Here is a 453,154-nt window from a genome sequence, read left to right as displayed (position 1 = left end):
GCGGCGTCGGCGAACACGAACCGGCAGGTCAGGGCGGGCCAGGTACAGGCCCAGCAGCGCGCCCTTGGCGCCGTCACGGTCCTGCACGCTAGCGGCGGACACGGTCGCGGTGATCGGCAGGCCGAGGGTGTCGGTGACGATGAAGCGCTTGCGTCCCGGCACCTTCTTGCCCGCGCCGGGGTCGGCGTCGCGGCCCTCGCCCCGGCGGACCCGCTGCCGCAGCACGTCCAACATCCGCAGCGTGACCCCCTGCTCGTCCCACCGCATGAAGTACCAGTACACCGTCTGCCAGGGCGGGAAGTCGACGGGCAGCTGCCGCCCGCACAGCCGATCCGCACCACGTACAGCACCGCGTCCACGATCTCCGCGCCGCGATTGCCTCTATGGACGATCACCGCTGCCAGCCGGCAGCAGCGGTTCCCCCAGCGCCCACTCGTCATCGGTCAGGTCTGAGGGGTAACACGACGTCCGAGCCATCGCCACACCCTGCACGAACCAGCACACGACATCGCGTATACACACCAACCGAGATCAACTTCGCAAACACGCATTAGAAGGCCGAGGTGCCCCCCGGGCTCGAGTGGGGGAAATATCCCGCAATGCGACCAGACCCCAAGAAGGAGGCGAGTTATTTTGAAAACCGCTTTATGATCACGCGATCGTTCGATAATATTGAGTCATGTGTTCGAGTGAGATCGATGCAGCGTCGATGTCCACCAGCCAACTGGTGGACGCGGCAGCCTCGATCGCCGCCGAACTCGCCCGCCGCGAAGCGCCCACCTCCCCGGCCGCCTGCATGACCCACGCCGAGACCCTCGCCCGCGCCACCGACCAGCATGAGGCCACACTGGCCGCCCTGATTGGACGGGTCGACGCCTCCGGGGAGACACGCCGCTGGGGGCTGCCCTCCACACGGGCGTGGCTGCGCACCCGCCTGGGCATGCGCGAAGCCCGGGCCAAGGAACGCCTCCACCTTGCCCGCCAACGCCATCGCCTTCCAGAGGTCACCCGCCGGCTCGTCGAAGGCGTCCTGCCCTACGGCTACGCCAGCACCATCAGCGCCGCCGTCGCACGTCTGAACGACACAGACTGCACCGCCGCCGAACAGATCCTCCTCGACCTGATCGGCCAAGGTTTCTCCGCAGGCAAGGTCGCCGCCTTCGGCAACAGGATCACCGACCTCATCGCTGAACGCGACGGCACTCAGCAGCCACCCGACGCCGACACCCGCCGCGGGTACGACCACTCCTGGATCGACTCGACCCGCTCGCTGGACGGCGGCCGCTACATCAAGGGCTGGCTCACCGCCGAAGACGCCGCGATCTTCGACGGCACCCTCGCGCCCTTGGCCAAGCCCGCCGGAACCGACGACCACCGCGACCTGTCCGAACGAACCGCCGCCGCACTCACCACAGTCCTGTCGGGCGGCCACAAGGCCACCCGCGTCACCGTCATCTGCGACCTGGACACCCTCACCGGCGCCACCACCCCCGCGCGTCTCACCGACGGCACCCCGATCCCGGCCGCCCAGGCCCGCCGCATCGCGCTGAACGCCGGAGTCTCACCCCTCCTGCTCGGCGGCGGCAACACCCCGCTGTACCTGGGCCACCGGGTCCGGTTCGCCACCGCTCCCCAACGACAGGTCCTGGAAACCCTGTACGCCACCTGCGCCGTCGCGGGGTGCGAGGTGCCCGGGACGCTGTGCGAGGTCGACCACGTCCACGGCTGGGCCCTCGGCCGCAGCCCCACCGACATCGACAAGCTCGCCCTCACCTGCGGCTGGCACAACCGCTACAAACACACCCACCCTCATCACCTCCACATCACCAAAGCACCGGACGGCCGCTACACCTACCGCCTCCACCCACCCCGCACCGGCGCCGGCCCCGGTCGGGCCACAGGCCCACCACCCTGGGGCAACACACCGGCCAGCCACCCACCCCCAACCAGCCAAGCCGCATAACCACACGCCCCGGCCCGTCCCGGGCCGACCAACCAGTGCGGGCGGAGGCCCTCCACCCCGGCGCCCGCCACGCCCGCCACGCGTGCCGCCAGCCCCGCTGGCCCAACTGGCCCCATGCCCACCGCCATGGACCACCATCTCGTCCAGCCACCCACCCCCGACAAGCCAAGCCGCATGCCCAGGCCATCCCGGACCGACCAACCAACGCGGGCGGAGGCCCTCCAACCCGGCTGGCCGCCGCCCCGCTGGCCCCATCCCCGCTGGCCCCAGCCCCACCGCCGTGGACCACCACCCAGTCCAGCTACCCACCCCCGAGAAGCCGAGCCGCATGCCCGCACGTCCGCGGCTCTGGGCCGACCAACCAGTGCGGGTGGAGACCGTCCACCTCGGCTGGCCGTCCGCCCGGCTGGTCGCCCGCCCCGCTGGTCGCCCGCCCCGCTGGCCCCAGGCCCACCGCCGTGGACCACCATCCCGGTCAGTTATCCGCCCCCGATAAGCCGAATCGCATAACCGCACGCTCCCGGCCCGTCCCGGGCCGACCAACCAGTGCGGGTGGAGACCGTCCACAACGGCTGGTCGCCCGCCCCACTGACCCCAGGCCCACCGCCGTAGACCACCATCCCGGTCAGCTATCCACCCCCAACAAGCCGAGCCGCATAACCGCACGTCCGCGGCCCTGGGCCGACCAACCAGTAGGGGCGGAGGCCCTCGCCACCGGCTGGTCGTCCACCCCGGGGCCCGCCACGCGTGCCGCCCGCCCTACAGGCCTACCGCCGTGAACCACTATCCAGTCCAGCTGCCCACCCCCGATAGCCGAACCGCATAACCGCATGCCCCCTGCCCGTTCTGGACCGACCAACCAGTGAGGCGGAGGCCCTCGACACCGGTTGGGCGTCCGCCCGGCTGGCGGCCCGCCACGCTGGCCCGGGCCTTCAGGCTGCATGACGCCATGGTTATATCCACGCCCCAGCCCGTCCCGCCAACACGGGCCGGGCACCGAGCCGCTCTCCCCAGCCCGACCCCACCCGCCGCCCTGGCCCAGACTGCATCACCAGCAAGCCCAGGCCCGAGAGCATCGAAGACGGCCACACTGCACACTGCGATCACCACGAAGACGGCGACCGATACGGCCTGCCCACCGGCACTCAGCACTCCCCGGGCGATGGCGATGCCGACCGCCGCGCACCTCATCAGGTCCTCGGGATTGACAGCGGAGAACAGCAGGCCGAAGGAAGCCGCCTTGGCCGGAGTGAAGGTGTCGATGCCCTTTATCCACCGCACCCGGCGGCCCGCTCCAACAACCCGGACCGCAACCCCTCTACCCCGCCTGGCCGTCCCCCCGGCGCCCCCGCTGTCCGCCGCCGAAGTGTGGATCCGTAGCGCACATCACGCTCGACCTGACCTCCGCCGCATCCGAACGACCCTTCTCAGGAGTCGCTGCCAAGCGGTGGGCCCTTAACACGTAGCGCGTCCTTCGGTTCGGCGTCCGGGCGCCCGCACCGTGCCGTCCGCCGTCCGGCGTTCACTGCCGAAGTGTGGATTAGTAGTGCACATCACGCTCGACCTGGCCTCCGCCGCGTTCGATCGGCTTCGATTGGGAGTCGCTGTCAAGCGGTGGGCCCTTAACACCTAGCGCGTCCTTCGGTTCGGCGTCCGGGCCCGCACCGCGCCGCACCGCCCGCCGTTCACTGCCGAACTGTGGACCAGCAGCCACACCATGCTCGACCCGGCCCCACCGCATCCGACCGACCCTTCTCAGGAGTCGCCGCCAAGCGGCAGGCCCTTAACGCGTACCGCGTTCTTCAGCTCGGTGAGCAGGTGAGGGCGTGGACGTGCTTGCGGCCAGGGCCGCAGTGCAACCAGGTCGTCGCTGCTGGTGTTCCACCGGGGGGCTATGCGGCAAGTGCTTGGACGCGCCAGAGGAGGAAGCACTGCGTGAATCAGCGAGCGTCCCAAGAGGGGTGGGGAGCGCTGGGCCTGGTGCTCATGTTGTCCGCCCAATTCGTGATCATGCTGGACGCGTCGATTGTCACGGTCGCGCTGCCCGACATTCAGCGAGAGCTGGGCTTCTCCGCGTCGGGAGTGCAGGCGGTGGTCACGGCGTACAACACCGCCCTCGGGGGTGGGCTGATCCTGGGTGGCCGGGTCGGTGACCTGTTCGGCCGGCGCCGCATCTTCGTCATCGGGATGGCCGGATTCGCGGCGTCCTCGTTGCTGTGCGGTTTGGCGCTGAACGCGGTCATGCTGGTGGCCTGCCGGGTTCTGCAGGGATTGTCGGCGGCGGCCATCGCCCCCACCGCCCTCGCCTTGCTGACCACCTCGTTCCCCGAAGGGCCGGCACGAGCGAAGGCCATGAGCAAGTTCGGCGTCGCCACGGTGCTCGGGTTCATCGGCGGCCTGGTCCTCAGCGGCCCGCTGGTGGACTCGCTCGGCTGGCAGAGCGTCTTCTACGCCACGGTTCCGGTCGGAGCGATCATGGCTGTGCTCGCGCCGCGGTTCATCGCGCCCGCCGCCCCTCGGCGTCGCAGGCTCGACGTGCTGGGGGCGGGGCTGGTCACGTTCGGTGTCGCGCTGATCGTCGTCGCGCCGGCTCAAGGCAGCGCCAATGGTTGGACGTCGCCGCAGTGCGTCCTGCCCTTGGTCGCGGGCATCGCGGTGCTGGCGATCTTCCCGGCCGTGGAGCGCCGGCACCCGGAGCCGCTGGTGCGTCTGGGGTTGTTCCGGTCGAGGACGCTGCGAACGGCGAACGTTGTGTCATTGGCGTCCGGCATGATGTCGGGGGCCGGCTACCTCCTGGTCACCCTCTATCTCCAGGAGGTCAGGGGCTGCAGTCCGGTCCGGGCGGGGCTCATCGTTGCGCCTGTCGGTGTGCTGAACCTCGCGCTCGGCACGGTTCTGCCTCGGCTGATGACGCGCATCGGTCTACGGCTGTCGATCACCGGCGCGACCATGTCGGCCGGTCTGCTCCTCGCCGTCATCTCCACGCAGATGACGGCCTCGAAGAACCTCGTGGTCTTCGGACTCGTACTGCTCCCCTTCGGCATGGCGATGCTCGCCACCACGGTCAGTTCGACGCTCGCGGCGACCTCGGGAGTCGCCGGCGACGAGCAGGGACTGGCGGGCGGCATACGCCAGACCTCGTTCCAACTCGGCATCGCTCTCGGCGTGGCCACCCTGTTGTCACTGGCCGGTACCCGAACCACCGCCCTGGAGGCCGCGAACCCCGCCGCCGGCCACGCGCAGGCGCTCGCGTCCGGCTACCAACTCTCCCTCTACGTCCTCGCCGGGCTCGTGATCACGACGGGAGTGATCGCCTTCGTCCGCCTCCGCGAACCGACCCCCACCCCCGTCCCAGCACCGTCATCCTGACCGTGTCCCCATCTCGGCGTACGTTCGCTGCGTCGGCTGGACGGGGCGGAACCGGCCACTTCCGCAGGCGATCAACCACCGTGGAAGTCTGCCCAAGCATCAGATTGGAGTGAGTACCCTCCAGCGCCCGGCGCGACCGTGATCAGCCTGTGGCCGGGCCGTGCGCGCTGCCGCCACAGTGGTGGACCGCGTGGCATGCGCAGAGTGCGGGCTCATCGGATGATCGGCGTGGCGCCGGTCACGGCGAGGGACAGCGACCAGAGCCGGGCCGCCTCGTCAGGGTCGATGGCGTATGCGCGGACACCGCCGTCGTCCATGGGGGTGCCGGTGGCGGCGACGCGGGCGACGTCGCAGTCTTCCAGGTAGAGGCCGCCCCGGCCGTCGAGGAGCGGGGACGTGGCGGCCCACAGGCCGGTGGCGGCGCCCTGGGAAGGGCTCTTGAAACCGTCACCGATGACAGTGCCGTGCTCGTCCACCCAGCCGCGGTCGATCTGTGCCTGGAGTGTCATCTCTCGCTGGAGCCCGGTGATGATCTTCCCGGGGTGGAGGGCGAACGCCCGGACACCGTCGCCTTTCCCGACGGCGTCGAGGTGCACGGCGAACAGGGTGTTGGCGGTCTTGGCCTGGCCGTAGGCCAGCCACTTGTCGTAGCCGGTACGGAAGTGCGGATCGTGCCAGCGGATGCCGGTCAGGGCGTGTCCGGCCGAGCTGTTGACGACGACGCGCGCGCCGGCTGCGGCGACCAGGAGCGGATAGAGCGCGCAGGCAAGGGTGAAATGCCCGAAGTGGTTGGCGGTGAGCTGGCCTTCCCAGCCGGGCCCGACGCGCCGCTCCGGGGTGGCCATGACTCCGGCGACGGCCATCAAGAGGTCGAGGCGGTCGAGCCGGTCGCTGATACGCGCGGCGGCTGAGCGGACGCTGTCGATGTCGGCCAGGTCCATGGAGATGACCTCGCAGTTCTTCACCTCCTTCAGGGCGGCACGGGCGACGTCGGGGCGGCGGGCGGGAACGATGACCCGGGTCCCGGCGGCCGTCAGCGCCCGGGTGGTCGCCAGACCGAGCCCGGAGTAGCCCCCGGTGACCACGGCCGTCTTCCCGGAGAGATCGAGGCCGGCCAGGACGTCCTCGGCGGTGGTGGAGGCGGAGAAGGGCGAGCCGAGCGGCTGCTGATCAGTAATGGCCATGCCGCCGAAGCTACGATCTAGAGCGAGGTCTAGATCAAGTCCGGGGAGTGAGCGGCATGACGACCACCGAACCGCCGTGCAGTCGCTGAGCATCGGCGAGGTGTCCGAGCGGACCGGACTGAGCGTGCACGCCCTGCGCTTCTACGAGCGCGAAGGCCTGCTCGTCGGGCCGGTCCAGCGCACGGCGGGCGGCCGGCGGCGCTACACCTCCGCTGATGTCGAATGGCTGCAGATCTGCGTCAAGCTCCGCGAATCCGGCATGCCGCTCGCCGACCTCGAACACTTCGCCGAACTGGTACGCCGCGGACCGGGCAACGAGGCGGAACGGCTGCGACTGCTCGACGCCCATCGGCGGCGCGTCGAAGCGCAGATCCAGGCGCTGGAGGAATGCCGGTCACTCATCGCCTGGAAGGTCGGCGTCTACGCCGAGCACTCGCTCGCGGTGAGGCCGACGGGCTCTGGGACCCCACAACCTGAGACAAGCGTGGGCGTGATCAGCCGCGTCGTGTGTGCCGCGTCGGCAATGAGGCGACATGCCGTCGCATCGGCCTGCCGAGGCCACGTCCCGTTCTGGGCCGAGAACGCACCGACCACGACCGTGTCCTCCATCCGCGGGACGTCCTTCTGTCGTCGATCGGCCTCACCTCTCCGCGCCTGGTGCGACGAGCTGCGCCAATCGCGCGTTGCTCGTCCACCGTCCGTTGGGGAGGTTCGGCAGACGATTGGCCTCGCCTTCGAATCGATGCGCTCTGGATCACGGCCGGGGTGCGCGTGCTGGAGATCCGGCGAGGCGACCGGGTGTAGCGCAGCTTGCCTACCTGGCTGTGCTGGGCACCGAGGGTGGGCGCTCCGTGGGCAGCCATTTCATCCGCGTGGCCGTTGGCCGTGCTCGCCGGCCGGGGCGGCGGCGGGGTCGGCCGGGGTGTCGCCGCACGGCTGGCGGGTGGCGCGGGCGGTCTGGGCTGTGAAAAAGCGCGCAGTGCGAAACTCGGGGCGCGGAAAGTTTGTCATCGGTTCCCATAACGGGATTCGGGTTCCCGGAGCGGGGTGTTAGAAGGCTCACCAGGGTGAGTGCCCGGCCCTTTTTATTCGTCGCGGACTTGGTTCATTCGGTGGTTCGGCGTTCATTACGGTTCTTGATCCCCGCCCATGCCGCAGCGAAGGGGGAGTCCGTTGGCCGCCTCGGTCGCCGTGGAAGAAGCCGTCACCCGGACGGGCCGGTCGTCCGGGTGGCGGGCGCCGTCGTGGGGGTGGATCGGGCCGCTGCTCGTGTCGGCGTGCGCCGGGGTGCTGGTGTTCCATCGGCTCGGCTCCCCGCATGCGCTTGTGTGGGACGAGACCTACTACGCCAAGGACGCCTGGTCACTTCTGCACTACGGCGTCGAGCACAACTGGCGGGCCGGGACGGACGGCAACCCCGCCAACAGGTACTTTCTCGCCGGGCATCCGGTGGCGGGGCTTGCGGGTGGTGGGGAGTGGGCCGCGCATCCGCCGCTCGGCAAGTGGTTCATCGCGGCGGGCATGGCCGTCTTCGGCTCCGGCCCGTTCGGATATCGGTGTGCTGCGGCGGTGGCCGGTGTTCTGGCGGTGCTGTTGCTGGCGCGGATCGCTCGGAGAATGACCGGTTCAACCGTTCTCGGGTGCGCGGCCGGGCTGCTGCTTGCGCTGGACGGTTCGTGGCTGGTGTTGAGCCGGGTCTCGATGCTCGACATCTTCCTGTTGGTGTGGGTGCTTGCCGGGTTCGGGTGCCTGCTCATCGATCGGGATAGGACGCGGGCCGCGTTGGCCGCTGGTGCGGGTGACGCGTTCGTCTGGCACGGGTGGCGTCTGGCTGCTGGTGTTTGTTTCGGGCTCGGGTGTGCGACGAAATGGTCCGGCGTCTACGCGATGCTCTTCTTCTGGGTGCTCGTCCTCGTCTGGGACCGGAATGCTCGGAAGGACGCGGGGGCCGAGAAGTCCTGGCGTTGCGTGCTCAAGTTCGATTTTCCGATGTCGGTGCTCCAGGTTTGGTTCGCTGCTGGCGTCGTATATGCCGCTAGTTGGTGGGGCTGGTTCGTTTCGGGGACGAGCCTGCAGAAGAGCCTGTTCGGCCAGATCGTGCCGGGATTCCAGCGGAACTGGGCCGAGCAGCATCCGAGCGGTATCTGGCCGGAGTTCCTGGACCCGATCCGGTCGCTGTGGCACTACCACGCGATGACCCTGGATTTTCATAGCGGTGTCACGGGGGCGAACCCGGGGCAGTCCTGGCCGTGGCAATGGCCTGTCCTGGGGCATCCGGCCGCCATGTGGCGCACGGAGGTGCCGCAGGGGCGGGACGGGTGCCACGCCGCCAAGTGCGTCAGTGAGATCGCCCATCTCGGTACGCCCGCGATCTGGTGGTTCTCCATCGTCGCCGTGCTCGCCATGGTGTTCGTCTCCATCTATGCCGGCGACTGGCGGGCCGTTGCCGTCGTGGGCGGCTACCTGGCGGGATGGCTGCCCTGGTTCCCGGCCGCGTTCGACGACCGGACGATGTACTCCACGTACGCGCTGCCGATGCTGCCGTTCGCGATTCTCGCGATCGTGCTGCTCTATGACGCCGTCGCGGTGGCGGTCCGCGAACGACCGGTGCCACGTGCGCTGGTCGGCGCTGCCGGCGTCGGCTATCTGGTGGTCGTCGCGGTGAATCTGCTGTATCTGCTTCCGATTCTCACGGCCGAGGCCATTCCGGAGGCCGATCGGCTGGCGCGTTTGTGGCTTCCCGGCTGGACGTGACCCGAATGAGCGCTCCACATGAACCCCGCAGCCTGACGAGAGGTGATCGACGATGAGGATCCGGGACCGCCGCTGGGCGCTCGGCGCCGCGGCCGCCGCCGGGCTCGGTGCGATCGTGACCGGTGTGCTGCCGGGTGGCGCGGCGCGGGCGCAGGAGGCCGATGCCGCTCTGTCCTACGCCTGCACCTTTCCGTCCGGGACGGTGGAGTCGGTCGGTGTTCGGCTGCGGACGACGTTCCCCGACGGCGGAGTGGTCGGTGAGCCCGTCCAGCCGGGCAAGGTCACGGCGACGGTGACGATTCCGAAGGCGGCGCTCGGCGATGTCAGCGCGCTGGGTGGCGCCGCGGTCGCCGGAACTGTCGGGGTCGGGGTGGCCGCTGCGCAGGGCGGTAAGGCGACCGCGGTCGAGTGGGCGGGCCTCGCTACGCCGCCTACCCCGGTGCCGGAGGACGCCGATCTGGTGCTCGCCGCGTCCGGGGACGTTCCGCCGGTGACCCCTGCGGGGGCAGGTGACCTCGCGTTCACGGCGGGGGAGCTTACGTTGACGCTTGCGTCGCGTGGTGCCGGTGGCGAGGCGCCGCAGGATGCTGAACCGCCTCTTGCGGTCGCCTGCGAACCGGCCGGAGATGATCGGGAAATTGCCACTGTGCCGGTGGCGGCGGGGACGCAGCCGGGCACCGCGGAGCCGGCGGCGCCGGTCGCGCCCAAGGCGGGGCAGAAAGCCGCTGCGGCTCCCGGTGGCACGCCGGCCGAATGCGGGAAGTATGCCGGGCCGACGGACGACTGGTATCCCGGCTGCACCTACCTCTCCGGATTCTCCAATGTGAAGAAGCTCAACGGCGCGACGATCCTGAACGATCCGAAGGCCGAGCGTCCGGCGCTGACCAACCTGGTCTATTCGCTCACCGATACGGGCGCGTCCGTCCGGCAGAAGTTCGTCGCGCCGCTGCGGTCGAGGTCGACCTTCCTCACGTTCGGATTCATGCCGACGACCGCGACGATGGAGATGACGCAGCGTCCCGTGAAACCCGGCGCGGACTACGGGACGTTCGAAGCGGTCAGCGACATGCAGACGGGAATCCAGTCCGTCAGCGCGCACATGCGGATGTCGATCCGCCTCTACGACGTCGAGGTCGACGAAACCCCGCTGGACGTCGGGCCCCGCTGCCGCACCGTGCGCGACGTGGACATCACGCTCAAGGGCCAGATGCCCAACATCCTCCAGGGCGGAATCCTCGAAGGGACCTTCACCATCCCGCCGTTCTCGGGATGCGGCGCCCGCGAGGACCTCGACCGGCTGTTCAGCGGAACGGTCGCCGGCCCCGGCAACCTGCTGCGCGTCACCCTCGGCTCCACCTGCATCCCGGACGCCGACATCAGCTGCCCGCCCGCCCTTCCCGCGCCGTCCCGCACCGCCGCCCCGAAGGGGTGACATCCGTCCGCGAAAGAGGAGGAACGCCATGACGACGACACATCCGAAGGAGCAATGGCGTCGCTGGATCGCCGAGAACCTGCTGCTCGGCAATCCGCCGGAGGTGATCCGTGCGGCGCTCGTCAAGAACGAGTTCACCGAGGAGGAGGCCGCGCGTGAGGTGGCGGGCGCGCTCGACAGCCCGTACGTGCAGGGCGCGTCCCGCATCGCCAACCGGCTCCGCAAGCGCGAATGGACGCTGACCGTCTACGGCCGGCTCGCCCGGATGCGCGCGAACGGCGGTGGGATCGAGCGCCGGGAGCGATTGTCGCGGGACGAGTTCTTCGAGGAGTACTACTTCCAGAACCGCCCGGTCATCATCACCGGAATGCTCAAGTCGTGGGCCGCCTGCGCCAAGTGGGACTTCGACTACCTCCGCGCGACGTGCGGCGGCAACGAGGTCGAGGTGCAGTTCGGACGCGAGTCCGACGAGAACTACGAGATCAACGGGTCGCAGCACAAGAAGCTCATGCCGTTCCGCGATTACCTCGACATGGTCGAGGCCGCCGGGACGACGAACGACTTCTACATGACGGCCAACAACACGTCCCGCAACCAGCAGGCCCTGGACGTCCTGTGGGACGACATCGACCCCATCTCCGAATACCTCGACGGAGATCCGCGGGGACGCAGTTTCTTCTGGCTCGGCCCGGCCGGCACGAAGACGCCCTACCACCACGACCTCACCAACAACTTCATGGCCCAGGTGATGGGCCGCAAGAAGATCAAGATGGTGCCGCTGCACGACACCGCGTACGTCTACAACACCGTGCACTGCTATTCGGAGGTCGACGCGAGCGCGGTCGACTACGAGCGGTTCCCGGCGATGCGGAAGGCGCAGGTGCTGGAGTGCACGCTCGCGCCCGGCGAGCTGCTGTTCATCCCGATCGGCTGGTGGCACTACGTCGAGGGCCTGGACGCCACGATCACGATGAGCTTCACCAACTTCCTGCGCTACAACGACTTCGCGTCCGACTACACCACGTACAAGCACCTCTGAGCGGGGGCGGGGGCGGGGGCGCCGCCGAAAGCCGCCGAAAGCCGGTGGAACCCGGTGGAACCCGGTCAGTGCCTGGTGGCGCCGGATAATAATCGTCCGGTGATAATTTCTCGGTGATTGTGTCGGGGCGTGGGCAAGGCGTGCTCAACGGGCGCGCGAATGTATACGAAAACGCGCATTATTCGGCCCTCGGAAAAGCCTTGAATCGGTGAGTGCCAACGCTTCCGATTTTGTCAGTCGGCCGTAAAGACAGTGCTCTGGGGAGTCGATAGCTTTCCGGCCTGAAGTGCACGACAGCTGCTCGAAATCTCCCCGAAGCACACGAAGGATTCGCGGAGGTGACCCGAATCCCGGGGGATCGCACGATCCGGTAGCGCCGCGCCAGGCGCGCCCGGTCTCGTCCAGACGAAAGGCAGGACGTTGGAAGCCAAGCTCAGCAAGCGCAGAAGGGCCGGGGCCAAGGGCCTCGCCGCCGCGGCCGTCGGCGGTCTCGGCCTCTCCATGCTCGGCGTGCTGGCCGCCGGCCCCGCGATGGCGGAACCGGTCAACCAGTCGATCAACTACCACTGCGTCTTCCCGCTGATCGGCAACCAGCCGCTCACGGTGGACGTCGAGTCCGACATCCCCAAGCAGATCCCGGTCGGCGAGCTGACGCCCGCGTTCCACATCAAGGCGACCGCGCACATCACCGGCACGATCACCAACGGGCTGCGCGCCGTGAAGGCCACCACCCTGGAGGGCACGGCCACGGCGGACGCGGTGCTGTCGGTGCCCGAGTCGCCGGAGCTGCCGGTGGCGGTCGACGTCGTCATCCCGCCGGTCGACATCCCGCAGCAGGCGGGCGCGACCTGGGACCTGGTCGCCGAGGGCGACGCCCCGCAGCTGGTCTTCAGCGAGGCCGGCCCCGGCGAGATCTTCGTCGAGAACATGCTGCAGCGCATCAACCCGAAGAAGGCCGACGGCAGCGAGGTCTGGGCGGGCGGCAAGGACGTCCAGTGCACGAAGGACCCGGGCCAGGACGACCCGTTCGCCACCTTCGAGATCACCAACGGGACGCCCACGCCGACCCCCACCCCGACGCCCACCCCCACTCCCACGCCGACCCCCACCCCCACGCCGACCCCCACCCCGCCCACCCCCACGCCGACTCCTCCCACCCCCACGCCCACCCCTCCCACCCCGACCCCGACTCCGCCCACCCCGACCCCCACGCCTCCGACCCCCACCCCCACGCCTCCCACCGGTGGCGGTGAGCACTACGACTTCACCATCGCCGGTGAGACGTTCGTGAAGGGCCCGAACGGCAAGGCGCCGCTGACGGGCACCGTCGGCGCCGACCTGAACCTCGACACGGGCGAGGTCACCGCGGACCTGCAGCTCGACCCGACCAAGGGCAACTTCCAGATCCTCGGCTTCCTGCCGGTGACCGCCGACATCGGGCTGAACTCGCAGGGCAAGACGACCGGCCTCTACAAGGACGGGCAGCTGACGACCAACACCAAGGTCATCACCAAGCTGTCGTCGTTCAAGGCGTTCGGCGCGATCCCGCTGGGTGGCGGCGAGCAGTGCCAGACGAAGGAGCCGTCGGACGTCCAGTTGCAGTCGGCCGCGGGCGAGTTCTTCGACCCGGGTGCCGGCGGCAAGATCAGCGGCACGTACTCGCTGTCCGACATCGAGAACTGCGGACCGCTGACCGGCATCCTCAGCCTCTTCACCGCCGGCGACGGCAACACCATCGACCTGACCCTCACGCCCAAGGCGTGACGGCGGTGATGAGCTGACGGCCCAGCAAGAAGGAAGACGGCCCCCGCCGTACCGGGTGCGGCGGGGGCCCGTCCGTATGGAGCCCCGTCCCCATGGAGCCCCGTCCCGTATCGAGCCCGTCCCCATCGAGGTCGACACGTGAGAAGCAGAAACAGAATCGCCGCCGCGCTGGCCGTCGCCGCGCTCGTCGCAGCGTGCGTCGGTGCCGTTCCGGCCGCCGCCGCGGCCGGGCCCGCCACGCTCGGCCTGGACTACCACTGCACGTTCCCCCTGCTCGGCCCGCAGCCCGTGCACGTGGACCTCACCGCGACCGTGCCCGACCGCGTCGAGGTCGGCGAGGTGATGCCGGGGATCGTCGTCGACTCGGTGTCGGCGGTGAACGCCGAGTCCGCGCGCGGCCTCACCGCGCTGGACGCGACGACGCTCGAAGGGCACGCGCTCGCGGACGCGATGCTGACCGTCCCCGAGATGCCGGACGGCCTGCCCGTCGAGGTCGACTCCGCCCTGGAGAAGACATCGATCCCCGCGTCCGGCGGCTTCAGCGTGAAGGGTCGCGGCCAGGCGCCCGACCTGACGTTCACCCAGCCGGGCCCCGGCAAGGTCACCGTGGGGAATCTCGTCCTGACGCTGACCCCTCGGACGGACGACGGCGGCGAATCCGGTCTCGGCACCTTCGAGTCGGAGTGCACGCAGGATCCGGGGCAGAACAACGTCCTCGCCAGCTTCACCATCGGTGACACGACCGAACCCGCCCACCACACGTACTCGCTGAAGGGTTCGTCCACCCTCAAGTCGGGCGGCGCGACCGTCCCGCTGACCGGCGCCCTGAACGCCGAGGTCAACGGCACCGATGTCACCACGGGCCTCACGCTCGCCCCGTCCAAGACCCAGTTCCAGCTTCTCGGCTTCCTGCCGACGACGGCCGACGTCGCCTTCGCCGCGCAGAGCGAACCCGGCACCTACAAGGACGGCGTGCTCACCGCCAAGGCGAAGGTGGCGGCGAGCTTCCCGGCGTTCAGCGTCTTCGGTGCGATCCCGATCGGGGGCGGCGAGAACTGCCGCACCTCCGCGCCGTCCGACATGGCCCTGACCTCCGCCACTGGGTTCGACCTGCGGCAGGGCGGCGACCTCAAGGGCGCCTACGCGCTCTCTCCGCTCGCCGACTGCGGCGCCCTGACCGGCCTCCTCAGCTCCGCCGTCACGGGCCCGGACAACCCGATCGCCCTGACCCTCACCCCCGACGACGAGTAGGAGCCCACGATGCTGAGTCGCGATAGCCGCCGGCGTGGGGTGTGCGTCGCCGTCGCCTGCCTGCTGCTGGCCTGCGGGATGAGCGCCGGCCCGGCGCAGGCGGCGTTGCCGGGGGCAACACCGGCTGCCAGACCGGTTGCCGCGCAGGCCGCCCCGGTCGCCCCGGCCGGGGACGCGTTCTACACGCCGCCGTCGCCGCTGCCGGACGGGAAGCCGGGCGACGTCATCCGGGTCCGGCCCGCGAAGGCGGGACCGCCGACCGCGCGGGCGCTGGCCGACGCGTGGCAGGTCATGTACCTGTCGACGAACGCGCTGGGCAAGCCCGTCGCGGTGACCGGCATGGTGCTCGTGCCGAAGAGGGCGGACCCGGCGACCGCCCCGATCGTGGGGTTCGGGCCCGGCACCAGCGGCCCCGCGTTCCGCTGCGCGCCGTCCCGGTTCATCGACCAGGGCGCCTTCTACGAGCAGGCCGCGCTGAACGAGATGCTCGCGAAGGGCTACGCGGTCGCCGTCACCGACTACGAGGGCTACCACGAGGACCCGGCGACGACGTACATCGTCGGCTCGATCGGCAACGCGGTGATCGACGCGGTGCGGGCGGCGCAGCGGCTGCCCGAGGCGAAGCTGTCGGCGGACGCGAAGGTCGCGTTCCGCGGGTACTCGCAGGGCGGCGCCGCGGCGATGTGGGCGGGGCAGAAGCAGCCCGCGTACGCGCCCGAGCTGAAGCTCGCGGGGGTCGTCGGCGGCGGTGTCCCGTCCGACCTCGCGGCCGTCGGCCTGCCGCTGGAGGGGACGGACCCGTTCGGCTTCCTGCTCTACGAGATCGTCGGCCTCGACCACGCCTACCCCGAGCTGGACCTGGACTCCTACCTCAACGACGCCGGCCGCGCCATGGCGGACGGCCTCGAAGGCGGCGCCTGCACGCTGGAGCTGCTGCTCGGCTACCAGGGCAAGACGATCACCGACTACTTCACCACCAGCCCGTTCGCGAACGAGGCATGGCTGAACCGGGTCGCGGAGAACCAGCTCGGCACCGGACCCGTCACGGTCCCCGTCTTCCAGTACCACTCCACGGCGGACGAGATCGTCGCGTTCGGTCAGGCGAGAGAACTGCGCGACGCCTATTGCCGGCTCGGCGTCCCGGTCACCTGGAGGACCTGGGACGCGATCAGCCACATCACGCTCGTCTACCGCGGCAACAAGGATGCGATGTCGTTCCTCGCGGACCGCTTCGCCGGAAAGGCCGCCACGTCCAACTGCTGAAGGAGAAGCCAATGGTTCGGCGAATCATCGTCCCGGTGGCGCTGGCCTCCGCGATGGCCGTTTCCGCGGCCGGCTGCGGATCGGAGAAGAAGGACCCGCCCGAGGTCGCCTGGGCGGGCAAGGCGTGCGCGGTCCTGGCGCAGGGCGCGCCGCTGCGGGTGCCGAAGCTCGACGGCACGGACGTGCTGAAGTCCAAGGCGTCGCTGGTGAAGCTGCTCGACGGCATCTCCACGCGTATGCGGACGCTGGAGACGGGTCTGTCCGGGCTCGGCGCCCCGCCGGTCGACAACGGCGAGGCGGTCCTGGCGGGTGCCATGCGCAACCTGACCAGCACGCATTCGACGGTGACCACGGCGTCCCGGCGGCTGGAGCGGGCGAAGGTCACCGACAGGAAGTCCTACCGGCAGGCGGTCGGCCAGATCGGGCGGGCGTTCAGCCGCTACAGCGCCTACCAGGGACCGGAACAGGACTTCCGCAAGGACCCGAAGCTGAACGCGGCCTTCGCGAAAGCACCCGGCTGCGCGAAGTGAATCGACCGGCGCGCAACAATTCAAGCGATGCTCGGAAAAGCTGTCACTCGGTAATAGAAAACGAACGGCATGGGCTGACGCCTTGCCGTCCGAATTGACCGGCCAGTAGTTTCTCGGAAAGCCCTCGAAAGGCAACGGAAAGGAGGTGGGATCATGGCGCCCGTGCTGCTCGGATATCCGGTGAGCGCGCTGCGCGAGGCCGGCCGGATGTTCGCGCTCGCCGCGACCGTCCTCGGCATGATGGTGCGGCGTCCGTTCCAGTTCCGCGAGTTCGTCGAGCAGTTCTGGTTCATCGCGAGCGTCACGATCCTGCCGACCGCGCTGGTGTCGATCCCGTTCGGCGCCGTGACGTCGCTGCAGGTCGGCTCGCTCACCCAGCAGTTCGGCGCGCAGTCGTTCACCGGCGCCGCGAGCGTGCTGGTGGTGATCCAGCAGGCCAGCCCGATGATCGTGGCGCTGCTGGTGTCGGGGGTGGCGGGCTCGACGATCTGCGCGGACATCGGCGCCCGGACGATCCGCGAGGAGCTGGACGCGATGGAGGTGCTCGGCGTCTCCCCGGTCCAGCGGCTCGTCGTCCCGCGCGTCCTCGCGTGCATGGCGGTCGCGTTCCTGCTCAACGGCCTGGTCTCGGTCGTCGGCGTCGCGGGCGGCTACTTCTTCAACGTCCTGATGCAGGGCGGGACGCCCGGCGCGTACGTCGCGAGCTTCTCCGCGCTCGCGCAGCTCCCCGACATCTACGTCGGGGAGGCGAAGGCGCTGCTGTTCGGGTTCGTCGCCGGCGTCGTCGCCGCCTACCGGGGCCTCAACCCCAAGGGCGGGCCGAAGGGCGTCGGGGACGTGGTGAACCAGTCGGTCGTCATCGCCTTCCTGTTGCTGTTCCTGCTCAACCTCGTGATCACCGGGATCTACCTCCAGGTCGTCCCGCCGAAGGGTGGCTGAGATGGCCGTACTGCGAGCGGGGCCCGCGCGCTGGTTCGCGTGGCTGGACCAGCCCGGTGACCAGGGCGCCTTCTACGTCCGGGCGCTGCTGTGGACGCCGCGCGCGTTCCGCCGCTACCGCGGGGAGGTGCAGCGGCTGCTCGCCGAGGTGGCGTTCGGCAGCGGCGGCCTCGGCGTGATCGGCGGGACGATCGGCGTCATGGTCGCGATGACGCTCGCGACCGGCGTCGTCGTCGGCATGCAGGGCTACTCGGCGCTCCAGCAGATCGGGACGTCGGCGTTCACCGGGTTCGCGTCCGCCTACATCAACACGCGGGAGATCGCGCCGGTCGTGTCGGGGCTCGCGCTGTCGGCGACGGTCGGCGCCGGGTTCACCGCGCAGCTCGGCGCGATGCGCATCAGCGACGAGGTGGACGCCCTGGAGGTCATGGGCATCCCGTCCCTGCCGTACCTGGTGACGACGCGGATCATCGCGGGCGCGGTCGCGATCGTGCCGCTGTACGCGATCGGGCTGCTGTGCGCCTACCTCGCGTCCCGCCAGGTCACGGTCGTGTTCAACGGGCAGTCGGCGGGGACGTACGACCACTATTTCGGGCTGTTCCTGTCGCCCGTGGACGTGGTCCTGTCGTTCTTCAAGGTGCTGGTGTTCAGCGTCCTGGTGATCCTGTCGCACTGCTACTACGGCTACCGCGCGGCCGGCGGACCCGCGGGGGTGGGCCAGGCCGTCGGCCGCGCGGTCCGCACGTCGATCGTGCTGATCAGCGTCAGCGACTTCTTCTTCAGCCTGGCGCTGTGGGGGACGAACACGACGGTGAAGGTCGCCGGATGAGCGCCGCCGGGATGGTGCGGAGGCGGCTCGCGGGCGTGGCGTTCCTGCTCGTGCCGCTGCTGCTGGTCTGGCTGTCGGTCGCCGTCTACGACAAGAAGTTCACCGAGGTCAGCTGGGTGACGCTGAAGACGGCGAGCGCGGGCAGCGAGATGCATCCGCACGCCGACGTGAAGCTGCGCGGCGTGGTCGTCGGCGAGGTCCGGGAGATCTCGTCGGACGGCGGCGTCGCGACGCTCAAGCTGGCGATCCAGCCGGACAAGGTGCGGCTGCTGCCGCGCAACGTGTCGGCGCAGCTGCTCCCGACGACGCTGTTCGGGCAGCGGTTCGTCGCGCTGATCCCGCCCGCCGCGCCGTCCCGGGCGCGGCTCACCGTCGGCAGCGTGATCAGCCAGGACCGGTCGGCGAACGCGATCGAGCTCCAGCGGGTGCTGGACAACCTGTATCCGCTGCTCACGGCCGTCCAGCCCGCGGAGCTGGCGGCCACGCTCACCGCCGTGTCGCAGGCGCTCGACGGGCGCGGCACCGAACTCGGGCAGACGATCGTCGAGCTGGACGCCTACCTCAAGAAGCTCAACCCGAGCCTGCCCGCGCTCAACCGCGACATCAAGGCCCTCGTCGAGGTCAGCCGCCACTACGACCAGGCGGCGCCGGAGATCCTGCAGGCGCTGAACGACTTCGCCTACACGAGCCGGTCGATCGCCGACCAGCGGACCAACCTCGCGAGCCTGTACGGGGCGGTCACGGACGCGTCGCAGGACCTGTCCGACTTCCTTCACGAGAACTCCGGCAACTTCATCCGGCTGGCCGCGACGAGCCGTCCGACGCTGGAGCTGCTGCGCAAGTACGCGCCCGAGTACCCGTGCACGCTGCGCATGCTGAGCGACTTCGTCCCCGTGATGGACAAGGTGCTCGGCAAGGGCACCAAGCACCCCGGCCTGCACGTGGACGTGCGGACGCTGCCGTCCAAGGGCCGGTACGTGCCCGGCAAGGACCGTCCGCGCTACACCGACAAGAGCGGCCCGCACTGCTACCCGGCCGGCGCCCTCGGCGGTGCTCTCGGCGGTGCTCTCGGGGGTGCGGCGGCCGTGAAGTCGGCGCCGCCGGACGCGGACACGCCCATCGCCGTCGCGCCCGGCGCGCTCGGCCTGCCGAACTCGCCCGAGGAGAACCGCCTCATCAACGAGCTGCTCGCGCCCGGCCTCCAGGACGTCCCGGAGGCGCTGCCCGACTGGAGCAGCGCCCTGCTCGGCCCCGTCTACCGGGGCACGGAGGTGACGCTGCGATGAGCCGCAAGAGCAAGGGGAGCCGGAAGAGCAAGGGGAGCCGGAAGAGCCTGGCGCCGCCGCTGCTCAAGTCGGCCGCGTTCGTCACGGTCACGGTGGTCGCGACCGCGCTGCTCGCGCTCAGCATCACGCGGGTCGGCGGCGGCGACACCGTCTCCTACAAGGCGCGGTTCACCGACGCGTCCGGGCTGCGCGAGGGCGACAGCGTCCGGATCGCGGGCGTCGAGGTCGGACGGGTGGCCGGGATCAAGGTCGTCGAGCACCGCGTCGCGCTCGTCTCGTTCGGCGTCGACCGCGGGCACCGCCTCCCGGCCTCGTCCACCGCGACGATCAAGTACCTGAACCTGATCGGGCAGCGGTACGTCGAGATCGGGCGCGGTGCGGGCGCGGCCGGGACGCTGCGGGCCGGCGCGACGATCCCGGTCGAGCGGACGACCCCCGCGCTGAACCTGACCCAGCTGTTCAACGGGTTCCAGCCGCTGTTCCAGGCGCTGTCGCCGAAGGACGTCAACGCGCTCGCCGGGTCGATCATCCAGGTGCTGCAGGGCGAGGGCGGGACGGTCGAGGGACTGCTGTCCTCGATCGGGTCGCTGACGCGCGGCATCGCCGACAAGGACGCCGTCATCGGGCAGGTGATCGACAACCTGAACGCCGTCCTCGACACGGTCAACGGGCGCGGCGACCACCTCGGGACGCTGATCGGCACGCTGCGGCGGCTGGTGTCCGGCCTCGCGGCCGACCGCACCGCGATCGGGCAGGCGATCAGCGCGCTCGACGACCTCGCCGGGACGACCACCGACCTGCTGCGGGACGGCCGCGAACCCCTCAAACGGGACATCGCGCAGCTCGGGCGGCTGTCGCGGAACCTGTCCGGCGACTCCCCGAAGGTCGACTCCTTCCTGCGGCTGCTGCCGGTGAAGATGGAGGCGATCGGCCGGATCGCGTCCTACGGGTCGTGGCTGAACCTGTACCTCTGCGAGGCCGACCTCAGCGGCGTCACCTACCGGCAGTACCCGGGCGAGGACCACCCGGCGCCCACCGGCATCCCCCTCACGGACCGGAGGTGCGGCGCATGAGCGGGCGACGGAGAACGAGGGCGCGGTGGAAGCCCGTGCGGGAGCGGAACCCGATCGCCGTCGCGGTCGTGTCGCTGACGCTGATCGTCACCGCCGCGCTGCTGTCGTTCAACGCCAAGGATCTGCCGGTCATCGGCGGCGGGACCCGCTACAGCGCCGACTTCGGCGAGGCGGCCGGGCTGCGGCCGGGGAACGAGGTGCGGGTCGCCGGGGTGAAGGTCGGCGAGGTCACGAGCGTCCGGCTGGACGGCGCGAAGGTCACCGTCGGCTTCCGCGTCCGGGACACCTGGGTCGGGGACGCCAGCACCGTCACGATCGCGATCAAGACGCTGCTCGGCGACAAGTTCCTCGCCGTCGACCCGCTCGGCGCGCACCGCCAGGACCCGGGCCGGCGCATCCCGCTCGCCCGCACGACCTCCCCGTACGACGTGACGGAGGCGTTCGAGGACCTCGCCGGGACGGTCGGGCAGGTCGACTCGGCGACGCTCGCGGCGAGCCTCGACGCGATCTCCACGACGTTCGCGAGGACGGCGCCGAGCGTCCGCAAGGCCCTCGACGGGATCTCGGCGCTGTCGAAGACGGTCTCCTCGCGGGACGCGGAGCTGGCGCGGCTGCTCGCCAACACCCGGCAGGTCACCGGGACGATGGCGGGCCAGAGCACGAACGTCGAGGCGCTGCTGCGCGACGGGAACCTGCTGCTCGGCGAGATCCGCCGGCGGCGCGAGGCGATCCACGCGCTGCTCGTCGGGACGCAACAGCTGTCGCGGCAGATCGTCGGGCTCGTCGACGACAACCAGGAACAGCTCGACCCGACGCTGCGCGCGCTCGGCCGCGTCACCGCCCTGCTCCAGAAGAACCAGGACAACCTCGACAAGGCGCTGAAGACGGCCGGCCCGTACACGCGGCTGCTCGGCAACACGCTGGGCAGCGGCCGGTGGATGGACGGCTACCTGTGCGGTCTCGTCCCGGACGAATACCTGGCGAAACCTCCTGCAAGGAAGGGCTGTATGCCGTCTCCACAGGCAGTTGCCGGGGGGTCTGGGGGGTCGTCCCCCCAGAAGAAACAGGAAGGTGGGCGTTGATGCTGCGCAGACTGAGCACCCCCCTGCTGGCCGCCGGGGTCGCCGTCGTCCTCGCCGCCGGCGCGTTCGTCGCCCTGCACGGCTCGGACGGCACCCGCGTCACCGTCTACTTCCGGAGCGCGGTCGGCATCTACAAGGGGTCGGACGTGCGGGTGCTCGGCGTGAAGGTCGGCGTCGTCGACTCCGTCCGGGCCGAAGGGACCCAGGTCAGGACTGTCATGACCGTCGACCCCGGTGTGGACGTCCCGGCCGGGGCGAAGGCGGTGGCGATCGCGCCGAGCCTCGTCGCGGACCGGTACGTCCAGCTGACGCCCGCCTACACCTCCGGCCCGAAGATGGCGTCCGGCGCCGTCGTCCCGGCCGACCGGACGGCGACCCCGATGGAACTCGACACCGTCTACGACAGCATCCGCAAGCTCGCCACCGACCTCGGCCCGGAGGGCCTCAACAAGGAGGGCGCGCTGTCGCGCCTCTTGGAGACGGGCGCGGCGAACCTGAGCGGCAACGGCCGCGACATCCGCACCACGACCGAGCGGATGGCGCAGGCCGCGAAGACGCTCTCCGGCTCGCAGCGGGACCTGTTCGCGACGATCCGGAGCCTGCAGACGTTCACCACCATGCTGAAGACCAACGACGGGCAGGTCAGGCGGGCGGAACGGCAGCTCGCCGACGTGTCGGGCTTCCTCGCCGCCGACCGGCACGAGCTGGACGCCGCACTGAAGGCGCTCACCGAGGCGCTCGCCCGGGTGAAGGTCTTCATCCACGACAACCGGTGGCAGATCGCCGGGAACGTCGAGAAGCTCGCGAAGATCACCCAGCTGCTGGTGAAGCAGCGCCGGTCGCTGGCGGAGGCGCTCGACGTCCAGCCGCTCAACGCGACCAACATCCTGAACGCCTACGACCCCCGGACGCGGTCGCTCATGGGCCGGCAGAACCTCACCGAACTCCCCGCGCCGCCGCTCCCGGTGGCCGGCTCCCGGAAGGCGGCGCCATGATCCGCCCCACGGCCGCGCGCACCACCTGCCTCCTGCTCGCCGCGACGGCGCTGGGCGGCTGCGGGTTCTCCGGCGTGCGGGACCTCCCGCTGCCCGGCGGCGCCGACCTCGGCGACGACCCGTACACGGTGAAGGCGCAGTTCGCGAACGTGCTGAACCTCGTCCCGCAGTCGGCGGTGAAGGTCAACGACGTCGCGGTCGGACGGGTCGTGAAGGTCGCGCTGCCGCGCGGCGGCTGGACGGCCGAGGTCACGATGAAGGTCGACGGCGATGTGCGGCTGCCCGCCAACGCCTACGCCGAGCTCCGCCAGTCCAGCCTGCTGGGGGAGAAGTTCGTGCAGCTCAGCGCGGGTCCGGAGAACGTCCCCGGGGGTGCGGCCGCGCCGGGCGGCATCCCCGCGGGCGGGGGAGCGCCGTCCGCGGGTACCGGGACGCTCGCGGACGGCGCGGTGATCCCGGTGGCGCGGACGAACCGCAACCCCGAGGTCGAGGAGGTGTTCGGCGCGCTGTCGATGCTGCTGAACGGCGGCGGCATCGCCCAGCTCCGGACGATCACCGTGGAGCTGAACCGGGCACTCGGCGGCAACGAGCCGCAGGTCAGATCGCTGCTGGAGCGGGCCAGGACGCTCGTCGGCGACCTCGACGCCAACCGCAAGGGCATCACCGACGCGATCGACGGCCTGAACCGGCTCTCCGCCACGCTGCGCGGCCGCACGGGGCAGATCGGCGTCGCGCTCGACGACATCGAACCCGGCCTCGCCGTCCTCGCGGAGCAGCGCGGCGCGCTCGTCCGGATGCTCCGCTCGCTGGACGAGCTCTCGCGGGCCGCCGTGACGACCGTCCGGCGGAGCAAGGACGACCTGATCGCCGACCTCCGGGCCCTCGAACCGACCCTCCGGAAGCTGTCGGACGCCGGGCACGACCTGCCGAACGCGCTGCAGGTGCTGCTGACCTACCCGTTCACCGACGCCGTCCTGCCCGCCGTGAAGGGCGACTACCTGAACGTGTACCTGCGGATCACTGCCCGTCCGGGGACCGAGGTCGTCCCGCCCATCGCACCGTCGCAGGGGGACTGATGCTGACCGCCGCGACCAGGATCAAGAACATCGTCTTCCTCATCGTCGGGCTCCTCGCGATGGGCTACGTCGGCCTCAACTACGCCGACCTCGGCGGATACGTCGGCTACCGCGACTACTACGTCGTCACCGCCGACCTCGCCGAGGCGGGCGGGCTCGCCGAGAACGCCGACGTCACCTACCGGGGCACCTCGGTCGGACGGGTCGGCGAACTGCGGCTGACGGACGCGGGCGTGCTGGCCGACCTGAAGATCGAGAAGTCGGCGCCGCGCGTGCCGGCGAACACCCGGGCGGTCGTCGCGAACCGGTCGGCGATCGGGGAGCAGTACATCGACCTGCGGCCGGTGACCGCGTCCGGCCCGTACCTGGCCGCCGGCTCGGTGATCCCGCGCGCCGCGACCGCGACGCCCGCGCCCGTGACGGACCTGCTCACCAGCGTGAACGACCTGGCCGCGTCCGTCCCGACCGACGCGCTCCGCACGCTCGTCGGCGAGCTGGGCCAGGCGTTCGCCGGGCAGGGCCCCAACCTGCGGGCCCTCCTCGACAGCACCCGCTCCCTCACCCGCGCGGCGAACGAGAACGCCGCGCCGACCACGTCCCTGATCGGTGACGGCGAGACCGTCCTGCGCACGCAGAACGAGGAGGCCGCGTCGCTGAAGTCGTTCGGGCACAATGCGCGGCTCCTCGCCGGGCAGCTCCGCACGTCCGACCCGGCCTTCCGGAGGCTCGTGTCGACCGCGCCCGGCGCGGCGGGCGAGTTCCGCGACCTGGTGCGGGACCTCGACCCGTCCCTCAGCGTGCTGGTCGCGAACCTGCTGACCACGTCCGAACTCCTCGCGCCGCGATCGGACGGCCTGGAGCAGCTCCTCGCCAAGCTTCCGGCGGCGGTCGCGTCCGGAAGGTCCGTCGTGCAGGACGGCCGGCTCAACTTCGGGATGGTCACGACCTTCTTCGAGCCGCCGAACTGCACGTCCGGCTACGGGGGCACGAAGTACCGCAACGGCCTGGACACGTCTTCTGGCCCGGCGCTCAACACCGCCGCGCACTGCGCAACGTCTCCGTCGACAGGGGTCAACGTGCGCGGCTCAGGCAACGCCCCGCACCGACCAGTGCCGACCCCAGCGCGCGCGGGCTCGGTGCTCAGCGCGGGCAGTTCCGCCCTTCCAGGCGCGCTGGCCCTCCCGGGAGTACCGACGGAACCCACGTCCATGAGCGACCTCCTCGGCCTGCGGGGAGCGCCCTGATGCCCGGCAGAACGAAGACCAGCGAGCAAAAGACACGCCGCCGTGGGCGTTCTCACCACGGAGGTGCACGGAAGGCCGGGACACCGGCGTCCACCGAGCGGAGCGCGCGGCAGCGTGGCGGGTCCGTTGTCGGGTGGAGCCTCGTGCTCGGTGCCGGCATGCTGTTCGGCTGGTCGGCCTGGACGGTGTGGCAGGACGACCCCGGCGCCCGTACCGGCCCCGACCACACCCGCGACACCGTCCTGCGGGCGGCGCGGCAGCAGATCGCGGCCCTCAACACCATGAACCCCGCGCAGGTGGACGCCGGGCTCCGCGCCTGGTCGGACGCCGCCACGGGACCGCTCCGCGAGCAGCTCGAACGGGACCGGCCGCAGAACCGCGCGAAGATCGGGCGGTCGCGCACCACCGCCGCCGCGACCGTGACCGGGGCGGCCGTGACGTCCCTCGACGCCCGCGCGGGGAAGGCGCGGGTCATCGCGTCCGTCCAGGTGAAGCTCACTTTGCGGGACGGCGCGCCGACGCTCCAGCGCAAGCGCTTCGAGGCCGGGGCGGCGCGGACGCCGTCCGGCTGGCGGCTCGAATCGCTCACCGCGATCCCGGCCGGCGCCCGATGAGGCGGCCGCTCGTGATCGCACTCGCCGTCGCCCTGCTCGCGCCGGCGCTGCGCCCCGCGGCCGGGCTCCTCCGCGAGGACGCCGACCCCCGCGACCAGGCCGCGCTGGACGACGTCGCCACCACCGAGGTGATCGGCGACGTGTCCACGGCGCTCGGCAAGGTCTTCACCTACGGCCCGGGGGACGTCACCGCGACCGAGCAGGCCGCGAACCGGGAACTCGCCGGCGCCGCGCTCACCCAGTACCGGCGGCTGTTCGGGCAGGTGAAGCGGCAGGCCCCGGCCCAGCGCGTCACGCTGGCCACGCGCGTCGTCCGGGCCGGGGTGGTGTCACTGAACGGCGACGACGCGCGCCTGCTCGTCTTCCTCGACCAGACCGCCACCCGCGCGGGCGGGCCCGCCGGGACCCCGGCCGCCGCGCAGCTGCTCGTGACGGCGCACCGCAACCACGGCCACTGGTCGATCACCGACCTGGCCTCTGCCTGAAAGGCCCGACACACTGGAAGGCGGCGCCCATGGCCGACGACACCCTGCGGCGGACGGCGACCGCCCTCCTCGTTCTCGCCGCGCTCTTCGCCGCCTGGGCCGGATGGTCGTGGTACGCGGCGGCGCACGACGACGCCCACGCCTACTCCCGGACGCGCGACGAGGCCCTCCAGGCGGGGGAGCAGGCCGTCCAGAACCTCAACACGCTCGACTACCGCGACCTCGCGTCCGGCCTGAAGACCTGGCAGGACTCCACCACGAGCGACCTCTACCGGCAGATCACGCAGGGCCGCGCCGCCTTCGAGGCACAGGTGAAGAAGGCCCGGACGATCACCACCGCGCGCATCCTGGACGGCGCCGTCGCCGAGCTGGACGAGCGCTCCGGCAAGGCCCGCATCCTCGTCGCCGTCGAGATCACCGTCACGCCGCCGGACGGCGCCCCCGCCACCAAGCAGAGCCGCCTGGTCGGCAAGGTCACCAGAACCCCTGGCGGCTGGAAGCTCAGCGAACTGGGCCAGGCCCCAACGGACACGATGTGAGGCGCCACCCCATGCTCACTTACACGCCGCCGCGCTGCTCTTGTGGGACGTCGCCCTGGCGAGGGTGGTGAAACCATGCGAGTTCTGTCGCGGGTCAACATGTCGCCTTGCCGGTTGCGGGTTGATGTCACCTCGCCCGTAGTGCTCGGTGTTGTCGCGGTGCTGCTCGCCGTGTTCGGGTTCTGGGCACTGCGTCAGGCGGACGCCGTGCGGGACGACCCGTCCGTCCGCAACACGGCCCTCACCGACGGCGCGGCCACCAGCGAGGTGAAGGGCGCCGTCGCGGACATGGTCGGCAAGGTCTTCTCCTTCAACTACACCGACCCCGCGCGCACACAGAAGGCCGCTAAGGACGCGCTGACGGGCAAGGCCGTGCGGCAGTACGAGGACATCTTCGCGAAGGTCCGCGAGGAGTCGCCGAAGGCGAAGACCGTCCTCAGCACGCGCGTCACCGACAGCGCCGTCACCACGCTGACCGGCGACCGCGCGGTGGTCCTCGTCTTCGCCGACCAGCAGACCACCCGCACGTCGGACGGCACGAGCACGCACGCCCCGGCCATGCTCACGGTCACCGCCGTCCACCGCGCCGGCCACTGGCGCATCACCGCCCTCGAAACCTTCATTTAACTCCGCCCCGGCCCCTTTTTCCGTTCGATTCGCGGGCGGCTACGCGGCGTGAGATGGGAATGCCTTCTGTCGCTGAACCGCGCGGTTTACCCGACGCGCCAAGACCGACGATCATCCGGGAGGAGAGAAACAGGCCGTTGGCCCTGGGCGTCAATGACTTGCGGTGGCCTGGGCTTTTGTCAACTGACTCAAGGAAGGCGCGGCCAACAGCTTATGTCAGGGACAACCGTGATCGGAGGGGATCCGGAATCCTGGGGAAACGCCCGCTGACCGGCGGGCGCCCAGGCAGGGGGGAATGGCGAGTGGTGCGCACAGCATTGGACGTCCGCGCGTTCGAGGAAGTGCCGGCGTGGGTGGCGCGGCGGCTGCGGCCGCACCTCGACCGGGCCGCCGACGAACTGCTCGCCGAACTGCGCCGGGGCGATCCGCAGATCGGCGAGGAGGAGGCCGGGCGGGCGCGGGCCGGCGTCGCCGCCGGGATCCGGCACTTCTGCGACCTCGTCGAGGACCCCGGCGCCGGCTGGGAGCGGGTGTCGGCGTTCTACCTGCGGGTCGGGCGGCACCTCGCGCGGGACGGGCGCGACCCCGTCGAGACGCACCAGGCGCTGCGGCGGTCCGCGTCCGTCGCGTGGCGCACGCTCGCCGCCGTCCCGGGCGGCCTCGACCTCGACCACACCGCGCTCAGCCTCGTCGTGGACGCCCAGTTCTGCTACATGGAGGCCGTCGCCGAGGTGATCGCAGCCGGGTACGCCGCCGAGGTCGCCGAGCGCGCCGACCGCCGGGTGGCGCCCGCCGTCCAGCGGCACCGGGCGAAGCTGCTGCACCTGCTGCTCACCGAGCCGCGCACCGACCCCCGGCGGCTCGCGGCGCTCGCCGCGCGGGCCCGCTGGCCGCTGCCCGCGACCGTCGCGGCGGCGGTCGCGCGGCGGCGCCGGGCTGGCGCCCTGCCGCCGGAGGTGCCGGGCGACCTGCTGGCCGACTTCGCGGCGCCCGAGCCGTGCCTGCTGATCCCCGACCCGGGCCGCGGCCAGGCCAGGGTGCCCGCCACGCCGGCGTGCGACTGGGCGATCGCGGTCGGCCCCGCCGTGCCCGCCGCGCGCGCCGCCGACTCGCTGCGCTGGGCACGCGAGACGCTGGCGCTGGCCGGCCGCGGCGTCATCCCGGACGGCGGGCTGATCCGCAGCGCCGAGCACGTCCCCGCACTGGTCATCGCGCGGGCCGGGGAGCTGATCGACGACGCGGCGGCGACCCGGCTGGCGCCGCTGCGGGACGTCCCGCCGGCCCGCCGGGAAAGGCTCGCCGAAACGCTGCTCGCGCTGCTGGAGCACAATTTCAACGCCGCCGACGCGAGCCGTCGGCTGCGCGTCCACCCGCAGACCGTCCGGTACCGGCTGCGCCATTTGCAGGACCTTTTCGGGGACGAGCTGCGCGATCCCAGGCGGTGCCTGGAAATGGAGCTGATCCTGCACGCGCGGATGGCGAACCGCGATGCCGGCGGCTGAGCGAGCGTCCGCTGAGCCGCCGCCGCGTCCCGTTATCAGTCGGGTGATAAATCCGTGCCGGAATCGTTGCTTTGCGTGCATGGCGGACGACGCTGCGGGAGGTCCACACTCGGGGGCCTTTCGTGATCCCGCGACGAAGGTGGTGTGCGATGCCCGATGACGCCTACGACTTCGACGTGATCGTGGTGGGCTCGGGGTTCGGCGGCAGCGTGTCGGCGCTGCGGCTGGCCGAGAAGGGCTACCGGGTCGCGGTGATCGAGGCCGGCCGCCGGTTCGACGAGGACACGCTCCCCAAGACGTCCTGGCGGCTCCGCAAGTACGTGTGGGCGCCGCGCCTCGGGATGCGCGGCATCCAGCGCGTCCACCTGGTCGGCGGCAAGGCCGGCGTGCTCGTGCTGGCCGGCGCGGGCGTCGGCGGCGGCTCCCTCGTCTACGCCAACACCCTGTACGTCCCGCCGGAGCCGTTCTTCAAGGACCGCCAGTGGGGCCACATCACCGACTGGCAGGACGAGCTGAACCCGTTCTACGACCAGGCCCGGCGCATGCTCGGCGTCACCGTGAACCCGCTCGTCACCCCCGCCGACGAGGCCATGAAGCGCGTCGCGGACCGGATGGGCGTCGGCGACACCTACCACCCGACCCCGGTCGGGGTGTTCTTCGGCGAGAAGGGCGGCGAGGACGCCGACGACCCCTACTTCGGCGGCGCCGGCCCCCGCCGGACGACCTGCACCGGCTGCGGCTCCTGCATGATCGGCTGCAAGGTCGGCGCGAAGAACATGCTCACCAAGAACTACCTGTATCTGGCGGAGAAGGCGGGCGTCCAGGTCATCCCGGACACGACCGTCACATCCCTGGCGCCCCGCGCGTCCGGCGGCTACGAGGTCGGGACGGAGCACACCGGGCCGCTGCGCAAGCGCCGCCGGACGCTGACCGCCGAGCACGTCGTCCTCGCCGCCGGAACGTACGGGACGCAGCGGCTCCTGCACCGGATGCGCGCCGCCGGCCGCCTCCCCGGCCTGTCGCCGCGCCTCGGCGAGCTGACCCGCACCAACTCCGAGGCGCTCCTCGGCGTCGAGCGCATGACGGTGTGGCACCGCGCGAAGGACGTCGACCACAGCACCGGCCTCGCCATCACCTCGTCCTTCCACCCGGACGAGAAGACCCACATCGAACCCACCCGGTACGGGGCGGGCAACAACGCGATGGGCGTCATCAGGACGCTGCTCGTCGACGGCGGCGGCGCCCCCCGCTGGCTGAAGTTCCTCGGGCAGGCCGCCCGGCACCCGACGATCATCCTGCGCGGCCTGTCCCTCAAGGACTGGGCGAAGCGGACCGTCATCGCCCTCGTCATGCAGACCGCCGACAACTCGATCACCATCGGCGAGCGGCGGGGCCGCCTCGGCCGCCGCAGGCTCGTCGCGCGGCAGGGCGACGGCGAGCCCAACCCGACCTGGATCCCGATCGCGCACGACGCCGTCCGCAAGCTCGCGGAGGAACTCGACGCCACCCCCGGCGGGACGTGGTTCGACCTGTTCAACATCCCGACGACCGCGCACTTCATCGGCGGCTGCGTCATCGGCGAGACCGCCGAGGACGGCGTGATCGACCCGTACCACCGCGTCCACGGGCATCCCGGCCTGCACATCGTGGACGGCTCCGCCGTCACCGCGAACCTCGGCGTCAACCCGTCCCTGACCATCACGGCCCAGGCCGAGCGGGCGATGGCGTTCTGGCCGAACCGCGGCGAGAAGGACCCGCGCCCCGAACCCGGCACCCCCTACCAGCGCGTCGACCGCGTCATGCCCGCCGCTCCGGCCGTCCCGTCCGGCGCCCCGGCCGCCCTCCGCCTGCCTTAGCGATGGTCATGGCGATGCTCACGGCGATGCTCACGGCGATGGTCATGGCGATTGCTATAGTCAGATGATCGATATATAAAGATCACATGGCTACACCGATGCGGGAACCGACGTTCCTGATCCTGACCGCGCTCGCGGACGGCGCGCGGCACGGCTACGGGATCATGTCCGACGTCGAGCAGATCTCCGCCGGGCGGACCCGGCTGCGCGCCGGCACCCTCTACACCGCCCTGGACCGGCTCCAGGACGAGGGGCTGATCGCCCCCGACCGCGAGGAGGTCGTGGACGGCCGGCTCCGCCGCTACTACCGGCTCACCGACGACGGCGCCGCCGCGCTCGCCGCCGAGGTCGAGGCGCTGCGCCGCCGCACGGAGGTCGCCGCCCGCCGCCTCGCCGCCTTCCCCGGCCGGGGCGCCGCCCCGGCGTTCGGTGCCGCCCCGGCCTTCTGGGGGCTGCGGTGAGCGCGCTCGAAGCCCGCTACCGCCGGCTGCTGTCCTGCTACCCGGCCGGGCACCGCGCGGAGCACGAGGACGAGATGGTGGACGTCCTGCTGTCCGCGGCCCGCTCCGGGCAGACCAGGCCGTCCGCCGCCGACACCGCCGACCTGCTGCTCGGGGCCGTCCGTATCCGCCTGCGCCGCGCCGCAGGCGGGGCCACCGGATCGCGCTGGCCGGGGGCGCTCGCCGTGGCCGGGTTCGCGGCCATGCTGGTGCTGGTGGCGGACGGGATGCGGTTCCTGCTCAACGCGCCGCAACTCGCCCTGGCCGTCGCCGAGCGGGTCGACGACGGCGGAGCGATCCGTCCCATGCTCGCCTTCCATTTCGGCACCGGGCCGTACTGGCTGGCGTGGGCGGTCATCGCGGTCCTGGCCTGGCGCGGACCGCGCCGTGCCGCCACCCGTGCCGCCTGCGCGGTCACCGCCGCCCATGCCGCCGTCGTGGTCTACGGGACGGCACTTCCGTCCGCTCCGTACGCCTTGCTCGCGGCCTCCCTGTCGGGCATCCTGCCGTTCGCGCTGCTGGCCACCGCGTCACTGGTCGCTTCGCCGGGCCCGCGCCACGGCGCCCGCCTCCTCGGCCGTGCCCGCGTCGCCGGTGCCGTCGCCATGGCGGCCGTCCTCGTCGCGGCCATGTCGCTGCCGCTGTTCACGCTCGTCTACCAGGGCGGTCTCGGCCCGGTGAGCTTCGACGACCCCGAGCGGCTGCTCGCGTTCATTGAGGACTGGCAGCAGCTGCGCCTCGCGCTCGTCGTCGCGGTGGCCGTCCTCGTCACCGCCGCGCTGGCCCGCACCCACCGGGAACGCCGGGCTGGCGCGCTCATCGCGACCGCCGCCGCGCCGCTGCTCATCGCCGTGAGCCCCTACCACCCCGGCGTGACCGGCGCCCTTCCCGCCCTCGCCGTCCTGTCGGCGAAGATCCTGATCGGCTTCGCCCTGCCGATGCTGTGCGTCCGCCTGGTGGAACTCCCCACCAGGAACCGGACGCGGGACGGCGGGGAAACCCCAGCCTGACCAGGGCATGGGCCCCGGTGGCCCGCGACCGGCCGCGTCTCGGGGGCGCGGTCAGCCCGCGGCCGGGTCGGTGTCCTCGGCCTGTCCGGGGGCGTCGGCCTGTTCGGCGGTGTCCGCCAGGGCGGGGCGCTGCGTGGCCTGGTAGACGCGGACGGCCAGGATCGCGCGGGCGAACCGGCCGGCCAGCTCGCCGTCCATGACGTCCGGCACCTGGTCGACGCCGACGAGCCCACCGGGCCGGGCGACGACCGCCGCCGACTCGCCGACCCGCACGCCGTGGCCGTCGTCGAGCTCCTCGACGGCCGGGAGGTCGAGGGCCGCCCGCAGCGTGTCCTGCAGCGCGCGGACGGTGGCGGCGTCGCGGTCGATGCGGACCTCGGCGGCGTCGGCCCGCTCCTCGGCGGCGTCCGCGCGCTGCTCGGCCCGGTCGCTGCGCGCCATCGCGTTGAGGATCCGCTCCTCCGCGGAATCGGCGAGCTGCTCGGCGCGCTTCGCGCGGGTGGTCTGCTCCTCGGCGCGGCCCACGGCGGCGTTGCGCTCCACGGTCAGCCCCGCGACCTCGCCCTGGACGACGCTCAGCTCGGCGCGCAACCGCCGCTCGGCGTCGGCGGCGGCCTCCAGCTTGGACCGGGCCTCGGCCAGTTCGGTGCGGGTGGTGGCCAGCGCGCTCTGGTCGGCGGCCAGCCGCGCGGACAGGTCGTCGCGCTCGCGCTCGGCCTCGCCGCGCGCCTGGTGCTCGGTGCTCCACGCCGCCTCGGCGCGCTTGCGGAGCCCCTCGGCGTGCGCGGCCTCGTTCGCGGACGTCGCGCGGGCCTGCTGGTGCGCGCCCGCCTCCTTCCACGCGTTGGCCTCGCTCTCCTGCGCGGCCGTGACGCTGGCCTTCGCGGCGGCGAGCCCCTTCTCCAGCTCCTCGCGCGCCTCGGCCGCCTCCCGGCGCGCCGCCTCGGCGCGGGCCTCGGCCTGCTCGGCGCGCTCGTCCGCCGCCGCCGACGCCTGCCGTGCGCCGCGCGCCTCGGCCAGGGCGTGCTCGGCGTTGTCGAGCGTGGCGCGGACCTCGCCGTCCAGCCGGTCGCCGAGCGCGGCGGCGAGTGCGGACAACTGGCCGACGAGCTTCCCGAGCCGCTCGACGTCCTGCCCGAACGCGCGCACGGGCGCGGGATCGGTCTCCGTCACGGGCGCATCGCGCACCACGGCCGGCTGCGCGTCACGTGTCACGGGTGCCTGCGCATCCCGCGTCACGGGTGGCTGGGCATCGTGCGTCAAGGGGGTGGGCGTATCGCGCACCACGGGTGGTTGCGCGGCGCGTACCACGGGCGTCTGCGCGCGCGCCTCGATGGCCAGCGTCTGCGCGCGTGCCTCTTCGGGCGTCTTCGGCGGCGCTTCCATGGGCGCATGGGCGCGTAGTTCCCGCGGCGCTTCCGGCGGTGCTTCCCGCACTGCTTCCCGCATGGCCTCTCGCGGTGCCTCCCGCGGTGCTTCGGCGAGCGACTCCGCGGAGGCGTCCTCGCCAGGGCCGCCGTCCGGCGGCAGGAGCGGCGCGGTCAGAACGCCGTCGTCCGGGACCTCTTGATCTTCGCGCACGCGAGCATCCTAGTGAAACGCCCCGATTTGCACCTCCTATCGGCAGAAGGTGGTCTATCGGCAGAAGGGTGGCCCTTTGGCCGGAGGTGGTCCTTTGACCGAACCGGACGGGACGGGGGACCGCTCGGCGCACCGGCGCGGCCACCCCGTCCCGCCTTCGTCCCGCCTTCGCGGCCGGGGACGGCCGGTGGTCAGCCGAAGTCGAGGTCGGAGCACTGGTAGAAGGCGTTCCCGGTGTCCGCGATGTCCCAGACCGCGAGCAGGATGTGCCTGCCGTGGCGCTGCGGGAGCGTCCCGCTGTGGGTCGTCGGGTTGGACGGCTGCCGGCCGCCGTAGTCCGACTGGATGAACGGCGTGAGGTCCAGCGCGGCCCGCGTCAGCGGCTGCGTGCTGTCCCAGCCGTCCTTCGTGAGGAAGTAGCGGAACGACGTGGTGGAGTGCCGCGCGGTGAACTGCCAGACGATGCTGAACGGCCGGCCGCCCGTCACCGTCGTCGCGGGCCAGCCGGTGCCGCCGCGCTGGTCGTCCAGCGGGGCCCACCGCCCGTCGGCGCCGGCGCAGATCTCGCCGTCGCGGGGCCCGCGCTGCGGGAACCCCTTCGGCCCTTCGACGCCGTCCGGGTCCCACTGGACCTGGCCGCAGTTCCGGACCTGGTGGGTGCCGCACAGGTAGCTGCGGCTCGGCGGCGACGTCGTGTACCCGTGCGACCATGCCGGCGCGGCGAGCGCCAGCGGCAGGCCGGCGGTCACGGCGGCGGCCACGGCGAGGCTGGTCTTCCTTGGCATCCTGCTTCTCCTTGGCGGGGAGGTACGAGACCTGGAGGCGGACGGCGGCGGGACGGCCCATGGGGCGGGCGCGACCCGGAGGTCCTTTCAGGAAGCGGAATCGGCCCGGCCGGCGTCAACCGGCCGCCGCGACCCCGTCACGCCGGGCCAACTTCCCGGCAGCCGGTGCACAGCACGGACCGCCCGCACCGGTCCAAACTTGGCTGCCTCCAAAACTTGACTGATTCCAGAAAATGGGCCACCCTCGGGAGCGTGATGGCGTCCAGGGACTTCACGGAGATGCTGCGCGGGTCCGCTCTGCGGGTGACCCGGCCGCGGCTCGCGGTGCTGCGCGCGGTGCACGCGCATCCCCACGCCGACACCGACTCGATCATCGGAGCGGTGCGCGAGGATCTCCCGAAGGTGTCCCACCAGGCCGTGTACGACTCGCTTCGCGTGCTGACGACGGCGGGCCTGGTGCGGCGCATCCAGCCGTCCGGGTCCGTGGCCCGCTACGAGTCGCGGACGGGGGACAACCACCATCACGTCGTGTGCCGGTCGTGCGGCGTCATCGCCGACGTCGACTGCGCCATCGGCGAAGCCCCCTGCCTGACCCCCGCCGACGACCACGGCTTCACCGTCGACGAGGCCGAGGTCGTCTACTGGGGCCTGTGCCCCGCCTGCTCCACCTGATCCATCCCCTGCTTCGTCCTGGAAGGAAGCACATGGCTGAGAACAACGAAGCCACTGTCTATGACGCGAACGAGGAAGGCGCAGGAGCCTGCCCGGTCGTGCACACGCGCGCCCCGCACCCGACCCAGGGCGGCGGTAACCGCGGCTGGTGGCCGAACCAGCTCAACCTGAAGACCCTGGCCCAGAACCCGCCCGCCACCAACCCCTACGGCGAGGACTTCGACTACGCCGAGGCGTTCAAGAGCCTCGACCTGCCCGCCGTCAAGGCCGACATCGCCGCGCTTCTCACCGACTCGCAGGACTGGTGGCCCGCGGACTTCGGCAACTACGGCCCGCTCATGGTCCGGATGGCCTGGCACAGCGCCGGCACCTACCGCATCCACGACGGCCGCGGCGGCGGCGGCTCCGGCCAGCAGCGCTTCGCGCCCCTCAACAGCTGGCCGGACAACGTCCTCCTCGACCGCGCCCGGCGGCTGCTGTGGCCCGTCAAGAAGAAGTACGGCAAGAGCCTGTCCTGGGCCGACCTGTACATTCTCGCCGGCAACGTCGCCCTGGAGTCGATGGGCTTCAAGACGTTCGGGTTCGGCGGCGGCCGCGAGGACGTCTACGTCCCCGACGAGAACGTCTACTGGGGCCCCGAGCAGACCTGGCTCGGCGACGAGCGCTACACCGGCGACCGCGAGCTGGAGAACCCGCTCGCCGCCGTGCAGATGGGCCTCATCTACGTCAACCCGGAGGGCCCGAACGGCAACCCGGACCCGATCGCCGCGGCCCGCGACATCCGCGAGACGTTCCGCCGGATGGCGATGAACGACGAGGAGACCGTCGCGCTGATCGCCGGCGGCCACACCTTCGGCAAGACCCACGGCGCCGACCCGAACGTCAACGTCGGGCCGGAGCCGGAGGCCGCGCCGCTGGAGCAGATGGGCCTCGGCTGGAAGGGCACCCACGGCAGCGGCAAGGGCGACGACGCGATGGGCAGCGGTCTGGAGGGCATCTGGACCGACACGCCCACCACCTGGGACAACAGCTTCTGGGACATCCTGTTCGGCTACGAGTGGGAGCTGTTCAAGAGCCCCGCCGGCGCCTGGCAGTGGCGTCCGAAGGACGGCGCCGGCTCCGACACCGTCCCGATGGCGCACACCCCGGGCGGGCGCACCCACCCGACGATGCTCACGACGGACCTGTCGCTGCGCTTCGACCCGATCTACGGGCCGATCTCGCAGCGCTTCAAGGACAACCCCGAGGAGTTCGCGGACGCCTTCGCGCGCGCCTGGTTCAAGCTGACCCACCGCGACATGGGCCCGCTCGTCCGCTACCTCGGCCCGGAGGTCCCGTCCGAGCACCTCGTCTGGCAGGACCCGGTCCCGGCCGTCGACCACGAGCTCGTCGACGCCCAGGACGTCGCCGCCCTCAAGCGGCAGGTCCTGGAGACGGGCCTGACGGTGGGGCAGCTCGTCACCACCGCGTGGGCGTCGGCCGCGTCCTTCCGCGGCAGCGACAAGCGCGGCGGCGCCAACGGCGCCCGCATCCGCCTCGAGCCGCAGCGCGGCTGGGAGGTCAACGAGCCCGACGAGCTGGCGCAGGTGCTGCGCGCGCTCGAAGGCGTCCAGGAGTCCTTCAACGCCGCCCAGACCGGCGGCAAGAAGATCTCGCTCGCCGACCTGATCGTGCTCGCCGGCTGCGCGGGCGTCGAGAAGGCCGCCAAGGACGCGGGCCACGACATCGAGGTGCCCTTCACGCCGGGCCGCACCGACGCGTCCCAGGAGCACACCGACGTCGAGTCGTTCGCCGAGATGGAGCCGACCCACGACGGGTTCCGCAACTACGTCGGCAAGGGCAACCGGCTCCCGGCCGAGTTCCTCCTCGTCGATCGGGCGCAGCTGCTCAACCTCAGCGCGCCCGAGATGACGGTGCTCGTCGGCGGCCTGCGCTCCATCGGCGTGAACCACCAGCAGTCCAAGCTGGGCGTGTTCACCGACCGGCCCGGGGCGCTGACCAACGACTTCTTCGTGAACCTGCTCGACATGGGCACCACGTGGGAGCCGACGTCCGAGGACGCCGAGGTCTTCGAGGGCCGCGACGCCGCCGGCAACGTCAAGTGGACCGGCAGCCGCGTCGACCTGCTGTTCGGCTCGAACTCCGAGCTGCGCGCGGTCGCCGAGGTCTACGGCGCCGACGACGCCGCCGAGAAGTTCGCGCGCGACTTCGTCGCCGCGTGGGACAAGGTCATGAACCTGGACCGGTTCGACCTCGCCTGATCCGCCCGACCGCGGCCGGGCCGTCCCCGCGGGGGCGGCCCGGCCGCCGTCATCCGGCCCGGCACTGCGGGCACAGGCCCCAGAACGTCACGTCCGCCTCGTCGACCAGGTACCCGGCGTCGTCCACGGGCTCCATGCACGGCGGATGCCCCACCGCGCAGTCGACGTCCTTGACCGCCCCGCACTTGCGGCACACCAGGTGATGATGGTTGTCGCCGACCCGCCCCTCGTACCGCGCGGGACTCCCGGCCGGCTCGATCCGCCGCACGAGCCCCGCCGCCGCGAGCGCGTGCAGCGCCTCGTAGACGGCCTGCACCGAGATGTGCCCCACCCGGTCCCGCACCCCGGACGCGATCGCCTCGACCCCGAGGTGGTCACCGTCCCGGACGGTCTCCAGCAGCGCCACACGGGCGGCCGTCACCCGCAGCCCGACACCGCGCAACTCCTCAGCGGTGCTCCGCGACGCTGCCATGCCCCACCTCTACACGCGAACGATTTGCGACAACGAATGACAAAAGTGTAAACGAGCCCTCCTAACTCCCCGAAAACCCACCTGAACACCCCCCTGCCCCAACGACACACGCCCCCACAACACAGCACACCCAGCCCGGCTCGACGCGGCCCGACGTGGTCCGGAGTGGTGCGACGCGGGGGTGCGGTCTGGCGCGGTGCGGTCTGGCCCGGCCGCGTCCGGCACAGTGCGGCGCGGGTCGGTGCAGCGGCGGTGCAGCGGCGGTGCAGCGTAATTGCCGGGGCTCGGAGAGCGGACCCGAAGGCCGTGACGTTTCCGGCTGCGGGGCTGCCTGGGATTGCGGGGATGGCGGGGACGCGGAGGGTGCGGCGCTTGTAGGCGCTGGGGGTGGGGCTCAGGGGGTGAGGTGTTCGGTGAGGATCTTCAGGTGGGTCTCGCGGGCCTCGGCGTGGTGGGCGCGGCCGGCCTCGGTGATCTGGACGAAGACGCCGCGGCGGTCGTCCCTGCAGAGGTCGCGGGCGACATAGCCGTTCTTCTCCAGGCGGGCGACGGTGCGGGACAGCGCGCTCTGGCTGAGGTACATCGCCGCGGCGATCTCCTGCATGCGGCGCTTCTCACAACGCAGATCGACGAGGCGGTCGAGCGTCTCGTACTCGCTCATGGTCAGGCCATGCGCGTCCTGCAGAGCCCGCTCCAGGGCGCACGCGACCGTGTTGTAGCAGGTCGCAAGCTCGCGCCAGCGCTCGACCAGAGCAGCGTTCGCCTCCATGCCGCGCATCGTACCATGCATGCGCATCAGATGCATGGGAATTAAATTCTGCAGAATTTTGTGCGTGGACATTTGATGCATGTGCATGTACCGTCCTGCGGCGTGGCTATCACCGACACCTCACCTGTCCTCACCGCCCGTCCGCCGGCTGCCGACCGCGCGCCGGCCGAACAGATGTGGACCCCTCGCCTGTGGGGCGTCCTCGCCGTGCTGTGCGCCGTGTTGTTCCTGGACGGGCTCGACGTCTCCATGGTGGGCGTCGCGCTGCCGTCGATAGGCGCCGAGCTCGGACTGTCCACCACGTCGCTGCAGTGGATCGTGAACGGCTACGTCCTCGGTTACGGCGGGCTGCTGCTCCTCGGCGGGCGCACCGCCGACCTGCTGGGACGCCGCCGGATCTTCCTTGCCGCGCTCGCCGTGTTCGCCGTCGCGTCACTGATCGGCGGCCTGGTGAACGACGGCACGCTCTTGATCGTCACCCGTTTCGTCAAGGGGCTCGCCGCAGCGTTCACCGCGCCCACCGCCTTGTCCATCCTGACCACCACGTTCCATGAGGGGCCCGCGCGCAACCGGGCGCTGTCGGTCTTCTCCGTCTTCGGCGCTAGCGGCTACTCGTCCGGCCTGATCCTCGGCGGGCTGCTGACCAGCTTCGGCTGGCGCTGGACGTTCCTGACGCCCGTTCCCCTCGCGGTCATCGCGCTGATCGCGGGCTATGCGCTGATCCCGCGGGACAAGCCCGCGGCCGGCGGCGGCCACGACATCGTCGGCGCCGTGACGCTCACCGGCGGCATGCTCCTCGCCGTCTACACCGTGGTCTCGGCACCCGACCGCGGCTGGCTCGACCCCCTCACCGTGGGCTCCATCGCCCTCGCGGCGGTCCTGCTGGTCGGCTTCTTCGTCACCGAGAACAAGGTGCGGCACCCGCTGATCCGGCTCGGCATCCTGCGGATCGGCTCCATCGTCCGCGCCAACCTGAGCATCGTCGCACTGTTCGGGTCGTACCTGAGCTTCCAGTTCATGATGACGCTCTACCTGCAGGACGTCCTGCACTGGTCGCCGCTGAAGATGGCCATGGGACTGCTGCCCGCCGGCCTCCTCGTCGCCTTCGGCTCGCCGTTCGTCGGACGGCTGATCGACCGGTACGGCACGCCCCGCCTGATCATCAGCTCCATGACGTCCCTCAGCCTCGGCTACGGCTGGTTCCTGGCCACGGCGGGGAACACCCCGCATTACGCGTTCACGATCCTGCCGACGATGCTCCTGCTGGGCGGCGGGTTCGCGTTCGGGTTCAGCTCGATCATGGCGCAGGCCACGGACGGGATCGACGACTCCGAGCAGGGCCTGGCGTCCGGCCTCGTCCAGACCTCGGGCCAGGTCGGCGCCGCCCTCGTCCTGGCCCTGGTCACCGCCCTGGTCGCCGACGGAACGGCCGCCGGCGGCGACGGCTTCGCCGAGTTCCACCCGGGCGTCAACCTGGTCAGCGCCGTGGCCGTCATCGGCCTGGCACTCAACCTGATCCCCCTCCTCCGCCGCAACCGCACCTGACCCTCAACTCCTCAACGCGGGGGCGGCCTCCCAAAGGCCGCCCCTGCTCCCTAACCGCCCGCCCACCTGAAACACGTGTCCTCAATGTCATCGCCCCTCCACTGATCACCCATCCAGCTGAGGACAGACGCGCCTACGTGGCGTCGACCTTGGGTCTTGAGTGACTTCCCCGCCACGAGCGACGACCCTGGTCGACCCCGAGGCGGTGGTGTGAGTTGTCCTGCGGCGGCATCCAGACTCGTCATGTGGATGCGCCCGGTTGGCTTCGGCGGCGGTGGCGGTGGTGTGTGTTGTTCTTGGGTGCCTTGAGGCCGCTATGACTTGAGGCGCCCTGGTGGCGGTGACGTGCGTTGCCACTGCGGCGGCATCCAGCCCGCCACGCGGGTGCTCCGGGTCGGCCCTGGTGGCGGGTGGCGTGTGTTGTTCTTGCACGGCATCCAGGTCCGTCACGTGGATGAGCCCGGTGGGTCCTTGTTGCTGTGGTGTGTGGTGTTCTTGCGGCGGTTTAGACCCGCCATCTGGGTTATCCGCGGGCGGTGGCCGTGGCTGTGGTGTTGTTGTTCTTGGGCGGGTGCAGACCGCCACGAGGACGGCTCTCAGGCGTCCTCGTGGCGGTGATGTGTGTTGTTACCTTGGGCGCTTCCAGAAGGGGCGGCGCGGGGCGGGTTCTCCGGTGAAGTCGGACAAAACCTGCAGGGCGCGGGCCCAGTGATCGGCGATGGTGGTCTCGTCCGCGGTGGGTTGCAGGCGGCGCAGGTCATCGCGGAGGGTCGCCAGAGGCGTGGCGTCCAGGCGCTGGGCCTCCATGCGCTGGACGATCGACTCCAGGACGGGGAGGAGTTCGCTCAGCAGGTGGTGGACACGCTGGTCGTCCGGGACCTGGCGGAGTCGGTTGAGGACGTCCGTCAGTTCCTGCTGGAAGCCGGGCCGCGCGGGGGCGGGGCGGAAGGGCCGGGGGGAACCTGGTGCCGGTCGTACGGGGCGCTTTCTGTACCGGGGGTTGCCGCCGGCGGACGAGGCACCTCGTGGAGCTGCGCTGGCCGGGGCCTGCGGCGGTCCGCCGGCCGAGAGAGGCGGCGGGGGGCCCGCGGGTGCCGGCGGTAGGCCGCCTGGGGCGGGTGGCGCCGCGAATCCCAACGACTGGGCGGAGTAGGCCGCGGGTGCGGCCGTGGCGAACGCGTCGGCCGTCTCCCACCCCTGAGGCGTTTCGACCGGCTGGACAACCTTGTGCGGTGTTCCGCCCTCCGTCACCACTCGGCTGTCCACGGCCACGAACGCGGTGAAGCGGCACAGGACGCCGAAGCGGAGCGAGGTCTCGACGATGCGCTGCTCCAGGTCGTCGGGGCCGCCGACCGTGTAGCGGTCTTCGAGGTCGCGCAGGTGGGCGCGGGCCCAGATGGAAGTGGCGGCCGTCTGCACGGAGACGGTGCCGTCGGCGCGCTGCTCCCAGGGCGTCCCGTCGGCGGCGGTGCCCCGGACGGAGAGTGAGCCGGACGGGTCGCCGCGGAACCGGCCGGCGATCACCAGCGGTACACCAGGGAACAGTGCCCCCAGCCGGGACGGGGCCACGGAGTCCGGGACGATGTCCAGGCCGTCGGCGTGCAGCGTGAGGCCGGTCGCCAGCGGGGCGGCGATCCGGTGGTGGATGTGCTCCATCGCCTCGTCGAGGCGGTCCTCCGATTCGACGAGTTCGCAGCGTCCCCGGCCGATGGCGGCGAGGCGGTTCAGGAAGCCGGCGTTGACGGCCCGGTCGATGCCGACGGTGTGGACCCGGATGCCCCGGAGCCCCGGTTCCAGGCGGGCGAGCAGTTGGTCCTCGTTACCGACCTGCCCGTCGGTGATCAGGACGAGCACCCGGTCGCGGGTGGAGTCGGCGAGCAGCCGGCAGGCCTCGTCGAGCGGGGTGAGCATCTGCGTGCCGCCGCGGGCGCCCAGCGCCGCGAGGTGCTCGACGGCGCGGAACCGGTTGCGGTCGGTGCCGTCGACCAGGCCGGTGCCGAGGTCGCGTGGGCGTTCGATGACGTTGTCGAAGGACAGGACGGCGAACCGGTCCTCACCGCGGAACGTGTCGACGATGCGGGCGGCGGCGCGGCGGGCGGCGACCATCTTCCAGCCCTGCATGCTCCCCGAGCGGTCGAGGACGAGGACCACGTCGCGCGGGCTCGGCCTGGCGTCGCCGGACGGCAGCACGGTCAGGTTGAACGTGCCCTCCATCGCCGGCGGTTCTTCTGAGGGGGCCGGGAGGATCGCGATCTCGTCGGTGAAGTCCGGGACGAGGGTGAGGGCCGCGGTCTCGTGGGGTGCGAAGTCGAGGCGCAGGATGAAGTCGCGATCGAGGCGCTCACCCGGTTGCAGACGGAGGGTGGTACGCCTGTCGGTCGTCTCTTCGGTCACGACGTGCAGCGCGGACCGGATCTGGGTCAGTGGTAGCCCGGCCGGGTCGATGTCCGCGGTGATGGCCAGCCCGACCGGATTGGGGAAGCCGGGCAGGAGGACGGGCGGGCTGATCCGGGAGGCGTCCGGCACCGCGTCGGTGTCGTCCGCGACTCCGGGGCCGGTGCGTTCGCCGTCCAGGGGGGCGCCCGGGATGTAGCGGGGGGCCACCACGAGCGGGAAGCGGAACGTGGCGCTGGACGCCGACTCGTGGGGCAGGGGCTGGACGAGTCGCAGCCGGATGGTCACCCGTTCGCCGGGCAGGATGTTGCCGACCCGCATGCTGAACACGTCGGGGCGGTCCTCCTCGGCGATCGCGGCACGCCGCCCCGACGCGATGGCGTCGTTGTAGTCCTGCCGCGCCTGGCCGCGCTCCTTCAACGTGCCCTCGACGACCCGGTCCGCGGCCTCCATGCGCATCGCGGTCACGGCGGCGCGGTCGGGCAGGGGGAAGATGTAGGTGGCCTCGAGCGGCATGTCGAACGGGTTGCGGAAACCCTGGACGACCTCGATGCCGGCGGCCAGGCCGGTGATCGACGCGTGCACCTCGACGGTGTCGAGCGGCAGGTTGCCCTTTTCGGTGCTGAGCGCGCCCAGACCGCGGTCGGACGCCGGGGGTTGTTCGATCTCGGGTAGCGGCAGGATGCGCACGGTCACGGGGACCTCCGGAAGTGAGCGTCGGGCGGAAATGCGGGGCTTTCGGCGGGCCTGAGGAGGCCGCGGCGGTGCAGGACTTCGAGCAGTGGCCTCGCGGCGGTGTCGATCGCGGCGAGGTCGTCGTCGGTCAGCGCGGAACCGTCCAGCAGGAGGGTGACGCCGGATGCGAGCCGCACCCCTTGGACGACGGGTGGGAGGGGGTGCCCGTATTCGACGGCGACGGTGGCCGACTTGTGCGACACATCTGGCCGGGTTCTCCAGAAGGCGCCGCCGGCTTCTTCGCCTCCGGCCGGTGAGCTCGCTTCTCCGTTCGGCTCTCCGTTCGATGAGGTCGCGCCGTTGTCTGGCGAGCTTGTCCCTCCCTCGGGCGGGCCGGCACCTGCACCTGGCGGGTCTGCCGGGGAGACCAAGCCCTCTGCTTCGTCGGATGCTGCGGTGGTGTCCGCGGCGTCCGGCCGTCCGGTGGCCTCGGCAGCGCCACCCGGAGGACGGCGCGCGAGGCGGCGGTCGTCGGATGGCGTGGCGGTTCTGTGCGGAGCCGGCGCCGCCGGGGGGAGGGCGGTGGCGGCGGGGAGGGCGGTGGCGGCGGGGAGGGCGGCTATGCGGGCGAGCGTCTCGTCGGGGGCCGCGGCGAGTTCGAGCTGGATCTCCGCGATCGAGCGGCCCTCGGCCTGCCGCCGCTTCACGGCGACGATCTGGAGGAGGTGGCGGGGCCCGTACAGGGCGGTGCGGCCGCGCCGCCCGAGCGGCGGGTCGACCAGGCCGATCGTGGTGTACCAGCGGATCAGTCGGGCGTTGGGAAGGTCGCGCACCCGGCCGCTGACCTGCGCGGCTCCCTCCGCCGCAAGCGCAGCGGCGGCGCGTTCCGCCAGCTCGCCGATGCTCCAGGTACCGTCCATGGCTCGATGATGACACTGTCATCGTGACACTGTCAACGGTTGAACCGATGATCTTTTTGGTGATGCGCCCGTCGGGGAGTTGGGTCTGGGGGCTCGCCTGTGTTGCCCCCTGGGTTGGATGGCAGCCCCGTGGTATCGAGCGATATGCGCAGTATCGACGATCTCGATGATCTATCGCCGTGCGCGGGAATTCTTTGTCCCTGCTGGTGATCGGCGCATGGAGGCTCAATTTCGTTGATTTCGAAACGGTCATTCGTGTGGCAAGTGATCTGATTCCGGGGCTTCACGCTGTGTCGCGACCCAGGTGCTCCTCGGGATGACGTGCTGGTCACGCCAAGGGTGCGATAGTTGCAGTATGTCGGTCAAAGCACGCAAACTACTCTATTGTGACACTCTGTCTAAGTCATCGCGAGTTGGCACAAGAATGGCGTTCGGTATCTCGGTTGGATCTTCTGAAATGGCCAGTAAAGAACGCGAAGAGCCTTTACCTTTCTGGTATGAACGACCATCTCCTGGTCGAGGCGCTACGCGAGCGCGACCCCAGCGCCCCGGCCGCGGTGTACGACGCGCATGCCCGCCGGCTCTACGCGTACTGCTGGTTCCAGTTGCGGTGCCGTGACACGGCCCAGGTCGCCTTACGCGACACCTTCATCGTGGCGGAGGCGCACATCGGCAAGCTGCGCGACCCCCACCGGTTCAGGGCGTGGCTCTATGCCATCGCCAGGCTTGAGTGCGCGCGGCACATGCCGCTGCGGAACAAGACCCCGGACATGCCGGTCGCCAGCCACGATCAGGAGGACGTCGACCAGCGCATCACGGCGTGGCAGGCGGTCCTGGCGCTGCGTCCGGTCTCCCGGGAGATTCTGGAACTGAGCGTCAGGCACCGGCTGCCGGTCCCCGACCTGGCCGCCGTTTTGGGCCTGTTGTTGAAGGACGCCCTGGAAGCGCTGGACCTCGCGCGGGCCGAGCTGGAGGACGCGCTAGTCGCGGAGATGCTCGTACAACAGGGGCCTTACGGCTGCGCCAGGCGTGCGCTGCTGCTGCGAGAACGGTGCGGCGAGCTCGATCACGAGCTGAGCGGACGGCTGAGAAGGCACGCGGAGGCCTGCTCCGTCTGCGGTTCGCTCCGCCCCCGCTCCGTGTCGGCGAGGAAGGTGTACGGGCTTCTGCCGGACGCGCGTCCAGCAGCAGAACTGCGGCTCCGTGTCATGAGCTGCTTTCTGGACCCCGAGCTGGTGGGTTACAGGCTCTTCGTCGCCACCCGCGTCACGGAGTTCGCCTCCGACGGCTTCCCCGTCCAGGACCTCCGGTCGGGACGGGCCAGTCGCCAGGGCGGCGACGGCTCCTGGCTCGGCCGTTTCCGCAAGGCGCCCACGGCCGCGCACGAGGCGGGGATCGGCGCACAGGCGGTCCGTGCGGCCGTGGTGCTCGCGGTGGTGGCGCTTCTGTCCGGAGGCGGGGTCGCATCGATGTACGGAGTGCTGGGCACCAGCGGGAGCCCGGCGGAGACCGCCGCCGGCCCGCAGCCGACCGTGGTGCCCGGTATCTCCCAGACACCGGAGACCAGGCGGCCTGCGATGAACCCGGACGAGTCCGGGCCGCTTGACGCCGCCCCTGTGTCGGCCACGTTCCCGTTCGGCGCGCGCGCCTCGTCCGCACCGCCGATGGCCGTGCCCGAACCGCCTCCGGTGCCGGTCTCCGGGACGGAGCCGACCACACCTGCGGGCGTCCTGGTCGTCTCCCCGCTCTACCTGGACTTGGCGGGAGGTTCGGACGGCGCCATTGACGTGCGAGCAGAAGACGGACCGGTCACCTGGGTGGCGAGCACCCAGGGCCCTGTTCGGATACAGCCGTCCTCTGGTCGTCTTCAGCCCGGACAGGCCGTGACCCTGCACGTCCACGTCTCGCGGGGGCCGGACGACCGCGGGGCCGGCACCGTCACCTTCCGGCCTGGCGCCGTCCAGGTTCACGTCACCTGGCGGAAGGACGCACCGCCCGCCCCCGGTCCGTCGCCCACACCGACCGGTTCCAGTTCACCGAGTCCCTCCGCGCCGCCCGCGACGCAGCGACCGGGCAGTCCTCACCCCACACCGACGGATACGGATCGGCCAGGAAGCGGTCAGCCGACGCCGACACCATCGACCCCCGCGCCGACATCGCCCCCTGGCAGCGCCCCGGAGACGACACCGTCCCCGACAGGACGACCGTCCGACGAGAACCCACCAAGCGTGGGGCCGACAGCCACCGCATGACGGGAGACTCTCGGCCGTGAAGGGCCGGCCTGGAGTGGCGCGTGTACCGGCCATTGCCCGAGTCAACTACTCTTCGTAGGTGATCGTTTGCGCTAAGCAGTGCATCCCCGGGGGAGGACGTGCTCATGGCAACCGGCGCAGCAGACACCCGCCACCGCCGTGCGGCGCGACCCCCTGCACTGAGCACGATGCTGCGGCTGGTCGCCTTCGGCTCCGGGCTCGCTCTGGGCATGAGCCTGCTGGTGCCGGCCGCGTCCGCCCGTCCGTCCGCCGACCCCGGCCCTAGCGCGAAGGACGTCGAACGGACCGAACGCCAGGTGAGGGAACGGGCGGCCGAAGTCGGCCGGACGAAGGCCAAGCTCGCACAGGCGGACGGGGAACTCGACAGGCTCAGCGTCGCTGCGGAGACCGCCATAGAGCGCTACAACGGCGAGCGGGTGCAGTTGCTACGCGCGCAGCGCGCGTACTGGGACACCCAAGGCCGGGTTACCGAGGCATATCGGAGGGTGGAGGAGAGCAGGGCCGAACTGGCGTCCTTCGCTGCTCAGGTCTATCGGGACAACACCGGCTACGACCAGATCTCGTCGGCGCTGGTCGGCCATGGCGGCCCGCAGGGCTTCATGGACCGTGCGGGGATGGTCGAGATGCTCGCGAAACGGCGAGCGGCCATGATCGACCGTGTGGAGGCGTCCAAGAACGTCGCGGACGTGTTCCGCCGCCAGGCGGAGACCGCGTTCGAGGAGCAGCAAGCCGTGACCCGGCGGGCCGACGAGGCCAAGCGGTTCGCGGAACAGGCGGTGGCCAGGCAGCAGGCGTCCGTCCAACGCATCGAAACCGAGAAGCGGCGCCTTGAGCGTCGACTCGGCGATGCTCAAGCCCATGCTGCTCGGGTCAAGCGCGCGCGGGAGAAGGCCAGAGAGAAGGCAGAGGCGCACAAGGCCCGTTCCGCCTTCGCCGGCTCAGAGGCTCCGGCCACGGGACTGACTTCGTCCGCCGCGCGCGGTGCGATCGCCGCTCGGGCAGCGCTGAAGTGGCTGGGCACCCCGTACGCGTGGGGTGGAGGCAACATGCTCGGGCCCAGCCAGGGGTTCGCTCAAGGCGCGGGCACGGTCGGCTTCGATTGCTCGGGTCTCGCCATGTACGCCTGGAACAAGGCCGGTGTACGGCTGGACCATTGGACCGGCACTCAATGGACGTCAGGCCCCCACGTTCCCACGAGCGCGTTGCGTCCGGGGGATCTGGTCTTCTTCGCCACGGATTCGTCCAACCCCGCCACCATCCACCATGTCGGCGTCTACATCGGCGACGGCCAGATGGTGGAAGCGCCCTACACGGGGGCCGAGGTCCGCGTATCCAGCATTCACCGGGGTGACCTGATCGGCGCCACCCGTCCGTCGGGATGAGCCGTGGCGCCCACGGACCGCACCCACGGACCGCGCCCATGGACGGCGAGGACCCTTCCATACGGCGTTTCGTGCGGAAGGGTCCTTGCGGGATCGTGTCGCGGGGGCGGCGGGAGCGGATCAGCGCCGTCTGCGACTCCCGGCCCCGGCGCTCAGTGGCCGCCCTGGTCCGCGGCGCGCTTCCGGGAACGCTCGATCTCCAGCTCGGCTTCGACACGCCCCACCCAGCTGGCGCCCTCGACGGACTTGCCGGGCTCCAGGTCCTTGTAGACCTCGAAGAAGTGCTGGATCTCCAGCCGGTCGAACTCGGCGACGTGGTGGATGTCGCGCAGGTGCTCCATGCGGGGGTCGGTGGCGGGGACGCACAGGACCTTGTCGTCACCACCGGCCTCGTCGGTCATCCGGAACATGCCCACCGCGCGGCAGCGGATGAGGCAGCCGGGGAAGGTCGGCTCCTGCAGCAGGACGAGCGCGTCCAGCGGGTCGCCGTCCTCCCCTAGGGTGTCCTCGATGAACCCGTAGTCGGCCGGGTACTGCGTCGAGGTGAACAGCATGCGGTCGAGCCGGATGCGCCCCGTCTCGTGGTCCACCTCGTACTTGTTCCGCTGGCCCTTCGGGATCTCAATGGTGACGTCGAAATCCAAGATGTCCTCCGCTCCCTGCGCGCTCGCAGTGAATAGTCTTCCGGGAGCCCGTGGGTGAGGCCGGCCCCACAGGACGAGTGTTCCCTCGTATAAGGATGTCGCACGTTGGTGAGTGCTGAGTGGGAGAGGGGCGGTCACGTGCCTGGACGGGGCCGGGCCCTCGTGATCCTGTCGCTGTCCCTCCTTAACGTTTTCACCGTCGCCGCCGGGCTGGCAGTGGCGAAACTCACACCCGAGCGTCATCTGTCCCCGCAGCCGCCCAGCGTGGCCGAGCGCGACCCGGTACGCGTTCCGGCGTCCGCGGTCGTGGCCCCCGCGGCCGATTCCGCGTCGGGCCGGCCGCCGAACCCCTCCGTCCTGGCTGGACGGCTGGCGGCGCTGATCGGCGGGCCGAAGGCGAAGATCAACGCGGTGGTCGTCGACGCCGAGACGCGCCGGTCCCTGTACGCGCTGCGCGCCGGACGGCCCGCCACCCCCGCCTCCACCACGAAACTGGCGACATCGGTCGCGGCGCTGGCCACGGTCGGCCCCGCGTACCGGATCGCCACTCGGGTCGTGCGCGGCAGCGGCGGCGGAATCGTACTGGTCGGAGGCGGGGATCCTACCCTGACGGCCCTGCCGCCACGTCCGGGGGCCGGGCACCCGCCCTATGCGTCCCTCTTGGACCTGGCCCGCCAGACGGCCGCCGCGCTCAAGTCCGCTGGTGTACGCCAGGCGCGTGTTGACTACGACGTGTCCGCCTACCAGGGCCCTACTACAGCGGCCGGGTGGAAGCCCAATTACCTGCCGGACGGCGAGGTCGCGCCTGTGACCGCACTGACCGTCGACGAGGGCCGCGTAGCGCCGACGGACCCGACCAAGAAGACGCGGGTCTCCAACCCACCCGCCAGTGCTTCGAGGCAGTTCGCGTACCTGCTGTCCAAGCAGGGCATCAGGGCGAAGGCAGGACGAAGGACGGTGGCGCAGGAAGGCGCTGCGAGCCTCGGCACCGTTCACTCACCGCCGATGTCCGCCCTGGTGGAGCATCTGCTGACCGACAGCGACAACGACGTCGCTGAAGCGGTGGCCCGCCAGGTCGCCATCAAGGTGGGGCAGCCGCCGACGTTCGCGGGCGCGGCGCAGGCCGTCCAGCAGGCCCTGGCTAAGCTCGGTGTGGCCGAAGGGGTCTCGGTCAACGACGGCAGCGGTTTGTCGCCGCGGAACCGGATCTCACCGATCGCGCTGGCCAGGATCGTCTCGCTCGCAGCGGGCGAGAAGCACCCGGAGTTGCGTTCGGTCATCACGGGCCTGCCCGTCGCGGGGTTCTCGGGGACGCTGAGCCCGCCGCGCTACACCACGGTGGGCAGCCGGGCGGGCGCCGGCATGGTCCGCGCCAAGACCGGCACCTTGGCGGGCGTCAGCACGCTGGCCGGGCTCGCATATGACGCGGATGGGCGGCTGCTCGCCTTCGCCTTCATGGCGGGGGACGGCAAAGGCCCGGTCGACCCGGGCAAACTGGACCAACTGGCTGCGACGGTCGCGTCCTGCGGCTGCGGTTGACGCCTCCCGATCCCGTGCGGAGAGCCCGCTTTTCGCGGGATGGGGCGTTTGTGGCGGGACGGTGTGGCCTGGGGGCGTGTGGGCGGGGCCGTACGGGAGATAACCAGAACGGTTGTTCGTTGAACGACCCAGTAGGGGCGCCTCGGCGCCGTCTCCGAAACGTACGGTGGAGTACATGAGCGCCTCAATGATCGACTGGAATGTGGCCGTTCAGGCCGGAACCCGGCTCGTGAGGCCGGGACCGCAGGTCAGCTATGACGAGGCCCGCGAGGTCGTGAAGGAGCTGCGCGAACTTTCCAAGATCGCCCACGGGCATGTGCGGGACTTCACCGGCATGGCGTCCGAGCTCGACCCGGACCCGGCGACGGTCGTGGACAGGCCCGGTTGGATCCGCGCGAACGTGGACGGCTTCCGGGTGGTGCTGGAGCCGCTCATCGAGCAGATGTCCGAGCGGCGCGGTCCCGGGCCCCTCGGCGGTGCGGGGAACATGGTCGTCCAGGCGGTCGGTTCCCGGGTGACCGGTATGCAGGTGGGCGCGATCCTGGCCTACATGGCGAGCCGTGTCCTGGGGCAGTACGAACTGTTCCTGCCGCCCGACCCGACGGGACGTACGGCGACGGGGCGGTTGACTCTGGTCGCGCCCAACATCGTCCATGTCGAGCAGGAACTGGGCGTGGAGTCGCGTGACTTCCGCCTCTGGGTGTGCCTGCACGAGGAGACGCACCGCGCCCAGTTCACCGGTGTCCCCTGGCTGCGCGAGTACGTCCAGGACCAGATGACCAAGTTCCTGCTCGCGTCCGACCTCGACCCAGGCGCGATGCTCGACCGCATCCGGGACGCGGCCGAGGCCGTCGCCGACGCGGTCCGCGGTGGCGACGCCAACCTCATCGACGCGATCCAGAGCCCGGAGCAGCGCGAGATCCTCGATCGCCTGACCGCCGTGATGACCCTTGTGGAGGGGCACGGCGACTACGTGATGGACGCCGTCGGCCCGGAGGTCGTGCCGTCCGTCCAGCAGATCAGGTCGCGGTTCCAGGGGCGCCGTGAGGGCGGCACCAAGCTCGACAAGACGATCCGGCGCCTGCTGGGCATCGATCTGAAGATGAAGCAGTACGCGGAGGGCTCGCGGTTCGTGCGACGGGTCGTCGCCGAGGTGGGCATGAGCGGCTTCAACCAGGTCTGGCAGTCGCCGGAGACGCTCCCCACGCACGACGAGATCAAGGAACCCGCGCTCTGGATGGACCGTGTGGTCGGCCCCAGGGCGCTCGACGCGCCGCCCAAGGCCAACGAAGCCTGAGCCCAGCCGGGCCCTACACGGCCTCGCGGGCGTACACGGGCCCGTGGGGTGGTAGACGTTTGACCCATGGGGCCTGATCCTGCAGTGGCGGCTGTTCGTCTCGCGGTGCGCCGGGTCCTCGCCGACCTGCCGGCGGACGTTCTGGTGCTGGCCGCCTGCAGCGGCGGCGCCGATTCCCTGGCGCTAGCCGGTGCGCTCGCCTTCGAGGCGCCCAGGGCTGGACGCCCTGCCGGGGGCATCACGATCGACCACGGCCTACAGGACGGTTCGGACGAGCGTGCCGACACCGTAGTGCGGACCATGGCGGCGCTGGGGCTGGACCCGGCGGGCTCTGTCGCGGTCACCGTCAATGGGCCGGGCGGCCCCGAGAACGCGGCTCGTGATGCTCGCTACAAGGCCCTGGACGAGGCGGCCGGCCGCCTGGGTTCAGCGGCCGTCCTCCTAGGCCACACCCAGGACGACCAGGCCGAGACGGTTCTGCTGGGGTTGGCACGTGGTTCAGGTGCGCGATCGCTGTCCGGCATGCCGGCCGAGTTCCGGCGGCAGGACGTCCTGTACCTGAGGCCCTTGCTGGGGCTCGATCGGGCCACCACGCGCAGGGCCTGCAAGGCGATGGGGCTGGAACCCTGGGATGACCCTCACAACGTCGACTCCGCCTACGCGCGTGTGCGCGTCCGACACGAAGCTCTCCCCGCCCTGGAAAAGGCCCTCGGCCCAGGAGTGGCCGAGGCGCTGGCCAGGACGGCCCGGATGCTGCGTGACGATGCCGACGCCTTGGACGACCTGGCGGCCCGCGCGTTCGGCGATCTGGAGGCTCCTGAAGACGGCTACAGGGTGGGTCTGAGTCTGGAGGGGCTCGATGACCTGCCCAGAGCCGTCCGCACACGGGTCTTGCGGATGGCCGCGGTGAAGGCCGGGAGCCCACCGGGTACGCTCGCGGCGGTTCATGTCGATGCGGTGGACCGGCTGGTCACGGCCTGGCGCGGCCAGCGGCACGTGGATCTGCCCGGGGGGCTGAGCGCCGTCCGGCGGTATGCGAAGCTGCTGTTCGGCCCGGTCTGACGCGCGCCGTGTGCGGATCGTCGCACGGTGTGTCCGCCGCGCGCATCGCGTACACGCGCGCGCGGCGGTGTCCGTCCCGCGTCCGTCCCACCGGACGGGCGAAACTGAGCGATGAGGGTGGGGTTGTGGACGAGAAGGACCTGGGCGCCGACCTGGCGAAAGTACTGATCCCCGAAAGCGATCTGCAGGCCAAGGTGCGGGAGCTCGCCGGGCAGATCGACGCCGACTACGCGGGCAAGGACCTGCTGCTCGTCGGGGTCCTCAAGGGCGCCGTCATGATCATGGCGGACCTGGCGCGGTCGCTGCACACGCCCGCGTCGATGGACTGGATGGCGGTGTCGTCCTACGGCTCGGGCACGAAGTCCTCGGGCGTCGTGCGCATCCTCAAGGACCTCGACACCGACATCATCGACCGGCACGTCCTGATCGTGGAGGACATCGTCGACTCCGGTCTGACCCTGTCGTGGCTGGTGAGCAACCTTCTCTCGCGTGGGCCGGCCTCCCTGGAGATCTGCGCGCTGCTGCGCAAGCCGGAGGCGGTCAAGACCGACCTCGACGTGAAGTACATCGGGTTCGACATCCCCAACGAGTTCGTCATCGGGTACGGGCTCGACTATGCGGAGAAGTACAGGAACCTGCCGTTCGTCGGCACGCTCGCCCCGCACGTGTACGGCGGGGACGGGGCCTGACCGGTCCCTCCCACGGGTTTCTCCCACGGGTCCCCACGGGCTCTCCCACGGGTCCTTGGACCGCCCAGGGAACAAGTAACCGTGACGAATCGTTGCAAGGATCGTTGACGGGTATATGGAAGGGATGCGGGAGAACAGCGTCGGCTGCGTCTCCTGCGCCTGCGGTGTACCGTCGGTGTCCCGGACCCTGGGTTCGGGGAGCCATATGAGGGAAGCCGCCACGGTGGGTCCGAAGCCCTGGCGACGGGCCTTTCGTTGGACGCATTGTTGGTCGCAGTGGCGTTCGTCCCCCCGGGACGGGCGGGGATCACACACAGACGTTGGTCAGGAGGGACGGGCCCCGTAGGGGTAACCGGATAAATGGACGTGAAGCGCTACTTTCGCGGGCCGCTGCTGTGGATCCTGCTGTTCGGCATCTTGGTCGCCCTCGTCATGTGGGGCGTCAACCCCGGCCGTTCGTTCGAGAAGGTCGACACCTCCAAGGTGGTCCAGGAGATCAACAGCGGCCAGGTCAAATCGGCCAAGATCGTTGACAAGGACCAGCGGATCGAGCTGACCCTCAGGAACGACAAGCGGCAGCAGGCATCCTGGGTGGACGGCCAGGGGCTCCAGTTGCAGCAGCAGCTGCAGAAGCAGGTCGACGCCGGCAAGCTCCCCGGCGGTTACAACGTCGATGTCCCCAAGCAGAGCTTCTTCCTGAACCTGCTGTTCAGCCTGTTGCCCATCGTGGTCATCGTGCTGATCTTCCTGTTCATCATGAACCAGATGCAGGGCGGCGGCTCTCGGGTGATGAACTTCGGCAAGTCCAAGGCCAAGCTCATCACCAAGGACACCCCGAAGACCACCTTCGCCGACGTGGCCGGGGCCGAGGAGGCCCTGGAGGAACTGGAAGAGATCAAGGACTTCCTGCAGAACCCGGCGAAGTTCCAGTCGATCGGCGCCAAGATTCCCAAGGGCGTGCTCCTGTACGGCCCGCCCGGCACCGGTAAGACGCTGCTCGCGCGCGCGGTCGCCGGTGAGGCCGGTGTGCCGTTCTACTCGATCTCCGGTTCGGACTTCGTGGAGATGTTCGTCGGTGTCGGCGCGTCCCGCGTCCGCGACCTGTTCGAGCAGGCCAAGACGAACGCCCCCTCGATCATCTTCATCGACGAGATCGACGCCGTCGGCCGGCACCGCGGCGCCGGGCTCGGCGGCGGCCACGACGAGCGCGAGCAGACCCTCAACCAGCTGCTGGTCGAGATGGACGGCTTCGACGTCAAGGGCGGCGTGATCCTGATCGCCGCGACGAACCGCCCCGACATCCTGGACCCGGCGCTGCTGCGTCCGGGCCGGTTCGACCGGCAGGTCACCGTGGACCGCCCCGACCTGGAGGGCCGCAAGGGCATCCTGCGGGTGCACGGGCGCGGCAAGCCGTTCGCGCAGGACGTCGACCTCGACGTCATCGCGCGGCGCACCCCGGGCTTCACCGGTGCCGACCTGGCCAACGTCATCAACGAGGCGGCGCTGCTCACGGCCCGCTTCGACCGCAAGCTGATCGACATGGACACCCTCGAGGAGTCCATCGACCGCGTCATGGCCGGGCCCGAGCGCAAGACCCGCGTGATGTCGGAGAAGGAAAAGAAGATCATCGCCTACCACGAGGGCGGGCACGCTCTGGTGGCGCACGCGCTGCCGAACTCCGACCCCGTGCACAAGGTGACGATCCTGCCGCGCGGGCGGGCCCTGGGCTACACCATGACCCTCCCGATGGAGGACAAGTTCCTCACCACGCGCTCCGAGATGAACGACCAGCTCGCCATGCTGCTCGGTGGGCGCACCGCAGAGGAACTGGTGTTCCACGAGCCGACCACCGGTGCGGCCAACGACATCGAGAAGGCCAGCTCCATCGCGCGCAACATGGTGACCGAGTACGGCATGAGCGAGCGCCTGGGCGCCCGTAAGTTCGGCTCTGGCCAGGGTGAGGTCTTCCTTGGCCGCGACATGGGGCACGAGCGCGACTACTCCGAGGACATAGCGTCCGCGATCGACGACGAGGTCCGTCGCTACATCGAGTCCGCGCACGACACCGCCTGGGAGATCCTGGTCGAGTACCGGGACGTCCTGGACGAGCTCGTCGTGAACCTGATGGAGAAGGAGACCCTGTCGAAGGACCAGGTGCTGGAGATCTTCGCGCCGATCCAGAAGCGGCCGCACCAGAACTCCTACACCGGCTACGGCAAGCGCCTCCCGTCCGACCGTCCTCCGGTGCTGACGCCCAAGGAGCTGGCCCTGCTCGGCCCGCAGGACGTCACCGACCTCACCAAGAACAACGGCCAGGGCGGTGTCGCCTCCGAGGCGGTCGACCCGTCCCAGGGTGAGAGCTGACCGTCTTGGCGATTCCGTACGACGAGGCGCCGATCGAGAACGACCCGCCGGGCGAGACCGTGCACGGCGGGCGTTTCGACCACGCGCGCATCGAGAAGGCCGTCCGCGAGATCCTGATCGGCATCGGGGAGGACCCCGACCGGGACGGGCTGCGCGACACCCCGGCGCGGGTGGCGCGGGCGTACGCGGAGCAGTTCGCCGGCCTCAGGCAGACGCCTGAGGACGTGCTGACGACGGTGTTCGACGCCGACCACGAAGAGATGGTCCTGGTGAAGGACATCGAGGTCTACTCCGTATGCGAGCACCACCTCGTGCCCTTCCACGGGGTGGCGCACGTGGGGTACACGCCCAACAAGCGGGGCCAGATCACCGGTCTGTCCAAACTGGCCCGGCTGGTGGACGTGTACGCGCGGCGCCCCCAGGTGCAGGAGCGGCTCACCAGCCAGGTCGCGGACGCGCTGATGCGGGTGCTGGAGCCGCGCGGCGCGATCGTGGTGATCGAGGCCGAGCACCTGTGCATGACGATGCGCGGGGTGCGGAAGCCGGGCGCCAAGACGGTCACGTCGGCGGTGCGCGGCGACTTCCGTGATCACGCGGAGACGCGCTCGGAGGCGATGAGCCTGATCCTCGGGCGTCACTGACCGCCCGGGTGTCCCGAGGGTCCCCAAGCGATCGAACGGGCCTCAGCGTCGCGCTGAGGCCCGTTCTGCTGGTTCTCGGGAGGCGGGACGGACGTGGCCGGGCGGCGGGAGCCGCCGCGCCGAACCCATGACTCCTAGGCATAAGGTGGGGTGACATGACCAATGCCGTAGTTCCGGGGCTTCCCTCGCCAGGGCGGTGCCTCGTCATGGGCGTGGTCAACGTGACCCCGGACTCGTTCTCGGACGGCGGCGCATGGTTCGATCCCGAGAAGGCCGTCCGCCATGGGCTGGACCTCGCCGCGGAGGGCGCCGACATCGTGGACGTGGGCGGCGAGTCCACGCGGCCCGGTGCGCAGCGTGTGTCGCGGGAAGAGGAACTGCGCCGCGTGGTCCCGGTCATAGAGGCGCTCAGCGCCGAGAACGTCCCCGTCAGTGTGGACACCATGCGGGCGGAGGTCGCGGAGGCCGCCGTCGGCGTGGGCGCCCGGCTGGTCAACGACGTCAGTGGCGGCCTCGCCGATCCGGACATGCCGCGCGTGGTCGCCGCCGCGGACGTCCCCTATGTGGTCATGCATTGGCGCGGCCACAGCCACGACATGCAGACCCGTGCCATCTACGCGGATGTGGTCCGCGAGGTGCGCGATGAGCTTCTGCAGAGGGTCGATGCCGTTCTGCGGGAGGGCGTCGACCCGTCGATGATCGTGCTCGACCCGGGGCTCGGTTTCGCCAAGAGCCCCAGGGCCGGCCATAACTGGAGGCTCTTGGCCCGGCTCGACGCGCTGGCCGCCACCGGGTATCCGGTGCTGGTCGGTGCGTCGCGCAAGAGCTTCCTCACGAAGCTGCTGGCCGACCCTGATGGAACGCCCCGTGCGTTCGCCGAATGCGATGACGCCACGGTGGCCACCACGTCGCTGGCCGCAGTGGCTGGAGCCTGGTGCGTACGGGTTCACCGCGTCCGTCCCAACGCGGACGCGGTGCGTGTGGCGGCCGCCATCAGTGCGGCCCGCCTGCCCGATGAGGGGCCGCTCGGCGAAGTACGCCGGCCCCAGGACGAAAGCTCGGAACCGGCCGCGGCGGACGGTCGCGCCCAGCAAGGGGGACACCGCCCATGAGCCGTGCCGTGAACCGCGCCGACGTGGACGAGGTCCACGCCGAGTTCTATGCCGCGTTCGAGGCCGGCGACTTCGACCGCATGTCGGCCGTATGGGCCGACGGTCAGTACGCCTCAGGCGTGTCCTGCGTGCACCCGGGCTGGACGATGCTGCGCGGGCGCGAGGAGGTGCTGCGCTCCTGGGCGCTCATCATGGCCAACACGCCCTACATCCAGTTCGTGCTGACCGATGTCGAGACGGACGTGTACGGCGACCACGCCGTGGTGACGTGCAAGGAGAACGTGCTCACCGCCGACGAGGAGACGGAGACGGGGTTCCTCGCCGGAGGCAGCATCGTGGCGACGAACGTGTTCGTACGGACCGGTGGGGAGTGGCGGCTCCTGCTCCACCACGGTTCCCCCGTCCTCAACGTCGTGGACGCGGAGGAAGAATGAGCCTCGACCGCATCGAGTTGCGCGGCCTGCGGGCCCGGGGGCGGCACGGGTGCCTGCCGGCCGAGCGCGAGCTGGGCCAGGAGTTCGTGGTGGACGCCGTCCTCGGGCTCGACACCCGCCCCGCCGCCGCCGGGGACGACCTCTCGCGTACCGTCGATTACGGGACGCTCGCGGGCCGTCTGGTCGCGGTCGTCGAGGGCGAGCCCGTCAATCTCATCGAAACGCTGGCCGACCGGCTCGCGACAATATGTCTGGAAGATGGGGCGGTGTCCGAGGTGGAGATCACCGTCCACAAGCCGAGCGCGCCTGTGCCGCACCCCTTCACGGACGTCGCCGTGAAGATCAGGAGGAGTCGCCCATGACTGCGTCCGACCGCATGCCCGACCGCACCGCCACCGGCGGGCACATGCTGGTCCAGCACCGTGTCGTGTTCTCGATCGGCAGCAACCTCGGGGACCGGCTGGACAACATCCAGGAGGCGGTCGACGCGCTGTTCGACGCGCCGGGGCTGAGCTACGTGGCGGTCTCCCCGGTCTACGAGACCGCGCCCTTCGCCCCTCCCGGGGAGAACATCCCCGAGCAGGGCGACTTCCTCAACATCGTGCTCGTGGCCGACACGCGGCTGCCACCGGAGAACCTGCTGGAGCGCGTCCTGAACATCGAGAACTCGATGCGCCGGGAACGCGAGGTCCGCTGGGGGCCGCGCACGCTGGACATCGACATCGTCGTGTTCGGCGACGTCTCGTCCGACGACCCCGATCTGACGCTCCCGCACCCCCGCGCGCACGAGCGCGCGTTCGTGCTCGTGCCGTGGGCCGACATCGAGCCGGACGTGCTGCTGCCGGGGCACGGCCGCGTCGGTGACCTCGCCCAGGCCAAGCAGTCCGAGGGTGGCCCGTCGGCCGTACGCCGGCGGGAGGACCTGGCTCTCCAGCAGCCTGCATGAAGCCGTCCCGTCCGCTGTTCCTCATCGCCCTGGTGGTCGTCATCGCGGTCGTCACCTGGGCGGTGCTGCGTTCGGCCTACGTCTCGCTACCGCCCCTGCCGTGGACGGCGGTACCGACGCTGTTGCTGCTCGCCCTGGGCGAGGGGTTCACCGGTGTGAACGTGCTGCGCCGTATCCGCCGCAAGCCCGAGAGGGGACGCGTGCCGGAGGCGGGCCGCAAGGCGCCGAAGCCGATCGAGCCCATGGCCGTGGCCCGGCTGGCCGCCCTGGGCAAGGCCAGCGCGCACTCCGCCGCCGTCATCGCGGGCGTGTTCGGCGGGTTCGCCATCAGCCTCGCGACCCAGCTCGACAAGCCGACCCCCCGGCACGACTTCTTCGTCAGCGGCGGCACGTTCCTGGCGGCCGTGGTCCTGGTGGCCGCGGCGTTCTTCCTGGAGTACGCGTGCCGCGTGCCCAAGGACCCGGACGAGGAGGAACGCGACCGCCGGGCCTCCCGCGCCTAGGCTTCACGCCTCGCCAGGGGTCATTTGTCGATGTCGCCGACCACGAAGAACATCGAGCCGAGGATGGCGATCATGTCGGCGACCAGGTTGCCCGGCAGCAGCTCCGTGAGGACCTGGATGTTGTTGAAGGACGCGGAACGCAGCTTCATGCGCCACGGGGTCTTCTCCCCGCGCGACACCAGGTAGTACCCGTTGATGCCCAGAGGGTTCTCCGTCCAGGCGTAGGTGTGGCCTTCGGGGACCTTCAGGACCTTCGGCAGCCGCTGGTTGATCGGGCCCGGTGGGAGTTCGGCGATGCGGTCCAAGCAGGCGTCGGCGAGATCCAGGGACGCGTGTACCTGGTCCAAGAGGCATTCGAAGCGGGCCAGGCAGTCGCCCTCGGTACGGGTGACCACACGGACGTCGAGGTCGCCGTAGGCGAGGTAGGGCTCGTCCCGGCGCAGATCGAAGTCGACGCCGGACGCTCGTGCGATCGGCCCGGACACTCCGTACTGGAGGATCTGCTCGCGCGTGAGGACGCCGACGTTTCTCGTGCGCGCGCGGAAGATCTCGTTGCCCATGATGATGTCGTCGATGTCGCCCATCCGGGAACGGACCTCGGAGACGGCGGTCCGCGCGCGCGCCGTCCAGCCGGCCGGAAGCTCGTCCTTCAGGCCGCCGACCCGGTTGAACATGTAGTGCATGCGGCCACCGGAGATCTCCTCCATCACCCGCTGCAACGTCTCGCGCTCACGGAACGCGTAGAAGATCGGGGTGATGGCGCCCACCTCGAGGGGATAGGAACCGAGGAACATGAGGTGGTTCAGGATCCGGTTCAGCTCGGCCAGGAGGGTTCTCATCCATACGGCGCGCACGGGGACCTCCATGCCGAGCATGCGCTCGACGGCGAGGACGACGCCCAGCTCGCTGGAGAAGGCCGACAACCAGTCGTGCCGGTTCGCCAGGACGATGATCTGGCGGAAGTCCCGGACCTCGAACAGCTTCTCCGCGCCCCGGTGCATGTATCCGACGATGGGCTCGGCCGCGGAGATGCGCTCGCCGTCCAGCGTCAGCCTCAGCCGGAGCACACCGTGCGTGGACGGATGCTGGGGGCCGATGTTGAGGGTCATGTCCTCGGTGGCGAGCTCTTTGGCGCCCGCACCGATCCCGACGATCCGCTCGGTGGTCATGGTCGCGCCTCCGCCGCTCCGATCACCGCTTCATGGTCCCATGGCGAGCGGTACTCGTTTTCCGGTTGACTAGGGGGCAATGAACGCGAGCCACGGCGAACCGCCGTACGAGCCCGCCGCGCAGCCTGGGCCCCAGGACGCGGCGTACCCGCCCGCGCCCGCTGCCCCGGGACCAGGCGGCCAGCCGCCAGGTCAAGTACCGGCACACTACCCGCCGCAGCAAGGGCAGCAGCAGACGGCGCCCGCCTACCGTGCCGACCAGGCCTTCGCGCCTGGCAGCGGCCTCCAGTGGGCGCCCATTTCCAAACGCCACGCCTGGCACAGGCTTCTCACAGCCGTACTCTGGGCGATTCCCATCGGTGGTGTGGGCGCGTTCATCGTGTGGCGGAACGGCGGCATGGTCGCCGCCGTCATGTGGATTGTCGCCGTCCTTCTGGGGGCGGCCCTCACGTGGCTGGTCGCCGAACTCGACCGCCGGGCGTTCGGGTATGTCGAGCGCGCGGACGACCTCATCGTCACCCACGGTGTGTTCGTCAAGCGCCTCATCGTCGTTCCGTACGGGCGGATGCAGTTCGTGGACGTCACGGCAGGGCTTCTCGAACGGTGGATGGGGATCGCCACCGTCCGGATGCACACTGCCGCCGCGGCGACGGACGCGACCATCCCCGGTCTGCCCAGCGCTGAAGCCGCCCTGCTGCGCGACCGGCTCGCCCAGAAGGGCGAGGAACGGAGCATGGGGCTATGAGTGGCCCCTATGGCCCGCCATACGGACCCCCGGGCGGCCCCGGCCCGGGTCCTGGCCCACGCCCGGGGCCTTATGGCCCGCCGCCAGGACGCCCCGGTCCCGGCCCATACGGACCTCAAGGCCGTCCCGGGCCGCCCTATGGCCCGCCGCCACATCCGCCGTACGGGCCGCCCCCGCGGCCTCTCGGCCCTCCGTACGGTCCGCCTCCGTACGGGTATGGCCCCCAGCGGCCTCCGATCCGTTTCTCAGAGGGCACGCACAGGCTCCATTGGGCCACGGCACCATTGCGCGCCTTCATCTTCCTCATCATCTACTTCGTCCTGCTGGGCTTCCCTCTACTGCTGACCCAGACGGAAGACGGCATCACCCTGGCTCTCACGCCCGAGGTGATCGTCAGGTTCCTCATCGTGACCGTCCCCATGGGGTTCATCGCGGTGGGATCGGGCCTCTGGACATGGCTCGCGGTCCGTTTCCGCATCGACAACGACGACCTCGTCGTCGAGACCGGCCTCCTCCGCAAGAACAAGCGCCGCATCCCGCTGTCGCGGATCCAGGCCATCGATCTCGTCCGCCCACTGGTGACGAGAGTGTTCGCCCTGGCGGAAGTGCGCGTGGAACTGGCCGGCGGCGAGCAGAGCGAGATCGCGCTCCGCTACCTGGGGCGGAACTCGGCACAGCAACTGCGCGCAGAACTCCTCGCGCGCGCCGCAGGCCTCCCCGGACATACGCCAGAGGCACCCGAAAGGCACGTGTGGCGCGTCCCGTTCGGCGTGCTGTTCGCTTCCCTCGTGGTGAAGCTGCCCGTCCTCGGGACGGTCCTGCTCTTCATGGCCTCGCTCATCTTCCTCGTGATGTACGCGGAAGGCGGCATGCTGGCGGTCACCATCCCCGTCTTGCTCGGCCTCATCCGCGCTGTCATCGCACCCCTCGTGATGTACGCGAACTTCACGGTCGCGATGTCACCGGACGGCATCCGCCTGCGCTACGGGCTCCTGGAGACCCGCATGCAGACGCTGCCCCCGGGACGCGTGCAGGCCGTCAGCATCGTCGAGCCGATGATTTGGCGGAGCCTCGGCTGGGCCCGCGTCGAGGTCACCGTCGCGGGCTACGCGGGCGAGCGCCAGGCCCTGTCCTCGACGCTGCTTCCCGTCGCACCCCGCCATGTCGCCATGCATCTGGTCTCGCAGGTCTTCCCTGGGACGCATGTGGACGCCGTTCCTCTCGTCCCCGCTTCCTCCAAAGCCGTTGCGATCGACCACGCGGACGGTGCCGGCACGGACGATGTGGTGTTCGTGACCCGGCACGGCTGGCCCTGCCGCCGTACCGATGTGATCGCCCACGCGCGCGCGCAGAGCGTCCGGCTCACCGTCAACCCGTTCCAGCGCCTTGTCGGGCTGGCCACCGTCCACGTTGACGCGCCACCAGGGCCGGTTCAGGTAGCGGCCACGGACCGCGAACTCGGCGAGGCCCGCGCGATCGTCGAGAGCACCGCTCGCCGAGCCCTGGCCGCGCGCCGTGCCGGCGGCGGCGACCCCACCCACTGGGCCCGCTGAGGGCTTTTCCACAGAATCCTGTTCTACTTCCATGCGGCGTCGCCGACCGTGACCATGGGAACCGGCCGGCCCGCCCGGAGGGGGAGGCGGGCCGGCCGCCATCACCCGTCGCGGATCCGTCGCCGGGCGGGTCCGCCAGGGGTCAGGGTGCTGCCGCGACCGCGTGGAAGGAGGTGTCGCCGAAGGGAACCTTGCGCGGGGTGAAGGCGATCCTGCCCGGGCAGAGGCCGCGGTCCCGGAGATCGCCGACGATCCGCGGCACAGCGTCGACGGACGCCTGAGCCCAGTCGTGCATCAGGAGGATGCCGCCCGGTTGGAGGGTGCGAGCCGCCGCGACGATCTCATCCGTGCTTGCCCCCGCCCAGTCCCGTGAGTCGACCGTCCACAGGACTTCCAGGAGCCTCAGACGAGCCTCGTCCCGCCTGATCTGTTCGCTGGTCTCCCCATACGGCGGACGGAACAGCGTGGGCCACCGTCCGGTGATGCGGCGCAGGGTCAGTTGAGTGCCGAGGATCTCCCTGAACGCGGCGGGCTCACCCAGATCGGGCAGGTGCGGGTGGGTGTTCGTGTGGTTGCCGATCCACATCCCGGCGCGCTGCTGGGCGCGGACGAGGTCGGGACGGGCCTCGGCATTGTTCCCCTGATTGAAGAAGGTGGCCCGGGCGCCGGCGGCCCGGAGCCCCTCCAGCAGCGCCGGCAACGTCGATGCGGTCGGACCGTCGTCAAAGGTGAGCGCGACGTATCCGTTAGGGCATCGCCACTGGGGGTGCGGCCTGGCGACGGCCGCGTGCCCAACCGCAGGTACCGCCGTCACCACGGCGGCCGCCGCGGCAGCCAGCGCCGCCGACGTCACCCCACCCGGACGACGCCCGGCCGAATGTCGCCCCCAGCACGAATGCCGAACCGAGCACGAACCGAATCGTCCCCGCGAATGCGGAACTTGGGTCATCTTCCCTCCACGAAATCGAAAGGCGGTACCGGGTCTTGGACATCTGCCGGTGGGTGAGGGCGGGGGGTGTGGACGACAGCTCCGGGGGAGGAGCGCGTGTATCGGAGCTGGTGGCCGGGCGGAGGAGCCTGCGCGGGTCGAAGCGCATCTGGACGGTGAGGACGGTTCCGGGGTGGAGCGTGTCGGGGCTGGTGGCGGGGCGGGGGAGAGCTGCGCGGGTCGAAGCGCGCCTGGGTGGTGGAGGACGGTTTCGGGGTGGAGTGTGTGTCGGGGCTGGTGGCGGGGTGGGGGGCGCTGCGCGGGTCGTTGCGCGCCTGGGTGGTGGGGGCGCTTCCGGAGTGGAGTGTGCGTGTAGCGGGGCTGGTGGCCGGGCGGGGGGAGGTGCGCCGGCCGGTGCGTGCCTGGGCGGTGGCCATGACGGGCGCGCGTCGGTCTCGTTGACGGCGCGGGCCGACGAGGTGGTTCGGAGGGCGTAAGTGTCGTTCGAAGTGAGTTGCAGCCGGGAGCCGGGGCCGGGAGCCAGGAGTTGGGGGCTGGGTGGGAGTTGGCGGCTGGGAGTTGGGGGCGCGGGTGGATGGTCGAGGACGCCTCCAGGGCGGGGCGCGCGTGGTGGGTTGGTGGTGGGAGGGAGTGGCTGTTGGGCGGTGGCGGGAGGGGATGGGAGGTGGAGCGGGCGGCTAAAAGTTTCGAAATGTATCGGACGAGTTCTCGGGTAAGGTACGCCGACCGGCGGGGGCGGTCAATGGGGGAACGGCAGTTGCCTTGAGCGCTTTCAGAGGTGGATTTTGGTGGTGCTCTGTGGCTGGAGATCCGGGCGACGGTGATTTGTGCGAGGTGAATTGGGGTGCTTGACGGGGTGATCGGCCCAGCGTACGTTCGGCGGCAGGCTTCGAAATGGCTCGAAATGTTTCGAAGCATTCGCCTTGGTGTGCAGAGTGCGATCGGAGATGTGTGGTGAGACGTGAACCCCATGTCCGCGTCAGGCGCGCAGGCGCGCTTGCGCGGGATGTGAACTCGATGCCGCCGGCCGGTCGGTTGGTCGCCGTGCTGCTACTCGCGGTGGCACTTGTGGCCGCGTCGTTAACCGGGGCGGAAGGGGCGCCTCGGAACGGTGGAGGGGCGGCCGCGCCGAAGATCGGTGGTCACTGGGTCGACAGCTGGGTGTCCATGCCGCAGCTGACCGAGCCGGGGAACATGCCGCCGCCACCGTTCACGCAGGACGACGGGGTCTTCGACGACGCGACGCTGCGGCAGACCGTGCGGGTCTCGGTCGGCGGCAGGAACCTGCGGCTGCGGTTCTCCAACGCCTTCGGTGGTGCGGCGCTGCCCATCACGAAGGTGTCGGTGGCGCTCCCGGCCGGTGGGCAGGCCGGGGTCGGCTCGATCCAGCCGGGGACGGCCAAGTCCGTGACCTTCCACGGGCGCCCGTCCGTGGTCATTCCGGTTGGTGCGCAGATGGTGTCCGATCCGCTGAAGTTCCCCGTGGCGCCGCGCTCCGTCCTGACGGTGACGCTCTATCTGGCGGACGGCCAGGCCTCGACCAACATCACGTCCCACCCTGGCTCCAGGACCACGTCCTACATGGTGGCCGGTGACCATGTAACCGACGCTGACCTGTCCGGGGCGGCCCACACCGACCACTGGTACTTCCTAAGCGGCCTTGAGGTGTGGGCTAAGCCCACCACAGCGGCCGCCGTCATCCTCGGCGACTCACTGACCGACGGACGCGGCTCTACGACGAACAAGAACGACCGGTGGCCCGACCAACTGCTCGACCGGTTGCAGGCCCGTCCGGCGACGTCCGACATCGCCATCGCGAACCAGGCCGCCGGCGGCAACCGCGTCCTCCATGACGGGCTCGGGCCCAATGCACTCGCCAGGTTGGATCGTGATGTGCTGGCTCAGAGCGGCGTCCAATGGCTCGTCGTCTTCGAGGGCGTCAACGACATTGGCACCGCGGAGGCCGCTCCGGACGCGCAGAAGCAGGTCGCGGACAGCCTGATCGCCGCCTACGACCAGATCATCGTCCGCGCGCACGCGCAGGGCATCCGGGTGTACGGCGCGACGCTGACCCCGTTCGGCGGCAACACCATGTACGACGATCCGGACGCGTACAGGGAGCGGGCGCGGCAGACGGTCAACGCCTGGATCCGAACCAGCCGCCGTTTCGACGCGGTCATCGATTTCGATCGGGCGGCGCGCGATGCGTCCGCGACCGGTCGGCTGCTTCCCGCCCACGACGTGGGTGATCATCTGCATCTGAACCCCGCCGGCTACAAGGCCCTCGCCGATGCCGTTCCCGCCGGTCTCTTCCGGTATCGGCCTCTTTCGGCCACCTTCGGCTTCAACTAAAGGAGCGATCAGCGGCGTCGCTGATCCCCATGTGAGCGCGCCAGCCGCCGCGGACCGGGTCGGCCGAGTAGTGGGAGCAGACGGTGGCCCGAGCCTCCGGCGGCTGGCGCCCCCTCGGAGTCGGGGTGTCGGCCCCGGGGCGGGATGCGCATATCTTCGTGTTCATGAGCGATGTGGCGTATGACCCCTGGTCAGCTGATTTCGTGGCGGATCCCTACCCCGCGTTCGAGCGGCTTCGGGACGAGCGTCCGGTCTTCTTCCACGAGCCCACCGGCCAGTGGGTGATCAGCCGGCACGAGGACGTCGACGCGCTGCTGCGTGATCGGCGGCTCGGGCGGTCCTACCTGCACATCGCGAGCCATGAGGAGTTCGGCCAGGAGCCGGAGGCGGACTTCCTCAAGCCGTTCTGGGATCTGATCCGGGCCGGGATGCTGGACGTGGAGCCGCCCGTCCACACGCGGCTGCGGCGGCTGGTGGCGAAGGCGTTCACCGCCCGGATGGTCGAGGGCCTGCGCCCGACGATCAGGCGGCTCGCCGGTGAGCTGGCCGGGGACCTCGCCGCCGAGGGCGGCGGCGACCTGCTCGCCGCGGTCGCCGAGCCGCTCCCGGTGAACGTGATCGCCGAGATGCTCGGGGTGCCCGTCGAGGACCGCCACCTCCTGCGCCCCTGGTCGGCCGACATCTGCGGCATGTACGAGCTGAACCCGCCGGAGGAGGTGCAGCGCACGGCCGTCCGCGCCGCCGTCGAGTTCTCCGACTACCTGCGCGACCTGGCCCGCGCCCGCCGGGACGAGCCGCGCGACGACCTCATCACCGCTCTCGCGCAGGTGGCGGACGAAGGCGACCGCCTCACCGAGGACGAGCTGATCGGCACCTGCGTCCTGCTGCTCAACGCCGGGCACGAGGCCACCGTCAACGCGACCGGCAACGGCTGGTGGTCGCTGTTCCGCAACCCCGGTGAGCTGGAGCGGCTGCGTGCCGACCCGTCGCTCATCCCCACGGCCGTGGAGGAGCTGCTCCGCCACGACACGCCTGCGCCCATGTTCGAACGCTGGGTGCTGGAGGACATGACGGTCGCCGGCGTCGACATCCCGCGGGGTGCGGAGGTGGCGCTGCAGTTCGCGTCCGCCAACCGGGACCCGGCGGTGTTCGCCGAGCCGAACCGGCTCGACCTGTCCCGCGACCCGAACCCGCACATCACGTTCGGGCTCGGCGTCCACTACTGCCTGGGCGCCCCACTCGCCCGCATCGAACTCGCCGAATCGCTCGGCGCGCTGCTCCGCACAACCCCCGGCCTACGCCTGGCAACCGAGCCGACCTGGAAGCCGGGTTACATACTGCGCGGCCTAGAAGCGCTTCACGTGGAGTGCTGATCCCATGGCGCCGCGCCTCTGGAGACGCTTCATGTGACGTGCAGACCTGATGGCGCCGCCCGCCCCTAGGACGCTTCGTGTGACGGGCTGATCTCATGGTGCCGCGTGCCGCGTGCCGCTGGGTGCTGGGTGTGGCGTGCTGGCCTCGTAGCGCTGCGCGGGCTGGAGGGGCTGCACGTGGAGCCTTGGTCCTCTAGCTCCGCCGTGCTGGGGGCGCTTCGTCTGGAGTGCTGATGCCGTAGTGCCACGTGCCCTGGGGTGCTGGGCGTGACGTGGTGATCTCGTAGCGCTGTGCAGGCTGGAGGGGCTGCACGTGGAGCCTTGATTCCATAGCACCGCGCGGGCTGGGGGCGCTTTGTGTGGAGTGCTGATGCGTAGTGCCGCGTGCCCTGGGGTAGCGCTGCGCGGGCTGTAGGGGCTTCATGTGGAGCTTTGATTCCATAGCACCGCGCGGGCTGTTGGTAGAGGGCGTTGTGGTGGTTGTTAGGTGAGGATGGTTGGGAGCGGGATGTCGACGGTCTGGGCGAGCCAGCCGAAACCGCCCAGGCCGGCTGGATCGATCAGTTCGGCGTCCTCGCCTGCGTGGCACAGAGCCGCGACGTAGGCGCGCGGGTCGCGGTGGGCGAGGTCCAGTGGCGGGCGTGCGCCGGACAGGCCGAGGGCGCGCAGCGCGTCGCGCTGGGTGGTCAGCAGGGTGGACGTGGCGCCGGCGCGCTCTCCGGCGGTGGTGCATGCGTCCAGCGCCACGTGGGCGGTGACGTCGCACGACCCGTCCGGGACGGCGGGGACGGTGGCGCCGTCTCGGTAGCCGGTCAGCGTTCCGTACACCGGTCTGGCCTCGCGCGCGTGCGAGTAGTCGACGGCGATCGCTAGCCCGCGGGAGAGCCGTCCGACCACCGACGCCCAGGCGTTGCAGCGCGGGTGCCCGATCTCGGCGCGGTCCCCGGGGTCGCGGAGCGGCCACCAGTTCGCCAGCCAGTCGCGGTCCTCGTCGGACGGCGGGGGGCCGGGGCGCTCCAGGCCGGTGGACGGGTCGACGAGCATGGTCCGGACGCCGTCCGGGGTGTGCTCGACGACGTCCAGCGGCACGTTGTCGAGCCATTCGTTCGCGACGGCGAGGCCGGTGATGCGCTCGGGGAGATCGGGCCGCCAGGTGATCCGGGACGAGACGTCCGGGGGCCGCGGCGCGATCTCCACGGCCGTCGGGACGAGCCGGGCCGCGAGGTCGTCGGGCGCGCAGGCCAGGATGTTGCCCAGCAGCCGCCCTGACCCGGCGCCGATGTCGACGATGTCCAGCCGCTCGGGGCGCCCGAGGAGGGCGTCGACCTCGGCGAGCAGGCGGACGATGGCGGCGGCGAACCGGGGTGAGGCGTGCACCGAGGTACGGAAGTGCTCTGCCGGGCGTTCTCCGCGCCGGTAGAAGCCCTCCTCCCCGTACAGCGCCCGCTCCATCGCCGTGCGCCATGTCAGCCATTCGGAAACCAACGCCGCCACGCCTGTGACGTTACCGCGAGCTACACCGTCCCCTGCGCCGTCTGCGGTGCCTCCGTGGTCTGACTGTGCTGTCTTGGCGTGACAGTGCTGTTTGGTGCGGCGGGGATGTCTTGGTGCGGCGGGGGCGGTGTGTGCGGTCTTCCCAGGGCGGATCGGTGTTCGCGTGGCCATCCTTGGGGTGGACGTGCGTCCGACCTGCGGCTGATCCGTGGCTGACCAGCGTGTACATACCCTGTCGGCATGGTGGCGAACGGGTGGGAATGGCTGCGGAGTAAGAAGCCGCTGGTCGACGCGTTCTTCGCGGCCCCTGTCCTGCTGGTCTCCTTGCCTGCGCTGCTGGGCGGGACCTACGGGACGGACAAGTTCCTTTTGGTGACGCTCGGGCTGTCCGTTCCTCTCGTTCTGCGCCGGACGTTCCCCCGCACGGTCTTCGCCGTTGTCGCGCTGGTCTCGTTCGTCCAATGCGTGGCGGGTGCGTTCCCTGTACCGGCCAATGTCGCCGTTCTGATCGCGCTCTACACGGTCACGGCCGGACGCTCGTTGCGCTGGGGGCTCGCGGCGGCGCTCGTCGCCGAGATCGGCGCGGGCATGGTCACGTGGCGCTATCCGTCCGGCGCCGATGACCGCAAGTACACGTTCGTGATGATGACGCTGCTGGTGGCCGGGGTGTACGTGCTCGGCCTCCACATGCGCACGCGCCGCGCCTACCTGCGCTCGGTGGAGGAGCGGGCGGAACGGCTGGAGCGGGAACGCGACAACGAGGTCAAGATGGCCATGGCCGCCGAACGCGCGCGTATCGCCAGGGAACTGCACGATGTCATCGCCCACAACGTCAGCGTGATCGTGGTGCAGGCCGACGGGGCGTCCTACGCGATCGACACCGATGTGGGACGGGCCAGGCAGGCGCTCGACACGATCTCCTCGACGGGACGCCTGGCGCTGGCGGAGATGCGGCGGCTTCTCGGTGTCCTGCGCGAGGACGACGACGCGGGGGCGTTCGCGCCGCAGCCGGGCGTCGCCGAGCTGGACGACCTGGTGGAGCAGGTCCGCGCGTCCGGGCTGGCGGTGACGTACCAGGTGGAGGGGACGGCTGCGGGCATGTCGGAGGGACGGCAGCTCACCGTCTACCGGATCGTCCAGGAGGCGCTGACCAATACGCTCAAGCACGGAGGTCCGCGGGCGAACGTGGCGGTTCTGCTGCGATACGGCGGCGACGCGCTGGAGATCCGGGTGCAGGACGACGGGCGCGGCGCGGCGGCCTTCGACGACGGCCGCGGCCACGGCCTCGCCGGGATGCGGGAACGCGTCGCCGTGTACGGGGGCGAGGTCCAGGCGGCCCCGTGCGCCGGGGGCGGGTTCGAGGTCGTCGCGCGGATCCCCGTCCGCGAGGAGGTCGCCGCGTGAGCGTGACCTGCGGGCGGCCGAGGACGGGCTGGAAAGCGATGGACGTGGCAGACGAACGCGCGGCACACGAACGCGCGGCAGCTGAACGCGCGGCAGTGGGCGAGCGCATGGCGAAGGGTGAGCATGGCGGACTTTGACGACGTGGCGGAGCCGGCGGGGCCCATCCGGGTGGTCCTCGTCGACGACCAGGAGCTGGTGCGGGCCGGCTTCAAGATGGTGCTGGACGCGCAGCCCGACATCGAGGTCGTGGGCGAGGCGGGCGACGGCGTCCAGGCGCTGGAGCTGCTCCGGACGACGCGGGCCGACGTCGTGCTCATGGACGTGCGGATGCCCCGGATGGACGGGATCGAGGCGACGCGCCTGGTCGTCGCGCAGGCCGGGCCGAAGGTCGTCATCCTGACCACGTTCGACCTCGACGAGTACGCGTTCGCGGCGATCAAGGCCGGGGCCGGCGGGTTCATGCTGAAGGACGCCGGGCCGGCGCAGCTGATCGAGGCGATCAAGGCGGTGCACTCGGGCGACGCGGTGGTGGCGCCGAGCACGACCAAACGCCTCCTGGACCGGTTCGCGGTGCATCTGCCGGACGCGGCGGAGAAGGCGAACGGCGCCCTGGAGACCCTCACGGAGCGTGAGGGCGAGGTGCTGCAGCTCGTCGCGCGCGGGATGTCGAACGCGGAGATCGCGGGTCGGCTCTACGTCTCGGAGGCCACGGTCAAGACGCATATGGGACGGATCCTGATGAAGCTGGGCCTACGCGACAGGGTGCAGGCGGTCGTGTTCGCCTACGAGACAGGCCTGGTCAAAAGCGGTCAAAGGGGTCACACTTTGTAACGACTTGATTACTCCATGGTGACCTTTTGCCTTCAGGGCGCGGGACGGACTTGTCCTACCTGAGAGTAGCTGGGTAACTACCGTACGCGACGCCGTCTTCGCGGGCGACGTCCGGCAATGTCAGATCGGGCCCGCTAAGCCCACGTACGGGAGGACTCTCGTGTTCAAGAAGCTTGCCGCCACCGGCATCCTCGGCTTCGCCGTCGCCGGCTCCGCCCTGGCCTCCACGCCCGCCTACGCCTCCGCCTACGGCGGCGGCTGGGACCACCACGGCCACGGCCACCACCACGGCCACCACGGCGGCGGCGCCGGGAACAACAACCACACCAGCGGCAACGGCTCGGTCCTGGGCGGCAACCAGGTGATCGTGCCGATCTCCGCCCCCATCAACGTCTGCGGCAACAACATCATCACCGTGGGCATCACCTCCGCGTCCTGCAAGGGCGGCGCGTCGGTGCACAACTGATCAACCCCTCACCGATCGGGCACTGACGGGGGACTTCGCACCCGTCACCGAAGCGCCGGAGACCTCACCCGGGTCTCCGGCGCTTCTCCGTTTCCGGGGCTCCCCTCCCGCGTCTCCGTTTCCGCGCTTCTCCGAACGCGCGCGCGCCGGTGGGTCAGCGGGGCGGGGGACGGCGCCATACGACTCAGGTCGTACACGGGCGGCGCGGATAGCCGAGAGGGGGACGCCGAGCGTGGACGCCGGGGCGATGGCGGCGGCGGCGCGAATTCCTAGCGTTGATCCCGATCGCTTCCCGGCGATCGCGACACGCAAGAGCCGACGCAGCACGACCCTCAAGGAGTCACCGTGACCAGCACGTTCACCGATCCCCCCGGGGGAGCCCCCGCCGCCGCGGCGCCGCCCGCCGTCACCGCCGAGGGCGTGTCGAAGGTGTACGGGGCCGGGGACGCGGCCGTGCACGCGCTGCGCGGGGTCGGCGTCGGGTTCGCCCGGGGCGCGTTCACCGCGATCATGGGTCCGTCCGGGTCCGGGAAGTCGACGCTGATGCACTGCCTGGCCGGGCTGGACACCGTCACCAGCGGCCGGATCATGCTCGGCGACGCCGAGATCACCGGGATGGGCGACCGGCAGCTGACGCTGCTGCGCCGCGACCGGGTCGGCTTCGTGTTCCAGGCGTTCAACCTGCTGCCGACGCTCACCGCCGAGCAGAACATCCTGCTGCCCATGGAGCTGGCCGGCCACAAGCCCGACCGAGCCTGGTTCCAGCAGGTCGTGGACGTCCTCGGCCTGCGCGACCGCCTCGGGCACCGGCCGAGCGAGCTGTCGGGAGGCCAGCAGCAGCGGGTGGCGTGCGCGCGCGCCATCGTCGCCCGTCCGGAGGTCATCTTCGCGGACGAGCCGACCGGGAACCTCGACTCGCGTGCGGGCGCGGAGGTCCTCGGGTTCCTGCGCGCGTCCGTCCGGGAGATGGGCCAGACGATCGTGATGGTCACCCACGACCCGGTGGCCGCCTCCTACGCCGACCGGGTGGTGTTCCTACGGGACGGTGCGATCGTCTCCGAGATCTACCAGCCGTCCCCTGAGGCCGTCCTGGACCGGCTCAAGTCCCTGGGGGCCTGATGCTGAAGACGACACTGGCGGGCCTGCGCGCCCACAAGCTGCGGCTGCTGCTGACCGCGGTCGCCATCACGCTGGGCGTCGGCTTCATCTCCGGCACGTTCGTACTGACCGACACGATGAACAAGGGCGTGGCCAAGACGTTCGCCCAGTCTGCCGACAAGGTGGACATCGCCGTCCTCCCACCTGAGTCGTCGGACGACGGCCTACCGGCCTCGCTGCTGCAGAAGCTCCGCGGCCTTCCCGGAGTCACCGACGCCCAGGGCGCCGTCAAGGGCGAGGCAGCCTTGGTGGGCAAGGACGGTAAGACGGTCGGCGACTACCCCACGATGGGCATGTCCGTGCCGTCCGGACGGCTGCTGCGCTACGACGTCGACAAGGGACGGCCCCCGTCCAACGGCGGTGAGACCGTCATCGACGGCAAGGTCGCCAAGCGCGAGGGCTTCGCCGTAGGCGACACCGTGACGGTCCTGGACGCCAAGAACCGGCCGCACAAGTTCAACGTCGTCGGCCTGGTCGACTTCGGCATCGACCAGGAGGCGAGCATCTTCGGCGCGGTCGGGTTCGACCCGGTGACCGCGGCCCGCATGACCGGCGAGAAGTCGTTCAAGGAGATCGACATCGCGGGCACCGTGACCATGTCCGCGGTGAAGGCCGCCGCCGGCCCCGGCCAGCGCGTCTACACGGGGGAGGAACTCGGCGCGAAGCTGGCGAAGGCGGCGGGCGCCGACACGAAGATCATCCGCACCGGGCTGCTGATCTTCGCGCTGGTCGCGATGCTGGTGTCCGCCCTGGTCATCTACAACACGTTCGCGATCCTGGTCGCGCAGCGGATGCGGGAGATGGCGCTGCTGCGCTGCGTCGGCGCGACCCGCCGGCAGATCTTCGCCGGCGTCCTCACCGAGTCGGCGGCGGTGGGCCTGACCGGCTCGCTGCTGGGCCTCGGCGTGGGCGTCGGCCTCGGGCAGGGCGCGCTCGTGCTGATCAGCAACCTGAACGGCAACGTCTCCGTCACCGGCCCGTCGCTCGCGCTGCGGACGGTCCTGGTCGGCCTCGCGGTCGGCGTCGTCGTGACCGTGCTGTCCGCATTGCTCCCGGCCCGTGCCGCCACCCGCGTCGCGCCGATCGCGGCGCTGCGCGCGGACGCCGAGCCGGGCGGCGGCCGGTTCCGGCTCGGCGTGTGGCGCACCGTCGCCGCCGCCCTCCTCGGCGCCGCGGGCCTCGCCATCGGCGTGTTCGCGGCCCTGGTGATGGACAAGGGCGAGGCCGCGATGTTCGCGGTGGCCTTCTCCGGCTGCGTCTTCTTCCTCGCGGTCGTCGCGGCGATGCCGGCGCTCGTCCGCCCGCTGGGCCGGCTCGCGGGCGCGGTCCCGGCGCGGCTCGGCGGCGTCCCGGGGCGGCTGGCGGTCGCGAACGCGCAGCGTGCCCCGCGCCGCACCGCCACCACCACGATCGCGCTGACCGTCGGCGTCGGGCTGATGAGCCTGTTCGCGGTCATTGGCGCGAGCAGCAAGGCGACCGCGAGCCACGAGCTGGACGAGCAGTTCCCCGTCCAGTTCAGGATCGCCACCCAGAACGGTGAGCCCCTCCCGCGCGCGCTTGGCGACGACCTGCGCAACCGGCCGGAGGTCGAGAAGGTCGTCGAACTCCGTGACAAGGAGACCAAGGTCGACGGCGAGGACGCGTCCACCACGACGGTCAGCGCGTCCGCGTGGGGCGACATCGCGAAGCCGGAGATGAAGACCGGCGCGCTCTCCGACCTCAAGCCGGGCACCGCGTTCGTCGACGAGAGCGCCGTGACCGACTCCGGGTGGACGGTCGGCCGAACGCTGCAGGTCAAGACGCGGAGCGGGACCGTCCCCGTCAAGATCAGCGGCGTGTACGAGATCGGCGGGCAGTTCAGCGGGATCGTCCTGCCCGAGGCCGATTTCGCCCGGTACTTCGGCGCCGTGGACCCGTCCGAGATCTTCGTCAAGAGCGACGAGGCCGTCCCCGGTGAGCGGGTGCGCAAGGCCGTCGACCAGGCGGCGCAGCCGTACCCGGCGGCGAAGGTCGAGTCCAGCGCCGAGTTCCAGCAGCAGCTGGAGGACGCGATCGACATGGTGCTGATGGTCTTCGGCGGGCTGCTCGGCCTCGCGATCGTCATCGCGCTGTTCGGCATCGCCAACACGCTGACCCTCTCCGTCGTGGAGCGGACCCGCGAATCGGCGCTGCTGCGCGCCCTCGGCCTCACCAAGCGCCAGCTCCGCCGGATGCTGTCCATCGAGGCGGTCGTCATGGCGGTGATCGGCGCGGTGACCGGGGTGGCGCTCGGCATCGTGTTCGGCCTGGCCGCGACCAGTGCGATGTCCGACGGGGCTGTGTTCGCCCTGCCCTATCTCCAGATCGCCGGGTTCGTCCTTCTGGCCGGCGCGGCCGGGACGCTCGCCGCCGTCATGCCCGCGCGGCGCGCCGCGAAGACGTCCATCGTCGAGTCCCTCGCGCATGACTGAATGGGAGGGCGGGGTGGCGCTCGTCACCCACCGGACCATGTGACCGGGTCCCATGGGTACTCTGGTTCGCGCCCGTCCGGTACCTACACGTGAGGACTGGAACGAAACCGATGGACCCCAACGTCACGCCCTCCTCCGGCGCGCCCGGAAACGCCCCCCGCGCGGGGACGGAGGCCCCGGAGGACAGGCCCGCGCGGCTCGCGGTCGGCGTCGTCGGCGCCGGCCGCGTCGGCACGGCGCTCGGCGCCGCGCTGTCGCGCGCGGGCCACCGCGTGGTCGCCGCGGCCGCCGTGTCCGACCGGTCGCGGTCCCGCGTCGAGGAGCGCCTGCCCGGCGCGGACGTCGCCCCGCCGCAGGACGTGGTGGCGGCCGCCGACCTGGTGCTGCTGACCGTCCCGGACGACGAGCTGCCCGAACTCGCGGTCGGCCTGGTCGCGGCGGGCGTCGCCGTCACCGGGAAGCTGGTCATGCACACCAGCGGCCGGTACGGGACGGCCGTCCTCGACCCGCTCACCCGCGCCGGCGCGCTCCCCCTGGCCCTGCACCCGGCGATGACCTTCACCGGACGCGCCGACGACGTCAACCGGCTCACCGGCATCTCGTTCGGCGTCACCTCGCCCGAGCCGCTGCGGCCCGTCGCCGAGGCGCTCGTCCTGGAGATGGGCGGCGAACCGGTGTGGATCACCGAGGACGCCCGGCCGCTCTACCACGCGGCGCTCGCCGGCGGCGCGAACCACCTGGTCACCCTGGTCGTCGAGTCGATGGACCTGCTGTCGCGGGCGGGTGTGGCCGAACCCGGCCGGATGCTCGGCCCGCTCCTCGGCGCCGCCCTCGACAACGGCCTGCGGCTCGGCATCGACGGCCTCACCGGCCCCGTCGCGCGCGGCGACGCCGGCACGGTCTCCGACCACATCGCCGAACTGGGCAAGGTGTCGCCGGAGAGCCGCCGCGCCTACATCGCCCTGGCCCGCCTCACCGCCGACCGCGCGCTGGGCGCCGGGCTGCTCAAGCCCGAAGACGCCGAACGCCTCCTGGAAGCCCTGGCCGATTGACCCCGGCCGCCCCCCCGTCCCTCCGCCCCCACCTCAGGAGGCCGCTTGAAACCCGTCATCGCGCGGACGCGTGAGGAGTTGGTCGCGGCGCGCGCGCGTATCGAAGGCACACTCGCGTTCGTTCCGACCATGGGCGCGCTGCACGAGGGGCACCTGTCCCTGATGCGCGAGGCCCGCCGCCATGCCGACAGGGTCGCCGTCAGCATCTTCGTCAATCCGCTCCAGTTCGGGCCCGGCGAGGACTTCGACCGGTACCCGAGGACGTTCGAGGCCGACGTCCAGGCGTGCGCCGCCGAGGGCGTCGACCTGATCTTCGCGCCGACCCGCGACGTCATGTACCCGGACGATCCGCAGGTCACGGTCAAGTCGGGGCCGATGGGCGAGGTCGTCGAGGGCGCGGCGCGGCCCGGCCACTTCGACGGGATGCTGACCGTCGTGCTCAAGCTGCTCAACCTCGTCCGGCCCGACGCGGCGGTCTTCGGGGAGAAGGACGCGCAGCAGCTCGCGATGATCCGCCGCATGGTCGCGGACCTGAACGTGCCCGTGCGGATCGTCGGCGGGCCGACCGTCCGCGAACCCGACGGGCTGGCCCTCTCCAGCCGCAACCGCTACCTCTCGGAACCCGAGCGCGCGACCGCCCTCGCCCTGTCGCGCGCCCTCCGGGCCGGCGCGGACGCCGCCGCCGACGGGCCGGGCGCGGTCCTCGGCGCGGCCGGCGCCGTCCTCGACAAGGCCGCGGCCGCCGACCCGCCCCTCGCGCTCGACTACCTCGTCCTCGTCGACCCGGCGACCTTCGCCCCCGCCCCCGGCGGCGGACCCGCCGTCCTCGCCGTCGCCGGCCGCGTCGGCGCCACCCATCTCATCGACAACGTTCACCTCCAGCTCGGCAAGGAGCACTGATGATCCGGACGATGTTCAAGTCCAAGATCCACCGCGCCACGGTGACGCAGGCGGACCTGCACTACGTCGGCTCGCTCACCATCGACCAGGACCTGATGGACGCCGCGGACCTGCTCCCCGGCGAGCAGGTCTCGATCGTGGACATCGACAACGGCGCCCGGCTGGAGACCTACCTGATCGCGGGCGAGCGCGGCTCCGGCGTCATCGGCATCAACGGCGCCGCGGCCCGCCTCGTGCAGCCCGGCGACCTGGTGATCATCATCAGCTACGCCCAGCTCACCGACGCCGAGGCCCGCGAGTTCGTCCCCACCGTCGTCCACGTCGACCGCTCCAACAAGATCATCTCCCTGGGCACCGACCCCGCCGAGCCCGTCCCCGGCACCAGAACAACCCGAGGCGACCTAGTCCACGGCTAACCCCGAGGCCGAACCCAGCCCCCCACCACACACAGCCGCCCTGCCATGCGGGCCGCCGCGCCATGCGGGCCGCCCTGCCGCCCAGGCCCGACCCCGCCCCTGTAGCGCGGAGCCGACCGGCCATGCGGAGCCGACCGCCCGCGCGGAGCCCGACTTGTGGTGCAAGGCCGACCTGCGGTGTGGGGCTGGCCTGCGGTGTGGGGCTGGCCTGCCATGGGGGCCGAACGGTCGTGCCGGGCTGACTGGCCGTGCGGGGCCGATCTGCGGTGCGGGCCGACCCGTGGAGCGGGGTCAACCTGCCGTGCGCGGCCGACCAGTGGTGCAGGGCCGACCTGTGGTGCAGGGCTGGCCTGTGGTGCAGGGCTGATCTGTGGTGTGGGGCCGAGTTGGCATGCGGGACCGGCCGGTCTGTTATGCGGGCCGGGCCGTTGTGCGGGGCTGGGCTGTCGTGCGCGGGTGGCTGGGTGTGAGGGGGGGTGCGGGCTGCAGGGGGGTTTTGGCGGGAATGTGGGGGGCGGGCGTTCGGGTTCTCCGGGGTTAGGGTCATAATGACGAGAACCGATCACGGAGGAGGGCTCATGATCCCTTCCGTTCTCCACGCCCCCGCGCCCGGCTGGACCGCCGAGGCCGACGTCGTCGTCGTCGGCTCCGGCATCGCCGGCCTGGTCACCGCACTGCGCTGCCGCCCGCACGGGCGGGTGCTGCTCGTCACCAAGGCCCTCCTGGACGCCGGGTCGACCCGCTGGGCGCAGGGCGGGATCGCCGCCGCGCTCGCCCCCGACGACAGCCCGGAGGACCACCTCGCCGACACCCTGACCGCCGGAGTCGGGCTGTGCGACGAGGACGCCGTCCGGGCGCTCGTCACCGAGGGACCGGACGCCGTCCGCGGGCTCATCGACCTCGGCGCCGTCTTCGACGAGGCCGCCGGCGGCGGCATCGCGCTGACCCGCGAGGGCGGCCACCACCGGCGCCGCATCGCGCACGCGGGCGGCGACGCGACCGGCGCCGAGATCAGCCGCGCCCTCCTCGCCGAGCTCAAGGACTCCGGCGTCGAGGTCATCGAGCACGCGCTCGTCCTTGACCTGCTGAAGGACGCCGCCGGACGCGCCGCCGGGATCACCCTCCACGTGATGGGCGAGGGCCAGCCTAACGGCGTCGGCGCCGTCCGTGCCCGCGCCGTCGTGCTCGCCACCGGCGGGCTCGGCCAGGTGTTCTCCGCCACCACCAACCCCGAGGTCTCGACCGGCGACGGTGTCGCGCTGGCTCTGCGCGCCGGCGCCGAGGTCGCCGACCTGGAGTTCGTCCAGTTCCACCCGACCGTGCTGTGGCTCGGCGGCGGCGCGACCGGGCAGCAGCCGCTGATCTCCGAGGCCGTCCGCGGCGAGGGCGCCCACCTCGTCGACCACGCCGGCGAACGCTTCATGGTCGGACGGCACGAACTCGCCGAACTCGCCCCGCGCGACGTCGTCGCCAAGGGGATCATGAACCGGATGCACGAGACCGGCGCGCCCTGCATGTTCCTGGACGCCCGCCACTTCGGCGCCGCGATGTGGGAGTCGCGATTCCCGACCATTCTGGCCGCGTGCCGGCACCACGGCATCGACCCCGTCGCCGAGCCGATCCCCGTCGTCCCCGCCGCGCACCACGCCAGCGGCGGCGTCCGCACCGACCTGCACGGCCGCACCACCGTCCCCGGCCTCTACGCCTGCGGCGAGGTCGCCTGCACCGGCGTCCACGGCGCCAACCGCCTGGCCTCCAATTCCCTCCTGGAAGGCCTCGTCTTCGCCGCCCGAATAGCCACCGCCCTGCACACCGACCTCGCCGCCGCACTCGCCCCCGCCGAACCCGCACCCACGGCCGACGTGTCTGCGGTTGCGGCCGCCGGGTATGTGGCCGCCGAATCCGCCCCCGCCGAATCCGCGGTCGCCGTGTCTGCGGCCCCTGGGGCCACGGTTGCGGCGTCTGTGGACGGTGTGTCTGGGAGTGATCTGGCTGAAACGACCGAGCCCGCCTTGGCTGCGGGTGCCGCGTTCACGGAGGCCGAGTCCGCTGGTGCCTCAATGGCTGCTGGCTCCGCGGGCGCTGAGCCCGTTGAGGCCGGCGGGGCTTCGGGGGACGGGTGGTTGGTGGGGGCCGGGGTTCGGGGGGAGATTCAGCGGATCATGACCTCCCATGTCGGAGTGCTGCGCGGGGCCGCGGGGTTGGAGCGGGCGGTGCGGGAATTGGACGGGCTCACGGGCGGGGACGCCGAGCCCGGGGTGGCGGCATGGGAGGTCACCAACCTGTACACCGTCGCGTCGGCGATCGCGCTGGCGGCGCGGCGGCGGGAGGAGACGCGTGGGAGCCACTGGCGGGAGGACTTCCCCGAGCGGGCGGACGGCGCGTGGCGCGGGCATCTGGTGACGCGGCTGACGGGGAACGCCCTGACGACGACCTACGAACCTCTGGAAGGAAAGCGTTCATGACACCTGAACTCTCGCAGCGCCTCAGCGCCGCCGGGCTCGATCCACAGGTTGTGGAAAACCTCGTCCGGACGGCGCTGGCCGAGGACGGCGAGGTCGACGTCACCAGCATGCCGATCTTCGCGCCGGACGAGACCGCGGCAGGGGACCTCAGGGCGCGGGAGAGCGGCGTCGTCGCCGGCGTCCCGGTGGCCTGCGCGGTCTTCGAGGCGCTGGACGTCGCCTACGAGGCGAAGGCCGAGGACGGGGACCGCGTGGTGCCGGGGCAGGTCCTCATCTCGGTCAGCGGGCAGACCAGGGCGGTGCTGAGGGCCGAGCGGACGGCCCTGAACCTGCTCACGCACCTGTCCGGCATCGCGACGGCGACGCGGCGGTGGGCGGACGCCATGGACGGCACCAAGGCCCGTGTACGCGACACCCGTAAGACCCTTCCGGGGTTGCGTGCACTGCAGAAGTACGCCGTGCACTGCGGCGGCGGGGTCAACCACAGGATGGGCTTGCACGACGCAGCGCTTATCAAGGACAACCACATCGCGGCCGCCGGAAGCGTCACGAAGGCCTTCGAGGCGATCCGTGCCGTGTACCCGTCCCTGCACATCCAGGTGGAGTGCGACACCCTCGCGCAGGTGCGGGAGGCGCTGGAGGTGGGCGCGACGAGCATCCTGCTCGATAACATGACCGACGCTGAGATGGCCGAGGCGGTGCGCCTTGTGGCGGGGCGGGCGGAGCTTGAGGCCAGCGGTGGCCTTACCCTGGAGCGGGCCCGAGACGTCGCCGTTACCGGGGTGGACTACCTTGCCGTCGGCGCGCTGACGCACTCGGCGCGCGTGTTCGACATCGGCCTTGACTTTTCCTGACCAGCGGGGACCTGATGCTGCTCACCATCGACGTCGGTAACACCCAGACCGTCCTCGGCCTGTTCGAGGGCGACGAGGTGATCGAGCACTGGAGGATCAACACCGATCCGCGGCGCACCGCCGACGAGATCGCGGTGGTCCTGCAGGGCCTCGTCCAGCAGAGCCCCCTGCTGGCGGAGACCGACATCAGCGGCATCGCGCTGTGCTCCACGGTCCCGTCCGTCCTGCACGAGATGCGGGAGATGTGCCGCCGCTACTACGGCGACGTGTCCGCGGTGATCGTGGAGCCGGGCGTCAAGACGGGCGTCCCGGTCCGCATGGACAACCCCAAGGAGGTCGGCGCCGACCGCATCGTGAACGCGCTGGCCGCCGTCCACACGCACGGCGGGCCCGCGATCGTGGTCGACTTCGGCACCGCGACCACGTTCGACGCCGTGTCCGCCAAGGGCGAGTACGTCGGCGGCGCGATCGCCCCGGGCATCGAGATCTCGATAGACGCGCTGTCGTCGCGCGGTGCGCAGCTGCACAAGATCGAGCTGGTCCGGCCGCGCAACGTGATCGCGAAGAACACGGTCGAGGCGCTGCAGTCGGGGATAATCTTCGGCTTCGCCGGCCAGGTGGACGGCATCGTCGAGCGCATGTCGGACGAGCTGGCCGAAGACCCCGAGGAGGTGACCGTGATCGCCACCGGCGGGCTCGCGCCGCTCGTGCTGGAGGAGTCCCGCAGCATCGACGTCTTCGAGCCGTGGCTGACGCTCATCGGGCTCCGCCTCATCTACGAGCGCAACACCCCGTAGGGGACGAAGTCGTTCGCGGCGCATCGGGCGGGCTGGATAGCCTTGGGACGTGAGTGACGAGACCTTCGACGAGCTCCCGGAGCAGATGCGCGTGCGCCGGGAGAAGCTCGACCGGCTCCGCGAGAGCGGGATCGACCCCTACCCGGTGACCTTCCCCCGCACGGCGACCATCGCCGAGATCCGGGCGAAACACCCGGACCTGGAGCCGGGCACCGAGACGGGCGAGAAGGTCGGCGTCACCGGTCGCGTCATGCTCGTCCGCAACACCGGCAAGCTGTGCTTCGCCACCATCCGGGACGGCGGCGGCGACCTCCAGGTCATGCTGTCGCTGGCCAACGTCGGTCAGGAGCAGCTCGACTTCTGGAAGCGCGAGGTCGACCTCGGCGACCACATCGGCGTCGAGGGCGAGGTCATCACGTCCCGCCGCGGCGAGCTGTCGGTCATGGCCGACCGGTTCGCGATCACGTCGAAGTGCCTGCGCCCCCTGCCAGAGAAGCACGCTGGGCTGACCGACCCCGAGGCGCGGGTCCGGCAGCGCTACGTCGACCTCATCGTCAACGACGAGGCCCGGCAGATGGCGCGGATCCGCAGCGCGACCGTGCGCGCGGTGCGCGACTTCTGGCACGAGGAGGGCTACCTCGAGGTCGAGACGCCCATGCTGCAGCCGATCCACGGCGGCGCGGCGGCACGTCCGTTCAAGACGCACATCAACGCCTACGACATGGACCTCTACCTGCGCATCGCGATCGAGCTGTACCTGAAGCGGCTCGTCGTCGGCGGCATCGAGAAGGTCTTCGAGATCAACCGGAACTTCCGGAACGAGGGCGCGGACTCCACGCACAACCCCGAGTTCACGATGCTGGAGGCCTACGGCACGTACCTCGACTACAACGACATGGCCGACCTGACCCAGCGGATGTACCAGAAGGCCGTCGTCGCGGCCCTGGGCACCACGGTGGTCGTCCATGACGGGGTGGAGATCGACCTGGGGCTGCCCGAGTGGCCGCGCATCACGCTGTACGGGTCGGTGTCCGAGGCGCTCGGCGAGGAGATCACGCCGCACACGCCGATCGAGGACGTCCGCAAGCTCGCCGACGCCCGCGGCATCACGTGGGACCCCAAGTGGGGGCAGGGCAAGCTCGTCCAGGAGGTCTTCGAGGAGCTGATCGAGCACACGCTCGTCCAGCCCACGTTCGTCATGGACTACCCGGTCGAGACGTCCCCGCTGACCCGCCAGCACCGCCAGGAGCCGCTGCTCACCGAGAAGTGGGACCTCATCGGCTTCGGGACGGAGCTCGGCACCGCCTACTCCGAGCTGGTCGACCCGGTCGAGCAGCGCCGCCGGCTGACCGAGCAGTCGCTGCTCGCCGCGGGCGGCGACCCGGAGGCCATGCAGCTGGACGAGGACTTCCTGCGCGCCCTGGAGTACGCGATGCCGCCCACGGGCGGGATGGGCGCCGGCATCGACCGGATGATCATGGCGTTCACCGGCAAGGGGATCCGGGACACGATCCTGTTCCCGCTGGTCAAGCCCGAATAGTGACCGGCAGGTCGCGCAGGCCTCGCAGGACGAGGTTGTCCCGGTAGACGAGGCCGTCGCCCGCATGGCCGCTGCCTGTGTGGCCGTCGGCTCCGGTGAGGGCCACGTCGCGCTCGAAGAGCTTCTTCAGCGCGACCTGGCCCTCCAGCCGGGCCAGGGGCGCGCCCAGGCAGAAGTGGATGCCATGCCCGAACGACAGGTGACGTGGCGCGTCCCGTCCTTCGGTGTAGCGGGTGAGGTCGAGACGGTCGGGATCGTCGAAAACGGCCGGGTCGCGGTTGGCGGCACCGGTCAGCAGCAGGACGAGCCTTCCGCGTTCGACGGGTGAGCCGTCCAGCTCGACGTCCTCTAGGGCTGCCCTAAGCGTGAGCTGGACGGGCGGGTCGTAACGGAGGAGTTCCTCCACGGCCGCTTGGACGTTCTCAGGACGTGCCCTGAACAACTCCAGCTGCGCGGGATCGCGCAGCAGCGCCAGGGCGCCGTTCCCTATGAGGTTCACGGTCGTCTCATGGCCCGCTACGAGCAGCAGTACGCACGTGGCAAGGAGTTCCTCCTCTGAAAGGACGTCTCCGCCGTCGGAGACGCTCACAAGGGCGCTCAGGAGGTCGTCCTGCGGGCGAGTGCGCCGCTCGGCGGCGAGTTCCCGGAAGTACGCGGCGAACTCCTCGCGGGCCGTGTCGCGCTGGGCGATCTCGTCCTCCGGCAGCAGGAAGTCGGGGTCGAGGCCGCGGGCGAGGCTGTCGGACCAGCCCTTGAACAGGTCGCGGTCCCGCGCGGGCACGCCGAGCATCTCGCTGATCACGATGACGGGGAGCGGGTACGCGAGCGTCGCGATCAGGTCGACGTCGCCGGACACGCCGTCCAGCAGCTCGTCGACCAGCGCCTCGACCCGCGGCCGCAGCCGCTCGACGAGCCGCGGGGTGAACGCCTTGCTCACCAGCCGCCGGAGCCGGGTGTGGTCGGGCGGGTCCAGGGTGAGGAACGACCGGTTCCGGACCCGCGACTCGCGCCACAGCCCGCCGCCCTCCGGCCGATGCCCGAACCGCGGATCGCGCAGGACCTGCTCGCACAGGTCGTAGGAGGCGGTCACGCGAAGGCCGACCTCGGTGCGGTGCAGGCGGCGCCCGCCGGACGCGAGGCGCCGGTAGTGCGCGTAAGGGTCGGCCCGGAACGCCGGATCCGCCGGGTCGAAGCCGAGCACCGCCGCGGCCTCGGCCTCCACGACCTGGGCTGTCCTGTCCTCCATCCCACCAGTCACCCGGAAATCAGACGGCATGTCAATAGCGGCCCGAGGCGCCCCGCGCGCCGGGCTCGTTCACGGTTGATCGCTTTCGCGTGCTCTGCCCCATGCTGAGTGGCGGTTCCATCGGGCCGGCGAGTCCGTCGCTCTGTCGAGTCCGTCGCGCTTGCCGAGTTCGTCGGCGGACGAATCGCCTCGATGTCGATTCTTGGGGGCGGGGGCGGGGGGCGGGTCTCCCAGGGCCTCATTGCCCGGGCCCGTGTCCGTGTCGTGCGGGAGCGGTTAAGCGCTTTCGCGGATCACCAGTTCGGGACGCTGGACGACCTGGCGGTGCTGGTGCGACTTGCCTTCGCCGATCTCCGCCAGCGCCAGTTCGGCGGCCTCCCAGCCGAGCTCGCGGCGCGGCTGCCGGATCGTGGTCAGCGGGACGGCGGCGCTCGCGGCCAGCTCGATGTCGTCGTAGCCGATGACGGCGATGTCGTCCGGGACGCGGACGCCGAGCCGGGTCAGCTCGTTGATCAGGCCGATGGCCAGCAGGTCGTTGGCGCAGAACACGCCGTCCGGCCGCGGGGACATGGCCAGGACCTCGTGCGCGGCGGCCTGACCCTCGGTGGGGCTCAGGGCGTCCTGGACGAGCGTGGCGGGTTCGCCGAGACCCGCCTCGACGAGCGTCCGGGCGGCGCCGTCGCGGCGGTCCACGCAGGGCTGCGGTTCCGGGACGCCGGTCACGAACACGATGCGCTCGCGGCCGATGCCGAGCAGCCGCGCGGCGGCGATCTCGCCGCCCGCGAAGTGGTCGACGCGCGCCGAGCACGCGTCGGCCGAGTCGCGGTCGATCACCACCACGCTCATGCCGGCGGCGCGCAGCCGGGAGATGTCGCCGGGGGGCCGCCCGACCGGGATGATCAGGACCCCGGCGGCCTGCTGCTCCTCCAGGAGTTGCAGCGAGCGGCGCTCCTTGGCGGACGAGTGGTCGCTGGACAGCCAGAGGGCGTCGTGGCCCGCCTCGTTGAGGGCGGCCTCGGCGCCGCGCGCGACATCGGAGGCGTAGGGGTTGGTGAGGTCCTCGACGACGATGCCGAAGGCGCGGCGCGGCTGGTCGCCGAACTCGCCGGCGGTGCGCTCGGGGCGCCGCCGGAGCCGGCGCGCGGACTCGTTCCGCACGAATCCGAGCTCCTCGATCGCCGCGCGGACGCGGTCACGGGTAGCTTCGGCCACGAGGTCTGGCCGGTTTAGGACATTCGAAACGGTCCCAACTGAGACTCCAGCCCGCCTCGCGACCTCACGAATACTGGTCTGTGGCAACTCGCTCCTCGTCCCGCCCCAGGAGTGTTTCCCCAGGTAGTGGAGTTTTGCGCGGCACGTCGCCGATCATGCGACTACGTACTGTCACCGACCGGACGCATACCGCATTTGGACAGCGCTTGACGGGCCGGATCCGGCCGCCTAGCGTTCCGAGCCGAAGCGTAGCTTGAAACGATTCACGATCTTGCTCAGCGGCAAGATGCGGCGAGTCCGACGAGGAGGGCCGGATGCGGATGGCTGGCGATCTCATCCCGTCTCCCTCGGACGACCAACGAGTGAATCGTCACCCGGAGTTCCCCCGTAAGACCCCGCAATCGGCCAGGCGGCCACCTCCGGCCAAGCTCGTGAGACAGCAAAGGAACCCGATGATCTAAGTCCGGAGGCTCCGGACCCGGCAACCCAACGCGCGTACAGATCGAGGCCCAACCCGTGCCTGTGCAGCGGACGGCTGCATCCCCGCGGTCATCACCACGGACGAGGGAGGACGGAGTGGAAACAGCCACACTCGCACGTCGTGGCACCGACGATTTCGGGCTGAGCGAGGAGGAGATCCGGTTGCTCGCCCAGATCGCGAGCGGTGTCACCGCCGATGTGGCGGCACGCAAGCTGGAGCTGAGCGCACGGACCTTGCGGCGCCGGTTGCGGACGATCTGCGACCGGCTGGAGGTCAACACCCCTATCGAGGCCGTGGTGTGGGCGGCCCGGAGGCAGCTCATCTAGCCGGCTTCACCCCCCGACGCTCGCCAGGGGACGGGCGAGCGTCACAGAGATCCAGGCGGCGAACGAACGAATTCCGTCCGACCCCGCAGCGGCGGCGCCGGCGCCCTGGCAGGTAGGTCCCTGCAGGTGGCGTCGCCGCGGACGGCGTTCAACCCCGCTCCGCCCATGGATCCCCCACCCATGCGCACCTCCGCGCGGCAGGCACCCGCGCACACGCAGGCATGCGCGCACTCACGCGGGCATGCGCACGCTGACGCTCTCGCGTGCTGTCCGATCGGGCCGGGAGTGTCGGCCGGGTCAATTGGCAGGGTCAGTTGGCAGGGGCAGTCGGCGGGCTCAGTCAGCGGGGTCAGGCGACTCGGACGCCGCCCGCGAAGGGCCGTCCGCCCATGGAGGCGATCCTCACGACGTCGCCGGTGTGCGGCGCGTGGATCATCTTGCCGCCGCCGATGTACATCCCCATGTGGTGCAGGTCGGAGTAGAAGAACACGAGGTCGCCCGGCTGGAGCTGGTTGCGCGACACGTGGGTGCCGGCGTTCCACTGGCTGCCGGTGTAGTGCGGCAGGTTGATGCCCACCTGCTTGTACGCCCACATCGTCAGGCCGGAGCAGTCGAAGGTGCTCGGCCCGGAGGCGCCCCAGACGTACGGGCGGCCGAGCTTGCCCATCGCGTACCGCAGGGCCTGCGCGGCCTTGCCGGTGCCGATGACGGGGAGCTTCGCGAGCTGGGACGGGTCGCGCTTGACGATCGTGCCGCGGACCTTCTCGTAGGCGTCGGTGACCTTCTTGCGCTGCGCGTCGAGCTGGGTCCGCAGTTGCTTGACCTGCTTGGCGCGCGATTCGGCGGACTTGCGGGCGCGCTGGGCGGCCTGCATCGCCTGCATGAGCCCGAGCACCTTGGTGCTGTCGCGCTTGGCGAAGTAGTTGAGGGTGGCGGCCTGGTCGAGGACGGCCTGCGGGTCCTGGGAGGCGACGAACGAGACCGTCGGGTCGGAGCCGCCCTGCATGTAGCTGGTCGCGGCGAGGGTGCCGACCTTCTGCCGGATCGCCTGGAGCGACTTCTCCTGCCGCTCGGCGTTCTCGGTGGCGACCTCGGCGGCGCGCTTGGACTGCGCGAGCTTCACCTTCAGGCCGTTGTACTGCTCGGTGAGCTGCTCCAGCTGGTCGGCGAGCTTGAAGGCCTGGGAGCGGAGCTCTTTGGTGGACGGCTCGGGATCGGCGTGTGCGACGGCCACGGTGCTGGACGCCGCCGTCAGTGCGATGAGCGCGCCGGCCACGGTGACCGCGCGGCCGCGGAAGCGGCGAAGGGAAGCAGACCGCGAGTGCTGCACGAGTTCTCCTCTCCTCAACCGCCTACCGGGTTAGCTGACGGGTTGGGGCCGGAGCAGCCCGTCCGCGAGCGTGCGCGGGCCAGGCCGCGGTGCTGCGGATTCACCCCTGACGGCCGCCGCCTCGGGGAAATCCCCGGAAACGCTCCGAAAGTGGGTCCCCGGCTCCCCGGGGCGCTGGTCTGCGGCCCGTGGACTCGGCGGTTCGGCCTCCGTTCTGCGGGTGGCCGATGTCAGCGATGGACACTAACGGAATGCGGATTGGATGCCAACAAGAACTTGCAAAGTCGCAGGTCAGGCGGGCGGGGCGCGCTGGCGCCGCCTGGTCTCCGCCGCCTCTCGCCACTGTGTTCCAGGTCACTTTTCGTGGAGGTGAGCGGCGTATCTAGTTGCTTTTATCTAGTCATCCTTCAGGGGTGCTCACCGCGCGTATGTGGACGCCGACGTTCGGCTAGGTCCGGTGTTCGATAATCTCGCCTGTTTGTGGAGGTTGTGATCCGGCGTGCCCGTACCGCCGACGTTCAAGAGATCCGCAGGCTGGTCGATCTGTACGCCGGGTCGGGGCGACGCCTGCTCAAGAAGTCGACGGTCAAGCTGTACGAGGACGTTCAGGAGTTCTGGGTCGCCGAGGACGTCCAGGACGGGACGCCTGGGCCCGTCGTGGCCTGCGGAGCCCTGCACGTCATGTGGGAGGACCTCGCCGAGGTCCGCTCGGTGGCGGTGGCCAAGGGGTACGGCGGACGCGGCATCGGTCACCGCATCGTCGCCCGGCTGCTGGAGACGGCGCGTGAGCTCGGCGTGCGAAGGGTGTTCTGCCTTACCTTCGAGGTGGACTTCTTCGCGCGCCACGGCTTCGAGCAGATCCTTGGGACACCGGTGTCGCCAGAGGTGTACGAGGAGCTTCTCCGCTCTTACGACGAAGGCGTGGCAGAGTTCTTGGACCTCGACCGGGTCAAGCCGAATACGTTGGGCAACACCCGGATGTTGCTTCGCCTGGAGGACTGCCCCAAATGAGCGATTCCCCCCGCCGCGGACGGCGTTACCAACCGCCGCAGGGCCAGGGTTCCTACGGTCCCCCGCCCCCGTACCAAGGTTCCCAGTGGCAGCAGCAGCCACAGCACCAGCAGCAACCGCAGCAGCAGTGGCAGCAGCCCCAGCAGGACTGGGGGCGCTCCTACGAGCCGTCCTACGACCAGTACGGCGACTCCCACGACGCCTATGGCGGTTCCCAGGGCAGCGAGATGGCACTGGCCCCCATTCACCGCCGGGCCGGTGCGCGGGTCATCGACAACGCGCTCGTCGCCGTCTTCGGGTTCGCGCTGATCCTGCCCGTGACGGTCGCCGCGTTCGGCCTGGGCGGTGAAGGCGGCAACGACAAGGAGGAGGGCGGCATCTGGAACTGGCCCATCATCTTCACCCTGTTCTTCGTCATGTCGGTGCTGCCGTTCCTCTACGAGGCCGTCCAGCTGTCCATGTGGGGGCGGACGCTGGGCAAGCGGGTCATGGGCCTGGGCATCGTGCAGGCCCGCCCGGCGGGCGAGCCGATGAGCACGACGCAGGCGGTCTGGCGCGCTGGGATCGTCCATGTCGGCTACCAGGTAGGTGTCTTCTTCTTCCTCGTCCTCGCGGTGATGGTGTGGGAGTACGCCGCGTACGGGATGGCGCTGGTCTGGGTGGGCGGTCTGATGGCCTACCTGTGGGCGATCTGGGACCAGCCCCTGCACCAGGCTCTGCACGACCGCTTCGCCGGCACGCTGGTCATCGATGAGCGGGGCACGTACGAGGAGTACGGCGACCAGTACACCGAGTACGCGGAGTAAGGCCGCGATGGCGGTTTCCCTCGCCGACCCGGGGCAGCGCCTGCTCGCGCGCGTAGTCGACACGCTTGTCGTCGGTGTGCCCGTCATCGTCGTCGTCCGCGAACTGGTGTCCGGGCACCTGGTGGACGTCGTCGCCCCACCCGCCGTGGCCGGGTGCATGCTGCTGTACGAGGCGGTCCAGTTGGCCCTCTGGGGCCGGACCCTCGGCAAGCGCTTCGCGGGCATAGAGGTTGTGACCGCCTTGCCGGACCAACGATCCGCCCTACCGGGCGAGAGGGCCGCCGGCGCGGGCCAGGAGGGCGGAGAGAGCGCGGGGGGGCCAGGGGCTGCGCCCAACAGCGGAGCGAGCTTCCTCCCCGCGTCCGTACCGGGCTTCGTGCCCGTCGCCATGCCGCCCGAAGAGGCGAAGGCGCCCAAGGACGCCTCAGCCCCGCCCTCGCCTGAATCCGTCCCTGGAGGCGCGCCAGAGGCCGCCGGCGCGGATACGGCCGCTGAGGGCCCCGCTGAGCGGGTGGAGGCCGGTGCTCATCCCGGCGTTCTGCAGTCCGTTCTCCGCGCGGCGGTCTATTCGCTGCCGATCGCGATGCGGCCGATTCCCGTGCTCGGTGTGCTCGCGAGCGTCTTCTGGGTCGTGAACGCCGGAGTCCTCTTCGAGGGCACGCGCCGCCAGACCGTCCATGACAGGCTCGCGGGGACGCTAGTGGCAAAGCGCGGGGCGCCCGATTCTCGGGCCTTCTGAGGACCACTCACGCGCGTACAGGCACGCTCACGACGGCTTGAACCCCGGCGTCCCGGCCCAGATGCATCGCGGCACGAGGGTAATCGTTGGCTTCTACATGCTTTTACGGAGAGATGGCCGGGTCTGTTTCGGACGCCCGAGCTTGGCCGGGTCAATCCCAGCTCGTTCCGGTTACGGCCCTGAATCAGGCGGGGATCTGTCTCGTCCCGGACGCCGCCTCCGGATTGAATGCCGCTTCCACCGCCCCTTGCCGCACCGCCTGTGGCGTCGCTTGATAGCGGTACTGGACTTACTCTGGATGGGGCAGGGTCCCTCCCGGAACGGACTTTCCCGGGCTCATGCGCGCCGTGGGGCGGACGGGGCCGCGTTCGCCCAGGGGAACCCGGCCCAGCGGTTGTTGAAGTAGGCATCGCGCGGTCGGATTGTGCCACAATCTCCTGATTTCCCTGGCTGAACCGTGTGCGGGCGCGCTTCACCCGGGATCGTGGCCGCCGACTTCCGCGCCCGCGCCGCCGGAACCGATTTTCGGTCCGGCTGCCGAGCCGGTTATCTCTCCACATCCCCGGGTCAGGGCGATGATCTGTGCATTCCGTTGCCGGCTGATCTCCCGCGCATACCCGCTCGCATACCGGTCCCTTGCACGCCCATACGCGGTTCAGTGCGGCATCAGGCGTTCTCTCGCGGGCGTCCGGCGTCGTCCCTGGTCCGCGGCGGCTCCATCGTCCGGCCCGGCGGCGAGGCGCTCGCTGATTCGCGCCCGGCGGGCGGGTTAGCGCGGTTAGGTCGGCGTTAATCGTTGGCGGCGGTGCCGGTGTGCACCGCCTGTTAAGGTCCGATCAGGGACTTTTCGTCCGGAGCGGCTCCCGCGTCCGAAAGCCGGAGCTCCCGCAAACCCGGAACCCCGAGCCGTGCAAACCCGGGCCAAAGCGCGCGCGCCCGCCCAGGTCAGCGCGGTCCGCAGTGACACTGGTCACGCCGCGAAAACCCCGGCCCGCGCCCGGCCCCGGCAAATTAGCGGATGCCGGGCCGCCATCGGTCCTCGTGCGTCCCGCCGGCGCTCCGGAAACGACGAGGACGATTACGCGCGGTCACCGGCGGAAGGAGACTTCGGTCGCAGTGCCGGTTCATCGGGAGTGCTGGAATTGTCATCCGCGGAGTTCTCGGTATATCTTTGTCAACCGATTGAAGTTTGCTCCAGCTGAAAGGTCTGTCCCCATGGCACAGAAGGTTCAGGTGCTTCTCGTCGACGACCTCGACGGTGGCGAGGCGGACGAGACCGTAGCGTTCTCGATCGACGGCGCCTCCTACGAGATCGACCTGAGTGGCGCCAACGCAACGAAGCTGCGGGAATCGCTGCAGCCGTTCGTGGAGAAGTCCCGCAAGGCGGGCACGGTCTCGCGCCGCCGCCGGCAACGCGGCGCGTCCAGCCGGGAACGCAGCGCCGAGATCCGCGCCTGGGCCAAGAACAATGGCATCAAGGTCAATGAGCGCGGACGCATCCCGGCCCACGTGATCGAGCAGTACGAGGCGGCCAACTGAGGCGCTCGTCCGCCGCGGCCCGTCTCGGTTAGCGAGGCGGGCCGTTCGCTTGCGCGGGTTCGTTCGCTTGTGGCGTAGCCGTAAAGGGGTTCGGTCCGGACGCGGCGCGGTAGACAGGCGGCGCGGGCGGAACTCCGCCCCCATTCGGGAGGTTCGCCCCGCGCCCCGATCGACCTGCGGAAAGCCCCCGTTCGCTTGCGGCGTAGCGGGAACATGACGCACCGATGCGGTAGTTGGATGAGACTGAACAGCGCTTAGCTGGGGAACGTCTCCTGGTGGGAGTGCACCGGGCGGCCTCCTCGGGGCGGGCTAGCATGCGGAAGGACAGTTCCGGACGTTCCGGACTCTGCCCAACCGCTCTGTGAGGAGCGACGAGATGTTCGAGAGGTTCACCGACCGCGCGCGGCGTGTTGTCGTCCTGGCTCAGGAGGAGGCCAGGATGCTCAACCACAACTACATCGGTACCGAGCACATCCTCCTTGGCCTGATCCACGAGGGTGAGGGTGTCGCTGCGAAGGCTCTGGAGAGCCTGGGGATCAGTCTTGAGGCGGTGCGGCAGCAGGTCGAGGAGATCATCGGCCAGGGTCAGCAGGCGCCGTCGGGGCACATCCCGTTCACTCCGCGTGCCAAGAAGGTGCTGGAGCTGTCGCTGCGTGAGGCGCTGCAGCTGGGGCACAACTACATCGGCACTGAGCACATCCTCCTTGGTCTGATCCGTGAGGGTGAGGGTGTCGCGGCGCAGGTGCTGGTGAAGCTGGGCGCCGACCTGAACCGGGTCCGCCAGCAGGTCATCCAGTTGCTGCACGGCTACCAGGGCAAGGAGCCGGCCGCGTCCGGCGGCCCCTCCGAGGCGGCCCCCTCCACTTCCCTCGTGCTCGACCAGTTCGGTCGGAATCTGACGCAGGCGGCGCGTGAGGGCAAGCTCGACCCGGTGATCGGCCGGGACAAGGAGATCGAGCGGGTCATGCAGGTGCTGTCCCGCCGCACCAAGAACAACCCGGTCCTGGTCGGCGAGCCCGGCGTCGGTAAGACCGCCGTGGTCGAGGGGCTGGCGCAGAAGATCGTCAAGGGCGAGGTCCCCGAGACGCTCAAGGACAAGCAGCTCTACACCCTGGACCTGGGTGCGCTGGTCGCCGGGTCCCGCTACCGGGGTGACTTCGAGGAGCGCCTGAAGAAGGTGCTCAAGGAGATCCGCACCCGGGGCGACATCATCCTGTTCATCGACGAGCTCCACACCCTGGTGGGTGCGGGCGCGGCCGAGGGCGCGATCGACGCCGCGTCCATCCTGAAGCCGATGCTGGCGCGGGGTGAGCTGCAGACCATCGGCGCGACGACGCTGGACGAGTACCGCAAGCACCTGGAGAAGGACGCGGCGCTGGAGCGGCGGTTCCAGCCGATCCAGGTCGCCGAGCCGTCGCTGTCGCACACCATCGAGATCCTCAAGGGCCTGCGGGACCGCTACGAGGCCCACCACCGCGTGTCGATCACCGACAGCGCCCTGGTCGCCGCCGCGCAGCTGGCCGACCGGTACATCAGTGACCGGTTCCTGCCCGACAAGGCGATCGACCTGATCGACGAGGCCGGGTCGCGGATGCGGATCCGGCGGATGACGGCGCCGCCGGACCTGCGCGAGTACGACGAGAAGATCGCCGACGTCCGCCGCGACAAGGAATCGGCGATCGACGCCCAGGACTTCGAGAAGGCCGCCGCGCTGCGGGACTCGGAGAAGCAGCTGCTGGGGCAGAAGGCGCAGCGGGAGAAGGAGTGGAAGGCCGGCGACATGGACGTCGTCGCCGAGGTCACCGACGAGCTGATCGCCGAGGTCCTCGCCACCGCGACCGGGATCCCGGTGTTCAAGCTGACCGAGGAGGAGTCGACCCGGCTGCTGCGCATGGAGGACGAGCTCCACAAGCGCGTCATCGGCCAGGAAGACGCCATCAAGGCGCTGTCGCAGTCGATCCGCCGCACCCGCGCCGGGCTGAAGGACCCCAAGCGTCCCGGCGGCTCGTTCATCTTCGCCGGCCCGTCCGGCGTCGGTAAGACCGAGCTGTCCAAGACCCTGGCGGAGTTCCTGTTCGGGGACGAGGACGCGCTGATCCAGCTGGACATGTCGGAGTTCATGGAGAAGCACACGGTCTCGCGGCTGTTCGGCTCCCCGCCCGGCTACGTCGGGTACGAGGAGGGCGGGCAGCTGACCGAGAAGGTGCGGCGCAAGCCGTTCTCGGTGGTGCTGTTCGACGAGATCGAGAAGGCCCACCAGGACATCTTCAACAGCCTGCTGCAGATCCTGGAGGACGGCCGTCTCACCGACGCCCAGGGGCGTGTGGTGGACTTCAAGAACACCGTGATCATCATGACCACGAACCTGGGGTCCAAGGACATCTCCAAGGGCGTGTCGATGGGGTTCGCCCGCGCCAACGACGAGCAGGGCTCGTACGAGCGGATGAAGGCGAAGGTGTCGGAGGAGCTCAAGCAGCACTTCCGGCCCGAGTTCCTCAACCGTGTCGATGACACGGTGGTGTTCCACCAGCTGACGCCGAAGGAGATCATCCAGATCGTGGATCTGATGATCGCCAAGGTCGACGACCGGCTCCACGACCGCGACATGGGCATCGAGCTGCGCCAGGAGGCCAAGGACCTGCTCGCGCTCCGCGGCTACGACCCGGTGCTGGGGGCGCGGCCGCTGCGCCGCACGATCCAGCGGGAGATCGAGGACACGCTGTCGGAGAAGATCCTCTACAGCGAGCTCAAGCCCGGCCAGATCGTGATCGTGGGGACCGAGGGCTTCGACCCCGACAACCCCGACTCGGCCGAGAACGCCAAGTTCACCTTCAAGGGCGTGCCCAAGCCCACCGGCGTCCCCGACAGCCCGCCCCCCATCGAAGGCGCCGTCAACTTCAACAAGGACTGACCCACAACCGCATAGATCGACACGCAAGGGCCCGCGACCGGAACCACCCGGCCGCGGGCCCTTCCGCATGCAGTCGCGCAACGGCCGCATGAGCCACTCACCACGCATGGCCTTGTCGGCCCCCGTCCTGGACGCCCCGGACCCGCACGCGTCGGCCGGCTTCTACCGGCGACTCCCATGGACGCCGGAGATGTCGGAGGCGAGGCATAGTGTTCGAACATGCGATCGAATATGGTCGGGGCGGCGGCGGAGTTCCGGCGGCGGCGAGCGCAGGTGCCGGTCGGCGAGGCGCGTATGGCGGAGGCGTTCCTGCGGGACGTGCGGGCACGAGCACCGGAACGCCTCCCGATCTTCCGGTCCCGGCTGCAGGGCGAGTTGCTCGCGCGCCTGCTGCTGGGGCCGTCCCGCGAGATGTCGATGCTCGACCTCGCCGTGATGCTCCGCACCGACCTCGCGTCCGTGATGCGCGAGGTGGAGCGGCTGGCGCGGGCGGGCATCCTCACCCTCCGGCGCACCATGGCCGGGCGGCTGGTGACGCGCGACGCGGGCAGTCCCCTCTACCGTCCGCTCGCCCACCTCCTCATGCTGACGTTCGGACCGGCGGCGGTGGTGGCGGAGGAGTTCGGCAGGCTCCCGTCCGTCCGCGAGCTCTACCTCTTCGGCGCCTGGGCCGAACGCTACGAGGACCCGGCCGGTGAGCAGTGCGGTGATGTCGAGGTACTGGTGATCGGCGACCTCGGCCCGGACGCCGCGTTCGACGCCGCCCAGGAGTCCGCCGCCAGGCTCGGCATCCCCGTCCACCCCGTTGTCCGCACCCGTACCCAGTGGGCGGACGACACCGACCCCTTCCTCCGCGAAATCCGCACAGGCCACCTCTACACGGTCCTGAGCGAACACCCCCCGACCCTCGCCCTCTGAGGCCCGCCCTGTGCAGTCCCCGCCCCCTGGCGCCCGCCCCGCCCGACGGCCGGCAGACGCCGAGCCGGCGGGTGGAGCGCGGGTCGGCTGTCAGCGACGGCACTCTGCTGCGCCCGGCCACCCAGCTCCCCGACCGCGGGGCGAGGCAGTGTCGGGAGTGGGGGATTAGGTGGTTAGCCAGGTTTTGATGGCCTGGTGGAGGTGGGTTTTGGTGCTGGGTGGGGCGAAGGCTGCGTCGATGCTTGCCTTGGCCAGGTCGGCGAGGACCTGGTCGTCGTAGCCGAAGGTGTCGCGGACGCGGGTGTACTCGATGGCGAGGGAGGTGTCGATCTGGGCGGGGATGTCGGTGTTGATCGTGACGATCAGGCCCGCGTCGCGGAGGCGGGGGAGCGGGTGCTCCTTCAGGGAGGGGGCGAAGCCCAGGGCGACGTTGGAGGACGGGCACACTTCGAGGGGGATCCCGCGGTCCCTGACCTCGGCCACGAGATCGCGGTCGTCCAGGACCCGGATGCCGTGGCCCAGGCGTTCGGTGCGGCCGGGGCCGAGGGCCTGGCGGATGCTCGCGGGGCCCTCTCCTTCGCCCGCGTGGTGGACGACGTGCAGGCCGGCGTCGCGTGCCGCGGCGAACACCTCGGTGAACGGGTCCCCGGGGTGCGCCTCGTCGCCCGCGAGCCCGATGGCGACCACGCGGTCGTGCCGGCGGGCGAGGTCGAGCGTGCGCCAGGCACGCTCGACGGAGCGGCGCCGGGAGTGGTCGAGGATGAGGCGGCACTCGATCCCGAACGCGTCCTCCCCGGCCTCCAGGCCCTCCAGGACGGCCTGGAGGGGCATGGCCGGGTCACCGAGCCGCTCGCCGTGTCCGGCGGCCGTGAACGACACCTCCGCGTACCGGACGCCCTGTGCGGACTCGTCCGCGCAGAACTCGTAGGCGATACGCCGGAAGTCGGCGGGGCGTCGCAGGCAGGCGCGGACGAGGTCGTTCTGCGCGAAGAAGGAGGTGAAGTCGCCGAACGCCGGCGTGTGCTTCGGAACGTCCACGCCGTTGGCCGCGCCGATCTCTCGGAGCGTCGCCCAGCGGACGGTGCTTTCCAGGTGGACGTGCAGGTGTGCTTTGGGCAGGGTCAGCAGATCACGCACGCCGGTACGTTATGGTCCCCCGCCACCGGGCGACCAGCGAATATTCGTTGCGTGGAGGGACGGTGAGCGCTGTTCGTGCTTCGTAGGGGAGATGTCGGTTCTAGGAGCTTCTTGTCGGCACCTAGGATCGCCAGGTGAAGGTCCGATCTCTTGCTTTTCGCACGGATCTGCTGATCCGCCGCCTGGCCGGTGCGATCGTCGTGGATCACCCGTCTCACCAGGTCGTGCGGACACCCTCCAATCCGAACTTCTGGTGGGGCAACTTCGTGCTCGTCGCTCCCGACGCGCTGCCGGGCGCTCCCGACCTCTTCGCCGCCGAGTTCCCTGAGGCGTCTCATCTGGCGATCGGGGTGGACGGGACCGAGGGCGAGGCGGGCCATCACGCGGAATGGGAGCGGCTCGGGATCGGTGTCGAGATCGACGCGGTCCTTACGACCTCATCGCTGCGAGGCCCGGTGGCGGCGGCGGGAGGGGCTGTCCTGCGTGCGCTGACCGGCGACGACTGGGGCCAGGCTGAACGACTGCGGCATGCGTGCGACGAGTTGGAGCCGTCGGAGGAGAACGCCGCGTTCCTGACGGCGAAACTCGCTGAGGAACGGCGGCTGTGCGAGGCGGGCGATGCCGTTTGGTTCGGCGCGTTCGTGGACGGCGAGATGCGCGCGAGCCTGGGTGTCGTCCTCGATGGCGAAGGACCCGCCCGCTACCAGAACGTCGAGACCCATCCCGCCTTTCGCCGACGCGGTCTGGCCTCCTCGCTCGTCCACTTCGCCGGAGTGGAGGCCATGTCCAGGGGCGCCCGGACGCTCGTGATCGTCGCCGACCCGGCGGGCGAGGCGATTCGGATCTACCGTTCCCTCGGCTTCGCCGAAACTGAGCGCCAAGTCAGACTCGAACGCGCGGCCGACGACACGGCACGCAGCCCGGCGCCTTGAATTGAATGGCCGGTCGCGCAGCACGGCCGGGTGCATTGACGGTTCCATCGTGACTGTCGGTCGGCGTATTTGCGCCTCAGTCCACCGGTCAAGCTGGTGGGCGTGTTCGCGCCGGGTGTGGTGTTGGATGTGTCGGGAGCGGGTCGCCGGTCGGGCCTTGTCGTTGAGGAGTTCTTGTGTTGCAGCGGGTTTATCGGGTTGAGGACGGGCGGCGTATCGATGGGGTCGCGCGGCCCGTCTTCATCCACAACATGGCGTATCACCTGTCCAATCTGCTCGTGTTCGCGGATGGTGCGATCAACTGTTGGGACTGGGTCGATCTGGACGGCCTGCGGGAGAAGCTCGACCGCGGTTGGGTGGTGACGGAGGTGCCCGAGGGCGGCGAGATCAGCGCGTTCGAGCTGGGGCGCTGGAAGGCCGCCGAGCCGAGGTTCGGCCTCACGGCGGAGATGCTGCTGGGCGAGGTGGCGGACGACATCGAGCGGTTGAACGGCCGTCCCGACTCCACCGGTCGGTGCCTGGCCGTGCTGGACCGGTATCTGGAGTCGCGGGACGAGGCCGATCGGCTGGCCTTGCGGGACGCCTACCTGGCGATCCCCGAGCACAAGCGCCACTACTCGCTCGGCGACATGGACAACAAGGACCGGCCACTGGTCTACCTGTGCACCGATGTCGGGGAGCCTCCGATAGGCGGGTGGTTCAACGACGACGAGGTCACCGAGGCAAAACGTGAATGGGCGCTGGAGTACTTCGCCGACCGGGACCGAGTTCGCGCGGAGTATGCGTCCAAACGGCCGGCGGATGACCCGGTCGAGCCGGCGGCGGGGCCGGTGCACTTCGGTGGGCGCGTGTATCCCAAGGGGTTCCCGGAGGACGCTGGGATCGACGTCCTGCAGAACGACTACCCGCGCCCGATCGAGGTCGGCGGTGTCACCTACCCGTCTGTGGAGCACGCTTACTGGACACTTTCCACCGATGATTCCGCTGCACGTGATCGGATTTGTGCGGCTGAGCGGGGATACGGTGCCCGGAAAGCCGCTGAGGAGGCGCCCCGCGTGCAAGGGTGGGCGCAGGCGCGGACGGCGGTGATGGCCGGTCTCCTGCGTGCCAAGTACGCACAGCATCCCGACCTGGCGGAAACTCTGGTCGGCACTGGCGATGCACCGCTGGCCTACAGCGGAATGGACTCCGACCACTGGAGCACGCGCGGCGGTGCGGGGCGCAACTGGGTGGGGCGGTTGCTCGAACTCGTCCGGTCCGAACTGCAGGCGGAGCGGGCCGGGATTCGGCTGCCCTGAGGGTCAGCGGGGGAGGGCGTAGCGGCCGTCGTCCAAGGGATCGACCAGGCCGTCGGCGATGAGGGCGTCCAGGGCGCGTTCGCGCTGGACGGCGTCCGACCAGACGATGTCGAGGGCCGGTTTCTCGACCGGGCCCTCGGCGTCCCGCAGGACGGCGAGGATGCGGCCGCGGCATTGGCGGTCGGTGCCGGCGTACGTCTGGCCCCGGCGCGGCGGCCCGTCGTAGGCGGGGCGTCCGGCCGCGTGCCAGGCGCACTTGTCGAGCACCGGGCAGTCGACGCAGCGGGGGGTGCGGGCGGTGCAGACGAGCGCGCCCAGTTCCATGGCGGCGACGGCCCAGCGGGCGGCGGTCGGCGCGTCGGGCGGCAGCAGGCTCTCCGCCAGCTCGACCTCCGCCTTGGTCTGCGACTTCGGCGGGTACTCGGCGCCGGAGACCAGCCGGGCCAGCACGCGCCGGACGTTGGTGTCGAGGACGGCGTGCCGCTGCCGGAACGCGAAGCTGGCGACGGCCGCGGCCGTGTACGCGCCGATGCCGGGCAGCGCCAGCAGGTCGGCGTGGGAGGACGGCACCTCGCCGCCGTGCCGTTCGGTGATCGCGCGGGCGGACTCGTGGAGGCGCAGGGCCCGGCGCGGGTAGCCGAGCCGGCCCCACGCCCGGACGGCCTCCCCGGACGGTTCGGCGGCCAGCGCGGCGGGGGTGGGCCAGCGGCTCATCCAGGCGTCCCAGACGGGCAGGACGCGGGAGACCGGGGTCTGCTGGAGCATGATCTCGCTGACCAGGACGCCCCACGGGGTCGCGTCCGGCGCCCGCCACGGGAGGTCCCGGGCGTTCGCCTCGTACCAGGCGAGGATCGGGGCGGTGTAGAGGGAGTTCAGGTTCATGGCGCGCCGCCATTGTGGCACGCGGCGGGTCGTCCCCTCGTTCCGGTCCGGCGAATGCATACTGCCCGTATGTTTCCGAATACTGGGCGTCACTCGGGTGGTTCTGGGTTGGACCAGTACTGGCGGCGTCGCGCGGCGGCTCTGGCCGCGGTTCTGGGCGCGGTCGGCCTGCTGGCCTGGGCGTGCGCCGGGACGGGCGAGAGCGAGCAGGTCCGGAACGCGGGCGCGGCCGAGAGCGCGAGCCCGCCGCCTCCGCCCACCGCGATGCCGACGGTCACGGTCACCGCGACGGCCACGCCCGAACCGGACCCGGCGAAGAGCGGCGGCCCCTGCGACGACGATGACCTGGTCATCAACATGTCGGCCCTGCGGAGCTCCTACAGCGGCTCCGAACGGCCCGAGTTCAGGGTCACGGTCGTCAACACGGGCCAGGGCTCCTGCAAGTTCGACACGGGTGTGCTGGACGTCCGCATAACGTCGGGCTCGGACCGCATCTGGTCGTCGGCCGAATGCCGCCGGGGCGACGCCGCCAAGGAGACGCTCCGGCGCGGCATCCCCTACGTCGACAACGTCGGCTGGGACCGCACCCGGGGCTGCAAGGGCAAGGTCACCGCCCGTCCCGGCACCTACGTGGCCCAGTTGAAGGGCACGAAGGTCGACAAGCAGATCTTCCGCCTGCGCTGACGTCCGCGCGGGTCAGACGTAGCGTTCCAGGATCGAGGACTCGGCGAGGCGGGAGAGGCCCTCGCGGACGCTGCGGGCACGGGACTCGCCGACGCCGCCGACCGCCTGGAGGTCGTCGATGCTGGCGGCGAGGAGCTTCTGCAGGCCACCGAAGTGCTCGACGAGGCGCTCGACGACCATGCTGGGCAGCCGGGGCACCTTGGCGAGCAGCCGGAAGCCCTTGGGGCTGACGGGCAGGTCGAGGGCGTCCGGGCCGGCGAAGCCCATCACCTCGGCGACCGTGGACAGGTCGAGCAGCTCGTTGGCGGACAGGGTGTCGAGCGACGACAGGATGGCCGCGACGCCGCGGGCGCGGGTGTCGTCGGACGGGTAGTCGCGGACGATCAGCTCCCGGTCGGCGTCGACGCCGGAGACCAGCTCGTCGAGTTGCAGGGACAGCAGCCGGCCGTCGGTGCCGAGCTCGACGACGTAGCCCTCGATCTCGTCGGCGATGCGCCGCACCATCTCCAGGCGCTGCACGACGGCGCTGACGTCGCGGACGGTGACGAGATCCTCGATCTCGAGGGCCGACAGCGTGCCGGACACCTCGTCGAGCCGCAGCTTGTAGCGTTCGAGCGTCGCCAGCGCCTGGTTGGCCTTGGACAGGATGGCCGCCGAGTCCTCCAGGACGTAGCGGATGCCGTCGAGGTACAGCGCGATGATGTGCATCGACTGGCTGACCGAGATCACGGGGAGGCCGGTCTGGCGGGCGACGCGCTCGGCGGTGCGGTGCCGCGTCCCGGACTCCTCGGTCGGGATGGTCGAGTCGGGCACGAGGTGGACGGCGGCGCGGACGATGCGGCTGTGGCTGTCGTCGAGGACGATCGCGCCGTCCATCTTGGCGAGTTCGCGCAGGCGGGTCGCCGAGAACTCGACGTCGAGCTCGAAGCCGCCCGTGCACAGCTCCTCGACCGGCTTGTCGTAGCCGAGCACGATCAGGCCGCCGGTGTGGCCCCGGAGGATCCGCTCCAGTCCGTCGCGGATCTGGGTGCCCGGGGCGACCGCTGCCAAGGTGGCGCGGCGTCGCTCGTCATGACTCTTGTCGTGTGATGGCACCTGACCCCCGGAGGTCGCTGGACGGCGTCAGTTTACCGAGGAGGGCCGCGCACTGGTTCCTCCCCAGGTCGCAAGCGTGCGTTGTGTGGAGTAATACTCTGGCGTGACCCGATTCACGGGGCCGTAAACGCGACCTGGAGCGCCTGTTTCAGGCTGTCGACCTCCATCACCTTCATGCCCTCGTAGCTGCTGAGCTGCGGGTCGGCGCGCTTGAGCGGGGATCCGTCGGCGAGTTCGAGGGAGCCGCGCGGGACGACGGCGTGCTTGAACCCGAGCCGGGCGGCCTCGGCGAGCCGCCGCTGGACGCCGGGCACGACGCGGACCTCCCCGGCGAGGCCGACCTCGCCGAGCGCGATCAGGCTGGTCGACAGGGCCTGCTCGACCGTGGAGCCGGCGACGGCGAGCGCGAGCGCGAGGTCGACGGACGTCTCGTTGAGCCGCACCCCGCCGACCGTGGAGACGTACACGTCCTGCTCGTGCATGGAGATCTTGCAGCGCTGCGCGAGGACGGCGAGGACCATCGCGACGCGGGAGGTGTCGAGGCCGGACGTGGCCCGGCGCGGCGCGGGCAGGTGCGACTTCGCGACGAGCGACTGCACCTCGGCGACGAGGGGCCGGCGGCCCTCCAGCGTGACGGTGACGCAGGTGCCGGGGACGGCCTCGTCGCGGCGGGTGAGGAACAGGCCGCTCGGGTCGGGCAGCCCGACGATGCCGACCTCGGAGAGGTCGAAGCAGCCGAGTTCGTCGGTCGGCCCGTAGCGGTTCTTCACGGCGCGGATCATGCGGAGCCGGGAGTGCCGGTCGCCCTCGAAGTACAGGACGACGTCGACGAGGTGCTCCAGCAGGCGCGGCCCGGCGATCGCGCCCTCCTTGGTGACGTGGCCGACGAGCACGACGGTGATGCCGCGCTCCTTGGCGACCCTGATCAGGTTGGCGGCGACCTCGCGGATCTGGGTGACGCCGCCGGGCGCGCCGTCGACCTCCGACGTCCCGATCGTCTGGATGGAGTCGACGACGAGCAGCGTCGGCTCGACGGTGTCGATGTGCCCGAGGATGGCCGACAGCTCGGTCTCGGCGGCGAGGTACAGCCGGTCGGTGATCGCCCCGACCCGGTCGGCGCGCAGCCGCACCTGCTCGGCCGACTCCTCGCCCGTCACGTACAGCACGTTCTTCGCGGGACCGGCGCCGTTGCCCTCCGGGCCGGTGGAGGCGAGCGCGGCGACCTCCAGCAGCAGCGTCGACTTGCCGATGCCCGGCTCGCCCGCCAGCAGCAGCACGGCGCCGGGCACGATGCCGCCGCCGAGCACCCGGTCGAGCTCGTCCAGGCCGGTGGGGCGGGTCTGCGCGGACCGGACGTCCACCTGCCCGATCGGCTTGGCGGGCGCGCTGACCGGCCCGGCGGACACGACCCGCGCGGGGGTGGCGGACGCCGCCTCGGTGACCGTCCCCCACGTCTGGCACTCGCCGCAGCGCCCCACCCACTTGGACGTCTGCCAGCCGCACTCCGAGCACCGATAGGCCGCCTTGGCCGTCTTAGCCTTCGCCATGAGACGGAAGCGTAGGGCTCGCCTGCGACAGTGCGCTCGCGTCAGCGCCTCAGGTCTCCTTGCGGGCTCGCTCGATCAGGTCCCCGAGGTGGTCGGAGACGACGCCGGGCCGCTCCATCATGGCCATGTGCCCGGCGGCCGGGACGACCTCCAGCCGGGCGGACGGCACGCACGAGGCGATCTTGAGGCTGTGCTCGATCGGGGTGAGCATGTCGTTCTCGCCGCCGAGGACGAGGGTGTCGGCGCCGCCGAGGGCGCCGCAGTCGCTGATCACGTCGGTGGTGATCATCGAGCGGAGGAAGGCGGCGAACGCGTCCATCCGGGTCTCGGTCATCATCTGCTCGGCGAACGCGACGGCGGCGGGGCTCGCCTCGGGGCCGAACGCGACGAGGTCCTCGACGAGGGTGGCGGCGTCGCGGCCGAGGTGGCGGACCTTCTCCACGGCGCCGGAGCCGGCGCCGAACGCGTCGAGGGCGCGCGGCAGGACGCGGTGCGTGGTGCGCGCGAGCAGCGCGGGCATGCCGAGGGTGATCTCGCCGAGCCCGCCGGAGGAGGTGCACAGCAGCCCGGCGGCGAGGATCTTGCGGCCGACCAGCTCCGGGTGCTCGTCGACGTACCGCATGATCGTCATCCCGCCCATCGAGTGGCCGACGAGGACCACGGGCGTGTCGGCGGGGACGGTCGCCTCGATGACGGCGGCGAGGTCGGCGGCGAGCCGGGGGATGGCGTAGCCGTCGCGGTCGCCGCCGTCGGAGCGGCCGTGGCCGCGCTGGTCCCAGAAGACGAGCCGGCCGAGGCCGCGCAGCGCCTTGCGCTGGAAGTGCCAGGAGTCCTGGGTGAGCGTCCAGCCGTGCGAGAACACGACGGCGAGGTCGGTGCGGTCGGCGCCGTCGATCTCGGCGTACAGCCGGGTGCCGTCGTCGGCCCGGACGGGGGTGGGCCGCCCGCGCAGGGAGCCGAACGGCTCGCCCGCGAACGGGTCGGGACGCAGCTGGAGGCGGCGCATCGCGCGGCGCTGGGCGACCAGCCCGGCGCCCGCGCCGGCGGCACCGGCGGCGGTGGCGGCCAGCAGCCCGCCGAAGGCTCTCCCGGCAGTGACACGGCCCATGTCGGTCCTCCCGTATGACCAACTAGTCAGTAACTCAGGGGCAACGCCACCACAAATTCACGGCATAGTCCACCTCCAGGCCCGGATGCTCGCGCAGGCAGGCGTCCGCGAGATCGGGCGGGAACTCGATGCGCAGCACGGCGGCGAGGTCGTCGCGGCTCTGGAACGCCCACCGGATCGTCAGCGGCTCGCGGGCGTAGCCGCGGCGCGTCCAGAACCGCTCGACGGCCGCCGGGTCGTATTTCGGCAGGCTCCGCTGGAACCAGCGGCCGAACGTGGAGCGGGTGGCGTCGTTGTCGATGATGAACACGGCCCCGCCGCGCCGGACGACCCGGTCGAGTTCGGCGAGGCCCGGTTCGCAGCCCGGCCCGAAGAAGTAGGCCCACCGGGCGTGGACGACGTCGACGGAGGCGTCCGGGAGCGGCAGCGCCTGCGCCGCGCCCACACGGACGGTGACGTTCGGCAGGTCCCGGGTGCGGCGCGCGGCGGACGCGGCGAGCCCGGCGTGCGGCTCCACACCGACCACCCGGCGCGCGTCGGCGGCGAAGAACGGCAGGTGGAAGCCCGTCCCGCAGCCGAGGTCGAGGACGTCGGCGCCCTGCCACGGGCGGATCGCGCGCATCGCGCCGGCGAGCACCCCGTCCGGGTCGACGGCGCGGTTCTCCAGCTCGTAGACCTGCGGGGTGTTCCAGATGTTGGGGCTCGGCACGGCGCCCGGCGCGATATCGGCCACGGAGACAGAGCGTAACCGGCGCCGGGCGGGCGTCGCGGGCCGTCGCGGGGCGACGCGTCGAGGATCACTCCGGCCGGTTGTCTCATCCGCGGCGCCGCCGCATAGGCTTTGCCTTGCGAACCTGATGAACATCGTCGAGCGATCATTCCTGGCGAGGAAGCCTTGACCCCGCAGCACAACGGCGTCAGTACACCGGCTCTTCGGGTACCGGACGCGCCGATCACGCTCTCCACCGCGTCGGTCTACCCGGAGAAGGTACCGAGCGCGTTCGAGATCGCCGCGCTGCTGGGCTACGACGGCATCGAGGTCATGGTCTCCACGGACGCCTCCTCCCAGGACCTGAACGTCCTGCGCCGGCTGTCCGACTACCACCAGGTGCCGATCAAGTCGATCCACGCGCCGTGCCTGCTGCTGACCCAGCGGGTGTGGGGGCGCGAGCCCTGGGGCAAGCTCGTCCGCTCCAAGGAGGTCGCCGAGGAGCTGGGCGCGGAGGTCGTCGTCGTCCACCCGCCGTTCCGCTGGCAGCGCGACTACGCCAAGGAGTTCGTCGAGGGCATCGCGCGCATGCAGGAGGAGACGGACGTCCTGTTCGCGGTGGAGAACATGTTCCCGCTCAAGGCGCGCGGCGCCGAGGCCGGCATGTACCTGCCCGACTGGAACCCCGTCGACCAGGACTACCCGTACGTCACCCTCGACCTGTCCCACACCGCCGTGTCGGGGTCGGACGCCATCGACATGGCGGGCACCCTGGGCGAGCGTCTGCGGCACATCCACCTCGCCGACGGCGTGGGCATCACCAACAAGGACGAGCATCTCGTCCCGGGGCGGGGCAACCAGCCGTGCGGGCCGATGCTGGAGAACCTCGCCGAGGGCGGTTTCCGGGGGCACGTCGTCCTCGAAGTGAACACGCGGCGCGCGTCCAGCCGGGTCGAGCGGATGGAGGACCTCGCCGAGGCCCTGGCGTTCGCCCGGCTGCACCTGGCCGCCTCCGCGCACACCTGGGAGGTCACGCCGGCCGGGGAGATCACCCGCCGGGGCGTGCGGTGACGGAGGCCGCGCGGCGGCGCGGCCGGGGCCCCGGACGGCGCCCCGGCCCGACCGAGACGCGGGAGAAGATCCTCGCCGAGGCCCGCGAGCTGTTCGCCGAGAAGGGCTACGACGGCGCCTCGCTGCGCGCGATCGCCCGCGCCGCCGGGGTGGACCCCGCGCTCGTCCACCACTTCTTCGGCAACAAGGAGGGCGTGTTCATCGAGGCCATGCGCTTCCCGGTGGACCCGTCCGTCATCCTGCCGCGCATCATGGCGTCCCCGCCCGACCGGCTCGGCGAGACGATGGTCCGCACGTTCCTGGACGTGTGGGGCGACGACGACCGCCGCGCGCCGATGCTGGCGATGCTCCGCTCGGCGATGACGAACGAGCGGGCGGCGGCGCTGCTGCGCGAGTTCGTCACGGTCGCCCTGTTCGGACGCGCCAAGCAGGCCACGCAGGCGCCGCCGCTCGGCATCCAGGCGGCGGCCGGGCAGATGATCGGCCTGATGATCCTGCGCTACGTCCTGTGCATCGAGCCCATGGCCTCCGCCACTGAGGACGAGCTGATCACCCTGGTCGCCCCGACCGTCCAGCGCTACCTGACCGGCTGACCTCCCCGACCATCCGGTCCCGCGTCCCCGCGTCTCCGCCGCCCCGGCGTGTTTTCGCCGTGCCGTGTTCTCGTCGATCGTTCGCGGGGTTTCGGCGTACGTCTTGACCGGTGGGGTGGTGCGCGCATAAATTCAACACATGATGAGTTCTAGTCCGGCGGGCGGAGCCGAGCCGGCGGTGCGGGTGCGGGATCTGCGGGTCGTGCGCGGTGGCCGGGAGGTGCTGCACGGCCTCACCTTCGACATCCCGCGCGGGTCGATCGTGGGGCTGCTCGGTCCGAGCGGCTGCGGGAAGACCACGCTGATCCGGGCGCTCGTCGGCGTTCAGATCGTGGCGAGCGGCACCGTGACCGTGCTCGGCGAGGCCGCCGGGTCGGCCGGGCTGCGGCACCGCGTCGGGTACGCGACGCAGTCGCCCGCCGTGTACGCCGACCTGACCGTCGCCGAGAACCTGCGCTACTTCGCGTCCGTCCTGCGCGCGCCGCGCTCGGACGTCGACCGCGTCATCGACGAGGTCGGGCTCGGCCGGAGCCGCGACCAGACGGCGGCGACGCTGTCCGGCGGGCAGCTCAGCCGCACCAACCTCGCCGTGGCGCTGCTCGGGTCGCCGGAGCTCGTCGTGCTGGACGAGCCGACCGTCGGCCTCGACCCGGTGCTGCGGCAGGAGCTGTGGGAGCTGTTCCGGGAACTGGCCGACCGGGGCGCGACCCTCGTGGTGTCCAGCCACGTGATGGACGAGGCGGGCCGCACCGACCGGCTGCTGCTGATGCGCGAGGGCGTCGTCCTCGCCGACGGCACCCCGGACGGGCTGCGCGCCCGCACCGGCGCGTCCGACCTGGAAGAGGCGTTCCTGCACCTGATCACCGAGAAGGCCGGGAGTCCCACATGAGCACGGCGATCACCCTTGCCACGACGCGGCGCATCCTGGCGCAGCTCAAGCACGACCACCGCACGCTGGCGCTGCTGGTCGGCGTGCCGACGCTGCTGATGATCCTGCTGCGGTACGTGTTCGACCAGCCGGCGCTCTTCGACCGGATCGGGCCGATGCTGCTCGGCCTGTTCCCGTTCACCGTGATGTTCGTCGTCGCGAGCGTCGCCACCCTCCGGGAGCGGACGAGCGGCACCCTCGAACGGCTGATGACCATGCCGCTCGGCAAGCTGGACCTGCTGCTCGGCTACGCGCTCGCGTTCGGGCTGATCGCGCTGGTCCAGGTCGCGGTGGTGCTCGTGATCTCGCTGACCTGGCTCGGCCTCGACCTGAACGGCTCGCTCGGCTCGCTGGTGCTGGTGTCCCTGCTGGACGCGCTGCTCGGCATGGCGCTCGGCCTGTTCGCCAGCGCGTTCGCGCGGACCGAGTTCCAGGCCGTCCAGTTCATGCCCGCGTTCGTCCTGCCGCAGATGCTGCTGTGCGGGCTGATCGTCCCGCGCGAGGACATGGCGTCCTGGCTCCAGGCCGTCGCGGACGTCCTGCCGCTGTCGTACGCGGTGGAGGGCATGCAGGAGATCGGCGCCCGGCCCGAGTTCACCGGCACCCTCGGGGTGGACGTGGCCGTCATCGCGGCCTTCACGGTCGCGGCCCTGGTCCTGGGCGCGGTCACGCTGCGGCGCCGCACGGCCTAGCCTGCGGCGGGCCCGCGACGCCCCACCTCGGGTCAACCGGACAGGTGGGGCGAAGTGGGCCATCCCCGGCCGATCCTGCTGGTAGCTTCAGCGCCATGACCGCGCCAGAACATCCCGGGTCGCAGGGGCCCCAGGCAGCGCCGCCCCCGCCGCAGGGCGAGGGCGCCCCGCCACCGGCGGGGAAGGCCGAGGGCGACGACGCGTTCTGGGCGGGCGCGGACGGCGCGGAGCGCAAGCGCAAGCGGCGGTGGCCGCGCGTCCTGATCGCCGTGGGCGTGTTCTTCACGCTGCTGGTCGCCGGGATCGGCGGCCTGGTGTGGCAGCGCCAGTCGTCCTACATCGGCAACATCGACCGGGCCAAGGGCGTCATGCCGAGCGAGGGCGCGAACCGGCCGGGGCCGAACGTGGAGGGCACCGAGAACTGGCTGCTCGTCGGGTCCGACTCGCGCGCGGAGAACGGGACGACCGGGGAGGGCGGCGACGTCTGGAAGCCGGGGCAGCAGCGCACCGACACGATCATGCTGCTGCACCTGCCGGCGGACCGGAAGAAGGCGTACATCATCTCGTTCCCGCGCGACTCGTGGGTCGAGATCCCCGGCTACGGCAAGCAGAAGATCAACGCGGCGTTCTCGTACGGCGGGCCGAAGCTGCTGATCGAGACGCTGGAGGGCCTCACCGGGATCCGCGTCGACCACTACGGCGCGATCGACTTCGAGGGCTTCAAGACGATGACGGACGCGCTCGGCGGCGTCACCGTCAACATCAAGCAGAGCGTGTACGACCCGGCCCGCAAGAAGCAGTGGACGGCCGGCCGGCAGAAGCTGAACGGCGAGGAGGCGCTGCTGTTCGTCCGGCAGCGCTACAACCTGCCGAACGGCGACTTCGACCGGATCAAGCGGCAGCAGGCGTTCCTCGGCGCCCTCGCCAAGCAGGCCGCCGACCGCGGCACGCTCACCAACCCCCTCAAGCTGGACCGGTTCCTGTCCGCGCTCACCAAGTCCATCAGCGTGGACGAGGGCGTGTCCGGCGGCCATCTGAGGTCGCTGGTGCTGAGCATGCGGAACGTCCGGGCGTCGGACGTGCGGTTCATGACGCTGCCGTTCAAGGGCACCGGGACGCGCGCCAAGCAGAGCGTCGTGCTGCTGGACGGTGCCAAGGCGAAGCAGCTGTTCGAGGCCGTCAAGTCCGCGCGCATGGACGAGTACGTCCAGAAGCACGGGGGCGGCAACAGCCTGGGCACCGTGTCGTGATCGCCGGGTGGCCACGGGCTTAACCTGGAACGCAGGGGCACGGACGACAACCGGGGGTGCGCACAGTGCTTCGTCAGGCGTTGCTCGCCGCATCGCGCAGTGGCGGCGCGCGCAGGGTGGTGGAGACCGCGCCGTTCACCGGCGACGTCGTCCGGCGCTTCATCGCGGGCGAGACGATCGAGGACGCCGCGCTCGTCACGGAGCGGCTGACCGGCGAGGGGCTGCTCGTCACCCTGGACGTCCTGGGCGAGGACACGCACGACAAGGGCCGCGCCGAGGTGAACGCCCAGCGCTATGTCGAACTGCTGGAACGGCTGGGGGACGCCGCTCTCGGCACCCGCGCCGAGGTGTCGCTGAAGCTCTCCGCCGTCGGGCAGACCCTCGACGAAGACTTCGCCTTGGAGAACGCCCGCCGCGTCTGCACGGCCGCACATGACGCCGGTACGACGGTGACTCTCGACATGGAAGAGCACACCACCGTCGACTCGACCCTCCGGATCGTCCACGAACTGCGGCGCGACTTCCCGGACGTGGGCGCCGTCATCCAGTCGTATCTGCGGCGGGCAGAGGAGCACTGCGCGGAACTGGCCTACGAGGGGTCGCGCGTAAGGCTGTGCAAGGGCGCGTACGCGGCGCCTGTGGCGGTGGCCTTCACCGACAAGGAAGAGATCGACAAGTCGTACGTCCGCTGTATGAAGGTCCTGATGGCGGGCAAGGGCTACCCGATGCTGGCCAGCCACGACCCCCGGCTCATCGAGATCGCCGAGGCGCTGTCGGTCCTGCACGAGCGCGACCCGGGCACGTTCGAGTACCAGATGCTCTACGGCGTGCGCTCGCAGGAGCAGCGCCGGCTGGCGGCCCAGGGCGCGCAGGTGCGCGTCTACGTCGCCTACGGGCCCGAGTGGTACGAGTACTTCATGCGCCGCCTGGCGGAACGTCCCGCCAACCTCCGCCTGTTCGCGCGCTCCATCGCCCGGCGGTCCTGAGACCCGCGGTCCTGATCCCGGCACGCCGGAGGGTCCTGACCGGTCGGCGGCGCGGGCGCGCCGATAGGCTGAGCCGGTCGATATATCCCCACGTCAAGGTTTGCCGATGATCGCGATTCTGGGTGCCGGGAAGATGGGCGAGGCGCTGCTGTCCGGGGTGCTCCGGGCCGGCCGCCGCCCGTCCGAGCTGATGGCCACCGCGCGCCGGGAGGAGCGCGGCGCGCTGCTGCGCGAGCGGTACGGCGTCGAGGTCGTGCCGAACGCGGAGGCGGCGGCCACGGCGGAGACGCTGATCCTCGCGGTGAAGCCGCAGGACATGGGCGCCCTGCTGGACGAGATCGGCGCGCACGTCCCGCCCGGCCGGCTGGTGATCTCGATGGCGGCGGGCATCACCACCGGGTTCATCGAGGCCCGGCTGCCGGACGGCGTCCCGGTCGTCCGCGTCATGTCGAACACGCCGGTGCACGTCGACGAGGCGATGAGCGTGATCTCGCCCGGCTCGCACGCGGCGGAGGAGCACCTGAAGCTGGCCGAGGAGCTGCTGTCCCCGGTCGGGAAGGTGCTGCGCATCCCCGAGTCGCTGCAGGACGGTGCGACGGCCCTGTCCGGCAGCGGCCCCGCGTACTTCTACTACCTGGTCGAGGCGATGGTGGACGCCGGGATCCTGCTCGGCATGCCGCGCGCCGCCGCGCTGGAGATGGTGATCCAGTCGGCGGTCGGCGCGGCGGTGATGCTGCGCGACTCCGGCGAGCACCCGGTGCTGCTGCGCGAGGCGGTCACCTCGCCGGGCGGGACGACGATCTCGGCGATCCGGGAGCTGGAGAGGCACGGTGTCCGCGCGGCGGTGCTGGAGGCGATCGAGGCGGCCCGCAACCGGGGCCGCGAGCTGGCGAGCGGCTGAGGACGCGCCCCGCCCGCCCCCTTCGCCGGCTTTCTCATGAAAAGTTCATCTTTGAACATTGAGCCGCCCATGGGGGTGCGCTCGTGTTAGGGGTATGGGACTCATACTCCGCCTGATCGTCGCCGCCGGGCTGGCGGCCGACGCCATCGTGCACTGGATGTTCGCGCCCGACATGGCCTACGTCGCGGGCGGGTCCATCGGCGGCGACGACCTCTTCCGGATCCAGGCGGCGGTCGCCGGCGTGGTCGCCGTGCTCGTCCTCACCTACGCGTCCCGCTGGGTGTACGCGCTGGCGTTCCTCGTCGCGGCGAGCGCGGCCGGCGCCGTCGTCCTCTACTACTACGCCGACCCCGGGGCGCTCGGCCCGCTGCCCGACATGCACGAGCCCGTCTGGTACCTCGACAAGACGATCAGCCTGGTCGGGGAGGCGGGCGCCGCGCTGGCCGCGCTGGCCGGGTTCTTCGTGGCGGGCGGCCGGCGCCGTCCGGCGGAGGAGGAGGCGGACCTGGAGCACGCGTCCGCGGGCCGCTTCTAGCCGCCGGGTCCGGACGACCAAGATCGTGATATTCGCCGCGCCACCCGTGCCGCCCGGTTAGGCTCGAATTGATCTTGGGTTCGGGGAGACACGGATGCAACAGCGGCGCGAACGTCCAGCCGGGATGCCGTTCCCGGCGTCCGCCCTGCACAAGGCCCTGCTGAAGGCCCGCGTCCCGCGCTTCATGGCCGACCACGCGGCGGCGCTCCTCGCCGGGCTCACCCGGCGGGACGGCGGGAAGGACCGCCGCGACAAGGCGGACGACAAGGCGGACTGAGCGGGCCCGGCCGACTAGGCGGCTTTCGTGCGGCCCTTCGGGCGGCCGGTGACGGACTGGATGAAGCGGGCCGCGTCGTCCATCGCCTCGCCCGCCTCGGGCAGGACGCGGTTCAGGATCTGGAAGACGTGCATCTGGCCGTTCCAGACCTGGAGTTCGCAGTCCCCGCCGGCGCTGCGCAGGGCGTCGGCGAACGCCTCGGCCTCGGTGCGCAGCACCTCGGCGCCGCCCACCTGGATGAGGACGGGCGGCATGTCCGTCCAGGCGCAGGTGAGCAGGGCGAGCCGCGGGTCGTCGAAACCGGCCGGGCCCACCACGAGCCGCGCGATCCGGCGTGCCGAGGAGGCGCTGATGTAGGGGTCGCGGGCGCGCTCCTGCGCCTGGATGGACAGTTCGCAGGTCAGGTCAACCCAGGGCGAGAACAGGGCGACGCCGGCGGGGTTCGGCAGGTCCAGCCGGCAGATCTCCCCGGCGAGGACGGCGGCGAGGTGGCCGCCGGCCGAGTCGCCCGCGATGACGATGCGGGACGCGGGCACGCCCCGCGCGAGCAGCCACCGGTAGGCGGCGACGGCGTCCTCCAGCGGCGCGGGGAACGGGTGCTCGGGCGCCAGCCGGTAGCGCAGCGCGAGGACGGGCAGCCCGGTGTCGTGCGCGAGCCGCGACGTCATCGGCCGGTGGGTGCGCGGCGAGCACGCCACGTAGCCGCCGCCGTGCAGGTAGAGGACGGCTCCGCGGGGCCGCCGGCGCTTCGCGGCGTCCCGGGGGGCGACCCATTCGCCCTTGACCCGGCGCTCCTCGCCGTCGTCCTCCTGCCGCTCGTCCAGTCCCTCGATCCGGACGCCGGGGTGGGGCCGCATCAGTAATGACGCGGCGTCCACGGTGGAACGGGCGGTCCGGAGCCCGGTGGTGTGGCCGGGGAGGTACTGCATCAGAGGCCGGACGCCCAGGCGCAGAGCGCTGCTGATCGCTCGGCTGCGAACGCTCGGGCTGTCCATGGACCCCCCTTTGGTGTTTTCGTGTCGTGTGATCGGTATGCCCGTTTTTGGCAGGTAACTCACGTCACAGTGCCGAAACGGGGCCGGGAGGCTCCCGGCGTACGCCCCGGCGTACGTCCCGGCGGACGTCCCGGCGGGCGCCCCGGATATGTGAGCCAGGCCACGTGACGCTCGCGATACCGTGAGGTCATGAGCGGTCCCGATTCGTCCCCATCCTCCGAGCCCGAGAACTGCGGACTGGCGATTTTCTGGGACGAGCGGCTCATCTCCTACGACTTCGGCCCCGGCCACCCCATGAACCCCGTGCGCGTCGAGCTGACGATGGCGCTGGCGCGCGAACTCGGCGTCCTGGACCGTCCGAACGTGCGGGTGTCGCCGTTCGAGGCGGCCGACGACAAGCTGCTGCGGCTCGTCCACGAGGAGTCCTACATCGCGGCGGTCAAGCACGCCGGCGAGACCGGGCTGCCCGACGAGCGGCACGGGCTCGGCACCGCCGACAACCCGGTCTTCCTCGGCATGCACGACGCGTCCGCGCTGGTCGCGGGCGCGTCGGTCGCCGCCGCCGAGGCCGTGTGGACGGGCGGGGCCGAGCACGGCGCGAACATCTCCGGCGGCCTGCACCACGCGCTCCCCGGCGCCGCCAGCGGCTTCTGCGTCTACAACGACCCGGCGATCGCGATCGCGTGGCTGCTGGAGAACGGCGCCGAGCGCGTCGCCTACGTCGACATCGACGTCCACCACGGCGACGGCGTCCAGGCCGCGTTCTACGACGACCCGCGGGTGCTGACGATCAGCCTGCACGAGTCGCCGCGCACGCTGTTCCCCGGCACCGGCTTCCCGGGCGAGACGGGCGCCGAGGGCACGTCCGCCAACATCTCCCTGCCGCCCGGCACCGGCGACCGGCCGTGGCTGCGCGCGTTCGACGCGATCGTCCCGCCGCTGCTGCGCCGGTTCCGGCCCGACGTCCTCGTCACCCAGCAGGGCGCCGACGGGCACGCGCTCGACCCGCTCGCGCACCTCATCCTCAGCGTGGACGGGCAGCGGACGGCCTACGAGCGGCTGCACCGGCTGGCGCACGAGACCGCCGGCGGCCGCTGGGTCCTCACCGGCGGCGGCGGCTACGAGCTGGTCCAGGTCGTCCCGCGCGCGTGGACGCACCTGCTCGCCGAGGCGGCCGGCGGGCCGATCCCGCCGGACACCGCGACCCCGCAGACGTGGCGCGACTTCGTCCGGCTGCGGACCGACGAGATAGCCCCGCGCCGGATGACGGACGGGACCGACGTGGTGGAGTTCGGCAGGTGGGGGGACGGCTACGACCCGGCCAACCCGGTCGACCAGGCGATCCTGGCGACGCGGCGGGCGGTCTTCCCCGAGCACGGCCTCGACCCGATGACCGACGAGTGAGGCCGACGACCATGGAGACGGCACCGAGCCGGGACGAGCTGCGCGCCCACCTCGTCCGGACGATGATCGCCGGCGAGGTGGCGACGCCGCGCCAGAACAACCTGCTGCACTACCGGCGGATGGCCGCCGGGAACCCGTACTACCAGTTCGGCCTGGAGCTGAAGCCGTCGTGGACGGAGTCGGCCGTGCTGGAGATGATGGTCGAGCGCTGCGGCGTCAACCCCGACCCCAGGCACCTGTTCGGGGACGACACCATCGACCCCGACATCACGATCGACACGCTCGGGGCGATGGGCGAGCGCATCGGCCTCGCCGCCCGCCGGCGGGAGGACGTGGTCGTCGCGACGGGCCATCCGGCGACGCTGACGCCGCTGTACCAGGCGGTCGCGCGGGCGCTGGCGGCGGCGGGCTGCCGGGTGCTGACGCCCGCGGCCGGCTGGACGTACGAGATCGAGACCGGGTACGGCGGCTCGGACCTGCGCCGCATCGTGTACGCCGAGCCGGGCGTCGCGATGCTGGAGGGCGACGACCAGCGGACCCACCACACGCACGACCCGCACCCCATGGAGGCCATGCTCCGGGAGCTCTCCTCCGGGGCCTCCACTAGCGCCTCCGCGGGTTCCGGGGAAGCTAAACCTGATATCTGGCCGGATCTGGCCATCGCCGACCACGGCTGGGCCGGCGCCGCCGGTCAGGCGGGCATCGACACCGTGGGGTTCGCGGACTGTAACGACCCGGCGCTGTTCGCCGGCGCCGCCGAAGGCAAGATCGACGTGGTCGTGCCGCTCGACGACGGCGTCTCCCCGCACCACTACGCGCCGCTGACCGCCTACATCCTCGATCGCGCCGGCCTGCTCCCGGCGGCCTGAGTCCGGTTACCTCCGGGCTGGACGGGGCTGGCGCCCGCTTCACCTGTCACGCGGTGTGACAGGGCGGCCGTAGCGGGACGCATGGGCTTGCGCGGCGCCATCGGTGACTGCGGAACCGCAGGTCAAAGCGTGGTCCTGGTTGACAACCGTTCGTCGCGACACGGTCAGTGCCGTCGCGTCCACGCTGCGTGCGGGAGTAGCACTGTCACCCGGGAGTCAGGTCGGGATACGGAAATGTGCGGAACTCCCCTCTTGCGACTGCCGATACGAGATTTACGCTGGAGAAGTACACGTGCGTGATCAAAGTCACCCGAAGGGCCGGTGCGCGGCACGTGTGGAAGAGGGCGTCCGATGACCTCAGGCGAGCGACCTCTGAGCGAGGTCAGGTTCCTGACCGTGGCCGAAGTGGCGGCGGTGATGCGGGTGTCCAAGATGACCGTCTACCGCCTCGTCCACTCGGGCGAGCTTCCCGCGATCCGCGTGGGCCGCTCGTTCCGGGTTCCCGAGCAGGCCGTACACGACTACCTGCGCGACGCGTACATCGAAGCCGGATAGCGGGTAAGGGCGGGGCATGAGCCACGACCCCGCCGCGAACTCGACACCCGGCCGCGCAGGGGGCGCCGGGGCGATCCGCACGGACCGCCCCGGAGCTGGGGAAGCAGGACGAGGACCGGCCGGCGGCCGCACCGCGGCCACCGGAGCCGGCGTCCGGGGAACGGGGGCGAGCAGCCCCCGCGCCCCGCGATCCGGCGAGACGGTCCGGACACCGAGCGGGACGGGCGGCGTGTCCGCCCGCCCCGGCGGAACGGTGCCCGGCGCCGTGCGACGCGCGGTGCCGGACGCCGGACCTGCCGCGGGTGGGGCGCGGCATGATCTGCGTCTGTTCGGCGGTACCCTTGGGCGGCGGACCGTGCGCGCTCACCGAGCCATGCTCGCTTGCGGCACGGTCGCCTCCTGTACGATCCCGATACGCCGAGCGAGGTCCCGTGGGCTCTGTCATCAAGAAGCGTCGCAAGCGCATGGCGAAGAAGAAGCACCGCAAGCTGCTGAAGAAGACGCGTATCCAGCGCCGCAACAAGAAGTGATCACACCGGCAGCCCAGCTGTAAGGGGTGGGGCGCACAGTGTCCTCCATGCCCACCGCCGCGGCCCGTGTCGTCCTCGTCACGGGCGTGTCCCGTTTCCTGGGGGCGCGGGTCGCGAACGCGCTCCAGGCGGACCCGGGCATCGAGCGCGTCATCGGCGTGGACACGGTGCCGCCCACCGAGGGCCTCGGCCGCACCGAGTTCGTCCGCGTGGACATCCGCACGCCCGGCATCGCGAAGATCATCGCGTCCGCCGGGGTGGACACCGTGGTGCACCTCAACCTGGTGACGTCCTCGTCCGCCTCCCGGGCGAAGGCCAAAGAGCTCAACATCATCGGCACGATGCAGCTGCTCGCGGCGTGCCAGCGCTCGCCCGACATGCGCAAGCTCGTCGTGCGGTCCTCGGCCGCCGTGTACGGGTCGTCGCCGATGGACCCGGCCGTGTTCACCGAGCGGGACGAGCCCGCCGAGCCGCCGCGGTCCGGCTACGCCAAGGACGCGGTCGAGGTGGAGGGCTACGTCCGCGGGCTGATGCGGCGCCGCTCCGACCTGACCGTGTCGGTGCTGCGGTTCGCGAACCTCCTCGGCCCCGGCGTCGACTCCCCGCTCACCCGGTACCTGCACCTGCCGGTCGTCCCGACCGTGCTGGGCTTCGACCCGCGGCTGCAGTTCGTCCACGAGGACGACGGCGTCGAGGTGCTGCGCCGCATGACCACCGAGGACCACCCCGGCTGCTTCAACGTCGCCGGGGAGGGCGTGCTGCTGCTCTCCCAGGCGCTCCGCCGGGCCGGGCGGCCGTACATGCCGGTCCCGTCGCCGTCCATCTCGGTGCTCGGCGACATGGGGCGCCGCTTCGCCGGCCTGTCCGGGTTCTCGCCCGAGCTGCTGCGCTGGCTGACCTACGGCCGGGTCATCGACGTCACGGCGCTGGAGGACGAGCTTTCCTGGCGTCCCAAGTACAGCTCCGAGGCCGCGTTCGCCGACTTCGCCGCCGCGCAGGGCCTCGGCCACGGCCGGCTCACGCACCTGCTCGGACGCGCCTGAAAGGGAAGCCCGGATGATGAACGCCCGCCACCTGGACGATGACGACGAGGGCGCGCAGGTCATCCCCCTCGACACCGGCCGCCGCGACACCGGCGACGGCCCGGCCGATGAAGACGCCGGGGGACCGGGCGGCGACTCCGGCGGGAACCCGCTGGAGCGCGGCATCACGTCCGGGCTGGCGTTCCTGCGCCGCAGGCTGGCCGGCGAGTACGAGGTGGACGAGTTCGGCTTCGACCCCGAGTTCAACTCCACCGTCCTGCTGCCGTTCGCGCGCGCCCTGTACGAGCACTGGTTCCGCGTCGAACTGGTCGGCCTCGACAACGTTCCGGACGGCGGCGCCCTGCTCGTCGCCAACCACTCGGGCACCGTCCCGGTCGACGCGCTGATGCTGTCGGTCGCGCTGCACGACAACGTCGACCGCTGCGTCCGCCTCCTCGGCGCCGACCTCGTCTACCAGATCCCGGTGCTCGGCCACCTGGCCCGCAAGGCCGGCCACACCCTCGCCTGCCAGGCCGACGCGGCCCGCCTCCTCGCCAAGGGCGAACTCGTCGGCGTCTTCCCGGAGGGGTTCAAGGGCGTCGGCAAGCCGTTCAGCGAGCGGTACAAGCTGCAGCGCTTCGGCCGCGGCGGCTTCGTCGGGACCGCCCTGCGCGCCGGCGTGCCCATCATCCCCTGCGCCATCGTCGGCGCGGAGGAGACCTACCCGAAGATCGCCGACCTGCGGCCGCTGGCGCGGCTGCTCGGCCTGCCGTATTTCCCGATCACGCCGACGTTCCCGCTGCTCGGGCTGGGCGGGCTCGTCCCGCTGCCGTCCAAGTGGGTGATCCAGTTCGGCGAGCCGATGACGCTGGACGAGTACGGCCCCGACACCGCCGACGACCCGATGACGGTCTTCGAGATCACCGACCACGTCCGCGAGAAGATCCAGCACATGCTGTACGAGGCGCTGCTGCACCGCGGCCCCGCGTTCCTCTAGCCGACCGGCTCGGCCCGCCGGCTCAGCGGGCCGGGAACCCGTGCAGCTTGCCCGGGTTCAGCACCCACATCAGCCGGTCGACGCCCGCGTCGGACGCGCCGATCGCCACCAGCGCGAACGGGGTGCCGTCCCGCGACACGAGCGCCGCCGGGCGGCCGTTCGCCTCGACCCACGCGACGGTCGCGCCCGGCCAGAACCGGGGCGCGAACGCCGCGATGAACTTCGCGACCCGCGCGCGTCCGGCCACCGGGAGCCGCGCGGCGCCGCGCACCGCGCCGCCGCCGTCGCTGTAGCTGACCGCGTCCTCGGCGAGCAGTTCCTCCAGCGCGTCGAGGTCGCCGGTGCGGGCCGCCGCGATGAACGCCTCCAGCAGCCGCCGGTGCTCGGTCCGGCTCACCGGGTTGCGCCGCTCCGCCGCGATCCGCCGCCGCGCCCGGCTGGCGAGCTGCCGCGCGTTCGCCTCCGTCACCTGGAGGATCGCCGCGATCTCCGGGAACGGGTAGTCGAACGACTCGCGCAGCACGTACGCCGCCCGTTCCGGCGGGGACAGCCGCTCCAGCAGCAGGAGGACGGCCAGCTCCACGTCCGCGGCCCGCTCGGCGCCCGCCTCGGGGCCGGCGGCGGTGTCCACGGGCTCGGGCAGCCACGGGCCCACGTAGTGCTCGCGCCGCTTCCGCGCGGACCGCACGACGTTGATCGCCAGCCGCGTCGCCACCGTCACCAGGAACGCGGCCGGTTCGCGGATCTCCGCGCGCTCCGCCGTCTGCCAGCGGAGCCAGGTCTCCTGGACGATGTCCTCCGCTTCGGCGACGCTGCCGAGCATCTGGTAGGCGATGCCGAACAGCCGGGGACGCAGCCCCGCGAACACCGACGCGGCATCGTCGAGCGAATCGTCCGTGGCGGTCCCCTTCGTCGCTCCAGACCCGACCGTCCCAGTTTATTCGCGGCGGTCCGGGGCGGGCGCTCGGCCCGCTCGCTCCCCGGCGCGGGCGGGCCGCCGTTCTAGGGTGAGCGGATGCCGTCGATCCGCACCCGGATGGTCCCGCGCGACCTGGCCGAACCGCACCGCGTGTCCAGCCCGCTGGAACTGCTCTTCGACCTGACCTTCGTCGCCGCCGTCTCGCAGGCCGCCGGGCGGCTCGCCCACGCGATCGAGCAGGGGCACGCGGGGGACGCCGTCGGGCCGTTCCTCGCCGTGTTCTTCGCGATCTGGTGGGCGTGGATGAACTTCACCTGGTTCGCGTCCGCCTACGACACCGACGACGTCCCGTACCGGGTCATGACGTTCGTGCAGCTCGCGGGCGTCCTGCTCCTCGCGGCCGGGGTGCCCGCCGCGTTCGACGGCGACTTCGCCACGGTCACCTTCGGGTACCTCGTCATGCGGGTCGGCCTGGTGGGCCTGTGGCTGCGCGCGGCGGCCGCCCACCCCGAGGGACGCGCGACGGCGCTGCGCTACGCCGTGGGCGTCTCGCTCGTCCAGGTGCTGTGGGTGTCGCGGCTCGCGCTGCCGGGCGGCGGGCCGTGGTGGGTGTTCCTCGTCCTCGTCCTGCTCGACCTGTCGGTGCCGCCGATCGCCGAGCGGCGCGGCATGACGACCTGGCACCCGCACCACATCGCCGAACGGTACGGCCTGTTCACCATCATCCTGCTGGGCGAGAGCGTCCTCGCCGCGACGAACGCCGTGCAGGACGTCGTCGCGCACGGCGTGCACGCCGACCTCGTCACGATCGCCCTGGCGGGCCTCGCCATCCTGTTCACGCTCTGGTGGATCTACTTCTCCGAACCCGCCGGCGAGGGGCTCGCGGCCCGCCGCGACTGGTGCTTCGCCTGGGGCTACGGGCACTACCTGATCTTCGCCGCGCTGGCCGCGCTCGGCGCCGGGCTGGAGGTCGCGGTCGCCTCGGCCGGGGAGGCGCACGTCGACGAGCAGACCGCGGTCGCCGCCGTCGCCGTCCCGATCGCCGTGGTCCTCGTCATGCTGTGGGCGTTGCACGCGCCCATGCGCCGGACGGTCCTGCGGCCCGAGCTCATCGGGACCACGGCCGTCCTCGTCCTGCTCACCGTGTTCGCCGCCCCCGGCATCGGCGTCGCCGGCGGCCTCAGCGTGATCGCGGCCCTGCTCGTCCTGCTGCTGGCCGCCACCCTGGCGCGGCGCGCACAATGAAGGTCCGTGCATGATCGATCGGCCCTGAGCTGGAGGCGCCATGGACGTCCCGTTCGACCCCTTCGCCGGTCCGGGACCGGCCGGTCAGGCCCACCCCCGCCTGGACGCGCTGCGCGAGGAGCATCCGGCGTTCCGCAGCACCGCCGGGCGGGGCTTCTGGGTGCTGACCCGCTACGACGACGTCCTCGCCGCGTTACAGGACCCGGCGACGTTCTCCAGCCGTGCGATCGCCGTCACCGACCCCAACCCGCCGTACCAGTGGATCCCGGTGATGCTGGACCCGCCGCTCCACACCACCTGGCGGCGCCTGCTCCGCCCGTTCTTCACCCCGGTCGCCGCCGCCGCGCTGCGCGACCGCATCACCCGGCACTGCGCCGGCCTGATCGACGGCCTCGTGGCCAAGGGCTCGTGCGACTTCGTCACCGACTTCGCCCGGCTGTATCCGACGACCATCTTCCTGGAGCTGATCGGCCTGCCGATCGAGCGGTTCGAGGAGTTCCTGGCCTGGGAGTACGCGATCCTGCACGCGCCACCGTCCGGCGGCGGGCGGGCGGCGGCCATGGCGGAGGTGGCCGCCTGCTTCACCGAACTGATCGCCGACCGCCGGGCGCACCCGCGCGACGACCTGGTCAGCGCCGCGACCGCCTTCACCGTCGACGGGCGCCCCGTCACCGACGAGGAGCTGCTGCAGCTGTGCACACTGATGTTCCTCGCCGGGCTCGACACCGTCGCGGCGCAGCTGTCCTACATGTTCTGGCACCTGGCCGGGCACGACGCCGACCGGGCCCGCGTCACCGCCGACCCGGACGCCGTCCCCGACATGATCGAGGAGATGCTCCGCGCGTACTCGATCGTCCTGCCGGCGCGCAGGCTCACCCGCGACGTCGAACTGCACGGCTGCCCGATGAAGGCCGGCGACATGGTGATGCTTCCGCTCGCGATGGCGAACCGCGACCCCCGCGCCGTCCCCGCCGCGCCGTCGTCGGTCGACCTGGACCGTCCGCCGGCCCGCCACCTGGCCTTCGGCGCGGGCCCGCACCGCTGCCTCGGCACCCACCTCGCGCGCCTCGAACTGCAGATCGCGCTGACCGAGTGGCACGCCCGCATCCCCGACTACCGGATCACGCCCGGAGAGCGCCCGCTCGAACACGCCAGCCTCGTCCTCGGGCTGGACACGCTGCCGCTGAGCTGGTGAGGAGCCGGGTCGGCAGGCGGCCCGGGTCAGTAGGGGAAGTCCTCCGCCTCGTCGACGTAGCGGGCGAGCCACGGCGCCACGTTCGGGCGGGGGAACGCCTCCAGGTCGTTGAGGTAGTGCTCGGGCGCGAGGAGCTGGTCGTCGGGGAACGGGCCGTCGCCGTAGTCGTAGCCCACGGTCGTCTCGCCGCGGTCGGTGACGGTCAGCAGCAGCCGCCACCAGGGCCCGGCGGGCATCTCCGCCGCGGCGAGCCGCTGGTCGCGGACCAGCACGGCGACCGGTTCCGGCACCGGCGCGACGACCGTCCGCCGCCGGGTCGTGAACCGCAGGTGGGCGATCTCGGCGGACACCGTGAAGGCGAACTCCGCGCGCAGCCACTCCCATCCCGGCGGGCCGAGCATGGCCAACTCCTGCACGATCGGCTCGATCAGCCGCGCGGCCCGCGCCGCCTCCGCGCCGGCCGAGCCCGCCGCGCCGCCCGGTTCGGGACCGACGACCGTGAAGCCGCTGACGGCCGGCTCGCCCCCGTCTCCGTCCTGCTCCAGCCAGCGCACGAACTCGGCCATGTACTCGTCGGCGTCCAGCCCGGCGCGCGGGGGCCACGCGTCATGCGGGGTGCGGGGGTCGTTGCCGGATTGGACGGCGCGCTCGCGCGCGGTGAACTCGTCCTGCGCGACCTGCGGCGGCACCGACGACGACACCTCCTCGACGCGGCCGGAGTCGCCGACCAGGAACACCGACCGCCCCACCGGAATGTCGAGGAACGCCATCGGGTCGCTCTCGTCGACCTCGACCGGCGCGTACACGCTCCAGCCCGCCGCGAAGCGGTCCGCCGCCAATCCGGTCGTGGGGTAATCCAGGCCGCGCGAGCGGATCCATTCCACCACCAGGGAAATCGCTTGCGCGGCGTCCATTCGTCCGGCCTCCTGCGTGTCGTTCAGGTCACCCTATGTGGTGAGCCGGTCGCGCGAAAGCGGCCCGGCGATACCGGAACGCGGAGGCGCATCTCACAGCGCGGCCGCTTTCCCGGTGCGCCGCGGAAGGACCACTCTGAACCGATGGAGGCAACCATCGCCGACGACCACATCCGTTTCCGGCGGTACAGCTTTCGCGGCGCCACGGTCCACCCCGCCGGGGTGATCGAGCCGTCGCGGATCCGCGACGCCGACTGGAAGGCCATGCGGCCCGAGATCCGGACGACCTTCGGCGAGACCCTGTTCCTCTCCTGGCGGCAGCAGTCCGAGATGGAACGGTTCTGCGCCCGCAACGGCGTCACCAGGAGATTCCGCTTCGATGTGTGGGGCGACCTCCTCGAACCGTTCCTCGACACCCGGTTCGAGCCAGCACAGGAACGGGCCACCCTCGTCCGATTGGACGGCGCCGGATTCTCCTCGCGGGAAGTCGCCGAGATCCGGCGGCGCCTCACTCCGCTGATGCACGCCTACAACTTCGACGCGATGGTGTGGGAGTGGGCCTATCTCGGCCTGTTCGACCTCCTCAATGCCGCCAATGCCCCGATCGTCGACCGGGCCGTCCAAGAGGAACTCGGCGAACCGGCGGCGTTCTACGACTGGGCAATGGCGATCGCCGACCGCCCGCACTCGTCCGAACACGGAATCGACGGAAGCGGAGCAGATGCATCCTGAGCGTGCGCCCCACGAGACGGGAATGCTCGATGTCGGCGCCGGTCACCGGGTGTACTGGGAGGTCAGCGGCAATCCCCGGGGCAAGCCGGCGCTCGTCGTCCACGGCGGTCCCGGGTCGGGATGCCGCCCCGGCATGCGCCGCCCGTTCGACCCCGAGCGCTACCGGGTCGTCCTGTTCGACCAGCGCGGCTGCGGGCGCAGCACCCCGCACGCGAGCGACCCGGAGACCGGCCTGGAGCACAACACCACGTGGCATCTGGTCGACGACATGGAACGGCTCCGCGAGCACCTCGGCATCGACCGCTGGCTGCTTCATGGCGGTTCGTGGGGCTCCACGCTCCTGCTCGCCTACGCCGAGCAGTACCCGGAGCATGTGTCGGAGATCGTCATTGCGAGCGTCACGACCACGCGCCGGTCGGAGATCGACTGGCTCTACCGGGGAGTCGGACGCTTCTTCCCCGAGCAGTGGGAGCGGTTCGCCGCGCGGGCGCCCGGCGCCCGGACCGGCGGCGAGATCACCGCCGCCTACGCGCGCCTGATGGAGCATCCCGACGCCTCCATGCGGGAGCAGGTCGCGGCCGACTGGTGCGCCTGGGAGGACGCCGTCCTGTCCGGGGAGACGAGGGGCGCCGCGAACCCGTACGGCGATCGTCCGGCGGCGGCACGGCTGGCGTTGGTGCGCATCTGCGCCCACTACTTCTCCCATGGCGCCTGGCTGGACGAAGGAGTGCTGCTGCGGGAGGCGGACCGGTTGGCGGGCATTCCGGGCGTGCTCGTCCACGGGCGGCTCGACATGGGCGGGCCGCTCGGCACGGCCTGGAAGCTCAGCCGGGCCTGGCCGGGCTCGGAACTGATCGTCGTGGAGGACGCGGGCCATCTGGGCAGCGCGGCGGTGCGCGGCCATGTCGTCGAGGCTCTCGACGCCTTCGCGGCGGGCGCGGCATGACCCCGGGCGCCGGAGATCTAGCCGGAAGCGGTCACGGCTGTGAGGTTTAGGCGGGGGCGTCGCGGGCGAAGTGTCGAAGGCCGTTCGGCGGTGCGGCTGTGTGACCTGGGCGCGTCAGCACATCCTGACAGCGCTTTCACCGGCGGCGTCATGGCCGCCGTGGTCCACGAGAATCTGCGGCGGTTGCGCCGGGAAAAGGACTTCTGCAAGATCATGCCTGTGTACGCGGCGCGTCCGGGAAACTGCGGCGCGCGGCGGGACCTCCGTCACCGATCGCCTCCGGTCAGCGGACGGCAGGACTGGAGGAAGCCTTGCCCGAGGGCGCCGGCTCGATGCCGGTGGAAGGAAAGCGAGAGCGGCAGGAACGGTTCGCCAGGGATCTGCGGGCCCTGCGCGCCGCCGCGGGCAACCCGTCGTTCCGGACGATGGCCGGCAGGTCGGGCACCGTCAGCCACACGACGCTGCACGAGGCGGCGAAGGGCATCCGCTTTCCGAGCTGGCTGACGACGCGGGCGTTCGTCGAGGTGTGCGGCGGCGACGTCGAGGAGTGGCGCGTCCGCTGGTCCGCCGCGCTCGGCACCGAGGAGACCGGGCAGGAGCCCGCCGGCGAAACGGAGCCCACCCCGGACCCGGACGAGCACCGGGACATCGTCGAGGTGCCCGGCGACGGCCCCGGGAGACCGGTCCGCAGATACATCGTCGTCGGCGCGGCCTGCGCCGGGCTGGTGATCGCCGGCGCGGCGTCCTGGTACCTGCGGCAGGCCGACGCGGACGGGCGTCCCGAGGCGCGCGCCACCGAGGCCCGGGAGACGCCGCCGCCCAGCCCACTCGTCAGCGGCGACAGGAGCACGTTCGTCGGCGACGTCACCATTCCCGACGGGACGTCGGTGAAAGTCGGCCAGCGGTTCATCAAGACGTGGGAAATCAGGAACAGCGGGACCGCCCAATGGCACGGCAGATTCCTGCAAAGGGCGGATCTGCCGGCTGACAACGGAACCTGCTCCACGCCCGGAAAGGTCCGGGTCCCCGACACCGCGCCGGGGAAGCGGGTGCGCATCAGCGTCCCGGTCGTCGCGCCGGGCCGTCCGGGCTCCTGCTGGGTCGGCTGGAAGATGGTGGACGGCCGCGGACAGCAGTTCCTCCCCGGCGCCAGGCCCATCTACTTCGTGGTCAACGTCGTCGAGTGACCAGGGCCGCCCGTTCCCTGTGTGTCAGACAATGTCATGCCTTGTCAGCCGCCGTACCGGACAACACCGCCCACTGTGAGTCTGGGTCCGTCCGCGCTCGGACGGACCCAGAACAGAAGGGCGATCGACGTCATGAACCTCGCCAAGACGGCCCTGGCCGGCCTCCTCGCCGTGCCCGCGGTCGTGGGAATTCCCGCCGTCGCCAACGCCGAATCCGCGCCCGGCTGCTCCGGCACCGTGCAGATCGGCAGCACCGCGCACATCTACTCGGGCGGGCAGACCTTCGCCTCGGTGAAGCAGTTCAAGGGATGCGGAAAGAACTGGGCCTACGTGTACGTCTGGGAGGGCTACCGCAATTCCCACAGCTCCTGGAACGCGTGCGCCGCCATTGGCGACAACAACACCAGGACGCTGGAGGGCACCCAGTGCCGGACCAAGGCCAAGGAGATCTGGTCGCTCGGCGCCAACACCCTCGCGCACTGCACGCAGGCGATCGGCTGGATCCCCAACGGCGCGTCCGCCAAGACCAGCGAGCGCTGCTGAGAACAGAGGGAACCCGTCGTGGGCGGTGCCGGTGCGGCACCGCCCACCTCGGCCTTCACAGGGTGAGCATCGTGCGGGTGGCGATGGCCCCGTCCTGGAGTGGTTTCAGGGCCAGGCGCATCAGGACGAGCACGTTGTCGTCACCGGCGATGCGGTTGGCGCTGACCTTCTCACAGGTCTGGCACTGATGGATGATCATCCATTCGCCGTCGGAGCGCGCGGACAGCGTCAGCGGCTCCATGCGCCTGCGGCACGCGGACGCGCGGTCGCCCGGAACGCGGTGGTCCACGTGCAGGCTGACCAGGCAGTTCGGGCAGTGGTTGCGGTGCGCGCTGCCCGGCGCGTCCAGCGACACATCGAGCCGGCACCCGACGCAGCGGAAGGCGCCGGCGCGCCCGCCCTCGATATGGAGGACGTCCTTGTGCCGCTGGGGCCGCCGCCCCCGCGGGTTCTTTCGCCGCGGCATCAGAACGACCCGAACGGTTCGAGCGGGAACGGCGGCTGCGCCAGCGGGCGCACTGCCATGCGCATGAGGATGAGCTGGTTGTCGTCCGAGCACACCGGGTTGGACGTGAGCAGGTCGCAGCCCACGCAGCGATGGATGACCATCCAGTCGCCGGTGCGCAGCACGGCGATGGCGATGGGCATCATGCGCGAGCGGCAGTCGCTCCGGCCGCCCTCGATGTGGTCGGTGACGTGCTCGGAATGCAGGCACGCAGGGCAGTGGTTGCGGCGCGTACCGTCGGACGCGCGGACGGTGACGGTCAGACCGCATTTGATGCAGAGGAAGGTGTCGGACACCCGGTTGCTCCTTGCTGAGAGTCGTCGAAAGACAGCAAGAGGCGGCCGAGCGGTCTCGGCGAACGGTTACAGACGGCGCCGAGTAACGCTCGGCACGGGCCGGGACATAAACCCTCTTCCTAAGGCACAAGGCCAGGTACACGCGATCTGGACTGGCCCACCACCGTAGACACGGCCCCACCACCCGCGCGACTGGTTTTCCCAGAGGTCACCAGGCGGCCGGGAAGAGGCGGTGCTACTCGTTCCCCGTCCGGTAGAGGGCTTTGCGGAAGAGGACGGTCAGGCTGGTGATCGGGCTTAGGATCAGGTAGTACACGGCCCACGTGATCAGGAACGGGTCCATCCAGCCGGCGTTCTGGCGCTCGCCGCGCGAACCCGTGCAGTACAGCGTGTAGTTGGTGCCTTTGCCGACCCGGTCGGAGACGACGAACGGATCGGTGTAGGGCGCGTCGCACAGCCACCGCGCCGTGAGACTGACCTGGATCGGCACGAGGCTGCTGCTTACGAGCGTCAGCACTGCGGTGATGGGCACCATGGCGGCCAGCGTGACGAGTGCGGCGCGACGGGGGCTCATGCCCGGGTCACCTTGGTGAAGCGCCCGTCCGCCTTGAAGGTCACCACGGCGTCCGCGCGGGGGGACGAGACGGCGACGCTGATCTCCGGGACGGAGCCGGTCCGGGTCACGGCGATCGTTTCGACGTGGCCGTCTTCGTACTTCGTCTTGGCCAGGGCCGTGTCGACCATCTTCACGACGTCCTCGAGCGCGGGCACGTCCTGGAGGGTGAAGGACATGCGGTCCAGGTCGTCGGCGGCGCTGACCTTCGCGGGGGACGGACCGTCGAGGCCCTCCTCGGTGAAGGTGAGTCTGTCCACCTGGTCGGGGTGCCGGGGGACGCGGAGGCGAGCGATCACGCCGGCGTCCTCAGAGGTGAGGACGATCTTGGTGAAGGTGAGGCTGCGCGTCCCGTAGTGGTCGGAGAAGGCGCCCACGGCGTGATCTTAGCGGCGGCCGTCCTGGAACCGGGGTGCGGGAGAGCGAAAGGGATCGGGGGATGCGGCGGAGTCTGGGTGACAGCCGGATACATGATCCCGGAGGGTTCCCCCCATGGCCTACCCCGTGGATGCGCCGCCCGACGACGACAGGACGTCGGAGCCCGGAGCGGCGCATCGGGCGGTGAACGCGGAGGACGCGCGGCTCATCAGCGAGTCGTTGCGCGATCCCGAGCGGTTCACCGCCGTCTACGACCGTCATTACACGGTCATCTACCGCTACGTCGCCGGCCGTCTCGGCTCGCAGCCGGCCGACGACATCGCCGCCGAGACCTTCCTGGTCGCGTTCCGGCGGCGCAAGAGCTTCGACCAGGGCAAGGGCACGTTGCGGTCCTGGCTCTTCGGGATCGCGACGAAGCTCGTGTCGCAGCACCGCCGCACCGAGACCCGCCGCTACCAGGCACTCGCCAGGGTCGGCGCCGATCCCGCCGTCGGCAGCCACGAGGAGCGGGTCGTCACATGGGTGACGGCTGAGGGGCTCCAGCCGCAGCTGGCCCGGGCGCTCGCCGCGCTGTCGGCGAAGGAGCGCGATGTCGTGCTGCTCGTGGCGTTGAGCGGGCTCGGCCACGACGAGGTCGCGGCCGCGCTCGGCATCCCGTACGGCACGGTCGGCTCCCGTCTCAACCGCGCGCGCCGCAAGCTGCGCGCCGCCCTCGAACTGGAAGGTCTGTAGCGATGGACGAAATGCGGATGATCGGCACGCTGCTCGACGAGCAGCCGTCGCGGCGGTCGGTCGAGGAAGGACGTGCGCGGCTGGAGCGGGAGGTGCGGTCGCGCAGGCGGGCGCCCCGGTTCTCGATGCCGCGGTGGCGGATCGCGGCTCCGGTGCTGGCCGCTGGGACGGTCGCCGGGGTGACCGCCATCGCGGTCGGGATGTCGTCGGGCACCGCCGTCCGCGCACCCGACGAGACGGCCCCGATGTCGGCCCGGACCGTGCTGCTCTCGGCGGCGTCGACGGTCGAGCGGTCGCCGCTGACCAGGGGGAAGTACTGGCACGTGGTGTCGCAGGAGCGCATCAAGGTGATCCTGGGCACGGGCATCTTCGACCACACCTCGCAGACGGGGTGGTGGGACGCCGGGCCCGGCCGCGAGGCGTGGTCCGCGACCCGCAGCCTCGGCAGCCGCTACCTCGGCCCCGCGCCGCACGGCGGGCCGAAGGTCATCGACGACGGCGGCAAGCCGCGGCCGGAGCGCACCACCGACAGCCCTCCGACCGGCTGGACGAAGGTCAAGGTGCCGGGCGGGCACGCGTTCCGCCTGCAGGAGTGGGGCAGCCTCACGCCGCCGGACGTGCGCCGGCTCCCGGAGGACCCGGAGGACCTCAAGATCTTCCTGGCGCAGGCGCTCAAGCGGTTGGTGAAGGCCGAGGGCGGCCCGGTCGACCCGGCGGAATGGCTCTTCTCCAACGCGCAGAAGATCGGCACCACGCCCGCGTCGCCGAAGACGCTGGGCGCGATGTACCGGCTGCTCGCCACCGATCCGGGCCTCCGCGTCGTCGGTCAGGTCACCGACCCGCTCGGCCGGAAGGGGACGGCGATCGCCCGCCCGGTCGCCGACGGCGGCAAGGGCGAGGAGTGGCTGGTGATCGACCCGGCGACCGGGCGGATGCTCGCGCAAGAGGACGTCCGCAAGCCCGCGACAGTGACGGGCTACCGCGCGATCGTCTCCTACGGCTGGACGAACACCGTCCCGGACTACCCGCTCGGCACGGTCGGTTAGCGGCGGGCGAGTGATGCGGCGCTCACGGGCGCCGGGTCACGAAACCCGGTGAAGCCGGGGTGAAAGCGGGTTGAAGGCGGCGGGCCCCAGTGTTCTCCGCATGGAGATAGAGGCGAGGCAGACGGCCATCTCGGCGGTCGGGCTGCGGAAGGCGTTCGGGGAGAAGGCCGTCCTGGACGGGCTGGACCTCGAGGTGGCGCGGGGGACGGTGTTCGCGTTGCTCGGGCCGAACGGGGCGGGGAAGACGACGGCCGTGCGGATCCTGTCGACGCTGATCCCGGCGGACGGGGGCCAGGCGCGCGTCGCCGGGTGCGATCTCATGCGGAACCCCGACGGGGTGCGCAAGGCGATCGGCGTCACGGGGCAGTACGCGGCGGTGGACGGGCTGCTCACCGGCCGGGAGAACCTGATCCTGATGGCGGACCTCCACCATCTGGGGAAGGCCGCCGGGCGGCGGGTCGCCGACGAGTTGCTGGAGCGGTTCGACCTGGTGGAGGCCGGCAAGCGGACGGTCGCCACCTATTCGGGCGGGATGCGGCGGCGGCTCGACATCGCGATGACACTGATCGGGAGCCCGCAGATCATCTTCCTGGACGAGCCGACGACCGGGCTCGACCCGCGCAGCCGGCGGACGACCTGGGAGATCGTCCGCGGCCTGGTGCGCGGCGGCGTGACGATCTTCCTGACCACGCAGTACCTGGACGAGGCCGACCAGCTCGCCGACCGCATCGCGGTGCTGGACGGCGGCCGGATCGTCGCCGAGGGGACGTCCGAGGAGCTCAAGCGCCTGGTCCCGGGCGGGCACGTCCGGCTGCGGTTCGCCGGGCCGGGCGAGCTGGACGCGGCGGCGCGCGTGCTCGGCGAGGCCGCGCGGGACGACGACGCGCTCGCCCTGCAGGTGCCGAGCGACGGCGGCGTCCGGTCGCTGCGGGCGCTGCTCGGGCGGCTGGAGGACGCGGCCGTCGAGGTCGACGAGCTGTCGGTGCACACGCCCGACCTGGACGACGTGTTCCTCGCCCTCACCGGCCAGGAGGAGCGGAAGGAGCAGCGGGAGCAGAGGGAGCAGAAGGAGGAGGTCGCACGATGAGCGCGCTCGCACTGGCGATGACGGACTCCGCGACGATGCTGCGCCGCAACCTGCGGCACGCGCTGCGCTACCCGTCCCTGACGCTCGCGGGCATGATGATGCCGATCTTCATCATGCTGCTGTTCGTCGGCGTGTTCGGGAACGTGCTCGGGGACGGGGTCGGCGGCCCGGCCAAGGGCGACTACATCAACTACGTGGCACCGGGGATCATCCTGATGGGGATCGCGTCCGGGTGCCTGCAGACGTCGGTCTCGGTGTGCGTCGACATGACCGAGGGCATCGTGGACCGGTTCCGGACGCTCGGCATAGCGCGGGCGTCCCTGCTGACCGGCCATGTGATCGGCAGCATGATCCAGACGCTGCTCAGCACGGCGGCGGTCATCGGCGTGGCCGTCGCCATGGGGTTCCGGGCGAGCGGGAGCGTCCTGGACTGGCTCGCCGCGGCCGGGCTGCTGGCGGCGCTCACGTTCGCGCTGACCTGGGTGGGCGTCATGATGGGGCTGCTGGCGAAGAACCCCGAGGGCGCGAGCAACACGCCGATGATCGTGCAGTTCCTGCCGTTCTTCGGCAGCGCGATCGTCCCGCCGGAGGCGATGCCGGCCGGGGTGCGGTGGTTCGCCGAGTACCAGCCGTTCACGCCGATCAACGAGACGCTGCGCGGCCTGCTGGTCACGTCGCCGGACGGGACCGACGCGGTGGCCGCCGCCGCCTGGTGCGCGGGGCTCGCCGTCGTCGGCTACGCGACGTCGAAGGTGCTGTTCAACCGGAAGGCGCCTCGGTAGCGAGCGCCCGCGCGGCGTCCCAGAGGCCCTCGCGGGACAGGCCGGCGTACTCCGCCACCGCGGCGCGGTACGCCGGCTCGTCGGCGTCGAGGGCGGTGCGGCGGGCGGCCGCGGGGGACATGGTCGGCTGGAAGATGCGGCTGAAGTGCATCCGCTCCGCCAGCGCGATCCGGCGCGCGGCGCGGGTCCGGTCCTCGTCGGTCAGGGCGAGCGCCAGCAGGAGCTCCCCGCAGATGGGCAGGCCCATCACCGAGGCGGGCAGCTGGGGTGCCGCCTCGTTGAGCAGCGCGGCGAGCTTGCCGGGCAGCCCGTCGGCGAGGTCCTGGACGAGGTCGAGCCGCCCGCGCCGCGCGTGGGCGATGACGGCGACGCAGTGGGTGTCCACCGTCCACGGGTCGAGACCGGCCGCGGGGCCGGGGATGTCCTCGTCCGCGAGGCACGCCGCAGCCTCCCGCCACAGGCGCAGGCCCGTCTCGGTGTCGCCGCGCCCGAAGGCGATCTCCGCGCGCGCGCCGAGGCTGAAGGTGGGCATGCCCGGCGAGTCGTACGGGCCCTCGGCGATGGACTGCTCCAGGAGCCGCTCCGCGTCGTCGAGCCGGCCGAGGTGCATGTGGACGGCCGCGAGCGACCACAGCAGCCCGAACATGTCGGGCCAGCCGTAGCAGCCGAGGAAGTCCAGCGAGACCTGCAGGTGGTGCGCGGCGTCTCGCGGCCGGTCGACCTGCATCAGCAGTTCGCTGAGCCGCGAGTGGGCGATCAGCCGCAGCCACGGCGAAGGGGCGGTCTCCGCCACTTCCGCCATCGCCTCCGTGGCGGCCAGCGCGCCCGCCAGGTCGCCCTCGTGCTCGCGCATGTAGCCGGTGACGCAGTCCGCGAGGGCCGCGAGCAGCGGTTGGCCGCCGTCGCGCATCCGGTCGAGCGCCGCGCAGTCGGAGCCGAGGATCTCGGGCGCCGACGCCACCAGGACCGCCAGCGCCCGGACGAGGCCGTCCGGCGGCGCGGGCGGGAGCCGTCGCAGCGCGATGAGCGCGCGGGTGACCCGCGGCCCCTTCAGCATGACCGTGGTGAGGACGCTCAGCGCCAGCGCCGTCCGGGTGACGCCGACGTTCGCCGGGCCGGGCCGGAACCGGCTCAGCACGCCAGAGGTCTCCTCCACCACCGTGATCATCCGGGTGAAGGCGGACTCCAGCGTCCACAGGCCGCCGAGCACCGCCGTGGCCGCCGCGACCGCGGGGCCGTCCCGCCGGGCGAGCCCGTGCCGGAGCGCCTGGAGGAGGTTGTCCTGCTCGGCGCGGACGCGGTCCAGCGGCGCGACGGGGTCGGGCCCGAACAGCGCCTCGTGGTGCGCCGCGCCGAACTCGCGCGCCCAGGCGAGCAGCCCGTCGACCGCGCGCTCGGTCTCCCCTTCGGCCTCGCGGTGGGACGCGCTGAACTCGCGGACGCTCTCCAGCATCAGGAACCGCGTGCCCGTGCGGTCCTCGGCCGCGGCGAGCAGGGACTGGCCGACGAGGTCCTCCAGGACGTCCAGCGCGTCGCCGTCCAGCAGATGGCGGGCCGCGTCCAGGGTGAAGCCGCCGGAGAAGATCGACAGCGCCCGCATCGCGGCCCGCCGGGACGGCGACAGCAGGGTCCAGCTCCAGTCGACGACGGCGTGCATCGTCCGGTGCCGGGACGGCGCGTCGCGGGCGTTGCCGCGCAGCAGCGCGAACCGGTCGTCCAGCCCGCGCGCGATCTCCGGCACCGACATGACCCGGACGCGCGCCGCCGCCAGCTCCACCGCGAGCGGCAGCCCGTCCAGGTGCCGGCACAGCTCCTCGACCGTGCCGGACGGCAGGCCCACGCCGGGGCGCGCCGCCGAGGCCCGCTGCCGGAACAGCTCGGCCGCCGCGTCCAGGTCGAGCGCGGGCAGCGGGTACACCGACTCCGACGACAGGCCGAGCGGCGCGCGGCTCGTGGCCAGCACCCGCACGTCCCGCGTCATCGACACCAGCGCGCCGACCAGGCCGGCGACGCCGTCGACGACGTGCTCGCAGTTGTCCAGGACGAGCAGGACCGGGCCGGGGCCGAGCGCGTCCACGATCCCGGGGAGCGTCCCGCCGGGGCGGCGCGGCGCCCGCCGGGTCTCGCCCACGCCGAGCACCGACGCGACCTCGCCCTCCACGTCCCCGTCCCGCGCGACGCCGGCGAGCGTGACGACGTGCACCGTGCGCTGCGGCGCGTCCCGCGCCACCGCGTTCGCCAGCCGCGTCTTGCCGAGCCCGCCCGTGCCGACGACCGAGGTGACGCGGGACGTGCGCAGCAGCTCCAGGACGGCGGCGAGGTCGCCGTCGCGTCCGAGCAGCGCGTTCGGCTCGTGCGCGACACCGCGCCGGACCACCGGGACCTCGTCCCGCAGCAGTTCCTCCTGGACGCCCTGCAGAGCCGCGCCCGGATCGGTCCCGAGCGAGTCGCGCAGCGACCGCCGGTAGGTCTCGTAGCGGGCCAGCGCGGCGGACGGCCCCGCCGTCGCGGCCTCGCACCGCAGCAGTTCGGCGAGGACCTCCTCGTCGCGCGGATGCTCGCCCGCGACAACGCGCAGCGCGTCGAAGCCCTCCTGATGCCGCCCGAGCCGGGCCAGCGCCAGCGCGCGCGCACGGCGCAGCGTCCCGTAGGACGGGGCCCGTTCCGCGCGCAGCACGGAGAGGGGGTCGCCTCCTTCGTCCGGCTTCGGCGGCCCGTCCCACAGTGCGAGCCCTTGCTCGGCGTGCGCGAGCGCCGCCGCATGGTCGCCCTCCCGCGCGGAACGCGCGCTCGCCGCCGCGGCGAGCAGCACGGCGGTCGCGTCCACTTCGGATTCGTCCAGCCCCAGCCGGTACCCGGCGGGCGTGCTCTCGATGACGTCCGCACCCAGTTGCGACCGCGCGCGCGACACCACGACCTGGAGCGCCTTGGCCGGGTTCTCTGGACGACCGTCCGCCCACAGCCCTTCGACCAGCCGCGCAACGGACACACCGCCCCGCGCCTCGGCGGCCAGCAGCGCGAGCAGCCCCAGCACCCGGGGACTCGTGACGTCCCGTCCCCGACAGGCGACCCGCGACAGCAACGTCAGTTCCACGAAGACAGCGTAGGACGTCCCCGGAAAACGCGATAGATCTCGACTTCCGCCGGGACCGGGGGTCAGGTGCGGTAGTGGCGGCGGAGGGCCACGCCGGCGGCGACGCCGCCGGCCAGGGCGCCGGCGCCCGCGGCGGCGGGGAGGGCGATCATCGTCACCTTGCGGCCGGTGCGGAAGTCGTGGATCGGCCAGCCGTGGTCGCGGGCGTGGGCGCGCAGTTCGGCGTCGGGGTTGACGGCGTGCGGGTGGCCGACGGCGGTCAGCATCGGCAGGTCGTTGATCGAGTCGCTGTAGGCGGAGCAGCGGGCGAGGTCGAGGCCCTCGCGGGCGGCGAGCGCGCGGACGGCCTCGGACTTGGCCGGGCCGTGCAGGAGGTTGCCGACGAGCCGGCCGGTGTAGACGCCCTCGCGGGTCTCGGCGACGGTGCCGAGCGCGCCGGTGAGGCCGAGGCGGTGCGCGATCGTGCGGGCGACCTCGACTGGCGTCGCGGTGACGAGCCAGACCTGCTGGCCCGCGTCCAGGTGCTGGAGGGCGAGGGTGCGGGTGCCGTGCCAGATGCGGTCGGCCATCACCTCGTCGTAGATCTCCTCGCTGAGCCGGACGATCCTGTCGACCCGCTGCCCGGCGACGAAGGCGAGCGCGGCCTCCTTCGCGCTGCCGATGTGCTCGGAGTTCTCGCTGCCGCGCAGCCGGAACGCGGCCTGCCCGAACGCGAACATCGCGAGGTCGCGCATGGTGAACAGCTTGCGGGCGGCGAGCCCGCGCGCGAAGTAGTAGATGGACGCGCCGCGCATCATCGTGTTGTCGACGTCGAAGAACGCCGCGGCGGCGGGGTCGGGCACGGGCAGCGGACCGGGCGGGGCCGCTGCCGCGGCGGCGGCCTCCCCGGCGCTCTTGTGGTCCACGTCGCGTTGCCAGAATCGCCGCATGAGGCGAAGCCTAGTCAACCGCCTCCCCGCGGCCCTCCTCCCGGCGGCGGTTGCGGCAGTCTTCATCCCGGTCGCCCGCGGCCGCCACCAGCCGTTCACGCAGCACTTCGCGGAACCGCGGATCCGGCCCCGTCCCCCCGCCCGCCCGCAGCCGGGCGAGCACGTTCCCCTGCTCGATGGTGCTTCCCCGTCTCGTCTTCACAGCCCGGTTCTCATCGGCCGCTCCCTTGCGGTGTGCCGGGCGCGCGTGCGCCTCTGACCGGAGAAACGATCGGCGGGTGGGCCGGGTTACGGCCCACCCCGCGCGCCGGGGGTGCGTCAGCGGCGCAGGTCGTCCGGGAGCATGCGGGCGAGGGAGCGGACGGCGCGGTACTGCAGCGCCTTGATGGCGCCCGGCTTCTTGCCCATGACCAGCGCGGTCTCGGCGACCGACAGGCCGTGCAGGAACCGCAGGACGACGCACTCCTGCTGCTCGGATCCGAGCCGCCGGACGGCGAGCAGCAGCGTCCGGTTGGTCAGCGCGTCCAGGACGGTCCGCTCCGGCCCCTCGTGGTGGCGGTCCGGCTCGATCAGCTCGGCCGTGCAGACCTCCAGCCGGTAGCGGCCGGACTTGAAGTGGTCGGCGACGAGGTTGCGGGCGATCGTCACCAGCCAGGCGCCGAAGTCCTTGCCCTGCCAGTGGAAGTCGCAGATGCGGCGGAGGGCGCGCAGGAACGTCTCGCTCGTCAGGTCCTCGCTGAGGGAGTGCGTTCCGACCCGGTAGTAGATGTACCGGTAGACGAGTTCGACGTAGTGGTCGTAGAGGGAGCCGAACGCGTCTGCGTCGCCGTCCCGGGCGCGCAGGACCAGCGCCTTCAGGACCTCGGCCCGGTCGGATCCGGGCTCGGCCCGCCGGGAACGCCGAGGAAGCGGGATGACCCCGGCATCGAGGGACAAGCTGCTCATGCAGTTCTCCTCGGGGCGTACGCGACCTCCGGCGTGATCTGCCACTCTAGATACCGGAAGGTACGGGAAGCAATGGCCGGTTTCATGGGGTCTTTCCCGGTCTTCAGCGGCGCGGTTACCCGTCCGCTCGCGGCATCGGGCACCATTAGGCGCGATGGTCTCCGCTCTTCTCGCGCTTCTGGCGACCCTTGGCGCCCTGGCCGCCACCGGGTTGCTGGTTCAGCGCGCCTACAAGGACCGGCTGCTCTACCTCATCGCGTGGTCCTTCACCCAGGTCGGGCTGACGCTCGCGCTGCTGTGCATGGCCCTCGGCTTCATGATGGGGTTCAACGGCCCGCTGTTCCGGGTCATGGAGCTCGGCGCCGCGCTGATCGGGCCGGTATGGCTCGCGCTCGGCATGGTCGAGCTGATCGCGCGCTACGTGCAGGTGCGGTTCGCGGGATGGCTGTTCGCGATCTCCTACACGGTGGTCGCGATCGTGATCCTCATCCTGGACCCGCTGAAGGGCTCGCTCTCCAAGAGCCTGCCCAAGCCGGGCTCCACCTACGACGCGCTGCCGCTGCTGCTCGTCGACGGCGCGCACGTCGTCGCGGTGGTCTCCCTGGTCGCGTGCACCGGCGTCACCGCGTGGCTGGCGAGCAAGCAGGACCAGGAGGCCGCCGAGCTGCTGATCCCGGTCGCGCTGGTCGCGCTCGCGGGCGTGCTGGTCGTCAGCGGCACCCGCGGGTTCCTGCCGGCGCCGCTCGCGGTGATCGCGCTCGGCGCCGCGGTCGGGCTCGTCTGGTACGGCGCGATGCGCACGATCCCCGTCTACGACGAGGACGGCGACTACGACGACTACGAGGGCTACGACGACCAGGACGGCTACCAGCCCGCGACCGGCTACGAGGAGCAGCCGTACGCGGCCAAGGCCGAGCCCGTCCCGGCGCCGACCCCCTCGCCCGAGCCGCGGCGCGGCGAGCTGCGCTTCCCGGAGCCGTCCGTCGAGGAGCTGCGCTTCCCCGACAACCCGGCCGGGCCGACCGCCGTCGACGGCCTGGGCGGCCCCGCCGGGCTGCCCGGCCTGCCCGGCGCTCCGGCGCCCGCCGCCGGCGGGGAGCTGGCGAACGCGTGCGGCCAGATCACCGTCTACACGCTGCTGGACGGCCGCGAGGAGGCCTTCGACCGGCTCGCCGCCGACCTGGTGAAGGCCGCGCTGGCGGCCGAGCCGGACACGGTGATCTTCGCCTGCCACGAGGTGGTCGGCGGCCCCACGCAGCGGATCTTCTACCAGCTCTTCCGGGACGAGGCGGCGTTCGCCGCGCACCGCGGGCAGGCGCACCTGCGCCGGTTCCTGGCGGATTCGCGCACGCACGTGCTCGCGACGAACGTGATCGAGCTGAAGCTCGGCCCGGCCAAGGTGCCGCTGCCGGCGCCGGGCGTCCCCGGGAGGTGAGATGCCGGACGAGATCATGATCACGCTGCTCGGCAAGCCGGGCTGCCATCTGTGCGACGACGCCCGCGCGGTGATCGAGCGGGTCGCCGGCGACCTCGGGGTCGCGTGGGAGGAACGGGACATCACGAAGTCGGAGGCCGACTACGAGCGGTACTGGGAGCAGATCCCGGTCACGCTGGTCAACGGCGTCCAGCACGACTTCTGGCGTGTCGACGAGGCCCGGCTGCGCGCCGCCGTCGGCAAGCCGCGCTGACCGGCGAGAACCCGCCGGGGGTGTCGGGTCGGTCACATCCGAACGACATTCGGGTTGTGGGCCCGTAGGCTGGAAGGCCCAGTAGGGCGGCGTTTCCGCGCGTCCGCCCGGCCCGTCCGACCGGGGGGTGACTTTGTGCGCGTGTTCACAAAGGCTTAACCTGGTGGCCAGCCCTGGGGGCGGTCGGGCCGCGGTCGTCAGGCCGTTACCGAGCCGCGCAGGCCGGGGCGAGGGGGCCATCCGGCGCCCCGTCTCCAGCGTCGAGCTTGAAGAGCAGGCCGTGACACCTCGACAGAACCGGCACCGCGACCGCGCGGGCCGCGGCATCCCCGAAGCCACCGTCGCGCGGCTCCCGGTGTACCTGCGGGCGCTCACCGGGCTCCAGGAGCGCGGCGTCGCGACCGTCTCGTCCGAGGAACTGGCGGCGGCCGCCGGCGTGAACTCGGCCAAGCTCCGCAAGGACCTGTCCCACCTCGGCTCCTACGGCACCCGGGGCGTCGGCTACGAGGTCGAGTACCTCGTCTACCAGATCTCCCGCGAGCTCGGCCTCACCCAGGACTGGGTGATCGCGATCATCGGGGTCGGTAACCTGGGCCGTGCGCTCGCCGGCTACGGCGGCTTCGCGTCCCGCGGCTTCCGCGTGGCGGGCCTGCTGGACGCGGACGAGGCCATCGTCGGGCAGGAGATCTCCGGCATGACGGTGGAGCACATCGACGGGCTGGAGGACATCATCGCGGGCCACGGCGTGTCCATCGCCGTGATCGCGACCCCCGCGGGCGCCGCCCAGGGAGTGTGCGATCGCGTGGTGGCCGCGGGCGTGACCAGCGTCCTGAACTTCGCCCCCGTCGTGCTGTCGGTGCCCGACGGGGTCGACGTGCGCAAGGTCGACCTGTCGATCGAGCTGCAGATCCTCGCGTTCCACGAGCAGCGCAAGGCCGGCGGACCAGACGGCTTCGCCCCGCTGGTCCCGGGCGACACGCCGCCCGGGACTTCGCAGTACGTAGAGACGGTTGAAGCATGAGCGCGGTCACGGCGGGGACCGGAACCGGCAGTGGGCGGGGACGAGGCGGGCGATCATGAGCGAGGACGCGGCATGAGCATTCTGGTGGTGGGTCTCAGTCACCGCAGCGCGCCCGTGGCGGTGCTGGAGCGGGCCGCGGTGGCCGGGGACGACCTGGTCAAGCTGCTGCACGCGGTGCACGACTCGGCGAACGTCGTCGAGGCCGCGATCGTCTCGACGTGCAACCGGGTCGAGATCTACGCCGTGGTCGACAAGTTCCACGGCGGCGTCTCCGCGATCTCCGAGCTGCTGGCGCTGCACTCCGGCGTCCCGATGGACGACCTGTCCCGGCACCTGTACGTCCACTACGAGGAGCGGGCCGTCCAGCACGTGTTCGCGGTGGCGTGCGGGCTGGAGTCGATGGTCGTCGGCGAGGGCCAGATCCTCGGCCAGATCCGGCAGGCGTTCAAGCTCGCGCAGGACGAGGGGACGCTCGGCCGCGACCTGCACGACGTCCTGCAGCAGTCGCTGCGGGTGGGCAAGCGCGCCCACCACGAGACCGGCATCGACAAGGCCGGCGCGTCGCTGGTCAGCGTGGGCCTGGACGTCGCCGCCCGGCACCTCGGCCCGCTGGACGGGACGCGCGCGCTGGTGGTCGGCGCCGGCTCGATGAGCTCGCTGGCGGCCGCCACGCTGAGCCGCGCCGGTGCGGGCGAGGTGGTGATCGCCAACCGCACGTACGCGAACGCCGCCCGCCTCGCCGAGTCGCTGGACGTCCCGTCCCGCGCGATCGACCTGGCCGACCTGGACGACGCGCTCGCCGGCGCCGACCTCGTGGTGTCCTGCACCGGCGCGACCGGCCTGGTGCTGACGGCCGCGCAGCTGACGGCGCGCGGCGTCGGAGACGACGGGCGGCGCCGGTTCTTCCTGGACCTGGCGCTGCCGCACGACATCGAGCGGTCCGTCGGCGACCTGCCCGGCGTCGAGCTGGCCGGCCTGGACGACCTGCGCACCGCGCAGGAGGCCGCGAAGGCGATCGGCCCGGCGGCCGTCGAGGCCGTCCGGCGGATCGTGTGCGAGGAGGTCGAGGCGTTCCTCAGCGCCGCCCGCGCCGCCGCCGTGGCGCCGACCGTGGTCGCGCTGCGCAGCAAGGCCGCGGACGTGGTGAACGCGGAGCTGGCCCGGCTGACCGGCCGGCTGCCGGAGCTGGACGAGCGGGACCGCAAGGAGATCGAGCAGACCGTGCGGCGCGTGGTGGACAAGCTGCTCCACGCGCCGACCGTCCGGGTCAAGGAGCTGGCGGCGGCGCCGGGCGGCGACTCCTACGCCGACGCGCTGCGCGAGCTGTTCGACCTGGACCCCAAGGCCCCCCAGGCGGTGGCCCGCGCCGACATGCGCGAGGACGAGCCCGCCGCCGAGATCGCGCCGGAGTGCGCGGAGGCGGACTGCGTCAGCCCCGCGCCGATGCCCGCGGGCAACTCGGCGAGCAACGTGGTGAGCACCGTGCCGGGCGCCGTGCCGCCGGACGGTGTGAACGTGGAGACGGTGAACGCCCAGGCCGCGAGCGTCCGGGCGGTCAGCGCCCGGGACGCGGCTCCGGGGCGCGAAGGAGACGAGACGTGACTACTGGCAAGGGCCGCGCGCTGCGGCTCGGCACCCGCAAGAGCCTGATGGCGACGACGCAGTCGCAGGGCGTCGCGGACGCGTTGACCCGGCTGACCGGGCATGCCGTGGAGCTGGTCGGGGTAACGACGCAAGGTGATGTCTCCAAGGCCCTGCTCGCCCAGATCGGCGGCACGGGCGTGTTCGTCAACGCCCTCCGCGACAAGATCCTGTCCGGTGAGGTGGACTTCGCCGTGCACTCGCTGAAGGACCTGCCGACGTCGCAGACGCCGGGCATCGCGCTGGCCGCGACGCCGCGCCGCGACGACCCCCGCGACGCGCTGTGCGGGCCGTCCAAGCTGGCCGACCTGCCGCGCGGCGCCCGCGTCGGCACCGGCTCGCCGCGCCGCGTCGCGCAGCTGCGCGCGCTCCGCCCGGACCTGGAGATCGTCCCGATCCGCGGCAACGCCGACACCCGGCTCCGCAAGATCGCCGACGGTGAGCTGGACGCCGTGGTGCTGGCGCACGCGGGCCTGAAGCGCATCGGGCGGCTGGCGGAGGTCGGCGAGGTCTTCGACCCCGACCAGATGCTGCCCGCGCCCGGCCAGGGCTCGCTCGCCCTCGAATGCCGCGCCGACCGGGCCGACCTGCTGGAGCTGCTTGGAACGGTCGACGACGCCCCGACCAGGCGCGCCGTCACCGCCGAGCGGACGATCCTCGCGGTGCTGGAGGCGGGCTGCTCCGCGCCCGTGGGAACATACGCTGCCGAAGTAGATGAAGAGCTGCATCTGACCGCGACCGTCGCCGCCTACGACGGGAGCCGGCAGATCAGGCTGTCCGCAAGCGGCCACCCGGATGCCGCCGAGCAGATCGGCCGCGACCTCGCGGCCCGGCTGCTCGCGCAGGGGGCCGACCAGTTGATGGGGGAGCGCGATTGAGCCCCGCCGCGAAGAGCACCGCCGCCGAGAGCAGGGCGGGCGAGAGCAAGACCGGCAAGACCGCGAGGGGCGCGGCGCCGGCCGCGTCCCCGGCGGTGCGCCGGACGACGGAGCCGGGGACGGTCGCGATCGTCGGCATGGGCCCCGGTGACCCGGGGCTGCTGACGCTGCGCGCCGCCGCCGAGCTGGAGCGCGCCGACACCGTCATCGTCAGCCGCGCGCACTGTCCCGCCGACGTCCTCGCGCACTGCCGCGCGGACGCCGAGATCGTCGATACCGCCGAGGGCGACCCGGTGAAGATGGCCGTCCGCGCCGCCCAGGCCGGCCGGCGCGTGGTCCGGATGTTCGCCGGCGACCCCGGCGTCGCCTGCGGACTGGCCGTCGAGGGCGCCGCGCTGCACAAGGCGGGCGTGCCGTTCGAGGTCGTGCCGGGCGTGTCGGCGGTGACGGGCGTGCCGGGCTATGCGGGCATCCCGCTGACCGACCCCGAGCACCGCGAGTTCCGGTTCGTGGACGCCTCGTCCGGCGGCGTCGACTGGGAGGCGTTCGCGAGCGACTCCGCGACGCTCGTCATCATCGGCGCGGAGGGCGCGGTCGCCGAGGTGTCCAAGGGCCTGGTCGCGGCTGGTCGCCCGGACTCCACCCCGGCCGCGATGACGAGCCTCGGCACCACCACCGAGCAGGAGACGGTCGTCTCGACGCTGAGCAAGCTCGCGTCCGACACCAAGGGCATGGAGTCGCCCGCCATGATCATCGTGGGGGACGTCGTGGCCTGGCGCGACCGGCTGTCGTGGTTCGAGACCAAGCCGCTGTTCGGCTGGCGGGTGCTGGTGCCGCGCACCAAGGAGCAGGCCGCGTCGCTGTCGGACCAGCTGCGCGGGTACGGGGCCGTCCCCGACGAGGTCCCGACGATCTCCGTCGAGCCGCCGCGCACCCCCCAGCAGATGGACCGGGCCGTCAAGGGCCTCGTCACCGGCCGCTACGAGTGGGTGGTGTTCACCTCCACCAACGCGGTCAAGGCGATCCGGGAGAAGTTCGTCGACTACGGCCTCGACGCCCGCGCGTTCGCCGGGCTGAAGGTCGCCGCGGTCGGCGAGCAGACCGCCGCCGCGCTGGTCGAGTTCGGCATCCAGCCCGACCTCGTCCCGGCCGGGGAGCAGTCCGGCGAGGGCCTGGCCCGCGAGTGGCCGCCCTACGACGAGGACCTCGACCCGATCAACCGGGTGCTGCTGCCGCGCGCCGACATCGCCACCGACGTGCTGATCGCCCGGCTGACCGAGCTCGGCTGGGAGTGCGAGGACGTGACCGCCTACCGGACGGTCCGCGCCGCGCCGCCGCCCGCCCCGATCCGCGAGGCGATCAAGGGCGGCGGGTTCGACGCGGTGCTGTTCACCTCGTCGTCCACGGTGAAGAACCTGATCGGCATCGCCGGCAAGCCGCACAACGTGACGGTGATCGCGGTGATCGGCCCGCAGACCGCCAAGACCGCGGAGGAGTACGGGCTGCGCGTCGACGTCATGGCGGACAAGCCGTCCGTATCGGCCCTCGCCGAGGCGCTCGCGGAGTACGGTGCGAACCGGCGGGCGGCCCAGATCGAGGCGGGGGACCCGCTCCGCAAGCCCAGCCAGATGCGCCGGGGGGCCCGGCGCCGGAAGTAGACCACCCAGAGGAACCCATGTCCGCACAGTTTCCCGTCGCCCGGCCGCGGCGGCTGCGCCGCACGCCCGCGCTGCGCCGGCTGGTCGCCGAGACGCGGCTCGCGCCGGCCGATCTCATCCTGCCGATGTTCGTCAAGGAGGGGATCACCGAGCCGCAGCCGGTCGCGTCCATGCCGGGCGTGTTCCAGCACACCCGCGACAGCCTGCGCAAGGCCGCGCACGAGGCGGCCGAGGCCGGCGTCGGCGGACTCATCCTGTTCGGGATCCCGGCGGTGAAGGACGGCACCGGCTCCGCCGCCGACGACCCCGACGGGATCGTCCAGCTCGCGCTGCGCGACCTCGCGTCCGACCTCGGCGACGCCACCGTCGTCATGACGGACCTGTGCCTGGACGAGTACACCGACCACGGGCACTGCGGCATCCTCACCGACGCGGGCGAGATCGACAACGACGCCACGCTGGAGCGGTACGCCTCCATCGCGGTCGCGCAGGCCGAGGCGGGCGCGGCGGTGGTCGGCCCGTCCGGCATGATGGACGGCCAGGTCGGCGTGATCCGGCAGGCGCTGGACGCCTCCGGCCACCCCGACGTCGCGATCCTGGGGTACTCGGTGAAGTACGCGTCCGCGTACTACGGTCCGTTCCGCGACGCCGCCGAGTGCGCGCCGCAGTTCGGCGACCGCTCCACCCACCAGCAGGACCCGGCCAACGCCGACGAGTCGATCCGCGAGGTCCTCCTCGACCTCGACGAGGGCGCCGACATGGTGATGGTGAAGCCCGCCGGCGCCTACCTCGACATCGTCCGCCGCGTCCGCGACACGGTGGACGTGCCCGTCGCCGCCTACCAGGTGAGCGGCGAGTACGCGATGATCGAGGCCGCCGCCGAGAAGGGCTGGATCGACCGCGACCGCACCATCATGGAGTCCCTGGTCTCGATCCGCCGCGCCGGTGCCGACATGATCCTCACCTACTGGGCCACGGAGGCTGCACGAAGGTTGCGTTAGCCCCGGGGCCCTAGTTACTTAGGGTTGTTTTCTGGGGGTTGCCGTGTCTGGGCGTGACGCGGGCGGGCATCATCGGTAACCAAGGAACCCACGCGCGACCTTGGGCTATTGGGGGGCGAGATGCTGGCGGTCACTGGGCACAGGCGGCAGAAGGCGGCACGGAACAACGGGATGGCCGCGGTCGCGCGGGAGTACGCGGAGCTCGGGTGGCCGTGCTATCCGGGCGCCCACGTCGGCGCCGACCGGGCGTGCTCCTGCGACCGGATCGGGTGTCCCGACCCGGGCGCGCATCCGGTATCGGCGGCCTGGGCGCACCAGGCCAGCGTCGACCCCGACGTGATCGGGCGCTGGTGGGAGAAACGCCCGGAGGCCAACATCATCCTGCCGACGGGCCGGGTCTTCGACGTGTTCGACGTCCCGGCCGCCGCCGGCGCGATCGCCCTCGACCGGATCGAGCGGGACGAGCGTCCCGTCGGTCCGGTCGCGTCGTTCGGGGACGAGCGGTACCTGTTCTTCGTCGCGACCCGCGGCGCGCCCGTCGACGAGGACGAGTGGTGGTCGTGCCACCTCGACACCCTGCCCGAGGACGTCGCCGAGACGCCGGGCATGCGGTGGCACTGCCGCGACAGCTACGTGGTCGCGCCGCCGTCGGTGCTGCCGTACGGGCGCGAGGTGGCCTGGGTGCGGCCGCCGGAGCGCGACTCGCTGCCCGACCCGCTGCGCCTCCTGGAAGTCCTCGCGGACGCCTGCGAGGGCGCCTGAGTCAGCGCGGGGCGCTGATGGCGGGCTCGGCGCCCCACTTGGTGTAGGAGCCGTGCTGCACCTGGTTGCGGCCCTTCTCGGCACCGGCGCGCACCCAGAACTTGACCGGGCGCTGGCGGGCGTCCAGCTTGATGGCGAAGGTGATCTGCTCGGCACCGGTGGCCTGCGCCATCCGCGCGTACATGGGGCCGACTCCGGGGGCCTGCGCCAGCTTCGCGGCGGGCGCCGCGCCCTCGTAGATCGTTCCCGACTTGGTGAGCTTGGTCGCCGTCCGCAGCAGGGTGGTGAGGTTGGCGACGGAGCTGCCCTGGCGGACCTGGTCGGCCACCGCCGGGTAGCCGCGCCCGCCGAACGCCGACGGCCGCCACTTCTTGCCGGCCCGCACGTACAGCCGGTCCTGGACGATCACGGCGCGCACCGGCTTGCGGGCAGCGCCCGACCCGCTGATCGTCATCGAGTAGGCCGCCGGGCCGAGCGTGCCCTTGCCGGTGAGGGGGAAGGCGCAGCAGCCGGTCTGCCAGTAGCTGAACGTGGCGCCCGGCGTCTGCGCGACGGCCCGGTCGATCCGCTCGATGAGCGGCGCCGGGTTCACGCCGCCGGCCGGCAGCGTCGGCTGGGGGCTGCTGGTCTGCGCGGGCGTCGGCACCGGTTCGGGCGGTGGCGGCGCGGTGTCGTCCTTCTTCAGGAGCGTCGCCGCGCCCGCGCCGCCTCCGGCGAGGACGACCAGGGCGACGGCCGCGGCCACCCACGGCGCGCGGGAGCGGCGGCCGGGCTGCTTGCCGGCGACGACCGGGTTGCGGCCGCTGCTGCGGGACGGCTTGGGCTTCGGCGGCTCCGGCTGCAGCGCGGCCTGCGCGGCGAGCTCGGTGAGCCGCCCGCGGCCCTGCGCCTCCCACGACGGTCCGTAGGCGGAGACGGCCGCGTCCTCCAGCGCGCCGAGGAAGTCGGCGGCGGACTTCGGGCGGTGCTGCGGCTCCTTCGCGAGGCCCTGGTGGATGAGCGTGCGCAGCGGCCCCGGCACCTCTTCGGCCGGGACGGCCGCCTCGCGGTGCAGCCGCGCCATGTTGCGTCCCGCGTACGGGGGGCGGCCGGTGAGGCACTCGAAGAAGACCGCGGTGGCCGCGTACAGGTCGGTGGCGACGGTCGCGGGCTCGCCGTCCCACAGCTCGGGCGCCGCGTACTGCGCGCCGGACCGCACCTCGGTGCCGGCGGGCGCCGTCGCGAAGTCGGTGACCCGGGCGTTGCCGTCGGCGTCGACCAGGATGTTCGCCGGGCGCAGCGCGCCGTGCACGACGCCGTGCTCGTGCGCGGCGGCCAGGCCGAGCAGGACGCCGCCGAGCAGCGACAGGGCCGCCAGCGGCCCGCTCGGGCCCTGCGCGGCCAGCACCCGGCGCAGGCTGACGCCCTCGACCCACTGCATCACGATCGCGGCGCCGTCCGCGGACTCCACGAAGTCGTAGAAGTCGACCACGTTGGGGTCCTCGAGCTGGGACAGCGGGCGCGCCGCCGCGCGGAACCGCGCCAGAAACGCCTCGTCGGCCGCGAGCGCGCCGTCGAGGTATTTGATCGCGACCTTCGTGCCGGTCGGGTCGTCGACCGCCAGCACCACCCGGCCCGAGGCGCCCCCGCCGAGCTCCCGCTCGTGGGTGAAGCCCGGGACCGTCCAGCCGTCAACCACGTTGAAAGCCCATCCCTCCGATGTCGTACTTGGTGGAATATCGGCCCGTACGGCGCGAGGTCAAGGCAAGTCGCCGAACTGCAACTGAGAGACTGCAACCGTGACTGATTTCGATCGCTCTCGGCAGTTGTTCGACCGTGCCGCCGGGGTCGTGCCCGGCGGCGTCAACTCCCCGGTGCGGGCCTTCGGCGCCGTCGGCGGGACGCCCCGCTTCATGGCGTCCGGGCAGGGCCCGTACCTGACGGACGCCGACGGGAACACCTACGTCGACCTGGTGTGCTCCTGGGGCCCGATGATCCTCGGGCACGCGCACCCGGCCGTGGTCGAGGCGGTGCGGGACGCGGCGGGCCGCGGCACGTCCTACGGCGCGCCGACCCAGGGCGAGGTGGAGCTCGCCGAGGAGATCGTGGCGCGCACCCCGGTGCAGAAGGTCCGGCTGGTCAACTCCGGGACCGAGGCGACGATGTCGGCGATCCGGCTCGCGCGCGGCTTCACCGGACGCACCAAGATCGTGAAGTTCGCGGGCTGCTACCACGGGCACGTGGACTCGCTGCTCGCCGCGGCCGGGTCGGGCGTCGCCACGTTCGGGCTGCCCGACACGCCCGGCGTCACCGGCGCGACGACCGCCGACACGCTGATCCTCCCCTACAACGACGTCACCGCCGCGGAGACGGCGTTCGACGAGCACGGCACCGACATCGCGTGCGTCATCACCGAGGCCGTCCCGTGCAACATGGGCGTCGTGCCGCCGCTGGACGGGTTCAACGCGCTGCTCAAGCGGCTGTGCGAGCGGTACGGGGCGCTGCTGGTGATCGACGAGGTGCTCACCGGGTTCCGCGCGTCCGCCTCCGGCTGGTACGGGATCGAGGGCGTCGCCGGCGACCTGATGACCTTCGGGAAGGTGATGGGCGGCGGGCTGCCCGCCGCCGCGTTCGGCGGCCGCGCCGACATCATGGACCACCTCGCCCCGGCCGGGCCCGTCTACCAGGCGGGCACCCTGTCGGGGAACCCGCTCGCGACCGCCGCCGGGCTCGCCACGCTGCGCCACGCCACCGCCGACGTGTACGCGGCCATCGACCGGTCGGCGGAGATCGTCGGGAAGGCGGCGTCGGAGGCGCTGGAGCGGGAGGGCGTCCCGCACGTCCGGCAGAACGCCGGCAGCCTGTTCTCGGTCTTCTTCAGCGACGCGCCGGTGGGCGACTTCACCGCCGCGCAGCGGCAGGACTCCAAGGCGTACGCCGCGTTCTTCCACGCCGCCCTGGAGCGCGGCGTGTACCTGCCGCCGTCGGCGTACGAGGTGTGGTTCCTGTCGGCCGCGCACGACGAGGAGGCGCTGGGACGCATCCTGGACGCCCTCCCGCACGCCGCCCGAGCCGCCGCCCAGGCGTCGTCTTAGCGTGCCCTAGAGGGCTTGTAGGGCTTGGAAGGCCGCCATTGCGGCGGCGACCGATTCGGGGCGCGGTGCGCGAAGGGGAGCGCGCACCGCCGGGTCGTCGATCAGCCCGACCTCGGCCAGGCACGCCTTGAGGACGGCGGGCGCCGGCTCGCTGAACAGCGCGTCCGCCATGGGGAGCAGCGCGTTGTGGAGCTTGAGGGCGTCCGTCCCGTCCCCGTGGGCCATCGCCGCGTAGGCGGACGGTGCGAGGCACGCGCACGCGGCGATGCCCCCGGACGCGCCGAGCCGCAGCATCGGGTAGATGTACGCGTCGTCGCCGCAGAGGACCGCCTTGCCCGGGTTGGACGCCAGCATGGCCAGCGTGTCGTGGTCGATGCCGCCCGCGCAGTGCTTCATCCCGGCGACGCGGTCGAGCGCGAGGATCCGCAGGAGGGTCTCGGCGGGCAGGGCCTTACCCGTCCGGTACGGGATGTTGTACGGCACGAGGGGGACGTCCACGGCCGCGCCGATCGCGGCGAAGTGCTCGACGACGGCCTCGTCCGACGGGCGCAGGTAGTACGGGACGACGACCAGCAGCGCGTCGGCGAACGCGGCGCGCTCGCGGGCCTGCCGGACCGAGTCGGCCGTCCCCATCGTCCCGGCGCCGACGATCAGCGGCACGCCCGACTGCCGGGCGACGCCCCGGCACACGTCCAGGACGGTCCGCTGCTCCTCGGCCGTGAGCATCGCGGCCTCACCGGTGGTGCCCAGCGCGACCAGGCCGTCCACGCCGTTCGCCAGGCAGTGGACGGCGAGGCGTTCGAGCGACGCGGCGTCCACCTCGCCGGAGCGGGTGAAGGGCGTGACGAGCGAAGCGTGCATTCCGTGCATGTCAGCTCACCTCATGGGTCCGTGGCCTGAGCCTGCGGAGGGCCGCGCGGGGCCACCGCAGCCGGACGGTCCCGGCCGCGACCCCCGCGATGATCAGCGCGGCGCCGGCGAGCTGCACCGCCGTCATCCGCTCGTCCAGCAGGAACGCCGCCGACACCAGCCCGAACGGCGGGACGAGCAGCGAGTACATGGCGACCGTCCCCGCCTCGTACCGGCGCATCAGCCAGCCCCACGCGCCGAATCCGAACAGCGTGGCGACGTAGGCGATGAACGCGAGCGAGGCGACCCCGGCGACCGACAGGTGCCCGGCGGAGTCCGGCAGCGCCCCCGGCCCCTCGAAGATCAGCGACAGCGCGAGCAGCGGCAGGGGCGGCACGAGCGACATCCACACCATGAATCCGAACGCGTCCACCGGCTCCTTCGTGACCTGGTTCATCCGCCGCATCCCGACGTTCGCCAGGCCCCAGCCGGCCGCGCCGCCGAGGCAGACCAGGAACGCCCCCACCGGGGAGCCGCCCTCCGCCTGCGCCGCGCCGAGCAGCGCGACGCCGCCGAACGCCACGACCATGCCCGCGACCTGGCGGGCGCCGACCCGCTCGCCCAGCAGCACGCCCGCGAACAGCGCCGTGAAGATCGCCTGCACCTGGAGGACGACCGACGCGAGCCCCGCCGGCATGCCCATGTTCATGCCGAGGAACAGCAGCCCGAACTGGCCGACGCCGAGCGGCACGCCGATCAGCACGAACCAGCGCGCGGCCACCGGCGGCCGGCGGACGAAGAACACCGCGGGCAGCGCGGCGGCGGTGAACCGCAGGGCGGCCAGCAGCAGCGGCGGGAAGTCGTCCAGCGCTACCTTGATCGGAACGAAGTTGAACCCCCACAGCGCCGCGATCACGGTGGCCAGCAGGACGTGGCGCGATCTCATCCCCCGATCGTGCCTCCGGCATTTTCTTTAGGACAAGCGAGAAATGCTTGACATCTCGTTTTAGTATTGCTTCATGCTTGATCTGGAACGGCTGCGCGCCCTCCATTCGGTCGCGACCTACGGCTCGGTCAGCGCCGCCGCCGACGTGCTGCACGTCACCACCTCGGCGGTGTCCCAGCAGCTCGCGAAGCTGGAGCGGGAGACCGGGCAGAAGCTCCTGGAGCGCAACGGCCGCGGCGTCCGGCTGACCGACGCCGCCGAGCTGCTCGTCGCGCACGCCGAGCGGATCCTGTCCCTCGTCGAGCAGGCGCAGGCCGACCTGGAGGCGCACCGCGGCTCCGTCGTCGGCCAGCTCACCCTCGCCGCGTTCCCCACCGCCGTGCGCGGGCTCGTGCCGAGCGCGCTGCGCGCCCTCCGCGCCGACCACCCCGACCTGCGCGTCCTGCTCCGCGAGGAGGACCCGATGCGCAGCATGCCGCTGGTCTCCCGGGGCGACCTCGACATGGCCGTCGTCCAGGACTGGAACAACGAGCCGCTGCCGCTGCCCGAGGGCCTGCGCAAGGGCGTCATCTGCGACGACGTCGCGGACGTGGCGCTGCCCGGCGACCACCCCCTCGCCGGGCGCGACACGATCGACCTCGGCGAGCTGGCCGGCGACCCCTGGATCAGCTCCGTGCCGGACAGCATCTGCTGCGACTGGCTGCTGCGCACGCTCCGCGCCGCCGGCAACGAGCCCCGCATCGACCACATGGCCTACGAGTTCGCGACGCAGCTGTCCCTGGTCGCCGCCGGGCTCGGCTGCGTGATCCTGCCGCGCCTCGGCCGCTGCGACGTCCCGCCGGGCGTCGCGATCGTGCCGCTGGCGGCCCCGCTGTCGCGCCGCGTGTACGCGGTGTGGCGGGAGGAGGCGGCCCGCCGCCCGGCGATCCGCGCCGCCGTCACCGCCCTGCGCGCGGCCGTCCCGGCCGACGTGCCCTCTGCTGCTCCCTTGGACGCCCCCAACGGCGTTCCCGCCCCGTTCTGACCTGCTCCAGCCCCGGCCCCGGGTCGCCGCGCGCGAACGTTGTTCGGTAGGTTCTCGCGATCATGGAAGGCGAGTGGCGGGGCGGCGAGTGGCGGGTCGGCGGGTACACCGAGGTGCGCGAGCTGGGCGCGGGCGCCCAGGGGCGGGTCGTGCTCGCCCGGCACGACGCGTCCGGCACCCCGGTGGCGATCAAGTATCTGGCGGCGCGGGCGGACGAGGCGGACCGCGAGCGGCTCCGCCATGAGGCGCTCATGCTCGGCCGCGCGAACAGCCCGCACGTGGCGCGGCTCTTCCGGCTCGTCGAGGGGCCGGACACCGCCGCGATCGTGATGGAGGCCGTGGACGGCGTCTCCCTCAAGGAGGTGCTGGCCCGGCACGGCGCGCTCGGCCCGGAGGCGGCGCTGGCCGTCCTCAAGGGCTCGCTGCTGGGGCTGGCCGCCGCGCACGCGGTCGGCGTCGTCCACCGCGACTACAAGCCCGCGAACGTCGTCGTCCCGGCGGACGGGCGGAGCCGCCTCGTCGACTTCGGCATCGCCACGCCGGCCGGGGAGGAGGCGGGCGGCGCCGGGACCCCGTACTACATGGCGCCGGAGCAGTGGAGCAGGCACGTCGCCACGCCCAGGACCGACGTGTACGCCGCGACCTGCGTCTTCGTGGAGTGCGTGACCGGGCGGCGGCCCTACACCGGTGCCCGCGCCGAACTGATGAGCGCCCACCTCACCGGCGAGATCCCCGTCGACGCGGTGCCCGAGGCGCTGCGGCCGCTCGTCGCGCAGGGCATGGCCAAGGCGCCGGAGGAGCGTCCAGCTGGCGCCGCCGCGTTCGTGGACGACCTGGAGCGCACCGCCCAGGCCGCCTACGGCCGGGACTGGGAGGCCCGGGGCGTGCACGCCCTGTCCGCGGGCGCCGTCGCGCTCGCCGCGCTGTTCCCGCTCGCCGCCTGGCTGATGCCGGGCGCCGCGGGCGCGGCATCAGCCGCCAGCGCCGCCGGAGCCGCCGCGGGGACGGGCGCCGCCGCCGGCGCCTCCGGGGTGTCCGGGGCCGGGACCGCCTCGGTCGCCGGGAAGGTCGCCGCGGGCTCGGCCGTCAAGGCGTTCCTCGGCGGCGGCGCGGGCCTCACCGCCGCCGCGGTCGGCACGGTCGCGGTCGTCGGGGCGGGCGCCATCGCCGTCCAGCAGGTGACGAAGCAGGACCCCGCGCCGCGCCCCACGGCGACCGCCCGGGTGGCGGCCACCGTCGCGGACGTCAAGCCGTGCGTCACGCGGGCGCCGGGCGCGGTGATCACGCCGTCCGACGGGCCCGCGAAGGTGACGCTGCCCGTGCAGGTCAAGATGCCGAAGAACGCCGCCGTGTACCGCTCCGGGCAGGGGCTGATGATCGGCCCGGCGGGCGCGCGGTGCGAGGCGTCGGTCGGCGCGAACGCGGGCGCCAGCTCCGTCGGCGACTTCGGGACGGCGCTCGTCGAGCAGAACTGGCAGGGCTCGCTCGGCGGCATCCGGATCCAGATGTGCACGTACTTCCCGGACTCCGCCCAGGCGCGGCGCGAACGCGAGCAGGGCAACGAGTGCTCGTCCATCCTGTCGACGCGGCAGCCCCTGGCGACCGGCGTCCCCGGCTACCAGGCGGTGCTCACCCGCGGCCCCGGCACCGATGACCTTCCGCCGTCGCCCGCCGTGAAGGCCGAGCTGGCCGTCCTGTCACCGCGCGGCGTCGCCTGGCCGATCACCTGCACGGCCCCGGCCGCCCAGTCCGCCATCTGCGACGCCGCGCTCTTCTACTGGTTCACCCAGCGGCTGGAGGTCGCCAAGGTCCCGAAGGCCGACCTCGACCGCGCCGCCAAGGCCATCTCCGAGTTCGTCGCCTCCACCCGCATCTGACCCGCCCGGCCGCCCCGCCCGACCGTCCGCCCGGTCGCCCGCCTCCAGGCCCGGGACCGGGGACGGGGCGGGTGGTGAGCGCGGGTAATCTGACCGCGATGACTGACACGACGATCGTTCACCTGCTTCGGCACGGTGAGGTGCACAACCCCGAGGGCATCCTGTACGGGCGGCTGCCCGGGTACCGGTTGAGCGAGGACGGCGCCCTCATGGCGAAGGCCGCCGCCAAATGGTTCACCGACCGGGACGTGACCGCGCTGTTCTCCTCGCCGATGCAGCGGGCGCTGGAGACCGCCGCGCCCCTCGCGGACGCGATGGACCTGCCCGTCACCGTGGACGACCGTCTGATCGAGGCCGACAACCACTTCGAGGGGCTGACGTTCGGGGCCGGGGCCGGCTCGCTGCGCCGTCCCGAGCACTGGCGCCACCTGGTCAACCCGGTCAAGCCGTCCTGGGGCGAGCCGTACAAGCAGCTCGCCGCCCGGATGCGCGCCGCCGTGATCAGGGCGCGGGAGGCGGCGCGCGGGCACGAGGCCGTGTGCGTCAGCCACCAGTTGCCGATCTGGATCCTGCGGCTGCACGCCGAGCACCGCCGGCTGTGGCACCACCCGGGTCGCCGCGAGTGCGGCCTGGCCAGCCTGACGAGCCTGACGTTCCAGGGCAGCCGGCTGGTGGAGGTCGCCTACTGCGAGCCCGCCGCCGGCATCGCGAAGGGCCCCAGTGTCGCGGGTGCCTGACCGCACCGCTAGTGTTATGTACTACGTCTTGTAGTAGTAGGAGGGTCCGTTGAGCCCCCGAGTCTCCCCGCTGCGCGCCGCCGCCGCTGCCGTCGCGCTCGCCGGCCTGCTGGCCGGCTGTGCCGGGACCAGCGCCTCCGGGAGCGGGCCGGACGGCGGCGACAACCGCTTCATCGCCGGCGACGGCAACATCACCGAGTACAAGCCCGCCGGCCGCAAGGCCCTCCCGGACGTCGCCGGGCAGCGCCTCGACGGCAAGGCGTTCCACCTGTCGGAGTTCAAGGGCAGGGTCGTCGTCGTCAACTTCTGGGCGTCGTGGTGCGCGCCGTGCCGCGGCGAGGCGCCGTCGCTGGAGCAGGTCTACACCGAGAACAAGGCCAAGGGCGTCGAGTTCCTCGGCGTCAACTTCAAGGACTCCAAGGCCAACGCCCAGGCGTTCGAGCGCAAGTTCAAGGTGACCTACCCGAGCCTGTTCGACGCCGACGGCCAGGTCACACTGGCGTTCCGCGAGGTGCCACCGAGCGCGATCCCGAGCACCCTCGTCCTCGACCGGCAGGGCCGCGTCGCCGCCCGCATCATCGGCGCGACGACGTACTCCAAGCTGAACCCGCTGGTCGCCAAGGTCGTCCAGGAAAAGTGAGTACGGTCAGCGAGACGGTGGTCGGCGGGTCGCTGGTGGCGGCGGCGCCGCTCGCCGCGCTCGCCGGGCTCGTCTCGTTCGCCTCGCCGTGCATCCTGCCGCTGGTCCCCGGCTACCTGTCGTACGTGACCGGGATGACCGGCGCCGACCTCGCCGAGCAGCGCCGCGGGCGGCTCGTCACCGGGGCGCTGCTGTTCATCGCGGGCTTCAGCGTCGTGTTCGTCAGCTACGGCGCCGTCTTCGGCGGGCTCGGCCGGTGGCTGCTGGAGTACCAGGACACGATCACCCGCGTGCTCGGCGTCGTCACGATCGTGTTCGGGCTCGCGTTCATGGGGCTCATCCCCGGCCTTCAGCGCACCGTGAAGTCGGGTCGGCTCCCGGCGGCGGGGCTGGCCGGTGCGCCGCTGCTCGGCGTCCTGTTCGGGCTCGGCTGGACGCCCTGCATCGGGCCGACGCTCGGCGCCGTGCAGGGCCTAGCGATCACCGAGGCCAGCGCGGGACGGGGCGCGCTGCTGTCGCTGGCGTACTGTGTCGGGCTCGGCCTCCCGTTCGTGCTCACGGCGATCGCCTACCGCAGGGCGCTCGGCGCGTTCGGCGCCGTGAAGCGCCACTACCCCCTGGTCATGCGGATCGGCGGGGGGATGCTCGTCCTCATCGGGGTGCTGCTGGTGAGCGGCCTGTGGGGTGACCTGACCATCGAGCTGAAGTCGTGGATCAGCGGCTTCGAACCGGTGATTTGAGATGACTGACACCAAGCACGACCTCAAGGACGACCCCCGGGAGTCCGGCGACGCCGGGGAGTCCGGCACCGAGGCGCCCGCCGCGCGGCAGGCGCCGGCGGAGGTGCCGCGCCCGAAGGGCATCGGCCCGCTCGGCTGGCTGCGGTGGGGCTGGCGGCAGCTCACCACCATGCGCACGGCGCTGATCCTGCTGTTCCTGGTGGCGCTCGGCGCGGTGCCCGGGTCGATCCTGCCGCAGCGGGGCCAGGCGCCGGAGAAGGTCGTCGCCTACCTGGACGAGCACAAGACGCTCGGCCCGTGGCTCGACAAGTTCTCCATGTTCGACGTGTTCGCCGCGCCCTGGTTCGCGGCGATCTACATCCTGCTGTTCGTGTCGCTGGCGGGCTGCGTGCTGCCCCGCGCCGTCAAGCACTACAAGTCGATGCGGGCCCGGCCGCCCGCGGCGCCCCGCAACCTCGGGCGGCTGCCGCAGTCGGCGGAGTACGAGACGGACGCCTCCCCGGAGGAGGTGCTCGCCGAGGCGCGCACGGCGCTGCGCGGGCGCCGGTTCCGGGTGGACGAGTCGACCGGCGCCGTCGCCGCCGAGAAGGGCTACCTGGGCGAGTCCGGCAACCTGCTGTTCCACCTGGCGCTGCTCGCGCTGCTGTTCGCGCTCGGCCTCGGCAACCTGCTCGGCTACCGGGGGAACGTGCTGCTCACCGAGGGCAAGACGTTCGCGAACTCGCTCGGCCTGTACGACCAGTTCGAGCCGGGGCGCGCGTTCACCACCGGCGAGCTGGCCCCCTTCACGATGACGCTGGACGACTTCAAGGCCACCTACGAGACCGAGGGCGGCAAGCGCGGCCTCGCGACCGACTTCAACGCGAAGATCCGGTACCGGGAGAGCCCGGACGCCGCGGAGAAGCCGTACGACCTGAAGATCAACCATCCGCTGAAGGTCGGCGGCGCGAAGGTGTACCTGCTCGGCCACGGCTACGCGCCCGTGTTCACCGTTCGGGACGCGAAGGGCAATGTCGCCTTCCAGGACACGGTGCCGTTCCTGGAGATGGAGTCGCGCAACCTGACGTCCGAGGGCGTCATCAAGGCCCCCGACGCGCAGCCCGACCAGCTCGCCTTCTACGCGATCCTGTGGCCGACGGCGGTCGCCAGCGAGGACGGCAAGCAGATCGTGTCGGCGTTCCCGGCGCCGCTGCGCCCGGTCGTCACGATCACCGCGTTCAAGGGCGACATCGGCCTGGACTCCGGCACCCCCCAGTCGGTCTACAAGCTGGAGGGCATCGGCAAGACGCTGCAGCCGGTCAAGGACGGCCAGAAGCTGCTGGAGCCGGGGGAGACGTTCAAGCTCCCGAACGGGGCCGGCTCGATCACCTTCGACGGGCTCAAGGAGTGGACGAGCCTGTCGGTCAACCGCGACCCGGGCCGCATCCCGGCCCTGGTCGCGTCCATCCTCGCGGTGCTGGGCGTGGCGACCTCCTTCATGGTCCGGCGGCGCAGGGTGTGGGTCCGTGCGAGCGCCGGGAAGGGCGGGCGTACGGTGGTGGAGGTCGGCGGTCTCACGCTGGGGAACCCGACCTCGGAGTTCGACGACATCGTGACCGCGCTGCGCGGTCCGGCGGACGGGCCCGCCCCCGAGCCCGAGTCCGACCAGCACGAGCCCGAGTCAGGCGAGTCCGAGCCGGACGAGCCCGAGCCGGACGAGCCCGGCCCCGACCCCGACGCCGATCAGGAATCCGGGTCGGCGCCCGAACCGAAGGAGTGACGAGGTGAGCACTGCCGACCTCGCGAACCTGAGCGACAAGCTCATGCTGACGACCGTCGTGATGTACGTCGTCGCGATGGTCGCCTACGCCGCGGACCTGGGCTTCGGCCGTCGCCGCGTGGCGCAGGCCCCGGTGGCCGAGGCGGCGGAGGCGCCGGCGAAGGTGCTGGTCGGCGCCGCGGGCGCCGAGGCCGTCACCGGTGACGGAGCCGCCTCCACGGCCGATGCCGACGCCGCCGACGCGGGCGAGCCCGGCCGTGTCCGCGCCGACTGGGCGCGGCTCGCGATCCTGCTGAACGTCCTCGGCTGGGGCGCGCACCTCGGCGTGCTGGTGTCCCGCGGCCTGGCCGCGAACCGGTGGCCGTGGGGCAACATGTACGAGTTCCTCACCGCGATCGCGTTCGCCGCCGTCACCGCCTTCCTGGTCGTGCTGATCCGCTACCGGGCGCGCTTCCTCGGCGCGTTCGTCATGATCGCCGCGGCCGTCGCGCTCGGCGTCGCGAACATCTGGCTCTACGACTCGGTCGGCCCGGTCACCGCCGCGCTCAACTCCTACTGGATCGCCCTGCACGTGACCGCCGCGATCATCGCGACCGGCGCGTTCACCGTCGCGGGCGCCGCGACCCTGCTCTACCTGCTGAAGGACCGCGCGCAGACGCGTGGCGGCGCCGCGGCGGGCGGCGTGCTGGCGCGGCTCCCGTCGACCGACGGCCTGGACCGGCTGTCCATGCGCGTCACGACGTTCGCCTTCCCGATCTGGACCGCCGCCATCATCATGGGCGCGATCTGGGCCGACCAGGCGTGGGGCCGCTACTGGGGCTGGGACCCCAAGGAGATCTGGTCCTTCATCACCTGGATCATCTACGCCGCCTACCTGCACGCCCGCGCCACCGCCGGGTGGAAGGGCCGCAAGGCCGCGGTCCTGTCGCTGGTCGCGTTCGCCGCGCTGATGTTCAACTTCTTCGGCGTGAACTACATGTTCTCGGGCCTGCACTCCTACGCCTGAGCGGAGCGCCCGCAACCCCCGCCCGTGCCCGTTCCGCATCCCCGCGAGTGACTCGCGGGGATGACGGAATGTCGGGTTCCGGCTTACCCTGCCTCCGGGGACCCGGTCCGGCGGCGCACGTCGCCCGATACTCCGCGGGTCCCGCGGACAGAGGAGCCCGATGCGCTTCAAAGGCGTCCACCGCAAACCCCGGGAGCAGCGGGCCCGGGAGGTGCTCCGCGGCGGCCGGTTCCGCCCCGAGACCGGCCGGGACGGCGCCGGCGGGGACGAGCTGGCCTACGCCTCGTCCCCGCCCGACTCGGGGCGGACGCGGCCGCGCAGCAACCAGCCGCGGGACCGGTTCGGCCGGTTCCGCAAGGCGGGCCGCGACGACGACTTCGCGGTGGAGGGCCCGGACGCCGCCGGGCCGGACGGCGCGGACACCGCCGGCGGCCCGCGCGGGCTGACCGGCCGCCTCGCGCGGCGCGGCCACGGGCGGCCGCGCGCCGGCGACTACTCCTGGAGCGACTTCGAGCTGGACGACGACCGGCTCCGCGCCGAGCCGCACCCGCCGGGCCTGCCGCACGCCGCCGACGGCCGCCGCCACTGCGGCGTGCTGGAGGACGTCCTGCACCGGCAGTGGGACGTCCGGGACGGGCCGCCGCCCCCCGAGGTGATCGGCGCGGTGGAGAGCCTGGCGTCGCTGCCCGAGGCGCTGAAGGACAAGCTCGCGGCGGGGCTGGACGGCATCTACGTGGGGCCCGGCGGCGTCCCGCAGCTCGACGACATGGGCCACCTGCGCGACCGGCCGCTGCCGTCCGGCCGCGCCACCTGGGACATCTGCGCCGGCGCCTACGGCGACCGCAAGATCGTCGTCGGGGACCGGCCGTCCCCGACGCCCGACGTGATGCTGCACGAGGTCGGGCACGCCCTCGACGACATCGACGGCGACGACGGCGAGTGGACGTCCGACAGCCCCGCGTTCCGCACGCTGTACGAGGAGTGCCTGCCGCACCTGGCGAGCGGGTTCCACAAGCAGCCGGGCGCGCTCGGCCGCCGCGAGTTCTTCGCCGACGCGTTCGCCGCGATCTCCTCCCGGCAGCGGCCCGCGCTCGTGGATATGCTCGCCGGCAACATCAGGACGGCCCTTGAGGTCATGCTCTTCTTCAACCGCAAGTACGGGATCTAGGACACCGTGATGACGGCGACGGCGGACGGCGAGGGTGATCGACGATGTACGTGATCCGGCTCCCCGATGGCACGCTGCGGGTTCCGCACAGCGTGATCGCCGGCGCGGACGGCTCCGAGCCCGGACCCGAGGCGCGCGAGGGACGGATCATCGCCGACGCCTACGTGGAGATCGGCCCGGACGACCCCGACTACGACCGGCTGCTCACCGAGTCGCTCACCGAGGAGGAACTGCAGGAGCGGCGGCGCCGCTGGCGGGACGAGGACGCGGACCTGCTGCGCCGGTTCGAGGAGTGGAAGGGGGACGCGGAGGACTGAGCGCGTGGAACGCGGGCCCCCGGGGGGAGCGGTGCGATGCCCCGGCCGCCCGGCTGGAAGGGACCGTCGGTGGCGCGGCGGTCCGGGCGGCCAGAGCCTCGTCAGCGGGCCGAATGCTCGGCGACGGGCTCCTCGCCGCGCAGCAGCGCGTGCACCTCGGACTCGCGGAAGCGCCGGTGGCCCCCCGGAGTGCGGATGCTGCTGATACGGCCCGCGGCGGCCCACCGGGTGACCGTCTTCGGGTCGACCCGGAAGAGGGCGGCGACCTCCCCTGGGGTCAGCAGGCGCTCGCTCGTGCTCTCCACGTTTTCTCTCCCCCTTTGTCCCGCTCTCGGCGCGGGTGGACTGTTTACAGTGTGGCGGGTCAAGACCGATTTCTCCCTTGTTTTCGGAAAAGATCACCGACCGTAGTTTCCCGAGCAGGAGCGATCGCGCTCGGTATTCGGCACTGCGGCCACCGCGCTCACACTGACCCCGTTTGACCTGCCAGGTCACGGGGGAAACGGGCGGCGGCGCGCTCCCCGCGCGGCGCGCGAAGTAGTCTTCGAGACCATGTCCGATCTTGTTTCGCTGCCGGAGATCGAGCGGGCCGCCGAGCGCGTCGCGGGCGTCGCCGTCCGGACCCCGCTCGTCCCGTTCCCCCGCGACCCCGCCCCGGCGGCCGGCGAGCCGGAGCTGCTGGTGAAGGCCGAGTCGCTGCAGCCGATCGGCGCCTTCAAGGTGCGCGGCGCCTACGCCGCCATCACCTCCCTCCCCGAGGAGCAGCGCGCGGCCGGCGTCGTGACGCACTCCAGCGGCAACCACGCGCAGGCCGTCGCCTACGCCGCCCGCTCCCTCGGCATCAGGGCCGTCCTGGTCATGCCGCACACCACCCCGGCGGTGAAGGTCGAGCGGTGCATCGCGCTCGGCGCCGAGGTCGTCTACGTCGAGCCGACCGGGCAGGCCCGCGCCGAGACCGCCGGCAAGCTCGCCGCCGCGCACGGCTTCACGCTGATCCCGCCCTACGACGACGCGCGCGTCATCGCCGGGCAGGGCACGGTCGGGCTGGAGATCGTCCAGGACCGCCCGGACGTCGACGTCGTGCTCGTCCCGATCAGCGGCGGCGGCCTCATCGCGGGCGTCGCCGCCGCCGTCAAGGCGCTGCGCCCCGAGGCGAAGGTCATCGGCGTCGAGCCCGCGCTGGCCGCCGACGCCCGCGAGTCGCTGGCGGTGGGACGCCCCGTCACCTGGGACGCCGAGAGGACCGGCCGCACCCTCGCCGACGCGCTGCGCGTCCAGCGGGTCGGCGACCTGCCGTTCGCGCACCTGCGCGCCCTCGTGGACGGCGTCGTCACCGTGACCGAGGACGAGATCCGCCGCGCGATGCGCCGGCTGGCCCGCGAGGCCCGCCTGATCGCCGAGCCGGGCGGCGCCGTCGCCACCGCCGCCTACCTGGAGCGCCGCGCCGAACTCCCCGCCGGACGCACCTACGTCTCCGTCCTGTCCGGCGGCAACGTCGACCCGGCGCTCCTCCTCGACGTCCTGAGGTGACCCCGGGGACGGAGCGCGCGGAACCGGGGCTAATCTCGAAGGGTCATGCGCTCCGTCATCCTCTACACCATCGCGCGGCTCGCCATCTTCGGCGTGACCGCGGGTGTGCTGGCGCTCTTCGGCGCCCGCGGCTTCCTGCTCCTGCTGCTCGCCCTGATGATCAGCGGCATCGTCAGCTACGTCCTGCTGTCCGCGCAGCGCGACCGCATGTCCGCCGCCGTCACCCGCGGCGTCCGCACGGGCCGCAAGAAGTACGAGAAGTCCCTCACGAAGGAAGACGCCTGACCCCTCCCGCCGGGCCGTCGCGCCCGTAGGCGAACCAGGGGGACCACGGGCGCGCACGGGTCCGGGCAGTCCTAGGCTGGGGGCATGACCCGCGCCTCTCTTGACAAGCAGCCCGCCGATGTCGCGGCGATGTTCGACGGCACCGCCGAGCGGTACGACCTGCTGAACACGCTGATGACCGGCGGGCAGGACCGGCGGTGGCGGCACGAGGCCGTGCGGGCGCTGGACGCGCGGCCGGGCGAGCGGATCCTCGACCTCGCGGCGGGGACGGGCACGTCCTCGGTGCCGTTCGCCGAGGCGGGCGCCGACACGGTGGCGTGCGACTTCTCCCTCGGGATGCTGCGCGTCGGGACGCGCCGGCAGGAGGGCGTGCGGGGTCTGAGCTTCGTGGCCGGGGACGCGCTGGCGCTCCCGTTCGCGGACGGCTCGTTCGACGCCGTCACGATCTCGTTCGGGCTGCGCAACGTCGCCGACACCGTGAGGGCGCTGCGCGAGCTGCGCCGGGTCGCGCGGCCGGGCGGGCGGCTGCTGGTGTGCGAGGTGAGCCACCCCCCGAACGCGCTGCTGGCGCTCGGCCACAAGGCGCACCTGAAGTACGGGCTGCCGCTGCTGGCGCGGGTCAGCTCCAATCCCGACTCCTACCGCTACCTCGCCGAGTCGACGCTCGCCTGGCCCGACCAGGCGGGGCTGGCGCGGCTCATCCAGGACGCCGGCTGGGACGCGGTGCGGTGGCGCGACCTCACGTTCGGGGTGGCCGCGATGCACCACGCGGTCAATCCCGGCTGATCGCGGCGGCGGGCGGTTCGGACCGGTCCAAAGTCAGACCGACCCAGAAGTACCCACCAGTCGTGATAAAGGAATAGACTCCCCTGTCGGATCCTTGTGAAGTGCTTCACAAGCGAACGAGCTGAAGAGGAACGCCGTGACCGACTCCACCCGACACGCGGACGTGATCGTCGTCGGGGCAGGCCCCGCCGGATCGTCGACCGCCTACTGGTTGGCGCAGGCCGGCCTGGACGTGTACCTGCTGGAGAAGGCCACCTTCCCGCGGGACAAGATCTGCGGCGACGGCCTCACCCCCCGCGCCGTCCGCGCCCTGATCGGCATGGGCGTCGACATCAACGACCCCGGCTGGGGACGCAACCGGGGGCTGCGCATCTACGGCGGCGGCGTCAAGGTCGAACTGCCCTGGCCCGAGCTCGCGTCCTTCCCCGACTTCGGGCTCGTCCGCAAGCGCACCGACCTCGACCAGCTGCTCGCCGAGCACGCCGCGAAGGCCGGCGCGCGGCTGCTGCAGGGCTGCAACGTGACCGGCCCCATCCTGGACGAGCGCACCGACCGCATCATCGGCGTCACCGCCGTCCTCGACGGCGAGGAGCTGGAGTTCCGCGCGCCGCTCGTCGTCGCCGCCGACGGCAACTCGACCCGGCTGTCGCTCGCCATGGGGCTGCGGCGCCGCGAGGACCGCCCGATGGGCGTCGCCGTCCGCCGCTACTTCCAGACGCCGCGCCACGACGACGACTTCATGGAGGCGTGGCTCGAACTGTGGGACGGCGAGCGCCTGCTGCCCGGCTACGGCTGGGTGTTCGGCGTCGGCGACGGGACGTCCAACGTCGGTCTCGGCCTGCTCAACACCAGCAAGGCGTTCCAGAACGTCGACTACCGGGGCATGCTGAAGCGCTGGTGCGCGCAGATGCCCGAGGACTGGCAGTTCGACGAGGAGCACGCCGCCTCCAAGATCCGCGGTGCGGCGCTGCCGATGGGCTTCAACCGGCAGCCGCACTACACCCGCGGCATGCTGCTCGTCGGCGACGCCGGCGGCATGATCAACCCGTTCAACGGCGAGGGCATCGACTACGCGCTGGAGTCCGGCCGGCTGGCCGCCGACATCATGGTGCAGGCGCTCGCCCGCCGCACCCCGGCGCAGCGCGAGCGCACCCTCTACGAGTACCCGCGCATCCTGAAGGACGAGCACGGCGGCTACTTCACCCTCGCCCGCGTCTTCGTGCAGGCGATCGGCGACCCGCGCGTCATGAAGTTCCTGACCTCGCACGGCCTGCCGCACCCGACGCTGATGCGCTTCACGCTCAAGCTCCTGGCCAACCTGACCGACCCCAAGGGCGGGGACGCGATGGACCGGGTCATCAACGCGATGCAGAAGGTGGCGCCGGCGGCATGAGCGGACCCCGTACGACGCTCCTGATCGAGCTGATCGAATTGAAGCTTCCGCAGGTGAGCGGACTACAGTGCAGTACCCGAGCCCCTGAGGGGAGCGCTATTGATCACCTTGGTTAGGGTGGCGGGTCGCCGGCGGCCCGTCCCGTACAACGTCGTACGTCCCGAGGAGAGGTCGTAGAGGCATGGATCTCTATATTCCGATCATCGTGCTCGGGGTGCTCGCCTTCGCCTTCGCGGCGGGCTCGGTGCTGATGGCCTCGATGACCGGGCCGAAGCGGTGGAACCGCGCCCGGCTGGACGCCTACGAGTGCGGCATCGAGCCGACTCCGCAGCCGGTCGGCGGCGGGCGTTTTCCGATCAAGTACTACCTGACGGCGATGCTGTTCATCGTCTTCGACATTGAGATCATCTTCCTTTACCCCTGGGCGGTCGCGTTCGACCGGATGGGGCTGTTCGGCCTTGTCGAGATGGTCCTCTTCATCGTCACCGTGCTCGTGGCGTACGCCTACATCTGGCGGCGCGGCGGTCTGGAGTGGGACTGAGATGGGTCTAGAGGAGAAACTCCCGAGCGGGTTCCTGCTGACGACGGTCGAGCAGGTCGCGGGATGGGCGCGCAAGAGCTCGGTGTGGCCGGCGACGTTCGGCCTCGCGTGCTGCGCGATCGAGATGATGGCCACCGGCGACCCCCGGCACGACTTCTCCCGGTGGGGGATGGAGCGTGCCTCGGCGACGCCGCGGCAGGCCGACCTGATGATCGTCGCGGGCCGGGTGAGCCAGAAGATGGCCCCGGTGCTGCGGCAGATCTACGACCAGATGACCGAGCCGAAGTGGGTCATCGCGATGGGCGTGTGCGCCTCGTCCGGCGGCATGTTCAACAACTACGCGATCGTGCAGGGCGTGGACCACATCGTCCCGGTCGACATCTACCTGCCGGGCTGCCCGCCGAGGCCGGAGATGCTGCTGGACGCGATCCTGAAGCTGCACGACAAGATCCAGAACACCAAGCTCGGGCCGCAGCGGCAGAAGCAGATCGCCGAGCTGGAAGAGGCGAAGCGCCGCCAGCTTCCGCTCCTTGGTCAGGGGGCCTAGATGAGTTCTGAGCACCCCGAGCAGAAGGCGGAGCAGGCCGCCGACCAGCTTCCCGCGCAGACCGAGGAGGAGCGCCGGGAGCAGCCGATCGCCCGCAAGGGCATGTTCGGCGCGAAGACCACCGGCGACACCTCCGGCTACGGCGGGCTGGTCGTCCGGCAGAGCCCGAAGGTGTCGGCGCCGCGCCCCTACGGCGGGCCCGGCGGCGCGGCCGAGCGCGGCGAGTTCGACGACATCGCCGACGAACTGGAACGCGCCTACCCGGACTTCGGGGACGCGATCGAGCGGGTCGTCGTGCACCGCGGCGAGCTGACCTTCCACGTCAAGCGCGAGCACCTGCGCACGGTCGCCACGACCATGCGGGACGAGCCGTCGCTGCGCTTCGAGCTGTGCTCGGGCGTGTCCGGCGTGCACTACCCGAAGGACGAGGGCGCCGAGCTGCACGCGGTCGTGCACCTGCTGTCGATCACGCACAACCGGCGGGTCCGGCTGGAGGCGAGCTGCCCCGACGCCGACCCGCACATCCCCTCGCTCGTCCCGGTCTACCCGACGAGCGACTGGCACGAGCGCGAGACCTACGACTTCTTCGGGATCGTCTTCGACGGCCATCCGGCGCTGACGCGCATCGAGATGCCCGACGACTGGGTGGGGCACCCGCAGCGCAAGGACTACCCCCTGGGCGGCATCCCCGTCGAGTACCGAGGAGCGGAGATCCCGCCGCCGGACGAAAGGCGGTCGTACACATGAGTTCGACGAAGTACACCGAGTACGACGCCTACGCCGCCGCCGAGGAGGCGGCCGAGGGCAAGGTCTTCGACGCCAACGGGGCGGACTGGGACAAGGTCGTGTCCGCCGCGCAGGAGTCGGGCGACGAGCGGCTCGTCATCAACATGGGGCCGCAGCACCCGTCCACGCACGGCGTGCTCCGCCTGATCCTCACGCTCGACGGTGAGACGGTGAACGAGGCCCGGGTGGGCATCGGGTACCTGCACACCGGCATCGAGAAGAACATGGAGTTCCGCACCTGGACGCAGGGCACCACGTTCTGCACCCGGATGGACTACCTCGCCCCGCTGTTCAACGAGGCGGCGTACTGCCTGAGCGTGGAGCGGCTGCTCGGCATCGAGGACAAGATCCCGGAGCGGGCCCAGATCATCCGCGTGATGATGATGGAGCTGAACCGGATCTCCTCGCACCTGGTCGCGATCGCCACGTTCGGGCTGGAACTCGGCGCGACGACCGTCATGCTGAACGGGTTCATCGAGCGCGAGTACACCCTCGACCTGTTCGAGGAGATCACCGGCCTGCGGATGAACCACGCCTACGTCCGCCCCGGCGGCGTCGCGCAGGACCTCCCGAGCGGCGCCACCAGCAAGATCCGCGACTACCTGGACCGGATGCCGAAGCGGATCCAGGCGCTGCGCAAGCTGATGGACGACAACCCGGTCTTCAAGGCCCGCACGCAGAACATCGCGTACCTGGACCTGACCGGCTGCATGGCGCTCGGCATCACCGGCCCCGTGCTGCGCGCCGCCGGCCTGCCGTGGGACCTGCGCAAGTCGCAGCCCTACTGCGGCTACGAGACCTACGACTTCGACGTCCCGACGCAGGACACCTGCGACGTGTACGGCCGCTACCTCGTCCGGATGGACGAGATGGAGCAGTCGCTGCGGATCGTCGAGCAGTGCCTGGAGCGGCTGCAGTCGGTCAAGGGCCCGGTCATGATCGAGGACAAGAAGATCGGCTGGCCCGCGCAGCTGGCGATCGGCGCCGACGGCATGGGCAACTCGCCCCGGCACATCGCGCACATCATGGGCACCTCGATGGAGGCGCTGATCCACCACTTCAAGCTGGTCACCGAGGGCTTCCGGGTCCCGGCGGGCCAGGCGTACGCGCCGATCGAGTCGCCGCGCGGCGAACTCGGCGCGCACGTGGTCAGCGACGGCGGCACCCGCCCGTACCGGGTCCACTTCCGCGAGCCGTCCTTCGTCAACCTGCAGGCCACTCCGGCGATGAGCGAGGGCGGCATGGTCGCCGACATCATCGCGGCCGTGGCCAGCATCGACCCGGTCATGGGGGGAGTGGACCGATGACGTACGAACCCGAGGTGCGCGAGCGGCTGGAGCGGGACGCCAAGGAGATCATCGGCCGGTACCCGCGGCCCCGGTCGGCACTGCTGCCGATGCTGCACCTGGTGCAGTCGGTCGACGGCCACGTCACCCAGCACGGCGTGGAGTTCTGCGCCGAGATGCTCGGCATCACGCCCGCGCAGGTGATGGGCGTCGTCACGTTCTACACGCAGTACAAGCGGGAGCCGGTCGGCGACTACCACGTCGGCGTCTGCACCAACACGCTGTGCGCGATCATGGGCGGCGACCAGATCTGGGACGAGCTGAGCGAGCACACCGGCGTCGGCCACGACGAGGCCACCCCGGACGGCAAGATCAGCCTGGAGCGGGTCGAGTGCAACGCGGCCTGCGACTTCGCCCCGGTGGTGATGGTCAACTGGGAGTTCTTCGACAACATGACTCCCGCGAAGGCCAAGCAGCTCGTGGACGACCTGCGGCTCGGTAAGGAAGTGCTTCCTTCACGCGGGCCGAACCGCCTCGCCACCTGGCGGGAGGCGTCCCGGGTGCTCGCCGGGTTCCCCGACGGCCTCGCCGGCGAGGGCGTCTCGGCCGGGCCGGAGTCACTGGTCGGCCTGAAGCTCGCGCACGAGCGCGGGTGGGCGGCGCCGTCCACCGACGCCGATCGCGAGCGGCCGGACGAGCCGGTCAAGCCCGAGCAGATCGCCGAGCCGCCGCACGAGCCCGGCAAGCCGGTTCCGGGCGAGGCCAAGCCCGGCAGCCAGGAGGGACGGAACAAGTGACCACGCTGACCCCCGTCCTCACGAAGAACTGGGACCGCGCCGACTCCTTCACCCGGGCGGGCTACGAGCGCGACGGCGGCTACGGCGCGCTGCGCAAGGCGCTGCGGATGGAGCCGGACGAGATCGTCCAGGCGGTCAAGGACTCCGGCCTGCGCGGCCGCGGCGGCGCAGGGTTCCCCACCGGGATGAAGTGGGGCTTCCTGCCGCCCTCCAGCCCGAACCCGCGCTACCTCGTCGTCAACGCCGACGAGTCCGAGCCGGGCACGTGCAAGGACATCCCGCTGATGATGGCGAACCCGCACGTCCTCGTCGAGGGCGTCATCATCAGCGCGTACGCGATCAAGTCGAGCCACGCGTTCATCTACGTGCGCGGCGAGGTCCTGCACGTCATCCGCCGCCTCCAGCAGGCGGTGGCGGAGGCGTACGAGGCCGGCTACATCGGCAAGGACATCCTCGGGTCCGGCTACGACCTCGAGGTGGTCGTGCACACCGGCGCCGGCGCCTACATCTGCGGCGAGGAGACGGCGCTGCTGGACTCCCTCGAGGGGTTCCGCGGCCAGCCCAGGCTGAAGCCTCCCTTCCCGGCGGTCGCGGGCCTGTACGGCGGCCCGACTGTCATCAACAACGTCGAGTCGATCTCCTCGGTTCCCGCGATCGTCGAGAACGGGCCGGAATGGTTCGCCTCGATGGGCACCGAGAAGTCGCAGGGCTTCGGGATCTTCTCGCTGTCCGGGCACGTCACGCGGCCCGGCCAGTACGAGGCGCCGCTCGGCATCACGCTGCGGGAGCTGCTCGAGATGTCGGGCGGCATCCGGGAGGGCCACCGGCTGAAGTTCTGGACGCCCGGCGGGTCGTCCACCCCGATCTTCACCGAGGAGCACCTGGACGTGCCGCTGGACTTCGAGTCCGTCGGCGCCGCCGGGTCCATGCTCGGCACCCGGGCGCTGCAGATCTTCGACGAGACGACCTGCGTCGTCCGGGCGGTGCTGCGCTGGTCGGAGTTCTACGCGCACGAATCGTGCGGCAAGTGCACGCCGTGCCGCGAGGGCACCTACTGGTACAAGCTCATGCTCAAGCGGCTGGAGGCGGGCGACGGCACCGAGGAGGACCTGGAGACCCTGCTGGACATCTCCGACAACATCCTCGGCCGCGCGTTCTGCGCCCTCGGCGACGGCGCGACCAGCCCGGTCGTGTCGTCGATCAAGCTGTTCCGGGACGAGTACCTCCAGCACTTCGAGCAGGGCGGCTGCCCGTTCGACCCGGCCAAGTCCACCCTCTGGGGAGGTGCCAAGTGACCGTCACCGACGACAAGTCGGCGGTGGAGAAGCCCGTGGAGATGGTCTCCTGCACCATCGACGGCTTCGAGATCGAGGTGCCCAAGGGCACGCTGATCATCCGGGCCGCCGAGCTGCTCGGCATCCAGATCCCCCGGTTCTGCGAGCACCCGCTGCTCGACCCGATCGGGGCGTGCCGGCAGTGCCTGGTGGAGATCCCGGACGCCGGCAACGGCCGCGGGATGCCGAAGCCGCAGGCGTCCTGCACCACCGCGGTGATGCCGGGCATGGTCGTCAAGACCCAGCTCACCTCGCCGGTGGCCGACAAGGCCCAGCACGGCATCATGGAGTTCCTGCTCATCAACCACCCGCTGGACTGCCCGGTCTGCGACAAGGGCGGCGAGTGCCCGCTGCAGAACCAGGCGATGTCGAACGGGCGCGGTGAGACCCGGTTCCAGGAGACCAAGCGCACCTGGCCGAAGCCGATCCCGCTGTCCAGCCAGGTGCTGCTGGACCGCGAGCGGTGCATCCAGTGCACCCGCTGCACGCGGTTCTCCGAGCAGATCGCCGGCGACCCGTTCATCGACCTGTTCGAGCGGGGCGCCAAGGAGCGGGTCGCGGTCGCCGACGACCGGCCGTTCCACTCCTACTTCTCCGGCAACACCGTGCAGATCTGCCCGGTGGGAGCGCTCACCGGCACCGCGTACCGGTTCCGGTCCCGGCCGTTCGACCTCGTGTCGCAGCCGAGCGTCTGCGAGCACTGCGCGTCCGGCTGCGGGCTGCGCACCGACCACCGGCGCGGGAAGGTCACCCGCCGGCTGGCCGGCGACGAGCCGCAGGTCAACGAGGAGTGGAACTGCGACAAGGGCCGCTGGGCGTTCACCTACGCCGGGCAGCCCGACCGGCTCACCACGCCGCTCGTCCGGAACGAGGACGGGGAGCTGGAGCCGGCGTCCTGGCCGGAGGCGCTGACGATCGCGGCGCGCGGCCTCGCGGCGGCGCGCGGCTCGGCGGGCGTGCTGGCCGGCGGCCGCGTCACCCTTGAGGACGCCTACGCCTACGCCAAGTTCGCCCGGGTCGCGCTCGGCACCAACGACGTCGACTTCCGGGCCCGGCCGCTGTCGGACGAGGAGTCGCGGTTCCTCGCCGCGTCGGTCGCGGGACGCTCCATCGAGGTGTCCTACGCCGACCTGGAGAAGGCGCCCGCGGTCCTGCTCGCCGGCTTCGAGCCGGAGGAGGAGTCGCCGATCGTCTTCCTGCGGCTCCGCAAGGCGTACCGCAAGAGCGGCCTGAAGGTGTACGCCGCCGCCCCGTTCGCGACCCGCGGGCTGGGCAAGGTCGGCGGGATGCTGCTGCCGACGGCGCCCGGCGCGGAGGCCGAGACGCTCGGCTCCCTCATCGGGGACGACGCCCGCTCCGACGTCCGGACGCTGCTGGAGACGCCGGGCGCGGTGATCCTGGTCGGCGAGCGGCTCGCCGCCAGCCCGGGGGCGCTGACCTCGGCGGTCCGGGTGGCGCAGGTGACCGGCGCGAAGCTCGCGTGGGTGCCGCGCCGGGCCGGGGAGCGCGGCGCGGTGGAGGCCGGGGCGCTGCCCGGGCTGCTGCCGATCGGCCGCCCCGTCGCCGACCCGGCCGCGCGGGCCGAGGTCGCCCGCACCTGGGGCGTCGCGGAACTGCCCGCGGGCCCGGGCGAGGACACCGCCGGCATCATCGCGGCGGCCGCGCAGGGCCGCCGGGGCGCGCTGCTCGTCGGCGGCGTCGACCCCTACGACCTGCCCGACCCGGACGCGATGCTCCGGGCGCTCGACGCGACCCCGTTCGTGGTGAGCCTGGAGCAGCGGCCGAGCGCGGTCACCGACCGCGCCGACGTGGTGCTGCCGGTCGCGGCCGTCGCGGAGAAGTCCGGGACGTTCGTCGACTGGGAGGGCCGCGGCCGCCCGTTCGACATCGTGCTGAAGCAGGCCGGGCGGATGTCCGACCTGCGGGTGCTGGACGCGCTCGCCGACGAGATGGACGTCCACCTCGGCCTGCCCGGCCCGGACGCGGCGCGCCGCGAGCTGACCGGGCTCGGCGCGTACCGCGGTGAGCGTCCGGAGGCGCCGAACGTGGCGCAGGAACTGCCGCCGCACCCCGAGCAGGGCGAGGCGCTGCTCGCGACGTGGCGGCTGCTGCTGGACCGGGGCCGCCTCCAGGACGGGGAGCCGTTCCTCGCGGGCACCGCCAAGGCGGCCGTCGCCCGGCTGTCGCCCGCGACCGCCGCCGAGATCGGCGCGACGGACGCGGTGACGGTCTCGGCGGCGCGCGGCGAGGTGACGCTGCCGCTGGAGATCACCCCGGATCTGCCCGACCGGGTGGTGTGGCTGCCGACGAACTCGGCCGGCTGCGCCCTCTACCGGGATCTGGGCGCCGCCGCGGGCGGCGTCGTCAAGATCGCGAGCGGGGTGCTCACGGGCACCGCGCGCAACGTGGGAGGTGGCGAATGAGCCCGCTCGCCGCGGCGCCGGAAGCCGAGCCGCCGCTGCAGGACTTCGGGCACGACCCGTGGTGGCTGATCGGCGGCAAGGTCCTGGTCATCTTCGCGTTCCTCGTGGTGACCGTGCTGCTGACGATGTGGATCGAGCGGCGCGTCATCGGCCGGATGCAGCTGCGCGTCGGCCCGAACCGCGCCGGGCCCTTCGGCCTGCTGCAGGGCCTCGCCGACGGCGTCAAGCTGGCGCTGAAGGAGGACATCGTCCCCCGCCAGGTGGACAAGGTCGTGTTCATCCTGGCGCCGGTGATGGCCGCGGTGCCGGCGTTCATCTCGTTCATCATCATCCCGTTCGGGCCGACGGTGTCGGTCTTCGGGCACCAGACGGCGCTGCAGGGCACCGACCTCCCGGTCGCGGTCCTGCTGGTCCTCGCGATGTCGTCGATGGGGATCTACGGCGTGGTGCTGGCCGGCTGGTCGTCGATGTCGCCGTACTCGCTGCTCGGCGGGCTGCGCTCGTCCGCGCAGATGATCTCCTACGAGATCGCGATGGGGCTGTCGTTCGTCGCGGTGTTCATGTTCGCCGGGTCGATGTCCACCTCGGAGATCGTCGGGGCGCAGCAGGACAAGTGGTTCGTGCTGCTGCTGGCGCCGTCCTTCATCATCTACGTGATCACGATGATGGGCGAGTCGAACCGCATCCCGTTCGACCTCCCCGAGGGCGAGGGCGAGATCGTCGGCGGCTTCCACACCGAGTACTCGTCGCTGAAGTTCGCGATGTTCTTCCTCGCGGAGTACATCAACCTCACGACGCTGTCGGCGCTCGCCACCACGATGTTCCTCGGCGGCTGGCGCGCCCCCGCCCCGATCTCCACGGTGTGGGCCGGGGCCAACTCCGGCTGGTGGCCGGTGCTGTGGTTCCTGATCAAGATCTTCCTGTTCATCTTCTTCTTCATCTGGCTGCGCGGCACGCTGCCGCGGGTCCGCTACGACCAGCTGATGAAGCTCGGCTGGAAGGTGCTGATCCCCGTCTCGCTCGGCTGGATCCTGCTGGTCGCCGCGATCCGCGCCTTCAAGAACGAGGGCTACGACATGCAGCAGATCGCGATCGGCACCGCGGTGGCCGCCGCGGTCGTGCTGGTCGCGACGGTGGTCTGGGAGATGGTCCGCGGCGGCGACGACGGCAAGGAGATCGTCCCCGGCGCGGCGGAGGGGCCGCGCCCCGATCCGGCCGCGGGCGGGTTCCCGGTGCCGCCGCTGGACGCGCCCCACTACCACGGCCGCGTCCGCGAGCCGGCCCGGCCCGCCACGATCGAAACCCCTCCTGAGGAGGTCACCAGTGGGACTCACTGATTTCCTGAACCCGGTCAAGGGGTTCGGGGTCTCGTTCCACCAGATGTTCATGAAGAGCGAGACCGTTCAGTACCCCGAGGTGAAGAAGCCGACCGCGCCGCGCTTCCACGGGCGGCACCAGCTGAACCGGTGGCCGGACGGGCTGGAGAAGTGCATCGGCTGCGAGCTGTGCGCGTGGGCCTGCCCGGCGGACGCCATCTTCGTCGAGGGCGCCGACAACAGCGAGGACGAGCGGTACTCGCCCGGTGAGCGGTACGGCCGCACGTACCAGATCAACTACCTGCGCTGCATCCTCTGCGGGCTGTGCATCGAGGCGTGCCCCACCCGGGCGCTCACGATGACCAACGAGTACGAGCTCGCCGACGACAGCCGGGAGAGCCTGATCTACACCAAGGACATGCTGCTCGCGCCGCTGCGCGAGGGCATGGAGACGCCGCCGCACGCCATGCGGCTCGGCGACACCGAGGAGGACTACTACCGCCTCGGCCTCCAGTCCGACGAGTCGCCGGCCGGGCCGGCCGAGGGCGGTGAGGGCAAATGAGCACCGCGTCCGTCCTCGCCGCCGAGGTCGCCGACAAGCAGTCCGGTGAGCCGTTCTTCTTCTGGCTGCTGGCGGTCGTGTCGGTGCTCGGCGCGCTCGGCATGATCTTCGTGCGGAAGGCGGTGCACTCGGCGCTGCTGCTGGCGACCGTGATGCTCGGCCTCGCCGCGCTGTACGCGATCCAGAACGCGCCGTTCCTGGCCTTCGTCCAGGTGATCGTCTACACCGGCGCGGTGCTGATGCTGTTCCTGTTCGTGATGATGGTCGTCGGGGTGACCTCCACCGATTCGCTGGTGGAGACGATCCGGGGCCAGCGCTTCTGGGGCGTGATCGCCGCGATCGGGTTCATCGCCCTGCTGGGCACGGGCCTCGGCAACGCGGCGCTCGGCGACTCGGCGGGCCTGAACCAGGCCAACGCCGAGGGCAACGTGGTCGGGCTGGCCCGGCTGCTGTTCTCCAAGTACGTGTTCGCGTTCGAGGCGACCAGCGCCCTGCTGATCACCGCGGCGCTCGGCGCGATGGTGCTGGCGCACCGGGAGCGCACCGAGCCGAAGGCGACGCAGAAGGACCTGTCCAAGGGCCGCTTCCTCAGCGGCGACCACCCGGGCCCGCTGCCGGGCCCCGGCACCTACGCCCGGCACAACGCCGTCGACATGCCGGCGCTGCTGCCGGACGGGACGCCGTCGGAGCTGTCGGTCAACCCGGTCATCGCGGCCCGCACCGACACCGCCGAGCGGCACGCCGACCTGTACGGCGGCACCGAGGAGGAGGCGATGGAGCGGGACGTGGCCGCGGTCCAGGCGGTCACCGACGAGGCCGCCGAGGCCGACGCCGAGGAGCGCTCCGTCAAGTCGGGGACGCCGGCCGCGGGCGGCGGCGCGAGTGAAGGCGAGGCTGGTCAATGAGTCCGGGGCACTACCTGGCTCTCTCGGCGATCCTGTTCACCATCGGAGCGTTCGGCGTCCTCGTGCGGCGCAACGCGATCGTGGTGTTCATGTGCATCGAGCTCATGCTGAACGCGACGAACCTGGCGTTCGTCTCGTTCTCCCGCATGCACGGCAACCTCGACGGCCAGATCATCGCGTTCTTCGTGATGGTGGTGGCCGCCGCGGAGGTCGTGGTGGGCCTGGCGATCATCATGACCATCTTCCGGACCCGCAGGTCCTCGTCGGTCGACGACGCGAACCTGCTGAAGTACTGAGAGGTCGGGGATGAAAGCGGAAGGCATCCAGGCCGCGTCCTGGCTTCTCATCGCGCTCCCGCTCGCGGGCGCCGCGATCCTCCTGCTCGGGGGGAGGCGCACCGACAAGTGGGGCCACCTGCTCGGCACCACCATGTCGGTGGCGTCGTTCGCGGTGGGCGTCGCGATGTTCGCCCAGATGCTCGGGTACGACGCCGAGGAGCGGCGCCGCACCCTGCACCTGTGGGACTTCATCGACGTGGGCTCGTTCAAGGTCGGCATGGACCTGCTGGTGGACCCGCTGTCCATCAGCTTCGTGCTGCTGATCACCGGGGTGGGCTCGCTCATCCACATCTACTCCATCGGCTACATGGCCGAGGACCCCCAGCGCCGCAAGTTCTTCGCGTACCTGAACCTGTTCGTGGCGGCGATGCTGCTGCTGGTGCTGGGCAGCAACTACCTGGTCATGTTCCTCGGCTGGGAGGGCGTGAGTCTCGCGTCCTACCTGCTGATCGGGTTCTGGCAGCACAAGCCGACCGCGGCGACCGCGGCGAAGAAGGCGTTCGTCGTCAACCGCGTCGGCGACATGGGGCTGATCATCGCGATCGCGCTGCTGTTCGCGACGTTCGGCACCATCGACTACGGGCCGATCCTCGGCCTCGGCCCCGAGCACGCGGGCCTTGCGACCCAGCTGAGCTCCGGCACCGCCACCGCGATCGGGCTGCTCCTGCTGCTCGGCGCGTGCGGCAAGTCGGCGCAGCTGCCGCTGCAGTCCTGGCTGCTGGACGCCATGGAGGGCCCGACCCCGGTGTCGGCGCTCATCCACGCCGCCACGATGGTGACGGCGGGCGTCTACCTGATCGTCCGGTCCGGGCCGATCTTCGAGATGTCGGAGACCGCGCAGCTCGTCGTGACGATCGTCGGCGCGGCCACGCTGCTGGCCGGTGCGATCATCGGTTGCGCGAAGGACGACATCAAGAAGGCCCTCGCCGGGTCGACGATGTCGCAGATCGGCTACATGACGCTGGCCGCCGGGCTCGGCAAGGCCGGGTACGTCTTCGCCATCGCGCACCTCATCGCGCACGGCTTCTTCAAGGCGGGCCTGTTCCTCGGCGCCGGCTCGGTCATGCACGGCATGAAGGACGACGTGAACATGCGCCACTACGGCGCGCTGCGCGGGGTGATGGTCTTCACCTACGCGACGTTCGGGCTCGGGTACCTCGCCATCATCGGGTTCCCCGGCCTGTCCGGCTACTTCACCAAGGACGCCATCATCGAGACGGCGTTCGACAAGGGCGGCACGACCGGGGCGATCCTCGGCACCTGCGCGGTGGTCGGCGCGGCCATCACGGCCTACTACATGTCGCGCGTGATGTTCATGACGTTCTTCGGTGAGAAGCGCTGGGAGGACGACGTCCACCCGCACGAGTCGCCGAAGGTCATGACGATCCCGCTGATGCTGCTCGCGGTCGGCTCCGTCGCCGCCGGCGGGCTGCTGATCCTCGGCGGGTTCGCCGGCTTCCTGGAGCCGGTCGTCGGGGCGCCCGAGCACGAGCACGAGTTCAACCCCGTCACCGGGCCCGGTATCGCCACCCTGGTGCTGATGGTCATCGGCGCGGTGATCGCGTGGCGGCAGTACGGCGCCCGCAAGGTGCCGCGCGAGGCGCCCAAGGGCTCGTTCGTCACCGTCGCGGCCCGCAAGGACCTCTACGGCGACGCGATCAACGAGTCGCTGCTCATGCGTCCCGGCCAGTGGCTGACCCGCCTCGCGGTCTGGTTCGACGGGCGCGGCGTCGACGGCCTCGTCAACGGCACGGCCGCCGGGGTCGGCGGCAGTTCGGGCCGGCTCCGCCGCGTCCAGACCGGCTTCGCCCGTTCCTACGCTCTCTCGATGCTGGGCGGTGCGGCCCTCGTGGTCGCGGCGCTCCTGGTGGTGAACGTTTCATGAGCGACTTTCCCTGGCTGAGCGTCCTCATCGGACTGCCACTGGTGGGCGCGCTGCTGCTCATCGCCATTCCGCGCCAGCGGGAGACGCTGGTCAAGCAGTTCGCGCTCGGCGTCTCCCTGCTCGTCGCGGTGCTCACCGGCGTCATGGCGGCGGGCTTCGACGCGGGCGGGGCGCGCTTCCAGTTCGACGAGAAGTACTGGTGGATCAAGGAGTTCGGGGTCCACTGGGCGCTCGGGGTCGACGGCGTCGCGCTGACGCTGATCCTGCTGTCGGTCATCCTCGTCCCGCTGGTCATGCTGGCCTCCTGGAACGAGGCGGACCGCTCCGGCGGCACCGACGTGCCGGCGAAGCGGTCGGTGAAGACCTACTTCGCGCTGCTGCTGTCGCTGGAAGCGGCCATGATCGGCGTCTTCGCGGCGACCGACGTGTTCCTCTTCTACGTCTTCTTCGAGGCGATGCTGATCCCGGTGTACTTCATCATCGGGTCCTACGGCGGCGCGCAGCGGTCCTACGCCGCGGTGAAGTTCCTGCTGTACTCGCTGTTCGGCGGGCTGCTGATGCTCGTCGCGGTCATCTGGCTGTACCCGCTGTCGGCCAAGTCCGTCGCGGACGGCGGCCTCGGCCACGGCACGTTCATGTTCGACGAGCTGTCGAAGATGAACATCGACCCGACCACGGCGAAGTGGCTGTTCCTCGGCTTCTTCGTCGCGTTCGCGATCAAGGCGCCGATGGTGCCGGTGCACACCTGGCTGCCGGACGCGGCGCAGCAGTCCCCGGCCGGGGCGCTGGTGCTGATCGTCGGCGTGCTGGACAAGGTCGGCACCTACGGGATGCTCCGGTTCTGCCTGGAGCTGTTCCCCGGCGCGGCCAAGTGGGCGACGCCGGTCGTGCTCGCGTTCGCGGTCGTCAGCATCATCTACGGCGCGGTCCTCGCGATCGGGCAGGTCGACATGAAGCGGCTGATCGCCTACACGTCGATCTCCCACTTCGGGTTCATCGTGCTCGGCATCTTCGCGATGACGTCGCAGGCCCAGTCCGGCGCGGCGCTGTACATGGTGAACCACGGGTTCTCCACCGGCGCGCTGTTCCTGATCGTCGGGTTCCTGATCGTGCGGCGGAAGTCGGCGCGGATCTCCGACTTCGGCGGGGTGCAGAAGGTCGCCCCGGTGCTCGCCGGGACGTTCCTGATCGCCGGCCTGTCCGGGCTGTCGCTGCCGGGCCTGTCGCCGTTCGTGTCGGAGTTCCTGGTCGTGGTCGGCACGTTCAGCCGCTACGAGTGGGCCGCCGTCGCCTCCATCATCGCCATCGTGCTCGCCGCGATCTACATCCTCTGGATGTACCAGCGGACCATGGGCGGCCGGCCGGTGCCCGCGGTGGAGGGCATGAAGGACCTGTCCGCCCGGGAGAAGTGGGTCATCGGCCCGATCATCGCGATCATCGTGGCGATGGGCTTCTTCCCGCAGCCGGTGCTGCACGTGATCAACCCGTCGGTGGACCACACGCTGGCCAGGGTCGACCAGCACGACCCGGCGCCGGACGTCACCGGTAACGTCGCCGAGAACGGAGCCCGTCCATGAGCACCTCCAGCCAGGTGAGCGCGGTCCTCGCGCAAGGGGGTGACATCCCCGCGCCGCACATCGAGTACGGGCAGATCGGCCCGCTGCTGCTGATCCTCGGCGCCGCCGTCGTGGGCGTGCTCGTCGAGGCGTTCGTCGGCCGCAACGCGCGCTACTACGCGCAGGTGCCGCTCGCGTTCCTCGGCCTCGCGGGCGGCTTCGGCTGGACGGTCGCGCTCGCGTGGCGCGACAACCCGCACCACGTCGCGGCCGAGGGCGCGCTCGGCGTGGACGGGCCGACGCTGTTCATCCAGGGCACCATCCTGCTGCTGGCCCTGGTCAGCCTGCTGCTGATCGCCGAGCGCGGCGGCCACGCGACCGGCGGGCACTTCGCCGCGCAGGCGTCCGCGCTGCCCGGCACCGAGGCCGAGCAGCGGACCGCCGAGGCGGGGGTCACCCAGACCGAGGTGTACCCGCTGATGATGTTCGCCGTCGCGGGCATGGTCATGTTCCCGGCGGCGAACGACCTGCTCACGATGTTCGTGGCGCTGGAGGTCATGTCGCTGCCGCTGTACCTGCTGTGCGGGCTCGCCCGCCGGCGGCGCCTCCTCTCCCAGGAGGCGGCGGTCAAGTACTTCCTGCTCGGCGCGTTCTCGTCGGCGTTCTTCCTGTACGGCGCGGCGCTGCTGTACGGGTACGCCGGGTCGGTGCGGCTGGCGGACATCTCCGCCGAGATCGGCAAGGACGCCGGCAACGAGACCCTGCTGCTCGCGGGCGTCGCGCTGCTGTCGGTCGGGCTGCTGTTCAAGCTCGGCGGCGTCCCCTTCCACATGTGGAAGCCGGACGTCTACCAGGGCGCCCCCACCCCGATCACGGCGCTGATGGCGTCCGGGACGGTCGTCGCCGCGTTCGGCGGGATCCTGCGGGTCTACTACGTGGCGTTCGAGACGCTGCGCTGGGACTGGCGGCCCGTCATGTGGGGTGTGGCGATTCTCACGATGGTCGCCGGGTCGATCATCGCGATCACGCAGACCGACATCAAGCGGATGCTGGCCTACTCGTCCATCGCGCACGCGGGCTTCCTGCTCATGGGCGTGATCGCCAGCTCCCCGCACGGCCTGTCGAGCAGCCTGTTCTACCTGCTCGCCTACGGCTTCACCTCGGTCGGCGCGTTCGCCGTCGTCACGATGGTGCGGGACGCGGGCGGCGAGGCCGGGCACCTGTCCCGGTGGGCCGGGCTCGGCAAGCGCTCCCCGGTGGTCGCGGGCGCGTTCGCCTTCTTCCTGCTGGCGTTCGCGGGCATCCCGCTCACCAGCGGGTTCACCGGGAAGTTCGCGGTGTTCAAGGCCGCCGTCGAGGAGGGCGCGACGCCGCTGGTCATCGTCGCGGTCGTCTCGTCCGCGGTCGCCGCGTTCTTCTACGTGCGGGTGATCGTGGTGATGTTCTTCAGCGAGCCGGACGCCGAGGGCCCGGTCGTGGTGGCCGGGCCGGCGACCGCGGTAGCGGTGGCGCTCGGTGTGACGGCTACTGTGGTACTCGGCGTGATCCCGCAGCCGGTCCTGGACCTCGCGGGTCAGGCCACGACCCACATGTTCGTCCGTTAGGGAGTCTGGGTGAGCAACCCATCCGCGGAGAAGTCCGGCGGGCCGGCCGTCAAGGGGACCGGCCCGTTCGGGCTTCCCATCGACGCCGCGCTCGCGTCCGACGCCAAGGCGCGTTTGACCGACGTCGAGGCCCTGCTGCTCGACTGCGTGCGCGGTGAGGACCCGCTGCTCACCGAGGCTTCCGAGCACCTCGTCGAGGCGGGCGGCAAGCGGTTCCGGCCCATGCTGGTACTGCTCGCCTCCCACTTCGGCGACCCCGCCGCGGCCGGCGTGGTGCCGGCCGCCGTCGTCGTCGAGCTGACCCATCTCGGCACGCTCTACCACGACGACGTGATGGACGAGGCGACCGTCCGCCGCGGCCAGCAGTCCGCCAACTCCCGGTGGACGAACACCGTCGCGATCCTCACCGGCGACTACCTGTTCGCCCGCGCGTCCGACCTGCTCGCCGACCTCGGCCCCGAGGCGGTCCGGATCCAGGCCCGCGCGTTCGCGCGGCTCGTCCGCGGCCAGATCCAGGAGACCGTCGGCCCCGGCGAGGACGCCGACCCCCTCAAGCACTACCTCCAGGTCGTCGCCGACAAGACCGCGTCGCTCATCGCCGTCTCCGGCCAGTTCGGCGCGCTGCTGTCGGGCGCCCCCGCGCACGTCGTCGACACGGTCACCTCCGCGTGCGAGAAGATCGGCATCGCGTTCCAGCTGTCCGACGACATCCTCGACATCGACTCCGAGACCGAGGAGTCGGGCAAGACCCCCGGCACCGACCTGCGCGAGGGCATCCGCACGCTGCCGGTGCACCACGTGCTCGCCGGCATCGGCTCCGGCCCGGACGACGCCCGGCTCCGCGAGCTGCTCGTCCAGGACCTCACCGACGACGCGCTGCACGCCGAGGCCCTCACCCTCCTGCGCGCCCACCCCGCGATGGCCCGCGCCCGCGCCGACCTGCGCCGGTGGGCCGAGGACGCGCGCACCGAACTCCTCACCCTCCCGGACGTCCCGGCCCGCGAGGCGTTCACCAACCTCTGCGACTACGTCGTCTCCCGCACCGGCTGAGCCTCCCGCACCGGGCGGGCGCGAACCTCGCCGTCCCGGCGATGCCCGAGCGTCATCGCGGCGGCCAGGGCGAGTACGGCCAGCGCACCGCCCAGCCACATGACGCCTTCCGCTCCGGCGGCGTCGGTGACGCGTCCGCCGGTCAGCGCTCCCAGCGAGATCGCGATGTTGAACGTGGCGACGAACAGCGCCGACACGGGCTCGGGTGCGTCGGGCGCCGCTCGCAGCAGCCAGTTCTGCAGGGTGACCGATACGCCGCCGTAGGCGATGCCCCACAGGATCAGCAGCACCACTGCCGGGAGCGGGTTCCGACCTGCGATGGGGATCAGCAGGGCGGCCGGTGCGAGCAGCGCGGCGAGCGCGATGAGGGTGCGGCGCGGGTCGCGCGCCGATGCCGACCCTGCGGCGAAGTTCCCGACGACGCCCGCGACGCCGTAGCCGAGCAGGAGTGTGCTGATCAGGTCGGCGTCCACGCCGGACACCCCCTCCAGGACGGGACGCACGTAGGTGTACGCCGCGAAGTGCCCGGTGACGAGCAGCATCGTGACCAGCAGCCCGGCCCGCGCGGCGGGCACGCGCAGCAGCCCCGGCAGCCGCCGCAGGCCCGCCGGGCCGGTGCCGGGCAGCGGCGGCAGCAGCACGGCCAGCGCGGCGCAGGCGGCGGCCGCGCACACCCCGGCCGCGGCGAACGCGGCCCGCCAGCCGGCCAGGTCGCCGAGCAGCGTGCCGGCGGGGACGCCCACCACCGACGCCACCGCGATCCCGCCGAAGATGACCGAGGTGGCGGTGCCGGCGGAGCGCGCCGGAACCAGCCGGACCGCCAGCCCGCCGGCGATCGCCCACACCCCGCCGATCGCCATGCCGACCAGCACCCGCGCGACCAGCAGCACCCCCAGATTCGGTGCGGCGGCCGAGGCCAGGTCGGCGGCGGCCAGCAGGCCCGCCAGCACGGCCAGCACCGTCCGCCGGTCGAACCGGGCGGTGGCGGCGGGGAGCACGAGCGCCGAGAGCGCGGCCACGAGGCCGGGCACGGTCATCGCCAGCCCGGCGGCGCCCGCGGACACCCCGAGGTCGGGGCCGATCGAGGTGAGCAGCCCGACCGGCAGCATCTCGCTGGTGACGACCAGGAACGTCGTCGCGGCGACCGCGAGGACCGCGGGCCGGCCGCGCCGGGGTGCGGACAGGGGGGAGAGGGGAGCGTGCGTCATGCCCACGACCCTGCTGCGCCGGCGCGCCGGGAACAACGGCGAAGATCGCATCCTTGTATGAGCGAGACTGATCGATCGCCGACCGGAGGAGCGCGGTGCCCGAGATCGAGGCCCGGGAGGTGGAGTGCTTCCTCGTCCTCAGCGAGGAGCTGCACTTCGGCCGGACCGCGGAACGCCTCTACCTGTCCCAGAGCCGCGTCAGCCAGCTGCTGCGCGCGCTGGAGCAGCGGGTCGGGGCCCGGCTCGTGGAACGCACCAGCCGCCGGGTGCGGCTGACCCCGCTCGGCGCGACCCTGCGGGACGAGCTGGAGCCCGCGTACGCGGCCGTCCTCTCCGCCGTCGACCGGGCCAGGGCCGCCGCGCGCGGTGTCGGCGGCGTGCTGCGGGTCGGGTTCCTCGGCGCGCTGGACGAGGAGCTGATGGGCTTCGTCGCCGCGTTCGAGCGCGACCATCCCGGCTCGGAGGTGCACACCGTCGAGGTGCCGCTCGCGGACCCGTTCGGCGCCGTCCGGGACGGGGACCTCGACGCCGCGATCGTGCTGGCGCCGGTGCGGGAGCGCGACCTCGCCACCGGCCCGGTCTTCAACGAGGCGCCGCTGAGCCTCGCCGTCCCCGCCGGCCATCCGCTCGCGGGGCGCCCGTCCGTCGACGCCGAGCAGCTCGCCGGGCACGCGCTGATCAGGGTCGCCGGGCCGGCGCCGCGCTACTGGCGGGAGGCGCAGTCGCCGGGGGCGACGCCCGGCGGCCGGCTGATCCCGTCCGGCCCGGCCGTCAGCACGATCCAGGAGGCGCTCGCGCTGGTCGCCGTGGGGCGCGGGGCGATGCTGCTGTGCGTCCCGACCGCGCGCGGCCAGGCGCGCGGCGACATCGCCTTCGTCCCGGTCACGGGGCTGCCCCGCTCGGCGCTCACGCTCGTCTGGCGGCCGGAGCGCACCACCGCGACCCTGCGCGCCTTCGCCGCCGCCCTCGGCGGCGGGCCCGGGACGGCAAGGGCCGGCGAGCGCGGGTTCCCGCTGCTCGCCGGCCCTGGGCGCGGCTAGACGTTCTGCGGCTCGGGCTCCTCGGTGACCCCGCGGGCCTTCATCGCGTGCAGGACGAGGTCGATGAGGACCTCCTTGCACGAGTCGATGCTGCGCGCGTCGCAGAGCATGACGGGGACCTTGGGGCCCAGGTTCAGGGCCATCTGGATCTCCGCCAGGTCGTAGCGCTGCGCGCCCTCGAAGCAGTTGACGGCGACGATGAACGGCGTGCCGCGCCGCTCGAAGTAGTCGACCGACGGGAAGCAGTCGGACAGCCGGCGGGTGTCGGCGAGGACGACGGCGCCGAGCGCGCCGATGACGACCTCGTCCCACATGAACCAGAAGCGCTCCTGGCCGGGCGTGCCGAACAGGTAGAGGACGTACTCGTTGCGCATCGTGATGCGGCCGAAGTCCATCGCGACCGTGGTGGTGTTCTTGCGCTCCACCCCGGACACGTCGTCCACGCCGATGCCCTGGTCGGTCAGGAGTTCCTCGGTGCGCAGCGGCTGCGTCTCGGAGACCGTGCCTACCATGGTGGTCTTGCCGACGCCGAAACCGCCCGCGATCACGATCTTGACCGCGGTGGGGAGCCGGCGGGCGCGCATCCCCCTAGAGGGCCCGGAGACCATCGATCACCGCCTTGTAGAGCCTGATGTCGTGCATGTCCGCCTCCGGTTCGGGTTCCTGCATGGAGACGAACCCCTTGTCGAGGAGGTCGCCGAGCATCACCCGCACCGTCGCGACGGGCAGGTTGAGATGGCCGGTGAGTTCGGCGACGGAGATGACGTTCTGGCAGAGCCGCAGGATCGCGAGATGCTCCGGGCCGAGCCCGATCGCGGTGTCCGGCTCGGGACCGGAGGCGACCACCAGCGTGATGAGGTCGAACTTGCCGCGGGTCGGCTCGATGCGGCCGCTCGTCATCACGTACGGGCGGACCATCGGGCCGGCGTGCTCGTCGAGCCAGCGCTCCGCGTCCGTCTCCGGGTGACGCGCCGGTTCCTCCGACCAGAACTCGGGGGAGGGGTCCTCGGGCGGCATCATGTCGGGCGGCCCTCCGCGGCGCTCTCGGCACGCGACGGCGAGGTCAGGTGGTGGCCCATGCTCGTGACGAGCATCGCCATCTCGTAGGCGATGAGGCCGACGTCGGCGTCCTCGTCGGCCAGCACCGCGAGGCAGGCGCCCTTGCCCGCCACCGTCACCAGCATGAACTGGGTCTGCATCTCGATGATCGTCTGCCGGACCGGGCCGCCGCCGAACCGGGTCCCGGCGCCCTTGGCCAGGCTCTGGATGCCGGCGGCCACGGCGGCCAGGTGCTCGCCGTCGTCCTGGCTCATGCCCTCCGACGAGGCCATCAGCAGGCCGTCCGCGGACAGGACGACCGCGTTGTGGGCATGCGGCACGCGGTGGACCAGATCGTCCAGCAGCCAGCCCAGATCGGACGGCGAACCTGCCTTCTGCTTCACTGCTCGTCCTCGCCTTCCACTGCTTCGTTGCCGCGGGTTTCGACCGCCGTCCTCGCAAGGCGGGTGCCGCGCTGGTAGGAACCCATGATTCGCTGGATCTCCTCGGGGGAGCGGCCGGGGACGTCCGGCTCGTCCGGCTCCTGCGCGACGACCGGCTCGTCGGTGCGCAGCGGCGCCGCGAGGTTCGCCTGCGGGACCCGGACGGGCAGGCCGGACGGGGTGGTGCTCTCGGTCACGGGGGGCTGGTCCTCCGGGGGGCTCGTCGCGGAATCCCCGCCGCCCGCCGCCGCGGGGCCGCCGGGCGGTGCGGGTTCGCCCGGGGAGCGCGTTGGGGCGGGTGCACCGGCGGGAGCGGTCTGCGGGCCGGTGGCCTGGGGCCCGGTCGCCGTGGTGACGGTCTGCGGGCCGGTGGTGCGCGGTTCGGCGGCCTGCGGGCCGGTGACGTTCGGGTCGCCGCCTTGCGGGCCGGTGGTTTGCGGGCCGGTGGTTTGCGGGCCGGTGGCTTGGGGGCCCGTGGTGCGCGGGTCGCCCTGCGGGGCGGACGCGTCGTCCGGCTCACTGGCGGGCGGGGGCACGGCCACCAGGGCGGGCGGTGATCCGGCCGGCTGCCTGGTGAGCGTCACCACGGACCCCTGCCCGGCCTGCTCGGAGGCCCCGGCCGGGACCGCGGCCGGCTGCCGGACGGCCAGCCCGTTCTCGGTGGTGGCGGCGGGCGCCTTCGCGGTGCCCGCCTCGACGACCAGGTCCTGCGGGATGACGACGACGGCCGTGGTGCCGCCGTAGGCGGAGCGCTTCAGCGAGACGCGCACGCCGTAGCGCTCGGCGAGCTTGGCGACCACGAACAGGCCGAGCTGGACGGAGCTGCGCAGGTTGAACTCGGGCGGGTCGACGATCCGCTCGTTGATCTCGGCGAGCTTGTCCTCGGTCATGCCGAGCCCGCGGTCCTCGATGTCGATGGCGAAGCCGTTGGCGACGAGGTGGCCGCCGACGTGCACGGCGGTGTCGGGCGGCGAGAACGACACGGCGTTCTCGATCAGCTCGGCCAGCAGGTGGGTGACGTCGCCGACGGCGCGTCCGGCCAGCTCGACCGGGCCGAACGGCAGCACGGTGACGCGGGTGTAGTCCTCGACCTCGCCGACGGCGGCGCGGATGACGTCCACCATCGGGACCGGCTGCCGCCAGCCGCGGGCCGGGATCGACCCCGACAGCACGATGAGGTTCTCGGCGTTGCGCCGCATGCGGGTGGCGAGGTGGTCGAGGCGGAACAGCTCTTCCAGGTCCTTGGGGTCGATGTCGCGCTTGCGCTCCATCGTGTCGAGCATGCTCAGCTGCCGGTGCACCAGCGCCTGCGTGCGGCGCGCCAGGCTCAGCAGGACGTCGCGGATGCCGCGGCGCAGCTCGGCCTGCTCGACGGCGGTGCGGATCGCGGTCTCCTGGACGGCGTTGAACGCGCGGCCCACCTGCCCGATCTCGTCGCCGCCGAACTGCAGCGGCGGCGCCTCGACGGCGACGTCCACCTTCTCGCCGTGCCCGAGGCGTTCGACGACGCTCGGCAGCCGCTGCTCGGCCAGCTCCCACGCCGCGCCGCGCAGCCGCTCCAGCTGCCGCACCAGCGCGCGTGCGGTGGTGATGGACACGACGATGGACGCGATGACCGCGAGCAGCCCCAGACCACCGGCGAGGGCCAACCGGGTGATCACACCGGCCGCCACGGGAGTGGAGCGGTCGACGAGGCGGGCGCCCGCGTCCTGGACGGTGTCGCGCATCTCGGCGAGCGCCGGCGTGGTGGTGCTCTCCCATTCCGCCGCGGTGACCGCCGGAATCCTGGCGGCGCGGCCGGCGCGCGGCGCCGTCAACCGGTTCTCGACGGCCTCCAGCTGCCGGAGCCTGGCGCTGGAGGTGAAGCTGCGGTAGGCGTCCTCGTCCTCGTGCTCCAGCTGGGTGAGCGCCTTGGACAGGGCGTACCGGCGGATCCCGCTGATCTGGACGATCTGCGTCATCTCGTCCTGCTTGACGCGGCCGACCGCGAGCACGCCCGCGACCAGCGCGTCCTCCTGGGAGAGGAGCTCCCAGGAGCGGTTGAGCTCGATGAGGATGCCGGTGTTCTTGGCGATCCCCTTGTCGTCGAGCGTGCCCATCGCGTCGTACATCCGGAAGACGGAGTCGATCGTCGTCGTGTAGCCCTGCAGCGCCGTGGAGCGGGCGATGGTGCGCGCGTCGACCGTCTTGCGCTGCGCGTCGAGCTTGTGGAGCCGGTCCAGCATCTCGTCGACGCGCCGCTCCAGGTCGTCGTCCGCCGCCCGGCGGAGCGTCCCGCTTCGCGCGCCCTTCTCGAGCTCGGCCGCCGCCCTGTCGGTGCGGGTCCGCTGGGTCGTCAGCTCCTCGTGCCGCCGCTGGCTCGGGCTCGCGATCCACACCGCGGTGAGCCTGCGCTCCCGCTGCAGCTCGACGAGGAGGGGGTCGGAGGGGGTGGCGAGTTTGCTGTCGTAGGTGCTGACCCACAGCAGGTTCACGCCCTCGCGCAACGTCACCCACGCCGCGAAGGCCCACAGCGCGGTCAGCGACAGCAGCAGGGCCGCAATCTTGGTCCGCAGTCGGGAGTTGCGGAAGCGCATGATAATCGCCCTAACAATGTTTTAAGAATCAGCAACCGGCGCGGTTGATAAAAGGGGGCCGGCGGTTCGGAGCAGGCGAGCGGCCGCGACGGTGGTCTCGTCCGTACGGACCAGCACCCTAGCAATGAGAACTCCACTCCTCAAGCGGAATGAGATTGTTCGGAACTGTCGTCCGGTTTGCCGCTTTACGTCCTTCGGACCTTATGACGAAATTCACTCTTTGCCGCGGTCGGGTGCCACCGCGTCCAGCAGATGGAGCGCGGCGAGGACGGCCGCCCGCACGATCGCGCCCGGGTGGTACAGGTCCTTGTCGTGCCACATCGGCGGGTGGGCGCGGTCCGGCAGGGCCAGTCCCCGCAGCAGGACGCCGCGGCCGCGCGCGGCGGCGCGGACGAGGTCGCGCCCCGGCTCGCGGCCGGCGGTGACCGCCGGCAGCAGCAGGGTCTGGACCGCGTACGCGGTCTCTTCCGCGGTGCCCTCCCACCGGCCCCACGAACCGTCCGGGCGCTGGGACTCCAGGACCCACTTCACGGCCCGGTCGACGGCGTCCGCGCTCCGCGGCCGGCCGCCGTACCGGTCCAGGGCCAGCGCGCAGCACGCGGTGGCGTAGTAGGGCGAGGCGTGCCACCGGTCCGTCCAGGCGCCGTCGTCGCGCTGCCGGCCGAGCAGCCAGTCGGCGACCTTGCCGGCGGCGGCCTCGTGCCGGCCGTCGCCGATATCGGCGGACCCGGCGGAACGGGACGCGGTGAACTCGCCGAACGCCTCCAGCACGTGCGCATTCGTCGTGACCGAGAATCCGTCTTCGCCTTGCCACGTGCAGAAATGCGTGGGCGTCTCGAAATTCCACAGCGAATCCGGCTTGTGCGGAACGCCGAGAAGGGCGAGCGCGTGCAGTGCCGCGGCCGTGGTGTCGGCGTCGGGCGGCAGCCCGTCCGCGGCGGGCGTGCCGTCCGCGCGGATCGGCGCGGTCAGGCTGAGCACCATCTCGGGCGGGACGGTGACCGGGACCCCGGCGCGGATCAGCCAGCTCAGCACCCAGCCGCGCTCGAAGACCGTGAGCGGGTAGGCGACCGGCACGGCTCCGTCGTGCATCGCGGTCACGGTCTCCAGGTACCAGCGCGCGGGGCTGCTCGGCTCGGCCGGCGGGCGGTCGCCCAGCCAGGCGGCGGTCGCCGCGGGCGACGCGCCGATCGTTCCGGTCGCCTCGGGACGGGCCTGGGCGAGGCCGCGCGCCGCCGGGCCCGCGATCTCCAGCGCGTGCATCAGCTTCTGCGGCGGCTGCGCGCCCGAGGCCAGCAGGTCCCGGACGAGGGTCAGCTTGCGGCCGTCCATGCCGCGCGGCAGCGGCAGCGGCAGCGGCCCGTCCGGCAGGCCGGGCGGGGGCGCGGGTCGCGCGGCGAGGTCGGCCACGCGCCGGTCGATCAGCCCGGCGAGGGACGGGACGATCAGCTCGATCGCCGGCATGTCCGGCAGGGGCGCCCCCGGGCGGCCGGGCAGCATGGTGCCGAGCCTGCGCAGTCCCCGCACCGCGGCGGCGCACACCGCGGGTTCCGGAGTGCCGGACTCCGGTGGCGTGCGGACGAGGACGGACAGCAGCGCCTCGGTCGCGCTCAGCGTGGGCACGAGCGCGTAGCCGTCGTCGGGCGCCCCCCAGCCGCCGTCCGGGCGCTGGGTGTCGACAAGGAAGGCGACCCTGCGCCGGTGCCCGGTCAGCCAGGGGCTGAGCGAGACGAGCCGGCCCGTCTCGTACACCGAGGGCGACACCCGCCCCCAGGGCCGGGCGACGAGGCTCGCGATCAGATCATCGGCCGCGCCGGCCGCCTCCGTCCCGCTCACAGCGCGCCCCAGTAGTCGCCCGCGCCGTAGAAGCCCGTGCTGTAGCCGATCTGGCGTTCGAGGTAGGCGGTCTCGCGGGGGCACGCGTCGCGCAGCGGCTCGAACAGCTCACGGCAGCGGTCCACGAGTTCGCCGATCCTCTTCTCGACGGAGGCCCGGTCGGCGCCGAGCAGCATCGCGTTCACGTCGCCCCAGGTGACGTCGCGCCCGTAGGTGGCGAGGTCGTTGAGCAGCCGGAGCACGCGCTGGACCTCCCGGCTGGCCTCCAGCAGCGCGCCGAGGCGGTCGAGCGCCGCCCGCCCGGACGTGTGGATCCAGTGCCCGGCGTTGACGAAGGTGGAGCCGAAGTTGTCGGCGTTGGCCAGGTAGTCGTCGAGGTCCGGCGTCCAGGAGCCGGTCTCCGCATGGTCCGCCTTCCACGTCCATTCGAGCACCATCGCGTCCAGCATCCGGCGCAGCTCGTCCGCCCAGACCGGGGAGAACTGCGGGTAGGCCGGCGACTCGGCCAGCCGGTCGCGGATCTCCGCGAGGAACCGGGTGAGCGGGTCGTCCGGCGGCTCGCCCGCCACGGTGGCCGCGCAGCGGGCCGCGATCGCCGCCACGTCGCCGCGCTCCGTCGCCCGGTAGTCGATCCGCCAGTCGAGCGCGAAGATCCACAGTGCGGTGCGGTTGGCGATCTCCAGCTCCGCCGGGGTGCCGTCCGGCGAGCCGAACGCGTTGGCCAGCGACACCGCGCCGAAGAGCGCGGCGTCGAAGGGCTTGGCGTCGAACAGGTCCGGGTGGGCCGCGGCGCGGGCCTGCAGGTCGCGCGTGCAGTGCGTGGCCAGGGCGCAGATCCGGCCCTGCTCGGCCGCCGCCGCCGTCATGCCCGCTCCTCGATCGGGACGAGGCGCATCCGCAGCTCGTGCTCGGGCCGGAGCGTGCGCCCCATGGCGGGGCGGGACGGCACCGGGCCGGCCGGTTCGGGGCGGAACCGGCTGAGCACGCTCGCCGCGATCAGCTGCGCCTCGATCTGGAAGAGGTGGTTGCCGACGCACTGGTGCGGCCCGCCGCCGAACGGGAAATAGGCGTAGCGGTGCCGGCCCGCGGTGTGCTCGGGCGCGAACCTGTCCGGGTCGAACTCGGCCGGGCGCTCCCACACCGAGGCGAGGCGGTGGGTGAGGTACGGGCTGATCAGGAGGGTCTGGCCGGCCTTGACGGAGAAGCCGTCGAGGGTCGTGTCCCGTACCGCCATGCGGGGGAACTGCCAGCCCACCGGGTAGAGCCGCAGCAGTTCCTGCACCACCTGCCTGGTGTAGGCCAGGCCCTCCAGGTGCTCGGGCCCGACCCGGTCGCGGCCCACCACCCGGTCGATCTCCTCGTAGAGCCGCGCGGCGACCTCGGGATGCGCGCACAGCAGCGGCCACAGCCAGCTCAGCGCCGTGGCCGTCGTCTCGGTGCCGGCCGAGTACATGCCGACGAGGTTGTCGCGCACCCACTTGTCGGTCAGCCCGCTGCCCGGCTCGGTGCGGGCCCGGCACAGCGCGGTGAAGATGTCGAGCCCGTCGCCGGGGTCGTCCCTGTAACGTTCCACCAGGCCGAACATCACGTCATCGATGGTGCGGACGCCCTCCCGGTAGGAGCGTCCCCGGGGGGCGAGCCGGTCGGGCAGGAACGGCAGCAGGACACGGAAGGCCAGTGCCGCGATGACCGCCTCGAACGCCGGGGCCAGCCGCGCGGTCTCGGCCGGGCCGATCTTGCCGCCGAAGAAGATCTGGACCACCGTCCGGTTGACGATCCGGGTCATCTCGGCGCCCGCCGCCACGGGCCGCCCCGACCGCGCGGCCGGCTCCAGCTCGTCCACGGCCGCGTTGATCGTCTCGGCCAGCCGGCCGGTGAGCGACCGGACGTTGCGGAGGGTGAACACCGGCTGCAGCACCTTGCGGCTGACCGCCCAGGACTCGCCGCCCTCGCCGAGGATGCCGTCGCCCATGAGGTCGTTGAGCGGGCGCCAGAAGATGCCGTCGCGCGCGTAGGTGTCGGTGTTCCGCAGCACTGCCTGGAGGTGGTCGGGGCGGGTCACCAGCAGCGGCTTCACGATGCCGAGGTCGAGCCGCGGGACGCCGCCGCCCGCGACCGCGCTGATGCGCTCCAGCTCCCGCAGCGGATCCTTGAGGAAACCCGGCAGGGTGCGGTGGAGGGGGAAGTTCTTCGGATTGCGCCTGGGTTTCGCGCCGGTGAGGACGGACATTCAGCGGCCCCACGCGACGGGCAGGGCGACGGGGCTGAGGATCGCGTTGCCGGGCTTGCGCTCGATGGCGTCGGACGGCACCGCCAGCCGGAGGGACGGCAGCTCGCGGGTGAGGAGGCCGATGCCCGTCACGACCTCCAGGTGGCCGAGATGCCGCCCGACGCAGTGGTGCACCCCGTACCCGAACGACAGGTGCCGGTTCGGGTCGCGGGCGAAGTCCATGCGGTACGGCTCGGTGAAGACGCGGGGGTCGCAGTTCGCGGCGTCGTGGGACGGGATCACGAGTTCGCCGGCGCTCAGCCGGGCGCCGCTGGGCAGCGTCACGTCCCGGGTGACCCGGCGCGGCATCTCGTCGGCCGCGGTCACCGAGAACAGGCGCTCCAGCTCGGTGACCGCGCCGGGGACGGCCTCCGGGTGGTCGGTCAGGTACGCGTACGCGGTCTCGTACTCCCCGTACGGGTGTGTGAGCAGTACATGGATCTGGGTGCAGACAGTGCTGGCCACGGTCTCCCAGCCGCCGAGGACGAGGCTGACCGGGAGCTTGATCTGCCGGTCGGGCGACAGGTGCGCGCCGCCGACGGCGACCTGCGAGAGCAGGTCGTCGCCCGGGTCGTCCCGCCGCTGCTCGACGAGCTCGTTCATGTAGACGACCATCGAGATCAGCGCGTCGGCCGCGCCGTCGCGGGTCTGCTCGGTGATGCCGAAGAAGGCGTCGGCCCACCCGCGGAACCGGAGCCGGCCCTCCTGCGGCAGGCCGAGCATGTCGCAGATCAGGTGGAGCGAGAACGGCATCGCGAACTCGGTCACCAGATCGGCGGGGGAGCCGTGCTCCACCATCGCCGCGATCTGAGCCGCGGCCCGCTCCTCGACGGTGCCCCGCAGGCGCTCGACCGCGCGCGGGGTGAACCAGCCGCGGACGGCGTTGCGGACGCTCGCGTGCTCGGCCCCGTCCAGGCCGAGGAGCGTTCCCTCCAGGTCCATGTCGTCGGCGTCGCGGGCGGCCTCGCGGGAGAACACCTCGTCGTTGCGCAGCACCTGCTCGACGTCGTGGTACCTGGTCACGAGCTTGGCCGCGGACCCGTCGGGACGGACGACGGCGGCGACGCCGGTGCCGGTCTCACGGATCTGGTGGTACTTCGGGTTCTTGCGCAGGCCCGGCCGGTTCACCCCCTCGGCGTCCTGGTCCAGCGGGTGCGGGATCGGAGCGGTCACGGCTTCTTCCGGACTGATTTCGAGGGCCATCGGACGGAGATCCCTTCGGTCGCGCGGGGAAGGTCGTGCCTCCGGGTCCTGCAAAGGTCAGGTCGCAAGGTGGTATAAAGTTGCCCAAAATATGGCGAATGCGGTGGAAGTATTACATGTGACCCAAAGTGAGGCAAGAGTCGACTGTGTCCGAATAAGGCGAACCATCAGTGATATGGCTCACCCTGGAGTGTCTATTGCCATTCGTCAGTTTTTGTGGCAGTAGACCGGCGAATGGTGTGTGTGCAGCACTTCCCAACCATCTTCGCGAGCCATACCATCTGCCGCATCAGACGCTGAATACCCCTCTGGGCGGGATGGTCATGACTGCTGAGACGACGGGCGAGGAACTGCTCCGGATGGAGCTGCTGCCGATGGCCGACGACCGGGGGGAGGGATACGCGGTCATGCGGGCGGCCGGCCCCGTCGCCCGTTCCGACGCGGGATACCTCGTCACCACCCGTGAGCTGGCGGAACACGTCTTCAAGAACCCGGAGACGTTCTCCTCCAAGCGGGCCTTCGACACGCTCGGCAGCCCCGTCGCGCTCGTCCCGATCGCCTTCGACCCGCCGGACCACACCCGCTACCGCCGCATGCTGCAGCCGTTCTTCACCCCGCGCGCCGCGGCCGCGGTGGAGCAGACCGTCCGCGACCAGGTCACCGCGCTCGTCGACGCCATCGCCGAGCGGAACTCCTGCGACATGGTCACCGAACTGGCCCGCCCCGTCCCGGCGAAGGTCTTCCTCGACCTGTTCGGGCTGCCGCAGGACGACCTCGACCGCCTCCTCGCCTGGCGGGAGGTGATCATCAAGCTGGCGGACCTGTCCGGCTCGGGAGAGCCGCCGGCCGAGGCGATGCAGTCCGCCGCCGAGCTGTTCGGCTACGTCAGCGCCCATGTCGCCGAGTGCCGGGCGGGCCGCGCCGGGGGGCTGCTGCGGGACCTGTTCGACGCTCCCGGCGACGACCCGTTCACCGACGAGGAGGCCGTCGGCCTGTGCTTCTTCTTCGTCCTGGCCGGCGTCGACTCCGTGACCAACGCGCTCAGCCTCATGTTCGCCAAGCTCGCCGCCCGGCCCGAACTGCGCCGGCGGATCGCCGCCGACCCGGCCGCCATCCCCGCCGCCGTCGAGGAGATGCTGCGCGTGGACCCGGCCAACGCCGTCGTCCCCCGGGTGGCGACGCGCGACGTCGTCCTGGCGGGCGTGCACATCCCCGCCGGCGCGCCCGTCGGAGTCGCCGTGGGCGCCGCCAACCGGGACCCGGCCGAGCTGGCCGACCCGGACGCGTTCGACCCGGGCCGCGACTACAACAACCTGACCTGGGGAAGCGGCCCGCACCGGTGCCTCGGCATCCACCTGGCGCGGATGGAGCTGCGGGTCGTCCTGGAGGAATGGCACCGGCGGATCCCGGAGTACGCGCCGGCGCCCGGCGCCCGTCCGCAGGTCGAATGGCCGACGGGCGTCATCGGCGTGCCCAGCGTGCCGGTGGTCTTCTAGCCGCCGGCGGGCAGCAGGGTCGGCCAGGAGAGCCGCCCGGCGACCGTGAGCCGGCCGGCGACCTTCCGGCCGGCGCACCGCGCCACCACCGTGTACGTGCCCGGCTCCGCGTCCGCGCTGACGGTCGCGGAGCCGCCCGCGGCCCGTCCGGCGAACGCGGGCGACGCCGCCCCGCGAACCCGGCACCCGGGAACCGAGACCTGTACGTGCTGCCCCGGCGCCGCGACGTCCGGTTCCACGGACAGCCCGCCATGGCCGGTCGCCGTCGCCTCACCCGTCGCCGGTGCCAGCATGCCCGCCCCGATGAGCGCCGTACCCAGCACGGTGACGCTGATCAAACGCAACGAAACTCCTCGAATCCGGCATTGGACGACGGCACTCTAGTCCCTTCAGGCGGCCTCGGGCACCGCTTCCCGGCGGCTCAGCCCCTCCCACGTCAGCGTCACCAGCGCGAGCCACACCAGCAGGAACCCCGCCCACCGGCTGGGCGGCATCTCCTCGTGCTGCACCAGGAAACCGATGGCGAACTGCAACACCGGCGCCAGGTACTGCAACATCCCCAGCGCCGTCATGGGCAAGCGAATGGCCGCCGCGTTGAACAGCATCAGAGGCACCGCCGTGACAACGCCCGCCCCCGCCAGCAGCACCGCGTTGCCCACCCCCTCATGGCCGAACGCGGCGTCCCCCTGCGCCTCCAGAAAGAAGACGAACCCCAGAGCGGGCAGGAACATGACGGCCGTCTCCACCGCCAGACTCTCCGCCGACGGCATGTCCGCGAACTTCTTCAGCAGCCCGTACACGCCGAACGCGAAGGCCAGCACCAGCGCGATCCACGGCGGCCGCCCGTAGTCCACGGTCAGCACCACCACCGCGATCGTCCCCAGCCCGACCGCCGCCCACTGCCACGGCCGCAGCCGCTCCCGGAACACCACCACCCCGAACACCACACTGATCAGCGGGTTGATGAAGTACCCGAGCGACGCCTCGATCGTCCGCCCGCTGTTCACGGCGTAGATGTACGTCCACCAGTTCACGCTGATCACCACGGCCGCCGCGACCAGCAGCAGCATCTGCCGCCGCCCGACCTTCGCCCACGTCCGCCGCACCGCCAGCACGGCCCCCACCGCGACCAGCGACCACATGATCCGATGCGCGAGGATCTCCCCCGCCCCCGCCGGCTTCAACAACGGCCAGTACAGGGGAAAGAGCCCCCACAGCACATACGCCCCGACACCGGCCCCCATACCCCGCTTAATCACGCCCGCACCCTACGCCGGTAACCACCCAACCAACCAAACACCCCTGACCCCGCGCACACCCAGCAACCATCCCCGACTCCGTGACGAAGCCCCTCCCCGACACCGACGAGCCGATCCCGGCTCCACCACACCCGGGGCTCTTCGCCGCCCCGCCCCATCTCGGCGAAGTCCAGATTTGTCGAACTCCGTACGAGGTGGCGCGCTTGGCCTATGAGCTGGGGCGTAGTGTTCGAGCCCTCCGTGAGGAGCGCGGCTGGAGCCAGAGTGAACTGGCCAGGGGGGCGGGCATGACGCAGTCGGCCGTTGCCAGGTTCGAAGCCGGCGGCACCGTGCCGACACTGGCGGTCCTCGATCGCCTCGCCCGAGCTCTCGGTGCCGAACTCGTCGTCAAACTGCGGAGCCCGGCCGCGTAAGGCGGGCGACCGTGTGCAAGCCGGGTACCGCCAGCAGCGACCTCGTGCTCGGACTCATGGCGCCCACCTGGTCGAGGCACCGTCGTTTGCCACTTGAGTAGTAACTACGGACATGAGTGCGGAGGAGAAGGAGTTCGGGCTGGGTGGGGGCCGGTGGTGAAGGTGAGCGTCTCGTTGAGGGCCGGGAACATCCGCGCCGTCCGGGAATGGGTGGGGGGCCGTGGTTTCTCCGCCTACGTCGATGCCGCTGTGGAACGTCAGATAGAACGGGACCTGCTCGAAGAGGCACTGAAGGCCAACGAGGCCGCGTCCGGTCCGATCCCGCAGTTGTTGCGGGACGAGGCCGGGGATCTCTTTCGTGTCGCCAAGACGGCGCCGGAGTTGCAGGAGGGCGCTGAGCGGGGGCCCGTAGCATGGCCGCGTGTTGGGTGTGCATTTCGCTGTCAGTGCCGATCAGGAGCGGCTCTTGCTCGCGGCCGTTGATGAGGGCGGTGTCGGCGAGCTTCTCGAAGAGATCGAGGAGGGGTGGGCCGACGCGGGGCTGTCGGTGTCCACTGACAAGGCGTGGGACGCGATTCAGCGCTGCCTGGGGGACGGAACTCTCGATCCTGATGGCGGTGCCTATCCGCTGTCGCATGCCGTCCTTGGCGGGCGGCATATGCATGAGGACTGCTACGTCGTCTACGTGAGCGCGAACGAAGTCCGGGACGTCGCCGGGGAACTTCAGCGGGTCGACAAGGTGTGGCTGCGGCGGCGGTTCGATGCCATTGACGACCCGGAGTACCGCGGGGCGCAGGATGATGGCGACTTCGAGTACACGTGGGAGAACTTCGTCGATGTGCGGGGATTCTTCGAGCGGGCGGCCGAGGCCGGGCGAGCGGTCGTCTTCACGGCGACGTGATCGGGCAGTCAGGTCCCGCATGCCCGGGTGATCAGGGTGCCTCTCGGGAGAGAAGGCTAATCTGAGGCGGTGCCGGGTGTGGGCGTTGTCGCGTCGATCTGGGAGTGGGCTCGTGGGGTTTGAGGTTGTTTGTGAGGTTGAGCCGCCTACTCGGCCTGATCTGCGGAAGGTGCGGCATCAGATCGGGGTGCTGAGTCCGGTGGCGGACTCGTTTCTGATTCCCGACAACCACATCGGGCGGGCCACCGTGTCGAGTGTGGCCGTTGCGCACGAGGTGCAGGCCATGGGCGCGCGGGGGATCGCCTGTTTGAACTCGCGGGACCGGAATCTGCTCGGGTTCCGGCGCGATCTGCTCACTGCGGCCGCGTACGGGGTCGAGCGGTTCCTGTTCGTTTATGGGGACAAGCCGAGTGCGGGCGGACGGACGAGTGAGCTGACCGTCCGGGCGATGATGGAGGAGGCCCGCGCGGCGAGTGCGGACGACGTCTTCGACGGATGCGGGGCGTTCCAGGTCGGCGTGACGTCCGGGCTGCGGAAGGTGCCTGAGTGGAAGCGGGCCGCCGACTTCACGTTCGTCCAGGTCAGTTACTCGGTGGAGAACCTTCTGCGGTGGCGGGAGAGCGTGGAGCTCGAAGGGCCCGTCTACGCGGGTGTCATGGTGCTCGCGAGCGCGGGGATGGCGCGGAATCTGGCGGCGGCCATTCCGGATATCGACATTCCCGGGGAGCTCGTCGAGGCCGTCGAGCGGGATCGGGGTGCCGGGGTCGCGGCCGCTTGCGAGCAGGTGCTCGCGATCCGGGACAGCGGGGCGTTCGATGGGGTGCATCTCGTGCCGGTGAGCCGTTACCGGGAGGTCGCGGCGCGGCTGGAAGGGGAGTTGTGAAGCCGGGGCTGCGCGGTCAGGTGTCCATTGTGGTGGGGGACGGCGACACGGCGAGCGCGGTGGGCAGTGGTGATGTGCCCGTGCTGGCGACGCCCCGGTTGCTGGCGCTCGCGGAGGCGGCGACCGTTGAGGCCGTCAGGAGCGAGATCGGGGACGGCCGGACGTCCGTGGGGACGCGGGTCGAACTGGAGCACCGCGCGGCCAGCCCGGTCGGTGTGCGGGTGACCGTGGAGGCGGAGCTCGAAGAGGTCGACGGGAAGCGGCTCGTGTTCGCGGTCAACGCGGTGGACGAGCGCGGCCCCGTGGGGAACGGCCGTATCGAGCGCGTGGTGGTTGAGCGGGAACGGTTCCTGGCGCGGCTTCAGTAGGGGAGCAGGCGGCCCGAGGGCGTGCGGAGGTCGGGCTGGCTCGGTTGACGTGGGGGCTTGGGGCGCTTGATGAGCTGCTGCCGTGCCATGGTGATCATCTCCCCCCAACGGGCCCGGCTTAATCGTCACTACCTCGTGTGACGCGGCCGGCGGTCGCGTGGTTCGCCGAGCTTATGCGACGAACGCTGCCGGTTCGACCGATTTTCGAGCCCGAATTGTCGGCGGAGAGTCGTATGACGGTCGCTTTGCGTGCTCACTTTTTCAGGAGACGATGTCGCGGGTGCGGAAGCGGCGGAAGGCCAGCGCGAACAGTATGAGCGCGTAGGAAAGGGATATCGCGGCGCCCTTCGCCATGCCCGTCCATTGGATCTGCGGTTGCAGGGCGTCCATCCACGAGTACATCCAGTGCGTCGGGAGAAGTTCGCGCCACGAGCCGAGGGCGGTGACGGCGTCCAGGATGTTGCTGACGATGACCAGGCCGACGGCGCCGCCGACCGCGCCGAGGGGCGAGTCGGTGGTGACGGACAGCAGGAACGCCAGGGCGGCGACGACGAGCTGGGCGATCAGGGAGTAGCCGACGATGATCGCCATCCGGCCGAGCGCGGTGCTCACCGGAACGGTGCCGCCGGTGGGGAGCTCCACGTCGCCCCAGCCGAAGCCCGCCGTGCCGGCGGCGAGGGACATCAGCGGCAGGCTGACGACGGCGACGACGGCGTAGGAGAGCGCGACGATCAGCTTCTGGCGCAGCAGGCGGGCGCGGGGCACGGGGGCGGCCAGCAGGTAGCGGAGGGACGACCAGCCGGCCTCGCTCGCGACGGTGTCGCCGCAGAACAGCGCGACGGCGACCACCAGCAGGAAGCCGGTGGAGACGAACAGGGCGAACAGCGCGAAGTTCAGGGCGCTGGAGGTGGCGACGTCGACCAGGCTCGGGACGCCCTCCGGGCCGGGGTCGCCGCCGAGCTTGAACGCGAGCACCAGCACCCACGGCAGGACGAGCAGGATCCCGAACGCGACCAGGGTCCGGCGGCGCCGGAACTGCCGGACGGCCTCGACCCGCAGCGGCAGCGTCCGCCGGACGTGGTAGGTGGTCATGACGTCTCTCCGATGATCTCCAGGAACGCGTCCTCCAGGCGGCGGCCGGAGCCGACGATCTCGCTGACGGGCCCGGCGGCGACGCGGCGGCCGCCCGCCATGACGACCGCGTGCGTGCAGGTCTGCTCGACCTCGGCGAGGAGGTGGCTGGAGACGATGACGGTGCGCCCGGCGGCGGCGTACTTGACGAGCACCTCCCGCATCTCGCGGATCTGGGGCGGATCCAGGCCGTTGGTGGGCTCGTCCAGGACGAGGAGGTCCGGTAGGCCGAGCATGGCCTGGGCGATGGCGAGCCGTTGCCGCATCCCCTGCGAGTAGGTGCGGACGGCGCGGTCTAGCGCCGAACCCAGGTCGGCTATCTGCAGCGCCTCGTCCAGATGGGCCTCGTCCAGGGGACGGCCTGTGGCGCGCCAGTAGAGGTCGAGGTTGTCGCGGCCGGTGAGATGGGGCAGGAAGCCGGGTCCCTCTACGAAGGAGCCAAGGCGGGACAGGACGGGCGCACCGGGAGTGACGCGCTGGCCGAAGATGCGTATCTCGCCCGAGTCGGGGTGGATCAGCCCCATGAGCATGCGCAGTGTCGTGGTCTTCCCTGCGCCGTTCGGGCCGAGCAGGCCGAGAACCTGACCCTTCTCTACGCGGAACGACAGGTCGGCCACGGCCTGGTGGCCGTTCTTGTACGTCTTGGTAAGGCCGGTTATCTCCAGGGGGACATCACTGCTGGTGTCGGTGGCGCGCCTGCGTCGTCCAGGCAGGAGGATGGCGGCGGCCACGGCGAGGGCACCTAGAGGCAGCGCCCAGACCCATGCGGGCAACGGCGACGACGCCGTGGCGAGGGACGGCACCGTGGGGACGCTCAGCGGCGAGACCACTTGCACCTTGTAGGACGAAGGTTCGGCGGGCGTCGCGAAGCCCATGTCGGTCGTCGCGATGACGAGGCGCAGGCGGTGGCCCCTGTCGAAGCGGTAGTCCATCGGCGGGAGCGTCACCGTGACGTCGCCGTCCGATACGCGGAACGGGGCCGCCAGCCGCCGCGCCGGAGCGGCGCTGCCGCCGGGCGGAACGTCGTAGAGCTTCGCGAAGAGCGGGCCCTTGCCCTGCACCTTGAGGCGCACGGTGGCCGCGCCCGTCAGCCGGACGGGATGGTCCAGCGGGGCGGTGTCGAAGACGGCGGTCTGGCCCGGCATGTCGGCCGGCAGCGACCCGCCGAGCCCGCCCACCGCCCCGAGGGAGCCGAGCGCGCCCAGGCCGGGCACCGCCGAGATCGACGCCGGCGATCCGCCCGCCGGGTTGAAGATCGTCTGTTCGCGGCCGGTGAGCCGCATGGCGACCGGATCGCCGGAAAGGCCGGGATAGCGGGAGGCCGTCGCCTCCTCCACGACGACCTCCTGCGTGGACGAGTCGAGCCCGCCCGCCCGCGTCACCGTGAAGGCGTCCTGGGACGGGCCGGAACCACGGAGGCGGGCGTCGAAGAAGTCGCGCACCAGCCCCTCGACGCGCTCGGTCTCCGGGTCGCCGCCGTCGTGGCCGCCCTGGAACCACACCACCGACACCGGCGCGCCGTTGCGGGCGATGGCCCGCGCGTTGGCGTCGGCGTGGTCCAGCGGGAACAGCGAGTCGGCCTGCCCCTGGACGAGCAGCGTCGGCACCTTGATCCGGTCGGCGACGGAGGACGGGCTCGACCGGCGCAGCGTCGCGATCGCCGACGCGGTCGGCCGCCCCTGCTCCGCGACCTGCTGGTACATCTCGCACAGGGACGGCAGGAAGCGCCCGCAGGCCGAGCGGGTCGCGCTGCCGGTGAAGAAGATCCCCGCCCACAGCTTCTTGAACACGCCGTCCGCGGGCGGCGCGCCCTCGGTGGTGGTCGGGAACAGCGCGTCCGCGAGGTCGTTCCAGGTGATCTGCGGCGCGATGGCGTCCACCCGCCGGTCGTAGGCGGCGGTCATCAGCGCGATCGCGCCGCCGTACGACTGGCCCGCCATGCCGATGCGCGGGTCGCCCGGCCCGTCGAGGACGACCTCGGGCCGCTTCGCGAGCCAGTCGATGAGCTGCCGGGTGTCCTTCACCTCGTAGTCGGGGGAGTTCAGCGCGATCTCCCCGGTCGAGCGCCCGAACCCGCGCGCCGACCAGGCCAGCACCGCGTACCCGGCGCGGGCCAGCTCGCGCGCCTCGCCGGCGACCTCCCGCTTGGAGCCGCCGAAGCCGTGCGCCAGCAGGACCGCCGGGCCCTTCGCCCGCCCGGCGGCCGGGCGGTAGAACGTCGTGTCGAGCTGGACGCGCTGGTCGTCCTTCGGCCCGTCCACCACGGGGATGCGCTGCTCGGACGTCCGGACGCGCGGAGCGTCGCCCGCGACCGCGCCCCAGCCGGCCGCCGTGCCCGCGAGCACGACCGCCGCGCCCGCCGCCGTCCAGCGCGCGGCCCGCCCCGTCCTGCCCCACCGCTCGCGGAGAGCGCCCCCCAGCCTCATGGTCGACAACCCTATGCCGGGGCGCTCGGCGCGCCGCTCCGCCTTCAGGCCGAGCCCGCCGCGCCGCGCTACTCCCGGTGGCGTACGGGCGGGCCGAGCGCGGCGGTGAACATGGCGGTGAGCCGGTCGGTGACCTCGGCCGGGTCGGCGGCGCGCAGGTCGTCCAGGCCGAACAGCCGCCGGACGGGCCCGCCGCCCATGATGATCGTGGACGCGAGCAGCGCGCGGGCGCGGGCGTCCGGCCCGTCCAGCTGGGCGGTGATCGGCTGGACGATCCGGTCCTCCAGGTAGTGGAGCAGGGCCTCCTTGACCTCGGGCTGGCCCGCCGAGCGGTCCAGGATCCGGGACATGGTGGTGACCGGGCGCTGGTCGATCTGCCGGACGAAGTGCTCGGCGAGCCGGCGCGGCAGCCCGGCGGGGTCGCCCGCGATGACGCCGCGGATCACCGACTCCCCGGCCAGGACCTCCTCGAACAGCGCCGCCTTGGAGCCGAAGTACCGGTTGACGAGGGCGACGTTCGCCTCCGCCCGCGCCGCGATCATGCGGACGGTGACGCCGTCGTAGCCGTGCTCGCCGAACAGGTCGCGGCCGGCCTCCAGGATCCGCCGCCGGGTGGCCTCCCGGTCCCGCTTGGGCCGCCGCCGGCCGGCCGCCGCCGCGCTCGCCTCGGGCGCATCCGCCTCGGGCGCACTCGTTTCGGGTGCGCTCGCGCGCTCGTCCTCGACCCGCATCCCCATCCCCGGAACTGTCGGTAACGGTCAGTGTTCAGTATCCAACGAGTTGCAAGTAAACAAGCGTCTACCTAAGATACATGCACGGCACAGGTAATTCCGTATCGCATGGGGGCAGGGTGGCTCAAACCAGCGTGGCCGCGCACGGGGCGGCGGCGTCCGAGCCGGCGCGACCGCACTACACGCACCGGCAGATCCTGGAGATCCTCGCCGGTCTGATGATGGCGATGCTGACGTCGATGATCTCGACGTCGGTCGTCGCCACGGCGCTGCCGACGATCGTCGGCGACCTCGGGGGCCAGGACAAGCTGTCCTGGGTCGCCAGCGCGTCGCTGCTGACGATGACCGCGTCGACCCCGCTGTGGGGCAAGCTGTCGGACATCGCCGGGCGCAAGCTGATGTTCCAGACCGCCCTGCTGATCTTCGTACTGGCCTCGGTGGGGGCCGGCCTGTCGCAGAACATCGGCCAGCTCATCGCCGCCCGCGCGTTCCAGGGCCTCGGCGTCGGCGGCCTGTCCGCGCTCGCCCAGGTCATCCTCGGCGACGTCGTCGAGCCCCGCCAGCGCGGCCGCTACGCCGGCTACATGGGCGCCGTGTTCGGCGTCTCGACGGTCGCCGGCCCGCTGCTCGGCGGGTTCATCGTGGACGCCGACGGCCTCGGCTGGCGCTGGTGCTTCTACGTGTGCGTCCCGCTCGCGGTCGTCTCGTTCCTCGTCATCCAGCGGGTGCTGAAGCTGCCGAAGGTGAAGCGCGACACCCGCGTGGACGTGTTCGGCGCGTTCACCATCACCGGAGCCGCCGCGCTGCTGATGCTCGTGCTGTCCATGGGCGGCACGGAGTTCGCGTGGAACTCCAAGTGGACCTACATCATGCTCGGCGCCGCCGCCCTCCTGGCCGTGCTGGCGGTCGTCGCCGAGCGCGTCGCGCACGACCCGATCCTGCCGCCGCGGCTGTTCCGCAACCCGACGTTCGTGCTGACCTCCTTCGTCTCCATCTGCGTCGGCATGGCGATGTTCGGCGCGATGATCTACATGCCGCAGTACCTGCAGATCGTCAAGGGGATGAGCCCCACCGGCTCCGGGCTGATGACGCTGCCGCTCGTCCTCGGCATGCTGATCACCTCGACCGGCTCCGGGCAGATCGTCACCCGGTCCGGCCGCTACAAGCTGTTCCCGGTGATCGGCATGGTGTGCATCGCGGCCGCGATGTTCCTGCTGTCGCGGCTGCACACCGACTCCTCCGAGCTGCTCATCGGCGCCGACCTCGCGCTGCTCGGCGTCGGGATGGGCCTGACGCTGCAGATCCTGATCCTGGCCGCGCAGAACGCCGCCTCGCCCGCCGACCTGGCCTCGACCACGTCCGGCGTCTCGTTCTTCCGCAACCTCGGCGGCGCGATGGGCGTGGCCGCGTTCGGCGCCATCCTCACCAACCGGGTGGCGGACGAGATCGCGTCCGGGCTGCGCGCCGCCGGCCTCCCGATGCCGACCGGCGCGTCCGGGGAACTCGGCTCGCCGGAGGAGATCCAGAAGCTGCCCGAGCCGCTGCACGGGATCATCCAGGACGCGTTCACCAAGGCGATGGAGGCCGTCTTCCTGGTCGGCGTCCCCGTCGCGGTGATCGGCTTCATCGCGGTCCTCGCGCTGAAGGAGCTGCCGCTGCGCGGCTCGGCCGACCGCGGCAAGGCGGCCGCCGCCAAGGAGCCCCCGGCGGGCGGCGTCCTCGGCGAGGACGGCGTCGTCCGTCCCCCGGCCCCGGTGGCGCGCACGGGCGCCGTCGGCGCGGTCGGCGCCGGGCGGCACGCACGCGAGAACGGCCACGACCCCGAGTCGCGGCTCGCCACCGCGGCCCCGCCCGCACCCGCGGCGGCCCCCGCCGCGTCCGACCTCGCGGCGCAGGCGCGGCTCCTCGCGCAGCAGAACGGGCACGCCGGCCACGACGGCGGCGTCCCCGTGCGCGGCGTCGTGCGGACCGGCGACGGCGCGCCCGTCCCGTCCGCCGCACTGACCCTGATCGGCGTGGACGGGCACCAGCTCGCCCGCGCGGTCACCCAGGAGGACGGCCGGTACGCGCTGCCCACCCCGGGCCCCGGCAGCTACGTGCTGATCGCCGCGACCGGCGAGCACGAGCCGCAGGCCGCGACGCTCGTCGTCGGCGACCGGCCGGTCGACTTCGACCTGCTGCTCGCGGGCAACGGCGGCCTCGGCGGGACGGTCCGCGGCGGCGACGGCGCCCCGCTCGGCAACGCCATGGTCGTCGTGACCGACGTGCGCGGCGACGTCGTCGGCACCGGCCGCACCGACGCCGACGGGCGCTACCTGTTCAAGGACATCACCTCCGGCGCCTACACGCTCGCCGTCTCCGCCGCCGCGCACCGCCCGGTCGCGCTGCCGGTGGAGGTCGTCGGCAACGGGCAGACCCGGCAGGACGTGGAGATGCCGCCCGGCGCCCGGATCCGCGGCACCGTCCGCGACGAGTCCGGCGACCCGGTCGGCGACGCCCGCGTCACGCTGGTGGACGCCGCCGGCAACGTCGTCGCGATGGTGATCACCGGACCGGACGGCGAGTACGCGTTCACCGACCTGACCGGCGGCCAGTACACCGTGATCGCGTCCGGCTATCCTCCGGTCGCGACCGGTCTGTCGCTTTCGGGCAGCGGGCTCGACGAGCACGACCTCAAGCTCGGCTACCCCGACGAATGACCGACTCGATCCCGGGCCGCCACGCAACGGCGGCCCGGCCGACACGAAGCTGGAGTGCGGGCCGTTGAAGGACGCTGAGCGTGGTCTGCGCGGAACGGTGCGGACGAAGGACGGCTGGGCGGTACCCCACGCCGTCGTCACCGTGACGGACCTGGCCGGGAACCAGGTCGCGCGGGAGCGGACCGGGGAGGACGGCGTGCTCGCCGCCGGTCCGCTGCCCGCCGGCACCTACACGGTGATCGTGACGGCGATGGGCTTCCAGCCGGCCGCCGCCACGCTGATCGTCTCGACGTCCGGCACGGCCGACATCGGCAGGGTGCTGCTCGGCCGCGCCGGCGGCACCGAGCTGCCGCCGCCCGGCACCTGGACGATCGACCCGGCGCACTCGGCGGTCGGCGCCGTCGCGCAGCACCTCGGGCTGTCCAGCGTCCGCGGCCGGTTCGCCGCGTTCGAGGGGCGGATCGAGGTCGCCGAGCCGGTCGAGGCGTCGCGGGTGACGGCCCGCATCGAGGCCGCGTCCATCGACACCGGCAACAAGATGCGCGACGACCACCTGCGCTCCGCCGACTTCCTGAGCGCCGACGCCAACCCCTGCATCACCTACGAGGGCGACGGGCTGACCGCCGCCGGGCCCGACCGCTGGACGGTGCACGGCCGCCTCACCCTCAACGGCATCACCCGGCCGGTCGACCTCGACCTGACCTACCTCGGCAGCGGCGCCGACCCGTGGGGCGGCGTGCGGGCCGCGTTCCGCGCGACGGCCGAGCTGCGCCGCGCCGACTTCGGCATCCGGTTCAACCAGATCCTGGAGGCGGGTGTCGCGATGGTCGGCGAGAGCCTGCGCGCCGAGCTGGAGATCCAGGCCGTCCAGGGCGAGGAGCTCCCGGCGGGCTGAGCCGCGGAGGTCAGCGGCGGCCCTTGAGGTCGCGGACGAGCCGGTTCGCGGTGGCCCGGTCCGGCGAGCCGGTCACGACGACCTTCCCGTCGGTGATGGCCATGTCGACGCGGGGCAGGGTGACCAGCCGGTCGCGGACGACGAACGCCAGGTCCCGCCCGACGGTGGCGCGGGTCAGCCGCGCGAACGCGTCCCGGTCGACCGGCCGCAGCGTCAGCGCCACGTCGTAGCCGCCAGGCTTCACCCGCGACTTCTGGACGCGCAGCCCGGCGACCTTGTGGATGGCGATGCCCTGGGTGAGCCGGTAGCAGGTCGGCCCGGTGCCGGCCTGCCCGGTGATCCCCGCCGTCCCGGCGGGGCACGGACCGGGCGTCGCCTCGGAGACGGGGTAGATGTGCAGCGGCGCGGCCAGCGCCACCGGCCGGGTCCGCATCGAGGACGCGATCAGCCCGCCCGTCACCGCGACGGCCGCGATCAGCAGCCCCAGCGTCAGCACCATGATGACCAGCGCCGACCGGTGCTGGTCGGCGGCCCTGGCCGGCGACGGGGGGCCGCTCTGCCTGCGCGGCCGGCGCCGTCCGGCCCGGCTCCGCTTGACCTCCGCCGCCTGCCGCTGCCGCTCCGCCGTCCGCGCCCGCCGCCGGGCGGCCTCATCGCCGGGGGCGGGCAGCACCGCCGTGGCGGTCTTCGCCTGCGCCGCGCTCTCCTGCCCGGCTCCCTCGGGCCGGTCGCTCGCACCACCCGCGGCGAGCGGCCGCGTGGCCGCATCCGGCCGGGATGCCGCGCCGGACGCCGCGCCCTCCGCACCGGACGTGCCGACCGGATCGGTGCCGCCGACTCGCGAGGAGCCGCCGGGCCGCGCGGCTCCTGCGGGCTGCGCGGGCTCGCTCGGACGCGCGGGCTCGCTCGGCCGCGCGGTCTCGCCGGGGCGTGTGACCTCGGCGGTCGGCTCGTCGGCCGGCGCCGGGGCTGGGGGAGGCGGCGCGGACGCGTCCCGCGGACGATCCTTGCTGCGGCGCGGAATGACCCGCATCGTCACCTCCCCGGCTCCATGATCTCCGACAGTCTGTCAGGGTGAGACGCCGTCCCGCACCGTGTCTCGCGTGAAGACCGCGTCTCGACCGAAGACCGCCGCGAATCGTCCGACGGCCGTCATGAGCATCAGTGCCCCGTTCGCCGCTATTCAATACGTGTTCAATAGGCGTGAAAAGGCCCGGCCCCGGATGAACCGGGACCGGGCCTCCGCGAACGGGGACTTCTGGACTAGTCGATGCGCCAGGTGTCGCCGGAGCCGAGCAGCGCGGCGAGGTCGCCCTCGCCCTGCTTCGCGACGGCCTCGTCGAGCTGGGCCCGCATCAGCTCGTCGTAGGACGGGCGGTCGACGTCCCGGAAGATGCCGATCGGGGTGTGCTCGAACGCCGGCTGGTCGAGCCGCGACAGCGCGAACGCCTGCGACGGGTCCGGGTTGTGGGCGTCGTGCACGGCGATCTCCGACGGGTCGACGTCCGCGGTCTTCACGACCTCGAACGACCCGGCCGGGGTGCGGCGCAGCGCCTTGGAGCGGTCCGCCCCGAAGACGATCGGCTCACCGTGCTCCAGCCGGACGGTGACGTCGTCGCGGACGTCCGCGTCCTTCAGCGGGTCGAACGCGCCGTCGTTGAAGATGTTGCAGTTCTGGTAGATCTCGACGAGCGCGGTGCCGCGGTGCTGCGCGGCGGCCCGCAGCACCGAGTGCAGGTGCTTGCGGTCGGAGTCGATGGTGCGGGCGACGAACGTCCCCTCCGCGCCGATCGCGAGCGACAGCGGGTTGAACGGGGCGTCCAGCGACCCCATCGGCGTCGACTTGGTGATCTTGCCGAGCTCGGACGTCGGCGAGTACTGCCCCTTCGTCAGCCCGTAGATCCGGTTGTTGAACAGCAGGATCTTCAGGTTGACGTTGCGGCGCAGCGCGTGGATCAGGTGGTTGCCGCCGATCGACAGCGAGTCGCCGTCGCCGGTCACCACCCACACCGACAGGTCCGGGCGGGAGGTGGCGAGCCCCGTCGCGATCGCGGGCGCGCGGCCGTGGATCGAGTGGAACCCGTAGGTGTTCATGTAGTACGGGAACCGCGACGAGCAGCCGATGCCGGAGATGAACGTGATGTTCTCCCGGCGCAGCCCGAGCTCCGGCAGGAAGGACTGGACGGCCGCGAGGATCGCGTAGTCACCGCACCCGGGGCACCAGCGCACCTCCTGGTCGGTCTTGAAGTCCTTCAGCGTCTGCTTCTGGTCGGTCTTCGGGACGAGGGAGAGCAGCGACCTGCCGTTCCCGTTGGCGCCGTTCCCGTTGGCGACGGCGCCGTTCCCGTTGGGGGAGCCGTTCTCACTCACTGTCGATCACATCCTGGATGACGCCCTGCAGCTCTTCCGCCTTGAAGGGCAGGCCGCGGACCTGGTTGTAGCCGATCACGTCGATGAGGAACCGGCCGCGCAGCAGCAGGGCGAGCTGGCCGAGGTTGATCTCCGGGACGATGACCTTGTCGTAGGAGCGCAGCACCTCGGGCAGGTTCGCGGGGAACGGGTTGAGGTGCCGCACGTGCGCCTGCGCGATGTCCCGGCCGGTCGAGCGGACCCGCCGGACGGCCGCGGAGATGGCCCCGTACGTCCCGCCCCAGCCCATCACCAGCACGCGGGCCGCGCCGGACGGGTCGTCCACCGCGAGCGGCTCGATGTCGTTGGCGATGCCGTCCACCTTGGCCTGGCGCAGCCGGGTCATGGTGTCGTGGTTGGACGGGTCGTAGGAGATGTTGCCGGACCCGTCGGCCTTCTCCAGGCCGCCGATCCGGTGCTCCAGCCCCGCCGTGCCCGGGATCGCCCACGGCCGGGCGAGGGTCTCCGGGTCGCGCTTGAACGGCTGGAAGTCCTCCTGCGACGGCGCGGCGAAGTTCGGCTCGATCGCCGGCAGTTCCGCCACGTCCGGCAGCTTCCACGGCTCGGAGCCGTTCGCGAGGTAGCCGTCCGACAGCAGGATCACCGGCGTGCGGTACTTGACCGCGATCCGGGCCGCCTCGATCGCCGCGTAGAAGCAGTCCGACGGGGACTGCGGCGCGATCACCGGGACGGGCGCCTCGCCGTTGCGGCCGTACATGACCTGCAGCAGGTCGGCCTGCTCGGTCTTGGTCGGCAGGCCCGTGGACGGGCCGGCCCGCTGCACGTCGATGACCAGCAGCGGCAGCTCGGTCGCGACGCCGAGCCCGATCGTCTCGCTCTTGAGCGCGATGCCCGGACCGGACGTCGTGGTGACGCCGAGCGACCCGCCGAACGAGGCGCCGAGCGCCGCGCCCACGGCGGCGATCTCGTCCTCGGCCTGGAACGTCCGCACGCCGAACTTCTTGTGCTTGGACACCTCGTGCAGGATGTCGGACGCCGGGGTGATCGGGTACGAGCCGAGGAAGATCGGCAGCCCGCTCTGCACGCCCGCGGCGACCAGCCCGTAGGCGAGCGCGAGGTTCCCGGTGATGTTGCGGTACAGGCCGGGCTCGTGCTCGGCCGGCTTGATCTCGTACTGCACCGAGAACGCCTCGGTGGTCTCGCCGTAGGACCAGCCCGCCTGGAAGGCCGCGATGTTGGCCTTCATGATCTCGGGCTTGCTGGCGAACTTCTTCTCCAGGAAGCCGAGCGTCCCCTCGGTGGGACGGTGGTACAGCCAGGACAGCAGCCCGAGCGCGAACATGTTCTTCGCGCGCTCGGCGTCCTTCTTGGAGATGTCGAAGTCCTCAAGGGCCTTCACCGTCATCGAGGTCAGCGGCAGCGCGTGCACGCGGAACTCGCTCAGCGAGCCGTCCTCGACCGGGCTGGTGGCGTAGCCGACCTTGGCGAGGTTGCGCTTGGTGAACTCGTCGGTGTTGACGATGAGGTCGGCGCCGCGCGGCAGGTCCGCGAGGTTGGCCTTGAGGGCGGCCGGGTTCATCGCCACCAGCACGTTGGGCGCGTCCCCGGGGGTGAGGATGTCGTGGTCGGCGAAGTGCAGCTGGAAGCTGGACACCCCGGGCAGCGTCCCGGCCGGGGCGCGGATCTCGGCCGGGAAGTTCGGCAGCGTCGACAAGTCGTTGCCGAACGCCGCCGTCTCCTGCGTGAAGCGGTCACCGGTCAGCTGCATGCCGTCGCCGGAGTCGCCGGCGAAGCGGATGATGACGCGGTCGAGTTGCTGGACCTGTTTGGTCACAGAGGAAGACCTCCTCGACGGGCAGCACCCGTCCCGGGGGAGGCACCCGGGATCGTGATGCTACTTAGGCTTACCTTCATGGTATGTCCGGGATCGGATGGTGCTATCGGGACGACCGCTCACCGGGAGGTACGACCCGGGGCGAACGCCTAGTTCATCCCGAACACAGGCTGCTGCGCTGCCGGCACAGGTCGACGTGCAGCCGCCGCACCAGCCGGCATGCGGGGCTCGTCGAGGAGCCGCGGCTCCCCAGGGGCGTGGAGTTCACGTCCCGAAGTGTAGACAGCGCGGCTAAAGCCGAACCCCACCGACCCGGTATGCACGCGTCACGGGCGTCCCGGTGACTGAGATGTAGCCGCCTCTGTACCTTCTGACCGCTTTGCCGACGGCCCTTGCGTCCCTTCCGCCCCACCTGTGGCGGACGGTCCCGGTGTGGCCGGTTTCGGCTTGAGCACGGCCTTGCGCTCGCGGTCGACCCGCGCGAGCAGTTTCGGCACGTCCGCCTCGGCCACCGCCTCCCCGACGACGCGGGCGGACGCCTCGTAGGGGTAGGAGCCGGGGTTGTCGAGCGCGTGCTTCATCCACGTCCGCCACAGCCGGCCGGTGACGGTGCAGTCCAGCAGGACCGAGCGGTCGGCCCCCACCCCCTTGGACGTGCGGCACGAGCCGAGCGGCTCGCCGCGCGAGGTGATCGACGCCCGCAGCGCGGCCCGCGCGCCGTCCGGCACCGACCCCGAGGGGGCGGTCAGCGTGGCGGGCACCCGCACCGTGCAGCCGTTGGTGTTCTGGTCGCAGTCGCTGAACGTCAGCGTCCCCGGCCGGAACCGCACGGCCGGGTCGCCCGCGCCGCCGAGCGCGGCCACCCGCGGGCGCAGCTCGGCGAACAGCGCGGCGGGCGCGGTCACGGGCGCGGCGGTGAAGCTCGGCGCGTTCTGCCCGGCGGGCCGCACCGCCAGCAGCCGGTACGGGGCGGCGGCCGTCACCAGGTAGTCGGCGGCCGACGTCTTGACCCGGTACGCCCGGACGCCCCCGACGTCCTCCGTCGGCGGGGTTCCCGACGTCTTGGCCAGCGCCTTGGCGATGGCCTCCGGCCCCAGGACGTCCGGCACGTCGAAGCCGGGCATCGACGCGGGCGCCTTCGACCAGCGTCCCGCGTAGTAGTCGGGATGCGGAACCTCGCCGGCGTAGGCGCGCCAGAACGCGAGCCCGGCCTTGAGGTAGGTCGTGCCGTCGATCGCGGCGACGTCCGCCGTCAGCGTGCCCGCGACCAGCCGCCCGGTCGCCGCACCCGACGGCGCCACCTGGAGCCGCGCCCGGACGGTGCCGCCCTTCAGCGTGAGGGTGCCGTTGTAGCGCATGCCCGTCCCGCGCTTGAGCCTGCGGCCCAGCGCGGCCGTCCACGCCGGCGGCGCGACGGCCGCGGTCGCCGTCGGCTTCTTCTTCGCGGGCTCGCCGTCGCCGCCGAGCGCGACCGCCGCCACGGCACCGGCCGCGACCACCGCGACGGCCGCCGCCCCGGCGACCACCAGGACCCGCGCGCGCCGCGACCCGCCCTGCCGCCCGCCCTTCCCGGGCATCACCCCGCCCGGCGGAACCGACCCGCCGGTCTGCCCGCCGGCCTGCCCGCGCGGGCGGGGGGCCGGGCCGGCCACGTGGACGTCCTGCGGGCGGCGGCGGGCGGCGAAGGGGCGCCCCGGCGGGTTCGCGGGGCCGTGCGGGGGGTCATGCGGGGGGCGGTGCGGGGACGGGGACGCCGGTGACGGCTCGTCCTGTTCAGCGCTCACGGGGGACTCGCTCTGCCCTTCTCACTTCCGGGGCCCGGGTTCGGCCCGACCGTCAGCAACAAAGCAAGGGGTGCGGGAGGCGTCCACCAGAGGGTGCCGGCGAGGCTCGGGACCGTCGCGGGGGGATGAGGGGCGGCCGCCGGGGCCCTGGAGGGGCGTCCTCACAGAGCATAAGGGTGCCCGGCGGCGCTTCCTCCGGAACGGGAGGAGCGCCACCGGGCACCCGGGTGGCCGAGGGTCAGCGCGCGGTGCTCCGCGCCGCGCGCCTCACCTGCGGCTCATTCGCTGTCGAGACCGTTCTGCAGGGCCTGCACATCGGCGGACGTGGCGCCGATCACCTTGTACTGCGCGTGCTTGTAGAAGGTGCCGCCGGTGCCCTTGGCCCAGCTCTTCCACGCACTGGTGGAGACCCGGCAGCTGGCCCACTGCGAGGAGCTGCCGGTGATGGTGATCCGGGTCGTGCAGTTGCCGAGGTCCTTGCCGGTCAGCGTGCCGGCGGTGATCCGGAACCGGACGTCGATCGTGACGGGCTTCTCCACGCCGATCGGCGGCCGGATGCTGGCCTGGACGGTGCAGCCGGAGTCGCCGTTGCAGCCGCCCTTCTTCCACTCGTCGACCGACGGCCGCGCCGAGCCGTTGAAGGCGTCCTTCAGCTCGCCCATGCTCGACCGCATGTCGGAGATGAGGGCCGAGGCGCCGCCCGAGTCCTGCGGGGTGACGTCCACGGCGACGCGCGGCGTGGTGGCCTCGTAGCGCAGCAGCTCGGCGTCGTCCTCGTCGGTGATGTAGAGGGTGGAGGAGAAGGTGCTGAACTTCAGCGCCTTCTTGCCCTGCCACGTCGTCTCCAGGGGCTTCACCCGGGACGTCCTGGCGGAGCGGAGCTTGCTCGCCAGCGCGGCGGGCGACAGCTGCGTCTTGAAGTCGACGTCGAGCTCGTCGTCGTCCAGCCGGCCCCACTGCTCGCCCGACTGGAGGAAGAACGGGTCGTCGGTCGAGGAGATCTCCTTCTTCCAGTACGACTGGTCGGCCTTCACGAACACCTTGCCGTCGGCGGCGAGGAGGGTGACGTTGTCGCCGCCCCAGGTGACGGGCCCCATCACGCGGCCGCCCTTGGTGACGTTCAGCTCGCCGCGCAGCGACTCCGAGGAGCTGAAGGTGCCCTTCAGCTCGACCGCGCGGGCCGAGCCGATGCTGGCCGCCGCGGCGGTCAGCTTCTCCTCGGGCGACTTGCCTCCGCCGCCCACCGACACCGCGTACACGACGACCGCGATGATGATGAGGACGACGAGGCCGCCGCCGATCAGCCCGATGACGAGTCCGCCGCCGCCACCGCGCTTCGGCGGGGGCATGGCGGGGCCCATCGGGGCGCCGGGGGGCGGCGGGAAGAAGGGCGGCGGCGTGCCGGGGCCGCCGTAGCCGCCGGGCGGCGGAGGTCCGCCCGGAGCGCCGGCACCGCCTGGATTGCCGGGTCCGCTCGGACCGGGACCGCCCGGGCCCGCCGGCGGCGGCGGGGGCGGCCAGGAGCCACCGCCCGGGTTTTCCCAGCCCGGGGGCGGCGGGGGGTTGCTCATCCGGTCACGTCCTTCCAGGTCAACCTGACCCAATGCAAACCTAGTGTGCAGCAAAAGCATGGCATCGTGGGCCCCTGGGGTGGAGGTACGACGTCACACTCCCCCTTGATCCTGCGCGGGGGATACTGGATGAGACGCAGTTGAGGAGGATCTGGTGCATAACTATTTCGACACATATGTCGTTGTGGTCGTCCTCCTCCTCGCCGGCGCCGGAATCGTCGGCGGGGCGCTGGCCGCGAACCGGATGCTCCGTCCGCATCGTCCGACCGCCGAGAAACTGACGACGTACGAGTGCGGCGTCGACCCGGTGGGCGAGGGCTGGGCCCACTCCTACGTGCGGTACTACGTCTTCGCCTACCTGTACGTCGTGTTCGCCGTGGACGCGGTGTTCCTCTTCCCCTGGGCCACGGTCTTCTCCGCGCCCGGCTACGGGGCGACGACGCTCGCCGAGATGTTCGTCTTCCTGGCGTTCCTCGCCACCGGGCTCGCCTACGCGGGCAAGAAGGGCGTCCTCTCCTGGGTCTGAGGCGCCGGCCGCTGTAACAATGGCGCTGTGGGCACCATCGATCTACCGCCGCCGAGCGTGGGACCGCTGTCCCGGCTCGCGCCGAAGCCGGTCAAGTTCGTGCTCAACTGGGGCCGCCGCTACTCGCTGTGGGTCTTCAACTTCGGGCTGGCCTGCTGCGCCATCGAGTTCATCGCGACGTCGATGAGCCGGCACGACTTCATCCGGCTCGGCGTCATCCCGTTCGCGCCGGGGCCCCGGCAGGCCGACCTCATGGTCGTCTCCGGCACCGTCAGCGACAAGATGGCGCCCGCCGTGCGGCGCCTCTACGAGCAGATGCCGGAGCCGAAGTACGTCATCTCGTTCGGCGCCTGCTCCAACTGCGGCGGACCGTACTGGGACTCCTACTGCGTCACCAAGGGCGTCGACCAGATCATCCCGGTGGACGTCTACGTGCCCGGCTGCCCGCCCCGTCCCGAGGCGCTGCTGCAGGGCATCGTCCATCTGCAGGAGAAGATCGCGGCCGAGTCGCTCGGCGAGCGCTACGACGGCGGCGACCCGCTCAGCCCGCCGCCCCCACCGCGCCCGCTGTCGGCGACGGTGCTGCGGCGTCCTCTCCAGCCCCCGCCCGAACCTCCGCCTGCCCCAGAGCCGCCGCCTGCGCCTGAGCCTCCGGAGGCGCCTTCGTCGGAAGCGCCTTCGTCGGACGAGGAGGCGGCGCCCGAGCCCGCGGGTCCCGCGGACGAGACGGTGCCCGTCCGGCAGCTCGGCGAGGACGACCAGGCCACCGTGCCCGTCCCGGCGGTCGAGGACGAACCCGCTCAGGCCGAGGAGCCCGTGCAGGCCGAGGAGCCCGTGCAGGCAGAAGAGCCGGTGAAGGACGATGGGCCGGCGCCGCCGCGCGGCGGGAAGCGGGGCTGGTCGCCCGACCACGACCCGTCCATCATCCCGGGGCTGGTCGACGACGACCACGACGACCGGATCGGGCGCGACCGGTGAGCGCCGAACTGGCGGACGCCTGGACGGCCCGCTTCGGCGACGAGGTCAGCAGCGAGGAGACGTTCGGCGGACTCGCCGTCGGCGTCCCGCCCGAGCACTGGACGGCCGCCCTGACGTTCGCCCGCGACGACCTGTCCTGCGGGTTCTTCGACTGGCTGACCGGCGTCGACGAGATGGACGACGGTTTCGCCGTCGTCGTCCACGTGTACTCGCTGGAGCGCCGCCACCACCTGCTGGTCCGGACGCGCGTCCCGAGGCGGGCCCCCGTGCTGGCGACGGCGACGGGCGTCTACCGGGGCGCCGCCTGGCACGAGCGCGAGACGGCGGAGATGTTCGGGATCCTCTTCGAGGGCCACCCGAACCTCACCCCGCTGCTGCTGCCGGACGGTTTCGAGGGCCACCCGCTGCGCAAGGACTTCGTCCTTGCGGCCCGCGTCGCCAAGCCGTGGCCCGGCGCCAAGGAACCGGGCGAGTCCGGGCACGGGGCGCCGAGCCGCCGCCGCGTCCGCCCGCCCGGCGTCCCGGAGAACTGGGGTCCGGATGCTTGAGATCGTCGTCAAGCTGGTCCTCGTCGCGGCGGCGTTCGCGCTGCTCCCGCTGCTGGTGGGGCAGGCCGAGCACAAGGTGATGGCGCACATGCAGGGCCGCCTCGGCCCGATGTACGCGGGCGGGTTCCACGGCTGGGCGCAGCTCGTCGCCGACGGGGTGAAGTTCGCGCAGAAGGAGGACGTGGTCCCGCGCGACGCCGACCGGTGGGTGTTCAAGCTGGCGCCGGGCGTCGCGCTCGTCCCGTACCTGCTGGTGCTGCTGGTGGTCCCGATCGGGCCCGGCGGGCAGGTCGCGCTCGACCTCGGGCCCGGGATCTTCTTCGCGCTCGCCGTGATGGGCGTCGGCGTCATCGGCGCGATCATGGCGGGCTGGGCGTCGGCGAACAAGTACTCGCTGCTCGGCGGGATGCGGGTCGCCGCACAGCTGATGTCGTACGAGCTGCCGATGGTGTTCGCCGCGTCGTCGGTCGCGATGGCGGCGGGCACGCTGTCGCTGCAGGGCGTCGTGGAGGAGTGGCGCTGGTGGTGGCTGCCGTGGCAGGCGGTCGGCGGCGTGGTGTTCTTCGTCGCGGGCCTCGCCGAGCTGCGCCGGCCGCCGTTCGACATGCCGGTCGCCGACTCGGAGATCATCTTCGGCCCGTACACCGAGTACGGCGGGCTGCGGTTCGCGCTGTTCCTGCTCGCCGAGTACGCCGGGATCGTGGTGCTCTGTGCGCTGACGACCGTGCTGTTCCTCGGCGGTTGGAAGGGCCCGTTCCTGAACACCGAGCTGGGCTGGCTCTGGACGCTGCTCAAGGTCGGCGCGCTGGCGTTCTGCGTCATCTGGCTGCGGGTCAGCTACCCGCGCATGCGCGAGGACCAGCTCCAGAAGCTCGCCTGGGCGTGGCTCGTCCCGCTGTCGCTCGCGCAGCTGGCGCTGACGGGCGTCCTCGCCGTCGCCCTGGCCTGACCCCCGGCTCCGCTGCTCAGCGCAGGAAGATCGTGAACTCGGCCATCTCGGGGAGGAGGTCGGGCGGGACGTCGGCGTCCACCGCCATCTCCTCGGCGGACACGAACCCGCCGTGCTCCTCGCGGTGGCGGACGATGCGCTCCGCGATCTCGGGCGTCATGCCGGGCAGCGCCTCGATGATCTCGCGCGGCGCGTGGTTGACGTCCACCAGCCCGCCGTCGTCGTAGGTGCGGGGCACGTCGGGACGGCCGATCCGCAGCTCGCGGGCGAGCGCCGGGTCCTCGGCGGCGAGCGCGCGGGCCTGCTCGCGCAGCGTCCGGCGGTACTTGGCGATCTCGATGGCGCGCTCGTTCTGCCGGTTGCGGGGCGTCTCGCGGGGGAACACGGACGACCGGACGGCGAACGCGTGCCCGCTGCCCGCGAGCCACAGCAGGACCGCCACGAACGACCCGAACACGGTGAGGAACGGGTCGCCGGACTGGACCATCGCGAGGACGGCGGCCGTCCCGGCGCCGTACCCGGCGGCGGTGGCCCCGAGCTTCCACGAACCGCGCCGGATCGCCGCGTAGAGGAACGAGATGGGCGTCCCGTAGCCGAGTGTGATGAACGGCACGGCCGCCCACACCACGCTGCGGAAAGTGTCCGCGGCCTGAATCGGCGGCGGCGGAGGGGGAGGAGGCGGGACGGGCGGGCCGGGGAAGGGCGCCGCCGGGCGGCGGTGAGTCTCCGGACGCGGCGTGCCGGCGGGCGGCGTCCCGGGGAACGGAGACCGCCAGGACGGGGGCCCGTGCGTCGGCCCGTGCGCCGGCCGCGGTGTCGACCCGTGCGCCGGCCGCGGTGTCGGACCGGGCTCGGGCTCGTAAGGGCGGTCCGCGTGATGACTCACATAGCCTCCCTGCACGTAAGCGCGCCCGGTACCACGCGTCCTACTCCTGGTAGGACGAACGCCGCGCCCATCGCGTTCCCCCCAGGCCCATCGTGCGCAATCATGGGGCGCGTGGGACGGCTACCAGGAGGCGGGCTGGCCAAGGGGCTGGCGGTCACGTTGCGGACGATGACGCGGCGGTCCATAACGCGTCAATACCCCGAAGTGCAACCGGAGTTGCCACCGCGCAGCAGGGGCGTCATCGCCCTGTTCGAGGAGAACTGCACCGTCTGCATGCTGTGCGCCCGCGAATGCCCCGACTGGTGCATCTACATCGACTCCCACAAGGAGACCCTCCCGGCCGAGGGCGGCGGGCGCCCGCGCACCCGCAACGTCCTCGACCGGTTCGCGATCGACTTCGCGCTGTGCATGTACTGCGGGATCTGCATCGAGGTGTGCCCGTTCGACGCGCTGTTCTGGTCGCCGGAGTTCGAGTACGCCGAGTACGACATCGCGGAGCTGACGCACGAGAAGGAGCGGCTGCGCGAGTGGATGTGGACCGTCCCGCCGCCGCAGGCGCACGACCCGGCGACGGAGCCGCCCAAGGAGGTCGCCGCGGCGGAGAAGGCGGCGGCGCGGGCCGCGCGCCGGCCGCCCGGGGCGGCCCCGGGGGCGTCGCGGTGAGCGGCCAGGAGATCGTGTTCACGCTGCTCGGCGTGGTCGCGGTCGGGTCGGCGGTGCTGGTGGTGACGACGCGGCGGCTCGTCCACGCGGCGCTGTGGCTGGTGGTGTCGTTCGGCGCGCTCGCGGGCGGCTACCTCGTGCTGACCGCGGAGTTCGTCGCCTGGGTGCAGGTGCTGATCTACGTCGGCGCGGTCGTCGTGCTGCTGCTGTTCGGGATCATGCTGACGCGGGCGCCGATCGGGGAGTCCGCCGACCTGGACTCCGGGAACCGGTGGGCGGCGCTGGCCGTCGCCGCCGGCACGGCCGCCGTCCTGGTCACCGTGGTCGTCCTCGGCTTCCGGGACGAGCGGATGCCGCTGCACGCGGGCGGCGGGTCGGCCGAGGAGCTGGGCGCCGCCGTGTTCCGGACGTGGGTGCTCCCGTTCGAGGTGCTGTCGGTGCTGCTGCTGGCCTCGCTGGTCGGCTCGATCGTCCTGTCGCGCTCCGACATCGGCCCGCCCGCTCCGGAACCCGCTCCGGAACCCGCTCCGGAACCCGCTCCGGAACCCGCTCCGGAATCCGCTCCGGGGGAGGACGGCTGATGCATCTCGCCTACCCGACGGTCGTCGCCGCGCTGTTGTTCTCCGTCGGCGTGTACGGGGTGCTGGCGCGCCGCAACGCGATCCTCGTCCTGATGTCGGTCGAGCTGATGCTGAACGCGGTGAACCTCAACCTCGTCACGTTCGACGTCTGGTACCGGGACCGGCTGCACGGCGGCCAGGTCCTCACGTTGTTCACCATCGTGATCGCGGCGGCGGAGATCGGGCTCGGGCTGGCGATCGTCCTGCTGGTGTACCGGAACCGGAAGATGATCGACGTCGACCGGCTGCGCACGCTGGCCGAGGACGGCGATGGCCGCCCGGCGCCGGAATCGGAGCCCTCGGGGCCCTCGAAGCCCTCGGAGCCCGAGGCGGTCGACGCGCAATGATCTGGCTGGCCTCCCTGACGGCGCTGCTGCCGTTCCTCGCCGCGTTCGCCGGGATGCTGTTCGGGCCGTCCCTCACCCGTGTCGTGCGCGGCCTGCCGGGCGGCGGCCCGGGGGTGATCGCGTGCGTCCCGATCGGGATCTCGGCGGTGCTCTCAGCGGTCGTCGCGTTCACCGTGTGGCGCGACCCCGGCTCGCGGACCGGTGTGCTCACGCTGATCGACACCGGCTCGGTGCCGATCAGGGTCGGGCTCCAGGTGGACGGCCTGTCCGCCGTGGTCGCGCTGATGGTCTGCTGCGTCGCCCTCGCCGTCCAGGTGTACTCGGTCGCGTACATGAAGGGCGACCGGCGGTACTCGTCCTACGCGGCGTTCATCTCGCTGTTCACCTCCGCCATGCTCCTGGTCGTGTACGCGGGCGACCTCCTCGTCCTGTACGCGGGCTGGGAGGTCATGGGCATCTGCTCGTACTTCCTGATCGGGCACCACTGGGAGGAGCGGGCGAACTCGCGGGCGGCCGTGAAGGCGTTCCTGGTCACGCGGCTGGGCGACGTCGGCTTCCTGATCGGCGTGATCGTCCTCGGCGTCGGCGCCGGGACGTTCGAGATCTCCGGGATACTCGCGCGGGCGGGCGACCTCCCGTCCTCGACGGTGACCGCCGCCGCGCTGCTGCTGCTCGCCGGGGTCGCGGGCAAGAGCGCGCAGTTCCCGCTGCACACCTGGCTGCCGGACGCGATGGCGGGCCCGACCCCGATCAGCGCGCTGATCCACGCGGCCACGATGGTCGCGGCCGGCGTCTACGTCGTCGCCCGCCTGTACGACGTGTTCGTCCTGTCGCCGGGCGCCCGCACCGCGCTGGCCGTCATCGCGGTGGTCTCCATGATCGGCGCGGCGTGCGCGGCCCTCGCGCAGGACGACCTGAAACGCGTCCTGGCGTACTCGACGATCAGCCAGCTCGCGGTGATGGCCGCCGCGCTCGCGATCGGCGCGAAGTCCGCGGCCGTCTTCCACCTGCTCACGCACGGCGCGTTCAAGGCGCTGCTGTTCCTCGCCGCCGGATGCGTCATCGTCACCGCCGGCTCGAACATGCTCGCGCACTACGGCGGGCTGTGGCGCGCCATGCCCGTCACGTTCTGGTCGATGACGGCGGGCCTGGCCGCGCTCGCGGGCGTTCCGCCGTTCAGCGGCTGGTTCAGCAAGGACTCCATCATCGAGGCCGCCCAGCACTCGGCCATGCACGGCGGATCGCTGCAGGAGCAGGGGGCGTCGGCGCAAGCGGCGAGCGCGCTCGTCCACTCGCCGCCACCCGAGTTCACGGGCCCTCTGAAATGCGCCCCCGCGTCCGAGATGTGCGAACCCCTGATCCTGAATTTCAAAGAGCCCATCAGGGCCTATGTGATCAGCAGCGAGGTGACGCTGCCCGGCGGGGTGGCGTGGCTGGTCTATCTGGGGCTGCTGGTCACGGTCGTGCTGACCGCCGCCTACGCGATGCGCGCATGGCTGATGACGTTCTTCGGTGAGCCGCGCGGCTCGTACGAGATCCGGGAGCCGTCGCGCTTCATGTCGTGGACGGTCGCGGCGCTGGCCGTCCCTGCCTCGATCCTCGGATTCTTCGGGCTCGGTGCTTCGGAGCTGCGTCCGCACCTCGGGGCGTCCTTGCTCAGCGCCGTGCTGGTCGTCCTTGGGGCGGGAGCCGCCTTCCTTGTGTGGAACCGTGACCCCGCCTTGGACCCTGCGCGCGCGCTTGGCCCGGTCCGTCCCGTCTTTGCGCGGGCCTTCTACGTGGACGAGCTGTACACCGTGGCGATCGTCCGTCCCGTACGTGCCCTGGCCCGGTACGTCGTCGCGTTCGACCGGCGCGGCGTGGACGCCGCCGTCGTCGGCACCGCCCACGGTGCGCGGCGCCTCGCCGGCGTCCTCCGCGTCCCGCAGAACGGCAACCCGCAGACCTACCTCACCGGCCTGCTCGCCGGCGTCGTCGTCATCGTGGCCGGGGTGGTGATCTTCCTTTGATCTTCGTGCTGATGATGGCGATCCCGCTGTGCGGGGCGCTGGCGCTGCTCGTCCCGGCGGAGCGGTTCCTGCGCACCGACTTCGCCGTCCGCGCGTTCGGGACGGCGGTGTCCGGCGCGACGCTGCTCGTCGCGATCTCCGCGCTGACCGCGTTCGACTTCGGCGCCACGTCCCGCATGCAGCTTGAGGTCGACCGGTCCTGGTCGCCCGCGATCGGGCTGCGCTTCCACCTCGGCGTGGACGGCATCTCGCTGCCGCTGGTCGTCCTCACCGCGCTGCTGACGTTCCTGTGCTTCCTCTACACGCTGCGGCACCCGCCGGCGGGCGGCCGGATCCGGCTGCTGACCGCGCTCCTGCTCGTCCTCGAGATCGGGATGCTCGGCACGTTCACCGCCCTCGACCTCGTGCTGTTCTTCGTGTTCTTCGAGACCGTCCTGGTCCCGATGTACGTGGTGATCATGCTGTGGGGCGGGACGGGACGCCGCGCCGCCGCCACCAAGTTCATCCTCTACACCCTCCTCGGCTCCGGCCTCCTCCTGGCCGGGATGCTGCTCGTCGGCGCGGAGGCGGGCACGCTCGACATGACCGCGCTCGCCGACCGGCACGGGTCCGGGCTGGCGCGCGGCCTGCAGATCACGGCGTTCGCGCTGATGGGCCTCGGGTTCGCGGTGAAGGCGCCGATGTGGCCGCTGCACACCTGGCTGCCGGACGCGCACACCGAGGCGCCGACCGTCGGGTCCGTCCTGCTGGCCGGGGTGCTGCTCAAGATGGGCACGTACGGGCTGGTCCGCGTCGCGCTGCCGCTCGCCCCGGACGGTGCCGCGTTCTGGGCGCCCTGGCTCGGCCTCCTCGCCGTCATCGGGATCATCTACGGCGCCCTCGCCTGCCTCGCCCAGCGCGACCTCAAGCGGATGATCGCCTACTCGTCCGTCGGGCACATGGGGTTCGTGCTGCTCGGGATCGCGACGCTCACCCCCGTCGGGATCAACGCCGCGCTGTTCGGCAACATCGCGCACGGCCTGATCACCGGCCTGCTGTTCTTCCTCGCCGGCTCGGTCAAGGAGCGCTGGGGCACCACCGACATGGCCTCGATCGGCGGCGGCATGCTCGGCACGTCGCCCCGGCTGGCCTCCATCCTGACCTTCGCGTCCGTCGCGTCCCTCGGGCTGCCGGGCCTCGCCGGGTTCTGGGGCGAGGTCCTCGCGCTCATCGGTGCGTACCGGCCGCACGCCGACCTGCCCCGCGAGACGTTCGTGACGTTCATGGCCGTCGCCGCGCTCGGCGCCCTCCTCACCGCCGCCTACTTCCTGCGGATGCTCGCCAAGCTGACCCACGGGCCGGTCTCCCGCCCGGCGGAGGCGCCGATCGCCGCCGTGTCCATGCAGGAGTACGCGGCCTGGGTGCCGCTGATCGCGCTCACGCTGCTCATCGGCCTGTGGCCGAAGACCCTGCTGGACGTGACCACCGGACCCGTCCGCGCGCTGTTCGGAGGCGGCTGATGATCCAGGGCATCGACTACGCGGCGATCGCGCCGCCGCTGATCCTCGCCGTCGCCGCGCTCGGCCTCCTCCTCGCCGACGCGTTCGACGCGCCCCGCCGCGCGCTCTCCCTCATGTCCGGCGGTTCCCTCGTCGCCGCCCTGATCGCCGTGATCGCCCTGGCGTCCGGCGACCGCCGCGCCACGTTCTGCCTGCCGGACGGCCTGCGCTCCGGCGGGCCGCCGTCCTGCTCCTACGTCGCCGACGACTTCACGCTGCTGTTCCAGGGGATCGTCCTCGCCGCCGCCGCGGTCGTCGTCCTGCTCTCCCTCCAGGAGATCACCGACTCCCGGATGCCGGTGGGCGAGTACCACTTCCTCCTCCTCGCCGCCGTCATCGGGGCCCTGGCGCTCGTCGCGGCCCGCGACCTCGTCCTCCTCCTGGTCGCGCTGGAGACCCTGACCCTCCCCGTCTTCGCGCTGACCGCCCTCCGCCGCTACGACGGGACGGCGTCCGAGGCGGCGCTGAAACTGTTCCTGATCTCCGTCATCTCCACCGCGGTCATGCTCTTCGGGATCAGCCTCGTCTACGGCGCGACCGGCGCCATGCACCTGGACCGCATCGCCCCCGCCCTCGCCGACCTCCCCTCCGACCTGGACCCCGTAGCCTCCGTCGGCTCCGTCCTCGTCCTCGCCGGGTTCGCGTTCAAGGTCGCCGCCGTCCCGTTCCACTTCTGGGCCCCGGACGTCTACCAGGGCGCCCCGCTGCCCGTCGCCGCGTTCCTGTCCGTCGTCTCGAAGGCCGCCGGCTTCGCCGGTCTCGTGATCGTCCTGGCGCTCGGACTACCCGCCTACGGCCACGTCTGGGGCCCGATCCTCGCCGTCCTGGCAGCCCTCACCATGACCCTGGGCAACCTCCTGGCCCTACGCCAGCGCACCCCGATCCGTCTACTCGCCTGGTCGTCCGTCGCCCAGTCCGGCTACATGCTCGCGCCCCTCGCCGTAGGCTCGCACCGCCTCGCCGAAGCGACCGCCGCAACCGTCGCCTACGTCGCCCTCTACGCCGTGATGAACCTCGGCGCGTTCGCCGTCGTGATCGGCTACCACCGTCGCCGCACCCTCGACGACTACCGCGGCCTCGCCCGCCGCAGCCCCGCCACCGCCACCGCCCTCGCCTTCTTCCTGATCTGCCTCGCCGGCCTCCCGCCCGGCGTGATGGGCCTGTTCGCCAAGGTCGTCGTCTTCCGAGCCACCGTCGCCGGCGGCGTCACCTGGCTCGCGGTCATCATGGCGATCAACACGGTCATCGGGCTGTACTACTACCTGGCCTGGGCCGTGCGCCTGTTCAGCCCGCCCCTTCCCGGGCAGCATGAGACGGGACCCGGCCTGCCGGTCCGCGTCGCGATCACCGCGGCCGCCGCCGGGGCGATCGTGCTGTCGATCGCGCCGCAACTCGTCCTGCAGGCCGTCTGACCGGGAACGTTCACCCAGGTCAAACCGTTGATGTTCATGCCGGAGTCGACGGGGAGGCAACGGAAGTGCACCACAACGGCGTCAAGACGGCAGCCCTGATCGCCGCGCTGTCCGCCCTGATGCTCGTCGCCGGATGGGCGTTCGGCGGCGCCGCCGGGCTGACGATCGCGCTGGTCATCGCCCTCGGCACCAACGGCATCGCGTACTTCTTCAGCGACCGCATCGCGCTGCGCTCCATGCGCGCCCACCCGGTCGGCGAAGTCGAGGCCCCGACGCTCTACCGGCTCGTCCGCGAACTCTCCACCGCCGCCCGCCAGCCCATGCCGCGGCTCTACGTCTCCGAGACCCGCCAGCCCAACGCCTTCGCCACCGGCCGCAACCCGCGCAACGCCGCCGTCTGCTGCACCCGCGGCATCCTCCACATCCTCGACGAACGAGAACTGCGCGCCGTCCTCGGCCACGAACTCTCGCACGTCTACAACCGCGACATCCTGATCTCCTCGGTCGCCGCCGCGATCGCCACCGTGATCACCTACCTGTCCCACCTGGCGATCTTCCTGCCGATCGGCCGCGCCGACGACGACGACGGCCCCGGCATCCTCGGCGCCCTCCTGATGCTCGTCCTCGGCCCGGTCGCCGCCGCCGTCGTCCAGATGGCGATCTCCCGCACCCGCGAGTACACCGCCGACGCCGCCGGCGCCCGCCTCACCGGCGACCCGCTCGCCCTCGCGTCCGCCCTCCGCAAGATCGACGCCGGCACCCGCGCGATGCCGCTGCCCCAGGACCCCGAGCTCGCCACCACCAGCTCCCTGATGATCGCCAACCCCTTCACCGGCGCCGGCATCGGCAAGCTCTTCTCCACCCACCCGCCCACCGCCGACCGCATCGCCCGCCTGGAGCGCATGGCCGGCCCCCGCTGAAATCAGCCCGAACCATCCCGGCCGCCACCGCGTCATAACACACGAGAGCGCGCCGGCCCCTTCTGCGGGGGATGGGGCCGACGCGCTCCTCAGCGAACTACCGGTAGTTGACGAACTGCAGCGCCACCTCAAGATCCTTCCCCTTGAGCAGCGCGATGATCTCCTGCAGATCGTCCTTCTTCTTCGAGCTGACCCGCAGCTCGTCCCCCTGGATCTGGGCCTTCACACCCTTCGGCCCCTCATCCCGGATGATCTTCCCGATCTTCTTCGCCTCGTCCTGCGCGATGCCCTCCTTGAGCCCCACGCTCAGCTTGTGCACCTTCCCGGACGGCTTCGGCTCCCCGGCGTCGATCGCCTTCAGCGAGATCCCCCGCTTCACGAGCTTGTCCTTCAGCACGTCCAGCACCGCGTTGGCCCGCTCCTCGGTGTTCGCCTGGATCTCGATCGACTCACCCGACCACTTGATCCCCGCGTCCACGTTCCTGAAGTCGAACCGGTTGGCCACCTCCTTGGCGGCCTGGTTCACCGCGTTGTCGACCTCCTGCCGGTCGAGCTTGCTGACGATGTCAAAGCTGGAGTCGGCCACGGCCCACACATCCCCTCAGCAGCAACTTCCCGATCCACAGAGCGTATCGACTCCCCACCCCGCCTCGATGTCACACCCACTCCCGCGGTCCGCTATTCTTTCAACGACACCACGGCGGGTTGCCCGAGTGGCCAATGGGAGCGGACTGTAAATCCGTCGGCTTAGCCTACCCAGGTTCGAATCCTGGACCCGCCACACCAGTGCACACAGCCTCTGACCAGTGCAAACGGTCAGAGGCTGTTCGCATTCCAAGATCCCCCGCATGCAGCCAGATGCCACCGAAGGCACCCGGTTGTCACTGGTCACGGGATATTCGCGGGATGAGACTCGGGACGTTTTCGCAGGTCGTCCCAGACGCAGACGAGGGGCTCCGGGATGAACCGGAGCCCCTCCACCGTACGGCCTGTCAGTCGTCGAGTGCATCGTCGATCCGCTTGTTTGCGCGGTCCTGCTGCCCGTCGATGCATTTCGCGTAGATCTGCAACAGCACCTTGACGCTGTGCCCAGCCCGTTCGGCGACCTCGGTTGCCGGAACACCGGAGTTGAGCCACAGGGAGACCCCGGCGTGCCGCAGGTCGTACGGCCGCCGAGCCAGGGGAGAGGTGACCTGTTCCGGCGTGAGGGCCAGGGCCCGAGTCGCCGCCCACACGTCGCCGTAGGCCGTCGACCCGACGATGCCGCCCCGCTCGGTTTGGAAGATCCGCCCATCCTCGGCCGTTCCGAACTCGGCGATGTGCTCCCGGAGAATCTCCACAAGCACGGGCGGGATCGGGACCGTCCGAACCTCGGCCGCCGGACGGAGTTTGAGCCCGCGTTGCTCGTGAGTCGACCCGCTGTCCGTCCACCGCGACCCCGTTTCGGGCAGCGAGCGAGTGAGGACGAGGCGACCCCAGCCAGTTGCCGGAAGATGGCAGTCATCTTGATGCAGCGCCACCGCCTCAGCCGGACGAAGCGCCGCGTAGTACAGGACGGCGAACAGGGCACGCAGCCGCCGGCCCCGCCCACGTTTGCCGACGTAGGTGACCGCAGTCAGGCACTCCCGCATCTGTCGAGGCCCGATCACCACGCGCCAGTCAACCTCTTCGGCCAGCTTGGGAGGCGTCCACTTCACCTTGTCGATCGGGTTGCGGTCGAACTCGTCCAGTTCGACCGCGTACTCGAAGGCGTTATAGAGGACGGCCCGCTTGCGAGCCACCGTCTTGGCCGCCGCGGGCTTGCCGTTCAGGAGCAGCGTCAGCGCGTTGAGTGCGGCCCGGACGTTCCGGCGCTCGTACACCTCGGCCAGGGGAAGCGAAGCCTTCTCCAGCCACGCGAGAGCATCGGCGATCTCTGGCGGACGAGGACGTTCCCGATCCTTGGGCGCCAGGTAGTACGCCCGCAACGCCGTCCGCATGATCTTCGCGTCGGGAGCCTCCGGAGCGTCGTCACGGACCAAGACGGGCGCCACGGTCGCCAGCGTCTCGGTGAGCCCGTCCCGGCTGTTGGGCGCCGCGTACGGCCACTTCATGTCGACGTAGGCCACGGAGAAGTCAAGCCAGGTGACCGCCTTCTTGGCTTGGAGCATCGACTCAGGAAGCCCCGACTCAACCGAGAACTCTTCCCCCCGCTTGGCAGCGAGTTGCAGGTCAAGCAGGAAGTTCTTCGCCAGCGCCTTCGTCTCGAAGGTCCGGGACTTCGCGCGACGCCCGACCTTCCAACGAACCTCGTACGTCTTCTTGCGCTTGCTCGACTTGTTCGGCCGGATCTCCCAGAACCGGACGTCACGGGACATGCTCACGCTGCCTCCCGAAGTCCGTTGAGCCAGCACACAAGCTCGCTACGCCAGATGCGAAGTTCACCGTTGGGCAGGCGCAGCGCTTCCGGTGCGTGCCCGATCTCGCGCCAGCGGTAGAACGTCCGCCGGGAGACACCGCCGAGCGCTTCGAGAACTTGGTCGACCGTAAGGAGTTCATCCCGCTTGGTGCTCACGCCGCCTCCGCAGTTGCCGAAAGTTCTGGGGTGGGGTTGTGGGTCGCGGCGTCGAGTTGGCGGCGCCGTTGTATGCGTTCGTTGATCAGGAGCAAGAGTCGTTGTTCGGCGGGTCTGACGTCGGGGTCTGCGGGGCCGGCTCTCTCCCAGATGTGGACCGCTTGGGGGTCGGCGGGGTTGGCGACGGGGATTCCGGCTTCGGCGAGGCGGGCGAGGACCCAGGCTTTGCGGTCGGCTTTGTGATCGGCGAGGGTTTTGCCGGACCATTTGCGGGAGACCAGGACGCGGCGGCCGCCGTAGCCGAGGTGTTCGCGGCGGTGTGCCTTGCCCTTGCAGTAGCCCGGCGTGAGGCCCTTGCGCGGGTTTTTGGGCTGCACGCCGTAGCGCAGCCAGTTCGCGCAGGTCGGTGAGCACGGTTCGTAGCGCAGGGTTTCGGCCATGCGGTCGACGTGTTCACGTTGCGCGCTGGTTTCGGCGGTGTGGCATTCGGCGACGCCCTTGACCAGGTATTTGGTCAGGTAGCCGATGCAGCGCCGGGAGTCGGCCGAGTCGGCCAGGACGCCCTGTGCGTCGATCTGCTGCCCGAACTTCACCACGTGCAGGGCTTCGGCGCCGTCGTCCTGGCCCAGGGCGTCTAGCGCCTCATCCCAGGTCGGCAGGACTTCCCCGGTTGCCGGGTCGAGGTAGCCGCCGCCGTTCTCGCCCGCAACGTCGTCCCAGACGGGCAGGTGTTCGCCGTCGAAGACGACGCGGTCGGTCGGAGGCCACCACACTTGGTGGTAGGTGGCCGCCACCACCTGCCGCAGCTCGGCCCGTGAGATCGTGCCCCGGATCGCCATGTGCAGATGCGGGGCGAGACGGCGTTGCGGTTCGACGGCGGCGAAATACTGGACGTCGTAGCCGACGAACCGGCGCAGGTTCTGCACGAACCGATCTACCAGCTTGGAGAAGTGCAACGCGTCCCGCGCCGCCCTCGTGTAGTCGTAGGACTCGGGGTCGACCGGCGTACCGTCACCGCGCACCCGCCCGTAGGAGTCCAGGGTGAGGGTCAGGAACAGCGAAGGCCGGAAGGTCTTGCCATCGTGGCCCCGGAACACCTTGCCGACCGTGCGGGAGTCGACCGGACGCCGAGGAAGGTCGGGCGCATCCTGCCGCCGCCGAGTCGACCGAGTGCGCCGGCCCCTGGTCTCTTCACTGGTCTTGAGGGCACCGCGGACCCCGGTCCGTTCAAGCTCGTTGTCGAGGTCTCGTATCACCGCGTCCCAGAACTCGGAGTCTTCCCCGTCCGCCGTCCCGTCGACGGCCGCACGGTCACGGGCTGCCGCCGCGTGTGCCCGCAGTTCCATCCAGGCGCGTTGCTCTTCGTCGGGGTCGGCACGGGTGATGACGGGTTCCTCGGTCAGGTGCCAGCCTTGACGGCACTGGACGGCGCGGAGTTTGCGCTTGCGTTCGGCGCACGAGGGGCAGACCGAGGCGAGGGTGTGACCGCACGGGACGTAGACCATTTCGGCCGCGCCAGTGGTGAGGTTGACCCGTCGCATGGGGACGGGGCGGATGCAGACGCCGTGTTCGACCGCGACCGCTTCCAGCACGCCCCGCGCGAGCGGAGCCAGCGTTTTGACGACCGATGCCGGGCCGGGTTCGGCCGGAGGGGACGGGGCGACGTCGGGAGCGTCGAGGGTGGGTTGGGTGACGCCGGGAGCCAAGTTGGTCACGCAGCCCCCCAGGTGTCGAGGTTGGGCACCCCGTAGGCGACCATGTCGCGGATGTCGGAGTCGCAGACGTAGGCCGCCCGGACCCGCACCGGGTCAGGGGAGGCTTCCAGCCGGACGAACCCGACGCCCGCACCGATCTCGGGGACCGAGGAGATCTGGTCGGCGAGGGCGCCACGGTTGCGGGCGCCGTCGCCGAGCACCATGTCCACCTGTTCGTCTTCATCGAGGCGCAGGGCGATGCGGTCGGGGAACAGGTTGCGCAGGTTGTTGACCTCCTTGCGCGCGTCCTGCTGCGCCCCGATCACGCAATACCCCACCGAACGGCCCTGCGAGGTGAGCACGGCAAGCGCCGACTCGGCCCGCTTGCGTAGATCACGCTCAGGGCAGTAGGCGGTCAGGAACGCCAGCTCATCCACCACGACGACCCGGAACGGATGCTCATGCGACGGCGTGAACGACCGCGTCACCCCGGCGAACTGTTCGGCGCGGGCGTTCATGTCCTCGGCCGCCGCCTCCAACATGTTGACCATGCCGCCCTTGGGGTCGTCGCTGTAGCGCCCGTACCGCTCGAACAGCGCACGCCCGAAGGACAGTTCCATGCGTTTGGGGTCGACCGCCCACACCTCCACCAGCCCCGCGAGCATCAGCGGCAGCAGCGCGCGAATGGTCGACCAGATGACCGAGCCCTTGCCGGCCCCCGTCGCCCCCGCGATCAGCACATGCGTGCCGAGGAGCCGCAGCCGCCACGGCGACCCGTCCTCACACCGTCCGATCACCACCCCGGACAGGTCCACCGCGGAGCCGTCCGGGACGGGCAGCGCCGGTATCGGGACGGCGAGCGCGTCTTTGCGGACGAATTCGAGCCAGATGCGGCCCGGACGGTCCCCGTCGCGGACGCGGACGAGGGTTGCGCCGAAGCCGTGCGCGAGGTTGACCGCGACCCGTTCCCACGCGTCGGGAGCCTGCCCTTTGAGCATGCGGACGAGCACCCGGTCCGAGGTAGGGCCGCAGCGGACCCGGACGAGGGAGGGCAGGTACTCCCGGCCCTTGTGGACCTTGGTCAGGCCAGCGGTGACCAGGACGGGTTGCCAGTCCCGCCGGTAGACCGCGATCAGCCGCCACCGGGCACGGGCGGGACGGGCGATCCAGCGGACGAAGGACGGACGGTCCACCCCCGCCCACATCGACAGGCCCAAGGTGACGAGGGCCGGGAGCAGGACGGGGACGAGCCAGCCGAAGCGGTAGCCGAGCCAGCCCAAGACGGACAGGACGGAGACGGGGACGATGTTGCGGACCAGGAACACGGCCGTCCGGACGAGGGCGCGGACGGTGTTGACGATGAGCACCAGGCCCTCGGGCATGTGCCACACCGGAGGCGCCCACTTGGGCGCCGCAAACGGGTCACGCTGTGCCTCTACCGCGACGTTGTCACCGGGGCGCAGTTTGCGGAACTCCCAGGCCATAACCTGGACACCTCTTCTCTTTCAAAGCTGTGGGAGAGCGAGAGGAACGGGGGCGGCCGGAGGTACCAGCTCCAGCCGCCCCACCCGCTTTCAGGCCGCCGTGTCCTCAGCCGGTTCGGCCGCGCGGTTCTCGGCGTGCAGCCGCTCCACCTCGGCCGCATAGACCGCGAACGACTCGGCGAGGTGCCGCGCGATCTGGAGGTCACCGGTGGTCGGGGCCGCCGCGTTCGTCGGAGCGATCAGCACCGAGGCGTTGGCGTGTTGTACCGAGATCTGCGCCCGCCCGTGACCGGTGACCGCCAGGACCGACACCGACTCGTCCGGGTGCAGGGACACGTGCACCGCCGCCGACCCGTCCGGCTCCACCTGGACCGTGGTGTAGCTGTAGGCGTTCGTCACGCGGCCTCCTTGCTCGCCGCGCCGCCGTCCTTGCCCGAGCGGTTCGCGCCGCCCTTGAAGTTGGCCGGACGGACCGCGCTCGCCTTGAGGGAGTAGGCCAGCCGTCCGGTACCGGAGTTGACGTACGGCGTCACCATCAGCCCGTCGAACTCCACCGGCACGAACGGGAACCCCGCCGGAGCCTCCGGCACCAACGGCTGCACCGGCCCCGACAGCTTCACCTTGAACGTCCCCTTGGACTCGGGGTCCGCGTCCAGGACCTCCAGCGCCCACACCAGTTCCCCGGTGTCCTTGTCGCGCGCCTGCACGAAGTTCTCACGGGTCGACCGGTCGAAGTCCCGCACCGCCTCCACCCCGCCCTTGACGAACGCCCCGAACGGGAACACGTCCCCGAACGCGACCTTGAACGGCCCCTGCACCGCCATCGCGGATCACCTCCGTCATTCACCCGACCGCTTGTCCGGACGAGTGCTTGTGACATGAGTGTACGTCGCCCACTCGACCGAACAAGCTCAGATTTAAGTGACCTGCATCACATCACAGGGAGCGTGGGGTCAGTCCGGGACGCTGTACACGTCCTCCAGCTCATGCAGCGACCCCGGCATCACGACCTCGGCCACGAACCGCACCACGTCCGAGGCGTCATGAATCCCGGCGAGCATCACCATCACCGGGTCGGACTGGCTGATCTGCAACACCTCGGCCTCGTCGCCGGCGGGAAGCCGCGCGGTCAGCCGCTCGGAGATGTGATCCACCCGCAGGCCCTTGACCGACCGCAGGTGATCCCGCAGCCCGACCGGCAGCGCCGCGTCCTTGTCCAGGTCGGTGCCGTACACCAGTTCCAGCGGGAACCAGCACGTCACCAGGTCCGAGGCGATCTCGTCGCGGATCGTCAGCGACCGCCGAGCCAACACCCGCACCCCGCCGCCGTCCAGACCCAGCAGCGAAGCCACCCCGGCGGGAGCGTCGACCTGGCCGACGTCGACCAGCCGTACGCCCGGCTGTGTCTCGGGACGGTCCAGCAGCGCCAGGCCCCGCCGACTCGCCCGCACCTCCGAGGCTGGACGGCCCTTCACAAACGAGCCGCGCCCGTGCTCACGGGTGATCCATCCGTCCTGCTGGAGCATCTGCAACGCCCGCACCACCGTGGTGCGCCCGACCGCGAAGTCTCGGACGAGCTGTGATTCCGAAGGCAGCATCGATCCAGGCGGGTAGTCCCCGTTCTCGATCCGCCGCCGGATCTCCAACACCACCCGCGCATACTTCGGGGGCTCGAACTCCAAGCTCGACATATCAACCACCTGACTACTGTGACACTTGACCGCATAAGCGCATCTCACGGCACTGTAACGCCCTGCTCTCCCTCGCGCCAGGACACCCAGCAGCCCGAACCCTCACAGGTCGGCAGGGACGGGGAAGCCCGCCGCAAGCAGCGCCACGCGCACTTCACCCACCCGCCGAGGCCCCATCTGCGGCACCCTGCCCAGACCACCCGACCGAAGCAGGCCCAGCAGTTCCCCCACCGTCTTGACCCGCCGACGCCGGTCATTGCGCAGCGTCGTCACCACCTGCGCCGACAGTCCCAAGCACGCCACCGGGCACGCCAACCCGATACGGCCATCGGCGTGTTCATGTCGCCGGTCGGCCGCCGCCACAGCCGCGGGGAACACCGCATCCAGCCCCGATGTCCGTCCCGCCTCCACCAGCAGGCCGAGCAGATCACCGACCGTCCGCACCCCCAGGCACGAGGTCGGGCACTCAGATCCGATGCCCGAGTGCCCGATCTTGTGCGCGTCGTCGCCGGTCATCTCGGCCACGGCCACCCCTGCGCGTTGACGATCGCTTCCCGCAACTCGCGTGGGCTGAGTGCCTCCACCAGCCGCACGTCACGGCGGACAGGGACCATGGCCCACCATGCCCGGGTCGCGTGCCCGTACCAGGCCACCACCCCGGAGAACTCCCGCTCAATCGCCGCCGCCATCGGCCGACTCCGCTCGTCCGACGCCGACACCCATGACACCCCCATCACCGGCACCCGCCCGGCGAGGCGGACGCGTCGGCGAATGGGACGGCCAGAACGTGCGCGATCCGGTCGGCCGCAGTGGTCGTGTCCGTCACCGGGCACAACGGCTCCAGTTCCGGCGGGGATTTGCGGGACGGCCCCGACCAGACCCACCACCACCACAACTCACCGTCCCGGCGACGACACAGCACCTCTTGCTGCAACCCAGGCGCGAAGGCCTGCCCGCGCGGGTCATCGCCGTCGGGTTCACCGGCCGGGTTGCGCGCCCGCACCGCACCATGGCCCCACACCTGCGCCACCAGGCCATGCCCGGTCAACGCCTCCACAAGCGCCAACGCCGCCGGACGCCATGCACTGTCCGGCGTACGCGGCTTCACCGACTCACCCACAGGGGGTCACCCACTCCCAGAGAAGGGAAGGCGGGGCCGGCGGGACAAGCGACCATGGGGAGACTTACCGTCCCGAGCGCGGTCAGGTCCGGGGGGACCCCCAACCCGCGCACCAGTCGCCGTGACACCCACCGGCCCCGCGGCTTTTCGGACTACGCCGCCCGCGTCTCACGCGACGGCGCACACGAGCGACACGGCACCCGCTCAACCTCCGGCCCGGAACCACCCGGCGCCCCGACCAGCACCGCCCGCCGAGAGTGGGCGAACTTCCACCCACGACCGTTGCAGTTCCCGCACCCGTTGCTCGCCTGCTCGTCTCGCATGACGCCAAGACTCCCGCAACGCGACGTCCTATCGAAGGCCGTCCATAGGTCTCTATGAGGACGTTTCTAGGACGCTATGCGGCGTTAATCTCGTCACAGAGTCCGCTCGGTACCTCTATGGGCGCTAAAGTCGGACCCGTAGAGGACTCACAGCGGAGGGAAGCACGATGCCGCGCCCAGCAGGCAACACCCGTCTCAAAGCAGCCCGGCAGCACGCCGGATACGCATCCCAGCAGGCACTGGCCGACGCCATGACGGCAGCCGCCCCGCTGCTGGGCTTGGGGAACATGCAGATCAGCGCCCGTCAGATCCGCCGTTGGGAGTCGGCGTCCCCGCCGTGGCCGCGCGCCGACCACCAGCGCCTTCTGGTCCACGTGCTGCAACTGCCCGTCGAGGAACTCGGCTTCACCCCGCCGTGGGAGACCTCGGACGCCCCGGCGACCTCACGCCCCACCCCCAACGCGTCCGCCGCCCCCGCCCAGGGAAGCGGCGCCACGCTCCCACTCCCCAAGGCCAACGCCGCCGTCCAGCCGCCCACGGTCGGGGCCGACTTCTCCGCCATCAACGGCGCGTTGCGTCGCCTCTACTTCTCCGTTCAGCCCGGCCAGCTCCACCCGACCGTGGTCGAGCACACCAAGCTCGGCACGCAGCTCCTGGCCGAGACGACCGGTGTCCCGCGCACCATCCTGGCCACCGCGCTCGCCGAATCCCTGCTTCTGGTCGGCCGCATCGAGTTCTTCGACCTGCGCCAGCCCGACGACGCCGACGCCTCATACGTCCGCGCGCTCCAGGCCGCCGGCGAAGCCAACGACCCGCTCTTGGGCGCGGCGATCCTGGCGCACGCCGCGTTCATCCCCGGATGGGACGGCCGCCGCGACGAGGCCGCCGAACGCATGCGCGCCGCCCGCACCTACGCCCGACGCGGCACCGCCCCCGCCGAGTTCCTGGCATGGCTGGACGCCGTCGAGGCCGAGTGCGAAACCCGCTGCGGACACCCCCGCGAAGCGCTCCGCCTCATCAACCACGCCGAACACCTGCTGGCCGAGAGCACCGGGCAGCCCGCCCCCGACTGGTTCAACTGGTTCTCGCCCATCAGCCTCGCGTCATTCAAGGGAGACACCCAGCTCAAGGCCGGTCAGCCCGCCCAGGCCAAGGCCACACTCCTCGGCGTCCTGGACGCCATCGGCGACACCAACGCCAAACAACGCGCCGTCATCCTCGGCGACCTGGCCGCCGTCGAGGTCGCCCAGCGCGACCCCGAAGCCGCATGCTCCTACGCCCAGCAGGCCCTAGAGCAACTCGCCGTCACCTGGTACGCCACCGGAATGGACCGCGTGCACGACGTCCGCCGCGCCCTCCAGCCCTGGGCCGACACCGAATGCGTCCGCCGCCTGGACGACCGCCTGTACGGATGGCAGACCACCCTCAGCGCGCTCCAGCGTTGAACTCAGCGATACGGCCCGGAAGCTCGGCCAGCGAATCAATCCGCATCGTCGGAACGCGGTCGGCTTCCGGGTCGTCCTGCTGAACGATCCCCCACGGCCCCCGCCGGATCAGCGCCGTCCGCAACCCCGCCGCAGCCGCGGGCATGATGTCGTTGTCCAACCGGTCACCCACATACAGCACCTCGCCCGCATCGCACGGCGCAGCGTCCACCACGCACCGGAAGAACCCCGGATCAGGCTTGGACACACCCCAGTCATCCGACGTCGCGATCATGTCACTGGGCAGGTCCAACGACCGCAGGATCCCGCCGGCCCGCACCGTCTGATTCCCCGCGATCCCCACCCACAGCCCATCACCCCGAAGCTTCGCCAGCGTCGGACGCGCATCCGGGTACAAGTCCTCATCCCCGAACGTCTCAGGCCGCCCGACCTCGGCCCGCTCCTCACGCTGCTGCGTCAGATCAAACCCCGGCGCGAACACCTGGAACGTCTCCCGGTAGTCCAACCCCCGAGCGATCACCGCCCCGAACATCGCCGAGAACGTATGCCGAGGCACCCCCAACCAATCAGCCCACGTCCCATACTCCCGAGACTCATCAACCAGACACTCACCGACGTCAAACACCACAGCCCGGATCATGCAGCCCACCCTACGGTGGGCTCAATGAATGCTCCACCCCAGCATCGGACGTGGGACGTGGAACGCAATCCCTCCTTATTGCTCCCTGTTTGCATTCATGATCTTGTGGATATCAAGGAGGGCCTTTCGAATTGACTCTAATGCCTCAACGCCCTCGTGAGGTGTCTTTGGCCTGTGGAATCGTGGACCATAGAGGATGTTTAGGTCTATTTCGTACCGCATAGGCTCTGCTGGCCCTTCTGGACCGTCGGCCTCAACTAGGACGCTGTAAAAATTGTCCAACCCTTCCTCGAGGCGATCAGGGCCGAAGTCAAAAAGAAACTCCAGACGTCGGCGAGGCGGGAGCATGCGAATTCCGTTCGCAAATATCTTCGCATCTCTTATGTTCCCATGTATCGCATCGCCCAGAGTGGCTTCGCGGGAGGTTCGAAGTGGCGGGTTGAACTCAATGCGCACATTGCGTGCAATGGTGGTGCCAATATTCTCTATCACAAGATAGAGAAATCCCTTGGCGAATGGCGACTCTTGTATGTCGACTACAACATATGGGTCATTCTGTTCTTTTCGGATCCTCTCTGTAATTTCATACTGCTTTTGACTTATCGCCGCCTGCTCCTTGGCGGAAATCGCTTGTTCGGTGGCCGCATCTGCCGATTTGTCGGCAGATGTCGCAGACTTTCTTGATGCGCTTGCCTGTTGATATGAAAAGAAAGCAGCGGCTACTGCAATCGCAGCTCCTATGATCGCTACGACAAGCGCACCCGCATCGACGCCCATGATTTCTCCCGCTGAGTGATCCCGAAGTCAGTCAGTCAGTTTACCGGCTAGTTCGGATCAGAAACCTGTTAGCGAGCGACAAGCATGCGGTTGACGCTGCTGAGCCTCTACGGGCTACGGATGCGCTGCCGAATTGGGCTGTTTGGGATCAAGGGGCGGCGGCGCTCAGGCCGCTGCGCGGCCCCGCGCCAGGCCGCCCGGAGCGTGCGGCGTGGGCGCCGGTCACCGGACGGCCGCGCCGGGCCGCGCATCCTGCCCACGCCCGCCGGCCTTTCCCCGTCCGGCCGTCACGGGGACCGCGCCGCCGCAAGGTCCGCGCACTTGCTGAGGTTCAATCGCCTCCGGCGGGGGGCCTCTGACTCTGGGAAGCTCATCCCGCGCTCGTGACGGTCGTTGGTGGTTGGGGGATGCCTGCTCTTCCCGTCTGCCGCCGTCCCGATCGGAGATCTACCAGACCAGGGCCAGGGGGCCAAGGTCGTTCGTCCAGTGGGGCGCTCCACCTTGGCCCCCTGGCCCTGGCCCGGCAGCGCGGAGCGCGGGACGACGGCAGACGGGAAGAGCAGGCCGGGAGCGGTGTGCGCACCGCGCGGGATATCCGTGGGATGGCTTGCGGAGGTGACCAGGACAAGACTGGTTCCCGTGCAGGTCAGCAGGGGAGTAGGCGCCTAATCCATGGCGCACTGTAAATTCGTCGGCTTAGCCTACCCAGGTTCGAATCCTGGACCCGCCACACCAGCGCACACAGCCTCTGACCAGTGCAAACGGTCAGAGGCTGTTCGCATTCCAAGATCCCCTGGATGCAGCCAGATGCCACCGAACGCACCCGGATGTCACCGGTCCCGGAATATACGCGGAATGAGTCCGAGGGTGTTCCCGCAGGTCGGGGCGGGAGCGCCGAAGGGGCTCCGGCGCAAACCGGAGCCCCTGGAGGGTAGGTCGGATCAGTCATCGAGCGCATCGTCGATTCGCTGGTTCGCCCGGTCGTGCTGGCCCAGGATGCACTTCGCATAGACCTGCAACAGGACCTTGATGCTATGGCCCGCGCGTTCGGCGACCTCAGTTGCCGGAACACCGGAGTTGAGCCACAGCGACACCCCGGCGTGCCGCAGGTCGTACGGCCGCCGCGCCAGGGGAGAGTCGACCTGTTCCGGCGTGAAGGCGAGGGCCCGTGTCGCCGCCCAGACATCGCCCGTAGGCCGTCGACCTGACGATGCCGCCCCGCTCGGGTTTAGAAGATCCGCCCATCCTCGGCCGTCCCCGAACTCGGCGATGTGCTCCCGGAGGAGCTCCACCAGGACCGGCGGGATCGGAACCGTCCGAACCTCGGCCAGTGGACGGAGCTTGAGGCCGCGTTGCTCGTGAGTCGACCCGCTGTCCGTCCAGCGCGACCCCGTTTCGGGCAGCGACCGAGTTAGGACGAGTCGCCCCCCAGTCAGTCGCCGGAAGATGGCAGTCACCCTTGAGCAGCGCCACCGGATCGGCCTGACGTCCGGATCACCGAGACCCGACCGTTCTCAGAGACATGGACGGCGTTCAGATCGGCCGGATTGATCACCAGGACACCGGCCTCAGCCAGCCGCGCGAGCACCCACGCCTTACGGTCGGCTTTGTGGTCGGCGAGGGGCTTGCCGGACTATTTGCGGGAGACAGGACGCGGCGGCCGCTGTAGCCGAGATGTTCGCGTCGGTGTGCTTTGCCCTTGCAGCAGCCCGGCGTGAGGCCCTTGCGGGGTTCTTGAGCTGGACGCCGTAGCGCAGCTAGTTCGCGCACGTCGGCGAGCGCGGCTCATAGCGCAGCGTTTCGGCCGTCCGGTCGACGTGGTCGCGCTGCGCGCTTGCCTCGGCAGTGTGGCATTCGGCCACGCCCTTGACCAGGTACTTGGTCAAGGGGCGGCGGCGCTTGGGCCGCTGTGCGGCCCCGCGCCTGGCCGCCCGGAGCGTGCGGCGTGGGCGCCGGACACCGGACGGCCGTGCCGGACCGCGCATCGCGACGTGTCCAGCCGGCCCCGCCCCGACCGCCCCGCCCACCGTGGGGCCACGCCGCCAGCACCAACGCCTCTAATCTGTGCGCGAGTCCTTCGCACGCCTCAAGGAGCCCATGTTGTCGACTGAGCACGCCGTGTTCTTGAAGTTCGCCCTCACGGGGGACGGGTACGGCACTGAGCCGGAACGAGGTTCGATCTACGCGCTGGCGCATCAGCTTGAAGAAGTCCTTGAAGCGGCGAGTGACGGCGAGGTCGACGGTCACGAGTTCGGCCAGGGCACTGCGCACTCAAGGAGGTCGCGCCGTACTGCGGACGCGTAGTCCTTGACGAGGTCCTTCCATTGGTCGAGGTCCAGTCTGCTTCCCTCCTGCATCACCGCGTCGATGCGACTCAGGAACTCTCCGGCCGTCCTGACCACCTCTTCCGAGCCCACATGCCACAGCGGGACGAGGGCAGCCCAAACATCGCTCCTCGCGTCTTTGATCTTGTTGAAACCGTCGTCGTCCCCATCGGCCATCTCAATGGTTCTGACCATTGAGCGCGCTCGCCCTATGGCTAGGTGGAAGTCGGCATACGCCATGCGGCGCTCCTGGTGCAGCCGGTAGCGGTCTTCGCGTTGATAGCCTTCTAGCCGACTGTGCCGAGCCTCAGCGGCCTGCCGGCGATGCCCTAACAGAGTGCCGACGATTGCGAGCAGTCCACCGAGCCCTGTCAGCGCAAGGGATTGAAGCATGGGCCCTCTCCTCTCCTGTAGCCCAACAGCCACGCCAACATTTGGACTTCGCTGGAGCGATGAGCGTTCCAAATAGAATGGCTTTAGGAGTCGTTTGGGATCTATGAAGCTACTTACAAAGGCTGTGGGTGCTAACAACGGGGAGCGGGTGATCTTGGAAGGGTCGGGTGCCGCGGTGCTGGTCAGAGGTTTTGTGGGAGAGACCCGTTCACGTCATTGATCTTGCTTGTTATCAGGTGTCTTGGGTTGGCGGCGCCGGGAAAATGGGGCGCCCTGGTAACGGTCGCGGTGTCAGACTGGTGCTGTGGCCGGTCCTGAGATGAGCGAAGCCGAGTATCTGCGAGAGGTCGAAGCGCGTAGTCGCGCCGTGGTCAACGAGGCTGCCGACGAAGGATGGCTTGCCTACTACGAGGAAGTCGAGGAGACGAACGGACTCCGCAGGGCCGTGAACGAGTTGGCCCGGACGCTTCGGCACTACCACTACCAAGGTGACGGCTGTCTGGATGAGGAGACCGACCGGCCGAGGATGCGCTTGGCCGGTGTCGTCCTGCTGAGGCCGGCGGCCATGCCCTTCGGAATGGACGACGACTACGAGACGGCATGTCGGCGCCTCAACGTGGACCCGCGCCCTGAGGGGTGGGCGGTGTGGAACACCTGGAGCAGGCAGGGACATCCAGTGTTGCTTGTGATGACCGACCTCGATGGGACGGAGGGGCTGCTCATCAACTGGGCAAAGGGAATCTCCACCTACCCGGTCACGCCCGTGCCGAGTCAGATCGCTCAAGTACACGAGGGCTGGGCGGCGCCGATGACGGTCTCGCCCAGGGTGCGAAGTCATTTGGGTGTGGATGGTCTGCCCCTGGGGGCCGAGTCGATGCGAGACCTTCAAGGGTTGGCCGGTGACAACCAACGCGAGTCGGATGACTGACTGGCGTTGTACAGCAGGTCAGCGAGTTCAAGAGGTGACATCGGTTTGGTTCCGAGGTCACAGCGTGGTGTCCTCCTGAGCGGCATGCTGTATGGCACGGAGGTATCGCAACGGAGGCCGCGCGCTTCAGGAGATTGAGGGAGAAGGCAGGCTGTGAAGAGCAGGAGCCCTCAAGAGAAGAAGCAGCTCAGTTACGCCAAGGACCGTCGCAACGCCTATGCGGAGAACGATAAGAGTTCCAGGAACGCGGTTCGGCTGAACAAGCGGTTCCCCAATCGTGCCAATCGCCATCGCCTTCATCAGATTCTTCAGGACGCTGCTGGCAGTCCCGACATGGGGAAGGCGGTCGAGGTTGAGGAGCGTCTGTTGCGTCGGCGGCCGAAGGCATGGCGCAAGGAGCCCGGCCTGCCGTTGGGGGATTGGGTCGAGAGCAGATTGCAGCGGCGTCTTCGGCTGGAGGACGACGCACGGGCCGATGAGCGGCGTCTTGCCCGAGTTCGACGGCGTGGTCGGCGGGTCAAGCTCCGCACCCTTCTCAAGGCACATGTCGCAACCGAGGGCATCGTCGAGCGGCGTTGGTAGCGTGTGTTGTTTCTGGCAGCGGTTGGTGGTTGACGCCTTTCGCGGCGGGTTGGGTTCGAATTTCGGGACCGCCCTGGGCGCGGGCGCGGTGCTTTGGCATGGACCGGTGGCCCCCGAGGCAGCGCTTCGCACTTGCCTGGACTTGGGCGTCCGTTATCGAGGCTGCGTCTTCTCCGGGGCCTCAGTCGCGTGGTGGGGTGCTCTCTTGCTGCGGGAGTGTTGGGTGGTGGGTGTGGCGGGAGCAGCAGGTGTAGTAGTCGCTGGTGCAACCGCTGGAGTTGTTGTGGCGGCCGCAGGCTCGGAACGCCGAGAAGTGCGTGACGCGGCCCATGGGGGAGGAGATCTCCTGGCCGTTCGAGCCGACGCCGAAGGGGCCGCACTGGTGCCAGCCGGCGCCGTGGATGAGGACGTCCATCCACACCGCGTCGCCCGGTCGGGTCTTGCCCGCGAGGGGGGCCCAGTAGTGCCGGAACCCTTCAGGGCCCATGCCCGACCACAGGGTGACGTCGACCTCGCTGCCCCACTCGCCGCCGGTTATCGAGTAGATCGGCTTCGCGTCCTTCACCGTGTGGGGACCGGGCCTGACCCAGCCTCGGCAGTCGATTTGCGGGTTGCCGGCCATTTGGGGGATTGAGTGAGCCGCGGCCGGGGTGCTGGCGGAGGCTCCGGTGGGGGTGGCGAGGGTGAGCAAGATCGCGGAGGCGGTCAAGGCGGTGCCAAAGCGTCTCTGTGCACGCGTCATGGACTCAGTGTAGTCACTTGAGTGCTGTCTGTAGTAGGGATAGCGGGTGCGGCTTCGGGACGGAGTGTTCGTAGAAGTGGGTTAGCGAGGCGGGGGTCCGGGGGAGGGGTAGCCGAGGTGTACTGGCTGACCGGCACGTCGTAGGCCACCGTGAGCGTTCACGAGTTCGGCCTTCGGTTCGGTGGACGGGTAGTGGCCTTGTTCGGTGCGGAATAAGATTTCCGGCATGTCTGGTGATGTTGGGTATGTGTGTTCTGGGTGTGGGGAGCGGCACGATGAGTTGCCCATGCACTATGGCTCTGGGGCGCCCGCCTACTGGTCTGATGCGGTTGCGGAGCATCCTGAGAGTGAGCTCACCTCTGATCAGTGCGTGATCGAGGGGGCGCACTTTTTCGTCAAGGGGCTGGTGGAGATTCCCGTTGTGGGTGGGGGTGTCTTCTCCTGGGCGGTTTGGGTCTCGCTCAGCCCGCAGAACTTCGTTCGGATGGGCGAGTTGTGGGAGACGCCGGGACGGGAGCAGGCGGAGCCTTACTTCGGGTGGCTCGCCAGTGAGTTGTATCTATATGAGCGGCCCACGCTGAATCTCAAGACGAATGTTCATACTCGTCCTGTGGGTGAGCGGCCTTTCGTTCAACTGGAGCCGACTGACCATCCTCTTGCGGTGGAGCAGAGGAGCGGGATCACCCGGGAGCGTGTGCAGTGGTTCGCTGAGCAGATCTTGCACGCTGAGGGTGGTCGTTGAGCTTCGGCTCCGTTCGCGGCGGGGATTCAGTTGGTTGCGGGAAGGCCGGGGCGGGGCCCCGGCCTTCCGGGGTCAGCCCTTGCGGGCGGGGAGGATTCGCTTTACGGCGAGGCCGGCGGAGACCAGGGTGAACAGGGCCAGGCCGAGCCAGAGGGCCTGCATGCCGAGCCACGGGGAGGCCGCTGCGGCCCCGCCGAAACCCGCGGCCACGCCGCCGATGGGGGGTGTGTTGTACATCTACCATTTCCTTTCTTTGCGCCAGGCGGCCTGCCAGAAGGCACGGGCCTGGACGATCTGGAGGAAGACGTCGAAGATCATTTCGACGACGATGGTGCCGGCGAGGGCCATCTGGACCTTGCCGCGCTGGCGGACGGTGACCACGCGCTCCACCATGAAGATCAGGGTCACGCCCGCCCAGATCGGGCTGATCTGGATGCCGCCCAGCCAGATCGCCGAGTAGGCGAGCGAGGAGAGGTAAGCGGTGATCACCAGGATGCCGACCAGGGAGAGCAGTTGCCGTCCCCAGTACGGGCGGGTGATCGGCGTCCAGCCGTAGTCGAGGAGGTTCTCCAGGGCGCCGCGCTTCCAGCGGAGGCGCTGCTGGGCCAGTTCGCGCCAGGTGGGCATGACCTCGGTGGTGAGGGTGCATTCCGGCGGGCAGAGGATGCGGAAGCCCAGGTGGAGGATCGCCAGGGTCAGCTCGTTGTCCTCGGTCAGGACCCGGACGTCGTAGACGTGGGGCAGGCCGGGGAGGCGTTCGGAGCGGCGGGCCGCGACTACTTCCTGGAGGGTCGTGGCGCGGAAGATGGTGGCGGTGCCCGTCAGGACGAGAGCCTTGCCTTGGAGGCGTCGGACGTCGCGGGCATAGCGGGCGTACTCGTTGCGCTGGAACATGCCGACCGCGCCGCCGCCCGGCTTGCCGGTGAACGTGCCGCCGACGGCGGCGTAGCGGCCATCGGCCAGGTAATCGATGCCGTGCCGGATGAAGCCGGGGTCGAGGGCCGAGTCGGCGTCCATGACCATGATCGCGTCTTCCGGGCCGAAGATCGGGAGCAGCTGGTCCAGGACCTGGTTCAGGGCGCCGGCCTTCTTGTGCTTGTTGCCGCGCGTCCCGACGATCTCGACGCCGCAGAGCTGCGCGAACGCGGCGGTGGCGTCGGTGCAGTTGTCGGCGATCACGATGATGTGGTCCGGCGGACGTTCCTGGCGGCGGAGTGAGGCGATCGTTTCGGTGATCTGTTTCGCCTCGTTGTGGGCCGGGATCAGGACGGTTACGCGCATCGCGGTGACCGGGATGCGCGGGAGGTCGCGTTTTCCGTCCTTGCGGCTGGGGGCTGGGTTGGGCTTATGGCGTTGCGGAGTGTGTTGGACGGGGGGTGCCGGGGGGCGAGTTATGGGGCGGTGCCGTGGTGGGGCCACGGTGGTGCGCAGTGGCGCAACGAACGGGGGCGTCGCGCGGTCAGGGAGGGTTTCGAGCGGTGAGGCGAAGGCCGTTCGGGGGCCGGTGAGCCCTGGTCGGACGGTTCCGTGGCGGGGCAGGCGGTGGCGTCCTGCGCGGTCGGGGATGGTCGTGTTGCAGTCCGAGCCGGTGAAGGCCGCGGGGTCGAAGGTGGCGGGCATGTCAGCGCGTCGTTTCGGAGCGCAGGAGGTGGCCGTAGGCGATGACGTTGTCGACGTAGTGGCCGCTGCCTCGGTCGAAGCGTCCACCGCAGGTGATCAGGCGGATCGCGGCGTAGCCGGGGTCGCCGTAGACGCGCTGGGTGGGGAAGTCGTCCTTGCCGACGCGTTCGACGGAGTCGATCCGGAACACGGCGGTGCGGCCGTCGGCGCGCAGCACCCGGGCCGTGTCGCCGGGCCGCAGGTCGCCGAGCCGGTAGAAGACGGCGGGACCGGTGGCCGTGTCGACATGGCCGATGAGTACCGCGGCGCCGCGGCTCCCGGGCGCTGGACCGAGCCGGTACCAGCCGGCCTCTTGGGCGCGGCCCAGCGGCGGGGTCTCGACGGTCTGGTCGGCGTTCTTGGCGAGGGTCATCAGGGGCGTGCGGACGTCGATGCTTGGTATTTCGAGGCGAATGGGTGCCGAGCGGGGCAGGGCGGGGGTTGTTGCGGGAGCGGCCGTGCCGGGTGTGGCGGAGGCGGAGGGCGCGGGCATGGGCGGCGCGGCCGTCGCGGTGTGGTTCTGGACGGCGAGGAAGGCGGCCGCGACCAGGCCCGTCAGCCCGACGGCGAGGGCTGCCAGCGCACGCGAGCGCCGACCATGACGTTCCACAGACCCCGCTCCTCGCCCCTTGAACCCCGATGACCTCGCCGCTCGCGGCGGCGACGGGTGGAACCGTAATGCCTTGCGATGAACATTTGGGGTGTTAGGCCGGTAAAGCCGCAGATGAGAGGCATGGGGCGGCGGGGACGGACGGTGGGGCGCTGGTTCTCCCGGCGGGTGGTGACAGGGCCGTCGCGTATGGACCATGAGGGCCTTGGCGCCATGGTGATCACGGTGTGAGCTGGGGAAACGCCTGGATGCCCGAGATGTGCGCTTTTGTCTGGTGGGGTGGCTTCGGGGTGGTCGGCGGGCGGCGTGGATACATGGACTGGTGACCGGAAGTGGCCTTCCTTGCGACCGAAAAACGATCTTCCCAGGTGGTTGACCTGTATGAATGGCCCGCAAGGGTGTCCGAAACGTGCGACGTCCGGTGGACCATGTCACCTGGCGGCAACCTGGCGGTGGGACAAGGGGGCGGAACCCTGCTCGAAGCGGCCTGTCTGGCGGGGCGTCGTCATGAGGCCCTGTGGACCGCTGCCTCGCTCGCGGTCAGGACAAGATCGCTTGCGGAAGTGGCTCAGAGGTGGCCCAGAAACGGGTGAAATAGGGCAGAAAGGTGGTGGTGGTCTCGAAATGAGGGAGGGTGATAACGGCTTCTATGCAGTAGCTGAGAAGCGCGACATAGTAAGGCGGGTGAGGTGCGGGCCGTGCTGGTTGTCCGCTTGTGGGCATGGCCATTGCTCAATCCGCGCCGAGCATTAGCCTGCCGCTCATGTTCGGGCATGAGTGGGCGCTTGTGGACGTGGAGACCTCCGGCCTGCGGGCGGTGCGTGACCGGGTACTGTCGCTGGCCGTCGTCACGGTCGGGCCGGATGGGCGGAAGGGTGAGGAGTTCTCCACTCTCTTCGACCCGGGATGCGATCCCGGCCCGGTTCATATTCACGGATTGACGGCCGACCGGTTGAAAGGCTCCCCGCAGTTCGCGGACGTCGCGTCCAGTGTCGCTAAAATGCTCCAAGGACGGGTTCTCGTGGCGCACAACGCGCCATTCGACTACAGCTTCCTCGCCCAGGAGTTCATGCGCGCGAACGTCCGGCTCCCGGTCGAGCGGCGGCTGTGCACGCTGGCGCTGAACCGGCGCCTCTCGCCGGCGACGAAAGACCTGAACTGGCGACGCTCGCCGCCCATTACGGCATCCCGAAGACCAGGTGCGCCTTCCGCTGCCCGGGGCGCCTGACCAGCGAACTCGTCCAGGGGATGAAGGTCGCCATCACGGGGGAGACCGAGATTGCGCGGGAAAAGCTCGTCGAGCAGGCCGTGCGGCAGGGGCTGAACGTGATGACGTCCGTCAGCCGGCATACGAGCGTCCTGGTCGCCAACGACCCCGGCTCCGGGACGGCCAAGGCCCGGCAGGCACTCAACAACAGCGCGGAGCCGGGTCGTGGAACTCGGCGGTGCCGCCGCAGTGAACCTCTCCGCTAGCGTCACGGATGTCGTCGCCCTCAGCGGAAGTGAAAGTGACCGGCGTATGCGCCGGGTCGCCGATCTGGAACTGCCCGTCCACGAGGAGCGATGGCTGCAGGCTCCGGAGAGGAAGGTGGCGGAACGCGTGTCGCCCATGGTGCTGCCGCGCGGCGCGGCCGTCGACCTGCCGGACGAAACACGGTGGACGGTGACCGCCTCGTGGGTCCAGCACGCGTCCTGCGAGGTCGACGTGGTCGCCTTCGCGCTGGACGACGACGGCCAGGTCTCCTGCGACGAGGACTTCGTCTTCTACGGCGCCGCCGAGTCCCCGGACGGGACGGTGCGGCTCGCCGCCGACGGTCCCACCGAGCAGGCGGTCGCGGTGGACGTGGCCGGGCTCCCGCAGGCCGTCCGCAAGGTGACGATCGCGGCGGCGATCGACGGGACGGTCACGTTCGGGGAACTGGGGCCCGTCGAGCTCGGCATAGGGCCCGGCGACGGCGAGCAGGCGTTCGCCCAGGCCACCCTCGACGCCGGGACGAGCGAGCGGACGATGCTGCTCGCCGAGCTGTACCGGCGCGGTCCGCGCTGGCGGATCCGCGTCGTCGGGCAGGGGCACGATTTCGGGCTGGCCGAGCTGGCGCGCGGCTTCGGCGTCGACGTCGAGGACTGACCAAGGCCGCGCGCGCCCGTCCGAATACCGGAGAGCGGCGAGGCTACGGGCCGGGGTTGCCGGTTTGGTCTACCGGTTCCCGGTCGGCCGCTTTACCGGGTAGACCTGCATTCGTGCAGGTGAGTTATGTGAGTGAGGCGACGCCGGGGCGGCCGAACGAGGATTTCGTGGCGGCCGGGCCCGGCTGGGTGGTGCTGCTGGACGGGGCGACGGCGCCGCAGGGGGTGGACAGCGGGTGCCGGCACGATCCGGCGTGGCTGGTGCGCCGGCTCGGCGGCCGGATCGCGGCGCTGCTGGCGCTGGAGGACGGCAAGCCGCTGCCCGACCTGGTCGCGGAGGCGATCAAGGTGACGGGGGAGGCGCACACGGGGACGTGTGACCTGCAGAACCCGGACAGCCCGTCGGCGACCGTGTCGCTGCTGCGCCGCCGCGGCGCGGCCGTGGAGTGGTTCGTCCTCGCCGACTCCCCGATCGTGGTGGACGTCGGCGAGATCATGGTCTTCCGGGACGACCGGGTCGACCATCTCCCGAGCTACACCCTCGAAGGCGTGCGCAAGTCGCGCAACAGCCCCGGCGGGTTCTGGGTGGCGAGCACCAAGCCCGAGGCCGCGTACGAAGGACTGACCGGCGAGGTGCCGGTGGACGGCCTGCGCCGCGCGGCGGTGCTGAGCGACGGCGCGTCCAGGCTTGTGGAGCGGTTCGGTCACATGGACTGGGACGAACTGCTCCAGCTCCTGGACGACGAGGGCCCGAGGGAGCTCGTCAAGCGCACCAGGGCCGCGGAGGCGGCGGGCACGAAGCCCAGGGGCAAGCAGTACGACGACGCCACCGCCGTCCTGGTGCGCTTCTGAAGGCTCCTCAGCGCGTCGCCGGTTTGATGTTCGGCCACCAGGCGCCGAGGTCCTCCGGCAGGTGCATCCCGTCGACGCGGAGCGTGGCCGGCATCAGCGGGAAGCGCCGCCCGGCCGGGAAAGTCCGGTTGTAGGACGGCGGGTCGATCACGATGACGCGGGTGCCGTTGACGGCGGGGATGTCGGCGGGCACGCCCTCGTTCCAGATCCATTCGCCGTGCGCGTCGACCAGGTTCCACGGGCTCGACACGACCGGTGGTCCGGGCGGGGCGTCGGCGTTCAGGAAGCACGCGAGGATCTCCGGCGCGGGGCGCTCGCCGGTCAGCCCGCCGGGACGTCCGATGAGGGCCCCGCCGAGCAGCATGTGCAGCTGGAAGTTGTCGCCGATCCCGCCGATCGTGACCGTCCAGCCCTGGCGGCTCGCCCGGTCGAGGACGAGGAGGCGCTCGCCGTCCAGGACGCGCAGCAGCGCCTGGTAGTGGTCCATCTGCCCGAGGTACTTGGACGCCTCCCCGGCGGCGCGCAGGTGGAGGTCGCGGTCGTTGATGGACGCCCGTACCTCCGGCGCCGTCTGCAGGAGCGTGCAGCCCGCCATCGCGTACTGCGGCAGCGCGAACCACGCCATCATCGTGACGACCGCGCCCTCCCCGAGGACGGGTCCGACCGTGTCGACCGCCCGCTGGGACGGCTTCTCCTCCTGCATGTCGGGCGGCGCTTCGCCTCCGGTGGCCTCCGTCCAGGCGTTGCCGAACGCCAGCGCGGCGGCGGTGACCTCGGTGATCCGCTGGACGAGCGCGGGCCCGACGGGCGCCGGGTCGGCGCCGTTCTCGATCCAGGCGCCGGAGATCACGGCGAGCCAGCCGCCGAGGTTCGGCGGGGCCTGCGCGATGCCCTCGGCGAGGCGGGGCAGCGCGGCGGTCATCTCGGCGGGGGAGGCGGTCCGGGACGCCTCCATCAGGGGAGGCAGGAGGTCGCCGAAGGAGCGGTCCTCGGCGATGGCAGCCCGGACGGCCTCCTCGACGGCGTGCTGTAGCGGCATGGTTGATCACCTTCGCACAGCGGGAAGGACACCGGAGAATCGGCCGGAACCGCCCCTATCCTGGAATCTGATTCTAGAATGAGGCCATGGAGCCACAGGATTTCGACGACGTGCTCAAGGCCGTCCGCAGCTTCGTCCGCGAGCAGGTCGTCCCGCGCGAGGACGAGATCGAGGAGACCGACGCGATCCCGGCGGCGCTGCGCCGCACGTCCCGGGACATGGGCCTGTTCGGGTACGCGCTGCCCGAGCAGTACGGCGGCCTCGGCCTGTCGCTGAGCGAGGAGGTCCGGCTCGTCTTCGAGATCGGCTACGCAAGCCCTGCGTTCCGCTCCATGTTCGGCACCAGCAACGGCATCGCCGGGCAGGTCCTGGTGAACTCCGGGACCGAGGCGCAGAAGGACGCGTGGCTCCCCAAGCTCGCGTCCGGCGAGGTCATCGGCGCGTTCGCGCTCACCGAGGCCGAGGCCGGCTCCGACCCCAGCACGCTCACCACGACCGCCGTCCCTGACGGCGACGGCGGCTACGCCATCAGCGGTGCGAAGCGGTTCATCACCAACGCCCCCGAGGCCGACGTCTTCATGGTCTTCGCCAGGACGGGCGGCGCCGGTTCGCGCGGCATCTCCACGTTCCTCGTCGAGAAGGGCGCGGACGGCCTGAGCGTCGGCCCGTCCGACCAGAAGATGGGCCAGCGCGGTGCCCACACGGCCGAGGTCTTCTTCGACAACGTGCGCGTCCCTGCCGAAGCCATGGTCGGGACGGAGGGAACGGGCTTCCGCACCGCGATGGCATCCCTCGCCCATGGGCGGCTCAGCATCGCCGCCGTCTGCGTCGGCCTCGCCCAGAGGATCCTGGACGAGACGGTCGCCTACGCCAAGGAACGCAGCCAGGGCGGTAAGACGATCGGCGAATACCAGCTCGTCCAGGGGCTCATCGCCGATTCCCAGACCGAGCTGTACGCCGGACGCTCCATGGTGCTGGAGGCCGCCCGTGCCTACGACGCCGGTGAGGACACCAGGCTCGGGCCGTCATGCGCCAAGTACTTCTGCTCGGAGATGGTCGGACGCGTCGCCGACCGCGCCGTCCAGGTCTACGGCGGCATGGGCTACATGCGCGGCGTGGCCGTCGAGCGCTTCTACCGCGACGTCAGGCTGTTCCGGATCTACGAGGGGACGAGCCAGATCCAGCAGCTCGTCATCGCCCGCGACCTGCTGCGCTGACCCGGCCCGCCGGGGCGCCGGCCAGACTCGGCGACGCGCTGGCCGGCCTTGCCGACGGCGCTGACCGGCGCGGACGCCGGCGGGGCAATCCGGTTCGCACCACGCGCTCAGGCCGTGTATGGTTTCACTGCGCGAACGACGCAGGCCCCTTTAGCTCAGTCGGCAGAGCGTCTCCATGGTAAGGAGAAGGTCTACGGTTCGATTCCGTAAAGGGGCTCACGGCAATGCGGCCGCCATCCGATCTCTTCGGACGGCGGCCTTCGTCGTCTCCGGAGCGGGGGCGGAGCGGAGCCGGAACGCGCTGATTCGCTCCCTACCAGGCGCTGTGGTACCGTCCCACCGGTTCCAGCAGGACGTTTCGCAGCCCACCGGAGCACCCGGTACGCTGGGAGGCGGTCCAGCGGAATCCGCGAAACCGAAGCCCCGATCTCGATCCGGGTTTCCGCGTTTCCAGGGTTCGGTGAGCATCCGGTATCCTTGCAATCCGGTCCACACCGACCATCACGGCGGGGTAGCTCAGTCAGGCAGAGCAAGCGGCTCATAATCGCTGTGTCGCCGGTTCAAGTCCGGCCCTCGCTACTACCCATGTCTCTCACCTCCTCCGGGAGGTGGGCAGGCTGGGTCGAATCGCCGGCCGCCCGCCCGGGCGGCCGAGGTCCGTAGATCCATGTCCCTTACCCAGAAAGGCACTCCATCGTGGCTGCCACCGACGTCCGGCCGAAGATCACGCTGGCCTGCCAGGAGTGCAAGCACCGCAACTACATCACGCGGAAGAACCGGCGCAACGACCCGGACCGCCTTGAGCTGAAGAAGTACTGCCCCAACTGCCGCTGCCACCGCCCGCACCGGGAGACCCGGTAGCCGAGCGCCGCACGGCCGGCCACAACGGCGCCTTCTTCGCGCGCTTGCCCTGACATCGTTCAGCCCGTCCCCGCCAGTGAGACCCGGCGGCGGCGGGCTGAACGTCATTCTGTTACCGTCCGACGCGATGACGGAACAGGCGGGCGCCCGGGCAGCGCGGCCCGTTCGACCTGGAGGGACGGATTGCATGGCACTCAACCGCGATTTCATCGGGCGGAGCTTCCCGCCCAGCGAGCCGTACGAGGTCAGCCGGGTGAAGATCCGCGAGTTCGCGGACGCGATCGGCGACCATAACCCGGTCTACCGCGACCAGGAGGCGGCCAAGGCGGCCGGATACCCCGACGTCATCGCGCCGCCCACCTTCCCGATCGTGGTCTCCCTCGGCAACGCCGGCCTCGCCGACCCCGACCTCGGGCTCAATTACGCGATGGTCGTGCACGGCGAGCAGCGCTTCGAGTACACCCGCCCGCTGCGCGCCGGCGACGTCGTGACCTGCACGTCCACGATCACCGAGATCAAGTCGATCGGCAACAACGAGAAGATGGTCATCGAGACCGACGTCAAGACGACCGAGGGCGAACTGATCTGCAAGACCTACAACACGATCGTGGAGCGGGGGGCCTGATGACCGCCAAGGTGAACTACGCCGACGTCGAGGTCGGCACCGAGATCCCCGCGCAGACCTACGCGGTCGACCGCGCCAACCTCGTCATGTACGCGGGCGCGTCCGGGGACTTCAACCCGATCCACTGGCGCGAGTCCGTCGCGAAGGCCGTCGGCCTGCCGGACGTGATCGCGCACGGCATGTACACGATGGCGCAGGGCGGCCGGTTCGTCACCGACTGGGCCGGCGATCCGGGTGCGGTCGTCGACTACGGGGTACGGTTCTCCTCTCCGGTGGTCGTCCCCGACGAGGGCGGCGCGACCCTGGAGATCAGCGGCAAGGTGGAGGAGAAGCTCGACGACGGCAAGGTCGTCGTGGCGCTCACCGCCAGGTCGAACGACCAGAAGGTCCTCACGCGCGCGCGGGCGGTCGTCAAGCTCGCCTGACGGACGGTGACGCATCGGCCGGGGACGCCCCGGCCGGTGCCGCCGCGGGGGGCCGCGGCACGCACGGCTAGGGGGAGGACGACGTGGCGGTGTTCGCCGAAGACGTGAACCTGGCGGGATACACCACGCTGCGGCTGGGCGGCCCCGCCCGGCGCTTCGTCGAGGCCACGACCGAGGACGAACTGGTCGCCGCCGTCCGCAAGGCCGACGACGAGGGCGAACCGCTCCTCGTGCTCGGCGGCGGCAGCAACCTGGTCGTGTCCGACGACGGCTTCGCCGGCACCGTCGTGCACGTCGGCACCCGCGGCACCGAGCGCGCGTCCGCCGAGGGCGACACCGTGCTCGTCCGCGTCCAGGCCGGCGAGGACTGGGACCCGTTCGTCGCCCGCTGCGTCTCCGACGGCCTCGCCGGGGTCGAATGCCTGTCCGGCATCCCGGGGCGCGTCGGCGCCACCCCGATCCAGAACGTCGGCGCCTACGGGCAGGACGTCAGCGAGACGATCGTCGAGGTGCGCGCCTACGACCGGGAGGCCCGCGCCGTCGTCACGCTCGACCGTGACGCCTGCCGCTTCACCTACCGGCACAGCGTCTTCAAAGGCAGCCACCGGTACGTCGTCCTGGACGTGACGTACGCGCTGCACGAGGCCGAGGAGTCCCAGCCGGTCGCCTACACCGAACTCGCGCGCAAGCTGGGCGTCCAGCCGGGGAACAGGGTCACCCTCAAGGAGGCCCGGCACGCCGTACTCGAACTGCGGCGCGGCAAGGGCATGGTCCTGGACCCGGCCGACCCCGACACCCGCAGCGCCGGATCGTTCTTCACCAACCCGATCCTCGAACCCGCCCAGCTCGCCGAGCTGGAGCGCCGCGTCGCCGAGCGGCTCGGCCCGGACGCGGTGTTCCCCCGCTACCCGGAGGTCGGCGACCGGGTCAAGACGTCCGCCGCCTGGCTCATCGACCGCGCCGGGTTCAGCAAGGGCCACGCCCGCGGCCCGGCCCGGATCTCCACCAAGCACACCCTCGCCCTCACCAACCCGGGCGGCGCCGGCACCGCCGACCTGCTCGCCCTGGCCCGCGAGGTCCGCGACGGCGTCCGCGACGCGTTCGGGGTCGAACTCGTCAACGAGCCCGTCCTCGTCGGCGTCACGCTCTGACCCCACCGGACCGGCTGGTACCGGCCGGGGCTGAAACGGGCCGGGAGCGGGAACCATGAGGGCAGGGCCCTCGACCACCGCGGGGCTCGGCCGCGGAAGGGCCCGGACGGGAGTACCGCCGTGGCCCTACCCGCCCCCCTCCCCCCGCCCCGGCGGGCGCTCGGCACCCGGCCGCAGCTGAGCGACGAGGCCGCCGCCCGCATCCGCGAGCTGATCATGGACGGCCGGCTCCGCCCCGGCGACCACCTGCGGCTGGAGCGCCTCGCCGTGGAGTTCGGCATCAGCGTCACCCCCGTCCGGGAGGCGCTGAAGTCGCTGCGCAGCGAGGGGTTCGTCGTGCTGGAGCCGCGCCGCGGGTTCGTCGTCGCGCCGCTGTCGAAGCGGGACGTCCAGGACCTGTTCTGGGTGCAGGCAGGCATCGCCGCCGAACTCGCCGCACGCGCCACCCCGCGGATCGGCGCCGCCGCCCTCCGCGAACTGGCCGCCCTCCACCGCGCGCTGGAACGCGCCACGGCCGCCCGCCGCCCCGACCTCGTCGAGGAGTACGACCACCTCTTCCACCGGGAGATCAACCTGGCCGCCGACTCCCCGAAGCTCGCCTGGTCGCTCGGGACCGTGGCCCGCTACGCCCCGCGCGGCCTGTACGGCCGGCTCCCCGGCTGGCCCGCCCTCGCCGTCCGCGACCACGCCCGGATCCTGGCCGCCCTCCGCACCGGAGACGCCCAGACCGCCGCCACCGAAATGCGCGCCCACATCGTCCGCGCCGGAGCCCTCCTGACCACCCACCTGGAACACCAGGGCATGTGGCCCACCGCAGACCGACCACCACTCTCACCGGCTGACTCCCTCGCCCACGACCGGCCTGCGGCCCCTGGCGACCCCGCGGTCTGAGCAACCTGTAAGTCGGTGGTGTGCGACCTGTCCGCGTGACCCCTGCGGGGCGGGGCGGCACTACGTTGGACGGTATGAGCCCGAGGATGAGCGCCGCGGACCGTCGCGAGCTCGCGGTGCGGGCGGCGATGGCCGAGTTCGCCCTGGGCGGGTACGACGGCACGTCCACCTGGACGATCGCCCGGCGGATCGGCGTCTCGCAGCCCTACATGTTCCGGCTCTTCGCGTCCAAGCACGCGCTGTTCCTCGCCGCCGCCGAGCGCTGCTTCGACGACCTGGAGGGCGTCCTGCGGGACGCCGCCGGCGGGCTGCGCGGCGACGAGGCGCTCGACGCGATGGCGCGGGCCTGCGCGCGGCTGCCGCAGGACGCGCCCGCGCTTCCCCGGCTGCTGCTCAAGATCTACGCGGTCGCCGTCCGGGACGCCGACACCGCCCGGCTCGGGCGCGTCCGCTGGGCGCGGTTGTGGCGGGTCGTCCACGACCTGACCGGCGCGCGGCCCGAGGAGATCGCCCGGTTCCTGTCGGCGGGGCTGCTGGTGCACGTCCTGAGCGCCCTCGGCGTGCCGTACGGCGACGGCGCGCTCGGCACGGTGCCCGCCACCGTGGCGGCCTGGGCGGACGGCCTGCGCGGCGTCGAGACCTCCGCCGACTCCGGCGGCTAGCCCGCCGGTCGGCGGCTAGCCCGCCAGCCAGGCGTCGACCCCCGCCAGCAGGCGGCGGCGCAGGGCGTCCGGGGCCGCCGACGCCCTGATCGACTGCCGGGCCAGCTCCGCCAGCTCGGCGTCGGTGAACCCGTGCTCGGTGCGGACCAGCTCGTACTGGCGCGCCAGCCGCGACCCGAACAGCAGCGGGTCGTCGGCGCCCAGCGCGATCGACGCGCCCGCCTCGAACAGCCGCCGCACCGGGACGTCGCCCGCCGTCGCCGCCACGCCGAGCCCCACGTTCGACGCCGGGCACACCTCCAGCGTCACGCCCCGGTCCACGATCGCGGCGAGCAGGCGCGGGTCCTCGACGGCGCGGACGCCGTGGCCGATCCGGTCGGCGTCCAGCGTGTCCAGGCACTCGCGGACGCTCGCCGGGCCGAGCAGCTCACCGCCGTGCGGGTCCGACAGCAGCCCGCCGCGCTTGGCGATCCGGAACGCGCCCTCGAAGTCGTAGGCCCGGCCGCGCCGCTCGTCGTTGGACAGCCCGAACCCCACCACGCCCTCGCCCGCGTACCGGACGGCCAGCCGCGCCAGCGTCTTGGCGTCCAGCGGGTGCCGGGTCCGGTTCGCGGCGATCACCAGGCCGATGCCGACGCCGGACGCCGCCGACGCATCCCGCGCCGCGTCCAGCACCAGCTCCACGGTCGGGGTCAGCCCGCCGAACCGCGCCGCGTAGCCGCTCGGGTCGACCTGGATCTCCAACCAGCCCGACCCCTCGGCCGCCTCGTCCTCGGCGGTCTCGCGCAGCAGCCGGCGCAGGTCGTCCGGGGTCTGCAGCACCGAGCGCGCGATGTCGTACAGGCGCTGGAACCGGAACCAGCCGCGCTCGTCGGTGGCGTGCAGCCTGGGCGGCCAGTCCTCGACGAGCGCGTCCGGCAGGTGGACGCCGTGCAGGGTGGCCAGCTCCACCAGCGTGGAATGCCGCATCGACCCGGTGAAGTGCAGATGCAGGTGCGCCTTGGGGAGCAGGCCCACGTCCGGACGGGCGGCGTCCCGCGGGACCGGACGGACTGAAACGGTACTGGCCTCCATGAGCCAATGTTGCCGGATCATCGGCCCGGCCGAATCCCGTACCCGCAGGATCATCACACCGGACTACCTCGCATGACACCGCGCGGCCATCGCGTCCCATGGGCATCCCGAAAAAACTTTGGAATCGCGTGCAACCCCCTCCGGGCACCGTGCGTATACGAGGGGCGCCAGAGAGAAACGGGCGACCCGCCCCCGCTAGCACCCCCCGCTGGAAAGACCCGGGCAGAAAGGGACACACACCATGATCACCCTGAAGGCCGCCTTGATCGCCGCGTCCGCCGTCGGAACCGTCGCCGTCGGCGGCGGCGCGACGTGGGCGATGACCGGTTCCCACCACGAGGCGGGCCTCCAGTCGAACGACGCCAAGGCCCCGACCGCCGTCGAGCGCAAGGTGCAGGACGCGGCGCCGAAGACGCTGCCGACCTGCATCCCGGCGAAGCTGTCCAAGGCGGGCGCCCCGGCCGCCGGGCTCCCCGAGACCGGCGCGAAGAAGCAGCTGGAGCAGCAGCGCAAGCAGGTCGAGCAGCAGCTGAAGCAGAACCCGGCCGGCGCGAAGCTGCCCGACACCGGCGTCCCCGCGCCCGGCCTGCCCAAGGGCGAGCTGCCGAAGGGCGAGCTGCCCAAGACCGAGCTGCCCAAGACCGACCTGCCCGGTGCGAAGGTCCCCGGCGCCGAGGTCCCGGCGGACGTCAAGAACAAGGTGCCGGCGGACGTCAAGGGCAAGGTCCCCGCGAACCTGCCGACCTGCCCGCCGTCCACCAAGGACACCCCGGCCGGCGCCCGCAGCGCCCCGCCCGCCGCGCGCGTCCCCGCCAAGCCCGCCGCGCCCGCCGTGCCGAAGCTCGACTGCAGCACGCTCAAGCCCGCCGTGAAGGTCGGCGGCGCGGCCGAGAAGGCCGCCATGCTGACGAAGGGCCTGCGTTACGCTTCCACCGTTCCCGGCTCGGCCGAGCTCCGCGAGCAGCGCGTCTGCGCGGTCACGCAGAAGTGGGTCGGCAAGGCCGGCCAGTGGGTCACCGTCCAGACCCTGAAGACGCCGGCCGGCATGTCCCAGGCCGAGCTGCGCAAGACGCTGAAGCTGCCCGAGGGCGGTACCCCGGTCGCCGTCGCCGGCGTCGCCGCCTGGCAGAGCCCGAAGGGCGGCGGCGTGCTGCTGTTCGACCCGAACGGCTACTCGATGTACCTCGACGGCAGCCCCGTCCTCGCCGGCGGGCTGCCGGACATGGCCACCGCCCTGCGGCAGGCCCGATAGCGCGGACCCCGGCGACCGGGGCCCGCGACACCACAGACGCGGGCGGGCGGCCCAGGCGCGGGGGCCGTCCGCCCACGGCACGGTACGACAGCGGCACAGCACAACAGCCGCTGAGCACGACAACCGCACAGCACGACAGCGGCACAGCACAACACCGGAACCGCACTAGCCGGGACGGAGCACAGTGGGGCGTCGAGACGACGAGTCGTTCGTGGAGTTCGTGGCGGCACGCGGCGATGCCCTGCTGCGCACCGCGGCACTGATGTGCGGGGCGCGGCAGGACGCCGAGGACATCCTGCAGACCGCGCTGGAGAAGGCCTACCGCCACTGGGGACGGCTGGAACCGGGCAAGGATCCGGAACCCTACGTCCGCCGGATCCTGGTCAACCTCGTGATCAGCCGCTCCCGCCGGTGGAAGGTGCTCCGCGAGATCCACATGGCGCGGCTGCCGGAGACCCCGGCGGCCTCGCCGAACCACGCCGTCGAGCTGAGGGGGACGCTCATGGAGGAGCTGCGCAGGCTCGGCCCACGCCAGCGGGCCGTGCTCGTCCTGCGTTTCTGGGAGGACCTCTCGGAGGCCGAGACGGCACAGGCTCTCGGCTGTTCGGTCGGAACGGTCAAGAGCCAGGCGTCCCGGGGGCTCGCCAGGCTCCGGGAGCGCCTCGACTCGAACCTGGCGCCATTGGGGAGCTGAGCGATGGATCTGGAGAGTGAACTGCGGAAGGCCATGGCCGAGCAGGTGGCCGGGGCAGCCGCGTCACCGTCGCTCGCCGCCGACGTCAAACGGCGGCACCGGCGCCGGAAGGCCCGCGTGCACGCCGCCGCGGGGGTCGCGGCCGCATCGGTCGCGGCGCTCGCCCTCGTACCCACCTATCAGTCGTTCCGGGCCACACCGGCCGGGAGCACGGAGACGGCCCGCCCCACAGGGACCGCCTCCGCGTCCCGGCCGCCGGAACGGCCCCCCGCTTCGGGCCTCCCCTCGTCCCCGCCGTCCAAGGGGAGGCCCGAGGCGGGCGCTTCGCCGAAGCCGGAGGCGCACCCGTCGTCCGGTGGCGGCGGCGCCACGGCACCGCACAAGCCCGGAGTGGGCGGCGTGGTGGACGAGCTCCCGGACTGGATCACCTACATCCCGGACGGGCTGGCCGCCGCGGGCCCCTGCGCCGTCGACGGCGGCACCGGGCGCAAGACCACGACGTGCGCGTGGCGCGGCGAGAGCGGCTCGGTGGAGATCGCGCTCGTGACGGGCAGCGGGCTCACCGGCCCGCACGACCTGGTGCGGACGCCGGGCGTCCCCGGCCGCACGTCCGTGCGGGGGATGCCGGCGCTGGTCGGCGACGGGCCCGGCGCGGCGCGCCAGATCTCCTGGATGGCGCGGCCCGGCGTCGGCGTCACCGTCACCGCCAAGGGCACCGCCAAGGACCGGCTGATGCGCATCGCCGAAGGCGTCCGGCCGTAAGGATCACCGACCCTTGCCCGGATAGGGCGGGCCGCGGACGCTGAGGGGCCGCCGCGGGCCGTCCGCCGGGCGCTCCCGGACGGGGTCGGGCATGCCCCGTCCGTACAGGACCGGCCCCGGGCGAAGTGCACGCCCGGGGCCGGTCCTCTTTGCTCGCGGTGGGGTTCCGCGCGGCGGTCAGCTCGCCTCGGAGAGCAGCTTCGCGACCCGCGAGACGCCTTCGGTGAGGTCGTCGTCGCCCAGCGCGTACGAGAGGCGGAAGTAGCCGGGGGTGCCGAACGCCTCGCCCGGCACCAGCGCGACCTCGGCCTCCTCAAGGATCAGCGACGCCAGCTCCACCGACGTCTCCGGGCGCTTGCCGCGCAGCTCCTTGCCCAGCAGCGCCTTGACCGACGGGTAGGCGTAGAACGCGCCCTCCGGCTCGGGGCAGACCATGCCGGGGATCTCGTTCAGCATCCGCACGATCGTTTGGCGGCGCCGGTCGAACGCCTTGCGCATCTCCGCCACCGCGGACAGGTCGCCGGTGACGGCGGCGAGCGCGGCGGCCTGGGACACGTTCGCCACGTTGGACGTCGCGTGCGACTGCAGGTTCTGCGCGGCCTTCACCACGTCCGCCGGGCCGATCAGCCAGCCGACGCGCCAGCCCGTCATCGCGTACGTCTTGGCCACGCCGTTCAGGACGAGCGTCCGGTCGGCGAGCTCGGGCACCACGACCGGCATCGAGTGGAACTCGGCGTCCCCGTACACGAGGTGCTCGTAGATCTCGTCGGTGACGACCCACAGGCCGTGCTCGTCGGCCCAGCGTCCGATGGCCTCGATCTCGTCGCGCGAGTACACGGCGCCGGTCGGGTTGGACGGCGACACGAACAGCAGCACCTTGGTGCGGTCGGTGCGGGCCGCCTCCAGCTGCGCCACGGTCACCTTGTAGCCGGTGGTCTCGTCGGCGACGACGTCCACGGGCACGCCGCCCGCCAGCTTGATCGACTCGGGGTAGGTCGTCCAGTACGGGGTGGGGACGATGACCTCGTCGCCCGGGTCGAGCAGCGCGGCGAACGCCTCGTACACCGCCTGCTTGCCGCCGTTGGTCACCAGGACCTGGTTGGCCTCCACCTTGTAGCCGGAGTCGCGCTCGGTCTTCTCGGCGATGGCGGCGCGCAGCTCGGGCAGCCCGCCCGCCGGCGTGTACTTGTGGAAGCGCGGCACCCGGCAGGCGGTCACGGCCGCCTCGACGATGTAGTCCGGGGTCGGGAAGTCGGGCTCGCCCGCGCCGAACCCGATGACCGGGCGGCCCGCAGCCTTCAGCGCCTTGGCCTTGGCGTCGACGGCCAGCGTGGCGGATTCGGATATCGCGGCGATGCGCTTGGAGATGCGAGGACGCTCAGTGCTCATGTCCCTATCGTTACAGACGCCGCCTCGTGACCCGAGTCATATATCCGGGCCGGTCGGGCGGTCTTCGCCGCCGCCCCCTCCGGCGCCCCGCCGCGGCGCCGCGAACGATCCGCCGGTATCGGTTCGACGCGGGGCCCTCCGGCACGTAGACTCACCCTCCAAGTGACGCGTCACCGGTATACGAGCCTGTCCGCACGCGGGCATCACGATGAGGCCGTAAGCTGGTACGCGACACCACCCCGGCCCCGCGGCCGGGTGTTCTCCTTAGCCGGAGAATGAAGGGCAGTGGCTCAATTGGTAGAGCTCCGGTCTCCAAAACCGGCGGTTGGGGGTTCGAGTCCCTCCTGCCCTGCGAGGTGCGGTGCGCGCACCCGTGCCGGCCGCGCCACGGCGGCGCCGTGGCGGAACGCGGCACGGGACCGCGCGGCAACCACGTCGGTGGTTGGATCACGACCTATGAGGTGAACGGCGGCAAATGGCGACTGAGACGCGCGACGAGCGCGACGAGCCCGAGGCCAAGGACGAAGGCAAGAACAAGGGCAAGAAGAAGTCCGCCTCCCGGCGGACCGGGCCCGCGCTGTTCGTCCGCCAGGTCATCGCCGAGCTGCGCAAGGTCATCTGGCCGACGCGGCGCGAGCTGGTCACCTACACGACCGCCGCGCTGGCCTTCGTGCTGATCATGGTCGCGATCGTCTCCGCCTTCGACTACGGCCTGCAGAAGGGCGTCTACGCCATCTTCGGCTGACGCCGCGCGGCCGCCGCGCGCCATTCCGGGCGAGCCCGCCGTACCCTGGTAAGCACCGGTAAGACCATCACCGCAGTCCGAGAGAAAGAGTCACCGTGTCCGAGTCCTCACAGCCCTACGACGAGGCCGTTGAAGAGGCCCAGTCCGCTGCGGCTGCTGCGGCCGACCTGGCGGCTGAGCCCGCCGACGAGACGGCCGAGGCGGTCGTCGCCGCCGGCGACGGCGAGCCCGCGGACACGAAGCTCGAGGGCGAGGGCCCCGCGCAGGACGCCGCCGAGGGCGCCGCGGAGCTGGCCGAGGCCGTCGAGGGCGAGGACGAGGCCGCCGCCGACGAGGACGACGGCGAGGAGGCCCCGGCCGGGCCGCCGGCCGACCCGTACGCCGACTTCAAGATGCAGCTCCGGCTCCAGCCGGGCGACTGGTACGTCGTGCACTCCTACGCGGGCTACGAGAACCGGGTCAAGACCAACATCGAGACCCGGACGCAGACCCTCAACATGGAGGACTTCATCTTCCAGATCGAGGTCCCGCAGCACGAGGTCACCGAGATCAAGCAGGGCAAGCGGCAGAAGGTCAACGAGAAGGTCCTGCCGGGCTACATCCTCGTCCGGATGGAGCTGACCGACGAGTCCTGGGCCGCCGTCCGCAACACCCCGGGCGTCACCGGCTTCGTCGGCCTGCTGAACAAGCCGTCCCCGCTGAGCCTCGACGAGGTCGCCAACCTGCTGGCCCCCGAGCCGGAGGAGGGCGTCGCCAAGACCGCCAAGGAGCAGGCGAAGGCCCCGGCCGCCGTCGACTACGAGGTCGGCGAGTCCGTCACCGTCATGGACGGCCCGTTCGCCACCCTCCCCGCGACGGTCAACGAGATCAACGCCGAGCAGCAGAAGCTCAAGGTGCTGGTCTCCATCTTCGGCCGCGAGACCCCGGTCGAGCTCTCCTTCAACCAGGTCTCCAAGATCTGACCGAGCCTTTCAGACCACGTCCGGGCCGTTCCCGCTCACGCGGGGGCGGCCCGAATTCGTGCCGGGAGAGCCGGACGGCACGCCGACGGACGCGCGGACGGCCCGAGCGGGCCGACTCACCCCGCCGAGGCCGTATCCTGTACGGGTTGTCCTCCGTTCAGACGGAGGCGGCCGACCTGATCCGTCCAGCCCCACGGGTGATCGGACGCGAGGGTCGGCGATGGCCGCGTTCGGCTTCAAGCGGTTCCTACACGGTGGATGCGTCCCACCGCCGTGTTGCCCGGGTGTCCGGGAGTCGGAACCACCGATAAATGGGACAAAGGGGTTCGCATGCCTCCGAAGAAGAAGATCGCCGCGCTCGTGAAGGTCCAGTTGCAGGCCGGGCAGGCGACGCCCGCGCCGCCGGTCGGTACCGCGCTCGGTCCGCACGGCGTCAACATCATGGACTTCTGCAAGCAGTACAACGCCGCCACGGAGTCCCAGCGCGGCAACGTCATCCCCGTAGAGATCACCATCTACGAGGACCGGTCGTTCAGCTTCGTCACGAAGACCCCGCCGGCCGCGCAGCTCATCCTGAAGGCCGCGGGCGTGGACAAGGGCAGCGGCGAGCCGCACAAGAACAAGGTCGGCTCGGTGACCCGCGACCAGATCCGCGAGATCGCCACGACCAAGATGCCCGACCTGAACGCCAAGGACCTGGACGCCGCGGAGAAGATCGTCGCCGGCACCGCCCGGTCCATGGGCATCGACGTCAAGTAACACCCGTCTGTGGAAGGGCCGGCGCTGGCCCGCACCACGAGTTCCACTGGAGGAACGCACATGAAGCGCAGCAAGGGCTACCGCGCCGCCGCGGAGAAGATCGACCGGGAGAAGCTGTACAGCCCGGCCGAGGCCGTGAAGCTGGCCAAGGAGACCGCGGTCACCAAGTTCGACGCGACCGTCGAGGTCGCGCTGCGGCTGGGCGTCGACCCGCGCAAGGCCGACCAGATGGTGCGCGGCACCGTCAACCTGCCGCACGGCACCGGTAAGACCGCCCGCGTGCTGGTCTTCGCCGTCGGCGCGAAGGCGCAGGAGGCGGAGGCCGCGGGCGCCGACCTGGTCGGGTCGGACGACCTGATCGAGCGGATCCAGGGCGGCTTCCTGGACTTCGACGCGGTCGTCGCCACGCCGGACCAGATGGGCAAGGTCGGCCGCCTCGGCCGCGTGCTCGGCCCGCGCGGCCTGATGCCGAACCCGAAGACCGGCACCGTCACGATGGACGTCGCGAAGGCCGTCACCGACATCAAGGGCGGCAAGATCGAGTTCCGTGTCGACCGGCACGCGAACCTGCACTTCATCATCGGCAAGGCGTCCTTCGACGAGCGCCAGCTGGTGGAGAACTACGCGGCCGCGGTCGATGAGATCCAGCGTCTCAAGCCGTCCGCCGCGAAGGGCCGGTACGTGAAGAAGGCGTCGCTGACGACGTCGATGGGCCCGAGCATCCCGGTGGACCCGAACGCGGTCCGCAACCTGACCGCGGAGCTCGAGACCGCCTGATCGCCTCACGCGTCACCGGAAGGGCGTCCCCGCCGCGGCGGGGACGCCCTTCCGCCGTTCCGGCCACCGGTACCGCCGCGACCTGCCCGGCCGCGTGCTCGGTACATTCGCCGGGATGCCCAGGACAGTGATGGACGGTGCGCCGCGCAGCCTCTACGACGTGCTCGCCGCGGCGGCGACGCGGACCCCCGACGCCCCGGCGCTGTCGGTGGACGGCACGACATGGACGTTCCGGGAACTGCGCGCACGCGTGGACGCCCTGAGCGCGTTCCTCTCCGCACGCTGCGCGCCGGGAGCGCGGGTGGCGCTGCTGGCGCACAACCGGCTCGAGTACGTCGCCGCCTACTACGGCGTGCCGCGCGACGGCCGCGTCCTGGTGCCGCTCAACCAGCGGCTGCATCCCCGCGAGTGGGCGGACCAGAACGCCCGCGGCGGCGCCGAACTCGTCCTCGGCGAGAGAGACCTGCTCGACCGGCTGGCCGCCGAAGGCGATCTGCCGGCCGACCACCCGCCGCTGATCGGCATCGACGACCTGCCCTGGGACGGCCCCGCGCACGGCCCCGCGCACGCCGCCGCCGCGTCGCCCGAGGCGGACGATGTCGCCTGGTTGATGTTCACCAGCGGCACCACGGGCCGCCCCAAGGGGGTGCGCCTCACGCACCGGAGCCTGCTCGCGGGGATCGAGGTCACGGCCTCTGGCCGTCCCATGCGCCCGGACGATGTGTTCTGCACGCCGTTCCCGCTGTGCCATGTCGCCGGGTACCAGGTCCTCCTGCACCACCTGTTCGGGCGGCACGCCGTCGTGCTGCGCCGCTTCACCCCGGCCGCGCTCGTGGACGCCACGCGCCGGCACGGCGTCACGAACCTGTCGCTGGCCCCGACGATGCTGGAGGACCTGCTCGCCCACGCGGCGGACGCCCCGGACGCGCTGGCGCTGCTGCGCGGCAGTGTCCGGGTGGTCGCGTACGGGTCGGCGCCGATGCCGGTGCCGCTGCTGCGCCGCGCCGGCGACGTGCTCGGCTGCGACTTCAACCAGGGCTACGGGATGACGGAGCTGTCCGGCAACGCGACGTTCCTGTCCCCGGACGACCACCGTGCCGCGCTCGCCGCACGGCCGGAGCTGGCGGCGTCGGCGGGACGTCCCGCCGAGGGCGTGGAGATCGCGGTGCTGGCCAAGGACGGGACGCCGGTCCCGCCGGGCGCGCTGGGCGAGGTCGCCGTCCGGGGCCCGCAGGTCACGCCCGGCTACTGGGACGACCCGGACGCGACGGCCGAGGCGTTCGCCGGCGGCTGGTTCCGCACGGGCGACGCGGGCCGGGTCGACGCCGACGGCTACCTCTACCTGGTCGACCGCCTCAAGGACGTGATCATCACGGGCGGCGAGAACGTGTCGTCGCGGGAGGTCGAGGACGTCCTGCGCACGGTCCCGGGCGTCGCCCAGGTCGCCGTGGTCGGGCTCCCCGACCCGCGCTGGGGCCAGACGGTCTGCGCGGTGATCGTCCCCGACGGCGTCCGCCCGAGCGAGGCGGAGCTGATCGCCGCCTGCCGGGCCCGGCTGGCCGGGTTCAAGACGCCCCGCCGCATCGAGTACGCCGAGGCGCTGCCGCGCACCGGCACCGGCAAGATCCGCAAGTCGGCCCTCCGCGCCCGCCTCACCGACCCCGAACCCGAACCGCCACCCCGTTGACTTGCGGCGAGTTGTTGCTTTCGCCGCGCTCATAACAACAACTCGCCGCAAGTCAACGGAGCTGGTTAGCCGGGTAGGCCGAGCGTGGTCAGCCACAGGTCGGTGATTTTGGTGGCGGCCTCGTCCGGGGCGACGGGGTCGCCGAAGATGAACCACAGGTAGGCGCAGCGCTCGGTCATGGCGCCGAGCGCCGCGGCGGCGAAGTCGAGGTCGAGGTCGTCGCCGATCAGGCCGCGGTCCTGCCAGCGGGCGAGCGCGCGGCGGGTGCGGCCCCGGTAGTAGCGGCGGCGTTCGGCCAGGACGCGGCGGGCGTCGGGATTGGTGAGCGCCGACTCCTCTACGGCGCGCCAGAAGCCGACGTTGCGCTGGAACGCGGTGAAGTAGAGCAGGTTGGTCTGGTGGATGCGCGCGCGCGGATCCTCCGGCTGGGGGCCGGCGGGGGAGAGCTCCCCGTACACCTCGTCCTCCACCTCGATGAGCACCTCGCGGAAGAGGGCCTCCTTCGAGTCGAAGTAGGTGTAGAAGCTGCCGACCGCCATCCCGGCCTCGGCCGCGACGTCGGCGACGCGGGCGCCGTAGTAGCCCTTGTCCTCGAACACCTTCCGGCCCGCCCGGAGCAGTGCGCCGCGCGCGCGCCTCGCCTGCCGGGTCACCGGCCCGCTCCCAGTAGGCGGCACCACAGGACGGAGAGGTGGCGGGCGGCGTCGTCGAGGTCGGGTGCGGACTCGTACACGAACCAGATGTAGGCCAGCTCCTCCGTCATGGCGACCAGTGAGAACGCGGTGAACTCGGGGTCGTCGGGCAGGGGCAGCAGGCCGCGGCCCGCCCGGTCCCGGATCAGCCCGGCGATCCGCAGCACCTGCCGCTCGCGGTGGGCGGCGAGGGTGCCGGCGACCTCGTCGCTGGTGAGCGCGGCGCGCTCGACCGCGTACCAGAGCGCGGCGTCGTCGGCGAAGGCGCCGAGGTAGCGCCGGTTGAGCAGCCGCAGGTGCTCCTCGACGGGACGGTCGCCGTCGGGCGCGTCGAACATCTCCGCCGCCAGCTCGCCGAGCAGGGCGTCGAGCAGCTCGCGCTTGCCGCCGAAGTGCGTGTAGAAGGTGCCGACGGACACGCCCGCCGCCGCGGTGACGTCGGCGATGCGCCCGGCCGTGTAGCCCTTGGCGACGAACACCTGCCGCGCGGCGTCGATCAGCGCCCGCCGGGTGGCTGCCTGAATCATGGTTCAGGACGATAGCAGTCCCCGACCTCAGCGTAGACCCCGGACAGGGGATTGACCTGGCGAGAGACCCGAATATACATTCACCATCTGAATCATCATTCAATCCAGGCCCTCGGGAGAGTGGATGGGTTACCGAATCACCGTGGACGTCGGCGGGACGTTCACCGATGTCGTCGTGGTCGGCGCGGACGGCGAGCTGCTCATCGGCAAGGCGCCGACCACCCCTGAGCGAGCGTTCACCGGAGTCCGCGACGCGCTGGAGAACGCCGCGTCCGGCCTCGGCGTCGCCGTGCCGGACGTGCTCGCCGGCACCGACCTGTTCGTCTACAGCACGACCCGCGCGACCAACGCCGTCCTGGAGCGGACGACCGCGAAGACGGCGCTGCTGACCACCGAGGGCTTCCCGGACGTGCTGGTGCTGCGCGAGGGCGGCAAGTCCAACCCGTTCGACCTCGACGTCCCCTACCCCGAGCCGTACGTGCCGCGCAGGCTGACGTTCGAGGTGCCGGAGCGGATCGACGCCGAGGGCGGCGTGGTGGCGCCGCTGGACGAGGCGGCGGTCCGGCGGATCGCGCGCGGCCTGGCCGAGCGCGGCGTCGAGGCGGTCGCGGTGTGCCTGCTGTGGTCGGTGGCGAACCCGGCGCACGAGCTGCGGGTCGCGGAGATCCTGGCTGAGGAGCTGCCGGACGTCCCGTACACGCTGTCGCACCGGCTCAACCCGGTCGTGCGGGAGTACCGGCGGGCCTCGGCGACCGCGCTGGACGCGTCGCTGAAGCCGCTGATGGGCGCGCACCTCGCCGCGGTCGCCGACGACCTCGCGGCGGCGGGCTTCACCGGCGAGCTGGTGGCCGCGACGTCCTACGGCGGCATCATGCACGTCCCCGACCTGGCCGAGCGGCCGATCTTCTCGGTGAAGTCGGGGCCGGCGCTCGCGCCGGTCGCGGGGAAGAACTACGCGGCGGCGGAGCTCGCGGCGCGCGACGCGGTGGTGTGCGACATGGGCGGCACCAGCTTCGACGTCAGCCTCGTCCGCGACGGCGCGATCAACTTCACCCGGGAGACCTGGCTCGGGGAGCGGTTCCTCGGGCACCTGGTGGCGACGTCGTCGGTGGACGTGCGCAGCGTCGGCGCGGGCGGCGGCTCGATCGCCTGGGTGGACGACGGCGGGCTGCTGCGGGTCGGGCCGCAGTCGGCGGGGGCGCGGCCCGGCCCGGCCTGCTACGGGCGCGGCGGGACGCGGCCCACGGTCACCGACGCCGCCGTGGTGCTCGGCTACCTCAGCCCGGAGCACTTCCTCGGCGGCCGGATGACGCTGGACGCGGCGGCCGCCCGCAGGGTGATCGGGGAGCTGGGCGAGCGCCTCGGCCTGGACGCGCACCAGGCCGCGGACGCCGTGCTGGCCGTCGCGTCCGAGGTCATGGTGGGCGCGATCGGCGACATCACGGTGAACGAGGGCCTCGACCCGAGGGAGAGCGTGTTCGTCGCGGGCGGCGGCGCGGCCGGGCTCACGATCGGCCGGATCGTGGCCGAGCTGGGCTGCGGCCGGGTGCTGATCCCGCGTACGGCGGGCGCCCTGTCGGCGGTCGGCGGCCAGTACTCCGACATCGTCGCCGAGTTCACCGGCAGCTGCCCGACCACGACGGCCGCGTTCGACCGGGCCAGGGTCAACGCGACGCTCGACGAGCTGAACGCCCGCGCGGACGCGTTCGCGGCGCGGCTCGCCGAGCGCGGGATCTCCGGCACCCGGCGCGAGCTGTTCGTGGAGGCCCGCTACGCCTTCCAGGTGTGGGACATCGAGCTGGCCGTCCCGTCCGCCCGGTTCGACTCGGCGGCCGACGTGAAGGCGCTGTCGGCGGCCTTCGACGCCGAGCACGAGCGGATCTTCGCGGTGGCGGAGCCGGGGCAGACGGTGGAGACGCTGACCTGGCGGCTGCGGCTGACCGCCCCGGTCGGCGACGACCGCCGCCCCCGGATGGCGGCCGCCGGCGGCGCGGCCGCGAGCGGCGCCCCCGGCGCGAGCACCGAGGCGTACTTCCCGGGGCGCGGCCTCGTGACCACGCCGATCCACACCGGTCCCGAGCTGCCCGCCGGGACCGCGGTCCCCGGCCCGGCGATCATCGCCGACCGGACGAGCACCCTGGTCGTCCAGCCCGAGTGGACGGTGACGGTGACCGGGGACGGCAACTACCTGATGGAGGTGGACGCGAGATGAGCGGGGCCACGAGCACCATGGATCCGGCGCTGCTGGCGGTGCTGGCCAACCGGTTCGACGCGATCGTCCGCGAGATGACCAACACGCTGCTGCGCACCGGGCGGTCCACGGTGATGTCGGTGGCGCGGGACTTCTCCTGCGCGATCGTCACGGCCGACGACCAGCTGCTGTCCAGCGCGGAGGCGCTGCCCGTGCACGTCTTCGGGACGCACCTGCAGACCGCGGCGATGCGCCGCATGCATCCGGACTTCGCCGAGGGCGACGCCTTCCTGGACAACGACCCGTACATCGGCAACACCCACCACGCCGACCACACGATCCTCGTGCCGGTGTTCATCGACGGCGAGCACGTGTTCACGGCCGCCGCCAAGGCGCACCAGGCCGACACCGGCAACAGCATCCCCTCGACGTACCACCCGCTGGCGAAGGACATCTACGAGGAGGGCGCGCTGTGCTTCTCCATGACGCAGATCCAGCGTGACCACACCGACATCGACGACGTCATCCGGATGTGCCGCCGCCGGATCCGCGTCCCCGACCAGTGGTACGGCGACTACCTGGCGATGCTCGGCGCGGCCCGGATCGCCGAGCGGCGGCTGAAGGAGGCCGCCGCCCGGTACGGGGTGGACACGCTGCGGCAGTTCGTCGGCGAGTGGCTGGACTACTCCGAGCGGCGGATGCGCGCGGCGATCGCCAAGCTGCCCGCCGCGACGGTGGAGGGCGAAGGGGCGCACGACCCGTTCGGGCCGCTTACCGAGGGCGTCCCGGTGAAGATCAAGGTGACGGTCGACCCGGCGGCGGAGACGATCGAGGTGGACCTGCGCGACAACATCGACTGCGTGCCCGCGGGCATCAACCAGTCCGAGGCGTGCGCGATCAACAACGCGATCACCGGCGTGCTGAACGTGGTCGGGTCCGGGGTGCCGGTCAACTCCGGGACGTTCCGCCGCATCGGCGTCCAGCTGCGGGAGAACTGCGTGGTGGGCATCCCGCTGCACCCAACGTGCTGCTCGATGGCGACCACCAACCTCGCCGACCGGATCATCAACATCACCCAGCACGCGTTCTCCGAGCTGGGCGACGGCTACGGCCTGGCGCAGGGCGGCGCGGTCACCGGCGCGGGGTTCTCGGTGGTCGCCGGGCAGGACCCGCGTACCGGCGGCGGCTACATCAACCAGCTGATCGTGGGCACGAACGGCGGGCCCGCGACGCCGCGCACCGACGGCTGGGTGACCTACAACGCGCCGTGCGGCGCCGGTTTGGTGTACCGCGACAGCATCGAGCTGAACGAGCTGAAGTACCCGGTGATGTTCCGCTACCTGCGCATCGCGACCGACAGCGGCGGTGCCGGACGGCGGCGCGGCGCGGTGTCGACCACCGTGGAGTTCGGCCCCCGGGAGGCGCCGATGACGGCGGCGTTCAACATCGACGGGCACGAGCGTCCCGCGCGGGGCGCGCGCGGCGGCGGGGACGGCAGCGTCGGCGTGGCGTACCTGATCGGGACGGACGGGACGCGCACCCGCACCGAGCCGATGGCCCAGCTCGAACTGCGGCCGGGCGAGCGGCTCTACGGGGAGCACGGCGGGGGCGGCGGCTACGGCCCGCCCATCGAGCGCGAACCGGACCGGGTGCTGCACGACTACCTGGAGGGCTACATCTCCCGCGCGGCGGCCGAGGACGTCTACGGCGTCGTCTTCACCGGCGACCCCGGCGACGACACCCTCGCCGTCGACGAGGAGGCGACCCGGGCGCGCCGCGCGGCCCGCTGAAACCGAGGCGCGGCCCGCTGAAACCGAGGCGGGGCAGGGGCGTCCCCGGTGCCGGAACCGGGGACGTCCCGTGGCGTTCCGTGGCACTCCGTGACCCCATTACCACTGAGGACGACGGATACATAGATCGCAGTCCGGAACCGGACAATCCGATTCCCGATCGCTTTGTTACCCGCGAGGAACCTGGTGTTGAATTGGGCTCGTGAAGCGTCGCACCGACCGGGCCATCGCCATCTCCGCCGTCGTGGCCGTCGCCGTCGTGCCCACGGCCGTCCTCATGGTCGTCAAGGTCGGCGGGGACTCGGCGAAGGACGCCGGTTCGATGCCCCCGGCGGCCGTCATGGCCCGGCAGGACCAGACCAACCCGAACGGCGCCGCGTCCGGCACCGTGTCCCCGGGCGCGACCGCGCCGCCGAAGACCGGCGCGGGCAGGTCGCCCGCTCCGGGCGCCCCCGCCTCCGGGAACGGCGCCGTCCCGCACGGCCTGCCCACGGCTCCGCCCCAGCCCGGCCCCAGCCTGCACTCCTTCACCCGCAAGACGGAGATGAAGGTGGCGCTCGGCGAGGGCGGCGACTACAAGCACGCGGTCGAGACGGCCTCGTTCACCCTCTGGCCGAAGTTCGCGATGAGCGCCACCGGCGTCACCAAGACGGTGCTGGACGGCGAGGCCAGCAAGATCACCCAGAAGGTGATCGTGAGCGGGAACGTGCTCAAGGGCTTCGACGGCGCGAAGTGGACGCAGTCCACGCTCAGCGCGGCCCAGTTGAGCGAGCTGCAGAACGGGTCCGACCCCCGGCAGTTCACCTTCATGATCGGGACGCTGCCCGGGACGACCGCGAGCGAGCCGGACGCCTCCGGGCGCACCCGCTTCGCCGCGCAGGCCCTGATGAGCAGCGTGTACGCGCTGCTGCCGCAGGACGCCGCGGCCCTGCTCCGGCCCGTCCTCCCCGACTCCACCGGCTGCGGGATCGACCTGTGGGCCGACAGCAGCGCCCGGCCGACGACGATCAGGCTGGCCGCGCAGGCGCCCGGCGCCGCGCTCGACGGCACGATGTCCTTCGGCTCCTACCGCTGACCCTCCCGGCTCTCCGAGCCCGCCTTCCGGCCCCCTGGCGCGTGAGCGCGGGCTACGCCGTTGGTCGTACCGCGGGGTGACCCGTTCGTACCACCGGGGGATGCCCGCGGCGTTGGCATCCCGCGACACTGGGAACACCAGGAGGACGACAAGGGAGGCTAAAACCTCATGAACCGACGACTCGTGGTGGCTGCCGGCGGTACCGCCGTGGGTGCCGCACTCGTCCTGTCCGGATGCAACGGGGACGGGTCGGCGAACACGGACAACATGAAGCTCAGTGCCGGGCAGGCGCTGCTCAAGACGTCTCAGAAGACCGCGAAGGCCGACGCCTTCAAGGCCGACCTCACCGTGACCGGCACCGGCGACGAGTCCGGCAAGCTTCACGCCGACGGCCAGTTCCAGCTGCGTCCCTCGCTGCAGTTCAGCGCGAAGCTGGACGAGGTCAGCCGCAACGGGCAGACCCTGCCGGGCGCCAAGGGCCAGGCGGTCTTCAAGGACGACGTGCTCTACGCGAAGGTCCCGCAGCTCGCCCGCTTCGTCAGCGGCGGCAAGCCGTGGCTGCGGGTCGACGTGAACCAGGTGTCGCAGCAGACCGGCTTCGACGTGCGGAACCTGGTCGACCAGGTGCAGAAGGTCGACCCGGCCGAGCAGACGAAGATGTTCACCGGTTCCAAGGACGCCCGCCGCGTCGGCACCGAGAGCATCGACGGCGTGAAGACGACGCACTACGCCGGCACGGTCACCATCGACGACGCGCTGAACCGCCTCGACGCCCAGGCGCGCGAGAAGGTCAGCAAGTGGCTGCCGAAGGACCGCGCCAACGGCAAGATCAACTTCGACCTGTGGACGGACGGCGACAACCTGCCGCGCAAGATCGTCTCCAAGGCGAACGGCGAGGGCGGCGACACCGCCTCCGTCACCGTCCTGTACAGCGACTACGGTAAGACGTTCACGGTGAACCCGCCGCCGTCGGACCAGGTGGGTCAGCTGTCGCTCGGCTCCCTCCTCGGCGGGAACTGAGCGCGTTCGCACCGAGCCGGCCGAGGCGGCGGAATGAACCGCGAGGGCTGCTCCAGCGTCTGACCCAGTGTCCGGCCCGTGCGCCCGGGCCACCAGACGCAGAAGGAGAACCCCCACGATGATCCGTCGTTTCGCCGCCGGCACGGCGCTGGCCACCGGCCTCGCCCTCTCGCTGACCGGCTGCCTCGGGGACGCCGGCAACAAGGTGGACGAGGCCGGCAAGAACATCAAGCTGACGGCCGCGCAGGTGCTCGGCAAGGCCGCGGAGAAGACCGGCGACATCAACTCGTTCAAGGCCGACATGTCGATGCAGATGGCCGGCACGAGCCAGGGCGACATGACGATGGACGGCACCATGCAGTACCGCACGAAGCCCGACATCGCCTACAGCATGAACTTCCAGAACATGACCGTCGCCGGCAAGTCGATGGGCGGCATGGAGCAGCGCCTCGTGGGCGGCGCCATGTACATGAAGATGCCGGCGCTCTCGCAGCTGCCCGGCGGGGCGAGCAAGCCCTGGATCAAGGTCTCCCTGGACGAGCTGAGCAAGCAGTCCGGCATGAACCTCGACCAGATGCTCCAGCAGTCCCGCCAGATGGACCCGGTGCAGAACACCAAGATGCTGACCGCGTCCAAGGACGCGCGCGAGGTCGGCGAGGAGACGGTCGGCGGCGTCAAGACGACGCACTACACCGGCACCTACCGGATGGAGGACGCGATCGCCAAGCTGCCTCCGGAGCAGCAGGAGGCGTACCGCAAGACGCTCGCCCAGGTGGGCATGCAGAACATGCACTTCGACCTCTGGGTGGACGGCCAGCAGCTGCCGCGCCAGATGATCATGAAGACCGCCCAGGGCGCGCAGGGCACCATGACCGTGACGACGAGCTACCGCGAGTTCGGCAAGCCGGTGCAGATCGACGAGCCGCCGGCGAGCCAGGTCACCGACTTCAGTGAGCTGATGGGCAAGCTCGGCACCGGAATGCCGCGCGCCTGACCCCGCGGCACCGACCGCACGACCGAGGGACCGCGACCCCGCACCGGGGCGCGGTCCCTTCGCCGTCCGGCCTCGGATTTGGCCTTAGGCAGGGAGCAACGTATTCTGTCCGATGCCGAAGACCGCCGGTCGTCACCTCATGTCCGTGGGGTGACCGAAGGACCCGACTCCGTCGGGCGGCCTGCGTAGGTGAGACGAGAGCTTCCGCATGGCCTCCGTGCCGTGCCTGGACGCCCCGTGCGCCTGCGCCGGGGCGTTTTTTGGTGGATCGGCGCCCCCTCCCGCAAGGGCGGACGGGCGCGGATCGGACCACCCAGGTAATCGGAAGGAGGGCTATGGCCAAGGCCCACAAGGACGCGGCGATCGCCGAGCTCAAGGGCGAGTTCGAGAGCTCCAGCGGCGCCGTGCTGACCGAGTACCGCGGGCTTAGCGTCGCGCAGGTCAAGGAGCTGCGCGACAACCTCGGCGAGAACGCGCGGTTCCGCGTGGTGAAGAACACGCTGACCAAGCGCGCCGCGAACGAGGCCGGTGTCGACGAGCAGTTCCGCGAGCTGCTCGAAGGCCCGTCGGCCATCGCGTTCGTGCGCGGCGACGTGGTCGAGGCCGCCAAGGGCCTGCGCGACTTCGCCAAGGCGAACCCGATGCTGGTGATCAAGGGCGGCTTCATCGACGGTCAGTCGATGGACGCGGCCGAGATCACCAAGCTGGCGGACCTCGAGTCCCGCGAGGTTCTCCTCGCCAAGCTGGCCGGTGCGATGAAGGGCTCGATGGCGAACGCCGCCGCGCTGTTCAACGCGCTGCCCACGCAGGCGGCCCAGCTCGCCGAGGCGCTGCGCGCCAAGCGCGAGGCCGCCGGCGAGACCGCCGAGGCCGGTGCCGCCGAGGCGCCCGCCGAGGCCGCAGCCGAGGCACCCGCCGCCGAGTAGGCGCACCCGCGGTTCCCGTATCACCCGAGATTTCAAGCCATAGCGGAGGAAACATCATGGCGAAGCTCAGCACCGACGAGCTGCTCGACGCTTTCAAGGAGATGACCCTTCTCGAGCTCTCCGAGTTCGTGAAGCAGTTCGAGGACGTCTTCGACGTCAAGGCCGCCGCGCCGGTCGCGGCCGTGGCCGCCGCCCCGGGCGCCCCCGCCGCCGGCGGCGAGGAGGCCGCCGTCCAGGACGAGTTCGACGTCATCCTCGAGGGCGCCGGCGACAAGAAGATCCAGGTCATCAAGGAGGTTCGCACCCTGACGAGCCTCGGCCTCAAGGAGGCCAAGGACCTGGTCGACGGCGCGCCGAAGCCGCTGCTGGAGAAGGTCAACAAGGAGACCGCCGACAAGGCCAAGGAGGCCCTGGAGAAGGCCGGCGCCACGGTCACCGTCAAGTAAGGACGGCTCCGGAGCCTGCGAGCCTCGCGGCTCGACTGCTCTCCCAAGGAGGCGGTCACCCCACTCGGGGTGGCCGCCTCCTTCGCGTTAGCGGGGGAACGCGCTGTTCCGAGGTGCGCGAGCGGGTGCCGGTTTCCTGTACGGGAGTGATAAAGGCCCGGCCAAAAGCGTGTGCCGCGACGGGTTGTGCGGCCGTCGGCGGGCGGCGTACCGTCCCGTTTCGACACTGTGGTCACACCAGGTGGTCCGCGTCCCCGCCGTCCGGGTCGGCGGGTGCCGGCGGTCCGCGGCCGGCCGGAACCCGCGGGCTTGAGGCGCTGGTTCTTGGACCACTAGTCTCATAGGCGCCGTAAGTAACGATTGTCTTACGACGTCGCATTTAGCCGCTGATCTGGACCGGAACCCCTTCCATTTGGACGGCGGCCCGCTACCGTAGTGGAACCCGGCGCGGCTACCGGACGGTAGCAACACGGCGGACACGCCGTGTGACGACAGCAAGAGCCTGAGTGCTACTCGCTCATTGGTTCGGGATTTCCCCCCGGCCTGGACGAAAGGTGACGAGTGGGCGTCGAGATCAGAGTCGAGGGCCTGACCAAGTCCTTTGGCCGCCAGGTGATCTGGCAGGACGTGTCGCTGACCATTCCCGCAGGTGAGATCTCCGTTCTTCTGGGCCCGTCCGGTACCGGCAAGTCGGTGTTCCTGAAGTCCCTCGTCGGGCTGCTCAAGCCCGACCGCGGGCACATCTGGATCGGCGACAGGGACCTGCCCTACCTGCCCGAGTCCCAGCTCTACGAGACCCGCAAGCTGTTCGGCGTCCTGTTCCAGGACGGCGCGCTGTTCGGCTCGATGAACCTGTTCGACAACATCGCCTTCCCGCTGCGCGAGCACACCAAGAAGTCCGAGTCCGAGGTCAAGCGCATCGTCCTCGAGAAGATGGAGATGGTCGGCCTCCTCGGCGCCGAGCACAAGCTGCCCGGCGAGATCTCCGGCGGTATGAAAAAGCGCGCCGGCCTCGCCCGCGCGCTCGTGCTGGACCCCGAGATCCTCCTGGTGGACGAGCCGGACTCCGGCCTCGACCCGGTCCGCACCGCGTTCCTGAACCAGGTGTTCATCGACCTGAACGCGCAGATCGGCGCGACGTTCCTCATCGTCACCCACGACATCAACACGGCCCGTACCGTCCCGGACAACATCGGGCTGCTGTACCAGCGCAACCTCGCCATGTTCGGCCCCCGGGAGATGCTGCTGTCCAGCGAGGAGCCGGTCGTCCGGCAGTTCCTCAACGCCAGCAAGGTCGGCCCGATCGGCATGTCGGAGGAGAAGGACGCCTCCGAGCTGGAGGCCGAGGCCAAGATGGGACTCGACTCGGGCAAGCTGCCGCCCATCCCGCCGCAGCAGATGGCGAGCAACGGGTTGCTGCGCGCCGGCATGCACGCGCCCGGCGCGTGGTGCGCCGCGCACGGCGTCACGCCGCCGCCCGGCTCCTTCATCGACGACCTCGGCCGCAACTGGGTGGAGGAGTGGCCGCGGTACGTGGCGTCCATGACGCCCGTCGGCGCCCCCGCCGCGGGCGGCCCCGGCGGTCCGCCGCCCGGCCCGCCGCCCGGTGGCCCCGCCGGCCCCGGCGGCCAGTTCCCGGGTAACCCGCCGCCTGGACGTCATGCAGGTGGTGCAGGGTACTGATGTCCACTCCTCAACAGCCGGAGATCGGCGCGGGCCGGCGAGAGGGGAAGAGCGGCGGCGGTTCGTCGGTGACGTTCCGCAAGATCGGGGACGGCGCGGCCAACGTGGTCGTCAAGGAGCCCGGGCGGTTCTTCGCCCTGTGCCTTGACACCGCGCGTGCGACGTTCCAGTGGCCGTTCCAGTGGCGCGAGTTCATCCAGCAGGCCTGGTTCATCGTCAGCGTCACCGTCGTCCCCACCATGCTGGTCGCCATCCCGTTCGGCGGCGTGCTGTCGTTGCAGGTCGGCGGATTGATCCGGCAGCTCGGCGCGCAGTCCTACACCGGCGCGACCGCGGTCGTCGCGATCGTCCGGGAGGCCAGCCCGCTGGTCACCTCACTGCTGGTCGCGGGCGCCGCCGGGTCGGCGATGTGCGCCGACATCGGGTCGCGGAAGATCCGTGAGGAGATCGACGCCATGGAGGTGCTGGGGATCAATCCCCTGCACCGCCTGGTGGTCCCGCGGATGTTCGCCTGCGCGTTCGTCGCGCTGTTCCTGAACGGCCTGGTGTCGGTGGTCGGCCTGATGGGCGGCTACTTCTTCAACGTCATGCTGCAGGGCGGCACGCCCGGCGCCTACCTGGCGTCCTTCAACGCGATCGCGCAACTGCCAGACCTGCTGCAAGCCGAGTTCAAGGCATTCGTGTTCGGCATTACCGCCGGCCTGGTCGCCGCCTATAAGGGGCTGAATGCCAAGGGCGGGCCCAAGGGCGTCGGCGACGCGGTCAACCAGACCGTCGTCATCACGTTCATGCTGCTGTTCCTGGAGAACTTCCTGATCTCCACGCTGTACTTCCAGTTCGTCCCGTCGAAGGGGATGTGATGGCTGCCCCTGGTAAGACGGGCAAGGCGGTCACCCGCGTGGTGAACGCGCCCCTGGAACGGCTGGACGACTTCGGTCACCAGATGTCGTTCTACGCCCGCGCCTTCGCGTGGGTGTTCCGGGTGCTGCGCCGCTACCGCACCGAGGTGCTGCGGCTGCTGGCCGAGGTGAGCCTCGGCACCGGCGGCCTCGCGGTGATCGGCGGCTCGGTGGTGATCGTCGGGTTCATGACGTTCTTCACCGGCAGCCAGGTCGGCCTCCAGGGCTATGAGTCGCTGAACCAGATCGGCACGGCCGCGTTCACCGGGTTCGTCGCGTCCTACTTCAACACCCGCGAGATCGCCCCGCTGGTGTCGGCGCTGGCGCTGTCGGCGACGGTCGGCTGCGGCTTCACCGCGCAGCTCGGCGCGATGCGGATCTCCGACGAGATCGACGCGCTGGAGGTCATGGCCGTCCCGTCGATGCCGTTCCTCGTCACGACCCGGATGCTGGCCGGGATGATCGCGGTCGTCCCGCTGTACATCGTGGGCCTGCTCGCCTCCTACGGCGCGACGCGGGTGATCGTGACGGTGTTCTACGGGCAGTCGACCGGCACCTACGACCACTACTTCCATCTGTTCCTACCGCCGAACGACATCCTGTGGTCGTTCGGCAAAGTGATCATATTCGCGGTGCTGGTGATGCTGATCCACTGCTACTACGGCTACCACGCGTCCGGCGGCCCGGCGGGCGTCGGCGTCGCGGTGGGCCGCGCGGTGCGCACCAGCATCGTCGTGATCAACGTGGCGGACCTGCTGCTCGGCATGGCGATCTGGGGTACCACCACGTCCGTTCGGATTGCGGGGTGACGGCCATGAGCGCAGCGAACCGGGGGGCGTGGGGGGTCGTCCCCCCACAGGGGGTCGGGCGATGAGCACCCGTGTGCGTTACCGCATGCTCGGCATCTCGATGGTCATCGTGATCGCCCTGCTGCTGGCGCTGACCGTGGCCCTGTACAACAAGGCGTTCACGCCCGTCACCGAGGTGTCGGTGAAGACCGAGCGGGCCGGGCTGCAACTGCTGCCGCACTCGGACGTGAAGGTCCGCGGCCTGATCGTCGGCGAGGTCCGCGGCACCGACGCGACCTCCGACGGCGCCGTGCTGCACCTCGCGCTCGACCCGGGCAAGGCGAAGCTGATCCCGCGCAACGTGCAGGCGCGGCTGCTGCCGAAGACGCTGTTCGGCGAGAAGTACGTCGACCTGCAGATCCCGGCGCAGGCGGGCCCGGCCGGGCTGCGCGAGGGCCAGGTCATCCAGCAGGACCGCTCGCAGACCGCCGTCGAGATCGACAAGGTGCTGAACGACCTGCTGCCGCTGCTGCAGGCGGTGAAGCCGGCGGAGCTGAACGCGACGCTGAACGCGCTCGCCACCGCGCTGCAGGGCCGCGGCGACCAGCTCGGCGAGAACTTCGAGCAGGCCGACTCGCTGCTGAAGAAGATCAACCCGCAGCTCGGCACCCTGGTGCACGACCTGAACGGGCTGGCGGACGTGTCCGACATCTACGCCCAGGCGGCGCCCGACCTGCTGCAGACGCTGCGCAACATCAACGTGACCAGCCGCACGGTCACCTCGAAGAAGGCGACCATCGAGCAGCTGATCCCGGCGACGACCGCGCTCGCGCAGGACGGCGACGCGTTCATGCGGCACAACGGCCCGAAGATCATCGGCGTGAACATCGCGAACCGGGACGTGGCGAGCCTCGTCGCCCGGTACTCGCCGTCGCTGCCGTGCGTGTTCGCCGGGCTGATGAAGCTGAAGCCGGAGGCCGAGCGGGTGGCCGGCGGGGGCGGGTCCAAGACCTTCAACCTGACGATCGAGATCGTCAAGCCGCGGCCGGGCTACAAGAACCCCCTCGACCGGCCGGAGGCCAAGGACCGGCGCAACCCGCGCTGCTACGGCCTGCCGAACCCGAAGACGCCGTTCCCGGACTACCTGGCCCTGGACGGCACGCAGGACGACCTGTGGTGGAAGAACCCCGACGACCCGAACGGCGGTGGCGCGAACCGCGGCCGGGCGCTGTCCAACGTGTTCGTCGACACGGGTTCGCTGACCCCCGAGCAGCAGCTCAAGAGCGTCCTCGGACCGCTGACGCGGACCCCCGCCGATGAGCTGTCGGACGTGTCGCAGCTGATGTTCGGGCCGCTGCTGGGCGACGGATCGGTGGTGACGATCAAGTGAAGACGACGAGCGCGGCGATCAAGCTGCTGACCTTCGTGGTCATCACCTCGGTGGCCACCGGCGTGCTGGCGATGACCATCTCCAACATGCGCTTCAAGGAGACCCGCGAGTACAAGGCGGTCTTCTCGGACGTGACCGGGCTGCTGGACAACGACGACGTCCGCATCGCGGGCGTCCGCGTCGGCCAGATCGAGGGCATCAGGCTCTACAAGGGCGACAAGGCCGAGGTGACGTTCAGCGTCGAGCAGGACGGCCCGCTCAAGGCGGGGATCCCCACGTCCACGCAGGCGCAGATCCGCTACCGCAACCTGATGGGCCAGCGGTACCTCGCGCTGACCGACGGCGCCGGCCAGGCCAACGCCTACCTCAAGCCGGGCGGGACGATCCCGATCTCCCAGACCAAGCCGGCGCTGGACCTCACCACGCTGTTCAACGGGTTCCGGCCGCTGTTCCGCGCGCTGGAGCCGAAGGACGTCAACACGCTGGCGATGCAGATCGTCAAGGTGCTGCAGGGCGAGGGCGGGACGATCAACAGCCTGCTCGCGCACGTCGCGTCGCTGACCAACACGCTCGCCGACCGCGACAAGGTCATCGGCCAGGTGGTCGCCAACCTCAACACGGTGCTCGGCACCATCGACCAGCGGCACCAGCAGGTCGACCAGATGGTGCGCGACCTGCGCAGCTTCGTCAGCGGCGTCTCCGGTGACCGCAAGGCGATCTTCGACTCGGTCGCGGCGATCAACGACCTCACCGGCACCACCCAGAGCCTGCTGTCGGACGCCCGCCCGGACATCAAGGACGACATCGCCGGGCTGCGCAAGCTCGCCGGCACGTTCGCGGCCAACGAGAAGGCCCTGGACGGCGGGCTGAAGCGGTCGCCGAAGCGGCTGGAGGGGCTGGTGAACATCTCCTCCTACGGCTCCTGGTTCAACATGTACATCTGCGGTCTCGACGCGCGGGTGCGGCTGCCGGGCGGACCGGTCTACCAGACGCCGGCGATCGTGAACGAGAACGCGAGGTGCAAGTAGATGAGGATCCCGTTCCGGGAGCGCAACCCGGTCCCCATCGGCCTCTCCGCGTTCGCGATCATCGCCGTCCTGCTGCTGCTGGTGATGAACCTGGAGAGCATCCCGCTCATCTCCGGCGGCAGGACCCACACGGCCTCCTTCAAGGAGGCGGCCGGGCTCAAGGCCGACGAGGAGGTCCGCATCGCGGGCGTCAAGGTCGGCAAGGTCACCGCGCTCGACCTGGACGGCGACCACGTCAAGGTCACCTTCCGGGTGGACGACGGCGTGAGGCTCGGCGCGCGCACCGAGGCCGGCATCAAGATCAAGACGATCCTCGGCGCGCACTACCTGGAGCTCACCCCGCGCGGGAAGGGCAAGCTCGGCCGCAACATCCCGATCGAGCGGACGCACACCCCGTTCGAGGTCGTCCCGGCGATCAGCGAGCTGAGCCAGCGGGTCGGCGCGATCGACGTCAAGCAGGTCGCGAAGTCGTTCGACGTGCTGTCGGACACGTTCAAGAACTCGCCGGAGGAGGTCCGGGCGTCGCTGCAGGGCCTGCGGCGGCTGTCCAACACGGTCGCGTCCCGCGACGAGGAGCTGCACGAGCTGGCCGGCAAGGCCAAGGACGTCTCGCAGTTGCTCGCCGACCGCAACCAGGACTTCGCCAAGCTCGTCCAGGACGGCGACAAGGTCCTCCAGGCGGTGCAGGCGCGGCGCGCCGTGATCCACCAGCTGCTGATCAACACGGTCACGCTGTCCCAGCAGGTGAACGCGCTGATCAAGGAGAACGAGAAGCAGCTGCGGCCGATGCTGGACAACCTGGCGAAGGTCAACAAGATCCTGCTGCGCAACCAGGGCAACCTGGACCGGATCCTGCAGCTGTTCGCGCCGTTCGCGCGGCAGTTCTCGGACGTCACCGGCACCGGGCGCTGGTTCGACTCCTGGATCCAGAACCTGATCCCGATCCCCGCCTCGATCCAGGACGCCCCGAAGACCGGCGGGACCACGACGAAGAAGCAGGGCGGACAGAACGGCAACCAGACCGGCAACTCCAGCGACAACCCGTTGCCGTTCCTCCCGTGAGCAGGCAGGTCACTCGTGCGTAACTCAGGAACCATCCTCCGTCTCGGCGGCGCGGTCCTCGCCGTCGCGGTGCTGGTGGCCGCGCTCCTGCTGATCTTCCAGGAGCCGGAGCAGCGCCGCCTCACGGCGTACTTCACCAAGACCGTCGGCCTCTACAAGGGCGCGGACGTCCGCATCCTCGGCATCCCGGTCGGGGAGGTCACCAGCGTCGAGCCGGTCGGCGACGCGGTGAAGGTCGAACTGAAGTACGACGCCAAGTACAAGGTCCCCGCGAACGCGCAGGCCGTCATCATCAACCAGACGCTCGTCGCCGACCGCTACATCCAGCTGACGCCCGTCTACAAGAACGGCGCCGTCCTCGCCGACGGCGCGACGCTGACCACGAGCCGCACCGCCGTCCCGGTCGAGGTGGACGAGGTCGGCGGCAGCCTGAACGACCTCACCAAGGCCCTCGGCCCGCAGGGCGCGAACGCGCCGGGCGCGGACGGCCAGCAGGGGTCGCTGTCGCGGCTGCTGCAGGTCGGCGCCGCGAACCTGGAGGGGCAGGGCGACGACATCCGGCAGACGATCGCGGACGCGTCCAAGGCGCTCAGCACGCTGAGCACCGACCGCGGCGACGTCGCCGCGACGATCAAGAACCTGCGGGTCATCACCGACGCGATGAAGGCCAACGACCAGCAGATCAAGTCGTTCAGCGGGCACCTCAACGGGGTGTCGGCGCAGCTCGCGGGGGAGAAGGAGGAGCTGAGCGCGGCCCTCAACACCCTCGCCCCGACGCTGCGGAACGTGCAGCGGTTCGTGAAGGACAACCGCGGCGAGCTGTCCGCGAACGTCCGGCAGCTCGCCCAGATCACCGGGGTGCTGGTGAAGGAGAAGGACGCGCTCGCCGAGATCCTCACCGCCGGCCCGCTGGCCGTCAACAACCTGGCCCGCGCCTACGACCCGATCAGCGGCACCATCCACACCCGCGACAACTTCCGCCAGTTCCACGACCTGGCCGACTGGATCTGCTCGCTGGCGTACTCGGTGGGCACGCCCGCCAAGGAGTGCCTCGACTTCGTCGAGCCCTACAACGGCATCGGCAAGGCGCTGACCGGCTTCAGCCTGGACCTGTCCTGGATCACCGCGCTGACCACGCACTACGACCCGGTCCCGATCCCGCCGGACGCCTACGGCCCCGGTGGCCGGACGAGCAAGACCGGCAAGACGAGCAAGACGAACAAGACCGCGACGCGCAAGCAGCCCGCCGGAGACCTCAGCGCGCTGCTGCCGGGAGGTGGCCGATGAGCAGGACACGGCCGATGCGCCGCGCCCGCCTGCTGGGCGCCGCCGCGCTCGCCGCGACGACGGTCCTGTCGGGCTGCTCGTTCAACGGCGTGGCGTCGCTGCCGCTGCCCGGCGGCCCCGACCTCGGCTCCCACCCCATCACCGTCAAGATCGAGTTCGCGAACGTGCTGGACCTCGTCCCGCAGTCGGCGGTCAAGGTCAACGACGTCTCGGTGGGCAAGGTGGAGGACATCAAGCTCGCCGGGGCCCCCGGCTCGACCGGACAAGGCCGGACCGGCTGGCACGCCCTGGTCACGATCAAGATGCGCGGCGACGTCAAGCTCCCCGACAACGCGATCGCGACGGTCAGCCAGACGAGCCTCCTCGGCGAGAAGTTCGTGCAGATCGAACCGCCGAAGGACCAGTCGCCGTCCGGCACGCTCGCCTCCGGCGACCTCATCCCGCTGAACCGCACGTCCCGCGGCACCGAGATCGAAGAGGTGCTGTCGGCGATGTCGCTGCTGCTGAACGGCGGCGGGCTGGAGCAGGTCTCCACGATCAGCCACGAGCTGCAGGCCGCGATGAGCGGCCGGGAGACGACGATCAGGTCGGTGCTGGAGCGGGTCAACACCTTCGCCGGGACACTGGACCGCAACCGCGCCGCGATCACCCGGGCGCTGGACAGCATCGACCGGCTCACCGGCAAGCTCGCGGACGAGCGCAAGACGATCCGCGACACCATCGACGAGACGGGTCCCGCGATCACCGTCCTCGACCGCAACCGCGCCGACCTCACCAAGATGCTGGTCGCGCTGAACAAGCTCAGCCGCACCACCACCAACGTGATCGACCGCTCGAAGGCCGACCTGCTGGCGAACCTGCGCAACCTGGACACGATCCTGCGGAACCTCAACAAGGCCGGCAACGACCTGCCGCGGTCGCTGGAGTCGCTGATCACCTTCCCGTTCCCGGCCACGTTCGAGAACGTCATCGAGGGCGACTACGGCAACGTGCGGCTGACCGTCGACCTGGACTTCGAGTCCATCGCCCGCAACCTGCTGGGCGGCACCGACCTCGAAGGGCTGCTGGGCAGCGGCAAGCAGATGCGCAGCATGCTGCAGGTGCCGAACGTGACCCTGCCCGACTCGCCGCTCGGCGTGCTCCCGCAGGCCCCCGGCGGCGGCCTGCCGGGACTCCCCGGCCGGCCGACACCGAAGCAGACGCCGAAGAAGACGCCGACACCGCAGCGGACGGGCGCCCTGGCACCCGATGACGGCGGCCTGCGGACCCTGATGACGGGGGGCCTTTCATGATCCTCAAGCGCGGCGTGATCGTCCAGCTCATCGCGTTCGCCGTCATCACGGTGGTCGGCGTGGTGATCGTCTCGGTGAACTACATCGGCATCGGCCGCGACCTGCTCGGCAAGCAGTACGTCGCCTACGTCGACCTCACCGACTCCGGCGGCGTGTTCACCAACGCCGAGGTCACCTACCGGGGCGTCCCGGTCGGACGGGTCGGGCCGATCGAGCTGACCAAGGACGGCATCCGCGTCAAGCTGCTGCTCGACCGCGGCGAGCGGATCCCGCGCGACGGCACCAAGGCCGTCGTGGCGAACCGGTCCGCGGTAGGCGAGCAGTACATCGACCTGGAGCCCACCAAGAAGACCGGGCCCTACCTCGACGAGGGCGACGCCTACACCATCCCCAGGGACCGCACCACGCTCCCGGTGTCCACCGCCGAACTCCTGCGCAACGTCGACGGGCTCGTCGGCTCGGTCAACACCAAGGACCTCGGCATCATCGTGGACGAACTGGACAAGGCGTTCTCCGGCTCCGCCGAGGACCTCCAGTCGATCCTGGACGACACCGACCGGCTGCTGAAGACCGCGGAGCAGGCCTACCCCGACACCAAGCGGCTCCTGGACAACAGCGTCACCGTCCTGGACACCCAGCGCGGCCAGGCCGCGAACATCCGCGGCTTCGCCCGCAACCTGAACGAGCTCACCACGTCCCTCCGCAAGGACGACCCGGCGCTGCGCAAGACCATCGACAACGTGCCGGGCGCCGTCAGCGAGACGCACAAGGCCATCAACCAGCTGGCTCCGACGCTGCCCACCCTCCTGGCGAACCTCACCACCACCGGGCAGATCATCTCGTCCCGCCAGGCCGGCCTCCGGTCGCTGTTCATCCTGTACCCGGTGACGGTCGCCGGCGCGTTCACCGTGACGCCCGGCGACGGCACCCAGCACCTCGGGCTCGCGCTGAACATCGACGCGCCGCCCGCGTGCACCGAGGGCTACGAGAAGGTCAAGCACCGCTGGCCCCAGGACACGTCCCCGAAGAAGCCCCGCGTGGACGCCGGCTGCAAGGCCCCGTCCGACGCGCCCACCGCCGTCCGCGGCGCCCGCAACTTCCCGAAGGACGAGATCCTGCCGTACCCGAAGGTCCCGGAGGGCGCCACCACCGGCGCCGGCTTCCCCGAGGGCGGCGCGTACGGTACCCGCGAGGACGGGAAGACGCAGGCCAAGGGCGGCGACGACGCCAAGACCAAGGCCGCGGCGGCGACCCCGACGGGGCAGCTCTCCGATGGCCGGCTGATCCTCTCGTATCCGTCGGATTCAGTGGAATTCGCTGGATACGATCCAACGACCGGTGCGGTCTACGGGCCCGACGGCAAGCGATACGTGATGCCGCGCAGCGCCGGAACCCGTCAGTTGGGAGAAGAATCCTCGTGGAAGTGGCTCCTGCTCGGACCGTTGAGCCAGTGAGGCGGGCACGATGAGGCGCCGCCTGCCCATGGTCACCGCGATCACGCTCAGCGTCGTCGTGGTCGGCCTCGCCATCGCGTCCGGCTGGCTCGGGGTCGTGACCCTCCGCAACAAGGACGAGGCCGACCAGCAGGCGAAGGCGATCCAGTCGGCACGCCAGATGGGCGTGAACCTCATGTCGCTGGACGCCGCCACGGCCCAGCGCGACCTCGACCGCGTCGTGTCCGGCACCACCGGCGACCTGAAGAACAAGCTCGCGAGCCAGTCGAACGCGTTCATGCAGCAGATCACCAAGGTGAAGGCCAAGTCGACCGTCAACGACGTCGACGCCGCCCTGGTCTCGATGGACGGCGACTCCGCCGAGGTGATGGTCTCCCTCAACGGGACCGTCACCAACGACAAGGTCAAGAACGGTACGCCGCAGGGCTACCGCTACCAGATGGACCTCACGCGGGTCGACGACCGCTGGCTCGTGTCCGGACTGGAGGTTGTCCCGTGACGATGCTCGGCCGGGGCAAGCGCTCCGCTCCAGACAAGAAGACCGACAAGGCCGCCAAGGCCGAGGAGGCCGCGAAGGCCGCCGAACTGGCGGAGGAGGCTGCGGCAAAGGCCCGCGAGGCCGCCCGCCTGGCCCAGAAGGCCGCCGAAGAGGCCGCCGCGGCCGAGGACGAGGACGACGAGGACGAGCCCGAAAACGCCGTCAAATCCCCGGAGAAGCCCCGCACCCCCAAAAAGGACTCAGAAGACGACCCCGCCCCCGAAGAAGCGCCAGAGGAAGCCTCAGCCCCACCAGAGGCCAACGACGCCGACGCCGAGGACGACGAAGAGCCCAAGCGCCCGAAGCTGACCAAGAAGCCCAAGCCCGCCATCAAGGACGACGAGGACGACGACGAGGACGACGACGAACCTCGCAGCTCCCGCCGAGGCGGCCTCACGACGGTGATCGCCGTCTTGGCCGTCCTCACAATCGCACTCGGCGCAGGCGCCACGGCCCTCTACATGAAGGTCAGCGATCAGAAGGCGACCGAAGAGGCGAGCAAGGACGCGACGTTCGCGTCGTCCCGCGCCGCCCAGAAGCTCTCGTCGTACGACTACCAGACCCTGGACGCCGACCTGAAGGCCGCGTCCGCGCTGACGACGGGCAAGCTGCACTCCGACTACGAGAAGCTCGCCCAGGAGCTCAGGACGGTCGCCGTCCAGCAGCAGGCGGTCTCGAACACGACGGTGATGAAGGTCGGCGTGGTGAGCGCCACGCCCGACAAGGTCGTCACCCTCGTCTACGCCAACCGCTCGTCCCGCGCCAAGACCGACAAGCAGCAGCGCCTCCCCGAGCCGCTCCGCATCAAGATGACGATGGTGCAGAAGGACGGCAAGTGGCTGGCCGAGGAACTCAAGGTCATCTCCTAGCACCCCTCGCACGCCCTCGACGCACCCCGTGAGCCCGCCCATGGCCACGGGGTGCTCCCGTCCCCGACCGAGTAAGAACAGACTCTCCTGAACGGGGGATCCGAGCAGCCGCAAAAACCCCAGCCACGGCCACGGGTCGGTCGGCCGGAGGGCGCCCTAGCGCCCGGAGGTCGGCCGACCCGCCGAGCCGGTCGACCGCAGCGCCACGCGCAGACCAGCACGGTCACAACAACCAGCACGGTGGCGTGAGGATCGACCGGCTCGCAACGGGGGGATTGGGGGGTCGCCCCCCAGTAAACTATGGCGTTCCTCACTGCAGGTCAGAGCCCGAAAAGTCCAAGTCCGCTCTTGACTGACAGGCGCTGAGGGGCGATGCTCCATGGCAACGTGATGCATACTGCGGCGCTAGAGTTGCGAGCGGTGTACCAGTCGGCTACACTGCCCCTTTGCGCTGCCCTCTGACTATCCGCGTGTGAGAGCACCCCTGCCGTGGTCCCTTTTGGACCCCTTTGCGCAGGTCTCGGACGTGGATCGTCTGGCGTGCGTGTCGTCAGTTACGCCGCGAGCCCTCGGAAGGACCACTCTTGGCAGCCTCGCGCAACGCCTCGAATACCGCAACCGGTCCGAACCGCGTCTCCTTCGCGCGCATCAAGGAGCCGCTCGAAGTCCCGGACCTCCTTGCTCTGCAGACCAACTCTGTTGACTGGCTGCTGGGTAACGAGAGGTGGAAGGCCCGGGTCGAGGCGGCCCAGAAGGCCGGAAGTAAGAGCGTCCCGACCCAGTCGGGGCTGGAGGAGATCTTCGAAGAGATCAGTCCGATCGAGGACTTCTCCGGAACCATGTCCCTGTCGTTCCGGGACCACCGGTTCGAGCCGCCCAAGTACTCCGTCGAGGAGTGCAAGGACAAGGACATGACCTACTCCGCCCCGCTGTTCGTGACGGCGGAGTTCATCAACAACACCACCGGTGAGATCAAGAGCCAGACGGTGTTCATGGGCGACTTCCCGCTCATGACCCCCAAGGGCACCTTCATCATCAACGGCACCGAGCGCGTCGTGGTCTCGCAGCTGACCCGCTCGCCCGGCGTGTACTTCGACCGCGCCCTCGACAAGGCGTCCGACAAGGACATCTACGGCTGCCGGGTCATCCCGAGCCGCGGCGCCTGGCTCGAGTTCGAGATCGACAAGCGCGACAACGTCGGCGTGCGCATCGACCGCAAGCGCAAGCAGCCCGTCACGGTGCTGCTCAAGGCGCTCGGCTGGGACGAGGCGCGCATCCGCGAGCGCTTCGGCTCCTACGAGTCGATCAACGTCACCCTGGAGAAGGACCACACCTCCGGCCAGGACGACGCGCTGCTCGACATCTACCGCAAGCTGCGTCCGGGCGAGCCGCCGACGCGCGAGTCCGCGCAGACGCTGCTGGAGAACCTGTACTTCAACCCGAAGCGCTACGACGTCGCCAAGGTCGGGCGCTACAAGATCAACAAGAAGCTCGGCCTCGACCTGGACATGCGCCAGGGCACGCTGACCGAGGACGACATCGTCGCCACGATCGAGTACCTCGTCCGGCTGCACGCCGGCGAGGAGGAGGCGACCATCGGGGCCGTCCCCGTGCCGATCGAGGTCGACGACATCGACCACTTCGGCAACCGGCGGCTGCGCACGGTCGGCGAGCTGATCCAGAACCAGGTCCGGCTCGGCCTCGCCCGCATGGAGCGCGTCGTCCGCGAGCGGATGACCACCCAGGACGTCGAGGCGATCACGCCGCAGACCCTGATCAACATCCGGCCGGTCGTCGCCTCCATCAAGGAGTTCTTCGGCACCAGCCAGCTGTCGCAGTTCATGGACCAGACCAACCCCCTGGCCGGGCTGACGCACAAGCGGCGCCTGAACGCCCTCGGCCCGGGTGGTCTGTCGCGTGAGCGGGCGGGCATGGAGGTCCGCGACGTCCACCCGTCGCACTACGGCCGGATGTGCCCGATCGAGACGCCGGAAGGCCCGAACATCGGCCTGATCGGCTCGCTCGCCGCGTTCGGGCGGGTCAACCCGTTCGGGTTCGTCGAGACGCCGTACCGCAAGGTCACCGACGGTGTGGTCACCGAGCAGATCGACTACCTCACCGCCGACGAGGAGGACCGCTACGTCATCGCGCAGGCCAACTCCCTGCTGAACGAGGACGGCACCTTCGTCGACGACCGCATCCTCGTCCGCCGCAAGGGCGGCGAGATCGAGCTGGTCCCCGCCCGCGAGGTCCAGTACATGGACGTCTCGGCGCGGCAGATGACCTCGGTCGCCACCGCGATGATCCCGTTCCTGGAGCACGACGACGCCAACCGCGCGCTGATGGGCTCCAACATGCAGCGCCAGTCCGTCCCGCTGCTGCGCAGCGAGGCGCCGCTGGTCGGCACCGGCATGGAGTACCGCGCGGCGACCGACGCCGGCGACGTCATCACGGCCGAGAAGGCCGGCGTCGTCGAGGAGGTCTCGGCCGACTACGTGACCGTCATGAACGACGACGGCACGCGGACGACCTACCGCGTCTCCAAGTTCAAGCGGTCCAACCAGGGCACCTGCTTCAACCAGAAGCCGATCGTCGACGAGGGCCAGCGGGTCGAGGTCGGCCAGGTCGTCGCCGACGGGCCGTGCACCGACAACGGCGAGATGGCGCTCGGCAAGAACCTCCTCGTGGCGTTCATGCCGTGGGAGGGCCACAACTACGAGGACGCGATCATCCTCAGCCAGCGCCTGGTGCAGGACGACGTCCTCTCCTCGATCCACATCGAGGAGCACGAGGTCGACGCCCGCGACACCAAGCTCGGCCCCGAGGAGATCACCCGGGACATCCCGAACGTCTCCGAGGAGGTCCTCGCCGACCTCGACGAGCGCGGCATCATCCGCATCGGCGCCGATGTCGTCCCCGGCGACATCCTGGTCGGCAAGGTCACCCCGAAGGGCGAGACCGAGCTCACCCCCGAGGAGCGGCTGCTCCGCGCGATCTTCGGCGAGAAGGCGCGCGAGGTCCGCGACACCTCGCTGAAGGTGCCGCACGGCGAGCAGGGCAAGGTCATCGGCGTCCGGGTGTTCTCCCGCGACGACGGCGACGAGCTGCCCCCCGGCGTGAACGAGCTGGTCCGGGTGTACGTCGCGCAGAAGCGCAAGATCACCGACGGTGACAAGCTCGCCGGCCGGCACGGCAACAAGGGCGTCATCTCCAAGGTGCTCCCGGTCGAGGACATGCCGTTCATGGAGGACGGCACCCCGGTCGACATCGTCCTGAACCCGCTGGGCGTCCCCGGGCGCATGAACGTGGGCCAGGTCCTGGAGACCCACCTCGGCTGGGTCGCCTCCCGCGGCTGGAAGGTCGAGGGCGACGACGCCGACTGGAAGCGCGCGCTCAAGGAGATCGGCGCCGACGAGGCGCCGCCGTGGACGAACACCGCAACGCCGGTGTTCGACGGCGCCCGCGAGGACGACGTCACCGGTCTGATCGCCAGCACGCTGCCCAACCGCGACGGCAACCGCATGGTGGAGCCGGGCGGCAAGGCACGGCTGTTCGACGGCCGCACGGGCGAGCCCTACCGCGACCCGATCTCGGTCGGCTACATCTACATCCTCAAGCTGCTCCACCTGGTCGACGACAAGATCCACGCGCGCTCGACCGGCCCGTACTCCATGATCACCCAGCAGCCGCTCGGCGGTAAGGCCCAGTTCGGCGGCCAGCGCTTCGGTGAGATGGAGGTGTGGGCGCTGGAGGCGTACGGCGCCGCCTATGCGCTTCAGGAGCTGCTGACCATCAAGTCCGACGACGTCCTCGGCCGCGTGAAGGTGTACGAGGCCATCGTCAAGGGCGAGAACATCCCCGAGCCCGGCATTCCCGAGTCCTTCAAGGTGCTCATCAAGGAGATGCAGTCGCTGTGCCTCAACGTCGAGGTGCTCTCCAGCGACGGCATGTCCATCGAGATGCGCGACACCGACGAGGACGTCTTCCGCGCCGCGGAGGAGCTCGGCATCGACCTGTCCCGCCGTCCTAACGAGGGCGCGATGAGCGTCGACGAGGTCTGAGAACCCAAGGGGAAAACAGTTGCTTGACGTCAACTTCTTCGACGAGCTTCGCATCGGTCTGGCGACCGCCGACGACATCCGCCAGTGGTCGCACGGCGAGGTGAAGAAGCCGGAGACGATCAACTACCGGACCCTCAAGCCGGAGAAGGACGGGCTCTTCTGCGAGAAGATCTTCGGCCCGACCCGGGACTGGGAGTGCTACTGCGGCAAGTACAAGCGCGTCCGCTTCAAGGGCATCATCTGTGAGCGCTGCGGCGTCGAGGTGACCCGCGCCAAGGTGCGCCGCGAGCGGATGGGCCACATCGAGCTGGCCGCGCCGGTCACGCACATCTGGTACTTCAAGGGCGTGCCGTCGCGCCTCGGCTACCTGCTGGACCTGGCCCCGAAGGATCTCGAGAAGATCATCTACTTCGCGGCCTACATGATCACCAGCGTGGACGCGGAGCGGCGCGACCGCGACCTGCCCACGCTGGAGGCGCACATCTCGGTGGAGCGCCAGCAGATCGAGCAGGCCCGCGACGCGCAGGTCGAGGCCCGCCAGCAGAAGCTGGAGGGCGACCTCGCGGAGCTGGAGGAGGCCGGCGCGAAGGCCGACCAGAAGCGCAAGGTGCGCGACGGCGCCGAGCGGGAGATGAAGCAGCTGCGCGACCGCGCGCAGCGCGAGCTCGACCGCCTCGACGAGGTGTGGAGCCGGTTCAAGAACCTCAAGGTCCAGGACCTGGAGGGCGACGAGCTGCTCTACCGCGAGATGCGCGACCGCTTCGGCAAGTACTTCGAGGGCGGCATGGGCGCCGCGGCCATCCAGGCGCGGCTGCAGAACTTCGACCTCGACGCCGAGGCCGAGAAGCTGCGCGACATCATCCGCACCGGCAAGGGCCAGAAGAAGGCCCGCGCCCTGAAGCGGCTGAAGGTCGTCTCGGCGTTCCTCAACACCCGCAACAGCCCGCTCGGCATGGTGCTGGACTGCATCCCGGTCATCCCGCCGGACCTGCGCCCCATGGTGCAGCTCGACGGCGGCCGGTTCGCCACGTCCGACCTGAACGACCTGTACCGCCGGGTCATCAACCGCAACAACCGGCTCAAGCGCCTGCTCGACCTGGGCGCGCCCGAGATCATCGTCAACAACGAGAAGCGGATGCTGCAGGAGGCCGTCGACGCGCTGTTCGACAACGGCCGCCGCGGCCGCCCGGTCACCGGGCCGGGCAACCGTCCGCTGAAGTCGCTGTCCGACATGCTCAAGGGCAAGCAGGGCCGGTTCCGGCAGAACCTGCTGGGCAAGCGCGTCGACTACTCCGGCCGTTCGGTCATCGTCGTCGGCCCGCAGCTGAAGCTGCACCAGTGCGGCCTGCCCAAGCAGATGGCGCTGGAGCTGTTCAAGCCGTTCGTCATGAAGCGGCTGGTCGACCTCAACCACGCGCAGAACATCAAGTCCGCCAAGCGGATGGTCGAGCGCGCGCGCCCGGTCGTGTGGGACGTGCTGGAAGAGGTCATCACCGAGCACCCGGTGCTGCTGAACCGCGCTCCGACGCTGCACCGGCTCGGCATCCAGGCGTTCGAGCCGCAGCTGGTCGAGGGCAAGGCCATCCAGATCCACCCGCTGGTCTGCACCGCGTTCAACGCGGACTTCGACGGCGACCAGATGGCGGTGCACCTGCCGCTGTCCGCCGAGGCGCAGGCCGAGGCGCGGATCCTGATGCTGTCGACCAACAACATCCTGAAGCCGTCGGACGGCAAGCCCGTCACCATGCCCACCCAGGACATGGTCATCGGCCTGTACTGGCTGACGACGCAGAAGGACGGCGCCGCCGGCGAGGGCCGCGCGTTCGGCTCGGCCGCCGAGGCGATCATGGCCTACGACCGGGGCGAGCTCGACCTCCAGGCCAAGATCAGCATCCGGCTGAAGGACGTCCCGCCGCCGCGCGACTGGATCGCGCCGGAGGGCTACGAGCCGGGTCGGCCGTACCGGATGGAGACCACGCTCGGCCGCGCCATGTTCAACGAGACGCTGCCGGACGACTTCCCGTTCGTGGACGACGAGATCGGCAAGAAGCAGCTCTCGGCGATCGTCAACGAGCTGGCCGAGACGTACCCGAAGGTCGCCGTCGCCAACGCGCTCGACGCGCTGAAGAGCACCGGCTTCCACTGGGCGACCCGGTCCGGCGTCACGATCGCGATCGACGACGTCATCACGCCGCCGAACAAGCAGGACATCCTGGCCGGCTACGAGCAGCAGGCCGACAAGGTGCAGCGGGAGTACAACCGCGGCCTGATCACCGACGATGAGCGCAAGCAGGAGCTCATCGACATCTGGAACAAGGCCACCGCGGACGTCGCGGTGGACATGGAGAAGGCGTTCCCGAAGGCCAACCCGATCTGGATGATGATCCAGTCGGGCGCCCGCGGCAACCCGCTGCAGCTCCGCCAGATCGCCGGCATGCGCGGCCTGGTCTCCAACCCCAAGGGCGAGACCATCCCGCGTCCGATCAAGTCGTCCTTCCGCGAGGGCCTGTCGGTCGTCGAGTACTTCATCTCGACGCACGGCGCCCGCAAGGGCCTCGCCGACACCGCGCTGCGCACCGCCGACTCGGGTTACCTGACCCGGCGCCTGGTGGACGTCGCGCAGGACGTCATCGTCCGCGAGGAGGACTGCGGCACCGACCGCACGATCCCGTTCGAGATCGTGGAGCGGCAGAGCGACGGCAGCCTGATCAAGCTGCCGACCACGGAGACGAGCCTGACCGGCCGCACCATCGCCGAGGACGTCGTCGTCGACGGGACGGTCATCTACCCCGCCGACACCGACCTGTCCGACGCGGTCGTGACCCGGCTGTTCGAGGCCGGGGTGACCAAGGTCCGGACCCGCAGCGCCCTGGTCTGCGAGGCCAAGATCGGTGTCTGCGCCGCCTGCTACGGCCGTTCGCTGGCCACCGGCAAGCGGGTGGACGTCGGCGAGGCCGTCGGCATCATCGCCGCGCAGTCCATCGGTGAGCCCGGCACGCAGCTGACCATGCGCACCTTCCACACCGGCGGTGTGGCCGGTGGCGACATCACGCACGGTCTGCCGCGTGTGCAGGAGCTGTTCGAGGCCCGCATCCCCAAGGGTGTGGCCCCGATCAGCGAGGTCGCCGGCCGCGTCAAGATCGACGAGACGGAGAAGTCGCGCAAGGTGGTCGTCGTCCCCGACGACGGCTCCGACGAGATCGCCTACCCGGTGCCGATGCGGTCCCGCCTCCTGGTCAAGGAGGGCGAGTCCGTGGGCGTCGGCCAGCAGCTCATCGCGGGTGCGATCAACCCGCACGAGGTGCTGCGCATCCTCGGCCCGCGCGCCGTGCAGCTCCACCTGGTCCAGGAGGTCCAGGAGGTCTACCGGTCGCAGGGTGTGTCGATCCACGACAAGCACATCGAGATCATCGTCCGCCAGATGCTGAAGCGGGTGAACATCCTCGAGTCGGGCGACACCGAGCTGCTCCCGGGCGACCTGGTCGAGCGTCCGATCTTCGAGGAGACGAACCGGAACGTCGTGGCCGAGGGCGGCACGCCCGCCGCCGGCCGCCCCGTCCTGATGGGCATCACCAAGGCCTCGCTCGCGACCGAGTCGTGGCTGTCGGCGGCGTCCTTCCAGGAGACGACCCGGGTGCTCACCGAGGCCGCGATGCACGCCAAGAGCGACCCGCTGCTCGGCCTCAAGGAGAACGTCATCATCGGTAAGCTCATCCCGGCCGGTACCGGCATGCCGCAGTACCGCAACGTCCGGGTCGAGCCGACCGAGGAGGCCAAGGCGGCGGTCTACTCCGTCGGGTCCTACGACGACGGCGCCGAGTACGCCTTCGGGCAGGGCTCCGGCGAGGCCGTGCCGCTGGAGGAGTACGACTTCGGCCAGTACAACCGCTGACGTCCCGTCCCGGGACGCCGCCGCGCGGCGGCGTCCCGGCTCGCGGACACCCTGACTGACGACACGCGAGAGGCCCCTTCCCTTCCGGGAGGGGGCCTCTTCGCATGCCGGAGCCTTCTGGGCGGTTCAGAAGATGCCGGCGGCGCTGCCGTCCTCCAGCATCTCGGGCCAGTAGCGGCGGTCGTCGTCGCCGTCGAGGGGGCGGCAGGCGACGGGGTCGGCGGCGCCGAGGATCCGGACCAGGTTCGCGACGAGCGCGGCCTCGGCCTGGATCAGGTCGTGGACGGGGTCGAGCAGCTGGACCTGGCGGATCAGCCATTGCGCGAAGGCGACCGTCGAGATGTCGGCGTTGATCGGGTGGGGCCGGGCCTCCGCGACGAACCAGCCGAGGACGCGGCCGGTGGCGCCGTCCAGGACGAGGTCGATCCCGTCGCCGACCCACCCGAGCCTGACCAGGTCGCCGACGGAGTCGGGCAGCGTCTCGCCGTCGTCGAGGAAGTGGCCGTGGAAGTAGTCGGCGATGTAGTCGGGGTAGTCGTCGCGCTGGCTGCGGAGATAGTCGGCGAGGGTCAGCGCGGGCCTGTCCCACATGCAGTAGTTCATGTCCGCCAGGCCGTGCTCGCGCAGGAAGCGCCGCGTGGGCTCGTGGGTGAGCGTGCCGGGGAGGTCGGCGTCGTCGTAGAGGCAGTGGTCGTCCTTGTCGAGCGCCTCCGCCAGAAGACCCTCAGGGAGGTCGAGCGCGAGACCCTCGCCCGGCCCGGCGACGCGGCCCAGCGGGGAGATGTGGGCGACGACCCGCCAGTGGGCGGAGATCCGGTCGGAGACGTCGAGGAGCCTCGGGTCGGTCTCGCGGATCACCCGGAGCAGGAGGCGGGTCAGATCGGCGGCCACCGCAGGGCCGTGCCGTCCGGCGAACCGCGCGAACTCGCCCTCATCACGGTGCATCCGCGTCGCGGCGGCGCAGAGCCGCACCAGCGACGGCAGGTCCGGGGCAAGTAGTTCGGGGTCGGAGATGCCGAGGAAGCACTCGAACACCTCCCCGGTCGTCCCGTCCAGCAGCACGGTGCCGCCCTGCTCGGTCACCGTCCCGAGGACCAGCATCGTCCTGACGCCCTCAGGGAGCGGCTTGGGCGAGACGTCGCCAGCGGTGCGGAGGCCGGACGCGGCGTCCAGCAGCAGGTCAGCCGCGTTCCGTGGGAGCCCGACGTCGGCGAGCCACCGCCGCGTCGGCTCGTGCGCCACGCCGGATTCGGGCAGCCGCAGCGCCCCGTCCGCCCCGAAGGTCTCCAGCAGTTGCTCGTGAGTCATCGCCGAACCCATCCGGAATGCCTACCACGGTGTGATTCGCCGGGAGGGCCGGAACGGCGAAGGCCCCGCCGGTCGCGCCGGCCGACGGGGCCTTGCCGGGGGTGGGCTCGGATCAGCCGAACGAACCGGCCACGTAGTCGCCGGCGGGCTGCCGGGTGATGACGTTCAGCCGGTTCCAGGTGTTGATCATCGCGATGAGGGCGACCAGGGCGCCGAGCTGGTCCTCGTCGTAGTGCTTGGCGGCGTTGTCCCACGCCTGGTCGCTGACGCCCGGGCCGTCGGCGATGCGCGTGCCCTCCTCGGTCAGCTCCAGCGCGGCCTTCTCGGCCTCGGTGAAGACGGTGGCCTCGCGCCAGGCGGCGACCATGTTGATGCGCAGCTGCGACTCCCCGTGGTGCGCGGCCTCCTTGGTGTGCATGTCGACGCAGAAGCCGCAGCCGTTGATCTGGCTGGCCCGGATCTCCACCAGGTGCGCCGTCGCGGCCGGCAGCCCCGAGTCCGTGACGATCTTGGCCGCCGACTGCAGGTACTTCATGAACTTGGGCATTCCGGCAACGCCGTAGAGGTTGAGGCGAGGCTCCATGGTGATCTCCTTCAGGTCTCCGCGCGTACACCACATTGACGTGACAGCCCGTCCGGTTGTGACAGCTCCGCCCTTGTGATCTGCTTCACGAGGGCCGCTCGGCGGAAAACGGCTGGCTGCGGCGGGGACTCACCGGGCATCGTGTGATCATGCTCGACCCAGCACAGGCGGACGCCTTCGTCGAGGACGGGTTCGTCCGCATCGAGGGCGCGTTCCCCGGCGAGGCCGCGGCCGAGTGCCGGGAGATCATCTGGCGTGACCTCGGCGCCGACCCCGCCGACCCCGCCACGTGGCCGCGCACCGTCGCGGCGCGTCCGGACCACGCGCAGCCGCCGTTCGTGGCCGCCGCCAACACGCCGCGCCTGCACGCCGCGTTCGACGCCCTCGTCGGGAAGGGGCGCTGGACGCCGCGCACCAGCCTCGGCGGGTTCGTGATCCGCTTCCCGAGCGGCGAACCGGCCGTCGTGGACGGCTGGCACGTCGACGTGAGCTTCCCCGGCCCCGGCTCCGTCCCGGACGACTACCTGACCTGGCGCGCGAACGCCGTGTCCCGGGACCGCGCGCTGCTGATGTTCTTCCTGCTCTCCGACGTCGGCCCGGACGACGGGCCGACCCGCCTGCGCCCCGGCTCCCACCAGGACGTGGCGCGCGTCCTCGCCCCCGAGGGAGACGACGGGCTGGACGCCCGGGAGCTGGCCCAGCGGGCGGACGCCGCCACCGCGCACCGGCCGACCGTCCACGCGACGGGCAATGCGGGAGACGTCTACCTGTGCCACCCGTTCCTGGTGCACGCGGGCCAGCCGAACACCGGGACAAAGCCCCGCTTTCTGGGGCAGCCGAAGTTGAGCCCAGCGCAGCCGCTGCACCCGACCGGCCCGTCACCCGTAGAGGCAGCGATCAGGCGCGCCCTCGCCCACTAGCAACGTTTCTCCTGCTGGTGGGCACAATCAAGGGGTGGCTCCCTGGGTGCTGCACGTCGATCTGGACCAGTTCCTCGCGGCCGTCGAGGTGCTGCGCCGACCGGAGCTGCGCGGGCGGCCGGTGATCGTCGGCGGCGACGGCGATCCGACGAAGCGCGGCGTGGTGAGCACGGCCTCCTACGAGGCCCGCGCCTATGGCGTCCACTCCGGCCAACCGCTCCGCACGGCGGCGCGGCGCTGCCCGGACGCGGTGTTCCTGCCCGTGGACCGCGAACTCTACGAGTCCGTGTCGACAAGGGTCATGGAGACGCTGCGCGGGTTCGGTGCCGTGGTCGAGGTGCTCGGCTGGGACGAGGCGTTCCTGGCGGTCGATGGTGACCCGGAGGCGGTGGCGCAGGAGATCCGCGCCCGCGTCCATGCCGCGACGGGCCTCGATTGCACGGTGGGCATCGGCGAGAACAAGCTCCAGGCCAAGATCGCGACCGGTCTCGGCAAGCCGGCCGGGGTCTTCCGGCTCACCGGGGACACCTGGTTCGAAGTCCTCGGCGACCGGCCGACCGACGCGCTCTGGGGCATCGGGGCCAAGACCGCCAAGAAGCTGAAGGGGGCCGGGATCACCACGGTGCGCGAACTCGCGGCGGCCGATCCCAGCGCGCTGGCCGAGCGGTTCGGCCCCGCGACCGGCCCGTGGCTGGTGCGGCTCGCCCGGGGCCTGGACGGCTCGCCGGTGACCGACGCCCCGCACGTCCCGCGCTCGCGGGGTAGGGAGACCACGTTCCAGCAGGACTTGGACGACTGGGAGAGCGTGCGCCGCGAGGTGTCCCGGCTGGCGCGCCGGGTCGCGTCCGATGTGGCGGACGAAGGCGGCAACGTCGCCCGCGTGATCGTGAAGGTCCGGTACGCGCCGTTCACGACCCGCACCCACGGCACCACGCTGGACGCGCCGACGGCGGCCCCGGCGCAGATCGAGGAGGCCGCCCTCGCCGCGCTCGCCCGGTTCGGCGGCGGCCGTCCGGTGCGCCTGCTGGGCGTCCGCGCGGAGTTCGCCCGCCCTCGTCCCGTCACCGGGGCTTGACCTGCGGAGACGCTCGCTTTTCTTGACCTTTTGTCATGTTTTGGGCGGTTAGGCCCCGGGGATGAAGGTGGTCGTTGCCTGATGTACGCGACGGGGGAGTAGAGCAGATGAAGAGGGTCATGACCGGCGCACTGATCGCAGCCGTGGTCGGGGTCGGAGGTGTGGGCGGCGCGGCCGCCGCCCAGGCGTCCGATCCCGCCCAGGGCCAGGACACGCGCCAGGACTGCCGCACGTACTCCAGTGTGACGGAGTGCGGCCAGCCGACGCTGACTGAGAAGCAGCAGTCCTGCGTGAACACGGCGGTCCAGCAGGGCATGACCGAACGGCGCGCCGTCGTGGAGTGCTCCGCCTTCGGCTGACCGCCGAACCGGCTAGGGGCCCGTCCGGGGGGGACGGGCCCCTTCCCATGCGCGGAGCTACCAGGTGGCCGGGTACATCCGGTGCTTGAGCAGCCGGCCGACGACCTCGCCCGCCGCCTTCGCGTCCCCGCACGCGCACAAATACCCGCGCCGCCCCCGCCGAGCGTCGTGATAGGCCCAGGTGTCACCCGGAACCGCCAGCACGCTCACCACGACCCCGACGCCCTCGCCGCCGTTCGCGTAGACCCAGAGCAGCGGGATCGGCGCGGGCCGGTAGACCTTGATGAAGCGCCAGCCCTGCGGCTGAAGCGCCACGGAGAGAACGTCCAGGTAGCGGACGGCGGTCGCCCGGCCCAGCCGCGTCCGCCAGTAGAGCGCGGAACGTTCCAGCCTCAGCACTTGGCCCACGTGACCTTCCCGCCTTCGAGCAGCGGCCGCGTCCCCCAGGCCACCGCGAGCCGCGACACCATCAGCAGCCCGCGCCCGCCCAGGGCCGCGCGATCCTCCGGCTGGACCTCGGGCATCCCGTCGCCGCCGTCCCACGCCTCGATGACAGGACGCCCGTCGTCCTCGTCCCGGAGCACCCGCAGGACGATGGGCCCCTTGCCGTGCACCAGCGAGTTCGTGACCAGCTCGGATGCGACGACCCGCGCGTCGGAGTCGTCCGAGATCCCCCACTCCCGGAACCACCCGCCCACGAACCGCCGCGCGAGCGCCGGCGCCCGCTCGTCGGGCTCGAGAACGATCGTCGTCCGCCCCTCATCAGGCGCGACCACTATCGGAGGCATCACCCACCACCTTTGGAACGTGTCGGATTCGGCTGACACCAGAGAAGTGGATGGGCAACACTCTGTGTGACAACGAGAGTCCATCTGCGTAATCACGGCAATGGCGGTTGGGATCCACTTGCGGTCGCTCGGCGTGGGGCGCAGATTGGTTGCGAGAGGACGAGGACCATGGCCCGCAAGCCCAGCCGGAACCTGCACGCCGTCAGCCCGACGCTCATCGCCTTCGGCAACCAGGTGCGCTTCTACCGGGAGCGCATGGGCCTCAGTCAAGATCGTCTAGGGGAGCGGTTCCCCGTCACCGGCTCCTACATCGGCCAAGTCGAGGTCGGTAAGACGCGCTGTACCTTCGAATTCGCTGAGCAACTTGACGGAATCGTTGGAGCTCAGGGTTGCTTGAAGCTGCTCTGGAGGGACCTCGTCGAGGAGGCCGCCTACCCCGTCTGGTTCGACTGGCCGCCCATCGAGCGGGAAGCCGTCATGGTCGAAGCGTTCGAACTCTCTGTGGTACACGGCCTCCTGCAAACCCCGAAGTACGCGAGCGCACTGCTGGACGATGAGGCGGCTGTCTCCGCTCGCATGTCCCGACAGAGCATCTTGAGCAGGGAGGACCCGCCTGCGCCCGCCCTGTCCGTCCTCCTGGACGAGAGCGTTCTCAATCGCGACGTGGGCGGCCCCGAGGTCATGAGGGAACAGCTAGAACACCTGGTCGCCTTGCAAAAGAAGCGCCTCACGATACAGGTGGTGCCTTCAGAGGTCCACGATGGTCTATCGGGCTCATTCATCCTCGCGACTATGCCCGACCGCAGTGAGGTAGCTTACGTGGAGACGGCGCTGCGCGGTATGACAATGGCTGGTGCCGCGGACGTTACGAAGCTGTCCGAAGCGCTGGTTTCCCTCCGCTCCGGCGCATACTCAGTAAGAGATTCGGTGGAGATAATCCGTAAGGTGGTAGCGGAAAAATGGACGTGAGTTCTGCTCAGTGGCGCAAGAGTGGCCGCAGCACGAACAACGGCGGCGCTTGTGTTGAGTTGGCTTCCATCCCTGGCACCGTCGCTGTTCGCGACAGCAAGGATCCGGACGGCCCGAGGCTGCTGGTGTCGCGTCGTGCGTTCGCCGTGCTGCTGTCTGACCTCAAGCGGTAGGGGGAAGCATGCAGTTGAGTGACGGCGTGTGGCGCAAGAGCAGCCGTAGCACGAACAACGGTGGAAACTGCGTTGAGTTGGCTTCCATCCCTGGCACCGTCGCCGTCCGTGACAGCAAGGACCCGGACGGCCCGAAGCTGTTGGTGACGCGTCGTGCATTCGCGGCGCTGCTGTCCGACCTGAAGCGGTAGGGGAACATGCAGCTGAGTGACGCTCTGTGGCGTAAGAGCAGTCATAGCACGAACAACGGCGGGCACTGCGTCGAGTTGGCATCCGAACATGGGACGGTTGCCGTCCGTGACAGCAAGGATCCGGACGGCCCGCGACTTCTGGTGTCGCGTCGTGCGTTCGTGATGCTGCTGGCCGACCTCAAGCGGTAGTGCCGGTGTGGGCCTGACCAGGAGCAGGGAATTGGCCTTTGAGCGAGGCCGAGCTGCGGTGTCATCGACAAGGCCGCCAGCGGGTCGGTGCCATGTTGGAGATACCGAGCCCGCTGGCGTACCGCTGTTCGACTTGGTTTCGGCGTAACGGGCGGACATCGGCTTGGTGGGTCGGTCGCCTCGCTCATTGGCTGCGGGCCTCGGTCGGTTGAATCGTGCCCGCAGGGCACCCGTGAGTCGTCTGCCTTCGGATGGGGTCAGTTCTCGCACGTCCTGGCGGGATAGATGCGATGACGGCCCGCCGCTCGGCGACGACGGCGCGTAGGCAGTCGAGCCAGCCCTGCATCGCGAAGTGGCTGAGTGGGCCGGTGTCGAAGACGGGTACTTCCTGGCCGATGCTTCGATCAGACGAACTGCCAGATCTCACCCTCGGAACGCCTGGGAAGTGTCGGCAACGGCTCGTCTCCCCAGGTGTCGAACAGCAGGTCCAGCGCCCGTGCACTTGAGATCGTTTCCTCGCGGTACAACGAGAGGACCGCGTGCTCGTAGACGCGTGGAAGAGCCGGCGAAGCCAGTTCGTCGGCCACGACAAGGTCGTACTCGACGATGTCGGCGCGTGTCGTCTTGGTCTCCCGGACCTTCTTCGCATCGGCGCCATCGATGATGGCGAGTTCGGCGAGCCGTCGCGCAAGAGTCGCCATGTCGACGCGGTAGGAACTGGCCATGCGCACCGCTGCTGAGCGAGGTCCGCCGTCGCCTGACGTGAACCGGTGCCAGTCCTCCTCGATGCTCTTCCGCGGTAGCAGGACGGCCCGGGCGAACCGGTCGGGAAGGCTCTCCCGCCGTTCGGCATCTTGTGCTTCGGCGATGCGCCAGTCGACGGCGTACTCGTCTGCCACCAGATAGTGGCCCAACTCGTGGGCGAGAGCGAGGCGCCTGCGGCCGACAGGTCTGTCTCCATTGATGATCGCCACTCCGCCCTGGCGGAGCAGGATCGTCGCGGCGTCGGCCGAATCCCTGCCGAGGTCGAACGAGAACGCCAGCAGTCCGATCGCCGCGAACGGCCCGGCCAGGTCTGTGAGCGGTCCGCCGGGAGCAGCGCCAAGGAGTGAGCGGGCGTTCGCGGCCAGTTCCTCCGCTTGGTCGCGATCACGGGGCATCGCTGCTTGCGGTGGGCTCGTGAGAAGCAGACGCCGCGAGCGTTCCGAAACGAACTCCACCGCCCGTGCGACCCGTTCGACCATGAGATCGATTCCGGGGCTTGGCGCACCCGGATCCTGGGCGTTCCGCCGTGAGACGATCGCCTCCGGAGCGTCCTCCAGGAACCATTCGATACGAGTGCCCAACTCCTCCGCTACCCGCGCCAGCTCCAGCGCCGTCACGCGGCGGCTGCCACCCTCGATCTTGGCCAGGGACGAGCGTGCCAGAGCGAGTCGGTCGGCCAGCGCCTCCTGCGTCAAACCGGCTCTGCCGCGAGCCTCGGCGATCCGTCGACCGATCTCCTCCGCGTCCACCGCCATGTGTTCCATAAGAACATGGATGCCGCAGAACGGGTGCGGCCATTGGCCTGCCGATCAGCCCCTGATCGTCCGACAGATCGACAAAGCGACAGGGGTGGAGTCGGCCCGGTTGGCTGGTCGGTGCTTCGTGCTTCGTGCTTCGTGCTTTGGCTGCGGGGACGTAATCGGTTGGTTCGTGTCCCCGCAGGGCGCTCGTGGGTCGTCTGCTTGCGGTTGGGTCAGGTTTCGCGGGTCCAGGCGGGCTTGATGCGGACCTCCTGGAGGCGCCAGCCCGCCGGTGTCCGGGTTGCGGTGAAGTGCTGGCGCAGGCCGCCGGTGAAGTGGGGTGGCTGGCCGTCGCGGAAGTAGTAGACCACTGAGTTCGCTGAAGCGGCGGCCTGGTCGCCGTCGACGTCCACCAGCAGGTCGGTGGTCGTGTGCTGGGTGCGCACCCCCTCGACCTCGCCCTGCCGCATGAACTCGACGATCTTGTCGGCGCCGCGGAGTTGGCCTCCGCGCGGCGAATGCACTACGGCGTCGTCGGCGAAGACGGTGCCGACGTCCTCCCACCGCTTCTCGTCGAGCAGGAGCGCGAAGCGGGTGAACAGGTCGTTGATCTCCAGGCGGTCGGCGATCCGGGTGTCGGTGGGCATGGCGGGCCTTTCGTTGGCTTGGCCAATGTTGGCGTCGCCTACGATACATGCTTTTGTTGGTCGCGCCAACGGTATCGAAGGGTCGGGCCACTCGGGGAGGTTCACATGACGGTCGCCTGGCGGCCCCTGATCGTCGCGCCGCCGACGGTTTCGTAGCCGAAGATGTCGCCCCTGACGAACGAGCCGGAGGGCATTGCGGCACCGGGGCCGCGCATTCCCGGGTGCCTGGTGGGGCATCGCCGCCTGCGCCGCGCCGGCCGAGCTCCGGGGTGCACTCGGCCGGCGCCGAACACCGGCTCGCAACGGCAATGGGCGGGAATGGCGGTTGCGCGAGATCGCATCGGCCGTGTTCGCCGGCGACCTCCGGATGCGGTCGCAGGCTCTCCAACGCCGCGCGCCGGTCGAGCGCTAAGGCTGGCGGGTCTTCTTGTTCTGCGATCTGACCTGGACGGTGAATGCCTCGATGGCGTCGATGAGCGCCTCGAAGCGGAAGGAGTGGTACAGGTCGAAGGCGTGGTTGCCGCCGTGCAGTTCGGCGTAGACGACGGGGGCGTTCGAGGTCTGGCGTAGCCGGTCGGTGAAGTTCCGCGCGTCGGTCACGGGCACCAGCGGGTCGAGGTCGCCGTGTGCCACGAAGAACGGCGGGGCGTCCGGTCCGATGTGGTCGAGGGGCGAGGACCCGGGTTCGCCGTTGAAGTAGGGGCCGTACCAGCCGTTCAGATAGACGGCTCCGGTGACGGACGTGTCGGCGTCTTCGAAGCCCGGTTGGAAGGCCGGGTCGTTGGGGGTGAGCGCGGCCAGCGCCGCCATGTGCCCGCCCGCCGAACTGCCCGCGACGAACAGCGTGGAGGAGTCGGCGCCGTAGTCGCGGCCGTGCTCGCGCACCCAGGCAATGATCTTCTTGAGGTCGATCAGGTGGTCGGGGTGCTGTGCTTGGGGCCGTAGCCGGTAGTTGGCGCTGACGCACACCCAGCCCCGGCTCGCGAGGTGGTAGAGCAGGGGAAGCGATTGGCTGTTCTTGTGGCCGCCGTCGTAGTGGCCGCCGTGCAGGTGGATCATGACGGGCGCGCCCTGCGGGCGTGAGCGGTGGTGGTAGAGGTCGAGCAGGTTGCGGCGGCCTGCGTCGCCGTAGGAGAGGCCGGCCACGCGCCGCACGTCCGGGCGGCGCTTGAGGACGGGAAGGAACAGGATGCGGGCCAGCGGGGGCCGACGCCGCAAACCTGCGGCGAGGTCGGCGTCGAGGGTGGCACGCCATCCGGCGCCCAGCCCCTGGTCCAGGGCGCGGGCGATCCGCGCGCGGTCGCCGAGCGCGCGATGAGCGATGACCGCGAGCCCGGACGTGGTCGCGGCGGCCAGTGCGACGATCGCCCAGCCGCCCGCCGAGTCGATGTCGCCTTGGGCGAACGCCAGCGCCGTCGGCAGCAGCAGCAGCCAGAAGAAGGCCGCGAACGGCAGTTCGTTCGCGGCCAGGCCGAAGTAGTAGCTCGGGCGGCCGAGCGGCCGCTCGAACGGCACCGGCCGCAGCGCGAACAGCGTGCCGAGCGCGACGAGCGCCACAGGGATCAGATAGCCGACGGGCATGAAGACCTCCAAGTTCGCGGCCCAGAGGGCGGCAGGTGATTCAACTGGCGCGACGGGTCGTGATGGCCAGTGCGGGGATGACCGCGGCCCCTACCGCACGGTGCGGCACGCAGGACCAGGCCGAGCCGGTCGGCTGTGCAGTGGCGCGGTCGCCGCGCTGACGAAGACCACCGCGCCGACCGGCAGGCCGGAGGGGGCCCCGGAGCCGCTGGCGGGCTGCTTCAGGCTGGGCCCACGCCCTTGGCCGCCGCCCAGACCGCGACGGCCGCGGCGACGCGACGCCTGCCGTGATCAACCGGCGGGAGGCGAGATTCGACATGACGATGCCCCTAACTTCACATGGTGTGCATTTCGGAGAGTACACACCGTGTGAAGTTTTGGCTAGACTGTCGACATGGCCGCCATCGAGACCCCCCAGAACGCGCGGAGCCGCCACACCTCCCAGGCACTGCTCAAGGCCGCCCGGGAGCTGATCGAGCAGCAGGGCCCGGCGGCGGCCACGATGTCGGCGGTGGCCGAACGCGCCGGAGTCTCCCGACGAGCCATCTACCTGCATTTCTCCTCGCGCAGCGACCTCCTGGCAGCGCTGGTCGGCTACCTCAACGAGGTCGAGGACCATGACGCCGCCTTCCGGCCCCTCTGGGAGGCGGCGGACGGGATCGCGGCGCTGGACGCGCGCGCCCAGATGGCGGCCGACTTTCTCGCGCGCATCATGCCGACCGCCCGCGCCATCCAGCAGGCGACCCGCCACGACCCGGACGCCGTCCAGCACTGGGAGCTGGCCACCGCGTCCCGCTACAGCGGGTGCCGGCGAGCCATCGAGCTGCTGGCGGACGAGGGCCGGCTGGCCCCGCAGTGGACGATCGAGACGGGGGCGGACATGCTCCTCGCGCTCAGCTCGTTCGACGTGATCGACCTGCTCCTCAACAAGCGGCAGTGGACCCGCCGGCAGCTCGCCGACCACCTGTCGGCGGTCTACCGGCGGGTCTTCGTGGCCTGAGAACTCCGCCGGCCGGTAACGGGCGCGGCACTGGTATCCCGGGCGGCCGGCTCTGCCGTCTGGAGCGTCGGCCGGGACCGCGTCGTAGAGGCCGGTGCCCTCAATCTCACGGTGTCGGTGCTGCTATGCCCCCCAGGGCTGGGGGTTATCGGCAGAGGGCTGTTTGGACGGCGGTCTTCATGTCGTCGCTCTGGGCGTCCGTGCCGCCCGGGTCGACGTTCACCATGACGGTCGCCTGGCGGCCCCTGGTCGTCGTGCCGCCGACCGTTTCGTAGCCGAAGATGTCGCCGCTGTGGCCCCAGTACAGCCCGCCGCAGGGCAGCGAGCGGCTCTCCAGGCCGAGGCCGTAGGCCCGGTGGTCGTCGTCGCTCGGGTCGGCGGGGTCGGTCGGGCGGGTCTTCATCATTTCCCGCAGCTGGGCCGGACCCAGCAGCCTGCCGCCCACGAGGGCGCCGAGGAAGCGGTTGAGATCGGGGCCGCTGGAGATCATCGAGCCGCCCGCGCCCGCAGCCGAGGGGTTGAACGCGGTGACGTCGAGGAGCGGCGCGGTGGGGCCCGGACGGGCGTAGCCGCGCGGGTGCCGTCCGGAGATCGTGGACGCGTCGGTCGGCACGGAGGTGTCGCGCAGGCGGAGCGGCTTGATGATGCGCCGACGGATCTCCTCGGCGTAGGTGCGGCCGGTGACCTTCTCGATGAGCATCCCGGCCAACAGGTAGTTGGTGTTGGAGTAGCGCCAGCCTTCACCGGGCTCGAACAGGCGCGGGTGGGCGAGCGCGAGGTCGATCAGGTCGCGGGTGTCGTGGTGGGCGAGCGGGTCCTTCAGGACCTCCTGCGGGTTGAGGTAGGTGAGGTAGTCGGGGATCCCGCTGGTGTGCTGGAGCAGCTGGCGGACGGTGATGACGCGCCCGTCGTTGCCGTTCCCGCGCACGACGCCGGGCAGGTAGCGCTCGACCGGCGCGTCCAGGACGACCCGGCGCTCTCCCACCAGCTGGAGGACGACCGTGGCCACGAACGGCTTGGTCATGCTGCCGATCCGGAACCTGCTGCCGGCACGCATCGGCGCGCCGCTCGTCACGTCCGCGACGCCGCTGGTCAGAGCGGTGCGGGTGCGTCCGTCCCGGACGTGGAGCAGTGCTCCCGGGCCGCCGTCGACCGTGGTCAAGCGGTGCATCAGTTCCCGCAGCGGAGCCCCGTCGGCGGCGGCGTTGGCTGCTGGTCCGCTCAGCGCGACACCGGCTGCCAGGGACAAGGCGAGTGCGCCGCGCAAGGTGCGCTTCTGCTTGATCATGTGTTTCTCCTTGAGGTCTGCCTAGGCGGCGACGCGGGCGCTCGTTTCGGGGCGTGCGGGGGAGGACGGGACCTGGTCGCGGGTGTGCGGGACGAGGGCGAGCCAGATGAGCGCCGCGCCCGCCGGGAGCAGGTCGAGGTTGATCGTGATGGCGACGAAGCCGAGGACGACCAGGACCGGGCTCATGACGGCCACGGCCTTGCGGCCCGGGGCGGTGACCGCGAACTGGACGAGCAGCGCCACCAAGCCGAGCATGAAGAACACCGGGCCGATCTCGTAGATCGCCTGCGGGAGAACGGCCGGGACGTCGGCGTACCGGTCGGCGAGCATGCTCTTCTCGGCGGCGTCGGCGGCCCGCAGGCCGACGACGATGTCGATGACCGCGACGCGGACGAACGCCGCCAGCCCGACGGCTGCGAGCACGGTCGTGACGCCCGCCGCGACCCGGCTCGCGGTACCGCCGGACGCGGCCCGCACGCGTCCGTACAAGCCCGCGATCACTCCTCCGTACAGCAGGAGGGAGCCGAGGAAGAGCACGTGGCCGACCGTCCAGGCGGGTCCTGGCCCGTGCTGCCCGTCACGGCCGTCGATGAGCCGGACGACCCCGTAGGCGAGCATGAGGGCGGGCGCTAGGTGGAAGGCGATCCTGGACATGGTTCTCCCCGGAGTTCGAGTCTTGCGTTGCATCTCGATCTTCGAAGGAGAGGGGTGGCCGGCGGATCGCCGCCGCGAGCGGTCTTCGGGCATCGGCCGCGCGGGGGAGGGCTGGGGCGCGGCTCCCTCGCGTGAGGGAGACGTCCGCTCAGGAGGGTTCGATCAACCGGGTCTCGTACGCGGCGATCACGGCCTGGACGCGGTCGCGGATGCCGAGCTTGGACAGGACGTTGCTCACGTGCGTCTTCACCGTGTGCTCGCTGACGACCATCGCCGCGGCGATCTCCGCGTTCGACAGGCCGCGGCCGAGCATGCGCAGCGTCTCGCGCTCGCGTTCGGTCAGCACCGACAGGCGGTCGGACGCGGTCGTGCCCGAGCGCGGGCGGTTGCGGGTGATGTCGGAGATCAGGCGCCGGGTGACGGCGGGCGCGAGCAGCGAGTCGCCCGCCGCCACCACCCGGACCGCGTGCACCAGGTCGTCGCGGCGCACGTCCTTGAGCAGGAACCCGCTCGCGCCGGCGTAGAGCGCGTCGTAGACATAGTCGTCCTGGTCGAACGTGGTCAGCATGATCACGCGGGTCGGGGTCTCGGCGCACACGACCTTCGCGGCCTCGATGCCGTCCAGGCCGGGCATGCGGATGTCGAGCAGCGCGACGTCGGGCGCGTGCTCGCGCACGGCGGCGATCGCGGCGGTGCCGTCGCCCGCCTCGCCCGCCACCTCGATGTCGGGCTGCGCGTCCAGGATCATGGCGAAGCCGCTGCGGACCAGCTCCTGGTCGTCGGCGAGCACGACCCGGATCACGCGGTCACCGCCGCGTAGGGGAGCCGCGCCAGGACGCGGAACCCGCCGCCCGGCAGCGGACCGGCCTCGGCCGTGCCGCCGCAGGCGGCGACGCGCTCGCGGATGCCGATGAGGCCGTCGCCTCCGCGCCGCCATCCCGCGCCGGCCCCGGCGCCGCCCCGCCCGTCGTCCGTCACCGTGATCTCCAGTTCGTGGTCGGTCCAGCGGAGCCGGACCTCCGCCTCCCGCGCGTTGGCGTGCTTCACCGTATTGGTGAGCGCCTCCTGGACGATGCGGTAGGCCGCCAGGTCGGCGTCGGCGGGCAGCGCGCGGCTCCCGCCCTCGACCGTGAGCCGCACCCGGACCTGGGTGCGGTCGACGTGCTCGACCAGGTCGGGCAGCGCGCCGATGGTGGGCTGCGGAGCACGGACGCCGTGGTCCTGCTCCTCCTTGAGGACGCCCAGCGTGCGGCGCAGTTGGGTCATCGCGTCCCGGCCCGCGTCGGCGATGGCGTCGAAGACCCGTTCCGCCTGGTCGGGATCGCTGTGGACGACCACCGGACCGGCCTCGGCCTGCACGACCATGATGCTGACGGCGTGCGCGAGGACGTCGTGCATGTCGCGGGCGATACGGGCCCGTTCCTCCGCCGCAGCCCGCGCCGCCTCGGCCTCGCGTTCGCGTTCGAGTTGCGCGGAACGCTCGGCCAGCGCGTCCGACCGTTCCCGCGCGGTGCGTGCCAGCGTGCCCAGCAGGAACGCCGCCATAGGCAGGAGCAGGGTGAACATGAACTCGCCGGCGTCGTTGTCCTTGATGAGCAGCGCGCCGGGCGGGGTCGTCGCCGCGAGTACGCCGATGAAGCCCCACCTCTGCCAGCCGTACCGCCCGAGGTCGGCGAGCGTGTAGACGGCCACCAGCGCGCCGTACTGCAACGCCTGGCCCGGCCGGTCGTACAGCGACACGGCCATGGCGAAGGACGCCACGACCAGCGCGATCGCGAACGGCGCCCGCCGCCGCCACACCAGCGGTACGACCGTGCCGAGGTTGAACACCACGCCGAGCGGCGACACGTCCGGCGCCGTGGCGAACGGCACGAACACCGGCACCGCGACCGCCGCCGCGACCAGGACGTCCACGAGACGGCCGGCGCCCCCGCGCACGGGGAGACCGAAATTCCGGAGCCGATCGGACATTCACCCAGTATCGCGGCCGAAGCAGGCATGATCGCCTCAGTCGCGCGAGGGATATCGCGTCTGCCCACCGGGGACGCGGAGGCCGTGCGCCAAGGCGGGGATCATCACCGCCGCGGGGACGAGATGCAGCCCGAGGAGCGCCGCGGTGGTGGCTGTGCTCGCCCCGGCGACGAGGGGCGGGACCAGCGAGAGCGCGGTCAGCGGCACCGCCGTCCACACGAACCGCGCGGCGGGACGGGCGCTCCAGCGCAGGAGGGCGGCGGCGATGGCGATGCCCACGACCGAGAAGAAGCCGGTCACCACGGCGAACCCGGGCAACGGGATCTGCTCGCCGCCGTCGGGGATCTCGAAGTCGACGCCGGCGGCCTGGGCGAGCCCGGCGGCGGCGGTGGTGACCGCCATCGCCGCGAGCGCGGCGGCGAGGCCGGTACCGGTGAGTCTGCGGAGCCGGTGGGCCGGTGCCGGGTTTGCGATGACGTTCATGCCGTCCTCCAACGGGGGGTGCTCGACGTGCGGGCAAGCGCACCCCGGAGCCGTGCGGCGGCCGGGGTGTGCAGGGCGGAGTTACTCCGTGCCGTCCGCCGGCAGGTGCTCCGGGACCCCGAGCCGCGGGAACTGGTCGGCGTGGAACGTGGTGATCTCGGTGATCGCGCCGCCGCTGATCCGCAGGACGTCGACCGTCAGCGGCAGGTACGCGCCCTCGCGCTCCCGCCACTGGTAGAAGGCGAGGGCGGGCTGCCGGTTCACGGAGGCCGGGACGGCGCGCAGGCCCGTCATGCCCTCGAAGCCGTCCGCGATCCAGTCGTTCAGCACCGCGTCGCGGCCGATCTGCAGGCCCGGAGTGGGCGGCATCGAGCATCGGACGTCGTCGCGCAGCAGGGCGGCGAGCCCGTCGATGTCGGTGGCCACGCTGGCCTCGGTGAAGCGGCGCACCACCTCGCGCGTGCCGGTGTCCTCCTCGCCGCCGGTCCAGTCCTGCCGCTCGGCGGGCAGGTGCTCCCGCATGCCGGCGCGGGCCCGCTGCAGCGCGCTGTTCACGGAGTTGACCGAGTCGCCCAGCAGCTCCGCGACGTCCTTCGCCGGCCAGCCGACCACGTCCCGCAGGATCAGCGCGGCCCGGGGGCGCGGCGCGAGGTGCTGGACCGCGACCAGGTACGCCAGCTCGATCGTCTCCCGTGCGACGGCGACCGCCTCCGGCTCGTCGGCGTCGCCTGCGGGCAGCTCGTCGAGCAGCCGGTCCGGGTAGGGCTGGAGCCACGGCACCTCGCCGCCGGTCGCGGGCTCCGGGCGGCGCTTGGCGAGCAGGTCCAGGCAGGCGTTGGTGGCGATCCGGTACAGCCAGGCGCGGAACGTCGACCGCCCCTCGAAGGTCTCCCGCCGCCGCCACGCGCGCAGGAACGTCTCCTGGACGGTGTCCTCGGCGTCCTCGAACGACCCGAGCATCCGGTAGCAGTGCACGTGCAGCTCCCGGCGGTGCCGCTCCGCCAGCCCCGAGAACGCCGGCTCGTCGACCTCGCCCAGACCGCTCACGCCCAGCTCCTCCAGCCGCGTGTCCGCCCTCATCGCGTCATCCTTCCCCTTGTTGTAGTCCCGTCACAGGTATGACGGGTGCGGGCGCGACAACTCATCACCCGTACCCTGAGCCGCTCATGCACGGCCGCAGAGCACCGTCCAGAGAGAGAAGGTGAGAGTGACCGAATCGTGGAGGTTCGACGATGCCGCGCCACTCGACCCCGACGCGGCGGTAGAAGAGCTAGCGCGAGGATCGAACGAGGAACGCTCGAATCCTGGCTGACCAGCTCGTCCGGCAGGCTGCTCGCCGTCGTGTCCAACACACGGCGGGCGATGGTCAAGCGCCGGACGCGCTCCGCATCGTCCAGCACATCCTCACCCACGGCACCCCGCCACAGACCACGCCCTGGCAAACCGACCGCCGACCCCCGCAATGTCCGACGCGAGTGCCAGCATCACCGGGCATGACCGACCTCGCCGCACTGTTCACCCATGGTGCGGATGGGCGTGCCTTTGAGCTCGGGCTTCCTGCCGGGCGTCTGGTCCGGCCGTTCGCGCCGACGTACACGGATTTCGGCCTGCCACCCGTTGAGCGCCCCGCGTACTGGCTGAGCGACGCCCCGGCCTCCGCCGACCTGTGGCGCCGGCTGCGGGCGGCTCACCCGGCCTCGGGGCTCTGGCCGCTGCTTCTGGTGCCCGGCACGTTCGGGACCCCGGGAGCCCCCTGGACGGTCGGAGACGTGATCCCGGAATCGGCGGCGGAGATCGACCGGTGCGACCCGGCCGAGTTCATGCGCGCGGATCGGCCTGGTCGCGGCGGCCCGGAGCGCCGACACCCTCGCGATCATGGGCTGGCAGGGGCCGGTCAACCACCATCCGCCATCCCCGCTGTCGGCGATGCTGCGGAGCTGGGAGGACCGGTTCGGGGTCCGGGTGGTCCGGGTCGGGTTCGACACGCTGGACGTGAGCGTCGCCGCGCCGCCCGTCACCGAGGAACACGCCCTGCACGTGGCCGCGGAGCACTTCGCCTTCTGCCCCGACAACGTCCAGCAGGGGCCGGAGACCCTGCGTGAGTACGCAAAGGCGATCCAGGGGGGGAACTCCTGGTCGTTCTGGTGGGACTGAGCCGAGCCTCGGGTCCACGGGGCCCGCCGCATGCGGAAGGCCCGCCCCGTGTGGGACGGGCCTTTCGGGGCAAGGCTCAGCGCGGGGGCTGGGCGTTGGTCCATTCGGTGACCTCGAACGCCTTGTACGAGATCATCTCGCCGGGCTTGTGGAAGCGGTCGGGCATGTTCCTCGCCTTCAGGGAGCGCGGCTTGCCGTCGTCCCCCGGAGGGAGCGGCCGGCTGCCGTGCGGCGGCGTCACGACCAGGTCGCGGATCGCCAGCAGGGAACCGGCGTCCGGAGCGATGATGAACTGGCGCCGGTAGGTGCCGAGCTGCTTCGGGGCGGTGAACATGCCGAGCGGCGAGGTGGTCTTCAGCGGCAGCGAGATCGCCATCCCGGGCCGGCCGAGCGGATCGGTCGCCGGGCCCTCGGCCTTGACGCCGGGCAGGTCCGCCAGCAACCGGAACACCGCCGCGCGCACCGCCGGCGGCGCGGGCGCGGTGGACAGCAGGGTCGCGGCCACCTCGCTCAGCGCCCGGGTCCGCTCCTGCCCCCGCAAGGCGCGGATCGGCTCCTCCTTCTCACCGTTCTTGGAGACGGCGTGCCAGTGGCCCTTGAGGTCGAGCAGGGCCTTCTCCAGCGCCTTCGCGTCCGTGGGCAGCTCGGCGATCCGCGCCGCCGTCATGCCGAGGTACCGGTCGTCGGACGGCATCCAGTAGGGCTTGGCGCCGTCCTGCGGTGACATGTCCAGGACGACCGTGTCGTCCGGCCCTTCGTAGTTCGGGATCTCGACCATCGTGGGCGAGCCCGCCGCCTCCCACTTCGCCTTGTCCTTGGCGGTGAGCGGGACGTCGGTGAGTTCGAGGTGCGAGGTGCGTCCCTTCCCGTTCTGGCCGATCCACGTCTCACCTCCCTGCCGGACGTCGACCCTGTAGTGGTTCGCGGCGCTCTTGCCGACCGTGAAGATGTCGCCCATGACCGTCTTGGTGTGCCAGTAGCGCCCGTTGGGCGCCTTCTGCGCGTTGGTCGCGGCCACCAGCAGCGCGTTGCCGGGGGTGATGGTCGTGGTCCCGTGCTCGGCGGGGGCCGCGTCCTCGCCGGGCTGGAGGACGACGGCGGTGAGCGCGCCGGCGGTGACGGCGGCGGTCGCGGTGACCGCGATCACCGGCATCCGCAGGCGGCGCCGGGGACGTTCCCGGGGGGCGTTGCGCCAGTCGGTGCGCAGGGCCAGGCGCTCCGGGCTCTCCTCCTCGGCCAGCGCGGTCCGCATGCCCCGCAGGGCGTCGAGCTCATCCATGGGTCTCCTCCTGGGGAAGGGCCTTGCGGAGCTTCTTCCGGGCCCGGTGGATCTTGGCCTTGACGGTGCCGAGCGGCAGGTCGAGCGTCGTCGCGATCTCGGCGTACGACAGCTCGGCCCACGCCAGCAGCAGGACGGCATGGCGCTCCTGCGCGTTCAGCGACGCGAGCGCCTTCGCGAGGCCCGGCCCGAGCGCGGCGGCCGCGGCGCGGTCGCTCGCCACGTCGGCGACGCCGTCCTCGGCGGGGTCGGTCCCGGTCCGGGCGAACGCCCGGTACATGCGGGTCTCCTGGCGGTGGTGCCGGGCGATCAGGTTGGCGGCGATGCCCCACAGCCAGGCGCCGAACTCCCGGCGCCCGTCGAACCTCGCCCGCTGCCGGAACGCCGTCGCGAACGCCTCCGACACCAGGTCGTCCGCGAGGGCCGGCCCGAGCCGCCGCTTCGTATAGGCGTGCAGCCGCGGCGCGTGGCGGCGGAACAGCTCGCCGAACGCCTCGGGGTCGTCGAGCGAGGCGGCGACGATCCGGGAATCGTCCAGTTCTTCGCTCTCGGCATGGCTCACCGCGTGCATACGCGTGTCTTCATGGAGTGCTTCTCCGGGACTAGAGGATGCTGACACCCTCCTCTATCCCGAAGCCCGCCCCCCGGTTGCGGCCGTCGCCGTCCCGCTAAACGGTCGCCACTGTCTCCGGAAGGGTGCCGTAGGGGCCGAGGCGGCCCAGCGCCAGGCGGAAACGCATGTCGGTGGCGAACAACCGGTCAGGCAGCGGGACGGGGCCGTTCGGCACGGCACGCAGCACACCGAGGGTCACATGCGGGCGGAACCGTACTCCGGACGGGTTGAGGACCGGCGCTCGGACGGCGTCCAGCCAGGAGAGCGCCTCTTCGTGGAGCTCAAGCAGCGCCGCGGAGCGTACGCACTCAAGCCCGTAGTAGACACCGCCCTCCGGGACGTATGGATCGCCTGGAGCAATGGGGGCGAACATGAGACCGGCGAACCGCAGCACGAAATCCAGTCGGCGGTGAGCCGTGAGATCGGTCCACAGAGCCATGGCCATCTCCGCCGAGACGTCCGCGTGCACCACGCTGACGTGGGGCGGCGCGTCGGCGCCCAGTTGCATGATCGGGTCGGCGAGTCGGGCGATCGCGGCGGACTGCCGTGTCAGAGCACTGGCATCCGCCGGCAACAAGACGATTCCATACGCCATGAAGATCGCAGGCTACCTCGCCCGCAGCGAAGGCCCCAGCCCCGCCCTCACTTCAGTCCGCCGTGCAGCGGGTGGGGGGTGGTAATTCGGGGGGGTGGGGGGCGGCGCGGGATGGCGATCACCGTGACCACGAAGAGTGACAATCCCCGCGTTAGCAGTCCGACGTACATCGTGTGATGTGCGTCACTTTCCTTTCGGGTGTGGCTATATGCCACCCGTCACCACCGGACGCCAGCGGTCACCAACGGACAACCGTGCATACTCGGAACCCCCGCGGGCACGGGGGTTTCGCAGGTTTGATTTTCGCGGGCGCATGGCACCGTTGAGACCGGAGCCGCATCCCCCTCTGTGTCAGGCTCAGATGGGACACGAGGGGATGAAGTTCCCTAGCTGATGTAGACAGGGCGAGAACGGGTACTGAGCAGAGTGACGATGACCAGCCACGATCTTCCTTCCGGTGACGGGCCGCGGACCGGCCGGCCCAAGCGGCGGACCTTCAGTGCCGCCTACAAGTTGCGGATGGTCGAGGAGTACGACGCGGCCGAGCATGGCGACAAGGGCGCACTGCTGCGCCGTGAGGGACTTTATGAGTCCAGCGTTCAACTGTGGCGCCGGCAGCGCGACGCCGGTGAACTGACCGCTGCGGGAACGAGCCGCCCGGCCGCCAAGAAGGAGAAGACGCCGGAGCAGGCCGAGTTGGAGCAGTTGCGCAAGGAGAAGGCGCGGCTGGAGCGGCAGAACGCCGCCATGGCCAGAAAACTCAAGCAGACCGAGGCCGCCCTGGACATCATGGGAAAAGGTATCGCGCTCTTGGAAACAATGTCCGAGAGCGCGGACACCGAGAATTCGTGACCCGCTGCCGCCACGAAACCCTTTCCCTGCTGGTCGAGCATCTGCCGATTCGCTTCGCGTGCGCATTGTCGGGTGTGCCGCGCAGCAGTTTCTACCGACGGCGGAACCCGGCGCCGGGAAACAGTGAGCCGGCGGAGCGGCCGGCGCCGCCGAACGCGCTGAGCGAGAGCGAACGGGCCGAACTGGTCGAGATGCTCAACAGCGACCGGTTCGCCGACAAGGCACCCCGACAGGTGTGGGCTGCGCTGCTGGACGAGGGGGTGTACCTGGCGTCGGTGTCGACGATGTACCGGGAACTACGCAGGCGTGACCAGGTCCGGGAGCGGCGCGCCCACGCCCGGCACCAGGCGCGCACCAAACCGTATCTGGCCGCGCACGCCCCCAACCAGATATGGAGTTGGGATATCACGAAACTGCCAGGTCCGGGGCCACGCCAGTTCTATGACCTGTATGTGATGCTCGACATCTTCTCCCGCTACGTCGTGCACTGGGAGATCCACCTGCGCGAGTCAGGTGAGCTGGCCGAGCAGTTCATGCAGAACTCGTTCGCCGCCAACGGCGGGATCGTGCCCGGCACCATCCATTCCGACAACGGGACCTCGATGACCTCCAAGCCGGTGACGGCACTACTGGCAGACCTGGACATCATCAAGTCCCACTCCCGCCCGAAGGTGAGCAACGACAACCCCTACAGCGAGGCGCAGTTCAAAACCTTGAAGTACTGCCCGGTGTTCCCTGCCAGGTTCACCTCGCTCGACGAGGCCGAGACGTTCTGCCACCATTTCTTCGACTACTACAATCACCGGCATTACCACGCCGGGATCGGGCTCCACACGCCGTTCACCATGCATATCGGCACCGCACAGGCGATCCAGCACAACCGAGCCGCCACGATCGCAGCGTTCCGCGCGGCCAACCCGCGACGGTTCACCCAGCCGCCCACGCTGCCCAAGATCCCCACAGTCGCGCAGATCAACCGACCCGACGAAGACCCCACCGACCCGAGCAGCTCTGACCAGGAGAAACAGGCCGCCTAACGATCACTGGCCCCTGTCCCGTTTGACTTGACACCTACCGTCCAGCGACTCCGAGACAAGCGAGTGGCGGACGGGGTCGGCTCCCGTCGCGGGGGTTCCGTGAGGTGACCTCGATCCAAGCGGAAAGCCGCAAAACACTAACTACACAGATCGCCAAGGTGGGCTCATGGCACGCAAGACCGGGTGCGCGCCCGGGTGGGACTCGTCCCGCGAATAGCTACCTAAAACGAACAGCCCTGGCTAACACGGCACCTGAAGAAGGCCACTCGCGCGAAGCATCGACCGGAACGAGTAGGCGTCAGCGTGCCCGCAGGTCGGAGTGTCTTCAGTCCCGGAGGTCGCCGCGCGCTCCCTAGCCGTAGCCAGGGAGAGGAGTCACGGGTTGAAGCCCAGCCTGGAAGCAGTCGCGTGGGGTAAGCGTCAGGCCAGCACATCGCCGCACTGGTCAGACGCCAAGTGGCGCCAGGTTGGAATGATCTTCGGGTTTTCGCTGTCCCCCGAAGGCGCCCCGGCAGAGCAGGACCAGACCGAGGACGACCAGGCCCACGAGACGCTGCGGGACGCGGCATGAGGCCCCGCAGATGCCCGAACTACCGCCCGAGCTCGCTGCCGCTGTCCAGCGCGCCGCTATGCCGGACTTCGACCGCTGGCACCAGATGATCAAGTCCACCGGAGGGTGCGAGCAGCCGGTACGGCTACGCGGCGAGCGGATCACGCTGGACGGCGAGACCGGCGAGTTGATCGAGTCGTACTCGACCGCCGACGAACCGACCGGGTTCCTTCGGAAGGATGCCGAGCGCGGCACGAGCCAGACGACCCGCAGGCAGGACAGCCGATCTGCCGTGACTGCTACGACTATCCGGCCGCCGTGCTGTGCAACGCCCATGCCCTGGAGTTGTGGCGTCGCCTGACTCTCGCCGTCCCGAGGCTGATCACCGCCGAGCTGGGCATCACCCACAAGGCCCTACGCGAGCAGGCCCGCGTGTCGTACGCCCGTGTCATCGAGTACCAGCGACGCGGGTTGATCCACTTCCATGCGGTGGTGCGCCTGGACGGACCGGACGGCCCCGACCAACCGCCGCGCGCATGGGTTACCTCCGAACTACTAGAGCGCACCCTCCGCATGGCCGCCGCACAGGTCGAGGTCCCAGCCGCGCACCCGGACGGGACAAGTCCGCCGCTCATGCTGCGCTGGGGACGCCAGCTCGACACCCAGGCCATCCAGGTGGCCGCCGACCTGGACGGCATCGCCGACAAGCACGTGGCCCACTACATCGCCAAGTACGCCACCAAGGGCGCCGAAGACTCCGGCACGGTAGACCGCCCCATCCGGTACGCGACACAGATCAACTCGTTGAAGGTGCCCGAGCACGCCCGCCGCATGATCTGGACGTGCTTCGCACTGGCCGACCTACCCGAGTACCACGACCTACGGCTACGCAACTGGGCTCACATGTTGGGGTACGGCGGGCACTTCTCCTCCAAGTCCCGCCGCTACTCGGTCACGCTCACCCAGCTACACCAGGCCCGCGCCGACCACACCACCCAAGCAGCCCGCGTGGCCGCAGGACGACCCGAATCCGACCCGAACCGCACCACGGTGACCACCGGGCAATGAAAGTACCTCGGAAGCGGCCTCATGCACGGAGAACACTTTTGGGCGCAGCAGGCCCGCGACCGAGTGCAGAAGGCGAGAGGCATCCGGAATCAGCTCACCGAGCGCGACGAGGACACGAGGACCGGAAGGCGAGCTAGCCAGGACCACCCGGCGTCGAGGAGTTTCATTACAAGGTCAAGGCGGCCCTACGGGCCGCAGCTGGTCAGGTACGTACTTAAGCTGAGTAGAGAACTAACCGGCACGCCTGACATGGGGGACGTCATGGCGAAAGGTCGAGGTAAGAGGTCTGTTCCACGCACAGCGCTTGGAACGTTCGGGGGGAAGCGAACCGGGAGGTCCTCCTCCAAACGCGGTGGCAGCGGCTTGGGAGGATTCTCGTTGACACGGAACACCCCGCGTCCCAGTTGGGGAATCGGCGGGAAGGCAAAGAAGAAGAAGTAGCTGAACGAAGCCCGGCTTAGTTTCAGGCCAAGACCTGTTGATCGGCAGGTCTGAGCCGCTGGCCGGTTCCCGACTTGCACGGGGACCCCTCGCGGGGCCTCGCGACGGGCCATTGCGGGCAGGCAGGTGCTGCCCGTCCGCCGGTCAAGGCTACGAGGCCCCGCACCCGCGCAAGTCCGGAACCGTCCAGCTTCAACGCGCGGCACATCCGACGCCCAGGGACTGATCTCGTCAGGGGAGGGCGCGGGGCCGGGTGCGGGGTTGGGCCCGTCCACCGCAGGGCGGGACCGGGGACGGCCGCCGCGCCTTGCGCGTGCGGCCTGGGGGCCGTTCGCGGCGCGGCCCCGCCCACCGCCCTGCCCTGCCGTGGACGGCCCGCCCGTGCCGCAGCGCGCAAGCCGAGGCAGGCCCCGCGCGGCGGCTTGTCGCACAGGTGCCGGGCAGCGGCTTCCAGGCCGGGCGACGCTTGAGACGGAATTGCCGCAACGGCGCCGGCTGACTCCCTCCGGTCGCCCCTACGGGGTGGCCTACGGCCATCGACCGGCCCCGACCCTGTCAGTGCGTAAGGGAAGCCGCGGCCCTCATGTCCTCACCGACCGGAGGGACGAGCCAGGAACTTGCGGCGAGGCCATGGCCAGGCCGCCGGATTCTCGATCGCTTCCCGGAGTTCACGAGGGTTGGCCGCTTCGACCAGACGAGTCCCGTCCGACGAGGGAACCATGGCCCACCATGCCCCGGTGGCCCGCCCGTACCAGGTGACCACGCCGGACGAGGGACGCCTACCCATCGGACTGAGAGGAGATCTTGCCCTTGACCGCCACGACGACGTCGTGCACGTGGGCGTCATCGGCCGGAGCGATCGCACCGCCTCCGGAGAAGGCGAACCACAGTTCACCGCCGCAGACCGCCCGACGATCGCAGCGCACCACCACCGGCGACCCGAACGCGACAGGGACCGCCAGTAGCGGGTCAGACTCGGCCACCTCCACCGCGTACCCGTGCGACTTGAGCGATTGCGCCAACGCCCAGATACGTAGTCGCCGCGCCTCCGTCACCTCGGTTGTCTCCGTTCCCATGGACTGTCCTTTCAGCAGGGCCCGGGGGATGGACCGGGCGCGACAGACGCCGATCTAGGTTGACCGGCGATGCACGCCGCGTTTCCATGGCTCTGAGCTTGTCTTTCTCACCGGATCCCCCAGAGGCACCAGACAGGGGGCCTGGGAGGGGCCAGACTTGAGGGAGAGAGGGGGCCAGCGTGGGCGACGCGAAACGCAAGCGGTTCGGCGCGTACCTCGCAAGGTTGCGCCGCGACGCGGGCAAGAGCCAGCGGCAGTTAGCGGAGACGCTTTGCCGGATCTCTGGCACCGCCTCAGTGACCCGCCACGAGATCAGCCGGTGGGAACGAGGCGAGCGCGTTCCTGACGTGTGGCTCCCCGCCCTAGCGACGGCCCTAAGCGTGCCGCTCGACACTCTTGAGCGAGCAGCAGCCCATGCGCGAGGCGAGGACATCGGCACGGAGTTGCGCAGTCCGGCCGAGGCGCTCGCTTACTTCCTGCCCGACAGTGTCGACCTTGGACCCTTGGCCAGCAGTGCAGGCCGCCGGGTCGGAGCCACCACGGCGGCCGCGCTCGCCGACCGTGCGCACGGCCTACGGCTCGCCGACGACGTCATAGCCGGTGGTGATCTACTCGCCCCCGCGCTCCGGGAGTTGGCCGGAGCCGTTCGGCTCTACCGCGAGACGACGCATTCCGAGGAGACCGGCCGCTCGCTTCTCAGCAGCATTGGAGAGATAGCCCAGATCACGGGATGGATCGCCAGCGACGCGGGCGAGCACGACCAGGCCGCACGCGCTTACCGGCTCGGAGTCTCAGCCGCCAGAGAGGCCGGGGACCTGGCTCTCGTGGGCAACCTTGCCGGGAGTCTGGCCTATCAGCTCTCCAACACCGACCACGAAGACGACGGTGTCAGTCTCGCCCGCGCCGCGCTGGACGAGGCAGGACCGGACGCACCGGCCAAGGCCCGCGCGCTCTACCTTGACCGAGTCGCGTGGGCACATGCCAAGACGGGCGACGCCCAACCAGCGATGCGCGCTCTCGCGGAGGCGCATGAGGCGATGGCTGGCGAGGACTCGCAGGAGTCGCCCGAGTGGGCGTATTGGGTCTCGCCCGAGGAACTCGACGTGATGGACGCCCGCGTCTACACGGAACTTCGCAAGCCGTTGCGCGCCGTGCCACTGCTTCAAGAGGTACTCAGCCGGTACGACTCGACGCACACGCGTGAGTTGGCGCTGTACCTCTCGTGGCTCGCCGTGGCCCTGGTGGACGCGAACGAGCCGGAGGAGGCCGCCACGACCGCGCGGCGGATGCTCGACCTCTCCGCCGACTTCGCCAGCGACCGGACGGCCCAGCGAAACCGGGTCGTCCTCACCAAGTTGGAGCCGTACGGCGACGTGCCCGAAGTCCGCGAAGTACTGAACACCTACGCCGCCTAGCACGCAGACGAGCCCCGCACCGATAACGGGGCGAGGCTCGCTTGCAGACGTCGACCGGCTGCCAGTCGTTGCGCCAGGCCGGGTCGAGTAGGTCAGGGTCGAACTTCTTGTTGCCCTTGCCCGCCGGGTACATGATCACCGCGTGCAGGGCCGAGCGGATGTAGGTCCGCTTCACCGAGATCGGAAACCCTCCCTCCTCCTCGGGGAGGTACCACCGGCGCCGCACCTCGGAGGCGTTCGTGCCGTCCCGCGCTGCCTTCGCTGCGATCGCCGCTTCGTGCTTGTTCTTCTCGGTGCGAAGTTGGTTGATCTGCTGTTCCAGTCCAGGCACCAGCAACAGGTCATTGGTGACCTGTCGCGCGTTCCACTGGCGGATCAGCGCGTCCAACTGGGCTTCGATGTCCTGAGCTCAGCGGGCCGAGACCACTCCTGATCATGGGGCCGGCGGAGAACGACGCCCCTTCGAGCTTGGTCGGCACTGCCTCAGAGACGAACATGTCCAACAGGTCACCGCGCCGGGAGACACTGCCGCAGCCACCTTCAGAGCGGCTGAGCCCTCCGTAGCTGTTCGTGCATAAAGTGAACCACTACAACCTCCTCTATAGAGAAGAGGAGCGGGAGTTGACGTCCTCCTCCGACTGAAGGCGGGGGATTGTAACCCGCCCCTCACAGGGGAGACGGGGTTGAGGTTCGCGGTGCACCGGCCCGCCCGACGGCGCGCCTCCCCGCGCGGCCACCGTGCGTCCCACAGCGGTGTCTTCGGATGTGGCGGGCGGCGTTGACGTCGGCGTTGGCCTGGTGCCCGCAGGCGACGCATCGGAACACCGCTCGGCTCTCGTGGTTGTCCCGGGCGCGGCGCCCACACGCGTTGCAGGCCTGCGACGTGTGCGCCGGGTCAACCTTGACGATCCGTTCTGGTGCTGCTGGTCTCGCCCGTGGACAGCGCCGCCGACACCGCCGTGCAGCGGATGGGGGTGGTGATTCGGGGGGCGGCGCGGCACCGTGGAGGGGTTGAGAGGAGTTGCCCATGGAACAGGTACGGCTCGGCGCCACCGGGCTGAAGGTCTCGCGGATCTGCCTCGGGATGATGAGCTACGGCGACCCCGCGGTGCGCAAGTGGGCGCTCGGCGAGGGCGAGGCGGAGCCGATCGTCCGGCGGGCCGCCGAGGGTGGGGTCACGTTCTTCGACACCGCCGACGTCTACTCGGTGGGAGTGAGCGAGGAGATCACCGGGCGCCTTCTGCCGAAGCTGTTCGCCCGGCGCGACGACTACGTCCTGGCCACCAAGGTCTGCATGCCCATGGGGGACGGCCCGAACGACCGGGGTCTGTCCCGCAAGCACATCATGGCCGGCATCGACGCCTCGCTCAGGCGGCTGGGCACCGACTACGTCGACCTCTACCAGATCCACCGCTGGGACTACGGGACGCCCATCGAGGAGACCATGGAGGCCCTGCACGACGTGGTGCGCGCGGGCAAGGCGCGCTACATAGGGGCGTCCAGCATGTTCGCGTGGCAGTTCGCCAAGGCCCAGCACACCGCCGAGACCCGCGGCTGGACGAAGTTCGTCTCGATGCAGAACCACTACAACCTCCTCTATAGAGAGGAGGAGCGCGAGATGAATCCGCTCTGCGTCGACCAGGGGGTGGGCCTCATCCCGTGGAGCCCGCTGGCGCGCGGCATGCTCGCCGGGAACAGGGAGCGGGGCGGCGAGCGCAAGACCGTCCGGTCCCAGAACGACGCCTTCGGCGACGGCCTCTATACCGACGACGACTTCGACGTCGTCGACGCCGTGCGCGAGGTGGCGGGGGAGAAGGGTGTCCCGGCGGCGCAGGTGGCGCTCGCGTGGCTGCTCGGACGGCCCGGGGTGACCGCGCCGATCGTCGGAGCGACGAAACTCACTCACATGGACGACGCGATCGCCGCGGAGCGCCTCGAACTGGACGAGAAGGACATCGCGCGGCTGGAGGCCCCGTACCGTCCGCACGCGATCTCAGGGCACCTCTGACGAGGCGGGACGTACCCGTCCCCGGGCCGGGAACTGCCCGGGGACGGTCGGCGTCTATCAGGGGTGGTGATTTGCGATCCTGCGGGCGATCGGGGCAGGCTGTGGACGAGAACGCCCACGCATGGCAAGACCGCCACGTGGTGACATGGGTGAAGGTTCGGAGGCGGCGACAAGCGCCGCCCGCCTCCGGGCCCCCGGGAGCTGAGGAGCCCCGGACCGACGGCGCTGAAGGAGCCCGACGATGACCGAGAACGACGGCACGCAGGGACCGCAGAGGCCGTTGCCGGAGGACGAGGGGCAGCCCGCGCAGGATCGGCAGGAGCCGCCCGCCCGCCCGCTCGGGGACCGCACCGTGGTGTTCGGCGCCCCGCAGCTCGGCGGCCAGGCCGGCGCGCCCGCGCCGCAGCCCGAGCCGCGCGAGGAGGAGCGGCCCGCCCCGCCTCCGCCGCCGCCCACCATGGTGGAGCAGCCGATGCCGCAGTTCGGCGAGCAGCCCCCGCCGCCGCCCCCGCAGCCGTACGGCGCCCCCCAGGAGCAGCAGCCGCAGTACGGGCAGCCGCCCGCCTACGGCCCGCCCGCCGGGCCCGGCGGCCCCGGCGGTTTCACGCCCCCGCAGGACCCCCAGCAGTACGTCCCGCCGGGTGAGCAGCAGCAGTACGGCCAGCCGCAGCCCGGCTACGGGCAGCAGCAGCCCCCGCAGCAGCAGTCCGGGTACCCGCAGCAGCCGTACGGGCAGCCGCAGGAGCAGCAGCCGTACGGGCAGCCCCAGTACGGCCAGCAGGAGTACGGGCAGCCCGGTCAGTTCCCGCCGCCCGCGCCCGCCGAGCAGTCGCTGCCGCAGCCCGAGCAGCCGCAGGAGGGCATCGGCGACCGCACGGTGATCGTTCCCGGTCCCGGCACCGGCGCGCCCGAGCAGCCCGAGCAGCCGCAGCGCCCCGCGATCGACGACCAGGCGACGCTGCACTGGTCGCCCGGTACCGACGTCCCGGTCGCCACCGGCCCCGAGCGGCGGCAGGAGCCGCCGGCCGAGCCGTGGCAGGCGCCGGCGCCGCCGTCCACCCCCGAGCCCTGGTCGCCGGAGGCGCCGCAGCCGGGCCAGGGCCGCCCGGAGCAGGCCGACCACGAGCGGACGATGATGGTGCCGCCGCCCGAGTCCGGCTTCGGCGCCGGCTCGACGACGTCCGGCGCCTCGCCCTCGGTGGACGACCTGTACCGGCCGCCCGGTGAGAGCGGCGTCGAGGACGCGCGCCCCACCGAGGCGTTCGACCCGTCCGCCCCGTCGCAGGGCCGGCACGCCGCCGCCCCCGAGGCGGGCGGTCTCGGCGACGCCACCCGGCTCGACATCGGCCAGCAGCAGTGGGGCCAGCAGCAGGGGCAGCCGCCGCAGCAGCAGGCCGGCGGCCAGCAGTTCGGGCAGCAGCAGGGCTACGGCCAGCCCGAACAGCAGCAGGGCTACGGCCAGCAGCAGCCGGGCCAGCAGCCGGGCGAGCAGCAGCGCGGGTTCGGGCAGCCCGAGCAGTACGGCCAGCCGTACCAGCAGCAGGGCTACGGCCAGCAGGGCCAGCAGGGCCAGCAGTTCGGCCAGCCCGGCGAGCAGCAGCAGTACGGCCAGCAGGGCTTCGGCCAGCCCGAGCAGCAGGGGTACGGCCAGCCGGGCCAGTACGGGCAGCCGGGCCAGTACGGCCAGCAGCCCGGCGGCTACGGCGCCGGCGCCGAAGAGGGCAAGGGCGGCAAGAACATGCTCTGGATCATCGTCGGCGGCGTCGCCGTCGTGGTGCTCCTCGTGGTCCTGGTCGTCGCCTTCGTCATGTAGCGGCGGGCACGGCACGCGTGATGCGCGTCACAGAGCGGTAAGGGACGGTCTCCGTCCGGGACTCCCAGTGGACAGCACCTTTCCACTGGGAGTCGCTCATGAGATGGAAAGTCCTCGCCGCCCCGCTCGCCGCGGTCCTGTTCCTCGGGAACTGGTCCGCGGCGGCCGGGGCGGCGGCCGGCACCCCTGCCCGGACGGCCCCGCGCGTCCCCACCGGCACGCTCACCCTGGTGACCGGGGATCGCGTCGAGGTCACCGATGCCGGGGCGGTGCGCCTGCACCCGGGGCCCGGACGCGAACGCGTCGGGTTCGTCCGGTCCGGGAACGGGGCCGGCCTCACCGTGATCCCGCTGGACGCCCAGCCCCTGATCGCGCAGAAACGTGTCGACCGGCGCCTGTTCGAGGTGGGCAGGCTGCTCGAAGCGGGTTACGGGGACGCCCGCACCCGCGAACTGCCGCTGACGGTGGCGGGCGGGCAGAAGGCCGCGGTGCCCAAGTCCCGCGCCGCCGCGTTCTGGGACGCCACGCTCGCCGGAACCCGGAAGGGCCCGGTCGCGTTCGCGGGCACCGTCCGGCCGCGCCCCGCCCCCCGCGTCCGGGCGGCGGCGACGGAGCACTCCCTGAAGGTCGAGGTGCTCGGCCGCGACGGCCGTCCCGCCGACGTGTGGTGGCAGGCCGAGAACCTCGACGTCCCCTACGCCGACGGCTACGGGGCGTCCGGCGAGAGCGTGCGGCTCGGCGCCGGCCGGTACGCCGTCAGCGCCGTCGTCGTCGAGGACCGGCCGGGGGAGCCGGAACCGAGGGTGTCGATGCTCATGAACCCGGACCTTCGGCTCGACGGGGACACCACGCTGACACTGGACGCGCGGCAGGCCGAGCGCGTGCGGTTCACGCCCGCCGACCGCCCCACCGCGCGCGACGGCGTCCTCTCCGCGATCATGCGGGTCAAGGCGGCCCCCGGCCTGCCGTGGGAGTACAGCACCCGCACGGTCATCGTCGGCGCGGCCTCGGAACTGTACGCGGCGACGACCGGCTCGTCCTCCGGCCTTCTCTTCGGCGCGGGCGGCGTGCTGGTCGAGCCGCTGATCCGCCTCGACGTCGCGGGCCCGCGGCCCTTCCCGGTGGACGCCCGGTACCTCGCGGGCGAGCTGCCCGGCGTGCACCGGCTGCCCGCCGTCCACGGCGACGACTCGGGCGGCGGCGCGAACGCCGAAGGCGCGCTGGTGGTACTCGACGCGCCGGAGGAAGACGACGCACGGCTCCCGGACCGCGTGGCCCGGGCGGCCGCGTCGGGTGCGCGGGCCGTGCTGCTCGTCAGGGACGGCCGCGCACCGAAGCTCGGCGCGAAGCTCCCCGTGCCGGTGCTGTTCGGCACCACATCGGCCGCCGCCCGGCTCCGGGACCTGGCCGACGCCGGGCCGGTGCGGGTCACCACCCGGGGGATCGAGGCCAGCCCGTACCAGTACAACCTGTTCCACCACACGATGGGCCAGGTCCCCGACCGGGCGGACTACCGTGTGCACGACCGCGAACTGGGGATGTCGAGAGCCGACTACCGCGCGCCGGGCGGTCCGTTCTCCACGGTGTTGCAGACGACGGCGGAGGTGGACGGCCACGGCTTCGGCAGTCCGACCTTCGCCCTGCGCCTTCCCGCCACCCGTACCGAGTACTTCTCCACCGGCCCGGGACTGCGGTTCCAGCGGGTGGTCCTGCGAGACCACTACGCGGCTCCCGTGCTCGTCACCCGGCGCGCGTACCGTGCGGGCGAACACGTGAACGAGACGATGTACCGGGGCGTGCTGGGCCCCACGTTCGCTCCACCTGCGCAGGATGCCGGACGCCCGGCCTGGGCCTACCGCAAGGGCGACGAGCTCAACATGGCCGTTCCCGCGTTCGGTGACGCCGACGGGCACCTCGGCGTCCAGGACCCCGAGGCGGGCGGCGACGTCCGGCTCTACCGCGACGGCGAGCTGCTCGGGTCGAGCGGCCGTTCCGGCGAGGGAGCGTTCACCGTGCCCGCCGCCCCCGGCGAGTACCGGATGGAGGCGGACGCGAAGGTGGACGTGCCGGGCTGGGAGGTGTCCACGGCGGTGCAGTCGGCATGGACGTTCCGGTCTGCCCGCACCGATGCGGCCGTTCCGCTGCCGCTGATGGCCGTCCGCTACGCACCGGCCCTCGCCGAGGGCCGCGCCCCCGCCGGGCGCCGCTTCGCCATCCCCGTCCGCGTCGAGCGCCAGCCCGGCTCCGGCGAGGCCCGGATCAAGGCCCTGACCGTGGAGGCGTCCTTCGATGACGGGGCGCACTGGCAGCGGATCAGGGTCCGGGCCGTCGGCGACCACTGGCGGGCCTACCTGCGCAACCCGGAGAAGGGCCACGTCTCGCTCCGCGCCACCGCCGAGGGCTCGGACGGTGCCACCGTGACCCAGACCATCCTGCGCGCCTACCTCGTCGGCTGACCCAGGCTGGAGGCCGTCGGCCGCCGGTGGGCGGGACCCGCCGGCGGCCGGCGGGCGAGGCGTAAAAGTTGGCCCATGTCTTCCCCGCGACGAGAACGTGGGACAGAATGCCGACGGAGCCCCCGTTCGGAGTGGGACGCTCAGGGCGGGAACATCCGCCGGTTCTCCGCCGTTCACCGTCACAGGGAGAAGGCTCCCTTCCCGTCCCGCGGCTTGCGTCGCAGGGGCGCGCACGGTAGTGCGCGTTCGCTTTGCACTTTGGCGCGGCGATAGGTAACCTCTTCACTTGCGCCCGCTCTGCGGGCCACTGTGCGTGCGCGTCGGTGAGGCCGGTCGGCCAGCTCCAGCGCCGCATCTACTCCCCGGCTTGATTCGGCCCTTTCAGGGGCCGGGCGGTCTGTGTCGGTTTCGCGCGGGTGTATTTCCGTGAGACGGCGACACGCCCGACCGCGTGGGTCGGAGAGGTCGGGAAACCGGCAGGTCACAGCCTCGCCTGAGGTGGTGATTGCAGCATTAAGACTTACCGGCTCGGTACGAGGAAGACGGAGACGCGGTGCCCACGATCCAGCAGCTGGTCCGAAAGGGCCGCCAGGACAAGGTGACCAAGAACAAGACGCCCGCGCTCAAGGGCAGCCCCCAGCGCCGGGGCGTCTGCACGCGCGTCTACACGACGACGCCCAAGAAGCCGAACTCCGCGCTTCGCAAGGTCGCCCGTGTCCGCCTGACGAGCGGGATCGAGGTCACCGCCTACATCCCCGGCGTCGGTCACAACCTGCAGGAGCACTCCATCGTGCTCGTGCGCGGCGGCCGTGTGAAGGACCTCCCGGGCGTTCGGTACAAGATCATCCGCGGGGCTCTCGACACCCAGGGCGTCCGGAACCGCAAGCAAGGGCGCAGCCACTACGGCGCGAAGAAGGAGAAGAGCTGATGCCGCGCAAGGGCCCTGCTGGCAAGCGCCAGCTGATCGCTGACCCGGTGTACAACTCGCCGCTGGTCACCGCGCTCATCAACAAGATTCTCCTGGACGGCAAGCGCTCGATCGCGCAGAGCATCGTGTACGACGCCCTCGAGGGCGCCCGCGAGAAGACCGGCAACGACCCGGTCGTCACGCTGAAGCGCGCGCTCGACAATGTCAAGCCCACCCTGGAGGTCCGCAGCCGCCGCGTCGGTGGCGCGACCTACCAGGTCCCCGTGGAGGTGCGGCCGGCCCGCAGCACCACGCTCGCCCTGCGCTGGCTGGTGGTGTACGCCCGGCAGCGCCGCGAGAAGACCATGACCGAGCGGCTGATGAACGAGCTGCTCGACGCGAGCAACGGTCTTGGCGCGTCTGTCAAGAAGCGCGAGGACACGCACAAGATGGCGGAGTCCAACAAGGCCTTCGCTCACTACCGCTGGTAACCCCGGCGAACTGCAACGACGAGACGACGCGAGGACGACAGTGGCTACCAAAACCGGTGTAGACCTGGCCAAGGTCCGCAACATCGGGATCATGGCCCATATCGACGCGGGCAAGACCACGACGACCGAGCGCATCCTGTTCTACACCGGGATGAGCTACAAGATCGGCGAAGTCCACGACGGTGCGGCCACCATGGACTGGATGGAGCAGGAGCAGGAGCGGGGGATCACCATCACCTCCGCCGCGACCACCTGCCACTGGTCCGTGGACGAAGCCGATCACACGATCAACATCATCGACACCCCCGGGCACGTCGACTTCACCGTCGAGGTGGAGCGCAACCTGCGGGTGCTCGACGGTGCGGTCGCGGTGTTCGACGGTGTCGCCGGTGTGGAGCCCCAGTCCGAGACCGTGTGGCGCCAGGCCGACCGGTACGGCGTGCCCCGCATGTGCTTCGTCAACAAGCTCGACCGGGTCGGCGCGGAGTTCCACCGCTGCGTCGACATGATCGAGAGCCGCCTCAACGCGACGCCGCTGCCGCTGCAGCTGCCGATCGGCGCCGAGGCCGACTTCAAGGGCGTCGTCGACCTCGTCCAGATGAAGGCCCTCGTGTGGAACGAGGAGGCCAAGCTCGGCGAGATGTACGACACGGTCGAGATCCCCGACACCCACGCCGAGACGGCGCGCGAGTGGCGCGACAAGCTGATCGAGACCCTCGCCGAGAACGACGACGAGATCATGGAGCTGTACCTGGAGGGCGAGGAGCCCACGGTCGAGCAGCTCTACGCCGGCATCCGCCGCGCGACGATCGCCGCGAAGCTCACCCCGGTGCTGTGCGGCACCGCCTTCAAGAACAAGGGCGTGCAGCCGCTGCTGGACGCGATCGTCCGCTACCTGCCCTCCCCGCTCGACGTCGAGGCCATCGAGGGCCACGCCGTCCGCGACGAGGAGAAGGTGCTCAAGCGGCTGCCGAGCGAGGAGGAGCCCTTCTCCGCCCTGGCGTTCAAGATCGCCAGCGACCCGCACCTGGGCAAGCTGACGTTCGTGCGCATCTACTCCGGTGTGCTGGAGTCCGGCACCGCCGTGATGAACTCCGTCAAGGAGCGCAAGGAGCGCATCGGCAAGATCTACCGGATGCACGCCAACAAGCGCACCGAGATCGAGCGCGCCGGCGCGGGCGACATCGTCGCGGTGATGGGCCTCAAGCAGACCACCACCGGTGAGACGCTGTCCGACGACAAGGACCCCATCGTCCTGGAGTCGATGAACTTCCCGGCGCCGGTGATCCACGTCGCGATCGAGCCGAAGACCAAGGCCGACCAGCAGAAGCTGGGCACCGCGATCCAGCGGCTGGCCGAGGAGGACCCGTCCTTCCAGGTCCGCACCGAGGAGGACACCGGCCAGACCGTCATCTCCGGCATGGGCGAGCTCCACCTGGAGATCCTCGTCGACCGGATGAAGCGCGAGTTCAAGGTCGAGGCCAACGTCGGCAAGCCGCAGGTCGCCTACCGCGAGACGATCACCCGCAAGGTCGAGAAGGTCGAGTACACCCACAAGAAGCAGACGGGTGGCTCCGGCCAGTTCGGCCGCGTGATCATCGACCTGGAGCCGCTCGGCGGCGGGTCCGACGGCTACGAGTTCGAGAACAAGGTCACCGGTGGCCGCATCCCCCGGGAGTACATCCCGTCGGTGGACGCGGGCTGCCAGGAGGCCGCCGACTTCGGTGTCCTGGCCGGCTACCCGATGGTGGGGGTCAAGGTCACCCTGCGGGACGGCGCCTACCACGAGGTCGACTCCTCGGAGATGGCGTTCAAGGTCGCCGGTTCCATGGCGTTCAAGGAGGCCGCCCGCAAGGCGTCCCCCACGCTGCTGGAGCCGATGATGGCGGTCGAGGTCACCACGCCCGAGGACAACATGGGCGATGTGATCGGCGACCTCAACAGCCGCCGCGGTCAGGTCCAGTCCATGGACGAGCGGCACGGCATGCGCGTCATCAAGGCGCTCGTGCCCCTGTCGGAGATGTTCGGCTACGTGGGTGATCTGCGCAGCAAGACCCAGGGCCGGGCTGTTTTCACCATGCAGTTCGACTCCTACGCCGAGGTTCCCACGAATGTGGCGCAGGAGATCATCGCCAAGGCGCGGGGCGAATAGCACCCGGGCCTGCCCACAGATCACCAGGACGTACATCGAAGCGGTCGTCTAGACGGCCGAGGATCGCAACAAGGAGCAACCAGTGGCGAAGGCCAAGTTCGAGCGGACGAAGCCGCACGTGAACATCGGCACCATTGGACACATCGACCACGGTAAGACCACGCTTACCGCGGCGATCACCAAGGTGCTCCACGACAAGTACCCGGACCTCAACCCCTTCACGCCGTTCGAGGACATCGACAAGGCGCCGGAGGAGCGCGAGCGCGGCATCACGATCTCGATCGCGCACGTCGAGTACCAGACCGAGGCCCGGCACTACGCGCACGTCGACTGCCCGGGGCACGCGGACTACATCAAGAACATGATCACCGGTGCGGCGCAGATGGACGGCGCCATCCTGGTGGTCGCCGCCACCGACGGCCCGATGCCGCAGACCAAGGAGCACGTGCTCCTGGCCCGCCAGGTCGGCGTCCCCTACATCGTCGTCGCGCTGAACAAGTGCGACATGGTGGACGACGAGGAGATCCTGGAGCTCGTCGAGCTCGAGGTCCGCGAGCTGCTCTCCGAGTACGAGTTCCCGGGCGACGACGTCCCGGTCGTCCGCGTCTCCGCCTACCAGGCGCTGCAGGGCGACGAGAAGTGGGGCGAGTCCATCGTCGAGCTGATGACCGCCGTCGACGAGAACGTGCCCGAGCCGGTGCGCGACACCGAGAAGCCGTTCCTGATGCCGATCGAGGACGTCTTCTCGATCACCGGCCGCGGCACCGTCGTGACCGGCCGCATCGAGCGCGGTGTCGTCAACGTCAACGAGACCGTCGACATCATCGGCATCAAGCCCGAGTCCACCTCGACCACCGTCACCGGTGTCGAGATGTTCCGCAAGCTGCTCGACCAGGGCCAGGCGGGCGACAACGTCGGCCTGCTCCTGCGCGGCATCAAGCGCGAGGACGTCGAGCGCGGCCAGTGCGTCATCAAGCCGGGCACCAACACCCCGCACACCGAGTTCGAGGCGCAGGTCTACATCCTGTCCAAGGACGAGGGCGGCCGCCACACGCCGTTCTTCAACAACTACCGTCCGCAGTTCTACTTCCGGACCACGGACGTCACCGGCGTGGTGAACCTCCCCGAGGGCACCGAGATGGTCATGCCGGGCGACAACACCGAGATGCGCGTCGAGCTGATCCAGCCCGTCGCCATGGAGGAGGGCCTGAAGTTCGCCATCCGCGAGGGTGGCCGGACGGTGGGCGCCGGTCGCGTCACCAAGGTCATCAAGTAACACCCCTCGTCACGCGGCGGCCCGGCCGCTGGGACTCCCCACGCCGGGCCGCCGCGTCACGACCATGAAGTAAACAGCGGCACTACAGCAAAGGACACCGAGGCCACCATGGCGGGACAGAAGATCCGCATCCGGCTCAAGGCCTACGACCACGAGGTCATCGACACCTCCGCGAAGAAGATCGTTGAGACGGTGACGCGGACGGGCGCCAAGGTCGCGGGCCCGGTGCCGCTGCCGACCGAGAAGAACGTGTACTGCGTCATCCGCTCGCCGCACAAGTACAAGGACAGCCGCGAGCACTTCGAGATGCGCACGCACAAGCGGTTGATCGACATCATCGACCCGACGCCCAAGACGGTCGACTCGCTGATGCGGCTCGACCTTCCGGCCGGCGTTGACATCGAGATCAAGCTCTAAGGGACGCACCGAGATGAGTACGCAGAGGAAGGGCGTCCTGGGCGAGAAGCTCGGCATGACCCAGGTCTTCGACGATGAGGGCCGGATGGTTCCGGTGACCGTCGTCCAGGCCGGGCCGTGTGTCGTCACCCAGCTCAAGAACCAGGAGAAGGACGGCTACACCGCCGTCCAGATCGGGTTCGGGCAGATCGACCCGCGCAAGGTGAACAAGCCGCGCTCGGGTCACTTCGAGAAGGCCGGCGTCACGCCGCGCCGCTACCTCGTCGAACTGCGGGCCGACGACACCACCGAGTACGAACTCGGCCAGGAGATCACCGCCGACGTCTTCGAGGCCGGCCAGAAGATCGACGTGACCGGCACGAGCAAGGGCAAGGGCACCGCCGGTGTCATGAAGCGCCACGGCTTTAAGGGCCTGAGCGCCTCGCACGGCACCCAGCGCAAGCACCGCTCGCCGGGTTCGATCGGCGGCTGCGCGACCCCGGGTCGCGTCTTCAAGGGCCTCCGCATGGCGGGACGGCACGGCAACGCCCGTACCACCGTGCAGAACCTGACCGTCCACGCCATCGACGCGGAGAAGAACCTGCTGCTCATCAAGGGCGCGGTTCCCGGTCCCAACGGCGGCGTGGTGCTGGTCCGCGACGCAGTGAAGGGGACGGGCAAGTGACCTCCAAGCTCGACATCGACCTGCCCGGCGAGGTCTTCGACGCGAAGACCAGCGTGCCGCTGATCCACCAGGTCGTGGTGGCGCAGCTGGCCGCGGCGCGCCAGGGCACGCACGCCACCAAGACCCGCGGCGACGTCCGCGGCGGTGGCAAGAAGCCGTACCGGCAGAAGGGCACCGGCCGCGCCCGCCAGGGCTCGACCCGCGCGCCCCAGTTCGCCGGCGGCGGCATCGTGCACGGCCCGCAGCCGCGGGACTACTCGCAGAAGACGCCCAAGAAGATGAAGGCCGCCGCGCTGCGCGGCGCCCTGTCCGACCGCGCCCGGTTCGGCCGGGTGCACGTCGTGGACGGGCTCATCGAGGGCGACACCCCGAAGACGAAGACGGCGCTGAAGGCCCTGCGCGAGGTCACCGAGGCCAAGCGCGTCCTCCTGGTCCTGGACCGCGAGGACGAGCTGACCTGGAAGAGCCTGCGCAACGAGCCGAGCGTGCACGTGCTCGTCTCCGACCAGCTCAACACCTACGACGTGCTGGTGAACGACGACGTCGTCTTCACGAAGGCGGCGTACGACGAGTTCATCTCGCGCGCGGCGAAGAAGTAAGGAGGGTCGCACATGAACAAGATCGCTGACCCCCGCGACGTCATCATCGCGCCGGTCGTCTCGGAGAAGAGCTACGGGCTGCTGGACGAGAACAAGTACACGTTCGTCGTCCGCCCGGACGCCAACAAGACGCAGATCAAGCAGGCCGTCGAGGCGGTGTTCGGCGTCAAGGTGACGAACGTGAACACGCTCAACCGCCCGGGCAAGCGCAAGCGGACCCGGTTCGGCTACGGCAAGCGCAAGGACACCAAGCGCGCCATCGTCAGCCTGGCTGAGGGCGAGCGGATCGACATCTTCGGCGGCCCGGCCTAACCAGGCCGAGGTCCCGAAGCAGACAAGGGATGAACGAAAAAGATGGGCATCCGTAACTACAAGCCGACGACTCCGGGGCGTCGCGGCTCCAGCGTGGCCGACTTCGTCGAGATCACACGCGACGAGCCGGAGAAGTCGCTGCTGCGTCCGCTCCCCAAGAAGGGCGGCCGCAACAACCACGGCCGCATCACGACCCGGCACCAGGGCGGCGGGCACAAGCGCGCCTACCGCCTGATCGACTTCCGCCGGCACGACAAGGACGGCGTGCCGGCCAAGGTCGCGCACATCGAGTACGACCCGAACCGCACCGCGCGGATCGCGCTGCTGCACTACGTGGACGGCGAGAAGCGCTACATCCTCGCCCCCCGCGGCCTCAAGCAGGGCGACCGGGTGGAGAACGGGCCGGGCGCGGACATCAAGCCGGGCAACTGCCTGCCGCTGCGCAACATCCCGACCGGTACGGTCGTGCACGCCATCGAGCTCCGCCCCGGCGGCGGCGCCAAGATCGCCCGCAGCGCGGGCGCCGGCGTCCAGCTGCTGGCCAAGGAGGGCAAGTACGCCACGCTGCGCATGCCCTCCGGCGAGATGCGGATGGTGGACGTGCGCTGCCGCGCCACGGTCGGCGAGGTCGGCAACGCCGAGCAGTCGAACATCAACTGGGGCAAGGCCGGCCGCATGCGGTGGAAGGGCAAGCGCCCGACCGTCCGCGGTGTCGCCATGAACCCGATCGACCACCCGCACGGCGGTGGTGAGGGCAAGACCTCCGGTGGCCGCCACCCGGTGAACCCCGGCGGCAAGAAGGAAGGCCGCACTCGCCAGGCGAACAAGTCGAGCGACCGGCTGATCGTCCGTCGTCGCAGCAAGAAGAAGCGGTAGGAGTCGCTCGTCATGCCACGTAGCCTTAAGAAGGGCCCGTTCGTGGACGACCACCTGATCAAGAAGGTGGACGCCCAGAACGAGAAGGGCACCAAGAACGTCATCAAGACGTGGTCGCGGCGCTCCATGATCGTGCCGGACATGATCGGTCACACGATCGCCGTGCACGACGGCCGCAAGCACGTCCCGGTGTTCATCACCGACTCGATGGTGGGGCACAAGCTCGGCGAGTTCGCGCCGACGCGCACGTTCCGCAGCCACGTCAAGGAAGACCGCCGCAGCCGCCGAGGCTGAGCAGGCAGAGCAGAGATCGTACGGAGAGGAACAGCGATGGAAGCCAGGGCCCAGGCGCGGTACATCCGCGTCACGCCCAGGAAGGCCCGCCGCGTGGTGGACCTCATCCGCGGCCTGCCTGCCGCGGAGGCTCAGGCGGTGCTGCGGTTCGCCCCCCAGGCTGCGAGTGAGCCGGTGGGCAAGGTGCTGGCGAGTGCCATCGCCAACGCCGAGCACAACTTCAAGCTCGACTCGGACACGCTCGTCGTGAGCCGTGCGTGGGTGGACGAGGGGCCGACGCTCAAGCGTTTCCGCCCCCGTGCCCAGGGCCGGGCTTACCGCATCAACAAGCGCACGAGCCACATCACCGTGGTCGTGGAATCGCGGGACGACGCGGTGTCCGCGTCGGGCGGCGGTAAGAAGACGAGGAGGGCCCGGTAGTGGGTCAGAAGATCAACCCGCACGGGTTCCGGCTCGGCATCACCACCGACCACAAGTCCGTGTGGTTCGCCGACAAGCTCTACAAGGACTACGTCAAGGAAGACGTCCAGATCCGGCGCATGCTGCAGAAGGGCATGGACCGGGCGGGCATCTCCAAGGTGGAGATCGAGCGGACCCGTGACCGCGTCGAGGTCAACATCCACACCGCCCGGCCGGGCATCGTCATCGGCCGCCGCGGCGCGGAGGCCGAGCGCCTCCGGGGCGACCTGGAGAAGCTGACCGGCAAGCAGGTCCGGCTGAACATCCTCGAGGTGAAGAACCCCGAGATCGACGCGCAGCTCGTCGCGCAGGGCGTGGCCGAGCAGCTGTCCAGCCGGGTCGCGTTCCGCCGCGCGATGCGCAAGGCGATCCAGTCCGCGATGAAGTCCGGCGCCAAGGGCATCAAGGTGCAGTGCGGCGGCCGCCTCGGCGGCGCCGAGATGTCGCGGTCGGAGTTCTACCGCGAGGGCCAGGTCCCGCTGCACACGCTGCGCGCCGACATCGACTACGGCTTCTACGAGGCCCGGACGACGTTCGGCCGCATCGGCGTCAAGGTGTGGATCTACAAGGGCGAGGCCGCGCAGACGCGCGCCGAGCGCGAGCAGCAGGCCGCGCAGCAGCGCGCCGCCGGCGGCGGTGGCGGCCGTGAGCGCCGCGGTGAGCGCCGCGGTGGCGGCGGCCGCGGTGGCCGTGGCGGCCGCGGTGGCGAGCGCGGCGGCGCCGGTGGCGAGCGCGGTGGCGCCCGCGGCGGCGAGCAGAAGCAGCAGCAGGTTTCCGAGCAGCCGGCCCCGGCGGCCGAGGCTGCTCCGCAGGGTGAGGGGAGCTGAGTAACCGATGCTGATCCCTCGCAAGGTCAAGCACCGCAAGCAGCACCACCCGAAGCGCCGTGGCATGGCCAAGGGCGGCACGAGGGTGACGTTCGGCGAGTACGGCATCCAGGCCGTCGAGCCCGCGTACGTGACGAACCGGCAGATCGAGGCCGCTCGTATCGCCATGACCCGTCACATCAAGCGCGGCGGCAAGGTCTGGATCAACATCTTCCCGGACCGTCCGCTGACCAAGAAGCCCGCCGAGACCCGCATGGGCTCCGGCAAGGGCTCCGTGGAGTGGTGGGTGGCCAACGTGAAGCCGGGCCGCGTGCTCTTCGAGATCTCCTACCCGAACGAGCAGGTGGCTCGGGAGGCCCTCACCCGCGCGATCCACAAGCTTCCCATGAAGTGCAAGATCGTTAAGCGAGAGGTGGGTGAGTCCTGATGGCCAAGGGTCTTACCGCCGACGACCTGCGGACCGAGCCCGAGGACGTCCTGGTCACCAAGCTCAAGGAGGCCAAGGAGGAGCTGTTCAACCTCCGCTTCCAGGCCGCGACCGGCCAGCTTGAGAGCCACGGGCGGCTGCGCACCGTCAAGCGCGAGATCGCCCGCATCTACACCGTGATGCGGGAGCGCGAGCTCGGCATCGTCACGGTCGCCGAGGACGACGCCGCGGAGGGCAACGAATGACCGAGCAGCAGACGGAGCAGCGGACCACCCGCAAGGTGCTTGAGGGCCTCGTGGTCAGCGACAAGATGGACAAGACCGTGGTCGTGTCCGTCGAGGACCGCGTGACCCACCGCCGGTACCACAAGGTGATCCGCCGCACGAAGAACTACAAGGCTCACGACGAGGGCAACGAGTGCGGCGTGGGCGACCGCGTCCGTCTCATGGAGACCCGTCCGCTGTCGGCCACCAAGCGGTGGCGCGTGGTGGAGATCCTCGAGAAGGCCAAGTAGGCCCGCGGGGCGCGAGTCCCGCACTTGTACATGACTGGTTCCACCAGGCTGGCCGGACGAGATCCGGTGCAGAACCGGTGTGACGAACAGGAGTTGACGTGATCCAGCAGGAGTCGCGACTCAAGGTCGCCGACAACACGGGTGCGAAGGAGATCCTTTGCATCCGGGTTCTCGGCGGCTCGGGTCGGCGCTACGCGGGAGTCGGCGACATCATCGTCGCGACGGTGAAGGACGCCCTTCCCGGCGCGGGCGTGAAGAAGGGTGACGTCGTCAAGGCGGTCGTCGTGCGCACCCGCAAGGAGCGCCGGCGCCCGGACGGCTCCTACATCCGCTTCGACGAGAACGCCGCCGTCCTGATCCGGGACGGCGGCGACCCCCGCGGCACCCGTATCTTCGGCCCGGTGGGCCGCGAACTGCGCGAGAAGAAGTTCATGCGCATCATCTCGCTCGCGCCGGAGGTGCTCTGATGAAGATCCGCAAGGGCGACGAGGTCATCGTCCTCGCCGGCAAGGACAAGGGCGCGACGGGCAAGGTCCTGCGCGTCGACCCGCGCGCCGAGCGCGTCGTCGTCGAGGGCGTCAACCTCATCACCAAGAACATCAAGGCCGACCAGCAGCGTGCCGGCAAGGAGAGCGGCCGCGTCACGGTGGAGGCGCCGCTGCACGCCAGCAACGTCGCCATCGTCGAGGACGGCAAGCCGGTACGGGTCGGTTACCGCATCAACGACGACGGCACGAAGGTTCGGATCTCGCGCCGTAGCGGTAAGGAGATCTGAGACCGATGACCGAGACCGTCACCGAGCGTCCCGTGCCGACGCCGAGGCTCAAGGTCCGCTACCGCGAGGAGATCGCGGGGCAGATGCGCGAGCAGTTCGGCTACGCCAACGTCATGCAGATCCCCACGCTGACCAAGATCGTGGTCAACATGGGCGTCGGCGACGCGGCCAAGGACGCCAAGCTGATCGAGGGCGCGATCCGCGACCTGTCGCTGATCACCGGCCAGAAGCCGGCGGTCAACCGGGCCCGCAAGTCCATCGCGCAGTTCAAGCTGCGCGAGGGCATGCCGATCGGCGCGCACGCCACGCTGCGCGGCGACCGCATGTGGGAGTTCCTGGACCGGCTGCTCGCCACCGCGCTGCCCCGCATCCGCGACTTCCGCGGCCTGTCGCCGAAGCAGTTCGACGGCAACGGCAACTACACCTTCGGGCTGACCGAGCAGGTCATGTTCCACGAGGTTGACCCGGACAAGGTCGACCGGCAGCGGGGCATGGACATCACGGTCGTGACCAGCGCGAAGACCGACGACGAGGGCCGGGCGCTGCTCAAGCTCCTGGGCTTCCCCTTCAAGGAAGCCTGAGCTTCCACGGCAGCCGGTCATCCGGCTGAGGATCGCAACAAGGAGAGCTGAGCATGGCGAAGAAGTCGCTGATCGCCAAGGCGGCGCGGAAGCCGAAGTTCGAGGTGCGCGCGTACACTCGTTGCTCGCGCTGCGGGCGTCCGCGCTCCGTCTACCGGAAGTTCGGCCTCTGCCGGGTGTGCTTCCGGGAGATGGCCCACCGCGGCGAGCTGCCCGGCATCACGAAGTCCAGCTGGTGACCGCCTCCCCCGGGGCGCAGGCCCCGGGGGCGGACACCGGCCTGTAATGACCAACCGGGCGCCCGAGAGGGCGTCCACGACCGCGCCAAAGGTCCACGGGCCGCATCAACCCGAGGAAACCGTGGCGAGGGAGGGCCTGTAGGCCATGACGATGACCGACCCGATCGCAGACATGCTGACGCGTCTGCGCAACGCGAATTCGGCGTACCACGACTCAGTGGCGATGCCGTACTCGAAGATCAAGGCGCACATCGCCGAGATCCTCCAGCAGGAGGGCTACATCTCGGGCTGGAACGTGCAGGACGCCAAGGTGGGCAAGGAGCTCCTGATCGAGCTCAAGTTCGGCCCGACCCGGGAGCGTTCGATCGCCGGCATCAAGCGCGTCTCGAAGCCGGGTCTGCGCGTGTACGCGAAGAAGGACAACCTGCCGAGGGTCCTGGGCGGACTGGGCGTCGCGATCATCTCGACGTCCTCCGGCCTGATGACCGACCGTCAGGCGGGCAAGCGCGGCGTGGGCGGGGAAGTCCTCGCCTACGTCTGGTGAGGGGAGGTACCGAACAATGTCTCGTATTGGACGTCTTCCCATCACCGTGCCCAGCGGTGTCGAGGTGAGCCTCGACGGCCGGGAGGTCACCGTCAAGGGGCCGAAGGGCACGCTGTCGCACACCGTCGCCGAGCCCATCGAGGTCAGCCAGGAGGACGGCACGATCGTCGTCACCCGGCCGAACGATGTGAACAAGGTGCGCGGGCTGCACGGGCTCACGCGGACGCTGATCAACAACATGGTCGTCGGGGTGACCGACGGCTACAAGAAGACCCTGGTCATCCAGGGCGTCGGCTACCGGGTGGTGGCCAAGGGGCAGAACGTCGAGTTCTCCCTCGGCTACAGCCACCCGATCCCGTTCGAGGCCCCGGACGGCATCAAGTTCACGGTCGAGCGGCCGACGCAGCTGACCGTCGAGGGCATCGACAAGCAGCTTGTCGGCGAGATCGCCGCCCGCATCCGCAAGCTGCGCAAGCCCGACCCGTACAAGGGCAAGGGCGTGCGCTACGAAGGTGAGCAGATCCGCCGCAAGGTCGGAAAGGCTGGTAAGTAGTCATGGCAGGCACCAAGACCCTGGCCGCGAAGGCCACGTCGGCGCGGGCCAAGTCCCGCAAGCGCCGGCACCTGCGGGTCCGGAAGAAGGTCGTGGGCAGCGCCGCGCGGCCTCGCCTGGTCGTGACCCGCTCCAGCCGGCACGTGTTCGTCCAGGTCATCGACGACGACAAGGGCCACACGCTGGCCAGCGCGTCGACGATGGAGGCCGACCTGCGCGCCGACTCCGGCGACAAGACGGCCAAGTCCCGCAAGGTCGGCGAGCTCGTCGCCCGCCGGGCCCAGGACGCCGGCGTCCACTCGGTCGTGTTCGACCGCGGTGGGCACAAGTACCACGGCCGCATCGCCGCTGTAGCGGACGGTGCGCGCGAGGGGGGCCTGGAGCTCTGATGACCGTCCTCCAGCCCCCACCCACCACCTTTATCGGAAGGAACCACTGATGGCAGCGCAGAGGCGTGGCGGCGGTCAGGGTGGCGACCGTCGCGACCGCCGCGACGACCGCCGCGGTGGCGCCGACAAGGGCCAGTCGTACATCGAGAAGGTCGTGGCGATCAACCGTGTCGCCAAGGTCGTCAAGGGCGGGCGTCGCTTCAGCTTCACCGCCCTGGTGATCGTCGGTGACGGCAACGGCACCGTCGGCGTCGGCTACGGCAAGGCCAAGGAGGTGCCCGCGGCGATCGCCAAGGGCGTCGAAGAGGCCAAGAAGCACTTCTTCAAGGTGCCGCGGATCCAGGGCACCATCCCGCACCTGGTGCAGGCGCGGGACGCGGCGGGCGAGGTCCTGCTGCGTCCGGCCAGCCCCGGTACCGGCGTCATCGCCGGTGGTCCGGTGCGCGCCGTCCTGGAGGCCGCCGGCATCCACGACGTGCTGAGCAAGTCGCTGGGCAGCGACAACGCCATCAACATCGTGCACGCCACGATCGCGGGGCTGAAGGCGCTGAAGCGTCCGGAGGAGATCGCGGCCAAGCGCGGCCTGCCGATCGAGGACGTCGCCCCGGCGGCCATGCTGCGCGCCCGCGCGGCGGGCAGCGAGCCCAGGGCGGAGGCCGCGTCGTCATGACGAACCTGAAGATCACGCAGACCAAGTCCGTGATCAGCGAGAAGCAGAACCAGCGTGACACGCTGCGCACCCTCGGCCTGAAGAAGATCGGGCAGAGCGTGGTCCGCGAGGACCGCCCCGAGGTGCTCGGCATGATCCGGACGGTGGCGCACCTGGTCGCCGTCGAGGAGGTCGACTGACATGGCGGCTGATCTCGGTAAGGACACCTCCGAGGGAACCCCGCTCAAGGTCCACGACCTGCGTCCGGCCCCCGGCGCCAACAAGGCCAAGACCCGCAAGGGCCGCGGCGAGGCGTCCAAGGGCAAGACCGCGGGCCGCGGCACCAAGGGCACCAAGGCCCGCAGCACCGTCCCCGTCGGGTTCGAGGGCGGCCAGATGCCGCTCATCCGCCGGGTGCCGAAGCTGAAGGGCTTCAAGAACCCGAACCGGGTCGAGTTCCAGGTCGTGAACCTGGACAAGCTCGCCGCGCTCTACCCCGAGGGCGGCGAGGTCACGGCGGAGGACCTGGCGGCCAAGGGCGCGGTGCGCGGCGGCCGTCCGGTCAAGGTCCTCGGCACCGGCGAGATCTCCGTCGCGGTCCAGGTGAAGGCGCACGCCTTCTCCGGCACCGCCAAGGAGAAGATCGCCGCCGCCGGTGGGTCCACCGACGAGCTGTAAGAAGGACGACATCCGATGCCGGGGCCGTGCTCGCCGAGCGCCCGGGGCCGTGAAGGCTCTGGGAAAGGCGAGGCGGCCCCGGTGTCATCTGCTGTTAGAGTCCTACGGGCGAAGGCGACTCGCGTGAGATTGCGCACTTACGCGTCTCCTCGGGTATCCTCCGCCCGTTCTCATGCTGTAGCCGGCCCCTCGGTGGCCGTGAACCCGCCAGTCGCGCAGGAGGAATGGTGCTGACCGCGTTCGCTCGGGCTTTCCGTACGCCTGACCTGCGTAAAAAACTTCTGTTCACGTTGTTCATGATCTTGGTGTTCCGGATCGGTTCGATCCTGCCGACGCCGAACGTGAACGTGAAGGTGCTGAAGGACACCGCGGACGCGGCCAAGGAGAGCAACCAGCTCTACGGTCTCGTCGACCTGTTCAGCGGCGGCGCGCTGCTGAAGCTGTCGATCTTCGCGCTGGGCATCATGCCGTACATCACGGCGAGCATCATCCTGCAGCTGCTGGTGGTGGTGATTCCGCGGCTGGAGGCCCTCAAGAAGGAGGGCCAGGCCGGCACGACGAAGATCACACAGTACACCCGCTACCTGACGGTGGGGCTGGCGATCCTGCAGGCCACCGGCATCGTGGCGATGGCGAGCACCGGGCAGCTGTTCCAGGGCGTGTCCGGCAGTGGCGACATCCTCTACGAGACCGGCGTCTTCCCGATCATCACGATGGTGATCTGCATGGTGGCGGGCACCACGGTCATCATGTGGCTGGGCGAGCTGATGACCGACCGCGGCGTCGGCAACGGCATGTCCGTCCTGATCTTCACCCAGGTCGTGGCCGTCTTCCCCGGCCAGTTCTGGGGCATCTACAAGGCCAAGAACGGCTTCGTCTTCGCGATCGTGATCCTGGTCGGCCTCGCCATCATGGCGGGCGTCGTGTTCGTCGAGCAGGCGCAGCGGCGGATCCCCGTCCAGTACGCCAAGCGCATGGTGGGCCGGCGCATGTACGGCGGGACGTCGACCTACATCCCGCTGAAGGTGAACCAGGCCGGCATCATCCCGATCATCTTCGCGTCCTCGCTGCTGTACCTGCCGATCCTGGCGACGCAGCTGTGGCCCAACACCAAGTGGCTGCAGAAGGTCCAGCCCTACCTGCAGCAGGACAACGCCTGGCACATGGGCTTCTACTTCGTCTTGATCATCTTCTTCACCTACTTCTACGTGGCGATTACGTTCAACCCCACTGAAGTGGCCGACAACATGAAGAAGTATGGTGGATTCATCCCAGGTATCCGTCCTGGTCGGCCGACCGCCGAATACCTCGACTTCGTGCTGACCCGGATCACCGCGCCGGGTGCGCTGTACCTGGGGCTCGTGTCCCTGATCCCCATGGTGGCGTTCGCACTCCTGAACGCGACCCAGGACTTCCCCTTCGGTGGCGCGAGCATCCTCATCGTCGTCGGCGTCGGACTGGATACCGTGAAGCAGATCGAGAGTCAGCTGCAGCAGCGCAACTACGAGGGCTTCCTCCGGTAGTGCGTATCGTGCTGGTGGGCCCCCCGGGAGCGGGCAAGGGGACGCAGGCCCAGTTCATCGCATCTCATCTGTCGGTCCCGAAGATCTCGACAGGTGACATCTTCCGCGCCAACGTCAGCGGCGGGACCGAACTCGGCCTGCAGGCCAAGCAGTACATGGACCGCGGCGACCTCGTCCCCGACGAGGTCACGATCGCGATGGTGCGCGACCGGCTGGGCGAGGAGGACGCCCGCGACGGGTTCCTGCTGGACGGGTTCCCGCGCAACGTCCCGCAGGCGGAGACGCTCAAGAAGATCCTCGCCGAGTGGGACGCGCGCCTCGACATCGTGCTGGAGCTCGTCGTCGACGAGGACGAGGTCGTCCGGCGGCTGTCGGGCCGGCGCACCTGCGACCGGTGCGGCCGGATCTGGCACGTCGACTTCGACGACAAGCAGGACGACGTCTGCGACGACTGCGGCGGCCACCTGTTCCAGCGGGACGACGACAAGGAAGAGGTCGTCATGCACCGCCTGGAGGTGTACCGGCACGACACGTCGCCGCTGGTGCAGTTCTACGCCGACGAGAACATCCTGGTCGGCATCGACGCGACGGGCCCGGTCGAAGAGGTCACGAAGCGCGCTCTGGCCGCGCTGCGCCCGCTGGAGAAGTGATGGGCGAGCCGGAGAAGTGACGGGCGGGCGCGGGGCCGCGGCTCCGCGCCCCGTCCGGCGGCGGCCGAACCGGTGCAGGGGGAATGATGTTCAGACGGCGTAGGCCCACCATCCAGATGAAGACCCCGGAGCAGGTCGAGCTGATGCGGGCGGCGGGCCTGCTCGTCGGCCGGACGCTGGAGCTGCTGCGCGGCGCGGTCAAGCCGGGGATCACCACCCTGGACCTGGACGCGCTGGCCGAGGAGCACATCCGCGACAACGGCGGCGTCCCGTCCTTCAAGGGCTACCACGGCTTCACCGGGACGATCTGCGCCTCGATCAACGAGGAGATCGTGCACGGCATCCCGCGCGCCGGCAAGACGCTGCGCGACGGCGACGTCATCTCGATCGACTGCGGCGCGATCGTCCAGGGCTGGCACGGCGACGCGGCGATCACGGTGCCCGTCGGGGAGATCACCGATGAGCTCCGGCGGCTGCTGGAGGTCACCGAGACGTCCCTGTGGCACGGTCTGGCGGCCGGAAGGGCCGGGGCCCGCCTGACGGACATGTCGCACGCGATCGAGGCTCACATTCGCTCTCAGGGCCGCTACGGCATCGTCGAGGGCTACGGCGGGCACGGCATCGGCACCGAGATGCACATGGATCCGCTGATCCCCAACCACGGCGAGGCCGGGCACGGCCCCGTGCTGGAGCCGGGCATGTGCTTCGCGGTCGAGCCGATGGTGAACCTCGGCACCAAGGAGACCCGCGAGCTGGACGACGGCTGGACGGTCGTCACCACCGACGGGCGGTACTCGGCGCACTTCGAGCACACGTTCGCGGTCACCGCGGACGGCCCGCGCGTGCTGACCGCCCTCGATGAGGGCCGCGCATGGTTCCAGAAGGTCGGTCCGGCCGCGCAGAATGGGACTGACAGCTCGTCCTGAGAAAGCGGAGGAACGATGGCGCCGAACCCTGACATCCGGGCGTCGGACGCCGACCGCGACCGGGTGGCCGCGAGCCTGCGGGAGCACTGCGCCCTCGGCCGGATCACGATGGACGAGCTCCAGGACCGGCTGGAGAGCGTCTACGCGTCCAAGACCTTCGGGGAACTGCAGGAGGTCACGGCAGACCTGCCGGAGGAGGACCTCTACCAGCTGCCCGTCCCGGCGACCCAGTCCAAGAGCACGGCCACGGCGGCCCGGTCCGGCTCCGGCGACCTCTCGCTGCGCGGCACGCGCGCGATGTGGGGCGCCTGGGCGACGGTCAGCGCGATCAACCTCACCGTCTGGCTGATCGTGCTGGTGACCACGGGCGCGGTCTACCCGTGGTGGATCTGGGTGGCGGGCCCGTGGGGCGCCGTCCTGCTGATGCGCACGATCTTCGGCGACCGCTCCGGGCGCTGCTGACGGCCGCTCCAGCGGCGGCCACTCCAGCGGCGGCCGCTCCAGCGGCGGCCGCTCGACCGGCCGCTACTCCACGTCCATCAGCGGCCGGTAGTTGCCGGTCGGGGCGAAGTGCGTGGTGGCGGTGCCGTCCGCGCCGATGAGGTGCAGCGCGAACCCGGCGGGCTCCCCGGTGACGGCGGCGCGGCCCTGCTTGGTGAGGTCGAGGAACAGCTGCCGGTAGGTGCTCGGGCAGGTGGTGCAGACCCGGCCCGCGAGCGACCCGACCGACGCCCGGTGCACGTGCCCGGAGATCACCCGCACCACCTGCGGGTGCCGGGACAGCACCGCGGCGAACCCGGCCGGGTCGACGAACCGCAGGTCGTCGATGAACCGCATCCCGATCGGGTACGGCGGATGGTGGGTGGCGACGACCGTCGGCGTGTCCGGCGCGTCCCGCAGCACCCCGTCGAGCCAGCGGAGCCGGTCCGCGCTCATGTGCCCGTGCGAGTGGCCGTCGACGGTGGTGTCGCAGCAGACCAGCCGCACGCCCGCGACGTCCACGGCGTACTGCATGGGCGCCTGCGGGGCGGTACCGGTCGCCGCCACCGCCGGATGGTCGGCGAACGCCTTCCGCATCCCGTCGCGGTCGTCGTGGTTGCCGCACATCGGGTAGACGGCCATCGGCAGCGGCGACAGCAGGGCGTGCAGCCGCGCGTACTCGGCGGGGCGCCCGGCGTCGGCGAGGTCGCCGGTGAGGACCACCGCGTCCGGCCGGGCCGGCAGCGAGAGCAGGCTCGACACGGCGGCCCGCAGAGCGCGCACGGGGCCCGAGCCGTCGTCCACCTCGCCGTCACGCCCGGCCGCCAGATGGATATCGCTCAGCTGCGCGATGATCGCCATCGATCCTCTCCCCTTGCCCTGAAGACATCGCTGGGCCCGTCTCCGCACCACCCCCGGGCCGCGCCCCCCGGACGATCTTCGCCCTCGCCCGCCCGCACTGTCGACTCCGCCCCGTAGGCAACGACATTACGGGCGTCTTCCGCCGACCGCCTCCACCCGCTACCTTGCTCGGCGATAGATCACACCGGAGGGGCGGCCCATGGCGACGCGGCAGCGGTCCGCCTTACGCGTCCGCGGCTGCTCGGGCGGCCGCCACGAGATCGTGACGCCCAGGCTGTTCTTCCGCACCGCGACATGCTCGGACGCGCGGCGCATCGCGGCCACGGCCGGCGACGCCGCGGCGCAGCGGTGGCTCGGCTGGACGCCGGGGATGCTGCTCCCCGAGGAGGAGCGCGCCGCCCTCCTCGCGGCCCCCGCGGGCCGGGGCCGCGGCCGCTTCGGGCTGCCGAGCCCCCGCCTCGGCCTCGGCATGATCGCCATCGACCCCGACCGCGGCACGCCCGCCGGCTCGTTCACCCTGACCCCGCTGTCGGGCGACAGTTGCGAGCTGGGCGGCCACCTGGCGCCCGACTACCGGGGCCGCGGCCTCGGCGCCGAGCTGTTCACCGCCGGCCTCGCCCTGGCCCACCGGCACCTCGGCTACCGCGAGGTCCGCGCGGGTGCCGAGCCGGAGAACATCGCGAGTGTCCGCTCGCTGTGGCGAGCTGGACTGGACCCGGCCCCCGGCCCCGAGACGTACCGCCTCTCCGACGGCCGCGTCATCCCGAGCCGCTGGTTCGCGAACACAGAACCGAACCCCACGCGCTGCTAGGCGACGTGAGGGATCACCAGGGACAGCGCGGTGGTGACCTCTTCGGCGGGCGGGGCCACGTCGGGGACGACGTCGCGCAGGGCGAGCCAGCCGTTGATGGCCTGGACCGTGGGCTTGGCCTCGACGAGCTGCGGGTCGTCCAGGCCGTACCAGGCGGCGACCTTGGACCAGCGCCACAGGCGGTGGCCGGCGGTCGACATCTCCGAGGGCGGGAACCCGGTGGCGCCGCGGGCGCCGGTGATCGCGTGCCGGACGGAGTCCAGCGAGCGGCCGACGCGCTCGGCGATGTCGCGGATCGTCAGCAGCGGGTCGGCCTCGACCTGGAGGACGTGCAGGCCGGGCGCGCTCTCCTCGACGTGCTCGACGACCTCCATGATCGACGCGGCGAGGGTGGCGCCGGACCAGGAGCAGGAGGCGTTGCCGGGGCGCTCGGCGTGCTGGGGCTCGCTGATGATCGAAACCGTGACCGCGCCGTGGGTGCGGTCGAACAGCGGATCCAGTTCGTCCTCGTACAGGGGACGGCTGAGGATCAGCGCGAAGTCATAGCTCGGCATGCTGATCCTCCTCTGACGTCTCTCTCCTGAAAGGTACAACGCGCACGCGATGTATGCTTGTGTCGGGAGCAGTCTCCGGACTCGTGGCGTGCGCCGATTTCACGTTGTGCGTCCGGTTGACGTAGACTCCCTTGTCGGTCCGTCGACCGGCCGCCTGATTCCCCGTTTCCGACGCTCGCGCGTCGTGGTGGGTTGCGGTCGATTCTCCCCTGGAGACCCGGGCCGCGTCCAATGAGCCGATCAGTGAAGCGCGGAGGACATGCCCAAGAAAGAAGGGGCCATCGAGATCGAGGGCACCGTCATCGAGTCCCTCCCGAACGCCATGTTCCGGGTGGAGCTCGAGAACGGGCACAAGGTGCTCGCCCACATCAGCGGCAAGATGCGGATGCACTACATCCGGATCCTGCCGGACGACCGCGTCGTTGTGGAGCTGAGCCCCTACGACCTCACGCGCGGTCGGATCGTCTACCGCTACAAGTAACACCCACTGGGGTTGCCTTCCCTGTGTGTGGCGGCACAGGGGTGACCCTTATCTCTAGGAGACCCAGTGAAGGTCAAGCCGAGCGTCAAGAAGATCTGCAACAAGTGCCGCGTCATCCGCCGGCACGGCCGGGTCATGGTCATCTGCTCCGACCCGCGCCACAAGCAGCGTCAGGGCTGACGCCCACAACCAGACAAGCGCACCGCAGCCTTCACACACGTGGCCGTACGAACCAGCGATCACCCTGGTCGGAAGCAGAGCTTCCTCCCGGGAACCGGGCATCCACCCGGGGGACGACCCCCGGACCCCCGGGTGATCGGGTCGTACGGCACCGGCGTGTGAGGACCACCCTCGGACCGTCGGAGGCCGGGGCCGCCACCCGGGCAGGGTGTGTGCGGACGCGGTGCGTCCATACCTCCGCACTATGAAGGGAACTGCCCACATGGCACGCCTCCTCGGCGTCGACCTCCCGCGCGAAAAGCGCTTGGAGGTCGCTCTCACCTACATCTTCGGCATCGGCCGGACGCGGGCGCTGGAGACCCTGGCGGGTACCGGCGTCAGCGGCGATCTGCGGGTGCACCAGCTCGGCGACGACGAGCTGATCAAGCTCCGCGACTGGATCGAGGCGAACTACAAGATCGAGGGTGACCTTCGCCGCGAGGTCCAGGCGGACATCCGCCGCAAGATCGAGATCGGGTGCTACCAGGGCATCCGGCACCGCCGCGGGCTTCCGGTCCACGGTCAGCGCACGCAGACCAACGCGCGCACCCGCAAGGGCAAGAAGAAGACCGTGGCCGGCAAGAAGAAGGCCGGCAAGAAGTAGTCCGGAGTCGGTCCTCCGGATCGATGACCTCAAGAGTAGAGAGAGCACATGCCTCCTAAGAGCCGTGTCGGCGCCAAGAAGGTGCGCCGCAAGGAAAAGAAGAACGTCGCTCACGGGCACGCCCACATCAAGAGCACGTTCAACAACACGATCGTCTCGATCACCGACCCCAACGGGAACGTGATCTCCTGGGCCTCCTCGGGCCACGTCGGGTTCAAGGGCTCGCGCAAGTCCACCCCGTTCGCCGCGCAGCAGGCCGCCGAGGCCGCCGCCCGGCGCGCGATGGAGCACGGCATGCGCAAGGTCGACGTCTTCGTGAAGGGCCCGGGCTCGGGCCGCGAGACCGCCATCCGCTCGCTGCAGGCGACCGGCCTCGAGGTGGGCTCGATCCAGGACGTCACGCCCGTTCCGCACAACGGCTGCCGCCCGCCGAAGCGTCGGAGGGTCTGACCCGTGAAGAGCACTCTGGAATTTGCGCAGGCGGCACCGCCCGCCACTGTGCTGGCCAGCCGGGTCTGAGCAGGGGAGATCACAGAACAATGGCTCGTTACACCGGTGCGGACTGCAAGCTCTGCCGCCGCGAGAAGATGAAGCTGTTCCTCAAGGGCAGCAAGTGCATGGGCCCCAAGTGCCCGATCGAGATCCGTCCCTACCCGCCGGGTGAGCACGGCCGCGGTCGGCCCAAGGAGACCGAGTACCTGCTGCAGCTTCGCGAGAAGCAGAAGGCGCGGCGCATCTACGGCGTCCTGGAGCGGCAGTTCCACAACTACTACGTCGAGGCGAACCGCCAGCAGGGCAAGACGGGCGACAACCTGCTCGCCCTCCTGGAGCGCCGGCTCGACAACGTCGTCTACCGGGGCGGCTTCGCCAAGTCCCGCGACATGGCCCGCCAGCTCATCCGGCACGGCCACATCCGGGTCAACGGCAAGAAGGTCAACATCCCGTCGGCCCTGGTGAACGAGGCCGACATCGTCGACGTCAAGCCCAAGTCGATGGAGTCGACGCCGTTCCAGGTCGCCAAGGCCGAGATCGGCGAGCGCCCCGTCCCCGCGTGGCTCGGGGTCGACGGCGAGAAGATGCGAATCCTCGTGCACTCGCTGCCCGTCCGGCAGCAGATCGAAGCTCCCGTCCAGGAGCAGCTGATCGTCGAGCTCTACTCCAAGTAGGAACCGGGTAGGGCTCTACGACCGCCGGGGTCCCGGACGGGGCCCCGGCGGATCGGGGAACACTCCAGAACGCGGTCGTCAAATAGCGGGCACCGCGGAAAGAAGGCACCACCATGCTCATCGCTCAGCGTCCCACTCTCACCGAAGAGCAGGTCGACGAGTACCGGTCGCGGTTCACCATCGAGCCGCTGGAGCCGGGCTTCGGCTACACGATCGGCAACTCGCTGCGCCGTACGCTGCTCTCCTCGATTCCCGGTGCGGCCGTCACCAGCATCCGGATCGAGGGCGTCCTCCACGAGTTCTCCACCGTCCCCGGGGTCAAGGAGGATGTCACCGACATCATCCTGAACCTCAAGGAGCTCGTCGTCTCCTCCGAGCACGACGAGCCCGTGGTCATGTACCTGCGCAAGCAGGGCCCGGGCGAGGTGACCGCGGCCGACATCGCGCCGCCGGCGGGCGTCGAGGTCCACAACCCGGACCTGCACATCGCCACGCTGAACAACAAGGCCAAGCTGGAGATGGAGCTGACGGTCGAGCGCGGCCGCGGCTACGTCTCCGCCGCGCAGAACAAGCAGCCGGGCCAGGAGATCGGCCGGATCCCGATCGACTCCATCTACTCGCCCGTGCTGAAGGTCACCTACAAGGTCGAGGCGACCCGAGTCGAGCAGCGCACCGACTTCGACCGCCTCATCCTGGACGTGGAGACCAAGCAGGCGATGCTGCCGCGCGACGCGGTCGCCTCCGCCGGCAAGACCCTCGTCGAGCTGTTCGGCCTGGCCCGGGAGCTCAACGTCGAGGCCGAGGGCATCGACATGGGCCCGTCCCCGACGGACGCCGCGCTCGCCGCGGACCTGGCCCTGCCGATCGAGGAGCTGAACCTCACGGTCCGCTCCTACAACTGCCTGAAGCGCGAGGGCATCCACTCGGTGGGCGAGCTCGTGGCCCGCTCCGAGCAGGACCTGCTCGACATCCGCAACTTCGGCGCCAAGTCGATCGAAGAGGTCAAGCAGAAGCTCAACGACATGGGCCTGTCGCTGAAGGACTCCCCGCCCGGGTTCGACCCGAGCGCGGCGGCCGACAACTACGGCGACGACGACCAGAGCTACGCCGAGACCGAGCAGTACTAGAAACCCGATTCCGGGCGGCCGGGGGCGCGTTCCCCGGCCGTACCGGAACCAGCTGACGCCGGTACCTGACACGGCCGGTGCAGGAAGGAAGCACGATGCCCCAGCCCACGAAGGGCGCCCGCCTCGGCGGGAGCGCCGCGCACCAGAAGCTGATCCTGGCGAACCTGGCGACGGCGCTGTTCGAGCACGGCCGCATCACCACCACCGAGGCCAAGGCCCGGCGGGTGCGCCCGCTGGCCGAGAAGCTGATCACCAAGGCCAAGAAGGGCGACCTGCACAACCGTCGCCTGGTGGCCCGCACGATCCGCGACAAGGGCGTCGTCCACGCGCTCTTCACCGAGATCGCGCCGAGCTTCGAGACCCGGCCCGGCGGCTACACCCGGATCACCAAGATCGGCCCGCGCAAGGGCGACAACGCGCCCATGGCGATCATCGAGCTGGTCACCGAGCCGATGGCGGCCGCCACCGGCACGTCCGCGCCGAAGGTCGCCGAGGAGGAGCTGCCCGCCGAGGGCGAGGTCACCCTCAGCAAGGCCGCCGACGCCGACGCCGAGCCCGAGGCCAAGGCCGCGGACGAGGCGGCGGACGCCAAGGCGGAGGACGGCAAGGAGTAGTTCGCCGCGCGAACTGGCCGAGCGTTTGCTCGACATTCGTCCAGGGCCCACCGTCCACAGCGGACGGTGGGCCCTGTTCTTTGCCAGACTTGACGCATGGTCAGGTCAGGGGAGCGGCGGCGTGCACACGCAAGGGATCGGAACAGCCACGTTGCAGAAGGATCAATCGGCTGACATGACCGCACTGGTACGACTCCGGCTCGACATCGGTTACGACGGGTCGGACTTCGCGGGCTGGGCTCGGCAGCCGAACCAGCGGACCGTGCAGGGCGTCATCGAGGACGCGCTGGCACGGATGCTGCGGCTCGACCCGCCGCCCATGCTGACCGTCGCCGGCCGCACCGACGCGGGCGTCCACGCGAGCGGCCAGGTCGCGCACCTGGTGGTGCCGGTGGCGGCGTACTCGGCGATCAACGGGACGATGCCGCGCCGCCTGGCCGGGCTGCTCCCGCCGGACGTGCGGGTGTGGCGCGTGTCGATCGCGCCGGAGGGGTTCGACGCGCGGTTCTCCGCGCTGTCGCGCCGCTACGTGTACCGGGTGTGCGACAACCCGGTGGGCGTTGACCCGCTGCGCCGCCACGACGTCCTGTGGCATCCGCGCCCGCTCAACCTGGCCCGGATGAACGACGCCGCGCGGCGGCTGGTGGGGGAGTCCGACTTCGCGGCGTACTGCCGCAAGCGGGAGGGCGCGACGACGATCCGGGAGCTGCTGCGCTACGAGTGGGTCCGCGACGACCGCGACCCGCATCTGGCGCTCGCGACCGTGGAGGCCGACGCGTTCTGCCACTCGATGGTGCGGGCCCTCGTCGGCGCGCTGCTGATGGTGGGGGACGGGCGGCGCGAGGTGGAGTGGCCCGCCGAGGTGCTCGCCGCCCGCGTCCGCGACTCGGGCGTGAACGTGGCGCCCGCGCACGGGCTGTCGCTGGAGGAGATCCGCTACCCCGGCGACGACGGCCTGGCCAGGCGCGCCCAGGAGACCCGGCGGGTCCGGACGCTCAACGCGACCGCCAACGCCGCCGCCACTGCCGCTGCCGAGCAGCAGCAGCCCACCTCGTCTGAGCAGGGGACGGCCTAGACGCGGCGCGGCCGCGCGCCCCCGGGGTGGGGACGCGCGGCCGCGAGGGGCCGGGTCAGCCGCGGGCGCGGGCCATGATCGGGCGCAGGTCGTAGTCGAGGAACTGCTGGGCGGCCTGCTTGATCACCGGGTCGCCGGGCTCGGCCTTCTTGCCGTTCGCCCACTGGACGTAGGCGTAGGCCACGTACCGGCCGCGGACGGTCGCCGCCGCGTAGCCGCCCGCGCGGTCGATGTCGGGGGAGTGCTTGCCGGCCATGCCGCGGAACCACTCGTACTTGGCGGGGTCGCCGGCCTTGCTGACCGCGAGCGCGGCGTCCTTCGTCGGCATCACGGCGATGCCCGAGGTGACGGCGAGCTTGTTCGCCCGGTCGATGAACGTCGCGCGGACGATCTTGCGGCACTGCTGCTGCTGGAGGGCGTGGAGCATCGCGCCCCGGGCGGCGTACTTGACGTCGCGGTTGAGGGACCAGCGGTCGCGGGTGTAGGTGCGGCCGCCGAGCTTGACCGTCTCCTGCGGGAACACGTCGCGGAACGCGAGGTCCTTGGTGTCGGTCTTCTCGTCGGCGATGTTCACCGGGCCGGTGGCGGGGGACGGCCGCGCCGGGGCGGCCGTCGACGGCGCCGGCGCAGCGGAGGGCTCGGCGGCCTTGCGGGCGCCGTCCTCGCTGCTCGGCTCCGTACCGCCCAGTGTGAACAGCGCGACCCCGGCCGCGAGGACGACCGCCGCGCCGGCGCCGATCAGCACGGTGCGGCGCTTGTTCCTGCCGCCGCCCGCCGGGCCCTTCGGCGCCGCGCCCTTCGGCATCGGGCCCTTCGGCGGTGCGCCGGGCGGCGGAGGCGTGTCGAGCGGGACGCCGCCCTCGGTGTGGTAGACGGGCGCGATCACGGGGATCTGCCCGTCGGCGACGGTGGCGCCGTTCTCGGTCTCGGTGTGCGGGAACGGTCCGCTGCCGGTGGGCGGCACCACGCCGGGCGGCAGGATCGCGTCGGGCACCAGCACGGCCGTCTGCGCGGACGACGCGCTCTCGGCCTCCTTCGCCTTCTCGAAGGCGGAGAGCGGCGCGGGACCGCCCTCCGCGGCCTCGTTCACGGCGGGGTTGTCCACGGGGGGGTCGTCCTTCGCGGTGTCGTCCTCGGGGGCGGCGCCCTCCGGGCGGACGGCCTGGAAGCCGTCGGGGTCGGTGTCGTCGGTCGAGACGGGGGGCTTGACGAGCGGCTCGGCGGGCACGGCGCCGCGGGTGTCGACCGGCGGGACGCCCGCGCCGGCGACGAGCGTCCCGGGCGCGGCGGGGGCCGGCTCAGCGGGGGTCGGCTCGGCGGGGGCGGCCTCGGGGGGAGCGGGTTCGGCGGCGGCCGCGGGTTCGGCCGCGGGCGCGGGGGGCGCGGCCGCGGGCTCGGCGTCGGCCTCGGATTCGGCGGCCCACCAGGGCGCCTGGAGGCCGAACGCGGGCAGCCGGAGCGGGGCGGTGCCGGTGGCGGTCTCGGTGGCGGTCTCGCCGTCGCCCCCGCCGAAACTGGGCGGCGCCGGGTCGGCGGGGACGCCGGACGTCCCCGCCGGCTCGGCGGTCTCCCGAGTGTCTTCAGGTCCAGACATAAGCAGTGAGGGTATTCGCAGGGGTCACTTTTGGAGGGGCTTGCCTTCGGTTTCCCTGTAGTGCAGGGCGAGGGCGAGGTTGCTGCCCTTGACCATCTGGGTGCCGAAGACCCGGACGGCCGCATGGTACTTGCTCGCGATCTTCTTGCCGTCCGGCCGCTGCACCCACGTCATGATGACGTAGTGGCCGCGGGCCTGGGAGGTGCCGAACGCCTCGCCCTTGCCGTTGGTCTTGGACACGCCCTTGCCGGGCAGGGCCTGGAGGAAGGCGTCCTTACCGCCGGCGGCCTTCACCGCCGCCTTGGCGGCGGACTCGCTTTCGAGGTTGAACACGCCGACGGTGCCGATGAGGGAGCCGCTGGTGATCGCGTAGGTGGCCCGCAGCGCCTGGGTGCAGTCGCCCTTCTTGAGGGCCTTCTCCAGGCTCGTGCCGCCGACGACGCCGGTGCAGCCCTTCTTCGAGCTCACGGCCGTCCGCACGTACTTGTGGTCGCCGGCGGTGAACTTCGACTTGCCGAAGACCTCCTTGAGGGTCAGCGGCTTCGGGTCGGTGGTGCGGCTCTTCAGCTTCACCGGCTCGAGGACGGGCTCGGCCGGGGTCGGCGTCGGCGGCGCCTGCGTGGGCGCGGCCTGCGTCGGGGCCGCCTTGGCGGGCTTCGCCTCGTCGCCCTTCAGCATCGAGGAGAGCCCGACGCCGCCGCCGATGAGCAGGATCCCGGCGACCGCCGAGCCGCCGATGATCAGCGGCAGGTTGCGGCGCCGCTCGGGCGGGGTGGGCCCGCCACCGGACGGACCGGACGGGCCGGTCGGACCCGGCGGCATGCCCTCGGGCGGGCCGTAGGGGTCGTCGTCGCCGACCGCGCCGCCCGCGACGGGCCGGTCGTCCCACGCGGCGGTGGGCCGGTCGTCCCATGCCGGGGCCGGCTGCTCGCTCCAGCCCCCGGCGGGCTGCTCGTCCCAGGACGCGGTGGGCGCGTCGTTCCACGGAGCGGGGTCGTCGTCCCGCCCGCGCGGTGCGAAGGGGGCCTCGTCGTTGTCGTGGCCGTACGGCGGCGCTCCGGCTCCGGGTCCGTACGGCGTGTGCGGCGGCTGCCGAGGGGGCCAGTCGCCGGGTTTGCCTTGATCGCCCGGGTAACCCATGGGTTGGACCTTACCGTTCCTCATTCAGGGGTCTTCACGTTCGGACACCCACCATGACATGGGGGCGAACCGGACGCCGGTGATTCCCCGAAGGTCACGTCCCGGAGGGGCGGGCGGGTCACCTCCAGCCGAAGTCCTGCGTCCACAGCGGGCCGCCGGGCCCGGACGCCCGGCCGACGCCGATGGCGCGCAGGCCGCAGTTCAGGATGTTGGCCCGGTGGCCGGGGCTGTTCATCCAGCCCTCCACGACGGCGGCGGCGGTCGGGTACCCCTTGGCGATGTTCTCCGCGCCGGGGCTGGTGTAGCCGGCGTCCTCCATCCGCTTCCACGGGCTGTCGCCGTTGCGGGAGGTGTGGTCGAAGTAGCCGTTGGCCGCCATGTCCGCGGAGTGTTTGCGGGCCGCCGTGACGAGCCGCTGGTCGACGCGCAGCGCGCGGCAGCCCTCCTTGGCGCGCTCGGCGTTGGTCAGCGACACGACGGCGGCCTCGGAGGACGGCGATCCGCCGGACGATCCGCCCGTGGGGCCGCCCCCGCCGCCGGACGTCAGCGTCGGCGGCGCGTCGGGCGCGGGCGCCTTCGCGGACTTCGACGGCTCCGCCGACGCGGTCGTGCGCGGGTGGATCGCCTTCAGCGGCGGCGTCGGCTCCGCGGCGGCCGTCGTGGGCGTGGCGCTGGGGCCGCCCGTCGCACCGCTCTTCGGCGTCCCCGACCCGGGGGTGGACGACGGCAGGTCGCTCTGCGGACCCGGCATGGTGTCGGCCGGCTGCCGCGGCTCCGGGCCGGCGACGGTGGTCCGGTCCGAGCGCAACTCGGGCAGGACGAGCCGGTCGATCGCGACGCCGATGCCGATGGCGAGCCCGGACGCGGTGACGACCGCCATCATCCCGGTCGCGCTGCTCAGCCGGGACTTGCCGCGCTTGTCGCCCTGGCCCCGTCCGCCCTGGGGGCGCCCGCCGTCCGTCCGGCGGCCGCCCGGCGGGGGCCCGGAGCGGGACGCACGGCGCCGCGGCCCGCTGGCGACGAGCTCGTCGCGGGGAGGGGAGACGCGGAAGTGGGGCGCGCGGCCGCCCTGCCCGTCGTGCCTGGGCTGGCGGCCTCCGGCGGAGTCGCCGGGTCTGCGGGGAGTGGACAGCGGGGGCTCCCGGGTGCGGGCCGGCGCGAGCCGGCGTGGACTCGGTTGCCCGGCACCTTATCCCCATATACACCCCGAGTTACGGAGATCCGTTAAGAAAGATCACAAGCGCTACCCATCGTCACTGCGGCGCTCCCCACCGTCCCCTGTGGCGGGTGCTCCGCCCTGCGGATTGCGCCGCTTACCCGTCGCTCGTGTATCCTGCCTATTTGTTGTGTGCGTGACGCCTGCCCTCCGGGTGGGGCGACGCCGCAGCGAGCCGGTGCGTCCCGGACTGTTCGCGTCAACTGCCGCGGATATGGGGGCCCTGGCCTCCCGGAGCGCCGGGTCGGATGATCCTCTGGTCGGCGCGAGCAGGATTTCCGCTGACATGTGGCGCTCGCCCGCGAGGGGGAGCGGAGGATCGAAACCGCTGAAAGTCGACGAGAAACGAAGGCTGACGACCGTGCGCACGTACACCCCTAAGCCCGCTGACGTCCAGCGTCAGTGGTACGTCATCGACGCGACCGATGTCGTGCTGGGCCGTCTCGCCAGTCAGGTCGCGCAGCTGCTTCGGGGCAAGCACAAGCCGATCTACGCGCCGCACCTCGACACCGGTGACTTCGTGGTCATCGTGAACGCCGACAAGGTGTCGCTGTCGGGCAACAAGGCGGAGCGCAAGAAGGCCTACCGGCACTCGGGCTACCCGGGCGGGCTCCGCTCGGTCACCTACACCGAGCTGCTGGCCAAGCACCCCGAGCGGGCGGTCGAGAAGGCGATCAAGGGCATGCTGCCCAAGAACTCCCTCGGCCGGAAGATGTTCGGCAAGGTGAAGGTCTACGCCGGGCCGGACCACCCGCACCAGGCGCAGAAGCCGGTCCCGTTCGAGATCACCCAGATCAGCCAGATCGCGAAGTGACACCCGCGCCCGTCCGGGCGCACGCAGGACGAGAGGCCGCCGGGGCACCCGATGAATCGGGCCAGCCGCCCTGGCTAGAACACCCGAGGAGAACCGTGGACGACACCACCGGCGCCGAGCAGGCCGCCGAGACCGACTCGTACGAGGACGCGCCGTCCGAGTACAGCACCGAGACCCCCGAGGCGCCCGGCGAGGGCTACCTCGGCCAGCCGGTCGCGACCGGCCCCGCCGCCGGCACCGGCCGCCGCAAGCAGGCCATCGCGCGGGTCCGGATCGTCCCCGGCAGCGGCCAGTGGAAGATCAACGGCCGCACCCTGGACCAGTACTTCCCGAACAAGGTGCACCAGCAGATCGTGAACGAGCCGTTCGTGCTGCTGGGCCTGGAGGGCCAGTTCGACGTGCTCGCCCGCGTCAACGGCGGCGGCACCACCGGCCAGGCCGGCGCGCTGCGCCTCGGCATCTCCCGCGCGCTGCAGTTCGCGAACATCGAGCACCGCCCGGCGCTGAAGAAGGCCGGCTTCCTGACCCGCGACGCGCGGGTGCCGGAGCGCAAGAAGGCCGGTCTCAAGAAGGCCCGCAAGGCTCCGCAGTACAGCAAGCGTTGATCGACGGTACGAGCCGTCGCACCCCGTGCTCCCACGTGGCAGGTCCGCGTGGGCGTCGCGGCGGGTGCGGCGGCTCGTCCGCTTTTCCGGGGTCATCCAGTCCGGGGTCATCCAGTCTCATCGGGAGTTGAACTGTGGCTCGTCTGTTCGGGACCGACGGCGTGCGCGGGCTCGCCAACCGCGATCTGACCGCTCCGCTCGCCATGGACCTGTCCGTCGCGGCGGCGCGCGTGCTGGGCGAGCAGGGCGCGTTCAAAGGCCATCGCCCGCTCGCCGTGGTGGGCCGCGACCCGCGGGCCTCCGGTGAGTTCCTGGAGGCGGCCGTCGTGGCGGGCCTCGCGAGCGCCGGGGTGGACGTGCTGCGCCTCGGCGTCCTGCCGACCCCCGCGGTGGCGTACCTGACGCACGCGCTGGACGCCGACCTCGGCGTGATGCTGTCGGCGTCGCACAACCCGGCGCCCGACAACGGCATCAAGTTCTTCGACCGCAGCGGCTACAAGCTCCCGGACGAGATCGAGGACCGGATCGAGGCGCGGCTCGGCGCGGCGTGGGAGCCGCCGACCGGCGCGGGCGTCGGCCGGGTCCGGGACGCGCACGGCGCCGTCGAGCAGTACGTCGCGCACCTGGTCTCGACGGTCGCGGTGTCGCTGGACGGCCTGCGCGTCGTGGTCGACTGCGCGAACGGCGCGTCCTGCGACGTGGCCCCGGAGGCGCTGCGCCGCGCCGGCGCCGAGGTCTTCACGATCGGGACGGCGCCCGACGGCCTGAACATCAACTCCAGTTGCGGCTCCACGCACCTGGAGGCCCTGCAGAAGGCCGTCCGGGAGCACGGCGCGGACGTCGGCATCGCCAACGACGGCGACGCCGACCGCTGCCTGGCCGTGACCGCGTCCGGCGAGATCGTGGACGGCGACCAGATCATGGCGATCCTCGCGCTCGACCTGCGCGAGGCGGGCGCGCTGCCGTCCGACACCGTCGTCGCGACCGTGATGTCGAACCTCGGCTTCAAGCTCGCGATGCGGGAGGCCGGGATCACCGTGGTGGAGACCGCGGTCGGCGACCGGTACGTCCTGGAGGCGATGAAGGAGGGCGGCTTCGGGTTCGGCGGCGAGCAGTCCGGCCACGTCATCATGCTGGACCACGCCACCACCGGCGACGGCGTCCTGACCGGCCTGCACCTGGCCGCCGCGATGGCCCGGCGGGGCCGCCCGCTGGACGAGTTGGCCAAGGTGATGACCCGCCTGCCGCAGGTGCTCATCAACGTCAAGGACGTCGACAAGGCCCGCGCGAAGACGGCGCCGGAGCTGGCCGAGGCGGTCGCGGCCGCCGAGGCGGGGCTCGGCGAGACCGGCCGCGTGCTGATCCGGCCGAGCGGCACCGAGCCGATGGTCCGGGTGATGGTCGAGGCGGCGTCGCACGACCAGGCGCAGTCGGTCGCCGAGCATCTCGCCGGCGTGGTGAAGACCGTCCTGGGCCGGCCGTAGGCCCGGCCGGACGCCTAGCGCTCCTCGATCTCCAGGCGCCCCACCTCGAGGTGCCGGATCTCGACGGTGCCGGCTTCGAGGTGGGCGATGACGGCGCGCTTCACGACGAGCTTGCCGATCGCGACGGCGCCGATCGCGAGCGCGCCGAGCGCCATCGAGCCGATCGCGACCGAGCCGAAACCGTTGCCGAGCCGTACCGTGAGCCCGGTCGCGGACGCCCCGGTCACCTCGGCCCCGGTCGCGCGGGCGCCGACGCCGCGCTCGGTGCGGACGCGGGGCGGTGCGCCGTTCGCGTCGGTCTCGCCGTCCTGCCTGTCGTCGGGTTCGTTGCTCATCGGACGAGCATATTCGGCCGCCGGGCGGCTCCCGCGCCGGACGGGCGCGGGCCCGGCGGTCAGCCGCCGCACAGGCCGAGCATGACCTTCTTGTCGGGGGCGGTGACCGGCAGATCGTACTTCAGCGCCACCTGGGCGAAGCGGACGCCGTAGGAGCAGCGGACGACCTTGTTCGGCGGGAGCCACGAGGCCGGGCCGGAGTCGCTCTTGGCGCCGTTGAGCGGGCCGTCCACCGGGACGAGGTTCAGCGGGTCGTTGGCGAGGGACTCGCGCTTGCCCTTGGACCAGCGCGACGCGCCCATCTGCCAGCCGTACGACAGCGGTATCACGTGGTCGATCTGGACGGCGGCTGCGCGCGCCTTCTTCCACTCGATCAGCTTGCCGGAGTACGGGTCGGACAGTGTGAGGGAGATGACCACGCAGTCGGACCCGGACCGGTAGCGGACCTTGATGCCGTCGCGCTTCAGCAGGTCGTTGCGGGTGTCGCAGCCGTTGCGCGCGAACGGGACGTCGGGCGCGTTGTCCATCCACGCGTAGCCGAACTTGTCGCGCTCGTAGCCGGTCTTCGGCCCGCGTCCCTTGGTGGCGACCTTCGCGATCAGCGCGCGGGCCTCGGCCCGGCCGCCGGTGGAGACGATGGCGGCGAGGCCGGGCTTGGTGCCGTCGGGGTTGTCGAGCGGGCTGGTCTCGTGCGTGCCCGGCGGGGCGGGCGCGCCGGCGGACGGCGAGCCGGACGGGTCGCCGGCGCTCAGGGACGCCTCGCAGCCGGTCGACAGGACCGCCGCGAGGCCGATCGTGAACGCTCCCGCGACCAGCAGCCCGCGCCCCGGCTCGCGCCCCGGCTCCCGCCCGCGCCCATGCCGCATCCGGTCACGTAGCGCCATTTGATCACCACCCTGGGTCAGCTGTCATTGGTTTTCCCAAATGCAATGCAAATAACTGATCAAACCGTATGGAGTGGCGTCCCGGTCACACGGCCCCGCCGTTTGCGGCACCATTGGCCCGTGCTGCATCTCAGAGCGATCGTCCCGGCGGAGCGCACCGGCGCCGTCTGCCGCGCGCTGGACGAATGCGCCGGGGCCACCAACGTCGTCGTCATCGAAGGCGCCGCCCGGTCGCCGCGCGGTGACCTGGTGACGGCCGACATCGCCCGCGAGTCCGCCAACGAGGTGCTGGACGCGCTGCGCGCCCTGGGCGTCGACAGGGACGGCTCCATCGCGCTCGACAAGGTCGACCTGACGCTGTCGGAGACCGCCGAGGCGGCCATGGAGCGCGCCCCCGGGCACGGCGACGACGCCGTCGTGTGGGAGGAACTGGACCGGCAGGTCAGCGAGGGAACGGCGCTGACCTGGTCGTTCGTGGCGTTCCTCGCGCTGGCCACGCAGCTGGCCGGGATCGCCGCGCTGATCGACTCGCCGGTGCTGGTGGTGGGCGCGATGGTGCTCGGGCCGGAGTTCGGCGCGATCGCGGCGATCTGCTACGGGCTCGTCCGGTGGCAGCCCGTCCACATCGTGCAGGCCGTGCGGGCGCTGGCCGTCGGGTTCGCCGTCGCGATCGTGATCACCTATGTGTGCGCGCTGGTCAGCCGGTGGACCGGGGTGATCGATGTGGACCGGCTGCCCGCCGAGCGCCCGCTCACCGCGTTCATCTACAGCCCGGACCGCTGGTCGTTCATCGTCGCGCTGCTCGCGGGCGGCGCCGGGGTGCTGTCGCTCACCGCGGGCAAGTCGTCGGCGCTGGTCGGCGTCTTCATCTCCGTCACCACCGTGCCCGCCGCCGGGAACCTCGCGGTCGCGCTGGCGCTCAAGCACGGCAGCGAGATCACCGGGTCGCTGCTGCAGCTCGCCGTCAACGTCGCCGGGATGATCATCGCGGGGACGCTGACGCTGCTCGTCCAGAAGGCGCTGTGGGGGATCGTCCTGCGGAACGGGAGACGTCCGGCCATCGGGCGGCGTACTTAGGTCGACGCCGCATCGGACGAAAGGCTGCCCCCGCATCGCCCTTGAGGGTGACGTGCCCCACCTTGACAGCCGCTAGGTTCGAAGCATGCCGATCATTGCCACCCAGGGCCTGACGATGAGGTTCCCCCGGGTGACCGCCTTGGACGACCTCTGCGTGGCCGTCGAACCGGGCGTCGTCGGGCTGGTGGGCGCGAACGGCGCCGGCAAGTCGACGCTCATCAAGATCCTGCTCGGGCTGCTGCCGCCGACCTCCGGCACCGCGACCGTGCTGGGGCTCGACATCGCGCGCGAGGGCCTGCGGATCCGGGAGAGCGTCGGGTTCATGCCCGAGTACGACTGCCTGCCGCCGGACGTGTCCGCGACCGAGTTCGTCGTGCACATGGCCCGGATGTGCGGGCTGCCCGCGACCGCGGCCCGCGAACGCGCCGCCGACACGCTGCGGCACGTCGGCCTCTACGAGGAGCGGTACCGTCCCATCGGCGGCTACTCCACCGGGATGCGCCAGCGGGTGAAGCTCGCGCAGGCCCTCGTCCACGACCCGAAGCTCGTGTTCCTGGACGAGCCGACCAACGGCCTCGACCCGGCCGGACGCGACGAGATGCTCGACCTGATCCGGCGCATCGGCGCCGAGTTCGGGATCAGCGTCCTCGTCACCTCGCACCTGCTGGGCGAGCTGGAGCGGGTCTGCGACCACGTCGTCATCATCGACGGCGGCAAGCTGCTGCGGTCCCAGGCCGTCGAGGCCTACACCACCGCGAGCGGGGTGCTGACCGTCGAGGTCGACGAGGGGCGCGACGTGCTCGGGCAGCACCTGTACGACCAGGGCGTGTCCGTCCACCCGGAGGGCCGGTTCCTCATCGTCGACATCGCCGGCGAGACGACCTACGACCTGGTCCGCGACGGCGTCGCCGACCTCGGGCTGCGGCTGATCCGGATGGAGCAGCGCCGCCACCACATCGAGGAGGTCTTCCAGACCGGGCCGCCCGCGCCGCCCGCCCCCGCCGGAACCGTCCTGCCGCCCGCCGGACCCGTCCAGCAGGGAGCCCCCCGATGAGCACGAGCACCATCCACGACATCGGCTACCGCCACTACGAGGGCCGCCGCAACGGCCGCGCGTACGTGCTGCGGTCGCTGTACGTGCACAACCTGCGGGCCGCGTTCGGCCTCGGCCGGCCCGCGCGGGCCAAGGTCATGCCGTTCCTGCTGGGGGCGATCATGCTGCTGCCGGCCGCCGGGTCGGTCGCGGCGTTCGCGTTCAGCAAGGAGCCGGACGCGCTGTTCCGCTACGCGTCCTACGCCAACATCATGCAGGTCATCGTGGCGATCTTCCTGGCCACGCAGGCGCCGGTGCTGGCCTCCCGGGAGGTCCGGTTCCACGTCATCCCGCTGTACTTCTCCCGGCCGGTCGGCCATCTCGACTTCGTGCTGGCGAAGGGCGCCGCGCTGACCACCGCGCTGCTGGCGCTGATGGCGGTGCCCGTCACCGTCCTGTACGTCGGCGGGCTGATCACCAAGATGCCGGACTCGGGCGACCAGCTGCTGAAGTACCTCGGCGCCCTCGTCGGCTGCGTGCTGTACGCGCTGGTGCTGGCGGCGATCGGGATGGTCGTCGCGGCGTTCACGCCGCGCCGCGGCTTCGGCGTCGCCGCGGTCATCGCCGTCTACATGGTCAGCGCCGCGTTCGTCGGCGCCGTGCAGGGCATCGCCGAGGCGCAGACCAACTTCACCCTCCAGGGCTGGATCGGGCTGCTCACCCCGTTCAACCTGGTGGACATCGTCCAGGTGAGGCTGCTCGGCGCGCAGTCGTCCTCACCCGGCATCGCACCCGGCCTCACCGGCGGCGTCGTCGCGCTCGCCCTGTGCGCCCTCATCGTCGTCGGCTCGATCGCGGTCCTGTACCGCAGGTTCCGGAAGGCGGGCCTCTCATGAATGAGCGAAGCGAAGCAGGGGGTGTGGGGGGTCGTCCCCCCACAGGAGGCAAGAGTGAGCTGATTCTGGAGAACGTGTCCCGCTGGTACGGGAACGTCGTCGCCGTCAACGGCGTGTCGATGCGGGTCGGCCCCGGCGTGACGGGGCTGCTCGGCCCGAACGGCGCCGGGAAGTCGACGCTCATCCACATGATGGGCGGGTTCCTCGCGCCGTCGTCGGGGAGCGTCACGCTGGACGGGACGCCGATCTGGCGCAACCCGTCCGCCTACCGCAGCCTCGGGCTGGTCCCCGAGCGCGAGTCGGCGTACGACTTCCTCACCGGCGAGCAGTTCATCAACGCGATGGCGAAGCTGCACAAGCTGCCCGACCCGGACGCCGCCGCCCGCCGCGCGATCGGCCTCGTCGAGATGGACTACGCGGCCGGACGCCCCATCGGCAACTACTCCAAGGGCATGAAGCAGCGCATCAAGATGGCGTCGGCGCTGGTGCACGACCCGCCCGTGCTGCTGCTGGACGAGCCCTTCAACGGCATGGACCCGCGGCAGCGCCTCCAGCTGATGGACCTCATCCAGCGGATGGCCGACGAGGGCCGCACGATCCTGTTCTCCTCGCACATCCTGGAGGAGGTCGAGCGGCTCGCCAGCCACATCGAGGTGATCGTCGCGGGCCGGCACGCCGCGTCCGGCGACTTCCGCAAGATCCGCCGGCTGATGACCGACCGGCCGCACATCTTCCTCGTCCGCTCGTCCGACGACCGCCGGCTCGCCGCCGCGGTCATCGCGGACGGCTCGGCCCGCAGCGTCCAGCTCACCGACAAGGGCCTGCGGGTGGAGGCGGTCGACTTCCAGCGCTTCACCCTGCTGCTGCCGCAGGTCGCCCGCGACGCCGACGTGCGGCTCTGGGAGGTCTCCCCGGCCGACGAGTCCCTCGAAAGCGTCTTCTCCTACCTGGTGGCCCGATGAATCCGACCATTGCGATGATCACGTTCCGGGCGATGCTCGGGCGCAAGCGGGCGCTGCTCCTGCTGGGGCTGCCGCTCATCATGGTGGTCCTGGCGGTCGTGCTGCGCGCCGCCGGGCAGAACGACCTGGACGTCTCCGCGGGCGTGCTGCAGCAGTTCGGGCTCGCGACGCTGCTGCCGCTGCTCGCGCTGATCGCGGGCACCGGGGTGATCGGGCCGGAGATCGACGACGGCCAGATCATGTACGTGCTGACCAAGCCGATCCCGCGCGAGGTGATCGTGCTGACGAAGCTCGTCGTGGCGATCGTCCTGGTGACGGCGTTCGCGACCGTCCCGACGCTGCTGACCGGTCTGGTGCTCAGCGGGACGACGGCGCAGCTGACGCCGGCGTTCACGGTCGGCGTGCTGATCGGCGGGGTGGCCTACAGCGCGGTGTTCGTCGCGCTCGCCGTCGCCAGCCGCAACGCCGTGACGATCGGCCTGCTGTACGCGCTGGTCTGGGAGTCGCTGCTCGGCAGCTTCGCGCCGGGCGCGAAGTCGGCGTCCATCCAGCAGTGGTGCCTGTCGGTCACCGACGCGCTGACCGGCGCGTCCCCGGTGACCTCGACGGTCGACCTGCCGGTCGCGATCGGGCTGCTGGTCGCGGTGACGGCCGCGGCGACGCTGCTGGCGACGTTCCGGCTGCGCACCCTCGCGGTGGCGAGCGCCGACTAGCGAGCGCCGGGTCAGCGCGCGTCGCCGAGGAGGCCGCGCTCCATGGCGACGACGACGGCGCGGGTGCGGTCGCTGACGTCCAGCTTCGCGAAGACGCGCAGGAGGTGGGTCTTGACCGTCGCCTCGGCGATGACGAGCCGCCTGCCGATCTCGGCGTTGGACAGGCCGTCGGCGACCGCCAGCAGCACGTCGACCTCCCGGGCGGTCAGCGCGGCCGGCTCGGGGCGGCGCATCTTGGCGACCAGTTTCTCCGCGACGCGCGGGGCGAGCACCGTCTCGCCCCGCGCGGCGGAGTGGATCGCGTCGACGAGCTGGTCGCGGGTGGTGTCCTTCAGCAGGTAGCCGACGGCGCCGGCCTCGATCGCCCGCTCGATCTCGGTGTCGGTGTCGTAGGTGGTGAGGACGAGCACCCGGGTGCCGAGGCGGCCGAGCTCGGCGGTGGCGGCGACGCCGTCCAGCACGGGCATCCGCAGGTCGAGCAGGGCGACGTCGGGCCGCAGCCGCTCGGCGAGCGCGATCGCCTCGCGGCCGTCGCCGGCCTCGCCGACGATCTCGATGGTGGGCTCGGCGGCCAGCAGCGCGACGACTCCCGCGCGCATGACCGTATGGTCGTCCACCACGATGATGCGCAGGATGCCGGTCATGTCATGCCTTCAGGGGGATCATGGCGAAGACGCGGGTGCCGTCGCCGGGTGAGCTGGTCACGGTGAGCTCGCCGCCGAGTTCGGCGAGCCGGCGGCGCATGCCGTCCAGGCCGAACCCCCGGGCCGCGCCGACCGCGAACCCGCGCCCGTCGTCGGTGATCTCCAGTTCGACGCCGTGCGGGTGCCGTTCCAGGACGACCCCGACCGCGGACGCGGCGGCGTGCTTGCGGACGTTGGCGAGCGACTCCTGGGTGCAGCGCAGCAGCGCGATCCGGGTCGTCTGGTCGCAGTCGACCTCCGGGAGGTCGGCGTCGACGGCGAGCCCGGTGTCCTCGGCGAACCGGTCGAGGGTGCGGCGCAGCGTCCGGGCGATGGACGCGGGGGCCACCTCGCCCCGCGCCCCCGCCCCGACCAGGACGCGGGCCTCGGCGAGGTTCTCCCGCGCGGTCCGCTCGATGGAGACGAGCTGCCGGGCGCTCGTGGCCGGGTCGGTGCCGAGGCCGTCGCGCGCCGCCTCCGCCAGCACGACGATGGACGCCAGCCCCTGCGCGAGCGTGTCGTGGATCTCCCGGGCGAGGCGCTCGCGCTCGTCGGCGGCGCCCTGCCGGCGCTGCGCCTCGGCGAGCCGCCGCTCGGCGTCGGCGAGTTCGGCGGCGAGGACGCGGGCGCGCTCGTCGTGCCGCCCGACGACCCGGTGCATCCACAGCCCGAACAGGACGCTCGCCGCGTACCCGATGAGCACGGCGACCACGTTGCCGGTGACCAGCGGCCCGTCGGGGGCGGACCGGACGGCGTCGCCCGTCACCGCGGCCGCGGTGGCGCCGCCGCTGAGCACGACCGCGCGCCGCGGGCTCCCCGCGAAGATCCAGAAGTGCGGCAGCGACACGATGAGCAGGGACGCGGCGCCGCCCAGCTGGTAGGAGACGGCGCCGATCCCGGCGGCGAGGACGCTCAGGAACGCGGTCCGGCGGAGCAGGGGGTCGCCGGGAACGTTCCCGGTGACGGGGTAGCAGAGGGCGAGCACCGACAGCAGCGCCAGCGTCGTGGACCGCGTCCCCTCGGGCTGGTCCCACACGGCGATGCCGGGCGGGACCAGCCCGAGGAGCACCCAGGCGGCGACGTACCAGCGGCGGAGCGCCCGCACCTGGGGGCGTTCGGCGGGCTGCGGCGTCGGCATGCCGGTCAGCCTATGGCCTGCGGAATCTGCTCGGCGCCGCCGTCCCGGGCCTGCCGCACGCCCCGCGCGGGCCACCAGCAGCGGTCGCCGAGCAGCAGCATCAGCGAGGGCAGCACCATGATGCGGATGACGGCGGCGTCCAGCAGCGCAGCAGCAGCGGGGCGCGGGAGCCGATCGAGCCGGTGGAGGTGAAGCCGAGCAGGCCCTCCGCCCACGTCCCCTGGAACACCGCGGTCAGCAGGCCCACGAACAGGAACCAGGCCGCGATGCCGCGCCACGGGTGCCCGGCGCTCCACCGGGCCATGCGCACAGGGAGGTTCGTCATGCGCAAAAGCCTGGTTTCCGCGCCCCTTCCCGCATGAGCCTCGACCGGTTGAACCTTCCGTCCACCGATCGGTGGACGGAAGGGCCGGTCGGCGGGTCAGCCGGTGAGGCGGGTCAGTTCGGCGAGCGCCTCCGACACGGTGACCGGGTCGAGGTCGCCGAACGGGAGCTGCTTCCCGGAGTAGGGGCCCGTCATGAGCATGACCCGCTCGATCGTCTGCTCGGCGTACTCCTCGGGGGCGATGACGCGGATGCCCGGCTCGAACGCGACCATGACGTGCGGGCCTTCGGGCGTCATGAGGTTCACCTGGCGGCGGAACCCGCCGGTCTCCTTCTCGCCCAGCTTCCAGCCGCGGGACGTCATGTCGATGAACCTGCCGAAATGGGCGGTGCCGCCCTCGAAGCGGGTCAGGCGGCTTGAGGTGCGCTCGTCGTCCACAAGGGTGTGGACGGGACGCCCGAGCTGCGGGAACGGCTGCAGGATCTCGTAGTCGGCGAAGACCTCCGCCCACGCCGCGACGGCCTTCTCCCCGAGCGGCACGGGATGCGGGAGCGTCACGCGGGCGTCCGCCGGCAGGCCGAACGCGTCGTCGTGGACGTCGGCGAGCGTGCCGTCCTCGGCGACCCGGAACGCGGCCTCGTCCGCCGACCACACCAGCCGCCGGACGATGTGCCGCAGCAGCGGATGCCCGGCGAGGAAGGAGCCGAACTCCTCGGCCGACCAGGACCGTCCGGCCACCATCGCCGCCTCCAGCCGCCTGATCTGGTCGGCGGCCGTCGCGCGGGCCTCCTTCTTCAGCTCGGAGAACCGCGCGTGGGCGGCCGGGGCGAGCGTCTCGTCGTCCTTGGCGCCCGGCTTCGGCAGCGTCTTGCGCGGCTTGCCGTCCTCGTCGGTCACGAACGGCTTGAGCTGCTCGTCGAACCCGACGCGGAACCGGCGCCGGCCGTAGTCCAGGACCAGCGAGCCGTCCGCGTCCAGGCCGAGGTCGGGGACGAGCCGGTCCGCGAGCTGCTCGGGCGCCAGCCCGCGCTCGCGGGCGGCGGCGTTCAGCCGGCCCTGCGCCCGCGGACCCAGGTGCTTGGCGTCGGCGCCGCGCCGGGAGATGCGGTCGAGGTGGCGGAGCTTGTCGTCGTCGGGCGCGTCGATCTCCATCAGCACGTCGAGCGCCGAGAAGCCCTTGAACGTCCAGGTGTAGTAGTTGTCCCAGCGGGCCATCCGGGCGGCCAGCCGCGCGGCCGTCCCGGCGTCGCCGAGCCGCCGCAGCGCGTACTGGACGCCGGGCGCGGCCCACACCCCGCCGCTGCGGTCGGCCGTGTAGAGCGCCCAGGCGAACTCGGCGAGGGAGCCGGGGTCGCAGATCTCGATGACCTGCTCGCAGCCCGGGTACGGGTCCTTCGGCGTGGAGATCAGCAGCATCGTCACGAAATGCCGGACGGCCGCGACCGGCAGCGCCCGCTCCCGGCCGCGCAGCAGCAGCCGCGGGAGCTGCTCGCGGACCTGCTCCTCGTCCCATTCCGGCAGGTCGGCGGGGTACTGGTCGAGCGGGTCCACGCCGAGCGCCGCGATCGCCGCGGCGGCCTCCTCGCCGTAGGACCGCGCCGCCTCCAGGACGCGGCCGGCGCCGTGCTCCCGCGCGATCAGCGCGAGGCCCTGCTCGGCCTTCGTGCGCTTGGGGCCGGGCTTGCGCAGCGCCTCCGGGACGACGAACGGGGCCGCGGCCGGGCCGTGCCAGGTGAACCAGAGCCGCGCGGACTCGTCGCGCTCGCCGAGCTCGTTGATCACCAGTTGCGCGGTGGCGTCGTCCACGAACGGGACGAGGGCCTCCACGCAGGAGCCGTGCTTCTTGGCGGCGTGCAGGATCAGCCGGTGGGCGGCGAGGCCGCGCCGGGCGGCGAAGTGGCGGAGCGGGACCCGGTACGCCCAGCCGGCCCAGTCGCCGTGGTAGCGCTCGTCGGCGAGGAGTTCGTCCGCGAGGTCGGCGGGACCGTCCATGACCAGCCGGTAGTACCTGCGGCCCCGGGTCCCGCCGCGCGGGTCCTCCAGCGCGGCGCCGCTGCGGTAGTGCTCGGCCACCGCCGCCCAGTCGGTGTCGCCCGGGAGCGGCTCGTAGGCCTTCTGGAAGCCGTCCGCCGCCTTCAGCCACTCCTCGCGCAGCCCGGGCGGCCAGGACTCGGCGGTCGGCGTCTTGGGGCGCTTCAGCCCTTTGAGGACGACCGGCTCCGCGCTCCGAGGCGTCCGGCGGGTCCACGGCGGTTCGACGAGCAGGCGGGGGAGGTCGCTCTCGGCGGCGTCCTCGATGCGGGGAGTATCGGTCATGGCTCCAGTCTCACGACTTCGGCGGACATTTGATCATCAGACGCGGCGGCGCGCGTCCCGGTTCGGCGGGTCCGCGCACCGTCCGGCCGCCTGACACGCCCTGTCGAGGTGTGCCATATCCGTCGGGTGTGACGCGTGTTACAACGGCCTGGAGGGTTTTCGATCGTTCCAGATCAGGGAGTGTGCACCCATGTCAGTCACGCGCCGCCGGCTCCTGGCGGGGACGGGCGCGGTGGGGGCGGGGATCGCCTTCACCGGTGCCGTGGAGCAGTTGTTCGCCGGGGGCGCCGCCGCCGCGCCCGCCGGCCGCCACGACGGCTACGGGCCGCTCGTGCCCGATCCGGAGGGCCTGCTCGACCTGCCGCGCGGGTTCCGGTACACCGTCCTGTCGCGGGAGGGCGAGCCGCTGCGCTCGGGCGAGGGCGCGGTGCCGAGCCACTGCGACGGCATGGCCGCCTTCCCCGGACGCGGCCGGACGTGGCTCGTCCGCAACCACGAGAACCGGCCGGACGCCGAGCACCGGGTGCCGCCGGTCGAGGGCGTCACCTACGACCCCGAGGGCCTCGGCGGCTGCACCGCGCTGGAGATCGACGGCGGCGGGCGGGTGCGCACCGAGCGCGTCGCCGTCGCCGGGACGGCCGTCAACTGCGCGGGCGGCCCGACCCCGTGGCACACCTGGCTGACCTGCGAGGAGACCGAGGACAAGGCCGGTACCAACGGCTACACCAAGGACCACGGGTTCATCTTCGAGGTCGACCCGTACCGGCAGGGCCGGACCGTCCCCGAGCCGCTGACCGCGATGGGGCGCTTCCAGCACGAGGCGATCGCCGTCGACCCGCGCGACGGCACCGTCTACGAGACCGAGGACGCGTTCGAGAAGCCGTTCGGGCTCTTCTACCGGTTCCTGCCGAAGGAGGCGCGCGGCGGGTTCGGCAGCCTGCGGGCCGGCGGACGGCTTGAGGCGCTGCACGTCCCCGACGTCCCGGACCTGTCGGTCGTGCAGGAACCCGGCACCGTGTTCGAGCACGTCGAGTGGAAGAAGGTGCCCGACCCGCCGGCGAAGGAGACGCCGATCCGCTTCCAGGACTTCGGGTCCGGCGGCATCACCCACGCGCAGAAGCTGGAGGGCTGCTACTGGGGCGGCGACCGCGTCTACTTCGTGTCGAGCTTCGCCAAGACGGCGGACGGGTCCCGCGCCGACCACTTCGGGCAGGTGTGGTCGTACGAGCCGCGCCACCGGCGGCTCACCCTGGTGATCGTGTTCGGGCCCGGCACCGACGTGCGGAAGCCCGGCGAGTCGCCCGACAACATCTGCCTGGCGCCGCAGGGCGGGCTGATGGTGTGCGAGGACGGCAACGGCGCGCAGCACGTGTTCGGCGTGTCCCGCCGCCGGAAGGTCTACGCGATGGCCCGCAACCGGCAGAACATCGGCACCGAGGACGAGCCCGAATGGGGCGAGTTCGCCGGGGTCACGTTCTCCCCGGACGGGCGGACCATGTTCGTCAACGTCTACACGCCGGGCACGACGTTCGCCGTCACCGGCCCCTGGCGCTAACGGCCGGTCGGCTGGGGCCGCTCAGATGCGGCGCAGGCGGACGCGCTGGACGGCGTGGTCGCGGTCCTTGTGCAGGACGAGCGTGGCGCGCGCGCGTGTCGGCAGGATGTTGGAGACGAGGTTGATCTCGTTGACGTCCCGCCACACGCGCTGCGCGAACGCGGCGGTCTCGTCCTCGTCCAGTTCGTGCGCGTACTTGTGAAAGTAGGAGCGCGGGTCGGTGAAGGCGGTGCGGCGCAGCGCGAACAGCCGGTCGATGTACCACTGCCGGATGTCCTCGACCCGCGCGTCCACATAGATGGAGAAATCGAAGAAGTCGGACACGCCGAGGGTGCCGGGCGGCGCCGGCTGCAGCACGTTCAGCCCCTCGACGATCAGGATGTCGGGCCGCCGGACGGTCTGCCGCGCGTCCGGCACGATGTCGTACTCCAGGTGCGAGTACACCGGGATCGTCACCTCGGCCGCGCCCGCCTTGATCTCCGAGACGAACCGGACGAGCGCCCGCCGGTCGTAGGACTCGGGGAACCCCTTGCGGTCCATGATCCCGCGCTCGGACAGCACGGCGTTCGGGTGCAGGAAGCTGTCGGTCGTCACCAGCTCCACGGTCGGGTGCTCCGGCCAGCGGGCCAGCAGCGTGCGCAGCAGCCGGGACGTCGTCGACTTGCCGACCGCGACGCTGCCCGCCACGCCGATGATGAACGGGGTCGGCGGCACCTCGCCGCCGAGGAACCCGCTGACGGTGTCGCGCAGCCGCCAGTCGCCGAGGAAGAACAGGTTGAGCAGCCGGGACAGCGGCAGGTAGACCTCTTCGACCTCGGTGATGTCGATCGGGTCCTTCAGGCCGCGCAGGGCGTCCAGCTCACCGGGCGTGAGCGGCAGCGGGGTGCTCTCGCGCAGGCCGCGCCAGGCGTCGCGGGAGAGTTCCACGTAGGGGCTCGGCACGCTGTCCCATCCGCTCGTCATGGCTGAACATTAACCGGGCCGGTCAGCCGGTCACCGGGTTTTCACCGGCGGTTCACGTTAGCGGAGCGGCCCGCGCCGTCCGCGGGTAGGTCCCTGGCAGGACACCGAATAGAGTTGCCGCCATGTGCGGAATCGTGGGGTACGTAGGGGGCCGGCCGGCGCTCGACGTCGTCGTCGAGGGCCTGGCTCGGCTGGAGTACCGCGGCTACGACTCGGCCGGGGTGGCCGTGCTGGCCGACGGGAAGCTGGCGACGGCGAAGCGGGCGGGCAAGCTCGGGAACCTCCGGGCCGCCCTGGAGGAGGAGCCGCCGCCCGCGGGGACGCTGGGCATGGGGCACACCCGGTGGGCGACGCACGGGCCGCCGAACGACCGGAACGCCCACCCGCACGTGGACTGCACCGGCTCGGTCGCCGTCATCCACAACGGGATCATCGAGAACTTCGCCGCGCTGCGCGCCGAGCTGGAGGAGGGCGGGCACGGCCTGGCGTCCGACACCGACACCGAGGCCGTCGCGCACCTGCTGGAGGACGAGCTGAAGTCCGGCGGCGGCCTCGCCGACGCCATGCGGCGCGTCTGCAGCCGGCTGGAGGGCGCGTTCACGCTGGTCGCCGTGCACACCGGCAACCCTGACCTGGTCGTCGGGGCGCGCCGCAACTCGCCGCTGGTCGTCGGCGTCGGCGACGGGGAGAACTTCCTCGCCAGCGACGTCGCGGCGTTCATCGCGCACACCCGCGACGCGATCGAGCTGGGCCAGGACCAGATCGTCGAGCTGCGCGCCGACGGCGTCACCGTCACCGACTTCGAGGGCCGGCCCGCCGAGACCAAGGACTACCACGTCGACTGGGACGTGTCGGCCGCGGAAAAAGGCGGCTATGACTACTTCATGCTCAAGGAGATCGCCGAGCAGCCGCGCGCCGTCGCCGACACGCTGCTCGGCCGGATCGGCTCCGACGGGCGGCTGCACCTGGACGAGATGCGCATCACCGACCGGGAGCTGCGCGAGGTCGACAAGATCATCATCGTCGCGTGCGGGACGTCCTACCACGCGGGCCTGATCGCCAAGTACGCCATCGAGCACTGGGCCGGGCTGCCCTGCGAGGTGGAGCTGGCCAGCGAGTTCCGCTACCGGGACCCGATCCTGTCGCCGACGACGCTGGTCATCGCGATCTCCCAGTCGGGCGAGACGATGGACGCGCTGATGGCCGTCCGGCACGCCCGCGAGCAGAAGGCCAAGCTGCTCGGCATCTGCAACGTCAACGGCTCCACGCTGCCGCGCGAGTGCGACGGCGTCCTCTACACGCACGCCGGGCCGGAGATCGCGGTCGCGTCCACCAAGGCGTTCCTCACCCAGCTCGTCGCCGTGTACCTCATCGCGCTGTACCTCGCGCAGGTGCGGGGCACCAAGTGGGGCGACGAGGTGTTCGCCATGGTGCAGCTCCTGGAGCGGATGCCGGAGAAGGTCGACAAGGTCCTGGAGACCATGGAGCCGGTCCGCGAGCTGGCCCGGTCGCTGTCGGGCGAGCACTGCGTGCTGTTCCTCGGCCGCCACGTCGGCTTCCCCGTCGCGCTGGAGGGCGCGCTGAAGCTCAAGGAACTCGCCTACATGCACGCCGAGGGCTTCGCCGCCGGCGAGCTGAAGCACGGCCCGATCGCCCTGATCGAGGAGAACCTGCCGGTGGTGGTCGTGGTGCCGCCGCGCGCGCGGGACGTCCTGCACGACAAGATCGTGTCGAACATCCAGGAGATCCGCGCCCGGGGCGCCCGGACGATCGTCATCGCCGAGGAGGGCGACGAGTCGGTGGAGCCGTACGCGGACACGCTGATCCGCGTCCCGGCCGTCCCGACGCTGCTGCAGCCGCTGGTCACGACCGTGCCGCTGCAGGTCTTCGCCTGCGAGCTGGCCACCGCAAAGGGACACGACGTCGACCAGCCCCGCAACCTCGCCAAGTCCGTCACCGTCGAGTAGGCCCGGTCGAGTAGACCCGCCGCAAGCCGCCGGAACCCGCTGATTCCGGGCCGCGTCCAAGCGAGATCGGACCGGCCCGGTGGCGGCGGAGGTGGCGGGTGGGGGAAGACGGCGGCCCCGGTGGTGGCCTCGGAGTCGAGGCGCACGGGGTCACGCGGCGGTTCGGGTCGGTGGAGGCGCTCCGCGGGCTCGACATCACCGTCCCGTACGGGCAGGTCACGGCGCTCGTCGGCGCCAACGGCGCGGGCAAGACGACGCTGCTGCTGATCCTCGCGACGCTCCTCGCACCCGACTCGGGCACGGTGCGGATCGCGGGGCACGACGCGCTGGCCGGCCCCGCGCAGGCGCGCGACGCGCTCGGCTGGATGCCGGACGTCTTCGGCGTGTACGACCAGCTCACGGTCGACGAGTACCTGGCGTTCTTCGCCGACGCCTACGGGCTGCCGAAGGCGGAGCGGCAGTGCCGGGTCACGGCGCTGCTCACCCTCGTCCACCTGGACGACCATGTCGGGCGGCCGGTGCACGCCCTCTCGCGCGGGCAGAAGCAGCGGCTCGGGATGGCGCGCGCCCTCGTGCACCGCCCGCGCGTCCTGCTGCTGGACGAGCCCGCCTCCGGCCTCGACCCGCGCTCGCGCGTCGAGCTGCGCGACCTGCTGCGGTCGCTGGCGGCGGAGGGCGTCGCGGTGCTGGTGTCCAGCCACATCCTCAGCGAGCTGGAGGAGATCGCCGACCGGGTCGTCCTGGTCGACCACGGCCGGACGGTCGGCGAGCACACGATGGCGGAGCTCGCCGGGACGTCGTCGTCCCGCGTCCGGTGGCGTGTCCGCTCGCTCCACCGCGGGCGGCTGGTGGCGGCCCTGGACGACCCGCCCGAGGGGCTGCCGGCGCTCCAGCCCGCCGAACTGCCGGGCGGCGCCGAGGTCGGCCCGCTCACCGAGGCCGAGGCGGCGGCGCTGCTGGCCGGGCTGGTCGGGGCCGGGGTGCCCGTCAGCGGGCTCGCCCCGGCGGGCAGCGCGCTCGAATCGGCCTACCTGGCCATGACCGAGACCCGGAGGTGACCGGCGATGACCGCGCGCGGAATCGGCCTGGTGGCACGGCAGGAGATCAGGACCCGGCTGCGGACGGGCCGCTGGAAGGCGCTCCTCGCGGCCTGGTTCCTGACCGTCAACGGGCTCGGCCTGCTGTTCCGGCTGGCGCTGGAGGTCGACGGGGGCTCGTCCGACGACAAGCCCGGCATCCCGATGTTCGGCGGGGTGCTGCTCGGGGTGCTGGTGCTGACGCTGCTGGTCACGCCCGCGCTCAGCGGCCAGTCGATCAACGGCGACCGGGAGCGCGGGACGCTCGCCACCCTCCAGGTCACCCGGCTCACGCCCGGCGAGATCGCGCTCGGCAAGCTCGGCGCCGCGTGGGGGACGGGCCTGGCCGCCCTCCTGCTGACGCTACCGGTCCTGCTGCTCCCGGTCGCCGAAGGGGTGATCAGCCCGCTGCGGGCGCAGGCCGTCCTCAGCGTCACGGCCCTGCTCATCGGGGTGGTCTGCGCGATCAGCCAGGCGTGGTCGGCGGTCCTCGCGCGCAGCATCACCTCGGTGCTGATGTCCTACATCACGGTGTTCGCCCTCCTGGCCGGGACGCCGCTGCTGTACTCGATCGCCCTCCAGTTCACCGGCGAGCACCGGACCACCCCGTACGCCGGCTACACCGTCGAGCACAGCGAGCGCGTCTGGTGGCTGCTGTCCCCGAACCCGGTCGTCGTGCTCGCCGACGCGGCGCCGCGGCTGCCCGAGCGCAGGGTCGTCATGGGCGACCAGGTGTTCCGCCGGTCGCCGTCGGCCGATCCGCTGGGCGAGCTGAGCCGCAGCGTGCGCGACATCCGCAAGGGCAAGGGCGCGGATCGGCACGCCCCGGACGCCGAGATGGCGGTATGGCCGTGGGGGCTGGCCTTCGACCTCGCTCTCGCGGCGGGCGCCGTCGCCCTTACCGCCGCCCGTTTGCGGACGCCTCTGTACCGCGTGCCGAGGGGCGTCCGAGTGGCGTGATAACGCCGCTCGGCTGATCACCTCGCCAAGCGTCGAATGGAATTCTCCGGCCAGTTGGAATTCTCAGTCGGGGTGCAAGTTGCAGTGCTTCTTTCAGGGGCGGTCGTAACGGCCGTCCCGGATGTGCTCGGTGAACCTGCGCCATTCGCCGGGGCCGAACCTGAGTGTCGTCGCGGTGTCCTCGGTGTCGCGCACGGATATCGCCTCCCCGTCGAGTCGGGCGACCTCGACGCAGCCGTTGCTGGCGCCGCATCGGGTGCTTCTCCTCCACTGGGCGGGGGCTGTCCCACGGAAACTCATTCCGGCTCCCTGCATCGAAAGTTGCATTGTCCGCGGCCGCGCTGCCGGTACATCAAGCACACGGTAACAAGATCGCAAAAAACGCCTGATCACGGACGGGTGGCGCGGTACCCGTGTGACCGGCGCGGCGAGGTAGGACCAGAGTTTCCGGTGGGGTGGCGACAGGCCGGGTCTAGCGTGGACCCGGCCCGTGCGGCGTGTCCCTCCGCGGGCCCTCGTGAGGCGGCGGAAGGGGGCTCAGCGGCGGTTCAGCGCCGCCTCATCGGCCCAGGTCGAATTCGCCCTTCTTGGCGCGTTCGACGAAGTCCCGCCACTCTCCGGAAGAGAACGACAGGACCGGACTCTGCGTGCCGTGCTTGGCGTCGCGCGCCCCGATGGAAGGGGACGAATCGACCAGTGCGGCGATCTCGACGCACGTGTTGCTCGCCCCGCAGTGGGCGCTTCTCCTCCATTGCGGAGCAGGAGTGGCGAAAGGGGACACTCGGTGCCTTTCACAAGGATTGAGCCCCTTAGCGGACCCGTCACCAGGCGTCTTTGGCCGCGGCGATGCGCCGCCGGGATTCGTCGGCGTCCAGCGCCTGGCCCGCCAGGCTTGAATAGGCGAGCCTGTACATATAGGTAACAGCCTCATCCGCAAAGTGGCTGATTGTCAGGGATTCCACATGCACGATATCAGGGAAAACGATGTCATGCACCGGTGAGAATTCCAGAAGGATAAACGATTCAGCCAACACCGAGTGTGCGATACCCAAGGGCAGGATCTGCACGGTCACGTTCGGCGACTCGGTCATCCGGCACAGATGTTCGAGCTGCTCGCGCATGACCTTCCGGTCGCCGATCCGGCGCTGCAGAACCGACTCGTCCAGTACCGCCGAGAGTTCCAGCGGATGCGGGCCGTCCAGCAGCGCGCGCCGCCGCATTCGCACCTCCACCCGGCGTTCCAGTTCCTGCGGCGGCAGCGTGGCGAGGTCGCTCCACCCGCCGATGACGTGCCGCGCGTAGTCCTCGGTCTGCAGCAGGCCGGGAAAGACGGTGCTGCCCCATTCCTTGGCCGCCGTGGCCTCCGACTCCAGGGCGATGAAATCCGCGAGCGAGCTCGGCAGGTCGCGGTACTCCTCCCACCAGCCGCGCTGCGCCGCGTCGTGCGCCAGCGAGATGAGGTCGGCGTGCCGGGGGCCGTCGATCTCGTACAGCTCCAGCAGCCGCCGCACGTCCCCGATCTTCGCGCCGGTCCGCGCGTTCTCCAGCCGGCTCACCTTGGCGGTGGACCAGGCGAGCCGCTCGGCGACCTCGTCCCCGGTGAGGCCCCTGCGCTCGCGCATCCTCCGGAGCTCGGCGGCCAGCCGGCGCTGCCGGACGGAGGGACCACGGGAAGTGCTCATTGCTCGGGCCTCTCCAGTCCCGGCGGACTGATCAGGGCGCATTCTGCCGCACCTGAGTGCCGCAGTGCGAATACATCGGAGCGGATGGGGAAGATTCTACGGCCGATGATTCTTTTGCGCACATGACACCGAAAGTTGCAGCGCAAGGTACAAATGGCCGGCCATCAGGGTTGGGCCGCGCCCAGCGTGGCACCCTGTCCCTATGATCGAGCGGGGGTGCCGGGGATGAGGTACGCGCACGAGGTCGGCAAGGTCCGGGCGGCGGAGCGGGCCCTGATGGCCCGCGTCCCCGACGGCGCCCTCATGCAGCGCGCCGCCGCGGGCCTCGCCTCGGTCTGCGCCCGCCTCCTGCCCGCCGTGTACGGCTCCCGCGTCGTCCTGCTGATCGGCGGCGGCGACAACGGCGGCGACGCCCTCTACGCCGGCGCCCGGCTCGCCCGGCGCGGCGCCCGCGTCCGCGCCGTCCAGGCCGGCTCCAAGATCCACGAAGCCGGGCTCGCCGACCTCCTCGCCGCCGGCGGCCGCCTCCTGCCCACCGGCGCGGAGGCCGCCATCGCCGGCGCCGACCTGGTCATCGACGGCCTCACCGGCATCGGCGGCACCGGCGGGCTCCGCGACCCGCACGCCCGCTACGCCGCGCTCGCCGCCGAGTCCCCGGCCCTCGTCGTCGCCTGCGACGTGCCGAGCGGCGTGGACGCGAGCACCGGCCGCGTCGACGGCGCCGCCGTCCACGCCGACGTCACCGTCACCTTCGGCACGTACAAGCCGGGCCTTCTCATCGACCCGGGCGCGTCCCACTGCGGTGTGGTCGAACTGGTCGACATCGGGCTCGGCCCCGACCTGCCCGACCCGGACGTCGTCGCGCCGCGCCCGGCGGACGTCCAGCCGCCCGAGCCCGGCGCCGAGTCCGACAAGTACCGGCGCGGCGTCGTCGGCGTCCTCGCGGGCGGCGACGCGTTCACCGGCGCCGCCGTCCTGTGCACCGGCGGCGCCGTCCACGGCGGCGCGGGCATGGTCCGCTTCGCCTCCGTCGCGCACCCGGTCGAACTCGTCCGGCACCGCTGGCCCGAGGCCGTCACCACGGTCATCGACCCCGGCCGCCACGACCCCGAGATCCTGGAGCGCATCGGCCGCGTCCAGTGCTGGGTCGTCGGCCCCGGCCTCGGCACCGGCGACGCCGCCGAGTCCCTGCTCGAAGCGGTCCTGTCCACCGACCTGCCCGTCCTCGTGGACGCCGACGGCCTCACCGTCCTGTCCCGCCGCCGTGACCTGCTGTCCCGCGCCGCCCCGACCGTCCTCACCCCGCACGCGGGCGAGCTGTCCCGCCTGATCACCGCCGACCGCGCCGCCATCGAGGCCGCCCGCCTGGACCACGTCCGCCGCGCCGCCGCCGAACTCTCCGCCACCGTCCTGCTCAAGGGCTCGACGACGCTGATCGCGGAGGCCGACCGCCCGGTCAGGGTCAACCCCACAGGCACCCCCCGCCTCGCCACCGCCGGCACGGGCGACGTCCTGTCCGGCCTGATAGGCGCCCTCCTGGCCGCCGGCCTCCCCGCCCTGGACGCAGCGACCACAGGCGCCTACCTACACGGCCTAGCCGCCCGCCTAGCCTCGGCCCCCACCCCAGGCGCAGAAAGCCCCATAAGCGCCCACGACGTAATAAAGGCCCTCCCAGCCGCCTTCCGAACCCTCACCCAGTAACCACGCACCCACCGCAAGGTGACCGTCCCTAACCAGGGCCCACGACGACCTCAGCGTTGCGATCGCGTGCGAAGCCAGGTTCAAGCGAAGCGAGAACCTGATCGCGCAGCGAGCCGCAAGGCGAGCCGAAGCGATGCAGCGATCGCCGCTTGGCCCGTGGAAGGAAGGCGCGCCAGCGCCGACCGCCGAGAGCGAAGCAATGAATACTGCACACTTGGAGTCATGAGGGTTCCTGCGGAGGCGCGTGTCGATCTGGGCGCCATCGGCGACAACGTCGGGCTGCTGCGTGAGCGGGCTCGGGGTGCCGAGGTCATGGCCATGGTGAAGGCCGAGGCGTACGGGCACGGGCTGGTCGAGGCGGCGCGGGCCGCGCTGGCGGGCGGGGCGTCGTGGCTCGGGGTCGCGAAGCTGGCCGAGGCGCTGCGGCTGCGGGACGCCGGCGTCACCGTCCGGACGCTGGTGTGCATCGGCGTGCCCGGCGAGCCCTACGCGGAGGCCGTCGCGCGGGACGTCGACCTCACCGTGGGGGCGGTCTGGCTGCTGGACGAGGTCGTCCAGGCGGCGGAGCGGGCCGGGCGGCGGGCGCGGATCCATCTGAAGGCCGACACCGGCATGACGCGCGGCGGTGCGAGCGGCGCGGACTGGGAGGCGCTCGTCGACGCGGCGCTGAAGGCGGAGGCCGCCGGGCAGGTGCGGGTCGTCGGCGTCATGTCGCACTTCGCGTGCGCGGACGAGCCCGGCCACCCGTCCATCGCGGCGCAGCTCGGCGCGTTCACCGAGATGGCGGCGCACGCGGAGAAGGCGGGCGCGCGGTTCGAGGTCCGGCACATCGCCAACTCGGCGGCCGCCCTGACGGTTCCGGAGGCCCGGTTCGACCTCGTCCGCCCCGGGATCGCGACCTACGGGCTGACGCCGGTGCCCCGCGCCGGCACGTTCGGGCTGCGTCCCGCGATGACGCTGGTGGCGGACGCGGCCCTGGTCAAGCGGGTCCCGGCAGGCCGCGGAGTGTCGTACGGTCACACCTACACCACGCGAGCGGCCGCCAACCTGGCCGTGGTGCCCGTCGGGTACGGCGACGGGATCCCCCGGCACGGGTCCAACCTCCTGGAGGTCCTCGCGGGTGGGCGCCGCAGGACGATCGCCGGGCGGGTCTGCATGGACCAGTTCGTCATCGACCTCGGCGACGACCGGCTGGCGGCGGGCGACGAGATCGTCCTGTTCGGGCCGGGCGACCGCGGCGAGCCGACCGCGCAGGAGTGGGCGGACGCACTGGGCACGATCTCCTATGAGATCGTCACCCGCATCGGGTCCCGGGTGCCGAGGGCGTATCCGGGACGGGCGCTGTAGGGGGCGCATGCATGGACAGCAGGAGCAGACGCAGGATCGGCCTGGCCGGGGTCGTCGCGGGCGCCGGCGCGGCGGGGGTGGGCGCGGCCGTCGGGCTGCGGCGCTTCGCGGTGGGCCGGGTGCGGCTGCGGCCCGACCCGGACGCCGGCGAGCCGTTCGGCGAGCTGCGCGGGCGGGAGCTGACCGTCGAGGCCGCCGACGGCGTCCCGCTGCACGTCGAGGTGGACGGCCCCGACGACGCCGGCCTCACCGTCGTGTTCTGCCACGGCTACACCCTCAACCAGGACTCGTGGCACTACCAGCGCCGCGACCTGCGGGGCCTGGTCCGGATGGTCTTCTGGGACCAGCGCAGCCACGGCCGGTCGGGGCGCAGCGCGCCCACCCGGGCGACGATCGAGCAGACCGGCGACGACCTGCTCGCGGTGCTGGAGGCGACGACGGGCCCGGACGAGCCCGTCATCCTCGCCGGGCACTCCATGGGCGGCATGTCGATCATGGCGCTGGCGGAGCGGCATCCCGAGGTGTTCGAGCGGGTCGCGGGCGTCGCGCTCGTCAACACCTCCTGCGGCGAGCTGGCGGAGATGACGCTCGGGCTGCCGCTGGTGCTGGCGAAGGCCGTCCGGCCGCTGGCGCCCGGGGCCCTGCGCGGCCTCGGCCGCCGCGCCGAGCTGGTGGAGCGGGCCCGCGGGCTCGGCGCCGACCTGGCGTTCGTCGTCACCCGGAAGATGGCGTTCGCCGACAAGTACGTCAGCCCGTCCGTCGTCGACTTCCTGGAGCAGATGATCAGGGCGACGCCGATCGATGTGATCGCGGAGTTCTACCCGGCGCTGATGGGCCACGACAAGACGAGCTGCCTCGGCGTCCTCGGCCGGGTGCCGGTGCTGGTGCTGGCCGCCGGGCGCGACCGGCTGACCCCGGCCGAGCACTCCCGCCGCATCGCGGCCGAGCTGCCGGACGCGGAGCTGGTGGAGGTCGAGGAGGCCGGGCACGTGCTGCCGCTGGAGTACCCCGGCGTGGTGACCGGCGGGCTGCGGCGGCTGATCGCCCGCGTCCGCCCCGAGGAACGTCCCGAGCAGGAGGAGGAGCGAACCGCGTGAACGCGTTCACCGTCACCGTCCCGACCGCGGCGGACATGCACGAACTGGGGCTGCGGCTCGCCGCCCGGCTCCGGGCGGGCGACCTGCTGGTGATGACGGGCCATCTCGGCGCGGGCAAGACGACGCTCACGCAGGGGATCGGCGAGGGCCTGAAGGTGCGGGGGCCGATCACCTCGCCCACGTTCGTCATCGCGCGGGTGCATCCCTCGCTCGCCGGCGGCCCGTCGCTGGTGCATGTGGACGCCTACCGGCTGGGCGGTTTCGCGGAACTCGACGATCTGGATCTTGATGCGTCGATGACGGAATCGGTGACGATCGTGGAATGGGGAGAAGGGCTCGCGGAGGGCCTTGCCGAGGACCGGCTGGAAATGATCATTTCGCGCGGGGACGGGCCCGGTGAGGAACGCGAAGTAAGGATCGTCGGGGTCGGTCATCGCTGGTCCGACCTGGAACTAGACGCCGGATGACCGGCTGAGGGCAACTTCTCCGGTTTTTGCCAACCGGGGTGGTCCACTTTACGGCTGCATGTCGTACTCTTTGCCGGAACAAGCCTCACTTACGACATATCGATTCTCAACGGGAGTGGGAACCGGTGAGTGGTAGCCATCGCAGCGGTAGTGACCGCGACAGCTACCGCGGTTCGGGCGGTGGCCAGGGGACAGGCGGCGGTTACCGGCCGGACGGCGGTGGATACGGCACGGGCGGCTACGCCGCGTCCGGCTCCGGCGGGTACGAGTCCAGCCAATCAGGTAGCGGTCCCTACCAGAGGGACAGCGGCCCCTACCAGCGGGAGACCGGCCCCTACCAGTCCGGTAGCGGCGGGTACCCGTCCGACACCGGCGGGTACCGGACGGCGGGCGGCACCGAAGCGGGCGGCCGGCACGACACCGGCGGCTACCGTTCCGCCAGTGGCGGTTACCGCTCCGATACGGGCGGCTACCGCTCCGGCAGCGGCGGGTACCGCACCGGCAGCCACCGGGTGGCGCGCGAGGGCCGCGGCGGACGGCGCTGGGCCGCGATCCTCGGCGGCGTCGGCGCCGGCATCGCCGTCTGCGTCCTCGCGGTGGTCGTCATCCTGACCGGCGTCGGCGCGAGCGGCGACAAGGAGGGCGGCCAGATCGTCGGCAGCGGCGCCACCGAGAGCTCCCCGACGGCGAAGGGCGAGCGCGGCGTCGTCCCCGACGCCTGCACGATCGTCGCCCAGGACCTCGTCGACCGGCTCGCGCCGGGCTCCGAGCGCACCCAGGCCGACAACTACCAGAGCAACGAGCGGCAGAACCAGTGCGTGTGGGGCGCCTACGCGGGCGACACCAAGCGCCAGCTCACCGTCGAGCTCCGCGCGATCGCCGGCGACGCGAGCCAGACGCCCACGGACGCCGCGGACAAGACGCTCGTCTCCGAGCGCACCGCCGACGAGTCCGGCAAGGCGCTGCTGCCCGGCCAGAAGCTCACCGACAAGACCCGGACCAAGGACGTCGGCGACGACGGCTACATCGTCTACAGCGTGGACGAGGGGCAGGGGTCCGGCGAGGCGGTCGGCAACGTCCGGCTCGCGAACGTCCTCATCACGATCCACTACGCGGGCTCCGACGACGGCGACCCGCTCTCGTCAGAGGCGGCCACTGGCGGGGCCACCGAGGTCGCCAAGGCCGTCATCCAGGCCCTCGAACAGGGCTGACCGTCCGAGACCATGGCCCGGCGTCCGACCGGTAGGCTTACAACCCGTGCTGGTCTTGGCTTTCGATACCGCGACCGCCGCGGTCACCGTGGCGCTGTACGAGTGGATTCCCGGTGAGGGCGCCGTGCCGCGCGGCACCGCCGAGGCCGTCGACCGGCGCAGACACACCGAACTGCTCACACCGTCCATCGCGCAGGTGATGGCGGAGGCCGGAGCGGCCCCCGGCGACCTCAGCGCGATCGCCGTCGGCGTCGGGCCCGGCCCCTACACGGGGCTGCGCGTCGGGCTGGTCACCGCCCGCGCCATGGGGGAGGCCCTGAACGTCCCCGTGCACGGGGTCTGCACGCTGGACATCATCGCCTGGGCCACCGGACGGGACGAGCCGTTCGTCGTCGCCACCGACGCCCGCCGCAAGGAGGTCTACTGGGCGCGGTACGACTCGGCACGCGCGCGCGCCACCGAACCCGCCGTGGGCCCACCGTCAGACGTGCCCGAGGGGCTGCCCGTCGTCGGCGAGGGCGCCGCCCTCTACCCGGAGGTCCTCGGCGAATCCGGCCACGAACCCCTGCTGCCGTCCGCCGGCGCGCTCGCGGAGCTGACCGTCGCCCGCCTGGCCGGGCTCAAGGTCCCCGAACTCCTCCCGCCGGAGCCGCTCTACCTGCGCCGCCCCGACGCGAAGGAGCCGGGGCCCCGCAAGAAGGTGACCCCGGCATGACCGGTGTCGTCCTGCGGCCGATGACCGGCGCCGACCTCCCGGCCGTCCACCGCCTGGAGGAGGCCCTGTTCCCCGAGGACGCCTGGAGTGAGGAGATGCTCCGCGGCGAACTCGCCGAGCAGCCGCGCACCCGCCACTACGTCGTCGCGGAGGAGCCCGGCGGCGAGATCGTCGGGTACGCGGGCCTCGCCGCGGCGGGCGGGCAGGCCGACGTGCAGACCATCGGGGTCCGCGCCGACCGGCGCAAGGACGGCATCGGCGCCGCGCTGCTCACCGCGCTGCTGAACGAGGCCGTCCGCCGCAACAGCGAGGCGGTCTTCCTGGAGGTCCGCGCCGACAACGACGCCGCCCACCGCCTCTACGAGCGGTTCGGCTTCGTCAGGGTCGGCCTCCGCAAGCGCTACTACCAGCCCTCCGACGTGGACGCGATCGTCATGAGCCGCCCGCTCACCCGCCGTCCACCCATGGGCTTCAACCGGGAGACGTGATGATTCGGGACGAGCCGCTGGTGCTCGGCATCGAGACCTCCTGCGACGAGACCGGGGTCGGGATCGTGCGCGGGCACACGCTGCTGGCGGACGCCATCGCCTCCAGCGTCGACCAGCACGCCCGGTTCGGCGGCGTCGTGCCGGAGGTCGCCTCGCGCGCGCACCTGGAGGCGATGGGGCCGACCGTCGAGCGCGCGCTCGCGGACGCCGGCGTCACGTTCGCCGACGTCGACGCGTTCGCCGTCACCGCCGGGCCGGGGCTGCCGGGCGCGCTGATGGTAGGCGTCGCCGCCGCGAAGGCGTACGCGCTGTCGCTGGGCAAGCCGCTGTACGGCGTCAACCACCTGGCCGCGCACGTCTGCGTCGACCAGCTCGAACACGGCCCGCTGCCCAAGCCGTGCGTGGCGCTGCTGGTGTCGGGCGGCCACTCCTCGATCCTCCTCGTCCCGGACGTGACGGACGAGGTCCACTCGCTCGGCAGCACGGTCGACGACGCGGCGGGCGAGGCCTTCGACAAGGTCGCGCGGGTGCTGGACCTCGGCTTCCCCGGCGGCCCGGTGATCGACCGCATGGCCCGCGAGGGCGACCCCGCCGCGATCGCGTTCCCGCGCGGCAAGTACAAGGACGGCACCTACGACTTCTCGTTCTCCGGCCTGAAGACGGCGGTGGCCCGCTGGGTGGAGGCCAAGGAGCGGGCGGGCGAGCCGGTCCCGGTCTCGGACGTGGCCGCGTCCTTCCAGGAGGCCGTGGTCGACGTCCTGACGCAGAAGGCGCTGCAGGTCTGCAAGGACAACGGCGTCCACGACCTGCTGATAGGCGGCGGTGTCGCCGCGAACTCCCGCCTGCGCGCCCTCGCCGCCGAACGCTGCGAGGCCGCGGGCGTCCGCCTCCGCGTCCCCCGCCCGAAACTCTGCACCGACAACGGCGCCATGGTCGCCGCCCTGGGCTCCGAACTGGCAGCCACCGGCCGCCCCCCGTCAGAGCTGGAGCTCCCAGCCGACTCCAGCCTCCCGATAGAAGCCATAACGCTGTAACTCCCAGGGGGCGACCCCCTGGAACCCCCGTCGCGACGCAGGCGATCCTCACGCCGCTGTTACGGTCTGTCGTGCCTGTGCGGGTGTGTGTGGCGTCGCTGCGGTCGCCCGCGTCGGCGGGGCGGACGACCTCCGGGCGCTAGGGCGCCCTCCGGCCGCCCGCCCCGTGGCCGTCGGTTGGGGTCTCAACGCGCTACCGGGAACCTCAGCATTCTGGGAGAAGCTTGGCTAGATAGTCCTCGAATAGGGGGACTTGGGCTTCGTCCAGGACGCGGTCGTCGTCTTCTGGGAGGAGGTCCAGGAGGCTGCGGATGTCCCAGTACGGGTCGTGGGTGTGGCCGCCGGAGACCTGGTCGAAGGCGGAGCGGAAGCGGTCGGCTACGGACGGGCCGTAGCGCAGGGCCAGGCCGCGGCGCATGCGGGCGATGTCGACGGAGACGGGGCCGGACGAGGCGTCCGACCAGTCGACGACGCCGGTGAGCTTGCCGTAGGACCACAGCGTGTTGTCGGCGTGGTAGTCGCGGTGGATGAACCGGGAGGGCGCCTCGGGGGCGGGCCGGGCCGCGACCTCGAAGGCGCGTTCCCACAGGTTCGGGCGGAGCGCGTGCTTGGGCGGGCGGCGCACGTCGAGCCGGTTGTAGGGGACGTACGGGGGCATCGTGGACACGCCGTTCAGGGCGTGCACCGACAGCAGCGCGGCGGCGAGCTGGATGAGGTATTCGGGCAGGTCGTCGGGGGACGGCCGGGGCGGGTGGCCGCTGAGCCGGGTGATGAGCAGCGCGGGGACGTCGCAGTAGGCGCCGGCGGGGTCGGCGGCGACGAGCGTCGGGGTGGGGATCGTGCAGCCGGCGAGGAGGGCGAGCGCGGCGATCTCGCGTTCGGGGGAGAAGTCGGCGTCGCCGTAGCGGCGGGCGCCGCGGCCGTCGGTGGGGCGGCCCGTCCAGCGGCGCAGGACGAGGCGGTGGGCGCTGCCGGAGCCGCTCTCCACGAGCAGGGCGTGGTTGGCGTGCGCGGTCCCGCCGGCGAGCGGCCGCACCATGCGGACCTCGGCGCCGCGGCCGAGGCACTCCTCGACCCAGCGCAGGGTGGGGTGGCCGGGCGGGGCTCCGGTCGGCAGGCAGGCAGCCGGTGTGCGAGTCACCTGATCCATGAAAACGGATTCCGAAGGGTATTGGGAGTGATTTTGCGAAGACGGAACGTAACAAATTGCACGTCAGCGGGGCCGGGTGAGGGAGTATCTTCGGTCGCGGTGGGCGTTTGCCGGACAAACGCCGCGGATTCCGTCCGGTATCCGAATGCGGTGCGGGTGGGGCCCGCGGCCGGGCCCCACCCGCCGGTTCCGCCGGTCAGTCCTTCGGCTCGCGGCGGGGCCGGAGCAGGGCCTCGGCGAGCGCGAGCATCGTCTCCTCCAGCGTGGACAGCCGCTTCAGCACGTCCTCGTGCACCGCGTTGACCTGCTTGGAGACCTCGTCGTGGACGCCGTCGACCTTGCGGCCCACCTCGTCCTCGACGTGCAGGAAGCGCTTGGCGAACTCGGCCTGCGCGGCGTCGGCCCGCCGCCCGGCCTCGTCCTGCATGCTCTCGACCCGCCGCGCGAACTCGGCGTGCACGCCGCCGACCTGCCGTGCGACGTCCTCCTGCATGTTGCCGACCTGCTTGGCGACGTCCTCGTGGATGCTGCCGACCTGGCGGGTGACGTCCTCGTGGATGTCGCCGATCCGCTTGCCGAAGTCGTCGTGGACGCCGCCGACCTGCCGTGTCACCTCGCTGTGCACGGACTCGACCTGCTTGGCGACGTCGGCGTGCACCGACTCCACCCGGCGGGAGACGATGTCGACCTGCGCGGTGAACTCCTCCAGCGCGACGTCGACCCGCTTGGCGACCTCCTCGTGGATGTTCTCGATGCGCTTGCGGACGTCCTCGTGCACGTCCTCGAAGCGGCGGGAGAACTCGTCCATCCGCTTGGCGACGTCGCTGTAGGCGGTCTCGGCGATCTGCGACATGGTCGCCTTGACCTCGTCGCGGTCCGGCCGGGCGCGCAGCTCCTCGATCAGCGGGTCGACCGCCTCGGCGAGGTGCTTCTCCAGCGCGTCGAACCGGTCGCCGTACTCGGCCGCCGGACGCTGCGCGATCTCGGCCAGCAGCCGGTGCACCTCGGCGATCTCCAGCGTGGCGGGGAGCCGGCCGATCCGCTCGCCGACCCCGTCCAGCCGGCCGTCCAGGCTCTCGAACCGGCCGTCCAGGCCCTCCAGCTTGCCCGACAGTCCCTCCAGCCGGCCGTCGACGCCGTCCAGCCGCCCGTCCAGCCCGTCGAGCCGGCCGCCGACGCCCTCGACCCGGCCGTTGACCGCCTCCAGCCCCTGCTCCATCCGCTCGGCCATCTCGCCGAGCGCCTGGTCGACCCGTGCCGTGACCCCGTTGATCGAGTGTTCGAGCCGCTCGGACCGGTGGCCCAGCTCGGCGAGCGACTTGTCCAGCCGGTTGAACCGGACGGACGCGGCCTCCATGCTGCCCTGGAGCTTGTCGAGCCGCTTGGTCATCTCGTCCATGCGCTGGGACGCCTGCTGCGTGGCGTCCGTGATGTGCTGCGCGGAGTCGAGGACGGCCTGGATGCGGGTCAGGCCCTCGTCGACGTTCTCGGCGACGACGCCGACGTCGGCCCAGAGCGCGGGCAGCTCGGCGACGGGCTTGACCCGCTCGCCGAACGACTCGATGTGCTCGGCCAGGCCTTCGGCCCATTCCGGGGGCTTGCCGGACAGTTCGTCGACCTGCCCGCGGACGCTCTCGATCTGCCCGGTCAGCCCGGTGAGCTCCCGCTCCCGGACCTCGCGGAGCAGCCACTCCATGCCTTCCAGCCGCTGGCGAATCTCGTCCAGGACCTGACCCTGTGAGCGCTGTTCATAGACGTGGTCCTGCGCCGCACGGGCGAGCAACTCCCGCATCCGATCCGAGACCGGTTGACCTCCCGTCTGCAGGAAGTTGTGATTCGTTTCCACCCGATGCTCCTTCGTGTGCCGGCGCGACGAAATGACGCACGGCAAATGAATCTCTGAGGTGGCCACTGTAGTGCGTGTGAGGGGCCGCTAAAACGGGTAGCAGAGAAGATTGTGAGTTCTGCGGAATGCGCCTGTTATCCGGCTGGGGCGGAAAGTGAGAAATAGCCGGGGGAGTGCTTGATCACCGCTTCGCGGCAATCGTCTTGATCATGGTGATGTGACGGGGATGCGCGGCGGGCGGGGCCGGTGCCGTGTCCGTACATCTCGTCCAACATCGGCAGTTCCCGAACCCGGCGCGGCGGCGGCCCGCCGGTGCGCGGCCCCGGTCGCGCGGCGCCGCGCGACGGATTCGAGCCCTATTTCGGAGGGTATTCCGCGGCGCCGAAGTCCCGGCCGGTGAACCTGCCTTGGTGTTTTCGGGTGCGTCTGTCTCGGCGCACCGATTCGGGGCCGGAGCCGCCGCGTTGCCGGGCGCCCGCAATCCCTGGTGGACGCGATGCCGGAAAACGCCGATGATTTGCACCGCCGTGGCGCGTCGCCCGGCCCCGCTTGGTGTTGCCCGGCCGCGCGGAAGATCTTTGGGCACGGTTGCCGGGCGGCCCGGCTCCGGGCGGGTCAGCCCGCCGGGGGAGCGGCCGCGGCGGGGCGGGTGAGCAGGGCGACCGGGTCGCGGCCGACCCGGGTCACCACCACCGTCGCCTCCGCGCCGCCGTGCCCCGGCCGGCGCCCGGCGAAGCCGAGATCGCGGCGCAGCCGGTCGACGTCCACGGCCGAGCCGCGCTTCTTGACGGTCAGCACGCCGACCTCGCGGCGGCGCAGCTCCGCGCGCAGGCGCTTCACCGAGAACGGCATGACGTCCTCGACCTCGTAGGCGTGCGCGAATGGCGTCGGGCAGAGCCGGTCGGACGTGATGTACGCGATCTGCGGATCGGCCAGCCCGCCGCCGACCAGTTCCGCCACCTCGCCCACCAGATGGGCGCGTATCACCGCTCCGTCAGGCTCGTATAGATAACGGCCCCATGGGCGTACATCGGGGCCGTCCGACACTTGCGGGGTCAATGTGCAGACCTGTGGGTCGGTGTCGGACGACAGCAGCGTGGCCCGGCGGCCCACGTCCCCTGCGAGCGACCCCAGCCACAGGGCCGCCTCCTTGACGTCACCGTGGACCGACACCCACTCGGCCTCCGCGCCGTCCGGGACGGCCTCATGCGGGATGCCGGGCGCCACCTTGACGCACGCCCCGGGAACCTTCTGCGCCCTGTCCAGGACGACGTCAAGCGGCGGCTCGTAGGAGCGCGGGTCGAAGACCCTGCCCCGTGCAGTACGGCGCCCAGGGTCGGCGAACACCGCGTCGAAGCCGTCCACCGCGGCCTCGGTGGCGTCGCCGATGCGTACGGACGCGTCGAGGCCGAATTCGGTCACGTTCGCCTGCGCCACCTCGGCCGTCAGCGGGTCGAGCTCCACGCCCTCCCCGGTGAGGCCCGCGCGCCCCCGCGCGATGAGGTCGGCGCCTATCCCGCAACCCATGTCCAGCACACGCGCGCCGTCCAGCCGGTCGGCGAACCGTCGCGCACGGTGCGCCGCCACACTCGCGCGGGTGGACTGCTCAAGGCCCGCCTGGGTGAAGTACATGCGGTCCGCGTCCGGACCGAACTTGGCCCGCGCCCGCTCCCGGAGCCGCACCTGCGTGAGCGCCGCGGCCACCAGCGCGGCATCGTGCCGTTCGCGCAGCCGCGTCGCCGTGGCGAGCAATCCGCCCTCGCTGACGTCCGCCGCCGCCGCCTCGCCGAGGAGTGCCTGGCCGGAGGGGGTCCGCAGGGCCCGGAACGACGCGATGTCCATGGAGCGAAGTTAGCGTCAGGTGAACGTCGGCCGGTGCCTCCGTGTCCGTGTTGACGGGCTCCCGGGCACGGAATAGTCTCCATGACTGGCACTCTCGTACTGAGAGTGCCAACAACAGCGACAAGGTCGGTCTGGCACCCGCGACGGCAGGCCGGTCCAGGGTCGCCTCTTCTGTCACATGTGCTGGCCGGTCATCCGTGGCCGGCCGAGGACCAATCGAAGGGGAGGTCAGATCGTGACGACCGCCACCAAGGTTGTTCTCAAGCCGCTTGAGGACCGCATCGTCGTCCAGCCGCTTGAGGCCGAGACCACCACCGCGTCGGGCCTGGTGATCCCGGACACCGCCAAGGAGAAGCCCCAGGAGGGCACCGTCCTTGCCGTTGGCCCGGGTCGCGTCGACGACAAGGGCGAGCGCGTCCCCGTCGACGTCAAGGTCGGCGAGGTCGTGCTCTACAGCAAGTACGGCGGCACCGAGGTCAAGTACAACGGCGAGGACTACCTCGTCCTCTCGGCCCGCGACGTGCTCGCGGTCATCGAGAAGTAATCACCGAGACGTGATGCACCCGCCCCGGTCGGCGCCGCCTTCGGCGGGGCTGCCGGGGCGGATCGCGTAATAGAGGAGTATCCGCATGGCGAAGATCCTGGAGTTCGAGGAGGACGCTCGCCGGGCTCTTGAGCGCGGCGTCAACGCTCTCGCGGACGCCGTCAAGGTGACGATCGGCCCGCGCGGCCGCAACGTCGTCATCGACAAGAAGTTCGGCGCGCCGACCATCACCAACGACGGCGTCACCATCGCCCGCGAGGTGGAGCTGGAGGACCCCTACGAGAACCTCGGGGCCCAGCTCGCCAAGGAAGTGGCGACCAAGACCAACGACATCGCGGGCGACGGCACCACCACGGCGACCGTCCTCGCGCAGGCGCTGGTCCGGGAGGGCACCCGCAACGTGGCCGCCGGCGCGTCCCCGCTCGCGCTCAAGCGCGGCATCGACGCGGCCGCCCAGCACGTGTCCGACCAGCTGCTGAAGACGGCCCGCGAGATCGTCGAGAAGGACGAGATCGCGCACGTCGCGACCATCTCCGCGCAGGACCCGCAGATCGGCGAGCTGATCGCGGAGGCGTTCGAGAAGGTCGGCAAGGACGGCGTCATCACCGTCGAGGAGGCCCACACGATGGGCCTCGAGCTGGAGTTCACCGAGGGCCTCCAGTTCGACAAGGGCTACCTGTCGCCGCACATGGTCACCGACCACGAGCGCATGGAGGCCGTCCTGGAGGACGCCTACGTGCTCATCGTGGACGGCAAGATCTCCAACGTGCAGGAGTTCCTGCCGCTGGCCGAGAAGGTCGCGCAGACCAAGAAGCCGCTGCTCGTGGTGGCCGAGGACGTCGAGGGCGAGGCCCTGGCGCTGCTCGTCGCCAACAAGATCCGCGGCACCTTCACCTCCGTCGCGGTCAAGGCGCCGGGCTTCGGCGACCGCCGCAAGGCGATGCTCGGCGACATGGCCACCCTGACCGGCGGCCAGGTCGTCAGCGAGGCCATCGGCCTCAAGCTCGACTCCATCGGGCTGGAGGACCTCGGCCGCGCCCGCCGGATCACCGTCACCAAGGACGCCACCACCATCGTCGACGGTGAGGGCTCCGCGGACGAGATCACCGCGCGCGTCAACCAGATCAAGGTCGAGATCGAGAACTCCGACTCCGACTGGGACCGCGAGAAGCTGCAGGAGCGGCTGGCCAAGCTGGCCGGCGGGGTCTGCGTGCTGCGGGTCGGCGCCGCCACCGAGGTGGAGCTGAAGGAGAAGAAGCACCGCCTGGAGGACGCCATCTCGGCGACCCGCGCGGCGATCGAGGAGGGCATCGTCTCCGGCGGCGGCAGCGCGCTGGTGCACGTGGCCAAGGAGGGCTTCGACACCCTCGGCCTGTCCGGCGACGAGGCCACCGGCGCCGAGGCGGTCCGCCGCGCGCTCAACGAGCCGCTGCGCTGGATCTCCGAGAACGCCGGCCAGGAGGGCTACGTCGTCGTCTCCAAGGTGCAGGCGCTGCAGGCCGGCCACGGCTACAACGCCGCGACCGGCGAGTACGGCGACCTGATCGCCCAGGGCGTCATCGACCCGGTGAAGGTCACCCGCTCCGCGGTCACCAACGCCGCCTCGATCGCGGGCATGCTGCTCACCACCGAGGCGCTCGTGGTCGACAAGCCGGAGGAGCCCGAGGAGGCCGCCGGCGGCGGCCACGGCCACGGCCACGGGCACGGCCACTGACCCTTCCGCAGGGAAGGGCCGCGCCGGTCCGACCGGCTCCGCGACCCCCGTCCACCCGGTGGACGGGGGTCGCCGTTATGTACCGGGATGGGACGTTCTTTGCCCGATGGGCGGTTTAATGTTTCGTGACGCGCGGCAATGAAATGATCGCATGACGTAGTATTCCCAGGTTCGTTCCAGCACTGTGACCATTCCGTTGTCAACGACGGGGCAGACACGCCCGGCGGTGCTGGGCATCATGCTTGACGTGACCGAGGGATGCTTCGCCGGGACCATGACCGCGCGCGCTGCCGAACCCTCGGGGGGTCCGGCCCCGCCGGCGCCCCGCGACGCGGGGCGTGACACGGGCCGCGACACCGGCCGCGGGACGCGGGCGCTGCGGGCGGCGGACGCCGCCGACGGCGACCTCAAGGAGCTGACGAACCGGGCCGTCCAGGGCGATCCGGGCGCCATCGAGGTCCTCATCGCCGAGGTGCGTCCCATGATCGTCCGGTACTGCCGGGCCCGGCTCGGCCGGGTGTCCGGGCAGTACCACATCGCCGACGACGTGGCCCAGGAGGTCTGCATCGCCGTGCTGTCGGCCCTGCCCCGCTACCGGGACATGGGCCGCCCCTTCGCCTCGTTCGTCTTCGGCATCGCCGCGCACAAGATCGCGGACGCGATGCGCAGCGCGGTGCGCGCCGCCGTGCCCACCGAGGACCTGCCGGACGGCCCCGACGACCGGCCCGGGCCGGAGGAGACGGTGGTCCGCTACATCGAGGCGCAGCGCGCCCGCGACCTGCTCACGCGGCTGCCCGAGCACCAGCGCGAACTGGTGCTGCTGCGCGTCGTGGCGGGGCTGTCGGCCGAGGAGACCGGCAACGTGCTCGGCATGTCCGCCGGCGCCGTCCGGGTCGCGCAGCACCGCGCCCTGGCCCGGCTCCGGGCGATGGCGCGAGAGGAGTCGATCGCTTGACGGAGCGAGGCCCCCTCACCGGCATCGGGGGCGCCCCGAATCCGGCCGAGCCCTCGCACTCCGGTGATGCCCCGGCCCCGGCCACGGCTCGGCTACAGGCCCCGGCTCGGCTACAGGTGGCGGCCGCGGCGGCGAGTCCGCCGGCCGCGGACCTGGCGGCCGTCCGCCGCACCGACGCCCTGATCGAGTCGCTGGCGGCGCGGCGCCCGGCCGGGCCCGCGCCCGCCGCCGCCCCGGCCTCGCCCGCCCCGCCCGCGTGCGCCGGCGACGACCCCGACCCGGCGGTGCGGTTGCTGAACGCGCTGATCATCGACGTCGACGACCAGACCGCCGACCCCGCCCCGCCGGCGCCGCCCGCGCCGTCCGGCCCCCGCCGCCGCGGGCCGCGCACGATCGTCGCCCTCGGCGTGGTGGGCGCCGTCCTCGCCAGCACCGGCGTCGCGGCGGCGGGCGGCGGCGCGGCCGACCGCTCGACGGCCGCCGCGCCGGCGCCGCGCGCGTCCGAGCAGGCCGTCCCGGCCGCGGCGCCGGCGGCGGGCGACGCCGACGCCGCGACCCGCGCCCGCCCGCAGGAGCCGTCCGCCGCGCCGGCGCCCGCGCCCGAACCGACGAGGACGGGCCGGCCCTCCCGGGGCCAGGAGCGCGAGGACATCGCGCGCCTCAAGCGCCGCCTGGACGACCTCTTCCCGCCCCGGCGGCACCACCGCCGCCCGGAGGGCCCGGTCAGGATCACGCGCTCGGCGCCGTCCGACCGCCCGGAGGCCGCGCCCGGCGACGACCCCGTCCTCGACCTGGACGACCTGGCCGCCCTGCGCCGGGAGGCGGAGCGCCGCAACGACCGCTACCGGGCACCGCGCTGGGACGACTGACCCCGGCGGAAGACCCCGGCGGGCGCCCGGCCCCGGCGGGCGCTAGTTCTCGTCCCGGCCCTCTTCGCTGTCGATCACGCCGTCGACGTAGCCGCGGGCGTACTCCCAGCTGACGTAGTCGACGGGATCCGGGGAGAGGGCGGGCTCGTGGACGCGGGGCAGCCCGGCGTCCAGCAGATGGCGCAGATTGCCGTGCAGCAGTTCCCAGTCGATGTAGTGGAGCTTGCCGCAGTCGCCGCAGTCGACGGTGAGGCCGCGCACGCCGAGCGGCTCCAGCAGTGCACGGAAGACCTCCAGGTCGGCGAGGTCGGCCAGCACGTCCTCCCGCTCCGTCACGCTGAGCGGAGCGGCCTCGTCGCCGGGGTCGCCGAGCGCCGCCGCCGGATCCTCCGGGTCTCCGGCGAACGGGTCGAGCGGTGCGTCATCGTGCACACTCCCACGCTACTGCCGCGAGCCCCGAAAGGTGCACCCCCCGGTCTCCTCTGTGCGCGAACAATCACGCGGAGTGTCCGCCGGGCGGGGGAATGCTCAGGGGCGTCCGGCGTGTTGCCTGATGTCATCAAGGCCACGCGGCCGCGGCGTGCAAGAGCCCGCGCCGGTGCGGGCGGACGCCCTACCATGGGTACAGGGTCCTTTGACCTGGCCCGATGCCGCAACCGATACGGGAAGGTTGTCATGAACCCCGCCGCCGAGCCCGACAAGTTCCTTCCGCAGGGCCTGACCTTCGACGATGTGCTCCTGCTCCCGGGCTACTCCGACCTCCAGCCCGGCGAGGCCGACACCACGACCAGGCTGACCCGTGAGATCTCGCTGCGGATCCCGCTCGTCTCGGCGGCGATGGACACGGTGACCGAGGCGCGGACGGCGGTCGCCATGGCCCGGCAGGGCGGCATCGGCGTGCTGCACCGCAACATGTCCATCGAGGACCAGGCCGAGGAGGCCGACCGGGTCAAGCGGTCCGAGTCCGGGATGATCACCAACCCGGTCACCTGCCTGCCGGACGCGACGCTCGCCGACGTCGAGGAGCTGTGCGCCCGCTACCGGATCTCCGGCGTGCCGGTGACCGACGTGCGCGGCGTGCTGGTCGGCATCGTGACCAACCGCGACATGCGCTTCGAGTCGGACCTGTCGCGCCCGGTCCGCGAGGTGATGACCCCGATGCCGCTGGTGACCGCCCCGGTCGGGGTGGCGCGGGACGAGGCGTTCCGGCTGCTGGCGGGCAACAAGGTCGAGAAGCTCCCGCTGGTGGACGCCGACGGCCGGCTCAAGGGCCTCATCACCACCAAGGACTTCACCAAGAGCGAGCAGTACCCGGACGCCACCAAGGACGCCGACGGCCGGCTGCTCGTCGCCGCCGCGGTCGGCGTCGGCGAGGACGCGATCCGCCGCGCGAAGGCCCTCATCGAGGCCGGCACCGACGTGATCATCGTGGACACCGCGCACGGCCACTCCAAGGGCGTCGCCGACACGATCGCCTCGATCAAGGGCAACTCGGGCGTGCAGGTCGTCGGCGGCAACATCGCCACCCAGGCCGGGGCGCAGGTCTTGGTGGACGCGGGCGCCGACGGGGTCAAGGTCGGGGTCGGGCCCGGCTCCATCTGCACCACCCGCATCGTCGCCGGCGTCGGGGTCCCGCAGATCACCGCGATCTCCGAGGCGGCCCGCGCGGCGCGGGCGGCGGGCGTCCCGGTGATCGGCGACGGCGGCCTGCAGTACTCCGGCGACATCGCCAAGGCGCTGGTCGCGGGGGCCGACACGGTCATGCTCGGCAGCCTGCTCGCCGGGGTCGAGGAGTCGCCGGGCGAGCTGATCTTCGTCCACGGCAAGCAGTACAAGTCCTACCGCGGGATGGGATCGCTCGGCGCGATGCGCAACCGCGAGCGCGGCGCGTCCTACTCCAAGGACCGCTACGCCCAGGCCGACGTCAGCGCCGAGGAGAAGCTGATCCCCGAGGGCGTCGAGGGCCAGGTGCCCTACCGCGGGCCGCTCGCCAACGTCGCGCACCAGCTCGTCGGCGGGCTGCACCAGTCCATGTGGTACGCGGGCACCCGGACGATCCCCGAGCTGCAGGAACGCGGCCAGCTGATGCGCATCAGCGCCGCCGGGCTGCGGGAGAGCCACCCCCACGACATCCAGATGACCGTCGAGGCCCCGAATTACCAAGGCCGATAGAATCCCCGGGTAGGAACCCAGACCTGCAACAACCGAAACGTCGCGATCGCGTGCGAAGCCAGGTTCGAGCGTGCGAGAACCTGATCGCGTAGCGAGCCCCTGGGGGAGTCGGAGCGATGCGGCGATCGCCGCGTCGCCCGCCGAAGGACGGTGCTCCAGCACCTGACGCCAAGGGCGATGAAAGGAACAGAGTGGCTGCTGAGGTGGAGATCGGGCGGGGCAAGAGCGGCCGCCGGGCGTACGCCTTCGACGACATCGGCATCGTGCCGTCCCGCCGGACGCGCGACCCCGAGGAGGTCAGCGTCGCCTGGCAGATCGACGCCTACCGGTTCGAGATGCCGCTGGTCGTCGCGCCGATGGACAGCGTCGTCAGCCCGGCCACCGCGATCGCCGTCGGCCGGCTCGGCGGCCTGGCCGTGCTCGACCTCGAAGGGCTGTGGACGCGCTACGAGAACCCCGAGCCGCTGCTCGCCGAGATCGCCTCGCTGGACGACGTCCGCGCCACCCAGCGGCTCCAGGAGATCTACACCGAGCCGGTCAAGGAGGAGCTGATCGGCCGCCGGATCCAGGAGGTCCGGGAGGCGGGCGTCACCGTCGCGGCGCGGCTGTCCCCGCAGCGCACCGCCCAGTTCCACAAGGCCGTGATCGACGCGGGCGTCGACCTTTTCGTGATCCGCGGCACGACCGTGTCCGCCGAGCACGTGTCCGGCCGCGCCGAGCCGCTGAACCTCAAGCAGTTCATCTACGACCTCGACGTCCCGGTGATCGTCGGCGGCTGCTCCACCTACACGGCCGCGCTGCACCTGATGCGGACGGGCGCGGCCGGGGTGCTGGTCGGGTTCGGCGGCGGCTCCGGGCACACCACGCGGACCGTCCTCGGCGTCGCCGTCCCGATGGCGACCGCGGTCGCCGACGTGGCCGCCGCCCGCCGCGACTACATGGACGAGTCCGGCGGCCGGTACGTGCACGTCATCGCCGACGGCGGCATGGTCAACAGCGGCGACATCGCCAAGGCGTTCGCCTGCGGCTCCGACGCGGTGATGGTCGGCTCGCCGTTCGCCCGCTCCACCGAGGCCCCGGGCCGGGGCTACCACTGGGGCAGCGAGGCCCACCACGGCGACGTCCCGCGCGGCACCCGCCTCGACCTCGGGACGATCGGGACGATGGAGCAGATCCTGCACGGCCCGTCCCACGTCGCGGACGGCTCGATGAACCTCATCGGGGCGCTGCGCCGCGCGATGGCGACCTCCGGTTACACGGAGTTGAAGGAGTTCCAGCGGGTCCAGGTCGTGGTGGCCCCCCGCAGGTCCACCGACTGAGCCGGTCCGCCGACTGAGAGCGAACCCACTCCCGGTGGGGAAATTTCCGGGGTGGACCCGTCCTTACTCTTGGGTAGGTACTGCTCGGAAACCGAACGCTGTGGGGGGATGAGCGATGACGGCTTCACCGGTGACGGGCCTCGGAAGCTCCCGGCTGGGCCCGGCGGAACGCGCCGCGGCGCTCGATCGGATGGCCCGTGAGGAGTTCGACGTGGTCGTCGTCGGCGGCGGGATCGTCGGCGCCGGAGCGGCGCTCGACGCGGCCACCCGCGGCCTGTCGGTCGCGGTGGTCGAGGCGCGCGACTTCGCGTCCGGCACGTCCTCGCGCTCCTCGAAGCTGATCCACGGCGGTCTGCGCTACCTGGAGCAGTACAACTTCGACCTCGTCCGGGAGGCGCTGACCGAGCGCAGCCTGCTGCTCCAGCAGATCGCGCCGCACCTGGTGAGGCCCGTCCCGTTCCTGCTGCCGACGACCCACCGCGTGTGGGAGCGGGCGTACCTCGGTGCGGGCGTGGCCCTGTACGACGCGCTCGCGGTCCAGATGGGCAGCACGCGCGGCGTCCCGCACCACCGGCACCTGACCCGGCGCGGGGCGCTGCGGCTGGCGCCGTCCCTGCGCAAGGACTCCTTCACCGGCGCGATCCAGTACTGGGACGCGCAGGTCGACGACGCCCGCTTCGTGATGACGGCGCTGCGGACGGCGGCGCAGTACGGCGCCCAGATCGCGTCCCGCACCCAGTGCCTCGGCTTCCTGCGGGAGGGCGAGCGCGTCACCGGCCTGCGGATCCGCGACCTCGAGGGCAACACGACCAGCGAGGTCCGCGCGAAGCAGGTCGTGAACGCCACCGGCGTCTGGACGGACGACATCCAGGAACTCGTCGGCGGCCGCGGCCAGATCCACGTGAAGGCGTCCAAGGGCATCCACCTGGTCGTCCCGAAGGACCGCATCCACTCCTCGACGGGGATCATCCTGCGTACGGAGAAGTCCGTGCTGTTCGTGATCCCGTGGGGGCGGCACTGGATCATCGGCACCACCGACACCGCGTGGGACCTCGACCGGGCGCACCCGGCCGCGTCCAAGGCCGACATCGACTACGTCCTCGACCACGTCAACTCGGTGCTGTCCACGCCGCTCACGCACGACGACGTGGAAGGCGTCTACGCGGGCCTGCGGCCCCTGCTCACGGGGGAGACCGAGGAGACGTCCAAGCTGTCCCGCGAGCACGTGGTCGCGCACCCGGTGCCCGGCCTGGTCCTCGTGGCGGGCGGCAAGTACACCACGTACCGGGTCATGGCGAAGGACGCCATAGACGCCGTCGCCCACGGCCTGGACGGCAAGGTCGCCGAGTCCTGCACGGACCGCATCCCGCTCGTCGGCGGCGACGGCTTCCAGGCCATGTGGAACGCGCGCCACCGGCTGGCGTCCCGCTCGGGCCTGCACGTCGCCCGCATCGAGCACCTCCTGCGCCGCTACGGCACCCTGCTGGACGACCTGCTCGGCCTGATCGCCGACAAGCCGGACCTGGCCAAGCCGCTCACCGGCGCCGACGACTACCTGCGCGCCGAGGTCGTCTACGCCGCGACGCACGAGGGCGCCCGGCACCTCAACGACGTCCTCGCCCGCCGCACCCGGATCTCGATCGAGACGTGGGACCGCGGCGTCGGCGTCGCCCAGGAGGCCGCCGACCTGCTGGCCCCGGTGCTCGGCTGGTCCAAGAAGCAGCGCGACCGCGAGATCGAGTACTACCGCAAGCGCGTGGAGGCCGAGCGCGCCTCCCAGACGCAGGACGGCGACCAGGAGGCCGACGCGCACCGCCGCGGCGCCCCCGACATCGTCCCGGTGGCGACTCCTTGATCCCGCACGCCTTCGGCCGGGCCCGCGCTCAGGCGGGCCGGTCGGGGCGGGGCGCCTGCACCAGCGTCTTGCCGGTCGCGTAGAGGTCGGCGGGGACGCGGGCCGGGTCCAGCAGGTGCTGGAAGGCCAGCCCGAAGTCGAGGGCCATGGTGAGGGCGGCGCGGTCGCCGGGCCCGATCCGGTCGGTGCCGCCGTCGGCGGAGGAGCCGGTGCCGCCGTCGGCGGGTTCGAGTTCGCGGGCCAGCCGGTCGCGGCGCTCGGCGTACCAGTCGGCGATGCGCCAGCCGGCGGCGTAGTCGCGCATGCCGTAGAGCCAGAACTCGACGAGCAGCAGCGCGAGGCGGCGGGGGCGGTCGTCGGCGGCGCCGCGGCGGGGCGGGCGGCCGGTGACGGCGGCCTCGCGGGCGGCGTCGCGCGCGGCGTCCCGCTCGGCGGCGCGCAGCTCGTCGCAGACCTCCGGGCCGGTGCGGTCGCTGGTGATGCGCTCCATCAGGGCCAGCAGCAGGTCGGTCTTGCCCGCGAAGTTGGAGTAGACGGCGCCCTTGGTGAGGCCCGCGGCCGCCGCGATGTCGTCCAGCGAGGCGCCGTGGATGCCGCGCTCGGCCCAGAGGCGCTCGGCGGCGGCGAGCAGCGCGGTGCGGGTCTGCTCGCGGTCGCGGCGCGGCCGCGGACCGCCGGACGGCGGCCGGCCGGCCGCCCCCGCCGCTGGCCGCTGGTCGCCGTGGGCGTCCGTCATTCGCTGTTCCCCTCCGTGTCGAGACCCGCGCGCCCCCGTGCGCGCGCGGCCGGCCCTCCGTCCGCGGTACGCGCGCCGAGATTCTCTCCTTCGGGGATACACCGGCGGAGCATGGTCAGTCTCCCGGTTGCGCAAGTCCGGGCGGTTGGAACGCTCCGTTCAGGGCCGCTTGTCAGGCAGAGACGGACGTAACGCGATCGGGTGGGGCATTTCACTCCAAGTAGCGCGTTACTTGCGGGTAGCCAAAATGGGCAGGTGGTCATACGCTGCCTGCATGGCATCCCCGACGGTCCCTGCCAAAGGCGCGGCAGAGCACACGCTCCCCCAGACCCTGATCGACCGGCTGGCCTCCCACGTCGCCTCGGACGGCTCCGAGACCGCGACCATTCCCGGCCCGTTCACCGGTGAGCCCCTCGCGACCGTCCCGATCTCCGGTGCCGACGACGTCCGCAAGGCCTACGCGCGCGCCCGCGAGGCGCAGCGGGCCTGGGCGGCGCTGCCGGCCGGCGAGCGGGTCAAGCCGTTCCTGCGGCTGGCGGACGCGCTGGTCGCCCGCCGCGAGGAGATCCTCGACGTCATCCAGCTGGAGACGGGCAAGGCGCGCCGCCACGCGCTGGAGGAGTTCCTCGACGTGGCGCTGTGCTCGCTGTACTACGCCCGGCGGGCCCCGGGGCTGCTGAAGCCGAAGCGCCGGCAGGGCATGATGCCGGGGCTGACGCGGGTCCGGGAGCTGCGGCACCCGAAGGGCGTCGTCGCGCTGATCGCCCCCTGGAACTACCCCTTCGCGCTCGGCGCCAGCGACATCGCGCCCGCGCTGATGGCGGGCAACGCGGTGATCCACAAGCCGGACACCCAGACGTGCCTGTCCAGCCTGTGGGTGCTGGACCTGCTGGTCTCGCTCGGGCTGCCGCGCGACCTGTGGCAGATCGTCGTCGGCGACCCCGCCCAGATCGGCGACCCGCTGCTGGAGGAGGCCGACTACGTCTCCTTCACCGGCTCGACGCGCGGCGGCAAGGCGATCGCGGCCAAGGTCGCGCCCCGGCTGATCGGCTACTCGCTGGAGCTCGGCGGCAAGAACCCGATGATCGTGATGGCGGACGCCGACGTGGAGCGGGCCGCGCGCGGCGCCGTCCGCGCGTGCTTCACCAACGCCGGGCAGCTGTGCATCTCGATCGAGCGGATGTACGTCCACGAGGACGTCTACGACCGGTTCGTGCCCCGGTTCACCGAGCTGGTCAAGGGCATGAAGCTCGGCACCGGCCTCGACTTCGAGGCCGAGATGGGCTCGCTGACGTACCGGCGCCAGCTGGACGCGGTGACCCGGCACGTCGACCAGGCCGTCGAGGAGGGCGCCACCGTCCTCGCCGGGGGCAAGGCGCGCCCCGACGTCGGGCCGCTGTTCTACGAGCCGACCATCCTCACGGACGTCAGCGGCGACATGGACCTGTGCGCGAACGAGACGTTCGGGCCGGTCGTCGCCGTCTACAAGTACCGGGACGAGGACGAGGTCGTCGCCCGCGCCAACGACACCGACTACGGGCTGAACGCGTCGGTGTGGACGAAGTCCCCGGCGCGGGCCCGCCGGCTGGCCGCCCGCATCCAGGCGGGGACGGTCAACATCAACGACGGCTACGGCGCCGCGTACGCGTCCTACGACTCGCCGATGGGCGGGATGAAGCAGTCCGGCGTCGGACGCCGCCACGGAGCCGAGGGCCTGCTGAAGTTCACCGAGGTGCAGACCGTCGCGAGCCAGCACCTCATGGACCTCGAACCCCCGTCCGGCATCGGCTACGACAAGTTCGCCGGGTACATGGCGAACGGCATCAGGATCATGAAGAAGCTGCGGATCAAGTAGGGGACGCCCGTGAAGCATGACTTCGACGTGCTGGTGATCGGGTCGGGGTTCGGCGGCAGCGTCGCCGCGCTGCGGCTGACCGAGAAGGGCTACAAGGTCGGTGTGATCGAGGCGGGCCGCCGCTTCGACACCAACCCCGCCGGTGCTCCGGGCTCCCGCTACCCGCAGCTGCCCAAGACCAACTGGCGGATCGCGCGCTACCTGTGGGCGCCGGCGCTCGGTCTCACCGGCATGCAGCGGATGCACCTGATCCGGGGCGCGAAGTCGAGCCGCGTGATGGTGCTCGCGGGCGCGGGCGTGGGCGGCGGTTCGCTGAACTACGCCAACACGCTGTACGTCCCGCCGGAGCCGTTCTTCAAGGACCGGCAGTGGGCGCACATCACCGACTGGCAGGACGAGCTGGCGCCCTACTACGAGCAGGCCAAGCGCATGCTGGGCGTCGTCCAGAACACCACGACGACCGAGGCCGACAAGGTCATGAAGCGGGTCGCCGACCGGATGGGCAAGGGCGACACGTTCGTCAAGACCCCGGTCGGCGTCTACTTCGGGCAGGGCGCCGGGATCGAGAGCGCCGACCCGTACTTCGGCGGCGCGGGCCCGCGCCGCCGCGGCTGCCTGGAGTGCGGCGAGTGCATGGTGGGCTGCCGCCACGGCGCCAAGAACATGCTCACGGAGAACTACCTGTACCTCGCGGAGAAGGCCGGCGCGCGGGTGATGCCGCTCAGCCGCGTCACGTCCGTCCGGCCGCTGCCCGGCGGGGGCTACGAGGTGGCGATCGTGCGGACCGGCTCGTTCGGCCGCGACCGCAAGACGTTCACGACCGGGCAGGTCGTGTTCGCCGCCGGCACCTACGGGACGCAGAAGCTGCTGCACAAGCTCAAGGCGACCGGCGCGCTGCCGCGCCTGTCGGCGCGGCTCGGCGCCCTGACCCGCACGAACTCCGAGGCGATCCTCGGCGGCGGGCGCGGCAACGGCAGGCCGGGGCCCGACTTCTCCGAGGGCGTCGCGATCACGTCGTCGTTCCACCCCGCCCCGGACACCCACGTCGAGCCCGTCCGGTACGGGCGGGGCTCCAACCTCCTCGCCGGGCTGCAGACCCTGCTCGTCGACGGGGACCGGCCGGGCGAGCGGCACACGCCCCGGCTGCGCAAGTTCGCCCGCGAGGCGGCGCGGCGCCCCCGCGACCTCATCCAGCTGTTCGACGTGCGGCACTGGTCGGAGCGGACCGTGATCGCGCTGGTCATGCAGACCCGCGACAACTCGATCACGCTGCGCCCGAAGAAGGGGCCGTTCGGCTGGGACGTGCGCGCGTCCGCCGGGCACGGCGAGCCGAACCCGACGTGGATCCCGGAGGGACACGAGGCGACGCGGCTGATCGCCGAGGAGATCGGCGGCATCGCGGGCGGCACGTGGGGCGATCTGTTCGACGTCCCGATGACCGCGCACTTCCTCGGCGGCTGCCCGATCGGCGACTCCGCCGACTCCGGCGTCATCGACGCCTACCACCGCGTCTACGGGCACCCGGGCCTGCACATCGTGGACGGCTCCGCCGTCTCGGCCAACCTGGGCGTGAACCCGTCGCTGACCATCACGGCCCAGGCCGAGCGCGCCATGTCGTTCTGGCCCAACCGGGCCGAGGACGACCCGCGCCCCGCCCTAGGTGAGGCTTACCGCCGCATAGGGCCCGTCCTGCCGAAGAACCCGGCCGTCCCGGCGACGGCTCCGGCGGCCTTGCAGCTGCCCATCGTCGACATCACCTGACCCTTCACCAGAGGGTGGAGCCCACCGCGAGCATGCTCGCGGTGGGCTCGCAGGGTGTTCGGGTCAGGCGCGGTAGGCGGCCCACTGGGACTGCATGCGGGCGTTCTGGCCCGGCGTGAACTCGTACATGCACGAGTCGTAGCTGTAGTCCATGAAGTTGTGGATGGGGTCGGCGCCCGGGGAGGAGCAGGTGTTGCGCCCGGTGGGGCAGCCTGAGGCGGGGCTCTGCTCGGCAGGGGTGTCGGAGACGCGGTCTCCCTGGCCGCTGCATCCGCCCTGGAACGTGTGGTAGAGCCCCATCCAGTGGCCCACCTCGTGGGTGGCGGTGTCGCCTTCGTTGTAGTTGCCCAGGGACCCGCCCGGCAGGCTCTGGTAGTGGATGACGACGCCGTCCATCGACGGCTGGGAGCGGTAGCTGCTCGGGAACGTCGCCCAGCCGAGGAGGCTGGAGCCGAGGTCGGCGGTGTAGACGTTGAGGTCCTGCGCGTTGCCCGTGTGCAGGGCGCGTTTCATCTGGCTCTCGTAGCCCTCCGGGTTGGAGAACCAGGCCGCGTTGTTCGTACGCCTGATCTCCGACAGCGTGAACGTGACGCCGCTGCCCGAATAGGCGTTGTTGAGGACGTCGAGCTGCTGCCGCAGGACCGTGTCGGAGACGTTCCCGGCACTGCCGTAGACGACCTGGAAGTGCACCCTGACGGTGACGGCCGCGGCCGTGTGCACCTTCTTGAGCTTGCCGACTCGGTTCTGGAAGTCCTTCTCCATCGCGGCGACCTTGGCCGCGCTCGGCTGGTTCCGTTCGGTGGCGTGGGCTCCGGCGCGGACGCGGGCCTGCGCGGGCTGCTCCACACAGGCGTTGGACGCTGTGGACGCTGTGGACGGGGCGGCGAGGGTGGCGGGAGCGGCGGGCGCGTACGCCGTGAAGGCGGCGGCCAGGCCGAGGACGGTGGCGATTCCGGCGCGTTTCATGGAACTCCTTGGGGGCGGCGCGAGCGGGGGAGCGCGCGCTGGGGGAGCGGAGTCATCGCTGGAACAAGGGTGAATGCGAACAAACATCACGTCTTTGGCAAACCTGAACGAATCGGGATGGGCAACGCTGAATACGGCGCCGTAGCGCGACGGCGTAGCGTGTCCCGCATGGACGTGGGGGCCGAGGCGGCGCGGGTTCTGGCGGAGTTGCGCGCCCAGGGGGATCCGGCGCGCGCGCAGAGCGAGAAAAGCTATCTGAAGAGCGAGTTCGTCCACATCGGTGTGACCGTGCCGGCGCTGCGCAAGGTGGCCCTTTCGGCGGTCAAGGGCAAGCCCACGCGGGACGAAGTGCTAGCCCTCGCGCGGCTCCTCTGGGACGTCACCGACGACGGACGTCCCGTCCATGAGGCCCGTATGGCGGCGATCGACGTGCTCGTCAAGCGGGCGGCCCTGCTGGAGCCCCGCGACATGGGGACGGCCGAAGCGCTCATCCGCGACTCGGCGAGCTGGGTGTACGTCGACCACCTCGCGGAGAAGGTCGTCGGCGGCCTGGTCGTCCGGTACCCGGACCTGGCGGCGACGCTGGACGCATGGGTCGCCGACCCCTACATGTGGATACGGCGTACGGCCGTCCTGGCGCTGCTTCCGGGCGTCCGGACGGGAGACCCGGATCTAGAACGAATCAGCCGGTACGGGGACGCGCTGCTGGGCGAGCGCGAGTTCTTCATCAGGAAGGCCCTGGGATGGGTCCTCCGGGAGTTGTCCAAGAAGGACCCGTTCTGGGTGGTGGAGTGGGTCGAGCCCCGTCTCGGCACCATCTCGGGCGTGACGCTGCGCGAGGCCGTCCGGCGGCTGCCCGCCGAGGAGGCCGCCCGGCTGCGCGGGCGGCCCGCCCTCGAACGCGGTGGGCCGCTCTAGGCGCGGTAGGCCGCCCACACCTTGTGCATACGGGCGCCCTGGCCCGCGGTGAAGGACGTCATGCACGTGTCGTAGCTGTAGTCCATGTAGTTGTGCACCGGGTCGACACCGGGGGACGGGCAGGTGTCCTTGCCGGTCGGGCAGCCGTTCGACGGGTCGCGCTCGGCCGGCGTGTCGGCGACGCGGTCGCCCTGGCCGCCGCAGCCGTCCTGGAACGTGTGGTAGAGCCCCAGCCAGTGCCCCACCTCGTGGGTGGCGCTGAAGCCCTTGTTGAAGTGCTCGATCGACCCGCCCGGCATGCTGCCGTAGTGGATGGTCACCCCGTCCATCTTGGGGTCGGACTTGTACTTCCACGGGAACGTCGACCAGCCGAGCAGGTCGCCGCCGATGTAGGTGCTGTAGAGGTTCAGCGTGCCCTTGCCGCCCTGGTGCAGCATCGGCTTGTAGGTGCCCTCGTAGCGCTCCGGGTCCTGGAACCAGGCGGCGCTGTTCGAGCGGCTGACCCCCTGGAGCTTGAAGGAGACGCGCGTGTCCGCGCCGCCGTTGCGTCCTCCGTAGGAGGCGTTCATGGTGCTGATCTGGCGGTTGATCGCGGCGGTGGAGACGTTGCCGCGCGGCCCGTCGTGGATCACGTGGAAGAACACCGGGATCGTGATCTGCGGTGCGGCCTTGAGATCGCTGCCCTTCGACTGGCCGCCGGACTCGTCGACCGGGCCGAGGCCGAGCCGGTTCAGGAGGCGGTTGAGTTGCTCCTCGATGCCGGCGGCCTGCGCGGGCGTCAGGTCGTTGCGCTCCCGGCCGTGGCCGTTCGTCCGCAGGCGCGCCTCCGGGTGCGTGCAGTCGTCCGCGCTCGCGCGCACGGGCGAGGCGGTGGGCGGCCCGGACGGTGCGGCAGGCGCGGCCGGCAGGGACGGCGCTGCCGGGACGAGCGCGGCGAGCAGGGCGGTGGCGGCGAGCAGCTTCACGGCACTCCTAGGGAGGTCGCTTGCGGACGGGAGCCATGCAGGCGTGCGCGACCGACTACAGGGCGTCATTAACTCGTATCAGAACGCAGCACCATGATGAGTGTGATCAAGGTAAATGGATGCCGACCGTTATCGGACCATCGCGCCAGGTGACGGCCGGGGCGGGGGTGCGGGGCATAGGCGCAGGCAGCGGGCCCGTAGACTGGGAGCCCCTTCCGGCCGTGCGAAAGGCTTAGTTGGTGGCCGCAGACCAGTCCTTTGACACCGTTCTCGTCGTCGACTTCGGCGCGCAGTACGCGCAGCTGATCGCGCGGCGCGTCCGCGAGTGCCATGTGTTCAGCGAGATCGTCCCGTCCACCATGCCGGCGGCGGAGATGCTGGCCAAGCGGCCGAAGGCGATCATCCTGTCCGGCGGCCCGGCGTCGGTGTACGCGGAGGGCGCGCCGGCGGCGCCCGAGGGGCTGTTCGAGATCGGCGTCCCGACGCTCGGCATCTGCTACGGCCACCAGGTGATGGCGCAGGCCCTCGGCGGGACGGTGGAGAACTCCGACATCGCCGAGTACGGCGGCGCGACCGTGGCCGTCACGTCCCCGGGCATGCTGTTCGCGGGGCTGCCGCACGAGCAGGCGGTGTGGATGTCGCACCGCGACTTCGTCAGCGGCGCCCCGGCCGGCTTCACGGTGACGGCGAGCACCGACGTCACCCCGGTCGCCGGCATGGAGGACCGGGAGCGCGGCTTCTTCGGCGTCCAGTTCCATCCGGAGGTTCTGCACACCGAGCACGGAATGGAGATCCTGCGCCGATTCCTGTACGAAGGCGCCGGATGCCGCCCGAACTGGACGATGGTCAACATCGCCGAGGAGTCGATCGAGGCCGTCCGGCAGCAGGTCGGCGACCGCCGGGCGATCTGCGCGCTGTCGGGCGGGGTCGACTCCGCGGTCGCCGCCGCCCTCGTCCAGCGGGCCATCGGCGACCAGCTGACCTGCGTGTTCGTCGACCACGGGCTGCTGCGCAAGGGCGAGCCCGAGCAGGTCGAGAAGGACTTCGTCGCCGTCACCGGCGTGAACCTGCACGTCGTCGACGCCCAGGACCGCTTCCTCGGCGCGCTCGACGGCGTCACCGACCCGGAGCAGAAGCGCAAGATCATCGGGCGCGAGTTCATCCGGGTGTTCGAGGAGGCCGCCCGGGAGATCGTCGGGGAGGACGCCGACGAACCGGTCGAGTTCCTCGTCCAGGGGACCCTTTACCCGGACGTGGTCGAATCGGGCGGCGGCACCGGCGCCGCGAACATCAAGTCGCACCACAACGTCGGCGGGCTCCCCGAAGACCTGCAGTTCGCGCTGATCGAGCCGCTGCGCTCGCTGTTCAAGGACGAGGTCCGCGCGCTGGGCGAGCAGCTCGGGCTGCCGACCGAGATCGTCTGGCGCCAGCCGTTCCCCGGCCCCGGCCTCGGCATCCGCATCATCGGCGCCGTCACGCGCGAGCGCCTGGACATCCTCCGCGACGCCGACGCCATCGCCCGCGAGGAGCTGACCCGTGCCGGCCTCGACCGCGACATCTGGCAGTTCCCGGTGGTGCTGCTGGCCGACGTCCGCTCGGTCGGCGTGCAGGGCGACAGCCGCACCTACGGCCACCCGATCGTGCTGCGCCCGGTGACCAGCGAGGACGCCATGACGGCCGACTGGGCGAAGCTGCCCTACGACCTCCTGCAGCGGATCTCCACCCGCATCACCAACGAGGTCCGCGAGATCAACCGCGTCACGGTCGACATCACCTCCAAGCCTCCGGGCACCATCGAGTGGGAGTAGGCGGCTCGGTCTGACCGAACGGCCGAAGGCCCGGACGGCGAACCGTCCGGGCCTTCCGCTTCGGTCGGGTCAGACGGTCGCCGGGGCCAGCGCGGCCTCGGCGTCCAGGGTCGCGGCCGCCGCGTTGACGACGGCGGCGATCCGCAGCCCCTCCTGGACCAGCTCGCGGGACAGCCCGGCCTCGCGGACGACCTTCTCGTGCGACTCCAGGCAGCGCCCGCACCCGTTGATCGCGGACACGGCGAGGCACCACAGCTCGAAGTCGACCTTGTCGACGCCCGGCTTGCCGATGACCGACATCCGCAGCTTGGCGGGCAGCGTCGCGTACGTCTCGTCCCCGATGAGGTGGGTGGCGCGGTAGTACACGTTGTTCATCGCCATGATCGACGCGGCGCCCTTGGCCGCCTCGAACGCCTCGGCGGACAGGTAGTCGCCCGCCTCCTCGGCCAGCTCGCGGATGACGACGGCGCTCCGGGTGGCGAGGGCGCAGGCCAGCACCGTCCCCCACAGCTGCTGCTCGGTGAGCTGGGAGGTGGAGGTCAGCGAGCCCAGGTTGAGCTTGGTGTCCTTGGCGTAGCCCGGCAGGGCGCCCTTCAGCGCGTCAACGCTCATGATCAAGTGTCCTTTCCATGCGAACGGCCGGCCGCGCGACGCGGCCGGCCGTCGAGAACCAGGGGGGTCAGGCGCCGGCGCCGGCCAGCAGCTTGCCCGCGTCGAGCGTGTCCTCGCCCTTGTTCCAGTTGCAGGGGCACAGCTCGTCGCTCTGCAGCGCGTCGAGGACCCGCAGGACCTCCTTGACGTTGCGGCCGACGGACCCGGCGGTCACCATCGAGAACTGGATCTCGTTGTTCGGGTCGACGATGAACGTCGCGCGCTGCGCCACGCCGTCCTCGGTGAGGATGCCGAGGGCCTCGCTCAGCTCGCGCTTGAGGTCCGACATCATCGGGAACGGGATCTCGCGCAGGTCCGGGTGGTCCTTGCGCCACGCGAAGTGGACGAACTCGTTGTCGACGGACGCGCCGAGCACCTGGGCGTCGCGGTCGGCGAAGTCCTCGTTGAGGCGGCCGAACTCGGCGATCTCGGTCGGGCACACGAAGGTGAAGTCCTTCGGCCAGAAGAAGACGACGCGCCACTTGCCCTCGTAGGACTTGTGGTTGATCGTCTCGAACGCGTTCTCGGCGTCCAGCGAGACGCAGGCGGTGAGCTCGTACTCGGGGAACTGGTCACCGACAGTAAGCACGCATGCTCCTTCGTCATGAGAAAGGGTCGCCTCCGCATGAGGAGGCGCAGGAGGCCGCGGGGTTTCCGCCTCGGCGGCCGATGTCACTCAGAGTGCCGCCGCTCGATCGAAAAGAGAAATCGATGAATCCCACGAATGCGATAGGCGTCGCCTATCAATCCCGTGCGCACCGCGGTGACCAGCGGAGATGCCGCGCCCGGAAATCGCCGCCCGGACGGCCGGTAGACGAACATCACACAGACTCGCCACAAATCGGGCTTAACGCTGCGTAGTGCGCAAGTTTAGGGCGTTCGGCTTTCCGCGCACAACAGGTGATTAATGACTCAGCCCGCAAGGGCCGCCTGGAGGACGTCCCGGAGCGGCGTCGCCGGGCGGTCCAGGAGGCGGGCGAGGGCGGGGTCCACCTCGGCGAACTCGCCCCGGCGGCTCGCGGCGAACATGGCGACCAGCATGTCCGCGGCGAAGTCGGGGACGCCGTGCGCGGTCAGGCTCGCCCGGTACTCGGCGTCCGATACGACCACGTGCTCGATCGGACGCCCCGTGATCTCGGTCGCCAGGTCCGCGACATCGGACATGCGGAGGGCCTCGCCCGCCGTCAGCGCCGGGGTCGGGCCGTCGAAGGTCTCCCCGGCCAGGATGGCGGCGGTCGCCTCGGCCAGGTCGGCGTGGGCCGTCCAGGAGACCGGGCCGTCCTCCGGCACGGCCAGTTTGCCGGTCCGGAGCGCGGCGCCGAGGACGGCCGCCGTCGTGGACGCGTAGAAGCCGTTGCGCAGCGCGGTGAAGGGGACGCCCGAAGCGCGCAGCGCCTCCTCCGTGGCCGCATGGTCGCGCATGGGCGGGAAGACGGACGACGGGTTCGCGCCCATGTGGCTGGTGTAGAGGATCCGGCGGGCGCCGGCCGCCTTGGCCGCGCCGATCGCGGTGCGGTGCAGGTCCAGCAACTCCTCGCCGATGCTGTCGGCGGAGACGATCAGGACCTGCGACGCCCCCTCGAACGCGTGGGCCAGGCTCGCGGGGTCGGTGAAGTCGCCCCGCCGGAGGCGGACGCCCCGCGCCGCGAGGTCCCCGGCCTTCTCCGGGTCCCGGACGCTCGCTGCGACCTGGTCCGCGGGAACGCGTTCCAGCAGCCGCTCGATGGTGGCGCGGCCGAGCTTTCCGGTGCCGCCCGTAACGATGATCACAGCGTTCTCCCTGGTCTTCGATGCCTGAATCACTGCTAACGAAATCACGTTATCACCGTTACGAGATCAGTGCTAACCGTGGTCTGTTATCGTCATTAGCGTGCAGGTCGATGACGTGGCGGCCGGGGACGGGCCGCGGGAGCGCATCCTCGCGGCCACCGCCGAACTCCTCGCGGCGGGCGGGCGCGAGGCCGTCTCGACGCGCGCGGTCGGGGCCGCCGCCGGCGTCCAGGCGCCCACCATCTACCGGCTCTTCGGCGACAAGCAGGGCCTGCTCGACGCCGTCGCCGCCGAGGGCTTCGCGGCCTACCTGAGCGGCAAGAGCGCCCCGGAGCCGGGCACCGACCCGGTGGACGACCTGCGTGCCGGATGGGACGAGCACCTGGAGTTCGGCCTGGCCAACCCGGCCCTCTACCTGCTGATGTGCGAGCCGCGCCCCGGCGCGGTGCCGCCGGCGGCGGTCGCCGGGATCGAGATCCTCACCGCCCGCGTCCGGCGGATCGCCGAGGCCGGCCGGCTGCGCGTCGGCGAGGACCGCGCCGTCCGGCTCGTCCACGCGGCCGGGTCCGGCACGACCATCGCGCTGATCGCGATGCCCGAGGGCGAGCGCGACCTGGAGTTGTCGGTGCTGGCCCGCGAGGCGGTCATCGCGGCGATCACGACGGACGCGCCGGCGGAGTCCGGCCCGGTGGGCGCCGCGGTCGCGCTGCGCGCCGCCCTTCCGCAGGTCGCCGCGCTGAGCGAGGGGGAGCGCGGCCTCATGCGGGAATGGCTCGACCGCATCGCCGACCCGCCCCGCTGACGGCGCCCCCGCGTTCAGCGGGCTCGGGAGGCGGCGTGCGTCGCGAGGGCCTCGGCGGCGTCGGCGAACATGTCGGCCAGGTCGGACGGGGCGGCGTCGAGTTCGCCGTCCAGCCAGGCGATGAGGTTCTCGCTCCAGCCCGCCACGAGCATCGTCGCGGTGAAGCGCATCTGCGCGTCGGCGGCGGAGGGGACGTCGTAGAAAGTCCGCGCGTAGTCGATGACCTGGCGCGTGTTGCGGCGGAGTGCGGCGCGCTGGCGCGCGCGCAGGACGGGGCTGGCGGGCGCCTCGATCAGTGCGACGCGGGCCTTGCGCGGGTCGGCGGCGCCCACCGCGAGGGCCTCCATGGCGGCGGAGCGGACGGTCGCGCGGAGGCCGGCACCGGGTCCGGCGGCGGCGACGCCACGGGCGGCGGCCTCGGCGATCTCGGTGAGGATGCGGTCGTAGACCTCGGTCAGCAGCGTGTCGAGGTCGGTGAAGTTCTCGTAGAAGTAGCGCGGGTTGAGCCCGGCGCGCGCGCAGACGGCGCGTACTGAGGTCGCGGGCAGGCCCTCGGTGCCGAGCAGGTCGAGCGCGGCCTCCAGGAGCGCCGCGCGGCGGCCGGCGCGGCGGCGCTCGGCGGTGACGCCGCCGTAGGTGCGGGAACTCACGCCGCAATCTTGACACAGGCGTTGCCAGATCCTAGTTTTCTGGAAACAGCCGTAGTCAGATGGAGGCCGCCATGGCCCTGACCACCGCTCCGGACCTGGGGAAGATCTTCACCCCGCTGATGCACGAGCACGACTACGCCGTCGACGAGATCGACGGGGAGCTCCCGTCCGGGCTCACCGGGACGCTGTACCGGATCGGCCCCGGGAAGTGGGAGGTCGGGCGCACCCTGATGCACCATCTGTTCGACGGCGACGGGATGGTGGCGCAGTTCGTCTTCGACGGGCGGTCCGTGCGGTTCCGCAACCGCTACGTGCGGACGCCGCAGTTCCGGGACGGCATGGTCGCCGGCCGGGCCAGGAAGCCCGGCGTCGGGACGGCCCTTCCGGGCGGTTTCTGGACCAACTTCGCGAAGGCGAAAGGCCCCGCGAACGCCGCCAACACCGGGATTGCGCTGCACGCCGAGCGGCTGCTGGCCCTCTGGGAGGGCGGGCCGCCGTACCGGCTCGACCCGGACACCCTGGAGACCCTCGGCATCGACGACTTCCGCGGCCGCCTCCGGGGCATGCTCAAGGCGTTCTCCGCCCACCCCAAGTGGGACCCGGCGACCGGGGAGATGTTCAACTTCGGCCAGGAGTTCGTGCCGTTCCCCTCGCTGAACTGCTGGAAGGTCGACCGGCGGGGCCGGATGCGGCGGCTCGCCACGGTGCGGATGCTGGACCTGCCCTGGAACCACGACGTGGCGCTCACCGCGCGGCACATGGTCTTCGTCCTGGACCCGTACATGTTCGACGTGCGCACGATGCTGCGCGGCGGTCCCATCTTCGACGCGATCCGGCACCGCCCGGAGAAGGGCACCCGGTTCGTGCTCGTGCCGCGCGACGGCGGCCCGGCGCGGATCGTGGAGCACGAGACGCTCGTCCACCTGCATGTGGCCAACGCCTTCGAGGACGGCGCGGACACGGTCGTCGACCTGGTGCGGTTCGACGACTACGAGGCCATCCGGCGCGACCTCACCGGGTTCCGCACGAGCTTCCCCGGGCTGCCCTCCAGCCGGCTCATGCGGTACCGGATCACGCCGTCGGGGCGCGTGATCGAGAGCAGGCTGGCCGACGTGACCGGCGAGTTCCCGCAGTACGACTGGCGCCGCTCCACGCGCCGCCACCGGTACACCTACATGGCCGGACGGACGGGAGCCGCCGGCCAGTACGACCGCGTCCTGAAAGTCGACAACGACACCGGCCGTACAGACACCCATGAGGTCGGGCAGAACGCGTACGTGGGCGAGCCCATCTTCGTGCCCCGTTCGCCCGACGCGGCCGAGGACGATGGCTGGCTGCTGGCCGTGGTGTACCTCGCCGCAGAACACCGGTCGCAGCTCACAATCCTGGACGCTCGCGGCCTGGAGAGCGTCGCCACGCTGAAGCTGAAGCACCACCTTCCGTTCGGCTTCCACGGCACGTTCACGAGCCGCGTCGCCGACCCCGGCGCCCCCATCCCGCACCCCGACCGGCTCACGCTGTGGTGAACGCCACGGCCGTTTGACCAGGGCCGCATCACTCTTCGTAATGGCGGTTCGATACCGTTCGGTCGAGATGGCGATGAGCAGACCGACGGTGGCGCAGTTGCGGGCGTTCCATGCGCTCGCCGAGCATCTGCACTTCCGGGACGCCGCCGCCGCGCTGCGCATGAGCCAGCCCGCGCTGTCCGGAGCCGTGGCCGCCCTGGAGGACACCCTCGGGACCCGGCTGGTCGAACGCACGACCCGCAAGGTCCTGCTGACCCCTGCGGGGGAGCGGGTCGCACGCCGGGCCGAGGCCGTCCTAGCGGAACTGGACCGCCTGGTAGACGAGGTCAAGGCCGTCCAAGGGACGCTTGTGGGGCCGCTCAGAGTCGGCGTCATCCCGACCGTCGCGCCGTACCTGCTCCCGCTGATCCTGCCGAGGCTCGACAAGGAGTTCCCCGACCTGGAGCTGTCGGTCCACGAGGAGCAGACCGAGCACATCGTCGCCGAGCTGCTCGCCGGACGCCTCGACGTGGTGCTGCTGGCGCTGCCCGTCGCCGCCGACGGCATCGCCGAGATCGTCCTGTACGACGAGGACTTCGTGCTCGTCGCGCCGCCCGACTTCGAGCTGGGCGACGAGGACGTCCCGCGCGAGGCGCTGAACGACCTCGACGTCCTGCTGCTCAACAAGGGCCACTGCATGCGCGACCAGGCCCTGGACATCTGCCGCGACGTGGGCGCGCGCGCCGCCGCCGCGACCTACGCGACGAGCCTGGCGACGCTGGTCCAGCTCGTGTCGGGCGGGTTCGGCGTGACGCTCGTCCCGGAGACGGCGCTGCCGGTGGAGACGCGCCGGGCGCCGAACCTCGGCCTGCACCGGTTCGCGGCGCCGGCGCCGTTCCGCCGGATCGGGCTCGGGTTCCGGTCGACGTCGCCGCGCGCGGACGAGTTCGAGGCGCTCGCGGAGAGCGTCCGCGCCGCCGTCGCCGACTCAGGGGTGGCCGACGGGATCCGTCCCGGCGGGTCAAGCGCCGAAGCGTAAGGCTGCGGTAAACAGCGGCCAGGCGAGGTCAAGTCTGCGTCAGGGGACGGGACGGCAATGGCGATGCGCGTTCATGCGGTGGCGTAACGTCACCATGCTCTGTGGGGCGAGGAGGAGGCCCCATGTCCCCGAAGCTCAGCGTCGTCGTGCCGTTCCACAACATCGAGGAGTACTTCCAGGAGTGCCTGGAGTCGCTGGCCGGTCAGACGCTGCGCGACCTTGAGGTGGTCCTGGTGGACGACGGGTCCACCGACGGCAGCGCCGTCATCGCCAAGGAGATGTGCGCCCGCGACCCCCGGTTCCGCCTGTTCATGCGCGAGCAGGAGGGCCCCGGACCGGCCCGCAACGCGGGGGTGCGGCAGGCGCGGGGCGAGTACCTGGCCTTCGCCGACGCCGACGACGTCGTGGACCGGGACGCCTACACGCGGCTGGTCGCGTCGCTGGACCGGACGGGCTCGGACATGGCGGGCGGCAACGTCCAGCGCATGGACGAGGAGCGCAAGTGGCAGTCGCCCTTGCACGACGGCGTGTTCACGGAGTCCTGCATGCGGACGCACGTGTCGTCCAAGCCGGTTCTCATGCGCGACCGCACGCCGTGGAACAAGGTGTACCGGCGTGCCTTCTGGGACAGGGCCGCCCTGGAGTTCCCCACCGGCTTCTACGAGGACCCTCCGGTCATGGCGCGCGCGCACGCGCTGGCTCGTTCCATGGACGTCCTCAGTGAGACGGTCTACTACTGGCGCAGGCGGCCGGGCTCCATCACCGACGACCGCCATGACCGGGACAACATCCGGCAGCGTTTCGCGTCCGCGTCCGCGCTGCGGGAGGCGATGACCGAGTACGCGCCCCAGCTCCTGAACGCCTACGACGAGCACTCCCTCATCGAGATCGACCTCCGCATCCTCCTGGAGGCCCTGCCCAGAACGCAGGACGAGCACCGCGAGGAACTCGTCGCGACGGGTGCGGCGCTGGCCCGGCGGATCGGCCCCCGCGTGCTGAAGCGGCAGCCCGCCATCATGCGCCTGCAACTGCACCTGCTCTGCCGCCGGATGGTGCCGGAGCTGCTGGAGGTGCTGCGGTTCGTCCGGCTGCGGAAGGCGGCGGACGCGCCGCGCGTCCGGCGCGGCCTGCGGCACCGCTGGTACGCCGAGTTCCCGTTCTTCGAGGACGAGGAGCGGGGCGTCCCGGCGCACGTCTACGACGTGACCGACGAGCTGACGCCGGTCGCGGCGGTCGACCGGGCCGACTGGGTGGACGGGCGGCTCCGCATCGAGGGGCACGCCTACATCCGGCACCTGGACTCCTCCACCGAGGACGGGTCCCGCATCCGGCTGTGGCTGGTGGCGGCGAACAAGCGCGGCCTGATGCGCGTGCCGGTCACCCGTGTCCGCAGGCCGGACGTGACCGCCCGGTCGCGGCAGTCGGCGGTGTCCTACGACTGGTCCGGCTTCGCCGCCGAGATCGACCCGGCCGCGCTGAAGATGTTCGGGCGCTGGCGGGACGTCGACTGGGTGCCGTGCGTGGAGATCGTCAACCGGGGGCTGCGGCGCCGCGCCACGTTCGGCAACCCGCGCCTGCCCGCCCGGCAGTGGCCGGACGACCTGGAGTGCGCGCCGGGCGTCCGCGTCCAGGGGGTCGCCGGGCGGCACCGGTTCACCGTGCAGGTGCGGCGGACGCCCGCCGCGGTCGTCGGCTGCCATCTGGAGGGCGGCGAGCTGTGCCTGGACGGCTGGAGCCGCGCCCCGCTCGGCGACGAGCCGCGCGTCACCGCGACGCCGAAGGCGGGCCGGGCCACCGTGACCGGGCCGGTCGAGAGCGTCGGCGGCGAGGGGTTCCGGGCCCGGCTGCCCGTCGCCGGGCTGGTCCGGCGGGAGGGGAACTGGGAGATCGCCCTGCCGGGCGGCGTCAAGCCGTACCTGGACGCCGACGCGGCCGGGACCGGGCTGCCCTTCCCCGGCGGGGAGCTGGAGATCGCCAGGACGCGGCGGAGCACGCTGCGGATCGTCGTGCGCGGGCGGGTCCTCGTCGTGGACGAGCTGTCCTGGTCGGCCGAGGGCGCCCTGCACCTGGCGGGGACGTGCACCGACCGCGTCGGGCGGCCCGATTCCCTGACGCTGCGGCGGCGGCGCTCGTCCGAGGAGCACGCCGTCGGGCTGCTCTGGGACGGCGACCGCTTCACCGCGAAGTTCTCACCCGCGCGCATGCCGGTGTTCGGGCTGTCGCGTCCCCTGGTGGCCGGCGGCTGGGACGTCCTCACGACCGTCGGCGGGCAGGAGCAGCCGGTCGTCATCAGGCGCCACAGCCTGCGCGCCCTGCCGGAGCCCTTCGAGGCGGGCCTGCACCGCATCACCGTCCGCGTACAGAAGACCGACCAGATGCTGCTGCGGGTCGAGACCGCGCTGGACGACGACGAGCGCGGAGCCTACGCGCAGAGCCGGATACGGTCCGGGCACTACAGGCGCCACCTCAACCTGCCCGTGCGCGACCTCGCCGTGTTCGACGCCTACCGGGGGCGCCAGTACTCCTGCAACCCGCGCGGCATCTACGACGAACTGCGGCGGCGCGGAACCGACCTGGAATGCGTGTGGGTCACCGAGAACGGGCAGTTCGGCCGTCCGGCGGGTGCTCGCACTGTCCTGGTCGGCACGCGGGAGCACTACGAGGCGCTCGCCCGCGCGCGCTACGTCTTCGGCAACTGGTCGCAGCGGGACTGGTTCATCAAGCGCGACGACCAGACGTACGTGCAGTGCTGGCATGGGACGCCGCTGAAGAAGCTGGGCTACGACGTCAAGGAGATGCCCTACAAGCGCACCGAGGGCGTCGACTGGATGGAGTACGACGTCCCGCAGTGGGATCTGCTCCTCGCGCAGAACGGGTTCTCCGTGCCGCTGTTCCGGCGGGCGTTCCGCTACGGCGGTGAGGTCTTCCAGAGCGGCTATCCCCGCAACGACATCCTGAACAGCCCGCACCGCGACGAGATCGCGGCGGCGGTCAGGCGGCGGCTCGGGATCCCGGAGGGGAAACGGGTCATCCTGTACGCGCCGACATGGCGGGACGACTTCCACCACGCCATCGGCAAGCGCGCGTTCAGCCTCGAACTCGACCTCGACCGGTTCAGGGCCGCGCTCGGCCGCGACCATGTCCTGCTGCTGCGCACGCACTACCTGGTCACCGACCGGCCGAAGCTGCGGCCGGGCGACTGCGTGATGGACGTGTCCGTCTATCCCGACATCTCTGAACTCTTCCTGATCTGCGATGTGCTCGTCACGGACTACTCGTCGTCCATGTTCGACTTCGCCGTCACCGGCCGGCCGATGGTGTTCTTCACCTACGACCTGGAGCGCTACCGCGACCACGTGCGCGGCTTCTACTTCGACTTCGACGCGGAGGCCCCCGGGCCGCTGCTGCGGACGTCGCGGGAGGTCGTCGACGCGCTGCGCGAACCGGCCGCGCTCGACGCCGGGTTCCGGGACGCGCGCGCCGCGTTCACCGCCCGGTACTGCCCGCACGACGACGGCCAGGCCGCCGCACGCGTCCTCGACCGCGTCCTGCGCTGACCCCGGCCGCCCGCCCACCCCGATCACCCCGCTTACCACCCCATCACGGAGTCGCTCGTGTCCCCGCAGATCAGCATCGTCGTCCCGTTCCGCAGCACCGGAGGCCGCCTCGCCGAGTGCCTGGAGTCGCTCGCCGCGCAGACGTTGCACGACGTCGAGGTGCTCATGGTGGACGACGCGGCCGACGCCGGCGACGCCGCCGTCGCCGAGGAGTTCGCCGGGCGCGACGACCGCTTCACGCTGCTCCGGCCCGGCCCCGACGCACCCGCCGGCGACGCCGGCGTCGAGCAGGCCAAGGGCAGGTACCTGGCGTTCGCGGACGGCGAGGACGCGCTGCCGCCCTACGCCTACGAACTGCTGGTCGGCAGCCTGGACTCCACCGGATCGGACATCGCCGGCGGGAACGTCATGTGCCTGGACGAGGACCAGGTCTGGCAGTCCCCGCTGCACAGCGAGCCCTACGCGCAGACGATGCTGTCGACGCACGTGACCAAGCTCCCCGCCCTCCTCCAGGACCGGATGCTGTGGAACAAGGTCTACCGCCGTTCGTTCTGGGACGCGCACAACCTCGAACTGGGCACGGACCAGGACGCCCTGGTCGCCGTCCAGACCCAGCTCCTTGCCTCCCTGGTGGACGTGCTGGACACGACCGTCTACTACTGGCGCGACCGCCCGGGAACGGCCACGCGGCTCCGCTCCGACTCGGCCCACATCATCCACCGGATGGCGACCCTCACGACCGTCCGGAACTACGTCCACGACCACGCGCCTGAGCTTCTCGCCGTCCACGACATGTACGCGCTGGACCTCGACTTGCGCGAGCTGATGCTCGCCCTGCCGGGCGCCACCGACGAAGAGCGCGAGCGCCTGGTCAAGCTCGGCGCGGAGGTCGTCGCCGACGCCGACCGTTCGGCCGCCGCCGGGCTGGAGGCGATCCGGCGCCTGGAGCTGCACCTGCTCGGCGAGCGCAAGGTGCCCGAGCTGCTAGAGGTGCTCCGCTTCGAGGAGAGCGGGCTGCAGGACGCGCGGCTCGTGTCCAAGGGGCGCCTGCGTTCGCGCTGGTACGCCCGCTACCCGTTCTTCGAGGACGCGGAGCGCCGCGTCCCCGAGGCCGTGTACGACGTCACCGAGGAGATCGGCCTGTGGGCGGACGTCGACCGCGTCGAATGGGACGTCGACACCCTCATCCTCGAAGGGCACGCCCACTTCGACCGGTTCGCGGTGACCTCGGCGGCGGACTCCCGCATCCGGCTCTGGATGCGGGACGCGAAGACGGGCCGGGAGATCCGGCTGCCGGTGGAGCGGGTCCGCCGCCCGGACGTCACGGCGGGCTCCGGCCAGTCGGCCGTGTCCTACGACTGGTCGGGCTTCACCGCGCGGGTGGAGCCCGAGTACCTGCTGGACGGCGACGAGTGGCGGACGGCCACCTACGAGCTGTTCGCCGAGGTCTCCACGGCGGGGCGCAGGGCGGTGCAGCGGCTCACCGCGACCGCCCCCGCCGTGCGCTGGACGGCGGCGCGGCAGGTGGACGAGCACGTGGCCGTCCAGCCCGCCGCCGGCGACGACGACGTGTTCGTGGTCCACGTCAAGCGGGCCAAGGCCGTCCTCACCCGCATCCGCGTCGACGGGGACGCGCTCGAACTGTCCGGCTGGACGCGGCGCGCCCTGGGCGCGGGCGCCGCCATGGTCGCGGCCCGGCGGCACGGGGGAGAGGAGGTCCGCGGCGAGGTGACGCTGCGCCAGTCGTCGGTCCTGCGGATGGCGGAGGGCACCGGCTTCGACTTCACCGCGCGGCTCCCGCTGGAGTTCCTGACCTCCCTGCGGGAGGGCCCGGCGCCCCGCCAGCCGCACCTGCGGGACGCCATCGACTGGGACGTCCGGCTGACCGGCGAGGGCGGCCCGCTGCGGCTCACCGTCGCGAGCAACGTCAAGCCCGTGCGCTGCGCCCTGCCCTCGCAAAGCGGTGAGCGGCGCAGGGAGTTCGCGCTCACCCGGACGGCGTTCGGCAACCTGCGCGGCGTCGAGCGCAGCGCCCGGCCGGTCGTCCGGACGGCGGAATGGGATGACGACGGGCGGCTCACGCTGCGCGGCGACTTCGCCGACCCCGAGGGCCGCCCCGACCACTTCGTGCTCCGGCGGCGCAGGTCGGGCGACGAGCATCGAGTCCCCGTCACCTGGGAGGAGGACCGCTTCTCGGCGGCCCTCACGCCCGCCGCCATGGCCGTCTTCGGGACGGACCTGCCGTTGAGCAGCGGGACGTGGGACGTGCTGGCGCGCGCGCGATCGGCCGATGGGGAAGTGGCGGTCGTCGTCGAGCGCGAGGCGATCCCGGCCCTGCCCGCCTGGCGACGCGAGGGCACGCACGAGTTCGAGGTCGGCGTCCACCAGATCGACGCGCTGGCGCTGCACAGCCGTCCCGCCTACGGCGACGACGAGCGCGGCGGCCACGCGCAGGTGCAGCTCTGGCAGCGCGACTACCCCGTCTATCTGCGCAGCCCCCTGGCGGACATCGCCGTCTTCTGCAGCTACGCCGGGACCCAGCACAGCTGCAGCCCCAAGGCCATCTACGAGGAACTGCTCCGCCGCGACACCGACGTCGAATGCGTGTGGGTCACCCAGGACGGCCAGTTCTCCATCGACGCTCCAGAGGACGCCAAGACCAGGACGGTGCTGGAAGGAAGCCGCGAGCACTACCGCGTGCTCGCGCGCGCACGGCACATCATCACCAACCACGCGCTTCCGGGCTGGTACATGAAGCGTGAGGGCCAGACCTACCTCCAGACGTGGCACGGCACCCCGCTGAAGCGCATCGGCCACGACCTCGATGACATCCCCTACCAGCGCGCCGAGCGCCGGATCTGGCTGGACTGGGAGGTGCCGCGATGGGACCTGCTGCTGTCCCCGAGCCCGTACGCCACCGACATCCTGCGCCGGGCGCTCCGGTACGAGGGCGAGGTCATGGAGACGGGCCATCCGCGCAACGACGTCCTCAGCACCCCGGAGTGGGAGAGCCTTGGGACGGGCATACGCAAGCGCCTGGGGATCCCCGACGGCAAGAAGGTCGTCCTGTACGCGCCGACCTGGCGGGACGACCGGCGCCATGGCGCCGGCAAGCAGGGCTTCTCGCTCGAACTCGACATGGACACCATGCGCCAAGCGCTGGGCGACGACCACATCGTCCTTCTGCGGGCCCACCACTCCATCACCGACAAGGCCCCTGCGCTGACCGACGACTTCGTCATCGACGTCACCCGCTACCCCGACGTGGCCGAGCTCTACATGGCGGCCGACGTGCTCGTCACGGACTACTCGTCCGCCATGTTCGACTACGCCGTCCTAGGACGCCCCATCGTCCTCTACACCTACGACCTTGAGTTGTACCGCGACCATCTGCGCGGCCTCTACATCGACCTGGAGGCGGAGGCGCCCGGCCCGCTCGTGACGACGTCGGCTGAGGTCGCCGAGGCGGTCAAGGCCGCGCCCGGCAGCGAGGAGCGGTACGCCGACGCCTACGACCGCTTCTTCGTGAAGTACTGCCCCCACGACGACGGGAAGGCGGCGGCGAGGGTCGTCGACCGCCTCTTCGGCGAGGGCGAGCAAGGGCGTGACGGGTCGGCCGGGGACGTGACGGGTCAGCCGGGGACGTGACGGGTCAGCCGGGGCGGCGGGCCCGCGCGAACAGCCAGGTCCCGGGGCAGCCGCCCAGCGGCAGCCGCCGCTCCAGCGCGGCGGACAGCCGCAGCGCCTCGTTGGCGAGCGGATGCAGCGGGGCCAGGTCCTCGCGGCGGGCCGTCCGGTGCCTGAGGCGGCGCAGGAGCGGGCGCAGCAGCACGCCCCTGCTCCACAGCCCCTCCAGCACCAGTCCGGCGCCCTCGACCAGCTCGGCCAGCGTCCGGCGGGTGTAGCGGCGGACGCGGCCGGCCGCCACGTCGTGCGCCGACCACAGCGCCATGTCGCACGGCACGGACACGAGCGCGACGCCGCCGGGCCGCAGCACCCGGGCGATCTCCGCCGCCGCGCGCGCGTCGTCCTCGATGTGCTCCAGGACGTCCAGTGCCAGTGCCAGGTCGTACTCGGACGGCGGCAGCGGCAGGTAGCGCGCGTCGCCCTCGTACACCTCGGCGCCGTGCGCGCGCGCCAGCGACACCGCGTCCGGGCTAAGGTCGATGCCCGTCGCGCGCCAGCCGTGCTCGGCGAGGACCCGGCAGGCCGCGCCGGACGCGCAGCCGATGTCGACGGCCGCCCCCGGCATGCTGAACCGCAGCAGCTCCGCGGTCAGGACGTCCCGCCGCTCGCGGTACCGCCAGTTGTCGTTCTCGATCCGCGCGACCCGCTGGAGCTCGATCGTGTCCACGGGACAAGCCGACGGCATCGGCGGCGGCCCGTTCCACCGTCGCCGCCGTGCACGGGCCGATCGTTGACCCGCGCTTGACCCCGCCCCTGCGCTCGCCCCCGCTGCCGGGTCAGCTCTTGCGGCGGCGCCGCCGGACGAGGAACCGGACGACGAGCAGCAGCGCGACCAGCCCGCCGACCGCCGGAACGGCCCGCTTGGCGACCGAAGGCCCCGCGACCTCCAGCAGGTCGATCGCGTCCTCCTCGTCCGCCACGTGCAGCGGGCGGCGCGCCGGACGCTCCGGCGCGGCGGCGGGCACGGCGGCCTCGGCCCTGGCGGCGGCCTCCTCCGTGGCCTTCACCGGGCCGGGCTTGTCGGCCGGCTCGGCGGGCGCCTCGGGCTCCGGGTCGGGCACCGCGACGGGCTTGGCGGGCGCCTCGGCGGCCGGAGCCGGAGCCGGAGCCGCGGCCGGCGCCTCGGCGGCCCCGGCCGGCCCGCCGGACGACTCCAGCTCGGCCGCCAGCGCCTTCGCGAACCGCGCGATGATCTTCGAGCCGACCTCGGACAGGATGTTGCGGCCGAACTGCGCGGGCCGCCCCGTCACGTTCAGCTTGGTGTGCACGGTCACGCGGGTGGTGCCGTCCTCGGCGTGCAGCCGCGCCTGGACGGTCGCCGACGCCGTCCCGGAGCCGCGCGCCTCCTTCGCGGCGGCCTCCATCGTCACGGCGCGGCCCGCCTCGTCCGCCGAGACGATCCGCGCGGTGCCGCGGTAGGTGATGGTCATCGCGCCGACCTTCACCTTCATCCGCCCCGAGTACTCCTCGCCGTCGACCGAGTCGAGCGTCGCGCCCGGCATGCAGGCCGCGACCCGCTCCACGTCGAGCAGCACCGACCAGGCCTGATCCACCGGCACGGGAACGGTGAATTCGTGGTCGAGCTCCATGAGCAAAGTCCTTATCGTCCGGAGAACCTGTCCGCGACCCTACGGCGGCGGTCCGCCGCGTCGCCAGTGGGGGCCGCCGACATGCGGTCCGTTACCCGGCGCCGGTGCGATCATGCGGCCGGGCCCCGGGGCGACGGGACCCGGCCGCATGCTCGCGGCTCCGGTCGGCCGGCTCTGGCCGGCCGGCCCTGGTCAGCCGGCGGCGGCCGCCAGCGCCCGCGCGGTGAGCACCGTCGCCAGATGCGTCCGGTACTCCGACGACCCGTGCAGGTCGGTGGGCGGCTCGGTGCCGGCCGCGGCCTGCGCGGCGGCGGTGCGGAACGCGTCCTCGGACGCGGGCCCGCCCCGGACGGCGGTCTCGACCGCGCCCGCCCGCACGGGCACCGGGCCCATGCTGCTCAGCGCGACCCGCGCCTCCCCGACGCCGCCGCCGTCGCGGCGGACGGCGCACGCGACGCCGACGATCGCCCACGCCTGCGCCGTGCGGTGGAACTTCTCGTAGTGCACGCCCCAGCCCGCGCCGAGCTTCGGCACCCGCACGCCGACGAGCAGCTCGTCCGGTTCCATCGCCGTCGTCATCCAGTCGACGAAGAACTCCGCCGCGGGGATCTCCCGCTCGCCGCGCACGGACCGGACGAGCAGCACCGCGTCCAGCGCCAGCGCGACCGCCGGCAGGTCGGCCGCCGAGTCGGCGTGGGCGAGCGACCCGCCGAACGTGCCGCGGTGCCGGACGGCCGGGTCGGCGACCGTCTCCGTCGTCGCCGCGATCAGCGGGGCGTGCTCGCGCACCAGCGGGTCGCGCATCACCTGGTGGTGCGTCGCCATCGCGCCGATGACGATCGCGTCGCCGGCGTCGCGGATCTCCCGGAGCCCGTCGAGCCGGTCCAGGTCGATCAGCGCGTCCGGGATGGCGAGCCGCATCCGCAGCAGCGGCATCAGGCTCTGCCCGCCGGCCAGCACCTTCGCGTCCTCGCCCGCGTCCGACAGCGCCCTGACGGCGTCGTCGACCGTGGCGGGCCGCGCGTAGTCGAACGTCGCGGGGATCACAGGTCACCTCCGGCCGAGCCGAGCCCGCCGCCGGCGCCGGGTTCGGCGGCCGCGGGCGTGGATTCGGCGCGCAGCGCGCGCCAGACGCGTTCGGGCGTGCACGGCATCGGCACGTCGTGGACGCCGTGCGGGCGCAGCGCGTCCACGATCGCGTTGACGACCGCCGGGGTGGAGGCGATCGTGCCCGCCTCGCCGACGCCCTTCACGCCCATCGGGTTGGACGTGGCCGGGGTCTCCGTGCGGTCGGTCGTGAACGTCGGCAGGTCCATCGCCGACGGGATCAGGTAGTCGGCCATCGTGGTCGTCGTCAGGTTGCCGTCGTCGTCGTACACGGCCTCCTCGTAGAGCGCCTGCGCGATGCCCTGCGCGAGCCCGCCGTGGACCTGGCCCTCCACGATGAGCGGGTTGACGACCTTGCCGACGTCGTCGACGGCCACGTACTTGCGGATCCGCACCATGCCCGTCTCGGTGTCGACGTCCGCCGCGCACAGGTGCGTGCCGTGCGGGAAGGAGAAGTTGTCCGGGTCGAACGTGGCGTCGGAGTCGAGCGAGGGTTCGATGCCGTCCGGCAGGTCGTGCGCGGCGAACGCGGCCAGCGCGACCTCCTGCAGCGTCGTGCCCTCCTGCTGGACGCCGCGGACGCTGAACCGCCCGCCGCTGAACTCCAGGTCCTGCTCGGACGCCTCCAGCAGGTGCGCGGCGACCTTGCGGGCCTTGTCGACGACCTTCTCGCAGGCGGAGTACAGCGCGACCCCGCCGACGGCCAGCGAACGGGACCCGTAGGTGTCCATGCCCTTGTGCGAGATGGCCGTGTCGCCGTGCAGGACCTTCACGTCCTCGAACGGTACGCCGAGCCTGTCCGCGGTGATCTGCGCCCAGGCCGTCTCATGGCCCTGCCCATGCGCGGACGAGCCCGTGACCACCTCGACCTTGCCGGACGGCAGTACGCGCACAGCCGCGTGCTCCCATCCGCCGGCGCCGTAGGAGAGGGAGCCCAGCACGCGCGAAGGCGCGAGCCCGCACATCTCCGTGAACGTGGACACGCCGATGCCGAGCTGTACGGGGTCTTGCCGCTCCCGCCGGTCGGCCTGCTCGGCGCGGAGCTTGTCGTACTCGAACAGCTCCAGGGCCTTGTCGGTCGCCGCCTCGTAGTTGCCGGAGTCGTAGGTGAGGCCCGCGATCGTCTCGTACGGGAACTCCTCGTGCTTGATCCAGTTGCGGCGGCGCACCTCGATGGGGTCGATGCCCAGTTCGTCGGCCAGCTCGTCCATCAGCCGCTCGATCGCGTAGGTGGCCTCGGGACGGCCCGCGCCCCGGTACGCGTCCGTGGGCATCTTCGTCGTGAAGACGCCCGTGCAGGTGAACGACAGCGCGTCCATCTTGTAGATGCCGTTGAACATGAACGCGCCCAGCAGCGGGATGCCCGGCGTGACCAGCATGAGGTACGCGCCCATGTCGGCCAGCAGATCCACCTTCAGGCCGCGGATGCGGCCGTCGCTCTCGGCCGCGAGCGTGAGCCGCTGGATCTGGTCGCGCCCGTGGTGGACGGTCATGTTGCCCTCGCTGCGCGTCTCCGTCCACTTGACGGGGCGGCCGAGCCTGCGGGCCAGCAGCAGCGCGAGGACCTCCTCCCCGTACACCTGGAGCTTGGAGCCGAAGCCGCCGCCGACGTCCGGCGCGACGACCCTGATCCGGTGCTCGGGGATGCCGGTGACCGTGGCCAGCATCAGCCGCAGGATGTGCGGGATCTGCGTCGCCGAGTACAGCGTGAACTCATCGCCCTCCGGGACGCACAGCACCGACCGCGGCTCCATCGCCGTGGGGATGAGCCGCTGCTGGACGTAGCGGCGCTCGATGACGACCGGGGCGTCCCTCATCGCGGCGTCGAGGTCCCCGTTCTCGAACACCCACGTGTAGGACTTGTTCGTCCCCAGGTCGTCGTGCACGAGGTCGGCGCCCTCGGCCAGCGCCGCCTCCATGTCCACCACCGGGGCCAGCGGCTCGTAGTCGACGTCGATCTCTTCCAGGGCGTCCACGGCGGCGGCCTTGTCGCGGGCGACGACGCACGCCACGGGCTCACCGACGTAGCGCACCTCGGTCACCGCCATGGGCGGGTGGTCCGGGTGCTTCATGTCCTCGGCGACGACCCACGCGCACGGCAGCGCCCCCTGCTCGTCGGCGAGGTCCTGCCCGCTGAACACGGCGACCACGCCGGGGCTCTTCTTCGCCTGGGACGTGTCGACGCCCGTGATGCGCGCGTGCGCGATCGGGCTGCGCAGGAACGCCACGTGCAGCGTGCCCGCCGGGGTCATGTTGTCGGTCCACCGGGTGCGTCCGGTGATGAGCCGGGCGTCCTCGGACCGCTTGCGCGGACTGCCGACCTCCTGCACGGTCACGGCGTCACCTCCCGCCCGGCGGGCTCGCGCATCTCGCTCGCCGCCCGCCGCACCGCCTTGACGATGTTCTGGTAGCCCGTGCACCGGCACAGGTTGCCCTCAAGCCCCTCCCGGACCTCCGCCTCGGACGGGTCGGGGTTCTCCCGCAGCAGATCGAGCGACGCCATGATCATGCCGGGCGTGCAGTAGCCGCACTGGAGCGCGTGCTCTTCATGGAAGGCCCGCTGCATGGGATGCGTCCCACCGTCGACGCCGAGGCCCTCGACGGTCGTCACGTCGCGGCCGTCCGCCTGGACGGCCAGCACGGAGCAGCTCTTCACGCTCATCCCGTCCATCAGGACGGTGCAGGCTCCGCAGTTGCTGGTGTCGCACCCGACCGGGGTCCCGACCTTTCCCAGCCGTTCGCGCAGATAGTGGACGAGAAGGAGGCGCGGTTCGACGTCGTCTTCGTACGTCGTCCCGTCGACCTCGACACGGATACGTGGCATGCGTTTCTCCCAGGGACGTCTCGGGGTGGACATGGAGAAAGCAGTCCCCAGGGCGGGGCGCGCTGGTCAGGCCACGTCATCGGGGCCACCTCCGTGGAAGGCGACCCTACGAACCTATGCCGCTGTTGAATTCCGTACTAGCCCCTGGCATCGCTTATTTACCGATGTCTGATGCAACGATGGCCCTGGTTGCACGCGAAACGAAACCTTGGGGGTAAGAGGGCGTTATGTTCCTCTTCTTCTCCTCTCGTCTCGGCTGTCTGGGTTCGCTGGCCGTGACGCTCGTCCTCAGCGGGATCGTCTACCTGATCATCAGCCGCTGACACGCGGTGATCGGTTTGACAATCCTCGGTGACCGAGTGTCTCCTTGTGCTCGTGACCGAGCGCCCGTCGACCCTGCCGTCGACCAGCAGCCCCGTGGCCCTGCGCCGCGCGGCCAGCGCGCTGTGTCCTTCGTGTTGTCGCTGAACCGTCTCGCACCGGCCCGACATCCGTACACACGAGATCCGTACACACGAAGGACCCGTCTTCCCATGGACCTCTCCGTGGTTCCCGACATCGCCATGCGCGGCCAGGACGACCCGCACGGCCGCACCGTCGCCGTCCGCCCGCCGACCGCCGGGCAGCTCGCCGCCCGCGTCCGCGACCTGGCCGGACGCCCCGGCGAGTGGTGGCGGCTCGTCCGGTTCGACGCGGACCGCCCGCAGGACGTCCCGCTCGGCGACGGCGCCTGGCTGACGACCTGGCCGCCCGGCCACGGCGGTACCGTCCACGGCGGCGTCAGCACGCTCGTCGCGGGGGAGCTGGCCGTCGTCACGATCACCGAGCGCGGCGTCACCGAGCGGCCGCTGCGCGCCAACCGGGTCCGCGTGCACGGCGGCCCGCAGGCGCTCACGAACCCCGGCCCGGCCTTCGCCGTCAGCCTGCACGCCGCCGAGCCGGACGCCCGGCCCTAACACGCGGCCCTAACACGCCGCCTTTACGCCCGGCCTTAACGCGGCTCTTCGGTGAGGTAGCGGGACGCCGCCTCCCGGCCGACGAGCGGCAGCAGCGCGAAGTAGGTCAGCGAGGGCAGCAGCGACGGCAGCTCCGCCGGGTCGCCCGTCTCCATCTGGACGTGGATCGCGCTGTAGACGCCGCCGACGATCGCGTCGATCACGGCGACCGGGACAGGCGGCAGCGACGGTCCGGTGAAGAACGCGCGGAACCGGACGAGGTCGTCCAGCCGCGCCTGCCGGACCTGCGGGCCCGCCGCGTTCGCCTCCACCAGCGACGCCCGCGCGAACCGGGGCTCGCGGGCCAGCGCGGCGAGCAGCGTGCGCAGCGCCGCGTGGACCCCGTCCGGGCGGCTCGGCTCGGCCTCGTACGCCTGCGTCATGCGGCCGAGCAGGATGTCCATGCCGCGCCGGTAGGCGGCGAGGAAGCACTCGTCCAGATCGGTGAAGTGCGCGTAGAACGTCTTCTTCGTGACGCCGGCGGCCTCGGTGACCCGGCTGATCGTGGTGTGCGCGAACCCGCGCTCGCAGACGACCTGGACGAACGCGTCGATCAGCCGCCCCCGCTGGATGCCGGCGACGGTCTCGGGGGACAGGCCGTGCCGTCCGGGCTTGATGGCGCGGCCCGGGTCCAGCGCGGACCGGGATCCGGGCAGCACGTCCGCGCAGCCCGCGTCGGGCGCCCCGGCCTGCCCCGTCATGGAAACCCGCTCCCGGAGATCCGCTCCCTCATCTGCCGTTGGGATCACCCTACTTCGCGTTCCCCGGCGGCGGATCAGCGCAGGTGCCGGCGCCGCCCCCGGGTCAGCACCCGGACGGTCCCGACGAGGCCGAGCCCGATCAGCACCACCGGGGCCAGCACCGTCCCGGACAGGATCCGCTCGTCCGACAGCCCCTCGGCGAGGAACAGCCCCGCCAGGGCGAGGAAGAACAACCCCGTCACCGGCCCCGCCGGGTCGAACCGGTACCGCTTCACCGCGTTCCCCCCGTTCCCCGCGTTTCCCGCGTCCTCTCGCCGCTCAGCCACGGGTCACGTCCACGTCTCCGACCTTCCCGCGTATGCGCAGCTCGATCAGCGGCGGGTTGCCGCCCGGCTTCTCCGGTTCGAGGACCTGCGTGAGCCTCGCGTTGGGCCCGCTCGTCGTCCGGTTCTGGACGCGCAGGTCGCCGAGCGCGATCCGCGCGTCCACGGTGACCCGGGCGCCCGGCGGCAGCGTGACCGCCAGCCCGCCGAGGAGCACCTGCGCGTCGATGGTGACGCGCTGGCCGGGCGCGATCGGCAGCGCGGTGAGGTCGAGGTCGCCCTGGCCGACGCCGACCTTGTAGACCTGGTTCGTCTGCGACATGTCGGTGGGACGCCAGTCGACGGCCCCGTACTCGGCGTTGCGCGGCATGTCCCCCGCCACGGTCGTGGTCAGCATGCTCAAGGTCAGCACGGTGCCCGCCGTGGCGAGGCCGCGCGTGCGGAACCAGCCGCCGACGACGAGGCCGAGCCCGACGACCGCGAGCGCGGGCGCCATGACGATCAGCCACGAGTCGGGCGCCGGGTACCCGTTCGCGACGGGGATCAGCGCCGCGCCCGCCGCCATGGCGGCCAGCAGCGTGATCGCCGCCGCCGGCGACCGGCCGCGCTTCCCGCACGCCGTCCGGTCGGCCTTCGCCGCCGTGCGGACGTCCTCGGCGGGCGCGCCGGCGCGGGCGGCGGAGTACTCGGCGAGGTCGATCATGCCGGCGGGCAGCCCCCCGCCCGCCCGCGGCTCCTCGGGGACGTCCTTGTCGAATGACACGCCGCCGCTCGCCGCCGGCCGCGCCCACGCCGCGGACGGCTCCGGCGGGTGCCCGGCGAGCCGCTCGGGGACCGACCGCGCGGCGCCCACCAGGTCCGCGCCCCGCGAGTGCGCCACCACCAGCACCAGCCCGAACACCACCATCACGGCGATCGTGTCGGTGTAGGCCCCGCCGAACAGGCTGAGCGCGACGCCGACGCACAGCAGTGCACCGAGGATCGACAGGACGGCCTGCGCGTCGAACCACCGCTTGAACAGCTGCTCCGCGAGCGACGACTCGCCGGGGCTCGCGGGCATCAGCAGCGCCGCCGCGATGTAGAGGAGGATCCCCTGCCCGTGCGCCAGCACGAGAATCGCGAAGCCCACCCGGAAGACGACCGGGTCGATGCCGGTGTAGCGGCCGAGCCCGGTGCACACGCCGGCGAGGAGGCGCCGGTCGGCGTCCCGCGCCAGCCGCGAGTAGCCCGGCCCCGTCCGCTCCCGCGTCGCCTGCTCGCCTTCCCTGCCTGCCATGCTCATGCCCCCATGGTGGCCCGCCGCCCGCCGCGCGGGGTATCGGGGACGTCCCTGACCCGACCCTGAACCGGGACCGGGGTAGGTCCCTGATGCGGTCCGGGCCGGGGGCGTGTGACGATCGGTGACGTGGGAGTTCCGAGGGAAGGGCGGCGGTGAGCCAGGACGCGGCGGGCACGGAGGCGGTGGGCACGGAGGCGGTGCCGCTGCCGTCCCCGCCGCTGGAGCGCGCCGCCGAGGACAGGCTGCTGGCCGGGGTGTGCCGTGGCCTCGCCGGGCATCTGGGCGTGGACGTGGTGCTCGTCCGGGCCGCGTTCGTGCTGCTGACGGTGGCGAGCGGGCTCGGCGTCGCCGCGTACGCCGCGTTCTGGATCCTGGTGCCCGTCGCCGCGAAGGAGCCGCCGGCCGGTGCGGCGGCCGGCGGGACTGACGGTGCGACGGCCGTCGCGGCGCCCGGTCGCCGGCGCGGCCGCGACTGGGGCCAGCTGCTCGTCTACACGGCCGTCACGCTGGGCCTCGCGGCGCTGCCGTGGGGCGCGGCGGGTGTCGTGCAGTGGGCGCTGTGGCCGTTCGTCGTCGGCGGGGTCGGCGCCGCGATCCTGTGGCAGCAGGCCGACCGCGACCAGCGGCAGCGGTGGACGCTGCCGCTCCGCCAGCGGTGGCTGCGCAGCCTGCTCGGCCTGCTGCTGGTCGTCGGCGGCATCGGCGGCGTCGTCGTGCAGAACGTGGAGGCGGCGCAGGCGCGGTCCGTCATCATCGCCATGCTGATCATCCTGACCGGGGTCGCGGTGATCGTGACGCCGTGGGTGGTGCGGCTCTGGCAGGACCTGGACGCCGAGCGGCACGAGCGCATCCGCTCCCAGGAGCGCGCCGAGCTGGCCGCGCACGTCCACGACTCGGTGCTGCACACGCTGACCCTGATCCAGCGGAACGCGCACGACACCCGCGAGGTGCAGCGGCTCGCCCGGTCCCAGGAGCGCACCCTGCGGACCTGGCTCTACCAGCCGCGCGCCGACCCCGACCGGACGTTCGCCGCCGCGATCAAGGAGGCCGCCGGGGAGGTCGAGGACGACCACGGCGTGCCCATCGAGATCGTCTGCGTGGGCGACACGGCGCTGGACGAGCGCCTCGGCGCGGCGCTGCAGGCCGCGCGGGAGGCGATGGTGAACGCCGCCAAGTACGCGGAGGCGCCGTCGGTGTCGGTGTACGCGGAGGTCTCGGGCGACGAGATCGCCATCTTCGTCCGCGACCGGGGCAAGGGATTCGACCTCGACGCGGTCCCGGCGGACCGGATGGGCGTCCGAGGGTCCATCATCGGACGTATGGAGCGCAACGGCGGGAAGGCGACCGTCCGCACGGCTCCCGGCGAGGGCACCGAGGTTCGGCTGGAGATCAAGAAATCATGAGCGAGGCGTTGAAGCGGGTCGTGCTGGTGGACGACCACCAGATGTTCCGGACCGGCGTGAAGGCGGAGCTGGGCGGCGGCGTCGAGATCGTCGGGGAGGCGGGCGACGTCGACGAGGCGGTGGCGGTGATCCGCGAGTCGCGGCCGGACGTCGTGCTGCTGGACGTCCACCTGCCCGGCGGCGGCGGGATCGAGGTGCTGCGCCGGCTGCACGGCGCCGTCCCGTCGAAGTTCCTCGCGCTGTCGGTGTCGGACGCGGCGGAGGACGTGATCGGGGTCGTGCGCGGCGGGGCGCGCGGCTACGTCACCAAGACGATCTCGGGTCCGGAGCTGACGGACGCGATCGGCCGGGTCGCGGAGGGCGACGCCGTGTTCTCGCCGCGGCTCGCCGGGTTCGTGCTCGACGCGTTCGCCGCGTCGGACGTCCCGGCCGTGGACCCCGAGCTCGACCAGATCACCCAGCGGGAGCGGGACGTCCTGCGGCTGATCGCGCGCGGCTACGCCTACAAGGAGATCGCCAAGGAGCTGTTCATCTCGGTGAAGACGGTCGAGACGCACGTGAGCAGCGTGCTGCGGAAGCTCCAGCTGTCCAACCGGCACGAGCTGTCGCGCTGGGCGGCCGCCCGCCGCCTCGTCTGACCCGCCTCGTCCGACCGGCCTCGTCTGACCTGCGGGGCACGGCGATCATTTCGCCGCAAATGTATATCTGTGCCCGATACAGTCCCTGGTCATGACATACCCTCCCCCCGGATCCGGGTACCCGGGTCCCCGACCCCCTTACCAGCCGCCGCCGGCGCCTCCCGGCCCGCCGGGCCCGCCCGGGTACGGCTCCCCGTACCGCAACGACTCGACCAACGGCCTGGCGGTCGCGGCCTTCATCACCGGGCTGCTCGGCTGCTTCGGCATCCTCGGGATCATCCTCGGGGCGATCTCGCTGAGCCAGATCGGCCGGAACGGCGGCCGCGGCCGCGGGTTCGCGATCGCCGGCATCGTCCTGTCCTCGCTGTGGATCGTCTCCGGCGTCGTCATCGGCATCGTGGTCGCCGCCGCCGACTCCTCGTCGGACCGCACCGGCGACGGCGCCTTCCCGCGGCCATCGCAGAGCAGGACCCAGACGGTGGACGCGCAGAAGATGGAGGTCGGCGACTGCATCAACGACGCCGCGACCGCGTCCAACCCGTCCGACACCGAGCCGGTCGAGGTCGAGAGCGTGAAGATCGTGCCGTGCACCGGGCCGCATGACGGCGAGGTGGCGGCGGTCTTCCGGCTGACGGGCTCCATCATGCCGCCGGAGTCGGAGCTGCAGCGGCGGGCGTCGGACGGCTGCAAGATCCGCACCCGGGCGCGGATCGACCGCGACCCGGCGGCGAGCCGCCTCGGGAACTCCTTCTACTACCCCACGGACGAGTCGTGGCGGCAGGGCGACCGCACCGTCACCTGCGTGATCGTGGCGGCCAACGACGGGACGAAGCTCACCCGTCCGGTGCGCCCCTGACGTAACCGGCATTCCGCCGGGCGGCCGGCCCGCCGCCCGGGCCCGCGGGCCCCCGTGACCGTACCGGGAGCCCCGCGCGACCCCGCCGGCTCACGGATGCGAGCCGCGCATCGTGCTGACGACCATCTCGGCCACGCGCTCGACCGTGTCCACGCCCTTCTCCATCGTCGGGCTGTCCCCGCTGCACACCGCGACCAGGAAGTCGTGGTCGCGTCCGGTGATGCGGCCGATGCTGTTGACCGCCCATCCGTGCCCCTGGAACCGGACCGGCGTCCAGCCGTTCTTCAGCGCCACCTTCTCGCCCGGACGGGCCGCCGCGCTGACGCCCCACGCCTGCTCCTTCACCACCGAGCCCATCAGGCCCAGGATGTACTGGCGGTTGGCGGCCTTGATGGGGCTCTTGTCCGACGCCAGGTTCCGCAGCAGGCGCACCTGGTCGGCCGGCGTCGTCAGGGACGAGCCCCACGACCCGGCGAACGGCGTCGTGTTCTTCAGGCCGAGGCTCTTGTTCGCCTTCTTGACGCCGCCGTCGCCGCCGGCGGCGGAGTACAGCGCGTCGGCCGCCGAGTTGTCGCTCTCGCGGATCATCTGCCCGGCGAGTTCGCGCTGCCCCGCCGTCAGCGCGTCCCGTCCCCGCTGGTGCTGCAGGACGAGGCTGGACAGGATGTCGACCTTCATGACGCTGGCGGTGACGAACCGGCCGTTTTCGTTCTGCCCGAAGGACAGGCCGGTGCGCAGGTCGGTGGCCATGATCCCCGCCTTGCCCGGACGGGTGCCGAGGTAGGCGCGGACGGCCTGGGTCAGCGCCGGGCGGTCGAACGGGCGGGTGCCGGGCCGGTTCGCCACGGCCGCCTCCCGCCCGGTCTTGATCGGTTCGGTGGCGCCGACGGTCGCGCCGCTCTTGCGCTGCGGTGCGTCGGCGACGAGCCAGTGGGCGGTGAAGCCCGCCCCGGTGGCGCCCGCGGCCAGGGCGAGCACGATGATATGACGTCGCATCGATCCCCCCGAATTCGTGCGACCGGTGATGTTGCGAAGAGCGCTGGAGCCGACGGCGCTAGAGCACGCCCGGCAGCCGGGCCGGGCAGCCGGGCTCGCAGCGCTCGGCGTGCCAGGCGACGCGGCGCGCGTACGAGCCGAACCGGCGGCGCAGGGCGGCCCGCGTGTAGCGGCCGGTCCCCGGGAAGCCCTCGACCTCGCCGCACCAGCGGATCAGCGTCCCGCCGGAGTGCGGCTCCAGCGTGATGTCGACCAGGACGCGGCGGCGCGGCGGGCCGGTGTGCGCGACATAGCCGTAGTGCCGCGGCGGGTCCCAGGCGACGACCTCCTCGCGCCAGGGCGGGACGGACCGGACGGCCCCGATCCCGTTCGGGTGCTCGGTCCCGTCGGCCTCGCGCCGGGCGCGGATCCAGAAGCCGCCCCATTCGCCCCACGCCTCGGCGAGGCAGAGGTGCTTGAAGATCACTTCCGGTTCGGCGCCGGACCTGGCGGTGGCCTCGATCTCATGCTGCATGACAACCCCCCGTGTTCCGTCACGTGGGGTACATGCCCGATCTGCGGCTAATTACGGCATGTGAGGGACTGGATTTATAGCGTGACCGAAATTGGGGGTGCGCTCAGGCGGTGTCGACGACCTGGAACGACTCGGCGAGACGGCCCTCCGGCAGGCCCGCCGCCGCCGCGTTGGCGCCCAGCCAGCCGCGCAGCATCTCCGGCAGCCCGTCGCCCATGTGCCCGGTCTGGCTCACGTGCGCGCGCAGCGCGTTCACCTTCCGCTCGAAGCGGTCGGTGATGTCGACGTAGTGGTTCACGACGGGACCGCCGGTGAGCCACACCTCCCGCGCCGTCCACGCCTCCAGGCCCTCGTCGGCGAGCAGCTCCGGGAACGCGTACGGGTTGCGGGCGTCGGGGTAGACGGCGTCGAGCGCCGCCGAGCCCACCGCCCGGTGGTCGGGGTGGCTCGGGTAGATCCGCTCGTAGTTGCGCTCCGGGCTCGGCATCAGCACCCGGTCCGGCCGCACCTGCCGGATCACCCGGGCGATGTCGCGGCGCAGGTCCAGCGTCGCCTCGACCCGCCCGTCCGGGTGGCCGAGGAACCGGACGTCGGTCACCCCGGCGCACTTGGCCGCCGCGCGCTGCTCCTCGCGGCGCAGCGTCGCCATCTCCGTACGGGAGACGTTGTCGTCGAAGCCGCCCGCGTCGCCGTCGGTCACCATGAGGTAGACGACCTCGATGCCCCGGTCCGTCCAGCCCGCCACGGTCCCGGCCGCACCGAAGTCGACGTCGTCGGGGTGCGCCATCACCGCGAGGACTCGCTCCAGCTTGCCGTCGTCCAGAACGTTGGTCACGGTTTCAACAATAAGGTCCGCGAACGTTCCCGGCACTCCCTGAAGATCAGATATTCACGTGCGGCGGGCTCAGAACGAGGTCAGCGCCGCGAGGAGGCGGTCCTGGAACGCCGTCACGTCGCTGCCGACGGCGACCTTGACCGGGCGGCGGGTGTCCTCGGCGGGCAGTGACCGCGCGTCCCACACGGTGGTGCCGCGCGTCAGCTCGCCCCGCAGCTCCACCCGGACGGGCCGGTGGGCGTACTCGCCGAGGCCCGGTTCCACGGCCAGCATCGCGGCGAGCGCGTCGTGGATGACCGCGCCCCGGCGCTTCAGCGTCGGCGTGTAGGCGACCTCGTAGAACTTCAGGATCCGCGCGGCGAAGCGGGCGACCTCGCTGTCGTGCGCGCCGAGCCGGTCCAGCCAGTCGTCGTGGACGGCGGTCGGGTGCGTGGCGTCCAGCGGCACCAGCACGACCGGCCAGTCCGCCGCGAACACCAGGTCGGCGGCCTCCGGGTCGTGCCAGATGTTCGCCTCGGCGTGCGTCGTGATGTTGCCCGGGTGGTCGAACGCGCCGCCCATGACGACGACCTCGCGGATCAGCGACGGCAGCCCGCCGTCCAGCAGCAGCGCCGCGCCCAGGTTCGTCAGCGGGCCGGTCGCCAGCAGCGTCAGCTCGCCGGGCCGCTCGCGCGCCAGCCGGACGATCTGCGCGGCGGCGGGCTCGGCGACGGGCCGCCCCGCCGGGTCGGGCAGGTGCGTGTCGCCGAGGCCGTCCGTCCCGTGCCAGTCCAGCGCGTAGTGGACGTCCTGCGCCGTCGGCCGGTCCGCGCCCACCGCGACCGGCACGCCCCCGGTGATCCCGGCCGCCTCCAGCACGCGCAGCGTGTTCAGCGCGCCGGTCCGCGGGTCGATGTTGCCGTGCACCGTGCCGACCGCCGCCAGCTCCGCCTCGCCCGCCCGGACCAGCGAGGCCAGGTACAGCAGCGTCATCGCGTCGTCGATGCCGGTGTCGCAGTCGTAGAGGAACACAGGTCCTTTGGTCACGACCGAAAACCTATACGGGCGCGGGCGGTGAAGATCGCGGACCGTCCGCGATTGGGTCTGGGACGCGGCGCCGCACCGGGGTAGAGCAAGAGACATGCGCAAACTCATCAACGCCCCGGCGGACGTGGTCTCCGACGCGCTGCGCGGCCTGGCCGCCGCGCACCCCTCGCTGAACGTCGACCCGGACGGCGGCACCGTCGTGCGGGCGGACGCGCCCCGCGCCGGGAAGGTCGCCCTGGTGTCGGGCGGGGGATCCGGTCACGAGCCGCTGCACGCCGGGTTCGTCGGCCACGGCATGCTGGACGCGGCCTGCTGCGGCGAAGTGTTCACCTCTCCCGTCCCCGACCAGATCATCGCGGCGACGATGGCGGTGGACGGCGGCGCCGGGGTGGTGCACCTGGTGAAGAACTACACCGGTGACGTCATGAACTTCCAGCTGGCCGCCGAACTCGCCGAGGACGAGGACATCGAGGTCACCTCGGTGATCGTGAACGACGACGTCGCCGTCGAGGACAGCACGTTCACCGCCGGGCGGCGCGGCACCGGCGCGACCCTGTTCGTCGAGAAGATCGCCGGCGCGCTCGCCGAGGAGGGCGCGGCGCTGGACGCGGTCGCGGCCGTGGCACGGGAGGTGAACGAGCGCAGCCGGTCGTTCGGCGTCGCGATCTCGCCCTGCACGGTGCCCGCCGCCGGGACGCCCACGTTCGAGCTGGCCGAGGACGAGATGGAGCTCGGCATCGGCATCCACGGCGAGCCCGGCCGGGAGCGCGTTGAGATCGGCACGGCGGCGGAGATCGTGGCGGCCTCGCTCAGCGCGATCGACGCGGACATGCCGCTGTCCGGGTCCGAGGTGCTGGTGCTGGTGAACGGGATGGGCGGCACCCCGCTGATCGAGCAGTACATCGCCTACGCGGCGGCGGCCGAATGGCTGGAGGGGCACGGCGCGACCGTCGTCCGCCGCCTGGTCGGCCCGTACGTGACGAGCCTGGAGATGGCCGGCTGCATGATCAGCGTCTGCCGGATGACGCCCGACCTGACCCGCCTCTGGGACGCGCCCGTCGAGACCCCGGGGCTGCGGTGGGGCCGGTGAACGCGGGCTCGATGAACGCCGAGGACTTCGCCTCCTGGATCAGGCACGCCGCCGAGCTGGTCACCGCCGACGCCGAGCGGCTCACCCGGCTGGACGCGGCCATCGGCGACGGCGACCACGGCCACAACCTCGACCGCGGCTTCCGCGCCGCCGTCGACGCCCTGCCGGACGGCGTCCCGCCCGGCAAGGTGCTGATCGCCGCCGGGCGCGCCATCGTGTCCAAGACCGGCGGCGCGTCCGGCCCCCTCTACGGGACGGCGCTGCGCCGCGCGGGCAAGGCCCTCGGCGACGCCGCCGACGTGGACGCCGCCGCGCTCGGCACCGCGCTGCGGGCCGCGCTGGACGGCGTCCGCGACCTCGGGAAGGCCGCCGACGGCGACAAGACGATGGTCGACGCGCTCGCCCCGGCCGTCGCGGCCTACGAGGCGGCGCTGGCGGACGGCTCGGGCCTCGCCGGATGCGTGCGCGCCGCCGCCGACGCCGCCGCCAAGGGCGCGGACGACACGGTCCCGATGCAGGCGCGCAAGGGCCGCGCGAGCTACCTCGGAGCGCGCAGCACCGGGCACATGGACCCGGGCGCCGCGTCCACCGCGCTCCTGCTCGGAGCGCTCGCCGATGTGACGGGGGAGGGCTGAATGGTCGGCATCGTGATCATCTCGCACAGCCGGACGCTGGCCGAGGGCGCCGCCGAGGTCGCCCGCGCGATGGGCGTCGGCAAGGCTGTCGTCGAACCCGCCGGCGGCGACTCCGAGGGCCGCCTCGGCACCAGCATCGACCTGGTCGAGCAGGCCGTCGCCGCGGCGGGCGACGGCGACGGCGTGGTGCTGCTCGCCGACCTCGGCAGCTCCGTTCTCACCGCCAAGATGCTCATCGAGGACGCCGGCGGGGACGACGTCCTGCTCGCGGACGCGCCCCTGGTGGAGGGCGCGGTCGCCGCCGCGTCCATGGCCGCGACGGGCGCGGACCTCGCCGCCGTCCACGCGGCCGCCGAGTCGGCCCGCGACCACCGCAAGACGTCCTGAACCCGGCCGTGGCGGGCCCGTGCGTCGGCCCGCCACGGCCGCGGTCAGGTCGCGTCGGGCCCGTGCGGCTCCGGCCCTTGCAGCAGGGCGCCGAGGACGGACGAGGCGCCCGCCGCCGGATCCCCGCGCACCTCGAAGACGCGCGGCTCCTCGCCGGCCTCGTCCACCGTGATGAGGTACGCGGGCAGGTCGGCGCCGATCTCGCCTTCCCCGCCCCGCGCCTGCGCGGCGGCGAGCGCGTCCACCGCGTCCCGGATGCCGCCGGCCCGCCCGGCGGAGAGCGCGTCCGTGTCGTACAGCGCGACGACGGCGTTCCGGCCGGTGAACCCGCCGGTGCTCTCGATCTTCACGCGCATCGCGCCTCCCCGCCGGGGGTGGTCGGGCGCCGGCCCTACTTGCTGAAGGCCCGGCGCAGCTCCTCCAGGTCGTCCCGGAGGATGTCATCGTCCTCCAGCGGGCCCCGCATGGCCAGTTTCTCCGGGGCCACGACCTGGTACTCGGGCATCTGCATGGTGCCGCAGCAGCGCGACCTGTCCTGGTCGGCCCGCAGGCTCGCCGAGTGCTGGTCGTGCGGCGCCACCTCGGTGACGTCCTGCCCGTCCCCGGTGTAGCCGGGCTCGGTCATCGCCAGCCGCCCGCTCATCAGGTCGGTCAGCGGCGTCTCCGCCGTGGTGATCTCGCGGACCGCGAACCGGTTCCGGATGAACGTCCGGTAGATCGCCGGGTCGCCGCGGCCGGCCGAGACCTGGAGCATCTTGTTCGCCACGTCCACGTACCGGGCGCCGGTCGCCGGGGCCGCCACGATCGCGTCGAACACCAGCTTGCACAGCGCCGACGCCGTCTCGATCAGGATCACCGAGGCGTCCCTGGTGCGGCGCTGCCGGCTCAGCTCGAACGTGAACATGTCGGCGAGGACGTCGTAGACCGCGCCGGTGAACACCTGCGAGATCGCGTGCACCTCGTTGCCGACCTGGCTGAGCTTGAGGTCGTTGTCGGCGTTGCGGAGCCCGGACGGCATCCCGAGCGCCTTTCCGAACTCCTCCGCCAGGTCCGCCAGGAACGACTTGTCGTGCAGGTTGGCCTTGGTCAGCGCCACCAGCGCCTCCGCCTGGTCCGGCTGCGCCAGCGCCAGGAAGATCGCGGTGATGTCGCCGAACGACTCGTGCAGGCCGCCGGTCTGCGGCGGGTTGCCCGCCGACAGCCAGCCCGGCTTGAGGCCGTCCAGGATCGCGTGCCCGGTCTCGTGAGCGACGATGTCCAGCGACCGGCACGTGTGCAGGACGGTGCCCTGCGGCTGCCCCTGCGGCGTGAAGAACAGGAACTTGAGCGCCTGGCCCGTCCGTGTGTAGAACGCGTTCGCGCCCTCGCCGGCGTGCGGGAACACCGTGATGCGGTCGGTGTTGCCGCCGACGTTCCACGCGAACGGGATCGGGTTGCCGCCGTTGTGCCGTTCGTACATCGCCATCGTCTGCCGGACGACGGCGGACGTGTGCGCGCAGTCGAACTGCGCGGTCGCGGTGGCGAAGACGAAGTCGCCTTGGACGTTGCGGGCGACCGGGGTGACGCCCGCCAGCTCCGTCCGGACGCGCGCGTCCGTCGGGCCGTTCAGCACCACGGTCGGGACGTAGACCAGCCGGGCGCCGAGTTCGGCGATCGACGGGTCCTGCTTGTAGACGAGGAACCGGTGCCCGGTCCTCAGCGGCACCGGAACCGGCACCGGGCGCGGCACGGGTCGCGGCACGGGCCGCTCGAACTCCTGCTGGTGGATCGTCATCGAAGCCACCTCCCCTGACAGTGCGCGAGTCCCTGCTGACTCGGCGTTCCGTCGCGTCGAACGCTCCGCCGGCGGCGAGATCGAGTCAACCCGCGGACCTGGAAAGGCATCCCGTCTGTCCACATGAAGCCACCGGCCGGGATACCGGGCGCACCGGCCGGTGCGGCGGACGCGCCGAAATCGTCCGCGCCGCGCCGTAGACTCGCACGTGATGTCGAAGACCGAAGCTCACCCCTTGCTCGATGGCCTCAACCCGCAGCAGCGCGCCGCCGTCGTGCACTCCGGCGGCCCCCTGCTGATCGTCGCGGGCGCCGGCTCGGGCAAGACCCGGGTGCTCACCCACCGCATCGCGCACCTGCTCGGCGAGCGGGACGTGCACCCCGGCCAGATCCTCGCGATCACCTTCACCAACAAGGCCGCCGCCGAGATGAAGGAGCGCGTCGACGCCCTCGTCGGGCCGCGCTCGCGCGCCATGTGGGTGATGACGTTCCACTCCGCCTGCGTGCGGATCCTGCGCCGCGAGGCCAAGCGGCTCGGCTTCCCCACGAGCTTCTCGATCTACGACCAGGCCGACGCGAACCGGCTGATGGCGCTGGTCTGCCGCGAGCTCGACCTCGACCCGAAGCGGTACCCGCCGAAGTCGTTCAGCGCCCAGGTGTCCAACCTGAAGAACGAGCTGATCGACTACGAGACGTTCAAGAACCGCGCCTCGACGCACATGGAGCAGACGCTCGCCGAGGCCTACGAGATGTACCAGGCGCGCCTCCAGCAGGCCGCCGCCATGGACTTCGACGACCTGATCATGATGACGGTCAACCTGCTCCAGGTCTTCCCGGAGGCCGCCGAGCACTACCGGCGCCGGTTCCGGCACGTCCTCGTCGACGAGTACCAGGACACCAACCACGCGCAGTACGAACTCGTCCGCGAGCTGACCGCCCCGGTCGAGGGGGTCGGTGCGGCGGAGCTGTGCGTCGTCGGCGACGCCGACCAGTCGATCTACGCGTTCCGCGGCGCGACGATCCGCAACATCCTGGAGTTCGAGCGCGACTACCCGGACGCCACCACGATCCTGCTGGAGCAGAACTACCGCTCCACGCAGACGATCCTGTCCGCGGCGAACGCGGTGATCGAGCGCAACGCCGACCGCAAGCCCAAGAAGCTGTGGTCCGACCAGGGCGAGGGCCACAAGATCACCGGCTATGTGGCCGACAACGAGCACGACGAGGCCGCGTTCGTCGCCCACGAGGTAGACCGGCTCACCGACGAGGGCGACGCCCGCCCCGCCGACGTCGCCGTGTTCTACCGCACCAACGCCCAGTCGCGCGTCTTCGAAGAGGTGTTCATCCGGGTCGGGCTGCCCTACAAGGTCGTCGGCGGCGTCCGGTTCTACGAGCGCAAGGAGATCCGCGACGCCCTCGCCTACCTGCGCTGCCTCGCCAACCCCGAGGACACCGTCTCCCTGCGGCGCATCCTGAACGTCCCCAAGCGCGGCATCGGCGACCGTGCCGAAGCGTGCGTCGAGGCGTACGCGTCCCGCGAGCGCATCTCGTTCTGGCAGGCGCTCCGCGTGCCCGAGGACGTCCCCGGCATGGCGACCCGCTCGATCAACGCCGTCCGCGAGTTCGTCACCCTGCTGGACGAGCTGCGCACGGCCGCCGAGTCGCTCACCCCGGCCGACCTGATCGCCGAGGTCCTCAAGGCCAGCGGCTACCTGGAGGAGCTCCAGAACTCCAAGGACCCGCAGGACGAGACCCGCGTCGAGAACCTCCAGGAGCTGGAGGCCGTCGCCCGCGAGTTCGAGGAGCGCCTCGACGGCGAGTCCGCCGAGGGCCGTCTCCCCGAGTTCCTGGAGCAGGTCGCGCTGGTCGCCGACGCCGACTCCATCCCCGGCGGCGCCAAGGGCGGCCCCGTCCCGCCGGGCGAGCAGCCCGAGGAGAGCGACCACGGCGTCGTCACCCTGATGACGCTGCACACCGCGAAGGGCCTCGAATTCCCGGTGGTGTTCCTCACCGGCATGGAGGACGGCGTCTTCCCGCACCTGCGCGCCATGAGCAACCCCAAGGAGCTCGAAGAGGAGCGCCGCCTCGCCTACGTGGGCATCACCCGCGCCCGGCAGCGGCTGTACGTCTCCCGGGCCGCGATGCGCAGCTCGTGGGGCGCGCCGCAGGTGAACCCGCCGTCCCGGTTCCTCGGCGAGGTCCCGAACAGCCTCCTCGAATGGGAGCGCGAGGCGTCCTCGACGTCCAGCCCGGCGATGTCGCGCATGGCGCAGCGGCCGGGCACCCGCTCGCCCGGGAACCGACCCGTCCCGTCCCTGTCCCCGGGCGACAAGGTCACCCACGACGCCTTCGGCCTCGGCACCGTCGTCTCGGTCTACGACCGGGGCGAGAAGGCCAGCATCGACTTCGGCGGCGAGTACGGCGTCCGCACGCTCGTCCTCCGCTTCGCCACCATCGACAAGCTCTGACCCGCCCGCGCGGCCGCCCCGGCCGCGCGCCCCGGCTCCCGGTCAGGCGGGGCGGCGGCGGAGAAGGTTCATGGGGAGCGTGTGCAGGACGGTCTGGTCGTCCTGGTTGAGCAGTTCGGCCCGGGTGCGGACGATGCCGCGGTCGGGCTTGGAGCGGGACGGGCGGGCCTCCAGGACGGCGACGCGCAGCCGGAGGCTGTCGCCGGGGCGGACGGGGGCCGGCCAGCGCAGCTCGTCCACGCCGGGGGAGGCGAGGCTCGCGACCCGCGACAGGAAGTGGTCGGCGAACAGCCGCATCATGATCGAGCCGGTGTGCCAGCCGCTCGCGATGATGCCCGCGAACGGGCCGGTTTCGGCGAACTCCCGGTCGATGTGGATCGGCTGCGGGTCGAACCGGCGGGCGAACTCGATGATCTCGGCCTCGTCCGGGGCGACGTGGCCGTACTCGTAGACCGAGCCCTCCTTGTAGTCCTCGAAGTACCGGTCGTCGATCGGGGTGGGGAAGTCGGCGCCGAGGGCCCGCGTGCTGATCGTCATGACCCCAGCATCGCGCGTCCCGAGTCCGCCGGGGAGTCCGGGGGCGGGGCCGCCAGGGCCGCCAGGAAGCCGTCGAGCATGGCGATCTGGCGGTCGGGCGGGTAGCCGGCGGGGTCGAACAGGGCGTGCACGACGAGCCCGTGCGCGAAGGCTGCGGCGGACGCGACGATGTCGTCCACGGCGCGGGAGCCGGGCAGTTCGCCGCGGGCGACCGCCGCCTGCGCGTGCGGGCGCAGGCGGTCGCGCCAGCCGGCGTAGCGGTCCCGCTGGCGGGCCGCGAGGCCGGGGTCGGCGAGCGAGACGTCCCAGGAACTGACCCACACGCGGTTCATGGCCGTGGCGTCGGGGGTGAGGCACAGGACGTCCAGGAGCGCGGCGCGCAGGGCGGGCAGGCCCGGCCGCGCGGTGCGGAGGGGGCGGTTCGCGGTGCGCTCGTCGGCCACGTCGAGGGCGTGCGCGACGAGGGCCCTCTTGTTCGGGAAGTAGTGGGTGAGCAGGCCGGTGGAGGCGCCCATCTCCGCCGCGACGGCGCGCAGCGTCAGCCCGCCGAAGCCGTGCTCGGCGAGGACGCGCCAGACGGCCTCGGACACGTCCCGGCGGCGGGCGTCGTGATCACCTCGGGCGGGCATCCCCGTAGAGTACATAACAAACGTTCGGTATGTACCCCCGGGAGGTCCGATGTTCGCTCTCACGCTCGCCGACGGCGCCGAGCTCCGTCCGCTGGAACCGTGGCAGGCGGCGGAGTTCGCCGAGCACGCGCGGGCGGTCCGCGCCGACATCGAGGACTACATCCCCTGGGCCCGGACGGTCGTGGACGAGGTGACGGCCCGCACCCTGCTTCAGGCGTACGCGGAGAAGCAGGCCGCCGACCGGGGGCGCATCTACGGCATCTGGGTCGACGGCGTCCTCCAGGGCGGGACCGTCTTCCGCACGTTCGACGCCGGTCAGGGCACCTGCGAGGCGGGCGTGTGGCTCGCGGCGGGGGCGCGCGGGCGGGGGCTGATCACGACGGCCGTCCGCCACATGATCGACTGGGCGTTCGGCGTGCGGGGGCTGCACCGGGTCGAGTGGCTCTGCGACCCGCGCAACACGGCCAGCGCGGCGGTCGCGAAGCGCCTCGGCATGACGTGCGAGGGCGTGCACCGGCAGGCGTTCCTGCTGGACGGCGAGCGCCGGGACGTCGAGGTCTGGGCCGTCCTCGCCGACGAGTGGGCCTCGTAACGCCCCCGGAGCGGCCGATAGGGTAACCAGTGATCTCAGCTTCACTCCTTACCCCCGGGAGCCCCCGTGCACGCCGAGCAGGTGCTCATGCTGCTGGCCGCCGCCGTCGCGGCCGGCTGGGTCGACGCGGTGGTGGGCGGGGGCGGGCTGATCCAGCTGCCCGCGCTGCTGCTGGCCGCCCCGGGGCAGCCGGTCGCGGCGGCGCTCGCCACCAACAAGCTCGGCTCGATCGCGGGCACGGCGTCCGCGGCCGTCGCCTACGCGCGCAAGGCCAAGCCGGACGTCCGCGTCGCCGTCCCGGCGGGGGTGCTCGCGGTGTGCTGCGCGGCGGGCGGGGCGCTGTGCGCGACGGTGATCTCCTCGGACGTCCTCAAACCGGTCATCATGGTCGTGCTGCTGTCGGTGGCCGCGATCGTGGTGCTGAAGCCCGATCTCGGCCGGGCGCCGCGGCTGGTGCTGCGGACCCGCCGCCGGGTCGCCGCCGCGGTGCTCGTCCCGGGCGTCGCCATCGCCTTCTACGACGGGCTCGTCGGGCCCGGCACCGGGACGTTCCTGGTCGTGGCGTTCACCGCGCTGCTCGGCATGGACTTCGTGGACGCGTCCGCCACCTCGAAGATCATCAACGCCTGCACCAACCTCGGGGCGCTGGTCGTCTTCGCGGCGCAGGGGCACGTGCTGTGGGCGGTCGGGCTGGGCATGGCGGTGGCCAACGCGGTCGGCGCGCAGCTCGGCGCGCGCATGGCGATCAAGCGCGGCGCGGGCTTCGTCCGCGTCGTCCTGCTCTGCGTGGTCGGCGCGCTGGTGGCGAAACTCGCCTACGAGCAGTTCGGCTAGCGCGAGCGGTTCGGCTAGGGGACGGGCAGCGGGTGCTCCAGCGCCGACAGGCTGAGCAGCACGAGGGACGCCGTCCAGCCGAGCGGCGCCGGGCCGGCGGGCTTGCCGGTCGGGCCGACCTTCTCCGGCAGGACACCGAGGGACGTGCGGTGCGCCGCGAGCCAGCTCAGCCGGGAGAGCGCCTCCTCCGTCCGGCCCGACGCGGCGGCGTTCAGCCCGAACAGGGCCGTCTCCGGGGTCCAGGCGACGTCCGGGGTGCCGGACCAGCGCTCGCCCGGCAGCACGCCCCCGTTCGGCAGCGCCTGCTTGCGCGCGGCGTCGCCGATCGCGGCGGTGACCTCGGGGTCGTCCGGGGCGAACGGCGCGGCGAGGAACGTCACCGAGGTGTCCATCAGCCCGCCGGGGACGGGCGAGCGCGGGTAGCCGTAGGGCGCGAACTGCCTGGCCACGGCGTCGGAGACCCGCTGCGCCGCGCTCTGCCACTGCGCGGACCTGCCGGGCTCGCCGCGCATCCGCGCGAGGTCGGCGGCGGCCCGCAGGCCCGCCAGCACGGGACCGACGACGCCGAGCGTGGGGCGGCGCGGGTCCTGCTCGCGGCCGGGGTCGCGCTCCCAGTAGTCGGACGAGGCGGGCGGCAGCCCCTCGGCGTCCAGCGATCGGGTCAGGTGGTCGGCGGCGCGCCGCACCATCGGCCACAGGTCGGGCAGCTCGTCCGGCGCGCCGGTCTGCACCCGGTAGAACCAGGCCGCCCACAGCACCCAGCCGAGCGAGTCGAGCTGCGGGGCGCGGCCGTCGGTGACCGCCGTTCCGTCGGCGTTGTAGCGCGCGGCCCACATGCCGTTGTCGCTCTGCGCGCGCGCCAGGAAGCGCAGGACGCGCCGGGCCTCCGACGGGTGCCCGGTGACGGTGAACGCGGCGACGGTGAACGCGGAGTCGCGCGGCCAGGAGTACCGCCACTTGCTGTACCAGGACGCCAGTGACGCCCCGTTCGGACGTGTGAGGAGACGCAGGTCGAGCAGCGCGCGCGCCGCCATGTCGCGGTAGGTCTGGCCCTGCCCGCCGGTCGGGACGGTGCCCTGCGCGAGCCAGGCGTTGTCGGACCGGACGGCCCTGCCGACGCGCGGGTCGGACGCGTCCACCGTGATGGGCGTGTCGCCGCCGGACGGGATCAGCCGCACGCGCCCGTCCGCGAGCCGGACGACGGAGCTGTCCGGCAGGTAGGCGGCCCCCTCGGCCTGCTCGGGAGAGAGCGGGACGCCGGCGAACGGCCAGCCGCCCCCGCCGACGAGGCCTGGGCTCGCCCAGCCGGAGCCGCTGGACGGTTCGGGGGCCGTGGCGCCGCCGGTCGCGATGAGCGCGGCGATGAGCAGCAGGGCGGTGGCGCGGCGGACCTTGCGGGCGCCCGACCGCCGGCGGGAGACGGGGTTCCGCCGTCCGGCGCCGCGGTGGTCGGGCCCGCGCCGCGCCGGCGGCACGGCGGGAGCGCCGGAAGCGCCCGAAGCGCCGGGCACGCCGGGCACGCCGGGCACGCCGGGCACGCCGGGAGCGGGCCGCGCTCGGACGGAGGCCGTGACGGACGCGTCCTGTTCCTCCGCCATCGCCATCCGTTCGCCCCCTTCGCCACAGCCCACCGCAGCGAAATAAGTACATCAAACTACGTCAATTGGTTCATCCTCCTCACGAGCCACTACGTGCCCACCCCTCAGGATGAGACACCTCGGGCCCCGCCGCACGTGCCGCCGACGAGAACTATCGGTGACATATGGACCCGGCGGCATCACCATGTAGGCGGGTTGACTAGGCTGCATCGACGGAGCGGACCGCAGAGTGCCGGCCGCACGGAAACCCGTGTAGATCGCCGACTCGTGTGGTCTTTGGCTGTCGATCCGTTAAGGACGCCCTCGTGGACCTGTTCGAACATCAGGCGAAGGAACTCTTCGCCGAGTACGGGGTACCGGTGCCCACCGGCAAGGTCGCCCATACTCCCCAGGAAGCGCGCGCCATCGCGGAGGAGCTGTTCTCCGCGGGCAGCAAGAAGGTCGTGGTCAAGGCCCAGGTGAAGACCGGTGGCCGCGGCAAGGCCGGCGGTGTGAAGCTGGCCGACACGGCCGACGAGGCGGAGACGCTCGCCGGCCAGATCCTCGGCATGGACATCAAGGGCCACACGGTCCACAAGGTCCTGATCGAGGAGGGCAGCGCGATCGCGCAGGAGTACTACTTCTCCTTCCTGCTCGACCGCGCCAACCGCACCTTCCTTTCCATCTGCTCCGTCGAGGGCGGCGTGGAGATCGAGGAGGTGCCGCACGACCGGCTGGCGATGGTCCCGGTCTCCCCGCTGGACGGCGTCGACCGGGCCAAGGCCCGCGCGATCGCCGAGCAGGGCCGGCTGCCCCAGGAGGCCCTGGACGGCGCCGCCGAGCTGATCGAGCGGCTGTGGGCCGTGTTCACCGACGAGGACGCCTCCCTCGTCGAGGTGAACCCGATGATCCTCACCGCCGACGGCCAGGTGAAGGCCCTCGACGGCAAGGTCACCCTGGACGACAACGCCGGGTTCCGCCAGGACCACGAGAAGTACGAGGACAAGGCCGCCGCCGACCCGCTGGAGGCCGCGGCCAAGGCCAAGGACCTCAACTACGTGAAGCTCGACGGCAGCGTCGGCATCATCGGCAACGGCGCGGGCCTGGTCATGTCCACCCTCGACGTCGTCGCCTACGCGGGCGAGCAGTTCGACGGCCAGAAGCCCGCCAACTTCCTCGACATCGGCGGCGGCGCGTCCGCCGAGGTGATGGCGAACGGGCTGGAGATCGTGCTGTCCGACGCCGCCGTCAAGTCGGTGTTCGTGAACGTCTTCGGCGGCATCACGGCCTGCGACGCCGTCGCCAACGGCATCGTCTCGGCCTACCAGCTGCTGGCCGACCGCGGCGAGGCCGTCGACCGGCCCCTCGTCGTCCGGCTCGACGGCAACAACGCCGAGCTCGGCCGCAAGATCCTCAGCGACGCGGCGCTGCCCGGCGTCCAGCAGGTCGAGACCATGGACGAAGCGGCCAAGCGCGCCGCCGAACTCGCAGCGGCAGGTGCATGAGCATGGCCATCTGGCTCACCGAGAACAGCAAGATCATCGTGCAGGGCATCACCGGCTCCGAGGGCACCAAGCACGGCCGCCGGATGCTCGCCTCCGGCGCCCAGGTCGTCGGCGGCGTGAACGCCCGCAAGGCCGGCCAGACGGTCGACTTCGACGGCACCTCCCTCCCGGTGTTCGGCACCGTCAAGGAGGCCATGGAGCAGACCGGCGCGGACGTGTCGGTCGTCTTCGTCCCGCCGAAGTTCACCAAGGACGCCGTCGTCGAGGCGGTCGACGCCGAGATCCCGCTGTGCGTCGTGATCACCGAGGGCATCCCGGTGCACGACACCGCGCACTTCTGGGCGTACGCCGAGAAGAAGGGCAACAAGACCCGCATCATCGGGCCGAACTGCCCCGGCATCGCCTCCCCCGGCAAGTCGAACGCCGGCATCATCCCGGCCGACATCACGACGCCCGGCCGCATCGGCCTGGTGTCCAAGTCCGGGACGCTGACATACCAGATGATGTACGAGCTGCGCGACATCGGCTTCACGACGTGCGTCGGCATCGGCGGCGACCCCGTCATCGGGACCACCCACATCGATGCCCTCCAGGCGTTCCAGGACGACCCGGACACCGACGCCATCGTGATGATCGGTGAGATCGGGGGCGACGCCGAGGAGCGCGCCGCCGCCTACATCGAGCAGCACGTGACCAAGCCGGTCGTCGGCTACGTCGCCGGGTTCACCGCCCCCGAGGGCAAGACCATGGGCCACGCGGGCGCGATCGTGTCCGGCTCCGCCGGCACCGCGCAGGCGAAGAAGGAGGCCCTGGAGAAGGTCGGCGTCCGGGTCGGCAAGACCCCGAGCGAGACGGCCGTCCTCATGCGGGAGATCATGCAGAAGCTCTGACCTTCAGCTGATCTTCGCGGGACCACCGAAAGGACGCCCGAGCCGCCCCGGCGGCCCGGGCGTCCTTTCGCGTCCGGCCCCCGGCCGCATTCGCCACGGCCCGATGACAAAGGCGACACGCCGGGCGGGCGGACGGGGCGCGGCCCGGCGTGGTGCCAGCATGGACCGGTGAGCGACAAGACCCCCGGGCGGCGTCCGCAGCGGCGGCCGGCGACGGACGCGCCGGCGAAGAGCGAGACCGGCCGCGCCGGCGGTGGCGGCGCGGCCCCCGAGGCCGACGGGGAGGCCGACCGGGAGCGGACGGCGGCGCAGGCCGCCCGGCCGCTGTACGTGACGGGGCTGGTCGCGGCGCTGTGGTGCGTCGGCATCGGCCTCGCCGTGCTCACCACGATCACGCTCATCGGGTGGATCGCGGCACCGAAGACCGCGATGGGCAACGGCATGTCCGGGGTGTTCCGGACGGCCGTGAACTTCTGGCTCGTCGCCCACCACGCGGGCTTCTCCTACGGGCAGGGGCGGGTCGGGCTGCTGCCGCTCGGCGTGCTCGTCCTGCCCGGCGTGCTGCTGTACCGGGGCGGCGGCTGGATGATCCGCGTCGCGGGGCTGCGGCGGCGCCCGCGCATCGCGGTCGTGCACGTCGCCGCCGCGCTGGCCGTGCCGTACGCGGCGCTGGCCGCCCTGCTCGCGCTCGCGGCCTCCTCCGACGAGGTGCGGTCGCCGGCCTGGCAGGCGCTCATCGGCTGCTTCCTCGTCGCCGTCATCGCGGGCGGCCTCGGCGCCGCGCGCGCCGTGGTCGCCGCGCAGGTCGCGGCCGAGGCGCGCGGACGGCGGGTCAGGTCCGGGCTCGGCGCGCTGCTGCGGCTGCTGCCCGAGCGGCCCCGCTCGCTGGTGATCGGGGTCGCGGGCGCGCTCGGCGTGCTGCTCGCGTCGGGCGCGGTGCTCGTGGGCGTGGCGCTCGCCATGAACATCGCGGCGGCCGACGACCTGTACGGCATGCTCGCCCCCGGCGTCGTCGGCGGCGTCCTGCTGCTGCTGGTCGAGCTGGCGTTCCTGCCGAACGCGGTGATCTGGGGGATGGCGTACGCGGTTGGGCCGGGCTTCTCGGTCGGCGCCGGGACGAGCGTCTCCCCGACCGGGGTCTTCCTGGACGCCGTGCCCGCGTTCCCGCCGCTCGCGGCGCTGCCGCAGCCGGGCCCGGCGCCCGCGCTGTCGCTGCTCGCGCTGGCCGCGCCGTTCGTCGCGGGCGCGGTCGGCGGCACCCTCACGATCCGGTCGCTGCCGAGCCCGGTGGCGGAGGGCGCGCCGCTGTGGGGGTTCCTGTCGGGGGCGCTGACCGGTGCCGTCGCGGCGCTGCTCAGCGCGCTGTCGGGCGGGCCGCTCGGCGGCGGCCGGATGGCGACCGTGGGGCCGTCCGCCTGGCAGGTGGGGCTGCTGGCGGCCCTGGAGGTGGGGATCTCGGCGGCGATCGCCGCGTGGGTGGCGAACTGGATGGTGCTGCGCCGTCCCGCGCGCGAGCCCAGGAAGGCTCCGCGGAAGGCCGCGAAGAAGGCCAAGCGGCCGAAGGCGAAGAGGCCCGCCGTCCGGCCGGAGCCGGTGGCGGTGCCGCTGTCGGCGCCCGTCCCCGGCGACTACGACCCGCTGGCGCGGCCCGCCGCCGAGGAGGCGGCGCCGCGGGCCCCGCACGCGCCCGATCCGCTGGAGTTCGAGGAGGCCGAGCCCGTCCTCGCGCCGCGGCGGCCCCGGCGGCGCGCCGCCCCGCTACCGGACCTGGCCGAGGAGCGGCCCGCGCCCGCGCCCGCGCCCGCCCCCGCGCCCGACCCGGAACCGGAACCTGGCCCGGTGGGGCCGTCGGGCGACGGCACGATCGTCGTCGAGGGCCACCTCGTGGACGAGCCCGAACCCGAGCCGGCGGAGCCGCGCCGCGCCGTCCCGCCGCCCCGCGCGGACCCGAACCGCACCGAGAACCGGGGCGGCGCGATCTACGTCCTGCGCGAGGAGCCCGAGCGGGACGAGTAGCCGGGCCCGCTTGAGGTCAGAGCAGGTGCCCGTACTCGTCCATCCAGCCGGGCGGCAGGTCGAGCTTCTTCTCGATCTTCGGGTAGTACTCGTCCTGGCACACCTGGCGGTCGGTGTGGGTGTTGGCGGCGTTGACGCAGTCCCAGTAGCCGCTGAACTCCGTGCGCAGGAAGACCGCCAGGGCG

At 71.4% G+C, this 453,154-nt stretch carries 439 protein-coding genes, 5 tRNA genes, 3 pseudogenes and 1 riboswitch (2 of these 448 only partly in view); of the genes and pseudogenes, 302 read left to right on the top strand and 145 right to left on the bottom strand.

Features of this window, described 5'->3' with window-relative positions:
* Window positions 1-17, bottom strand: partial view of a transposase gene (locus HUT06_RS44185; RefSeq protein ID WP_217711640.1) — the 5' end (the start) only. 292 nt of this gene lie to the left of the window's left edge; only the first 17 of its 309 coding nucleotides appear in the window; the start codon lies at window positions 15-17; its stop codon lies off the left edge, out of view.
* A 40-nt stretch (window positions 18-57) separates the two neighbouring features.
* Window positions 58-234, bottom strand: a pseudogene (locus tag HUT06_RS45745) (transposase); the annotation flags it as partial.
* 445 nt (window positions 235-679) lie between these two features.
* Here HUT06_RS45745 and HUT06_RS40625 point away from each other — a divergent pair.
* Entirely contained in the window at window positions 680-1,963 is a 1,284-nt protein-coding gene (locus HUT06_RS40625) for an HNH endonuclease signature motif containing protein (protein WP_176200552.1), read from the top strand.
* Between the two features lie 783 nt (window positions 1,964-2,746).
* On the opposite strand, the gene HUT06_RS45740 is transcribed toward HUT06_RS40625, so the two are convergent.
* On the bottom strand, window positions 2,747-3,337 hold the full coding sequence (locus HUT06_RS45740) for a GAP family protein (protein ID WP_368407046.1): 591 nt from the start codon (window positions 3,335-3,337) through the stop codon (window positions 2,747-2,749).
* 561 nt (window positions 3,338-3,898) lie between these two features.
* Here HUT06_RS45740 and HUT06_RS40615 point away from each other — a divergent pair.
* Window positions 3,899-5,332: an MFS transporter gene (locus tag HUT06_RS40615; protein WP_217711639.1), complete on the top strand. Its 1,434-nt coding sequence runs from the start codon at window positions 3,899-3,901 to the stop codon at window positions 5,330-5,332.
* Between the two features lie 212 nt (window positions 5,333-5,544).
* Here the strand turns inward: HUT06_RS40615 and HUT06_RS40610 are convergent, their stop codons facing one another.
* A complete protein-coding gene (locus tag HUT06_RS40610; RefSeq protein WP_176200549.1) occupies window positions 5,545-6,516 on the bottom strand; it encodes an SDR family NAD(P)-dependent oxidoreductase in 972 nt (323 codons plus the stop codon).
* On the opposite strand from HUT06_RS40610, the gene HUT06_RS45040 reads away from it, so the two are divergent.
* The 24 genes from HUT06_RS45040 (at window position 6,509) to HUT06_RS40490 (ending at window position 32,206) form a co-directional block, all read left to right on the top strand.
* The gene (locus HUT06_RS45040) at window positions 6,509-7,570 is read left to right on the top strand and encodes a MerR family transcriptional regulator (protein ID WP_368407010.1); all 1,062 of its coding nucleotides are present in this window, start codon (window positions 6,509-6,511) and stop codon (window positions 7,568-7,570) included. The genes HUT06_RS40610 and HUT06_RS45040 overlap by 8 nt on opposite strands.
* 119 nt (window positions 7,571-7,689) lie before the next feature.
* Window positions 7,690-9,270: a dolichyl-phosphate-mannose--protein mannosyltransferase gene (locus HUT06_RS40600; RefSeq protein ID WP_176200548.1), complete on the top strand. Its 1,581-nt coding sequence runs from the start codon at window positions 7,690-7,692 to the stop codon at window positions 9,268-9,270.
* A 115-nt stretch (window positions 9,271-9,385) separates the two neighbouring features.
* Complete coding sequence (locus HUT06_RS40595; RefSeq protein ID WP_176200547.1) at window positions 9,386-10,702, top strand: DUF6801 domain-containing protein; 1,317 nt, start codon at window positions 9,386-9,388, stop codon at window positions 10,700-10,702.
* Between the two features lie 28 nt (window positions 10,703-10,730).
* Window positions 10,731-11,741, top strand: coding sequence for a cupin-like domain-containing protein (locus HUT06_RS40590; RefSeq protein ID WP_176200546.1), 1,011 nt, complete (start codon window positions 10,731-10,733; stop codon window positions 11,739-11,741).
* 420 nt (window positions 11,742-12,161) lie between these two features.
* Complete coding sequence (locus HUT06_RS40585; RefSeq protein WP_176200545.1) at window positions 12,162-13,505, top strand: DUF6801 domain-containing protein; 1,344 nt, start codon at window positions 12,162-12,164, stop codon at window positions 13,503-13,505.
* Between the two features lie 138 nt (window positions 13,506-13,643).
* Window positions 13,644-14,756, top strand: coding sequence for a DUF6801 domain-containing protein (locus tag HUT06_RS40580; protein ID WP_176200544.1), 1,113 nt, complete (start codon window positions 13,644-13,646; stop codon window positions 14,754-14,756).
* Window positions 14,757-14,765: 9 nt separating this feature from the next.
* On the top strand, window positions 14,766-16,019 hold the full coding sequence (locus tag HUT06_RS40575; RefSeq protein WP_176200543.1) for a lipase family protein: 1,254 nt from the start codon (window positions 14,766-14,768) through the stop codon (window positions 16,017-16,019).
* Window positions 16,020-16,030: 11 nt separating this feature from the next.
* Entirely contained in the window at window positions 16,031-16,549 is a 519-nt protein-coding gene (locus HUT06_RS40570; RefSeq protein ID WP_176200542.1) for a hypothetical protein, read from the top strand.
* A gap of 153 nt (window positions 16,550-16,702) precedes the next feature.
* On the top strand, window positions 16,703-17,488 hold the full coding sequence (locus HUT06_RS40565; RefSeq protein WP_176200541.1) for an ABC transporter permease: 786 nt from the start codon (window positions 16,703-16,705) through the stop codon (window positions 17,486-17,488).
* A 1-nt stretch (window position 17,489) separates the two neighbouring features.
* Window positions 17,490-18,317, top strand: a complete 828-nt coding sequence (locus HUT06_RS40560; RefSeq protein WP_176200540.1) for an ABC transporter permease — start codon at window positions 17,490-17,492, stop codon at window positions 18,315-18,317.
* Window positions 18,314-19,603 carry an MCE family protein gene (locus HUT06_RS40555; RefSeq protein ID WP_254715651.1) on the top strand — a complete coding sequence of 430 codons (1,290 nt, stop codon included), beginning with the start codon at window positions 18,314-18,316 and terminating at the stop codon, window positions 19,601-19,603. Before HUT06_RS40560 ends, HUT06_RS40555 begins: the two co-directional genes overlap by 4 nt.
* Complete coding sequence (locus HUT06_RS40550) at window positions 19,600-20,676, top strand: MCE family protein (RefSeq protein WP_176200539.1); 1,077 nt, start codon at window positions 19,600-19,602, stop codon at window positions 20,674-20,676. The genes HUT06_RS40555 and HUT06_RS40550 overlap by 4 nt, the downstream gene beginning before the upstream one ends.
* On the top strand, window positions 20,673-21,758 hold the full coding sequence (locus HUT06_RS40545; protein ID WP_176200538.1) for an MCE family protein: 1,086 nt from the start codon (window positions 20,673-20,675) through the stop codon (window positions 21,756-21,758). The genes HUT06_RS40550 and HUT06_RS40545 overlap by 4 nt, the downstream gene beginning before the upstream one ends.
* Complete coding sequence (locus HUT06_RS40540; protein ID WP_176200537.1) at window positions 21,758-22,753, top strand: MCE family protein; 996 nt, start codon at window positions 21,758-21,760, stop codon at window positions 22,751-22,753. Before HUT06_RS40545 ends, HUT06_RS40540 begins: the two co-directional genes overlap by 1 nt.
* On the top strand, window positions 22,750-23,829 hold the full coding sequence (locus tag HUT06_RS40535) for an MlaD family protein (RefSeq protein WP_176200536.1): 1,080 nt from the start codon (window positions 22,750-22,752) through the stop codon (window positions 23,827-23,829). The genes HUT06_RS40540 and HUT06_RS40535 overlap by 4 nt, the downstream gene beginning before the upstream one ends.
* Window positions 23,829-25,073, top strand: a complete 1,245-nt coding sequence (locus tag HUT06_RS40530; protein ID WP_176200535.1) for an MCE family protein — start codon at window positions 23,829-23,831, stop codon at window positions 25,071-25,073. Before HUT06_RS40535 ends, HUT06_RS40530 begins: the two co-directional genes overlap by 1 nt.
* A gap of 143 nt (window positions 25,074-25,216) precedes the next feature.
* Window positions 25,217-25,687, top strand: a complete 471-nt coding sequence (locus HUT06_RS40525) for a hypothetical protein (protein WP_176200534.1) — start codon at window positions 25,217-25,219, stop codon at window positions 25,685-25,687.
* Between the two features lie 11 nt (window positions 25,688-25,698).
* Window positions 25,699-26,172, top strand: a complete 474-nt coding sequence (locus HUT06_RS40520; protein ID WP_254715650.1) for a hypothetical protein — start codon at window positions 25,699-25,701, stop codon at window positions 26,170-26,172.
* Window positions 26,173-26,201: 29 nt separating this feature from the next.
* The gene (locus HUT06_RS40515) at window positions 26,202-26,711 is read left to right on the top strand and encodes a nuclear transport factor 2 family protein (protein WP_176200532.1); all 510 of its coding nucleotides are present in this window, start codon (window positions 26,202-26,204) and stop codon (window positions 26,709-26,711) included.
* A gap of 114 nt (window positions 26,712-26,825) precedes the next feature.
* Window positions 26,826-27,338 carry a hypothetical protein gene (locus HUT06_RS40510; RefSeq protein WP_254715649.1) on the top strand — a complete coding sequence of 171 codons (513 nt, stop codon included), beginning with the start codon at window positions 26,826-26,828 and terminating at the stop codon, window positions 27,336-27,338.
* Window positions 27,339-27,643: 305 nt separating this feature from the next.
* Window positions 27,644-28,840, top strand: a complete 1,197-nt coding sequence (locus HUT06_RS40505) for a helix-turn-helix domain-containing protein (RefSeq protein WP_254715648.1) — start codon at window positions 27,644-27,646, stop codon at window positions 28,838-28,840.
* Between the two features lie 149 nt (window positions 28,841-28,989).
* On the top strand, window positions 28,990-30,696 hold the full coding sequence (locus tag HUT06_RS40500) for a GMC oxidoreductase (protein WP_176200530.1): 1,707 nt from the start codon (window positions 28,990-28,992) through the stop codon (window positions 30,694-30,696).
* An 86-nt stretch (window positions 30,697-30,782) separates the two neighbouring features.
* Entirely contained in the window at window positions 30,783-31,157 is a 375-nt protein-coding gene (locus tag HUT06_RS40495; RefSeq protein WP_176200529.1) for a PadR family transcriptional regulator, read from the top strand.
* Window positions 31,154-32,206: a hypothetical protein gene (locus HUT06_RS40490; protein ID WP_176200528.1), complete on the top strand. Its 1,053-nt coding sequence runs from the start codon at window positions 31,154-31,156 to the stop codon at window positions 32,204-32,206. The genes HUT06_RS40495 and HUT06_RS40490 overlap by 4 nt, the downstream gene beginning before the upstream one ends.
* Window positions 32,207-32,257: 51 nt before the next feature.
* Here HUT06_RS40490 and HUT06_RS40485 read toward each other — a convergent pair whose 3' ends face one another.
* Both HUT06_RS40485 and HUT06_RS40480 read right to left on the bottom strand, forming a co-directional pair.
* A complete protein-coding gene (locus HUT06_RS40485; protein WP_176200527.1) occupies window positions 32,258-33,379 on the bottom strand; it encodes a hypothetical protein in 1,122 nt (373 codons plus the stop codon).
* 599 nt (window positions 33,380-33,978) lie between these two features.
* Complete coding sequence (locus tag HUT06_RS40480) at window positions 33,979-34,572, bottom strand: lytic polysaccharide monooxygenase (protein ID WP_176200526.1); 594 nt, start codon at window positions 34,570-34,572, stop codon at window positions 33,979-33,981.
* A 279-nt stretch (window positions 34,573-34,851) separates the two neighbouring features.
* Here HUT06_RS40480 and HUT06_RS40475 point away from each other — a divergent pair, with 279 nt between their 5' ends.
* Together HUT06_RS40475 and katG are read left to right on the top strand one after the other, a co-directional pair.
* Window positions 34,852-35,244: a Fur family transcriptional regulator gene (locus tag HUT06_RS40475; protein ID WP_302931896.1), complete on the top strand. Its 393-nt coding sequence runs from the start codon at window positions 34,852-34,854 to the stop codon at window positions 35,242-35,244.
* A gap of 32 nt (window positions 35,245-35,276) precedes the next feature.
* Window positions 35,277-37,505: a catalase/peroxidase HPI gene (gene katG / locus HUT06_RS40470; protein ID WP_176200525.1), complete on the top strand. Its 2,229-nt coding sequence runs from the start codon at window positions 35,277-35,279 to the stop codon at window positions 37,503-37,505.
* Window positions 37,506-37,554: 49 nt separating this feature from the next.
* Here the strand turns inward: katG and HUT06_RS40465 are convergent, their stop codons facing one another.
* Window positions 37,555-37,977, bottom strand: a complete 423-nt coding sequence (locus HUT06_RS40465) for a Fur family transcriptional regulator (protein WP_176200524.1) — start codon at window positions 37,975-37,977, stop codon at window positions 37,555-37,557.
* A 394-nt stretch (window positions 37,978-38,371) separates the two neighbouring features.
* The gene (locus tag HUT06_RS40460; protein WP_254715647.1) at window positions 38,372-38,773 is read right to left on the bottom strand and encodes a MarR family transcriptional regulator; all 402 of its coding nucleotides are present in this window, start codon (window positions 38,771-38,773) and stop codon (window positions 38,372-38,374) included.
* Between the two features lie 147 nt (window positions 38,774-38,920).
* Between HUT06_RS40460 and HUT06_RS40455 the strand changes: the two genes are divergently transcribed.
* Window positions 38,921-40,291 (top strand): MFS transporter, encoded by a 1,371-nt coding sequence (locus HUT06_RS40455; protein ID WP_254715848.1) that lies wholly within the window; start codon window positions 38,921-38,923, stop codon window positions 40,289-40,291.
* A gap of 627 nt (window positions 40,292-40,918) precedes the next feature.
* Here the strand turns inward: HUT06_RS40455 and HUT06_RS40450 are convergent.
* Complete coding sequence (locus tag HUT06_RS40450; RefSeq protein WP_176200522.1) at window positions 40,919-43,381, bottom strand: VIT domain-containing protein; 2,463 nt, start codon at window positions 43,379-43,381, stop codon at window positions 40,919-40,921.
* On the bottom strand, window positions 43,378-44,280 hold the full coding sequence (locus tag HUT06_RS45035) for a MerR family transcriptional regulator (RefSeq protein ID WP_254715646.1): 903 nt from the start codon (window positions 44,278-44,280) through the stop codon (window positions 43,378-43,380). Before HUT06_RS45035 ends, HUT06_RS40450 begins: the two co-directional genes overlap by 4 nt.
* A gap of 497 nt (window positions 44,281-44,777) precedes the next feature.
* On the opposite strand from HUT06_RS45035, the gene HUT06_RS40440 reads away from it, so the two are divergent.
* Window positions 44,778-46,532 (top strand): sigma factor, encoded by a 1,755-nt coding sequence (locus HUT06_RS40440; RefSeq protein WP_176200521.1) that lies wholly within the window; start codon window positions 44,778-44,780, stop codon window positions 46,530-46,532.
* 188 nt (window positions 46,533-46,720) lie between these two features.
* Window positions 46,721-47,935 carry an NlpC/P60 family protein gene (locus HUT06_RS40435; RefSeq protein ID WP_176200520.1) on the top strand — a complete coding sequence of 405 codons (1,215 nt, stop codon included), beginning with the start codon at window positions 46,721-46,723 and terminating at the stop codon, window positions 47,933-47,935.
* 152 nt (window positions 47,936-48,087) lie between these two features.
* Here HUT06_RS40435 and HUT06_RS40430 read toward each other — a convergent pair whose 3' ends face one another.
* Window positions 48,088-48,579, bottom strand: a complete 492-nt coding sequence (locus HUT06_RS40430) for an inorganic diphosphatase (RefSeq protein WP_131943154.1) — start codon at window positions 48,577-48,579, stop codon at window positions 48,088-48,090.
* A gap of 162 nt (window positions 48,580-48,741) precedes the next feature.
* Between HUT06_RS40430 and dacB the strand changes: the two genes are divergently transcribed.
* From dacB to HUT06_RS40375, 11 genes are all read left to right on the top strand, one after another.
* Window positions 48,742-50,118: a D-alanyl-D-alanine carboxypeptidase/D-alanyl-D-alanine-endopeptidase gene (gene dacB, locus HUT06_RS40425; protein ID WP_254715645.1), complete on the top strand. Its 1,377-nt coding sequence runs from the start codon at window positions 48,742-48,744 to the stop codon at window positions 50,116-50,118.
* Window positions 50,119-50,305: 187 nt separating this feature from the next.
* On the top strand, window positions 50,306-51,415 hold the full coding sequence (locus HUT06_RS40420; protein ID WP_176201928.1) for a zinc-dependent metalloprotease: 1,110 nt from the start codon (window positions 50,306-50,308) through the stop codon (window positions 51,413-51,415).
* A 66-nt stretch (window positions 51,416-51,481) separates the two neighbouring features.
* A complete protein-coding gene (gene tilS / locus HUT06_RS40415; protein WP_176200519.1) occupies window positions 51,482-52,477 on the top strand; it encodes a tRNA lysidine(34) synthetase TilS in 996 nt (331 codons plus the stop codon).
* A 125-nt stretch (window positions 52,478-52,602) separates the two neighbouring features.
* The gene (gene hpt, locus HUT06_RS40410; protein WP_176200518.1) at window positions 52,603-53,166 is read left to right on the top strand and encodes a hypoxanthine phosphoribosyltransferase; all 564 of its coding nucleotides are present in this window, start codon (window positions 52,603-52,605) and stop codon (window positions 53,164-53,166) included.
* Between the two features lie 360 nt (window positions 53,167-53,526).
* On the top strand, window positions 53,527-55,530 hold the full coding sequence (gene ftsH / locus HUT06_RS40405) for an ATP-dependent zinc metalloprotease FtsH (protein WP_176200517.1): 2,004 nt from the start codon (window positions 53,527-53,529) through the stop codon (window positions 55,528-55,530).
* Between the two features lie 32 nt (window positions 55,531-55,562).
* On the top strand, window positions 55,563-56,171 hold the full coding sequence (folE, locus tag HUT06_RS40400) for a GTP cyclohydrolase I FolE (RefSeq protein WP_176201927.1): 609 nt from the start codon (window positions 55,563-55,565) through the stop codon (window positions 56,169-56,171).
* Window positions 56,172-56,377: 206 nt separating this feature from the next.
* Complete coding sequence (gene folP, locus HUT06_RS40395) at window positions 56,378-57,283, top strand: dihydropteroate synthase (protein WP_176200516.1); 906 nt, start codon at window positions 56,378-56,380, stop codon at window positions 57,281-57,283.
* Window positions 57,280-57,717, top strand: coding sequence for a nuclear transport factor 2 family protein (locus tag HUT06_RS40390; protein ID WP_176200515.1), 438 nt, complete (start codon window positions 57,280-57,282; stop codon window positions 57,715-57,717). The genes folP and HUT06_RS40390 overlap by 4 nt, the downstream gene beginning before the upstream one ends.
* The gene (gene folB / locus HUT06_RS40385) at window positions 57,714-58,079 is read left to right on the top strand and encodes a dihydroneopterin aldolase (RefSeq protein WP_176200514.1); all 366 of its coding nucleotides are present in this window, start codon (window positions 57,714-57,716) and stop codon (window positions 58,077-58,079) included. The genes HUT06_RS40390 and folB overlap by 4 nt, the downstream gene beginning before the upstream one ends.
* Window positions 58,076-58,663, top strand: coding sequence for a 2-amino-4-hydroxy-6-hydroxymethyldihydropteridine diphosphokinase (folK, locus tag HUT06_RS40380; RefSeq protein ID WP_176200513.1), 588 nt, complete (start codon window positions 58,076-58,078; stop codon window positions 58,661-58,663). Before folB ends, folK begins: the two co-directional genes overlap by 4 nt.
* The gene (locus HUT06_RS40375) at window positions 58,660-59,166 is read left to right on the top strand and encodes a DUF3180 domain-containing protein (RefSeq protein ID WP_176200512.1); all 507 of its coding nucleotides are present in this window, start codon (window positions 58,660-58,662) and stop codon (window positions 59,164-59,166) included. Before folK ends, HUT06_RS40375 begins: the two co-directional genes overlap by 4 nt.
* Window positions 59,167-59,186: 20 nt before the next feature.
* On the opposite strand, the gene HUT06_RS40370 is transcribed toward HUT06_RS40375, so the two are convergent.
* Window positions 59,187-60,335 carry an NADH-quinone oxidoreductase subunit D gene (locus HUT06_RS40370; RefSeq protein ID WP_176200511.1) on the bottom strand — a complete coding sequence of 383 codons (1,149 nt, stop codon included), beginning with the start codon at window positions 60,333-60,335 and terminating at the stop codon, window positions 59,187-59,189.
* Between the two features lie 364 nt (window positions 60,336-60,699).
* On the opposite strand from HUT06_RS40370, the gene HUT06_RS45030 reads away from it, so the two are divergent.
* The gene (locus tag HUT06_RS45030; RefSeq protein WP_254715644.1) at window positions 60,700-61,080 is read left to right on the top strand and encodes a PH domain-containing protein; all 381 of its coding nucleotides are present in this window, start codon (window positions 60,700-60,702) and stop codon (window positions 61,078-61,080) included.
* Between the two features lie 284 nt (window positions 61,081-61,364).
* Window positions 61,365-62,633 carry a PH domain-containing protein gene (locus tag HUT06_RS40360; protein ID WP_254715643.1) on the top strand — a complete coding sequence of 423 codons (1,269 nt, stop codon included), beginning with the start codon at window positions 61,365-61,367 and terminating at the stop codon, window positions 62,631-62,633.
* Window positions 62,634-62,775: 142 nt separating this feature from the next.
* On the opposite strand, the gene HUT06_RS40355 is transcribed toward HUT06_RS40360, so the two are convergent.
* Window positions 62,776-63,486, bottom strand: a complete 711-nt coding sequence (locus HUT06_RS40355; protein WP_217711638.1) for a polysaccharide deacetylase family protein — start codon at window positions 63,484-63,486, stop codon at window positions 62,776-62,778.
* Window positions 63,487-64,749: 1,263 nt separating this feature from the next.
* Between HUT06_RS40355 and HUT06_RS40350 the strand changes: the two genes are divergently transcribed.
* On the top strand, window positions 64,750-65,934 hold the full coding sequence (locus HUT06_RS40350; RefSeq protein ID WP_254715642.1) for an SGNH/GDSL hydrolase family protein: 1,185 nt from the start codon (window positions 64,750-64,752) through the stop codon (window positions 65,932-65,934).
* 164 nt (window positions 65,935-66,098) lie between these two features.
* Entirely contained in the window at window positions 66,099-67,307 is a 1,209-nt protein-coding gene (locus tag HUT06_RS40345) for a cytochrome P450 (RefSeq protein WP_176200507.1), read from the top strand.
* A 483-nt stretch (window positions 67,308-67,790) separates the two neighbouring features.
* Here HUT06_RS40345 and HUT06_RS40340 read toward each other — a convergent pair whose 3' ends face one another.
* Window positions 67,791-68,801, bottom strand: coding sequence for an SAM-dependent methyltransferase (locus HUT06_RS40340; RefSeq protein ID WP_368407009.1), 1,011 nt, complete (start codon window positions 68,799-68,801; stop codon window positions 67,791-67,793).
* Window positions 68,802-69,041: 240 nt separating this feature from the next.
* Here HUT06_RS40340 and HUT06_RS40335 point away from each other — a divergent pair, with 240 nt between their 5' ends.
* The 12 genes from HUT06_RS40335 (at window position 69,042) to lysX (ending at window position 83,134) form a co-directional block, all read left to right on the top strand.
* The gene (locus HUT06_RS40335; protein WP_176200506.1) at window positions 69,042-70,205 is read left to right on the top strand and encodes a sensor histidine kinase; all 1,164 of its coding nucleotides are present in this window, start codon (window positions 69,042-69,044) and stop codon (window positions 70,203-70,205) included.
* 123 nt (window positions 70,206-70,328) lie between these two features.
* Complete coding sequence (locus HUT06_RS40330; protein WP_176200505.1) at window positions 70,329-71,036, top strand: response regulator transcription factor; 708 nt, start codon at window positions 70,329-70,331, stop codon at window positions 71,034-71,036.
* Between the two features lie 160 nt (window positions 71,037-71,196).
* Window positions 71,197-71,502: a chaplin family protein gene (locus HUT06_RS40325; protein WP_176200504.1), complete on the top strand. Its 306-nt coding sequence runs from the start codon at window positions 71,197-71,199 to the stop codon at window positions 71,500-71,502.
* Window positions 71,503-71,847: 345 nt separating this feature from the next.
* On the top strand, window positions 71,848-72,621 hold the full coding sequence (locus HUT06_RS40320; protein ID WP_176200503.1) for an ABC transporter ATP-binding protein: 774 nt from the start codon (window positions 71,848-71,850) through the stop codon (window positions 72,619-72,621).
* Window positions 72,621-75,110, top strand: coding sequence for an ABC transporter permease (locus tag HUT06_RS40315; RefSeq protein WP_176200502.1), 2,490 nt, complete (start codon window positions 72,621-72,623; stop codon window positions 75,108-75,110). Before HUT06_RS40320 ends, HUT06_RS40315 begins: the two co-directional genes overlap by 1 nt.
* Window positions 75,111-75,220: 110 nt before the next feature.
* Window positions 75,221-76,162 carry a Rossmann-like and DUF2520 domain-containing protein gene (locus HUT06_RS40310; protein WP_176200501.1) on the top strand — a complete coding sequence of 314 codons (942 nt, stop codon included), beginning with the start codon at window positions 75,221-75,223 and terminating at the stop codon, window positions 76,160-76,162.
* 45 nt (window positions 76,163-76,207) lie between these two features.
* Window positions 76,208-77,062: a pantoate--beta-alanine ligase gene (gene panC / locus HUT06_RS40305; protein ID WP_176200500.1), complete on the top strand. Its 855-nt coding sequence runs from the start codon at window positions 76,208-76,210 to the stop codon at window positions 77,060-77,062.
* Window positions 77,062-77,478 carry an aspartate 1-decarboxylase gene (panD, locus tag HUT06_RS40300; protein WP_176200499.1) on the top strand — a complete coding sequence of 139 codons (417 nt, stop codon included), beginning with the start codon at window positions 77,062-77,064 and terminating at the stop codon, window positions 77,476-77,478. The genes panC and panD overlap by 1 nt, the downstream gene beginning before the upstream one ends.
* A 578-nt stretch (window positions 77,479-78,056) precedes the next feature.
* Complete coding sequence (locus HUT06_RS40295) at window positions 78,057-79,943, top strand: L-aspartate oxidase (RefSeq protein ID WP_176200498.1); 1,887 nt, start codon at window positions 78,057-78,059, stop codon at window positions 79,941-79,943.
* Window positions 79,940-80,797 (top strand): carboxylating nicotinate-nucleotide diphosphorylase, encoded by an 858-nt coding sequence (gene nadC, locus HUT06_RS40290; protein WP_176200497.1) that lies wholly within the window; start codon window positions 79,940-79,942, stop codon window positions 80,795-80,797. Before HUT06_RS40295 ends, nadC begins: the two co-directional genes overlap by 4 nt.
* Before the next feature lie 14 nt (window positions 80,798-80,811).
* Window positions 80,812-81,594 (top strand): type III pantothenate kinase, encoded by a 783-nt coding sequence (locus HUT06_RS40285; RefSeq protein WP_176200496.1) that lies wholly within the window; start codon window positions 80,812-80,814, stop codon window positions 81,592-81,594.
* A gap of 85 nt (window positions 81,595-81,679) precedes the next feature.
* A complete protein-coding gene (gene lysX / locus HUT06_RS40280) occupies window positions 81,680-83,134 on the top strand; it encodes a bifunctional lysylphosphatidylglycerol synthetase/lysine--tRNA ligase LysX (RefSeq protein WP_254715847.1) in 1,455 nt (484 codons plus the stop codon).
* Here the strand turns inward: lysX and HUT06_RS40275 are convergent.
* A complete protein-coding gene (locus tag HUT06_RS40275) occupies window positions 83,121-84,380 on the bottom strand; it encodes a cytochrome P450 (RefSeq protein WP_176200494.1) in 1,260 nt (419 codons plus the stop codon). The two genes, lysX and HUT06_RS40275, sit on opposite strands and share 14 nt — an antisense overlap.
* Before the next feature lie 276 nt (window positions 84,381-84,656).
* On the bottom strand, window positions 84,657-85,679 hold the full coding sequence (locus tag HUT06_RS40270; RefSeq protein WP_176200493.1) for a LacI family DNA-binding transcriptional regulator: 1,023 nt from the start codon (window positions 85,677-85,679) through the stop codon (window positions 84,657-84,659).
* Window positions 85,680-86,168: 489 nt separating this feature from the next.
* Here HUT06_RS40270 and HUT06_RS40265 point away from each other — a divergent pair, with 489 nt between their 5' ends.
* Window positions 86,169-86,399: a LuxR C-terminal-related transcriptional regulator gene (locus tag HUT06_RS40265; RefSeq protein ID WP_021591725.1), complete on the top strand. Its 231-nt coding sequence runs from the start codon at window positions 86,169-86,171 to the stop codon at window positions 86,397-86,399.
* A 349-nt stretch (window positions 86,400-86,748) separates the two neighbouring features.
* Here HUT06_RS40265 and HUT06_RS40260 read toward each other — a convergent pair whose 3' ends face one another.
* Window positions 86,749-87,729, bottom strand: coding sequence for an NlpC/P60 family protein (locus HUT06_RS40260; protein WP_254715641.1), 981 nt, complete (start codon window positions 87,727-87,729; stop codon window positions 86,749-86,751).
* Window positions 87,730-87,732: 3 nt separating this feature from the next.
* Window positions 87,733-87,939, bottom strand: a riboswitch (cyclic di-AMP (ydaO/yuaA leader).
* 264 nt (window positions 87,940-88,203) lie between these two features.
* On the opposite strand from HUT06_RS40260, the gene HUT06_RS40255 reads away from it, so the two are divergent.
* From HUT06_RS40255 to HUT06_RS40230, 6 genes are all read left to right on the top strand, one after another.
* Window positions 88,204-88,740, top strand: a complete 537-nt coding sequence (locus tag HUT06_RS40255; RefSeq protein ID WP_176201923.1) for an amino-acid N-acetyltransferase — start codon at window positions 88,204-88,206, stop codon at window positions 88,738-88,740.
* Window positions 88,737-89,546 carry an RDD family protein gene (locus HUT06_RS40250; protein WP_176200492.1) on the top strand — a complete coding sequence of 270 codons (810 nt, stop codon included), beginning with the start codon at window positions 88,737-88,739 and terminating at the stop codon, window positions 89,544-89,546. The genes HUT06_RS40255 and HUT06_RS40250 overlap by 4 nt, the downstream gene beginning before the upstream one ends.
* A gap of 7 nt (window positions 89,547-89,553) precedes the next feature.
* Window positions 89,554-90,285 carry an RDD family protein gene (locus tag HUT06_RS40245; RefSeq protein WP_176200491.1) on the top strand — a complete coding sequence of 244 codons (732 nt, stop codon included), beginning with the start codon at window positions 89,554-89,556 and terminating at the stop codon, window positions 90,283-90,285.
* 1,215 nt (window positions 90,286-91,500) lie between these two features.
* Window positions 91,501-91,824, top strand: a complete 324-nt coding sequence (locus HUT06_RS40240) for an Lsr2 family protein (RefSeq protein WP_067629101.1) — start codon at window positions 91,501-91,503, stop codon at window positions 91,822-91,824.
* 376 nt (window positions 91,825-92,200) lie between these two features.
* Window positions 92,201-94,735, top strand: a complete 2,535-nt coding sequence (locus tag HUT06_RS40235; RefSeq protein WP_176200490.1) for an ATP-dependent Clp protease ATP-binding subunit — start codon at window positions 92,201-92,203, stop codon at window positions 94,733-94,735.
* Between the two features lie 219 nt (window positions 94,736-94,954).
* Window positions 94,955-95,653: an ArsR family transcriptional regulator gene (locus tag HUT06_RS40230; protein WP_176200489.1), complete on the top strand. Its 699-nt coding sequence runs from the start codon at window positions 94,955-94,957 to the stop codon at window positions 95,651-95,653.
* Between the two features lie 165 nt (window positions 95,654-95,818).
* Here the strand turns inward: HUT06_RS40230 and add are convergent, their stop codons facing one another.
* On the bottom strand, window positions 95,819-96,790 hold the full coding sequence (gene add, locus HUT06_RS40225) for an adenosine deaminase (protein WP_176200488.1): 972 nt from the start codon (window positions 96,788-96,790) through the stop codon (window positions 95,819-95,821).
* A 134-nt stretch (window positions 96,791-96,924) separates the two neighbouring features.
* Here add and HUT06_RS40220 point away from each other — a divergent pair, with 134 nt between their 5' ends.
* Both HUT06_RS40220 and HUT06_RS40215 read left to right on the top strand, forming a co-directional pair.
* Entirely contained in the window at window positions 96,925-97,722 is a 798-nt protein-coding gene (locus HUT06_RS40220) for a GNAT family N-acetyltransferase (protein WP_176200487.1), read from the top strand.
* Between the two features lie 176 nt (window positions 97,723-97,898).
* The gene (locus tag HUT06_RS40215; RefSeq protein WP_176200486.1) at window positions 97,899-99,020 is read left to right on the top strand and encodes an NADAR family protein; all 1,122 of its coding nucleotides are present in this window, start codon (window positions 97,899-97,901) and stop codon (window positions 99,018-99,020) included.
* Between the two features lie 3 nt (window positions 99,021-99,023).
* Here HUT06_RS40215 and HUT06_RS40210 read toward each other — a convergent pair whose 3' ends face one another.
* Window positions 99,024-99,902 carry an A/G-specific adenine glycosylase gene (locus tag HUT06_RS40210; RefSeq protein ID WP_176200485.1) on the bottom strand — a complete coding sequence of 293 codons (879 nt, stop codon included), beginning with the start codon at window positions 99,900-99,902 and terminating at the stop codon, window positions 99,024-99,026.
* 108 nt (window positions 99,903-100,010) lie between these two features.
* Between HUT06_RS40210 and HUT06_RS40205 the strand changes: the two genes are divergently transcribed.
* Window positions 100,011-100,586 (top strand): hypothetical protein, encoded by a 576-nt coding sequence (locus tag HUT06_RS40205; RefSeq protein WP_254715640.1) that lies wholly within the window; start codon window positions 100,011-100,013, stop codon window positions 100,584-100,586.
* Between the two features lie 12 nt (window positions 100,587-100,598).
* Here the strand turns inward: HUT06_RS40205 and disA are convergent, their stop codons facing one another.
* The 4 genes from disA to HUT06_RS40185 form a co-directional block, all read right to left on the bottom strand.
* Complete coding sequence (gene disA, locus HUT06_RS40200; RefSeq protein ID WP_176200483.1) at window positions 100,599-101,681, bottom strand: DNA integrity scanning diadenylate cyclase DisA; 1,083 nt, start codon at window positions 101,679-101,681, stop codon at window positions 100,599-100,601.
* 113 nt (window positions 101,682-101,794) lie between these two features.
* The gene (gene radA / locus HUT06_RS40195; RefSeq protein WP_176200482.1) at window positions 101,795-103,228 is read right to left on the bottom strand and encodes a DNA repair protein RadA; all 1,434 of its coding nucleotides are present in this window, start codon (window positions 103,226-103,228) and stop codon (window positions 101,795-101,797) included.
* A gap of 49 nt (window positions 103,229-103,277) precedes the next feature.
* Entirely contained in the window at window positions 103,278-104,336 is a 1,059-nt protein-coding gene (locus tag HUT06_RS40190; protein WP_176200481.1) for an alpha/beta fold hydrolase, read from the bottom strand.
* 34 nt (window positions 104,337-104,370) lie between these two features.
* A complete protein-coding gene (locus HUT06_RS40185) occupies window positions 104,371-105,069 on the bottom strand; it encodes a class I SAM-dependent methyltransferase (RefSeq protein ID WP_254715638.1) in 699 nt (232 codons plus the stop codon).
* Between the two features lie 162 nt (window positions 105,070-105,231).
* On the opposite strand from HUT06_RS40185, the gene HUT06_RS40180 reads away from it, so the two are divergent.
* The 9 genes from HUT06_RS40180 (at window position 105,232) to HUT06_RS40140 (ending at window position 112,278) form a co-directional block, all read left to right on the top strand.
* Window positions 105,232-106,116: a sugar phosphate isomerase/epimerase gene (locus HUT06_RS40180; RefSeq protein WP_176200479.1), complete on the top strand. Its 885-nt coding sequence runs from the start codon at window positions 105,232-105,234 to the stop codon at window positions 106,114-106,116.
* On the top strand, window positions 106,113-106,709 hold the full coding sequence (locus tag HUT06_RS45450; protein WP_302931868.1) for a TetR family transcriptional regulator: 597 nt from the start codon (window positions 106,113-106,115) through the stop codon (window positions 106,707-106,709). Before HUT06_RS40180 ends, HUT06_RS45450 begins: the two co-directional genes overlap by 4 nt.
* A 139-nt stretch (window positions 106,710-106,848) precedes the next feature.
* Complete coding sequence (locus tag HUT06_RS40170; RefSeq protein WP_217711637.1) at window positions 106,849-107,598, top strand: ABC transporter ATP-binding protein; 750 nt, start codon at window positions 106,849-106,851, stop codon at window positions 107,596-107,598.
* A complete protein-coding gene (locus tag HUT06_RS40165) occupies window positions 107,595-108,329 on the top strand; it encodes an ABC transporter permease (RefSeq protein WP_176200478.1) in 735 nt (244 codons plus the stop codon). The genes HUT06_RS40170 and HUT06_RS40165 overlap by 4 nt, the downstream gene beginning before the upstream one ends.
* A gap of 95 nt (window positions 108,330-108,424) precedes the next feature.
* Window positions 108,425-109,579, top strand: coding sequence for an LCP family protein (locus tag HUT06_RS40160; RefSeq protein WP_176200477.1), 1,155 nt, complete (start codon window positions 108,425-108,427; stop codon window positions 109,577-109,579).
* 65 nt (window positions 109,580-109,644) lie between these two features.
* Window positions 109,645-110,565, top strand: a complete 921-nt coding sequence (locus tag HUT06_RS40155; protein ID WP_176200476.1) for a proline dehydrogenase family protein — start codon at window positions 109,645-109,647, stop codon at window positions 110,563-110,565.
* Between the two features lie 106 nt (window positions 110,566-110,671).
* Window positions 110,672-111,466, top strand: a complete 795-nt coding sequence (proC, locus tag HUT06_RS40150) for a pyrroline-5-carboxylate reductase (RefSeq protein ID WP_176200475.1) — start codon at window positions 110,672-110,674, stop codon at window positions 111,464-111,466.
* 94 nt (window positions 111,467-111,560) lie between these two features.
* On the top strand, window positions 111,561-112,001 hold the full coding sequence (locus tag HUT06_RS40145; RefSeq protein ID WP_176200474.1) for a hypothetical protein: 441 nt from the start codon (window positions 111,561-111,563) through the stop codon (window positions 111,999-112,001).
* A gap of 94 nt (window positions 112,002-112,095) precedes the next feature.
* Window positions 112,096-112,278: a hypothetical protein gene (locus HUT06_RS40140; protein WP_176200473.1), complete on the top strand. Its 183-nt coding sequence runs from the start codon at window positions 112,096-112,098 to the stop codon at window positions 112,276-112,278.
* A 14-nt stretch (window positions 112,279-112,292) separates the two neighbouring features.
* Here HUT06_RS40140 and HUT06_RS40135 read toward each other — a convergent pair whose 3' ends face one another.
* Window positions 112,293-113,273: an alpha/beta hydrolase gene (locus HUT06_RS40135; RefSeq protein WP_176200472.1), complete on the bottom strand. Its 981-nt coding sequence runs from the start codon at window positions 113,271-113,273 to the stop codon at window positions 112,293-112,295.
* Window positions 113,274-113,516: 243 nt separating this feature from the next.
* Between HUT06_RS40135 and HUT06_RS40130 the strand changes: the two genes are divergently transcribed.
* The 6 genes from HUT06_RS40130 (at window position 113,517) to HUT06_RS40105 (ending at window position 118,650) form a co-directional block, all read left to right on the top strand.
* Window positions 113,517-114,677: an acetoin utilization protein AcuC gene (locus tag HUT06_RS40130; RefSeq protein ID WP_176201920.1), complete on the top strand. Its 1,161-nt coding sequence runs from the start codon at window positions 113,517-113,519 to the stop codon at window positions 114,675-114,677.
* A gap of 11 nt (window positions 114,678-114,688) precedes the next feature.
* On the top strand, window positions 114,689-115,546 hold the full coding sequence (locus HUT06_RS40125; protein ID WP_176200471.1) for a phosphatase: 858 nt from the start codon (window positions 114,689-114,691) through the stop codon (window positions 115,544-115,546).
* Between the two features lie 351 nt (window positions 115,547-115,897).
* Window positions 115,898-116,101 carry a helix-turn-helix domain-containing protein gene (locus HUT06_RS40120; RefSeq protein ID WP_021591693.1) on the top strand — a complete coding sequence of 68 codons (204 nt, stop codon included), beginning with the start codon at window positions 115,898-115,900 and terminating at the stop codon, window positions 116,099-116,101.
* 431 nt (window positions 116,102-116,532) lie between these two features.
* Window positions 116,533-116,631: an AURKAIP1/COX24 domain-containing protein gene (locus tag HUT06_RS40115; protein WP_018654693.1), complete on the top strand. Its 99-nt coding sequence runs from the start codon at window positions 116,533-116,535 to the stop codon at window positions 116,629-116,631.
* Between the two features lie 47 nt (window positions 116,632-116,678).
* Window positions 116,679-117,674, top strand: a complete 996-nt coding sequence (locus tag HUT06_RS40110; protein ID WP_176200470.1) for an NAD-dependent epimerase/dehydratase family protein — start codon at window positions 116,679-116,681, stop codon at window positions 117,672-117,674.
* Between the two features lie 13 nt (window positions 117,675-117,687).
* Window positions 117,688-118,650 (top strand): lysophospholipid acyltransferase family protein, encoded by a 963-nt coding sequence (locus HUT06_RS40105; RefSeq protein ID WP_368407008.1) that lies wholly within the window; start codon window positions 117,688-117,690, stop codon window positions 118,648-118,650.
* Between the two features lie 22 nt (window positions 118,651-118,672).
* Here the strand turns inward: HUT06_RS40105 and HUT06_RS40100 are convergent.
* Window positions 118,673-119,521, bottom strand: a pseudogene (locus tag HUT06_RS40100) (RNA polymerase sigma-70 factor); the annotation flags it as partial.
* A 144-nt stretch (window positions 119,522-119,665) separates the two neighbouring features.
* Between HUT06_RS40100 and HUT06_RS40095 the strand changes: the two are divergent.
* Complete coding sequence (locus HUT06_RS40095) at window positions 119,666-120,814, top strand: low temperature requirement protein A (RefSeq protein WP_217711636.1); 1,149 nt, start codon at window positions 119,666-119,668, stop codon at window positions 120,812-120,814.
* 40 nt (window positions 120,815-120,854) lie between these two features.
* Complete coding sequence (locus tag HUT06_RS40090) at window positions 120,855-122,009, top strand: cytochrome P450 (RefSeq protein WP_176200468.1); 1,155 nt, start codon at window positions 120,855-120,857, stop codon at window positions 122,007-122,009.
* Between the two features lie 26 nt (window positions 122,010-122,035).
* Here HUT06_RS40090 and HUT06_RS44180 read toward each other — a convergent pair whose 3' ends face one another.
* The gene (locus HUT06_RS44180) at window positions 122,036-122,923 is read right to left on the bottom strand and encodes a hypothetical protein (protein WP_217711635.1); all 888 of its coding nucleotides are present in this window, start codon (window positions 122,921-122,923) and stop codon (window positions 122,036-122,038) included.
* On the opposite strand from HUT06_RS44180, the gene HUT06_RS40080 reads away from it, so the two are divergent.
* From HUT06_RS40080 to HUT06_RS40065, 4 genes are all read left to right on the top strand, one after another.
* Window positions 122,909-123,655, top strand: coding sequence for a hypothetical protein (locus HUT06_RS40080; RefSeq protein WP_176200467.1), 747 nt, complete (start codon window positions 122,909-122,911; stop codon window positions 123,653-123,655). The two genes, HUT06_RS44180 and HUT06_RS40080, sit on opposite strands and share 15 nt — an antisense overlap.
* The gene (pip, locus tag HUT06_RS40075) at window positions 123,645-124,601 is read left to right on the top strand and encodes a prolyl aminopeptidase (protein ID WP_176200466.1); all 957 of its coding nucleotides are present in this window, start codon (window positions 123,645-123,647) and stop codon (window positions 124,599-124,601) included. Before HUT06_RS40080 ends, pip begins: the two co-directional genes overlap by 11 nt.
* A gap of 311 nt (window positions 124,602-124,912) precedes the next feature.
* Entirely contained in the window at window positions 124,913-125,788 is an 876-nt protein-coding gene (locus HUT06_RS40070) for an NBR1-Ig-like domain-containing protein (protein ID WP_176200465.1), read from the top strand.
* A 132-nt stretch (window positions 125,789-125,920) separates the two neighbouring features.
* Window positions 125,921-126,331 (top strand): hypothetical protein, encoded by a 411-nt coding sequence (locus tag HUT06_RS40065; RefSeq protein WP_176200464.1) that lies wholly within the window; start codon window positions 125,921-125,923, stop codon window positions 126,329-126,331.
* A 55-nt stretch (window positions 126,332-126,386) separates the two neighbouring features.
* On the opposite strand, the gene HUT06_RS40060 is transcribed toward HUT06_RS40065, so the two are convergent.
* From HUT06_RS40060 to HUT06_RS40045, 4 genes are all read right to left on the bottom strand, one after another.
* Entirely contained in the window at window positions 126,387-126,797 is a 411-nt protein-coding gene (locus tag HUT06_RS40060; protein WP_176200463.1) for an RNHCP domain-containing protein, read from the bottom strand.
* The gene (locus HUT06_RS40055; RefSeq protein ID WP_176200462.1) at window positions 126,797-127,132 is read right to left on the bottom strand and encodes an RNHCP domain-containing protein; all 336 of its coding nucleotides are present in this window, start codon (window positions 127,130-127,132) and stop codon (window positions 126,797-126,799) included. Before HUT06_RS40055 ends, HUT06_RS40060 begins: the two co-directional genes overlap by 1 nt.
* A 235-nt stretch (window positions 127,133-127,367) precedes the next feature.
* Window positions 127,368-127,706 carry a hypothetical protein gene (locus HUT06_RS40050; RefSeq protein WP_176200461.1) on the bottom strand — a complete coding sequence of 113 codons (339 nt, stop codon included), beginning with the start codon at window positions 127,704-127,706 and terminating at the stop codon, window positions 127,368-127,370.
* Window positions 127,703-128,122, bottom strand: a complete 420-nt coding sequence (locus tag HUT06_RS40045; protein ID WP_176200460.1) for a hypothetical protein — start codon at window positions 128,120-128,122, stop codon at window positions 127,703-127,705. The genes HUT06_RS40050 and HUT06_RS40045 overlap by 4 nt, the downstream gene beginning before the upstream one ends.
* Before the next feature lie 115 nt (window positions 128,123-128,237).
* Between HUT06_RS40045 and HUT06_RS40040 the strand changes: the two genes are divergently transcribed.
* The 4 genes from HUT06_RS40040 (at window position 128,238) to HUT06_RS40025 (ending at window position 131,770) form a co-directional block, all read left to right on the top strand.
* Window positions 128,238-128,855 carry an RNA polymerase sigma factor gene (locus HUT06_RS40040; RefSeq protein WP_176200459.1) on the top strand — a complete coding sequence of 206 codons (618 nt, stop codon included), beginning with the start codon at window positions 128,238-128,240 and terminating at the stop codon, window positions 128,853-128,855.
* 2 nt (window positions 128,856-128,857) lie between these two features.
* Window positions 128,858-129,901 carry a CU044_5270 family protein gene (locus HUT06_RS40035; RefSeq protein ID WP_176200458.1) on the top strand — a complete coding sequence of 348 codons (1,044 nt, stop codon included), beginning with the start codon at window positions 128,858-128,860 and terminating at the stop codon, window positions 129,899-129,901.
* A gap of 100 nt (window positions 129,902-130,001) precedes the next feature.
* Entirely contained in the window at window positions 130,002-130,988 is a 987-nt protein-coding gene (locus tag HUT06_RS40030) for an ATP-binding cassette domain-containing protein (protein ID WP_176200457.1), read from the top strand.
* The gene (locus HUT06_RS40025; protein ID WP_176200456.1) at window positions 130,985-131,770 is read left to right on the top strand and encodes an ABC transporter permease; all 786 of its coding nucleotides are present in this window, start codon (window positions 130,985-130,987) and stop codon (window positions 131,768-131,770) included. The genes HUT06_RS40030 and HUT06_RS40025 overlap by 4 nt, the downstream gene beginning before the upstream one ends.
* Here HUT06_RS40025 and HUT06_RS40020 read toward each other — a convergent pair.
* The 4 genes from HUT06_RS40020 to HUT06_RS40005 all read right to left on the bottom strand — a co-directional run bounded on the left by HUT06_RS40020 (window position 131,748) and on the right by HUT06_RS40005 (window position 136,738).
* The gene (locus HUT06_RS40020; protein ID WP_254715636.1) at window positions 131,748-134,864 is read right to left on the bottom strand and encodes a BTAD domain-containing putative transcriptional regulator; all 3,117 of its coding nucleotides are present in this window, start codon (window positions 134,862-134,864) and stop codon (window positions 131,748-131,750) included. The two genes, HUT06_RS40025 and HUT06_RS40020, sit on opposite strands and share 23 nt — an antisense overlap.
* A 62-nt stretch (window positions 134,865-134,926) precedes the next feature.
* Window positions 134,927-135,793, bottom strand: coding sequence for an HAD family phosphatase (locus HUT06_RS40015; RefSeq protein WP_176200455.1), 867 nt, complete (start codon window positions 135,791-135,793; stop codon window positions 134,927-134,929).
* A gap of 10 nt (window positions 135,794-135,803) precedes the next feature.
* Complete coding sequence (locus HUT06_RS40010; protein WP_176200454.1) at window positions 135,804-135,995, bottom strand: hypothetical protein; 192 nt, start codon at window positions 135,993-135,995, stop codon at window positions 135,804-135,806.
* A 116-nt stretch (window positions 135,996-136,111) separates the two neighbouring features.
* Window positions 136,112-136,738: a sigma-70 family RNA polymerase sigma factor gene (locus HUT06_RS40005; RefSeq protein ID WP_176200453.1), complete on the bottom strand. Its 627-nt coding sequence runs from the start codon at window positions 136,736-136,738 to the stop codon at window positions 136,112-136,114.
* 154 nt (window positions 136,739-136,892) lie between these two features.
* On the opposite strand from HUT06_RS40005, the gene HUT06_RS40000 reads away from it, so the two are divergent.
* The 8 genes from HUT06_RS40000 (at window position 136,893) to HUT06_RS39965 (ending at window position 145,387) form a co-directional block, all read left to right on the top strand.
* Window positions 136,893-138,173 (top strand): putative quinol monooxygenase, encoded by a 1,281-nt coding sequence (locus HUT06_RS40000; protein WP_176200452.1) that lies wholly within the window; start codon window positions 136,893-136,895, stop codon window positions 138,171-138,173.
* 1 nt (window position 138,174) lies between these two features.
* On the top strand, window positions 138,175-138,426 hold the full coding sequence (locus tag HUT06_RS39995) for a glutaredoxin family protein (protein ID WP_176200451.1): 252 nt from the start codon (window positions 138,175-138,177) through the stop codon (window positions 138,424-138,426).
* A 280-nt stretch (window positions 138,427-138,706) separates the two neighbouring features.
* On the top strand, window positions 138,707-139,447 hold the full coding sequence (locus HUT06_RS39990) for a redox-sensing transcriptional repressor Rex (protein WP_176200450.1): 741 nt from the start codon (window positions 138,707-138,709) through the stop codon (window positions 139,445-139,447).
* Between the two features lie 72 nt (window positions 139,448-139,519).
* Entirely contained in the window at window positions 139,520-141,049 is a 1,530-nt protein-coding gene (locus HUT06_RS39985; RefSeq protein ID WP_176200449.1) for a glutamyl-tRNA reductase, read from the top strand.
* 47 nt (window positions 141,050-141,096) lie between these two features.
* On the top strand, window positions 141,097-141,966 hold the full coding sequence (hemC, locus tag HUT06_RS39980; protein ID WP_254715845.1) for a hydroxymethylbilane synthase: 870 nt from the start codon (window positions 141,097-141,099) through the stop codon (window positions 141,964-141,966).
* Window positions 141,967-142,061: 95 nt separating this feature from the next.
* Window positions 142,062-143,624, top strand: coding sequence for a uroporphyrinogen-III synthase (locus tag HUT06_RS39975; RefSeq protein ID WP_302931895.1), 1,563 nt, complete (start codon window positions 142,062-142,064; stop codon window positions 143,622-143,624).
* A gap of 17 nt (window positions 143,625-143,641) precedes the next feature.
* The gene (hemB, locus tag HUT06_RS39970; RefSeq protein ID WP_176200447.1) at window positions 143,642-144,625 is read left to right on the top strand and encodes a porphobilinogen synthase; all 984 of its coding nucleotides are present in this window, start codon (window positions 143,642-143,644) and stop codon (window positions 144,623-144,625) included.
* A 171-nt stretch (window positions 144,626-144,796) separates the two neighbouring features.
* On the top strand, window positions 144,797-145,387 hold the full coding sequence (locus HUT06_RS39965) for a bifunctional DNA primase/polymerase (protein WP_254715635.1): 591 nt from the start codon (window positions 144,797-144,799) through the stop codon (window positions 145,385-145,387).
* A gap of 1 nt (window position 145,388) precedes the next feature.
* On the opposite strand, the gene HUT06_RS39960 is transcribed toward HUT06_RS39965, so the two are convergent.
* On the bottom strand, window positions 145,389-147,065 hold the full coding sequence (locus tag HUT06_RS39960; protein ID WP_176200445.1) for a serine/threonine-protein kinase: 1,677 nt from the start codon (window positions 147,063-147,065) through the stop codon (window positions 145,389-145,391).
* Window positions 147,066-147,165: 100 nt separating this feature from the next.
* On the opposite strand from HUT06_RS39960, the gene hemL reads away from it, so the two are divergent.
* Complete coding sequence (gene hemL / locus HUT06_RS39955) at window positions 147,166-148,461, top strand: glutamate-1-semialdehyde 2,1-aminomutase (RefSeq protein WP_176200444.1); 1,296 nt, start codon at window positions 147,166-147,168, stop codon at window positions 148,459-148,461.
* A gap of 6 nt (window positions 148,462-148,467) precedes the next feature.
* Here hemL and HUT06_RS39950 read toward each other — a convergent pair whose 3' ends face one another.
* Together HUT06_RS39950 and HUT06_RS39945 are read right to left on the bottom strand one after the other, a co-directional pair.
* Window positions 148,468-149,331: a dihydrodipicolinate synthase family protein gene (locus HUT06_RS39950; RefSeq protein ID WP_176200443.1), complete on the bottom strand. Its 864-nt coding sequence runs from the start codon at window positions 149,329-149,331 to the stop codon at window positions 148,468-148,470.
* A 1-nt stretch (window position 149,332) separates the two neighbouring features.
* Window positions 149,333-150,256 carry an EamA family transporter gene (locus HUT06_RS39945; RefSeq protein WP_176200442.1) on the bottom strand — a complete coding sequence of 308 codons (924 nt, stop codon included), beginning with the start codon at window positions 150,254-150,256 and terminating at the stop codon, window positions 149,333-149,335.
* A 73-nt stretch (window positions 150,257-150,329) separates the two neighbouring features.
* On the opposite strand from HUT06_RS39945, the gene HUT06_RS39940 reads away from it, so the two are divergent.
* The 9 genes from HUT06_RS39940 to HUT06_RS39900 all read left to right on the top strand — a co-directional run bounded on the left by HUT06_RS39940 (window position 150,330) and on the right by HUT06_RS39900 (window position 159,524).
* Window positions 150,330-151,280: a LysR family transcriptional regulator gene (locus HUT06_RS39940; protein ID WP_176200441.1), complete on the top strand. Its 951-nt coding sequence runs from the start codon at window positions 150,330-150,332 to the stop codon at window positions 151,278-151,280.
* A 62-nt stretch (window positions 151,281-151,342) separates the two neighbouring features.
* A complete protein-coding gene (locus HUT06_RS44175) occupies window positions 151,343-153,157 on the top strand; it encodes a serine/threonine-protein kinase (protein WP_217711634.1) in 1,815 nt (604 codons plus the stop codon).
* Window positions 153,158-153,255: 98 nt separating this feature from the next.
* Entirely contained in the window at window positions 153,256-153,894 is a 639-nt protein-coding gene (locus HUT06_RS39930) for a histidine phosphatase family protein (protein ID WP_176200440.1), read from the top strand.
* A 49-nt stretch (window positions 153,895-153,943) separates the two neighbouring features.
* Window positions 153,944-154,534, top strand: a complete 591-nt coding sequence (locus tag HUT06_RS39925) for a TlpA disulfide reductase family protein (protein WP_254715634.1) — start codon at window positions 153,944-153,946, stop codon at window positions 154,532-154,534.
* Window positions 154,531-155,274, top strand: coding sequence for a cytochrome c biogenesis CcdA family protein (locus HUT06_RS39920; protein WP_176200439.1), 744 nt, complete (start codon window positions 154,531-154,533; stop codon window positions 155,272-155,274). Before HUT06_RS39925 ends, HUT06_RS39920 begins: the two co-directional genes overlap by 4 nt.
* A 1-nt stretch (window position 155,275) precedes the next feature.
* On the top strand, window positions 155,276-157,033 hold the full coding sequence (locus HUT06_RS39915) for a cytochrome c biogenesis protein ResB (protein WP_176200438.1): 1,758 nt from the start codon (window positions 155,276-155,278) through the stop codon (window positions 157,031-157,033).
* A gap of 4 nt (window positions 157,034-157,037) precedes the next feature.
* The gene (gene ccsB / locus HUT06_RS39910; RefSeq protein ID WP_254715633.1) at window positions 157,038-158,039 is read left to right on the top strand and encodes a c-type cytochrome biogenesis protein CcsB; all 1,002 of its coding nucleotides are present in this window, start codon (window positions 157,038-157,040) and stop codon (window positions 158,037-158,039) included.
* A 160-nt stretch (window positions 158,040-158,199) separates the two neighbouring features.
* Window positions 158,200-159,207, top strand: coding sequence for a hypothetical protein (locus HUT06_RS39905; protein ID WP_176200437.1), 1,008 nt, complete (start codon window positions 158,200-158,202; stop codon window positions 159,205-159,207).
* Window positions 159,208-159,251: 44 nt separating this feature from the next.
* The gene (locus tag HUT06_RS39900; RefSeq protein ID WP_176200436.1) at window positions 159,252-159,524 is read left to right on the top strand and encodes a hypothetical protein; all 273 of its coding nucleotides are present in this window, start codon (window positions 159,252-159,254) and stop codon (window positions 159,522-159,524) included.
* Between the two features lie 101 nt (window positions 159,525-159,625).
* Here HUT06_RS39900 and HUT06_RS39895 read toward each other — a convergent pair whose 3' ends face one another.
* A complete protein-coding gene (locus HUT06_RS39895) occupies window positions 159,626-159,829 on the bottom strand; it encodes a BldC family transcriptional regulator (RefSeq protein WP_021593176.1) in 204 nt (67 codons plus the stop codon).
* A gap of 247 nt (window positions 159,830-160,076) precedes the next feature.
* On the opposite strand from HUT06_RS39895, the gene HUT06_RS39890 reads away from it, so the two are divergent.
* The 19 genes from HUT06_RS39890 to HUT06_RS39800 all read left to right on the top strand — a co-directional run bounded on the left by HUT06_RS39890 (window position 160,077) and on the right by HUT06_RS39800 (window position 180,448).
* Window positions 160,077-161,054: a threonine/serine dehydratase gene (locus HUT06_RS39890; RefSeq protein WP_176200435.1), complete on the top strand. Its 978-nt coding sequence runs from the start codon at window positions 160,077-160,079 to the stop codon at window positions 161,052-161,054.
* 45 nt (window positions 161,055-161,099) lie between these two features.
* A complete protein-coding gene (locus HUT06_RS39885; protein ID WP_176200434.1) occupies window positions 161,100-161,339 on the top strand; it encodes a DUF4229 domain-containing protein in 240 nt (79 codons plus the stop codon).
* Window positions 161,340-161,423: 84 nt separating this feature from the next.
* Entirely contained in the window at window positions 161,424-162,125 is a 702-nt protein-coding gene (locus tag HUT06_RS39880; RefSeq protein WP_176200433.1) for a demethylmenaquinone methyltransferase, read from the top strand.
* A gap of 136 nt (window positions 162,126-162,261) precedes the next feature.
* On the top strand, window positions 162,262-163,518 hold the full coding sequence (locus tag HUT06_RS39875; RefSeq protein ID WP_176200432.1) for a geranylgeranyl reductase family protein: 1,257 nt from the start codon (window positions 162,262-162,264) through the stop codon (window positions 163,516-163,518).
* A 181-nt stretch (window positions 163,519-163,699) separates the two neighbouring features.
* Complete coding sequence (locus HUT06_RS39870; protein WP_176200431.1) at window positions 163,700-164,059, top strand: NADH-quinone oxidoreductase subunit A; 360 nt, start codon at window positions 163,700-163,702, stop codon at window positions 164,057-164,059.
* Window position 164,060: 1 nt separating this feature from the next.
* Window positions 164,061-164,606 (top strand): NADH-quinone oxidoreductase subunit B family protein, encoded by a 546-nt coding sequence (locus HUT06_RS39865; RefSeq protein WP_089324571.1) that lies wholly within the window; start codon window positions 164,061-164,063, stop codon window positions 164,604-164,606.
* A complete protein-coding gene (locus HUT06_RS39860) occupies window positions 164,607-165,353 on the top strand; it encodes an NADH-quinone oxidoreductase subunit C (protein ID WP_176200430.1) in 747 nt (248 codons plus the stop codon).
* Window positions 165,350-166,699 carry an NADH-quinone oxidoreductase subunit D gene (locus HUT06_RS39855; RefSeq protein WP_176200429.1) on the top strand — a complete coding sequence of 450 codons (1,350 nt, stop codon included), beginning with the start codon at window positions 165,350-165,352 and terminating at the stop codon, window positions 166,697-166,699. Before HUT06_RS39860 ends, HUT06_RS39855 begins: the two co-directional genes overlap by 4 nt.
* The gene (nuoE, locus tag HUT06_RS39850) at window positions 166,696-167,475 is read left to right on the top strand and encodes an NADH-quinone oxidoreductase subunit NuoE (protein WP_176200428.1); all 780 of its coding nucleotides are present in this window, start codon (window positions 166,696-166,698) and stop codon (window positions 167,473-167,475) included. Before HUT06_RS39855 ends, nuoE begins: the two co-directional genes overlap by 4 nt.
* Window positions 167,472-168,770: an NADH-quinone oxidoreductase subunit NuoF gene (gene nuoF / locus HUT06_RS39845; protein WP_176200427.1), complete on the top strand. Its 1,299-nt coding sequence runs from the start codon at window positions 167,472-167,474 to the stop codon at window positions 168,768-168,770. The genes nuoE and nuoF overlap by 4 nt, the downstream gene beginning before the upstream one ends.
* The gene (locus HUT06_RS39840) at window positions 168,767-171,232 is read left to right on the top strand and encodes an NADH-quinone oxidoreductase subunit G (RefSeq protein ID WP_176200426.1); all 2,466 of its coding nucleotides are present in this window, start codon (window positions 168,767-168,769) and stop codon (window positions 171,230-171,232) included. Before nuoF ends, HUT06_RS39840 begins: the two co-directional genes overlap by 4 nt.
* A complete protein-coding gene (gene nuoH / locus HUT06_RS39835) occupies window positions 171,229-172,569 on the top strand; it encodes an NADH-quinone oxidoreductase subunit NuoH (RefSeq protein WP_176200425.1) in 1,341 nt (446 codons plus the stop codon). Before HUT06_RS39840 ends, nuoH begins: the two co-directional genes overlap by 4 nt.
* Window positions 172,556-173,110, top strand: a complete 555-nt coding sequence (gene nuoI, locus HUT06_RS39830; RefSeq protein WP_176200424.1) for an NADH-quinone oxidoreductase subunit NuoI — start codon at window positions 172,556-172,558, stop codon at window positions 173,108-173,110. The genes nuoH and nuoI overlap by 14 nt, the downstream gene beginning before the upstream one ends.
* On the top strand, window positions 173,107-174,015 hold the full coding sequence (locus HUT06_RS39825; RefSeq protein WP_176200423.1) for an NADH-quinone oxidoreductase subunit J: 909 nt from the start codon (window positions 173,107-173,109) through the stop codon (window positions 174,013-174,015). Before nuoI ends, HUT06_RS39825 begins: the two co-directional genes overlap by 4 nt.
* Complete coding sequence (gene nuoK / locus HUT06_RS39820; RefSeq protein ID WP_176200422.1) at window positions 174,012-174,311, top strand: NADH-quinone oxidoreductase subunit NuoK; 300 nt, start codon at window positions 174,012-174,014, stop codon at window positions 174,309-174,311. The genes HUT06_RS39825 and nuoK (HUT06_RS39820) overlap by 4 nt, the downstream gene beginning before the upstream one ends.
* A gap of 10 nt (window positions 174,312-174,321) precedes the next feature.
* A complete protein-coding gene (gene nuoL, locus HUT06_RS39815; RefSeq protein ID WP_176200421.1) occupies window positions 174,322-176,238 on the top strand; it encodes an NADH-quinone oxidoreductase subunit L in 1,917 nt (638 codons plus the stop codon).
* A complete protein-coding gene (locus HUT06_RS39810; RefSeq protein WP_176200420.1) occupies window positions 176,235-177,815 on the top strand; it encodes an NADH-quinone oxidoreductase subunit M in 1,581 nt (526 codons plus the stop codon). Before nuoL ends, HUT06_RS39810 begins: the two co-directional genes overlap by 4 nt.
* The gene (gene nuoN, locus HUT06_RS39805) at window positions 177,812-179,398 is read left to right on the top strand and encodes an NADH-quinone oxidoreductase subunit NuoN (protein WP_176200419.1); all 1,587 of its coding nucleotides are present in this window, start codon (window positions 177,812-177,814) and stop codon (window positions 179,396-179,398) included. Before HUT06_RS39810 ends, nuoN begins: the two co-directional genes overlap by 4 nt.
* 78 nt (window positions 179,399-179,476) lie before the next feature.
* Window positions 179,477-180,448, top strand: coding sequence for a polyprenyl synthetase family protein (locus HUT06_RS39800; RefSeq protein ID WP_254715842.1), 972 nt, complete (start codon window positions 179,477-179,479; stop codon window positions 180,446-180,448).
* Here the strand turns inward: HUT06_RS39800 and HUT06_RS39795 are convergent.
* Window positions 180,424-181,656, bottom strand: coding sequence for an MFS transporter (locus HUT06_RS39795; protein WP_176200417.1), 1,233 nt, complete (start codon window positions 181,654-181,656; stop codon window positions 180,424-180,426). The genes HUT06_RS39800 and HUT06_RS39795 overlap by 25 nt on opposite strands.
* 95 nt (window positions 181,657-181,751) lie before the next feature.
* Between HUT06_RS39795 and HUT06_RS39790 the strand changes: the two genes are divergently transcribed.
* Window positions 181,752-182,696: a LysR family transcriptional regulator gene (locus tag HUT06_RS39790; RefSeq protein ID WP_176200416.1), complete on the top strand. Its 945-nt coding sequence runs from the start codon at window positions 181,752-181,754 to the stop codon at window positions 182,694-182,696.
* Here HUT06_RS39790 and HUT06_RS39785 read toward each other — a convergent pair.
* From HUT06_RS39785 to HUT06_RS39750, 8 genes are all read right to left on the bottom strand, one after another.
* Entirely contained in the window at window positions 182,693-183,304 is a 612-nt protein-coding gene (locus HUT06_RS39785; RefSeq protein WP_176200415.1) for an ATP/GTP-binding protein, read from the bottom strand. The two genes, HUT06_RS39790 and HUT06_RS39785, sit on opposite strands and share 4 nt — an antisense overlap.
* Window positions 183,285-183,716: a DUF742 domain-containing protein gene (locus HUT06_RS39780; RefSeq protein WP_176200414.1), complete on the bottom strand. Its 432-nt coding sequence runs from the start codon at window positions 183,714-183,716 to the stop codon at window positions 183,285-183,287. The genes HUT06_RS39785 and HUT06_RS39780 overlap by 20 nt, the downstream gene beginning before the upstream one ends.
* Window positions 183,713-184,138 carry a roadblock/LC7 domain-containing protein gene (locus tag HUT06_RS39775; RefSeq protein ID WP_176200413.1) on the bottom strand — a complete coding sequence of 142 codons (426 nt, stop codon included), beginning with the start codon at window positions 184,136-184,138 and terminating at the stop codon, window positions 183,713-183,715. The genes HUT06_RS39780 and HUT06_RS39775 overlap by 4 nt, the downstream gene beginning before the upstream one ends.
* Window positions 184,135-186,753, bottom strand: a complete 2,619-nt coding sequence (locus HUT06_RS39770; RefSeq protein ID WP_217711633.1) for a nitrate- and nitrite sensing domain-containing protein — start codon at window positions 186,751-186,753, stop codon at window positions 184,135-184,137. The genes HUT06_RS39775 and HUT06_RS39770 overlap by 4 nt, the downstream gene beginning before the upstream one ends.
* Window positions 186,754-186,966: 213 nt before the next feature.
* A complete protein-coding gene (locus HUT06_RS39765) occupies window positions 186,967-188,589 on the bottom strand; it encodes a prenyltransferase/squalene oxidase repeat-containing protein (RefSeq protein ID WP_254715632.1) in 1,623 nt (540 codons plus the stop codon).
* On the bottom strand, window positions 188,586-189,455 hold the full coding sequence (locus tag HUT06_RS39760; RefSeq protein ID WP_176200412.1) for a hypothetical protein: 870 nt from the start codon (window positions 189,453-189,455) through the stop codon (window positions 188,586-188,588). The genes HUT06_RS39765 and HUT06_RS39760 overlap by 4 nt, the downstream gene beginning before the upstream one ends.
* Window positions 189,452-190,819: a cytochrome P450 gene (locus HUT06_RS39755; protein WP_176200411.1), complete on the bottom strand. Its 1,368-nt coding sequence runs from the start codon at window positions 190,817-190,819 to the stop codon at window positions 189,452-189,454. The genes HUT06_RS39760 and HUT06_RS39755 overlap by 4 nt, the downstream gene beginning before the upstream one ends.
* Window positions 190,820-192,031 (bottom strand): cytochrome P450, encoded by a 1,212-nt coding sequence (locus HUT06_RS39750; RefSeq protein ID WP_176200410.1) that lies wholly within the window; start codon window positions 192,029-192,031, stop codon window positions 190,820-190,822. It lies immediately after the preceding gene.
* Between the two features lie 353 nt (window positions 192,032-192,384).
* Here HUT06_RS39750 and HUT06_RS39745 point away from each other — a divergent pair, with 353 nt between their 5' ends.
* Window positions 192,385-193,557: a cytochrome P450 gene (locus tag HUT06_RS39745; protein WP_176200409.1), complete on the top strand. Its 1,173-nt coding sequence runs from the start codon at window positions 192,385-192,387 to the stop codon at window positions 193,555-193,557.
* Here the strand turns inward: HUT06_RS39745 and HUT06_RS39740 are convergent.
* Entirely contained in the window at window positions 193,554-193,901 is a 348-nt protein-coding gene (locus HUT06_RS39740; protein WP_176200408.1) for a hypothetical protein, read from the bottom strand. The two genes, HUT06_RS39745 and HUT06_RS39740, sit on opposite strands and share 4 nt — an antisense overlap.
* A 45-nt stretch (window positions 193,902-193,946) precedes the next feature.
* Window positions 193,947-194,816, bottom strand: a complete 870-nt coding sequence (gene rarD, locus HUT06_RS39735) for an EamA family transporter RarD (RefSeq protein WP_368407007.1) — start codon at window positions 194,814-194,816, stop codon at window positions 193,947-193,949.
* 203 nt (window positions 194,817-195,019) lie between these two features.
* Here rarD and HUT06_RS39730 point away from each other — a divergent pair, with 203 nt between their 5' ends.
* From HUT06_RS39730 to HUT06_RS39715, 4 genes are all read left to right on the top strand, one after another.
* Window positions 195,020-195,229 (top strand): helix-turn-helix transcriptional regulator, encoded by a 210-nt coding sequence (locus tag HUT06_RS39730; RefSeq protein ID WP_368407006.1) that lies wholly within the window; start codon window positions 195,020-195,022, stop codon window positions 195,227-195,229.
* 421 nt (window positions 195,230-195,650) lie between these two features.
* On the top strand, window positions 195,651-196,130 hold the full coding sequence (locus HUT06_RS39725) for a DUF1877 family protein (RefSeq protein ID WP_176200407.1): 480 nt from the start codon (window positions 195,651-195,653) through the stop codon (window positions 196,128-196,130).
* A 169-nt stretch (window positions 196,131-196,299) separates the two neighbouring features.
* A complete protein-coding gene (locus HUT06_RS39720; protein WP_254715631.1) occupies window positions 196,300-197,013 on the top strand; it encodes a methylenetetrahydrofolate reductase in 714 nt (237 codons plus the stop codon).
* Window positions 197,010-197,381, top strand: coding sequence for a thioesterase family protein (locus HUT06_RS39715; RefSeq protein WP_254715630.1), 372 nt, complete (start codon window positions 197,010-197,012; stop codon window positions 197,379-197,381). The genes HUT06_RS39720 and HUT06_RS39715 overlap by 4 nt, the downstream gene beginning before the upstream one ends.
* 261 nt (window positions 197,382-197,642) lie before the next feature.
* Here the strand turns inward: HUT06_RS39715 and HUT06_RS39710 are convergent, their stop codons facing one another.
* The 3 genes from HUT06_RS39710 to HUT06_RS39700 all read right to left on the bottom strand — a co-directional run bounded on the left by HUT06_RS39710 (window position 197,643) and on the right by HUT06_RS39700 (window position 201,675).
* Window positions 197,643-198,473, bottom strand: a complete 831-nt coding sequence (locus tag HUT06_RS39710; protein WP_176200405.1) for an ABC transporter permease — start codon at window positions 198,471-198,473, stop codon at window positions 197,643-197,645.
* Entirely contained in the window at window positions 198,470-200,938 is a 2,469-nt protein-coding gene (locus tag HUT06_RS39705; protein ID WP_176200404.1) for an alpha/beta fold hydrolase, read from the bottom strand. The genes HUT06_RS39710 and HUT06_RS39705 overlap by 4 nt, the downstream gene beginning before the upstream one ends.
* Before the next feature lie 68 nt (window positions 200,939-201,006).
* Window positions 201,007-201,675 carry a TetR/AcrR family transcriptional regulator gene (locus tag HUT06_RS39700; RefSeq protein ID WP_254715629.1) on the bottom strand — a complete coding sequence of 223 codons (669 nt, stop codon included), beginning with the start codon at window positions 201,673-201,675 and terminating at the stop codon, window positions 201,007-201,009.
* Window positions 201,676-201,788: 113 nt separating this feature from the next.
* Between HUT06_RS39700 and HUT06_RS45735 the strand changes: the two genes are divergently transcribed.
* Together HUT06_RS45735 and HUT06_RS39690 are read left to right on the top strand one after the other, a co-directional pair.
* Entirely contained in the window at window positions 201,789-204,368 is a 2,580-nt protein-coding gene (locus HUT06_RS45735) for an MFS transporter (RefSeq protein WP_368407005.1), read from the top strand.
* Window positions 204,369-204,465: 97 nt separating this feature from the next.
* Window positions 204,466-205,263: a YceI family protein gene (locus HUT06_RS39690; protein WP_176201908.1), complete on the top strand. Its 798-nt coding sequence runs from the start codon at window positions 204,466-204,468 to the stop codon at window positions 205,261-205,263.
* A gap of 10 nt (window positions 205,264-205,273) precedes the next feature.
* Here the strand turns inward: HUT06_RS39690 and HUT06_RS39685 are convergent, their stop codons facing one another.
* The 5 genes from HUT06_RS39685 to HUT06_RS39665 all read right to left on the bottom strand — a co-directional run bounded on the left by HUT06_RS39685 (window position 205,274) and on the right by HUT06_RS39665 (window position 212,600).
* Window positions 205,274-206,296, bottom strand: a complete 1,023-nt coding sequence (locus HUT06_RS39685; protein WP_176200402.1) for a hypothetical protein — start codon at window positions 206,294-206,296, stop codon at window positions 205,274-205,276.
* Window positions 206,297-206,526: 230 nt separating this feature from the next.
* The gene (locus HUT06_RS39680) at window positions 206,527-207,558 is read right to left on the bottom strand and encodes a 2-oxoacid:ferredoxin oxidoreductase subunit beta (protein ID WP_254715840.1); all 1,032 of its coding nucleotides are present in this window, start codon (window positions 207,556-207,558) and stop codon (window positions 206,527-206,529) included.
* A gap of 67 nt (window positions 207,559-207,625) precedes the next feature.
* Entirely contained in the window at window positions 207,626-209,467 is a 1,842-nt protein-coding gene (locus tag HUT06_RS39675) for a 2-oxoacid:acceptor oxidoreductase subunit alpha (RefSeq protein WP_176200400.1), read from the bottom strand.
* Window positions 209,468-209,793: 326 nt separating this feature from the next.
* Window positions 209,794-211,251: a hypothetical protein gene (locus HUT06_RS39670; protein ID WP_176200399.1), complete on the bottom strand. Its 1,458-nt coding sequence runs from the start codon at window positions 211,249-211,251 to the stop codon at window positions 209,794-209,796.
* A 278-nt stretch (window positions 211,252-211,529) separates the two neighbouring features.
* Window positions 211,530-212,600 carry a hypothetical protein gene (locus HUT06_RS39665; RefSeq protein ID WP_254715628.1) on the bottom strand — a complete coding sequence of 357 codons (1,071 nt, stop codon included), beginning with the start codon at window positions 212,598-212,600 and terminating at the stop codon, window positions 211,530-211,532.
* Between the two features lie 376 nt (window positions 212,601-212,976).
* On the opposite strand from HUT06_RS39665, the gene HUT06_RS39660 reads away from it, so the two are divergent.
* The 4 genes and pseudogenes from HUT06_RS39660 (at window position 212,977) to HUT06_RS39645 (ending at window position 215,823) form a co-directional block, all read left to right on the top strand.
* Window positions 212,977-213,348, top strand: a complete 372-nt coding sequence (locus tag HUT06_RS39660) for an NADH-quinone oxidoreductase subunit A (protein WP_176200397.1) — start codon at window positions 212,977-212,979, stop codon at window positions 213,346-213,348.
* A 66-nt stretch (window positions 213,349-213,414) separates the two neighbouring features.
* A pseudogene (locus tag HUT06_RS45730) lies at window positions 213,415-213,858 on the top strand (NADH-quinone oxidoreductase subunit B); the annotation flags it as partial.
* A gap of 464 nt (window positions 213,859-214,322) precedes the next feature.
* On the top strand, window positions 214,323-214,874 hold the full coding sequence (locus HUT06_RS39650; RefSeq protein WP_176200395.1) for an NADH-quinone oxidoreductase subunit C: 552 nt from the start codon (window positions 214,323-214,325) through the stop codon (window positions 214,872-214,874).
* Window positions 214,867-215,823 (top strand): complex I subunit 1 family protein, encoded by a 957-nt coding sequence (locus HUT06_RS39645; protein WP_176200394.1) that lies wholly within the window; start codon window positions 214,867-214,869, stop codon window positions 215,821-215,823. The genes HUT06_RS39650 and HUT06_RS39645 overlap by 8 nt, the downstream gene beginning before the upstream one ends.
* 16 nt (window positions 215,824-215,839) lie before the next feature.
* Here HUT06_RS39645 and HUT06_RS39640 read toward each other — a convergent pair whose 3' ends face one another.
* On the bottom strand, window positions 215,840-216,436 hold the full coding sequence (locus tag HUT06_RS39640) for a helix-hairpin-helix domain-containing protein (RefSeq protein ID WP_176200393.1): 597 nt from the start codon (window positions 216,434-216,436) through the stop codon (window positions 215,840-215,842).
* Window positions 216,437-216,820: 384 nt separating this feature from the next.
* Here HUT06_RS39640 and HUT06_RS39635 point away from each other — a divergent pair, with 384 nt between their 5' ends.
* The 7 genes from HUT06_RS39635 (at window position 216,821) to htpX (ending at window position 224,218) form a co-directional block, all read left to right on the top strand.
* Window positions 216,821-217,372: an NADH-quinone oxidoreductase subunit I gene (locus HUT06_RS39635; RefSeq protein ID WP_254715627.1), complete on the top strand. Its 552-nt coding sequence runs from the start codon at window positions 216,821-216,823 to the stop codon at window positions 217,370-217,372.
* On the top strand, window positions 217,369-217,953 hold the full coding sequence (locus HUT06_RS39630) for an NADH-quinone oxidoreductase subunit J (RefSeq protein WP_176200391.1): 585 nt from the start codon (window positions 217,369-217,371) through the stop codon (window positions 217,951-217,953). Before HUT06_RS39635 ends, HUT06_RS39630 begins: the two co-directional genes overlap by 4 nt.
* Window positions 217,953-218,339, top strand: coding sequence for an NADH-quinone oxidoreductase subunit NuoK (nuoK, locus tag HUT06_RS39625; protein ID WP_176200390.1), 387 nt, complete (start codon window positions 217,953-217,955; stop codon window positions 218,337-218,339). The genes HUT06_RS39630 and nuoK (HUT06_RS39625) overlap by 1 nt, the downstream gene beginning before the upstream one ends.
* On the top strand, window positions 218,336-220,348 hold the full coding sequence (locus HUT06_RS39620; protein WP_176200389.1) for an NADH-quinone oxidoreductase subunit L: 2,013 nt from the start codon (window positions 218,336-218,338) through the stop codon (window positions 220,346-220,348). Before nuoK (HUT06_RS39625) ends, HUT06_RS39620 begins: the two co-directional genes overlap by 4 nt.
* Window positions 220,349-220,353: 5 nt before the next feature.
* Window positions 220,354-221,847, top strand: a complete 1,494-nt coding sequence (locus HUT06_RS39615) for a NuoM family protein (protein WP_368407045.1) — start codon at window positions 220,354-220,356, stop codon at window positions 221,845-221,847.
* Window positions 221,847-223,298: an NADH-quinone oxidoreductase subunit N gene (locus HUT06_RS39610; RefSeq protein ID WP_176200388.1), complete on the top strand. Its 1,452-nt coding sequence runs from the start codon at window positions 221,847-221,849 to the stop codon at window positions 223,296-223,298. Before HUT06_RS39615 ends, HUT06_RS39610 begins: the two co-directional genes overlap by 1 nt.
* Window positions 223,299-223,363: 65 nt before the next feature.
* Window positions 223,364-224,218, top strand: coding sequence for a zinc metalloprotease HtpX (htpX, locus tag HUT06_RS39605; protein ID WP_176200387.1), 855 nt, complete (start codon window positions 223,364-223,366; stop codon window positions 224,216-224,218).
* Window positions 224,219-224,315: 97 nt separating this feature from the next.
* Here the strand turns inward: htpX and HUT06_RS39600 are convergent, their stop codons facing one another.
* Window positions 224,316-224,804 carry a YajQ family cyclic di-GMP-binding protein gene (locus tag HUT06_RS39600; RefSeq protein WP_176200386.1) on the bottom strand — a complete coding sequence of 163 codons (489 nt, stop codon included), beginning with the start codon at window positions 224,802-224,804 and terminating at the stop codon, window positions 224,316-224,318.
* Window positions 224,805-224,917: 113 nt separating this feature from the next.
* Here HUT06_RS39600 and HUT06_RS39595 point away from each other — a divergent pair.
* A tRNA-Tyr gene (locus HUT06_RS39595) sits at window positions 224,918-224,999 on the top strand.
* Window positions 225,000-225,210: 211 nt separating this feature from the next.
* Here HUT06_RS39595 and HUT06_RS39590 read toward each other — a convergent pair.
* From HUT06_RS39590 to HUT06_RS39550, 9 genes are all read right to left on the bottom strand, one after another.
* Entirely contained in the window at window positions 225,211-226,575 is a 1,365-nt protein-coding gene (locus HUT06_RS39590) for a tyrosine-type recombinase/integrase (protein WP_176200385.1), read from the bottom strand.
* A 2-nt stretch (window positions 226,576-226,577) separates the two neighbouring features.
* Window positions 226,578-226,772: an AlpA family transcriptional regulator gene (locus tag HUT06_RS39585; protein WP_176200384.1), complete on the bottom strand. Its 195-nt coding sequence runs from the start codon at window positions 226,770-226,772 to the stop codon at window positions 226,578-226,580.
* Window positions 226,769-228,487: a replication initiator gene (locus HUT06_RS39580; protein ID WP_368407004.1), complete on the bottom strand. Its 1,719-nt coding sequence runs from the start codon at window positions 228,485-228,487 to the stop codon at window positions 226,769-226,771. Before HUT06_RS39580 ends, HUT06_RS39585 begins: the two co-directional genes overlap by 4 nt.
* On the bottom strand, window positions 228,484-229,848 hold the full coding sequence (locus tag HUT06_RS39575) for an FtsK/SpoIIIE domain-containing protein (protein WP_176200383.1): 1,365 nt from the start codon (window positions 229,846-229,848) through the stop codon (window positions 228,484-228,486). Before HUT06_RS39575 ends, HUT06_RS39580 begins: the two co-directional genes overlap by 4 nt.
* 192 nt (window positions 229,849-230,040) lie before the next feature.
* Window positions 230,041-230,349, bottom strand: coding sequence for a hypothetical protein (locus HUT06_RS39570; RefSeq protein ID WP_176200382.1), 309 nt, complete (start codon window positions 230,347-230,349; stop codon window positions 230,041-230,043).
* Entirely contained in the window at window positions 230,346-230,774 is a 429-nt protein-coding gene (locus HUT06_RS39565; RefSeq protein ID WP_217711630.1) for a plasmid replication, integration and excision activator, read from the bottom strand. The genes HUT06_RS39570 and HUT06_RS39565 overlap by 4 nt, the downstream gene beginning before the upstream one ends.
* 129 nt (window positions 230,775-230,903) lie before the next feature.
* Window positions 230,904-231,641, bottom strand: coding sequence for a GntR family transcriptional regulator (locus tag HUT06_RS39560; protein ID WP_163057505.1), 738 nt, complete (start codon window positions 231,639-231,641; stop codon window positions 230,904-230,906).
* A 102-nt stretch (window positions 231,642-231,743) separates the two neighbouring features.
* Window positions 231,744-232,166 (bottom strand): hypothetical protein, encoded by a 423-nt coding sequence (locus HUT06_RS39555; RefSeq protein ID WP_176200381.1) that lies wholly within the window; start codon window positions 232,164-232,166, stop codon window positions 231,744-231,746.
* 208 nt (window positions 232,167-232,374) lie between these two features.
* Window positions 232,375-232,749 carry a hypothetical protein gene (locus HUT06_RS39550; protein ID WP_176200380.1) on the bottom strand — a complete coding sequence of 125 codons (375 nt, stop codon included), beginning with the start codon at window positions 232,747-232,749 and terminating at the stop codon, window positions 232,375-232,377.
* A gap of 502 nt (window positions 232,750-233,251) precedes the next feature.
* Between HUT06_RS39550 and HUT06_RS39545 the strand changes: the two genes are divergently transcribed.
* Complete coding sequence (locus HUT06_RS39545; protein WP_176200379.1) at window positions 233,252-234,529, top strand: transcriptional regulator; 1,278 nt, start codon at window positions 233,252-233,254, stop codon at window positions 234,527-234,529.
* On the opposite strand, the gene HUT06_RS39540 is transcribed toward HUT06_RS39545, so the two are convergent.
* Both HUT06_RS39540 and HUT06_RS39535 read right to left on the bottom strand, forming a co-directional pair.
* Window positions 234,510-235,169: an HAD family hydrolase gene (locus HUT06_RS39540; protein WP_176200378.1), complete on the bottom strand. Its 660-nt coding sequence runs from the start codon at window positions 235,167-235,169 to the stop codon at window positions 234,510-234,512. The genes HUT06_RS39545 and HUT06_RS39540 overlap by 20 nt on opposite strands.
* Window positions 235,170-235,244: 75 nt before the next feature.
* Complete coding sequence (locus HUT06_RS39535; protein WP_176200377.1) at window positions 235,245-235,946, bottom strand: hypothetical protein; 702 nt, start codon at window positions 235,944-235,946, stop codon at window positions 235,245-235,247.
* A gap of 652 nt (window positions 235,947-236,598) precedes the next feature.
* Here HUT06_RS39535 and HUT06_RS39530 point away from each other — a divergent pair.
* Window positions 236,599-236,676: transfer RNA gene (locus HUT06_RS39530), tRNA-OTHER, on the top strand.
* 211 nt (window positions 236,677-236,887) lie between these two features.
* Here the strand turns inward: HUT06_RS39530 and HUT06_RS39525 are convergent.
* From HUT06_RS39525 to HUT06_RS39520, 3 genes are all read right to left on the bottom strand, one after another.
* Window positions 236,888-237,238, bottom strand: a complete 351-nt coding sequence (locus tag HUT06_RS39525; protein ID WP_176200376.1) for an integrase — start codon at window positions 237,236-237,238, stop codon at window positions 236,888-236,890.
* Between the two features lie 465 nt (window positions 237,239-237,703).
* Complete coding sequence (locus HUT06_RS45440) at window positions 237,704-237,832, bottom strand: hypothetical protein (RefSeq protein ID WP_302931867.1); 129 nt, start codon at window positions 237,830-237,832, stop codon at window positions 237,704-237,706.
* A 357-nt stretch (window positions 237,833-238,189) separates the two neighbouring features.
* Window positions 238,190-238,663, bottom strand: coding sequence for a hypothetical protein (locus tag HUT06_RS39520; protein ID WP_176200375.1), 474 nt, complete (start codon window positions 238,661-238,663; stop codon window positions 238,190-238,192).
* 304 nt (window positions 238,664-238,967) lie between these two features.
* On the opposite strand from HUT06_RS39520, the gene HUT06_RS39515 reads away from it, so the two are divergent.
* A complete protein-coding gene (locus tag HUT06_RS39515) occupies window positions 238,968-239,591 on the top strand; it encodes a hypothetical protein (protein ID WP_176200374.1) in 624 nt (207 codons plus the stop codon).
* Window positions 239,592-239,744: 153 nt separating this feature from the next.
* A complete protein-coding gene (locus tag HUT06_RS39510) occupies window positions 239,745-240,173 on the top strand; it encodes a hypothetical protein (protein ID WP_176200373.1) in 429 nt (142 codons plus the stop codon).
* Window positions 240,174-240,354: 181 nt separating this feature from the next.
* Here HUT06_RS39510 and HUT06_RS39505 read toward each other — a convergent pair whose 3' ends face one another.
* Entirely contained in the window at window positions 240,355-240,738 is a 384-nt protein-coding gene (locus tag HUT06_RS39505; protein ID WP_176200372.1) for a hypothetical protein, read from the bottom strand.
* 403 nt (window positions 240,739-241,141) lie between these two features.
* On the opposite strand from HUT06_RS39505, the gene HUT06_RS39500 reads away from it, so the two are divergent.
* On the top strand, window positions 241,142-241,657 hold the full coding sequence (locus HUT06_RS39500) for a DUF2199 domain-containing protein (RefSeq protein ID WP_176200371.1): 516 nt from the start codon (window positions 241,142-241,144) through the stop codon (window positions 241,655-241,657).
* A gap of 72 nt (window positions 241,658-241,729) precedes the next feature.
* On the opposite strand, the gene HUT06_RS39495 is transcribed toward HUT06_RS39500, so the two are convergent.
* From HUT06_RS39495 to HUT06_RS39485, 3 genes are all read right to left on the bottom strand, one after another.
* Window positions 241,730-241,894 carry a hypothetical protein gene (locus HUT06_RS39495; RefSeq protein ID WP_176200370.1) on the bottom strand — a complete coding sequence of 55 codons (165 nt, stop codon included), beginning with the start codon at window positions 241,892-241,894 and terminating at the stop codon, window positions 241,730-241,732.
* Window positions 241,895-242,938 carry a glycosyltransferase family 2 protein gene (locus HUT06_RS39490; protein WP_176200369.1) on the bottom strand — a complete coding sequence of 348 codons (1,044 nt, stop codon included), beginning with the start codon at window positions 242,936-242,938 and terminating at the stop codon, window positions 241,895-241,897.
* 340 nt (window positions 242,939-243,278) lie between these two features.
* Complete coding sequence (locus HUT06_RS39485; protein WP_176200368.1) at window positions 243,279-243,926, bottom strand: class F sortase; 648 nt, start codon at window positions 243,924-243,926, stop codon at window positions 243,279-243,281.
* 763 nt (window positions 243,927-244,689) lie between these two features.
* On the opposite strand from HUT06_RS39485, the gene HUT06_RS44170 reads away from it, so the two are divergent.
* The 4 genes from HUT06_RS44170 (at window position 244,690) to HUT06_RS39475 (ending at window position 246,905) form a co-directional block, all read left to right on the top strand.
* A complete protein-coding gene (locus tag HUT06_RS44170) occupies window positions 244,690-245,154 on the top strand; it encodes an exonuclease domain-containing protein (RefSeq protein WP_217711629.1) in 465 nt (154 codons plus the stop codon).
* Between the two features lie 20 nt (window positions 245,155-245,174).
* The gene (locus HUT06_RS44165; protein WP_217711628.1) at window positions 245,175-245,399 is read left to right on the top strand and encodes a BRCT domain-containing protein; all 225 of its coding nucleotides are present in this window, start codon (window positions 245,175-245,177) and stop codon (window positions 245,397-245,399) included.
* Window positions 245,400-245,445: 46 nt separating this feature from the next.
* The gene (locus tag HUT06_RS44160; protein WP_217711627.1) at window positions 245,446-246,054 is read left to right on the top strand and encodes a TerD family protein; all 609 of its coding nucleotides are present in this window, start codon (window positions 245,446-245,448) and stop codon (window positions 246,052-246,054) included.
* Between the two features lie 128 nt (window positions 246,055-246,182).
* Entirely contained in the window at window positions 246,183-246,905 is a 723-nt protein-coding gene (locus HUT06_RS39475) for a protein phosphatase 2C domain-containing protein (RefSeq protein ID WP_254715625.1), read from the top strand.
* Window positions 246,906-246,912: 7 nt separating this feature from the next.
* On the opposite strand, the gene HUT06_RS39470 is transcribed toward HUT06_RS39475, so the two are convergent.
* The gene (locus HUT06_RS39470; protein WP_176200366.1) at window positions 246,913-247,944 is read right to left on the bottom strand and encodes a hypothetical protein; all 1,032 of its coding nucleotides are present in this window, start codon (window positions 247,942-247,944) and stop codon (window positions 246,913-246,915) included.
* A gap of 86 nt (window positions 247,945-248,030) precedes the next feature.
* On the opposite strand from HUT06_RS39470, the gene HUT06_RS39465 reads away from it, so the two are divergent.
* The 9 genes from HUT06_RS39465 (at window position 248,031) to HUT06_RS39425 (ending at window position 253,776) form a co-directional block, all read left to right on the top strand.
* Window positions 248,031-249,161 carry an acyl-CoA dehydrogenase family protein gene (locus HUT06_RS39465; protein ID WP_176200365.1) on the top strand — a complete coding sequence of 377 codons (1,131 nt, stop codon included), beginning with the start codon at window positions 248,031-248,033 and terminating at the stop codon, window positions 249,159-249,161.
* Window positions 249,162-249,305: 144 nt separating this feature from the next.
* A tRNA-Thr gene (locus HUT06_RS39460) sits at window positions 249,306-249,378 on the top strand.
* Between the two features lie 288 nt (window positions 249,379-249,666).
* Window positions 249,667-249,740: transfer RNA gene (locus tag HUT06_RS39455), tRNA-Met, on the top strand.
* A gap of 117 nt (window positions 249,741-249,857) precedes the next feature.
* Window positions 249,858-250,022: a 50S ribosomal protein L33 gene (gene rpmG, locus HUT06_RS39450; RefSeq protein ID WP_089324515.1), complete on the top strand. Its 165-nt coding sequence runs from the start codon at window positions 249,858-249,860 to the stop codon at window positions 250,020-250,022.
* Window positions 250,023-250,209: 187 nt separating this feature from the next.
* On the top strand, window positions 250,210-250,647 hold the full coding sequence (locus tag HUT06_RS39445) for a MaoC family dehydratase N-terminal domain-containing protein (RefSeq protein WP_176200364.1): 438 nt from the start codon (window positions 250,210-250,212) through the stop codon (window positions 250,645-250,647).
* A complete protein-coding gene (locus HUT06_RS39440) occupies window positions 250,647-251,072 on the top strand; it encodes a MaoC family dehydratase (protein ID WP_176200363.1) in 426 nt (141 codons plus the stop codon). The genes HUT06_RS39445 and HUT06_RS39440 overlap by 1 nt, the downstream gene beginning before the upstream one ends.
* Before the next feature lie 83 nt (window positions 251,073-251,155).
* Window positions 251,156-252,223, top strand: a complete 1,068-nt coding sequence (locus HUT06_RS39435) for a UDP-N-acetylmuramate dehydrogenase (protein ID WP_176200362.1) — start codon at window positions 251,156-251,158, stop codon at window positions 252,221-252,223.
* A 120-nt stretch (window positions 252,224-252,343) separates the two neighbouring features.
* Entirely contained in the window at window positions 252,344-253,114 is a 771-nt protein-coding gene (locus HUT06_RS39430) for a GntR family transcriptional regulator (protein ID WP_217711626.1), read from the top strand.
* 86 nt (window positions 253,115-253,200) lie between these two features.
* A complete protein-coding gene (locus HUT06_RS39425; protein WP_176200361.1) occupies window positions 253,201-253,776 on the top strand; it encodes a TetR/AcrR family transcriptional regulator in 576 nt (191 codons plus the stop codon).
* Between the two features lie 15 nt (window positions 253,777-253,791).
* On the opposite strand, the gene HUT06_RS39420 is transcribed toward HUT06_RS39425, so the two are convergent.
* A complete protein-coding gene (locus HUT06_RS39420) occupies window positions 253,792-254,850 on the bottom strand; it encodes an adenosine deaminase (RefSeq protein ID WP_176200360.1) in 1,059 nt (352 codons plus the stop codon).
* A gap of 241 nt (window positions 254,851-255,091) precedes the next feature.
* Between HUT06_RS39420 and HUT06_RS39415 the strand changes: the two genes are divergently transcribed.
* From HUT06_RS39415 to HUT06_RS39405, 3 genes are all read left to right on the top strand, one after another.
* Window positions 255,092-256,102, top strand: a complete 1,011-nt coding sequence (locus HUT06_RS39415) for a hypothetical protein (RefSeq protein WP_176200359.1) — start codon at window positions 255,092-255,094, stop codon at window positions 256,100-256,102.
* A gap of 184 nt (window positions 256,103-256,286) precedes the next feature.
* Window positions 256,287-256,796: a SigE family RNA polymerase sigma factor gene (locus HUT06_RS39410; protein WP_176200358.1), complete on the top strand. Its 510-nt coding sequence runs from the start codon at window positions 256,287-256,289 to the stop codon at window positions 256,794-256,796.
* Between the two features lie 3 nt (window positions 256,797-256,799).
* Entirely contained in the window at window positions 256,800-257,558 is a 759-nt protein-coding gene (locus HUT06_RS39405) for a hypothetical protein (RefSeq protein ID WP_176200357.1), read from the top strand.
* Window positions 257,559-257,735: 177 nt separating this feature from the next.
* Here HUT06_RS39405 and HUT06_RS39400 read toward each other — a convergent pair whose 3' ends face one another.
* Window positions 257,736-258,947, bottom strand: a complete 1,212-nt coding sequence (locus tag HUT06_RS39400) for a pyridoxal phosphate-dependent aminotransferase (RefSeq protein WP_176200356.1) — start codon at window positions 258,945-258,947, stop codon at window positions 257,736-257,738.
* A gap of 279 nt (window positions 258,948-259,226) precedes the next feature.
* Here HUT06_RS39400 and HUT06_RS39395 point away from each other — a divergent pair.
* The 6 genes from HUT06_RS39395 (at window position 259,227) to HUT06_RS39370 (ending at window position 263,877) form a co-directional block, all read left to right on the top strand.
* Window positions 259,227-259,299, top strand: a tRNA-Trp gene (locus HUT06_RS39395).
* A gap of 123 nt (window positions 259,300-259,422) precedes the next feature.
* Entirely contained in the window at window positions 259,423-259,692 is a 270-nt protein-coding gene (gene secE, locus HUT06_RS39390) for a preprotein translocase subunit SecE (protein ID WP_176200355.1), read from the top strand.
* Window positions 259,693-259,787: 95 nt separating this feature from the next.
* Complete coding sequence (gene nusG / locus HUT06_RS39385) at window positions 259,788-260,654, top strand: transcription termination/antitermination protein NusG (RefSeq protein ID WP_176200354.1); 867 nt, start codon at window positions 259,788-259,790, stop codon at window positions 260,652-260,654.
* 330 nt (window positions 260,655-260,984) lie between these two features.
* Window positions 260,985-261,413, top strand: a complete 429-nt coding sequence (gene rplK / locus HUT06_RS39380) for a 50S ribosomal protein L11 (protein WP_176200353.1) — start codon at window positions 260,985-260,987, stop codon at window positions 261,411-261,413.
* A 60-nt stretch (window positions 261,414-261,473) separates the two neighbouring features.
* Window positions 261,474-262,190: a 50S ribosomal protein L1 gene (gene rplA / locus HUT06_RS39375; RefSeq protein ID WP_176200352.1), complete on the top strand. Its 717-nt coding sequence runs from the start codon at window positions 261,474-261,476 to the stop codon at window positions 262,188-262,190.
* Between the two features lie 115 nt (window positions 262,191-262,305).
* Window positions 262,306-263,877 carry a class I adenylate-forming enzyme family protein gene (locus tag HUT06_RS39370; RefSeq protein ID WP_217711625.1) on the top strand — a complete coding sequence of 524 codons (1,572 nt, stop codon included), beginning with the start codon at window positions 262,306-262,308 and terminating at the stop codon, window positions 263,875-263,877.
* 65 nt (window positions 263,878-263,942) lie between these two features.
* Here the strand turns inward: HUT06_RS39370 and HUT06_RS39365 are convergent, their stop codons facing one another.
* Window positions 263,943-264,530: a TetR/AcrR family transcriptional regulator gene (locus HUT06_RS39365; protein WP_176200351.1), complete on the bottom strand. Its 588-nt coding sequence runs from the start codon at window positions 264,528-264,530 to the stop codon at window positions 263,943-263,945.
* Entirely contained in the window at window positions 264,527-265,096 is a 570-nt protein-coding gene (locus HUT06_RS39360; protein WP_176200350.1) for a TetR/AcrR family transcriptional regulator, read from the bottom strand. The genes HUT06_RS39365 and HUT06_RS39360 overlap by 4 nt, the downstream gene beginning before the upstream one ends.
* A gap of 124 nt (window positions 265,097-265,220) precedes the next feature.
* Between HUT06_RS39360 and HUT06_RS39355 the strand changes: the two genes are divergently transcribed.
* The 20 genes from HUT06_RS39355 (at window position 265,221) to HUT06_RS39260 (ending at window position 293,781) form a co-directional block, all read left to right on the top strand.
* Window positions 265,221-267,308: a hydantoinase/oxoprolinase family protein gene (locus HUT06_RS39355; RefSeq protein WP_176200349.1), complete on the top strand. Its 2,088-nt coding sequence runs from the start codon at window positions 265,221-265,223 to the stop codon at window positions 267,306-267,308.
* Window positions 267,305-269,077, top strand: a complete 1,773-nt coding sequence (locus HUT06_RS39350) for a hydantoinase B/oxoprolinase family protein (RefSeq protein WP_217711624.1) — start codon at window positions 267,305-267,307, stop codon at window positions 269,075-269,077. Before HUT06_RS39355 ends, HUT06_RS39350 begins: the two co-directional genes overlap by 4 nt.
* A gap of 202 nt (window positions 269,078-269,279) precedes the next feature.
* Window positions 269,280-270,152, top strand: coding sequence for a hypothetical protein (locus tag HUT06_RS39345; protein WP_176200348.1), 873 nt, complete (start codon window positions 269,280-269,282; stop codon window positions 270,150-270,152).
* A gap of 168 nt (window positions 270,153-270,320) precedes the next feature.
* Window positions 270,321-271,172 carry an LppX_LprAFG lipoprotein gene (locus HUT06_RS39340; protein ID WP_254715624.1) on the top strand — a complete coding sequence of 284 codons (852 nt, stop codon included), beginning with the start codon at window positions 270,321-270,323 and terminating at the stop codon, window positions 271,170-271,172.
* 118 nt (window positions 271,173-271,290) lie between these two features.
* A complete protein-coding gene (locus HUT06_RS39335) occupies window positions 271,291-272,166 on the top strand; it encodes a DUF6612 family protein (protein WP_176200347.1) in 876 nt (291 codons plus the stop codon).
* 335 nt (window positions 272,167-272,501) lie between these two features.
* Window positions 272,502-273,092, top strand: coding sequence for a 50S ribosomal protein L10 (gene rplJ, locus HUT06_RS39330; protein WP_176200346.1), 591 nt, complete (start codon window positions 272,502-272,504; stop codon window positions 273,090-273,092).
* Between the two features lie 56 nt (window positions 273,093-273,148).
* Window positions 273,149-273,538 carry a 50S ribosomal protein L7/L12 gene (rplL, locus tag HUT06_RS39325; RefSeq protein WP_176200345.1) on the top strand — a complete coding sequence of 130 codons (390 nt, stop codon included), beginning with the start codon at window positions 273,149-273,151 and terminating at the stop codon, window positions 273,536-273,538.
* A 561-nt stretch (window positions 273,539-274,099) separates the two neighbouring features.
* Window positions 274,100-275,221 carry an ABC transporter ATP-binding protein gene (locus HUT06_RS39320; RefSeq protein ID WP_254715623.1) on the top strand — a complete coding sequence of 374 codons (1,122 nt, stop codon included), beginning with the start codon at window positions 274,100-274,102 and terminating at the stop codon, window positions 275,219-275,221.
* Window positions 275,221-276,081 carry an ABC transporter permease gene (locus HUT06_RS39315; protein ID WP_254715622.1) on the top strand — a complete coding sequence of 287 codons (861 nt, stop codon included), beginning with the start codon at window positions 275,221-275,223 and terminating at the stop codon, window positions 276,079-276,081. Before HUT06_RS39320 ends, HUT06_RS39315 begins: the two co-directional genes overlap by 1 nt.
* A gap of 83 nt (window positions 276,082-276,164) precedes the next feature.
* Entirely contained in the window at window positions 276,165-276,929 is a 765-nt protein-coding gene (locus tag HUT06_RS39310) for an ABC transporter permease (RefSeq protein ID WP_301173993.1), read from the top strand.
* Window positions 276,930-276,990: 61 nt separating this feature from the next.
* Window positions 276,991-278,298: an MCE family protein gene (locus HUT06_RS39305; RefSeq protein ID WP_176200343.1), complete on the top strand. Its 1,308-nt coding sequence runs from the start codon at window positions 276,991-276,993 to the stop codon at window positions 278,296-278,298.
* The gene (locus HUT06_RS39300) at window positions 278,295-279,326 is read left to right on the top strand and encodes an MCE family protein (RefSeq protein ID WP_176200342.1); all 1,032 of its coding nucleotides are present in this window, start codon (window positions 278,295-278,297) and stop codon (window positions 279,324-279,326) included. Before HUT06_RS39305 ends, HUT06_RS39300 begins: the two co-directional genes overlap by 4 nt.
* Entirely contained in the window at window positions 279,327-280,388 is a 1,062-nt protein-coding gene (locus HUT06_RS39295; protein ID WP_176200341.1) for an MCE family protein, read from the top strand.
* A 15-nt stretch (window positions 280,389-280,403) separates the two neighbouring features.
* The gene (locus HUT06_RS39290) at window positions 280,404-281,675 is read left to right on the top strand and encodes an MCE family protein (RefSeq protein ID WP_176200340.1); all 1,272 of its coding nucleotides are present in this window, start codon (window positions 280,404-280,406) and stop codon (window positions 281,673-281,675) included.
* A complete protein-coding gene (locus tag HUT06_RS39285; RefSeq protein ID WP_176200339.1) occupies window positions 281,672-282,967 on the top strand; it encodes an MCE family protein in 1,296 nt (431 codons plus the stop codon). The genes HUT06_RS39290 and HUT06_RS39285 overlap by 4 nt, the downstream gene beginning before the upstream one ends.
* Complete coding sequence (locus HUT06_RS39280) at window positions 282,964-284,421, top strand: MCE family protein (RefSeq protein ID WP_176200338.1); 1,458 nt, start codon at window positions 282,964-282,966, stop codon at window positions 284,419-284,421. The genes HUT06_RS39285 and HUT06_RS39280 overlap by 4 nt, the downstream gene beginning before the upstream one ends.
* 10 nt (window positions 284,422-284,431) lie before the next feature.
* The gene (locus tag HUT06_RS39275) at window positions 284,432-284,920 is read left to right on the top strand and encodes a hypothetical protein (RefSeq protein WP_176200337.1); all 489 of its coding nucleotides are present in this window, start codon (window positions 284,432-284,434) and stop codon (window positions 284,918-284,920) included.
* A complete protein-coding gene (locus HUT06_RS39270) occupies window positions 284,917-285,828 on the top strand; it encodes a hypothetical protein (RefSeq protein WP_176200336.1) in 912 nt (303 codons plus the stop codon). The genes HUT06_RS39275 and HUT06_RS39270 overlap by 4 nt, the downstream gene beginning before the upstream one ends.
* Window positions 285,829-286,412: 584 nt before the next feature.
* The gene (rpoB, locus tag HUT06_RS39265; protein WP_176200335.1) at window positions 286,413-289,889 is read left to right on the top strand and encodes a DNA-directed RNA polymerase subunit beta; all 3,477 of its coding nucleotides are present in this window, start codon (window positions 286,413-286,415) and stop codon (window positions 289,887-289,889) included.
* 19 nt (window positions 289,890-289,908) lie between these two features.
* On the top strand, window positions 289,909-293,781 hold the full coding sequence (locus HUT06_RS39260; protein WP_176200334.1) for a DNA-directed RNA polymerase subunit beta': 3,873 nt from the start codon (window positions 289,909-289,911) through the stop codon (window positions 293,779-293,781).
* Between the two features lie 126 nt (window positions 293,782-293,907).
* Here the strand turns inward: HUT06_RS39260 and HUT06_RS39255 are convergent, their stop codons facing one another.
* Both HUT06_RS39255 and HUT06_RS39250 read right to left on the bottom strand, forming a co-directional pair.
* The gene (locus HUT06_RS39255; protein WP_176200333.1) at window positions 293,908-295,089 is read right to left on the bottom strand and encodes an SUKH-4 family immunity protein; all 1,182 of its coding nucleotides are present in this window, start codon (window positions 295,087-295,089) and stop codon (window positions 293,908-293,910) included.
* Between the two features lie 112 nt (window positions 295,090-295,201).
* The gene (locus HUT06_RS39250; protein ID WP_176200332.1) at window positions 295,202-295,672 is read right to left on the bottom strand and encodes a carboxymuconolactone decarboxylase family protein; all 471 of its coding nucleotides are present in this window, start codon (window positions 295,670-295,672) and stop codon (window positions 295,202-295,204) included.
* A gap of 149 nt (window positions 295,673-295,821) precedes the next feature.
* On the opposite strand from HUT06_RS39250, the gene HUT06_RS39245 reads away from it, so the two are divergent.
* From HUT06_RS39245 to HUT06_RS39235, 3 genes are all read left to right on the top strand, one after another.
* Window positions 295,822-296,592, top strand: coding sequence for a phytanoyl-CoA dioxygenase family protein (locus HUT06_RS39245; RefSeq protein ID WP_176200331.1), 771 nt, complete (start codon window positions 295,822-295,824; stop codon window positions 296,590-296,592).
* Between the two features lie 34 nt (window positions 296,593-296,626).
* On the top strand, window positions 296,627-297,667 hold the full coding sequence (locus HUT06_RS39240; protein WP_176200330.1) for a DNA polymerase IV: 1,041 nt from the start codon (window positions 296,627-296,629) through the stop codon (window positions 297,665-297,667).
* Between the two features lie 107 nt (window positions 297,668-297,774).
* Window positions 297,775-298,026 carry a hypothetical protein gene (locus HUT06_RS39235; protein WP_176200329.1) on the top strand — a complete coding sequence of 84 codons (252 nt, stop codon included), beginning with the start codon at window positions 297,775-297,777 and terminating at the stop codon, window positions 298,024-298,026.
* 57 nt (window positions 298,027-298,083) lie between these two features.
* On the opposite strand, the gene HUT06_RS39230 is transcribed toward HUT06_RS39235, so the two are convergent.
* Window positions 298,084-298,425 carry a hypothetical protein gene (locus tag HUT06_RS39230; RefSeq protein ID WP_217711623.1) on the bottom strand — a complete coding sequence of 114 codons (342 nt, stop codon included), beginning with the start codon at window positions 298,423-298,425 and terminating at the stop codon, window positions 298,084-298,086.
* Entirely contained in the window at window positions 298,419-298,814 is a 396-nt protein-coding gene (locus HUT06_RS39225; protein WP_176200327.1) for an ATP-binding protein, read from the bottom strand. Before HUT06_RS39225 ends, HUT06_RS39230 begins: the two co-directional genes overlap by 7 nt.
* Window positions 298,815-298,982: 168 nt before the next feature.
* Here HUT06_RS39225 and HUT06_RS39220 point away from each other — a divergent pair, with 168 nt between their 5' ends.
* From HUT06_RS39220 to HUT06_RS39205, 4 genes are read left to right on the top strand one after another with little or no spacing between them, the layout of a single operon-like run.
* Window positions 298,983-299,783, top strand: a complete 801-nt coding sequence (locus HUT06_RS39220) for a helix-turn-helix transcriptional regulator (protein ID WP_176200326.1) — start codon at window positions 298,983-298,985, stop codon at window positions 299,781-299,783.
* Window positions 299,774-299,956 (top strand): DUF397 domain-containing protein, encoded by a 183-nt coding sequence (locus HUT06_RS39215; RefSeq protein WP_176200325.1) that lies wholly within the window; start codon window positions 299,774-299,776, stop codon window positions 299,954-299,956. Before HUT06_RS39220 ends, HUT06_RS39215 begins: the two co-directional genes overlap by 10 nt.
* An 8-nt stretch (window positions 299,957-299,964) precedes the next feature.
* On the top strand, window positions 299,965-300,147 hold the full coding sequence (locus HUT06_RS39210; protein WP_176200324.1) for a DUF397 domain-containing protein: 183 nt from the start codon (window positions 299,965-299,967) through the stop codon (window positions 300,145-300,147).
* A 6-nt stretch (window positions 300,148-300,153) separates the two neighbouring features.
* Window positions 300,154-300,336 (top strand): DUF397 domain-containing protein, encoded by a 183-nt coding sequence (locus HUT06_RS39205; protein ID WP_176200323.1) that lies wholly within the window; start codon window positions 300,154-300,156, stop codon window positions 300,334-300,336.
* 404 nt (window positions 300,337-300,740) lie between these two features.
* Here HUT06_RS39205 and HUT06_RS39200 read toward each other — a convergent pair whose 3' ends face one another.
* From HUT06_RS39200 to HUT06_RS39190, 3 genes are all read right to left on the bottom strand, one after another.
* Window positions 300,741-301,856, bottom strand: a complete 1,116-nt coding sequence (locus tag HUT06_RS39200) for a helix-turn-helix domain-containing protein (RefSeq protein ID WP_254715621.1) — start codon at window positions 301,854-301,856, stop codon at window positions 300,741-300,743.
* A gap of 218 nt (window positions 301,857-302,074) precedes the next feature.
* On the bottom strand, window positions 302,075-302,488 hold the full coding sequence (locus HUT06_RS39195) for a nuclear transport factor 2 family protein (protein WP_176200321.1): 414 nt from the start codon (window positions 302,486-302,488) through the stop codon (window positions 302,075-302,077).
* A gap of 408 nt (window positions 302,489-302,896) precedes the next feature.
* Entirely contained in the window at window positions 302,897-304,069 is a 1,173-nt protein-coding gene (locus HUT06_RS39190) for an alpha/beta hydrolase (protein ID WP_176200320.1), read from the bottom strand.
* 394 nt (window positions 304,070-304,463) lie between these two features.
* Between HUT06_RS39190 and HUT06_RS39185 the strand changes: the two genes are divergently transcribed.
* A complete protein-coding gene (locus HUT06_RS39185) occupies window positions 304,464-305,069 on the top strand; it encodes a TetR/AcrR family transcriptional regulator (RefSeq protein ID WP_176200319.1) in 606 nt (201 codons plus the stop codon).
* Between the two features lie 145 nt (window positions 305,070-305,214).
* Here HUT06_RS39185 and HUT06_RS39180 read toward each other — a convergent pair whose 3' ends face one another.
* The 6 genes from HUT06_RS39180 to HUT06_RS39160 form a co-directional block, all read right to left on the bottom strand.
* Window positions 305,215-306,357 carry a serine hydrolase gene (locus tag HUT06_RS39180; RefSeq protein ID WP_176200318.1) on the bottom strand — a complete coding sequence of 381 codons (1,143 nt, stop codon included), beginning with the start codon at window positions 306,355-306,357 and terminating at the stop codon, window positions 305,215-305,217.
* 21 nt (window positions 306,358-306,378) lie between these two features.
* Complete coding sequence (locus HUT06_RS39175; protein ID WP_176200317.1) at window positions 306,379-307,011, bottom strand: hypothetical protein; 633 nt, start codon at window positions 307,009-307,011, stop codon at window positions 306,379-306,381.
* Between the two features lie 148 nt (window positions 307,012-307,159).
* On the bottom strand, window positions 307,160-307,813 hold the full coding sequence (locus HUT06_RS39170; RefSeq protein ID WP_217711909.1) for a response regulator transcription factor: 654 nt from the start codon (window positions 307,811-307,813) through the stop codon (window positions 307,160-307,162).
* Window positions 307,810-308,982 (bottom strand): sensor histidine kinase, encoded by a 1,173-nt coding sequence (locus HUT06_RS44155; protein WP_217711622.1) that lies wholly within the window; start codon window positions 308,980-308,982, stop codon window positions 307,810-307,812. The genes HUT06_RS39170 and HUT06_RS44155 overlap by 4 nt, the downstream gene beginning before the upstream one ends.
* Window positions 308,983-309,018: 36 nt before the next feature.
* On the bottom strand, window positions 309,019-309,465 hold the full coding sequence (locus HUT06_RS39165) for a DUF6069 family protein (protein ID WP_176200315.1): 447 nt from the start codon (window positions 309,463-309,465) through the stop codon (window positions 309,019-309,021).
* An 81-nt stretch (window positions 309,466-309,546) separates the two neighbouring features.
* Window positions 309,547-310,545 (bottom strand): RNA polymerase subunit sigma-70, encoded by a 999-nt coding sequence (locus HUT06_RS39160; protein ID WP_176200314.1) that lies wholly within the window; start codon window positions 310,543-310,545, stop codon window positions 309,547-309,549.
* Between the two features lie 795 nt (window positions 310,546-311,340).
* On the opposite strand from HUT06_RS39160, the gene HUT06_RS45000 reads away from it, so the two are divergent.
* On the top strand, window positions 311,341-311,619 hold the full coding sequence (locus HUT06_RS45000; RefSeq protein WP_254715620.1) for a DUF4253 domain-containing protein: 279 nt from the start codon (window positions 311,341-311,343) through the stop codon (window positions 311,617-311,619).
* 76 nt (window positions 311,620-311,695) lie between these two features.
* On the opposite strand, the gene HUT06_RS39150 is transcribed toward HUT06_RS45000, so the two are convergent.
* The 3 genes from HUT06_RS39150 to HUT06_RS39140 all read right to left on the bottom strand — a co-directional run bounded on the left by HUT06_RS39150 (window position 311,696) and on the right by HUT06_RS39140 (window position 314,106).
* Window positions 311,696-312,898, bottom strand: a complete 1,203-nt coding sequence (locus HUT06_RS39150) for a CU044_5270 family protein (RefSeq protein ID WP_176200313.1) — start codon at window positions 312,896-312,898, stop codon at window positions 311,696-311,698.
* A complete protein-coding gene (locus HUT06_RS39145) occupies window positions 312,891-313,469 on the bottom strand; it encodes an RNA polymerase sigma factor (protein WP_176200312.1) in 579 nt (192 codons plus the stop codon). Before HUT06_RS39145 ends, HUT06_RS39150 begins: the two co-directional genes overlap by 8 nt.
* 97 nt (window positions 313,470-313,566) lie before the next feature.
* Window positions 313,567-314,106, bottom strand: coding sequence for a hypothetical protein (locus tag HUT06_RS39140; protein ID WP_176200311.1), 540 nt, complete (start codon window positions 314,104-314,106; stop codon window positions 313,567-313,569).
* A gap of 432 nt (window positions 314,107-314,538) precedes the next feature.
* Here HUT06_RS39140 and HUT06_RS44150 point away from each other — a divergent pair, with 432 nt between their 5' ends.
* The 5 genes from HUT06_RS44150 to HUT06_RS39115 all read left to right on the top strand — a co-directional run bounded on the left by HUT06_RS44150 (window position 314,539) and on the right by HUT06_RS39115 (window position 317,613).
* Window positions 314,539-314,958 carry a transposase gene (locus tag HUT06_RS44150; RefSeq protein WP_217711149.1) on the top strand — a complete coding sequence of 140 codons (420 nt, stop codon included), beginning with the start codon at window positions 314,539-314,541 and terminating at the stop codon, window positions 314,956-314,958.
* Entirely contained in the window at window positions 314,955-315,995 is a 1,041-nt protein-coding gene (locus tag HUT06_RS39130) for an IS3 family transposase (protein WP_176195100.1), read from the top strand. The genes HUT06_RS44150 and HUT06_RS39130 overlap by 4 nt, the downstream gene beginning before the upstream one ends.
* A 382-nt stretch (window positions 315,996-316,377) precedes the next feature.
* Window positions 316,378-316,566 (top strand): hypothetical protein, encoded by a 189-nt coding sequence (locus tag HUT06_RS39125; RefSeq protein ID WP_176200310.1) that lies wholly within the window; start codon window positions 316,378-316,380, stop codon window positions 316,564-316,566.
* Window positions 316,567-316,624: 58 nt separating this feature from the next.
* Window positions 316,625-316,906, top strand: coding sequence for a replication initiator (locus HUT06_RS39120; protein WP_176200309.1), 282 nt, complete (start codon window positions 316,625-316,627; stop codon window positions 316,904-316,906).
* The gene (locus HUT06_RS39115) at window positions 316,831-317,613 is read left to right on the top strand and encodes a replication initiator (RefSeq protein WP_368407044.1); all 783 of its coding nucleotides are present in this window, start codon (window positions 316,831-316,833) and stop codon (window positions 317,611-317,613) included. Before HUT06_RS39120 ends, HUT06_RS39115 begins: the two co-directional genes overlap by 76 nt.
* A 1,220-nt stretch (window positions 317,614-318,833) precedes the next feature.
* Here HUT06_RS39115 and HUT06_RS39110 read toward each other — a convergent pair.
* Entirely contained in the window at window positions 318,834-319,130 is a 297-nt protein-coding gene (locus HUT06_RS39110) for a hypothetical protein (protein WP_176200307.1), read from the bottom strand.
* 179 nt (window positions 319,131-319,309) lie between these two features.
* On the opposite strand from HUT06_RS39110, the gene HUT06_RS39105 reads away from it, so the two are divergent.
* Window positions 319,310-320,545, top strand: a complete 1,236-nt coding sequence (locus HUT06_RS39105; RefSeq protein WP_176200306.1) for a helix-turn-helix transcriptional regulator — start codon at window positions 319,310-319,312, stop codon at window positions 320,543-320,545.
* Here HUT06_RS39105 and HUT06_RS39100 read toward each other — a convergent pair.
* Together HUT06_RS39100 and HUT06_RS44995 are read right to left on the bottom strand one after the other, a co-directional pair.
* On the bottom strand, window positions 320,478-320,933 hold the full coding sequence (locus tag HUT06_RS39100; protein ID WP_176200305.1) for a hypothetical protein: 456 nt from the start codon (window positions 320,931-320,933) through the stop codon (window positions 320,478-320,480). The genes HUT06_RS39105 and HUT06_RS39100 overlap by 68 nt on opposite strands.
* Before the next feature lie 278 nt (window positions 320,934-321,211).
* Window positions 321,212-321,574, bottom strand: coding sequence for a transposase (locus tag HUT06_RS44995; RefSeq protein WP_254715619.1), 363 nt, complete (start codon window positions 321,572-321,574; stop codon window positions 321,212-321,214).
* Between HUT06_RS44995 and HUT06_RS39090 the strand changes: the two genes are divergently transcribed.
* From HUT06_RS39090 to HUT06_RS38935, 32 genes are all read left to right on the top strand, one after another.
* Entirely contained in the window at window positions 321,573-322,553 is a 981-nt protein-coding gene (locus HUT06_RS39090) for an aldo/keto reductase (RefSeq protein WP_176200304.1), read from the top strand. The genes HUT06_RS44995 and HUT06_RS39090 overlap by 2 nt on opposite strands.
* A 241-nt stretch (window positions 322,554-322,794) precedes the next feature.
* Window positions 322,795-324,366, top strand: coding sequence for a hypothetical protein (locus HUT06_RS39085; protein ID WP_176200303.1), 1,572 nt, complete (start codon window positions 322,795-322,797; stop codon window positions 324,364-324,366).
* A gap of 98 nt (window positions 324,367-324,464) precedes the next feature.
* Complete coding sequence (locus HUT06_RS39080; protein ID WP_176200302.1) at window positions 324,465-326,822, top strand: hypothetical protein; 2,358 nt, start codon at window positions 324,465-324,467, stop codon at window positions 326,820-326,822.
* A gap of 553 nt (window positions 326,823-327,375) precedes the next feature.
* On the top strand, window positions 327,376-327,750 hold the full coding sequence (rpsL, locus tag HUT06_RS39075) for a 30S ribosomal protein S12 (protein WP_089324469.1): 375 nt from the start codon (window positions 327,376-327,378) through the stop codon (window positions 327,748-327,750).
* Window positions 327,750-328,220 carry a 30S ribosomal protein S7 gene (rpsG, locus tag HUT06_RS39070; RefSeq protein WP_021597494.1) on the top strand — a complete coding sequence of 157 codons (471 nt, stop codon included), beginning with the start codon at window positions 327,750-327,752 and terminating at the stop codon, window positions 328,218-328,220. Before rpsL ends, rpsG begins: the two co-directional genes overlap by 1 nt.
* Before the next feature lie 40 nt (window positions 328,221-328,260).
* Window positions 328,261-330,372, top strand: coding sequence for an elongation factor G (fusA, locus tag HUT06_RS39065; RefSeq protein ID WP_176200301.1), 2,112 nt, complete (start codon window positions 328,261-328,263; stop codon window positions 330,370-330,372).
* Window positions 330,373-330,454: 82 nt separating this feature from the next.
* Entirely contained in the window at window positions 330,455-331,648 is a 1,194-nt protein-coding gene (gene tuf, locus HUT06_RS39060) for an elongation factor Tu (protein WP_176200300.1), read from the top strand.
* Between the two features lie 108 nt (window positions 331,649-331,756).
* Window positions 331,757-332,065, top strand: a complete 309-nt coding sequence (rpsJ, locus tag HUT06_RS39055) for a 30S ribosomal protein S10 (RefSeq protein WP_018657599.1) — start codon at window positions 331,757-331,759, stop codon at window positions 332,063-332,065.
* Between the two features lie 13 nt (window positions 332,066-332,078).
* Complete coding sequence (gene rplC / locus HUT06_RS39050) at window positions 332,079-332,729, top strand: 50S ribosomal protein L3 (RefSeq protein WP_176200299.1); 651 nt, start codon at window positions 332,079-332,081, stop codon at window positions 332,727-332,729.
* Window positions 332,726-333,328, top strand: a complete 603-nt coding sequence (gene rplD, locus HUT06_RS39045; protein ID WP_176200298.1) for a 50S ribosomal protein L4 — start codon at window positions 332,726-332,728, stop codon at window positions 333,326-333,328. The genes rplC and rplD overlap by 4 nt, the downstream gene beginning before the upstream one ends.
* Window positions 333,329-333,340: 12 nt before the next feature.
* The gene (gene rplW, locus HUT06_RS39040; RefSeq protein ID WP_089324464.1) at window positions 333,341-333,640 is read left to right on the top strand and encodes a 50S ribosomal protein L23; all 300 of its coding nucleotides are present in this window, start codon (window positions 333,341-333,343) and stop codon (window positions 333,638-333,640) included.
* A gap of 42 nt (window positions 333,641-333,682) precedes the next feature.
* Entirely contained in the window at window positions 333,683-334,516 is an 834-nt protein-coding gene (rplB, locus tag HUT06_RS39035) for a 50S ribosomal protein L2 (protein ID WP_176200297.1), read from the top strand.
* Between the two features lie 12 nt (window positions 334,517-334,528).
* Window positions 334,529-334,810: a 30S ribosomal protein S19 gene (gene rpsS / locus HUT06_RS39030; RefSeq protein ID WP_021597487.1), complete on the top strand. Its 282-nt coding sequence runs from the start codon at window positions 334,529-334,531 to the stop codon at window positions 334,808-334,810.
* A 36-nt stretch (window positions 334,811-334,846) separates the two neighbouring features.
* Window positions 334,847-335,230 carry a 50S ribosomal protein L22 gene (gene rplV, locus HUT06_RS39025; protein ID WP_138636308.1) on the top strand — a complete coding sequence of 128 codons (384 nt, stop codon included), beginning with the start codon at window positions 334,847-334,849 and terminating at the stop codon, window positions 335,228-335,230.
* Window positions 335,230-336,096 (top strand): 30S ribosomal protein S3, encoded by an 867-nt coding sequence (rpsC, locus tag HUT06_RS39020; RefSeq protein WP_176200296.1) that lies wholly within the window; start codon window positions 335,230-335,232, stop codon window positions 336,094-336,096. Before rplV ends, rpsC begins: the two co-directional genes overlap by 1 nt.
* A gap of 7 nt (window positions 336,097-336,103) precedes the next feature.
* Window positions 336,104-336,523, top strand: coding sequence for a 50S ribosomal protein L16 (gene rplP / locus HUT06_RS39015; protein ID WP_176200295.1), 420 nt, complete (start codon window positions 336,104-336,106; stop codon window positions 336,521-336,523).
* Window positions 336,523-336,768, top strand: a complete 246-nt coding sequence (gene rpmC / locus HUT06_RS39010; protein WP_089324460.1) for a 50S ribosomal protein L29 — start codon at window positions 336,523-336,525, stop codon at window positions 336,766-336,768. The genes rplP and rpmC overlap by 1 nt, the downstream gene beginning before the upstream one ends.
* On the top strand, window positions 336,765-337,037 hold the full coding sequence (rpsQ, locus tag HUT06_RS39005; RefSeq protein WP_138636306.1) for a 30S ribosomal protein S17: 273 nt from the start codon (window positions 336,765-336,767) through the stop codon (window positions 337,035-337,037). The genes rpmC and rpsQ overlap by 4 nt, the downstream gene beginning before the upstream one ends.
* 98 nt (window positions 337,038-337,135) lie before the next feature.
* A complete protein-coding gene (gene rplN / locus HUT06_RS39000; protein WP_067629407.1) occupies window positions 337,136-337,504 on the top strand; it encodes a 50S ribosomal protein L14 in 369 nt (122 codons plus the stop codon).
* The gene (rplX, locus tag HUT06_RS38995; RefSeq protein WP_176200294.1) at window positions 337,504-337,812 is read left to right on the top strand and encodes a 50S ribosomal protein L24; all 309 of its coding nucleotides are present in this window, start codon (window positions 337,504-337,506) and stop codon (window positions 337,810-337,812) included. Before rplN ends, rplX begins: the two co-directional genes overlap by 1 nt.
* Window positions 337,813-337,817: 5 nt before the next feature.
* Window positions 337,818-338,393, top strand: coding sequence for a 50S ribosomal protein L5 (gene rplE / locus HUT06_RS38990; RefSeq protein WP_176200293.1), 576 nt, complete (start codon window positions 337,818-337,820; stop codon window positions 338,391-338,393).
* Window positions 338,394-338,446: 53 nt separating this feature from the next.
* A complete protein-coding gene (locus tag HUT06_RS38985) occupies window positions 338,447-338,632 on the top strand; it encodes a type Z 30S ribosomal protein S14 (RefSeq protein ID WP_138636303.1) in 186 nt (61 codons plus the stop codon).
* Window positions 338,633-338,777: 145 nt separating this feature from the next.
* The gene (gene rpsH, locus HUT06_RS38980; protein ID WP_176200292.1) at window positions 338,778-339,176 is read left to right on the top strand and encodes a 30S ribosomal protein S8; all 399 of its coding nucleotides are present in this window, start codon (window positions 338,778-338,780) and stop codon (window positions 339,174-339,176) included.
* A gap of 16 nt (window positions 339,177-339,192) precedes the next feature.
* Window positions 339,193-339,729: a 50S ribosomal protein L6 gene (rplF, locus tag HUT06_RS38975; protein ID WP_176200291.1), complete on the top strand. Its 537-nt coding sequence runs from the start codon at window positions 339,193-339,195 to the stop codon at window positions 339,727-339,729.
* Between the two features lie 2 nt (window positions 339,730-339,731).
* Window positions 339,732-340,118: a 50S ribosomal protein L18 gene (rplR, locus tag HUT06_RS38970; protein WP_138636300.1), complete on the top strand. Its 387-nt coding sequence runs from the start codon at window positions 339,732-339,734 to the stop codon at window positions 340,116-340,118.
* A 46-nt stretch (window positions 340,119-340,164) separates the two neighbouring features.
* A complete protein-coding gene (gene rpsE, locus HUT06_RS38965) occupies window positions 340,165-340,788 on the top strand; it encodes a 30S ribosomal protein S5 (RefSeq protein ID WP_157438004.1) in 624 nt (207 codons plus the stop codon).
* Window positions 340,785-340,967, top strand: coding sequence for a 50S ribosomal protein L30 (gene rpmD / locus HUT06_RS38960; protein WP_176200290.1), 183 nt, complete (start codon window positions 340,785-340,787; stop codon window positions 340,965-340,967). Before rpsE ends, rpmD begins: the two co-directional genes overlap by 4 nt.
* 1 nt (window position 340,968) lies before the next feature.
* The gene (gene rplO / locus HUT06_RS38955; protein WP_138636299.1) at window positions 340,969-341,445 is read left to right on the top strand and encodes a 50S ribosomal protein L15; all 477 of its coding nucleotides are present in this window, start codon (window positions 340,969-340,971) and stop codon (window positions 341,443-341,445) included.
* Between the two features lie 227 nt (window positions 341,446-341,672).
* Window positions 341,673-342,968 (top strand): preprotein translocase subunit SecY, encoded by a 1,296-nt coding sequence (secY, locus tag HUT06_RS38950; protein WP_176201900.1) that lies wholly within the window; start codon window positions 341,673-341,675, stop codon window positions 342,966-342,968.
* The gene (locus HUT06_RS38945) at window positions 342,968-343,618 is read left to right on the top strand and encodes an adenylate kinase (protein ID WP_176200289.1); all 651 of its coding nucleotides are present in this window, start codon (window positions 342,968-342,970) and stop codon (window positions 343,616-343,618) included. Before secY ends, HUT06_RS38945 begins: the two co-directional genes overlap by 1 nt.
* Window positions 343,619-343,704: 86 nt before the next feature.
* A complete protein-coding gene (gene map / locus HUT06_RS38940; RefSeq protein WP_176200288.1) occupies window positions 343,705-344,544 on the top strand; it encodes a type I methionyl aminopeptidase in 840 nt (279 codons plus the stop codon).
* Between the two features lie 15 nt (window positions 344,545-344,559).
* Entirely contained in the window at window positions 344,560-345,006 is a 447-nt protein-coding gene (locus tag HUT06_RS38935; RefSeq protein ID WP_176200287.1) for a DUF1707 domain-containing protein, read from the top strand.
* 63 nt (window positions 345,007-345,069) lie between these two features.
* Here HUT06_RS38935 and HUT06_RS38930 read toward each other — a convergent pair whose 3' ends face one another.
* On the bottom strand, window positions 345,070-345,885 hold the full coding sequence (locus HUT06_RS38930; RefSeq protein ID WP_176200286.1) for a phosphodiesterase: 816 nt from the start codon (window positions 345,883-345,885) through the stop codon (window positions 345,070-345,072).
* Window positions 345,886-346,084: 199 nt separating this feature from the next.
* On the opposite strand from HUT06_RS38930, the gene HUT06_RS38925 reads away from it, so the two are divergent.
* Window positions 346,085-346,696: a GNAT family N-acetyltransferase gene (locus HUT06_RS38925; RefSeq protein WP_176200285.1), complete on the top strand. Its 612-nt coding sequence runs from the start codon at window positions 346,085-346,087 to the stop codon at window positions 346,694-346,696.
* Here HUT06_RS38925 and HUT06_RS38920 read toward each other — a convergent pair.
* Window positions 346,693-347,250 (bottom strand): hypothetical protein, encoded by a 558-nt coding sequence (locus HUT06_RS38920; RefSeq protein WP_176200284.1) that lies wholly within the window; start codon window positions 347,248-347,250, stop codon window positions 346,693-346,695. The two genes, HUT06_RS38925 and HUT06_RS38920, sit on opposite strands and share 4 nt — an antisense overlap.
* Window positions 347,251-347,509: 259 nt before the next feature.
* Here HUT06_RS38920 and infA point away from each other — a divergent pair, with 259 nt between their 5' ends.
* The 8 genes from infA to truA all read left to right on the top strand — a co-directional run bounded on the left by infA (window position 347,510) and on the right by truA (window position 352,536).
* The gene (infA, locus tag HUT06_RS38915; RefSeq protein WP_067629441.1) at window positions 347,510-347,731 is read left to right on the top strand and encodes a translation initiation factor IF-1; all 222 of its coding nucleotides are present in this window, start codon (window positions 347,510-347,512) and stop codon (window positions 347,729-347,731) included.
* A 66-nt stretch (window positions 347,732-347,797) separates the two neighbouring features.
* Window positions 347,798-347,911 carry a 50S ribosomal protein L36 gene (gene rpmJ / locus HUT06_RS38910; RefSeq protein WP_021596712.1) on the top strand — a complete coding sequence of 38 codons (114 nt, stop codon included), beginning with the start codon at window positions 347,798-347,800 and terminating at the stop codon, window positions 347,909-347,911.
* Between the two features lie 262 nt (window positions 347,912-348,173).
* A complete protein-coding gene (gene rpsM / locus HUT06_RS38905; protein ID WP_138636292.1) occupies window positions 348,174-348,554 on the top strand; it encodes a 30S ribosomal protein S13 in 381 nt (126 codons plus the stop codon).
* Between the two features lie 48 nt (window positions 348,555-348,602).
* Window positions 348,603-349,004, top strand: coding sequence for a 30S ribosomal protein S11 (rpsK, locus tag HUT06_RS38900; RefSeq protein ID WP_021596710.1), 402 nt, complete (start codon window positions 348,603-348,605; stop codon window positions 349,002-349,004).
* Between the two features lie 89 nt (window positions 349,005-349,093).
* Entirely contained in the window at window positions 349,094-349,720 is a 627-nt protein-coding gene (gene rpsD, locus HUT06_RS38895) for a 30S ribosomal protein S4 (RefSeq protein ID WP_176200283.1), read from the top strand.
* Between the two features lie 113 nt (window positions 349,721-349,833).
* On the top strand, window positions 349,834-350,847 hold the full coding sequence (locus HUT06_RS38890; RefSeq protein WP_131741171.1) for a DNA-directed RNA polymerase subunit alpha: 1,014 nt from the start codon (window positions 349,834-349,836) through the stop codon (window positions 350,845-350,847).
* A 95-nt stretch (window positions 350,848-350,942) separates the two neighbouring features.
* Window positions 350,943-351,461: a 50S ribosomal protein L17 gene (rplQ, locus tag HUT06_RS38885; protein ID WP_176200282.1), complete on the top strand. Its 519-nt coding sequence runs from the start codon at window positions 350,943-350,945 to the stop codon at window positions 351,459-351,461.
* Window positions 351,462-351,636: 175 nt separating this feature from the next.
* Window positions 351,637-352,536 (top strand): tRNA pseudouridine(38-40) synthase TruA, encoded by a 900-nt coding sequence (gene truA, locus HUT06_RS38880; RefSeq protein ID WP_176200281.1) that lies wholly within the window; start codon window positions 351,637-351,639, stop codon window positions 352,534-352,536.
* Between the two features lie 55 nt (window positions 352,537-352,591).
* Here truA and HUT06_RS38875 read toward each other — a convergent pair whose 3' ends face one another.
* The 3 genes from HUT06_RS38875 to HUT06_RS38865 form a co-directional block, all read right to left on the bottom strand.
* Window positions 352,592-354,130 (bottom strand): hypothetical protein, encoded by a 1,539-nt coding sequence (locus HUT06_RS38875; protein ID WP_176200280.1) that lies wholly within the window; start codon window positions 354,128-354,130, stop codon window positions 352,592-352,594.
* Window positions 354,131-354,154: 24 nt separating this feature from the next.
* Window positions 354,155-355,270 carry a hypothetical protein gene (locus HUT06_RS38870; protein WP_176200279.1) on the bottom strand — a complete coding sequence of 372 codons (1,116 nt, stop codon included), beginning with the start codon at window positions 355,268-355,270 and terminating at the stop codon, window positions 354,155-354,157.
* A 118-nt stretch (window positions 355,271-355,388) separates the two neighbouring features.
* Window positions 355,389-356,153 carry a CAP domain-containing protein gene (locus HUT06_RS38865; RefSeq protein ID WP_176200278.1) on the bottom strand — a complete coding sequence of 255 codons (765 nt, stop codon included), beginning with the start codon at window positions 356,151-356,153 and terminating at the stop codon, window positions 355,389-355,391.
* Window positions 356,154-356,847: 694 nt separating this feature from the next.
* On the opposite strand from HUT06_RS38865, the gene rplM reads away from it, so the two are divergent.
* The 3 genes from rplM to glmM all read left to right on the top strand — a co-directional run bounded on the left by rplM (window position 356,848) and on the right by glmM (window position 359,389).
* The gene (rplM, locus tag HUT06_RS38860; RefSeq protein ID WP_176200277.1) at window positions 356,848-357,300 is read left to right on the top strand and encodes a 50S ribosomal protein L13; all 453 of its coding nucleotides are present in this window, start codon (window positions 356,848-356,850) and stop codon (window positions 357,298-357,300) included.
* 95 nt (window positions 357,301-357,395) lie between these two features.
* Window positions 357,396-357,905 carry a 30S ribosomal protein S9 gene (rpsI, locus tag HUT06_RS38855; protein ID WP_176200276.1) on the top strand — a complete coding sequence of 170 codons (510 nt, stop codon included), beginning with the start codon at window positions 357,396-357,398 and terminating at the stop codon, window positions 357,903-357,905.
* A 134-nt stretch (window positions 357,906-358,039) separates the two neighbouring features.
* On the top strand, window positions 358,040-359,389 hold the full coding sequence (gene glmM, locus HUT06_RS38850) for a phosphoglucosamine mutase (RefSeq protein ID WP_176200275.1): 1,350 nt from the start codon (window positions 358,040-358,042) through the stop codon (window positions 359,387-359,389).
* 14 nt (window positions 359,390-359,403) lie between these two features.
* Here glmM and HUT06_RS38845 read toward each other — a convergent pair whose 3' ends face one another.
* Window positions 359,404-359,724 (bottom strand): hypothetical protein, encoded by a 321-nt coding sequence (locus HUT06_RS38845; protein WP_176200274.1) that lies wholly within the window; start codon window positions 359,722-359,724, stop codon window positions 359,404-359,406.
* Window positions 359,725-359,783: 59 nt separating this feature from the next.
* Window positions 359,784-360,608, bottom strand: a complete 825-nt coding sequence (locus tag HUT06_RS38840; RefSeq protein WP_254715618.1) for an HNH endonuclease family protein — start codon at window positions 360,606-360,608, stop codon at window positions 359,784-359,786.
* Window positions 360,609-360,728: 120 nt separating this feature from the next.
* On the opposite strand from HUT06_RS38840, the gene HUT06_RS38835 reads away from it, so the two are divergent.
* The 5 genes from HUT06_RS38835 to HUT06_RS38815 all read left to right on the top strand — a co-directional run bounded on the left by HUT06_RS38835 (window position 360,729) and on the right by HUT06_RS38815 (window position 365,289).
* Window positions 360,729-361,685, top strand: coding sequence for a DUF389 domain-containing protein (locus tag HUT06_RS38835; protein WP_176200273.1), 957 nt, complete (start codon window positions 360,729-360,731; stop codon window positions 361,683-361,685).
* 85 nt (window positions 361,686-361,770) lie between these two features.
* The gene (locus HUT06_RS38830) at window positions 361,771-362,739 is read left to right on the top strand and encodes an ABC transporter ATP-binding protein (RefSeq protein ID WP_176200272.1); all 969 of its coding nucleotides are present in this window, start codon (window positions 361,771-361,773) and stop codon (window positions 362,737-362,739) included.
* Window positions 362,736-363,614, top strand: coding sequence for an ABC transporter permease subunit (locus tag HUT06_RS38825; protein ID WP_176200271.1), 879 nt, complete (start codon window positions 362,736-362,738; stop codon window positions 363,612-363,614). Before HUT06_RS38830 ends, HUT06_RS38825 begins: the two co-directional genes overlap by 4 nt.
* Complete coding sequence (locus HUT06_RS38820) at window positions 363,611-364,576, top strand: ABC transporter ATP-binding protein (protein ID WP_176200270.1); 966 nt, start codon at window positions 363,611-363,613, stop codon at window positions 364,574-364,576. The genes HUT06_RS38825 and HUT06_RS38820 overlap by 4 nt, the downstream gene beginning before the upstream one ends.
* Window positions 364,573-365,289: an ABC transporter permease gene (locus tag HUT06_RS38815; protein ID WP_176200269.1), complete on the top strand. Its 717-nt coding sequence runs from the start codon at window positions 364,573-364,575 to the stop codon at window positions 365,287-365,289. The genes HUT06_RS38820 and HUT06_RS38815 overlap by 4 nt, the downstream gene beginning before the upstream one ends.
* A gap of 11 nt (window positions 365,290-365,300) precedes the next feature.
* Here the strand turns inward: HUT06_RS38815 and HUT06_RS38810 are convergent, their stop codons facing one another.
* The 4 genes from HUT06_RS38810 to HUT06_RS38795 all read right to left on the bottom strand — a co-directional run bounded on the left by HUT06_RS38810 (window position 365,301) and on the right by HUT06_RS38795 (window position 369,751).
* A complete protein-coding gene (locus HUT06_RS38810; protein ID WP_176200268.1) occupies window positions 365,301-365,933 on the bottom strand; it encodes a response regulator transcription factor in 633 nt (210 codons plus the stop codon).
* 1 nt (window position 365,934) lies between these two features.
* Window positions 365,935-367,110: a sensor histidine kinase gene (locus tag HUT06_RS38805; protein WP_176200267.1), complete on the bottom strand. Its 1,176-nt coding sequence runs from the start codon at window positions 367,108-367,110 to the stop codon at window positions 365,935-365,937.
* A gap of 100 nt (window positions 367,111-367,210) precedes the next feature.
* Complete coding sequence (locus tag HUT06_RS44145) at window positions 367,211-367,435, bottom strand: hypothetical protein (RefSeq protein ID WP_217711620.1); 225 nt, start codon at window positions 367,433-367,435, stop codon at window positions 367,211-367,213.
* A 96-nt stretch (window positions 367,436-367,531) separates the two neighbouring features.
* Entirely contained in the window at window positions 367,532-369,751 is a 2,220-nt protein-coding gene (locus HUT06_RS38795) for a DUF4132 domain-containing protein (RefSeq protein ID WP_176200266.1), read from the bottom strand.
* 190 nt (window positions 369,752-369,941) lie between these two features.
* On the opposite strand from HUT06_RS38795, the gene HUT06_RS38790 reads away from it, so the two are divergent.
* Window positions 369,942-371,306, top strand: coding sequence for an alkaline phosphatase PhoX (locus tag HUT06_RS38790; protein ID WP_176200265.1), 1,365 nt, complete (start codon window positions 369,942-369,944; stop codon window positions 371,304-371,306).
* Between the two features lie 21 nt (window positions 371,307-371,327).
* Here the strand turns inward: HUT06_RS38790 and coaA are convergent, their stop codons facing one another.
* Window positions 371,328-372,269, bottom strand: coding sequence for a type I pantothenate kinase (gene coaA, locus HUT06_RS38785; RefSeq protein WP_176200264.1), 942 nt, complete (start codon window positions 372,267-372,269; stop codon window positions 371,328-371,330).
* Between the two features lie 122 nt (window positions 372,270-372,391).
* Between coaA and glmS the strand changes: the two genes are divergently transcribed.
* The 3 genes from glmS (at window position 372,392) to HUT06_RS38770 (ending at window position 376,272) form a co-directional block, all read left to right on the top strand.
* Window positions 372,392-374,236: a glutamine--fructose-6-phosphate transaminase (isomerizing) gene (gene glmS / locus HUT06_RS38780; protein ID WP_176200263.1), complete on the top strand. Its 1,845-nt coding sequence runs from the start codon at window positions 372,392-372,394 to the stop codon at window positions 374,234-374,236.
* 98 nt (window positions 374,237-374,334) lie between these two features.
* Window positions 374,335-375,294, top strand: a complete 960-nt coding sequence (locus HUT06_RS38775; protein ID WP_176200262.1) for an ABC transporter ATP-binding protein — start codon at window positions 374,335-374,337, stop codon at window positions 375,292-375,294.
* A 6-nt stretch (window positions 375,295-375,300) separates the two neighbouring features.
* The gene (locus HUT06_RS38770) at window positions 375,301-376,272 is read left to right on the top strand and encodes an ABC transporter permease (RefSeq protein ID WP_176200261.1); all 972 of its coding nucleotides are present in this window, start codon (window positions 375,301-375,303) and stop codon (window positions 376,270-376,272) included.
* 93 nt (window positions 376,273-376,365) lie between these two features.
* On the opposite strand, the gene HUT06_RS38765 is transcribed toward HUT06_RS38770, so the two are convergent.
* The 3 genes from HUT06_RS38765 to HUT06_RS38755 all read right to left on the bottom strand — a co-directional run bounded on the left by HUT06_RS38765 (window position 376,366) and on the right by HUT06_RS38755 (window position 377,954).
* The gene (locus HUT06_RS38765; protein ID WP_176200260.1) at window positions 376,366-376,572 is read right to left on the bottom strand and encodes a DUF397 domain-containing protein; all 207 of its coding nucleotides are present in this window, start codon (window positions 376,570-376,572) and stop codon (window positions 376,366-376,368) included.
* A 259-nt stretch (window positions 376,573-376,831) separates the two neighbouring features.
* Window positions 376,832-377,203: a DUF397 domain-containing protein gene (locus tag HUT06_RS44140; protein WP_217711619.1), complete on the bottom strand. Its 372-nt coding sequence runs from the start codon at window positions 377,201-377,203 to the stop codon at window positions 376,832-376,834.
* Window positions 377,094-377,954: a helix-turn-helix transcriptional regulator gene (locus tag HUT06_RS38755; protein ID WP_176200258.1), complete on the bottom strand. Its 861-nt coding sequence runs from the start codon at window positions 377,952-377,954 to the stop codon at window positions 377,094-377,096. Before HUT06_RS38755 ends, HUT06_RS44140 begins: the two co-directional genes overlap by 110 nt.
* 225 nt (window positions 377,955-378,179) lie before the next feature.
* Here HUT06_RS38755 and HUT06_RS38750 point away from each other — a divergent pair, with 225 nt between their 5' ends.
* From HUT06_RS38750 to tsaD, 8 genes are all read left to right on the top strand, one after another.
* A complete protein-coding gene (locus HUT06_RS38750) occupies window positions 378,180-379,655 on the top strand; it encodes an NAD(P)H-hydrate dehydratase (RefSeq protein WP_176200257.1) in 1,476 nt (491 codons plus the stop codon).
* 222 nt (window positions 379,656-379,877) lie between these two features.
* Window positions 379,878-381,002 (top strand): alanine racemase, encoded by a 1,125-nt coding sequence (gene alr / locus HUT06_RS38745; RefSeq protein WP_176200256.1) that lies wholly within the window; start codon window positions 379,878-379,880, stop codon window positions 381,000-381,002.
* A gap of 11 nt (window positions 381,003-381,013) precedes the next feature.
* Window positions 381,014-382,099 (top strand): alpha/beta fold hydrolase, encoded by a 1,086-nt coding sequence (locus HUT06_RS38740; protein ID WP_176200255.1) that lies wholly within the window; start codon window positions 381,014-381,016, stop codon window positions 382,097-382,099.
* A 35-nt stretch (window positions 382,100-382,134) separates the two neighbouring features.
* Window positions 382,135-382,566 (top strand): tRNA (adenosine(37)-N6)-threonylcarbamoyltransferase complex ATPase subunit type 1 TsaE, encoded by a 432-nt coding sequence (gene tsaE, locus HUT06_RS38735; RefSeq protein WP_176201898.1) that lies wholly within the window; start codon window positions 382,135-382,137, stop codon window positions 382,564-382,566.
* A 125-nt stretch (window positions 382,567-382,691) separates the two neighbouring features.
* Window positions 382,692-383,777, top strand: a complete 1,086-nt coding sequence (locus HUT06_RS38730; RefSeq protein ID WP_176200254.1) for a hypothetical protein — start codon at window positions 382,692-382,694, stop codon at window positions 383,775-383,777.
* Between the two features lie 46 nt (window positions 383,778-383,823).
* The gene (gene tsaB / locus HUT06_RS38725) at window positions 383,824-384,492 is read left to right on the top strand and encodes a tRNA (adenosine(37)-N6)-threonylcarbamoyltransferase complex dimerization subunit type 1 TsaB (RefSeq protein WP_176200253.1); all 669 of its coding nucleotides are present in this window, start codon (window positions 383,824-383,826) and stop codon (window positions 384,490-384,492) included.
* Window positions 384,489-384,980 carry a ribosomal protein S18-alanine N-acetyltransferase gene (gene rimI / locus HUT06_RS38720; RefSeq protein WP_176200252.1) on the top strand — a complete coding sequence of 164 codons (492 nt, stop codon included), beginning with the start codon at window positions 384,489-384,491 and terminating at the stop codon, window positions 384,978-384,980. The genes tsaB and rimI overlap by 4 nt, the downstream gene beginning before the upstream one ends.
* Window positions 384,980-386,014 carry a tRNA (adenosine(37)-N6)-threonylcarbamoyltransferase complex transferase subunit TsaD gene (gene tsaD, locus HUT06_RS38715; RefSeq protein ID WP_217711618.1) on the top strand — a complete coding sequence of 345 codons (1,035 nt, stop codon included), beginning with the start codon at window positions 384,980-384,982 and terminating at the stop codon, window positions 386,012-386,014. The genes rimI and tsaD overlap by 1 nt, the downstream gene beginning before the upstream one ends.
* 205 nt (window positions 386,015-386,219) lie before the next feature.
* Here tsaD and HUT06_RS38710 read toward each other — a convergent pair whose 3' ends face one another.
* From HUT06_RS38710 to HUT06_RS38700, 3 genes are all read right to left on the bottom strand, one after another.
* Window positions 386,220-387,164, bottom strand: a complete 945-nt coding sequence (locus tag HUT06_RS38710; protein WP_176200251.1) for a phosphotransferase family protein — start codon at window positions 387,162-387,164, stop codon at window positions 386,220-386,222.
* A gap of 196 nt (window positions 387,165-387,360) precedes the next feature.
* Complete coding sequence (locus HUT06_RS38705) at window positions 387,361-389,010, bottom strand: hypothetical protein (protein WP_254715617.1); 1,650 nt, start codon at window positions 389,008-389,010, stop codon at window positions 387,361-387,363.
* A 615-nt stretch (window positions 389,011-389,625) separates the two neighbouring features.
* Window positions 389,626-390,852, bottom strand: coding sequence for a class I SAM-dependent methyltransferase (locus HUT06_RS38700; RefSeq protein ID WP_176200250.1), 1,227 nt, complete (start codon window positions 390,850-390,852; stop codon window positions 389,626-389,628).
* A gap of 232 nt (window positions 390,853-391,084) precedes the next feature.
* On the opposite strand from HUT06_RS38700, the gene groES reads away from it, so the two are divergent.
* The 4 genes from groES to HUT06_RS38680 all read left to right on the top strand — a co-directional run bounded on the left by groES (window position 391,085) and on the right by HUT06_RS38680 (window position 394,934).
* Entirely contained in the window at window positions 391,085-391,396 is a 312-nt protein-coding gene (gene groES / locus HUT06_RS38695; protein ID WP_205718926.1) for a co-chaperone GroES, read from the top strand.
* A gap of 85 nt (window positions 391,397-391,481) precedes the next feature.
* The gene (gene groL, locus HUT06_RS38690; RefSeq protein WP_176200249.1) at window positions 391,482-393,110 is read left to right on the top strand and encodes a chaperonin GroEL; all 1,629 of its coding nucleotides are present in this window, start codon (window positions 391,482-391,484) and stop codon (window positions 393,108-393,110) included.
* A 247-nt stretch (window positions 393,111-393,357) separates the two neighbouring features.
* Complete coding sequence (locus HUT06_RS38685) at window positions 393,358-394,065, top strand: sigma-70 family RNA polymerase sigma factor (protein ID WP_254715616.1); 708 nt, start codon at window positions 393,358-393,360, stop codon at window positions 394,063-394,065.
* 116 nt (window positions 394,066-394,181) lie between these two features.
* On the top strand, window positions 394,182-394,934 hold the full coding sequence (locus tag HUT06_RS38680) for a hypothetical protein (RefSeq protein WP_176200248.1): 753 nt from the start codon (window positions 394,182-394,184) through the stop codon (window positions 394,932-394,934).
* A gap of 42 nt (window positions 394,935-394,976) precedes the next feature.
* Here HUT06_RS38680 and HUT06_RS38675 read toward each other — a convergent pair whose 3' ends face one another.
* The gene (locus tag HUT06_RS38675; RefSeq protein WP_089324405.1) at window positions 394,977-395,366 is read right to left on the bottom strand and encodes a DUF5319 domain-containing protein; all 390 of its coding nucleotides are present in this window, start codon (window positions 395,364-395,366) and stop codon (window positions 394,977-394,979) included.
* A 243-nt stretch (window positions 395,367-395,609) separates the two neighbouring features.
* On the opposite strand from HUT06_RS38675, the gene guaB reads away from it, so the two are divergent.
* The 3 genes from guaB to glpD all read left to right on the top strand — a co-directional run bounded on the left by guaB (window position 395,610) and on the right by glpD (window position 400,280).
* Complete coding sequence (gene guaB, locus HUT06_RS38670; protein ID WP_176200247.1) at window positions 395,610-397,106, top strand: IMP dehydrogenase; 1,497 nt, start codon at window positions 395,610-395,612, stop codon at window positions 397,104-397,106.
* Between the two features lie 203 nt (window positions 397,107-397,309).
* Window positions 397,310-398,425 carry a GuaB3 family IMP dehydrogenase-related protein gene (locus HUT06_RS38665; protein WP_176201894.1) on the top strand — a complete coding sequence of 372 codons (1,116 nt, stop codon included), beginning with the start codon at window positions 397,310-397,312 and terminating at the stop codon, window positions 398,423-398,425.
* Window positions 398,426-398,540: 115 nt separating this feature from the next.
* Window positions 398,541-400,280 carry a glycerol-3-phosphate dehydrogenase gene (gene glpD, locus HUT06_RS38660; protein ID WP_176200246.1) on the top strand — a complete coding sequence of 580 codons (1,740 nt, stop codon included), beginning with the start codon at window positions 398,541-398,543 and terminating at the stop codon, window positions 400,278-400,280.
* A gap of 28 nt (window positions 400,281-400,308) precedes the next feature.
* Here glpD and HUT06_RS38655 read toward each other — a convergent pair whose 3' ends face one another.
* Window positions 400,309-401,016: a helix-turn-helix domain-containing protein gene (locus HUT06_RS38655; protein ID WP_176200245.1), complete on the bottom strand. Its 708-nt coding sequence runs from the start codon at window positions 401,014-401,016 to the stop codon at window positions 400,309-400,311.
* A gap of 274 nt (window positions 401,017-401,290) precedes the next feature.
* On the opposite strand from HUT06_RS38655, the gene HUT06_RS38650 reads away from it, so the two are divergent.
* Together HUT06_RS38650 and HUT06_RS38645 are read left to right on the top strand one after the other, a co-directional pair.
* Window positions 401,291-402,871, top strand: coding sequence for a succinic semialdehyde dehydrogenase (locus HUT06_RS38650; RefSeq protein ID WP_176200244.1), 1,581 nt, complete (start codon window positions 401,291-401,293; stop codon window positions 402,869-402,871).
* A 9-nt stretch (window positions 402,872-402,880) separates the two neighbouring features.
* Window positions 402,881-404,632, top strand: a complete 1,752-nt coding sequence (locus HUT06_RS38645) for a GMC oxidoreductase (protein ID WP_176200243.1) — start codon at window positions 402,881-402,883, stop codon at window positions 404,630-404,632.
* Between the two features lie 63 nt (window positions 404,633-404,695).
* Here HUT06_RS38645 and HUT06_RS38640 read toward each other — a convergent pair whose 3' ends face one another.
* Window positions 404,696-405,598: a zinc metalloprotease gene (locus tag HUT06_RS38640; RefSeq protein WP_176200242.1), complete on the bottom strand. Its 903-nt coding sequence runs from the start codon at window positions 405,596-405,598 to the stop codon at window positions 404,696-404,698.
* A gap of 168 nt (window positions 405,599-405,766) precedes the next feature.
* Here HUT06_RS38640 and HUT06_RS38635 point away from each other — a divergent pair, with 168 nt between their 5' ends.
* Complete coding sequence (locus HUT06_RS38635; protein WP_176200241.1) at window positions 405,767-406,516, top strand: DNA alkylation repair protein; 750 nt, start codon at window positions 405,767-405,769, stop codon at window positions 406,514-406,516.
* Here the strand turns inward: HUT06_RS38635 and HUT06_RS38630 are convergent.
* On the bottom strand, window positions 406,513-407,481 hold the full coding sequence (locus HUT06_RS38630; protein ID WP_254715615.1) for a zinc metalloprotease: 969 nt from the start codon (window positions 407,479-407,481) through the stop codon (window positions 406,513-406,515). The two genes, HUT06_RS38635 and HUT06_RS38630, sit on opposite strands and share 4 nt — an antisense overlap.
* A gap of 239 nt (window positions 407,482-407,720) precedes the next feature.
* Between HUT06_RS38630 and guaA the strand changes: the two genes are divergently transcribed.
* Window positions 407,721-409,289 (top strand): glutamine-hydrolyzing GMP synthase, encoded by a 1,569-nt coding sequence (guaA, locus tag HUT06_RS38625; protein WP_176200239.1) that lies wholly within the window; start codon window positions 407,721-407,723, stop codon window positions 409,287-409,289.
* A 69-nt stretch (window positions 409,290-409,358) separates the two neighbouring features.
* On the opposite strand, the gene HUT06_RS38620 is transcribed toward guaA, so the two are convergent.
* The 3 genes from HUT06_RS38620 to HUT06_RS38610 all read right to left on the bottom strand — a co-directional run bounded on the left by HUT06_RS38620 (window position 409,359) and on the right by HUT06_RS38610 (window position 411,710).
* Window positions 409,359-409,901: a carboxymuconolactone decarboxylase family protein gene (locus tag HUT06_RS38620; protein WP_176200238.1), complete on the bottom strand. Its 543-nt coding sequence runs from the start codon at window positions 409,899-409,901 to the stop codon at window positions 409,359-409,361.
* Window positions 409,902-409,968: 67 nt separating this feature from the next.
* Entirely contained in the window at window positions 409,969-410,529 is a 561-nt protein-coding gene (locus tag HUT06_RS38615) for a peroxiredoxin (protein WP_176200237.1), read from the bottom strand.
* 323 nt (window positions 410,530-410,852) lie between these two features.
* On the bottom strand, window positions 410,853-411,710 hold the full coding sequence (locus tag HUT06_RS38610; RefSeq protein WP_176200236.1) for an SDR family oxidoreductase: 858 nt from the start codon (window positions 411,708-411,710) through the stop codon (window positions 410,853-410,855).
* Window positions 411,711-411,810: 100 nt separating this feature from the next.
* On the opposite strand from HUT06_RS38610, the gene HUT06_RS38605 reads away from it, so the two are divergent.
* Window positions 411,811-412,512, top strand: a complete 702-nt coding sequence (locus HUT06_RS38605; RefSeq protein WP_176200235.1) for a TetR/AcrR family transcriptional regulator — start codon at window positions 411,811-411,813, stop codon at window positions 412,510-412,512.
* 14 nt (window positions 412,513-412,526) lie between these two features.
* Here HUT06_RS38605 and HUT06_RS38600 read toward each other — a convergent pair whose 3' ends face one another.
* Window positions 412,527-413,162 carry a TetR/AcrR family transcriptional regulator gene (locus HUT06_RS38600; protein ID WP_176200234.1) on the bottom strand — a complete coding sequence of 212 codons (636 nt, stop codon included), beginning with the start codon at window positions 413,160-413,162 and terminating at the stop codon, window positions 412,527-412,529.
* A 71-nt stretch (window positions 413,163-413,233) separates the two neighbouring features.
* On the opposite strand from HUT06_RS38600, the gene HUT06_RS38595 reads away from it, so the two are divergent.
* From HUT06_RS38595 to HUT06_RS38580, 4 genes are all read left to right on the top strand, one after another.
* Window positions 413,234-414,688 carry a carotenoid oxygenase family protein gene (locus HUT06_RS38595; RefSeq protein ID WP_176200233.1) on the top strand — a complete coding sequence of 485 codons (1,455 nt, stop codon included), beginning with the start codon at window positions 413,234-413,236 and terminating at the stop codon, window positions 414,686-414,688.
* Between the two features lie 73 nt (window positions 414,689-414,761).
* On the top strand, window positions 414,762-415,706 hold the full coding sequence (locus tag HUT06_RS38590) for a LysR substrate-binding domain-containing protein (RefSeq protein WP_254715614.1): 945 nt from the start codon (window positions 414,762-414,764) through the stop codon (window positions 415,704-415,706).
* Between the two features lie 122 nt (window positions 415,707-415,828).
* Window positions 415,829-419,263: a bifunctional glycosyltransferase family 2 protein/CDP-glycerol:glycerophosphate glycerophosphotransferase gene (locus HUT06_RS38585; protein ID WP_176200231.1), complete on the top strand. Its 3,435-nt coding sequence runs from the start codon at window positions 415,829-415,831 to the stop codon at window positions 419,261-419,263.
* A 57-nt stretch (window positions 419,264-419,320) separates the two neighbouring features.
* A complete protein-coding gene (locus HUT06_RS38580) occupies window positions 419,321-422,911 on the top strand; it encodes a bifunctional glycosyltransferase/CDP-glycerol:glycerophosphate glycerophosphotransferase (protein WP_176200230.1) in 3,591 nt (1,196 codons plus the stop codon).
* A 4-nt stretch (window positions 422,912-422,915) separates the two neighbouring features.
* Here the strand turns inward: HUT06_RS38580 and HUT06_RS38575 are convergent, their stop codons facing one another.
* The 5 genes from HUT06_RS38575 to HUT06_RS38555 form a co-directional block, all read right to left on the bottom strand.
* Window positions 422,916-423,617: a bifunctional 2-polyprenyl-6-hydroxyphenol methylase/3-demethylubiquinol 3-O-methyltransferase UbiG gene (locus HUT06_RS38575; protein ID WP_176200229.1), complete on the bottom strand. Its 702-nt coding sequence runs from the start codon at window positions 423,615-423,617 to the stop codon at window positions 422,916-422,918.
* Between the two features lie 109 nt (window positions 423,618-423,726).
* The gene (locus HUT06_RS38570) at window positions 423,727-424,539 is read right to left on the bottom strand and encodes an SRPBCC family protein (protein ID WP_176200228.1); all 813 of its coding nucleotides are present in this window, start codon (window positions 424,537-424,539) and stop codon (window positions 423,727-423,729) included.
* Window positions 424,540-424,731: 192 nt separating this feature from the next.
* Entirely contained in the window at window positions 424,732-425,586 is an 855-nt protein-coding gene (locus tag HUT06_RS38565) for a xanthine dehydrogenase family protein subunit M (RefSeq protein WP_176200227.1), read from the bottom strand.
* On the bottom strand, window positions 425,583-427,982 hold the full coding sequence (locus tag HUT06_RS38560) for a xanthine dehydrogenase family protein molybdopterin-binding subunit (RefSeq protein ID WP_176200226.1): 2,400 nt from the start codon (window positions 427,980-427,982) through the stop codon (window positions 425,583-425,585). Before HUT06_RS38560 ends, HUT06_RS38565 begins: the two co-directional genes overlap by 4 nt.
* The gene (locus HUT06_RS38555; RefSeq protein WP_176200225.1) at window positions 427,979-428,470 is read right to left on the bottom strand and encodes a (2Fe-2S)-binding protein; all 492 of its coding nucleotides are present in this window, start codon (window positions 428,468-428,470) and stop codon (window positions 427,979-427,981) included. Before HUT06_RS38555 ends, HUT06_RS38560 begins: the two co-directional genes overlap by 4 nt.
* Window positions 428,471-429,003: 533 nt before the next feature.
* Between HUT06_RS38555 and HUT06_RS38550 the strand changes: the two genes are divergently transcribed.
* Window positions 429,004-429,426: a cysteine dioxygenase gene (locus HUT06_RS38550; RefSeq protein ID WP_176200224.1), complete on the top strand. Its 423-nt coding sequence runs from the start codon at window positions 429,004-429,006 to the stop codon at window positions 429,424-429,426.
* A gap of 35 nt (window positions 429,427-429,461) precedes the next feature.
* Here HUT06_RS38550 and HUT06_RS38545 read toward each other — a convergent pair whose 3' ends face one another.
* The 3 genes from HUT06_RS38545 to HUT06_RS38535 form a co-directional block, all read right to left on the bottom strand.
* Entirely contained in the window at window positions 429,462-430,166 is a 705-nt protein-coding gene (locus HUT06_RS38545) for a TetR/AcrR family transcriptional regulator (protein WP_176200223.1), read from the bottom strand.
* A 74-nt stretch (window positions 430,167-430,240) separates the two neighbouring features.
* Entirely contained in the window at window positions 430,241-430,492 is a 252-nt protein-coding gene (locus tag HUT06_RS38540; protein WP_176200222.1) for a hypothetical protein, read from the bottom strand.
* Complete coding sequence (locus HUT06_RS38535) at window positions 430,485-431,771, bottom strand: PspC domain-containing protein (RefSeq protein ID WP_176200221.1); 1,287 nt, start codon at window positions 431,769-431,771, stop codon at window positions 430,485-430,487. The genes HUT06_RS38540 and HUT06_RS38535 overlap by 8 nt, the downstream gene beginning before the upstream one ends.
* 149 nt (window positions 431,772-431,920) lie before the next feature.
* On the opposite strand from HUT06_RS38535, the gene HUT06_RS38530 reads away from it, so the two are divergent.
* The 3 genes from HUT06_RS38530 to HUT06_RS38520 all read left to right on the top strand — a co-directional run bounded on the left by HUT06_RS38530 (window position 431,921) and on the right by HUT06_RS38520 (window position 434,665).
* Window positions 431,921-433,171: a PspC domain-containing protein gene (locus HUT06_RS38530; protein WP_368407003.1), complete on the top strand. Its 1,251-nt coding sequence runs from the start codon at window positions 431,921-431,923 to the stop codon at window positions 433,169-433,171.
* Complete coding sequence (locus HUT06_RS38525) at window positions 433,168-433,809, top strand: response regulator transcription factor (protein ID WP_176200220.1); 642 nt, start codon at window positions 433,168-433,170, stop codon at window positions 433,807-433,809. Before HUT06_RS38530 ends, HUT06_RS38525 begins: the two co-directional genes overlap by 4 nt.
* A gap of 91 nt (window positions 433,810-433,900) precedes the next feature.
* A complete protein-coding gene (locus HUT06_RS38520) occupies window positions 433,901-434,665 on the top strand; it encodes a DUF4190 domain-containing protein (RefSeq protein WP_176200219.1) in 765 nt (254 codons plus the stop codon).
* Window positions 434,666-434,755: 90 nt separating this feature from the next.
* On the opposite strand, the gene HUT06_RS38515 is transcribed toward HUT06_RS38520, so the two are convergent.
* The 4 genes from HUT06_RS38515 to HUT06_RS38500 form a co-directional block, all read right to left on the bottom strand.
* Window positions 434,756-435,661: a serine hydrolase gene (locus HUT06_RS38515; protein ID WP_176200218.1), complete on the bottom strand. Its 906-nt coding sequence runs from the start codon at window positions 435,659-435,661 to the stop codon at window positions 434,756-434,758.
* Between the two features lie 58 nt (window positions 435,662-435,719).
* A complete protein-coding gene (locus HUT06_RS38510; protein ID WP_176200217.1) occupies window positions 435,720-436,175 on the bottom strand; it encodes an SRPBCC family protein in 456 nt (151 codons plus the stop codon).
* A gap of 103 nt (window positions 436,176-436,278) precedes the next feature.
* Window positions 436,279-436,962 (bottom strand): PIG-L deacetylase family protein, encoded by a 684-nt coding sequence (locus HUT06_RS38505; protein ID WP_176201892.1) that lies wholly within the window; start codon window positions 436,960-436,962, stop codon window positions 436,279-436,281.
* 117 nt (window positions 436,963-437,079) lie between these two features.
* The gene (locus tag HUT06_RS38500) at window positions 437,080-438,036 is read right to left on the bottom strand and encodes a nucleoside hydrolase (RefSeq protein ID WP_254715613.1); all 957 of its coding nucleotides are present in this window, start codon (window positions 438,034-438,036) and stop codon (window positions 437,080-437,082) included.
* A gap of 94 nt (window positions 438,037-438,130) precedes the next feature.
* On the opposite strand from HUT06_RS38500, the gene dhaK reads away from it, so the two are divergent.
* Genes dhaK through dhaM form a run of 3 tightly spaced genes read left to right on the top strand, consistent with a single transcriptional unit; the run spans window position 438,131 to window position 440,148 of the window.
* Complete coding sequence (gene dhaK / locus HUT06_RS38495) at window positions 438,131-439,126, top strand: dihydroxyacetone kinase subunit DhaK (RefSeq protein WP_176200215.1); 996 nt, start codon at window positions 438,131-438,133, stop codon at window positions 439,124-439,126.
* Window positions 439,123-439,761: a dihydroxyacetone kinase subunit DhaL gene (gene dhaL / locus HUT06_RS38490; RefSeq protein WP_368407002.1), complete on the top strand. Its 639-nt coding sequence runs from the start codon at window positions 439,123-439,125 to the stop codon at window positions 439,759-439,761. Before dhaK ends, dhaL begins: the two co-directional genes overlap by 4 nt.
* Window positions 439,762-440,148, top strand: a complete 387-nt coding sequence (dhaM, locus tag HUT06_RS38485) for a dihydroxyacetone kinase phosphoryl donor subunit DhaM (protein ID WP_176200214.1) — start codon at window positions 439,762-439,764, stop codon at window positions 440,146-440,148.
* A 44-nt stretch (window positions 440,149-440,192) separates the two neighbouring features.
* Here the strand turns inward: dhaM and HUT06_RS38480 are convergent, their stop codons facing one another.
* Window positions 440,193-440,504: a hypothetical protein gene (locus HUT06_RS38480; protein ID WP_176200213.1), complete on the bottom strand. Its 312-nt coding sequence runs from the start codon at window positions 440,502-440,504 to the stop codon at window positions 440,193-440,195.
* Between the two features lie 35 nt (window positions 440,505-440,539).
* A complete protein-coding gene (locus HUT06_RS38475) occupies window positions 440,540-441,922 on the bottom strand; it encodes a hypothetical protein (protein WP_176200212.1) in 1,383 nt (460 codons plus the stop codon).
* A gap of 211 nt (window positions 441,923-442,133) precedes the next feature.
* Between HUT06_RS38475 and pcrA the strand changes: the two genes are divergently transcribed.
* A complete protein-coding gene (gene pcrA, locus HUT06_RS38470; RefSeq protein WP_176200211.1) occupies window positions 442,134-444,389 on the top strand; it encodes a DNA helicase PcrA in 2,256 nt (751 codons plus the stop codon).
* 42 nt (window positions 444,390-444,431) lie between these two features.
* On the opposite strand, the gene HUT06_RS38465 is transcribed toward pcrA, so the two are convergent.
* Together HUT06_RS38465 and HUT06_RS38460 are read right to left on the bottom strand one after the other, a co-directional pair.
* A complete protein-coding gene (locus tag HUT06_RS38465) occupies window positions 444,432-444,926 on the bottom strand; it encodes a MaoC family dehydratase (protein ID WP_176200210.1) in 495 nt (164 codons plus the stop codon).
* On the bottom strand, window positions 444,923-445,555 hold the full coding sequence (locus tag HUT06_RS38460; protein ID WP_176200209.1) for a TetR/AcrR family transcriptional regulator: 633 nt from the start codon (window positions 445,553-445,555) through the stop codon (window positions 444,923-444,925). The genes HUT06_RS38465 and HUT06_RS38460 overlap by 4 nt, the downstream gene beginning before the upstream one ends.
* Window positions 445,556-445,604: 49 nt before the next feature.
* On the opposite strand from HUT06_RS38460, the gene HUT06_RS38455 reads away from it, so the two are divergent.
* Together HUT06_RS38455 and HUT06_RS38450 are read left to right on the top strand one after the other, a co-directional pair.
* Window positions 445,605-446,147, top strand: coding sequence for a GNAT family N-acetyltransferase (locus HUT06_RS38455; RefSeq protein ID WP_176200208.1), 543 nt, complete (start codon window positions 445,605-445,607; stop codon window positions 446,145-446,147).
* A gap of 66 nt (window positions 446,148-446,213) precedes the next feature.
* Window positions 446,214-446,981, top strand: a complete 768-nt coding sequence (locus tag HUT06_RS38450; RefSeq protein WP_176200207.1) for a TSUP family transporter — start codon at window positions 446,214-446,216, stop codon at window positions 446,979-446,981.
* 14 nt (window positions 446,982-446,995) lie between these two features.
* Here the strand turns inward: HUT06_RS38450 and HUT06_RS38445 are convergent, their stop codons facing one another.
* A complete protein-coding gene (locus HUT06_RS38445) occupies window positions 446,996-448,585 on the bottom strand; it encodes a glycoside hydrolase family 15 protein (protein ID WP_254715612.1) in 1,590 nt (529 codons plus the stop codon).
* Window positions 448,586-448,884: 299 nt separating this feature from the next.
* On the opposite strand from HUT06_RS38445, the gene sucC reads away from it, so the two are divergent.
* The 3 genes from sucC (at window position 448,885) to HUT06_RS38430 (ending at window position 452,969) form a co-directional block, all read left to right on the top strand.
* Window positions 448,885-450,063: an ADP-forming succinate--CoA ligase subunit beta gene (sucC, locus tag HUT06_RS38440; protein WP_176200206.1), complete on the top strand. Its 1,179-nt coding sequence runs from the start codon at window positions 448,885-448,887 to the stop codon at window positions 450,061-450,063.
* A gap of 2 nt (window positions 450,064-450,065) precedes the next feature.
* On the top strand, window positions 450,066-450,953 hold the full coding sequence (gene sucD / locus HUT06_RS38435; RefSeq protein WP_176200205.1) for a succinate--CoA ligase subunit alpha: 888 nt from the start codon (window positions 450,066-450,068) through the stop codon (window positions 450,951-450,953).
* Between the two features lie 168 nt (window positions 450,954-451,121).
* Entirely contained in the window at window positions 451,122-452,969 is a 1,848-nt protein-coding gene (locus tag HUT06_RS38430) for a DUF6350 family protein (protein WP_254715611.1), read from the top strand.
* Window positions 452,970-452,985: 16 nt separating this feature from the next.
* Here HUT06_RS38430 and HUT06_RS38425 read toward each other — a convergent pair whose 3' ends face one another.
* Window positions 452,986-453,154, bottom strand: partial view of a hypothetical protein gene (locus HUT06_RS38425; protein ID WP_176200204.1) — the end only. 302 nt of this gene lie beyond the right edge of the window; 169 of the gene's 471 nt are visible here — the last part of the coding sequence; the start codon falls outside the window, past its right edge — the gene reads right to left on this strand; the stop codon is at window positions 452,986-452,988.

This window comes from Actinomadura sp. NAK00032 (assembly GCF_013364275.1).
Taxonomy (GTDB): Bacteria; Actinomycetota; Actinomycetes; order Streptosporangiales; family Streptosporangiaceae; genus Spirillospora.
The sequence above is the reverse complement of the archived record's forward strand: the minus strand, read 5'-3'. Positions and strand labels throughout refer to the sequence as shown.

Excerpts from the sequence above, each read along its gene's own strand:
- HUT06_RS40625 (WP_176200552.1), top strand. The coding sequence starts at position 680 with ATGTGTTCGAGTGAGATCGATGCAGCGTCGATGTCCACCAGCCAACTG.
- HUT06_RS45040 (WP_368407010.1), top strand. The coding sequence starts at position 6,509 with ATGGCCATGCCGCCGAAGCTACGATCTAGAGCGAGGTCTAGATCAAGT.
- HUT06_RS40610 (WP_176200549.1), bottom strand. The coding sequence starts at position 6,516 with ATGGCCATTACTGATCAGCAGCCGCTCGGCTCGCCCTTCTCCGCCTCC.
- HUT06_RS40590 (WP_176200546.1), top strand. The coding sequence starts at position 10,731 with ATGACGACGACACATCCGAAGGAGCAATGGCGTCGCTGGATCGCCGAG.
- HUT06_RS40575 (WP_176200543.1), top strand. The coding sequence starts at position 14,766 with ATGCTGAGTCGCGATAGCCGCCGGCGTGGGGTGTGCGTCGCCGTCGCC.
- HUT06_RS40570 (WP_176200542.1), top strand. The coding sequence starts at position 16,031 with ATGGTTCGGCGAATCATCGTCCCGGTGGCGCTGGCCTCCGCGATGGCC.
- HUT06_RS40565 (WP_176200541.1), top strand. The coding sequence starts at position 16,703 with ATGGCGCCCGTGCTGCTCGGATATCCGGTGAGCGCGCTGCGCGAGGCC.
- HUT06_RS40560 (WP_176200540.1), top strand. The coding sequence starts at position 17,490 with ATGGCCGTACTGCGAGCGGGGCCCGCGCGCTGGTTCGCGTGGCTGGAC.
- HUT06_RS40555 (WP_254715651.1), top strand. The coding sequence starts at position 18,314 with ATGAGCGCCGCCGGGATGGTGCGGAGGCGGCTCGCGGGCGTGGCGTTC.
- HUT06_RS40550 (WP_176200539.1), top strand. The coding sequence starts at position 19,600 with ATGAGCCGCAAGAGCAAGGGGAGCCGGAAGAGCAAGGGGAGCCGGAAG.
- HUT06_RS40545 (WP_176200538.1), top strand. The coding sequence starts at position 20,673 with ATGAGCGGGCGACGGAGAACGAGGGCGCGGTGGAAGCCCGTGCGGGAG.
- HUT06_RS40540 (WP_176200537.1), top strand. The coding sequence starts at position 21,758 with ATGCTGCGCAGACTGAGCACCCCCCTGCTGGCCGCCGGGGTCGCCGTC.
- HUT06_RS40535 (WP_176200536.1), top strand. The coding sequence starts at position 22,750 with ATGATCCGCCCCACGGCCGCGCGCACCACCTGCCTCCTGCTCGCCGCG.
- HUT06_RS40530 (WP_176200535.1), top strand. The coding sequence starts at position 23,829 with ATGCTGACCGCCGCGACCAGGATCAAGAACATCGTCTTCCTCATCGTC.
- HUT06_RS40515 (WP_176200532.1), top strand. The coding sequence starts at position 26,202 with ATGGCCGACGACACCCTGCGGCGGACGGCGACCGCCCTCCTCGTTCTC.
- HUT06_RS40500 (WP_176200530.1), top strand. The coding sequence starts at position 28,990 with ATGCCCGATGACGCCTACGACTTCGACGTGATCGTGGTGGGCTCGGGG.
- HUT06_RS40495 (WP_176200529.1), top strand. The coding sequence starts at position 30,783 with ATGGCTACACCGATGCGGGAACCGACGTTCCTGATCCTGACCGCGCTC.
- HUT06_RS40480 (WP_176200526.1), bottom strand. The coding sequence starts at position 34,572 with ATGCCAAGGAAGACCAGCCTCGCCGTGGCCGCCGCCGTGACCGCCGGC.
- HUT06_RS40475 (WP_302931896.1), top strand. The coding sequence starts at position 34,852 with ATGCTGCGCGGGTCCGCTCTGCGGGTGACCCGGCCGCGGCTCGCGGTG.
- katG (WP_176200525.1), top strand. The coding sequence starts at position 35,277 with ATGGCTGAGAACAACGAAGCCACTGTCTATGACGCGAACGAGGAAGGC.
- HUT06_RS40465 (WP_176200524.1), bottom strand. The coding sequence starts at position 37,977 with ATGGCAGCGTCGCGGAGCACCGCTGAGGAGTTGCGCGGTGTCGGGCTG.
- HUT06_RS40460 (WP_254715647.1), bottom strand. The coding sequence starts at position 38,773 with ATGCGCATGCATGGTACGATGCGCGGCATGGAGGCGAACGCTGCTCTG.
- HUT06_RS40455 (WP_254715848.1), top strand. The coding sequence starts at position 38,921 with ATGTGGACCCCTCGCCTGTGGGGCGTCCTCGCCGTGCTGTGCGCCGTG.
- HUT06_RS45035 (WP_254715646.1), bottom strand. The coding sequence starts at position 44,280 with ATGGACGGTACCTGGAGCATCGGCGAGCTGGCGGAACGCGCCGCCGCT.
- HUT06_RS40440 (WP_176200521.1), top strand. The coding sequence starts at position 44,778 with ATGAACGACCATCTCCTGGTCGAGGCGCTACGCGAGCGCGACCCCAGC.
- HUT06_RS40435 (WP_176200520.1), top strand. The coding sequence starts at position 46,721 with ATGCTGCGGCTGGTCGCCTTCGGCTCCGGGCTCGCTCTGGGCATGAGC.
- HUT06_RS40420 (WP_176201928.1), top strand. The coding sequence starts at position 50,306 with ATGATCGACTGGAATGTGGCCGTTCAGGCCGGAACCCGGCTCGTGAGG.
- tilS (WP_176200519.1), top strand. The coding sequence starts at position 51,482 with ATGGGGCCTGATCCTGCAGTGGCGGCTGTTCGTCTCGCGGTGCGCCGG.
- ftsH (WP_176200517.1), top strand. The coding sequence starts at position 53,527 with ATGGACGTGAAGCGCTACTTTCGCGGGCCGCTGCTGTGGATCCTGCTG.
- folP (WP_176200516.1), top strand. The coding sequence starts at position 56,378 with ATGGGCGTGGTCAACGTGACCCCGGACTCGTTCTCGGACGGCGGCGCA.
- HUT06_RS40390 (WP_176200515.1), top strand. The coding sequence starts at position 57,280 with ATGAGCCGTGCCGTGAACCGCGCCGACGTGGACGAGGTCCACGCCGAG.
- folB (WP_176200514.1), top strand. The coding sequence starts at position 57,714 with ATGAGCCTCGACCGCATCGAGTTGCGCGGCCTGCGGGCCCGGGGGCGG.
- folK (WP_176200513.1), top strand. The coding sequence starts at position 58,076 with ATGACTGCGTCCGACCGCATGCCCGACCGCACCGCCACCGGCGGGCAC.
- HUT06_RS40375 (WP_176200512.1), top strand. The coding sequence starts at position 58,660 with ATGAAGCCGTCCCGTCCGCTGTTCCTCATCGCCCTGGTGGTCGTCATC.
- HUT06_RS40370 (WP_176200511.1), bottom strand. The coding sequence starts at position 60,335 with ATGACCACCGAGCGGATCGTCGGGATCGGTGCGGGCGCCAAAGAGCTC.
- HUT06_RS40350 (WP_254715642.1), top strand. The coding sequence starts at position 64,750 with ATGCCGCAGCTGACCGAGCCGGGGAACATGCCGCCGCCACCGTTCACG.
- HUT06_RS40345 (WP_176200507.1), top strand. The coding sequence starts at position 66,099 with ATGAGCGATGTGGCGTATGACCCCTGGTCAGCTGATTTCGTGGCGGAT.
- HUT06_RS40335 (WP_176200506.1), top strand. The coding sequence starts at position 69,042 with ATGGTGGCGAACGGGTGGGAATGGCTGCGGAGTAAGAAGCCGCTGGTC.
- HUT06_RS40330 (WP_176200505.1), top strand. The coding sequence starts at position 70,329 with ATGGCGGACTTTGACGACGTGGCGGAGCCGGCGGGGCCCATCCGGGTG.
- HUT06_RS40315 (WP_176200502.1), top strand. The coding sequence starts at position 72,621 with ATGCTGAAGACGACACTGGCGGGCCTGCGCGCCCACAAGCTGCGGCTG.
- HUT06_RS40310 (WP_176200501.1), top strand. The coding sequence starts at position 75,221 with ATGGACCCCAACGTCACGCCCTCCTCCGGCGCGCCCGGAAACGCCCCC.
- panD (WP_176200499.1), top strand. The coding sequence starts at position 77,062 with ATGATCCGGACGATGTTCAAGTCCAAGATCCACCGCGCCACGGTGACG.
- HUT06_RS40295 (WP_176200498.1), top strand. The coding sequence starts at position 78,057 with ATGATCCCTTCCGTTCTCCACGCCCCCGCGCCCGGCTGGACCGCCGAG.
- nadC (WP_176200497.1), top strand. The coding sequence starts at position 79,940 with ATGACACCTGAACTCTCGCAGCGCCTCAGCGCCGCCGGGCTCGATCCA.
- HUT06_RS40285 (WP_176200496.1), top strand. The coding sequence starts at position 80,812 with ATGCTGCTCACCATCGACGTCGGTAACACCCAGACCGTCCTCGGCCTG.
- lysX (WP_254715847.1), top strand. The coding sequence starts at position 81,680 with ATGCGCGTGCGCCGGGAGAAGCTCGACCGGCTCCGCGAGAGCGGGATC.
- HUT06_RS40275 (WP_176200494.1), bottom strand. The coding sequence starts at position 84,380 with ATGGAGGACAGGACAGCCCAGGTCGTGGAGGCCGAGGCCGCGGCGGTG.
- HUT06_RS40250 (WP_176200492.1), top strand. The coding sequence starts at position 88,737 with ATGAGCGATTCCCCCCGCCGCGGACGGCGTTACCAACCGCCGCAGGGC.
- HUT06_RS40245 (WP_176200491.1), top strand. The coding sequence starts at position 89,554 with ATGGCGGTTTCCCTCGCCGACCCGGGGCAGCGCCTGCTCGCGCGCGTA.
- HUT06_RS40240 (WP_067629101.1), top strand. The coding sequence starts at position 91,501 with ATGGCACAGAAGGTTCAGGTGCTTCTCGTCGACGACCTCGACGGTGGC.
- HUT06_RS40235 (WP_176200490.1), top strand. The coding sequence starts at position 92,201 with ATGTTCGAGAGGTTCACCGACCGCGCGCGGCGTGTTGTCGTCCTGGCT.
- HUT06_RS40230 (WP_176200489.1), top strand. The coding sequence starts at position 94,955 with ATGCGATCGAATATGGTCGGGGCGGCGGCGGAGTTCCGGCGGCGGCGA.
- HUT06_RS40210 (WP_176200485.1), bottom strand. The coding sequence starts at position 99,902 with ATGAACCTGAACTCCCTCTACACCGCCCCGATCCTCGCCTGGTACGAG.
- radA (WP_176200482.1), bottom strand. The coding sequence starts at position 103,228 with ATGGCGAAGGCTAAGACGGCCAAGGCGGCCTATCGGTGCTCGGAGTGC.
- HUT06_RS40190 (WP_176200481.1), bottom strand. The coding sequence starts at position 104,336 with ATGGGCCGTGTCACTGCCGGGAGAGCCTTCGGCGGGCTGCTGGCCGCC.
- HUT06_RS40170 (WP_217711637.1), top strand. The coding sequence starts at position 106,849 with ATGATGAGTTCTAGTCCGGCGGGCGGAGCCGAGCCGGCGGTGCGGGTG.
- HUT06_RS40165 (WP_176200478.1), top strand. The coding sequence starts at position 107,595 with ATGAGCACGGCGATCACCCTTGCCACGACGCGGCGCATCCTGGCGCAG.
- HUT06_RS40160 (WP_176200477.1), top strand. The coding sequence starts at position 108,425 with ATGACCGCGCCAGAACATCCCGGGTCGCAGGGGCCCCAGGCAGCGCCG.
- proC (WP_176200475.1), top strand. The coding sequence starts at position 110,672 with ATGATCGCGATTCTGGGTGCCGGGAAGATGGGCGAGGCGCTGCTGTCC.
- HUT06_RS40145 (WP_176200474.1), top strand. The coding sequence starts at position 111,561 with ATGGGACTCATACTCCGCCTGATCGTCGCCGCCGGGCTGGCGGCCGAC.
- HUT06_RS40140 (WP_176200473.1), top strand. The coding sequence starts at position 112,096 with ATGCAACAGCGGCGCGAACGTCCAGCCGGGATGCCGTTCCCGGCGTCC.
- HUT06_RS40135 (WP_176200472.1), bottom strand. The coding sequence starts at position 113,273 with ATGGACAGCCCGAGCGTTCGCAGCCGAGCGATCAGCAGCGCTCTGCGC.
- HUT06_RS40125 (WP_176200471.1), top strand. The coding sequence starts at position 114,689 with ATGGAGACGGCACCGAGCCGGGACGAGCTGCGCGCCCACCTCGTCCGG.
- HUT06_RS40120 (WP_021591693.1), top strand. The coding sequence starts at position 115,898 with ATGACCTCAGGCGAGCGACCTCTGAGCGAGGTCAGGTTCCTGACCGTG.
- HUT06_RS40110 (WP_176200470.1), top strand. The coding sequence starts at position 116,679 with ATGCCCACCGCCGCGGCCCGTGTCGTCCTCGTCACGGGCGTGTCCCGT.
- HUT06_RS40105 (WP_368407008.1), top strand. The coding sequence starts at position 117,688 with ATGATGAACGCCCGCCACCTGGACGATGACGACGAGGGCGCGCAGGTC.
- HUT06_RS40095 (WP_217711636.1), top strand. The coding sequence starts at position 119,666 with ATGCCGTCGATCCGCACCCGGATGGTCCCGCGCGACCTGGCCGAACCG.
- HUT06_RS40090 (WP_176200468.1), top strand. The coding sequence starts at position 120,855 with ATGGACGTCCCGTTCGACCCCTTCGCCGGTCCGGGACCGGCCGGTCAG.
- HUT06_RS44180 (WP_217711635.1), bottom strand. The coding sequence starts at position 122,923 with ATGGACGCCGCGCAAGCGATTTCCCTGGTGGTGGAATGGATCCGCTCG.
- pip (WP_176200466.1), top strand. The coding sequence starts at position 123,645 with ATGCATCCTGAGCGTGCGCCCCACGAGACGGGAATGCTCGATGTCGGC.
- HUT06_RS40065 (WP_176200464.1), top strand. The coding sequence starts at position 125,921 with ATGAACCTCGCCAAGACGGCCCTGGCCGGCCTCCTCGCCGTGCCCGCG.
- HUT06_RS40060 (WP_176200463.1), bottom strand. The coding sequence starts at position 126,797 with ATGCCGCGGCGAAAGAACCCGCGGGGGCGGCGGCCCCAGCGGCACAAG.
- HUT06_RS40050 (WP_176200461.1), bottom strand. The coding sequence starts at position 127,706 with ATGAGCCCCCGTCGCGCCGCACTCGTCACGCTGGCCGCCATGGTGCCC.
- HUT06_RS40040 (WP_176200459.1), top strand. The coding sequence starts at position 128,238 with ATGGCCTACCCCGTGGATGCGCCGCCCGACGACGACAGGACGTCGGAG.
- HUT06_RS40035 (WP_176200458.1), top strand. The coding sequence starts at position 128,858 with ATGGACGAAATGCGGATGATCGGCACGCTGCTCGACGAGCAGCCGTCG.
- HUT06_RS40030 (WP_176200457.1), top strand. The coding sequence starts at position 130,002 with ATGGAGATAGAGGCGAGGCAGACGGCCATCTCGGCGGTCGGGCTGCGG.
- HUT06_RS40025 (WP_176200456.1), top strand. The coding sequence starts at position 130,985 with ATGAGCGCGCTCGCACTGGCGATGACGGACTCCGCGACGATGCTGCGC.
- HUT06_RS40015 (WP_176200455.1), bottom strand. The coding sequence starts at position 135,793 with ATGCGGCGATTCTGGCAACGCGACGTGGACCACAAGAGCGCCGGGGAG.
- HUT06_RS40005 (WP_176200453.1), bottom strand. The coding sequence starts at position 136,738 with ATGAGCAGCTTGTCCCTCGATGCCGGGGTCATCCCGCTTCCTCGGCGT.
- HUT06_RS40000 (WP_176200452.1), top strand. The coding sequence starts at position 136,893 with ATGGTCTCCGCTCTTCTCGCGCTTCTGGCGACCCTTGGCGCCCTGGCC.
- HUT06_RS39995 (WP_176200451.1), top strand. The coding sequence starts at position 138,175 with ATGCCGGACGAGATCATGATCACGCTGCTCGGCAAGCCGGGCTGCCAT.
- HUT06_RS39985 (WP_176200449.1), top strand. The coding sequence starts at position 139,520 with ATGAGCATTCTGGTGGTGGGTCTCAGTCACCGCAGCGCGCCCGTGGCG.
- hemC (WP_254715845.1), top strand. The coding sequence starts at position 141,097 with ATGGCGACGACGCAGTCGCAGGGCGTCGCGGACGCGTTGACCCGGCTG.
- hemB (WP_176200447.1), top strand. The coding sequence starts at position 143,642 with ATGTCCGCACAGTTTCCCGTCGCCCGGCCGCGGCGGCTGCGCCGCACG.
- HUT06_RS39965 (WP_254715635.1), top strand. The coding sequence starts at position 144,797 with ATGGCCGCGGTCGCGCGGGAGTACGCGGAGCTCGGGTGGCCGTGCTAT.
- HUT06_RS39950 (WP_176200443.1), bottom strand. The coding sequence starts at position 149,331 with ATGCACGGAATGCACGCTTCGCTCGTCACGCCCTTCACCCGCTCCGGC.
- HUT06_RS39945 (WP_176200442.1), bottom strand. The coding sequence starts at position 150,256 with ATGAGATCGCGCCACGTCCTGCTGGCCACCGTGATCGCGGCGCTGTGG.
- HUT06_RS39940 (WP_176200441.1), top strand. The coding sequence starts at position 150,330 with ATGCTTGATCTGGAACGGCTGCGCGCCCTCCATTCGGTCGCGACCTAC.
- HUT06_RS44175 (WP_217711634.1), top strand. The coding sequence starts at position 151,343 with ATGGAAGGCGAGTGGCGGGGCGGCGAGTGGCGGGTCGGCGGGTACACC.
- HUT06_RS39930 (WP_176200440.1), top strand. The coding sequence starts at position 153,256 with ATGACTGACACGACGATCGTTCACCTGCTTCGGCACGGTGAGGTGCAC.
- HUT06_RS39915 (WP_176200438.1), top strand. The coding sequence starts at position 155,276 with ATGACTGACACCAAGCACGACCTCAAGGACGACCCCCGGGAGTCCGGC.
- HUT06_RS39905 (WP_176200437.1), top strand. The coding sequence starts at position 158,200 with ATGCGCTTCAAAGGCGTCCACCGCAAACCCCGGGAGCAGCGGGCCCGG.
- HUT06_RS39900 (WP_176200436.1), top strand. The coding sequence starts at position 159,252 with ATGTACGTGATCCGGCTCCCCGATGGCACGCTGCGGGTTCCGCACAGC.
- HUT06_RS39890 (WP_176200435.1), top strand. The coding sequence starts at position 160,077 with ATGTCCGATCTTGTTTCGCTGCCGGAGATCGAGCGGGCCGCCGAGCGC.
- HUT06_RS39885 (WP_176200434.1), top strand. The coding sequence starts at position 161,100 with ATGCGCTCCGTCATCCTCTACACCATCGCGCGGCTCGCCATCTTCGGC.
- HUT06_RS39880 (WP_176200433.1), top strand. The coding sequence starts at position 161,424 with ATGACCCGCGCCTCTCTTGACAAGCAGCCCGCCGATGTCGCGGCGATG.
- HUT06_RS39870 (WP_176200431.1), top strand. The coding sequence starts at position 163,700 with ATGGATCTCTATATTCCGATCATCGTGCTCGGGGTGCTCGCCTTCGCC.
- HUT06_RS39865 (WP_089324571.1), top strand. The coding sequence starts at position 164,061 with ATGGGTCTAGAGGAGAAACTCCCGAGCGGGTTCCTGCTGACGACGGTC.
- HUT06_RS39860 (WP_176200430.1), top strand. The coding sequence starts at position 164,607 with ATGAGTTCTGAGCACCCCGAGCAGAAGGCGGAGCAGGCCGCCGACCAG.
- HUT06_RS39855 (WP_176200429.1), top strand. The coding sequence starts at position 165,350 with ATGAGTTCGACGAAGTACACCGAGTACGACGCCTACGCCGCCGCCGAG.
- nuoE (WP_176200428.1), top strand. The coding sequence starts at position 166,696 with ATGACGTACGAACCCGAGGTGCGCGAGCGGCTGGAGCGGGACGCCAAG.
- nuoH (WP_176200425.1), top strand. The coding sequence starts at position 171,229 with ATGAGCCCGCTCGCCGCGGCGCCGGAAGCCGAGCCGCCGCTGCAGGAC.
- HUT06_RS39825 (WP_176200423.1), top strand. The coding sequence starts at position 173,107 with ATGAGCACCGCGTCCGTCCTCGCCGCCGAGGTCGCCGACAAGCAGTCC.
- nuoK (WP_176200422.1), top strand. The coding sequence starts at position 174,012 with ATGAGTCCGGGGCACTACCTGGCTCTCTCGGCGATCCTGTTCACCATC.
- nuoL (WP_176200421.1), top strand. The coding sequence starts at position 174,322 with ATGAAAGCGGAAGGCATCCAGGCCGCGTCCTGGCTTCTCATCGCGCTC.
- HUT06_RS39810 (WP_176200420.1), top strand. The coding sequence starts at position 176,235 with ATGAGCGACTTTCCCTGGCTGAGCGTCCTCATCGGACTGCCACTGGTG.
- nuoN (WP_176200419.1), top strand. The coding sequence starts at position 177,812 with ATGAGCACCTCCAGCCAGGTGAGCGCGGTCCTCGCGCAAGGGGGTGAC.
- HUT06_RS39795 (WP_176200417.1), bottom strand. The coding sequence starts at position 181,656 with ATGACGCACGCTCCCCTCTCCCCCCTGTCCGCACCCCGGCGCGGCCGG.
- HUT06_RS39785 (WP_176200415.1), bottom strand. The coding sequence starts at position 183,304 with ATGGTCTCCGGGCCCTCTAGGGGGATGCGCGCCCGCCGGCTCCCCACC.
- HUT06_RS39780 (WP_176200414.1), bottom strand. The coding sequence starts at position 183,716 with ATGATGCCGCCCGAGGACCCCTCCCCCGAGTTCTGGTCGGAGGAACCG.
- HUT06_RS39770 (WP_217711633.1), bottom strand. The coding sequence starts at position 186,753 with ATGCGCTTCCGCAACTCCCGACTGCGGACCAAGATTGCGGCCCTGCTG.
- HUT06_RS39760 (WP_176200412.1), bottom strand. The coding sequence starts at position 189,455 with ATGACGGCGGCGGCGGCCGAGCAGGGCCGGATCTGCGCCCTGGCCACG.
- HUT06_RS39755 (WP_176200411.1), bottom strand. The coding sequence starts at position 190,819 with ATGTCCGTCCTCACCGGCGCGAAACCCAGGCGCAATCCGAAGAACTTC.
- HUT06_RS39745 (WP_176200409.1), top strand. The coding sequence starts at position 192,385 with ATGACTGCTGAGACGACGGGCGAGGAACTGCTCCGGATGGAGCTGCTG.
- HUT06_RS39710 (WP_176200405.1), bottom strand. The coding sequence starts at position 198,473 with ATGACCACCTACCACGTCCGGCGGACGCTGCCGCTGCGGGTCGAGGCC.
- HUT06_RS39705 (WP_176200404.1), bottom strand. The coding sequence starts at position 200,938 with ATGAGGCTGGGGGGCGCTCTCCGCGAGCGGTGGGGCAGGACGGGGCGG.
- HUT06_RS39700 (WP_254715629.1), bottom strand. The coding sequence starts at position 201,675 with ATGGGGATGCGGGTCGAGGACGAGCGCGCGAGCGCACCCGAAACGAGT.
- HUT06_RS39685 (WP_176200402.1), bottom strand. The coding sequence starts at position 206,296 with ATGCGGGTCATTCCGCGCCGCAGCAAGGATCGTCCGCGGGACGCGTCC.
- HUT06_RS39665 (WP_254715628.1), bottom strand. The coding sequence starts at position 212,600 with ATGCCCCCGCCGAAGCGCGGTGGCGGCGGCGGACTCGTCATCGGGCTG.
- HUT06_RS39645 (WP_176200394.1), top strand. The coding sequence starts at position 214,867 with ATGCTTGAGATCGTCGTCAAGCTGGTCCTCGTCGCGGCGGCGTTCGCG.
- nuoK (WP_176200390.1), top strand. The coding sequence starts at position 217,953 with ATGCATCTCGCCTACCCGACGGTCGTCGCCGCGCTGTTGTTCTCCGTC.
- HUT06_RS39620 (WP_176200389.1), top strand. The coding sequence starts at position 218,336 with ATGATCTGGCTGGCCTCCCTGACGGCGCTGCTGCCGTTCCTCGCCGCG.
- HUT06_RS39610 (WP_176200388.1), top strand. The coding sequence starts at position 221,847 with ATGATCCAGGGCATCGACTACGCGGCGATCGCGCCGCCGCTGATCCTC.
- HUT06_RS39590 (WP_176200385.1), bottom strand. The coding sequence starts at position 226,575 with ATGTCCCGTGACGTCCGGTTCTGGGAGATCCGGCCGAACAAGTCGAGC.
- HUT06_RS39575 (WP_176200383.1), bottom strand. The coding sequence starts at position 229,848 with ATGCCCGAGGGCCTGGTGCTCATCGTCAACACCGTCCGCGCCCTCGTC.
- HUT06_RS39565 (WP_217711630.1), bottom strand. The coding sequence starts at position 230,774 with ATGGCGGTGCAGGGGCCGTTCAAGGTCGCGTTCGGGGACGTGTTCCCG.
- HUT06_RS39560 (WP_163057505.1), bottom strand. The coding sequence starts at position 231,641 with ATGTCGAGCTTGGAGTTCGAGCCCCCGAAGTATGCGCGGGTGGTGTTG.
- HUT06_RS39545 (WP_176200379.1), top strand. The coding sequence starts at position 233,252 with ATGCCGCGCCCAGCAGGCAACACCCGTCTCAAAGCAGCCCGGCAGCAC.
- HUT06_RS39540 (WP_176200378.1), bottom strand. The coding sequence starts at position 235,169 with ATGATCCGGGCTGTGGTGTTTGACGTCGGTGAGTGTCTGGTTGATGAG.
- HUT06_RS39535 (WP_176200377.1), bottom strand. The coding sequence starts at position 235,946 with ATGGGCGTCGATGCGGGTGCGCTTGTCGTAGCGATCATAGGAGCTGCG.
- HUT06_RS39520 (WP_176200375.1), bottom strand. The coding sequence starts at position 238,663 with ATGCTTCAATCCCTTGCGCTGACAGGGCTCGGTGGACTGCTCGCAATC.
- HUT06_RS39500 (WP_176200371.1), top strand. The coding sequence starts at position 241,142 with ATGTCTGGTGATGTTGGGTATGTGTGTTCTGGGTGTGGGGAGCGGCAC.
- HUT06_RS39495 (WP_176200370.1), bottom strand. The coding sequence starts at position 241,894 with ATGTACAACACACCCCCCATCGGCGGCGTGGCCGCGGGTTTCGGCGGG.
- HUT06_RS39490 (WP_176200369.1), bottom strand. The coding sequence starts at position 242,938 with ATGCGCGTAACCGTCCTGATCCCGGCCCACAACGAGGCGAAACAGATC.
- HUT06_RS44170 (WP_217711629.1), top strand. The coding sequence starts at position 244,690 with ATGTTCGGGCATGAGTGGGCGCTTGTGGACGTGGAGACCTCCGGCCTG.
- HUT06_RS44165 (WP_217711628.1), top strand. The coding sequence starts at position 245,175 with ATGAAGGTCGCCATCACGGGGGAGACCGAGATTGCGCGGGAAAAGCTC.
- HUT06_RS44160 (WP_217711627.1), top strand. The coding sequence starts at position 245,446 with ATGCGCCGGGTCGCCGATCTGGAACTGCCCGTCCACGAGGAGCGATGG.
- HUT06_RS39470 (WP_176200366.1), bottom strand. The coding sequence starts at position 247,944 with ATGCCGCTACAGCACGCCGTCGAGGAGGCCGTCCGGGCTGCCATCGCC.
- HUT06_RS39465 (WP_176200365.1), top strand. The coding sequence starts at position 248,031 with ATGGAGCCACAGGATTTCGACGACGTGCTCAAGGCCGTCCGCAGCTTC.
- HUT06_RS39445 (WP_176200364.1), top strand. The coding sequence starts at position 250,210 with ATGGCACTCAACCGCGATTTCATCGGGCGGAGCTTCCCGCCCAGCGAG.
- HUT06_RS39440 (WP_176200363.1), top strand. The coding sequence starts at position 250,647 with ATGACCGCCAAGGTGAACTACGCCGACGTCGAGGTCGGCACCGAGATC.
- HUT06_RS39425 (WP_176200361.1), top strand. The coding sequence starts at position 253,201 with ATGAGCGCCGCGGACCGTCGCGAGCTCGCGGTGCGGGCGGCGATGGCC.
- HUT06_RS39420 (WP_176200360.1), bottom strand. The coding sequence starts at position 254,850 with ATGGAGGCCAGTACCGTTTCAGTCCGTCCGGTCCCGCGGGACGCCGCC.
- HUT06_RS39415 (WP_176200359.1), top strand. The coding sequence starts at position 255,092 with ATGATCACCCTGAAGGCCGCCTTGATCGCCGCGTCCGCCGTCGGAACC.
- HUT06_RS39405 (WP_176200357.1), top strand. The coding sequence starts at position 256,800 with ATGGATCTGGAGAGTGAACTGCGGAAGGCCATGGCCGAGCAGGTGGCC.
- HUT06_RS39400 (WP_176200356.1), bottom strand. The coding sequence starts at position 258,947 with ATGAGCACTGAGCGTCCTCGCATCTCCAAGCGCATCGCCGCGATATCC.
- secE (WP_176200355.1), top strand. The coding sequence starts at position 259,423 with ATGGCGACTGAGACGCGCGACGAGCGCGACGAGCCCGAGGCCAAGGAC.
- rplK (WP_176200353.1), top strand. The coding sequence starts at position 260,985 with ATGCCTCCGAAGAAGAAGATCGCCGCGCTCGTGAAGGTCCAGTTGCAG.
- rplA (WP_176200352.1), top strand. The coding sequence starts at position 261,474 with ATGAAGCGCAGCAAGGGCTACCGCGCCGCCGCGGAGAAGATCGACCGG.
- HUT06_RS39370 (WP_217711625.1), top strand. The coding sequence starts at position 262,306 with ATGCCCAGGACAGTGATGGACGGTGCGCCGCGCAGCCTCTACGACGTG.
- HUT06_RS39360 (WP_176200350.1), bottom strand. The coding sequence starts at position 265,096 with ATGATTCAGGCAGCCACCCGGCGGGCGCTGATCGACGCCGCGCGGCAG.
- HUT06_RS39355 (WP_176200349.1), top strand. The coding sequence starts at position 265,221 with ATGGGTTACCGAATCACCGTGGACGTCGGCGGGACGTTCACCGATGTC.
- HUT06_RS39350 (WP_217711624.1), top strand. The coding sequence starts at position 267,305 with ATGAGCGGGGCCACGAGCACCATGGATCCGGCGCTGCTGGCGGTGCTG.
- HUT06_RS39340 (WP_254715624.1), top strand. The coding sequence starts at position 270,321 with ATGAACCGACGACTCGTGGTGGCTGCCGGCGGTACCGCCGTGGGTGCC.
- HUT06_RS39335 (WP_176200347.1), top strand. The coding sequence starts at position 271,291 with ATGATCCGTCGTTTCGCCGCCGGCACGGCGCTGGCCACCGGCCTCGCC.
- rplJ (WP_176200346.1), top strand. The coding sequence starts at position 272,502 with ATGGCCAAGGCCCACAAGGACGCGGCGATCGCCGAGCTCAAGGGCGAG.
- rplL (WP_176200345.1), top strand. The coding sequence starts at position 273,149 with ATGGCGAAGCTCAGCACCGACGAGCTGCTCGACGCTTTCAAGGAGATG.
- HUT06_RS39315 (WP_254715622.1), top strand. The coding sequence starts at position 275,221 with ATGTCCACTCCTCAACAGCCGGAGATCGGCGCGGGCCGGCGAGAGGGG.
- HUT06_RS39310 (WP_301173993.1), top strand. The coding sequence starts at position 276,165 with ATGTCGTTCTACGCCCGCGCCTTCGCGTGGGTGTTCCGGGTGCTGCGC.
- HUT06_RS39305 (WP_176200343.1), top strand. The coding sequence starts at position 276,991 with ATGAGCACCCGTGTGCGTTACCGCATGCTCGGCATCTCGATGGTCATC.
- HUT06_RS39295 (WP_176200341.1), top strand. The coding sequence starts at position 279,327 with ATGAGGATCCCGTTCCGGGAGCGCAACCCGGTCCCCATCGGCCTCTCC.
- HUT06_RS39285 (WP_176200339.1), top strand. The coding sequence starts at position 281,672 with ATGAGCAGGACACGGCCGATGCGCCGCGCCCGCCTGCTGGGCGCCGCC.
- HUT06_RS39280 (WP_176200338.1), top strand. The coding sequence starts at position 282,964 with ATGATCCTCAAGCGCGGCGTGATCGTCCAGCTCATCGCGTTCGCCGTC.
- HUT06_RS39275 (WP_176200337.1), top strand. The coding sequence starts at position 284,432 with ATGAGGCGCCGCCTGCCCATGGTCACCGCGATCACGCTCAGCGTCGTC.
- HUT06_RS39255 (WP_176200333.1), bottom strand. The coding sequence starts at position 295,089 with ATGACTCACGAGCAACTGCTGGAGACCTTCGGGGCGGACGGGGCGCTG.
- HUT06_RS39250 (WP_176200332.1), bottom strand. The coding sequence starts at position 295,672 with ATGGAGCCTCGCCTCAACCTCTACGGCGTTGCCGGAATGCCCAAGTTC.
- HUT06_RS39245 (WP_176200331.1), top strand. The coding sequence starts at position 295,822 with ATGCTCGACCCAGCACAGGCGGACGCCTTCGTCGAGGACGGGTTCGTC.
- HUT06_RS39235 (WP_176200329.1), top strand. The coding sequence starts at position 297,775 with ATGAAGAGGGTCATGACCGGCGCACTGATCGCAGCCGTGGTCGGGGTC.
- HUT06_RS39225 (WP_176200327.1), bottom strand. The coding sequence starts at position 298,814 with ATGCCTCCGATAGTGGTCGCGCCTGATGAGGGGCGGACGACGATCGTT.
- HUT06_RS39220 (WP_176200326.1), top strand. The coding sequence starts at position 298,983 with ATGGCCCGCAAGCCCAGCCGGAACCTGCACGCCGTCAGCCCGACGCTC.
- HUT06_RS39215 (WP_176200325.1), top strand. The coding sequence starts at position 299,774 with ATGGACGTGAGTTCTGCTCAGTGGCGCAAGAGTGGCCGCAGCACGAAC.
- HUT06_RS39210 (WP_176200324.1), top strand. The coding sequence starts at position 299,965 with ATGCAGTTGAGTGACGGCGTGTGGCGCAAGAGCAGCCGTAGCACGAAC.
- HUT06_RS39205 (WP_176200323.1), top strand. The coding sequence starts at position 300,154 with ATGCAGCTGAGTGACGCTCTGTGGCGTAAGAGCAGTCATAGCACGAAC.
- HUT06_RS39200 (WP_254715621.1), bottom strand. The coding sequence starts at position 301,856 with ATGGCGGTGGACGCGGAGGAGATCGGTCGACGGATCGCCGAGGCTCGC.
- HUT06_RS39195 (WP_176200321.1), bottom strand. The coding sequence starts at position 302,488 with ATGCCCACCGACACCCGGATCGCCGACCGCCTGGAGATCAACGACCTG.
- HUT06_RS39190 (WP_176200320.1), bottom strand. The coding sequence starts at position 304,069 with ATGCCCGTCGGCTATCTGATCCCTGTGGCGCTCGTCGCGCTCGGCACG.
- HUT06_RS39185 (WP_176200319.1), top strand. The coding sequence starts at position 304,464 with ATGGCCGCCATCGAGACCCCCCAGAACGCGCGGAGCCGCCACACCTCC.
- HUT06_RS39180 (WP_176200318.1), bottom strand. The coding sequence starts at position 306,357 with ATGATCAAGCAGAAGCGCACCTTGCGCGGCGCACTCGCCTTGTCCCTG.
- HUT06_RS39175 (WP_176200317.1), bottom strand. The coding sequence starts at position 307,011 with ATGTCCAGGATCGCCTTCCACCTAGCGCCCGCCCTCATGCTCGCCTAC.
- HUT06_RS44155 (WP_217711622.1), bottom strand. The coding sequence starts at position 308,982 with ATGTCCGATCGGCTCCGGAATTTCGGTCTCCCCGTGCGCGGGGGCGCC.
- HUT06_RS39165 (WP_176200315.1), bottom strand. The coding sequence starts at position 309,465 with ATGAACGTCATCGCAAACCCGGCACCGGCCCACCGGCTCCGCAGACTC.
- HUT06_RS39160 (WP_176200314.1), bottom strand. The coding sequence starts at position 310,545 with ATGAGGGCGGACACGCGGCTGGAGGAGCTGGGCGTGAGCGGTCTGGGC.
- HUT06_RS45000 (WP_254715620.1), top strand. The coding sequence starts at position 311,341 with ATGGGCTGGCAGGGGCCGGTCAACCACCATCCGCCATCCCCGCTGTCG.
- HUT06_RS39150 (WP_176200313.1), bottom strand. The coding sequence starts at position 312,898 with ATGGATGAGCTCGACGCCCTGCGGGGCATGCGGACCGCGCTGGCCGAG.
- HUT06_RS39145 (WP_176200312.1), bottom strand. The coding sequence starts at position 313,469 with ATGCACGCGGTGAGCCATGCCGAGAGCGAAGAACTGGACGATTCCCGG.
- HUT06_RS39140 (WP_176200311.1), bottom strand. The coding sequence starts at position 314,106 with ATGGCGTATGGAATCGTCTTGTTGCCGGCGGATGCCAGTGCTCTGACA.
- HUT06_RS44150 (WP_217711149.1), top strand. The coding sequence starts at position 314,539 with ATGACCAGCCACGATCTTCCTTCCGGTGACGGGCCGCGGACCGGCCGG.
- HUT06_RS39120 (WP_176200309.1), top strand. The coding sequence starts at position 316,625 with ATGCCGGACTTCGACCGCTGGCACCAGATGATCAAGTCCACCGGAGGG.
- HUT06_RS39110 (WP_176200307.1), bottom strand. The coding sequence starts at position 319,130 with ATGGGAACGGAGACAACCGAGGTGACGGAGGCGCGGCGACTACGTATC.
- HUT06_RS39090 (WP_176200304.1), top strand. The coding sequence starts at position 321,573 with ATGGAACAGGTACGGCTCGGCGCCACCGGGCTGAAGGTCTCGCGGATC.
- HUT06_RS44995 (WP_254715619.1), bottom strand. The coding sequence starts at position 321,574 with ATGGGCAACTCCTCTCAACCCCTCCACGGTGCCGCGCCGCCCCCCGAA.
- HUT06_RS39085 (WP_176200303.1), top strand. The coding sequence starts at position 322,795 with ATGACCGAGAACGACGGCACGCAGGGACCGCAGAGGCCGTTGCCGGAG.
- HUT06_RS39080 (WP_176200302.1), top strand. The coding sequence starts at position 324,465 with ATGAGATGGAAAGTCCTCGCCGCCCCGCTCGCCGCGGTCCTGTTCCTC.
- rpsG (WP_021597494.1), top strand. The coding sequence starts at position 327,750 with ATGCCGCGCAAGGGCCCTGCTGGCAAGCGCCAGCTGATCGCTGACCCG.
- rpsJ (WP_018657599.1), top strand. The coding sequence starts at position 331,757 with ATGGCGGGACAGAAGATCCGCATCCGGCTCAAGGCCTACGACCACGAG.
- rplC (WP_176200299.1), top strand. The coding sequence starts at position 332,079 with ATGAGTACGCAGAGGAAGGGCGTCCTGGGCGAGAAGCTCGGCATGACC.
- rplW (WP_089324464.1), top strand. The coding sequence starts at position 333,341 with ATGAACAAGATCGCTGACCCCCGCGACGTCATCATCGCGCCGGTCGTC.
- rplB (WP_176200297.1), top strand. The coding sequence starts at position 333,683 with ATGGGCATCCGTAACTACAAGCCGACGACTCCGGGGCGTCGCGGCTCC.
- rpsS (WP_021597487.1), top strand. The coding sequence starts at position 334,529 with ATGCCACGTAGCCTTAAGAAGGGCCCGTTCGTGGACGACCACCTGATC.
- rplV (WP_138636308.1), top strand. The coding sequence starts at position 334,847 with ATGGAAGCCAGGGCCCAGGCGCGGTACATCCGCGTCACGCCCAGGAAG.
- rplP (WP_176200295.1), top strand. The coding sequence starts at position 336,104 with ATGCTGATCCCTCGCAAGGTCAAGCACCGCAAGCAGCACCACCCGAAG.
- rpmC (WP_089324460.1), top strand. The coding sequence starts at position 336,523 with ATGGCCAAGGGTCTTACCGCCGACGACCTGCGGACCGAGCCCGAGGAC.
- rpsQ (WP_138636306.1), top strand. The coding sequence starts at position 336,765 with ATGACCGAGCAGCAGACGGAGCAGCGGACCACCCGCAAGGTGCTTGAG.
- rplX (WP_176200294.1), top strand. The coding sequence starts at position 337,504 with ATGAAGATCCGCAAGGGCGACGAGGTCATCGTCCTCGCCGGCAAGGAC.
- rplE (WP_176200293.1), top strand. The coding sequence starts at position 337,818 with ATGACCGAGACCGTCACCGAGCGTCCCGTGCCGACGCCGAGGCTCAAG.
- HUT06_RS38985 (WP_138636303.1), top strand. The coding sequence starts at position 338,447 with ATGGCGAAGAAGTCGCTGATCGCCAAGGCGGCGCGGAAGCCGAAGTTC.
- rpsH (WP_176200292.1), top strand. The coding sequence starts at position 338,778 with ATGACGATGACCGACCCGATCGCAGACATGCTGACGCGTCTGCGCAAC.
- rplF (WP_176200291.1), top strand. The coding sequence starts at position 339,193 with ATGTCTCGTATTGGACGTCTTCCCATCACCGTGCCCAGCGGTGTCGAG.
- rplR (WP_138636300.1), top strand. The coding sequence starts at position 339,732 with ATGGCAGGCACCAAGACCCTGGCCGCGAAGGCCACGTCGGCGCGGGCC.
- rpmD (WP_176200290.1), top strand. The coding sequence starts at position 340,785 with ATGACGAACCTGAAGATCACGCAGACCAAGTCCGTGATCAGCGAGAAG.
- rplO (WP_138636299.1), top strand. The coding sequence starts at position 340,969 with ATGGCGGCTGATCTCGGTAAGGACACCTCCGAGGGAACCCCGCTCAAG.
- map (WP_176200288.1), top strand. The coding sequence starts at position 343,705 with ATGTTCAGACGGCGTAGGCCCACCATCCAGATGAAGACCCCGGAGCAG.
- HUT06_RS38935 (WP_176200287.1), top strand. The coding sequence starts at position 344,560 with ATGGCGCCGAACCCTGACATCCGGGCGTCGGACGCCGACCGCGACCGG.
- HUT06_RS38930 (WP_176200286.1), bottom strand. The coding sequence starts at position 345,885 with ATGGCGATCATCGCGCAGCTGAGCGATATCCATCTGGCGGCCGGGCGT.
- HUT06_RS38925 (WP_176200285.1), top strand. The coding sequence starts at position 346,085 with ATGGCGACGCGGCAGCGGTCCGCCTTACGCGTCCGCGGCTGCTCGGGC.
- HUT06_RS38920 (WP_176200284.1), bottom strand. The coding sequence starts at position 347,250 with ATGCCGAGCTATGACTTCGCGCTGATCCTCAGCCGTCCCCTGTACGAG.
- infA (WP_067629441.1), top strand. The coding sequence starts at position 347,510 with ATGCCCAAGAAAGAAGGGGCCATCGAGATCGAGGGCACCGTCATCGAG.
- rpsM (WP_138636292.1), top strand. The coding sequence starts at position 348,174 with ATGGCACGCCTCCTCGGCGTCGACCTCCCGCGCGAAAAGCGCTTGGAG.
- rpsK (WP_021596710.1), top strand. The coding sequence starts at position 348,603 with ATGCCTCCTAAGAGCCGTGTCGGCGCCAAGAAGGTGCGCCGCAAGGAA.
- rpsD (WP_176200283.1), top strand. The coding sequence starts at position 349,094 with ATGGCTCGTTACACCGGTGCGGACTGCAAGCTCTGCCGCCGCGAGAAG.
- HUT06_RS38890 (WP_131741171.1), top strand. The coding sequence starts at position 349,834 with ATGCTCATCGCTCAGCGTCCCACTCTCACCGAAGAGCAGGTCGACGAG.
- rplQ (WP_176200282.1), top strand. The coding sequence starts at position 350,943 with ATGCCCCAGCCCACGAAGGGCGCCCGCCTCGGCGGGAGCGCCGCGCAC.
- truA (WP_176200281.1), top strand. The coding sequence starts at position 351,637 with ATGACCGCACTGGTACGACTCCGGCTCGACATCGGTTACGACGGGTCG.
- HUT06_RS38875 (WP_176200280.1), bottom strand. The coding sequence starts at position 354,130 with ATGTCTGGACCTGAAGACACTCGGGAGACCGCCGAGCCGGCGGGGACG.
- HUT06_RS38870 (WP_176200279.1), bottom strand. The coding sequence starts at position 355,270 with ATGGGTTACCCGGGCGATCAAGGCAAACCCGGCGACTGGCCCCCTCGG.
- HUT06_RS38865 (WP_176200278.1), bottom strand. The coding sequence starts at position 356,153 with ATGATGGCGGTCGTCACCGCGTCCGGGCTCGCCATCGGCATCGGCGTC.
- HUT06_RS38845 (WP_176200274.1), bottom strand. The coding sequence starts at position 359,724 with ATGAGCAACGAACCCGACGACAGGCAGGACGGCGAGACCGACGCGAAC.
- HUT06_RS38840 (WP_254715618.1), bottom strand. The coding sequence starts at position 360,608 with ATGGCGCTACGTGACCGGATGCGGCATGGGCGCGGGCGGGAGCCGGGG.
- HUT06_RS38830 (WP_176200272.1), top strand. The coding sequence starts at position 361,771 with ATGCCGATCATTGCCACCCAGGGCCTGACGATGAGGTTCCCCCGGGTG.
- HUT06_RS38825 (WP_176200271.1), top strand. The coding sequence starts at position 362,736 with ATGAGCACGAGCACCATCCACGACATCGGCTACCGCCACTACGAGGGC.
- HUT06_RS38820 (WP_176200270.1), top strand. The coding sequence starts at position 363,611 with ATGAATGAGCGAAGCGAAGCAGGGGGTGTGGGGGGTCGTCCCCCCACA.
- HUT06_RS38815 (WP_176200269.1), top strand. The coding sequence starts at position 364,573 with ATGAATCCGACCATTGCGATGATCACGTTCCGGGCGATGCTCGGGCGC.
- HUT06_RS38810 (WP_176200268.1), bottom strand. The coding sequence starts at position 365,933 with ATGACCGGCATCCTGCGCATCATCGTGGTGGACGACCATACGGTCATG.
- HUT06_RS38805 (WP_176200267.1), bottom strand. The coding sequence starts at position 367,110 with ATGCCGACGCCGCAGCCCGCCGAACGCCCCCAGGTGCGGGCGCTCCGC.
- HUT06_RS44145 (WP_217711620.1), bottom strand. The coding sequence starts at position 367,435 with ATGACGAACCTCCCTGTGCGCATGGCCCGGTGGAGCGCCGGGCACCCG.
- HUT06_RS38795 (WP_176200266.1), bottom strand. The coding sequence starts at position 369,751 with ATGACCGATACTCCCCGCATCGAGGACGCCGCCGAGAGCGACCTCCCC.
- HUT06_RS38790 (WP_176200265.1), top strand. The coding sequence starts at position 369,942 with ATGTCAGTCACGCGCCGCCGGCTCCTGGCGGGGACGGGCGCGGTGGGG.
- coaA (WP_176200264.1), bottom strand. The coding sequence starts at position 372,269 with ATGACGAGCGGATGGGACAGCGTGCCGAGCCCCTACGTGGAACTCTCC.
- glmS (WP_176200263.1), top strand. The coding sequence starts at position 372,392 with ATGTGCGGAATCGTGGGGTACGTAGGGGGCCGGCCGGCGCTCGACGTC.
- HUT06_RS38770 (WP_176200261.1), top strand. The coding sequence starts at position 375,301 with ATGACCGCGCGCGGAATCGGCCTGGTGGCACGGCAGGAGATCAGGACC.
- HUT06_RS38765 (WP_176200260.1), bottom strand. The coding sequence starts at position 376,572 with ATGAGTTTCCGTGGGACAGCCCCCGCCCAGTGGAGGAGAAGCACCCGA.
- HUT06_RS44140 (WP_217711619.1), bottom strand. The coding sequence starts at position 377,203 with ATGAGGCTGTTACCTATATGTACAGGCTCGCCTATTCAAGCCTGGCGG.
- HUT06_RS38755 (WP_176200258.1), bottom strand. The coding sequence starts at position 377,954 with ATGAGCACTTCCCGTGGTCCCTCCGTCCGGCAGCGCCGGCTGGCCGCC.
- HUT06_RS38750 (WP_176200257.1), top strand. The coding sequence starts at position 378,180 with ATGAGGTACGCGCACGAGGTCGGCAAGGTCCGGGCGGCGGAGCGGGCC.
- alr (WP_176200256.1), top strand. The coding sequence starts at position 379,878 with ATGAGGGTTCCTGCGGAGGCGCGTGTCGATCTGGGCGCCATCGGCGAC.
- HUT06_RS38740 (WP_176200255.1), top strand. The coding sequence starts at position 381,014 with ATGGACAGCAGGAGCAGACGCAGGATCGGCCTGGCCGGGGTCGTCGCG.
- tsaE (WP_176201898.1), top strand. The coding sequence starts at position 382,135 with ATGCACGAACTGGGGCTGCGGCTCGCCGCCCGGCTCCGGGCGGGCGAC.
- rimI (WP_176200252.1), top strand. The coding sequence starts at position 384,489 with ATGACCGGTGTCGTCCTGCGGCCGATGACCGGCGCCGACCTCCCGGCC.
- tsaD (WP_217711618.1), top strand. The coding sequence starts at position 384,980 with ATGATTCGGGACGAGCCGCTGGTGCTCGGCATCGAGACCTCCTGCGAC.
- HUT06_RS38710 (WP_176200251.1), bottom strand. The coding sequence starts at position 387,164 with ATGGATCAGGTGACTCGCACACCGGCTGCCTGCCTGCCGACCGGAGCC.
- HUT06_RS38700 (WP_176200250.1), bottom strand. The coding sequence starts at position 390,852 with ATGGACATCGCGTCGTTCCGGGCCCTGCGGACCCCCTCCGGCCAGGCA.
- groL (WP_176200249.1), top strand. The coding sequence starts at position 391,482 with ATGGCGAAGATCCTGGAGTTCGAGGAGGACGCTCGCCGGGCTCTTGAG.
- guaB (WP_176200247.1), top strand. The coding sequence starts at position 395,610 with ATGAACCCCGCCGCCGAGCCCGACAAGTTCCTTCCGCAGGGCCTGACC.
- glpD (WP_176200246.1), top strand. The coding sequence starts at position 398,541 with ATGACGGCTTCACCGGTGACGGGCCTCGGAAGCTCCCGGCTGGGCCCG.
- HUT06_RS38655 (WP_176200245.1), bottom strand. The coding sequence starts at position 401,016 with ATGACGGACGCCCACGGCGACCAGCGGCCAGCGGCGGGGGCGGCCGGC.
- HUT06_RS38650 (WP_176200244.1), top strand. The coding sequence starts at position 401,291 with ATGGCATCCCCGACGGTCCCTGCCAAAGGCGCGGCAGAGCACACGCTC.
- HUT06_RS38640 (WP_176200242.1), bottom strand. The coding sequence starts at position 405,598 with ATGAAACGCGCCGGAATCGCCACCGTCCTCGGCCTGGCCGCCGCCTTC.
- HUT06_RS38635 (WP_176200241.1), top strand. The coding sequence starts at position 405,767 with ATGGACGTGGGGGCCGAGGCGGCGCGGGTTCTGGCGGAGTTGCGCGCC.
- HUT06_RS38620 (WP_176200238.1), bottom strand. The coding sequence starts at position 409,901 with ATGAGCGTTGACGCGCTGAAGGGCGCCCTGCCGGGCTACGCCAAGGAC.
- HUT06_RS38595 (WP_176200233.1), top strand. The coding sequence starts at position 413,234 with ATGGCCCTGACCACCGCTCCGGACCTGGGGAAGATCTTCACCCCGCTG.
- HUT06_RS38590 (WP_254715614.1), top strand. The coding sequence starts at position 414,762 with ATGAGCAGACCGACGGTGGCGCAGTTGCGGGCGTTCCATGCGCTCGCC.
- HUT06_RS38585 (WP_176200231.1), top strand. The coding sequence starts at position 415,829 with ATGTCCCCGAAGCTCAGCGTCGTCGTGCCGTTCCACAACATCGAGGAG.
- HUT06_RS38570 (WP_176200228.1), bottom strand. The coding sequence starts at position 424,539 with ATGGAGCTCGACCACGAATTCACCGTTCCCGTGCCGGTGGATCAGGCC.
- HUT06_RS38555 (WP_176200225.1), bottom strand. The coding sequence starts at position 428,470 with ATGCCACGTATCCGTGTCGAGGTCGACGGGACGACGTACGAAGACGAC.
- HUT06_RS38550 (WP_176200224.1), top strand. The coding sequence starts at position 429,004 with ATGGACCTCTCCGTGGTTCCCGACATCGCCATGCGCGGCCAGGACGAC.
- HUT06_RS38545 (WP_176200223.1), bottom strand. The coding sequence starts at position 430,166 with ATGACGGGGCAGGCCGGGGCGCCCGACGCGGGCTGCGCGGACGTGCTG.
- HUT06_RS38535 (WP_176200221.1), bottom strand. The coding sequence starts at position 431,771 with ATGAGCATGGCAGGCAGGGAAGGCGAGCAGGCGACGCGGGAGCGGACG.
- HUT06_RS38525 (WP_176200220.1), top strand. The coding sequence starts at position 433,168 with ATGAGCGAGGCGTTGAAGCGGGTCGTGCTGGTGGACGACCACCAGATG.
- HUT06_RS38520 (WP_176200219.1), top strand. The coding sequence starts at position 433,901 with ATGACATACCCTCCCCCCGGATCCGGGTACCCGGGTCCCCGACCCCCT.
- HUT06_RS38515 (WP_176200218.1), bottom strand. The coding sequence starts at position 435,661 with ATGCGACGTCATATCATCGTGCTCGCCCTGGCCGCGGGCGCCACCGGG.
- HUT06_RS38510 (WP_176200217.1), bottom strand. The coding sequence starts at position 436,175 with ATGCAGCATGAGATCGAGGCCACCGCCAGGTCCGGCGCCGAACCGGAA.
- HUT06_RS38505 (WP_176201892.1), bottom strand. The coding sequence starts at position 436,962 with ATGGCGCACCCCGACGACGTCGACTTCGGTGCGGCCGGGACCGTGGCG.
- dhaK (WP_176200215.1), top strand. The coding sequence starts at position 438,131 with ATGCGCAAACTCATCAACGCCCCGGCGGACGTGGTCTCCGACGCGCTG.
- dhaM (WP_176200214.1), top strand. The coding sequence starts at position 439,762 with ATGGTCGGCATCGTGATCATCTCGCACAGCCGGACGCTGGCCGAGGGC.
- HUT06_RS38480 (WP_176200213.1), bottom strand. The coding sequence starts at position 440,504 with ATGCGCGTGAAGATCGAGAGCACCGGCGGGTTCACCGGCCGGAACGCC.
- HUT06_RS38475 (WP_176200212.1), bottom strand. The coding sequence starts at position 441,922 with ATGACGATCCACCAGCAGGAGTTCGAGCGGCCCGTGCCGCGACCCGTG.
- pcrA (WP_176200211.1), top strand. The coding sequence starts at position 442,134 with ATGTCGAAGACCGAAGCTCACCCCTTGCTCGATGGCCTCAACCCGCAG.
- HUT06_RS38465 (WP_176200210.1), bottom strand. The coding sequence starts at position 444,926 with ATGACGATCAGCACGCGGGCCCTCGGCGCCGACTTCCCCACCCCGATC.
- HUT06_RS38460 (WP_176200209.1), bottom strand. The coding sequence starts at position 445,555 with ATGCCCGCCCGAGGTGATCACGACGCCCGCCGCCGGGACGTGTCCGAG.
- HUT06_RS38455 (WP_176200208.1), top strand. The coding sequence starts at position 445,605 with ATGTTCGCTCTCACGCTCGCCGACGGCGCCGAGCTCCGTCCGCTGGAA.
- HUT06_RS38445 (WP_254715612.1), bottom strand. The coding sequence starts at position 448,585 with ATGGCGATGGCGGAGGAACAGGACGCGTCCGTCACGGCCTCCGTCCGA.
- sucD (WP_176200205.1), top strand. The coding sequence starts at position 450,066 with ATGGCCATCTGGCTCACCGAGAACAGCAAGATCATCGTGCAGGGCATC.